Annotated in this window: 433 protein-coding genes, 10 tRNA genes, 1 other RNA gene and 4 pseudogenes (2 of these 448 only partly in view); 315 read left to right on the top strand and 133 right to left on the bottom strand. The window is 62.4% G+C overall.

Annotated elements, in window-relative coordinates; genetic code table 11:
- Together HMPREF1484_RS10465 and HMPREF1484_RS10460 are read left to right on the top strand one after the other, a co-directional pair.
- Positions 1-565 carry the 3' portion of a DegT/DnrJ/EryC1/StrS aminotransferase family protein gene (locus HMPREF1484_RS10465; protein WP_016665031.1) on the top strand. It extends 542 nt beyond the left edge of the window, so the window shows 565 of its 1,107 coding nt (coding positions 543-1,107); its start codon lies beyond the left edge, outside the window; it ends in the stop codon at positions 563-565.
- The gene (locus HMPREF1484_RS10460; protein WP_016665030.1) at positions 565-1,554 is read left to right on the top strand and encodes a Gfo/Idh/MocA family protein; all 990 of its coding nucleotides are present in this window, start codon (positions 565-567) and stop codon (positions 1,552-1,554) included. The genes HMPREF1484_RS10465 and HMPREF1484_RS10460 overlap by 1 nt, the downstream gene beginning before the upstream one ends.
- Before the next feature lie 128 nt (positions 1,555-1,682).
- On the opposite strand, the gene HMPREF1484_RS11915 is transcribed toward HMPREF1484_RS10460, so the two are convergent.
- On the bottom strand, positions 1,683-1,808 hold the full coding sequence (locus HMPREF1484_RS11915) for a hypothetical protein (protein ID WP_255348415.1): 126 nt from the start codon (positions 1,806-1,808) through the stop codon (positions 1,683-1,685).
- A gap of 249 nt (positions 1,809-2,057) precedes the next feature.
- On the opposite strand from HMPREF1484_RS11915, the gene HMPREF1484_RS10455 reads away from it, so the two are divergent.
- Together HMPREF1484_RS10455 and HMPREF1484_RS10450 are read left to right on the top strand one after the other, a co-directional pair.
- Positions 2,058-2,960 carry a glycosyltransferase family 4 protein gene (locus HMPREF1484_RS10455; protein ID WP_141740672.1) on the top strand — a complete coding sequence of 301 codons (903 nt, stop codon included), beginning with the start codon at positions 2,058-2,060 and terminating at the stop codon, positions 2,958-2,960.
- A gap of 47 nt (positions 2,961-3,007) precedes the next feature.
- Positions 3,008-4,981 carry a DUF6541 family protein gene (locus HMPREF1484_RS10450; protein WP_016665028.1) on the top strand — a complete coding sequence of 658 codons (1,974 nt, stop codon included), beginning with the start codon at positions 3,008-3,010 and terminating at the stop codon, positions 4,979-4,981.
- Positions 4,982-4,985: 4 nt separating this feature from the next.
- Here HMPREF1484_RS10450 and HMPREF1484_RS12015 read toward each other — a convergent pair whose 3' ends face one another.
- Positions 4,986-5,927, bottom strand: coding sequence for a glycosyltransferase (locus HMPREF1484_RS12015; RefSeq protein WP_332067306.1), 942 nt, complete (start codon positions 5,925-5,927; stop codon positions 4,986-4,988).
- Here HMPREF1484_RS12015 and HMPREF1484_RS11855 point away from each other — a divergent pair.
- Positions 5,814-6,086 (top strand): hypothetical protein, encoded by a 273-nt coding sequence (locus tag HMPREF1484_RS11855; protein WP_232049710.1) that lies wholly within the window; start codon positions 5,814-5,816, stop codon positions 6,084-6,086. The two genes, HMPREF1484_RS12015 and HMPREF1484_RS11855, sit on opposite strands and share 114 nt — an antisense overlap.
- Here the strand turns inward: HMPREF1484_RS11855 and HMPREF1484_RS10440 are convergent.
- From HMPREF1484_RS10440 to HMPREF1484_RS11850, 4 genes are all read right to left on the bottom strand, one after another.
- Complete coding sequence (locus HMPREF1484_RS10440; RefSeq protein WP_016665026.1) at positions 6,080-7,459, bottom strand: glycosyltransferase; 1,380 nt, start codon at positions 7,457-7,459, stop codon at positions 6,080-6,082. The genes HMPREF1484_RS11855 and HMPREF1484_RS10440 overlap by 7 nt on opposite strands.
- Entirely contained in the window at positions 7,456-9,318 is a 1,863-nt protein-coding gene (locus tag HMPREF1484_RS10435; protein ID WP_016665025.1) for an ABC transporter ATP-binding protein, read from the bottom strand. The genes HMPREF1484_RS10440 and HMPREF1484_RS10435 overlap by 4 nt, the downstream gene beginning before the upstream one ends.
- A gap of 74 nt (positions 9,319-9,392) precedes the next feature.
- The gene (locus tag HMPREF1484_RS10430) at positions 9,393-10,511 is read right to left on the bottom strand and encodes a glycosyltransferase (RefSeq protein ID WP_016665024.1); all 1,119 of its coding nucleotides are present in this window, start codon (positions 10,509-10,511) and stop codon (positions 9,393-9,395) included.
- Positions 10,508-11,182: a hypothetical protein gene (locus HMPREF1484_RS11850; protein ID WP_232049709.1), complete on the bottom strand. Its 675-nt coding sequence runs from the start codon at positions 11,180-11,182 to the stop codon at positions 10,508-10,510. The genes HMPREF1484_RS10430 and HMPREF1484_RS11850 overlap by 4 nt, the downstream gene beginning before the upstream one ends.
- Before the next feature lie 579 nt (positions 11,183-11,761).
- Here HMPREF1484_RS11850 and wecB point away from each other — a divergent pair.
- Both wecB and HMPREF1484_RS10415 read left to right on the top strand, forming a co-directional pair.
- Positions 11,762-12,826, top strand: coding sequence for a non-hydrolyzing UDP-N-acetylglucosamine 2-epimerase (wecB, locus tag HMPREF1484_RS10420; protein WP_016665022.1), 1,065 nt, complete (start codon positions 11,762-11,764; stop codon positions 12,824-12,826).
- Entirely contained in the window at positions 12,813-13,997 is a 1,185-nt protein-coding gene (locus HMPREF1484_RS10415) for a glycosyltransferase family 4 protein (protein WP_016665021.1), read from the top strand. Before wecB ends, HMPREF1484_RS10415 begins: the two co-directional genes overlap by 14 nt.
- Before the next feature lie 26 nt (positions 13,998-14,023).
- On the opposite strand, the gene HMPREF1484_RS10410 is transcribed toward HMPREF1484_RS10415, so the two are convergent.
- From HMPREF1484_RS10410 to HMPREF1484_RS10400, 3 genes are read right to left on the bottom strand one after another with little or no spacing between them, the layout of a single operon-like run.
- Positions 14,024-15,964, bottom strand: coding sequence for a DUF6541 family protein (locus tag HMPREF1484_RS10410; RefSeq protein WP_016665020.1), 1,941 nt, complete (start codon positions 15,962-15,964; stop codon positions 14,024-14,026).
- Positions 15,961-16,380: a DUF2304 domain-containing protein gene (locus HMPREF1484_RS10405; protein WP_016665019.1), complete on the bottom strand. Its 420-nt coding sequence runs from the start codon at positions 16,378-16,380 to the stop codon at positions 15,961-15,963. Before HMPREF1484_RS10405 ends, HMPREF1484_RS10410 begins: the two co-directional genes overlap by 4 nt.
- On the bottom strand, positions 16,377-17,696 hold the full coding sequence (locus tag HMPREF1484_RS10400) for a nucleotide sugar dehydrogenase (protein WP_016665018.1): 1,320 nt from the start codon (positions 17,694-17,696) through the stop codon (positions 16,377-16,379). Before HMPREF1484_RS10400 ends, HMPREF1484_RS10405 begins: the two co-directional genes overlap by 4 nt.
- 145 nt (positions 17,697-17,841) lie before the next feature.
- On the opposite strand from HMPREF1484_RS10400, the gene HMPREF1484_RS10395 reads away from it, so the two are divergent.
- Positions 17,842-18,525: a glycosyltransferase family 2 protein gene (locus tag HMPREF1484_RS10395; RefSeq protein ID WP_016665017.1), complete on the top strand. Its 684-nt coding sequence runs from the start codon at positions 17,842-17,844 to the stop codon at positions 18,523-18,525.
- Between the two features lie 30 nt (positions 18,526-18,555).
- Here HMPREF1484_RS10395 and HMPREF1484_RS10390 read toward each other — a convergent pair whose 3' ends face one another.
- Entirely contained in the window at positions 18,556-19,467 is a 912-nt protein-coding gene (locus tag HMPREF1484_RS10390) for an LCP family protein (protein WP_016665016.1), read from the bottom strand.
- Between the two features lie 510 nt (positions 19,468-19,977).
- Here HMPREF1484_RS10390 and HMPREF1484_RS11370 point away from each other — a divergent pair.
- From HMPREF1484_RS11370 to HMPREF1484_RS10360, 6 genes are all read left to right on the top strand, one after another.
- Complete coding sequence (locus HMPREF1484_RS11370) at positions 19,978-22,017, top strand: NAD-dependent epimerase/dehydratase family protein (protein ID WP_016665015.1); 2,040 nt, start codon at positions 19,978-19,980, stop codon at positions 22,015-22,017.
- Entirely contained in the window at positions 22,014-22,901 is an 888-nt protein-coding gene (locus HMPREF1484_RS10380; RefSeq protein ID WP_016665014.1) for a glycosyltransferase, read from the top strand. The genes HMPREF1484_RS11370 and HMPREF1484_RS10380 overlap by 4 nt, the downstream gene beginning before the upstream one ends.
- Positions 22,902-23,021: 120 nt before the next feature.
- The gene (glf, locus tag HMPREF1484_RS10375; RefSeq protein ID WP_016665013.1) at positions 23,022-24,179 is read left to right on the top strand and encodes a UDP-galactopyranose mutase; all 1,158 of its coding nucleotides are present in this window, start codon (positions 23,022-23,024) and stop codon (positions 24,177-24,179) included.
- Positions 24,180-24,221: 42 nt separating this feature from the next.
- The gene (locus HMPREF1484_RS10370) at positions 24,222-26,228 is read left to right on the top strand and encodes a glycosyltransferase (protein WP_040386599.1); all 2,007 of its coding nucleotides are present in this window, start codon (positions 24,222-24,224) and stop codon (positions 26,226-26,228) included.
- Complete coding sequence (locus tag HMPREF1484_RS10365; protein ID WP_016665011.1) at positions 26,225-27,133, top strand: ABC transporter permease; 909 nt, start codon at positions 26,225-26,227, stop codon at positions 27,131-27,133. Before HMPREF1484_RS10370 ends, HMPREF1484_RS10365 begins: the two co-directional genes overlap by 4 nt.
- Positions 27,133-27,876 carry an ABC transporter ATP-binding protein gene (locus HMPREF1484_RS10360; protein ID WP_016665010.1) on the top strand — a complete coding sequence of 248 codons (744 nt, stop codon included), beginning with the start codon at positions 27,133-27,135 and terminating at the stop codon, positions 27,874-27,876. The genes HMPREF1484_RS10365 and HMPREF1484_RS10360 overlap by 1 nt, the downstream gene beginning before the upstream one ends.
- Before the next feature lie 11 nt (positions 27,877-27,887).
- Here HMPREF1484_RS10360 and HMPREF1484_RS10355 read toward each other — a convergent pair whose 3' ends face one another.
- Positions 27,888-28,520, bottom strand: a complete 633-nt coding sequence (locus HMPREF1484_RS10355; RefSeq protein WP_016665009.1) for a TIGR03089 family protein — start codon at positions 28,518-28,520, stop codon at positions 27,888-27,890.
- Entirely contained in the window at positions 28,517-29,767 is a 1,251-nt protein-coding gene (locus HMPREF1484_RS10350; RefSeq protein ID WP_016665008.1) for a hypothetical protein, read from the bottom strand. The genes HMPREF1484_RS10355 and HMPREF1484_RS10350 overlap by 4 nt, the downstream gene beginning before the upstream one ends.
- Before the next feature lie 261 nt (positions 29,768-30,028).
- Between HMPREF1484_RS10350 and HMPREF1484_RS10345 the strand changes: the two genes are divergently transcribed.
- The 3 genes from HMPREF1484_RS10345 to HMPREF1484_RS10335 are packed head-to-tail and all read left to right on the top strand — an operon-like array spanning position 30,029 to position 35,562.
- Positions 30,029-30,331 (top strand): WhiB family transcriptional regulator, encoded by a 303-nt coding sequence (locus tag HMPREF1484_RS10345; RefSeq protein WP_016665007.1) that lies wholly within the window; start codon positions 30,029-30,031, stop codon positions 30,329-30,331.
- A gap of 30 nt (positions 30,332-30,361) precedes the next feature.
- Positions 30,362-33,931, top strand: coding sequence for a hypothetical protein (locus HMPREF1484_RS10340; RefSeq protein WP_016665006.1), 3,570 nt, complete (start codon positions 30,362-30,364; stop codon positions 33,929-33,931).
- A complete protein-coding gene (locus HMPREF1484_RS10335; protein WP_016665005.1) occupies positions 33,928-35,562 on the top strand; it encodes a DUF5719 family protein in 1,635 nt (544 codons plus the stop codon). Before HMPREF1484_RS10340 ends, HMPREF1484_RS10335 begins: the two co-directional genes overlap by 4 nt.
- A 27-nt stretch (positions 35,563-35,589) precedes the next feature.
- Here HMPREF1484_RS10335 and HMPREF1484_RS10330 read toward each other — a convergent pair whose 3' ends face one another.
- Entirely contained in the window at positions 35,590-36,003 is a 414-nt protein-coding gene (locus HMPREF1484_RS10330) for a metallopeptidase family protein (RefSeq protein WP_016665004.1), read from the bottom strand.
- A gap of 58 nt (positions 36,004-36,061) precedes the next feature.
- Between HMPREF1484_RS10330 and HMPREF1484_RS10325 the strand changes: the two genes are divergently transcribed.
- The 8 genes from HMPREF1484_RS10325 (at position 36,062) to secA (ending at position 46,790) form a co-directional block, all read left to right on the top strand.
- Positions 36,062-36,439 carry a DUF3499 domain-containing protein gene (locus HMPREF1484_RS10325; RefSeq protein ID WP_034373948.1) on the top strand — a complete coding sequence of 126 codons (378 nt, stop codon included), beginning with the start codon at positions 36,062-36,064 and terminating at the stop codon, positions 36,437-36,439.
- On the top strand, positions 36,429-38,099 hold the full coding sequence (locus HMPREF1484_RS10320) for a hypothetical protein (RefSeq protein WP_016665002.1): 1,671 nt from the start codon (positions 36,429-36,431) through the stop codon (positions 38,097-38,099). The genes HMPREF1484_RS10325 and HMPREF1484_RS10320 overlap by 11 nt, the downstream gene beginning before the upstream one ends.
- Positions 38,100-38,138: 39 nt before the next feature.
- A complete protein-coding gene (gene mtrA / locus HMPREF1484_RS10315) occupies positions 38,139-38,819 on the top strand; it encodes an MtrAB system response regulator MtrA (protein WP_016665001.1) in 681 nt (226 codons plus the stop codon).
- On the top strand, positions 38,812-40,434 hold the full coding sequence (gene mtrB, locus HMPREF1484_RS10310) for an MtrAB system histidine kinase MtrB (protein WP_051120667.1): 1,623 nt from the start codon (positions 38,812-38,814) through the stop codon (positions 40,432-40,434). The genes mtrA and mtrB overlap by 8 nt, the downstream gene beginning before the upstream one ends.
- On the top strand, positions 40,431-42,134 hold the full coding sequence (locus HMPREF1484_RS10305) for an LpqB family beta-propeller domain-containing protein (protein WP_016664999.1): 1,704 nt from the start codon (positions 40,431-40,433) through the stop codon (positions 42,132-42,134). The genes mtrB and HMPREF1484_RS10305 overlap by 4 nt, the downstream gene beginning before the upstream one ends.
- 110 nt (positions 42,135-42,244) lie before the next feature.
- Complete coding sequence (locus HMPREF1484_RS10300) at positions 42,245-42,997, top strand: ComF family protein (protein ID WP_040386598.1); 753 nt, start codon at positions 42,245-42,247, stop codon at positions 42,995-42,997.
- A 152-nt stretch (positions 42,998-43,149) separates the two neighbouring features.
- Positions 43,150-43,794 (top strand): ribosome hibernation-promoting factor, HPF/YfiA family, encoded by a 645-nt coding sequence (gene hpf, locus HMPREF1484_RS10295; RefSeq protein ID WP_016664997.1) that lies wholly within the window; start codon positions 43,150-43,152, stop codon positions 43,792-43,794.
- A gap of 206 nt (positions 43,795-44,000) precedes the next feature.
- Positions 44,001-46,790 (top strand): preprotein translocase subunit SecA, encoded by a 2,790-nt coding sequence (gene secA / locus HMPREF1484_RS10290; RefSeq protein ID WP_016664996.1) that lies wholly within the window; start codon positions 44,001-44,003, stop codon positions 46,788-46,790.
- Positions 46,791-46,823: 33 nt separating this feature from the next.
- Here the strand turns inward: secA and HMPREF1484_RS10285 are convergent, their stop codons facing one another.
- Positions 46,824-47,213, bottom strand: a complete 390-nt coding sequence (locus HMPREF1484_RS10285) for an Rv3235 family protein (RefSeq protein ID WP_016664995.1) — start codon at positions 47,211-47,213, stop codon at positions 46,824-46,826.
- 33 nt (positions 47,214-47,246) lie between these two features.
- Entirely contained in the window at positions 47,247-48,191 is a 945-nt protein-coding gene (locus HMPREF1484_RS10280; protein WP_016664994.1) for a LysM domain-containing protein, read from the bottom strand.
- Between the two features lie 203 nt (positions 48,192-48,394).
- On the opposite strand from HMPREF1484_RS10280, the gene HMPREF1484_RS11730 reads away from it, so the two are divergent.
- A complete protein-coding gene (locus tag HMPREF1484_RS11730; protein ID WP_040386597.1) occupies positions 48,395-48,934 on the top strand; it encodes a hypothetical protein in 540 nt (179 codons plus the stop codon).
- Positions 48,935-48,936: 2 nt separating this feature from the next.
- Here HMPREF1484_RS11730 and HMPREF1484_RS10270 read toward each other — a convergent pair whose 3' ends face one another.
- Positions 48,937-49,170, bottom strand: a complete 234-nt coding sequence (locus HMPREF1484_RS10270; RefSeq protein ID WP_034373922.1) for a helix-turn-helix domain-containing protein — start codon at positions 49,168-49,170, stop codon at positions 48,937-48,939.
- 190 nt (positions 49,171-49,360) lie between these two features.
- Between HMPREF1484_RS10270 and HMPREF1484_RS10265 the strand changes: the two genes are divergently transcribed.
- Genes HMPREF1484_RS10265 through HMPREF1484_RS10255 form a run of 3 tightly spaced genes read left to right on the top strand, consistent with a single transcriptional unit; the run spans position 49,361 to position 51,659 of the window.
- On the top strand, positions 49,361-49,990 hold the full coding sequence (locus HMPREF1484_RS10265) for an SAF domain-containing protein (protein WP_016664991.1): 630 nt from the start codon (positions 49,361-49,363) through the stop codon (positions 49,988-49,990).
- The gene (locus tag HMPREF1484_RS10260) at positions 49,987-51,174 is read left to right on the top strand and encodes a hypothetical protein (protein WP_016664990.1); all 1,188 of its coding nucleotides are present in this window, start codon (positions 49,987-49,989) and stop codon (positions 51,172-51,174) included. The genes HMPREF1484_RS10265 and HMPREF1484_RS10260 overlap by 4 nt, the downstream gene beginning before the upstream one ends.
- A 38-nt stretch (positions 51,175-51,212) precedes the next feature.
- Complete coding sequence (locus tag HMPREF1484_RS10255; RefSeq protein ID WP_016664989.1) at positions 51,213-51,659, top strand: hypothetical protein; 447 nt, start codon at positions 51,213-51,215, stop codon at positions 51,657-51,659.
- Here the strand turns inward: HMPREF1484_RS10255 and HMPREF1484_RS11075 are convergent.
- Entirely contained in the window at positions 51,656-52,159 is a 504-nt protein-coding gene (locus HMPREF1484_RS11075) for a DUF2505 domain-containing protein (RefSeq protein WP_016664988.1), read from the bottom strand. The two genes, HMPREF1484_RS10255 and HMPREF1484_RS11075, sit on opposite strands and share 4 nt — an antisense overlap.
- Positions 52,160-52,262: 103 nt before the next feature.
- Here HMPREF1484_RS11075 and HMPREF1484_RS10245 point away from each other — a divergent pair, with 103 nt between their 5' ends.
- Positions 52,263-53,768, top strand: a complete 1,506-nt coding sequence (locus tag HMPREF1484_RS10245; RefSeq protein ID WP_016664987.1) for a sensor histidine kinase — start codon at positions 52,263-52,265, stop codon at positions 53,766-53,768.
- A 97-nt stretch (positions 53,769-53,865) separates the two neighbouring features.
- Here HMPREF1484_RS10245 and HMPREF1484_RS10240 read toward each other — a convergent pair whose 3' ends face one another.
- Complete coding sequence (locus HMPREF1484_RS10240; RefSeq protein WP_016664986.1) at positions 53,866-54,114, bottom strand: WhiB family transcriptional regulator; 249 nt, start codon at positions 54,112-54,114, stop codon at positions 53,866-53,868.
- A 248-nt stretch (positions 54,115-54,362) separates the two neighbouring features.
- On the opposite strand from HMPREF1484_RS10240, the gene HMPREF1484_RS10235 reads away from it, so the two are divergent.
- A complete protein-coding gene (locus HMPREF1484_RS10235) occupies positions 54,363-54,797 on the top strand; it encodes a hypothetical protein (RefSeq protein WP_016664985.1) in 435 nt (144 codons plus the stop codon).
- A 13-nt stretch (positions 54,798-54,810) separates the two neighbouring features.
- On the opposite strand, the gene HMPREF1484_RS10230 is transcribed toward HMPREF1484_RS10235, so the two are convergent.
- Positions 54,811-55,536: an SOS response-associated peptidase gene (locus tag HMPREF1484_RS10230; protein WP_016664984.1), complete on the bottom strand. Its 726-nt coding sequence runs from the start codon at positions 55,534-55,536 to the stop codon at positions 54,811-54,813.
- A gap of 14 nt (positions 55,537-55,550) precedes the next feature.
- Complete coding sequence (locus HMPREF1484_RS10225) at positions 55,551-56,765, bottom strand: YihY/virulence factor BrkB family protein (RefSeq protein ID WP_016664983.1); 1,215 nt, start codon at positions 56,763-56,765, stop codon at positions 55,551-55,553.
- Positions 56,766-57,001: 236 nt separating this feature from the next.
- On the opposite strand from HMPREF1484_RS10225, the gene HMPREF1484_RS10220 reads away from it, so the two are divergent.
- The 16 genes from HMPREF1484_RS10220 (at position 57,002) to HMPREF1484_RS10150 (ending at position 69,896) form a co-directional block, all read left to right on the top strand.
- Positions 57,002-58,225 (top strand): CpaF family protein, encoded by a 1,224-nt coding sequence (locus HMPREF1484_RS10220; protein WP_016664982.1) that lies wholly within the window; start codon positions 57,002-57,004, stop codon positions 58,223-58,225.
- On the top strand, positions 58,222-59,100 hold the full coding sequence (locus tag HMPREF1484_RS10215) for a type II secretion system F family protein (RefSeq protein WP_016664981.1): 879 nt from the start codon (positions 58,222-58,224) through the stop codon (positions 59,098-59,100). The genes HMPREF1484_RS10220 and HMPREF1484_RS10215 overlap by 4 nt, the downstream gene beginning before the upstream one ends.
- On the top strand, positions 59,097-60,053 hold the full coding sequence (locus HMPREF1484_RS10210) for a type II secretion system F family protein (protein WP_016664980.1): 957 nt from the start codon (positions 59,097-59,099) through the stop codon (positions 60,051-60,053). The genes HMPREF1484_RS10215 and HMPREF1484_RS10210 overlap by 4 nt, the downstream gene beginning before the upstream one ends.
- Positions 60,054-60,112: 59 nt before the next feature.
- Positions 60,113-60,361: a hypothetical protein gene (locus HMPREF1484_RS10205; RefSeq protein WP_369707160.1), complete on the top strand. Its 249-nt coding sequence runs from the start codon at positions 60,113-60,115 to the stop codon at positions 60,359-60,361.
- A 7-nt stretch (positions 60,362-60,368) separates the two neighbouring features.
- Positions 60,369-60,761 (top strand): hypothetical protein, encoded by a 393-nt coding sequence (locus tag HMPREF1484_RS10200; RefSeq protein ID WP_051120722.1) that lies wholly within the window; start codon positions 60,369-60,371, stop codon positions 60,759-60,761.
- Complete coding sequence (locus tag HMPREF1484_RS10195) at positions 60,751-61,212, top strand: hypothetical protein (protein WP_016664977.1); 462 nt, start codon at positions 60,751-60,753, stop codon at positions 61,210-61,212. Before HMPREF1484_RS10200 ends, HMPREF1484_RS10195 begins: the two co-directional genes overlap by 11 nt.
- A complete protein-coding gene (locus tag HMPREF1484_RS10190; RefSeq protein ID WP_016664976.1) occupies positions 61,209-61,667 on the top strand; it encodes a pilus assembly protein TadG-related protein in 459 nt (152 codons plus the stop codon). Before HMPREF1484_RS10195 ends, HMPREF1484_RS10190 begins: the two co-directional genes overlap by 4 nt.
- 93 nt (positions 61,668-61,760) lie before the next feature.
- Positions 61,761-62,879, top strand: coding sequence for a peptide chain release factor 2 (gene prfB / locus HMPREF1484_RS10185; protein ID WP_040386594.1), 1,119 nt, complete (start codon positions 61,761-61,763; stop codon positions 62,877-62,879).
- Positions 62,880-63,125: 246 nt separating this feature from the next.
- On the top strand, positions 63,126-64,019 hold the full coding sequence (gene ftsE, locus HMPREF1484_RS10180) for a cell division ATP-binding protein FtsE (RefSeq protein ID WP_016664974.1): 894 nt from the start codon (positions 63,126-63,128) through the stop codon (positions 64,017-64,019).
- Positions 64,016-64,933 carry a permease-like cell division protein FtsX gene (gene ftsX, locus HMPREF1484_RS10175; RefSeq protein WP_016664973.1) on the top strand — a complete coding sequence of 306 codons (918 nt, stop codon included), beginning with the start codon at positions 64,016-64,018 and terminating at the stop codon, positions 64,931-64,933. Before ftsE ends, ftsX begins: the two co-directional genes overlap by 4 nt.
- Before the next feature lie 34 nt (positions 64,934-64,967).
- Entirely contained in the window at positions 64,968-66,362 is a 1,395-nt protein-coding gene (locus tag HMPREF1484_RS10170) for a M23 family metallopeptidase (RefSeq protein ID WP_016664972.1), read from the top strand.
- Positions 66,363-66,397: 35 nt separating this feature from the next.
- The gene (smpB, locus tag HMPREF1484_RS10165; RefSeq protein ID WP_016664971.1) at positions 66,398-66,904 is read left to right on the top strand and encodes an SsrA-binding protein SmpB; all 507 of its coding nucleotides are present in this window, start codon (positions 66,398-66,400) and stop codon (positions 66,902-66,904) included.
- A 233-nt stretch (positions 66,905-67,137) separates the two neighbouring features.
- Positions 67,138-67,508: a transfer-messenger RNA gene (gene ssrA / locus HMPREF1484_RS11360) on the top strand.
- Between the two features lie 148 nt (positions 67,509-67,656).
- On the top strand, positions 67,657-67,896 hold the full coding sequence (locus tag HMPREF1484_RS10160) for a sulfurtransferase TusA family protein (protein ID WP_016664970.1): 240 nt from the start codon (positions 67,657-67,659) through the stop codon (positions 67,894-67,896).
- 1 nt (position 67,897) lies between these two features.
- Entirely contained in the window at positions 67,898-68,257 is a 360-nt protein-coding gene (locus tag HMPREF1484_RS10155; RefSeq protein ID WP_016664969.1) for a DsrE family protein, read from the top strand.
- A gap of 22 nt (positions 68,258-68,279) precedes the next feature.
- Positions 68,280-69,896 (top strand): hypothetical protein, encoded by a 1,617-nt coding sequence (locus HMPREF1484_RS10150; RefSeq protein ID WP_016664968.1) that lies wholly within the window; start codon positions 68,280-68,282, stop codon positions 69,894-69,896.
- 30 nt (positions 69,897-69,926) lie between these two features.
- Here HMPREF1484_RS10150 and HMPREF1484_RS11070 read toward each other — a convergent pair whose 3' ends face one another.
- On the bottom strand, positions 69,927-70,646 hold the full coding sequence (locus tag HMPREF1484_RS11070; RefSeq protein WP_016664967.1) for a SatD family protein: 720 nt from the start codon (positions 70,644-70,646) through the stop codon (positions 69,927-69,929).
- Between the two features lie 108 nt (positions 70,647-70,754).
- Here HMPREF1484_RS11070 and HMPREF1484_RS10140 point away from each other — a divergent pair, with 108 nt between their 5' ends.
- From HMPREF1484_RS10140 to HMPREF1484_RS11845, 3 genes are all read left to right on the top strand, one after another.
- Complete coding sequence (locus tag HMPREF1484_RS10140; protein WP_232049707.1) at positions 70,755-71,120, top strand: hypothetical protein; 366 nt, start codon at positions 70,755-70,757, stop codon at positions 71,118-71,120.
- A gap of 84 nt (positions 71,121-71,204) precedes the next feature.
- On the top strand, positions 71,205-71,492 hold the full coding sequence (locus HMPREF1484_RS10135) for a helix-turn-helix transcriptional regulator (RefSeq protein ID WP_016664965.1): 288 nt from the start codon (positions 71,205-71,207) through the stop codon (positions 71,490-71,492).
- Positions 71,485-71,775 carry a hypothetical protein gene (locus tag HMPREF1484_RS11845; RefSeq protein WP_016664964.1) on the top strand — a complete coding sequence of 97 codons (291 nt, stop codon included), beginning with the start codon at positions 71,485-71,487 and terminating at the stop codon, positions 71,773-71,775. The genes HMPREF1484_RS10135 and HMPREF1484_RS11845 overlap by 8 nt, the downstream gene beginning before the upstream one ends.
- Positions 71,776-72,030: 255 nt before the next feature.
- On the opposite strand, the gene HMPREF1484_RS10125 is transcribed toward HMPREF1484_RS11845, so the two are convergent.
- The 3 genes from HMPREF1484_RS10125 to tdh all read right to left on the bottom strand — a co-directional run bounded on the left by HMPREF1484_RS10125 (position 72,031) and on the right by tdh (position 75,227).
- Entirely contained in the window at positions 72,031-72,411 is a 381-nt protein-coding gene (locus HMPREF1484_RS10125) for a hypothetical protein (protein WP_016664963.1), read from the bottom strand.
- A 548-nt stretch (positions 72,412-72,959) separates the two neighbouring features.
- On the bottom strand, positions 72,960-74,156 hold the full coding sequence (locus tag HMPREF1484_RS10120) for a glycine C-acetyltransferase (RefSeq protein ID WP_016664962.1): 1,197 nt from the start codon (positions 74,154-74,156) through the stop codon (positions 72,960-72,962).
- A gap of 9 nt (positions 74,157-74,165) precedes the next feature.
- Positions 74,166-75,227 (bottom strand): L-threonine 3-dehydrogenase, encoded by a 1,062-nt coding sequence (gene tdh / locus HMPREF1484_RS10115; protein ID WP_016664961.1) that lies wholly within the window; start codon positions 75,225-75,227, stop codon positions 74,166-74,168.
- A 152-nt stretch (positions 75,228-75,379) separates the two neighbouring features.
- On the opposite strand from tdh, the gene hrpA reads away from it, so the two are divergent.
- The 4 genes from hrpA to HMPREF1484_RS10095 are packed head-to-tail and all read left to right on the top strand — an operon-like array spanning position 75,380 to position 82,862.
- Positions 75,380-79,300, top strand: a complete 3,921-nt coding sequence (gene hrpA / locus HMPREF1484_RS10110; RefSeq protein WP_016664960.1) for an ATP-dependent RNA helicase HrpA — start codon at positions 75,380-75,382, stop codon at positions 79,298-79,300.
- Between the two features lie 39 nt (positions 79,301-79,339).
- Positions 79,340-80,539, top strand: coding sequence for an NADP-dependent malic enzyme (locus tag HMPREF1484_RS10105; protein ID WP_016664959.1), 1,200 nt, complete (start codon positions 79,340-79,342; stop codon positions 80,537-80,539).
- Positions 80,540-80,548: 9 nt separating this feature from the next.
- The gene (locus tag HMPREF1484_RS10100; protein WP_016664958.1) at positions 80,549-80,956 is read left to right on the top strand and encodes a DUF3039 domain-containing protein; all 408 of its coding nucleotides are present in this window, start codon (positions 80,549-80,551) and stop codon (positions 80,954-80,956) included.
- A gap of 40 nt (positions 80,957-80,996) precedes the next feature.
- Positions 80,997-82,862, top strand: coding sequence for a DEAD/DEAH box helicase (locus HMPREF1484_RS10095; RefSeq protein ID WP_016664957.1), 1,866 nt, complete (start codon positions 80,997-80,999; stop codon positions 82,860-82,862).
- 18 nt (positions 82,863-82,880) lie between these two features.
- Here HMPREF1484_RS10095 and HMPREF1484_RS10090 read toward each other — a convergent pair whose 3' ends face one another.
- Complete coding sequence (locus HMPREF1484_RS10090; protein ID WP_016664956.1) at positions 82,881-84,236, bottom strand: nicotinate phosphoribosyltransferase; 1,356 nt, start codon at positions 84,234-84,236, stop codon at positions 82,881-82,883.
- 87 nt (positions 84,237-84,323) lie between these two features.
- Between HMPREF1484_RS10090 and clpS the strand changes: the two genes are divergently transcribed.
- From clpS to rdgB, 6 genes are all read left to right on the top strand, one after another.
- Positions 84,324-84,605, top strand: coding sequence for an ATP-dependent Clp protease adapter ClpS (gene clpS, locus HMPREF1484_RS10085; protein ID WP_016664955.1), 282 nt, complete (start codon positions 84,324-84,326; stop codon positions 84,603-84,605).
- A complete protein-coding gene (locus tag HMPREF1484_RS10080; RefSeq protein WP_016664954.1) occupies positions 84,605-85,258 on the top strand; it encodes a DUF2017 family protein in 654 nt (217 codons plus the stop codon). The genes clpS and HMPREF1484_RS10080 overlap by 1 nt, the downstream gene beginning before the upstream one ends.
- 72 nt (positions 85,259-85,330) lie before the next feature.
- Complete coding sequence (gene murI / locus HMPREF1484_RS10075) at positions 85,331-86,152, top strand: glutamate racemase (protein ID WP_016664953.1); 822 nt, start codon at positions 85,331-85,333, stop codon at positions 86,150-86,152.
- A complete protein-coding gene (locus tag HMPREF1484_RS10070; RefSeq protein WP_016664952.1) occupies positions 86,149-86,931 on the top strand; it encodes an MBL fold metallo-hydrolase in 783 nt (260 codons plus the stop codon). The genes murI and HMPREF1484_RS10070 overlap by 4 nt, the downstream gene beginning before the upstream one ends.
- Positions 86,932-86,962: 31 nt before the next feature.
- Positions 86,963-87,706, top strand: a complete 744-nt coding sequence (rph, locus tag HMPREF1484_RS10065; RefSeq protein ID WP_016664951.1) for a ribonuclease PH — start codon at positions 86,963-86,965, stop codon at positions 87,704-87,706.
- A complete protein-coding gene (gene rdgB, locus HMPREF1484_RS10060; RefSeq protein WP_016664950.1) occupies positions 87,703-88,332 on the top strand; it encodes an RdgB/HAM1 family non-canonical purine NTP pyrophosphatase in 630 nt (209 codons plus the stop codon). The genes rph and rdgB overlap by 4 nt, the downstream gene beginning before the upstream one ends.
- 44 nt (positions 88,333-88,376) lie before the next feature.
- Here rdgB and HMPREF1484_RS10055 read toward each other — a convergent pair whose 3' ends face one another.
- From HMPREF1484_RS10055 to HMPREF1484_RS10045, 3 genes are all read right to left on the bottom strand, one after another.
- Complete coding sequence (locus HMPREF1484_RS10055; RefSeq protein ID WP_016664949.1) at positions 88,377-88,913, bottom strand: DUF4916 domain-containing protein; 537 nt, start codon at positions 88,911-88,913, stop codon at positions 88,377-88,379.
- The gene (locus tag HMPREF1484_RS11065; RefSeq protein ID WP_016664948.1) at positions 88,910-89,638 is read right to left on the bottom strand and encodes a histidine phosphatase family protein; all 729 of its coding nucleotides are present in this window, start codon (positions 89,636-89,638) and stop codon (positions 88,910-88,912) included. The genes HMPREF1484_RS10055 and HMPREF1484_RS11065 overlap by 4 nt, the downstream gene beginning before the upstream one ends.
- Before the next feature lie 43 nt (positions 89,639-89,681).
- Positions 89,682-89,763 (bottom strand) — tRNA-Leu (locus HMPREF1484_RS10045).
- Positions 89,764-89,868: 105 nt separating this feature from the next.
- Here HMPREF1484_RS10045 and HMPREF1484_RS10040 point away from each other — a divergent pair.
- Genes HMPREF1484_RS10040 through HMPREF1484_RS10025 form a run of 4 tightly spaced genes read left to right on the top strand, consistent with a single transcriptional unit; the run spans position 89,869 to position 93,052 of the window.
- The gene (locus HMPREF1484_RS10040; RefSeq protein ID WP_016664947.1) at positions 89,869-90,183 is read left to right on the top strand and encodes a hypothetical protein; all 315 of its coding nucleotides are present in this window, start codon (positions 89,869-89,871) and stop codon (positions 90,181-90,183) included.
- A gap of 26 nt (positions 90,184-90,209) precedes the next feature.
- The gene (locus HMPREF1484_RS10035) at positions 90,210-90,503 is read left to right on the top strand and encodes a co-chaperone GroES (protein ID WP_051120720.1); all 294 of its coding nucleotides are present in this window, start codon (positions 90,210-90,212) and stop codon (positions 90,501-90,503) included.
- Positions 90,504-90,536: 33 nt separating this feature from the next.
- On the top strand, positions 90,537-91,289 hold the full coding sequence (locus HMPREF1484_RS10030; RefSeq protein ID WP_016664945.1) for an SDR family oxidoreductase: 753 nt from the start codon (positions 90,537-90,539) through the stop codon (positions 91,287-91,289).
- 44 nt (positions 91,290-91,333) lie between these two features.
- Positions 91,334-93,052 (top strand): sodium:proton antiporter, encoded by a 1,719-nt coding sequence (locus HMPREF1484_RS10025; RefSeq protein WP_016664944.1) that lies wholly within the window; start codon positions 91,334-91,336, stop codon positions 93,050-93,052.
- A gap of 27 nt (positions 93,053-93,079) precedes the next feature.
- Here HMPREF1484_RS10025 and HMPREF1484_RS10020 read toward each other — a convergent pair.
- The 6 genes and pseudogenes from HMPREF1484_RS10020 to HMPREF1484_RS10000 form a co-directional block, all read right to left on the bottom strand.
- A pseudogene (locus HMPREF1484_RS10020) lies at positions 93,080-93,653 on the bottom strand (response regulator).
- A gap of 29 nt (positions 93,654-93,682) precedes the next feature.
- Positions 93,683-94,381, bottom strand: coding sequence for a sensor histidine kinase (locus tag HMPREF1484_RS11060; protein ID WP_016664942.1), 699 nt, complete (start codon positions 94,379-94,381; stop codon positions 93,683-93,685).
- On the bottom strand, positions 94,378-94,743 hold the full coding sequence (locus HMPREF1484_RS11720; protein WP_172620181.1) for a hypothetical protein: 366 nt from the start codon (positions 94,741-94,743) through the stop codon (positions 94,378-94,380). Before HMPREF1484_RS11720 ends, HMPREF1484_RS11060 begins: the two co-directional genes overlap by 4 nt.
- Positions 94,744-94,772: 29 nt before the next feature.
- Positions 94,773-95,519, bottom strand: coding sequence for an ABC transporter permease (locus tag HMPREF1484_RS10010; protein ID WP_016664940.1), 747 nt, complete (start codon positions 95,517-95,519; stop codon positions 94,773-94,775).
- Positions 95,519-96,418 (bottom strand): ABC transporter ATP-binding protein, encoded by a 900-nt coding sequence (locus tag HMPREF1484_RS10005; RefSeq protein WP_016664939.1) that lies wholly within the window; start codon positions 96,416-96,418, stop codon positions 95,519-95,521. Before HMPREF1484_RS10005 ends, HMPREF1484_RS10010 begins: the two co-directional genes overlap by 1 nt.
- Before the next feature lie 93 nt (positions 96,419-96,511).
- Positions 96,512-97,408, bottom strand: coding sequence for an NAD(P)-dependent oxidoreductase (locus HMPREF1484_RS10000; protein WP_016664938.1), 897 nt, complete (start codon positions 97,406-97,408; stop codon positions 96,512-96,514).
- Positions 97,409-97,543: 135 nt separating this feature from the next.
- On the opposite strand from HMPREF1484_RS10000, the gene HMPREF1484_RS09995 reads away from it, so the two are divergent.
- A tRNA-Lys gene (locus HMPREF1484_RS09995) sits at positions 97,544-97,617 on the top strand.
- Here the strand turns inward: HMPREF1484_RS09995 and HMPREF1484_RS11355 are convergent.
- Complete coding sequence (locus HMPREF1484_RS11355; protein ID WP_016664937.1) at positions 97,583-97,912, bottom strand: helix-turn-helix domain-containing protein; 330 nt, start codon at positions 97,910-97,912, stop codon at positions 97,583-97,585. The two genes, HMPREF1484_RS09995 and HMPREF1484_RS11355, sit on opposite strands and share 35 nt — an antisense overlap.
- A gap of 764 nt (positions 97,913-98,676) precedes the next feature.
- On the opposite strand from HMPREF1484_RS11355, the gene HMPREF1484_RS09990 reads away from it, so the two are divergent.
- From HMPREF1484_RS09990 to HMPREF1484_RS11345, 3 genes are all read left to right on the top strand, one after another.
- Positions 98,677-98,919 (top strand): hypothetical protein, encoded by a 243-nt coding sequence (locus HMPREF1484_RS09990; protein ID WP_144246000.1) that lies wholly within the window; start codon positions 98,677-98,679, stop codon positions 98,917-98,919.
- A gap of 1,983 nt (positions 98,920-100,902) precedes the next feature.
- Positions 100,903-101,157: a transposase gene (locus HMPREF1484_RS11910; RefSeq protein WP_197736232.1), complete on the top strand. Its 255-nt coding sequence runs from the start codon at positions 100,903-100,905 to the stop codon at positions 101,155-101,157.
- 599 nt (positions 101,158-101,756) lie between these two features.
- The gene (locus tag HMPREF1484_RS11345; RefSeq protein WP_232049706.1) at positions 101,757-101,930 is read left to right on the top strand and encodes a helix-turn-helix transcriptional regulator; all 174 of its coding nucleotides are present in this window, start codon (positions 101,757-101,759) and stop codon (positions 101,928-101,930) included.
- Between the two features lie 341 nt (positions 101,931-102,271).
- Here HMPREF1484_RS11345 and HMPREF1484_RS09975 read toward each other — a convergent pair whose 3' ends face one another.
- The gene (locus HMPREF1484_RS09975) at positions 102,272-102,559 is read right to left on the bottom strand and encodes a hypothetical protein (RefSeq protein ID WP_034373726.1); all 288 of its coding nucleotides are present in this window, start codon (positions 102,557-102,559) and stop codon (positions 102,272-102,274) included.
- Positions 102,560-103,350: 791 nt separating this feature from the next.
- On the opposite strand from HMPREF1484_RS09975, the gene ribD reads away from it, so the two are divergent.
- The 7 genes from ribD to HMPREF1484_RS09935 all read left to right on the top strand — a co-directional run bounded on the left by ribD (position 103,351) and on the right by HMPREF1484_RS09935 (position 108,010).
- Entirely contained in the window at positions 103,351-104,475 is a 1,125-nt protein-coding gene (gene ribD, locus HMPREF1484_RS09965) for a bifunctional diaminohydroxyphosphoribosylaminopyrimidine deaminase/5-amino-6-(5-phosphoribosylamino)uracil reductase RibD (RefSeq protein WP_051120719.1), read from the top strand.
- A 3-nt stretch (positions 104,476-104,478) separates the two neighbouring features.
- Complete coding sequence (locus HMPREF1484_RS09960) at positions 104,479-105,129, top strand: riboflavin synthase (protein WP_016664929.1); 651 nt, start codon at positions 104,479-104,481, stop codon at positions 105,127-105,129.
- A complete protein-coding gene (ribB, locus tag HMPREF1484_RS09955; RefSeq protein WP_016664928.1) occupies positions 105,126-105,761 on the top strand; it encodes a 3,4-dihydroxy-2-butanone-4-phosphate synthase in 636 nt (211 codons plus the stop codon). Before HMPREF1484_RS09960 ends, ribB begins: the two co-directional genes overlap by 4 nt.
- Entirely contained in the window at positions 105,758-106,381 is a 624-nt protein-coding gene (locus HMPREF1484_RS09950; protein WP_016664927.1) for a GTP cyclohydrolase II, read from the top strand. The genes ribB and HMPREF1484_RS09950 overlap by 4 nt, the downstream gene beginning before the upstream one ends.
- A gap of 25 nt (positions 106,382-106,406) precedes the next feature.
- Complete coding sequence (gene ribH / locus HMPREF1484_RS09945; protein WP_016664926.1) at positions 106,407-106,889, top strand: 6,7-dimethyl-8-ribityllumazine synthase; 483 nt, start codon at positions 106,407-106,409, stop codon at positions 106,887-106,889.
- An 89-nt stretch (positions 106,890-106,978) separates the two neighbouring features.
- Positions 106,979-107,051 (top strand) — tRNA-His (locus HMPREF1484_RS09940).
- Between the two features lie 74 nt (positions 107,052-107,125).
- Entirely contained in the window at positions 107,126-108,010 is an 885-nt protein-coding gene (locus HMPREF1484_RS09935) for a site-specific DNA-methyltransferase (RefSeq protein ID WP_016664925.1), read from the top strand.
- On the opposite strand, the gene HMPREF1484_RS09930 is transcribed toward HMPREF1484_RS09935, so the two are convergent.
- Positions 107,988-109,268: an AGE family epimerase/isomerase gene (locus HMPREF1484_RS09930; RefSeq protein ID WP_016664924.1), complete on the bottom strand. Its 1,281-nt coding sequence runs from the start codon at positions 109,266-109,268 to the stop codon at positions 107,988-107,990. The two genes, HMPREF1484_RS09935 and HMPREF1484_RS09930, sit on opposite strands and share 23 nt — an antisense overlap.
- 39 nt (positions 109,269-109,307) lie before the next feature.
- Positions 109,308-109,934: an oligoribonuclease gene (orn, locus tag HMPREF1484_RS09925; RefSeq protein ID WP_232049705.1), complete on the bottom strand. Its 627-nt coding sequence runs from the start codon at positions 109,932-109,934 to the stop codon at positions 109,308-109,310.
- A 117-nt stretch (positions 109,935-110,051) separates the two neighbouring features.
- On the opposite strand from orn, the gene HMPREF1484_RS09920 reads away from it, so the two are divergent.
- The 3 genes from HMPREF1484_RS09920 to HMPREF1484_RS09910 all read left to right on the top strand — a co-directional run bounded on the left by HMPREF1484_RS09920 (position 110,052) and on the right by HMPREF1484_RS09910 (position 113,766).
- Positions 110,052-110,681 (top strand): superoxide dismutase, encoded by a 630-nt coding sequence (locus tag HMPREF1484_RS09920; RefSeq protein WP_016664922.1) that lies wholly within the window; start codon positions 110,052-110,054, stop codon positions 110,679-110,681.
- 175 nt (positions 110,682-110,856) lie between these two features.
- Positions 110,857-112,092, top strand: a complete 1,236-nt coding sequence (locus HMPREF1484_RS09915) for a M48 family metallopeptidase (RefSeq protein ID WP_016664921.1) — start codon at positions 110,857-110,859, stop codon at positions 112,090-112,092.
- A 1,350-nt stretch (positions 112,093-113,442) separates the two neighbouring features.
- Positions 113,443-113,766 (top strand): hypothetical protein, encoded by a 324-nt coding sequence (locus HMPREF1484_RS09910; RefSeq protein ID WP_070436201.1) that lies wholly within the window; start codon positions 113,443-113,445, stop codon positions 113,764-113,766.
- 1,118 nt (positions 113,767-114,884) lie between these two features.
- On the opposite strand, the gene HMPREF1484_RS09905 is transcribed toward HMPREF1484_RS09910, so the two are convergent.
- From HMPREF1484_RS09905 to HMPREF1484_RS09890, 4 genes are all read right to left on the bottom strand, one after another.
- Positions 114,885-115,895, bottom strand: a complete 1,011-nt coding sequence (locus HMPREF1484_RS09905; protein WP_172620188.1) for a site-specific integrase — start codon at positions 115,893-115,895, stop codon at positions 114,885-114,887.
- A gap of 110 nt (positions 115,896-116,005) precedes the next feature.
- Positions 116,006-116,590: a hypothetical protein gene (locus tag HMPREF1484_RS09900; protein WP_040386587.1), complete on the bottom strand. Its 585-nt coding sequence runs from the start codon at positions 116,588-116,590 to the stop codon at positions 116,006-116,008.
- Positions 116,591-116,716: 126 nt separating this feature from the next.
- Positions 116,717-117,145 carry an ImmA/IrrE family metallo-endopeptidase gene (locus HMPREF1484_RS09895; RefSeq protein ID WP_147594921.1) on the bottom strand — a complete coding sequence of 143 codons (429 nt, stop codon included), beginning with the start codon at positions 117,143-117,145 and terminating at the stop codon, positions 116,717-116,719.
- A 43-nt stretch (positions 117,146-117,188) separates the two neighbouring features.
- Complete coding sequence (locus tag HMPREF1484_RS09890; RefSeq protein WP_016664915.1) at positions 117,189-117,650, bottom strand: helix-turn-helix transcriptional regulator; 462 nt, start codon at positions 117,648-117,650, stop codon at positions 117,189-117,191.
- Positions 117,651-117,796: 146 nt separating this feature from the next.
- Here HMPREF1484_RS09890 and HMPREF1484_RS09885 point away from each other — a divergent pair, with 146 nt between their 5' ends.
- From HMPREF1484_RS09885 to HMPREF1484_RS11700, 28 genes and pseudogenes are all read left to right on the top strand, one after another.
- Positions 117,797-118,015, top strand: coding sequence for a helix-turn-helix transcriptional regulator (locus tag HMPREF1484_RS09885; protein WP_016664914.1), 219 nt, complete (start codon positions 117,797-117,799; stop codon positions 118,013-118,015).
- A 59-nt stretch (positions 118,016-118,074) separates the two neighbouring features.
- Positions 118,075-118,224, top strand: coding sequence for an AlpA family transcriptional regulator (locus tag HMPREF1484_RS11605; protein ID WP_016664913.1), 150 nt, complete (start codon positions 118,075-118,077; stop codon positions 118,222-118,224).
- 109 nt (positions 118,225-118,333) lie between these two features.
- Positions 118,334-119,278 (top strand): YqaJ viral recombinase family protein, encoded by a 945-nt coding sequence (locus tag HMPREF1484_RS09880; protein WP_016664911.1) that lies wholly within the window; start codon positions 118,334-118,336, stop codon positions 119,276-119,278.
- 10 nt (positions 119,279-119,288) lie between these two features.
- The gene (gene bet / locus HMPREF1484_RS09875; protein ID WP_016664910.1) at positions 119,289-120,071 is read left to right on the top strand and encodes a phage recombination protein Bet; all 783 of its coding nucleotides are present in this window, start codon (positions 119,289-119,291) and stop codon (positions 120,069-120,071) included.
- The gene (locus tag HMPREF1484_RS09870; protein WP_016664909.1) at positions 120,068-120,418 is read left to right on the top strand and encodes a hypothetical protein; all 351 of its coding nucleotides are present in this window, start codon (positions 120,068-120,070) and stop codon (positions 120,416-120,418) included. Before bet ends, HMPREF1484_RS09870 begins: the two co-directional genes overlap by 4 nt.
- A gap of 342 nt (positions 120,419-120,760) precedes the next feature.
- Positions 120,761-121,138 (top strand): annotated as a pseudogene (locus HMPREF1484_RS09860) (single-stranded DNA-binding protein); the annotation flags it as partial.
- A 136-nt stretch (positions 121,139-121,274) separates the two neighbouring features.
- Entirely contained in the window at positions 121,275-121,661 is a 387-nt protein-coding gene (locus HMPREF1484_RS09855) for a hypothetical protein (RefSeq protein WP_016664906.1), read from the top strand.
- On the top strand, positions 121,654-122,463 hold the full coding sequence (locus HMPREF1484_RS11050) for a hypothetical protein (RefSeq protein WP_016664905.1): 810 nt from the start codon (positions 121,654-121,656) through the stop codon (positions 122,461-122,463). Before HMPREF1484_RS09855 ends, HMPREF1484_RS11050 begins: the two co-directional genes overlap by 8 nt.
- A gap of 1,173 nt (positions 122,464-123,636) precedes the next feature.
- Positions 123,637-123,795, top strand: coding sequence for a hypothetical protein (locus HMPREF1484_RS11600; RefSeq protein ID WP_016664903.1), 159 nt, complete (start codon positions 123,637-123,639; stop codon positions 123,793-123,795).
- 14 nt (positions 123,796-123,809) lie between these two features.
- Entirely contained in the window at positions 123,810-124,028 is a 219-nt protein-coding gene (locus tag HMPREF1484_RS09840) for a hypothetical protein (protein ID WP_016664902.1), read from the top strand.
- A 109-nt stretch (positions 124,029-124,137) separates the two neighbouring features.
- Complete coding sequence (locus HMPREF1484_RS09835) at positions 124,138-124,350, top strand: hypothetical protein (RefSeq protein ID WP_016664900.1); 213 nt, start codon at positions 124,138-124,140, stop codon at positions 124,348-124,350.
- Complete coding sequence (locus HMPREF1484_RS09830) at positions 124,347-124,655, top strand: hypothetical protein (protein ID WP_016664899.1); 309 nt, start codon at positions 124,347-124,349, stop codon at positions 124,653-124,655. The genes HMPREF1484_RS09835 and HMPREF1484_RS09830 overlap by 4 nt, the downstream gene beginning before the upstream one ends.
- Before the next feature lie 175 nt (positions 124,656-124,830).
- Entirely contained in the window at positions 124,831-125,082 is a 252-nt protein-coding gene (locus HMPREF1484_RS09825) for a hypothetical protein (RefSeq protein WP_016664897.1), read from the top strand.
- Positions 125,079-125,714, top strand: coding sequence for a hypothetical protein (locus tag HMPREF1484_RS09820; protein WP_016664896.1), 636 nt, complete (start codon positions 125,079-125,081; stop codon positions 125,712-125,714). Before HMPREF1484_RS09825 ends, HMPREF1484_RS09820 begins: the two co-directional genes overlap by 4 nt.
- Positions 125,715-125,880: 166 nt before the next feature.
- Entirely contained in the window at positions 125,881-126,198 is a 318-nt protein-coding gene (locus HMPREF1484_RS09815; RefSeq protein WP_016664894.1) for a hypothetical protein, read from the top strand.
- On the top strand, positions 126,180-126,323 hold the full coding sequence (locus HMPREF1484_RS11715; RefSeq protein ID WP_016664893.1) for a hypothetical protein: 144 nt from the start codon (positions 126,180-126,182) through the stop codon (positions 126,321-126,323). The genes HMPREF1484_RS09815 and HMPREF1484_RS11715 overlap by 19 nt, the downstream gene beginning before the upstream one ends.
- Complete coding sequence (locus HMPREF1484_RS11595) at positions 126,320-126,490, top strand: hypothetical protein (protein ID WP_016664892.1); 171 nt, start codon at positions 126,320-126,322, stop codon at positions 126,488-126,490. Before HMPREF1484_RS11715 ends, HMPREF1484_RS11595 begins: the two co-directional genes overlap by 4 nt.
- Positions 126,491-126,510: 20 nt before the next feature.
- Positions 126,511-126,942: a hypothetical protein gene (locus HMPREF1484_RS09810; protein WP_016664891.1), complete on the top strand. Its 432-nt coding sequence runs from the start codon at positions 126,511-126,513 to the stop codon at positions 126,940-126,942.
- Positions 126,939-127,655 (top strand): pentapeptide repeat-containing protein, encoded by a 717-nt coding sequence (locus HMPREF1484_RS11045; protein WP_016664890.1) that lies wholly within the window; start codon positions 126,939-126,941, stop codon positions 127,653-127,655. Before HMPREF1484_RS09810 ends, HMPREF1484_RS11045 begins: the two co-directional genes overlap by 4 nt.
- The gene (locus tag HMPREF1484_RS11710; RefSeq protein ID WP_016664889.1) at positions 127,652-127,813 is read left to right on the top strand and encodes a hypothetical protein; all 162 of its coding nucleotides are present in this window, start codon (positions 127,652-127,654) and stop codon (positions 127,811-127,813) included. Before HMPREF1484_RS11045 ends, HMPREF1484_RS11710 begins: the two co-directional genes overlap by 4 nt.
- The gene (locus tag HMPREF1484_RS09800) at positions 127,810-128,262 is read left to right on the top strand and encodes a hypothetical protein (protein ID WP_016664888.1); all 453 of its coding nucleotides are present in this window, start codon (positions 127,810-127,812) and stop codon (positions 128,260-128,262) included. Before HMPREF1484_RS11710 ends, HMPREF1484_RS09800 begins: the two co-directional genes overlap by 4 nt.
- Positions 128,259-128,621, top strand: coding sequence for a hypothetical protein (locus tag HMPREF1484_RS09795; protein WP_016664887.1), 363 nt, complete (start codon positions 128,259-128,261; stop codon positions 128,619-128,621). The genes HMPREF1484_RS09800 and HMPREF1484_RS09795 overlap by 4 nt, the downstream gene beginning before the upstream one ends.
- Positions 128,614-128,898, top strand: coding sequence for a hypothetical protein (locus tag HMPREF1484_RS09790; protein ID WP_016664886.1), 285 nt, complete (start codon positions 128,614-128,616; stop codon positions 128,896-128,898). The genes HMPREF1484_RS09795 and HMPREF1484_RS09790 overlap by 8 nt, the downstream gene beginning before the upstream one ends.
- On the top strand, positions 128,885-129,130 hold the full coding sequence (locus HMPREF1484_RS09785; RefSeq protein WP_016664885.1) for a hypothetical protein: 246 nt from the start codon (positions 128,885-128,887) through the stop codon (positions 129,128-129,130). Before HMPREF1484_RS09790 ends, HMPREF1484_RS09785 begins: the two co-directional genes overlap by 14 nt.
- Positions 129,127-129,663 carry a hypothetical protein gene (locus tag HMPREF1484_RS09780; protein WP_016664884.1) on the top strand — a complete coding sequence of 179 codons (537 nt, stop codon included), beginning with the start codon at positions 129,127-129,129 and terminating at the stop codon, positions 129,661-129,663. Before HMPREF1484_RS09785 ends, HMPREF1484_RS09780 begins: the two co-directional genes overlap by 4 nt.
- The gene (locus HMPREF1484_RS09775; protein WP_016664883.1) at positions 129,660-129,905 is read left to right on the top strand and encodes a hypothetical protein; all 246 of its coding nucleotides are present in this window, start codon (positions 129,660-129,662) and stop codon (positions 129,903-129,905) included. The genes HMPREF1484_RS09780 and HMPREF1484_RS09775 overlap by 4 nt, the downstream gene beginning before the upstream one ends.
- Positions 129,906-130,268: 363 nt before the next feature.
- On the top strand, positions 130,269-130,850 hold the full coding sequence (locus tag HMPREF1484_RS11705; protein ID WP_016664881.1) for a ParB N-terminal domain-containing protein: 582 nt from the start codon (positions 130,269-130,271) through the stop codon (positions 130,848-130,850).
- Positions 130,826-131,494, top strand: a complete 669-nt coding sequence (locus HMPREF1484_RS11700) for a site-specific DNA-methyltransferase (protein ID WP_016664880.1) — start codon at positions 130,826-130,828, stop codon at positions 131,492-131,494. Before HMPREF1484_RS11705 ends, HMPREF1484_RS11700 begins: the two co-directional genes overlap by 25 nt.
- Positions 131,495-131,917: 423 nt before the next feature.
- Here HMPREF1484_RS11700 and HMPREF1484_RS11905 read toward each other — a convergent pair whose 3' ends face one another.
- A complete protein-coding gene (locus HMPREF1484_RS11905) occupies positions 131,918-132,040 on the bottom strand; it encodes a hypothetical protein (protein ID WP_016664877.1) in 123 nt (40 codons plus the stop codon).
- Positions 132,041-132,093: 53 nt separating this feature from the next.
- On the opposite strand from HMPREF1484_RS11905, the gene metK (HMPREF1484_RS09760) reads away from it, so the two are divergent.
- From metK (HMPREF1484_RS09760) to HMPREF1484_RS09635, 27 genes and pseudogenes are all read left to right on the top strand, one after another.
- Entirely contained in the window at positions 132,094-133,137 is a 1,044-nt protein-coding gene (gene metK, locus HMPREF1484_RS09760; protein WP_040386584.1) for a methionine adenosyltransferase, read from the top strand.
- Between the two features lie 33 nt (positions 133,138-133,170).
- Positions 133,171-133,263, top strand: a pseudogene (locus HMPREF1484_RS12010) (HGGxSTG domain-containing protein); the annotation flags it as partial.
- A gap of 57 nt (positions 133,264-133,320) precedes the next feature.
- Positions 133,321-133,761, top strand: coding sequence for a hypothetical protein (locus HMPREF1484_RS09755; RefSeq protein ID WP_147594919.1), 441 nt, complete (start codon positions 133,321-133,323; stop codon positions 133,759-133,761).
- 11 nt (positions 133,762-133,772) lie between these two features.
- Positions 133,773-135,245, top strand: a complete 1,473-nt coding sequence (gene terL / locus HMPREF1484_RS09750) for a phage terminase large subunit (RefSeq protein WP_016664874.1) — start codon at positions 133,773-133,775, stop codon at positions 135,243-135,245.
- Between the two features lie 16 nt (positions 135,246-135,261).
- Positions 135,262-136,758 carry a hypothetical protein gene (locus HMPREF1484_RS09745; RefSeq protein ID WP_016664873.1) on the top strand — a complete coding sequence of 499 codons (1,497 nt, stop codon included), beginning with the start codon at positions 135,262-135,264 and terminating at the stop codon, positions 136,756-136,758.
- Positions 136,755-137,765 carry a phage minor head protein gene (locus HMPREF1484_RS11030; protein ID WP_016664872.1) on the top strand — a complete coding sequence of 337 codons (1,011 nt, stop codon included), beginning with the start codon at positions 136,755-136,757 and terminating at the stop codon, positions 137,763-137,765. The genes HMPREF1484_RS09745 and HMPREF1484_RS11030 overlap by 4 nt, the downstream gene beginning before the upstream one ends.
- Positions 137,765-138,721 carry a hypothetical protein gene (locus HMPREF1484_RS09735; protein WP_016664871.1) on the top strand — a complete coding sequence of 319 codons (957 nt, stop codon included), beginning with the start codon at positions 137,765-137,767 and terminating at the stop codon, positions 138,719-138,721. Before HMPREF1484_RS11030 ends, HMPREF1484_RS09735 begins: the two co-directional genes overlap by 1 nt.
- Positions 138,721-139,071 carry a DUF2190 family protein gene (locus HMPREF1484_RS09730; protein ID WP_016664870.1) on the top strand — a complete coding sequence of 117 codons (351 nt, stop codon included), beginning with the start codon at positions 138,721-138,723 and terminating at the stop codon, positions 139,069-139,071. Before HMPREF1484_RS09735 ends, HMPREF1484_RS09730 begins: the two co-directional genes overlap by 1 nt.
- Positions 139,072-139,089: 18 nt before the next feature.
- The gene (locus HMPREF1484_RS09725) at positions 139,090-140,124 is read left to right on the top strand and encodes a Mu-like prophage major head subunit gpT family protein (RefSeq protein ID WP_016664869.1); all 1,035 of its coding nucleotides are present in this window, start codon (positions 139,090-139,092) and stop codon (positions 140,122-140,124) included.
- 85 nt (positions 140,125-140,209) lie between these two features.
- Positions 140,210-140,584 carry a hypothetical protein gene (locus HMPREF1484_RS09720; RefSeq protein WP_016664868.1) on the top strand — a complete coding sequence of 125 codons (375 nt, stop codon included), beginning with the start codon at positions 140,210-140,212 and terminating at the stop codon, positions 140,582-140,584.
- Positions 140,565-140,960 carry a DUF6093 family protein gene (locus tag HMPREF1484_RS09715; protein ID WP_147594918.1) on the top strand — a complete coding sequence of 132 codons (396 nt, stop codon included), beginning with the start codon at positions 140,565-140,567 and terminating at the stop codon, positions 140,958-140,960. Before HMPREF1484_RS09720 ends, HMPREF1484_RS09715 begins: the two co-directional genes overlap by 20 nt.
- On the top strand, positions 140,941-141,294 hold the full coding sequence (locus HMPREF1484_RS09710) for an HK97-gp10 family putative phage morphogenesis protein (protein ID WP_016664866.1): 354 nt from the start codon (positions 140,941-140,943) through the stop codon (positions 141,292-141,294). The genes HMPREF1484_RS09715 and HMPREF1484_RS09710 overlap by 20 nt, the downstream gene beginning before the upstream one ends.
- Positions 141,291-141,683 (top strand): hypothetical protein, encoded by a 393-nt coding sequence (locus tag HMPREF1484_RS09705; RefSeq protein ID WP_016664865.1) that lies wholly within the window; start codon positions 141,291-141,293, stop codon positions 141,681-141,683. The genes HMPREF1484_RS09710 and HMPREF1484_RS09705 overlap by 4 nt, the downstream gene beginning before the upstream one ends.
- A complete protein-coding gene (locus HMPREF1484_RS09700; protein ID WP_016664864.1) occupies positions 141,667-141,888 on the top strand; it encodes a hypothetical protein in 222 nt (73 codons plus the stop codon). Before HMPREF1484_RS09705 ends, HMPREF1484_RS09700 begins: the two co-directional genes overlap by 17 nt.
- Entirely contained in the window at positions 141,888-142,448 is a 561-nt protein-coding gene (locus tag HMPREF1484_RS09695; protein ID WP_016664863.1) for a hypothetical protein, read from the top strand. The genes HMPREF1484_RS09700 and HMPREF1484_RS09695 overlap by 1 nt, the downstream gene beginning before the upstream one ends.
- Before the next feature lie 66 nt (positions 142,449-142,514).
- A complete protein-coding gene (locus HMPREF1484_RS09690) occupies positions 142,515-143,048 on the top strand; it encodes a hypothetical protein (RefSeq protein ID WP_016664862.1) in 534 nt (177 codons plus the stop codon).
- Positions 143,049-143,359: 311 nt separating this feature from the next.
- Positions 143,360-146,779, top strand: a complete 3,420-nt coding sequence (locus HMPREF1484_RS11025) for a phage tail tape measure protein (RefSeq protein WP_016664860.1) — start codon at positions 143,360-143,362, stop codon at positions 146,777-146,779.
- Positions 146,776-147,588 carry a hypothetical protein gene (locus HMPREF1484_RS09675; protein ID WP_016664859.1) on the top strand — a complete coding sequence of 271 codons (813 nt, stop codon included), beginning with the start codon at positions 146,776-146,778 and terminating at the stop codon, positions 147,586-147,588. The genes HMPREF1484_RS11025 and HMPREF1484_RS09675 overlap by 4 nt, the downstream gene beginning before the upstream one ends.
- Positions 147,589-147,598: 10 nt before the next feature.
- Positions 147,599-148,468, top strand: coding sequence for a hypothetical protein (locus HMPREF1484_RS09670; protein ID WP_016664858.1), 870 nt, complete (start codon positions 147,599-147,601; stop codon positions 148,466-148,468).
- Positions 148,465-149,610 (top strand): hypothetical protein, encoded by a 1,146-nt coding sequence (locus HMPREF1484_RS09665; protein WP_016664857.1) that lies wholly within the window; start codon positions 148,465-148,467, stop codon positions 149,608-149,610. The genes HMPREF1484_RS09670 and HMPREF1484_RS09665 overlap by 4 nt, the downstream gene beginning before the upstream one ends.
- Positions 149,604-151,685 (top strand): hypothetical protein, encoded by a 2,082-nt coding sequence (locus HMPREF1484_RS09660; RefSeq protein WP_016664856.1) that lies wholly within the window; start codon positions 149,604-149,606, stop codon positions 151,683-151,685. Before HMPREF1484_RS09665 ends, HMPREF1484_RS09660 begins: the two co-directional genes overlap by 7 nt.
- 9 nt (positions 151,686-151,694) lie before the next feature.
- On the top strand, positions 151,695-151,988 hold the full coding sequence (locus tag HMPREF1484_RS09655) for a hypothetical protein (RefSeq protein ID WP_016664855.1): 294 nt from the start codon (positions 151,695-151,697) through the stop codon (positions 151,986-151,988).
- A gap of 59 nt (positions 151,989-152,047) precedes the next feature.
- The gene (locus HMPREF1484_RS11900) at positions 152,048-152,173 is read left to right on the top strand and encodes a hypothetical protein (RefSeq protein ID WP_016664854.1); all 126 of its coding nucleotides are present in this window, start codon (positions 152,048-152,050) and stop codon (positions 152,171-152,173) included.
- Entirely contained in the window at positions 152,170-153,126 is a 957-nt protein-coding gene (locus tag HMPREF1484_RS09650; RefSeq protein WP_016664853.1) for a CHAP domain-containing protein, read from the top strand. The genes HMPREF1484_RS11900 and HMPREF1484_RS09650 overlap by 4 nt, the downstream gene beginning before the upstream one ends.
- Before the next feature lie 61 nt (positions 153,127-153,187).
- Complete coding sequence (locus tag HMPREF1484_RS09645) at positions 153,188-153,622, top strand: hypothetical protein (RefSeq protein WP_016664852.1); 435 nt, start codon at positions 153,188-153,190, stop codon at positions 153,620-153,622.
- Positions 153,623-153,626: 4 nt separating this feature from the next.
- Positions 153,627-154,016 carry a hypothetical protein gene (locus HMPREF1484_RS09640; RefSeq protein ID WP_016664851.1) on the top strand — a complete coding sequence of 130 codons (390 nt, stop codon included), beginning with the start codon at positions 153,627-153,629 and terminating at the stop codon, positions 154,014-154,016.
- Positions 154,017-154,071: 55 nt separating this feature from the next.
- Entirely contained in the window at positions 154,072-154,338 is a 267-nt protein-coding gene (locus tag HMPREF1484_RS09635; RefSeq protein WP_016664850.1) for a holin, read from the top strand.
- A gap of 396 nt (positions 154,339-154,734) precedes the next feature.
- Here the strand turns inward: HMPREF1484_RS09635 and HMPREF1484_RS09630 are convergent.
- A tRNA-Arg gene (locus HMPREF1484_RS09630) sits at positions 154,735-154,807 on the bottom strand.
- Between the two features lie 183 nt (positions 154,808-154,990).
- On the opposite strand from HMPREF1484_RS09630, the gene HMPREF1484_RS09625 reads away from it, so the two are divergent.
- On the top strand, positions 154,991-155,542 hold the full coding sequence (locus HMPREF1484_RS09625; RefSeq protein ID WP_016664849.1) for a single-stranded DNA-binding protein: 552 nt from the start codon (positions 154,991-154,993) through the stop codon (positions 155,540-155,542).
- 77 nt (positions 155,543-155,619) lie between these two features.
- Here the strand turns inward: HMPREF1484_RS09625 and HMPREF1484_RS09620 are convergent, their stop codons facing one another.
- On the bottom strand, positions 155,620-156,162 hold the full coding sequence (locus tag HMPREF1484_RS09620) for a hypothetical protein (RefSeq protein WP_016664848.1): 543 nt from the start codon (positions 156,160-156,162) through the stop codon (positions 155,620-155,622).
- 98 nt (positions 156,163-156,260) lie between these two features.
- Between HMPREF1484_RS09620 and HMPREF1484_RS09615 the strand changes: the two genes are divergently transcribed.
- The 3 genes from HMPREF1484_RS09615 (at position 156,261) to HMPREF1484_RS09605 (ending at position 161,476) form a co-directional block, all read left to right on the top strand.
- Positions 156,261-159,350: a UPF0182 family protein gene (locus HMPREF1484_RS09615; RefSeq protein ID WP_016664847.1), complete on the top strand. Its 3,090-nt coding sequence runs from the start codon at positions 156,261-156,263 to the stop codon at positions 159,348-159,350.
- A 104-nt stretch (positions 159,351-159,454) separates the two neighbouring features.
- A tRNA-Met gene (locus tag HMPREF1484_RS09610) sits at positions 159,455-159,531 on the top strand.
- A 295-nt stretch (positions 159,532-159,826) separates the two neighbouring features.
- Positions 159,827-161,476, top strand: coding sequence for a polysaccharide deacetylase family protein (locus tag HMPREF1484_RS09605; protein ID WP_016664846.1), 1,650 nt, complete (start codon positions 159,827-159,829; stop codon positions 161,474-161,476).
- A gap of 2 nt (positions 161,477-161,478) precedes the next feature.
- Here HMPREF1484_RS09605 and HMPREF1484_RS09600 read toward each other — a convergent pair whose 3' ends face one another.
- The 6 genes from HMPREF1484_RS09600 to HMPREF1484_RS09575 form a co-directional block, all read right to left on the bottom strand.
- Positions 161,479-162,246: a C2 family cysteine protease gene (locus HMPREF1484_RS09600; RefSeq protein WP_016664845.1), complete on the bottom strand. Its 768-nt coding sequence runs from the start codon at positions 162,244-162,246 to the stop codon at positions 161,479-161,481.
- A gap of 95 nt (positions 162,247-162,341) precedes the next feature.
- Positions 162,342-163,562: a pyrophosphate--fructose-6-phosphate 1-phosphotransferase gene (locus HMPREF1484_RS09595; RefSeq protein WP_016664844.1), complete on the bottom strand. Its 1,221-nt coding sequence runs from the start codon at positions 163,560-163,562 to the stop codon at positions 162,342-162,344.
- Positions 163,563-163,659: 97 nt separating this feature from the next.
- The gene (locus HMPREF1484_RS09590) at positions 163,660-164,451 is read right to left on the bottom strand and encodes an inositol monophosphatase family protein (protein WP_016664843.1); all 792 of its coding nucleotides are present in this window, start codon (positions 164,449-164,451) and stop codon (positions 163,660-163,662) included.
- Positions 164,452-164,481: 30 nt separating this feature from the next.
- On the bottom strand, positions 164,482-165,540 hold the full coding sequence (rsgA, locus tag HMPREF1484_RS09585; RefSeq protein ID WP_016664842.1) for a ribosome small subunit-dependent GTPase A: 1,059 nt from the start codon (positions 165,538-165,540) through the stop codon (positions 164,482-164,484).
- Complete coding sequence (gene aroA, locus HMPREF1484_RS09580) at positions 165,537-166,865, bottom strand: 3-phosphoshikimate 1-carboxyvinyltransferase (protein WP_016664841.1); 1,329 nt, start codon at positions 166,863-166,865, stop codon at positions 165,537-165,539. The genes rsgA and aroA overlap by 4 nt, the downstream gene beginning before the upstream one ends.
- Positions 166,866-166,879: 14 nt before the next feature.
- The gene (locus HMPREF1484_RS09575; RefSeq protein ID WP_016664840.1) at positions 166,880-167,449 is read right to left on the bottom strand and encodes a DoxX family membrane protein; all 570 of its coding nucleotides are present in this window, start codon (positions 167,447-167,449) and stop codon (positions 166,880-166,882) included.
- Positions 167,450-167,547: 98 nt separating this feature from the next.
- On the opposite strand from HMPREF1484_RS09575, the gene HMPREF1484_RS09570 reads away from it, so the two are divergent.
- Both HMPREF1484_RS09570 and HMPREF1484_RS09565 read left to right on the top strand, forming a co-directional pair.
- Positions 167,548-168,243 carry a sigma-70 family RNA polymerase sigma factor gene (locus tag HMPREF1484_RS09570; RefSeq protein WP_016664839.1) on the top strand — a complete coding sequence of 232 codons (696 nt, stop codon included), beginning with the start codon at positions 167,548-167,550 and terminating at the stop codon, positions 168,241-168,243.
- A gap of 99 nt (positions 168,244-168,342) precedes the next feature.
- Entirely contained in the window at positions 168,343-168,669 is a 327-nt protein-coding gene (locus HMPREF1484_RS09565; RefSeq protein WP_034373682.1) for a hypothetical protein, read from the top strand.
- An 83-nt stretch (positions 168,670-168,752) separates the two neighbouring features.
- Here HMPREF1484_RS09565 and HMPREF1484_RS12005 read toward each other — a convergent pair whose 3' ends face one another.
- The 5 genes from HMPREF1484_RS12005 to HMPREF1484_RS09545 form a co-directional block, all read right to left on the bottom strand.
- Positions 168,753-168,827 carry a 50S ribosomal protein bL37 gene (locus tag HMPREF1484_RS12005; protein WP_369707162.1) on the bottom strand — a complete coding sequence of 25 codons (75 nt, stop codon included), beginning with the start codon at positions 168,825-168,827 and terminating at the stop codon, positions 168,753-168,755.
- 139 nt (positions 168,828-168,966) lie between these two features.
- Entirely contained in the window at positions 168,967-169,599 is a 633-nt protein-coding gene (locus HMPREF1484_RS09560) for a GDSL-type esterase/lipase family protein (RefSeq protein WP_016664837.1), read from the bottom strand.
- Between the two features lie 112 nt (positions 169,600-169,711).
- The gene (locus tag HMPREF1484_RS09555) at positions 169,712-173,434 is read right to left on the bottom strand and encodes a multifunctional oxoglutarate decarboxylase/oxoglutarate dehydrogenase thiamine pyrophosphate-binding subunit/dihydrolipoyllysine-residue succinyltransferase subunit (RefSeq protein ID WP_016664836.1); all 3,723 of its coding nucleotides are present in this window, start codon (positions 173,432-173,434) and stop codon (positions 169,712-169,714) included.
- A gap of 45 nt (positions 173,435-173,479) precedes the next feature.
- Positions 173,480-174,556 carry an ATP-binding protein gene (locus tag HMPREF1484_RS09550; RefSeq protein ID WP_016664835.1) on the bottom strand — a complete coding sequence of 359 codons (1,077 nt, stop codon included), beginning with the start codon at positions 174,554-174,556 and terminating at the stop codon, positions 173,480-173,482.
- Positions 174,553-175,293 (bottom strand): response regulator transcription factor, encoded by a 741-nt coding sequence (locus HMPREF1484_RS09545; RefSeq protein WP_016664834.1) that lies wholly within the window; start codon positions 175,291-175,293, stop codon positions 174,553-174,555. Before HMPREF1484_RS09545 ends, HMPREF1484_RS09550 begins: the two co-directional genes overlap by 4 nt.
- 169 nt (positions 175,294-175,462) lie before the next feature.
- Between HMPREF1484_RS09545 and HMPREF1484_RS09540 the strand changes: the two genes are divergently transcribed.
- From HMPREF1484_RS09540 to HMPREF1484_RS11585, 8 genes are all read left to right on the top strand, one after another.
- Positions 175,463-176,806 carry a hemolysin family protein gene (locus tag HMPREF1484_RS09540; protein WP_016664833.1) on the top strand — a complete coding sequence of 448 codons (1,344 nt, stop codon included), beginning with the start codon at positions 175,463-175,465 and terminating at the stop codon, positions 176,804-176,806.
- On the top strand, positions 176,799-177,893 hold the full coding sequence (locus HMPREF1484_RS09535; RefSeq protein ID WP_016664832.1) for a hemolysin family protein: 1,095 nt from the start codon (positions 176,799-176,801) through the stop codon (positions 177,891-177,893). Before HMPREF1484_RS09540 ends, HMPREF1484_RS09535 begins: the two co-directional genes overlap by 8 nt.
- 252 nt (positions 177,894-178,145) lie before the next feature.
- Positions 178,146-178,925 (top strand): M23 family metallopeptidase, encoded by a 780-nt coding sequence (locus tag HMPREF1484_RS09530; RefSeq protein WP_016664831.1) that lies wholly within the window; start codon positions 178,146-178,148, stop codon positions 178,923-178,925.
- Entirely contained in the window at positions 178,916-179,968 is a 1,053-nt protein-coding gene (tsaD, locus tag HMPREF1484_RS09525; protein ID WP_016664830.1) for a tRNA (adenosine(37)-N6)-threonylcarbamoyltransferase complex transferase subunit TsaD, read from the top strand. The genes HMPREF1484_RS09530 and tsaD overlap by 10 nt, the downstream gene beginning before the upstream one ends.
- Before the next feature lie 62 nt (positions 179,969-180,030).
- Positions 180,031-180,106, top strand: a tRNA-Arg gene (locus HMPREF1484_RS09520).
- Between the two features lie 35 nt (positions 180,107-180,141).
- Positions 180,142-180,588 (top strand): hypothetical protein, encoded by a 447-nt coding sequence (locus HMPREF1484_RS09515; RefSeq protein ID WP_016664829.1) that lies wholly within the window; start codon positions 180,142-180,144, stop codon positions 180,586-180,588.
- 101 nt (positions 180,589-180,689) lie between these two features.
- The gene (locus HMPREF1484_RS11835; RefSeq protein WP_156979628.1) at positions 180,690-180,860 is read left to right on the top strand and encodes a hypothetical protein; all 171 of its coding nucleotides are present in this window, start codon (positions 180,690-180,692) and stop codon (positions 180,858-180,860) included.
- A 75-nt stretch (positions 180,861-180,935) separates the two neighbouring features.
- Entirely contained in the window at positions 180,936-181,100 is a 165-nt protein-coding gene (locus HMPREF1484_RS11585; RefSeq protein ID WP_016664827.1) for a hypothetical protein, read from the top strand.
- A 95-nt stretch (positions 181,101-181,195) separates the two neighbouring features.
- Here HMPREF1484_RS11585 and HMPREF1484_RS09510 read toward each other — a convergent pair whose 3' ends face one another.
- A complete protein-coding gene (locus HMPREF1484_RS09510; protein WP_016664826.1) occupies positions 181,196-183,454 on the bottom strand; it encodes a bifunctional alpha,alpha-trehalose-phosphate synthase (UDP-forming)/trehalose-phosphatase in 2,259 nt (752 codons plus the stop codon).
- Positions 183,455-183,617: 163 nt separating this feature from the next.
- On the opposite strand from HMPREF1484_RS09510, the gene lysA reads away from it, so the two are divergent.
- The 17 genes from lysA to HMPREF1484_RS09425 all read left to right on the top strand — a co-directional run bounded on the left by lysA (position 183,618) and on the right by HMPREF1484_RS09425 (position 200,222).
- Positions 183,618-185,030 carry a diaminopimelate decarboxylase gene (gene lysA, locus HMPREF1484_RS09505; protein WP_016664825.1) on the top strand — a complete coding sequence of 471 codons (1,413 nt, stop codon included), beginning with the start codon at positions 183,618-183,620 and terminating at the stop codon, positions 185,028-185,030.
- A gap of 134 nt (positions 185,031-185,164) precedes the next feature.
- Positions 185,165-186,094, top strand: coding sequence for a homoserine kinase (gene thrB / locus HMPREF1484_RS09500; protein WP_016664824.1), 930 nt, complete (start codon positions 185,165-185,167; stop codon positions 186,092-186,094).
- A 276-nt stretch (positions 186,095-186,370) separates the two neighbouring features.
- Positions 186,371-188,227: a transcription termination factor Rho gene (gene rho / locus HMPREF1484_RS09495; RefSeq protein ID WP_016664823.1), complete on the top strand. Its 1,857-nt coding sequence runs from the start codon at positions 186,371-186,373 to the stop codon at positions 188,225-188,227.
- Positions 188,228-188,374: 147 nt separating this feature from the next.
- Positions 188,375-188,587 carry a 50S ribosomal protein L31 gene (gene rpmE, locus HMPREF1484_RS09490; protein WP_016664822.1) on the top strand — a complete coding sequence of 71 codons (213 nt, stop codon included), beginning with the start codon at positions 188,375-188,377 and terminating at the stop codon, positions 188,585-188,587.
- A 104-nt stretch (positions 188,588-188,691) separates the two neighbouring features.
- On the top strand, positions 188,692-189,789 hold the full coding sequence (prfA, locus tag HMPREF1484_RS09485) for a peptide chain release factor 1 (protein ID WP_016664821.1): 1,098 nt from the start codon (positions 188,692-188,694) through the stop codon (positions 189,787-189,789).
- Positions 189,790-189,795: 6 nt separating this feature from the next.
- Entirely contained in the window at positions 189,796-190,743 is a 948-nt protein-coding gene (gene prmC / locus HMPREF1484_RS09480; protein WP_016664820.1) for a peptide chain release factor N(5)-glutamine methyltransferase, read from the top strand.
- Positions 190,740-191,483 (top strand): L-threonylcarbamoyladenylate synthase, encoded by a 744-nt coding sequence (locus HMPREF1484_RS09475; protein ID WP_016664819.1) that lies wholly within the window; start codon positions 190,740-190,742, stop codon positions 191,481-191,483. The genes prmC and HMPREF1484_RS09475 overlap by 4 nt, the downstream gene beginning before the upstream one ends.
- Positions 191,480-192,604, top strand: coding sequence for a glycosyltransferase family 4 protein (locus tag HMPREF1484_RS09470; protein WP_016664818.1), 1,125 nt, complete (start codon positions 191,480-191,482; stop codon positions 192,602-192,604). Before HMPREF1484_RS09475 ends, HMPREF1484_RS09470 begins: the two co-directional genes overlap by 4 nt.
- A complete protein-coding gene (locus HMPREF1484_RS09465) occupies positions 192,601-193,020 on the top strand; it encodes a hypothetical protein (protein ID WP_016664817.1) in 420 nt (139 codons plus the stop codon). Before HMPREF1484_RS09470 ends, HMPREF1484_RS09465 begins: the two co-directional genes overlap by 4 nt.
- Positions 193,021-193,205: 185 nt before the next feature.
- Positions 193,206-194,012: a F0F1 ATP synthase subunit A gene (gene atpB / locus HMPREF1484_RS09460; protein WP_016664816.1), complete on the top strand. Its 807-nt coding sequence runs from the start codon at positions 193,206-193,208 to the stop codon at positions 194,010-194,012.
- A gap of 64 nt (positions 194,013-194,076) precedes the next feature.
- Positions 194,077-194,337 carry an ATP synthase F0 subunit C gene (gene atpE / locus HMPREF1484_RS09455; protein WP_276546606.1) on the top strand — a complete coding sequence of 87 codons (261 nt, stop codon included), beginning with the start codon at positions 194,077-194,079 and terminating at the stop codon, positions 194,335-194,337.
- A gap of 12 nt (positions 194,338-194,349) precedes the next feature.
- Positions 194,350-194,892, top strand: a complete 543-nt coding sequence (locus tag HMPREF1484_RS09450; RefSeq protein WP_016664814.1) for a F0F1 ATP synthase subunit B — start codon at positions 194,350-194,352, stop codon at positions 194,890-194,892.
- A 14-nt stretch (positions 194,893-194,906) separates the two neighbouring features.
- Positions 194,907-195,719, top strand: a complete 813-nt coding sequence (locus tag HMPREF1484_RS09445; RefSeq protein ID WP_016664813.1) for a F0F1 ATP synthase subunit delta — start codon at positions 194,907-194,909, stop codon at positions 195,717-195,719.
- Positions 195,720-195,790: 71 nt separating this feature from the next.
- Positions 195,791-197,419: a F0F1 ATP synthase subunit alpha gene (gene atpA / locus HMPREF1484_RS09440; protein ID WP_016664812.1), complete on the top strand. Its 1,629-nt coding sequence runs from the start codon at positions 195,791-195,793 to the stop codon at positions 197,417-197,419.
- Between the two features lie 44 nt (positions 197,420-197,463).
- Positions 197,464-198,381, top strand: a complete 918-nt coding sequence (locus HMPREF1484_RS09435) for a F0F1 ATP synthase subunit gamma (RefSeq protein ID WP_016664811.1) — start codon at positions 197,464-197,466, stop codon at positions 198,379-198,381.
- A 27-nt stretch (positions 198,382-198,408) separates the two neighbouring features.
- Positions 198,409-199,893 (top strand): F0F1 ATP synthase subunit beta, encoded by a 1,485-nt coding sequence (atpD, locus tag HMPREF1484_RS09430; RefSeq protein ID WP_016664810.1) that lies wholly within the window; start codon positions 198,409-198,411, stop codon positions 199,891-199,893.
- 5 nt (positions 199,894-199,898) lie between these two features.
- On the top strand, positions 199,899-200,222 hold the full coding sequence (locus HMPREF1484_RS09425) for a F0F1 ATP synthase subunit epsilon (RefSeq protein ID WP_070436287.1): 324 nt from the start codon (positions 199,899-199,901) through the stop codon (positions 200,220-200,222).
- A 127-nt stretch (positions 200,223-200,349) separates the two neighbouring features.
- Here HMPREF1484_RS09425 and HMPREF1484_RS09420 read toward each other — a convergent pair whose 3' ends face one another.
- Both HMPREF1484_RS09420 and nucS read right to left on the bottom strand, forming a co-directional pair.
- The gene (locus HMPREF1484_RS09420) at positions 200,350-201,558 is read right to left on the bottom strand and encodes an N-acetylglucosamine-6-phosphate deacetylase (RefSeq protein ID WP_016664808.1); all 1,209 of its coding nucleotides are present in this window, start codon (positions 201,556-201,558) and stop codon (positions 200,350-200,352) included.
- Positions 201,559-202,242, bottom strand: a complete 684-nt coding sequence (gene nucS, locus HMPREF1484_RS09415) for an endonuclease NucS (protein ID WP_040386579.1) — start codon at positions 202,240-202,242, stop codon at positions 201,559-201,561.
- Positions 202,243-202,407: 165 nt separating this feature from the next.
- On the opposite strand from nucS, the gene HMPREF1484_RS11020 reads away from it, so the two are divergent.
- From HMPREF1484_RS11020 to HMPREF1484_RS09400, 3 genes are read left to right on the top strand one after another with little or no spacing between them, the layout of a single operon-like run.
- Positions 202,408-203,625: a hypothetical protein gene (locus HMPREF1484_RS11020; protein ID WP_016664806.1), complete on the top strand. Its 1,218-nt coding sequence runs from the start codon at positions 202,408-202,410 to the stop codon at positions 203,623-203,625.
- Entirely contained in the window at positions 203,622-204,656 is a 1,035-nt protein-coding gene (locus HMPREF1484_RS09405) for a hypothetical protein (protein WP_016664805.1), read from the top strand. The genes HMPREF1484_RS11020 and HMPREF1484_RS09405 overlap by 4 nt, the downstream gene beginning before the upstream one ends.
- A 34-nt stretch (positions 204,657-204,690) precedes the next feature.
- Positions 204,691-205,563, top strand: a complete 873-nt coding sequence (locus HMPREF1484_RS09400) for a co-chaperone YbbN (protein ID WP_016664804.1) — start codon at positions 204,691-204,693, stop codon at positions 205,561-205,563.
- Between the two features lie 79 nt (positions 205,564-205,642).
- On the opposite strand, the gene glgB is transcribed toward HMPREF1484_RS09400, so the two are convergent.
- Genes glgB through glgX form a run of 3 tightly spaced genes read right to left on the bottom strand, consistent with a single transcriptional unit; the run spans position 205,643 to position 212,129 of the window.
- Positions 205,643-207,847: a 1,4-alpha-glucan branching protein GlgB gene (glgB, locus tag HMPREF1484_RS09395; RefSeq protein ID WP_016664803.1), complete on the bottom strand. Its 2,205-nt coding sequence runs from the start codon at positions 207,845-207,847 to the stop codon at positions 205,643-205,645.
- 24 nt (positions 207,848-207,871) lie between these two features.
- On the bottom strand, positions 207,872-209,890 hold the full coding sequence (locus HMPREF1484_RS09390; protein WP_016664802.1) for an alpha-1,4-glucan--maltose-1-phosphate maltosyltransferase: 2,019 nt from the start codon (positions 209,888-209,890) through the stop codon (positions 207,872-207,874).
- A 37-nt stretch (positions 209,891-209,927) separates the two neighbouring features.
- Positions 209,928-212,129, bottom strand: coding sequence for a glycogen debranching protein GlgX (glgX, locus tag HMPREF1484_RS09385; RefSeq protein WP_084813960.1), 2,202 nt, complete (start codon positions 212,127-212,129; stop codon positions 209,928-209,930).
- Positions 212,130-212,263: 134 nt separating this feature from the next.
- Here glgX and HMPREF1484_RS09380 point away from each other — a divergent pair, with 134 nt between their 5' ends.
- From HMPREF1484_RS09380 to HMPREF1484_RS09340, 9 genes are all read left to right on the top strand, one after another.
- Positions 212,264-213,331 (top strand): MoxR family ATPase, encoded by a 1,068-nt coding sequence (locus HMPREF1484_RS09380; RefSeq protein WP_016664800.1) that lies wholly within the window; start codon positions 212,264-212,266, stop codon positions 213,329-213,331.
- Positions 213,332-213,339: 8 nt separating this feature from the next.
- The gene (locus HMPREF1484_RS09375) at positions 213,340-214,233 is read left to right on the top strand and encodes a DUF58 domain-containing protein (RefSeq protein WP_016664799.1); all 894 of its coding nucleotides are present in this window, start codon (positions 213,340-213,342) and stop codon (positions 214,231-214,233) included.
- Complete coding sequence (locus tag HMPREF1484_RS09370) at positions 214,220-214,684, top strand: hypothetical protein (RefSeq protein WP_016664798.1); 465 nt, start codon at positions 214,220-214,222, stop codon at positions 214,682-214,684. The genes HMPREF1484_RS09375 and HMPREF1484_RS09370 overlap by 14 nt, the downstream gene beginning before the upstream one ends.
- Complete coding sequence (locus tag HMPREF1484_RS09365; RefSeq protein ID WP_232049704.1) at positions 214,681-215,697, top strand: VWA domain-containing protein; 1,017 nt, start codon at positions 214,681-214,683, stop codon at positions 215,695-215,697. Before HMPREF1484_RS09370 ends, HMPREF1484_RS09365 begins: the two co-directional genes overlap by 4 nt.
- Positions 215,694-216,704 carry a VWA domain-containing protein gene (locus tag HMPREF1484_RS09360; protein WP_016664796.1) on the top strand — a complete coding sequence of 337 codons (1,011 nt, stop codon included), beginning with the start codon at positions 215,694-215,696 and terminating at the stop codon, positions 216,702-216,704. Before HMPREF1484_RS09365 ends, HMPREF1484_RS09360 begins: the two co-directional genes overlap by 4 nt.
- Before the next feature lie 2 nt (positions 216,705-216,706).
- A complete protein-coding gene (locus tag HMPREF1484_RS09355; RefSeq protein WP_016664795.1) occupies positions 216,707-217,588 on the top strand; it encodes a hypothetical protein in 882 nt (293 codons plus the stop codon).
- Positions 217,582-218,715 carry a cysteine desulfurase family protein gene (locus HMPREF1484_RS09350; protein ID WP_040386574.1) on the top strand — a complete coding sequence of 378 codons (1,134 nt, stop codon included), beginning with the start codon at positions 217,582-217,584 and terminating at the stop codon, positions 218,713-218,715. Before HMPREF1484_RS09355 ends, HMPREF1484_RS09350 begins: the two co-directional genes overlap by 7 nt.
- Positions 218,716-218,809: 94 nt before the next feature.
- Positions 218,810-219,913, top strand: coding sequence for a tRNA 2-thiouridine(34) synthase MnmA (mnmA, locus tag HMPREF1484_RS09345; RefSeq protein ID WP_016664793.1), 1,104 nt, complete (start codon positions 218,810-218,812; stop codon positions 219,911-219,913).
- On the top strand, positions 219,910-220,998 hold the full coding sequence (locus HMPREF1484_RS09340; RefSeq protein WP_016664792.1) for a hypothetical protein: 1,089 nt from the start codon (positions 219,910-219,912) through the stop codon (positions 220,996-220,998). The genes mnmA and HMPREF1484_RS09340 overlap by 4 nt, the downstream gene beginning before the upstream one ends.
- Before the next feature lie 25 nt (positions 220,999-221,023).
- Here the strand turns inward: HMPREF1484_RS09340 and HMPREF1484_RS09335 are convergent, their stop codons facing one another.
- Genes HMPREF1484_RS09335 through HMPREF1484_RS09315 form a run of 5 tightly spaced genes read right to left on the bottom strand, consistent with a single transcriptional unit; the run spans position 221,024 to position 225,069 of the window.
- Positions 221,024-221,605 carry a hypothetical protein gene (locus HMPREF1484_RS09335; protein WP_016664791.1) on the bottom strand — a complete coding sequence of 194 codons (582 nt, stop codon included), beginning with the start codon at positions 221,603-221,605 and terminating at the stop codon, positions 221,024-221,026.
- Positions 221,602-222,831, bottom strand: a complete 1,230-nt coding sequence (locus tag HMPREF1484_RS09330; protein WP_016664790.1) for a DUF58 domain-containing protein — start codon at positions 222,829-222,831, stop codon at positions 221,602-221,604. The genes HMPREF1484_RS09335 and HMPREF1484_RS09330 overlap by 4 nt, the downstream gene beginning before the upstream one ends.
- A gap of 2 nt (positions 222,832-222,833) precedes the next feature.
- The gene (locus HMPREF1484_RS09325) at positions 222,834-223,799 is read right to left on the bottom strand and encodes a MoxR family ATPase (protein ID WP_016664789.1); all 966 of its coding nucleotides are present in this window, start codon (positions 223,797-223,799) and stop codon (positions 222,834-222,836) included.
- A complete protein-coding gene (locus HMPREF1484_RS09320; RefSeq protein ID WP_016664788.1) occupies positions 223,796-224,356 on the bottom strand; it encodes a hypothetical protein in 561 nt (186 codons plus the stop codon). Before HMPREF1484_RS09320 ends, HMPREF1484_RS09325 begins: the two co-directional genes overlap by 4 nt.
- Positions 224,353-225,069, bottom strand: coding sequence for a DUF4129 domain-containing protein (locus HMPREF1484_RS09315; RefSeq protein WP_016664787.1), 717 nt, complete (start codon positions 225,067-225,069; stop codon positions 224,353-224,355). The genes HMPREF1484_RS09320 and HMPREF1484_RS09315 overlap by 4 nt, the downstream gene beginning before the upstream one ends.
- Before the next feature lie 159 nt (positions 225,070-225,228).
- On the opposite strand from HMPREF1484_RS09315, the gene HMPREF1484_RS09310 reads away from it, so the two are divergent.
- From HMPREF1484_RS09310 to HMPREF1484_RS12000, 15 genes are all read left to right on the top strand, one after another.
- Entirely contained in the window at positions 225,229-226,077 is an 849-nt protein-coding gene (locus HMPREF1484_RS09310; protein ID WP_016664786.1) for a hypothetical protein, read from the top strand.
- Positions 226,078-226,081: 4 nt separating this feature from the next.
- On the top strand, positions 226,082-228,496 hold the full coding sequence (gene ligA, locus HMPREF1484_RS09305) for an NAD-dependent DNA ligase LigA (protein WP_016664785.1): 2,415 nt from the start codon (positions 226,082-226,084) through the stop codon (positions 228,494-228,496).
- A gap of 17 nt (positions 228,497-228,513) precedes the next feature.
- Positions 228,514-228,810 carry an Asp-tRNA(Asn)/Glu-tRNA(Gln) amidotransferase subunit GatC gene (gatC, locus tag HMPREF1484_RS09300; RefSeq protein WP_040387015.1) on the top strand — a complete coding sequence of 99 codons (297 nt, stop codon included), beginning with the start codon at positions 228,514-228,516 and terminating at the stop codon, positions 228,808-228,810.
- A 3-nt stretch (positions 228,811-228,813) separates the two neighbouring features.
- On the top strand, positions 228,814-230,319 hold the full coding sequence (gene gatA, locus HMPREF1484_RS09295; protein WP_016664783.1) for an Asp-tRNA(Asn)/Glu-tRNA(Gln) amidotransferase subunit GatA: 1,506 nt from the start codon (positions 228,814-228,816) through the stop codon (positions 230,317-230,319).
- A complete protein-coding gene (gatB, locus tag HMPREF1484_RS09290; protein WP_016664782.1) occupies positions 230,316-231,827 on the top strand; it encodes an Asp-tRNA(Asn)/Glu-tRNA(Gln) amidotransferase subunit GatB in 1,512 nt (503 codons plus the stop codon). The genes gatA and gatB overlap by 4 nt, the downstream gene beginning before the upstream one ends.
- Before the next feature lie 117 nt (positions 231,828-231,944).
- Positions 231,945-233,534: a sodium:alanine symporter family protein gene (locus tag HMPREF1484_RS09285; protein ID WP_016664781.1), complete on the top strand. Its 1,590-nt coding sequence runs from the start codon at positions 231,945-231,947 to the stop codon at positions 233,532-233,534.
- Between the two features lie 247 nt (positions 233,535-233,781).
- A complete protein-coding gene (locus tag HMPREF1484_RS09280; RefSeq protein WP_016664780.1) occupies positions 233,782-235,377 on the top strand; it encodes a sodium:alanine symporter family protein in 1,596 nt (531 codons plus the stop codon).
- Positions 235,378-235,466: 89 nt separating this feature from the next.
- Complete coding sequence (gene ilvD / locus HMPREF1484_RS09275; RefSeq protein WP_040386572.1) at positions 235,467-237,299, top strand: dihydroxy-acid dehydratase; 1,833 nt, start codon at positions 235,467-235,469, stop codon at positions 237,297-237,299.
- Between the two features lie 218 nt (positions 237,300-237,517).
- Entirely contained in the window at positions 237,518-239,272 is a 1,755-nt protein-coding gene (locus HMPREF1484_RS09270) for an acetolactate synthase large subunit (RefSeq protein ID WP_016664778.1), read from the top strand.
- A 2-nt stretch (positions 239,273-239,274) separates the two neighbouring features.
- The gene (gene ilvN, locus HMPREF1484_RS09265) at positions 239,275-239,805 is read left to right on the top strand and encodes an acetolactate synthase small subunit (protein WP_016664777.1); all 531 of its coding nucleotides are present in this window, start codon (positions 239,275-239,277) and stop codon (positions 239,803-239,805) included.
- 129 nt (positions 239,806-239,934) lie between these two features.
- Positions 239,935-240,966 (top strand): ketol-acid reductoisomerase, encoded by a 1,032-nt coding sequence (gene ilvC, locus HMPREF1484_RS09260; protein WP_016664776.1) that lies wholly within the window; start codon positions 239,935-239,937, stop codon positions 240,964-240,966.
- A gap of 44 nt (positions 240,967-241,010) precedes the next feature.
- Entirely contained in the window at positions 241,011-242,066 is a 1,056-nt protein-coding gene (locus tag HMPREF1484_RS09255; protein ID WP_016664775.1) for a 3-isopropylmalate dehydrogenase, read from the top strand.
- 42 nt (positions 242,067-242,108) lie between these two features.
- Complete coding sequence (locus tag HMPREF1484_RS09250) at positions 242,109-243,191, top strand: branched-chain amino acid aminotransferase (RefSeq protein ID WP_016664774.1); 1,083 nt, start codon at positions 242,109-242,111, stop codon at positions 243,189-243,191.
- A 51-nt stretch (positions 243,192-243,242) separates the two neighbouring features.
- Positions 243,243-244,856: a citramalate synthase gene (gene cimA, locus HMPREF1484_RS09245; RefSeq protein ID WP_016664773.1), complete on the top strand. Its 1,614-nt coding sequence runs from the start codon at positions 243,243-243,245 to the stop codon at positions 244,854-244,856.
- Positions 244,857-245,302: 446 nt separating this feature from the next.
- Positions 245,303-245,767, top strand: a complete 465-nt coding sequence (locus tag HMPREF1484_RS12000; protein WP_275438549.1) for a C40 family peptidase — start codon at positions 245,303-245,305, stop codon at positions 245,765-245,767.
- Positions 245,768-245,869: 102 nt separating this feature from the next.
- Here the strand turns inward: HMPREF1484_RS12000 and HMPREF1484_RS09235 are convergent, their stop codons facing one another.
- The 4 genes from HMPREF1484_RS09235 to HMPREF1484_RS09220 form a co-directional block, all read right to left on the bottom strand.
- On the bottom strand, positions 245,870-246,802 hold the full coding sequence (locus tag HMPREF1484_RS09235; protein WP_016664771.1) for a cation diffusion facilitator family transporter: 933 nt from the start codon (positions 246,800-246,802) through the stop codon (positions 245,870-245,872).
- Positions 246,802-247,176, bottom strand: coding sequence for a helix-turn-helix transcriptional regulator (locus tag HMPREF1484_RS09230; RefSeq protein ID WP_016664770.1), 375 nt, complete (start codon positions 247,174-247,176; stop codon positions 246,802-246,804). Before HMPREF1484_RS09230 ends, HMPREF1484_RS09235 begins: the two co-directional genes overlap by 1 nt.
- 429 nt (positions 247,177-247,605) lie before the next feature.
- Entirely contained in the window at positions 247,606-248,208 is a 603-nt protein-coding gene (locus HMPREF1484_RS09225) for a cadmium resistance transporter (protein ID WP_016664769.1), read from the bottom strand.
- The gene (locus HMPREF1484_RS09220) at positions 248,205-248,564 is read right to left on the bottom strand and encodes a helix-turn-helix transcriptional regulator (RefSeq protein WP_040386570.1); all 360 of its coding nucleotides are present in this window, start codon (positions 248,562-248,564) and stop codon (positions 248,205-248,207) included. Before HMPREF1484_RS09220 ends, HMPREF1484_RS09225 begins: the two co-directional genes overlap by 4 nt.
- Before the next feature lie 178 nt (positions 248,565-248,742).
- Between HMPREF1484_RS09220 and HMPREF1484_RS11580 the strand changes: the two genes are divergently transcribed.
- On the top strand, positions 248,743-248,943 hold the full coding sequence (locus tag HMPREF1484_RS11580) for a hypothetical protein (protein WP_016664767.1): 201 nt from the start codon (positions 248,743-248,745) through the stop codon (positions 248,941-248,943).
- Between the two features lie 363 nt (positions 248,944-249,306).
- Here the strand turns inward: HMPREF1484_RS11580 and HMPREF1484_RS11015 are convergent, their stop codons facing one another.
- From HMPREF1484_RS11015 to HMPREF1484_RS09195, 5 genes are all read right to left on the bottom strand, one after another.
- Positions 249,307-249,708: a hypothetical protein gene (locus tag HMPREF1484_RS11015; RefSeq protein ID WP_016664766.1), complete on the bottom strand. Its 402-nt coding sequence runs from the start codon at positions 249,706-249,708 to the stop codon at positions 249,307-249,309.
- 319 nt (positions 249,709-250,027) lie between these two features.
- A complete protein-coding gene (locus HMPREF1484_RS09210) occupies positions 250,028-250,537 on the bottom strand; it encodes a PTS sugar transporter subunit IIA (RefSeq protein ID WP_016664765.1) in 510 nt (169 codons plus the stop codon).
- Positions 250,534-253,092: an RNA helicase gene (locus HMPREF1484_RS09205; RefSeq protein WP_016664764.1), complete on the bottom strand. Its 2,559-nt coding sequence runs from the start codon at positions 253,090-253,092 to the stop codon at positions 250,534-250,536. Before HMPREF1484_RS09205 ends, HMPREF1484_RS09210 begins: the two co-directional genes overlap by 4 nt.
- A gap of 34 nt (positions 253,093-253,126) precedes the next feature.
- Entirely contained in the window at positions 253,127-253,948 is an 822-nt protein-coding gene (locus HMPREF1484_RS09200) for an endonuclease/exonuclease/phosphatase family protein (RefSeq protein ID WP_016664763.1), read from the bottom strand.
- Between the two features lie 48 nt (positions 253,949-253,996).
- Positions 253,997-254,923, bottom strand: a complete 927-nt coding sequence (locus HMPREF1484_RS09195) for a hypothetical protein (protein WP_016664762.1) — start codon at positions 254,921-254,923, stop codon at positions 253,997-253,999.
- A gap of 219 nt (positions 254,924-255,142) precedes the next feature.
- Here HMPREF1484_RS09195 and HMPREF1484_RS09190 point away from each other — a divergent pair, with 219 nt between their 5' ends.
- The 11 genes from HMPREF1484_RS09190 (at position 255,143) to HMPREF1484_RS09140 (ending at position 265,404) form a co-directional block, all read left to right on the top strand.
- Positions 255,143-255,934 carry a fumarylacetoacetate hydrolase family protein gene (locus HMPREF1484_RS09190; RefSeq protein WP_016664761.1) on the top strand — a complete coding sequence of 264 codons (792 nt, stop codon included), beginning with the start codon at positions 255,143-255,145 and terminating at the stop codon, positions 255,932-255,934.
- 51 nt (positions 255,935-255,985) lie between these two features.
- Complete coding sequence (gene gltX, locus HMPREF1484_RS09185; protein WP_016664760.1) at positions 255,986-257,527, top strand: glutamate--tRNA ligase; 1,542 nt, start codon at positions 255,986-255,988, stop codon at positions 257,525-257,527.
- Entirely contained in the window at positions 257,524-258,696 is a 1,173-nt protein-coding gene (mvk, locus tag HMPREF1484_RS11010; RefSeq protein WP_016664759.1) for a mevalonate kinase, read from the top strand. The genes gltX and mvk overlap by 4 nt, the downstream gene beginning before the upstream one ends.
- On the top strand, positions 258,693-259,685 hold the full coding sequence (mvaD, locus tag HMPREF1484_RS09175) for a diphosphomevalonate decarboxylase (RefSeq protein ID WP_016664758.1): 993 nt from the start codon (positions 258,693-258,695) through the stop codon (positions 259,683-259,685). The genes mvk and mvaD overlap by 4 nt, the downstream gene beginning before the upstream one ends.
- On the top strand, positions 259,682-260,809 hold the full coding sequence (locus tag HMPREF1484_RS09170; protein ID WP_016664757.1) for a phosphomevalonate kinase: 1,128 nt from the start codon (positions 259,682-259,684) through the stop codon (positions 260,807-260,809). The genes mvaD and HMPREF1484_RS09170 overlap by 4 nt, the downstream gene beginning before the upstream one ends.
- Positions 260,802-261,887 carry a type 2 isopentenyl-diphosphate Delta-isomerase gene (gene fni / locus HMPREF1484_RS09165; RefSeq protein WP_016664756.1) on the top strand — a complete coding sequence of 362 codons (1,086 nt, stop codon included), beginning with the start codon at positions 260,802-260,804 and terminating at the stop codon, positions 261,885-261,887. Before HMPREF1484_RS09170 ends, fni begins: the two co-directional genes overlap by 8 nt.
- Positions 261,880-262,941: a hydroxymethylglutaryl-CoA reductase (NADPH) gene (locus tag HMPREF1484_RS09160; RefSeq protein WP_016664755.1), complete on the top strand. Its 1,062-nt coding sequence runs from the start codon at positions 261,880-261,882 to the stop codon at positions 262,939-262,941. Before fni ends, HMPREF1484_RS09160 begins: the two co-directional genes overlap by 8 nt.
- Complete coding sequence (locus HMPREF1484_RS09155; protein WP_016664754.1) at positions 262,938-264,098, top strand: hydroxymethylglutaryl-CoA synthase; 1,161 nt, start codon at positions 262,938-262,940, stop codon at positions 264,096-264,098. The genes HMPREF1484_RS09160 and HMPREF1484_RS09155 overlap by 4 nt, the downstream gene beginning before the upstream one ends.
- A 138-nt stretch (positions 264,099-264,236) precedes the next feature.
- Positions 264,237-264,308 (top strand) — tRNA-Gln (locus HMPREF1484_RS09150).
- A gap of 76 nt (positions 264,309-264,384) precedes the next feature.
- A tRNA-Glu gene (locus tag HMPREF1484_RS09145) sits at positions 264,385-264,457 on the top strand.
- A gap of 128 nt (positions 264,458-264,585) precedes the next feature.
- Positions 264,586-265,404: a universal stress protein gene (locus HMPREF1484_RS09140; protein WP_016664753.1), complete on the top strand. Its 819-nt coding sequence runs from the start codon at positions 264,586-264,588 to the stop codon at positions 265,402-265,404.
- 26 nt (positions 265,405-265,430) lie between these two features.
- Here the strand turns inward: HMPREF1484_RS09140 and HMPREF1484_RS09135 are convergent, their stop codons facing one another.
- Positions 265,431-266,150, bottom strand: a complete 720-nt coding sequence (locus tag HMPREF1484_RS09135) for an IclR family transcriptional regulator (protein WP_040387009.1) — start codon at positions 266,148-266,150, stop codon at positions 265,431-265,433.
- A 146-nt stretch (positions 266,151-266,296) separates the two neighbouring features.
- On the opposite strand from HMPREF1484_RS09135, the gene leuC reads away from it, so the two are divergent.
- From leuC to HMPREF1484_RS09105, 6 genes are all read left to right on the top strand, one after another.
- A complete protein-coding gene (leuC, locus tag HMPREF1484_RS09130; protein WP_016664751.1) occupies positions 266,297-267,733 on the top strand; it encodes a 3-isopropylmalate dehydratase large subunit in 1,437 nt (478 codons plus the stop codon).
- Between the two features lie 33 nt (positions 267,734-267,766).
- Entirely contained in the window at positions 267,767-268,378 is a 612-nt protein-coding gene (leuD, locus tag HMPREF1484_RS09125) for a 3-isopropylmalate dehydratase small subunit (protein WP_016664750.1), read from the top strand.
- 116 nt (positions 268,379-268,494) lie between these two features.
- The gene (gene murA / locus HMPREF1484_RS09120; RefSeq protein ID WP_016664749.1) at positions 268,495-269,811 is read left to right on the top strand and encodes a UDP-N-acetylglucosamine 1-carboxyvinyltransferase; all 1,317 of its coding nucleotides are present in this window, start codon (positions 268,495-268,497) and stop codon (positions 269,809-269,811) included.
- 33 nt (positions 269,812-269,844) lie between these two features.
- A complete protein-coding gene (locus HMPREF1484_RS09115) occupies positions 269,845-270,438 on the top strand; it encodes a hypothetical protein (protein ID WP_016664748.1) in 594 nt (197 codons plus the stop codon).
- Positions 270,422-271,441, top strand: coding sequence for an NAD(P)H-dependent glycerol-3-phosphate dehydrogenase (locus HMPREF1484_RS09110; protein ID WP_197736231.1), 1,020 nt, complete (start codon positions 270,422-270,424; stop codon positions 271,439-271,441). Before HMPREF1484_RS09115 ends, HMPREF1484_RS09110 begins: the two co-directional genes overlap by 17 nt.
- Positions 271,442-271,451: 10 nt before the next feature.
- Positions 271,452-272,552, top strand: coding sequence for a D-alanine--D-alanine ligase family protein (locus tag HMPREF1484_RS09105; protein WP_016664746.1), 1,101 nt, complete (start codon positions 271,452-271,454; stop codon positions 272,550-272,552).
- Positions 272,553-272,555: 3 nt separating this feature from the next.
- Here HMPREF1484_RS09105 and HMPREF1484_RS09100 read toward each other — a convergent pair whose 3' ends face one another.
- Positions 272,556-273,086 carry a DUF3515 family protein gene (locus tag HMPREF1484_RS09100; protein WP_016664745.1) on the bottom strand — a complete coding sequence of 177 codons (531 nt, stop codon included), beginning with the start codon at positions 273,084-273,086 and terminating at the stop codon, positions 272,556-272,558.
- A 66-nt stretch (positions 273,087-273,152) separates the two neighbouring features.
- On the opposite strand from HMPREF1484_RS09100, the gene HMPREF1484_RS09095 reads away from it, so the two are divergent.
- The 3 genes from HMPREF1484_RS09095 to HMPREF1484_RS09085 are packed head-to-tail and all read left to right on the top strand — an operon-like array spanning position 273,153 to position 275,963.
- Complete coding sequence (locus tag HMPREF1484_RS09095; protein ID WP_051120663.1) at positions 273,153-274,244, top strand: GNAT family N-acetyltransferase; 1,092 nt, start codon at positions 273,153-273,155, stop codon at positions 274,242-274,244.
- Positions 274,245-275,273, top strand: a complete 1,029-nt coding sequence (gene thiL, locus HMPREF1484_RS09090) for a thiamine-phosphate kinase (RefSeq protein WP_016664743.1) — start codon at positions 274,245-274,247, stop codon at positions 275,271-275,273.
- 18 nt (positions 275,274-275,291) lie between these two features.
- A complete protein-coding gene (locus HMPREF1484_RS09085; RefSeq protein ID WP_332067301.1) occupies positions 275,292-275,963 on the top strand; it encodes a class I SAM-dependent methyltransferase in 672 nt (223 codons plus the stop codon).
- Positions 275,964-276,084: 121 nt separating this feature from the next.
- Here the strand turns inward: HMPREF1484_RS09085 and rpmB are convergent, their stop codons facing one another.
- Positions 276,085-276,276, bottom strand: coding sequence for a 50S ribosomal protein L28 (gene rpmB, locus HMPREF1484_RS09080; RefSeq protein ID WP_016664741.1), 192 nt, complete (start codon positions 276,274-276,276; stop codon positions 276,085-276,087).
- A gap of 214 nt (positions 276,277-276,490) precedes the next feature.
- Here rpmB and HMPREF1484_RS09075 point away from each other — a divergent pair, with 214 nt between their 5' ends.
- The 7 genes from HMPREF1484_RS09075 to HMPREF1484_RS09045 all read left to right on the top strand — a co-directional run bounded on the left by HMPREF1484_RS09075 (position 276,491) and on the right by HMPREF1484_RS09045 (position 282,944).
- Positions 276,491-278,719 carry an ATP-dependent DNA helicase RecG gene (locus HMPREF1484_RS09075; RefSeq protein WP_016664740.1) on the top strand — a complete coding sequence of 743 codons (2,229 nt, stop codon included), beginning with the start codon at positions 276,491-276,493 and terminating at the stop codon, positions 278,717-278,719.
- 2 nt (positions 278,720-278,721) lie between these two features.
- Entirely contained in the window at positions 278,722-279,303 is a 582-nt protein-coding gene (locus HMPREF1484_RS09070) for an RsmD family RNA methyltransferase (protein WP_016664739.1), read from the top strand.
- 9 nt (positions 279,304-279,312) lie between these two features.
- A complete protein-coding gene (gene coaD, locus HMPREF1484_RS09065; protein ID WP_016664738.1) occupies positions 279,313-279,828 on the top strand; it encodes a pantetheine-phosphate adenylyltransferase in 516 nt (171 codons plus the stop codon).
- Positions 279,825-280,445 (top strand): DUF177 domain-containing protein, encoded by a 621-nt coding sequence (locus HMPREF1484_RS09060; protein WP_016664737.1) that lies wholly within the window; start codon positions 279,825-279,827, stop codon positions 280,443-280,445. Before coaD ends, HMPREF1484_RS09060 begins: the two co-directional genes overlap by 4 nt.
- A complete protein-coding gene (gene rnc / locus HMPREF1484_RS09055) occupies positions 280,442-281,191 on the top strand; it encodes a ribonuclease III (RefSeq protein ID WP_016664736.1) in 750 nt (249 codons plus the stop codon). The genes HMPREF1484_RS09060 and rnc overlap by 4 nt, the downstream gene beginning before the upstream one ends.
- Before the next feature lie 12 nt (positions 281,192-281,203).
- Positions 281,204-282,166, top strand: a complete 963-nt coding sequence (gene mutM, locus HMPREF1484_RS09050) for a bifunctional DNA-formamidopyrimidine glycosylase/DNA-(apurinic or apyrimidinic site) lyase (RefSeq protein WP_016664735.1) — start codon at positions 281,204-281,206, stop codon at positions 282,164-282,166.
- A gap of 187 nt (positions 282,167-282,353) precedes the next feature.
- Positions 282,354-282,944 (top strand): response regulator transcription factor, encoded by a 591-nt coding sequence (locus HMPREF1484_RS09045; protein WP_034374951.1) that lies wholly within the window; start codon positions 282,354-282,356, stop codon positions 282,942-282,944.
- Positions 282,945-282,959: 15 nt separating this feature from the next.
- Here HMPREF1484_RS09045 and HMPREF1484_RS09040 read toward each other — a convergent pair whose 3' ends face one another.
- From HMPREF1484_RS09040 to HMPREF1484_RS09020, 5 genes are read right to left on the bottom strand one after another with little or no spacing between them, the layout of a single operon-like run.
- On the bottom strand, positions 282,960-284,141 hold the full coding sequence (locus tag HMPREF1484_RS09040; RefSeq protein ID WP_016664733.1) for a sensor histidine kinase: 1,182 nt from the start codon (positions 284,139-284,141) through the stop codon (positions 282,960-282,962).
- Positions 284,116-285,969, bottom strand: a complete 1,854-nt coding sequence (gene cydC / locus HMPREF1484_RS09035; RefSeq protein WP_016664732.1) for a thiol reductant ABC exporter subunit CydC — start codon at positions 285,967-285,969, stop codon at positions 284,116-284,118. Before cydC ends, HMPREF1484_RS09040 begins: the two co-directional genes overlap by 26 nt.
- The gene (gene cydD / locus HMPREF1484_RS09030; RefSeq protein ID WP_147594914.1) at positions 285,966-287,684 is read right to left on the bottom strand and encodes a thiol reductant ABC exporter subunit CydD; all 1,719 of its coding nucleotides are present in this window, start codon (positions 287,682-287,684) and stop codon (positions 285,966-285,968) included. The genes cydC and cydD overlap by 4 nt, the downstream gene beginning before the upstream one ends.
- Positions 287,685-287,691: 7 nt before the next feature.
- Positions 287,692-288,780: a cytochrome d ubiquinol oxidase subunit II gene (gene cydB / locus HMPREF1484_RS09025; protein ID WP_016664730.1), complete on the bottom strand. Its 1,089-nt coding sequence runs from the start codon at positions 288,778-288,780 to the stop codon at positions 287,692-287,694.
- A 19-nt stretch (positions 288,781-288,799) separates the two neighbouring features.
- Positions 288,800-290,374 (bottom strand): cytochrome ubiquinol oxidase subunit I, encoded by a 1,575-nt coding sequence (locus HMPREF1484_RS09020; RefSeq protein WP_016664729.1) that lies wholly within the window; start codon positions 290,372-290,374, stop codon positions 288,800-288,802.
- A 514-nt stretch (positions 290,375-290,888) separates the two neighbouring features.
- Between HMPREF1484_RS09020 and HMPREF1484_RS09015 the strand changes: the two genes are divergently transcribed.
- From HMPREF1484_RS09015 to HMPREF1484_RS11330, 13 genes are all read left to right on the top strand, one after another.
- Positions 290,889-293,855: an Rne/Rng family ribonuclease gene (locus HMPREF1484_RS09015; RefSeq protein ID WP_016664728.1), complete on the top strand. Its 2,967-nt coding sequence runs from the start codon at positions 290,889-290,891 to the stop codon at positions 293,853-293,855.
- A gap of 241 nt (positions 293,856-294,096) precedes the next feature.
- Positions 294,097-294,405 carry a 50S ribosomal protein L21 gene (rplU, locus tag HMPREF1484_RS09010; protein WP_016664727.1) on the top strand — a complete coding sequence of 103 codons (309 nt, stop codon included), beginning with the start codon at positions 294,097-294,099 and terminating at the stop codon, positions 294,403-294,405.
- Between the two features lie 33 nt (positions 294,406-294,438).
- Complete coding sequence (rpmA, locus tag HMPREF1484_RS09005; RefSeq protein ID WP_016664726.1) at positions 294,439-294,693, top strand: 50S ribosomal protein L27; 255 nt, start codon at positions 294,439-294,441, stop codon at positions 294,691-294,693.
- A gap of 148 nt (positions 294,694-294,841) precedes the next feature.
- Positions 294,842-296,380 (top strand): GTPase ObgE, encoded by a 1,539-nt coding sequence (gene obgE, locus HMPREF1484_RS09000; protein WP_016664725.1) that lies wholly within the window; start codon positions 294,842-294,844, stop codon positions 296,378-296,380.
- A complete protein-coding gene (proB, locus tag HMPREF1484_RS08995; RefSeq protein WP_016664724.1) occupies positions 296,380-297,552 on the top strand; it encodes a glutamate 5-kinase in 1,173 nt (390 codons plus the stop codon). The genes obgE and proB overlap by 1 nt, the downstream gene beginning before the upstream one ends.
- Before the next feature lie 37 nt (positions 297,553-297,589).
- A complete protein-coding gene (locus HMPREF1484_RS08990; RefSeq protein ID WP_016664723.1) occupies positions 297,590-298,870 on the top strand; it encodes a glutamate-5-semialdehyde dehydrogenase in 1,281 nt (426 codons plus the stop codon).
- 88 nt (positions 298,871-298,958) lie between these two features.
- A complete protein-coding gene (locus HMPREF1484_RS08985) occupies positions 298,959-299,168 on the top strand; it encodes a hypothetical protein (protein WP_016664722.1) in 210 nt (69 codons plus the stop codon).
- Positions 299,169-299,178: 10 nt separating this feature from the next.
- On the top strand, positions 299,179-299,787 hold the full coding sequence (gene nadD, locus HMPREF1484_RS08980; protein WP_016664721.1) for a nicotinate-nucleotide adenylyltransferase: 609 nt from the start codon (positions 299,179-299,181) through the stop codon (positions 299,785-299,787).
- Positions 299,774-300,802: a hypothetical protein gene (locus tag HMPREF1484_RS11005; RefSeq protein WP_016664720.1), complete on the top strand. Its 1,029-nt coding sequence runs from the start codon at positions 299,774-299,776 to the stop codon at positions 300,800-300,802. Before nadD ends, HMPREF1484_RS11005 begins: the two co-directional genes overlap by 14 nt.
- A complete protein-coding gene (rsfS, locus tag HMPREF1484_RS08970; protein ID WP_016664719.1) occupies positions 300,799-301,188 on the top strand; it encodes a ribosome silencing factor in 390 nt (129 codons plus the stop codon). Before HMPREF1484_RS11005 ends, rsfS begins: the two co-directional genes overlap by 4 nt.
- Positions 301,188-301,829, top strand: coding sequence for a histidine phosphatase family protein (locus HMPREF1484_RS08965; RefSeq protein WP_016664718.1), 642 nt, complete (start codon positions 301,188-301,190; stop codon positions 301,827-301,829). Before rsfS ends, HMPREF1484_RS08965 begins: the two co-directional genes overlap by 1 nt.
- A gap of 44 nt (positions 301,830-301,873) precedes the next feature.
- Positions 301,874-301,949: transfer RNA gene (locus HMPREF1484_RS08960), tRNA-Ala, on the top strand.
- Positions 301,950-302,088: 139 nt separating this feature from the next.
- A complete protein-coding gene (locus HMPREF1484_RS11330) occupies positions 302,089-302,631 on the top strand; it encodes a hypothetical protein (RefSeq protein ID WP_147594913.1) in 543 nt (180 codons plus the stop codon).
- On the opposite strand, the gene HMPREF1484_RS08950 is transcribed toward HMPREF1484_RS11330, so the two are convergent.
- From HMPREF1484_RS08950 to HMPREF1484_RS08925, 5 genes are all read right to left on the bottom strand, one after another.
- A protein-coding gene (locus HMPREF1484_RS08950) for an IS3 family transposase (RefSeq protein ID WP_096883315.1) occupies positions 302,628-303,844 on the bottom strand; the annotation gives its coding sequence in 2 pieces (ribosomal slippage) (positions 302,628-303,583 and positions 303,583-303,844; 1,218 coding nt in all). The two genes, HMPREF1484_RS11330 and HMPREF1484_RS08950, sit on opposite strands and share 4 nt — an antisense overlap.
- Before the next feature lie 41 nt (positions 303,845-303,885).
- The gene (locus HMPREF1484_RS08940) at positions 303,886-305,100 is read right to left on the bottom strand and encodes a 26S protease regulatory subunit (RefSeq protein WP_016664717.1); all 1,215 of its coding nucleotides are present in this window, start codon (positions 305,098-305,100) and stop codon (positions 303,886-303,888) included.
- On the bottom strand, positions 305,097-307,508 hold the full coding sequence (locus HMPREF1484_RS08935) for an AAA family ATPase (RefSeq protein ID WP_016664716.1): 2,412 nt from the start codon (positions 307,506-307,508) through the stop codon (positions 305,097-305,099). The genes HMPREF1484_RS08940 and HMPREF1484_RS08935 overlap by 4 nt, the downstream gene beginning before the upstream one ends.
- Positions 307,508-310,549, bottom strand: coding sequence for a type I restriction endonuclease subunit R (locus HMPREF1484_RS08930; RefSeq protein ID WP_016664715.1), 3,042 nt, complete (start codon positions 310,547-310,549; stop codon positions 307,508-307,510). The genes HMPREF1484_RS08935 and HMPREF1484_RS08930 overlap by 1 nt, the downstream gene beginning before the upstream one ends.
- Positions 310,546-311,439: a restriction endonuclease subunit S gene (locus tag HMPREF1484_RS08925; protein WP_016664714.1), complete on the bottom strand. Its 894-nt coding sequence runs from the start codon at positions 311,437-311,439 to the stop codon at positions 310,546-310,548. The genes HMPREF1484_RS08930 and HMPREF1484_RS08925 overlap by 4 nt, the downstream gene beginning before the upstream one ends.
- 83 nt (positions 311,440-311,522) lie before the next feature.
- Here HMPREF1484_RS08925 and HMPREF1484_RS08915 point away from each other — a divergent pair.
- Positions 311,523-312,739, top strand: a protein-coding gene (locus tag HMPREF1484_RS08915) for an IS3 family transposase (protein WP_096883315.1) whose coding sequence is annotated in 2 segments (ribosomal slippage) — positions 311,523-311,784 and positions 311,784-312,739 — 1,218 coding nt in all. Because the reading frame shifts where the segments join, the coding sequence is not laid out codon by codon here.
- Positions 312,740-312,816: 77 nt separating this feature from the next.
- The gene (locus HMPREF1484_RS08910; protein WP_016664713.1) at positions 312,817-314,181 is read left to right on the top strand and encodes a hypothetical protein; all 1,365 of its coding nucleotides are present in this window, start codon (positions 312,817-312,819) and stop codon (positions 314,179-314,181) included.
- A gap of 23 nt (positions 314,182-314,204) precedes the next feature.
- Here the strand turns inward: HMPREF1484_RS08910 and HMPREF1484_RS08905 are convergent, their stop codons facing one another.
- Positions 314,205-314,627 (bottom strand): hypothetical protein, encoded by a 423-nt coding sequence (locus tag HMPREF1484_RS08905; RefSeq protein ID WP_016664712.1) that lies wholly within the window; start codon positions 314,625-314,627, stop codon positions 314,205-314,207.
- 119 nt (positions 314,628-314,746) lie between these two features.
- Here HMPREF1484_RS08905 and HMPREF1484_RS08900 point away from each other — a divergent pair, with 119 nt between their 5' ends.
- Together HMPREF1484_RS08900 and HMPREF1484_RS08895 are read left to right on the top strand one after the other, a co-directional pair.
- Positions 314,747-316,774: a prolyl oligopeptidase family serine peptidase gene (locus HMPREF1484_RS08900; protein WP_016664711.1), complete on the top strand. Its 2,028-nt coding sequence runs from the start codon at positions 314,747-314,749 to the stop codon at positions 316,772-316,774.
- Between the two features lie 193 nt (positions 316,775-316,967).
- On the top strand, positions 316,968-319,622 hold the full coding sequence (locus tag HMPREF1484_RS08895; protein ID WP_016664710.1) for an esterase-like activity of phytase family protein: 2,655 nt from the start codon (positions 316,968-316,970) through the stop codon (positions 319,620-319,622).
- 79 nt (positions 319,623-319,701) lie between these two features.
- Here the strand turns inward: HMPREF1484_RS08895 and pepT are convergent, their stop codons facing one another.
- Genes pepT through HMPREF1484_RS08880 form a run of 3 tightly spaced genes read right to left on the bottom strand, consistent with a single transcriptional unit; the run spans position 319,702 to position 322,324 of the window.
- Complete coding sequence (pepT, locus tag HMPREF1484_RS08890) at positions 319,702-320,955, bottom strand: peptidase T (RefSeq protein ID WP_016664709.1); 1,254 nt, start codon at positions 320,953-320,955, stop codon at positions 319,702-319,704.
- Between the two features lie 27 nt (positions 320,956-320,982).
- Entirely contained in the window at positions 320,983-321,609 is a 627-nt protein-coding gene (locus HMPREF1484_RS11000; RefSeq protein WP_016664708.1) for a hypothetical protein, read from the bottom strand.
- A gap of 34 nt (positions 321,610-321,643) precedes the next feature.
- Positions 321,644-322,324, bottom strand: coding sequence for a hypothetical protein (locus tag HMPREF1484_RS08880; protein WP_016664707.1), 681 nt, complete (start codon positions 322,322-322,324; stop codon positions 321,644-321,646).
- Positions 322,325-322,466: 142 nt separating this feature from the next.
- On the opposite strand from HMPREF1484_RS08880, the gene HMPREF1484_RS11825 reads away from it, so the two are divergent.
- Positions 322,467-322,907, top strand: coding sequence for a pyrimidine dimer DNA glycosylase/endonuclease V (locus tag HMPREF1484_RS11825; RefSeq protein ID WP_332067300.1), 441 nt, complete (start codon positions 322,467-322,469; stop codon positions 322,905-322,907).
- Complete coding sequence (locus HMPREF1484_RS08870; RefSeq protein ID WP_016664706.1) at positions 322,892-323,500, top strand: cation transporter; 609 nt, start codon at positions 322,892-322,894, stop codon at positions 323,498-323,500. The genes HMPREF1484_RS11825 and HMPREF1484_RS08870 overlap by 16 nt, the downstream gene beginning before the upstream one ends.
- A 59-nt stretch (positions 323,501-323,559) precedes the next feature.
- On the opposite strand, the gene HMPREF1484_RS08865 is transcribed toward HMPREF1484_RS08870, so the two are convergent.
- Both HMPREF1484_RS08865 and HMPREF1484_RS11575 read right to left on the bottom strand, forming a co-directional pair.
- Positions 323,560-324,393 (bottom strand): SDR family NAD(P)-dependent oxidoreductase, encoded by an 834-nt coding sequence (locus HMPREF1484_RS08865; protein WP_016664705.1) that lies wholly within the window; start codon positions 324,391-324,393, stop codon positions 323,560-323,562.
- A gap of 14 nt (positions 324,394-324,407) precedes the next feature.
- Complete coding sequence (locus HMPREF1484_RS11575; protein ID WP_016664704.1) at positions 324,408-324,572, bottom strand: hypothetical protein; 165 nt, start codon at positions 324,570-324,572, stop codon at positions 324,408-324,410.
- Positions 324,573-324,724: 152 nt separating this feature from the next.
- Here HMPREF1484_RS11575 and HMPREF1484_RS10995 point away from each other — a divergent pair, with 152 nt between their 5' ends.
- Positions 324,725-325,078 (top strand): sigma factor-like helix-turn-helix DNA-binding protein, encoded by a 354-nt coding sequence (locus HMPREF1484_RS10995; protein WP_016664703.1) that lies wholly within the window; start codon positions 324,725-324,727, stop codon positions 325,076-325,078.
- 68 nt (positions 325,079-325,146) lie between these two features.
- Here HMPREF1484_RS10995 and HMPREF1484_RS08855 read toward each other — a convergent pair whose 3' ends face one another.
- The 3 genes from HMPREF1484_RS08855 to HMPREF1484_RS08845 form a co-directional block, all read right to left on the bottom strand.
- Positions 325,147-327,207, bottom strand: coding sequence for a CocE/NonD family hydrolase (locus tag HMPREF1484_RS08855; RefSeq protein WP_016664702.1), 2,061 nt, complete (start codon positions 327,205-327,207; stop codon positions 325,147-325,149).
- A 39-nt stretch (positions 327,208-327,246) separates the two neighbouring features.
- Positions 327,247-328,761, bottom strand: a complete 1,515-nt coding sequence (locus tag HMPREF1484_RS08850; RefSeq protein ID WP_016664701.1) for a peptide MFS transporter — start codon at positions 328,759-328,761, stop codon at positions 327,247-327,249.
- A 151-nt stretch (positions 328,762-328,912) separates the two neighbouring features.
- Positions 328,913-330,811, bottom strand: a complete 1,899-nt coding sequence (locus HMPREF1484_RS08845) for a DEAD/DEAH box helicase (RefSeq protein ID WP_016664700.1) — start codon at positions 330,809-330,811, stop codon at positions 328,913-328,915.
- A gap of 837 nt (positions 330,812-331,648) precedes the next feature.
- Here HMPREF1484_RS08845 and aspS point away from each other — a divergent pair.
- Positions 331,649-333,460 (top strand): aspartate--tRNA ligase, encoded by a 1,812-nt coding sequence (aspS, locus tag HMPREF1484_RS08835; RefSeq protein ID WP_016664699.1) that lies wholly within the window; start codon positions 331,649-331,651, stop codon positions 333,458-333,460.
- A gap of 74 nt (positions 333,461-333,534) precedes the next feature.
- Here the strand turns inward: aspS and HMPREF1484_RS08830 are convergent, their stop codons facing one another.
- Positions 333,535-334,134, bottom strand: a complete 600-nt coding sequence (locus HMPREF1484_RS08830; RefSeq protein ID WP_016664698.1) for a DUF3043 domain-containing protein — start codon at positions 334,132-334,134, stop codon at positions 333,535-333,537.
- A 132-nt stretch (positions 334,135-334,266) separates the two neighbouring features.
- Between HMPREF1484_RS08830 and HMPREF1484_RS08825 the strand changes: the two genes are divergently transcribed.
- From HMPREF1484_RS08825 to HMPREF1484_RS08805, 5 genes are all read left to right on the top strand, one after another.
- Positions 334,267-335,640 (top strand): dipeptidase, encoded by a 1,374-nt coding sequence (locus HMPREF1484_RS08825; protein WP_016664697.1) that lies wholly within the window; start codon positions 334,267-334,269, stop codon positions 335,638-335,640.
- A 43-nt stretch (positions 335,641-335,683) separates the two neighbouring features.
- Entirely contained in the window at positions 335,684-336,040 is a 357-nt protein-coding gene (locus HMPREF1484_RS08820; protein ID WP_016664696.1) for an iron-sulfur cluster assembly accessory protein, read from the top strand.
- A gap of 336 nt (positions 336,041-336,376) precedes the next feature.
- Entirely contained in the window at positions 336,377-337,285 is a 909-nt protein-coding gene (coxB, locus tag HMPREF1484_RS08815; RefSeq protein WP_016664695.1) for a cytochrome c oxidase subunit II, read from the top strand.
- Complete coding sequence (ctaD, locus tag HMPREF1484_RS08810) at positions 337,282-338,994, top strand: cytochrome c oxidase subunit I (RefSeq protein WP_016664694.1); 1,713 nt, start codon at positions 337,282-337,284, stop codon at positions 338,992-338,994. The genes coxB and ctaD overlap by 4 nt, the downstream gene beginning before the upstream one ends.
- A gap of 2 nt (positions 338,995-338,996) precedes the next feature.
- Positions 338,997-339,413, top strand: a complete 417-nt coding sequence (locus tag HMPREF1484_RS08805; RefSeq protein ID WP_016664693.1) for a cytochrome c oxidase subunit 4 — start codon at positions 338,997-338,999, stop codon at positions 339,411-339,413.
- A gap of 549 nt (positions 339,414-339,962) precedes the next feature.
- Here HMPREF1484_RS08805 and HMPREF1484_RS08800 read toward each other — a convergent pair.
- The 6 genes from HMPREF1484_RS08800 to HMPREF1484_RS08775 all read right to left on the bottom strand — a co-directional run bounded on the left by HMPREF1484_RS08800 (position 339,963) and on the right by HMPREF1484_RS08775 (position 346,347).
- Entirely contained in the window at positions 339,963-341,105 is a 1,143-nt protein-coding gene (locus tag HMPREF1484_RS08800; RefSeq protein ID WP_232049733.1) for an MFS transporter, read from the bottom strand.
- Complete coding sequence (locus HMPREF1484_RS08795; protein WP_016664691.1) at positions 341,105-341,431, bottom strand: helix-turn-helix transcriptional regulator; 327 nt, start codon at positions 341,429-341,431, stop codon at positions 341,105-341,107. Before HMPREF1484_RS08795 ends, HMPREF1484_RS08800 begins: the two co-directional genes overlap by 1 nt.
- A 660-nt stretch (positions 341,432-342,091) precedes the next feature.
- On the bottom strand, positions 342,092-343,723 hold the full coding sequence (locus HMPREF1484_RS08790) for a cytochrome bc complex cytochrome b subunit (protein WP_016664690.1): 1,632 nt from the start codon (positions 343,721-343,723) through the stop codon (positions 342,092-342,094).
- A gap of 6 nt (positions 343,724-343,729) precedes the next feature.
- Complete coding sequence (locus HMPREF1484_RS08785) at positions 343,730-344,806, bottom strand: Rieske 2Fe-2S domain-containing protein (protein ID WP_040386996.1); 1,077 nt, start codon at positions 344,804-344,806, stop codon at positions 343,730-343,732.
- Positions 344,807-344,811: 5 nt separating this feature from the next.
- A complete protein-coding gene (locus HMPREF1484_RS08780; RefSeq protein ID WP_016664688.1) occupies positions 344,812-345,612 on the bottom strand; it encodes a c-type cytochrome in 801 nt (266 codons plus the stop codon).
- Positions 345,613-345,660: 48 nt separating this feature from the next.
- On the bottom strand, positions 345,661-346,347 hold the full coding sequence (locus tag HMPREF1484_RS08775; protein WP_016664687.1) for a heme-copper oxidase subunit III: 687 nt from the start codon (positions 346,345-346,347) through the stop codon (positions 345,661-345,663).
- Between the two features lie 228 nt (positions 346,348-346,575).
- Here HMPREF1484_RS08775 and trpD point away from each other — a divergent pair, with 228 nt between their 5' ends.
- On the top strand, positions 346,576-347,673 hold the full coding sequence (gene trpD / locus HMPREF1484_RS08770; RefSeq protein WP_016664686.1) for an anthranilate phosphoribosyltransferase: 1,098 nt from the start codon (positions 346,576-346,578) through the stop codon (positions 347,671-347,673).
- Here the strand turns inward: trpD and HMPREF1484_RS08765 are convergent.
- A complete protein-coding gene (locus HMPREF1484_RS08765) occupies positions 347,624-349,348 on the bottom strand; it encodes a DEDD exonuclease domain-containing protein (protein WP_232049732.1) in 1,725 nt (574 codons plus the stop codon). The genes trpD and HMPREF1484_RS08765 overlap by 50 nt on opposite strands.
- Positions 349,349-349,409: 61 nt before the next feature.
- A complete protein-coding gene (locus HMPREF1484_RS08760; protein WP_016664684.1) occupies positions 349,410-351,209 on the bottom strand; it encodes a long-chain fatty acid--CoA ligase in 1,800 nt (599 codons plus the stop codon).
- Positions 351,210-351,342: 133 nt separating this feature from the next.
- Here HMPREF1484_RS08760 and HMPREF1484_RS08755 point away from each other — a divergent pair, with 133 nt between their 5' ends.
- Entirely contained in the window at positions 351,343-352,068 is a 726-nt protein-coding gene (locus HMPREF1484_RS08755; protein ID WP_172620180.1) for a 1-acyl-sn-glycerol-3-phosphate acyltransferase, read from the top strand.
- A 46-nt stretch (positions 352,069-352,114) separates the two neighbouring features.
- Positions 352,115-353,539 (top strand): class II 3-deoxy-7-phosphoheptulonate synthase, encoded by a 1,425-nt coding sequence (locus tag HMPREF1484_RS08750; RefSeq protein ID WP_016664682.1) that lies wholly within the window; start codon positions 352,115-352,117, stop codon positions 353,537-353,539.
- Positions 353,540-353,545: 6 nt separating this feature from the next.
- Here HMPREF1484_RS08750 and pknB read toward each other — a convergent pair whose 3' ends face one another.
- Positions 353,546-355,675, bottom strand: coding sequence for a Stk1 family PASTA domain-containing Ser/Thr kinase (pknB, locus tag HMPREF1484_RS08745; protein ID WP_040386560.1), 2,130 nt, complete (start codon positions 355,673-355,675; stop codon positions 353,546-353,548).
- A gap of 64 nt (positions 355,676-355,739) precedes the next feature.
- On the opposite strand from pknB, the gene HMPREF1484_RS08740 reads away from it, so the two are divergent.
- Positions 355,740-356,114 carry an Rv2175c family DNA-binding protein gene (locus HMPREF1484_RS08740; protein WP_232049701.1) on the top strand — a complete coding sequence of 125 codons (375 nt, stop codon included), beginning with the start codon at positions 355,740-355,742 and terminating at the stop codon, positions 356,112-356,114.
- 51 nt (positions 356,115-356,165) lie between these two features.
- Here the strand turns inward: HMPREF1484_RS08740 and HMPREF1484_RS08735 are convergent, their stop codons facing one another.
- A complete protein-coding gene (locus tag HMPREF1484_RS08735; protein WP_016664679.1) occupies positions 356,166-357,248 on the bottom strand; it encodes a polyprenyl synthetase family protein in 1,083 nt (360 codons plus the stop codon).
- Positions 357,249-357,410: 162 nt separating this feature from the next.
- On the opposite strand from HMPREF1484_RS08735, the gene HMPREF1484_RS08730 reads away from it, so the two are divergent.
- The 3 genes from HMPREF1484_RS08730 to HMPREF1484_RS08720 all read left to right on the top strand — a co-directional run bounded on the left by HMPREF1484_RS08730 (position 357,411) and on the right by HMPREF1484_RS08720 (position 360,870).
- Entirely contained in the window at positions 357,411-358,643 is a 1,233-nt protein-coding gene (locus tag HMPREF1484_RS08730) for a hypothetical protein (RefSeq protein ID WP_040386558.1), read from the top strand.
- A gap of 66 nt (positions 358,644-358,709) precedes the next feature.
- A complete protein-coding gene (locus tag HMPREF1484_RS08725; RefSeq protein WP_232049700.1) occupies positions 358,710-359,207 on the top strand; it encodes a universal stress protein in 498 nt (165 codons plus the stop codon).
- 127 nt (positions 359,208-359,334) lie between these two features.
- Positions 359,335-360,870: an RNA polymerase sigma factor gene (locus HMPREF1484_RS08720; protein WP_016664676.1), complete on the top strand. Its 1,536-nt coding sequence runs from the start codon at positions 359,335-359,337 to the stop codon at positions 360,868-360,870.
- Positions 360,871-360,960: 90 nt separating this feature from the next.
- Here HMPREF1484_RS08720 and HMPREF1484_RS08715 read toward each other — a convergent pair whose 3' ends face one another.
- Positions 360,961-361,161 carry a hypothetical protein gene (locus tag HMPREF1484_RS08715; RefSeq protein ID WP_016664675.1) on the bottom strand — a complete coding sequence of 67 codons (201 nt, stop codon included), beginning with the start codon at positions 361,159-361,161 and terminating at the stop codon, positions 360,961-360,963.
- 150 nt (positions 361,162-361,311) lie between these two features.
- On the opposite strand from HMPREF1484_RS08715, the gene HMPREF1484_RS08710 reads away from it, so the two are divergent.
- Positions 361,312-363,429: a type IIA DNA topoisomerase subunit B gene (locus tag HMPREF1484_RS08710; RefSeq protein WP_016664674.1), complete on the top strand. Its 2,118-nt coding sequence runs from the start codon at positions 361,312-361,314 to the stop codon at positions 363,427-363,429.
- 3 nt (positions 363,430-363,432) lie between these two features.
- Here the strand turns inward: HMPREF1484_RS08710 and HMPREF1484_RS08705 are convergent, their stop codons facing one another.
- Together HMPREF1484_RS08705 and HMPREF1484_RS08700 are read right to left on the bottom strand one after the other, a co-directional pair.
- A complete protein-coding gene (locus HMPREF1484_RS08705) occupies positions 363,433-364,302 on the bottom strand; it encodes a D-hexose-6-phosphate mutarotase (RefSeq protein ID WP_016664673.1) in 870 nt (289 codons plus the stop codon).
- Positions 364,299-366,761: a DNA topoisomerase (ATP-hydrolyzing) subunit A gene (locus HMPREF1484_RS08700; protein WP_040386989.1), complete on the bottom strand. Its 2,463-nt coding sequence runs from the start codon at positions 366,759-366,761 to the stop codon at positions 364,299-364,301. The genes HMPREF1484_RS08705 and HMPREF1484_RS08700 overlap by 4 nt, the downstream gene beginning before the upstream one ends.
- A 62-nt stretch (positions 366,762-366,823) precedes the next feature.
- On the opposite strand from HMPREF1484_RS08700, the gene HMPREF1484_RS08695 reads away from it, so the two are divergent.
- From HMPREF1484_RS08695 to HMPREF1484_RS08685, 3 genes are read left to right on the top strand one after another with little or no spacing between them, the layout of a single operon-like run.
- Positions 366,824-369,271 carry a GNAT family N-acetyltransferase gene (locus HMPREF1484_RS08695; protein WP_051120660.1) on the top strand — a complete coding sequence of 816 codons (2,448 nt, stop codon included), beginning with the start codon at positions 366,824-366,826 and terminating at the stop codon, positions 369,269-369,271.
- Positions 369,268-369,825, top strand: coding sequence for a DUF5998 family protein (locus HMPREF1484_RS08690; protein WP_016664670.1), 558 nt, complete (start codon positions 369,268-369,270; stop codon positions 369,823-369,825). Before HMPREF1484_RS08695 ends, HMPREF1484_RS08690 begins: the two co-directional genes overlap by 4 nt.
- On the top strand, positions 369,822-370,916 hold the full coding sequence (locus HMPREF1484_RS08685; RefSeq protein ID WP_016664669.1) for an alkaline phosphatase family protein: 1,095 nt from the start codon (positions 369,822-369,824) through the stop codon (positions 370,914-370,916). Before HMPREF1484_RS08690 ends, HMPREF1484_RS08685 begins: the two co-directional genes overlap by 4 nt.
- A gap of 22 nt (positions 370,917-370,938) precedes the next feature.
- Here the strand turns inward: HMPREF1484_RS08685 and sepH are convergent, their stop codons facing one another.
- A complete protein-coding gene (sepH, locus tag HMPREF1484_RS08680; RefSeq protein WP_016664668.1) occupies positions 370,939-372,222 on the bottom strand; it encodes a septation protein SepH in 1,284 nt (427 codons plus the stop codon).
- Between the two features lie 244 nt (positions 372,223-372,466).
- Between sepH and HMPREF1484_RS08675 the strand changes: the two genes are divergently transcribed.
- Positions 372,467-372,769, top strand: coding sequence for a DUF4193 domain-containing protein (locus tag HMPREF1484_RS08675; RefSeq protein ID WP_016664667.1), 303 nt, complete (start codon positions 372,467-372,469; stop codon positions 372,767-372,769).
- A 14-nt stretch (positions 372,770-372,783) separates the two neighbouring features.
- Here the strand turns inward: HMPREF1484_RS08675 and HMPREF1484_RS08670 are convergent, their stop codons facing one another.
- Complete coding sequence (locus HMPREF1484_RS08670) at positions 372,784-373,263, bottom strand: DUF3093 domain-containing protein (RefSeq protein ID WP_051120659.1); 480 nt, start codon at positions 373,261-373,263, stop codon at positions 372,784-372,786.
- Between the two features lie 123 nt (positions 373,264-373,386).
- On the opposite strand from HMPREF1484_RS08670, the gene dut reads away from it, so the two are divergent.
- The 4 genes from dut to HMPREF1484_RS08650 are packed head-to-tail and all read left to right on the top strand — an operon-like array spanning position 373,387 to position 375,634.
- Positions 373,387-373,887 carry a dUTP diphosphatase gene (gene dut, locus HMPREF1484_RS08665; protein ID WP_016664665.1) on the top strand — a complete coding sequence of 167 codons (501 nt, stop codon included), beginning with the start codon at positions 373,387-373,389 and terminating at the stop codon, positions 373,885-373,887.
- A 2-nt stretch (positions 373,888-373,889) separates the two neighbouring features.
- The gene (locus HMPREF1484_RS08660) at positions 373,890-374,573 is read left to right on the top strand and encodes a DUF3710 domain-containing protein (RefSeq protein WP_016664664.1); all 684 of its coding nucleotides are present in this window, start codon (positions 373,890-373,892) and stop codon (positions 374,571-374,573) included.
- A 3-nt stretch (positions 374,574-374,576) separates the two neighbouring features.
- Entirely contained in the window at positions 374,577-374,939 is a 363-nt protein-coding gene (locus tag HMPREF1484_RS08655) for an OB-fold nucleic acid binding domain-containing protein (RefSeq protein WP_016664663.1), read from the top strand.
- Positions 374,936-375,634, top strand: coding sequence for a DUF3159 domain-containing protein (locus HMPREF1484_RS08650; protein WP_016664662.1), 699 nt, complete (start codon positions 374,936-374,938; stop codon positions 375,632-375,634). Before HMPREF1484_RS08655 ends, HMPREF1484_RS08650 begins: the two co-directional genes overlap by 4 nt.
- Positions 375,635-375,674: 40 nt before the next feature.
- On the opposite strand, the gene HMPREF1484_RS08645 is transcribed toward HMPREF1484_RS08650, so the two are convergent.
- Together HMPREF1484_RS08645 and HMPREF1484_RS08640 are read right to left on the bottom strand one after the other, a co-directional pair.
- The gene (locus HMPREF1484_RS08645) at positions 375,675-376,385 is read right to left on the bottom strand and encodes a TrkA family potassium uptake protein (RefSeq protein ID WP_016664661.1); all 711 of its coding nucleotides are present in this window, start codon (positions 376,383-376,385) and stop codon (positions 375,675-375,677) included.
- Positions 376,382-377,050 carry a TrkA family potassium uptake protein gene (locus HMPREF1484_RS08640; protein ID WP_016664660.1) on the bottom strand — a complete coding sequence of 223 codons (669 nt, stop codon included), beginning with the start codon at positions 377,048-377,050 and terminating at the stop codon, positions 376,382-376,384. The genes HMPREF1484_RS08645 and HMPREF1484_RS08640 overlap by 4 nt, the downstream gene beginning before the upstream one ends.
- A gap of 144 nt (positions 377,051-377,194) precedes the next feature.
- On the opposite strand from HMPREF1484_RS08640, the gene HMPREF1484_RS08635 reads away from it, so the two are divergent.
- From HMPREF1484_RS08635 to acnA, 3 genes are read left to right on the top strand one after another with little or no spacing between them, the layout of a single operon-like run.
- Complete coding sequence (locus HMPREF1484_RS08635) at positions 377,195-379,159, top strand: APC family permease (protein WP_016664659.1); 1,965 nt, start codon at positions 377,195-377,197, stop codon at positions 379,157-379,159.
- A gap of 41 nt (positions 379,160-379,200) precedes the next feature.
- Positions 379,201-380,526, top strand: coding sequence for a class I SAM-dependent RNA methyltransferase (locus HMPREF1484_RS08630; RefSeq protein WP_016664658.1), 1,326 nt, complete (start codon positions 379,201-379,203; stop codon positions 380,524-380,526).
- A gap of 39 nt (positions 380,527-380,565) precedes the next feature.
- Positions 380,566-383,226, top strand: a complete 2,661-nt coding sequence (gene acnA, locus HMPREF1484_RS08625; protein WP_016664657.1) for an aconitate hydratase AcnA — start codon at positions 380,566-380,568, stop codon at positions 383,224-383,226.
- A 502-nt stretch (positions 383,227-383,728) separates the two neighbouring features.
- Here acnA and HMPREF1484_RS08620 read toward each other — a convergent pair.
- The 5 genes from HMPREF1484_RS08620 to HMPREF1484_RS08600 form a co-directional block, all read right to left on the bottom strand.
- Positions 383,729-385,969, bottom strand: a complete 2,241-nt coding sequence (locus HMPREF1484_RS08620; protein WP_016664656.1) for a CAP domain-containing protein — start codon at positions 385,967-385,969, stop codon at positions 383,729-383,731.
- 265 nt (positions 385,970-386,234) lie between these two features.
- The gene (gene map, locus HMPREF1484_RS08615) at positions 386,235-387,023 is read right to left on the bottom strand and encodes a type I methionyl aminopeptidase (protein WP_016664655.1); all 789 of its coding nucleotides are present in this window, start codon (positions 387,021-387,023) and stop codon (positions 386,235-386,237) included.
- Positions 387,020-387,988 (bottom strand): heme A synthase, encoded by a 969-nt coding sequence (locus HMPREF1484_RS08610; protein ID WP_016664654.1) that lies wholly within the window; start codon positions 387,986-387,988, stop codon positions 387,020-387,022. Before HMPREF1484_RS08610 ends, map begins: the two co-directional genes overlap by 4 nt.
- 37 nt (positions 387,989-388,025) lie before the next feature.
- A complete protein-coding gene (locus HMPREF1484_RS08605; RefSeq protein WP_016664653.1) occupies positions 388,026-388,817 on the bottom strand; it encodes an ABC transporter permease in 792 nt (263 codons plus the stop codon).
- Positions 388,814-389,710, bottom strand: coding sequence for an ABC transporter ATP-binding protein (locus HMPREF1484_RS08600; RefSeq protein ID WP_016664652.1), 897 nt, complete (start codon positions 389,708-389,710; stop codon positions 388,814-388,816). Before HMPREF1484_RS08600 ends, HMPREF1484_RS08605 begins: the two co-directional genes overlap by 4 nt.
- Before the next feature lie 185 nt (positions 389,711-389,895).
- On the opposite strand from HMPREF1484_RS08600, the gene HMPREF1484_RS08595 reads away from it, so the two are divergent.
- The 6 genes from HMPREF1484_RS08595 to HMPREF1484_RS08570 are packed head-to-tail and all read left to right on the top strand — an operon-like array spanning position 389,896 to position 394,776.
- Positions 389,896-390,702 carry a metalloregulator ArsR/SmtB family transcription factor gene (locus HMPREF1484_RS08595; protein WP_016664651.1) on the top strand — a complete coding sequence of 269 codons (807 nt, stop codon included), beginning with the start codon at positions 389,896-389,898 and terminating at the stop codon, positions 390,700-390,702.
- Entirely contained in the window at positions 390,699-392,126 is a 1,428-nt protein-coding gene (gene sufB / locus HMPREF1484_RS08590) for a Fe-S cluster assembly protein SufB (RefSeq protein WP_016664650.1), read from the top strand. The genes HMPREF1484_RS08595 and sufB overlap by 4 nt, the downstream gene beginning before the upstream one ends.
- Positions 392,126-393,319 (top strand): Fe-S cluster assembly protein SufD, encoded by a 1,194-nt coding sequence (gene sufD / locus HMPREF1484_RS08585; protein WP_016664649.1) that lies wholly within the window; start codon positions 392,126-392,128, stop codon positions 393,317-393,319. Before sufB ends, sufD begins: the two co-directional genes overlap by 1 nt.
- Entirely contained in the window at positions 393,320-393,655 is a 336-nt protein-coding gene (locus tag HMPREF1484_RS08580; RefSeq protein WP_016664648.1) for a non-heme iron oxygenase ferredoxin subunit, read from the top strand.
- Between the two features lie 15 nt (positions 393,656-393,670).
- A complete protein-coding gene (gene sufC / locus HMPREF1484_RS08575) occupies positions 393,671-394,423 on the top strand; it encodes a Fe-S cluster assembly ATPase SufC (protein ID WP_016664647.1) in 753 nt (250 codons plus the stop codon).
- Positions 394,424-394,455: 32 nt separating this feature from the next.
- Entirely contained in the window at positions 394,456-394,776 is a 321-nt protein-coding gene (locus HMPREF1484_RS08570; RefSeq protein ID WP_016664646.1) for a metal-sulfur cluster assembly factor, read from the top strand.
- Positions 394,777-394,855: 79 nt separating this feature from the next.
- Here the strand turns inward: HMPREF1484_RS08570 and HMPREF1484_RS08565 are convergent, their stop codons facing one another.
- The gene (locus HMPREF1484_RS08565; protein ID WP_016664645.1) at positions 394,856-396,121 is read right to left on the bottom strand and encodes a dicarboxylate/amino acid:cation symporter; all 1,266 of its coding nucleotides are present in this window, start codon (positions 396,119-396,121) and stop codon (positions 394,856-394,858) included.
- Between the two features lie 136 nt (positions 396,122-396,257).
- Positions 396,258-397,385: an alanine dehydrogenase gene (gene ald / locus HMPREF1484_RS08560; RefSeq protein WP_232049699.1), complete on the bottom strand. Its 1,128-nt coding sequence runs from the start codon at positions 397,383-397,385 to the stop codon at positions 396,258-396,260.
- Positions 397,386-397,623: 238 nt separating this feature from the next.
- On the opposite strand from ald, the gene abc-f reads away from it, so the two are divergent.
- The 17 genes from abc-f (at position 397,624) to pyk (ending at position 413,281) form a co-directional block, all read left to right on the top strand.
- Entirely contained in the window at positions 397,624-399,228 is a 1,605-nt protein-coding gene (abc-f, locus tag HMPREF1484_RS08555) for a ribosomal protection-like ABC-F family protein (protein WP_016664643.1), read from the top strand.
- A gap of 121 nt (positions 399,229-399,349) precedes the next feature.
- The gene (efp, locus tag HMPREF1484_RS08550) at positions 399,350-399,907 is read left to right on the top strand and encodes an elongation factor P (RefSeq protein ID WP_016664642.1); all 558 of its coding nucleotides are present in this window, start codon (positions 399,350-399,352) and stop codon (positions 399,905-399,907) included.
- Position 399,908: 1 nt separating this feature from the next.
- On the top strand, positions 399,909-400,412 hold the full coding sequence (nusB, locus tag HMPREF1484_RS08545; protein WP_016664641.1) for a transcription antitermination factor NusB: 504 nt from the start codon (positions 399,909-399,911) through the stop codon (positions 400,410-400,412).
- A gap of 14 nt (positions 400,413-400,426) precedes the next feature.
- Positions 400,427-400,996 carry a bifunctional pyr operon transcriptional regulator/uracil phosphoribosyltransferase PyrR gene (gene pyrR / locus HMPREF1484_RS08540; RefSeq protein WP_016664640.1) on the top strand — a complete coding sequence of 190 codons (570 nt, stop codon included), beginning with the start codon at positions 400,427-400,429 and terminating at the stop codon, positions 400,994-400,996.
- A 253-nt stretch (positions 400,997-401,249) separates the two neighbouring features.
- Entirely contained in the window at positions 401,250-401,576 is a 327-nt protein-coding gene (gene mihF, locus HMPREF1484_RS08535; protein WP_016664639.1) for an integration host factor, actinobacterial type, read from the top strand.
- Complete coding sequence (gene gmk, locus HMPREF1484_RS08530) at positions 401,573-402,160, top strand: guanylate kinase (protein WP_016664638.1); 588 nt, start codon at positions 401,573-401,575, stop codon at positions 402,158-402,160. Before mihF ends, gmk begins: the two co-directional genes overlap by 4 nt.
- 114 nt (positions 402,161-402,274) lie before the next feature.
- Positions 402,275-402,616, top strand: a complete 342-nt coding sequence (gene rpoZ / locus HMPREF1484_RS08525; RefSeq protein WP_016664637.1) for a DNA-directed RNA polymerase subunit omega — start codon at positions 402,275-402,277, stop codon at positions 402,614-402,616.
- A 15-nt stretch (positions 402,617-402,631) separates the two neighbouring features.
- Complete coding sequence (coaBC, locus tag HMPREF1484_RS08520; protein ID WP_016664636.1) at positions 402,632-403,894, top strand: bifunctional phosphopantothenoylcysteine decarboxylase/phosphopantothenate--cysteine ligase CoaBC; 1,263 nt, start codon at positions 402,632-402,634, stop codon at positions 403,892-403,894.
- A 52-nt stretch (positions 403,895-403,946) separates the two neighbouring features.
- Entirely contained in the window at positions 403,947-405,152 is a 1,206-nt protein-coding gene (gene metK, locus HMPREF1484_RS08515) for a methionine adenosyltransferase (protein WP_016664635.1), read from the top strand.
- Between the two features lie 32 nt (positions 405,153-405,184).
- Complete coding sequence (locus HMPREF1484_RS08510; RefSeq protein ID WP_051120658.1) at positions 405,185-406,771, top strand: anthranilate synthase component I; 1,587 nt, start codon at positions 405,185-405,187, stop codon at positions 406,769-406,771.
- On the top strand, positions 406,771-407,391 hold the full coding sequence (locus tag HMPREF1484_RS08505) for a Trp biosynthesis-associated membrane protein (protein ID WP_040386556.1): 621 nt from the start codon (positions 406,771-406,773) through the stop codon (positions 407,389-407,391). The genes HMPREF1484_RS08510 and HMPREF1484_RS08505 overlap by 1 nt, the downstream gene beginning before the upstream one ends.
- A gap of 102 nt (positions 407,392-407,493) precedes the next feature.
- Positions 407,494-407,721: an HGxxPAAW family protein gene (locus HMPREF1484_RS08500; RefSeq protein WP_016664632.1), complete on the top strand. Its 228-nt coding sequence runs from the start codon at positions 407,494-407,496 to the stop codon at positions 407,719-407,721.
- 93 nt (positions 407,722-407,814) lie between these two features.
- Complete coding sequence (gene trpC / locus HMPREF1484_RS08495; protein ID WP_016664631.1) at positions 407,815-408,618, top strand: indole-3-glycerol phosphate synthase TrpC; 804 nt, start codon at positions 407,815-407,817, stop codon at positions 408,616-408,618.
- A gap of 31 nt (positions 408,619-408,649) precedes the next feature.
- On the top strand, positions 408,650-409,921 hold the full coding sequence (trpB, locus tag HMPREF1484_RS08490) for a tryptophan synthase subunit beta (RefSeq protein ID WP_016664630.1): 1,272 nt from the start codon (positions 408,650-408,652) through the stop codon (positions 409,919-409,921).
- A 1-nt stretch (position 409,922) separates the two neighbouring features.
- Positions 409,923-410,729, top strand: a complete 807-nt coding sequence (trpA, locus tag HMPREF1484_RS08485) for a tryptophan synthase subunit alpha (RefSeq protein ID WP_016664629.1) — start codon at positions 409,923-409,925, stop codon at positions 410,727-410,729.
- Positions 410,726-411,661 carry a prolipoprotein diacylglyceryl transferase gene (gene lgt, locus HMPREF1484_RS08480; protein ID WP_016664628.1) on the top strand — a complete coding sequence of 312 codons (936 nt, stop codon included), beginning with the start codon at positions 410,726-410,728 and terminating at the stop codon, positions 411,659-411,661. The genes trpA and lgt overlap by 4 nt, the downstream gene beginning before the upstream one ends.
- Before the next feature lie 141 nt (positions 411,662-411,802).
- Positions 411,803-413,281 carry a pyruvate kinase gene (pyk, locus tag HMPREF1484_RS08475; protein ID WP_016664627.1) on the top strand — a complete coding sequence of 493 codons (1,479 nt, stop codon included), beginning with the start codon at positions 411,803-411,805 and terminating at the stop codon, positions 413,279-413,281.
- Between the two features lie 59 nt (positions 413,282-413,340).
- On the opposite strand, the gene HMPREF1484_RS08470 is transcribed toward pyk, so the two are convergent.
- Positions 413,341-413,422: transfer RNA gene (locus HMPREF1484_RS08470), tRNA-Leu, on the bottom strand.
- Positions 413,423-413,628: 206 nt separating this feature from the next.
- Here HMPREF1484_RS08470 and HMPREF1484_RS08465 point away from each other — a divergent pair.
- Entirely contained in the window at positions 413,629-414,267 is a 639-nt protein-coding gene (locus HMPREF1484_RS08465) for an ANTAR domain-containing response regulator (RefSeq protein WP_051120657.1), read from the top strand.
- Here the strand turns inward: HMPREF1484_RS08465 and HMPREF1484_RS08460 are convergent.
- Complete coding sequence (locus tag HMPREF1484_RS08460; RefSeq protein ID WP_051120656.1) at positions 414,264-414,728, bottom strand: PaaI family thioesterase; 465 nt, start codon at positions 414,726-414,728, stop codon at positions 414,264-414,266. The genes HMPREF1484_RS08465 and HMPREF1484_RS08460 overlap by 4 nt on opposite strands.
- A 25-nt stretch (positions 414,729-414,753) precedes the next feature.
- On the opposite strand from HMPREF1484_RS08460, the gene polA reads away from it, so the two are divergent.
- The 5 genes from polA to aroB all read left to right on the top strand — a co-directional run bounded on the left by polA (position 414,754) and on the right by aroB (position 422,322).
- Positions 414,754-417,438: a DNA polymerase I gene (gene polA, locus HMPREF1484_RS08455; protein WP_016664624.1), complete on the top strand. Its 2,685-nt coding sequence runs from the start codon at positions 414,754-414,756 to the stop codon at positions 417,436-417,438.
- Between the two features lie 354 nt (positions 417,439-417,792).
- Positions 417,793-419,256, top strand: coding sequence for a 30S ribosomal protein S1 (gene rpsA / locus HMPREF1484_RS08450; RefSeq protein WP_016664623.1), 1,464 nt, complete (start codon positions 417,793-417,795; stop codon positions 419,254-419,256).
- A gap of 129 nt (positions 419,257-419,385) precedes the next feature.
- Complete coding sequence (gene aroC / locus HMPREF1484_RS08445) at positions 419,386-420,621, top strand: chorismate synthase (protein WP_016664622.1); 1,236 nt, start codon at positions 419,386-419,388, stop codon at positions 420,619-420,621.
- Positions 420,618-421,211 carry a shikimate kinase gene (locus tag HMPREF1484_RS08440; RefSeq protein ID WP_051120655.1) on the top strand — a complete coding sequence of 198 codons (594 nt, stop codon included), beginning with the start codon at positions 420,618-420,620 and terminating at the stop codon, positions 421,209-421,211. The genes aroC and HMPREF1484_RS08440 overlap by 4 nt, the downstream gene beginning before the upstream one ends.
- A gap of 13 nt (positions 421,212-421,224) precedes the next feature.
- Positions 421,225-422,322, top strand: a complete 1,098-nt coding sequence (gene aroB / locus HMPREF1484_RS08435) for a 3-dehydroquinate synthase (protein WP_016664620.1) — start codon at positions 421,225-421,227, stop codon at positions 422,320-422,322.
- 16 nt (positions 422,323-422,338) lie between these two features.
- On the opposite strand, the gene HMPREF1484_RS08430 is transcribed toward aroB, so the two are convergent.
- Positions 422,339-423,145, bottom strand: coding sequence for a trimeric intracellular cation channel family protein (locus HMPREF1484_RS08430; RefSeq protein WP_016664619.1), 807 nt, complete (start codon positions 423,143-423,145; stop codon positions 422,339-422,341).
- A 79-nt stretch (positions 423,146-423,224) separates the two neighbouring features.
- Here HMPREF1484_RS08430 and coaE point away from each other — a divergent pair, with 79 nt between their 5' ends.
- The 3 genes from coaE (at position 423,225) to HMPREF1484_RS08415 (ending at position 426,586) form a co-directional block, all read left to right on the top strand.
- Positions 423,225-423,899, top strand: a complete 675-nt coding sequence (coaE, locus tag HMPREF1484_RS08425; protein ID WP_016664618.1) for a dephospho-CoA kinase — start codon at positions 423,225-423,227, stop codon at positions 423,897-423,899.
- Positions 423,900-423,921: 22 nt separating this feature from the next.
- On the top strand, positions 423,922-426,021 hold the full coding sequence (gene uvrB, locus HMPREF1484_RS08420) for an excinuclease ABC subunit UvrB (protein WP_016664617.1): 2,100 nt from the start codon (positions 423,922-423,924) through the stop codon (positions 426,019-426,021).
- Positions 426,022-426,112: 91 nt separating this feature from the next.
- On the top strand, positions 426,113-426,586 hold the full coding sequence (locus HMPREF1484_RS08415; RefSeq protein WP_016664616.1) for a YbhB/YbcL family Raf kinase inhibitor-like protein: 474 nt from the start codon (positions 426,113-426,115) through the stop codon (positions 426,584-426,586).
- 9 nt (positions 426,587-426,595) lie between these two features.
- Here HMPREF1484_RS08415 and HMPREF1484_RS08410 read toward each other — a convergent pair whose 3' ends face one another.
- On the bottom strand, positions 426,596-427,288 hold the full coding sequence (locus tag HMPREF1484_RS08410; RefSeq protein ID WP_016664615.1) for an MBL fold metallo-hydrolase: 693 nt from the start codon (positions 427,286-427,288) through the stop codon (positions 426,596-426,598).
- Between the two features lie 50 nt (positions 427,289-427,338).
- Here HMPREF1484_RS08410 and uvrA point away from each other — a divergent pair, with 50 nt between their 5' ends.
- The 9 genes from uvrA to secG all read left to right on the top strand — a co-directional run bounded on the left by uvrA (position 427,339) and on the right by secG (position 438,662).
- Positions 427,339-430,173: an excinuclease ABC subunit UvrA gene (gene uvrA, locus HMPREF1484_RS08405; protein WP_016664614.1), complete on the top strand. Its 2,835-nt coding sequence runs from the start codon at positions 427,339-427,341 to the stop codon at positions 430,171-430,173.
- Complete coding sequence (uvrC, locus tag HMPREF1484_RS08400; protein WP_016664613.1) at positions 430,173-432,089, top strand: excinuclease ABC subunit UvrC; 1,917 nt, start codon at positions 430,173-430,175, stop codon at positions 432,087-432,089. Before uvrA ends, uvrC begins: the two co-directional genes overlap by 1 nt.
- A 13-nt stretch (positions 432,090-432,102) precedes the next feature.
- Positions 432,103-433,005: an RNase adapter RapZ gene (gene rapZ, locus HMPREF1484_RS08395; RefSeq protein WP_070458847.1), complete on the top strand. Its 903-nt coding sequence runs from the start codon at positions 432,103-432,105 to the stop codon at positions 433,003-433,005.
- Positions 433,006-433,047: 42 nt separating this feature from the next.
- Complete coding sequence (gene yvcK / locus HMPREF1484_RS08390; RefSeq protein ID WP_040386554.1) at positions 433,048-434,028, top strand: uridine diphosphate-N-acetylglucosamine-binding protein YvcK; 981 nt, start codon at positions 433,048-433,050, stop codon at positions 434,026-434,028.
- Position 434,029: 1 nt separating this feature from the next.
- Positions 434,030-435,013 (top strand): DNA-binding protein WhiA, encoded by a 984-nt coding sequence (gene whiA, locus HMPREF1484_RS08385; protein ID WP_016664610.1) that lies wholly within the window; start codon positions 434,030-434,032, stop codon positions 435,011-435,013.
- Positions 435,014-435,177: 164 nt separating this feature from the next.
- On the top strand, positions 435,178-436,182 hold the full coding sequence (gene gap, locus HMPREF1484_RS08380; RefSeq protein WP_016664609.1) for a type I glyceraldehyde-3-phosphate dehydrogenase: 1,005 nt from the start codon (positions 435,178-435,180) through the stop codon (positions 436,180-436,182).
- A gap of 147 nt (positions 436,183-436,329) precedes the next feature.
- A complete protein-coding gene (gene pgk / locus HMPREF1484_RS08375) occupies positions 436,330-437,526 on the top strand; it encodes a phosphoglycerate kinase (RefSeq protein ID WP_016664608.1) in 1,197 nt (398 codons plus the stop codon).
- A 2-nt stretch (positions 437,527-437,528) separates the two neighbouring features.
- Positions 437,529-438,311 (top strand): triose-phosphate isomerase, encoded by a 783-nt coding sequence (gene tpiA / locus HMPREF1484_RS08370; RefSeq protein WP_016664607.1) that lies wholly within the window; start codon positions 437,529-437,531, stop codon positions 438,309-438,311.
- A 108-nt stretch (positions 438,312-438,419) separates the two neighbouring features.
- Positions 438,420-438,662 carry a preprotein translocase subunit SecG gene (gene secG / locus HMPREF1484_RS08365; RefSeq protein WP_016664606.1) on the top strand — a complete coding sequence of 81 codons (243 nt, stop codon included), beginning with the start codon at positions 438,420-438,422 and terminating at the stop codon, positions 438,660-438,662.
- Between the two features lie 159 nt (positions 438,663-438,821).
- On the opposite strand, the gene aroD is transcribed toward secG, so the two are convergent.
- From aroD to tkt, 5 genes are all read right to left on the bottom strand, one after another.
- Positions 438,822-439,598 carry a type I 3-dehydroquinate dehydratase gene (gene aroD, locus HMPREF1484_RS08360; protein WP_016664605.1) on the bottom strand — a complete coding sequence of 259 codons (777 nt, stop codon included), beginning with the start codon at positions 439,596-439,598 and terminating at the stop codon, positions 438,822-438,824.
- 55 nt (positions 439,599-439,653) lie between these two features.
- A complete protein-coding gene (gene pgl, locus HMPREF1484_RS08355; protein ID WP_016664604.1) occupies positions 439,654-441,351 on the bottom strand; it encodes a 6-phosphogluconolactonase in 1,698 nt (565 codons plus the stop codon).
- Positions 441,348-442,886 carry a glucose-6-phosphate dehydrogenase gene (gene zwf / locus HMPREF1484_RS08350; RefSeq protein ID WP_016664603.1) on the bottom strand — a complete coding sequence of 513 codons (1,539 nt, stop codon included), beginning with the start codon at positions 442,884-442,886 and terminating at the stop codon, positions 441,348-441,350. Before zwf ends, pgl begins: the two co-directional genes overlap by 4 nt.
- Positions 442,887-442,973: 87 nt before the next feature.
- On the bottom strand, positions 442,974-444,077 hold the full coding sequence (gene tal / locus HMPREF1484_RS08345; protein WP_016664602.1) for a transaldolase: 1,104 nt from the start codon (positions 444,075-444,077) through the stop codon (positions 442,974-442,976).
- 54 nt (positions 444,078-444,131) lie between these two features.
- Positions 444,132-446,231: a transketolase gene (gene tkt / locus HMPREF1484_RS08340; RefSeq protein ID WP_016664601.1), complete on the bottom strand. Its 2,100-nt coding sequence runs from the start codon at positions 446,229-446,231 to the stop codon at positions 444,132-444,134.
- 432 nt (positions 446,232-446,663) lie between these two features.
- Between tkt and HMPREF1484_RS08330 the strand changes: the two genes are divergently transcribed.
- The 10 genes and pseudogenes from HMPREF1484_RS08330 to HMPREF1484_RS08285 all read left to right on the top strand — a co-directional run bounded on the left by HMPREF1484_RS08330 (position 446,664) and on the right by HMPREF1484_RS08285 (position 458,350).
- Positions 446,664-448,316 (top strand): ABC-F family ATP-binding cassette domain-containing protein, encoded by a 1,653-nt coding sequence (locus HMPREF1484_RS08330; protein ID WP_016664600.1) that lies wholly within the window; start codon positions 446,664-446,666, stop codon positions 448,314-448,316.
- Complete coding sequence (locus tag HMPREF1484_RS08325) at positions 448,313-449,557, top strand: MFS transporter (protein WP_016664599.1); 1,245 nt, start codon at positions 448,313-448,315, stop codon at positions 449,555-449,557. Before HMPREF1484_RS08330 ends, HMPREF1484_RS08325 begins: the two co-directional genes overlap by 4 nt.
- Positions 449,554-450,539: pseudogene (locus tag HMPREF1484_RS08320) on the top strand (IS481 family transposase). Before HMPREF1484_RS08325 ends, HMPREF1484_RS08320 begins: the two are co-directional and overlap by 4 nt.
- 149 nt (positions 450,540-450,688) lie before the next feature.
- Positions 450,689-451,648: a heme o synthase gene (locus HMPREF1484_RS08315; RefSeq protein WP_016664596.1), complete on the top strand. Its 960-nt coding sequence runs from the start codon at positions 450,689-450,691 to the stop codon at positions 451,646-451,648.
- A gap of 9 nt (positions 451,649-451,657) precedes the next feature.
- Positions 451,658-452,605 carry a site-specific tyrosine recombinase XerD gene (locus HMPREF1484_RS08310; RefSeq protein ID WP_016664595.1) on the top strand — a complete coding sequence of 316 codons (948 nt, stop codon included), beginning with the start codon at positions 451,658-451,660 and terminating at the stop codon, positions 452,603-452,605.
- Between the two features lie 115 nt (positions 452,606-452,720).
- Positions 452,721-453,590 (top strand): ParA family protein, encoded by an 870-nt coding sequence (locus HMPREF1484_RS08305; protein ID WP_016664594.1) that lies wholly within the window; start codon positions 452,721-452,723, stop codon positions 453,588-453,590.
- A gap of 65 nt (positions 453,591-453,655) precedes the next feature.
- Positions 453,656-454,465 (top strand): pseudouridine synthase, encoded by an 810-nt coding sequence (locus HMPREF1484_RS08300; RefSeq protein ID WP_332067305.1) that lies wholly within the window; start codon positions 453,656-453,658, stop codon positions 454,463-454,465.
- Complete coding sequence (locus HMPREF1484_RS08295) at positions 454,462-455,595, top strand: prephenate dehydrogenase (RefSeq protein ID WP_016664592.1); 1,134 nt, start codon at positions 454,462-454,464, stop codon at positions 455,593-455,595. Before HMPREF1484_RS08300 ends, HMPREF1484_RS08295 begins: the two co-directional genes overlap by 4 nt.
- 71 nt (positions 455,596-455,666) lie before the next feature.
- Positions 455,667-457,853, top strand: a complete 2,187-nt coding sequence (gene der / locus HMPREF1484_RS08290; protein WP_016664591.1) for a bifunctional cytidylate kinase/GTPase Der — start codon at positions 455,667-455,669, stop codon at positions 457,851-457,853.
- Positions 457,854-457,864: 11 nt separating this feature from the next.
- Positions 457,865-458,350 (top strand): NUDIX domain-containing protein, encoded by a 486-nt coding sequence (locus HMPREF1484_RS08285; protein WP_016664590.1) that lies wholly within the window; start codon positions 457,865-457,867, stop codon positions 458,348-458,350.
- Positions 458,351-458,356: 6 nt separating this feature from the next.
- Here the strand turns inward: HMPREF1484_RS08285 and HMPREF1484_RS08280 are convergent, their stop codons facing one another.
- Positions 458,357-458,768, bottom strand: partial view of a hypothetical protein gene (locus tag HMPREF1484_RS08280; protein WP_016664589.1) — the 3' end only. The gene runs 1,982 nt beyond the window's last position; only the last 412 of its 2,394 coding nucleotides appear in the window; the start codon falls outside the window, past its right edge — the gene reads right to left on this strand; the stop codon is at positions 458,357-458,359.

Here is a 458,768-nt window from a genome sequence, read left to right as displayed (position 1 = left end):
GTACCCGACCAAGAACATGACCTCGGGTGAGGGCGGCATGGTCTCGTGCGAGGATGCCGAGACGGCACGTCGAATCCGTCTGTTCCGTAACCAGGGGATGGAGAAGCAGTACGCAAACGAGGTCGCTGGCTTCAACAACCGCATGACCGACATCCATGCCGCGATTGGCCGTGTTCAGCTCACCAAGCTGGAGGCATGGACGAAGCGCCGCCAGGAGACAGCTGCATTCTTCGATGAACACCTCGAAGGTGTCGTGGTGCCCAAGGTAGCCGAGGGAGCGACCCACGTGTACCACCAGTACACGATTCGTATTGATGGGGCCAGCGCAGAGGAGCGCGACCGCTTTGCCCAGGCGCTTCGCGAGGAGTATGCAGTGGGCTGCGGCGTGTACTACCCGACTCCCGTGCACCGCCTTGCCTCGTTTGATCGCCGCGACATTGAGCTCCCCGTGACGGAGAAAGCTGCGCGCGAAGTGCTCTCACTTCCGGTTCATCCGAGTGTGAGTGATGCGGATCGCGAGCGCGTGGTTGAGGCCGTGAATGCCGTTGCGAAAGCGGGTGCCTGATGAGCAAAAATCTTCGCGCTGGTCTTATTGGCCTCGGCATGATGGGCCGTCATCATGCCCGTAATCTTCGCGCTCTCGAAGGCGTCGATCTCGTGGCCGTTGCGGATCCTCAAGGCGATCCGCATGGCGCCGCGCCCGGCTACGAAGTCTTGCCAAATGTCGAAGCCCTTATCGAAGCTGGGCTCGACTATTGCGTGGTTGCAGTGCCGACTGCATTTCACCGGGACGTAGCGCTCGCGCTCGCCGAGGCCGGTGTTCATACGCTTGTCGAAAAGCCGCTTGCTTTCGACATCATCGAGGCTGAAGAAATCACCAATGCCTTTGAATCAAAGGGTCTTGTGGGCGCGGTGGGCTATATCGAACGCTATAACCCCGCTCTCCAGGAAATGCGCAAGCGTATCGAAAATGGCCAGCTCGGCGATATTTATCAGATCTCTACCCGTCGCCAGGGGATTTTTCCAGCACGAATTGCCGATGTCGGGGTCGTGAAAGATCTCGCCACTCACGATCTCGACCTCACGGCATTCGTTGCTCGCTCAAGTTTTGCGCGGGTCTCGGCTGTGACGACCGGCAAGTCCGGCCGCGAATACGAGGATATGGTCTCGATTGCGGGCCGCCTCGCCGATGGCACCATTACGAACCACCTCGTAAATTGGCTATCGCCGTTCAAAGAGCGCGTGACTATCGCGACCGGTGAAAAAGGCGCACTCGTTGGCGACACGTTGACCGCAGATCTCACGTTCCATGCCAACGGCGAGACCGTAAACGAATGGGACGCGATTGCCTCCTTCCGCGGCGTGAGTGAGGGTGATACCGTTCGCTACGCTCTCAACCGCAAGGAGCCTTTGAAGACCGAACACGAAGCCTTCCGCGACGCTGTACGCGGCGACGTCTCGAACATCGTGACGATGCGCGAAGGCCTAAATACGGTCCGCGCCGTGGAAGCAGTTTTGGACTCGGCGGCGGCAGGTCGCACGGTCGAGCTGTAGGGGCCCGGGTGCGCATTCCGCCCTCCTTCGCACGCCTTGGTGCGCATCTTCCCGGCTCCCTCGGGGCGAGTTTTGAATTCGTCGCGAGGAGGGCCGGCCTCGCGCACGGAGACCGCCAGGTCGGAGAATTAGAGCGTACGGTCCGACGCCTGCTGCGCTTTGCCGATCGAGCTTTCGCGAGAGGCGACCTCGATTCGACCACGGGCTTTCTCGTGAAAGTTTTTGAGCTCACCCATCACGTAGAAGTCCGTCATGATCCGTTACGGTTCGCGCAGATTCTTCGTGAATCGAAAGCAGTCCGACGGCTCGGGGAACCGTCGGAAAACTTGTACTCAAGTGGAACGAGTTCTCAAGCACCTCCCGGTCGTCCTGTACGTCTCCTGGTCGTCGCGCATCGGTCGTTTACGTTTGTCGATCGGGTGATCGCCCTGCTGGAAGAGCGCGGGATAGCCGAATGCCGGAGGGTTGATCTTGCCGAGCATGTAGAGGCTGACGACCTTCGAATGCACTCACTTATCCGGGCGCGTCTTGCGGGAGTGACGCGCCCGCTGCCCGAGTCGATGCGTACCGACGTCGAGTGGGCCGAGGCGATTTTTGTGGAATGGGGACATCATGCTCTGGTATGGGCGTCGATAACCGACTTTGGCGAGCTCCCGGTTTATGGCCGTTTCCACCGTTTCGAGGCGTTTACCGCATTTCCGTTGCTCATTGATTTTTCTCGCTTGACCCACACGGTCTTCGTCGCTGACCACGTGCGCAATCTTCTGCTGAAATTGCGCCCCGACCTAGAGGCGAGCCGCACGAGTGTCATCACGAACGCCTTGGACACGGATAGGTTTACCCTCCCCAAGCTTGAGGATGCGCACAGAACGGCGATATTGGTGGGATGGAATCGACCCGTCAAAGACCCTTCATGGGCACTTGAAGTTCTCCGTGAAGTGCTGCGCTCGCAACCCGAGTTTCGATTGCTGTTAGCGGGGGAGGCGCCTCGTGACTGGGAAAGCATTGTTGCCCAGGGCCTGCGCGATGCGGGAACCGTGGAGCTGCTTGGGCAGCGTGACGATATGCCCAGCGTCTTTAGGCGTGCGGGGTTTGTTCTTTCTGCGTCACGACATGAGGGAACTCACGAGGCTGTCGCCGAGGGGGCTGCATCAGGCGCAATTCCCATCGTAAGAGACTGGCCCGAGGCGCGAGCGTTTGGCGGGGCACGAAGCGTTTATCCCGAAGAATGGGTTGTTGAGAGTCCGCAGGAGGCAGCGCAGAAGATCTGTGGGCTCCTTGCGGACTCTGAGTTGTACCAATCGCGTGCGTCGTCGGTGAGGCAATGGATTCGCGAGTCACGGGGCGGGGGAAAGATCGCAAGAGCATACGCGGATATGCTCACAGGTAGCGCTTACAGTTCCTGATCCCCGTCTTCCCCATTTTGTTCCCCGCCATCTGAGAGGACTTCGCCATGCAAGAGGTGCTCGCGCTCGCGTTTGCACTCGCAGTTCTCCTAGTCCCGGGCTGGTCTATCGTGCGCGCACTCGGGGTGCTCGGAGCCCGCTCCATGGTGTATGCTCCAGCGCTCACAGCGCTCCTCATGTTCATCGCGAGTGCGGTGGGAGCTCTCACAGGAATACGCTGGGCTTTATGGTTTTTTGGCGCGTGTGCGTGCGTGAGCGCGCTTGGCACGTGGGGCGTGCGCGCTTGGGCGTTGAAGAAGCACTCCGGCGAGCATAGATCCGACACCCGCGCGACTCATCGCGAAGCTCCCATCGCAGTAGGACTTGGAGTCCTCATCGTGAGCGCGCTAGCGATCGGCTACGGCGCTCTCGGGGCAATGGGAGGTATCCGCAATCTCAACGGTGCCTATGACGCCTTTTATCATTACTCGGCGATCGCAATGATCCGTGACAACGGTGACGCCTTTGCGTGGACTGCGATGCGGGATATGTATGGAGGGGCGAGTGAGTTTTATCCAACGACATTTGATGCGCTTGCGGCACTCATGCCGTTCGACCCGGTGATGTCAGCAAATTCAGTGTTGCTCGCGGTTCTTACGCTCATTCCTGTGACGTCTTTCGGCGTCGCCCTCGTCGTAATCGAACGAGTCGGGGGTGAGCCTGCATCTGCGAAGGAGCGCTGGTCGCAATGGATTCTAGCCGCCTCGATTGGGCTAGCGACGCTCGGGTTTTCCTCGCCAGCGATGATCGGCCTTGTCATCGCTCTTTGGCCTTTTCTCCTGGGTGTCAGTCTCCTTCCCACGGCCGTAGCGGCCCTTGCTGACTCACGCGCAGGTGCGCTTCGCTTTCTCGTCCCAGCCGGGGTCTTCGCGGCTCACCCCTCGGCTTTCATCAGTTATCTCGTGGCCCTATGGGCGGCGCTCGTCGCATGGGCTCTTAGGTCAATACTCACTGGTATGCATAAGCGCCGAGCCTGGCTCGTGCTTGTGCTCCTGATAGGTATAGGCGTGGGGTATGTCTTTACGGTCTCCTTGGTCTTCGGCGACATGAATCTCACTAAGCAGGCCCCCCACACAACTGCGACGACGATACTTACCCTCGTCGTCGATCGCCCGAGGGTCCGGGCTATGCCCTTCGCAATTTTTGGATTGGTCGGGCTCTATGCGCTTGCCTTCACCGGGTTGATCACTGGTGGGCCTTGGCGCAAGGCGAGGGAGACGGCAACCGGGGCCGCGATACTCCTCTGTGCTTCAGCGGTGCTGACATTCGCGTGCCAAGAGACCGAGGGGCATTTCGCGATGCTCGCCGCGCCCTGGTATGGCGCTCGAGAGAGGGTCCACGGTCTGTGGGAAATCGGAATCGTTGCGCTGGCCGGTGTCGGTGCAGCGTTTTTCCTCCGTGCCCTGGCCGCGGAGCCCTTCAAGAGGGGAGGAGCTCAGGTCGCAAGCCTGTCTATCGTACTCATTGTTGCTCTCACGGTCGGAGGCTTAGGCCTCACCGGCGCACTCCTTCCGCACAGGCTCCCGCGAACAGCGAGCCTCGCATACACGGCCTGGGGAGAGCAGCTTTATCCCTATGTCACCGCGCAAGAGCGCGCTTTCATCGAACGCGAAGCGGCCAAACTTCCCGAGGAAGTGGTCGTACTCGGCTCGCCTCTCGACGGGACGACGCTTTTCTACTCGCTTGGAGGGCGCAAGGTTGTGTACCCTTCACTTGCGCCTCCGCAGACTCTCGATCAACGCCGCATTGGCCGCTATGCCTCTCAGCTATCGCCGAGCGAGGCCGTGTGTACGTCGATGCTCCGCGAGGGCGTCACCCACGTGTACCTCGATGAATCTGAATTTCCCGGATCGCGCGTGAACGCTCGGGCTTCGAGAGCATATGAAGGAATCTCGTCAATTCCAGAACGCTACCTACACCTCGTAGCTGAGGAGAACGGCTACCGTCTCTACTCGCTCGAGCTTCCTTGCTATCAGCCGTGAAACCTCACTGATTGGCGAGAAGCTGTTCATAAAGGTTCGCGTATTCGCGTCCCACGCGCTCACTACTGAAACGATCGCCGATCACGCTCGCGATCTCGTCACTCGACAATGCGCGTGTTCGGGCATCAACATCGAGTATCGCACTTGCGTAAGCGGCGGGATCTTGACGAGGAACGAGCGCGCCGACACCCGGATCTATGTACTCGCCCTGCCCGCCGGTGGCTCCAACAACAACGGGGCGACCAGCAATGAGTGCCTCGGCCGCTGAAACGAAGAAGTTATCCGCGCGAGTGGGGCCAAAGAAGAGATCGGCGGCTCCAAGTCGTTCGCGTACTTTGTGTGACGGTTGGGACCCCGCAAGGATCACCCGTTCGCTCACCCCGAGGTCGACAGCGTGCGCGCGTGTGGCCTCCTTTAACGGCCCGTCGCCGAGCCATTCGAGCGTCACGTCATAGCCAGCATCTACGAGATGTGCGACAGTGTCGACCGCGATGAGGGGGTCTTTCCGTTCGATGAGGCCACCCGTGGAGATGAGTCGCAAGGCACCGTCTCGTCGTGAGCGTCGCGGTACAAGGTTCCCGGGCTCAACAATGCATGGAACGACATCGACAGGGCGGTCACGGCGTACGTCGCGAATAGGGCGCGCGAGGAAGTTGCACACTGCGCTTACGCGATCGGGAAGTCGGAGGAGTTGCGTCAGAATCGGTAAACCAGAACGGATCGGTCCGGGGAGGGTATCCGGAGTCGTGAGGGCTGACCAATGTTCCGTGTGGAGCCATGGCATTTCGAGGCGAGCGGGTGCAAGCGCAAGGAGTGAAGAAAAAGCCATGGAATGGACGACATCGCTCCCGGAAAGAGCGCGGTTGAGTACGCGGATCGCGCGCAACCAACCGTGCGGATGCGAGGGGGAGAAGGGAATCCGGAGAACTTCGATGCCTTCATGCACGAGTCGGCGGGTCCCGTCGTCATCATGGGGGGGAACCAGATGGATGAGGCGAACATCGGCATGCTTCTGGATCGCGTGGAGATCGCGCACCACGAATGCGCCTCGGCTAGGGCTTTGCCGGGTGGGGAACCAGGTGGTTACCGCAGTGACGATCATTGAGCTGCCTCCTGAATCCCCTCAATGAGAGCCTCGACTTCGCGTTCCCATGTGAGGATTGGCGCTGTTTCGCGCGCTGCAGCCCGGAATGCGTCGCCGTCTCGCAGAACGGTGGTGAGAGCATCCGCGAGACTGCTGGGGTCTTCTAGCGCGACTGTGCGTCCGACACCCAACTCGCGGATGATTGCGGCGAGATCGGGCAAGTCAGCAGCGACAACCGGTAGACCTGCGCGGATCGACTCAAACAGTTTATTCGGCAACGCGAAGCGGTAGCTCAAGCACGTGGGGCGGATATGCACTACGGCGACGTCTCCATCGGCAAGGGCTGAGGTCACTTCGTCGGGAGCGACGGGGCCCACAACATGGATACGATGCTCGATACCTCGCCTCTTCGCGCGCTGGTGAAGCGACTCAATGTAGTCCTCAGATCCGTATCCGAGCATCACTAGGTGAACGCTCGGATCCATGAGTGCAAGCGCGTCGATCGTCTCCTCGATCCCACGTGAGGTAGTGATACCCCCGCCGTACGAAATGATCGGAACATCCGGTGGGAGGCCGGCGAGATCGTGCAGGCGCCCTTCGGAACGATCGGGGACAGGCGCCTTAGAGGGGATATTGCGCACGAGAGCGGGAAGCTCATCGAGGTTGTAGGCGCGTTTGAGCCATGCGGCGATTGAGGGGGAGACTGTCGTGACACGACTGGCACGTGTAATCCCGACCCGCTCAATTGCGGCCTCAACATATGGCGCGATGCGACGCTTGGGAACGTTCCTGCGGCGCCAAAGCTCATGGGAGTCATACACAAAGTTCGTGCCCTTGAGAGCGTGAAGGATGAGCGCTGGAACGAGTGTATTGGCGTCGTTCGCGAGAACTACGTCGTTGTCTTCGCTCAGGAGCGTCCGGGTAGCTCCTGCCCAGTAATACGTGAGAGACACCGGCCCCCACGCGGACACAGCGGCTTTGCGGGCAAAGCGGAGGAGTGCTTGAGAAGCCTGCGATGCGGGACTCTTCTTTTGGGTGCGTGTGGATTCCGCTCGTGCGGGCGTTCTATTAGGTTGCCCCTCGTTTCCTGGAGAGCGCATCGATGTGCCGGGCGCTCCGAAACCGAGTCGTTTTCGCAATCGTGGAGCCAGCGGGCCCGCGATCTGATCGAGTGTGAACGCCGGTACTCGATTGATCACGACATGGTTCCCGCGTGACTCTTTTCCGGCGGGGTGCCCTTGAGCCTCGCGCGCGACGGCAATGATCTCTACTTCTGCTCCATTGTCGGCGAGGCTCCGCGCGGCCTTGAGTACTCGCGCATCGTTATGTGCATCGTTGTAAACCAAGGAAGCGACTCTGAGGTCTTTGAGACGAGCGTGAGGTAGCGAGGTCACGATTTGTCCTTAGGCGAGGGCGAAGGGGCGATGGTCGCAGAAGAGCTTTGAATGTGCAAAGCGGCGCCACTGGTGAGCGCTGATAGATCAACGAGCCCCGCGAGAGCAGCCTGTTCCGCGAATTCAGGTTCTGCGACGACAACTTCATCAAAAGCTCCATGAGCGGCGACAGCACCATCACGCATGAAACAAACTTGGTCACTCTCGCGAATCGTGGCGAGACGATGAGCGACCACCACCACTGTAACTTCGCCGCTCAATGCATTGACGGCTCGTGTGACGGCAGCTTCGGTAGCAGTGTCGAGGGCTGAGGTGGCTTCATCCATGACAAGGACGAGAGGCTCGGCATACAGGGCCCGTGCGATACCGAGTCGCTGGCGTTGACCACCGGAAAGGCTCATGCCTCCTTCGCCGACGCTCGCCCAAATTCCTCCGTCGCGCGCTTCGACGACGCTCAGGAGCTGGGCACGCTCGAGTGCACGACGCACACGGTCTTCATCAATCTCGTCGTTGTTCCAGCTGAGTGCAACGTTGTTGGCGATCGTTGAGTCAAAGAGTGCCACTTGCTGGGGAACGTAGCCCACACGCGAACGCCACGATAGAAGAGCCTCAGACATCGGAATATCGTCGATGAACAGGGCTCCCGATGACGGCTGCATGAGCCCTAGCATGATGTCCACAAGTGTTGACTTTCCGGAACCGGACTTACCCACGAGAGCAAGCGACTGGCCAAAGGGGACAGTGAGCGAGACGCCGCGCACCGCTTCGCTTGAAGTGCCGGGGTACGTGAAGGAAACATTCTCGAGTCGAAGCACCGCAGCGTCCCGGGCCAATGCTTTCCCTCCGAGACGTTCGGTATGCCCTTTGCGGTAGCGCTTTCCAGCCTCAACCTCGTTGAGGACTCGATCCGCGTACGGCATGTTCGCGCCGGTTTGCGCCATGATGGTTTGGAAACGAGTTAGGGAGGGGACGAGCCTGAATCCCGCGACACCGAACAGGGCAAGTGAGCTCATCGCGCCCGTCATGCCGCCCTGTGAGTAGCCAATGAGCGCAGCGATGGCGAGGCCCCCAATGAGACCGATCTCGAGTACGTATCGCGGCAAGGAACCTAGGAATACCTGGTCGGCGCGTGCGCTCGAGGCCTTTCTTCGGAGGGCTAAGACAGCTTCCTCGACCTCTTCGGTTTTGTTGCGAAGAGTGATTTCTTTGAGCGAAGCCACCATCTCGCTCACCATCCGCACGGCTTTGGTCGAAAAATTCCGGTTATCCCTGCCTGCGGCGACGGCCTTGCGAAGAATCCACACGTAAAGAACGAGACCGACAAGTGCGAAGTACACGGCGCTTGTGAGCGCCATGATCGGTTGCGCCACGATAAGCACGAGCAGCACGGCAACTAGCGTGGAGATCTCGCCAATGAGCTGCGTAAAAGGAATCAGAACACCTGAGACGGTTGAGGCCACTCCGACGTCGGTTGAGCGCACGAGATCCGTCGAGTTTCGCGAGAGGCGTTCCGTCCACGGGGCGAAAAAGAATGAGTCGAGGAGCCGCGCTCCGAGATCCTGCTCAAACTGCGCGAAACGCCGCGTCGAGAAACGCTGCACGGCAATGGCGAGAAGGTCCTTCGTGATGATCAGCGTACACACGACGGCGAGCGCTATTCCAAAGTCGCCCGGTGATCGGAGCGTCACTCCGATCACCGGGATGCGTGCGGTTTCACCCGCCAGCATCGGGGCGAGGAGCAATGCGAGTAAGCCGAGGGCGAGAATATCGAGCAACGATAGCGCTGCAAGGATGGCCGAAAAGGTCCAGATAAACTTTTTCGTCCCCGCCGGAAGTGCGTTAAGCAACGCGCGAACCATGGAGAACAACTTTTTCACACCGTAAGCTTAGCGACCCACCTTGCCACCAGCGGACTTTGGACTTGCGTGTGCGTTCAGGAAGGCCGTTTGTAGCTGCGTAGTGCGGCGGCAACTGTGCCGGTGAGCTTGGTTGCGGCTGACGCAGCAATGAAACGGGGCGGTGCATCGGGAAGGAAAAGGTCGCCAACGCGACTCGTGACAAGAGTTGCGGGTGTGCCGTGGTGTCGTCTCTTACGGGAGAGTTCCGCGAGGCTTGCAGCGTCAACGGTTGGATCGAGACAAGCAGCGAGAAGAGAAGCTTCGGCTCTCGAGAATGATCGAACCGCGGATGGGCTAGCATTGAGAAGCCTTTGACACAGCGAAGCTAGATCTTCTCGATCACTACCACTCCAGCTTTCTACGCCGGGACGGTAGTGCACTGTCCCAAATACATGGATGCGGATAAATTTCACGATGATCGCTGCGCGAGTCGAAGGTGCGAGACGGTTGAACCACGGCGAAGCGATGAGCGGCGGAACAAACGCGAGCTGTTCACGAATCGGTCGAACAACATAGGTCACGCGATCCCCGGCATCTTCGCCTATCACGTAGGCCGGCCCCGTGCGGTCTACGGCGACGCGTGCTTCGCATGCGAGCCTCGTCGCAAATGCGACGTCCTCACCAACCGAGAGGCCGGGAATAAATCTCAGCCCTAAGCGCTCCAGCATCGCCGTACTCAAGAGGCCTAGCGGAGCCGACCGGTAGACGAGGCGATCTGTCCGCTCGTGCCGTAACCCTCGGTGAAGCACACGCGCGGGAGGGGTCGGTACGGTCCGCGTCGGAGACCCTAGGGCGAGGTTCGTGAGGACTGCCTCCGCCTTATATCGCTTCGCAAGGCGAAGCCAGGACTCGACGGCCCCCGGTTCGAGCCAGTCATCGGATCCCATCACGGCGCACCACGGCGTGTCGACCGCATCGAGACCGGCATTGAATGGCCCAGTGGGCGAGGAGATGCCATCGATGTGAGGGAGAATCTGCACCCGAGGGCGTAGGTCTTCGGCTATTGAGAGCGAGAGCTCCTCGAGCGGAATATTGTGTGCAACGACGAGTGGGTGGGCGTGACGTTCGTTTCCCTCGAGCACACTTCGCACAGCGCGGTCGAGTGGACGCTCCGCGCTGTGGCAAGCAATGACGACCGTGACCTGCGCAGTCACGAGAGTCCCGCGATTCGATCGACGCTAGCCGCCCATGTAGCTACTTGCGATTCGGCGCTAAGCTCCTTGGCTACCGTGTGGGAATTTGCCTTATACATGCGGACATTCTCGGGAGTGAGCCCCGCGAGCATAGCGGCGAGTCCATCAGCATCGAATCCGGATGCAATACGTCCGAGCGCGTGTTCGTGCACGATACGAGTCATCTCAACGGAGGGGCCGATGGCGAGGGCAAGCCGAGCTTGCACGAAGTCGAAGAACTTGTTCGGTAGGGAGAATTTTTGGTTGAAGCTCACGGGTGGGATCGAGTAGAAGCCCACGTCGTACTTATTGAGTGTAGGAATGAGATCCGTATACGGTACGGGATCGAGGACGCGGATTCTCTCGGGTGCCAACTCGTGTGCTTGCGTGCGCAAATCCTTCACGAGCGAGGGCGTGTTCGGTGCGAGATAGAGATCGAATCTCAATTCTGGTACGCGCGCCACCGCGTCGATCATGATATCGAGACGTCGATCCGGCATCGCGGCGCCCGAATGGACGAGGCGTAGGGGGGCGTCCTCGGGTACTGGTGTAGGCGCGAGGTCATGGAAAGGGCTCGCGTTAGTGACGACATCTGCGTCGATGCCGAATTCGCGCGCGTACTCCTCGGCGAGCCCCGACCCAACGGTGGTCACAGACGGCACCTGCGTGACGTATTGCCGCGTGAGAAAACGAAAACAGGGTGCAACGAACAGCCGCCATCGGCGGAGATCTTCTTTCTGGCGAGGTGAATATTCGTGCAGGTCTGCGTGGATCTTCTCGGGGGAGGTCAGGCGGAGAGCGAGTGGGACGGCTTCAACATCGTTCGCTAAGACGCAGTCGAACGTGCGGCCGGTGAGCCGGCTTAGGCACCACGCCACAACCTCTTGTGACCAGTACACTCGATCAAACTGGCGAAGCATGGTGAGGGGGCGATTTAGCCTCCATGACACCAGAGTAGAAGGAATCTGGATGTGCTCACTCACGCCTTCGGGGGCTGCCTCATAACCGCATGTGGTCACCTCGTATCGCGGAGCGAACTCCTTCACCTGCTTGAGCACGCGGGCGTCCCTTGCGATAGGCGAAAAGGACAAGATGAGCAGACGTTGTTTTTGATTCACGAGCACATCCCTCTCAGTGAAGGTTGAGACAACACGGCCAATCTTGCCATGTCACAGCACTGGACGGCCGCTAAACTCGTGGTGAACCACCCGACATGCAATTCCGGAGCGCGAATGAAAATCCTGTCCGTTGTCGGCGCACGCCCGCAATTCGTCAAACTTGCCGCGATCGCCGATGAAGCAGCAAAGCACGAGGGTATCGAACACATCATCATTCATACGGGCCAGCACTACGACGCCGCGATGAGCGACATGTTCTTCGCCGATCTTAAAATTCCCGCGCCTGACCTGAACCTCGCGGTAGGTTCGGGCAGCCATGGAAGACAGACCGGTGCCATGCTCAGCGCCATGGATGACGTGCTCGAGGAACACCAGCCCGACTGGACTCTCGTATACGGGGATACAAACTCGACGCTTGCCGGCACGCTGAGCGCCGTAAAAATGCACCTCAAGGTCGCTCATCTCGAGGCAGGGCTACGCTCATTCAACCGTCGTATGCCAGAGGAACACAATCGCGTGCTCACCGACCATGCCGCGGACCTTCTGCTCGCGCCGACCGAGGTCGCACGCCAGCACCTTGAGAGTGAAGGGCTCGGGTCACGTACGCGCGTCGTTGGCGATGTCATGACTGATGTGTGCCTGCGCGTTGCGAAGGCAGTTGACGGCAGTCCGCTTCACCTTCCCGAGGGGATTGACGCCAACTCGCCGTTCGCCGTTGCCACCATGCACCGTGCCGACAACACAGATGATCCAGATCGACTCAAGGGTCTCATCACTGCACTCCAAAATGCTCCGCTTCCAATCGCGCTATTTGCCCACCCTCGGCTTACTGCAAGAGCAAAAGAACAGGATCTTGCACTCGCGGGTGGCAACCTCTTTGTAGGGGAGCCGCTTCCGTACCCGGACCTCGTCAATGCGGTTTCTCGTGCGAGCGCCGTCGTGACCGATTCTGGTGGCCTCCAAAAAGAGGCATACCTCCTCGGCACTCCCACAACGACGCTACGCACCGAAACCGAGTGGGTAGAAACGCTCGAAAACCAGTGGAACGTCTTGGCCAAGGAACCGTCGGACCTTAGCGCCGCCCTCCAGCGGCCCCGGCCCCGTGCCGAGCGCCCCCCTTACTACGGCGATGGGCATGCGGCCCGTACCGTCATCGAGGTGCTGCGTGAGGAGGCGTAACCGCGAGAGCGCTGGGCATGTCGTTCTTGCAACCCGGGCATTCGTGCCAGAACCTATTCCCGCGGCGTTTCGTACCCACCAATTAGCGAAGGCACTTGAGAAGGCCGGTATCCGCACGCGGGTGTACACAACTCGCGTCCCCCATCAACCGAGTCGCCAAGAACGAGGCATCACCCGGGTCGTGCGCTGGCCCGTCAAACGCGATAAACAGGGCGCTGTACGCGGCTACGTCTCTTACCTGAGCTTCGATGTCCCGCTATTCCTTCGACTCCTTTTGACGCGACACCTCGACGGTATTATCGCCGAACCACCTCCGACGACAGGCCTCGTCGTCGCGCTTGTTGCGCGCCTCAAAGGCGTGCCATATGCCTTTTACGCGGCTGACGTGTGGGCTGATGCGACTGAGTCTGTCGAAGGGGTCCCGCGCATTGTCAAACGTGCAGTCCGATGGATGGAAGAAACCGTGTGGAAGCGCGCGTCGGTTGTGCTTACCATTTCCGACGGCGTCCGGGCACGAATCGAGGAGCGCATCGGAAAGCGCCCCTCGCTCGAGATGATCGGAAACGGCATCGACACGGAGATCTTCACCCCGGAAGGGCCGGATGCCGGCGAAGAGGGGCCGTACTTCGTGTATGCGGGAACCGTCTCCGAATGGCAAGGTGCTCAGATTCTCGTGGAGGCTTTCGAAAAGGCCCATGAAAAGCGAATGGATGCTCGGCTCATATTCTTTTCTGAAGGCACCAACCTCGAGGCCCTCAAACGTATGGTTCGTGAGCGAAGTGTTGATGGAATCGAGTTTTTCCCGAAGGTCCCCGCAGACGTGGTCGCGAAGTACATGCGTGGAGCCGTTGCGGGCCTGAGTTCGATCACGCCCGGATTGGGGTACGACTTTGCGCTGCCCACGAAAATCTATGCGGCCGGCGCGTGTGGGCGGCCAATCATCCACGCCGGAGCCGAGAATTCGGCAGCAACAATCCGCATCCGAGACAACGGTCTCGGCTACGCGCCGGGCTATGACACGGAGGCGCTCGCGAACGCGATGATCGAGGCCATTGACAGCCAAGACAGGGTCGATCGAGCACATGTGCGACAGTGGACCGTCGGCAATGCTTCGCTCCAATCTTCGGCGGACCGTGGCGCAGCACGTATCTCACGCATGCTCGCCGATTAGGGCACAACTATTGTAATCGCCGGCTCTCATTCGCAGTGGAGTTCGTACAGCGCCGAGTGGCTTGTTGACGCCAGAGGATCCCCAAGGTTCGGAAGGCGCCGGACGGTAAGTGGCGCCATGCCGCTTGCGTAGTAATAGGAGAGTGCATCAACGTAGACGTAACCGATCCCCGCCTGAGAAAGGCGGAAGCACGCACCGGGATCTCGAGGGTCCCCGATGAGTTCTGGTGTACGGATGAGCACGGCATCGCTCTCCGTGTATGTTTGCCCAAGTACCCGAAAATGCACGCTCTGTCCGTTTAGTGCCCAAAGGTGGGAGCCGCCGGAGAAAGGGCTGGCGAGAACCTTCCTGCGTGGATCGAGTCGTCCGTCGAGACTCTTGAGCATCTCGAGTTCTTCCGTATCGAAGAAGCGGCTCCGGTTCGGTGTGTCGAGATCAAAATTGAGGGCCGCGTACGATGCACGCGCGCCTACGCTTGATGCTATGAGAGCAAGGGCGATCACCCCAGATACGCTCGCGGTGATCATCCGGGTAGTGCGGGTTGTTTGAGGGGCCCGGGCGAATAGGCGGACCCGTTCGATACCCGCGACTGCGCACAGGACCGTCACGAGAGTGACGACCATCGACAAACGATCCTGACCTCGATACCAGAGAGTTGAGAGATTCAGCGGGGAGTCGATCGCTGAATCGAAGTAGAGTACGCCCACGACCAGTGCACACACGAGGGGCGACCACGCGCCACGTCGCAAAAATGCGAAGACTCCGATCCAGGCGAGAACCCAGATACCTACCCCAATGGCCATGGGCCACACAGTAAGGAGCCCCGTCAAGAGTTCACCGGCTCCCTGCCACACTGGAACGGCGAGACCGCCGGTGAAATTCTTTGTCACCGGTGAGGCATTAGGCAGAAGAATGATCGCCACGATGGGTGCTGCACATACGGCTGGGATGACGGCAACGATTGTCCTATGCCAGGTTCGGGTGTTGGCGTGACGGAAGGCGCGGATGGCATCGCCTGCAGTTGCGGCAGCCAGGAGAACGCAAGCGGCGAAAAAGGCGTTGGGGTGAACGAAAGCGATACCGATAAGCGCTGTTGTCGTGGTGACGGCTGCTGCGAGCCCACAGCGGATATCGAGGCTACGGTGCCTTACCTGTTTGAGCAAGGTCTGCCAGCTTGCGATTGCTATTGCAAGCGCCCCCGGCAGGAAGGAGAAGCCCGCGAGGTTTGCGACGGGGGACAAGTGCACCCACTCGTTGAGAGGAACCGACGGCGCCAGCAAGGCCAGGCACGCGGCAGACGTTGGAGCCCAGGAGGCGCGAGGCCACAAGATTCTGGCGAGAACGGCAATCCCAACTGTCCATGGAACGGTGGCGAGCGTAATGACCGCAGCGTTGAGGGTGATGGGGGTTGGAACCCCCGGAAGAAGCGCTGCAATATCGTGGAAGCCAGCCGGGTAAAAGCCGGCGCGTCCATCGGTGTAGCCGAGCGATCCAACTTTGAAAACCGAGCCGTCTCCAGTAGATCGTATGAACTCAATCGCGCCCAAGTGGTAAAGCGTGTCCCAGCGCTGAAGGATGGCATCAGGCCCAGGCATCGTATAGAGGATAGGGCCGACAGCCGCGAAAGCACACACGAGGATAGCCGTCGGAAAGACCCAACGGGCGGTTGCGGGTGCAAGCGCGCGAGGCGCGGGAAAAAATGACTCTCGTGTGAGCAGGAGGCGAAGGAGACTAAACGCGAGGGCTGCTACACCGCTCACGCATGCGGCGCTGATGAGGTTCCACTGCTCGTCGAAGCGTGAGCAGACGAGCGCGCCCAAGGCAAACACCCCGGCGGTGAGAGCCGGGCCGGTCGCGAAGGCAAGAAGCCGCGGAACCCGTAGAAGGCGCGCGAATACAAAACCGGGGAGGAATGCTAGGGCAAGTGCACAAGCAGCTGCTCCCGCGAACACACACCAGGCGCTCATGAATCTTTCGTGACGTTCAAGGCGTGATTACGGAATGCCTCAGGTTGTTCCGCTTCGTAGACGGCAACTTTGCGTGCCAGCTTCGTCGTTCGCTTTTCCGCGTTCTTCGTGCGCGCCTCCTGGAGAGCCAAGAAGCCGAGAAGCACGACAACGGTGGCGTAGAGCAAGAGGTCGGTGCCGCGGCCGACGCCCACGAACTGGGCAAGGGCGGTCACTGCGCCGGGAAAGATGACAGCGAGAACCGCGAATACCGCGAATGCAAGAATGAGGAGCCGGCGGATCGCAAGCTGCTTGGCGCCACGTTTAATGAAAAGCCATGCGGTGATTCCGAGAATCCCGAGAATGAGGATGATTTGGATTATTAGCGAGCGACTGTCGAGAACGAGTCCGGTCGGAGAGCTGAGGATGTCGGTCATGAGGCCTTTCCTAGAGTTGAGTTCTCACCGTTGCCTAGCACCAAGCGCGGGGTGCCTACCCAGTTTTCAGCAGCGGTAATGTTCCGCCCATCAATGAGCAGGCGTACACCTGGAATCGTTTCGGCAGTGTACCCGCGATATTCAGGGTGATTCGTTTGCACGATCGCGAGATCGGCGTTGTCGCCCTCGTGCCACGCGTCCCAACCGTACTTAGCGAGTTCTTCATCGCTATAGAACGGGTCGTGAACACGCACGCGGGCGCCCCGCGCCTCGAGCTCAGCAACGGTGGGGAATACGCCTGAGAACGCTGTCTCCTTGACACCGGCTCGGTACGCCGCGCCGAGCACAACAGCTGTGAGCCCTTCAAGTGAGCCGAGGATTTCTTCCGCTCGGCCCACGAGCTTGCCCGGAACCGAGGCGTTGAGTTTACGAGCCGTACGAACAGTCTCCGCATGTGGGTCAGTGGAAAGGTAGAGCCGCGGGTACACAGGAATGCAGTGGCCACCTACCGCAATTCCCGGCTGGTGAATATGTGAGTACGGCTGAGAGTTCGATGCGGCGATGACCTTGTAGACGTCGATGCCGTGGTCCTGGCAGAAGAGCGCGAGCTCGTTCGCAAACCCAATATTGAGGTCCCGGTAGGTTGTTTCGGCGAGTTTGGCGAGCTCGGCGGCTTCTGGTGAGCCGAGGTCCCACACCCCATTCGCGCGATCGAGGTCGGGGCGTTCGTCGAATTGCAGGACCGCCTCGTACAGCTCTCGACCTTTTGCAGCGCCTGCGGGGCTTAGAGCACCGATGAGTTTCGGGTATTTCCTGAGGTCAGCAAAAACTCGCCCCGTGAGAACACGCTCGGGGGAATAGACAGCGAAAAAATCTCGAGATTCCTTGAGGCCGGAAACCTCCTCGAGCACGGGAACGAAGCGCGTGCGGGTCGTGCCAACGGGGAGTGTTGTCTCATACGCCACCACGGTGCCGGGGGTGAGGTATTCGGCGAGCGAACGCGTAGCCGCATCCATGTAGCGGAAGTCCGGCTCCCAGGTTTCCTCGTCTACGAAAACGGGAGCGACAAGCACTACGGCGTCGGCGTCCGGGATGGCATCGGCATAATCGGTCGTGGCGCGAAGCCTGCCAGCAGGTACAAGCTCGGCAAGGCGCTCGGCGAGCTGCTCTTCGCCCGGGAACGGCTCTTTCGCTTCGTTGATAGTCGCGACTTGACGTTCATTCACGTCGACGCCTACAACTTCGTGTCCACTCGCGGCGAACTGCACGGCGAGCGGCAATCCGATCTTTCCAAGTGCCACGACGGCGATCTTCATGAGGCGTGGTCCCTTCGGGGAGTTGAGTTTTTCGAGGCGCTATGCGCTGTTGTCACTACCGACTAGGGTAGCCTTTGCGGTGGCGGTAACGCGCACCCGCGCCAAAAATCGCGCCAAAAATTGTCAATTTTCACGAGGTTTTCTGATGACCCTTGGCCCCGGAGCCGACACGACCTGGTTCGTTATCCCCCTGTATAACGAGGGGAAAGTAATTGGCGATGTTATTCGTGCACTGCGCGAAACGTACCCGTTGGTCGTGTGTGTTGATGACGGTTCGCATGATGACTCGGCGGTCGAGGCAGAGGATGCAGGTGCCGTAGTCGTGCGACACCCCTACAACATGGGGCAGGGGGCTGCGCTAAAGACCGGTATCGACTACGCGCTTCGGGATCCGTCGATGCAGCAAATCGTCACCTTTGACGCCGATGGGCAACACCAGGTGAGCGATGCCGCGGCGATGATCGAGAAGATGAATGCTGAGAAGGTTGACTGTGTGCTCGGCTCACGATTCCTCGATAGCCGCACGAAGCCGGGCTTTCTCAAGCGCATCGTGCTGCGGATGGCGATCGTCTTCACAAACATCACGAGCGGCGTTCATCTCACCGATACTCACAACGGTCTTCGCGTGCTCAGCCGCCACGCGTGCGAGTCCATCTCGATCGAGCAGAATCGTATGGCGCACGCCTCGGAGATCGTCTCGGAAATCGGTCGCAACGATCTCACGTACACCGAATATCCGGTTCACATTCTCTACACGGATTATTCGAAATCGAAGGGGCAGCCGCTGCTGAACGCGATCAACATCGTCACGGACCTTCTCTTTAAGTAGAGAAGATGAGCCTCGCTTCGTGAGGCGCCCCTAGCCTTCGGGCTTCGGTTCGGCCGAGCCGTCGGCAATCGATGAGAAGAAGGCGTGCACGTCTTCGTCGTCAACTTTGATGGCGACACCCGAGTGTTTCGTTTTGAAGCTCGGGTCCTCGATTGGCATGGCGAGAACACCTCCAGAGTTGGGTGCTGCGCGCATGACGAGGGCGGCACTGGCGAGGTCAATGAGGCCGGTGTCGTTATCGGTCACGAGGGCTTTCGTTCCCGCGCTTGCGAGATTCACCTGAGTGAGTGGGTTGAGCAGGACGCCAGGTGAGGATGCTCGTTTCATCAGAGCGCTCACGAACTGTTGCTGGCGCTGCTGCCTGCCTATGTCGGCCGTGGGATCGAAATAGCGGGCGCGTACGAACGCGAGGGCTTGCTCGCCGCCCACGTCGTGGCAGCCTTTGGTCATCTTGAGACCCGAACGCACGTCATCGACATCGCGGTCGATGCAGAGGTTCACTGTGCCGATTGCATTGACGACGTCCTCGACTCCGGAGAAGCCGATCACGACAAAATGATCGATCGTGAGACCCGAGAGTTTCTCAACGGTTTTGACGAGGAGGGGAGCGCCCCCCATCGAGTAGGCGGCGTTGATTTTGTGCGTTCCGTGCTCGGGAATTTCGGCGAGTGTGTCGCGCGGAATTGAGACGAGGTATTGCTTCCCGTTGGGCGCCTTGTGCAGCAGCATGAGAGTGTCGGTGCGCTGGGCTCCGCCCTGTTCGATGTCGGCTCCTGCAAGAAGGTAGGTTTCGCCCGGTGTATCGGCGGCTCCGGAGAGCGCGTCCGTGTGCGCGATTTTCGAATTAGCCCATACCCCGAGGCCAACCGGCCACCCGAGGGCAATAACGAGTATGAGAAGGACGATCGTGCGGGCAAGGCGAACCCCGCGCTTTCGAGACATGCCTCTTCTGCGAGGCGGGCCCGAGGGCGCTGGGTGCATCGGGGGGAGTTGATGCTGCGCGTGCTGCTCTGGGCTGCCCGATGGCTTCGAATTCAGACGCACCGGAGCCGGCCGGGCAGCATTGCGTACAGCTGGCATTTGACGCGTAGGCGTTTCGGCGGTGGGCTCGCTGTGAGCGCCAGACTCTCGTGGACGCGGCGCGGATGGTCGCGTCAGAGGTCGCGCCGACCCGCCCGAGCGGGCGCGCGAATGGCCGGGCCGCGAGCGGCCTGTGCCGGCGTCGCGTGGGAAGTCACCCGTCATCGTGTTCACCTTCAATCGTGTGGGGGGCGGCAAGCCGCACCATGCGCGCTCCCACAGTACACACCGATGACAACAAAACCTCGGACACCAAGGTGGAGTGAGTGAATCTGCCCCGGTGATGGCGTGTGTGCTCAGGCTCGGGACTCACTGCCCGTAAGATCATGCCTAGACTCTGCGATAAACCTGGACGAAAGGCGAGGAGACGACGTGTCCGAAAAAGAGCGACGGCAAACGCCGCCGCGCACCCTCGTTCTCGGTGGTGCGGGCTTTGCAGGTTCCCATATCGCGCGCGAGCTTCGTGAGCACGGGACCCCCGTGGTGACGGCAGACATTCGACCCGCAAGCGGTAATGGCAAGCATTGCGTGCTCGATATTCGTGACGACGAAGCCCTGCGCGCCGCGGTTCGCGGATGCGGCACGGTTGTGAATGCCGCTGGGGTTCCCGACTCCTCGAGCGTGAGCGCACGCACGCTCAACTCGGTCCTCGTGGGAGGCGCGCGTTCGCTCATTGCCGCTGCCGAACGTGAGGATGTGCGAACCCTCGTGTTCATTTCGAGCGGCGCCGTGTACGGCGAGACGCCTGACGGGCATAGTGCGCACGAATCTGACCCACAGGCCCCTACGACCGTCGAAGGGCGCGCTTTCGCAGAGGCGGAACGTCTTTACGGCCAGTGGGTGCGTGCGGGGCGGGGCCGACGCCTGCTGGTGATGCGCGTGGCCGAGCTTTTTGGTCCCGGTTCTCATGCGCGCATCTCGCGACTGATCGCTTCGCTCGTGAACTCTGGGGCAGTCTCGCTCACGCACACGGTCATCGCGCGCCCCCTGGCAAGCGTCGGAACCCTCGCTGGCGCGACGCGCGCCGCTCTCAATCTGAACGTCCCCGAAGGCGAGCCCTACGTGCTCAACGTTGCAGATTCCCCTCGGCTCGACGATCACGAGTTGCGCGCCCTCGTGCGCTCGATTGCGAAAACTGCACCGCTCGCACTTTCACTTCCCGGCAGGCGCCTCATGGCGCGCGCGGGGCGGGCAGGGGAAGCGGTTCGTGCAAGCGGCCTCGAACTTCCCCGTCGAATCAAGCGATTCGCCCTTGACGCGCGGCCGAGCGCCGAAATGTCGCGGGAGAAGCTCGACGCGCTTCTGCCCGCGCGGTCATCGCTCGAAGAGTCCCTCGCCGCGACTGTTCGCTGGGTGCGGGACAACAGCACCTCGAGTAACCCAGCGGACTCAGCCCCCATTCCGGAGCGTTTTGTTCCACACCCTGATGCCACGCAGGAGGACTCTCGACGAGTCGTTGCCGTGGTGGTGACGTACAACCGCGCTGATCTCCTCGGCGAGTGCCTCGATGCACTGCACGCGCAAAGCAGGCCGCTGGATGGCGTCGTCATCATCGATAACGCAAGCACGGACCGTTCCGGCGCCGTCGCCGACACCCACCCGATTGGTGCCGACGTTGTTCACCTCAATCGCAACGTAGGCGGTGCCGGTGGCTTTTGCACCGGCATGGCGCATGCCCTCCTTGAGCACAGTCCTGATTTCCTGTGGATCATGGACGACGACACGGTTCCAGCGCCCGATGCGCTCGAGAAGCTCCTCGAGGTTGAGCGCAAGCTCGATGTTCACGCAAGCGTTCTCAGTTCGCTTGCGGTCTGGACCGACGGTAGGCCGCACCCCATGAATTCCTCGCGTACGCGCCTCGGCACGAGTGACGCCGACCTCGATCGTTACGCACAGCTCGGGGCGCGTCCCATCCGCACGGCGAGCTTCGTGTCGGCGCTCATTGCTGCCGAAGACGTGTGGGAGCATGGACTCCCCATTGCCGACTATTTCATTTGGTCTGATGACTTTGAGTTCACAGGCAGGCTTCTGCGAGACTCCCACGGCTTCGCCGTCGCGTCGAGCACGGTTGAGCACCGCACCGTGAAGTTCTCGAATGCCCAGACGAATCCTGGTTCTAGGTTCTACTTCGACGTGCGCAATCGGTTGTGGGCCCTCACGAAAACCGACTCGTTCACCCCGATCGAGAAGGTTCTTTACGGGGGCAAGAGTGCGATTGGGTGGATGCAGACCCTGGTACGCACTCGCGCGGATGTCCTTCCCGTCGCGCTCAAGGGTCTCCGTGAAGGGCTCTTCACGTCGCCACGACGCTCGAGCGTGGTTCTTGCTGCCGATCCCATGAGTGCCACCGAGATCCGCGCGCTCGAATCTTCGATCGATTCCGCCGAACGCTCACGAAGGGCGCTCACGTGAGTAAGCACGGTGTGCGGAAGATCGAGGAGGACCTCACCGTCCTCATGCCCCTGTGGGAGGGAGACGACCCGGCGTACGCGCGCGAAGCCATTGCCTCGGCGACGGTCGACCAAACCACCGCTCCAGGCTTATTGCTGCTTGCCATCGACGGCCCGCTTCCCGACGCCCTGGAAGACGTCATCGCCGACGTTCTCGAAGGAAGATACGGTCGCGCACGAGTAGTGAGGAATAAGAGCCACGGCGGACTCGCACGCACCCTCGACAGTGCCCTCGAGCAATGCGAAAGTCCGCTCGTTGCGAGAGCCGATGCTGACGACGTGAATCATCCTGAACGGTTTGCGGTGCAGCTCGCTGCTTTGCGGGAGCGGGACCTTGACATCGTGGGCGCGAACATGCGCGAGATCGACGAGTCCTCTTTGCCTCGCCGCGATGAGGCGGGCGAGGAGCGTATTCGCCGCCGCCCCCTCACCCACGAAGAAATCGCGGACTATATGCGCGATCACTCACCGTTTCACCATCCCACGGTTCTCATGCGAGTTGAGGCCGTGCGCAGGGCAGGCGGCTACAGGGACATTCCGCTGATGGAGGATTATGACCTGTGGCATCGCCTGTTATGCACGGGCTCTCGCATGGGCAATGTTGCGGACGCTCTCGTGGATTACCGCGTGAGTACGAACCTCTATCGCAGGCGCGGGGGCCTCGCACTTTTTAAGAGCGATGTGCACATGCAGTGGTCGATGCTCAAGAGCGGGGCAACCAGCGCGCCCAGGGCCGTGAGAAATCTTGTGGGACGCGCGGTGTATCGCGCCGTGCCCGCATTCGCGCGCGACCGCGTGTATTGGCGCGTCATTGAACGCGGTCTTTCAGATACACAGCGGTCATGAACCGGCTAAGTCCCGCTATGTGACGAACCAGCGGCGCGCAGTCGGTGCGCCCTCGAGATTCTGCGCGCGCGACCGCTATTGTGGGATCGACGTAGCAAACCTCGAAGGGAACGACACATCATGAGCACACCCGACCTTCTCATCGTCGGATCCGGCCTTTTCGGCCTTACGCTCGCAGACCGCGCCGCACGCGAACACGGGGCAAAAGTAACCGTGATCGACAACCGCCCGCATATTGGCGGAAACGCCTACAGTGAGATCGACCCTGAGACGGGCATCGAGGTGCACAAGTATGGCGCTCACCTTTTCCACACCTCCAACACACGCGTGTGGGAGTACGTCAATACGTTTACGTCGTTCACGAATTACGTGCACCGTGTGTACACGAACCACAAGGGCATCGTGTACCCCATGCCGATCAACCTCGGCACAATCAACCAGTTCTTCAACGCGGCCATGACTCCGGATGAGGCGCGCGCACTTATCGCCGAGCAGGCGGGCGAATTTGCCGGGCAAGATCCCGAGAACCTTAATGACAAGGGCATTTCGCTCATTGGGCGCCCGCTGTACGAGGCCTTCATCAAGCATTACACGGGTAAGCAGTGGCAGACGGACCCCAAGGATCTTCCCGCGTCGATCATCAAGCGTCTTCCCGTGCGCTACACGTACGACAACCGCTACTTCAACGACACCTATGAAGGTCTGCCCACGAACGGCTACACCGCGTGGCTCGAGAACATGGCGGATCACCCGAACATCGAGGTCAAGCTTGGCGTCGATTACTTCGACGAGTCGCAGCCGTTCAACAAAAAGGACGTGCGCGGCCAACTCCCCGTCGTCTACACCGGACCCGTTGACCGCTACTTTGATTACGAACTTGGTGAGCTCAAGTGGCGCACGATCGATCTAGAGTCTGAAACGCTCGACACGGGCGATTTCCAAGGAACGTCGGTGATGAACTACGCCGATGAATCCGTGCCGTACACGCGCATCATCGAGCCACGCCACTTCCACCCCGAGCGTGATTACGCGAAGGACAAAACCATCATCATGCGCGAATACTCGCGGTTCGCAAGCCGTGAGGATGAGCCGTACTACCCCGTGAATTCGGCGGACGACCGATCGACTCTCCTCGAATACCGCGAGCGTGCGGAGGCTGAGCCCTCGACCCTCTTTGGCGGTCGACTCGGCACCTACCAGTACCTCGACATGCACATGGCCATCGGTGCCGCCCTCTCGATGGCTGATAACAAACTTGAGGAGCTTTTGCGCCGCTAGTTGTGCGCATCCGCCGTGACTCCGATGAGTGAAAAGAGCACCATGACTGACACGTTTACCCTGCCCGAAGGGCATCGCGAACTCCACAGGCTTGTCTTGCCGTTCGGCGCGAGCCCCGAAACGATGCCGCTGTACGTTGAGTCTTCGGCACACGTTTCCCCCGTTGACGTCGCCGAGGGGGCCTCAACTGAGATCATGGAGGCTGTCGCGGGGGTAAGGCGCCCCGCGACAAGTGATGTTGAGGAAGGGACGTATACGCGCTCCGGGATCACAGTTCCCGCAGGGCAGACCCGTTCCTTTGGAACCTACTTCAACGCCTTCCCGGCATCGTATTGGCGGCGCTGGACTCGAGTGCGTGATGTGACGCTGACCGTCGCGACAAAGGGCGAAGGCAGGATTGTTGTGCACCGCTCGAGCGCGAATGGCCGTTCGCGGACTGTGGTAACCGAAACGGTGGCGGGCGAAGCTGTCTCGACGTTTACGTTGCCCGTCACTGCTTTCGGAGATGGCGGCTGGTATTGGTTCGATGTTCACGCTTCGGCGGGAGCTCTGGAGGTTAGCGGCGCGACGTACTCGGCTCCGGAGTCTTTGGCACGCGTGCGCGGATCCTTCTCGATTGCCATGACAACCATGAATAAGGTGCGCTACTGCTTCGAGAACATCCGCACGATAGCGAATTCACCGCGACTGTTCGAGCTCCTTGATGTCATGTACATCATCGATCAGGGAAGCGATCGCCTGCGAGATCACGCTGACGAGCTCGCAGAGCTCGAGGAGGCGATGGGTGACAAGCTTCGCGTCATTGAGCAGGGCAATATTGGCGGCTCGGGCGGGTTCTCGCGCGGAATGTACGAAGCCTGTATCGCCGAAAAGTCCACCTACGTGGTGAACTGTGATGACGATATTTCCATCGAGCCGATTTCACTTGAACGCCTTGTGACGTTCGCGGACTTCGCAACGAAGCCCACGCTTGTAGGCGCCCACATGTTCGATCTGAATAACCGCACGTCCATGCTGGCATTCGGTGAAAGCATTGATCGGTGGCGCTTCCACTACGGACTTGCCTTCAGCGATTCAAAGTACAATCACGACCTTGCCGTGCACCCCCTTCGCGCAACTAGTTGGATGCACCGCCGCGTTGATGTGGATTACAACGGCTGGTGGATGTGTCTCATCCCCACCGAAGTGGTACGGGAGATCGGCCTTTCCCTTCCTGTGTTTATCAAGTGGGATGATGCCGAGTACGGTCTGCGAGCGGGAAATGCAGGATTTCCGACTGTCACGTTGCCGGGTGCCGGCGTGTGGCACATGTCCTGGAGCGAAAAGGACGACCTTGTGGGGTGGCAGGCGTTCTTCCACGAGCGCAACCGGCTCATCACCGCCCTGTTGCATTCACCGTATGAGCGCGGCGGCAGGCTCGTGAAGGAATCGCACTTCATGGACATCAAGCATGTGATTTCCATGCAGTACTACACGCAAACGGGCCGCCTTATGGCCCAGCGCGATGTCCTTGCAGGCCCCGAGCATCTTCACGAGACAATCGGGACGACGCTTCCCGAGATTCGCGCACTGGCCGCACAGTTCGACGACGCCGTGCAGAAGAAAGACGTCGACGACTACCCTGACGTGCGTACGAATAAACCGCCGCGCAAAGGGCGGGGCTTTAGCCAGCCTCGTCGACTCCTCATGCCGGCGTGGACGATCAAGCAGCTCGCGAAGCAGGCTTTCACGAAGCCGAGCGAGCTCTCGCTCGAACATCCGCAGGATGCAATTGCGCACCAAGATGCGCGCTGGTGGCGCCTGTCGCACTACGACAGCGCTCTTGTGTCCAACGCCGAGGGCACACAGATCGCCTGGTACAAGCGAGATCCGAAGCAAGCGCGCGAACTGCTCACCGAAGCCGTGCGCACGCACGCTGAACTCTTTGCGAAGTGGAGCACCTTGCGCGAGCAGTACCGCGCTGCAGCGTCACAACTCACGTCGTTTGAGGCGTGGGAGCGCACATTTGCGGCGAATCCCGCCCCAAAGCGTGAGGGCCGAAACGCGTGAGTATCTCCTCCATCACACGCGAGGAAAAGGCTCAGGGTTGGCGAGTACCGGGAAGCGACAAGGGATGGCTTAATCCTCTCTACGAGCGTTTCCTGCTGAGCCTTCTCGTGAAGAAGGAACTTCGGGTGCGCTACCGAGGCAGCGTGCTGGGCATGGCGTGGAGCTACGCGAAGCCCGCGGTGCAGTTCGCGGTGTTCTATCTGGCGCTCGGAGTCTTTCTTCAGCTGAACCGCTCGCTTCCGGCATACGCGGCGTATCTTTTCTCCGGCATCATCGTCATCAACCTCTTCAGCGAGGTGTTCGGGAACTGCACGCGTTCGATCGCGTCGAACGCGCCGCTTGTGTCGAAAATTTACCTGCCGTCGGAACTTTTCCCATGGGCGAGCGCACTCGTGGCGCTTGTGCATTTCGTGCCCCAAGTGCTCGTGCTCATGGTGGGGGCGGGTCTTTTCGGCTGGCGCCCTTCCATCGCTGAGGGGTGGTGGTTCCTCATCGGCATGGTGATCCTGCTCGTGTTTACCGTGGGTCTTGGCATGCTCGCGGCGGCGCTCAATGCGGCGTTCCGCGACGTCGAGAACTTCGTGGATCTCATCATTATGGTGGCGACGTGGACATCGCCGGTTCTCTACGCTCTCGTGATGGTCAAGGACGCCCTCGGCACAAGCGCGTGGTGGGTTCTCTACAGCCTCAACCCGATCACGATCGTCGTGGAGTGTTTCCACGGGGCGTTCTGGCGCCCCATGGCGAGTGCGCTCGATTCGACGGGTGAAGCTGCCCCGACGATTGCTGCGGGCGCCGAGGCCACCCAGCTGTGGTGGGCGGGGCTGCTTATCGCGATCGCGGTCTTTGCCTTCGGGACGTTCGTGTTCGAGCGTTCGAAGCGGAAGTTTGCGCAGGAGCTGTGATGTCTGTTTCTGAATCACCACGCGAAATGGTGCGCATCGAGAACGTGTACAAGGAGTTCTCGCTTCGCCATACGAGGGCGCTGAAGGAACTCGTATTCTCGGCGCTCAAGAGGCAAAAGCTGCGCGATACGTTCATGGCGCTCAACGGGGTCGATGTGACGGTTCGATCGGGGGAGACCGTCGGGCTGATCGGGTTCAACGGATCGGGCAAGTCGACGCTCCTGAAGACGATTTCGGGCGTGCTTTTTCCCGATCGCGGGCGTGTGCGCGTGCGCGGTAAGGTCGCGGGACTCATCGAGGTTGGCGCAGGTTTCCACCCGGATCTGTCGGGTCGCGAGAATGTGTATCTCAACGGTGCGATTCTCGGAATGTCGAAGGCCGAGATTGACGCGTGCTTCGATGACATCGTGGCGTTCAGCGAGATCGAACAGTTCATCGACACTGACGTGAAGTACTACAGCTCGGGCATGTTTTTGCGCCTCGCGTTTGCCGTCGCGGTGCATACCGATCCCGATATTTTCCTCGTAGATGAGATTCTCGCAGTTGGCGATGAGCCTTTCCAGCGCAAGTGCCTTGCGCGGATTCGCGAGATGCAGGCGCATGGCAAGACCATGGTGATCGTCTCCCACGAGCTCGATATGCTCACCGAACTGTGCACGCGGATAGTGGTGCTGCAGAAGGGGCACGTGATCTTCGACGGCGACCCGGTTGAGGCTGTGGAGACTTTGCGCGCGAGCTCCTGAGCGTCGAACGCTTATTCGAGCCCTTCGGCCGCACGCGTAGCGACGTCGAGGCGTGAAAGTGGCGTCACGACCGTGCGCCTTTCGCACCACGCGGCTATCGCGGCTGCTGCGTCTTCGCGATCGATGTCCTCGAGTCCCACTCGGCGGGCATCGCCCCAGGTGGGCTGCGGCGCTGGCTCGGGTCCCGTGAACGTCGTGAGGGGAACTTCGAGGGCGTCTCCTGCCGCTCGCACGGCTTGGACCCAGTCGAGGGCTAGAGGGGGAGTCTCGCCCGGGAACGCGAGGGACAGCGCACGAGCTTCGAGGACGAGGACATCCTCGGCGCGTTCTGCGAGCGCTGTGTCGGGGCGTGACGTGGCGAGGACGTCGATGTGCTCGGGGAGGTCGTCGGTGCCCGCGATGGAGACGTTCGCACCGAGGTGCCATGCCGCAATCTGGAGAACGCTGCGCTTGAAGTGCGGGGGAAGGTCGAGGACAAGCGTGAAGCCTTCGTCCACGAGAAGCTCGTTCGCGAAGAGGTTGATCGATTTGATGATCCAGTTGGCGAGGACGCGCCCGGAAAGTTCGGTCCGTCCGTCTTCGGCGTAGCTCACGAGTGCGGGGGCGCTCCCGGCGGCGGCCAGTGCTTGAAGAAGTGTGCTCATTTTTGCGCCTGCGCCCACGGGTCGATCCATGTTTCGGTGTCGAGGCCCAGGTAGGCCGCCATTTCTGCGGCGAAGCTCATGGTGCCAAGGGCGATCACTTCGCGTGAGCGGCGCTGGATAGCGGGCAGTGCCTCTGTCAGCGGCATGACTTCCCAATCGTCGGGGTAGTTGTCGAAGAACAGGTGGTCTTCGTGCGTCGTCGCGAGGATCGTGCGGTCTCGGTCGAGGAGGGTGAGGATGCTGCGAATATCTTTGATGTCCGGCATGCACACGAGGGTGTGCGCGTCATCGAAGCATCCCGTGTGTCGAGCGTTCTCGAGGGCGGATTCAACGCCTTCGCGCGAGATGGCGGCATCGAGGAGCCAGCGGGTGCCGTGGGCGTAGACGTGGGAGGAGCGGCCCGGGAGGCGAAGGCTCTGCGCAAGGTGGGCGGCGCGTGAGTGCGGGACGGGGGAGTGGGGGAGTCCGACGGCTGACTCGTGGGTGATTGCGGCCGCGGTGTATCCAGTCGCAACGTTCATGGAGGTAAGTGCGCCGAACCCGAGGTCGCGTGGTTCCGGGACTTCGTGCGGCGTAGCGTTTGGCAGGAGTGCGCGAATGGCGGCGCGGGCTTCGAGACATTGTGTAGTGGGGAATACAACGTTCCGTGTGCGGTCATCCCCTGCCCCGACGAGGTTGCATGCAATCGCGTCGATAGTGTCGCCGATGATCCCTTCGTGTTCGAGAAAAATGGGGGTCACAACCAGGGTGTCGAGCCGGAACTGGGAGATCTCGTCGCTCGCGCCGCCCAGGCCTTCCTCTATGACGAGGATGTCGACGCCGCAATTGAGAAGGTGCGCGGCTCCGGCGAGGGTGAACAGGCCCGTGGGGGCGAGGTAGCCGCCCGTGTCGGCAACGGGTGGCATGGCAGTGAGCGCAGCGGCAACGCGGTCGGCGAGGGAGTCGTAGTCGCGAGGCGAGAGCGGGCGGGCGTTGAGGCGGATGCGCTCGCGGTTAGTGAGGAACGGGGGAGAGGAGATCGTGCCTACCCGGTACCCGAGGGACATGAGGTACTGGGTGGTCGCGGCGACTGCGGAACCTTTGCCTTTGGAGCCTACGACGCCGATGACGGGGATTGTGGGCGATGTGTCGAGGGCGAGTTCGCGCGCAAAAAGTTTGGCGCGCGAGCGCGAGCGGGCGTACGGGCCGTGATACGTCTTCCATTCGCGGAAAAACGGCTCGTCCCCTGGGAGGTGGTGTGCGGGCATGTGCGGTTCCTTTGCAGGTCAGAGAGTCAGGCAGCGGACCCGAAGCTGGTGCGGCGCGCTCGCCGCGCCTTAAAGGAAAGGATCATAACCCTAAAGATTCGATTAAGTGGCTTGACGCGCCTAAGTTACATCGGTGTATTTTAGTGCTAACGCCGAACACGTGCGCTTTCACTGTAGCGTCACTCGTAGCGTCGCTGTAGCGTCGCACCCCTCGCGTCTGCAGTAGTCGTGCCTATAGCCCACACACCCGAAAGGACCCTCATGACCCTCCAGGCATTCGAGGACGATGCTCGCCGCGAGCTGACCTTGGTCGAGTTTTCCTCGCTGCTCCCCGAGGGCGAGGGAGAGGGGTCGTGGCAGGAGCGGGCTCTGTGTGCTCAAACCGACCCCGAGGCGTTTTTCCCTGAGAAGGGTGGTTCGACTCGCGAAGCGAAAAAGGTGTGCGTCTCGTGTGAGGTTCGCGCCGAGTGCCTGGAGTACGCGCTTGCGAACGACGAGCGGTTTGGCATCTGGGGCGGTCTGTCCGAGCGTGAACGCCGCAAGCTAAAGAAGCGTGCGATCTAATCGTTCGTCACGGATTGGTGATCACGCCCTGTGAGTGAACGGGACGTCTCCGCACTCATCCTCGTCTCCGCTACCCACGAGATCGGGGACCTTGCACGCACCCTCGAAATGGTGCGTGCGCAATCTGCCCCGCTTTCCTGCGTCGTTGCAGCCGTGCCAGAGTCTGCGCCGAAGGAGTTGCACAACTTCGCTGAGTCGGTCCTCGACGAGGGACGTATTGATCTGCTGCGGGTCACTCCCGCAGGGGCGAGTCGCCCCGACATTGTCGAGGATCTCGTTGGCTCCCTCGAAGAGGCGAAGCGAGCGCGCGATGCGCGTTCCGAGCACAAGTCTTCGCGCGCTTCAGAAGCGCAGGATGGCGCGAGTTCTCCCGATGCGCCGCGGCTTGAGATCAGTGAAGCTGCGGGAGAGAAGGAAAGCGCGCCTCGCAACTTTACTCTGCTCAACCCCGCTTTCGGCGGGGCAGTCCGCCACGAGGATGAGGGCGCGACGCTCGATGAGGAACCGTCGGAACCCACACGCCACGATGAGACTTCCCAGTCCACAGTCCATTCGACACGTGACCTCGAATGGGAAAAGCGCGTGTATCTCACGAGCGGTGCTCGGGGTCGCCGCGCGAAGGACATCGATCTCGACCGCGAAGAGCGGCGCGAGGAGAAAACAGCGACGCACACCGCCCTCGTCCCGGAAAGGCTCAGGGACGATACGAGCGAACTGTATGGAACGAGCGGGACCGGGCGCCGGCGTAAGCGTAGTCGTGGAGCCGAGTCATGGTTGTGGATTCTTGACGCAGCTGCGGCCCCGAACCTGACGTGCCTCGAGGAACTTGAGCGTGCTCTCGACGCCGACCCGACAGTGGGCCTCGCGGGTACGAAACACCTTGCGCTCGAGGACGTTGAGCGCCCCGCGTCGCGACTTGTGGATCTCGGTCTTTCGCTCACGCATTCGCACAGAATTCTCACGAGTGTCGACCCAGGCGAGATCGACCAGGGCCAAACGGACTGGCGAAGCGAGGTCTTGGCAGTTACGTCTCCCGGAATGCTCGTGCGTGCGCGCACTTTCGACAAGCTCCACGGATTAGACCCCGCGCTCACGGCGCCGTGGGATGACATTGATTTTTCTCAGCGAGTATGGCGCGCTGGCGAACGCGTCAGGGTGGTTCCTCAGGCCTCGACGCGTATCCCGCATGACGACCTCACGAGACCGAGGGATTTCCGATACCGCTCCTCTCAGGTGCTTTCGCTCCTCAAGTTCCGCTCGCTCCTGCTTGCGTTCGCGACCCTCCTCGCCCTGCCTTTCGTCACGCTCGGGCGCATGGCGCGAGCGATCACGCGGCACGACGCTCGCGCGGTGGGGCACGAGTTCCTTGCATGCCTGAGAGTTTTTGCGAAGGCTCCCGGCGTCATGAGGCGATCTCGTCGAGCCGCCGGACGCGCTCGCTTGTCGCGCAAGCGCTTGAGCGCGCTGTATATGCCCCGCAAAGTGGCCATGCGCGAGCAACTCGATGCGTGGTGGACCTCTCTGTTCGCCGACGACGATCGAACGCGCATGATCCGCCGCACGAGCTGGGGGATCGCAGGCACGCGTCACGGCCTCGATGATGCCGATTACGGCCGACACACAACCTGGACCATCATTGTTGTGCTCGCGTCTATCGTCGGTGGACTCTTCGCGATTCGGCCGTTGATCGGGGAAGGCACGCTGAGGGGCCCCCACTATCACCCGCTTTCTGCGAACGCGCGAGACAACTGGGACATCGTGACGTCGGCGTGGCTACCCGGAGGGCTCGGGGCTGAAGGGCCGACAGACCTCCTCGCACGTGTCGCAGCCCTCATCCCCGTGAACGGCGCGAGCGTGACCGCGTTTATCCTCGTTGCGGGAATCGCCCTGAGCGCCATTGCCGCGTGGTGGGCGAGCGGCACGATCTCGCGGAGCATCATCGTGCGGATGATTGCCACCACCATGTGGGTGCTCTCTCCCGCTTTCGTCTTTGCCGTGCTCGAGGGGCGCTGGCCGCTCATGCTTCTCGGCATCGCTGTTCCCCTTGCCGCGTTCTTCTTCGCGAAAGCCGTGGGGCTTCCTCACAAGGTGTCTCAGGCAAGCATCCCAGCGGCTGCGGGGGCCGGTTTCATGATTGCCGTGATTTCTCTCGTGCAGCCTGCCCTCGCCCTTCTCTTCATTCTCGGAACCGCGGCTGTTGCCCCGTTCGTTCCTGGTCGCAGGGGGCGACTGTGGTGGTGCGGCTTGCCCGCGCTCTTCCTGCATCTCGGCGAGCTTCCGACCTACGCCACTCGGCCCGAGACACTCCTTGTGAACGCGGGCATGCCCGGCGTGTTCGAGATGCCTGATGCGCTAAGACTCCTTTCCCTTGTGCCTTCCGCAGGCGATCCGGTCGCACGAATGTTGGGGGTCTCGTCGAGCTGGTGGACCTTCGCGATCCTGGCAGCCCCTGCACTGATAGCCATCGTTGCGGCACTTGCCTCTGGATTCCTCGGGCACACCGCCGGTCTCGTCGGTCGAGTCAGCGTTCTCGCGCTCGCGGGGGCCGTGAGTCTCGCGTGGATCTCGCAACGCACCGTCGTAGGCTTCGAGGGCTCGACGCCCTACACCGCGTACCCGGGGCCAGCGCTCATGGTCGCTAGTGGAGCGGCAATCGTCGGCCTGATTTGCCTGGCCGACGCCATTGTGAGGCGCGCCCACGAGTCGAGCCGACGGAGCCAAAGGATAACCTCCTTTGTGCTGCAAGGAGCGTGCCTAACGACAGTATTGGCGTGCGTTGGTGTGTGGGCTGTTCAGGGCAGCGGTGCGCTCGAAGTCGAACGCACGACGGTGCGGGAGATCCCCGCCGTGGCCGCGGATTCGGCGACAGGTGCCAACCGCACCCGCACACTGGTCCTCCACGAGGACACCCGCGGCGAAGTGCACGCGCACCTCGTCAGCGGCGCGCAGCCGAGCATCGACGACTCCTCCGCCGCGGTGGAGACCGCGCGTGCGCGCGCGGCTGAGCGTGGCAATATTTCCGACCAGGCCGATCGCGCACTTGCACAAGCTGTCGCGAGTGCCCTTGGTTCGGCGGCCGCGACGGACGGCAGCGCGAGCCTCGCCGACTTCGCGATCGGCTACATCGTGGTGACGGGTGAGCCCGATGCGCAAACGAGACTGTACGAGACCCTCGCAGCAGCCCCGCAGCTAGAGTTTGTGACTGCAAGCGATGCCGGCGGTTTGTGGCGAGTGACAGGCACGAATGCTCGGGCGCGTCTGATTGATGCATCCGGGGCCGATGCTGAGGCTACTACCCTCGAATCGGAGCGAACAGCGGTATCGGGAACGATCGATGCCGCGCAATCGGAACGCACGCTCGCGCTTGCTGTGCGCGAAGATGAGCATTGGGCGGCGACACTCGACGGCAAGCCGCTCAGCCCCACGACGATCGACACGTGGATGCAGGGCTTTACCGTGCCTGCGGACGCGAAAGGTCGCCTGGAGGTGCGGTACCGAAACGACGTGCAGATGGTCGCTGGTGTTGTCGCCGTCGTCGGGCTCATCGTGTGCGCTCTCGTCGCGGTCCCGAGGCGGATTCGAAGCGAGGAGAAGCGATGACCGATACGCATAAGCAGCCCCGAGCATTCCTCGCTGCCTTCGCGGTTCTCGCCATCGTTGTGCTCGTGGGAAGCGTTGTTGCGCTCGTTCCCGAAAAAACCTTGACGAAGGCGAGTCTCCCAAGCGCGGCTGCGACGTCGACGCGTGCCGCGCGTGTATGCCAGGGGCCAATCGTCGCTCGACCGGAGGGAACACAGACGTCAGACGCGGACTTCGCCGGTGGCGCTCCTTCCCCGCAGGTGTCGATGAACGCGGTCGCAGTCGATCCCTCGTCGAATGCTCTGTACGGAGGGACGCAGTCCTCGCAAACGAATCTCGACCCTGCCTCTTCCGACATGAACGGCAAGGACGCCTCGCCGCGCCTTTCTCGAGTCGATGCGGAAGGACGGGCAGCCGACGTCGATGCCGAGTCGAGCGCTCTCCTGAACTCGGTATACGGCCTCGACTCCCTAGACGCTTCAACCATCCTCACCGCGAGCACCGCAGATGAGACCGCGCCGGTTCTTGATGCGAGCCAAGCCCATGTGACCGGAAGCGGAGATTACCGAGGTTTCGCACTCGCGCGGTGCGCCCAAGCGACGACCTCCGCCTCCTTCGCTGGTCTCACCACGCGAGCGGGCACGTTCGACACTCTGGTGGTGTCCAATCCAGGAACGCGTGCTTCCCGTGCGCGTGTGACCGTGTACTCGGAAAACGGAGTGGAACCGGCAACCCAGGGTTCCGACATCGTCGTAGGCCCGGGAGAAACTGCTCGTGTTCCGGTCTCGACCCTCGTTGACGAGCGCGAAACGGTAGCCCTCGATGTCGAGGTGCGAGGCACCGCACTCGCCATGAGCGCGGAGCTCGTGAGGCGCGAGGGACTCGTGCCTCAGGGGACTGAAAACGTCCAGGCGAGCGAGCCGAGCAGCTCCCTTACGTGGCCGGGAGTGGTGCTCCGTGAGGGAGGGAACGCCCATCTTGCGCTCGCACGCACCGCCCGAGGCGGCGAACCCGGGGATGCGGCCCAGGTCCGCTCTGAGGAGGCGTTCGCGACGGCCCGGGCGTTCAATGCGCAGGGCAAGCTCGTGAAAGAGTGGGATGTCAAAGACCCGGGTCAGGGTACAACCGTAGAGATTCCGCTCGACGGCCTCAATGCTGGAACTTACACAATCTCCTTGAGTGCGCGAAGCGCCGTCGCAGGGTCGTTGCGCTCGTCGATTGCAAGCGGTGCACGGCAAGGCGACACGGTTGGTCTTCCGCAAGACTTTGCCGAGTACGCCCCCTCGGAAGCGATCGATTCCGCTTCGGTTCTCGCACTCGGGCATGGAGCTGAAGGCGGAAGCCTCACGCTCAACTCAGAGCACGGGGCGCACGTGAGTGTCGCACCAATCAGACGCGACGGGACGATAGGCGCGAGCACTTCCGTCGATATCAAGGCTGGGCACTCCGTAACCGTGAACCCCGATCAACTGGGAAAGGACCCAGCCTCGATCGCCGGTCTCCTCGTGGTGTCTCAGGACGGAGGGGCTTATAGGGGAGCCTGGTCGCAAACGGCCGCTGCGGACGATGGCGGCACACTCGTCACGACCCTTCCCCTCGCCGCAAACGCTGCCCGGGCAACCGGGATGACTGTCAACCTCGAGCCTAGGTAAGCACGAGCGCCACAAGCGCGGGGCGTCTCACGCGGCCCACGGGTCGATTTCGTCGACTCGCTTCCCGAGGGCAACCGCAACGTTCTCCAGTACAACGACATAGATGAGCTCGGCGAGTTCCTCGCGGTTGCCAGCGCGGGATTCGATCGCACGCCGATACAGGACGATCCGTGGACGCGTGCGGCGGTCGCCCGGGAAATAGCGGCCGAGTGGAGGAGCGTGAAGGGCGGAAGTATCGAGCGGAACCTCTTCGATGAGGACTTGCAAGTACTCGAGTTTTGCGTACCTCTCGTAGAGCGGCCCCATCGCCTCGGCAACGAGTGCATCGAAGCGGTCGCTCGGCGTGGCAAAACCCGGAAGATGCGAGGGAATGAGATCGCCGCGGAACCCGCGCCCATGCCGATCTCGGCGACGCAGCCGGGCGTTTCGTGTGAAAGCCATGCCATAAGCCTACGCGTGGCGGCCGCGTCGAGTGGTTCACGAGCCATCGGGCCGTAAGATGGACGTCGTGTCTGCCCGTTCATGCTCCAAATCCTCATGTTCCCAACCTGCCGTTGCGACGCTCACTTTCGTGTACGCGGACTCGACCGCAGTCATTGGCCCGCTCTCGCGCGAAAGCGAACCGCACACCTACGACCTGTGCGCGAGCCACGCCGCTTCGTTCACGGCGCCCAGGGGTTGGACAGTCGTGACGGCTCCGGCGCCGCTTGAGCCCGAAGATGATGTGCTCGCACTTGCGCGCGCCCTCGCTGACGAACCAGAAGCCAAGCCGAGCTATGAAGACGTAGGCCACAGGGCAGGCACACAGGCGTCGGACCCCCGGCCCCAAGGGCGAAGGCGGCTCACCCTCGTGAAGGATGAGAGCGATGAGCGCTGAGGGCGAGCGAGATCATGCAGCGGCTCTCGAAGCGATAGTCGGCAGCTACGACATTCGCGGCGTTGCCTACGAAACTCTGACGCCAGAAATTGCAGGTGCGCTGGGGGCGGCCTTTGCCGACTTTCTCGATGCCGGCGACATCATCGTCGCGCACGACATGCGAATCTCGAGCCCTGACCTCGCCGAGGCATTCGCGCGCGGAGCGGTGAGGCGCGGCTCAACGGTCGCGTTCGCGGGCCTGAGCTCGACGGATCAGCTCTATTGCGCGAGCGGACTCTTCGCCGCGGCGGGCGCGCAGGTGACGGCATCGCACAATCCGGCGCGCGACAACGGCATCAAAATGTGTCGTGCGTATGCGAAGCCCGTGGGGAGGGCAAATGGCCTGTTGGAGGTGCGCGACGGTGCGCACGCATACCTGGATAGAGGTTCCATTCCTGTTCGCGAGGGCGGTCGCATTGAGCGCCTCGATATGCTCGACGACTACATCGACACCATGCTGCGGCTTGCGCCGCTTGAGGGCACGCGACAACTGAGGGTTGTGGTCGATGCGGCTAACGCGATGGCAGGGCACACGGTCCCCGCGCTTGCGAAGCGCCTTCCCACCGTGGAGATTATTCCGCTCTTCTTCGAACTCGACGGAACGTTCCCACATCACGAGGCAAACCCTCTCGACCCCGCGAACCTGAGGGACCTGCAAAACGCGGTGCGCGAGAACGGGGCAGATCTTGGCCTTGCGTTCGATGGCGATGCCGATCGCTGCATCGTCGTGGATGAGCGAGGTGAGATCGTTCCCCCGTCGGCGGTGACCGCAATGATCGCGGAGGCCGAGATTGCGCGTTCAATGCTCGACGGTCGCTCGCGTCCGGTCGTGATCGGCAATGCCGTGTCGAGTCGAGCGGTCCGGGAGGTAGTGGAGGCCTCAGGCGGCGAGTTCGTCCGCACGAAGGTAGGCCACTCGATCATCAAACAAGAAATGGCGGATCGCGACGCGGTTTTTGGAGGCGAGCACTCCGCCCACTACTACTTCAGGGAGTTTTTCTTCGCTGATTCAGGGATGCTCGCGGCGCTTCATGTGCTCGGTGCACTGGAGCGAAGTGGTGCACAATCCTTGAGCTCGCTCTTGGAGCGCTACTCGCCTTATGCGGCAAGCGGTGAAATAAACTCTCGAGTCGACGAACCGGTGAACGAGATCCTCGAACGCGTTGCGCGAGTTTTTGTCGAGCGCGGTGCGCGACGCGACGACCTCGACGGTGTGACGCTCACCCACTGGGATGAAGCGGCTGATCCACGTGAGCAGTGGTGGCTTTCGGTTCGGCCATCGGGGACCGAGCCGCTCGTGCGGCTTAACGTCGAAGCTGCTGAGGAGGCGACCATGCAGCACCTGCGAGATTTCGCGCTCGCGCTCGTGCGCGGTGAGGCGGAGGTACTCGGCGAGGTTGCCCCGCACGGCGAAGGCGAAAAGGAGAGCAACATGTCGCCAGATGAACGGAACCTAGAGGGGATGGACTGGGTTGGCAGCCTCGTGCGCTGCCCCGAGTGCCACGCGAGTCTTGACCTCGGAAAAGGACTGATCGTCTGCGAGTCGTGTGGGTGCCGCTACGAGCGAGAGTGCGGTATTCCCATGCTCCTGTCGCGAGACGTTTCAAGCATTCGCGACTAACAAATTTCCACTGTTACTGGTTTCTGGCAGGATAACGGCATGAGCACACCCCCTAGGATCCTTGCGATTGACGATGACGCGGCCATCGCCGAGATGGTCTCGATTCTGCTCGAAGGGCGAGGCTACAGCGTTGTTACGGCCCCCAACGGGCGTGAGGGCCTCGCCATTCTCGAGCGTGAAAACATCGATCTCGTTCTCCTCGACCTCATGCTTCCCGTGATGGACGGCATCGAGATCTGTCGGCACATTCGCGAGAGCTCAAACGTTCCGATCATCATGCTCACGGCACGTACCGAGACCGAGAAAGTGGTCGAGGGGCTTGAGGCAGGTGCCGACGACTACCTGACGAAACCCTTTGAGCCCGAAGAACTCGTTGCGCGCATCCGTGCCCGTGTGCGCCGCGCGCCTCATGGCGAGGCTGAGGTTCTTACCCTCGGCGACCTTGAGATCAACGTTGATCGCCATCAGGTCATCAGGAACGGCGAGACGATTCGACTCACCCCGATGGAGTTTGGGTTGCTCTTGCAAATGACGCGTCATCCCTCGCAGGTATTTAGCCGAGAGGAGCTTTTGCGCGAAGTGTGGGGCTATCAGCATTCGAAGGATACGCGGCTCGTGAACGTTCATGTGCAGCGCCTGCGTTCGAAGATCGAAATTGACCCCGACAATCCGCGCTTGATTGTGACGGTTCGCGGCGTGGGCTACCGCGCGGGTGAGTAGTCTTCGCGAGCGCTTCTTCCCCCCGGCTGTAGCGGATGAGTCACAGATCAGTTCGCGAAGCGCGGGGCGTGTCCGCTTTCGCGATTTCTCGACATGGCCGATCGCCGCGCGCGCGGTTTTCGCGACGATGCTCTTGTCGGTCCTCGCGATCCTCGTGGTCGAAACGTTCCTCTCCACGGCGATTTCTGACGCTCTTTACGAGCTCAGACGCGATCGGTCGCTTGAACAGTCCGAGGCGTTGCGTAGCGCGCTCGTGAGCGACCTCGAGCCTCTCGTGGGCACGTCGGTGAACGAGCGCCAGGACGTGATCATTTCGTTTATGGAGGGGGCGACCGTCGGGGATCCGAAGGTCTTTAAAGGACTTGCGGTGATACCGATGGGGAGTACCGCGGGCGAGGCAGTGACGAACAACGGGGCGCTCACGGCGTTTGTGAGCGAAAAGTTCGAGCGCGAGCTCGACGCCGCGAGTGACCAATTCGTGTACCGCAGCATTGAGTACGTCGAACGTGGAGACTCCGGACCCGCGATTCTCGTGGGAGCGACGATCGATGTTCCCGGAGCGGGCCGCTACAGGCTTCTCATGCTGTACTCCGTCAATCAGGAGCAAGAGACGCTCGACCGCGTGAACACAATTCTTGTGATTGGCGGCGCTGTTCTCGTGCTGCTTTTCTTCCTCGTGTCCCTCGCGATCTCGCGGATCGTGACGACACCACTCAAACGCGCCGCGCGGGCCGTCGACCACATTTCGGAAAATGACCTGGATTATCGCCTCGCGATTCAAGGCGGCGATGACCTTGCGCGAATGGGGACGAGCTTTAACAACATGGCGGCTTCGCTCCAATCCACGATTACCGAGCTCGTCGAGCTTTCGGAGCTTGAAAAGCGTTTCGTCTCAGACGTCTCTCACGAACTTCGCACACCATTCACGACGATCAAGATGGCCGCCTCAATGCTCGAGATGGAAAAGGACTCCTTCAGCCCCTCGGGTAAGCGCAGCCTCGAACTGTTGGAGGAACAGGTGACGCGTTTCGAGTCGCTCATTGCGGACCTTCTCGAAATTTCTCGGCACGAGGCCGGAACCGTGGAGCTCGAGGCTAAACCAACATCGCTGGAGGGGCTTGTCGACGATGTCGTTGAGCAACTCGAGCCGATCGCCACCGAGTACGCAGCCGATATCCGCGTACAGCACTTGAGCGTGGATACCGTCGGCGACATGGATTCGAGGCGCATCGAGCGCATCGTGCGAAACCTCCTGACCAACGCGATCGAACACGGTGCAGGTGGTGTGATCGATGTGCGTACGGCTTCGCGGGGTTCGACTCTTGCGCTCACTGTGCAGGATTTTGGCGCAGGCCTTAGCCCGGAAGAAGCGACCCGTGTCTTCGATCGTTTTTGGCGTGCGGCGCCGTCGCGCACGCACACCCTCGGGGGAACGGGGTTGGGCCTCGCCATTGCACACGAGGACGCCGAGGCTCACGGGGGGCTTCTTGAGGCATGGGGCGTCAAGGGGGAGACCGCCGTGTTTCGATTGCTGCTCCCGCGCAGTCCCGGGGCGAAGCTAACCGCCTCGCCGCTCGCGCTCGTGCGGTCGGCGGAGAAGGGAGAAGCCGAATGAACAATCACTTTTCTCTCTCCCGCGATGTGTCGCGGCGTGCCGTGCTCGGCGGGGCAGGAGCCGCTGTGCTTGCGGGGTGCGCCCGCATCCCCAATTCCTCGGACATCCACACGGCGCCGGTGAGGGGAATCGGTCTCGGCGCGCAGGGTAATGCCGCGGTGGCGCCCCCGGATCAGGGGGCGACAAAGATCGACATCGTGCGCGGTTTCCTTGCGGCTCATCTTGGCGTCGACGACGGTAACCGCATTGCTCGCGAATACCTGGCGGGGAATGCGCGCGAGGCATGGAATCCTTCGACGGCGATTGAATTCGCCGAGTCGGAGGGGCTCGTGTTTCAGGAGCGAGAGGGGAACGCGGTCGCGGTCACGGTGCCGGTCGTCTCTAAGGTTTCGGCTACGGGCGCACGCACCACGAATCTCGAGGCTACACGGGAACTGGCGCAATTTCGGCTCACCGAGGTCGATGGCGAATGGAGAATCGCGGAGGCTCCCGATGCGCTCGTTCTGGGGGCGGAGGACTTCGCCCGGTTGTACGAGCCCGTCAACGTGTACTTCGTTGCGAATGCAGGAAACATGCTCGTGGCGGATCCTCGATGGTTTATGCGTCAAACGACGTTCGCCTCCGCGTTCAATCGGCTTGCACTTGGGCCGGCTCCCTACCTCAAGGGGGCCGTGCGTTCCGCACTTCATGAAGGCATCGTGATTGCCTCGAGCGCGCTGTCAAGAAATGAGGCGGGGGATCTCTTGGTGCAGACGCCGGTCTCGGTCCTCGAACTGCCCGAGAGTGAACGGGCGCTCGCACTGGCCCAAATTTCCGAGACGCTTCGGAGTGTCAAGCGCGTGTCGTCGGTCGTCTTCATGAACGGTCGCGAAAAGGTTTCTGTTGCGCCGGAGACCTACCCGATGAAGGCATCGGTGGGACACAGGCTCTACGGATCGGGCGACAGCGGCATCATCTCTCTTGCCAGTGACACGGGAGGGGCATCGCTCGTACCCGCTTTCGCGTCCGAGACCGTGCGCTGTGGACGCGTGAGTTTACGCGGCCGTTACGCAAGTGCCGTGAGCCTTGATCGACGCGAACTTCTCGTTTCAGCGCTGACAACCAAGGCCGAAGTTCGCCGGGAAACATTCGGTGAAGCCCTCTGCAGCCCAAGTATCGACCAGTTTGGATACGCCTGGACGATGCCGGAGGCTGGAGGGCCGGAGCTTCTCGCGGTCCACCCCGATCCTGAGCGCGCCGTGCGAAAGTTTGCTGTGGTGTGGGAGTCGACCGAGGACGTTGCCTTCACGTCGATGTCCACAGACGGGGTGCGTTTCGCTATCGCGCATGGGGTGCCGGGAGCCCTGACCTTGAGCATTATGGGAATTGTGAGGGAGCCCGACGGTACCCCGACGGGTCTTGCGGAACCACTTCAGGTGAGCGTTGCCCTCGACAGTGTTCAGGGCATCGCGTGGTACTCCGAGGAATCGATCCTCCTGTGGGGCGCGTCGGGTGCGAGCGCCATGCCTGTTGCCATCGCGTGGAGCTTGCGCACGGGATTCGAGCAGGTGAGTGAGCTTCGTGAGAACACGACGTCCGTTGCCGGCTCGTCCGAAGCACGGCTGCTGTTTGTCGGCAACGACGACGGGCAGGTCGTCGAGAGAACCGTGGACTCGTGGGCGCACATCGACGCTCGTGGGCGGGATATCGCCCTTTATTAGTGCGGCAGTGCTTGCCCGGTAGCCGTCGGAACGCCCTCCACAGCGACGTTCCATCCTCAGCATGCCGAGGAGATTCATCAGCTGACCGAGAAACACGGTCGAATGGAGCCATGAGACGACGCATCACCTCGGCGCTCGCGCGCACCCTTGCATGGGCACGTCACACTCTCGTGCCGTTTTCGTGTGCGTGCGGAGAACCAGGGCTTCACATGTGTGATGAATGTGCGAGTGCCCTCTCGAGTGGTGCTATCCGCGTGGAAAGCGTATGCGAAGAGGTCTGCGAGGCACGGCCAAGTGCCGACGGCCGCGAGATCGAAGCGCTGCCGATGTTTCCCGTGGTCACTCTCGCCGAGTATGAGGGGCGCGCGAAGAGCCTTGTCCTCGACTACAAAAACGGAGGGCACTTCGCGCTCGCCCGATACTTCGGTCCTCTCCTTGCAGATGCCCTCGCCGAGTTCGCGGAGCGATGCGCCCACAGGCATATCCTCGTCGCGGTACCCTCGCGCAGCGAAGCAGTGCGGCGCAGGGGAGAGGATCACATGCGGCTCCTCGCCGAACACGTGAGCGCACACGCGCGGGTGCGCCTAGCCCCGGCGTTGCGACTCAGTGGACCGAGCCAACACTCGCAAACGAAGCGCGAGAGGGCGGGCGGGCGAGGCCGCGTGATCGGGCCGAGGAGAAGCGACGAATGGGAGGGGCTGCGCGGCGTTTCGGCGGTCATCCTTGATGACGTTGTCACGACAGGCACAACTCTGAAAAAGACAAGCGATGCTCTCGCAGGACTTGGGGTGCACACCTGCGCGGCACTGACGCTCGCGTCTGCGAGGGTTCCGCGCACACACGTTCCCAGTCTACTCGTGTGATCTGCGGTACGTTTTCAGTCAGAAGCCTCATAATTGAGAGACCACAAAGCGGCAGGGACGCCGCGAACCTCGTGAGGAGGAGGTGAACCACCCACCCGTAGAACCGGGCGGATCGTGGCCGCCCACGCACTTCTCAACTCTGGAGGATTTCCATGGATATCAATGTTGTTGGCCGCAAAATGGACGTTTCCGAACGCTTCCAGCGTCACCTTGAGGACAAGCTCAGCAAGGTCCCCCAACTAGCGCCAAGCGCAATGCGAGTGGACGTTGAAGTTTCGTCCGAAAAGAACCCGCGCCGCGCCGACGAAAGCGAACGCGTTGAGCTCACGGTCCATGACGAGGGTCAGATCATCCGCTCCGAAGCACGCTCCGGGGACCTGTACTCTGCACTCGACCTCGCTCTTGACAAGCTTCATGAACGTCTCCGCCGCCTCGCGGACAGGCGAAAGGACCGGCACCGTGGCCGCTCCAAGGGACATGGCGCTGATACCGAGACGCTCCGCAAGATGCAGGCTGACGCGGACCGGATCGAAGAGCTTTTCGCCAAGGCCGAGTCAGGACCACGCGAGGAGAATGATGACAGCGACGCGGAGGCACCCGACGACCCCGCACTTGATTCGCCCATCGTCATTCGCGAAAAGAAGCACAAGGCCACGCCGATGAGTATCTACGACGCCCTCTACCAGATGGAGCTCGTCGGCCACGACTTCTACCTTTTCATTGATGAGGAAACCGCCAACCCGAAAGTGGTGTACCGCCGCAAAGGATGGAACTACGGCGTTATCGAATTGGAATAATTGTGACCCGCCGCGAAAAATCCAGCTAAGTTGCGGTTTTTCCGGTGTGTGATGCCTTACTCCAGGGGGTCCGGGCGCTCAAGTAGCGCGCGGACCCCCTTTGCCACGTAGACTGGCACGGTTCGCGCTGTTATCCGCAAGGAAACCGCGCCGTGAGTGTTCCGCACGCGCGCGTGCATGACGAGATCCTCTAAGGGAGTTTTCCAGTGGCCAAGCTTTTCGACGTCATCCTTCGTGCCGGTGAAGGCCGCGAGCGTAAACGCCTCGCCGACATCGCTCAACGTGTCGATGATATCGAGGAAGGCTTCCTCGAACTCACCGACGATGAACTTCGAGAAGAGACGGAAAAGTTCAAGAAGCGCCTCGCCGACGGCGAAACGCTCGACGACATCCTGATCGAAGCCTTCGCGACTGTTCGCGAAGCCGCACGCCGCACACTCGGCCAGCGCGCCTACCCCGTGCAGCTCATGGGCGGCGCTGCCCTCCACCGCGGCGAGATCGCCGAAATGAAGACCGGTGAAGGCAAGACCCTCGTCGCGACCCTGCCCGCATACCTCAATGCGCTCGCCGGCAAAGGCGTCCATATCGTGACGGTCAACGACTACCTCGCGAAGTACCAGGGTGACATCATGGGCCGCGTATTTCGTATGCTCGGCCTCACAACCGGCGTGATCGTCTCCGGCCAGGATCCCGCGGAGCGCCGCAAGCAGTACGCCGCCGACATCACCTACGGCACGAACAACGAATTCGGGTTCGACTATCTGCGCGACAATATGGCGCACTCGGTCAGCGACAAAGTGCAACGCGGCCACTTCTTCGCCATTGTCGACGAGGTTGACTCAATCCTTATCGATGAGGCCCGCACGCCCCTCATCATTTCCGGCCCGGCCACGGGTGATGTGAACAAGTGGTTCGCTGAGTTCGCGCGCGTCGCAACTAAGCTCAAGCGCGACCGTGACTACGAAGTCGACGAAAAGAAGCGCACCGTCGGCATTCTGGAGCCGGGGATCGACCTCGTCGAAGACCAGCTCGGCATCGACAATCTCTACGAGTCGCTCAATACCCCGCTCATTGGCTTCCTCAACAACGCCATTAAGGCCAAGGAGCTCTTCAAGCGCGACAAGGACTACGTCGTCATGGACGGCGAGGTCATGATCGTCGATGAGCACACGGGCCGCATTCTTTCTGGTCGCCGCTACAACGAAGGCGTCCACCAGGCGATCGAAGCCAAGGAGGGCGTCGCGATCAAAGCCGAGAACCAGACGCTCGCGACGATCACCCTCCAGAACTACTTCAAGCTCTACGACAAGCTCGCGGGCATGACCGGTACCGCCGAAACTGAGGCTGCCGAGTTCATGGGCACCTACAAGCTTGGTGTTGTCCCGATTCCCACGAACCTTCCTCTTCAGCGCATCGATCAGATGGACCAGATCTATCGCACGGAGAAGGCGAAGTACCGCGCGGTCGTCGCCGATATCGAGGAGCGCCATAAGAAAGGCCAGCCGGTTCTCGTTGGCACAGTGAGCGTGGAAAAGTCCGAGTACCTTTCCGCGCTGCTCAAGAAGAAGGGCATCCCTCACAACGTCCTCAATGCTAAGAACAACGAGGGCGAGGCTGCCGTTGTCGCGATGGCGGGCCGCAAGGGAGCCGTCACAGTCGCGACCAACATGGCCGGCCGAGGCACCGACATCATGCTCGGCGGAAACGTCGAGTTCATGGCGCATAAGGAACTCGAGAACCGCGGTCTCAGTGCTGAGGAACAGCCCGAGGAATACGAGGCGGCGTGGGACGACGCGCTCGAGAAAGCCCGCGAACAGGTCGCCAAGGAACACGATGAGGTTGTCGACCTCGGTGGTCTCTACGTTCTTGGCACGGAGCGCCACGAGTCCCGCCGTATCGATAACCAGTTGCGCGGCCGTTCGGGCCGCCAGGGAGACCCCGGCGAGTCCCGCTTCTACCTGTCACTTCAGGACGATCTCGTGCGTCGCTTCTCGCAGGGGCGTGCCGAACAGATTCTTGAGCGCGGAGGCGTTGACGAGGACACGCCGTTGACGGGCAGGATCGTGACAGGGTCGATCCAAGGCGCGCAAAAGCGTATCGAGGCGCAGAATTTCGAGATTCGTAAGAATGTCGTGAAGTACGACGACGTTTTGACGAAGCAGCGTGCCCGCGTGTACGAGGACCGCAACCGCATTCTCGAAGGTGAGGATCTCGAAAACTCCATCACTGGCTACATCGACGACGTCGTGGGAGCGCTCGTGCGTAACGCGACCGCCGGCAAGAGCGCCGAGGACTTCGAACTCGAGGAGCTTTGGGGCTCGCTCAAAGCGCTCTACCCCGCCTCCATCACGGCCGAGGATGTCGTTGAGGAAGTTGGAGGCAAGGAAAACCTCACGGCAAAGCGTCTTGAGCGTGAGATCCGCTCGGACATCGCGATTGCCTATGAAAAGCGTGAAGACGAGCTTGGAGAAGCAGCGATGCGCCAGCTTGAGCGCCGCGTACTCCTTTCGGTGATCGATCGGCGCTGGCGCGAGCACCTCTACGAGATGGACTACCTCAAGGAGGGAATCGGTCTTCGCGCTATGGCCCAGCGAGATCCGGTTGTTGAGTATGCGCGCGAGGGCTTCCTGATGTACAACGACATGGTCGCTGGCATCAAGGAAGACGTCGTGGGGTACCTGTTCAATCTTGATGTCAAGGTGCAGCAAGCACCCAGCAAAGGGCAGGTTCCCGAGAAGGTCGCAAAGCTCGTGCGCGAAGCTGCCGCTCAGGCAAAGGCTGTGCCGGGTGGGGCGAAAGCCGGGTCTGGGACCGCGAACCAAGCCGGCGACTCCGAGGGCATCGAGATCGCGGCGAAAGGCCTTGGCGAAGGGCCGAAGGTTGAGGACTTCTCCTACAGCTCCGCTGAGGGCGAAGCAGCCACCGAGCGGCCGCTCTCGCGTGCCGAGCGTCGCCGCAAGGAGCGCGAGGAGCGTAAACGCACGAAGAACAACTGACCTTCGCCGTCGGTTAAAGCCTGCTGACGTGCGTTAGCCGAGTTCGAGAGTTGTGATTTTCCAGCCGGAACGCTTCTTCTCCCACCTCATGCACACGAACCTGGGGCGAAGGGAGTCTCGCACGACCGAGTTCGCCTCGATCACGCTGTCGCTGACTTGACATATGTGCACACCGCCGACACTCACGCGTGGGGCGACTTTGATGCCAGCAGTGTGCCGGTAGGCGTTGACGCAGGAGACGCGTTTGGCGAAGTTTTCCTGTTCTTGCGGAACGAGAACTTTGCTTAGCGACGTGATGGGGCGATAGCCGTTGAGTACCTCAAGTGCTTGACGCGAGACTGCCTCGACGAGCCTGCGTGCCTTGATGTCGTCGTCGAATGGGGTTTCGATGCGCGGTGACGGGGAATGAGGATTGGTGAGCATGGCGTGAATCTTTCTGCGTGGTGCGGCTAGCGATCAAAGGTTGAAGTTTTGGCCGGGGAAGATTAGATCGACGTCGTCGATTTCGGGATTGAGCGCGGCGATTCTCTCGATTTCGCGAACGATAGCTCCGTTGGTGGGGCGTTCACCGTTGAGGCTGGTGAGATGGCGCTTTGCGATCGTCCATAGCGTGTCGCCCTGCTTCACTGTGTAGGTATCGCTCGAACGTGGCGCCGTTGCGGTGCGAGCGGCGGTAGGAGCCGGAGATGCGTTTTCTTGCTCGATAGCGTTTGGGGCAGCCGCTGGCGCTGGGAGGGCCTGCGAGGCGCCGCTGTACGCCATCGATTGCGAAGGTGTGGGCTCCGCGGTCGTCTCTAGGCTTGGGATGATGCCCGAGTCTGCCTCTCGTGGAGCCCAACCGAGGGTGGTGACGTCGGATAAAGGGATGCCTTCACTATTGCCGATAGCCTCCACGGGGTTGTCTCTTTCCCCCGAATCGGAGGCGTGCGGAGTGGCTGTGGCAGACGGGGGCGTTGGTGCGGCATCGGCGAGAGCCCGTGTGGGGTCGCCAAGGGAGAGGGCTGTTGCCGAGATCCCAAGTGCGACGACCGCGAGGCGCGCGGCTCGCGGAGACCAGAGGCGTAGAGCCTTGAGAGCGAATGTGCGGCGAGAGGAGTGCCTGGGCGCGGTGAGCGCGCACGAGATGAGAATCCAGGTCACGCTTAAGTGCGCGGTGAGCGCGGCGAGCCCTCCGGCGCCTAACGCGAAGACCGAGAGCGCGAATTTTCTGGTGCCTTCGCTCGAGTGAGCGCTATGCAGCGCGAAGGTGAGTGCACCGACAGCGGCGACGCTCGCGATGAGCCACGCGAGCGCCTTGGCGAAGGCGCGAGTTTTTCGAATTGCGACGGGTGCCAATGTGGAGAGCTCGGTGGACTGGAAGCTCTCTGCGCGATGGCTGTGTGCGGTCAACGTCGTGGTCACAGTGTTCCCCCTATGCGTGAGTGCGACTGCTCGCGCGCAGAAACGTCGAAGCTTTGCTGAAGCAGCGGAAAGCCTCTCGGGAGTACTGAGCACGTACGCACCATTTGATGCAGTTTGATGAACTTTGATGTTCATGAAGGATGTTATGTGCTTTTTGGTGGATGTGCAAGAGGTCACTGTGGAGAGTGCGATACCTTGTCGCCATGAGTGCCGATGACCGTCTCGAGGATCTCGATCGCTGGCTCGAGCGAGAGCGCCTTGAACGCATTCGCCAAGACGCGCAGGAGCTCGCCGAAGCAGAGCGTGCGGAGGTGGGACTCCTCGACCGAATCGCGGGGACCGCGGGGCAGGCTGTGACGATAAGTCTTTGCTCAGGTCGGGCATACGAGGGGCGCATGCGACGTGTCGGCCGCGATTGGATCGAGCTCGATGCTCTCCACCCCTCGCGCACAATGATCGTGAACGCGGCGAAAGTCGCGTGGGTGAGTGGCGCTCTTGGTCGGGTGCGACCCGGTGACGAGCGGCGACCGCGGCTAGGGCTGCGCAGTGCTGTGCAAGAAATGGCCGAAACTGGGCGTCGTGCAGTGATCGTGACGGTGGCCGGGGACCTTACCGGGGTGGTGGCGCGAGTTTTCGCAGATCACTGCGAGATCAGGGCGGTCGCAGGGGCCGACGCTTCCAGGCGGACGCAGAGCGTTATTTCCGTGCCGTTTTCCTCGCTCGAAGCTATCTGGGTCGTTTAGTTCTATCGCGTGCGCTCGGCGGTGCGGGCGCTGTTGTGCGCATGAATTTCCGCTTCGGTCTCGGCGTAGGCGCGATCGACGAACGCGCGTAACTCTGCCTCTTCAACGCGCCACTGGCCGCGCCCTCCAAGTTTGATTGCGCGCAGACTTCCGCTCCGCACAAGCGAGTAGGCCTGCGGTTTTTCGATCGCGAGGATCTCGCACACCTCATCGAGCGTGTAGAAGTGCATTGGCATGGTGCTCCTCGGTCAACTTGGCTCTCCACTATTTTTGCATGAACAGTCATCCGGATTAGCGACCCTGTGGATAAGTGTCGACGGGTTGGTGCCCCGGCAGTTGTCCACATTTGGAAAAACCGCTCGCATGCTGCCACGACTGTCGTTATGCTCGTCGTGAACTACGTGGTTCACGAACATTGGGGGGTCAATGGGGGAGCGCACGCGCTTTCGACGCATCAGAAAGAATCCATACCGCGATACCCGCTTGCTTACGGGCGCTGCACTCGTGTTAGGTAGCACTCTCGTCGGGGGCCTGGCATTCACGATGGTGTCCTCGAGCGAAGACGTTCTTGTCGCGACAACCGATATCGCCGAGGGTGACGTGCTCACACCCGAACAATTTACGGTGGCCGAGGTCCGCATGGGGGAGAGTCGTGAGCACTACGTGCACAAAGCCGCCTCGATCGCAGAGGGAAGCGTTGCCCGTGAAAGCATCGCGCGAGGAGAGCTTCTACCCCGCAGCGCCGTCGGGCAAGCGGCAGATTCATCGATGCGTCCCGTTACCATTCAGGTCGATCAGCCAGTTACGTCTTCGCTCAAAAAGGGTGCACTGGTTGACGTGTGGGCTTCCGGTGGTGAGGATGCAGCCAATTCGACGATCCTCGTGGAGGGCGCCGTCGTCCGTGGCGTTGATGAGGGCGGCGGGCTCAGTGGGCGCGGCTCGCGAGTTGAGGTCCTCATCCCCTCCGCACACGTGGCAAGCGTGCTCGATGCACTCGGAACAAAGCGCAACCTCTATGTTGTCGAAGCGCCGGGGCTTTTTGAGGATTCCGAATGATCGACATCCTCGTGTGCGCGTCGGGTGCCGACGAAGTTCAGCTGGTTTCGACCATCGCGCAGCGACTTTCCACTCGTTGCCGTGTGCTTAGGCGGTGCGTTGACCTTACGGAGCTTCTTGCTCTCACACGAGCCGAACTCGGCGATGTTCTCCTTCTCGATGTTGATGTTGCGGGGCTTTCGCGTGAAATCGTCCACGAGATCAGGCGTGGGGGAACCGGCGTCATTGCCGTGACGTCTCAGTCGAGCCGCACCGATCCTGCGACACTTGGAATCACCCTCGAAGTGCACGGCGGAATCGATGCCGATGAGCTCTACGACTTGCTCTTGCACGCGGGGCTCGAAACACAGGACCCCGATCACTCTACGTGGACCCAAGAGCCAAGCACCGACGAGGCGGCCTCTCCAATGCTGACCGTATGGGGCCCCGAAGGCGCCCCCGGGCGCTCCTTCGTCGCCGCACATCTTGCGCACGAACTGTCGCTTCTCAGAGGCGAGAGCATTCTCATCGATGCCGACACCTACGGTCCGTGCCAATCACAGATTTTCGGCGTCCTTGATGAAGTGCCCGGGCTCGTCGCCGCATGTCGAGCAAGCGATAAAGGCGCGCTCACAGCCGAGCTTGTCCTCCAGTATTCTCCGCTCGTAAGCGAAGACCTCCACCTCCTCAGCGGAATAGGCGTCCCGTCGCGTTACATCGAGGTCTACGACAATGCCCTCGAAGCGGTATGTGGAAAAGCTCGAGAGGCGACGAACACCGTCGTCGTTGATGTCGCCGCGCCACTGGACCACGAGGGCAGCGGGGGTGACTTCGGGGCTCAGCAACGCAATGGCACCACGCGAACCGCGCTTGCGTCGGCTTCACACCTGATCGCCGTTGTGGCCGCTGATCCCATTAGCGTGACGCGCTTTGTGCGTGAAGCTCCCCAGGTCATGGAGCTCGCGCGGAATCCCGTGACCGTCGTCGTCAACAAACTCGACTCAAGCGTGACGCTCGCGAGCATCGAGCGGACTCTTCGCGCGCGCCTCGATTTTGATACGTGCCTCGCCCTCCCGCTCGATGCCGCGGTAGCCTCTCGCGCGAGGTGGGACGGCGTCCTCCTGTCAGAGTCTGCACCGAAATCGAAACTTCGGCAGGCGCTCACGCGGCTCGCCACTCACGTCGACCAGAATCTTCTTCGGTAGTCTTGAGGCCTCAGCTGTTACTAGCCAAGGAGAGGCACATGCGCGTGTTCTGCCCTGTGGATGCGCTCGCGGGAGATACGAGCGTTCTCGATATGACGGTCCCGACGTTCGACCTTCCCGCAGGCGCGCGGGTGTGGGGTGTGCCGGCCTCGGCGACTAAGGGGCTCGCTGGTGATGAAGCCGAAGAGCGCGAATTCGAGGCGATGTGTGAATGCATCCTGTCCCTCGCCCACGCGCACAGAAGCGAGGGCCGGATTGCGATCGCAGCGTTTGACCTTCCCGATCGCGCACTCGAGAGCGACGCCTCGGCCGACGTTGGCGAGTGGTCGCACCTCCTTAAGAGCGAGGCGATAACGGTGCCGCTACGGGCCTATCTCATCACCCAGAATTCGGCCGCTGAGGTTGCCGACGACCCCTACGCTCCCGATGTGTTGTGGTTCGACGCGAGCGAAGCCAGCGCCGTCAGGGAGTTCCTCGAAGCCTAGCGCTCGTTTGCGAGGACGTCGTTGGCAAATGCTTCCTCGGTGTCGAAGGCATCGCCCGCTGCTTCGAGTGCGGCCTTTTCGATTGCGCCTCCCACGAGGGGAATTTTTACGCTGAGGTTTGCCTCGATGCTCATGCGCGAGCCGTCGCCGCTGCCGCTGAGAGTAAAGTCCGCCGAAAGGTCGACCGGAAGAGAGGCGACCGTCGCGCGTAGGCGCCCCGTCCGGGAGCCGCCGTCGGGAGCGTCCCAGTCATGCACGATGGTCACGTCGAGGCGCCCGGGCAGGAAACGGCTGAACTTGTCGTGGCCGATCTGCTCGCGTGGCACAGTCGCCTGGATCGTCGTGGTGAAGGCGCCGTCGGGATTGCCCTGGACATCCACGTGCGTATCGTTCACGCCGAGCCTTCGCGCACGCTCAGCTGCGTGCTCACTGCTCGCGTAGAAGCGTGCGACGCGCTCGACGCTCGCGCTGTAGTCGATGGTGTCGTGGAGTGTTTTCACTGTCGTCTCCTCACATCTGGTGTTGACCTAAGACTAGCGGCGCGCGGCGAGACGAGCGTGTGCGCGGTGCCGGACTCAAGCCGTGAGGCAGTAGGCTTGAGATATGGCTCCCACCGTGAACAACGTGCTTACCTATGACGATGAAACGCCGAGGCCCGAGGTTGAGTGGCTCCAGCTTCTCCTCGGTGATTGGCAGGTCGTCTCGGACCTGCTGGGTTCCGATCTCGTGCTGTGGGTGCCGCGCGAAGAGGGGATGTGCGCGACCGCGCATTCACGCCCGGCCAATGGCAGTACGGTGTATTTCGAGGACCCGATCTCGAGTGTCTACACGCGTGAGGATTGGCCCGAGCTACTCGCGGCCTATGACAATGCGGGAGCAGGCGTCGACGATGTCGACACATTCGTGACGGTCGAGCGCGAGTCTCGCCCCGCATTCGTGCGCTTTGCCCCCGTTCGTCGCAAGGGCGTGGTCCTCGCGATCGTGTCGATCGAATCGTTTACATCGCCCGCCGATGCGCGACTCGCCGCCGCGGAAGTGGAGCAGCATCGGCTTGGCCGAGAATTGCTGCTCATGATGGGGGAGGGGGCGTTCCCCATTAAAGGGGCGCCCGTTCCGCCCCGCCGAGGGGCTCCCCGTGTGGGTGATGGTTGGGTGTCGGTCGATAGCGAAGGCGTCGTAAAGGCCGCCTCTCCGAACGCACTTTCCGCCTTCCACCGCTGCGGGATGCAGGGAGACATGGTGGGGTCTCTCCTCGCGGAGCTCGCGACCGCCGATCTGCAATCTCGAATTCCCGTCGATGAGTCGCTTCCACTGGTGTTGACGGGGCGCGCTGCGTGGCGCGTCGACATGCAGGCAAAAGGCGGGATCCTGTCACTGCGCGCGATCCCGATCACGCGCCGGGGGCAGCGAACGGAGGCCATCATTCTCGTACGCGACGTGACCGAGGTGCGCCGTCGCGAAAAAGAGTTGATGACTAAGGATGCGACGATCCGCGAGGTTCATCATCGCGTCAAGAACAATTTGCAAACGGTCGCTGCGCTTTTGCGCTTGCAATCGAGGCGCATGAAGTCCGACGAGGCGAAGGACGCGTTACTTGAGGCGATGAGGCGCGTCTCGACGATCGCACTGGTTCACGAATCCCTCCTGCAGGGCAGCGAAGAGACCGTTTTGCTTGACGACGTGATCGATCGCTGCCTGCGCCTCGCGGTCGATGCCGCCTCGGCAACGGTGCATGACGGTGACCACGCGAGCGGCATCGGGCAGGTTACGGTCACGACTCACAAGGTTGGCAAGGCAGGGCTCGTACGCGCGGAGGAGGCGACCCCGCTGGCGCTTGTCTTGACGGAGCTCGCCACGAATGCCGTCGAACACGGACTTTCGGAAACCGGAGGAAACCTCACGATCACGAGCGAGCGGAGCGGAACCCATCTCGTGATTGACGTCGACGACGACGGCAAAGGGATGCCCAGCAGGCCCGAGGGACTCGGCACGAACATCGCGCAAACACTCGTGCAGGGGGAGCTTGGTGGCGTTCTCACCTGGGAGAATAGGCCCGACGGTGGCACGCGCGCCACGATTGATGTGTATCTCGACCCGATCTCACGCTAAGGAGTGGGGAGGGCAAGTCCAGAGTTGACGCGGCTGTACCTCGCGGCAGTAACGCCGCTGGATACGGTTCGAAAAATACGCCTGTGTGTAGTGGCCGTTAGGCGACGCGTCGCGCTCGCGCGGTGCGGCGCTTAAGCGAGCGGCGCTCATCTTCGGAAAGGCCGCCCCACACGCCGGAATCCTGGCCGGATTCGAGCGCGAACTTCAAGCAGATGTTCATGACCTCGCAGCGTTGGCACACGGCCTTGGCTTCCTGGATCTGGGTGATCGCCGGTCCCGTATTCCCGATGGGGAAGAAAAGCTCGGGATCTTCGGTGAGGCATGCAGCGCGGTGGCGCCAATCCATCGGGTCACTCTCTCTTTCCAGTGCATCGTGACCGTAGTGGGGTCACAATGGCGTGTGGCCCAGTGGGCCTCGACATCAATGCATATCGCCTCTAACACGGTGGTGTCGAAGCGATGTAGTACTCCATTGTTCCTGGCAACGTCGCTAATGGACAAGGATCTAGCGAGAAGATCCCTCGTTATCTTTTCCACACCGCCTGCATCTTGCCAGCGGCGGCCACACGGCGTACCGGGCATTAGGGTGGGGGCATGACTTCCGTTAGCGGTGCCCCCGGTTCCAAGGCGCAATCTCAACGCCCCACGCACCCGCTGCGCCGCGTGAGCGCTGCGCTTCTCGTGGTCGAGGCGCTCCTGCTTCTCGCCGCTGCGCTCTATGCCCTCGTGACGCTCCCCGCTCAGTCCCCGAAACTCTCAACGCTCGCCGTGGGACTCACCGCATGTCTAGGGATCTTCGCCCTGATGGTCGCGCTTGCCGCGCGTTCGCTCATGAAACGCGGTCGCTACGGCGTGAGCTTTGGAGTGACATGGCAGCTTTTTCAGGCGCTGATTGGGGGAAGCCTCATCCGTGGAGGTCTCCTTTGGGCTGGCTTTACTGCGCTCGCCCTCGCGATTGCGCTGTTCGTTCTTCTCATACGCCCTGAGAATCGACCCGATCGCGAGCTCTTTATCGCCGACGAAGACTAAGCCGCCGACGGATCTAGGCAGGCGTCGGATTCTGCCGATCAATGAGGTGGGCGCCCTCGTTCGTCACGTTTCCAACGTCGTTTCCCACTTGGTAGGCTTCAAGCGCTTGAGCTGGGAGCTGCCCTTCAGAGCCATTGATCCAGGTATGGGCGTCGTTCCCCGTTGCGAAAGACTCGAAACCGAGCCAAGTTTCGCGGCTCTCGGGGTTGAGGAAAACGGGCATGCGGGAATGGACTCGTTCGAGTTGTCCCTCGGCCGCTTTCGTAATGATCGTCGCTGTGAGCAGCCATTCGGCTTCTGGCCGCGCAGGATCTTTCCACCATGACACGAGGCCGGCTGCATAGAGGAGTGGGGCGTGCGGATCGTGGAGGTAGTGCGGGTTTTTCCCGTTCGGTCCCGATTGCCATTCGTAGTAGCCGTTCATGGGAACGAGAGCGCGATAGCGGCTAAGGGAGCCGCGAAAACTTGGCTTTTCTCTGAGAGTTTCTCGCCTCGCGTTAAAGGTTTTCGCGGAGAACGAGAGGTCTTTTGCGAACCGTGGGACGAGGCCCCAATGGGCGGTACGCACAGCTCTCGTGAGCGTGCCGGTATCGCGTTCGACCCCCTCGGTCACGACATAGATCGGTGTCGTGGGAGGGATGTTGTAGCGCGCCGCCAGGTGCGGATCGGCGCGATCGAGGGCGCCGATGTCATCGAGAAGCGGCTCGATCTCCTGGAAAAACGCGAAACGCCCGCACATGGCGACGCCGCAGCCTAATCCTGCGCGTCGCGCGCGCTGTCCTCGGTGGTTGAAGCCGCGGGCTCCTCACCCGATGACTCGTCGCTTTCGGAAACGGAGAAGACATCCTCGTCGCCCTTGCGAAGCGCGTCCTCACCCGCGAATGTCGCCGTGTAGTTGCCTTGGTTTTTGTAGAGGTTGCCGACGCGGATTTCGCGACCTTCCTCAACGATCTTGGCGTATTTGAGGTCGGCTTTGGTGGGCGGTTCGGCGCCTCGACTTGGAAGTTCGAAACCGTCCTCGGCGGGCATACCAGCGGCGAGCTGGCGGCCGCGCAAAACCTCGGCGTCAAACGCCGCGCCGAGAATGAGCACGATGCTCACGACCCACAGGACGAACAGGATTGCCATGACGCCACCGATGGCGCCGTAGCTCGAGTAACTCGCCGCGGTCGACATGTAGATGCTGAGGGCAACGAGCGCGAGGGCAATGCCCACGATGGCGAAAATTCCACCCGGCGAGATGAAACGGTACTTGTGCTCAAGGTTCGGTGTCGCCCAGTACAGCAGCGACACGACAGCGAACAAAAGTGCGAGCATGAACGGCCACTTCACCCACGCCCAAATCGGGATAAAGGTGTCGGTGAGGAAGGACAGAAGATCCGGCATCTGGATCGCCGAGAAAATGGGTCCAAAGAGGGAGTCGACCATGCTTTGGTTGAGCAACATGGAAATGAAGAGCAGGAGGATTCCCACGATGAGTGCGGCAGTGACCGCGAGCATCGAGAGGTTGAACTTGACGGGGCCGCGGGTCTCCTCCACCCGGTAAATTTTGTTGGAGGCTCGCGAGAATGCCTTGACGAACGCCGAAGCCGACCACAGGGCGGTCACGATACCGATGATGAGAGCGATCGTGCCTGAGGAGGTCGACCCGAGGAGAGATTTGAGTGTGGATTCGATCGGGCCGCTCAGATCGCCCGAGCCCTTCGCAATGTTCGACTTCGCTACTGCATCGGTAATCAGCCCGACGATTTCGTCTTGGAAACCGCTTAGTACGAGTGCAGCGAGCGAGAAGAGGGCCAGGAGGGATGGGGCGATGGCGAGGACGATGAAGTACGTGAGCTGAGCGGCGAGGTCCGTTCCGCCCGCTCTAGAGAATTCCGTGAGAGTGCGCTTAGCCGCGTACGTCCATTCGGTCTTCGACATCTTTGCTTCGGCCGCGGTATCGCGGGTGGAAAGGCGCGTTGCCATGCGGTCATCCTCTGGGACGGGGAACGGGACGACGCGAGTCTATACGGCCGATCTGCACGTATGCCGCACCGCACACGCACCCGCAGTCTGGATAACCCAGGAATACTTATCCACAATTGCCGAACAGCGTTTCGTGTGCCCTCAAACTCTGGTACAAAGATGACAGAAAGCCCCAGGGGGACGGGGCACGGGGAGCCTTGAGCAGGCGCCACGATTGCATAAGGGGGGGGGAACCCATGCACGACGCACTCGGCATCATCGAGGCCGAAGCTCGCCAAGCGATTCGCGAGCAGGGTCTCGATGCGACATCGTCGTCACTCGATGACCTCATCGCCACAGTCGTCAACGAGTACGACGCCAAAGCTGCCCGTGGTGAAGTCCCTGCGTTGCGTGAGCGCGAGTCGGCCGTGGGGGAAGTGGCCGCACGCATCGGAGGTTTCGGTGCCTTGCAGACGTTCCTCGACGATCCGGAGATCGAAGAAATCTGGATCAACTCGCCGAGCGAAATCTTCGTCCACCGGCACGGCGTCAGCGAATTGACCCCACTCGTGCTTTCGGCCGGCGAAGTTCGCGGGCTCGTCGAACGAATGCTTGCGCAAACGGGTCGCCGCCTTGACCTCAGTACACCATTCGTCGACGCACTTCTCCCCAGCGGTGCGCGCCTTCACGCCGTGATCCCGAATGTCACGCGCAAGCACTGGTCCGTCAACATCCGAAAGTTCATCTCAAAAGCACACTCCCTCGCAGACCTCGTCGCGTTAGGGTCCCTCACGCAGCAAGCTGCCGACTTCCTCGACGCAAGCGTAAAGGCAGGGCTCAACATCATCGTCTCCGGGAGCGTAGGCGCAGGTAAAACGACGATGGTCAGTTGCCTCGGCTCGGCCGTCTACCCGCGCGAAAGGATCGTGACGATCGAGGAAGTATTCGAGCTCAATATCTCGGCACGGGACGTCGTGGGCATGCAGTGCCGGCAGCCGAACCTCGAAGGCGTCGGCGAAATTACGATGCGTCGCCTTGTGAAGGAGGCGCTGCGTATGCGCCCCAGCCGCATAATCGTTGGCGAGGTTCGCGAGGCCGAGTCGCTCGACATGCTCATCGCGCTTAACAGTGGGCTTCCAGGGATGGCCACCATTCACTCCAACTCCGCCCGCGACACGATCGCCAAGCTGTGCACGCTCCCGTTGCTCGCGGGCGAAAATGTCAGCGGCTCGTTCGTGACGCCTACCGTCGCGAACGCAATCGATCTTGTCGTCCACCTCGATCACCTTCACGATGGCACCCGTCGAGTGCGAGAGATCGTCGCTGTTCCGGGGAGAGTCGAAGATTCCGTAGTCGAGCTCGGACACATCTTCGAGTTCCGTCGCGGCCGGCTATGCAGAGGCGACGCATACCCGCCGCACCCCGAACGGTTCGAACGAGCCGGCTTCTCGCTATCGACCCTCCTTGGAGACAAGCGATGATCCCGGGCTTTGCTGCTGGAGCTCTCTTCGGCCTCGGGCTCGTGACGATCTGGTCAGCGTTTTGGCCCCGTGAAGCGAGGAGACCGGTTCGGGTGGGCTCGCGTACCCGTATTGAGCAGCGAATCCGCGACGATTTCGCCCGGATCGGGCTTTCGAACGCACGCCCGCATCACCTTCTTATTGCGTCGGTGCTCACCGGTGGCGTGGCTTTCATCCTCAGTTTAGGGCTCAGCACCGCGATGATCCCGAGCGTCGCTGCAGGGGTCGGCGGAAGCCTTTTCCCCGCATGGGCGCTGCGAGCACTGGCGAGGCGACGGCAAGAAAACCTCCGCGAAGTATGGCCGGAGGTAATCGACCTCGTGGGATCGGCTGTCCGCGCGGGGCTCTCGCTGCCCGAATCTCTTGCCCAACTCGCCGATCGCGGGCCCGAGCAACTGCGTTCGTCATTCGGTGAATTTGCGAGGGAATACCACGCCACCGGCGATTTCTCCTACAGCCTCGATCGACTCAAGGCGCGATTGAGTGACCCTGTTGCGGATCGCATCATCGAGGCACTGCGCATTACGCGAGACGTGGGCGGAACCGATCTCGGTACGCTTCTCCGCACCCTGTCATCGTTCCTTCGTGAAGATGCGCGCGTGCGCTCCGAGCTCGAAGCGAGGCAGAGCTGGACGGTCAACGGGGCGAAGCTCGCCCTAATCGCCCCGTGGGTGGTGCTCGGGCTCATGATTCTGCGTCCCGAAGCCGCAGAGGCCTACGACTCCACCGCCGGCGGCATGCTCATCATCGCTGGTGCGCTCGTGTCGTTCTTCGCTTATCGCCTCATGCTCGCGCTCGCGCGCTTGCCGCAAGACGAGAGGGTGCTGCGCAAATGATCATCCGCGACAATACCCTCACGATCGTCATTTTGGGGTGCACCCTCGGCGCACTTTTCGGCCTTGGCCTCGCTCTCGTGATCCTCGAGAATCCGTGGCGGCGACCTCGGTCAGTTGAAGCTCGCGTCAGTCCTTACATTAAACGGGGCAGCGCACGTGGAGCACTCGGTTTTCTCGAGAACAGTGCACGGGTGTATCCCGTGATTGACGCTAGCGTGGGCCCGTTTCTCGAGAGCGTGCGCGCCTTTGCCGCGCGGGCGCTCGGGAGCCAACGTGAAATCGAGAAGCGTCTTGCGCTCGCGGGCGGCCGGATCACCTATCGCGATTTCAGAATTCAGCAGTTTACCTGGGCGATAGTGGCGTTCGTGGCGAGCGCTGCCCTCGGGATGGGGCTGTTCGCGCTCGAGCGAGCGCCGCTCATTGCGCTCCTCGCACTTGTCGTGATCGCAAGCGTGACCGCACCGCTCGTGCGCGACTACCTCCTCACGAGCGCGATTTCGTCGCGGAAGCAGGCAATGGCGCGCGAATTCCCCACTATTGCCGATCTACTGGCCCTCGCGATTTCAGCAGGGGAAGGGCCAATCGCGGCAATGGAGAGAGTCGCGCGCACCTCTCAGGGAGAGCTTTCGCGGGAACTGGCGATTGCAGTCTCCGAGATCCGCGCGGGAGCGAGTCTCGAGGACGCACTTATCAGTCTTGGGACCCGCTCCCCGCTCGACTCCCTCTCGAGGTTCGCGGAAACCATTGCCGTCGCCCTCGAACGAGGCACCCCACTCGCAGATGTCATGCGCGCGCAAGCGCAAGATGCCCGCGAGCTTTCGAAGCGGACCTTGATGGAGAGCGCAGGGCGGCGCGAGGTGTACATGCTTCTGCCCGTCGTCTTCCTCCTCATGCCGCTCGTCATTGTGTTTGCGGTCTTCCCCGGCATCACCGCACTCCAGGTGGGGCTATGACAAGCATGGCCCCGCATTTTGCAATTTTGGTATCCCACCTCATTCCGAAGGAGAACCCCGTGTCCATTAACCGCTCAACCTTGATTGACAATGCCACCGCCCGGACCCCGCTGCGTGAGCGCATCTCCCGTGCGGGCGTTCGAGCTTTCTTCGCGGCGCGCGAGCGCCTGGCCAGTGAACGCGGAGACGTTCCCGGGTGGGTCCTCATCACCCTCATGACGGCCGGCATCGTCGTAGCTCTATGGGCCGTGGCCTCCGATGCCCTCGTGGGCTTGTTCAACCAGGCCATGAGCCAATTCACCGAGTAGCGTGCGCATGCGTATACGCCGATTGCATCGGCGCCTGCGCGAAGAACGAGGCAACGCGGTCGTGGAGTTCCCCCTCATCGCGGCACTCGTGGTAGCGCTTGGCCTGAGCCTCCTCCAGCTTGCCCTCTTCCTTCACGTGCGCAATGGACTCACGGACATCGCCGTACAGTCGGCGTACCACGGGGCGTTGCTCGGCAACGATCCGAGCGACGGCCTCGCACGGGCCTCAGAACTAGCCTCTGCTCGGTTTCAACAACTCGGTGACGTGGACGTCGAAGCGCGCGAGCATGCGGGTGTGATTGAGATAGAAATCCACGCGGCCCTGCCGCTCATCGGATTTTTCGGACCGAGCAACGCATTGCACGTCGTGGGACATGCGGTGGATGAGGATGCTCTCTAGGCTGGGCGCCGTCGCGAAGGGAACGTCGCGTCGGTTGAGGGATGCATCGGGGAACGCGGTCGTCGAGTTCACTGGACTATCCGTCATCCTCCTCATTCCACTCGTATATCTCCTGCTCACGTGTGCCTCCGTGCAGTCCGCCTCATTCGCCGCCGACACCCTCGCGCGGCAGATCGCACGGGTGTATTCGGTCCATGATCTTGCCGAGGGGCGCGAGGAACGCATCGCGGGCATCGTGGCCGAGGTAGAGCGCGACTACGGTGTCGAGGTAGAGGCCCGGGACATCGAAGTGTCGTGCGAGTCGGCGTCATGTCCGGTTGCCGGAGAGGTCGTTTCGGTGGAGGTGAGCCTCGCGGCGCCTATTCCCGGGCTCGGAGTGATCGGTCTGGACTCCTCAATCGTCGACGTGAAAGGCCGACACGCGTTGATTGCTGAAGGAGGCACGTCATGATCCGAAAGCGTCGCCTGGCGCGATGCAGAGGGGAGCGCGGCAACGCCAGCGTCTTGACGATAGGCGTCAGCGTCGTGGTTTTGATGGTGATTGCGTTCGGCATTGCCGTGACCGGTGTCGAGATCGACCGCAATCGCGTTCAGTTCGTGGCGGATGGCGCGGCCCTTTACGCAGCGGGGGGAGCGAGCGAAAACAGGCTCTACGATGACGCGGGTGACCCACGTATTCCCACCGAGGCCGAAGCGCGCGAGCGTGCCTCTGCCTATCTCGCGCAGTACCCGCACCAGTTTTCTCGCGTGAGCGATATGGACATTACAGCGCTTGCCCTCTCGCCGAATGGTGAGGTGAGGCTGTCCCTCGAAGCGCGTGTGCACCCGCCGCTCGTGGGGTGGATTTCTCGTGCGCTCGACTCTCCCATCGTTGTGCGCGTGGACTCATCGGCGCATGCGCACTAGTGCGGACCGCCGATGCTGGTGTGTAGCGGACCGCATTGTCCCGGGCGCGAGCGTCGCGTCCCTGTCGTGCGGTGAGTGCGTAGCGTAGAGTGGATGTTTGTGAGTTCTGATTTTTCTGCCGAGATTCCCCACCTGCGTTCCACCCTCGAATCGATCGAGAAGGTCACCGATCTTGATGCGCTGACCGCCAGGATCGCCGACCTCGAGAAGCAGGCGGCCGCCCCCGATCTGTGGGATGACCCGGAGGCGGCTCAGAAAGTCACGTCCGATCTCTCGCATGCGCAGGCGGAGAAGCGCCGCGTCAGCGAACTGTCGAGTCGCATCGACGACCTCGAGGTTATGGTCGAGCTTGGCGAGGAAGAAGGCGATGCCCAGTTTGCCGAGGACGCTGAAAAGGAACTTTCCGCGATTCGTAAAGCGCTTGACGAGCTCGAGGTTCGCACGATGCTGAGCGGTGAATACGATCAGCGCAACGCGGTCGTGACGATTCGCGCGGGCGCCGGTGGTGTCGATGCCGCGGACTTCGCCGAGATGCTGCTGCGCATGTACTTGCGGTGGGCTGAACACAAGGGGTACCCCACCAAAGTCATGGACACCTCGTATGCGGAGGAGGCCGGTCTCAAGTCCGTCACCTTTGAAGTGAGTGCGCCATACGCGTATGGAACGCTCAGCGTCGAGGGCGGGACGCACCGCCTCGTCCGTATTTCCCCGTTCGACAACCAAGGGCGCCGTCAAACCTCGTTCGCCGCAGTCGAGGTGATCCCGCTCATCGAAACGACCGACAGCATCGAGATCCCCGAGAATGAACTCAAGATCGACGTGTTCCGTTCGTCGGGTCCGGGTGGCCAGAGCGTGAACACGACCGATTCGGCCGTGCGCATGACTCACATCCCCACGGGCATTGTCGTTTCGATGCAGGACGAGAAGTCGCAGATCCAGAACCGTGCCGCGGCTCTGCGCGTGCTTCAGTCGCGACTCCTGCTCCTGAAGAAGCAAGAGGAAGACGCCAAGCGTAAGGAGCTCGCCGGCGATATCAAGGCGAGCTGGGGCGACCAGATGCGCTCCTATGTCCTGAACCCGTACCAGATGGTGAAGGATTTGCGCACGGAGTACTCGGAAGGCAATCCCACCTCGGTGTTTGATGGCAATATCGATGGCTTTATCGAGGCCGGTATCCGCTGGCGCGTCGAACAGGCACGCACGGAGGACTAACTCGCCGGGGTAGAGCTCAGCCCGTACCCGCACGGGGCCGACGCTTGCTGAGCTCACATGGGTGCGAGGCTCAGTGCGCAGTCTCTAGCACCTCTTGACGAATTCTTGAGGAAAACGTGACCCGTGTGACCGGCTTGAATCCAAAGATTTTAGGTGGGGCGTGGTTAGGGTTGACGGGTACTGACCCTCGTAGTGCCCGCGGACATCTCGAGGGGAGCTGTCGACCCGCCCAGATGGGATGAGCCTGTGATTCGTTTCGAACACGTGACGAAAACATATCAGCGTAAGAGCGCGCCCGCCCTCACTGATCTGTCGATCGAGTTTGAGCGTGGCGAATTCGCTTTTCTCGTTGGGGCTTCAGGCTCGGGAAAATCGACAATGCTCAGGCTCATTTTGAAGGAAACTAATCCGACCTCTGGTTCCATTTTTGTGGCGGGCAAGGACCTTTCGCGTCTGTCGAGCTGGAAAGTTCCCCGGCTCCGCCGTGAAATCGGGATGGTGTTCCAGGACTTCCGTTTGCTGCCCTCGAAGACGGCGTTCCAGAATGTGGAGTTTGCGCTCCAGGTCATTGGGACTCCGGGCAGAGTGGTGAAAAAGCTCGTGCCCGAGGTTCTCGACATGGTGGGCTTGGCAGACAAAGGAAAACGGCTTCCGCATGAGCTGTCTGGTGGCGAGCAGCAGCGTGTTGCCATTGCGCGTGCGTACGTGAATCGGCCCACGATCCTTCTTGCCGATGAGCCAACGGGCAACCTCGATCCGGAAACGGCCAAGGGGATTATGGATCTTCTCGCAGACATCAACGATCGCGGAACGACCGTTCTCATGGCTACTCACGACGAGAAAGCAGTGAATCGCTTGAACAAGCGCGTCGTCGAGCTCGTCGATGGACACGTTGTGCGCGATGAGACGCGCGGCCACTATCGAGGATCCTCAGATGAGAGCGTGATCTCGGGTGCGGTACCCGATGGTGAGGTAGTGGGTCAGTGGCAGCCGTCGGACTCTGCGACCGGAGGAAGTGTGCGCGCGTCCGACGTAGCTTTCGAGCAGTTTGACGAAACCGCGAGCGGTGACGAGCGCGTGGGAGACTTCGATCGTGCCTTCGAGGATTCGGATTCGGGCGAGGAGGATGAACTCGCATGAGGCTTCGCTACATCCTTAAAGAAAGCTTCGGAGGGCTTCGTCGCAACATGGCGATGGTGATTTCCGTCGTGATTGTGACCGCGGTTTCGCTCACGTTCGTGGGGGCGGGGCTTCTCATGCAGAAGCAGATTGTCGCGCTTCAAGACATCCTCGTGAAGAACTCGCAAATTAGCGTCTATATGTGTTCTCCGCATTCGACGGCGACATCATGTGCCGGCGGCGCTGCGACGGACGCACAGATTGCCGAGGTCCGTGAGGCGCTCAAGGGCGATATTTTGGGCCCGTATATCGCGTCCGTGGATGAGCGCTCCCAAGAGGAAGCTCTCGAGGTATACCGCGACCAGTTTGGCGGTGAGAGCTTTGCGCAGGATTTCACTGCCGAAGATATGCCGGTGAGTTTCCACATCACGCTTGTGGAGGCGGAGCGCTCAAGCGCTGTCGTGGATTTCTTCCAGGGGAGGGAGGGCGTCGATGAGGTGTCCGATCTTCTCGCGGTATATGCACCGTTTATTTCGATCTTGAATCAATCAACTGTCTTTGCGATCTCTCTCGCTGTCGTCATGCTGGTAGCGGCGGTGCTCCTCGTTGCGACGACGATCCGTATGTCGGTGGCGAATAGAAGGCGTGAGATTGCGATTATGCGCCTTGTAGGCGCGAGCAATATCTTTATTCGCTTGCCATTCCTTCTGGAGGGCGCTGTTGCCGCACTGATCGGCGGAGCGCTGGCTACCGGTGTACTTTCGCTCGCTATTAAATATCTTGTGGAGGGCTGGCTCGCTCCGACTCTCGGTGCTGATCTCATCCACATGACGATGTCGGACCTTTTGTGGGTAGGGCCTATTTTGCTCGCGCTCGGTGCTATTCTCGCGATAGGCTCGTCCGTCGTTTCGCTCAACCGCTATTTGAAGGTGTAGGCAGGTTCTGGATATGTCGAATGGTGAGGGGAAAATGAATTTTCTTTCTCGACGCGCACTCGTGAAAGGTGCGTCGTTCGCTGCCGTTCTCGGCCTAGCCTCGTCGGGCATTTTTTCGCACGACTATGTGCTCGCTGACGATATCGACGACAAGAAGAAACAAAAGAAGAGCGTCGACGAAAAGCTTGCAGCGTTGCGCGAGGATCTCAACGAGGTTGACACGGAGCTTGCCGACGCGTACCTCGCCCTTGCCGAAACTGAGGCGAGGATTCCCGATGCGCAGGCACGCCTCGACTCCGCGCGCTCCGCGCTCGAGGCGGCGAAAGCTGAGGACGCCCGACAGGCGAAGCGGCTCGAGGCCGCGCAAGCCGAGGAGAGTGAAATCCGGCAGGCCGTCGAAAGTGGCCAGCAAAAGATTTCGCAGTCGAACGAGGACGTCTCACGGGCCTCTATCGAGGCGTATAAAGGCACGGGTGCTCCCAATCCCGCGTCGATTTTCTTGAATTCGGAGGATCCGCAGGACGCGGTCGATCGAACGATGAACTACCGCCTCACGCTTCAAGCGCAAGGCGCGAAGCTCACGGATCTTCGCGGTCAGCAAGCCACGAATGTGAACTCCGCGGACCGGCTTGAGGCGATCCGTGCCGAGATCGAGGACCTCAAGAAGAAGTCAGCGGCTGCGGTCGCCGAGCGCCGCCAGGCTGAGAGCGAAGCGGCGCAGGCAAAGAAAGACCTCGATGGTCTTTACGCTTCGCAGAAATCTCAGGCGGCGAACCTCGAAACGCTCAAGGACAAGTATCGAGCGTCGGAATCGGCGCTCGAATCTGAGTCGAGCACTCTCGAAACAGACATTCAGCAGCTCATCGAAAAAGAGCGTCAGGAAGCGCTTGCGCGCCAACGCGAGCAGGAGCGGAAGGCTCGGGAGGCGCGCGAGGCTCGCGAGGCGGAAAAGCGCCGGGCAAAGCGCGAGCGGCGAAAGCCCCGCAGAATCCCCGAGCCGAAGCCTGAGAGCGGCGGTGGCGCATCGTCGGGTGGCTTCCGCGATCCCGTTTCGGCGCGCCGCAGCTCAATGTTTGGCTATAGGTTCCACCCCGTGTACCACACGCGCAAGCTCCACAAGGGTATGGATTATGCGGCGGCATGCGGGACTCCCGTGGGGGCGATGGCTGCGGGCAAGGTTCTTGCGACGACTCACAACAGCGGCGCCGGGAACAAAGTCATCGTGAGCCATGGCCTGTATAACGGTCAGATCCTCACGACCTCGTATCACCACCTTCAGGGGTTCGCGGTCTCTGCCGGCCAGCGGATCGAGGCCGGGCAGACCGTGGGCTACGTTGGTTCCACGGGAGCCTCGACTGGCTGTCACCTACATTTCGAGACGCACCTTGACGGCACGGCGCTCGACCCCCGCAAATTTGTGGGATACTAGGCGGTCAATGTGTCAGCAGCTGTGGAGGGATGAACGTGGCCACGAAGGCTGGAAAGAAGCAGGCGCCCGTAGCGCCGGAGCGAAAAAAGCAGCTTATCGCCTCGAATAAAAAGGCGCGCCACGACTACCACATCGATGCGACGTGGGAGGCCGGCGTGGTCCTCCAGGGCACCGAGGTGAAGTCGCTGCGCGAGCGCGGTGCGTCTCTCGTTGATGGCTACTGCTATATCGACAACGGCGAAGTGTGGATGGATGCCGTGCACATCGCTCCGTATGTACGGGGTACGTGGACGAATCACGCGGCGCGCCGCAAACGTAAGCTCCTGTTGCACAAACGCGAGATCCTGAAACTCATGAATAAGACTCGCGAAAAGGGGTACACGATCATCCCCCTATCGATCTACTTTCTCGGCTCGCACGCCAAGGTCGAGATCGCGCTTGCTCGCGGCAAGAAAGAGTGGGATAAGCGCCAAACCCTGCGCGAAAAGCAGGATGCTCGCGAGGCTCAACGCGCGATGAGGCGGCGGGAGATGCTCAGCTAGCGTCGGAACCGCCCGCACGCCAGGTTCCGCGGTGGCGAAGGGGCCGACGCTTGCCCTCGGGAATAGAGCCCTTGGCGGTAGGCGTTGAAAGCTGTATACTGAACTGCTGTGCCGGAAGGTGCAACAGATTTTTGATAATCGAATAGGGTGTGCGAATCAGGCACGCATCCCACCCGCAGTTGCGGGTGCAGATTATCTGGCACGTTCCGTTTACGGGCGTTGCCACCCGATACGGGGTCGATCGGTTTCGACGGTAGTTGTCCAGCCAGGGGAAGCGGGCCGAGGATCCAGGGTTATCTCGCTAACGCTCCCTGGAAAACAATAAGTGCCGAACCTAAGCGCACTGACTTCGCTCTCGCTGCCTGATCAGCGACAGCAGTCTGGACCGTCAGGGATTGCCTTCGATCTGACCTGTCCATCATCTAGAGGGCCACTGCTACCAACCCTGGTCACCGGGGTTGGGTGAACACCTTAGAGTGACTGAGCCCGTCAGCGACGTGTCCGTGTGAGCGCTGGGGCTGAGAAAACGATTTCGCGGACTGCGCCCGGAGAAGCCCTGGCTTCGCACTATCGGACGCGGGTTCGATTCCCGCCGGCTCCACGATGAGGGCGCCCACTATGCAAAGTGGGCGCCCTTTTTGTTGCTTTGTGGATTGGGCAAGCCGGTTCTGGCCTGCGTTGATATGGTGGAGCCAGTGGTGTGTATGACTACAACACCTTTAGATTTGTCCATTGGGTGAAAAGGCATGCATATGAGCAACTCCGCGGATCTCGCTATTGCAGATAGATGGGACGCCGAGGACTTGGGCTGCGGCGAGCTTGTCATGAAGCTTCGCTCGCGAATGCTCGCCCTGAATCCGGGAGAAATCTTCGAGCTGATCGCCACCGACGAAGGCGCGATCATCGACATCCCCGCCTGGTGCAGTCTCACCGGGCACACTCTTGCCGTGGCACAGCCGCCGCGGTTTTTGATCCGACGAAAGGATTCCTGACATGTCCAAGATCTGTGTGAGCATCACCCACGCCAAAGACGATGTTGACAAGGCGACCGTGGGTTTCGTTATCGCCAATGCCTCGATCGCCTCCGATCAGGAAACCGTCGTGTTCCTCTCCTCCGAGGGGGCGCGGCTCGCTGAAGAAGGCTACGCCGATGACCTTCACGAGGAGGGCTTCGCGCCGCTCAAGGAACTGATCACCAACTACGCCGAAGCTGGCGGCACGATCTGGGTGTGCTCGCCGTGCTACAAGAAGCGTGGACTGGACGAAGGCAAGCTCATCAACGGCGCGACGATCGTCGGCGGCGCGAAGCTCGTCGAGTACATGTCTCAGGGCGCTAGCTGCGTGAGCTACTGACGGCTGCTACTCGAATACCGCCATGACGAACGCTCAAGAGTTCACCCCGGCCACCTTCAAAGACGGCTTGAAAGGCCACACCAGTTTTGACGGTGGAGATCTGGATTGTGGCAACGGACTGCTGTTGCTGATCCGCAAACATCTGGATCCCCTGGATCCGGGAAAGTTCCTGGAGATCGCCTCCGTGGATTCCACGGTAGAGGTCGACTTGCCTAGCTGGTGCAGTATGACCGGGAATGACCTGGTCGATACGACGACCACGACCGTGCAGTTTCAGGGGCGCGAACTCACCCAGTGGCGGTTCTTGGTGTGCAAGGGTGCCTACGACGGCGCAGCGAGCATGCCTCAGCAGGAGAACACCCCCGAGGCACTCGTGCCCGCGGCAGGCAAAGGAAAGAAACCCCGTAAGCGCCCGCAAATGGCGATTACGCAGGAAGTGGTCACGCCACATATTCCTGCCGAGCTTCCCGAGCCTGCTGCGGCGCCCGCGCTCGAGCCCCTGGCCGTGCACACTATGGGCAGCTGGCCGCGGCCGTCGTGGCTGATTCGCGCATTGCATGAGCATCTGGAAGGCCGGCTCTCCCAGGAGGAGTTTGACGCTACCGCTGATGACGCCGTGCAGCTTGTCGTGGCAGCGCAAGAACGCGCCGACGTCGACGTCGTCACCGACGGTGAAATGCGCCGCGATAACTATTCCAGCTTCGTTGGGGGTCTGCTGCAGAACTGTCAGCTCATCCCCATCACGGATCTGTTGCCGTACGTTGATGATCCGGTGCAGTTTGAACGTGAGCTGCGCGCCCTCGATGTGCCGGCAGGGGAGGTTCGCCACCCGGCGGTATTCGGGCCGCTCGGCCGTGACAGATCCCTTGCTGTGCATGAAGCCCAATACCTGAAGACCATCACCGATCGCGCGGTGAAGGTGGATCTTCCCGGCCCTTACCTCCTCACTCGCACCATGTGGATGGAGTGCGTTTCCGATCGCGCCTACCCCGATCGGGAAACCCTCGCCACCGACGTGGTCCGGATTCTGCGGGAGGAAATCGCCGAGCTTCTCGCCGCAGGCGTTGCGTTGGTGGAAATTGACGAGCCCGTGCTTAGCGAAGTGGTCTACGGCAACGAAGGTGGCGGCGGTCGTACATTCATGTGCGGGGCGCTCGGTGAGCGTAAAGCAGTGCAGCCGGAGCTGGAATTTGCGCGGGATCTGATTGCGCAGGTAGCGGAGGGCTTTCCTGCCGATCGCCTGGGTATTCACGTGTGCCGTGGCAACTGGACCCCCGATGAGTCCAAGGCACTTTCCGGAGACTACGCGCCTTTGCTCCCGCTCCTGTCATCCGTGCCGATCGGCAACGTCATTGTGGAAACATGCACGCCGCGCGCCGGGGACTGGGAGCATCTGACGGGCCTGCGCGAAGACCAGCGCATCGGTATCGGCATCTTCAACCAGAAGGCACCGCAGGATGAAACCTTCGAAGCTGTGCTCGAGCGCGGGCGTACCGCAGTGAAGATGTTCGGCAAGAATCGAGTGCTCCTGAATACCGACTGCGGCTTCGCGACGTTTGCCGATAATCCAATCGTGGCGGGGAAGCAGGCTGAAGCGGCAATGGCGATGCTCGTCAAGGTGCGCGACGCCCTGCGGTAGAGCGTTCCGGCGCCTTCGTGTCTTCCCTCGTTAGCGCTCGGGCCGTGTAGCGGGGGCGTTTGATAGCCACGTCGCGCGCATTGCCTCGGCGAGCGGACGCAGGTCGTTGCGCATGATGCGCTGCGTGTTGGCGCTCGGAGAGATGCCGAGGCGCGCCGCGGTATCGCCGTTTGATTCGCCCTCGAGGATTCCGCGTAAGCTTCCGCAGGCGCCCCCCTTGAGCGCGCTCACGTGTGCGTCGATCAAGTGGCATAGCGCTTCGGGCGGGGGCGTGTCGTGGCCTTGCGGGGCTTGTGTTCCGACGGTTGCCCGGCGACCGTCGGACTTTGTATTTTCCGAGGTTGCTGCACTGAGCCCGGTGCGTATACCTGAGAACCCGGAGGTTTGGGCGAGTTCTTCTGTGCGCTCAAGGGCCTCGCGCGCGGCCCACCAGGCGGAGCCGTCCTGGATGCCGGCGCCTTCGTCGATGATGCGGATCTCGCCGGCTCCGATTCCGAATCGAATGTCGATGTCATGCTCGCGAAGGTGGAGCCTGAGGATGTGGGTGGCGCGAAGGGCGTCGCCGTGGGTGGCGAACACGCCTTGGATTTCGTCGCCGACGGTAGGGTGGAGGCGTTCGTGTGATGGTGTCTGAATCGCGTTGAGCGCACTGGTGAGGTGTTCGTGGAGCGCGGTGCGGTTGTGATCGCGAGAGTTGACGATGTCGCCGATGACAGCGACGGCGTAAGCCTGATCCTTCACTGGTGCCATATGCAGAGAATAGCTTAATTCGTCCCAAATGTAGGAAATGCCTAAACGGGTGGTGTTGTGACGGTTGTGTGGAGCGCGCTTGCGCTAACTGTGTGTGGCTGTGGAGCCGTGGCGGGCAATGAGGTTATTCGCGCGCTTTTGCGGCGCATTGATGAAGGCGGGGCTCGTGCCGCCGCCGTGCAGGGCACCCTCATGGGGGCGCAAAAGGAATTGCCGGGAGGGCGATGGATCGGCATTCTCGAGCGAATCGCTGTCTACGTCTCGATCGTTGCGGGTTTCCCGACGGGTATCGCTGTCGCGCTTGCCGTGAAGGGGCTCGGTCGGTATCCGGAGCTGCGTGCGGAGAAGGAAGGGTGCGAGGCGGCTCGCGTGGGGGAGTTGTTCATTATTGGGACCTTTGCCTCGGTGCTGTGGGCGGCCGCGTGGGCGGGAATTGCCGTGGGGGTGTGTACGCTCCTCGCGGGTGTTGCGTGATTGCGAGAGTGGGAACGGTTCGCAATAAATAGTCATATTGCAATATGCTCATGGATGTGGTGTGATTGTCGTATGGAAGACAGCATGCAGATTGAGCACGCCGCACGAGTATTCAAGGCGCTTGGCAACACCTCGCGTCTCGAGATCGTGCTGCACCTCGCTGAACGCGGGTGCACAGTCAAGGAGCTCGTAGATCTCACGGGTCTCTCGCAACCGCTCGTCTCCCAGCACCTCGGGAAACTCCGCGAGGTGCACGTGGTGAAGGGGGAGCGTGAGGGAAGAGCGACGAGGTATTCGATCGCCGATGCCCATGTCACCCACGTCATCCACGACGCACTGGCGCACGCACAAGAAGGAGAACGCCATGACTGACCACAAAGCCGAACACACCCCCACGGAGCACGCGCACGGCGAAGGCTGCGGCCACGAAGCAGTCCAGCACGGTGATCACGTGGACTACAAGCACGACGGCCACCTGCATGCAGAGCACGGCGACCACTACGACGAGCACCAGTCGCAGGCTGAGCACACCGTCGCCGATCACCAGCACGGCGAGGATTGCGGACACGAGGCTGTCGAGCACGACGACCACGTTGACTACATCCACGACGGCCACCGCCACGCGGAGCACGGCGACCACTACGACGAACACTGAGCAAACGTCGGGACAGTACGGTCGGGGGCCTAGGCCTCAACCGGTGTTCTGATACGAGAAAGGCCCGGCACGGATTGAACTGCTCCCCATTAGTTGGACTGAGAAATCAGTTACTGACTAGTGGGGAGTAGTTTTCGTTGAGAGCACGGAGTTCGCTGAGTGAGCATCAGCGCGAGCAGTTGGTTGGACTGTTTGAGCAAGGCATGGGCTATAGAGCCGCTGCCATTGCTCTTGGTCAGACGCGCGTGGAGGTTGCTACCTCGATTTGCGGGTGGCGTACCAGGCGCCGATGATCACCAGGACCTGCGCTGGGATGCGGAGTGCGACGACGGAGGTCGGGATGCCGAGCTTCTCCGTCACTTCGGGGTTGCGGAGCTGATCGATCGCAGCGGGAAGAGTTCCGGCGAGCATGATGGTCGCGGCCCAACGAGCGATGGGATTGAGGGGCGGGATGAGGAAGCTCGCCCCGATCCCTGTGAGGGCGACGGTCGCGGCGCCCTGCACCCGGTCGCCATGTTCAGCGATCTGTTCCGGGACGAGGGCGGTGAAGAATTCGCGGTGAGTGGCTTGGATGATGCCGGCTCCGATGAACAGGGTCCCGAGGCCGGTGCGTAGAACGGTCTGCTTCTTCGACATGGTGTTCTCCTAGTTGTGCTGGTGGGCCTGGCCCCTGGAAAGTAGACACGTCGGGGGCTAACTATGCTGCTTGGGTCAGTGTAGCTGAATTAAGCGCTTCGAAATCAACGGGGGCTAGGAAGTCAACGGGGGCTAGAAGGTTGCACCAGGAGTGCCGCCTGCGCGTGTTGTAGCGCATGCACCACCGGAAGATTTCCTGGGAGCGAACCAACCCCCGGATAGCACATGAGGATGCCGTTCTGATGGATTGGACCAGAATCGGGCGTGTATAAGGTGCGAAACCTTATACACGCCCGATTTATACCGTTTGATCAGTAAGAACCCCGAAAATCAGACACACATTTTGCTACTTACCCCCCCCCTTGAAGCCCTAACCGCCTAGAGTTAAACCAGTCCAACTTTCGGGGGCCAGTTCAGATGCCGGGCCTTTCGCTATTGGGAGTGGTCGGAGGTCAAACCCCCGTGGCCCCCGTGCAATTCAGGGCAATGGGGGAGAGAGCTTGGGTCAAACCCCCACAACCCCTATGCAATTCAGGGCGATGGGAAACTCAGTTTTCGGCGTCGCGAGCCGCGACAAATGCCTGGACGGCGCGATCGATATCCTCGCTCGTGTGGGCCGCCGAGAGCTGTACGCGGATACGTGCCTTCTCCTTCGGCACGACCGGGTAGCTGAACGCCGTGACATACACGCCGTGCTCGAGCATGCGGTCCGCGATGCGGCCCGCGAGGGCGGCGTCGCCGAACATCACGGGGACGATGGCGTGTTCGCCCTCGAGCAGCTCAAACCCGGCTTCGGTCATAGCGCTGCGGAAATGCTCCGCATTCTCGAACAGCTTCGTGCGAAGCTCACCCGAATTCTTCACGAGGTCGAGAGCGGTAATGGTCGCTTCGACGATCGCCGGCGCGAGTGAGTTCGAGAAGAGGTAGGGGCGGGCGCGCTGACGCAGAACATCGATGATCTCCTGATGCGCCGACACGTACCCACCGCTTGCGCCGCCGAGGGCCTTACCGAACGTGCCCGTGTAGATATCGACGCGATCCGAAACTCCGAAGTGCTCGGGGGTGCCCGCCCCCGTCTCGCCCATGAAGCCCACGGCGTGCGAGTCGTCCACGAGCACGAGCGCGCCGAACTCATCGGCGAGGTCGCAGATCTTGTCGAGCGGAGCGAGGTAGCCGTCCATGGAGAAGACGCCGTCGGTCACGATGACGGTGCGGCGGGCGCCCTTCGCGGCCTCGAGCTGGGTGCGAAGATCGTCCATGTCGGCGTTCTTGTAGCGGTACCGCGCGGCCTTCGACAGGCGGATGCCATCGATGAGGCTCGCGTGGTTGAGCTCATCGGAAATGATGGCGTCTTCTTTCGTAAAGAGTGACTCGAAAACGCCACCGTTCGCATCGAAGCACGAGGAAAACAGGATCGTGTCATCGGTTCCGAGGAACTCGCTCAGCTTCTGTTCGAGGACCAGGTGGCGATCCTGGGTGCCGCAGATGAAGCGCACGCTCGCCATGCCGAATCCGCGCTCGTCCAGGGCGCGCTTTGCGGCGGCGATGAGCTCGGGGTGATCGGCGAGACCGAGGTAGTTGTTCGCGCAGAAGTTCAGGACGTCGCGGCCTTCTGCATCGCGCGCGGAAGCAGCCGAGACCGCATTCGACTGCGGGGTGAGAATCGGGCGCTCATTCTTGTACGTTCCGGCCTCGCGAATGGCGTTGAGTTCCGCGGTCAGCTCGTCTTTCATGCTCGTGTACATCGATACTCCTTAAATGTTTTCCCAGTCGAGAACGATCTTGCCAGCTTCGCCTGAGCGCGCGAGCGCGTAGGCATCCGCCCACTTTTCAGCGGGCAGCACGTCGGTTACGGTCGACAGCACGCGCTCGCGAAGAATCTTCGAGGTGCGCACCATAGCGTTCATGGCGTTCCACGTTTCGAACATTTCGCGTCCGTAGATGCCCTGGAGGGTGAGCATGCGCGTCACGACGGTCGTCCAGTTGATCTCGAACTGCTTCGAGGGCAGGCCAAGCATGGAGATTTTGCCGCCGTGGTTCATATTGTCGATCATGTCTTGGAGGGCGCTTGCCTGCCCGGAGATCTCAAGGCCGACATCGAAGCCCTCGCGCATGCCGAGAGACGCCTGCGTGTCGCGAATACTCGTGTTCGAGACGTCAATCTGGGCATCCGTGCCCATGTCCTTTGCCATCGCGAGGCGGTGCTCCTTGACGTCGGTGATCGCGATGTAGCGTGCACCGGCGTGGCGAGCAACGGCGGCGCACATGAGCCCGATCGGGCCAGCGCCGGTGATGAGAACATCCTCGCCAACGAGTGGGAATTTAAGCGTCGTGTGCACGGCATTGCCGAGCGGATCGAAAATCGCGCCGAGCTCGGGCGTGATGACCTTTTCGCCACCATCGTTGTGATGAACCCACACGTTTTGCTGCGGGATGACGACGTACTCGGCAAACGCGCCATCGCGCTGCACACCGATCGAGCGCGTGCGAATGCACATGTGGCGGCGTCCCGCGCGGCAGTTGCGGCAAATGTCGCACACGACGTGGCCCTCGCCCGAGATGCGATCGCCAACGCGCACGTCCACGACGTCGTCACCGATCTCGGTGACCTCTCCGTAGAACTCGTGGCCCGGCGTGAACGGGACCGAATCGCACATGTCCTGTGCGGAAGCATCCCACTCGAGGATGTGCAGGTCGGTGCCGCAGATACCGGCGCGCATGACACGCACTTTGACATCGTTGGGGCCGACCTGCGGCTCCGGGATGTCAACGATCTCGAGTCCCTTTTGTGGGGCGGACTTGCGAAGGGCTTTCATAAGAACCTCTCTGTTCGGTAGGGATGCGCCTCAATGGTAGGGGTGTCGTGCTGAACGAGACTCGGATGCGGACGCACCTGCCGCATGTGAGGGATGCTTGTGTCCACTCCCACGGACGAATGCGGCGATCCGGCGACTACGATGGAGGCGATATGACCTCCAGCAACGAGAATACTGGCGCGCGCCCCGGTACGGCGAAGCCGCGTCTTGCGATCACTTACCCCGCTGACCTTCCCGTCTCTCAGCGGCGTGAGGAAATCCAGCGAGCGATTCGCGACAACCAAATCGTGATCGTCGCTGGCGAGACAGGCTCGGGCAAAACCACGCAGCTTCCGAAAATGCTCCTCGAACTCGGCTACGGTGGCCGCGGGCGCATGATCGGTCACACGCAGCCCCGAAGGATCGCCGCCCGAAGCGTCGCGAGTCGCATCGCGGAGGAATTGGGCGAGAGGCTTGGCGAGGGAAGCGTCGGATACCAGGTGAGGTTTACGAAAAACACCGCCACATCCACGCGTCTCAAGGTCATGACCGACGGCATCCTCCTCTCGGAGATTCACGGCGACAGGCTGCTGAAGAAATACGACGCCATCATCATCGACGAGGCTCACGAGCGCAGTCTCACGATCGACATGCTGCTCGGCTACCTCAAGCGCATCGCCCGCCGTAGGCCCGAGCTGAAAATCATCATTACCTCGGCGACAATCGATCCCGAGCGCTTCGCCGAATTCTTCGGAAAGAAGGATCGCGCGGGTGACCTGCACCCCGCCCCCATCATCGAGGTGTCGGGCCGCACCTACCCCGTTGAGGTGCGCTACCGGCCGCTCGTCCTCGAGCCCGAGATCGGTGAGGTGGACGAACTCGCAGACATCCGCAGCGAGGAGCGCGACCTCACCGAGGCGATCGTCGATGCGTGCGATGAACTGATCGCCGAGGGGCCCGGCGACATCCTTGTGTTTCTCCCGGGTGAGCGTGAGATCCGCGAGGTGGGAGAGGAGCTCCAAACGCACGTGAAGAAACGAGTGGGGGCGGCGAGTCGAATAGACGTTCTGCCTCTCTTTGGCCGCCTCTCAGAGCAGGACCAGCAGAAGATCTTCAGCCCGCCGAAAGACGGCCGCCGTCGGATCGTTCTCGCGACGAATGTCGCGGAAACCTCCCTCACCGTTCCGGGCATTAAATACGTCGTCGACTCGGGCCTCGCGCGCATTTCACGTTACTCGCAGCGCACGAAAGTGCAGCGCCTCCCGATCGAGCCGATCAGTCAGGCGAGCGCGAAGCAGCGTTCGGGGCGATCCGGGCGCACGAGCCCCGGCATAGCGATTCGCCTCTATTCCGAGCAAGATTTCGACACGCGGCCCGAGTTCACCGAACCAGAAATTCTTCGTACAGCCCTTGCGAGCGTCGTCCTGCAGATGACCGCTCTTGGGCTCGGCGACATCGAGAGCTTCGAGTTCGTCGAAGCCCCCGATAAGCGCGCGGTGCGTGATGGCGTGCGCCTCCTCGAGGAACTCGGTGCGATCCGCAGCGAGAAAAATGCCCCCGGTGGACGAGCGCTCACGGCGATCGGCGAGCAGATCTCGCGTTTTCCACTCGACCCGCGTATGGCGCGTATGCTCCTCGAAGCCGATAAGCGCGGTGCACTCCGCGAAGTCCTCGTGATCGTCGCCGCACTCTCGATTCAGGATCCGCGCGAGCGTCCCCTCGAGAAGAAAACGCAGGCGGATCAGCTGCACGCGCGTTTCACTCACGATACGAGTGACTTCCTCACCTACCTCAACCTCTGGCGGCACTTGAGCGAGCGCCGCAAGGCGCTCTCCAACTCGGCATTCAAGCGCGAAGTCAAGAGCGAGTACCTGCACTACGTGCGTATCCGTGAATGGTGGGACCTCCACGCGCAGCTCAAAGACATGTGCCGCGACGTGGGGCTGCGGCCGTCGGATAACCCGGCGAGCGACGCGACCATCCACCAAAGCCTGCTGGCCGGGCTTCTGAGCCACGTGGGGCTCTACGACGAGCGCACGCGCGACTACCAGGGCGCGCGCAATTCTCGGTTCGTGATCTGGCCCGGAAGCACGATCGCGAGAAAACGCCACGATTACGTCATGGCCGCGGAACTCGTGGAAACATCACGCCTGTTCGCCCGCACGGCCGCGAAGATCGATCCCGCGTGGATTGAGGACGTCGGCCCTCACGTCATGAAGCGCAGCTACTCCGAGCCGCATTGGAGCTCGAAGAAGGCAAGCGCGATGGCGTACGAAAAAGCGACCCTGTTTGGCGTCCCGATTTTCGCGCGCCGCCCCGTCGCCTACGGCCGCATCGATCCCGAACTTTCGCGCGAGATTTTCATTCAGCATGCCCTCATCGAGGGGCAGTGGAACACCCGCCACCACTTCTTTCGCGACAATGTGCGACTCATAGAGGAACTCGAAGAGCTTGAAAACAAGGCGCGGCGCAGGGACCTCATCGCGGGCGACGCCGCCCTGTTCGAGTTTTATGACGCGCGTATCCCCGCGAAGGTGACGAGCGGGCGGCACTTCGATGCGTGGTGGAAGAAGCAGCGTCACGAGACTCCCGAGCTCTTGCATCTCACTCGTGAAATCTTGCTCGAGGGCGACGCGGAGGACCACGCCGCAGGTTTCCCCGACACATGGGTGCAGGGGGACATCACGCTCGCGCTTCGCTATGCATTCGAGCCTTCGGCTCGAGGTGCCTGCGACGGTGACCAGCCGAAATCGACGGCCCACTTCAAGGATGGTGTCACGGCCCTCGTTCCCCTCGCCGTGCTCGGCAGACTCGAGCCGAAGGGCTTTGATTGGCTCGTGCCTGGCATGCGCGAAGAGAAAATTGCCGAGCTCATTCGGACCCTCCCGAAGCCAATTCGCCGCCACCTCATCCCCGCGCCGGACAAGGCACGCGCCGTCGCCCAGATCCTGCGCGACGACGACCCGAATACGGGCGAGCGCTTCGTCGAAGCTGTTGCCGACGAACTCGTGGCACTTCCCGGTGTCCCCGACGACCTGCCGCTCTACGGCGATGAATTTGATGCGAGCAAACTTCCCGCGCACCTTCGCATGCATTTCTCGGTGCGCGATGATCGCGGGCGCGAGATCGGCTCGGGCGATGACCTTCTCGCACTCAAGAAGGCACACCGCGCACGTGTCGAATCAAGCGCGGCCCGGCAAGCCGAGTCCTTTGGCGACCGCGATCTCGACGGATTTCCTGACTTCGAGATTCCCCGCACGAAACGCAACCGGCAAGGTGGGCTCAATGTTGTCGTGTATCCCGCGCTCAAACTCCGCGAGGATAGCGGCGGTGTGAGTGTCGACCTCACCGCGATGCCGACTGCCCTCGATCAGCGCCGCGAGCACGTCCGTGCCGTGACGCACCTCGTGACCGAAGCCCTCGGGTCGAAGTCGGCGCAGGTGCTCGGCTCGCTCCCGAATCCCACGAAGCTCGCGATTTCTCAATCCAGTTACGGGAGCGCAAAGGCGCTTTTGAGCGATGCGGCGCTCGCCGCGAGCGCCGAGTTGATTTCCCGAACGGAAAACGGTGGTCTTGTGTGGACGAAGGCTGAATTCGACGCGCTCGTCGAGGCCGTGCGTGCCGAGCACGCAGGCCTTTCACGCACGCTCGTGCTCGCCGCCGTCGACGCTCTCGCTCTTCACGCGAAGCTTCAGCGGGCTATTTCCAAAGTGTCGAGCCTCTCGGTGCTGCAGCAGCTCACCCAGATCCGCGAGCACGCCGACTCACTCACCTCCGGGAGGTTCATTTCGCGCACGCCTGCGCACATCGTTCCCGAGATTCCTCGCTACCTGAAGGCAGACATCCACAGGATCGAGAAAATGCAGGACAACCCTGCGCGCGATGCCCAACTTGCGTGGCAGATCGAGGATCTTGTCGGCATGTTCGAGAAAGCGAAATCGAAACTCTCGACCGAGGCGCTCGAAAGCGATGAGGCGCGCGAGATTCCCTGGATGCTCGAAGAGCTGCGAGTCTCGTTCTTTGCGCAGCAACTTGGAACGCGGTACACGGTTTCGGAAAAGAGAGTGCGCCGCGCGATTGCGGATCTTCGCTAAGTCCCGGCGGAAAGGTCGCGGCCGTGGAAGGATGAAATCATGGCTACGCACACACCTGACAGCACCGAACCCACGCGTCTTGAGACCGGAACCGAAGCCGTCGAACGTCGCATTTTTGAGGCCCACGAAGGCGGAAAGCTCACAGTCGAGCCCACCGCTCCGATCGACAACGCTGACGACCTCGCGATCGTCTACACGCCGGGCGTGGCCCGCGTCGTCGAGGAAATCGCGGAAAAGCCCGAGAAAGCCTGCGAGTACACGATCAAGAAGAACACCGTCGCGGTCGTGACCGACGGCTCCGCCATCCTAGGGCTCGGCGATCGAGGCCCCCTCGCCGCGCTACCCGTGATGGAAGGAAAGGCGGCGCTCTTTTCACGTTTCGCGGACGTGGATGCCTTCCCGATCTGCCTCGATGCGCACGAGGTTGAGGACATCGTCGCGCACGTCAAGGCGATCGCACCCGCTTTCGCGGGAATCAACCTCGAAGACATCTCCGCGCCGCGCTGTTTCGAGATCGAAGACCGACTGCGTGCCGAGCTCGACATTCCTGTGTTCCACGACGACCAGCACGGTACCGCCGTGTGCGTTCTTGCGGCGCTCACGAACGCGCTCACGATCGTGGAAAAGCCGATTGAAGAGGTCCGCATCGCGATGTCGGGTGCGGGCGCTGCGGGCACGGCAATCCTGCGGCTTCTCCTTGCGGCGGGCGCGCGCGATGTGATCGTCACAAACTCGAAGGGCATCGTTCGAGAGGGTCGCGAGGCCGGAGATCGTCTCGAGTGGATCGCTCGCCACACGAACCCTCGCAAAGTGGAGGGTGGGCTGCGCGAGGCCGTTGAGGGAGCCGATGTGTTTATCGGTGTGAGCGTCCCGAACATTCTCGATGAGTCGATGCTGAGGAGCATGAACGAGCGCGCGATCGTCTTCGCGCTCTCGAACCCCGTGCCCGAGGTCGACCCTGAGATCGCCTGGAAGCACGCCGCCGTCGTAGCGACGGGACGCAGTGATTTTGCGAATCAGATCAACAATGTCCTTGCGTTCCCCGGTGTGTTCCGCGGGCTTATCGACGCCCACGCGTGCGAGGTCACCGACGAGGCACTTCTCGCGGCGGCCCAGGCGATCGCCTCCGTTGTCAGCAACGACGAGCTTTCAGCGCGCCACATTGTGCCGAGCGTGTTTGACGAGCGCGTCACGCCCGCGGTTGCGCGCGCCGTGGCCCGCGCGGGGGAGCCCCGCTAGGATCGAGGCATGAGTACGACACGCATTCGCTTCACGGCCTCGATCTCGGACCCGAACTCCCCGGACCACGGTGCCCCGCAGGCACCCGCTGCCCCCGGCGCTGCGCCGAGCTCGACAGCGGTGCTCGAACGTGAGGAACAGACGGAGGACGCCGATCCAGGCGATCACGATCGCTTCGCTCACTACGTGCAGAAGGAAAAGATCGCGAAGGCCGCGCTAAACAACTCGCCGGTGATCGCGCTGTGCGGCAAAGTGTGGGTTCCTGGCCGCGACCCGAAGAAGTACCCCGTGTGCCCGCAGTGCAAAGAGATCTACGACGGCATTGGTGACGGAAGCAACTCGGGCGACGGCGAGGATAAAGGCCGAGGTAAAGGCGGCTTTGGCGGCTTTCGGGGGCTTTTCGGCTCGGGTCGCTGAGATGCTCTAGCCGCTGCCGGGTTTATCGTGGATGGCGCTTATGAATGCCCACGATTCTTCCGCTTCGCCCGACCTGTTCTCGAGCTATCTGGAGTCGACGCGCACCAGCGAGCAACACGCGCCGGCTGTGCACACCCAGTCGACCCCCCGCAAGCCCTCGTCGTTTGCGGCGCAGCAGATGCCGCCCGCATTCCCCGAGCGCGCAGCGTGGGGCACGGCGCCGAAGCTCCGTGCGTGGCAGGCCGAAGCCCTGAACCTTTACCAAGAGCGCCAGCCGCGCGACTTCATGACCGTGGCGACCCCGGGCGCCGGCAAAACAACCTTTGCTTTGCAGATCGCCGCGGGCCTGCTCAAGGAAGGGGTGGTGCGCCGCGTCACCGTGGTTGCCCCGACCGAGCACCTGAAGACCCAGTGGGCGGATTCCGCGCTACGCGTGGGCATTCAGATCGACCCGAACTTCTCTAATTCCCAGGGTCGGCACGGCGATCACTATCAAGGCGTTGCCCTCACTTACGCGCAAGTGGGGGCGAACCCGAGGTTGCACCGAGCGAGAACCGAGGCGGCTCCGACCCTCGTCATCCTTGATGAGATCCACCATGCGGGCGACGCGCTCACGTGGGGCGATGGTGTCCGCGAGGCCTTTGACCCCGCGAAACGTCGCCTCGCACTCACGGGTACCCCGTTCCGCTCGGACGATGCCCACATCCCCTTTGTGCGCTACGAACCTGACGCCGAGGGGTTCATGCGCTCAAAGGCCGACTACACGTACGGCTACCGTCAGGCTTTGCAGGACCACGTGGTGCGGCCCGTGTTGTTCATGACGTATTCGGGGCGAATGCACTGGCGGACGAAGAGCGGGGACGAGGTTTCGGCGCAGCTTGGCGGCCTCGAAACGAAAGACATCATGCAGCAGGCGTGGCGCACGGCGCTCGATCCGAAGGGCGAGTGGATCCCCACTGTTCTTGCGGCCGCCGATCAACGCCTCACCGAGGTTCGTCGCGGCGTGAGCGACGCGGGCGGTCTCGTGATTGCGACGGATCAGTCCACTGCGCGCGCGTACGCGAAAATTCTCGAGCGCATCACGGGTGAGAAACCCACTCTCGTCCTCTCGGATGACGCGACCGCGGGCCGCAAGATCGAAGAGTTCAGCACCTCGCAGGATCGCTGGATGGTCGCGGTGCGTATGGTGTCCGAGGGAGTCGACGTTCCGCGCCTTTCCGTGGGCGTGTATGCAACGTCGACTTCGACCCCGATGTTCTTTGCGCAGGCGGTGGGCCGCTTCGTGCGCTCTCGCACGCGTGGTGAAACGGCGAGCGTGTTTCTTCCCTCGGTTCCCGTTCTTCTCGGCCTCGCGAACGAGATGGAGGTCGAGCGCGACCACGTCCTCGATATGCGCGAAAAAGACCAGCTTGACCCGGAGACAGGCCTCGATGAGGAGGCGCTGCGCGAGGCCAATCGCGAGGAGAAGGCGAGTAGTGAGCTTGAGGGCAGCTACGAGGCCCTCGAATCAGATGCCCACTTTGACCGCGTCCTCTTCGACGGTGGCGAGTACGGGACCCTCGCGATGGCGGGGAGCGAGGAAGAGCAGGCGTTTTTGGGAATCCCAGGCCTGCTTGAGCCAGAGCAAGTGACGACGCTCTTGCGCGAGCGTCAAAAGAGCCAGCAACGGCGTTCGTCAGCGCGCTCGAGCGCGCCCGCGGCAGCAACGCACCGCGACGTGACGGCGCTTCGCAAGGAGCTCAGCTCGCTCGTATCGGGCTGGGCGCGCCGCACCGGAACCCCGCACGGTCAGGTGCACAACGAACTGCGCCGCCGCTCGGGTGGCCCTGCGGTTCCGCAGGCGAGCGCGGAGCAGATTCAAAAGAGGATCGACATTCTTCGCGGCTGGTTCGTGGGCAAGAAGTAGCCCGACGCTTGCCGGGAACTATCGCTTCCCGGCGTTTCGCAGGTAGGCAAGCTCCTCGAGGGAGTGGACGACCGGCAGCGCGACATCGCCGTCCTGCCCCGTGCGGATATGCGGATCGGCGAGTGCAAGTTCGTCGAGAGCACGCTCGTGCACACTGCGTGCGGCTTTGATACGCTCCCATTGGCTGCGTGAGTCGAGAACGTTGCCGCGCTCGACGAGGCGTGTGAGAAGAGGCCGGGAGCCCGGGGCTTGCGATGGCTGATCGCCCTGGTTATCGGCGAGGACGAGCTCGGCGCATGCCTCACCTTCGGCGCCGCACACACGATAGGCGCGTTTGCTTCCCCCGACGGTGGCCTTTTGCGCGGACTTCTTCGCGACGGCCTCCATCTCGCCGGATAAGTTCTCGCGTTCGACGAGTTTGAAAACGAAGCCCTGCGCGGGGTGATCGCCGCCGGTCACGAGGCGAGTGCCGATCCCGTAGCTGTCGACGGGGCTGTCGCGAAGTGCAAATACGCGGTATTCGTCGAGGTCGCTTGTCGCGGTGATTGAGGTGCGCGTCGCGCCGAGCGCATCGAGCTGGGCACGCACCTCGCGGGCCGTTTCGCCGAGGGCGCCGGAGTCGATGCGCACCGCGCCGAGGTCGGGGCCCGCGATGGCTACCGCGGACTCGATCGCCGCGGAGATATCGAATGTGTCCACGAGCAGGCTCGTGTGCGCACCTAGCGAGTTTACTTGAGCCTGGAAGGCTTCCGCTTCGGTATCGAACACGAGAGTGAAGGCATGGGCGGAGGTGCCCACGACGGGAATCCCGTAGGTTCGACCGGCCTCGAGGTTCGAGGTTGACGAAAATCCCACGATGGCCGCGGCCCGCGAGGCGGCGACGGCGGCATCCTCATGCACGCGCCGCGAACCCATCTCGATGCACGGGCGCCCCGCCGCAGCCTGGATCATGCGCGAGCCCACGGACGCAATCGCCGAGTCGTGATTGAGGATGGAGAGCACGAGAGTTTCGAGAAGCACGCACTGCTCGAAGGTGCCTTCGACGCGCACGACGGGGGAGCTCGGGAAAAAGAGCTCGCCTTCCGCATACGCATCGATGCTGCCCTCAAACCGGTAGTCCGCGAGATAGGCGAGCACGTCCTCGGTGAACTGCCCCGTCGACCGCAGAAAATCGAGATCCTCAGCCTCGAAGCGAAACGATTCGAGCGCATCGAGAATACGGCCAATCCCTGCGAACACGCCGTAGCGTCGCCCCTCGGGAAGCGAGCGGGTGAACACCTCGAACACGCATTGGCGATCCGCGACACCGGCATCACGCGCGGCTTGGATCATGGTGAGTTCGTACAAATCGGTCTTTAGTGAGGTCGTTGGCACAGAGCAAGCCTAAACGAGGAAGCCGGGTAGTCTTAGTGTTCATACCCGTAGTGGAGCCCGAAGTTGAGAGGCGAGGGAGGAAACGCCGTGCGCGAAGACCGCCAGAGCGAGTCCCTGGCAAGCGTCGGAACTGAAACCGACCGAAAGTGGAACACCGTTGTGCTAAACGACGCCGTGAACGAGCAAACGTACGTGACCTACGTGTTTCGCACTCACTTCGGGTACGCCCGCTCCAAGGCCCACGCGCTCATGATGCAGGTCCATACGCAGGGGCGTGCGATCGTGTCGTGCGACGGGCGAGAGACCGCTGAATCTCACGTGGGTGCGATGCACGAATTCGGCCTCCTCGCGATCCTCGAGGAGGCGTAGTGGCGCATTCGTTCATCGCGCGGGCCGACGGTCGACTGATGTGCAGGCTCGAAGCGGAAGAGCGCGCCGTACTCGCGCAAGTAGCGGGCGAAATTACCGACCTCATTCGCGCCGATCTTGAAATCGGCGAGAGTGATGAGACCGGGCAACGCCCGAGCGAGGTGATGTCAGAGGACCCGCTCGCGAGGCTCGAGGCTGAAACTTCGCGCGCGCGGACGGAGGCCCCGCGCGACAGCGCAACTCAACGGCTTTTTCCGCCCGCGAGCGAGAACGATGAAGAGGCGGGCGAGTACCGGCGCCTCACGCAAGGCAACCTCGCCGATGCCCATATCGCGAACTTGAGCGTGCTTCGCGCGAGCCTGGAAGTTGCCGGCGACATCGGGGGCGAAGGGCCGCACGATGAGATCGTGATCGAGCGCTCCGATGCGGTCTCATGGCTCAAGGCGCTCAATGTTATTCGCCTCGTTCTCGCGGACCGCATGGGGATCGAGAACGACGGTGACTTCGAAGCGCTCCAGCTTTTGTGTTCGAACGACCTCGAACAGGTTGAGGCCGAGCCGGGAGTTGCCGGTTTGGAGTTCCTCGCGACACTGTATGAGTTCGCCTCGTGGCTCCAGGCGACGTTGATCGGGGCCCTGAACGCTCGCTCCTAGATGCCTGTGAGATCCCTTGCACGGGTGGGCCGAAGCACTCTCGGTCAGCGCGCAGATCGATAGATTGAAAGCGTGAACGATTCACCCATCGGGATTTTTGATAGCGGGATCGGCGGGCTCACTGTCGCACGCGCGATCATCGATCAGTTGCCGAATGAAGAGCTTTTCTACATCGGCGACACGGCCCACACGCCCTATGGCGACAAACCGCTCGCGAAGGTGCGGGAATACGCTCTCGGGGTCATGGACGAACTCGTCGAGCACGACGTCAAGATGCTCGTGATCGCATGCAATACGGCAACCGCGGCGGTTCTCGCCGACGCGCGCGAGCGCTACAGCGTTCCCGTTCTCGAAGTCATCAAACCGGCCGTGCGCCGCGCCGTGTCCGTGACCCACAACAAGCGGATCGGCGTGATCGGTACGCGCGCGACCGTGAAGTCGGGGGCCTACCAGGATGCCTTTTCAGCGGCGCTTGACGTCCATGTGGAGGCCGCAGCCTGCCCCCGCTTCGTCGAGTTCCTCGAGAGCGGGACCGATTCGGGCGAGGAGGTCCTCGCTGCCGCGGAGGAGTACCTCGCGCCCCTCAAAGCAGCGGGCGTGGACACGCTCGTGCTTGGCTGCACGCACTATCCGCTGCTCGCCGGCGTCATCAGCTACGTGATGGGGCCGGACGTCACGCTCGTGTCGTCCTCGGAAGAAACCGCAATCGACGTGTACCGCACACTTCAGGGTGAAAACCTCATGCGCACGGCGGCCACCGCGCCGAGCCACATCTTCGCTGAGACGGCGCCGCGCGTGGGCCGCACGAGCAACTTCGCGCGCCTCTCGCAGCGCTTCCTCGGCCCCGCGATTACCCACACGACCTCCATCCCCGCCCGTGAGGAGAATGCATGAGCATCGAATTGACAGTGGTGGGCTGCTCCGGCAGCTATGAGGGTCCGGGCGAGCCGGCCTCGTGCTACCTCGTGACCGTGCCCGGTAAACGCGGTAAGCCGTTTCGCATCCTCATCGATTGCGGCAATGGTGCCCTCTCTAACCTTCACAAGGTCATCGACCCGTCTCACATCGACATCATTCTCATCTCGCACCTGCATGCGGATCACTTCCTCGACCTCGCGGGACTCGAGGTCTACCTCGCCTATCACCCGCTCGTCAACTGTCCGACGGTCCGCGTTTTCGCGCCCGAAGGCATCGACGAACGTTTGAGCGCCGCGACCGGCAATCCCGACCCCATCCCGCCCGGCGCAATCCGCGCCCCCTACGAGTTCATTGCGCTATCGGAGGGGGACAGTATCGAAGCGGGGCGTGCGATCATCACGGCAGTGCCCGTGGAGCACCCCGTTCCCGCATTCGGCTTCCGTATCGCCGTGGGCGACACCGTACTCGCTTACACGGGCGATACCGACGTGTGTGAGGGCGCCTCGGCTCTCGCAAGTGGCGTTGACCTTCTCTTGTGCGAGGCCGGGTACGTTGAGGGGCGCGACGACCACTTCCAGGGCATCCACTTGACGGGCAAGCGTGCGGGAATTCTGGCGCGCGAAGCCGGGGTGAAGAAGCTTGTGCTGACCCACATCCCGCCGTGGACCGATCGCAAAGTCCCGCTCGAAGAGGCGAGGGCCGAGTTCGACGGTCCTCTCGAACTCGCCGAGTCACTTCGCACCTACACGCTTTAATTCCCAGCTCGCGACCAACGAGGAGAAAGCCATGACCGAGCAGATCACCCGAGTCGACGGACGCACCGTCGATCAGCTCCGCGACGTGAGGATCACGCGCGGTTGGCTTGACCACGCCGAAGGCAGCTGCCTGATCGAATTTGGACGCACGCGCGTGCTATGCGCGGCGAGCTTCACGGAGGGTGTGCCGCGCTGGAAGAAGGGCAGCGGCACGGGCTGGGTTACGGCGGAATACGCCATGCTTCCGCGCGCGACCGGGAGCCGCTCGGATCGCGAGAGCGTCAAGGGCAAGATCGGTGGGCGCACCCACGAAATCTCGCGACTCATCGGCCGCTCGCTTCGAAGCGTCGTCGATATGAAGGCGCTTGGCGAGAACACGATCCAGCTCGATTGCGATGTTCTGCAAGCCGACGGTGGAACGCGCACCGCAGCAATCACGGGCGCGTATGTCGCCCTCGTCGACGCGATCACGTGGGGCAAACGCCATGCCTCGATCCCGGTGCTCGCCGATGTCCTGCGCGACTCCGTGTCGGCGGTGAGCGTCGGCATCATCGACGGCATCCCGATGCTTGACCTCGAGTACCGCGAGGACGTCAAGGCTGAAACCGACATGAACGTCGTCATGACCGGTTCGGGCGAGTTCGTTGAGGTACAGGGAACAGCCGAGGGAGCACCCTTCAGCTACGACGAGCTGAACCAACTCCTTGGCCTTGCTTCCCAGGGCTGTGAACAGTTGATCCAGATGCAGCTCGCGGCCTTTGAGGAACGCCAGTGAGTACCGACGCGAAGATCGTTCTCGCGAGCCACAACGCCAAGAAGCTCAAGGAACTGCGCGAGGTACTCGCGGGGGCGATCGACGGCTTCGACCCGGCTCTTGTCGTCTCCAGTGCCGAATTGGGTCTCACCGACCCGGTTGAGGATGGCGTGAGCTTCGAGGAGAACGCTCTGATCAAGGCACGTTCGGCGGCGCGAGAGAGCGGCCTCATCGCGATCGCCGATGACTCGGGTCTTGCCGTTGATATTCTCGGCGGAAGCCCGGGGATCTTCAGTGCCCGCTGGTCGGGCCGCCACGGCGATGACGCCGCCAACAACGCCCTCCTTCTCGCTCAGCTCGCCGATATCGCGCCGGCCCACCGCGGGGCGCAGTTTGTGTGTGCGGCCGCGGCGGTCATTCCCCATTCCGACGGTGGCAGCGCTCGAGAGGTGGTCGAGCTCGGCACGATGAGAGGGGCCCTCCTTCGTGAGCCGCGCGGTGAGGGAGGTTTTGGCTACGATCCGCTTTTCGTCCCTGAGGGGTACGAGAAGACGTCGGCTGAACTCACTGCCGAGGAGAAAAACGCGATCAGCCACCGCGGCAAGGCGTTTCGCGCGTTGGCCGGGCGACTCGCGAACCTGATCTGATTCCCGCGGGGCGCTTGCGTGCCTGAGACGCTAGGCGTGTGCTGCTAGTTGATGCCCCCGGCTGCAAGGGCGCGGCGCACGAGAATCGCATGCGACTGCTCAAGCTCGTTCATGACGGCTGACTCAAGGATCGTCGCCGCATCGAACCACCCGAGATCCAGTGCATCTTCTTGCGGGGCGCAGTCGCCCTCGACGGGAACGATGTACGCGAGTGAAACCGCGTGCTGGCGCGGGTCCACGAACGGCGACTGGCCCGGGGTGGGGAAGTATTCCGCAACGGTAAAAGGCACCATCGACGTGGGGACCTTCGGAAGCGCCACGGTACCGAGATCCTTCTCGACGTGGCGAATGATGGCCTCGCGAAGGCTCTCGTGCACGAGGACGCGGCCAGAGACGAGGGAGCGAATGATGCGCCCGGAACCGTCGGCGCGAAGAAGCAGACCGATGTCCTTGATCGCCCCGTAGGGGTCGAGTCGAACGGGGACGACATCGATGTAGAGGATCGGGAGCTTACGACGGAGCTCACGGATCTCGTCGTCGTCAAACCAGTTGGATTCGGTTCCCACTGCGGTGCGCGTCATCGTGACTCCTCGGCGGTGTGGCTCGGTGCTTTTTCGGTTGTCGGGCGGTACTCCTCGAGTGCGGAGCGTTCGGCGAGCGGGAGGGTGGCCGGGTCAATGCCGCTTGGCGCGTCCCAGGCGGGATCGAAGCGGGGGAGCGCACCCTCCTCGTGTGCCCATTCGAATGGTTCGCGTAGCGAATAGCCCGCGATCATAGGGACTCGCCAGAGCGTGGGGGAGACCTCGAGGAGCGTGAGCGAGGTGTTAGGGAGCGAGGTGAAGTCGCGCTGTGCGACGGCACTGGCCAGGTATCGAATGAGAGTCCCGTGCGCGACCACGAGAATCCGTCCATCGGGGTGCTGCGCCGATACGTCGCGCACCGCTGCGCATACGCGCTCGAGGACGGCATCGACGCTTTCCCGGTCGGGAAAATCACGCTCTGGATAGGCCGCGTAGGCCTCGGCGCTGGGTTTGCCTTCCGCCCAGCCAAAATCGACTTCGCGGAACCCCTCGTGGACGCCGATCAACGGAAGGCTGTGGTCGGTCGCGATCACTTCGGCGGTGAGGCGGGCACGAATGAGAGGTGAGCTCATGACGCCGTCCCAGGCGAACTCCGGGGTGGAATCGAGAGCGCGATGGGCCTGCTCAACCCCGGTCGCGTTGAGGGGAACATCGCTTGCCCCCTGGAAGATGTGCGCGAGGTTCCAGTCCGTCTGGCCGTGACGGACGAGGCCAATCAGGGTCATCGCTTCCTCCTCAACGCTGGCGCGTTGTCGAGATGAGAGGGAGTACGCACGGGGGGACTTGAACCCCCACGCCCGAGGGCACTGGAACCTAAATCCAGCGCGTCTACCAATTCCGCCACGTGCGCATACCCGCCTAGCCTACCCGGCCAAGGGGTCGCGGTGAAAGTCCAGCCGACGACCGGTAGACTCGAGCGGTACGACCACGCGACCATACATCCCGGGAGGAACTCGTGGGAAAGAAGAAGGAAAGCCTCGAGGAGATGAAGGGCGAGGCCCTGCGCCGCCAGGACAATCTCGCCGCTGACATCGACGAGCTGCTCGACCGCATCAACCCCGTCAACGCCATCCAGCGCTGGAAGAACGAAGCTTCGGATACCGCGAAGTCTTTTTTCGTCGCCGATAGCGGCGCCGTGAAGCCCGCACCGGTCGCGGGCCTCATCGGTGGTGCTCTCGGCCTCCTCGCGATCACCGCTGGCGCGATTGTCCTCGTGACGCGCACGCCGAAGGACGGCGACTACTTCGACCGGGACTACCGTCAGAAGTGAGTGACACACCCGCGCTTCCGCTCCGGATGCTTCACGACCGCCTCCTGGTCGAGCCGGATCCCGAGGGCGAGCGCCGCAGCAAGTCCGGGATTCTGATCCCGGCAACCGTAAGCGTGTCGACTCGCCTGTCATGGGCGAACGTCGTCGCCGCCGGTAGCAACGTGCGCCAGGTGCGCGTAGGCGATCGCGTGCTCTTTGATCCGGGTGACCGTGCCGAGGTCGAACTCGACGCGAAGGTATACGTGCTCCTTCGCGAACGCGACGTACACGCCGTGTACGAAGATGCGCACGAAGGCGACGTTACCGGCCTCTATCTCTGAACCTCTTGCTCCTCCGATTGGAAGGAATCATTCATGACCACCACAAAAACCGCCGTCATCACAGGGTCGTCGCGAGGCGTGGGTGCTGACACCGCGAAGATTCTCGCCGCGGAAGGTTACAACGTCGTCGTCAACTATCGTCAAAAGGCGCCGCGGGCGAACAAGGTCGTGAAAGAAATCGAAGAGGCCGGCGGTCGCGCCGTAGCCGTGGGCGCCGACCTCACGAACGAAGAGGATCTCGACCGCCTCATGCAAACGGCGATCGACGAGTTTGGTTCGCTCGATCTGCTCGTTCTCAACGCCTCGGGCGGTATGGAGAAGGATCTCGGCGACAACTACGCGCTTCGCCTCAACCGCGACGCACAATCGAACGCACTCACCGCTGCGCTCTCGCGCATGAATCCCGGCGGTCGCGTCATCTTCGTGACGAGCCACCAGGCGCACTTCATCAACGAGGTTGACACCATGGACGCGTACGATGCGGTCGCGAAGTCGAAGCGCGCGGGCGAGGATGAGCTGACGTCGCGCATCCCCGAGATGAGCGAAAAAGGCGTGAGCTTCGTTGTCGTTTCGGGCGACATGATCGAGGGAACGGTCACGGCAACCCTCCTCAACCGCATGGAGCCGGGTGCGCTCGAGGCACGTCGCGAGGCAGCCGGGAAGTTGTACTCGGTGCGCGAGTTTGCAGAAGAGATCGCGAAGCTCGCGACGGCCGACCTGCCCACGGGGCACATTGAGCTCGTGGGCGGCGCACAGGACTTCCTCGCGCAGGTGGACGCGAAGTAAGCATTATGACAGTGGGCCCCGCGCGCACGAGGAAAGAGCCATAAATGGAACTCATCGTCCTCGCGCTCGTGGGGCTCACCGTCCTCGTTGCCTCCGCACTTTTCTCGCGCCGCACCGGCATCGCGGCGCCGCTCCTCCTTCTCGTGCTCGGGATCGTCGCGAGCTTCACGCCGTGGATTCCCGACGTTGAACTCACGAACGAGATGGTTCTTCTCGGCGTGCTTCCGCCGATTCTTTTCGCCTCGGGTCGCAACGTGCCCGTGATTGAGCTTCGACGAAATCTCAAGCCGATTGCGTGGCTCAGTATCGTCATGGTCATAGTGCCGGCCGTCCTCGTGGGCGTGATCGTGCACCTGCTTTTTTGCGAGATCTCCCTTCCACTCGCCATCGCACTCGGGGCCGCGGTATCGCCGATCGATGCGGTCGCGGCGACGAGCATCGGCCGGCGCCTCGGCCTTCCCGATCGCCTCATGACTTTGCTCGAGGGGGAGAGCCTTTTCAACGACGCGGCCGCTCTCGTGACGATGCGGATGGCGGTCGCGACCCTCGCGACTGGGTTCTCGCTCGTTGAAGCGAGCCTCGGCTTCCTGTGGGCCGTCGCAGGCGGGCTGGCGATCGGGTATGTGACCGGTCGGGTCATCAATTGGGCTCGTGGCCGCCTCAACGACCCGGTGCTTGTCACCATCGTGACTCTCGCGAGCCCGTGGGCGTCGTATGTTCCCGCGGAGCAGGTGCATGCGTCCGGCGTGATCGCGGTCGTCGTCACCGCGGTAGTGATGTCCCATCTTGCGCCGCGGTCCCTCAACGCGGAGGAACGTGCGATGGTCCGCTCGACCTGGGCAACCACGAGCTACGTGCTCGAGCACGCGGTGTTCCTTCTCATGGGCATGCAAGTGGCGCGGCTCGTGAACGACTCGCGCGTGAGTGGAAGCCTGGGGCGCGTGTGGCTCATGGCGCTCGTTGTGCTCGCCGTGTTGATCGTGCTGCGTGCGTGTGGCGTCGCGGTTGTCGTGTGGATGTCGAATCACCGCGAGGCCCGTGCCCGCGCGCTCGGGCACACGCTCAAGGGCGGCCTCACCGAGAAGGGCGAGCAGCGTGCGCGTAACCGCTTCGGTTCGAACTGGGAATCGGAAAGCTCGCGATGGCTCAATCGCACCCGTGCCGACATTGATTACGCGCTCACCGAGCAGATTTCGCCGAAGGGCGGAATCGTGCTGGCATGGGCGGGGATGCGAGGAGTCGTGACCCTCGCGGCGATCCAAACCCTTCCATATGTTGCGGGAGGTCAGCTCGTCGAGTATCGCGGCGCGGTCATACTTGTCGCCTTCCTCGTGGCCGTGGGGTCGCTGCTGCTCTTCGGGGGGACGCTCCCGTTCGTTATTCGCGCAACGGGTCTTGCGGCACCCGGCATTGATGAGCGGCGGCACGAGGAAAAGATGCTCGTGAGGAGCATGCTGGAGACGGTCAACCGTGAGCTCGGCCCCCTCGCCGAGCAGACGATCGACGGCCAGCCGGTTCCGCCGCACGTCATCACGAAGCTTGAAAGGCGCATGGCGGCGCTCAACAACCGCACGAACACGGAAGCTCTGCGGCTCGAGAGGGATACGCGCGATGTCTACTGGGCGCTCTTCACGCGCTATCTGGATGCGCTCCGGCTCGCTCTCGAGGAGGAGCGTTCGGTGGGCGCTTACTCCCATCACGCGTTTCACGCGGTAGAGGACATGCTCGATAGGTTCGAGGTTAACGCGCGTTCGCGCGTATGAGAGGGGCGCCCGACGCTTGCCTTCTTTCTAGAGCCATCCTCGTTCGTTGGCGCGTTTTGCGGCGGCAGCCCTCGTCGCGGCGCCGGTTTTGTGGATAGCTGAGGATAGGTAATTTCGCACCGTTCCCTCGCTCAGGTGAACTTTTTTCGCGATGCTTGAGATTTTGTCGCCGTCGCGGGCGATGCGCAGGATTTCTTGCTCGCGTTCGGTGAGGGGGTTTGCTCCGTCGAAAAGCGACTCGGTCGCGAGTGCGGGATCGACGACGCGCTGGCCCGCGTGGATTTTCTTCACGGCGTCGGCGAGTTTTTCAGCGGGAGTTTCCTTCACCACGAAACCGCTTGCACCGGCATCGAGGGCGCGGCGAAGGTAGCCGGGCCGGCCAAAGGTCGTCACGATGAGGCAACGCACATCGAGCCCCCCCGCGCACGATCGCTGCGGTTGTCTCAATGCCGTCGAGGCCGGGCATTTCGATGTCCACGAGCGCAACGTCGATGTCGGTTGTGCGCGCAATCGCGAGTGCCTCTTCGCCGTTCGAGGCCTCGGCAACGACGTCGATGTCGTCCTCGAGACTCAGGAGCGCCGCGAGGGCGCCGCGCACCATCGCCTGGTCGTCCGCTATAAGAACCCTGATCACATTCGCACCTGCACTGTCGTCCCGTCTTCGCCGCCCGTGAGTGTGAGCGTTCCGCCCGCGCCTTCGACTCTTTCGCGTAGGCCGCGCAGGCCGTTTCCGCTCGTGCCCGAGAACCCTACGCCATTGTCGGTGATGTCGATGCTGTGAGGGCGAATCGTGATGACCGCTTTTGTGGCGTGCGAGTGGCGCACGATGTTCGTCATTGCCTCGCGCAGGCCCCACGCAAAGAGGGTCCTGTACTGCGGGTCGACGTCGGTGGCGTCGCCGCGTACCGCGAGCTCGATCCCGGCTTCGCGCGCAACGGTTCGCGCCTGCTCGAGCTCGGCGCCAAGCTGACGCACGCGAAGGCCGAGAACCGTGGAGCGCACGTCGGCAATGCCCTCGCGTGAGAGTTGGGTGATGAGGGCGATCTCGCGCTTGGCCGCAGCCGAATCCTTCTCCACGAGGCGCTCGGCGAGCTCGGATTTGAGCGCGATCGCGGTGAGGGTGTGCCCGAGTACGTCGTGAATGTCGCGCGCAACCCTTTCGCGCTCGTCCAAAACAGCCTCCTGTGAGGCGACTCGCGAGTCGTCGAGGGCAGCCTTGGTGAAGAACACCGATCCCGCGCAACCGAGGAACACGCCCGAAGCGATGATGCCGAACGGCAATAGCCAGAACTCTCGGGCGTATACGGGATAGGCGAGAATCGCGATCACGACGCACGCGCCTGCGATGTAACCGGGGCGCGGGGGAGGAGGAAGACAGACACAGGCACGACGAAGACCGCGAGTGAGAAGGCATCCGTGCCGATCAGGAACATTTGCGCGACGCACATCGCGATGAGTAGCGCGATGAACGCGACGCTTTGCCACGTGAGCGATTCGGTGATCCTATCGGGATCGCGAAAGTGCCGAATCATTGATGCCGCGTAAAGCGCGGCAAACGCGAGCGTCAGGAGGATCGAGAGTGCGCCGGCAAGCGTCGGAAGCCCTCCCTGAAAGGCCGTCACCAGCGGAAAGGCGAGGAAAAGGAGCCACACGAGCGACATCGCATACGCGATTGCGCGCCTATGCTCCACGGTGGCTCCCTGGTCCCTGTTCTCGAGCATTACTGCCTTTCGCGAGTCTTCCGGGCAAGCATGAGGGCGAGGACCACGAAGATCACGAGCCACACCGCTACGTTGACGAGGCCGTACCACAGCGGGTCCTCGTAAAAGCCCGGGCCGGTGGAATACATCTTCCCATGGGTGACGGGGTATCGCGCGAGCATTGCATACCCGTAAAGCGGCGTAAACCGGCCGATTTGGAGAAGCGTGCCGCTGAGGGGAACGAAGAGATTCCCGAGGAAGCCGAACAGCACGAGTAGGCCGGTGGAGGCGTTTGCAGCGCCCTCGCTTCGCATGGCGAAGGCAAAAATAAGGCCGTAGAAGCCAAACATCATTGAACCCACGAAGAGAATGAGGAACGAGATAATCCAATCCTCGAGCGGGGCCTCCGCTTTGGTGAGGGCGCCGATCACATACACGATCACGAGCGGGAGGAGAGCGATGATGCTTCCAACTCCCACCTTGACCGCGGCGTAGCGCATGTCGCTCAGCGGCGTGAGCCCGAGCTGCCTGCCCCAACCGCGGATTTTTTCAACGCCAGCCTGCGTGGCGATGCCGGTTGTCGCGCTTGCGGCTCCGTACGCGGCGAGGGCGATCATGATTGTCATCGCGATATTGCCATCGCCGATCTCGATATCGGCAAATTCATTCGTGGTGCCGATAGCGATGTAAATGATGACCGGCAGACCGACGATGAAGAAAAGATTGACGAGATCCCTGAATTGGCGCTTGAGTTCGATCGCAAACATTAGCTGACCTTCCGATCTTGTGTGAGGCGAACAAAGGAGTCTTCGAGGGAGGGGCGTGAAATCTCGAGTGCGCTCACGCCATCCATGGCGAGGAGGAACCGGGCCACGCTGTCGCTTTCGCTGCTGACGGTCGCCACACTCGAACCATTGATCTCAACGCGCTGGCTCGGAAAACGCTCGCGAAGGGCGGCCATGACAGTTTCGGGATGGTTCGCGCACACGCGCACCTCGCGCGCGCCGGTGAGATCGCGAATCTGATCCGTGGGGCCGTCGGCCACGATCGAGCCCTCGGAGATGAAAACGACGCGCCGGGCAAACTGCTCGGCCTCCTCGAGGTAGTGGGTGGCAAAAATGACGGTGCGTCCGACGGTTGCTTCGGCTTGCATGCGATCCCAAAAGCTGCGGCGAGCGGTGACGTCCATCCCGGCCGTTGGCTCATCGAGGATGAGCACTTCGGGGTCAGGCAGGAGAGCAAGCGCGAATTTGAGGCGTTGCTGCTCGCCGCCTGAACACGCCTTGACTTTGCGATCCGCGAGGTCCGTGATGCCCGCGAGCTCAAGAGCACGCCGGCCCATCGTGGGCTTCGGAAAGGTCGAGGCGATGTAATCGACGGTTTCTCCCACCGTGATGTCGGCAATGAGTCCGCCCGTCTGCAAAAGCGCGGAGACTTTGCCGGCCTTGATCGCTTCGTGCGGCGTGGTGCCGCACACCCGGATGTTCCCCGACGAGGGTTGCGAGAGCCCGAGCACCATGTCGAGCGTCGTGGTTTTTCCCGCGCCGTTCGGCCCGAGAAACGCAAGAATCTCGCCGCGCTCGACCGTGAGGTCGATGTCGTTGACGGCAAGCACCGAGGGGAATTGTTTACGGATCCCCGTGATCTCCACTGCTACTTCGTTCATGCCTCAAGTCTTTTTCAGGCACGAATTTCTCGCTATCGGAACCTGTCACGACATTGACGTGACAGGTGTCATGAATCGTCGTGCGTCGGCGGTTTAGATCCGCGACCAGCCGAGACTCGACGGCCCGATCGTGGGTCGCCAGCCCGTTTCGCGCATGAATCGAATCGAGGAGACCCGCAGCGAGCGGCGTTGCACGTCCATTTTTGCGGGGAGTACGGCCTGGGTTGCTGCGGGAAAGAACTTCGCATCCATGCCCGCGCGCGCCTCACGACCGAGGTCCTTCGCCCATCGTGCACGGGTAATGGGCTCGCCGCCCACGTTGTAGAAGCCGGATCGGGCATCGAGGGCCGCGAGGAAGGCTCGGCCCGCGTCGATGTGGTGCACGAGAGTGATGTAGTCGCTCGGCTTGCCGAGGAGAACCGCTTCGCCCTCGCGAGTCTTGCGAAGAGCGTAGGTGGTGCCCGGGTCGCGGCCGTACAGCTGCCCGAGGCGGAGGATGACGGCGCTGCGTCCATTTTCCGCGAAGTCGACCGCCGCGCGCATTTCGCGCACGCGGGGTTTGAAGGCCTGGTTTTTCACGGCGAGAGGGTGATCCTCGCTGATCCATTTGCTCCCGTTATCGGGGTACATGAACATCGAGGATTCTTGGATGAGTTTGCGAACGCCCGCGCGTGCGGCTGCTTTCGCGATTGCTGCGGAAGCCTCGAGGTGGAGACGGTCGTCCTCGCGCCAGGCGAAGGGGCGAAGTGCGCCCATTCCCGTGGGGATCTTCGCGAGGGTGTTGATCACGACGTCGTGGCCGCGAAAGGCGCGCTCGAGGTCGCTTGCGGAGAAGACATCGGCGATGACGCCGTGAGCGCCGCGCCCCTCGACAATGGGAAGGCCGCGCTCGCGACGCGTGACACCCGTGACTTCGTGCCCGGCCGCGACGAGGGCCTCGACAGCCTGCTGCCCAAGGACTCCCGTGGCACCCGTGACTGCGATCCTCACCGCTCAGCTCCTTATGGTTCGGCTACGACTCACCGTCACAGTCTAAGTGGCGGCACTGAATGTGTGCTTCGGCATAAAAAGCCAGGCTCGATTGGCGCAAGCGGCACAGTGCGGCGTAAAGTATTTCTTCGTTAGGCGCCATTAGCTCAGTTGGTTAGAGCAACTGACTCTTAATCAGTGGGTCCGGGGTTCGAGTCCCTGATGGCGCACGACACGGAAGCCCCCGCTCGGAAGAGCGGGGGCTTCTTCATTGTTAACGGCAGTCATCCCATCGAAAATGATAGAGATCGGCACACCGAAGTATTCCGCCACCAGTGCCACCTCAGCCGCCTTCCAAGGTGAGTCGCCGCGCAACTTCATAAACACAGAGTTCTGCCCGATGCCAAGCACATCTGCTAGGTCGGCGTTCCTCATGCCGTGGAGTGCTACCAGTGCGCGAGTGGCCGCAGAAATTCGTTCGTCTACCGTTTGCTTTATGATTCCTACCTGATTCAGTGTCAACATACCCTCAGGGTGGGCGCTAACTGCATCGTTACCAATTTGTATTTAAGATGGTGCGAGATTACTAAAAATAGTAGTCCGTTGTCCTTATGACTACTAGTGCTCGAATTGCAGACATCCTGCTCACACAAAAGGGCTACCCCGGACTTTATGACTGGGCAATGGACCAAAGGCGTTCCGTTCGGCCTGCGACCTGGGACGAAGTCGCATTGTCCTTACGAGCCGCGACTGACGAAAAAATTAACGTTCGCGGCCAAATGCTTCGCCGATGGGGTGAAGCTGCCGAGCAAGCGCGTGAGTCCGACGAGGGCTCGGCGCAGTAGGCGGTAGCGCGATGACTGACCAAGCGAGGTTTCGGGGAATCTTGGGCGGGCTAGCCGAAGACGGCTGGCACGGCGAAGCAGGTCCTGAGTTCGTGGAGCTCATCGGTGAAGTGCTTTCAGCTAAGTCTTCGACGCTCGAATGCAGTGGGGACTGCGTGAGCGAAGCGGTCTTGGTTGTGGCTGGCTGCGGTGGCGGTGATTTAGGGGTTTTCGCGGCGCGGTTGCTGGCGATGGATAACCCTCTCGGTTACGTGATTACGAGTGTCGCGACGAATCTTGATCGGGCTGCGGTTGAGGACGTGATGGGGGTTGGGTCTCGTCAGGTGGGGCCTGGAGTTGAGGCGGTGACACGGTTTTCGGAGCTGTCGCGTGCTGATGACGGCGACGGTTTTGACCATGTGCTGATGCAGGATGCGTGGGCTCGTGGTGTCGCGGGTGGCTCGGTTGCCACGTTTCAGTGGTGCTCATGGGCATCTGGGGGCGTGGGGATGCGGCGCGGAGTTCTTCGGCTTCGGCTTTCGTGGTGCCGGACTTGTTGCCGGCCTCGGCCTCGGCCTGGCGGACCCAGTTCGTCAGGCAGGAGAAGCTGGTGCCGAAGTCCTCGGCGATGTCCTTCAGGTGGGTGCCGTGCTCACGGTTCAGGGCGACACGGACGACGTCATCGCGGCCAGGTTAGTCGGGAAATAGCCTCGGCGGTATGCGCCTCCACAAAGGGCTATCGCCGCCCGACTACACACCTCGTTTGTTCACGAAATCCAAACCGATCTCCGAGAGCAACACGTTTGACCAACTCCCCATGCTTGGTCCTTAGAACTGGCCCGGAGTTCAGAGGAAGCTCACTTGAGATCTTGACCACACTAGAGTCGGCTGCTAGTTTGACTCAGGGGTGACCAACCGGTGCCTTCCGAAAAAGCCACAGGAGTACAGTAATGACGCAGGACTCACTGGACTATTCGGAAACCTACATCGCCTTTGATTCAGGGTGCGGGGAATGTAGCGCCATCTCTCACTCACTGGAGCAGGAAACCAACGGCAAACTCCTCGCACGACCTCTTTCCGACCCAGAGGTCGAACAGATCCGCATCAACCACTTCGGCCCAAACCCGCCACACATCCCCGTGGCGATCACGTTCAATCGTACTACCCCAAAGGTATACTCAGGCCCGCGGCTTGTTGCTCTCATGGCCCGCCGCTTTGGCCCGACTACGTCCCTTCTGTTGGCCCGAATTATCGGAGTTCACCGCAATAATGAACATCTAGCATTTACTACTCCTCATGCGGAGCGACGGTTCTTCAGTAGGCGCGCCGCGCTTCAAAGCGCAGCCGGGCTCGCGGCCGTCGCTACCATTGCAACCATCCATACACGGGTTGGCTCAGGGGTGGCGCATGCCCTCGAGCCGAAGCCGCTAAAGTCCAAGACTAGTGGTCTCGACCAGCCCAGCATCGACGAGCTGATGCAAGAGCTTTCGGAAGATAGCAACACAAGAGCTGCCCTCGCCGCACTTGACCTCGACCTGGCAACGAGTCTCCCGCGGAGCACAGCCATCGCTCAGAAGGGATTACGTGGTAAGGAGGCCACCGAGGCCGGGCAGCGTCCCGATGCGCCCGAAGCAATGCAATCGGAGTTCGCCCGGACAAGCTTCAGCGACGGCTCCCACCGGTCCGTCGCAGCCCTCCAGCTTCCCGACTCTCGGTTCCTCGTTTATACAAAAGAGACCGCCGAAGACGGCTCCACCGGAGTCGGCGTCGAAATATATAGGTATGACCAGGAAAACGACGCTCTCTCCCTTTCAGCCGCAAGTGTCAATGGTCGCGCGGAAAAGCCAATCCCAGCTGCCCAATTAGCTGCCACGTACGATGCTCACACAGCGAGAGCATCAAAGAAAGATCCTTGTGGCGGTTGCGCGAAGACGAACTATCAGGTGAGTGGATCCTGCCAGTCAAAGAACGTCATGCAGTGTCTGGAGCGAGCAGCAGGATGCGCTACATGCGCGGCACCATGCGCCTCATCTCCCACCGGCGCCGGTATCGCCCTCTGCCTAGCGTGCGCCTTCGCTTCATGCGGTCCCGCGTTGCGAGCATGCTGTTCAAAGTTTGGCGCCCCCAATGTCTGCGTTCCGTGCATGCGCCTTCCCTAACACGACGGCCCGAGAGATAGGAACCGCCATGATGAAAGACCGGTTAATCGGTGCGCTATTCGGCATATGCTTGGGCGTATCGAGTTCCATCGCAGTAAGTGATGCCTTCACTCAACAGACGCATGCTATTTGGTCCAGCATTGGGGCACTCGCAGTCCTTGTCGCGACCGGGGGCTTCGTGTTCAAGGCACGCAGTGCACACTCACAGCCGTCGCCGCCACGAGAGGCAGAACGCGGACCGAACCGCAGCACGCGCACTGCGGCAGAGCCCAACCGGGTCGACTCCTAGGGCCTCGGGCGGCTGAAAACGCCCCCGCGGCGGGTGCGCTGCCGATGCGATCACATTCGGCAGCGCACCCATCAACAGGCAGATGTAGCCGACGCACGAGCACCTCCCAACAACGTATGCACCAGGCTCTTCCTCGGCGCAGGAGTTTAAGCGCGATTTGAAAAGCAATCAGGAGGGACTGCTGCGCGGAAAGGTGACATCTGATCTGGCTTGCCCGCAGGGCGGCCTGGAACGATGTGCCCTATGCCCGCTCCCTACCCTCGAGAGTTCCGCGATGACGTCGTACGGGTGGCCCGGTCCCGTGAGGACGGCGTCACGCTCGCGCAGATCGCGAAGGACTTCGGAATCCACGAGATGGCGCTCCATAAATGGATCCGCCAGGCCGATATCGATGACGGCAACCGCCGACCCCGCTCACACGAACACCATGGGTGCGGGTGGCCAAGTGTTCCTTCCTGGCTCACCCGTGCCCATCCCCGGCAACGCCGCCCACGGTGACCAGTTCATTCAAGTCTTGAGGTTGTTCGCTTTCGGATGCATACTGACTATCGTTACGTCATTACCGATAATCGTTACATGTCACGATTGGTTGGCCGCGCCAGTGAAGGCGCACTCATAGCACTGCTCCTAGGCTGCCTCCTGCTCCAGATCCTTCTTCCCGAGCTAACCGAGGCCTTCGGAGGGGCGTACGCGGAGACCGCGCCTCTCACTCTTCCCTACGCGCTTGCGGGAATAGCAGCTCTCTTCTGCCTCGAGTGCGTGCTTGTCATTACTTTTTTCCTCGTGCGGGAACTGCGAGCAAAGCAGCTACTGCCACTGCGAACTCCAGATTTTCTGCTGGGTATAGGTGTCCTTTTCTGTGGAGTATTCGGAATTCCAGCTTTAGTGCTACTTCATCTTCTTGCGGTCGTGCAGGTAGGTGGGCCAGGGATTGTTCTACTTCTGGCAGCGAATGTCATTGTTGGTGTAGCGTCGGTCTGCTTTACTCTCGCCCTGAGGGCCTCCGCACGGTCCTACCTTGCTCTGCAATCTGACATGCAAGGTTTAGTCTGATGACCATCAGAGTAGATTTAGACATTTTGCTAGTCTAGAGGAAAATGACGGTTAAGCAATTGTTGGAGCGTGTAGATATTTCTCCGACAAATCTAAGTGTCCTAAAAAATGGTCATGCTCGGGCCATTAGGTTCTCCACGTTGGCGGCTCTGTGTCAGGCGCTCGAGTGCGAGCCCGGAGACATCTTGCGCTTCGACCCAGAGCCGCCAACGAATTGAACTATCTCTACGCAGCTCCTAGGGCCTTCCGATATGTGGATTGACCCGCGTTGTGCTGTAGTGTCATTTGGTTTTTTTGTTGCAACCGGATGCAAAGTGCCCCAAATGCTATGTGAAACGACCGGTTCTGGTCTCCAGTCGCCTATGCCGCTGTGAGCACTTGCGTTTGAGCATGATTGTTTCCCTGCGCGTTTATTTCCGCGCGCATGCCAAAACTGCCCCTTGGGAACGCGGCGCACATACCCCTACCCGCAGCGCTTGCCCTCGCAAAGGTACGGCAACATGCGGCCTGCATTGAACCCACGTAGGTCGTAGGCCGGATGAATTGACACCCCCAGTGGTTACGAATGCCACCAACGAGCGTCTTGCTCAACGTCGATTCCTTCAGCGAGAAGTCGTGAAGTCAGCTCATCAAACTTGTTATCGAGTTTGGCGGCTGTTGAAGGTGATGGTCGGACGAGACCAGTCTCATCCGCATACGCTTCGCACATCTCTTCGGCCCACTGCGCGAGAGCATTGGCGAGATCGGGAGATATTTGGGAGCGGATGTCTGGATACGGATCGCTGCCGGTCGTGCTGCTAAATATCGGCCAGCTCGTGTAGTCCCAACCAAAGGTGATGCGTTCCATCTTGGTGCATTTTAGCAGCACTGCGGGCAGGCGGAATGGAAGTGATGATTTTCTTGGTCTTTTGAGAGGTCGCAACAGACTCTTCCGCGATTATTGCGGCTGCGCAGCTGCGGCCGCGGCTGAAGAGCTCACCCATAACGTCGTGTTCGGCTGCGGTGTACGGGTTCTGCGCGATGGAGGAGGGCTCAGGGAGCCCTTTTAGCTCGGCAATTCGGTCACCTTCGACCTCGTCATGATCCGTGATGATGAAGGAGCGGAAAACATGGGGGTTCTCCTCGATGTAGGGGAGAGAGCGGCTCCTCGACTCGTCCGGCCCGCGACCGCTTTGTTGACGCCATCGAAGGGGCTTCGGCTCCGCCAGTGCGCGTCGATCCCGCTCGCGAAGGATATGCACACGGCCAATTACACGGAGGAAAACGACTCGGGTGGGAGAACACCTTAATCAGTGGGTCCGGGGTTCGAATCCCTGATGGCGCACGACACGGAAACCCCCCGCTCGAAAGAGTGGGGGTTTTGTCGTTCCCTCCCGCATGCGCGCTAAACTGGTGGCGCATGTTCCGGGAACTCGGTGCAATTCCGAACTGGCGGTGAAAGCCCGCTAACCCGGGCGCGTTTCACTCCGTGGGGCGAGCCTTGGGCCTGACCGGTGGAATTCCGGTGCCGACAGTACAGTCTGGATGGGAGGTTCATGCGGGCGAAGCATGCCGCTTTTACGCGCCGTGCTCTCGCAAGTTTCCCTTCTCCCGGATCATCGATTGAGATGAGCGATGCGGGAGGCGAGGACCATGGGCATGAATCAGCCCCCTCACGACGCCGCGCGCGAAAGCGCCCTGCTTGAGGGGTGTGAGCGCGCGCTTGAACAGGCGCGCCGCGGACCCCTCGGTGCCAATCCGCGCGTTGGCGCAGCGCTCCTAAGTCCCTCCGGGGAGCTCCTTGTCACAGGTTTTCACCGAGGAGCGAGAACCCCGCATGCCGAAGCAGATGCCCTCTTAGCCGCCCGGGAACGTGGCCTCGATGTGCACGGTGCGACCTGCATCGTGACTCTTGAACCGTGCGCCCACGCCGGCCGTACGCCCTCGTGCGCGCGCACTCTCGTCGACGCCGGCATCGGCCGCGTTCTCTACGCCGTTCGCGACCCGCACGACGTCGCCGCGAACGGTAGTGCCATTCTTCGTAGCGCCGGCATCGACACCCGTCTGTGGAGTGACGCGCTGCCGGCTAGCGTCGGAAGGGACCTCACTGCCCGCGCAGCGGAACTGAACCGCCGCTGGTTCCAGGCCACGCGTGAGTCGCGTCCGTTCGTCACCGCAAAGATCGCGCAAACCCTCGATGGATACGTCGCAGCGGCCGATGGCACGAACGCGTGGATTACCGGAGAGGATGCCCGCGCAGAGGGCCACGCGCTCAGGAGCGTCGTGGATGCGATCGCCGTGGGCACGGGAACCGCGCGCGCCGATGACCCTGCACTCACGGCACGCGACGCGCACGGCCGCCTCGGCGCTCGTCAACCGCGCCGCGTGGTGATCGGTGAAAGCCCGCTCGAGCCGCACTCACGGCTCGCGAAAGCCGTACACGGCCCTGAACACGCACGCCCCCTTCTTTATCGCACGCGCGATATTCGCGGCGTGCTCGAAGACCTGCGCGCCGACCACGGAGTTGAGCACCTCCTTATCGAAGGCGGTCCGCGCCTCATATCCGCGGCGCTCAAGCTCGACCTCGTCGACGACCTCTGGATCCATCAGGCTCCGACCATGCTCGGCGCGGGCACGCCCTCCGTCGCGGGCCTCGGTATCGGAACCCTCAAGAACCGGCTCGACTTCGACATCGTTCCCGAATCACTCCATGTGAGCGGTTCAGATCTTCTCTTCCACGCGATCCCGCGTGCGCGGCAGCAAACTCCCACGAAAGGTGAGTGAACAATGTTTACAGGAATTATCAGCGCGAAGGGCACCGTGACGGGGCTTGAGAAAGGGGCGGACGACACGGCGCGCCTCACCCTCGCGGCACCGGCACCTCTGCTCGACGGCCTCGCGCTCGGCGGATCTCTCGCCGTGAACGGCGTGTGCCTGACGGCGATTGAAACGCCCGAAACCCAGGGCGAGGAGGCTCGCTTCACCGCGATCGCCATGGGGGAGACCCTCGCGCGCACGAGCCTCGGCGACCTCGCCGTCGGAAGCCGCGTGAATCTCGAGCGCTGCACCGAGGTCGGCGCCCGCCTCGACGGCCACATCGTGCAGGGGCACGTCGACGGCGTGGGAGCCGTTGCCCGCATTGACGATGAGGGGACGTGGCGCCGCATGCGCATCGAGATCCCCGACAACCTTGAAGAGCAGGTCGCCGAAAAGGGCTCGATCACCCTCGATGGTGTTTCGCTCACCGTCACGGCCGTGAATACGCCGGGGGAGAGCCCCGCGTTCGTCGAGGTGGCCCTCATCCCCGAGACGCTCGAGGCTACGACGCTCGGCGAGGCAACCGTCGGAACCCGAGTGAACGTCGAGACCGACGTAATCGCCAAATACACGGCGCGTCTAGTAGCCGTGCGCGCCGCTCGCAAGGAGTGCACGAAATGAGCTTTGCGATTGACCTGACTCCTATGGACGAGGCGCTCGCCCTGCTGGCGCGCGGAGAGATCCTCGTGGTGCTCGACGACGAGAACCGTGAAAACGAAGGCGATCTCATCATGGCCGCCGAGCTCGCGAGCCCCGAGAAGGTCGGTTTCTTTGTGCGGCACAGTTCCGGGTACCTGTGTGCGCCCATGACCGCTGAGCGCGCCGCTGCCCTTGAGCTTCCGCTCATGGTTCCGAACAGTGAGGATCCGCTGCGCACCGCCTACACGATTAGCTGCGATGCGCGCGCGGTTGAAGCGACGGGTATTTCCGCGGTGGATCGGGCGATCACTGCGCGTACGCTCGCGACCGCAAGCGCGGCAGACCTCATTCGCCCAGGTCACGTCCTTCCCCTCATCGCGAAGGACGGCGGCGTGCGCGAGCGCCCCGGCCACACCGAGGCCGCTGTTGAACTCACGCGGCTTGCGGGCCTGAGGCCCGTGGGGCTCATCGGCGAGGTTGTGTATGACGACGGATCGATGATGCACGCGGAAGCCCTCGCGGCGTTCGCTCGCGAGCACGGGCTGGGCATCATCACGATTGAGCAGCTCACGGCGTATCTTGAGGATCGCGACGCCCGCGAGGCAGCCCAGTGAGCGAGGTGCGCGTTTGCGGCACTGAGCCGATTCAGATGCCAACGCCTCTCGGCACGTTTGAGGTGCGTGCGTGGCGGGGTCGCGATGCGGAACACGTGAGTCTGCTCGCGCGTGGCGCCGCTTGGCCGGGGGAGGGGTCCGACGCTTCCCAGCCTCCTCTCGTGCGCGTGCACTCCGAATGTGCGACGGGCGATATTTTCGGCTCGTACCGGTGCGATTGCGGCGAGCAGCTGGAAAAAGCGCTCGAGACGATCCAGCGCGAAGGCGGGGCCGTGATCTACATGCGCGGCCACGAAGGGCGAGGCATCGGTTTATTCGAGAAGATTCGCGCCTACCACCTTCAGGATCTCGGTGACGACACGGTCGAGGCGAATGTCCACCTAGGCCTGCCCGTCGACGCGCGCCGCTACGACGATGCGGCGGACATTCTTCGCGCCCTGGGCATGGGGCGCGTGCGTCTCATGACGAATAACCCCGAAAAGGACGGCGCGCTTGCGGGCCTCGGCATCGACGTTGCCGAGATCGTGCCGAGCGTCATCGCACCGCGCGTGGCAAATAGGCGCTACCTTGAAACCAAACGCGAGAAGATGGCGCATCGCCTCGCCCCCTCGCACGACTAACCCCACGACATCGAAGGAGAACCCTATGGCTGGATACGGCACCCCCTCCGCGGCGCTTGGCACGCATGATGCCGGCCCGGCGACGATCGGTATCGCGGCGGCGAGCTGGCACGCGGACATCATGGATGGCTTGCTCGACGGTGCCAGGCGCGCGGCCGCCGATGCGGGCTGCACGGTGACGGAAGTTCGTGTGCCCGGCTCGTTCGAGCTCCCGGTTGCCGCGCAAGCGCTTGCGCGCACGTGCGATGTCGTGGTTGCGCTCGGCGTCGTGATTCGCGGCGAGACCCCGCATTTCGAGTACATTTCCGGCGCGACGACGGAGGCTCTCGCACGCGTCGCCCTCGATGAGTCCACCCCCGTGGGCAATGGCGTGCTCACGGTCAATACCCGCGAACAGGCCGTTGACCGTTCGGGTGTGGAAGGCGCGAGCGAGGACGCTGGCTATGCCGCGGCCGAGGCGGCTATCCGCACGTTCCGCGCCCTCGCCCCGCTTTCTGACATGCGGTGAGATTCACATCCCTTTCTCCTGCAAGGATTCGCGAAGTCCCGGGGTGGCCGGGTAAAGTATTTATCCGTTGCGGGAGACCCCGCACAATGGTGGTCGTAGCTCAGTTGGTAGAGCTCCTGGTTGTGGTCCAGGCGGTCGCGGGTTCAAATCCCGTCGATCACCCCGCTAAAGAGCCCCTCGAGCGAGGGGCTCTTTCCTTTAAGCGCGCAAAACCGGCACTCGCGAAATGAGGACACATGAGCGACACAAAGGCCCTCGTGGGAGAGGGCGCTGCCTCGAGCGTTGTGCTCGCCGACAACCTCGAGGTACTCCGCACTCTCCCGGACGAGTCGATCCAGCTCATCTACATCGACCCGCCGTTCAACACGGGCAGGCGCCAACAGCGCCAGTCCCTCCAGACTGTGCGCGCAGTCGACGGCACCGAGGGCTCGCGAGTCGGTTTCAAAGGGCGCAGTTACACGAGCATCAAGGGCGCCCTTTACGGTTACGACGACGCGTTCGAGGACTACTGGGAGTTCCTCGAACCGAGGCTCATCGAGGCACATCGCGTGCTCGCCCAGTCGGGAACGCTCTACCTCCACCTCGACTATCGCGAGGCGCACTATGCGAAGGTTCTCCTCGATGCGCTCTTTGGCCGCGAGTCGTTTCTCAACGAGATCATCTGGGCGTACGACTACGGAGCGCGTACGAAGAAGCGATGGCCCGCGAAGCACGACACGATCCTCGTGTACGTCAAGGATCCAAAAAGCTATTTCTTCAACTCGGAGGACGTCGATCGCGAGCCCTACATGGCGCCTGGCCTCGTCACGAAAGAAAAAGCGGAGCGGGGCAAACTTCCCACCGACGTGTGGTGGCACACGATCGTGTCACCCACGGGGCGCGAAAAGACCGGCTACGCGACCCAAAAGCCCGAGGGGATTCTCAGGCGAATCGTGCAAGCGAGCAGTCGCGAGGGCGACTGGGTGCTCGATTTCTTTGCCGGCTCGGGTACGACCGCTTCGGTCGCGCACAAACTGGGCCGACGGTTCCTTGCGATCGACTCGAACCCGCAAGCCTTCGACGTGATGCAGCGAAGGCTCGCGGGGTCGAACGCGCGGTTTATCGAGAGCGAGCTTCCGTAGCGACGGCGTGAGCGAGAGGCGGCCATGCGGGCAGGCGCGGAATAAGCGTGACCTGGTAGGCGTGGTAGATGTCGGGCTGGCCCTTCCAGGTCGTTTCGCTGATCTCGCCCGTGGCGGTGAGCTCGTGGACCCAGCTGCCGAGCCTGCCGGGAACGATGGTTGTCGTCTTCGCCCACTGCCACCAGGACTCATAGCGTTCTTCCCAGGCAGCATCGCCGCTCGTGCGGAACAGCACAGCGGCCGCACCGATGGCCTCAGCGACGACCCAGTGCATGCGTTCGTGCACGACGGGTGAGCCATCCCAGTCCACCGTGTACGGGAAGCCGCCGTCACCATCGATGCCCCACGTCTCACACGCTTTCTCGGCGAGGGCGAGCGCGCCATCGCGCAAAGCTGAGGCGCGTTCCTGGGCCCGGGTGGCGTCGGAAAACTGCCCCTCGAAACCGGCTGCGGTGTGCAGGGCGAGGCGCGCCCATTCAAACGAATGGCCGATCGTCGCACCATAGGGACGGAACGGGTGGGCGGGCTCCTCCCGGTTGTAGTCGGGGCGGGGCTCCCACGCGGTCGTGAAGTGCTCGGGCAGGAACCAGCCGTTGTCCTTCGCGAATGCGAGCGCGCGCTCGACGATGACCGCGGCGCGCTCGAAAAGCTCGAGGCGGCCGGTCGCTGCCGAGGCTGCGAGAAGCCCCTCGACACTGTGCATATTCGCGTTGATCCCGCGGTAGTCCTCGCAGTTCGAGAAATCGCGCGAGTAGGTGTCGGCAAACATCCCGTGTTCGGATTCGAAAAAGCGTGCATGCGCCTCGAGCGCGGTCTCGAGGAGCTCTTCGGCGCCGGGGATTTGTGCCTCGACGAGACTCGAAGCGGCGAGTACCACGAACGCGTGGGCGTAAGCCTGCTTCGAATCATCGACCGGCTCACCCGTTTCACGGGCGATGATCGAGTAGAAACCGCCGTGTTCGTCATCGTGGAACGCGCCCGAAAGCGCCGAGAGCCCGTGGGCTGCGAGTTCGGCAAAATCGCGAGAGGACTCGGTGCCGCGGATGCTCGCAAGAGCGAAGCAGTGCGTCATGCGGCAATTGATCCACAGTTCAAGGTCGTGATCCGGGTCGAGAGTGCCGTTTGAATCGAGCCACCCGAAGCCATGCTCCGTGCGCGAAGCCGCGCCCCACTCGAGTAGATCCGTCCCCACCTCCTCGAGCCACGCGGCATGCGCGGGGTCGGTCTTCATTGCCTCGAGAAGGAGGGGTGTCGTCATTGTCAAAACTCCTGTGTGGTGTGAGAGTGCGGGAAGAGTCTACTGAGGGGCGATCTCGAACTTCTTCGAGGCTGCTCGGGCCTCGTCGCTCGTGGGGCCGGGCTCCTTCACGAAGAGAACTTCGCGGTAGTACTTGAGCTCCTGAATCGACTCGCGAATGTCGGCGAGCGCGCGGTGGCCGCCGTGTTTCTCCGGCGTATTGAAGAACACGCGCGGGAACCAGCGCTTGGCGAGTTCCTTGAGGCTTGAGACGTCGATCGTGCGGTAGCTCATGAACTGGGCAAACTCCGGGAGGTCGCGGTCGATGAAAGCACGGTCGGTGCCCACCGAATTGCCCGCGAGAGGCGCCTTGCCGGGCTCGGGGCAATGCTCCTTGACATAGGCGAGGCACGCCTCCTCGGCTTCGACGAGGGTGATGCCACCGTCGAGCTCCTCGAGCAGACCCGAAGTCGTGTGCATGTTCCGCACGAAATCATCCATCGACTCGAGCGCGCCTGCCGGGGGTTTGATGACGACATCCACCCCTTCGCCGAGGATTTCGAGGTCCCCGTCGGTCACGAGAACGGCGACTTCGATAAGAGCATCGTTTGTCTTATCGAGGCCCGTCATCTCGCAATCCACCCAGATGATGCGGTCGTTACCTGGTTTCGTCGTTGTAGAACTCACGCCTCTATCGTAAACCCGAGTTCACACTGAACACCCAATGGGACTCGATAGGGTTTCACCTGTGCGTATGTGCTTTGCGCATGCCCCGCACGTCAGCGTCGAAGAAAGGTGGCCACCATGGCTGAATACACTCTTCCCGATCTCGGATACGACTACGCCGCTCTCGAGCCCTCGATCTCGGGCCGCATCATGGAGCTGCATCACGATAAGCACCACCAGACGTACGTCAACGGCGCGAACCAGGCGCTCGAACAGCTCGCGGAAGCTCGCGACAAGAACGACTTCGGCACGATCAACCAGCTTCAGAAGAACCTCGCGTTCAACCTCGCCGGCCACGTGAACCACACGATCTTCTGGGAGAACCTTTCGCCCGAAGGCGGCGACAAGCCCGAGGGTGAGCTCGCTCAGGCAGTCGAAGAGTTCTTCGGTTCGTTTGATGGCCTGCGCGCCCAGTTCACCGCTGCCGCGCTCGGCATTCAGGGCTCCGGATGGGCGATCCTCGCATGGGATTCGCTCGGCGAGAAGCTCATCATCGAGCAGTTCTACGACCACCAGGGCAACCTTGCAGCGGCAACCGTGCCGCTGCTCCTCCTCGACATGTGGGAGCACGCTTTCTACCTCGACTACCAGAACGTCAAGGCTGACTACGTGAAGGCATTCTGGAACATCGTCGACTGGGCCGATGTCGCTGAGCGCTTCTCGCGCGCGACCTCCCAGACGAAGGGCCTCATCACCCCGGTGGCCTGAGCATCTCAATTGTGTGGGTGGGGCGTCGCGACGGCGGCGCCCCACCTTTGTGCTTTCGCGCGCTATGCCCCATCGGCAGCAGGCACCAACACGCCACAATCATTCTTCCGCCGCCACTCTTCTCGCGTTGGTGGTGCGGTAGGGATCGGAAGGTCGCTGTTGTTACGGTGGAGTCATGACCGAAATCGAATCTCAAGACCCGCCCACCTTCGAAAGCGAGCACACGAAACCGGCAGGGAAGCCGGGCCTTTTTAACGGCTCCACGCGCCACGGGCTGCTGGGGGATCTTTCCCTTCGGCATCCGTGGGACATCCCGCTGTTTGCCGTGGGAGTTCTCATCACGTGCCTTCTCTTCGTCGCGTGGGTCGGTGCCGTCGTGTTCATCATTTACATGGCGGCGACGGGAAAGTGGTCGAGCATCCAGCCCGCCTTCGAGGGGGAGTCGGCAGACGGCGGGCTCTCGAACCCCTACAGCCCCATCTCCATCGGGATCCAGCTGTTCGTTGCCTTCATGTTGATCCCATGGGTGCTATGGATCGCCCGCGCGCTCATGTACGCGCAGCTTCGAGCCTCCGGCGTGCGCATGAGCCCCACGCAGTTCCCCGAGGGATACCGGATGGTCGCCGAAGCTGCCGAACAGTTCGGAATGCGCCGCGTACCCGACGCCTATGTGCTCTCCGGTAACGGCATGATCAACGCCTTTGCCGCCGGCCACGGTTATAGGCGCTTCGTGTGTGTCTATTCCGACCTCTTCGAAGTGGGCGGCAAAGTCCGCGACCCCGAGGCCCTTCGCTTTGTGATCGCGCACGAGGTTGGCCACCACGCTGCCGGCCACACCTCGTATTTCCGCCTGCTGTTTTCGAATTTCATGATGCGCATTCCGATCCTCGGCAAGGCCCTGTCTCGTGCCCAGGAGTACACGGCCGACAATTACGGCTACGCCCACGTGCCCGCGGGGGCACCCGGAACGATGGCCCTTCTCTCGGGAGGAAAGTACCTCAACGCGCACGTCAACGTGCATGAGCTCGCCGATCGCGCCGCAACCGAAAAAGGCCTGTGGATCCACCTCGTCAACCTCTCGGTGACCCACCCGGTCATCACGTGGCGCGCCCACGCTCTACGAGATCGCTCCAAGCCCGGGCGGATGTGGCTGCGTCCCAAGAATCGAATCTTCGAGCCCTACCTTCCCGCCGGCTCCACCTTCAGCGGCAAGTACCCGACCCCCGAGGAGGCGCTCGCACTCCTTGACCGGGCCCGGGCAGAGGGGCATGTGATCGGGGAGGAACAGTTTGGTCGCTTCCCCTTCGGTCAGTCCTACCCCGAGCCGCAGCAGATGCGTCCGCTACAGGTGCGGCAACCGTCGGCCGAAGCGGCTAACCCTCTCGTATCCCGCAAGCCGGGAGCCCACTGATCCGCACGGATCACAAAGCGAAAGCGTTTGTGCACCTGATTCGGTAGCCCGGATGGAGTAGGCCGAATCTCAGTGGATTTTGTGGGTCCGGAATCCTCTAGATCTAGCGGGACCTAGACTGCAAGGAGCCGAGTAGAAAAGCATTGTAAATTTCGAGATTACGAACTAAGAAGAGCGCTACGTGAGATGGTTGGAATCTGAATGCGAGAACTTGCTGCGTCTGATAAGCGCCAAAAAAACTTGGAGCAACGGCTCTATTTCGAGCGTATTAAGGCTCCGAATGGAGAACGTTGACAAATTCTTTCGCTGCCACGCTGAGTTTTACGAGCTAAAGAAGCTTTTCGTTGCTAGCTATACGCGGAAGGCGCAACCTACGACTAGAGACCACCGCATCTGAGCGGCTCTTTCCCTCCGATGACGAGCTAAGCCTCATGAGCATAGTCGCGCCTTAGTGTTAGGACGTAACTGTGCGTCCTGACAGATGAAATCGGCATAGATAGCCCTCAGGAACTCAAGTAGGACATCTCAACAACGATGAGGTCTTGCTTTGAGAACATGTCTCTGCTCAAGGATAAAGCAGACCTAGTCGTTAGCGACTTGCGTGTCAAAGTTCCGAGGGCTTACTAATGGATACCCAGTTCGCTGTTGATAGCAATGTCCAGTTGCTTATCCCCAAAGAAAATTCCTCCGTGGACGGAATGACCATCGTAGATAGGCAGAAGGTATCCACCGGGCGCTGTTTGTCATCCGAGACACTGGGTGGGTTAGCTTCCTGGGTGTAGGTGCAATCTGAGAATCCAACCGGATGTCCAAAAGCCAACTGTGATACGTGTGTTGAGCGTGATAGTCGTGACACGGAGATTGAGTGCATAACCGGGGTAGACAGCCAAGGTTGCTCAAGTTACAGGACTATTTGTCACAATGGAGAGATAGTAGTTCGATGGTCTATGTTCATCGTCGCGTGTATCAACAGAGTCATGTTTTCTGGCGGCGCTGTTAACGCGACAATGTCGATGAGTTGCTGGAGCGGATATAGGCCTGACCTGTCGAAGATCCGAAAATCAGAGAATAAGCGTGGTGTCCACGTTATGTGGGGTTGGATTGATGTAAAATGTTTTTAACTGAGTGCTAATGAAAGCGCCATCGATGTTTATCGATAGTTAATTTCCAGAGTCCATTCGACATGACTCAATCTCGAAAATTCGGAAGTTGAACGAAATGCTTTGGTCCATCCTCTCAAGTCTCCTAGTCTCGGCGGCAGTCGCTTGGCTTACGTCGGTCCTCGCTTTTAGGCGCTGGCGAAAGGAGCGCATCGCATCATCTCGTGACGTTGCCTATGAGAATCTTTGTATGGCTTCGTACCGTTTTGTGCGGACGATGAGAGATAGCAACATAAAAGAGCTCGATGGAGAACCAGCTGACATTGAATCTCTAGATCGAACCTATTCGGAGCTCAATGATTGCATGTTCATGCTAAGTAAAGTCGCTTTAGAGGAGTCTTTTATGCGCATCAGTCGGGCATATGGTCGGATGGTTGACGCTGCGCAAGCGGTTGATCTTACAGATCCTGCTTTGCAGACGACAGGAACTGAGCTGGGGCGAATGGCACAGGAAGCCATGAATGACTTCGTAGAGGTCGTTTCGGAAGAGATGCGCAACAATCTCGAGTTTTGATCGTCTCTGCGACTCCTTCGCCAGCATCATTGGTGTGTTCTTGATAGCCTTTAGTTGCATTTGCCATTCATGAATTATTAGAGGTTTGTATGCCTAGTCGCATAGAACAAGGCTTTTCTGGTATTTCGATCTCCTCGTGTTTACGACTTGTTTTCGACTGAGCATGCCACGGCCATGTCGGGAGAGTGTTGTCGTAGTGATTTGCTCATGTAATAGATCTAGTTAGGTGTCGTTTGTTATCGAATTTATCGATTTTTGTCAACCTTGCCTGCGTGCTGAAGCCCTTGATCTCTCGAGGCGCATTACTTCTATTGTGAGTTATGTGGCGATTGGTTATCCATTTGTTGCCAATGTCCGAGATTGTATATTCATGTGTATTTCGACTTTGGATCTAGATCTTCATCCGTGAGTCAGTTGCTCTAGTTGTGGCCCGTAAGAATTGCGTGGCCGCTCGTAGTACTGACGATACTATGCATGACGTCGTGGCCTGCGCACTTGATAAATGCGCTGCTTCACCCGTGGCCTTGCAAGGAGTCTGACCGTGTTTTAGTCATATCTACTGAGGGGGCAACTTTTCATCTTTCTTTATGGTGACGTTCAGTGTGCCCTTGATCTCGCTCGTGATGGCAATGGGGTGCGTTTCTACATCTCGCACCGGAGGCTCGCTTTGGGGTCAGAGTTTCGCGGCCACCATTGCAGACTCTGTGTGCCTCATAGTTTTTAGGTCGGGTCTTGCAATTTGTTGGCCAGTGCGCGTACCAAGTTTGATGATTGTGAATTTGATTCTTGTCAGCGTGGGAATGTCGGCAAAAATGCGTTCTGCCTAATTTGGTCACGCTCTACAAGATAGTTAATGCCAGCCTCACCGTGAGCCTCAATTCCATGAAAATTGTCGACATGCTGAATGTTGACCAGTATTTTTTGCATTCAGGCGCTGCTACTTGAGTCGGTTTAATGAGGTGAAGGAAATTCCGCGCCCCCAGCAGGACTCGAACCTGCAACCTACGGATTAGAAGAACGCCCCCAACAAAACAGCCACCAGGGTAAACGCCCAGCGTACACGGCCAACACTTCCCGCAACTTCCCGGAAAATACCGGGTGATCACGGGTAGACGTGTTCAAAAAGTGTTCAACTCAGCCGCGCGCGCAACATCCAACGCATCCGCTACCGTCACGAGATCGTCCTCGAACAGGTCAGAGTAAACGTCCAACGTCATCGCGGCAGAAGCATGACCTAACATCCGCTGAACTAGTTTCACGTTCGCGCCTGCTTGAACAGCGAGCGACGCCGCAGTGTGCCGAAGATCATGCGGGCGAAGATACTCAACGCCAGCGCGTTCGAGAGCGAGCGCCCACCACCTGTTAGATGCCGACCCGCCACTTTTCGACGGGGGTCGTAGATACCCGCCGCGCGCATTAGTGAACAGCAACTCCCCAGCTGCCTTCCCTTCGGCTTCACGGGCGAGCATGTCCGCAACGAACTGCGGCACCCACGTCTCGCGGCGCGCGTGAGTCTTTGGCGTGGAGACGACCCACTCACCGCCCAGCCGGGTAACTGACCTCTCAATATTGACGCGCCGCCCGTCAATATCGCGAGGGGTGAGTGCAACCGCTTCGCCCCACCTCGGGCCGCCATAGGCGAGGAGGTAGACCAGGGTTTCGTGCCGCCCGGTTTCGCGCGCGACTTTCGCGACTTCGGTGTGCGTGAGGTAGCGGTGCTTCATTGTGCCCGCTGGTCGCGGTAGGCGTATGCCTCGGGCGGGGTTCGCAGCGATCAACCTGTCTTTCACAGCAAGGTCGAGCATCCCGGCGAGGATACCGTGCGCACGCCTTATGAGCGTTGCAGAGCCTTGGAGGCTCGCCGCCCATAGTTCAACGTCGCTAGTGCGTATCGCCCCGACCTGCCACGTGCCGAACGCGGGGTTAACGTGCAACCGCCACGCGGTTCGCGCGTCCGCTAACGTTGTGGGTTTCACCTGGCTGGCTTTGATCGTGAAATACCGCTGTTCGAGGTCTGCGAGGCGTGTCTTGCCGTCGGTGATAGACACGAACGTGCCGGTGCGTTTCGCGGCCTCGGTTTCGTTGAGCCATTGTTCGGCGGCGCGTTTCGTGGTGAACCCGCGTTTCATGGTTTGACGCCCGTCGGGTTTGCGGTACCTGGCTAGGTAGCGGGGTTTCCCTGACCGCGCGTCCACATATTTTTTTATGCGCGGGTTGCTGGTCGCCTGCCAGGCTGACATCAGTCGACACCCTGCTTGATCAGGACGTCGAGGCCGTTATCGGGGTGATACGTCCACGCATAATCGTACGGCCCCGCACTTTCACGCTGCATACCGTCCAGTGCTCTAGTGCGACTCATCATCGTGGTGACCGAACTGGGCGTCTCGAGCAAAGTGAACAGGCATTGATACTCTTCAGGATCAACCTTGTATTTAGGGGCTTTGAAACGATTCTCGACGGTTCGGTCATCGCCGCCTTCGCCGTCAAGAGATAGCGTCAGCCCGCCGTCTGTAACACTGTCCTCGACACCGCACGCTTCACCAGCGGACTCTAAAGGCAGCTTGGGAGGTTCACTATATGTCTCGCTGTCGCCTGGAAACACTCGGAGTCTTAGGGAGCTGACGTCACGCCCTGACCATGCCCACTGGTACCCGAAACTGTTGTGTAGGGTTTCCTCCCACGTCAGAGATTTCTCTTGAATCTGCTCCAGTAGCTCATCGTCGGCCTGGTAAGCATCAAGAATGCATTCAAGGTCTTTCTCTGCTTGTTCGCCGCTTCCTGAGTAGTCGAGGGAGTCGTCACCAAGCAGCGCCGACTTTGGCAAATCGCACTTCGTTATGACAGCTGGAGATGTGAGAGGCCCTGTTGCACAGCTCGTGAGAGCTAGAGCGGATGCTGTAAGCAGGAGCGTGGCACGTAATCTCATGAGGAAAGTCCTTACGCGGGGGTTTTATATGTGGTGTAGGTCGAGTTCTCTTGTGAGAGTTTCAGACTCGTGGGCATCGAGGGTTTCTATGCGGGTAATGACGAGTGCTTCGGTTACCCAAAGTTCCTCAGCCATGACAGCGATGCGATGGTCCCACCGGGCCGCGTCGATCAGTTGCGGTAGCGGGATGAGGTCACGGGCGATCTTGGCGTTGATCGCGTCCTCGACTTGTGATGTTTGGCCGCACGTATCGCGGTGTTCGAGATGTTCCATTTCGTGGGCAATGGCTACACGCCGTTCACGCTGAAGGAGCGTGTTGCGCATGACCACTTTCGTGTGTCCGTCTGTGGCGGCCAGGATACTGGCGGGGAGCCAGTCAACCATGTGCAGGTGTACGTGTGGCCAGCGGTCGCGGAACCGTCGCCACGGGTGCGGAGTGGGGGTGCTGCTCATGTGGTGAGGGTAGAAACGCGGTGGGACATTTAAAGATGTTTGCTCATGCTGGCTCGCCCCCGTCGTAGAAGCTCTCTGGGGTTTCTTGCTCTGCGTTCATTGCATTGCGGAGGCGTTCGCCTTCGCTCATACCGGACATGGCTGCAAGGTCGAAGTGTTCGGGGCGGGGTGGCGTGACGGTCTCAAGGGGGTGAGACATTTCAACGCGGCCGTTCAGAACGCGGGTGCGGAGCTCGTCAAGGAGTTCGAGGGAGCTGAAGTCTGCGGGTTTATGGATGACTTTTGGGATTCGCACCTCGTCGTCGTGGAGGTAGCCAGCCGCGACTAGGCCGTCGACGGCATTGGCTTTGAATGCGCGGGCGACTTGGACGATGGTCTCGGGGCGTGGTGGTGCGCCTTCCCAGCGTCCGACGGTGGACTTTGCGATTCCTGTCTTGTGGGCGATTTCGGCGTTGGTGGCGTTGTTGGTTGCTTCGGTGAGCCATGTGCGGAATGGGGTGTTCATGCCGCCATACTATTGCGCACGCGCAACACGTGCACGTTATTTACTGCGCAAGTAGCCAGAAATGAGCAACTTGTCCACCCTTGAAGTAGCACTGCCGCAACGTTTGGTATATGATAGTTGCAGCAGCGAAACTCAAGGAGGTGAAAATGCCGATCTACGCCATCGACACGCAGCAACTCGAAGCACTGCGCAAGGCAACACACGTCACCAATGACGCAGACCTCGCGCGGCGCATGGGAGTAAACAAGTCCACTGTTTCGCGAGTACTCAGCGGCAAAGGCAACCCGGGTGCCAAGTTTCGCGAAGGCCTGAAAGATGCCTTCCCGGGTCTCGACATCGACACCGTAATCAAACGCGCCGCATAAAGAAACCCCCGCCCCAAACGGGGCGAGGGTCCAACAAATAACCACCTAAAGGATACCACGTGAGCACTCAATACCTCACCCCTGACCAATACGCACAGCGCTACAACATCCCCAAGAGCACCCTCGCCAACTGGCGATCCCTCGGAAAAGGCCCCAAATACAAAAAGATCGAGGGCCACATCCGCTACATCGACAGGGAGGAAGCATGAGCGACCTCGACCAGATCATCTGCCTAACCGGCCTCGGGGCGTTCCTCATTATCGCCCCCGCCTACAACAGGGCCGTCGACTGGATTCTCGATCTATTCAAGGAGTGGAAATGACCACCGCGAAACTCATCCTTCCCGCGAACGCTGACGGCACCGACGAATGGAAGAAACAGCGCACTAAAGGCCTCGGCGGCACTGACATGGCGAACCTTCACCTCGGCCACAAGAGCGTCGCGGATGTCGTGCGAGACAAGCTAGGCCTTAGTGAACCGGAACAGTTCGACCAACGCACGTTGGACATGTTCGCGCACGGTCACGCGATGGAACCAACCCTCCGCAAGGCAGCAGCTGAGCGTTTCGGCGTGAAGGTGCGTAATACGGGAACGTGGGCGCGGAAGGACCGCCCGGAGTTCCTAGCGAACCCGGACGCGCTGATCGGGTCGGACGGTCTTTTGGAGATCAAAACGACCGGCGGGTACGCCCATGCCGCAGCCGATTGGAAGGCCGGGAGGGTCCCTGACCGCGCATGGGTGCAGGCGCATTGGTACGCGGTCGTGACGGGCCGCACGCGGCTGTTCTTTATTGCTGAAGTGGACCGCGCGGTTATTCACCTCGGCCCTTACGACGCGGACCAAGCACTCATGGCTGACCTGGAGCAGCTGGCCGGGACCGTGTGGGAGTACGTCGCTGCGGGCCGTGTTCCTGAAAAAGAGGAGAGGCAGGCAGCCCCGGTTGCATATGTGCCGCCCGCTGACGGTAGCGACCTCGTGATCGAACCGTGGGACGACACGACCGCCGCCATTGAGAAGCTACGCGTCACTAAAGCGGAGTTGAAACGCCTCACCGATGAACAGAAAGCGCTTGAGGCGCAGATCAAAGACCGCATGGGTGACGCGACGACCCTCCGCGACATTGACGGCAACCAACTAGCGACCTGGACTTACTCGACCCGCAGGTCACTGGATAAAAAAGCCCTCGCAGCAGCAGGTGTCGCAGTCACTGAATACGAGAAAGAAACAAACGTCCGCACCTTCCGCCTGAAGGAAGCGGCGTAAGGAGAAAACCATGAGCAACGCACTAACCATCACACAGGACCAAACCGAATTCACCCCTAAACAGTTGTCGGTTCTTGAAAACCTCGGCGTGCAAGGCGCGGCCCCGCAAGAGGTCGCAATGTTCTTCGACTACTGCCAGCGAACCGGACTTTCACCGTGGGCGCGACAGATTTACATGATCGGCCGGTGGGATCGAAACCTTGGGCGAAAGAAATACGCCGTCCAGGTGTCCATTGACGGGCAACGCCTCGTGGCGGAACGTTCCGGTGTTTACGAAGGCCAGACCGCCCCGCAGTGGTGCGGCCCGGACGGGCAGTGGGTGGACGTGTGGCTCGCGAACGAACCACCGCAGGCAGCCCGCGTCGGTGTGTGGCGCAAGAGCTTCAGAGAACCCGCCTACGGTGTCGCGCGGCTTAGCTCATATATGCCGGTCACGCGCGACGGGAAGCCGCAGGGGTTGTGGGGGACTATGCCGGACGTGATGTTGGCGAAGTGCGCGGAGTCCCTGGCCTTGCGTAAAGCGTTCCCGCTGGAACTGTCTGGACTCTATACGTCGGAGGAAATGCAGCAGGCAGACGCGCCACGCACTGAACCCGCCCCGGTAGACGAGGACGTGGTGGACGCGGAGATCGTGGACGACGAGGAACGTATGCAATGGGTCGAAGCGATCCAAGCAGCGGAAACCACGGACGTGCTTCGCAAAATGTGGGCTGACATCAAGACATGCCCGGACGCTTTGCAGGCGGAATTGCGGGAGTTGATTCCAGCGCGCGCTAAGGAACTCGCGGCGTGATACCGGAACAGGTGAGGGTGGTCGAGCAGCTCGCGGCGTGTGCGCGGGAACTCGACCACCTTTCACGCGAAGTCGCTGGCCTGGACATGGCGCATGTGGAAGCCCTTGCGGATTACCGCACGGCGTATGCGCGAGCGTTCCTTATCGCTGACGGGTCGGTGGAGGAGCGTAAGCAGAAGGCGATCCTCGTGGCTGAGGACGAGCGGTTCCAGGCTGACGTGGCGGAGCAGAAGGTCCGTGCGTGTCGTGACCGCATCCGCGCGTTGCGTGACCGCCTCGAGGTGGGGCGCAGTTTGAACGCTGCGGTCCGTACACAGTTCACGACTGAGGCGGTGGGGCAGCCGTGAGGGCTACAGGGCCGTCGCGTAAGACACGCCGCCTTGTTATCGACCGGGACGGTGGCGTGTGCCGCAGGTGCGGTCGTGCAGGGACAAACGTCCATCACAGGCGTCCTAGGGGCATGGGAGGTACCCGGGACCCGGAGACAAACAGCCCGGCGAACCTCGTGCTGTTGTGCGGGTCCGGCACGACGGGTTGCCACGGCTGGATTGAGTCTCACCGTGCTGAGGCGTTAGCGGCGGGGTGGCTCATCTCGAAATGGGCGGACCCGTCTACCACACCAATAAAAACGAGCCGGGGGACGATCCGGCTCACGGACCACGGAACCATCATCACGATTGGAGAAACACATGGCTAACGAAACGCAAATAACGATTATCGGCAACTTGACCGCCGCGCCGGAGCTTCGGTTCACGAACTCCGGTGTCCCGGTCGCGTCGTTCACGGTTGCCTCGACCCCGCGCACGTTCGACAAGCAGTCCGGGGAGTGGAAGGACGGCGAGGCGCTTTTCATGCGGTGCAGCGCGTGGCGTGACATGGCTGAGAACGTCGCCGAGTCCCTCACGAAGGGCGCGCGCGTAATCGTTCAGGGCCGCCTCCAGCAGCGCTCCTACACGGATAAGGAAGGCAACCAGCGCACCGGGATTGACCTCCAAGCGGACGAGGTGGGCGCTTCGCTTCGGTACCACACGGCGACGCTCACGCGCGCTAACAAGCAGCAGGCCGGGTGGCAGTCCGATAACTACCAGAGCAGTTCGTTCAGTAACGAACCGGCACCGTTCTGACCCACAGCCCTAGACCTACTGCGGGTGGCGGCGGTTCACGACCGATCTAGGGCACGCAGCAGACCGAAAGGAGAAAGACATGAGGCAGTCCTTCACCGTGGACATTCCACAGGGCTTAGTCGTCACGTCTAACGCGAACGCGCACAAGTGGCGGCGACACAGGACGAGGGAGTGGTGGCGTGATGTCGTCCCGGACCTCGTGCCTATGGGCCGCGCGAACGTTTATGTGGGGATCACGAAACGAACGCGAGGCAAGTACGACCCGGCGAACCTCACGGACACATTCAAGGGCTGCGTCGACCAGCTCGTGGAGAACGGCGTGCTTGAGGACGACGACTACACGCACGTGACTGGCCCGCTCGTGTATCACGAGGCCGTAGACCGCGAGGTGCCAGTGGAAACGATTAGGGCGCGCGTGACGCTCACCCCGTACGCGTCGATTCTTGAGGAGGGCGACTGTGAGTGACCGTTGGGGAAAGATTCACGGCGACTTGTGGATTCACGACAAATTTTTGACGTTGAGCGCTGAGGCCGGATGGCTTTGGACGCGCGCGCTGTCATTTTCGATAGCTCAGAAAACGTTCGGGGAAATCAGCCGCGGCGCGCTCATCGCTATCCGTGGAACGGACGAGGCAGCGGCGGAACTCGTGGACGCTGGCCTGTGGGATGAGACGGCGAACGGGTGGCGGCTTCACGACTGGGACGACCACCAGCAGTCACGCGAGGACGCGGAGGAGTTGTCACGTAAACGGTCGGAAGCAGGCAAGAAGGGCGGCCGCCCGCGCAAGACCGCTAAGCCTGTGACCAGCGGAAACGAGCAAACTGTAAGCAAGTCGAAACCAAACGAAAACCAAATTGGTTTCAACTTGCCTAGCAACGTGAAAGCAAACGAAAGCAACCGAAAAGCAGAACAAGAACAAGAACAAGAACAAGAAGTTAACCCCCCAACCCCCCGACGGGGGGCGTACCCTCCCGACTTCGAGGACTTCTGGGCGATCTACCCGAAACACGCCGGGAAGCGTGACGCGTTCAAGGCCTGGAAGGCCGCAGTGAAGCGCGCAGACCGCGAAACGATCAAGGCCGGGGCGAGAACATACGCGGACGACCCGAACCGCGAACCAACATTCACAAAGCACCCGGCGACATGGCTACGCGCGGACTCGTGGGACGACGAACCGATAACGGCGAAGATCACGCCGCTTCAGCGAGACAGGTACGCATCGTCTGCCTATGGCCTCCTTCAAGCACACGCGGAGCTTGCACGATGACGGGGATCGTGAAGATCGGGAACGTGCTGGCCGAGCTAGAGACCGCGCGTGAAAGCACCCCGGCTGAAGTCACGGCGAATCCTGACGGCACCGCCGCTGTCGTGCGATGGGTAGGCACACCACCGACAGATGACTGGGTGACGAAATACCTGAATAGCCTCGTAGCAGCAGGCCTCGTGAAAGAGTTCGCGGCAGCAGATGACCCGGCAGTGAGGGCGCAGAACGTCGAACGGTTGGAGGCATGGCGGCGTGCTGTCAGTGGCCTTCCGGTCGAGGGACTAATCGCGGCGCGGCAACATTTTGAACGCGGTGGTGAGATTCCGGGCGGGCGTTGGTATCTACGCCCCGCGGATGTGTCTGGGTGGGTTCGCAGGCGCGCAGAGCGGGACCGGGGGGACCTGGCGTGCCCGGATCACCCGGGCGAGTGGAAACACTCGTGCTTCCCGTGCAGGGAGAAGCGACGCAAGGAAGCGGCTTCGCCAGAAACGATTAGGCGGATTAGGGAAGCGATGAGGAGAGGCGAGTTGAGATGAATCGCTGCGGTGTGTGTAACGGTCCGACGATGACGGGTGCGATCTGCAACCCGCACTGGAAGGAGCTGGACGGGCTTCTCGCGCAGTGTGCTGGGATCGATAGTGATCTGGAGGCAGCTGTGGGGAAGCGGCTTCGGTTTGGTGAACGCGTGCGGCGTGGGACGACTCAGGGCCTGTTGGTGTCACCTGCTGCGGTTGAGGCTAAGACGGTGCTGGAGCAAGTGTTGCGAGGCGCTGGGCGTGCGTTGGGGTTGCCGGTGGGGGATTCGTCAGTGGGGGAGGCTGCGAGAGTTCTGCGGAGGTCTGGGCGGCTTCGTGGTTCGTGGGTTGCCCCGGCGCTGTTAGGTGAGCTTGGCCCGGCGGTTGCTGGTGTGTTGCGTGTGGTGGATCGTCCTCGGGGACGTGTGGTTGTGCGTGTGCCGTGTCCGAAGTGTGGTGGGGGTCCGTTGGTGCCTGTGATGGGTGCGTTGGGGTGTCGTGCGTGTGGTGGTGTGTCGTCGGTGCGTGAGGTTCGGGCGGGTACGTGAGGTGGCGTAGGGAATATTTTTTTGGCTAAAAAGTGGCATTAACGCAACTCGTGTGTATATACTAGTTGCAACAGCGCAACACAAAGGGGCGCTACCAAACAAGGAGACAACAAATGACCACCAACCTCACCACCATCGCCTTCCACCTCGGCACCACCACACGCCAAGTCAAAGAAGCAGCGGAGCGCCTCGGCTACACCGTCACCCATACGGCGCAAGGGTGGGTGACCACGGACGACACAACCGATCTCCGTGCAGCCCTCGCTAACTGAAAGGACCCCAGCAAATGACCACCGAAACCACCTGGGCCGACTTCGTGAACGGAATCATCTACAACGACACTGCGACCTTCAAGGCTCGCCGATACGTCCTCAATCAGATGATCGACGCCGCGAGCAACCTCCCCGAGTTCAAAGACGGGGAGCGCACAAACACCTCATGGATCAAGGAATACGCCCTCGAGGGTCTCAAGACCCTCTGGGACCTCGAGAACATCGAAGACTGAAAGAGACACCAATGAACACGCACCGCAAGACCTACAGCAGCATCCGCGATATCAAGAAAACTCTCACGGCGAAGCCCGGCAAGCGCGCCGCCACTGTGAAGGCCGCGTGATGCTCAGAGACCCCAAGAGCGCTGAGCAGATGATTCTCAACCAAATTACCGACGTCATCTACAAGGCCCACCACCATGCCTACCTCTACGACTTCAAAGACGAATGGGCCGAATACGTGACCGCCCTCTCCCTCCACCGTCTCGCGAACGCGTGGGAGCGCCGCGTCGAAATCGCCGAAGCCACCGCACGCCAGAAAGGAATCGACCTATGACCGCCACAGCACACGCCCGAAACACCGACCCCCACACCTCACACGAGGCCGCCGCCACAGTGAAAGTCACCCGGAACCGCCTCGCCCTCCTCACGTTCATCAAAACTTCCATGCCCCGCCAGTTCACCGACAAGCAGCTAGTGGCCGCGTACACGAAGGCTCAGGGCCGCCCCGGCGTACCCGAACAGGCCGAGTCCGGCATCCGCACGAGGAGGAAGGAACTCGCGGACGCGAACCTCCTCCACAATATCGGTACCGTGCGGAACGGCCGCCGCCCCGAACAGCTCTGGGAGGTCGCCGCCTAATGCGCCACCACATTCTGACCCTGACCAACCCGTCCACGTCCTACGTGGAAAGAACCCGCAGGCGACTAGCTAAGCGATACCCGTCCACCCTCGTATTCACCCGCGACGGAGGAGACGTGCACTTCTACGAATACGAAAACGACAACGCATTCACCGCAAGAAAACGAGGCCTGAAATGAGTCCCATCCCCGAGGGCGGCTACCACCTCATCAACCCGCCGGAGGTCGACGGCCCGCCGTGTAGTGAATGCGGTGAAGAGCTGGAAGAACAACACACCGTGTGGCGCGACGGCATCGGAATCTGCGCGTGGTGCATCGAACTCGAAGACGTGACAGACGCGCTCACCACGGCACTACCGAAAACCGAAGCTAAGGAACTCGCCGAACTGATCTGCAACACGCTCATCGACAGGAGCCTGGAAGTATGAAACTCGAAAAGTGCCCAGACTGCGGCCGAACCGAAAACAACAACCCCACCGGAATCCCCGGCCGCCACCAGTGCGCACAAATCCGAACTGTGCGTGACACGATCGCCGGGTACGTAGACGAACCGACCGCGCAATACCTCGCCGAAACGGTGTGCGACAACATCACACGGCAGTGGTCTCGCGCGTGGACGGATAAATCAACGGACCTCGCGTTCATGGCTCAGAACCGCCACTGGATCGTCAACGAATTCGCGAGCGAGATCGACCAACCGTTTAAGGCCGCGGCGAAGATGGCGTTCGATACGGGCTTCAAGTACGCGTTCGAAATGCTGACGTTGCAGGAAGTCAGGAGCCGCGCAAAGTTAGTGAACGCCTGCCTCACGTCCACTGTCACGCCGATCCTAATCGCCACCAAGGAGTATGCGGACTCGCTACCTATCGGGACTATCGCGCGACGAAATTCCGCGATGAGCACGATGTGGGAAGACCGTAAATGGCAGGACGTTGCCGTAAAGAGTGAAGACGGGTGGGTCACGACAACGGACGGCCCGGACGGTTCGAGCGACGTAGTGGTCGGCTGGGAAGAGCTACCGAACTTCGACCTCGCCGCCGTTGAAACGGAGGAGCCGTGAAACGCCACTGGTGCGCGACTGTCGGAGCCCTAGCCGTAATCCTCACCGCACGCGCCTACGTGCAAAAGCGCTTCCGTCAATTCTTAGTCGATAGCGCGAATCTGAAACGAAACATCACAGTCGAGGCAATGGCCGCGCGCGGTCTCACCAACCGAAAGGCCCCAAAATGACCCACGAACAAACCGGCTACACGCCCGTCGAGCTCGAGACCGTCGACCAAGTGAACGCCCTCCCAATCGGCACCGTCGCTACCTACATCGCGCGCTACGAAAGCGCATGGGACAGCTACGACATTGCGGTCATCAAAGACGAAATTGAAGACGCGGTCATCAAAGACGAAATTGAAGACGCGGCCTTCAAAGACAAATCGGGCTGGATCGGCACACCGCCCAAACACTTAATTCCGGAAGACCTCATCGGCTGGATCGCCCTCATCCCCACCCGCCACAACGAAACGGACACGAAATGCTCCCCCACGAAGTAGACCGCATCGCCTACCACGCGCACCTCGCCCGCGAGCGCGAACGCGCCGAACTCCAAGACCTCAAAGATGACTGGCACGCACAAGCCGCCGAAGACGACCGATACACCGAAAAGGACGAAGCATGAAACGCCACGCAAACAACCGCGAACCGTCAACCGAGAACACCGCCCACTCGCCCTCGAGCTTTGAAGAAAACCTCGCGACGGCCATCCGGCAAGCCGCTACCCATATCCGTGAAGCCCTCACCCGAGATCCCGAAGACTTCAAAAACAGCCTGGACCTCACCAAATAACCACCCGCAAGGAGAAGAAAATGGAAAACACTAGCCGCGGCCTCGAACTCACACACACCGATTGGGGAAGTGACGCGCAACTACTCTTCAACACTGTGAGAACCGCCGTCCTCACCAGGGCGACAGAGCTCAAACGGCAAATCGAAAGCGGCACCCCAGGAAACTCCATATTTCATGCGAACACCATCGCCGCGATCTCGGAAATATGGTTCTGGACGCACAAAGTCTCCTGCGACTACGAAGACACCCCTGCCGTGCTCATCGCCGTCCCGAAATACGCGCGCCACATCAGCGAATGGCGCGAAGAAGACGGCCCCGTTCTCTGGTGGCGCGACACCCCCACAGCACGCCCATACGTGGGAACCAGACACGACAAAGGCTTCGACGTCACCTACAAGTGGTGGTCCCCCATCGACATTCCCGAAATCCCCGAAAGTGAGGCACGCGAATGACCATGAACGCCCAGAAGATCCAAGACTGGCGCGACGCTCACCCCCGCAAGACACTCACCGAAGAACTCCTGCTGGGAATCCTCGAAACTATAACGTTGCAGGGAACCAACCTATTCGGGGCAAATCTGCGCGGCGCTGATCTGCGGGGGGTCGACCTGAGTTGGACTGACATGTTCGAGGTGGACCTGCGCGGAGCCGACCTACGCGAGGCCAACCTGTTCGGGGCAGCCCTTCCCGAAGCCAACCTGAGCGACGCCGACCTAGATTGCGCCAACCTACGCTGGGCTGACCTGTATGCGGCTTCCCTACAGGAAGCGCACCTATGTGGAGCCGACATGCAAGGTGCCGACCTACAGCGGGCTAACCTCCGCGGTGCTGACCTCACTTGGGCCAACCTCACCGGGATCAACCTCGCCATGGCAGACCTGTTAGACGTAGATCTATGCGGCGGAATCTCTCTAGATGGCGGCTACTTCATCCCCACCCCTGCCGGGTGGCGCATCACCATCGGACCCTGGAAACACAAAACCCTCGACGAGTTTCGTGCGCTCATCGATGACCAAGCCGCACGGCCAGGAGCTGAAGGCGCTGAACGTGAACGCTGCCGCCCCATCCTCGCCGGACTACTAGACATATGTGAAGCGCATGCCGCCGCACACCCCGGCATCGTGTACGAACTCGCCAAAATCCACGGGACGGAAGAGGAACAGTGACCACCTGCCTGAAATGCGGCGATGACACAGACCGCGAACTATGCGACACGTGCAACACCACCGAAACAATCCGCACCGAACTCGAACCACACCTCGGGTCGTCGATCGCGGCAGAACTCGCAGACAAACTCGCAGACCTACTCAAGGAGCAGGAATGACCGAAAAACATTACGCTCATGTTACCCGCGACCGCACGCGCCTACGCCGCCTCGCACACCAGCGACCCGTCACCCGCCAAGACATCCTCGACCACTCGCTAATCACCGTCACATGCAGCAACCCAAGCGCGTGCGAAGGCTGGATCAAATGCTGGGGCGACCACGACGGGTACGACCCCGACGACCCCGATTCACCCGCTTACGACGAGTGGGAGGGCGTGATGATCCACGGCAAGATCCACGACTGGCACAGCATATACGGCTGGGTAACCGAACACCCGGGGTGCCCCGTAATCGACCACACGCCCGAGCAGGACTTCTACGGCATCGACACTAGCCGCGACGGCACCTACCTACTCGACATCGACTGGGACGACATCACTTGTTTCATGACCGTCGTCCGCCGAGTATCTGACGACCCCAACTGGAAACCGGAGGAGCAGGAATGACCACCACCGACACACTGGCCGAGCGCATCGGGCGCATCCTGAACGAGGAGGGCTGGACTTTCGAGGGCGTCCACGAGCCGGGGGAGTACGACGAGTGTGAGGACTGCCGACTCGCGGTCGACCCTATCGCGGCAAGGATCGCCACCGTGGCGCACGCTCACCTTGCCGCGCAGGAGCCGACCGACGCCGAGGTCGAAGCCGCCTGCGCAGGGTTCTACAACGACCCGAGCGGCCTGACCGACTGGACGAAGCTCGCACGGGTCGATCCGGTCCTCGCCGACCGCTACCGCGCCGGTATGCGTCGCGCCCTGCCCGCGGCCCGTACCACCCGACGAGACGAGGAGAAGCGAGATGACTGACAGCCCGTTCAAGACCTACGAGGTGACGACTGTCCGAACCGTCACCGTCGCCACAATCACCGAAGAGAACATCGGCCAGATCGCCGCGCTCATCAAGGGGAAGGTCGACTACTCCGGCGAGTCCCCAACGCTCATCGATCCAAACCGGAGCATCGGCATGATCTGGCGGCTCGGCATGACGGTCGGGCTTCTCGGCTCAAGCCTCGTAAACGAGAGCGGCGTTCTGACCGACCGCGACGTGACCAACGTGAAGGAGGTCCCCGATGACCGACAGTGAGTATGTGCCGGGCGAGCGCAAGGTCCGCGCAGACTTCGTGCTGGCCCGCACCCGCAACTTCGACAGCTACATGATGGGCCGCCCCCTCGCGTCGGAGCAGGAGCGCTACGGAGACGAGTTCGACCGCTGGCTCAACCAGGTAAAGGCCGAAGCGTGGGAAGAATGCGCCGCCAAGATCGAGATGCAAGGCACAGTACAGATCCCCGACAACCCATACAAGGAGCAGAAATGACCCTCACACTCGAAACCGCGCTACACGCAATCGACAAATACGGCAAAATATTCAACATCGTCGACGACGCAGACCCCCTCAGCGCCTACAGCGTAACCCGTGAGCAGGCCATCGAATCCAACAAGTTGAGATACCAGTTCACCCCATGCATCGTGGTCACCACCGCCCGCGAAGCCCTCGAAGCCGCGTGGGAACTCGCGCACCCCGCCTCCAAAACAATCACAACAATCCAGCCAGGAACACCGTTCATTACGCGCGGTCCCGAAAAGATCAGCTTCATCCACGAGGGGTACGACTTCACCTTCACAATGACCGAAATCGGCGAAGTAGAATACCGATTCCTCACGCCACTCCACGCGTCCGAACCGTGGGAGACCTCCCGCTACTGCTACGCGGACGGCGACATTTACAAGCGCATCCACGTCCTCGGCGAAACCTTCTGGCTGCGCCCCGGCTACAAAACCACCTACTACCGCGACGCCATCGCAAAACTCAACCCCAAACCACTCCACATCGGAGGAGAAACAGAATGAACGAAACCCTCATTAGCAAAACGTTACAAGCGTACGGCGTAGACCTCACCCGCATACCTTCGGACGTGACCATAACTCCATGCTGGGACCGCGCTGAGCAGCACGTCACGGGGATCTACGTTGAAACGTTCTGCTTCGGTGAACACGGTGAACTACTACGTGATGAATCGACGAACGACATCGTTACCCGGAACGTGTTTCACCCGGAACCTAAATCAACCCAAAATGAAGCACACGACTAAACGCTCACGAAAGGCAGTAAGTGAACCGGCCACTAATCGACACTGAGACCGCAGCCTACGCCGCAGGCGTGAGTGAACGCCGCGTCCGCCAACTCGTGCAAGCAGGGAAGCTAACCAACTACGGAACACGCAACCGCATTCGTATCGACTACGACCAACTAGCGGAAATCAGACACCTATAAGCGTGTCACGGTTGCCTACTTGACACGGTTTCCGCTAACTTAGTGTTGAATGGACAAGAGTCCAACCAAGCCCCGCAGGCACACAAGCCGCGGGGCTTTACTCATGCCCAAAAGACCACCGCTAGGCGGACACCAAGGGCGCGGCATACACCCGCCTAGCGGCCCAAACGAAAGCCCCCACATGCAACACGACCTCACCCCGCATGATCTACCCCTCGCCGACCTCACACTCCTACCCGGCAACCCCCGCCAAGGCGACATCGGAGCCGTCTCCGAATCCATGCGCGTCAACGGCGTGTACCAACCGATCATCGTCAACAAAGGCACGAAAACCGGCCGCCCCAACGAAATCATCGCAGGCAACCACCGCGCACAAGCCGCTAAAGCACTAGGCCACAAAACGATCCCCGCTATCGTCCTCGACCTCACGGACGAGGAAGCAAAACGGATCGCCCTCGCAGATAACCGCACGAGCGACCTCGCCGACTACGACAACGACGCACTCCTGCTCATGCTGCAAGACCTCCCCGACCTCGCGGGCACAGGCTACGACGGCGACGACCTAGACGAGCTGCTTGCAGAACTCAACACAGAAAGCCCAGACGAAGGGCTTACAGACCCCGACGAAGCGCCTCCCCCCCCGATTCGCCGATTGCGAAACCAGGGGATGTCTTTACGCTCGGTAATCATCGCGTACTGTGCGGAGACTCCACCAGTAAAGAAGCCTTTGAGACGCTCATGGGCGATGAGCGGGCCGACCTAGTTTGGACTGACCCACCGTACGGCGTCGCCTACGAAGGCAAAACAAAAGAAAAACTCACCATTCAGAACGACGCACTGAATCTCGAACAACTGACAGAGTTCTTGCACGAAGCGCTCGAAGCGGCTAAGAGCGTCACAAAGCCCGGGGCGATCTGGTACGTCGCTGCACCACACGGCCCAATGGGGCACGCCTTCGGCACTGTCCTCCTGGATCTCCAAATCTGGAAGCACTCCCTCGTCTGGGTGAAGAACACTTTTGCCCTGGGCAGGGGGGACTACCACTACCGGCATGAAGCGATCTTCTATGGCTGGACACCAGGAGCCGCTCGACTCCACCCTCTCGAGGCACGAGACCAAGACACTGTTTTCGAGTTCGATAAGCCAGCACGGAACGCAGAGCACCCGACCATGAAACCGGTCGCCCTGATCGTGAAGGCGCTCGAAAACTCGTCAAACAAGGGCGATGTTGTTCTAGATCCGTTCGGGGGATCAGGGTCAACGCTTATAGCCTGCGAGCAAACTAGCCGGAGAGCGCGGCTTATTGAACTTGAGCCTAGGTATGTTGACGTGATTTGTCGACGGTGGCAGGAGTACACGGGCCGAACCCCTTTGAGAGAGGGACGGCCCGTGTCGTTCATCTCTTAGCGTTCCGCCAATTGCCTCGCCCGGGTCGCTTCGCATTCCAGGCATCGACTGTCTCGGGCAGCCAGCCGCGTGTCTGTCGCCGTGCCTTGTCGCCGATTACGGCGTCTGGCTCGGGGAGTTGGTACTTGGAGAGTGACCGTTCGGCTACTCCGATGCGTTCTGCGAACTGGGAGACGGATAGGAACTCTAGTGGCTTGTCGCCCATTTGACTCCTCGGATTGCAATGTATGCGAGGCTGCATGTGCCAGCGATCGCGATTGTGGCTGTGCTGTATGGGTGGCTTGACGTGAGGTAGGCGACCGCTGCTATGGCGGCGAGTGGGCCGAGGCTCTTGAGGTGTTCCATGGTCTTGTCCTTTGTTTGAGATGATGGTGGTCGGGTGGCCCCGCGATTCCAGGTCTATCGCGGGGCCACCCTTTGCGGTTATTCGCGTTTGCGCTTCTTGCGCTTCTTTGGTGGTGGGTTTCGTAGCGCTTTGATGATTGCTGCGATGCCGAATAGCGTCGCGAAAATTATCTCGGCTACTCCGTGAAGGCTGTTGCCCATTGTCTCCTCCTTTCTTGTCCTTACACAACAATAATACCGCGCCACACGGTATTATGCAACCCAAACAACAAGGAAAAATGTTCACAACCGAATCCGTAACCGCAGGCCACCCCGACAAACTCTGCGACGCAATCAGCGACGCAATCCTCGACACCGCCCTCACCCAAGACCCCAACGCACGAACCGCAGTCGAAACACTCGCAACCCCAGGCCGCATCACCCTCGCCGGCGAAGTCACGACGACCGCCACCCTCGACACGGCCCGCATCGTCCGAGACACCCTCACCCACATCGGCTACAACCCCGACCAATACGTCGTGGACGACCTCATCGCCAGCCAGTCCCCCGACATCGCCCAGGGCGTCGACACAGGCGGCGCAGGCGACCAAGGACACATGTTCGGGTACGCCGTGGACGCACCCGGCTACCTCCCCGCCCCCGTCACCCTCGCACACCGCCTCGCCCGCGCCGTCCACGCCAACCCCTTCGGCCTCGGCCCAGACGGCAAGACGCAGGTCACCTTCGACGGCGACCAGCTCCGCACAGTCCTCGTCTCCGTACAGCACCCCAGCTCACTGGAGCAGGCAGAGGTCCGCGAGCAGGTGCAGCAGGTGATCGCTCCGCACGTCGATCTGACCGGCGTAACCCTCCTCGTCAACCCGACGGGCCGATTCGTGCTCGGTGGCCCCGACGCAGACACCGGACTCACCGGACGCAAAATCATCGTCGACACCTACGGCGGATACGCCCGACACGGCGGCGGAGCCTTCTCCGGAAAAGACCCCTCCAAAGTCGACCGCTCCGCAGCCTACGCAGCACGACAAGCCGCCCTCTCCCTCATCGCCAACGGCTACGCCACAGAATGCGAAGTACAACTCGCATACGCCATCGGCATCCCCGAACCCGTCTCAATCCACGTCGACACAAAAGGCACCGGCAACACCAAAGCCGCAGAAAAAGCCCTCACAAACATCGACTTCACCCCAACCGGCATCACACAACGCCTCAACCTCCGACAACCGATCTACACCAACACCGCAGCGTACGGCCACTTCGGACGCCCCGACTTCCCTTGGGAGCAACCACTTAACCTCTAACCCCTTGCATTCCTCACCCCACGGAGGCACCCCATGCAATGCAAAGCCAAAACCCGCTCCGGCGACACCTGCAAAAACCACCCAATCAAGGGATCCACGGTGTGCCGCATGCATGGAGGGTCCTCCCCTCGGGCGAAGGAAGCAGCGGCCCGTAGGTTGCAGGAGCAGGCAGCGGAACGTGAAGTGCTCAAACTTGCTCACCCGATCACCGTAGACCCGTCGAAGGCTCTCCTGGACTTGGTGCATTCCACCGCGGGTGAGGTCGCGTACTGGACGGCGCGGGTAGACCACCTACAGTCCACGGACGAGAAGCGCCTTACGAACGGCCTCACTAAGGTGACGGAGGGGAAGGACCGGGGCGGGGTAACGACTCTACGCCAGGTGGAGGCGACCCCGGCGGTCGAGTACAGGATGCTGGTGGACGCGAAGAACCGTCTCGCACAGTACGCGTCCGCCGCGCTGCGTGCTGGAGTAGAGGAACGCCGCGTGAAGCTGGCGGAGTCGCAGGGCGCGTTGGTTGCTCAGGCGATCCGCACCGTCCTGGACGGGCTACGACTCACCGCGGATCAGCAAGCGTTGGTACCGCAGATTGTCCCGCAGGCGCTAAGGATGCTGACACAGTAAAGGGGGTGCGTGTGGACGGCCTGGACTGGGTGGAGGCCGCCGCGCGCCTGTTTGAACCGTCGGTGCGGTCCCGCTGGGAGTCACCGGGTGCGCTAGCGCTGGACCTGGACGCGGGGACGGTGCAGACACCGGCTCTTGATTTGATCGACCAGGCGCTTGTGGACGCGGTGACGACACCGAACGCGCGGTTGATTATTTCGATGCCCCCGCAGGAGGGTAAGTCACAGCGCGTATCTAGGTGGTTTCCGCACTGGGTGCTCACTCGTGACCCTGACACGCGCATCGCGATCGCCTCGTATGAGCACGGCATGGCACGCAGGTGGGGCCGCACGATCCGGACTGATATCGAGCAGTACCCCAGCACAGGTCTCAGTATTGCCTCGGATCAGGGCGCGCAGCATGACTGGCGGCTCAACGGCCACCAGGGCGGCGTATACGCCACAGGTATCGGCGGCGCACTCACGGGCCGCCCCGTCGACCTCCTCCTGATCGACGACCCGTTCAAAGACCGCGCACAGGCGGAGTCCGCGACTATCCGAGAGAACGTGTGGAACTGGTGGACCGACGTAGCATCGACCCGCCTCGCACCCGGTGCCCCAGTCATCCTGATCATGACCAGGTGGCACCACGACGATCTCGCGGGCCGACTGCTCGCGGATGCCCCGGACACGTGGCGGTTCCTCAACATTCCCGCACAAGCGACCGGGGACGATGACCCGCTAGGCCGCGCCGAGGGCGAGTACCTCACGTCTACCCGCGGCAGGGACGAGCAGGACTGGGAGCGGATCAAACGCCAGGCGGGGCCACGCACGTGGAATGCCCTATACCAGGGGAATCCGACACCGGAGACCGCTGGAGTATTCCCCACTGAATGGCCGCGCTACACCCACCCACTGTGGACCGTAGATCACGAGGGCCGCCACATTCTTCCGCAGGCGTTCGACCGCGTTATTCAGTCGTGGGACTTGACGTTCAAAAACAGCGCGACATCGGATTATGTCGCGGGGCAGGTGTGGGCGTTGCAGAACGGGCGCGCCTACCTTCTCGACCAGACACGAGCCAGGTTGGACTTCACGGCCACGTTGGACGCGATTCTCGCGATGACCGCGAAATGGCCACAAGCCCAGCAAGTGTTCGTTGAGGACAAAGCGAACGGCCCCGCCGTAATCACGTCACTACGCGCGAGAGTCCCGGGCATCACCCCGGTGGAGCCGGACGGCGGGAAATACGCGCGCGCGGTCGCGGTCCAACCATTCACCGCCGCCGGAGCCGTGTATCTCCCGGCACCTGACCTACTGCCTAACGTTTCCACCCTCATCGAGGAAGCCCGGGACTTCCCGGACGCGGCTCACGACGACACGGTGGACGCGCTCACTCAAGCACTGAACCAACTGTTCCTCACGCCGCTACTGACGGGCGGCGGGGACATTCTCACCGCTGACGACTTGTTGGACCTCCGGATGGAGGACTTCGGCGGCTACTAAAGGAAGGACACCACGCATGGGTTTGTTTGATTTTCTGAAACCGGCTCGTGTCGTGGAATCCCTCGCGGACGTGTCCCTCCATCTTGAGGACCGCGGCTGGCGTCACCTCACCGAAGACCCGGACACGGTGTCAGATGCGGCGCGGTTGAGTGCAGCTCGTGACGCGCGCGCCCTCGTCGTCGCCCACCCCCTCGTGCGGCGTGGTGTCGCGTTGCGCTGTTCGTACGTGCACGGCAATGGCGGCCCGCAGGTCACGGTGGAGCACGAGAACCCTGACGTCGCGGAGACTGTCGCGGCGTGGTGGGGCATGCCAGAGAACGTGAAAGCCGTTACCGGACCTGAAGCCCGCGCACGCCTCGAGCGTTCGTTGACGACGGACGGCAACGTGTTTATTGCCGCGTTCACGAATCCCACGACCGGCGTGGTTCGTTTGCGGACTCTCCCGTTCGAGGAGATCACCGCGATACACACTGACCCGGGCGACCGCCTCACCGTCCAGTTCTACGAGCGCCGCCACACGGTGAACGACCGCGAGCAAGTCACGCTCTACCCGGACATCACGCACCAGCCCGCACAGCGCCCCCGCATGATCGACGGGAAACCTGTCCGGTGGGACGCGCCTGTCCGCCACGTGAAGATCAACGACCTGGACGGCTGGCTTTACGGTCTTTCCGATCTCGTGTCTATCGCGCCGTGGGCACGCGCGTACCGTGATTTTCTCGCGGACTGGGCGAAGCTCATGCGGTCCCTATCCCAGTTCGCTTGGCGCGCTACGGCGGACGGGAAGCGGGCACGCCGCGCTGCACAAGCCCTCACGCGCATGCCCGCCGGTGTCCCGGAACTCGGCTCGAGCGCGGGCGCGACATACGTCCAGGGCGTGGGGGAGTCCCTGGAGGCGATCCCGAAGACCGGCGCGACTATTGACGCGGACTCGGGCCGCCCGATCCTCGCGATGATCGCGTCCGGCCTGGACGTGCCGATCACCATGCTCACGGGTGACCCTGGCGTGACGGGTGCACGCGCGACCGCTGAAACACTTGATGAACCCATGTATCTCGCAATGCAGGCACGCCGGGACGTGTGGGCAGCCGCGTACCGTGATCTCACTGAGTACACGATCGAGGCGGCAGTGCGTGCACCGCAAGGCCCCTTGCATGGCGTGATTGTTCGTGATGATTGGGCGCAGACTGAACGCGCTGAACTCGACGGCACCGTCCCGGTCGTGAAGGTCGCGTGGCCGGACCTCTCCACCAACACGGTGAGTGAACTCGTGAACGCCCTCGCGACCGCGGACGCGACCGGAAAACTTCCCCCGCTCATCATCGCCCGCGAACTCCTCACCGCCCTAGGTGTGGAGAACATCGACGACGTGCTGGACGAACTCACGGATGACGAAGGGCAGTGGCGCGACCCGTACCGCACTGTTGGTGGTGTGTTGACTCGCGCGGTGAAGGACGGCACGGACCCCGCTTCGCTGTTGGATCAGTTCGGCCGGTTCGGAGGCACTGAGTGAACCCAGAGGACGTTTACCGGCTCGAGGCAGCAATGCAGGCCGCGATGGACACACACCTCGACCACCACACTCGTGAACTAGCGAAGGCATGGACCCGCGTGTGGGTGGACGTGGCAGCGGAGGTCGAGGCGTCAATTCTGGGGCAGGTCGCGGCGGGCAACGTTGATGACGCTGTGCCGCTGGACCCGCGCCGAACTAAAGCCGCCCTACGGGTGATCGAACAGAACCTGGATGACCTCGCGGCGTTCACAACCGACACACTCACCGACTCGTTGCCGGACGTTATTAGTCTCGGCGTGGAGGGCGAGACGGCGATGTACACCGCGCAGGGTGTGCCGTCTTTCCGTCGCGCTGACACTGAGCAGATCAACGCGATGGTCGCCCGCTCAACGGAACAAATCACGTCCACCACATGGCCCGCCCTATCCGATACGCACGCGGCTATCGCACGGCGATTGAACCGCGCTGTCGCCCTCGGTGACAACCCCCGCCTCGTCGCTCAACAGATCGTGGCGGACTGCGAGCGTGACATGAACATGAGCCTCGCCCGCGCCCTCAACACCTCACGCACCGAAATGCTCGACGCGATGAGGCTCGGCCAATACGTGACGGACCTCCAGAACCTCGACATCCTTCAAGGCTGGGTGTGGATCACCCACTTGGACGCGAAAACCTGCGGGTCATGCATCGCCCAACACGGCACCATGCACCCCCCGGAAGAGGAAGGCCCACTGGATCACCACAGTGGCCGTTGCGGCCGGTTGCCGGTCACGAAGTCATGGGCGGCACTCAGCTTCACCGGGATAGACGACGGCCTTCCAGGCTTGGAGGACGGGGAAACATGGTTCAACAGTCAGGACGAGGACACGCAGGTGGGGATTCTCGGGCGGCGCGGCTTCAACGCTTGGAAACAAGGAGACTTCCCGATCTCGGCGTGGTCGGTGAGGCGAGACAACGCGAATTGGCGGCCCGGCTACTTCATGGCGAAACCACCGAAAGGCTACTAATGAAACTAACTGAAACGTTCGGCACTGTCGCCCCACACGGGGAAGGCCGCATGCTCGTGCAGATCATCACCCCCGGTATCGGGTCGTCCGGCGTGTACCCCGAGGAGACACTGAAAGCCGCGGCCGCGGAGCGTGTGTTCGCGAAGGGCACACAAATGTTCGCCGACCACCCCTCGGTCGCGGAAACACAAGACCGCCCGGAACGATCCATCAAGGACCTCGCCGGTGTCCTCACCGAGGACGCTTACTGGGACGGCACCGCCCTCGTAGCAGAAGCTCAAACGTTCGAGCCGTGGCGGTCCGTCATCGCGGGCATGCATGACGCTATCGGCGTATCGATCCGCGCGACCGGCACCGTCACTGAATCCGACGAGGACGGACGACCGATTATTACGTCACTGGATGAAGCCCTCTCGGTGGACTTCGTGACGAAGGCCGGGCGCGGCGGCAAAGTTCGTGAACTGTACGAGTCCGCGCGCCGCACCCTCAATGAGACTCCCGCCCACCCGGGCCGGGCCAGCAAGAAAGAAATGAAGGAGAACCAGGTTATGGAGATTCAGGAATCTCAGTTCCAGGCGCTCACGGAGAAGGCTAACCGGGTGGAAGCCCTCGAAGCCGAACGTGACACCGCTATTGAACGAGCCGAAACTGCTGAGAAGGCACTGAAGGATGCGTTCGAGTCCGCAGACATGGCAGCCGTCGACAAGACCATCAGCGAAGCAGACGCGGACTTCAACCGCCTCGAAACCGCAGGACTCAAGGCAGCTATCACCCGCAACGACGACGGCCGCGTGAACCTCGAAGCGTTCAAGGCCGCCGTTGAGGCAGCAGCCGCCGACAAGCGCACCACCACGGGTGAAGGCACCCCCACGGGTGTAGGCCCCAACATCAACGAATCCACTGACCTGAGCGACGACGAACTTCTCGCCGCTCTCACCGCGAAGGAGACACGCTAATGGCAACTAACGAAATTTTCCGTCACGCAGACCACCTGTCGGTGCCGGTGAAGGCGGGCGTGAAGTCCGGCGACCCGGTTCGTGTCGGTGTCCTGAACGGTGTCGCCGTAACCGGTCGCGGCGAGGGCGGCAACCCCGCTGACTCGGCGACCGTGTGGTTCTCGGGCGCGTTCAACCTTCAGGTGAAGGGTGCTGTCAAGAACGTCGGCGACCCGATCTACATCACGGACTCGGGCCTCGCCGCGTCCGGCACGACCGTGTTCGGTGCCGCCTACGGCACGCAGGCAAGCGACGGCGTTATCGCCGTGAAGATTCTTCAGCCCGGCACCGCACCCGCGGTAGCGGCCTAACCAGTTAGGGGAGACTAAGTGTCTAACAAGCAAATTCTCGAAGCGTACCGTCTGTTCGACCGCGCCTCGTCCGGTGACTACCGCGCGAAGGCCGACATGGTGGAGTCGCTCACCACTAGCGACTTCCCGCAGCTCCTCGGCCGCGGGTTTAACACGAAGCTCGCTGCCGCCTATCAGGCGCTCACGCCGGTGTGGTCGCAGTACTCGACCCGCACCACGGTGCAGAACTTCAAGCCGCAGACGTATAAGCAGCTTCTCGGCTATAACGGCCTCGAACTCGTCCCGGAAGCAACCGAGTACCCGGCGGGGGACTTCTCCGAGACGAAGTTTGAGTTCCAGGCCCGCAAGTATGGCCGCCGTCTCGGCCTCACGTACGAGATGATCGTGAATGATGAACTGGGCGCGTTCCGCAACATTCACGACACGCTCGCGCAGGCCGCCCGCGACCTCGAAGGCACCGCGACCGCGGACGCGCTTCTCAACGGTAAGCGCACGGACGTGAACACGGACTTCTTCAAGGCCGCTAACGGTAACGCCCCAGAGTCGGCAGCGCTCACCCGCAAGTCGCTCCAGGAAGCCATTGAAACTGTCTCGCAGAAGCGCGACGTGAACGGTCGCCCGCTCGTCCGCCCGAACCTCGTTCTCGTGGTGCCTCCGGCTCTCGAGTTCCAGGCACGTGAGATCGTAAACGCCTCGCAGATCCGCCGCACCGACGGCGACACTGAGGTGACGTCGGCGAACATTCTCGCCGGTGCTGTCACTGTCGTGGTTGACCCGAACCTCATGCGTTCGACTCACGCGAAGGCCTCCAAGACGTGGTTCCTTCTCCCGGCACCGAACACGGCGCGCCCCGCACTCGTGACCGCGTTCATGTCCGGGCATGAGACTCCTGACCTTCGTTACAAGAACGACCAGGGTAACCGTGTTGGCGGCGGTTCGATCCCGGTCGGCGAGGGCTCGTTTGATGACGACACGATTCAGTACCGTGTCCGCCACATTGTTGGTGCCGCAGCTATCGACCCGACGTTCACGTTCGTGTCCCGCGGCAACTGACATCAAAAGCAGGGGCGGCCAGTTATTTGGGTAATGGGGGACTGGCCGCCCCGCCCCCTGTTCTTTCTAATCTTTGGAGGCAACCGTGCTTATCGACACCGTGCGCACACTCGTTGGCGCTACAAGCGACCAACTAGCAGACGACACGATTGTGGCACTCGCGAACGTCCTCGGCGTAGACCTGGACTCGACGGACCTCCAAGCAACCCTCCGCGTTGCAGTGCTCGCCGCGGAAACACTCGCCGCGAACGCCACCCGCATGGTCGGCGTAACCCAGGTGGAAGACATCACCGTCGCGTGGGACAAACAGGCAGACGCGTGGCTGAAAGTCGCTGAACGCCTCCGCGCGCGACTGGATGACTTGACGGTGGCAGACGATGACGGCGGACCGTTCGTTGTCGAGTTCCGCCACCACACTCGCAGTAACGAGGCGGTGGAGCGTGGATTCAATTCTTTCTAACGCCCGCGCTATCCAGGAGGCCGTGATGGTTGACCGCGTTCGGGTCGAGCGGGTCACGGGAACGTTCAACCGTGCCACGGGGGAGACGGAGGAAACGACCACTGTCGTGTGGGAGGGCAAGGCGCGGCTACCTCGGGCCGATGCCGCGTCCCGCGTCCCGCACCTCGCGGGGGAAGCAACACCCGCTGACCCGGTCGTGATTATCCCGTGGAACGCCGACGGGGTAGAGGCTAACGACCGCGTGACCATCACGGAATCTATATCCCCAGGCATGGTGGGCCGCGTCCTGTGGGTAACAGACACGTCACCCCGCACATTCCAGTCCGCTATCCACCTGACGTGTAGGGAGGTTCGTGATGCTTCACGGCTCGAATGAGATAAACCGTCTCGCGAACGACCTCGCGGCGGCCCCGTTGAAAGCACAACGGCGCGCCACTACCGCGCTTGGTAAAGCCGTGAAAGACATTGAGGCGACCGCGAAAACACTCGCCCCCGTCGACACTGGTTTCCTTCGTTCGAGTATTAGCTCGGATGTTTCGGTGCGCGGTTCGAGTATCCGCGGCGAGGTAGGCCCAACCGCTAATTACGGCGCTTACGTCGAGGGCGGAACACGTAGGCAACGCGCACAACCGTACCTGCGGCCCGCCACGGACATGATCGTCCCACGGTATGAGGACGCGGTTGCTCAGATTACGGAGGACTTGCTGTGAACCCGTTCGACGTTTTCGACGCAGCCGTTCGACTTCTCGAACCGCTCGGCGTTCCGGTCAACCCGAAGGACGCACCGGCCCGCATGATCCGCGTGTCGATCACTCCCGGCACGGTTGGCAACCGGCGCATGTCTGCCGCAGCCGTTGATCGCGTGCACACATTGACCGTGATGTGTGTCGGGCAGACCGAAGAGGAAGCCACATGGCTCGCCTACTACGTCACCGACATGTTGGACGGCGCGCGCACCGGCACACCGGACGGCACGTTCACCGACACATCATTCGACGGCGACCCGCTACCCGAAACCGCCACGGCCCCACGGTCGTGGAGCAAGACACTCACGTTCCAGTGGACAACGAAACGGAGACGACATGAACGCGAAAAGTAAACCCGCCCAAGTAACCGAACCGTACAAGCACCCGGGGGAGTGGGTTCGCGCGAAGCACCCCACCTCTGGTGCCCACTACACGACGACCCGCGCACTCGCAACAAAGGCAGGCGCGGAGATTCTCGAAGGACACCCCGCCGTCGATCGTTACGGCAAGCCCCTGCCAACGAAACCGCGTATCGAACTCACTAAGGAGACAAAGTAATGAGCGACCAGGCACTCAAGATCATTCAGTCCACCACCGGCATGGACGGTGTTATCGCCTCCGGTAACACGCCCCTGTGGATCGTTCAGAAGGAAACCATCGGCGCGCCTCTCACTGATCAGGCGAAGACGTTCCCGCTGACGGCTCTCACGACCGCCGCGGACACGGTGAAGGCCGATTGCCACATGAACATGGACGGGTTCTCGGCGACCCGTAACCTCACGAACCGTGACCGTAAGCGCATGTGCGAGAAGTTCACGCAGTCCGTGAAGACGGGCGAGTCGATCGACCTCACGCTGACCGCGATCTATGACCAGCAGGCTGGCGCGGAAGATCTCATTAACGCCGTGTACACGGCTCTCCCGGAGGGGCAGTCCGTCTATGTTGTGCAGGCGTTCGGGTGGGACTCGCAGAAGCCCGTCACGGCTGAAACGAAGGTGGACGTTTACCGCATGAACGTGCAGCAGCGGTCGAAGAATCAACCGGTGGATGGTGAAGACCTCATGTTCACCGCTACGGGTTCGGGCGACCTGTATTTGCAGGACGTGAAGCTCGCCTAATAGTCGTGGGGCCGTCGGTGTTTCCTTGCCACTGGCGGCCCCCCTTTTTTCTTCTAGGAGAACCCCATGCCCCAACCGAAACACGAATTCACGACCACTATTGACGGCAGCCTCGAAGTGGAGTGGCAGCAGCTCGAACAGAAGATTGCGGGCTACTCCCTGATCTTCAACCGCAGTGAAGACGAGGACCTGGCGAAGGAAGCCGGGGCGATGCTCGACGACCTCCGGGACCAACAGGACGAGCTGAAAGACAAGATCAAGACGGCCGCCCGCGTGATTACGGTGGAACGCCTCGCCCCGAAAGACTTCGGCCGGTTGATGGCACAGCACCCCCCGCGTGAAGGTGACCCGTTCGATAAGGAAACCGGGTTCAACACTGACACGTTCGACCGGGCGCTCATGGACGCGGCTATCACGAAAGTGGTGGACGGCCACGGCAACCCGGTTGAAGGGTTCCAGTGGGCGGATGTTGTTGACGAGATCTCGTTCGGGCAGTTCCAGACGATCATCAAACTTGCCCTGTCGCTCAACACTTCACAGACCGCGGTCCCTTTCTCGCTAGCCGAATCCGAGAATCGGCAGACCTCAGAAACGAATTAGAAGCAGCGGCAGCTCTCGGCATCCCATATTCCCATTTCAGGGCGTGGGATGACGCTGACCGCGACCTCGCCCTCGCCCTCCGCCGCGTGGAGGCTGAGGAAGAGAAAAACAAGTGCCCAATCTGTGGCGGTGACGCGTCGCAGTGCCAGGACCCGAAGAACCAGCGGGCGTTCGAGGCCGTGTTCAAGCGGTGTTATGTCGGCCGCGCAATCCAAGCCGGTATGCGGGCGCGCGGAGATGACCCGGACGCGCAGGCCCTCGTAGCGTTCGCACGGTTCGACGAAACCAAACAAAAACAGTAGGAGGCGCGCGTGGCGCAGGAACGCACGATCCGCACAGTGCTCGAGTTGAATGTGTCGAAGTTCCAGGCGAACGCGACCCGTGCGGGTGCCGCCGCTAAAGGACTAGCGCGTGAACTCGACGCCGCGTCCCGCGCCTCCCAGAACCTCGACAAGAACGCCTCGAAGGGCAGCAAAGCCGCTCAGGCCGCGCGTGATCTGGAACAGTCGTATTCTCGTGTCGGCACGACAATGCTCGGCGCGGGCACCGCTATGGCCGCGGGTCTCGGTGTGGCTGTGAAGGCCGCGATGGACTGGGAGTCGGCGTGGGCGGGCGTGAAGAAAACCGTCGATGGCACGCCGCAGGAAATGGCGCAGCTTGAAGGCGAACTTCGCGGTCTCGCTAAAACACTCCCAGCGACCCACGCGGAGATCGCCGGTGTCGCGGAGGCTGCGGGACAGCTCGGTATCGCCCGGGAAGATGTCGCGTCGTTCACGAAAACCATGATCGATCTCGGCGAGTCCACGAACCTCACCGCGGAGGAAGCCGCGACAAGCCTCGCCCGGTTCTCTAACATCATGGGCACGAACGTGGGCCTCGTGGACAACCTCGGTTCGACTCTCGTCGGATTGGGTAATAACTTCGCGACAACTGAATCTGAGATCCTCGCGATGGGCATGCGCCTCGCCGGCACGGGCCGTCAAATGAACATGACCGAAGGCGACGTTCTCGGTCTTGCCGCAGCAATGTCCTCGGTTGGTATTGAGGCTGAGGCGGGCGGCACCGCCATGTCAATGGTCATGAAGAAAATGGACGCGGCTGTCCGTGAAGGCGGCGACGGCCTGGCCGGGTTCGCTGAGGTCGCGGGCGTATCTGCTGAGAAGTTCGCGACGGCTTGGCGTGAGTCCCCGTCGAAGGCTCTGGAAATGTTCGTCGGTGGTTTGAACCGTGTTCAGGAGTCTGGCGGGTCTGTCGCGCAGACTCTCACCGAGCTAGGCATCAAAGGCATTCGCGAGCAGGACACGATGTTGCGCTTGGCGGGCGCGCATGAGGAGCTGGCGCGGGCGCTTGCTGCCGGTAACGAAGAGTTCGTGAAGAACACGGCACTCCTCGCGGAAGCTAATCAGCGTTACGAGACGGCGGAGTCGCGTATGCGTATCGCGTTCAACCGGATCGTGGACGCGGGGATTAGTCTGGGCGCTTCACTGTTGCCGGTGTTCGCGCAGGTGGCGGAGGGCGCGGCGTCTCTCGCAGACGCGTTCAATAGCCTTCCCGGGCCGGTGAAGTCGATTGTGGGGACGCTCGGCGCGGTGGGGTCGGTGGCGCTTCTCGCGGGCGGTGGCCTCATGAAGTTGGTCCCGGCGGTGCGGGACTCGGTGGAGGCGTTCAAAACATTCTCAACGTCGGCACCGAAGGCGACGAAGGCATTCAAAGCGTTCGCAGGCGTGCTGGGTGCTGCGGGCATCGTGCACACGCTGACGTCCATTGGCGGGTCGATGCAGGACTTCTCGCTAACCGCGGAAGAAATGGCGATCAACACGCTAAAAGTCGCTGACTCTGCAAAGGCCTGGGATCGCATCTTCGACGGCATGGACATGGGCATCAAGTCCACTAAAGACTTCACGGCAGCCCTAGAAAACATGGCGAACCCCGGCATTCTTGACCGCATGTCGAACCTAAGCGCTGATCTCGGTGGCGTCATCGGGTTCGATGTTCCTGGATGGGATGACGGCGCGCAGCGTATGCGTGAGTTTGGTCGGTCACTTGCTGAACTCGCGTCGACTGACTTTTCGGCGGCTCAAGCGTCATTCCGCAACCTGTGGGAAGCTACCGACCAGAGCCAAGAAACGTGGTCGAACCTGTTGAAGCTCATGCCGGACTTCCGCGGGAAACTCGTCGCTATCGCAGAAGCGAACGGCCTCAACGCTACTGAAGCAGAACTGTTGCGTATCGCCCTCGGTGAGCAGGCCGTCCAAGTAGACGCGACCGGTAAAGCCTTCGCCAAAGTCGAACCGGAAATGAGCGCCGCACAGCAAGCAACACAAGCGCTCACCGAAGCGAACGAAGAACTAATGAAGACACTGTCGGACATTGGTAACGCGTTCCTCGGCGTGCGTGGCGCGGCCCGTGAATACGAGGACCAGATGAAGGCCGCAGCGGAAGCAGCGAAAGAGAACGGCAAGCACTGGGAGGACGGGACACAGGCCGCTAGGGATAACGCGGAAGCCCTCGACTCTCTCGCCTCGTCAAGCCTCCAGTATCTGGACGCGTTGGAGAAGAACGGCGAACTCACGTCGAGCCACATGCAGAAGGCCCGCACCGACATCATCAACGCAGCGGAAGCGTTCGGCGCGACGAAAGAACAGGCCGCACAGTACGCCGACCAGCTCGGCCTGACCCCTGAAATGATCCAAACGAAAGTCGACCTGGAGGTGCAGCAGGCGCAGCAGGGGATCGACAACTACGTGGCGAAGTTTGGGGAGGTTCCGCCGTCTGTTTTGACGCAGGCTGAGGTTGATAAGCGCGCAGCGGTCGATAGCTTGGACGCGTGGAGTGGCCAGGTGGCGGAAGCTGACGGGAGAAAGATTCAGACGGATGTTGCACTGAACTCGGGTGAGGCCCTCGCCTCTGCTGAGCAGGTTCAAGCGGAATTGAACAAGTTCCCCGACTTGGTGAGCGTCGTCGTGAATGCTGACACCTCCGGCCTTCAAACGAAAGTCAAGGCCGCTGACCTGCAACTCGCCTACATCGGTGCGCAAAGCCCGGAACCGAAACTCGGCTTGAACGATAAGCAGTTGAAGGCTGCGGGGGCCGCTGCGGAAGCTCGGTTGAAGGAGCTAGACGGGATGAAACCTACTCCGCAGTTGAAGGCGGAAAAATCGGCGCTTGAACGTGTCGTGAAAGCCGCGAAAGGTGACCTGAATTCTGTGAAAGACAAGAACGTCAAAGTCACCGCGAAAACTAGCGGCAAGGGCGACGTGGACGCTCTGCGGAATAGCGTCGCTGGGTTGCACTCGAAGGATATTTCGGTTCGTATCCGCACTTTCGGCATGAACGCGTTGGCGGCAGCGAAACGAGCCGCGGGTCTCGCGCACGGCGGTTGGGTGTCGCCTGGGTTGTCGTCTGGCGGGTGGGTGCCTGGCGGATATCCGGGCCCTGGTGTGGATAACGTCCTGTGGCCGTTCGCGCCCGGCGCGGCCCGCGGCCGTTATCTGGCTCAGCCTCTCGCGGGTGACGAGTACGTCGTGAACGGCGCGCAAGCGAGGAAGTTCGGGCCGGTACTTGAGTACATCAACAACGGCGCGTCTATGCGGGAGTTTGCTAACGCGGTCGCGGCCCGCGGCAACGTGACTGTGGAAAACAAGTTCTACGGGTTGAATCGTGAAGCGGCAGACATCGCGGCAGAACAGACTCTGGGCCGTGTGCTTAGCTCGGTGAGGGGGCTCGTGTGATTGATTCACTAACCGTCGGCGGCGTAGATATGCTTCGCGGGCCGTGGGATATGGAGCGCGTGACCGGGTGGTTTGACACGCCCGGGGTGCGACTCGAAACCGTGGACCGTTTGGGGCACGGTGAGCACACGTCGGATGGGCGGTGGTCTAACCGGCTCGTTCGGATCACTGGGCTGTTTCATCACGATGACTGTGACGATCAGCAGGCGGAGCGTGACCGGCTCGCTGGGCTGTTTCACGACGGGCAGGCGGTTGAGGTTCGCATGGTTCACGGCGGCCTCGATCTCGCTAACAATTTTCGGTTAGCGGATGAGTTGAAGGTCGAGCCGGACACGGACACGCTGTCGGATTTCGACATGCTGTTGGCAGCAGTCGACCCGTATCTTTACGCGCCGGAGCAGGTGACGTTCCTTCACCCGGTCGGTACGGGTGTCGGGCTGGAGTATCCGCTGTTCCACCGTGGTGGCGTACTCACGTTCGGGACGGGCATAGCAGCGAACGACCCGATCCGTAACGCGGGTAATGCGGAGGCGTGGCCGGTGCTCCTCGTCGTGGGTAACTTCCCGGGCGGGTTCGAGATCACCGTGAACCGGAAGACGATCACGTGGCCGTGGCCCACCACGAAAGCGCGCCCGGTTGAAGTGCGGATGGATGGCGCGATCTTCGAGGCCGGTTCAAACACGACTCACCGCGCTTCCCGCCGCGACTGGGTGAGCATTCCCCCGGGCGGGGTGATTGCGCCTGAGTTCAGTGCGTTGCAGGGCGGCGAGGGTTGGTGCGAGGTGCACCACCGAGACACTTACATCTAGGAGGCAAATAATGGGTTACCCGCTTGGTAAAGAACCGGTGAAGATCGGCACTCGCCCCATGCCGGAAGAGCAAGATGTTTTTCAGGGGACTTCCGCTCAGGATATGCAGCGCGTCCTCTGGGGCCTATATGTCGGCGATGCGCCCCTGATCGTTCGTGGCTGTGAGGTCACGGGCACCTCCAAGATGGCGTACAAGGTCGCGCCGGGCGTGGTGTATATCCCGGTTGGTGACGCGCGGGGGATGCTCGTTCCTGTCGACGGTGCGACGGTCTCAACTGAACCGGCCCCGTCGAGCGGCGCTCGCGAAGAATGGGTGTACGTCGATCAAACTGGGGCGATCAAAGTCGCGGCGGGGTCCCTCCCGGCCGGGACGGTGGGGCTTGATCGTCGCCGTGTGCCGGCGGGCGTGACTGCAACAACTTCGGCCCCCGGTATCGAGAATCACGGGTTCGCGATGCTCCTCGGCGCGTCTATGGGGCGGCTTGGCCAGTGGACTGACACGCTCGGTTACCGAACTGTGGTGCCGTCGTGGAAGCAGACGGTGTTCTCGAAGACTTTCACGCTCGCCACGGACCGGCTTCTTCGTTTCGATCTTAGGCAGTCGATGGCGCTTGAGAAGCCGTCGAACTATAAGGGGTCGTTCGTGTGGGAGATCGTCGTGGACGGTGCGGTGTTCAAGACTTTCGAGTTTGAGGTCGGCGAGATCGCGGAAACGAAGTTCGTTTCCGTAACGAAGTGGATGCTACGCGGTGACCACACGGTGAGCGTGGTGCGCCGCCAGCAGCGTGACCCGAACGTGAAGTGCCTCCATTACATTGGTTCGTCCGCGAACTGGCCGGGCAACGGCTTCGAACTGTCGGATGTGGGGCTTGCACAGTGACGTGGCGTGTGTATCTCGGTAAAACGATGACGGGGCAGGTCGGGCCGCAGCTGGACGCGGTCGGCGGGTCCCTCGATGACGTATTGAATGACGTGAAGAAGGCGACCGTGGTCGCAACTGAAGCGTCACTCGATGGTGTGTCGCGTGAGTGGTGGTCGGTGTGGGCCGGGTGCGTGCTGATCTCGTTTGAAGATTGGTACCAACCTGAAACACTTATCGCGGCGTGCCCTATCACGTCCCCTGTGAAGCAAGATCGTAAGACGGGCACGGTCACGTTCGACTGTGCGGGCGTGGAGGCGCTTTTGGATAAGCGCGTGGTCCTGGACCAGGACTACCGGCCGGGGGACGAGGACAAGCTACGCAAGTCCACTATCGCGTGGGATGGGGTGTCGCTCGGGTCGATTGTGGGGCGGGTCGTCGAGAAGGCTATCCGTAAGCGTAACGGGTTCCTCCCCATCGTGATCGACCCGGAAGAAAAAGCGAAGCGGCAACGCACCTATGAGGGTTGGAATCTCGCGAACAACGGCGCGTGGAAACGCATCAAGGAGATTACCGAAGTCATTGGTGGTCCGGATGTGGCCTTCCGTGCTGAGTGGGCGAACGAGGAGAGGACGCAGTTCCAGTGGCGGCTCGTGACGGGCACGGAGGCGCAGCCGGGTATTGCGCAGAAGGTGACACCAGTGTGGGACGCGACGGCAGCCAGATCCCCGGTTGCGGCTATCTCGGTGACGTCCTCTGCTGAAGCCCTCGCGAACCGGGTTTACTGCACAGGCGCGGGTGAGGGCGCGGGCACGGCGGTGCGCATGGCTGAGGCCGGGACGATCTCCGAATGGTTCCCACTGTTGGAGAACGTGATCACGGATAGCGATTCGGAGAACCTGGACCTGTTGAAGCAGAAGGCTGAAGCGGCTGTCGCGACGCAGGCCCTCGACCAGATCTCCCTCTCGATCTTCTCGGACGACACCGCGCCTATCGGTTCGTGGCACGTTGGGGACCAGGTGGAGGTCGTAACAAGGGGCTGGCTTGAGGTTCCGGATGGCGCGCATCTTTTGCGGGTTATCGCGGCGAAATACAACCTCGACTCGAACAAAGCCGATGTCGAACTACAACAAGACAGGTTGGGGGCTGAACTCGCGTGGTAAAACGCACGAATCTAAAGCCTAGCCCGGAACGCGCGCTCGCTGACTTGACGGCGAAGCTCGCCGCGAAGGCGCAGCAAGTCGACACGCGACCCGCCGGGATAAAGGATCTCGGTGAGCACGGCGACGTGATCTGGCAGGACACTAACCCGGAGACGGGTGCGCCTCGTGGTCGTAGTGTTCGCCGGTTCGCTGTGGAACTGGACTCTACGGTGGAGCGCGCGGCGGCGCTTGAGAAGCGCCTCGCGGACTCCGAGGCCGAGCTGGACGAGGCGCGGGAGGGCCTAGCGAACCTTCGCGATAAAGAACTACCCGCGCTGAAAGAGCAGCTCGCGAACGTCGGTGACGTTGATTTCAGCGAGTTTGACGCGAAGATCGCGGCAGCGGAAGCTCAGATCGCGGCGACCGAGCAGGCGTGGAAAGACGCAGTTGAGGCCGAACGCACTGACCGTGAGCAGGCGGACGGCAACCTCGGTGAGCGTATCGACGGCGTATTCCGCAACATGACCGTGACGGACACGTCGTACCTGTCGAACGCGGTTATCGGTGAGCTGGCAGCGCGTATCGCGAAAGTGATCGAACTCGAAGCCTCCCGTATCACGGCGGGCGAGATCGGCGCTGGCCAAATCAACGTGGTGGAACTCGCTGGCGAGGTCGCGCGGTTCATCTCGCTTGACCTCTCACAGCTTCGAGTCACGGATAAGACAGAACTCAATGAAGCAGTTGCGCAAGCGATTGCCTCACGCACCGCCGAATTTCAAAAAGCATTCATCCAGAACCTTCGCACGAACGGCGCGGCGATTGACGAGGCTGTTATTGGTGACCTCGCCGCGAACATTATTACCTCTGGCCTTTTCCGCACGGCAAAGGAGGGGCAGCGGATCGAGATCGACTCCAACGGCTTCACGTCCTACGGCGTGGACGATGAGGGCAACGACATGGAGCTCGTGAAGATCGCGCGCGATGGCACCGCCACGATCGACACTGGCAAAGCGTCGATGGATGCGGACGGGGGTGTGACGGGCCTCGAAGGCAGGTTCGAGAAACTCTGGGTTGCTGGCCGCGAACTGTCAGATGTTGTTGCTGACGGCCCGCGCGGTGTAGTCGCGTGGGGCAGGAGGTCCACAAACACGAACTTCCGAAAGAGCCTCACACGAGTGCTGGAGGTGTGGACGACGTTGCAGCCGGGGCGGCTCTACCGGATCAGCAGCTCGCCGTTTCGCGTTGACGTGAACTCGAACCCCACGCAGCCGGTCTGGGCGCGTCTGGAATATTTCGAAGTGCCATACGTGAGCGACGACAAGATTTACAGGCTCAACACCTTCCCGGCCACAACTTCCACGTGGGAGCACGTGGTGCCGGGCATGTACTCGACGTTCGCGACCGGGCCGAGCGGCCTCAACCTTACGGAGCCGAAAGACTACAGTTTTCTCGTTCGAACCGAATCGCCGTCGGCCTACCACCGCGCGGTGCTTAATGGTTTACGCGCCGATCTCGTGATCGAAGACATCGGCCCCGATATTGAAGAGTCTGGCCAGGCGTGGGATGACCCGGAGGAGAAGGCCTCGACACCGACACCGCCACCACCACCGCCCCCGCCGGTAAAGACGAAGCGCCACGCCTCCCGCAAGGCGACGGCGTGCGCGACGTATTACCGTGGCGGGTCTCGCCAGTCGGGGAAGAATGACGCTACCCAGGGCTACTATTCGCGCGTTGGCAACCGTGAGGGCATCTGGCTGTTCGGAAACATGCCCGGCGAGTTGTCCGGCTCGAAGGTCGAGCGGGTGCGGCTCGGGTTCTGGGTGGCGCACACCTACAACGCTTCGGGCGGTGTCGCGCACTTCCATCTGCATGGCCGCTCGTCGTTCGGAAACACGGCCGGGCTATCCCGTTACGTGGGGTCTAGGAACGTGAAGCGCAACTCGTGGGTGACGTTCGATATTACCGACCCCGGTATCTGCGCCGGATTCGCGAACGGCACCTACAAAGGGTTCGGCATCTCAACGAACAGCACGGGCCGCAACGAGTACATTCGCGGCAACCCTGACGCGACCCTAGAAATTGATTACTGGAAGTGAGGACAATAAATGTCACTTATCACGAGTGAAGTCATGCTCGGCAACGAAACCCTGCGCCGCCGCGTATGCGGGGCGATCCGCAAAACCGCGATCGGCAAGGAGGGCGAGTTCGCGCGCCTCGGGTTCACTGACCCGGAAACTATCGTGCAGCCGTTCATGCTGGAGCTTGCAGCGAACAATGAGGCGAAGTCGAAGGCGTGTGCTGAGTGCGGCGGCGGGTCGAACATTCCCGACGACACGATCGAGTGGGTTGTTGGTAGCTCGTGGGAGAAGATCGAAACCGCACGCGAACAAACCGCATAACCGCCCACAGAAACCCAGCCCCCTTGTGGGGCTTTTTTCATGCCCTGAAGGAGGCAACCGTGAACACTGAAGAACTGCCAGACATTCCCGAAGGTGTCGAAGTCTCGGACTCGGCAGGTTCGGAGACGCCCGACGTTGAGACCCCTGAACCTGTCGATTATTCGGACGTGGAGGTGGACGCATGAGCGCCCGGAAAGTCCTCGCTATCGCCGCCGGCGAAGTCGGTTATTCTCGCTGGAATGATCCGAAGCGCGGCACGAAGTATGCCCGCGAGACTCAGCCTGTCCTGTGGCCTAACGAGAAGTGGCTACTCGCGAACGGAATATCTTACTGCGACATTTTCGTGACGTGGGTTTTCTGGAAGGCCGGATGCCTGAATATCCTCCCCGGCAGGCAGTCGTATAACGTGAATTATCGCGCGTCGCACGGCGGGCACGTGTCGAAGTCGCAGGCCCAGCCGGGTGACGTGCTCGTGTTCGATTGGAACATGGCGACGAAGCGCGCGAACCACGTCGGCATCCTCGAAAAGGTACTCACGTCCGGGAACTTCCAATGCATTGAAGGAAACACGTCCACGGGCTCGAAGGGTTCGCAGTCGAACGGCGGCAGGGTCGCGCGGCGTGTCCGCAGGCCCTCGCAGGTGCGTTACGTGATCCGCCCGAACTGGAAGGCGGCCCCGGCTCCGGCGGCGTCGAAGGGCACCGCGAAGCCCGTCGCTAAGCCCGCACCAAGTAGCCCGAAGCGTGAGCGCCTCGTCGAAGACGGTCGCTTCGGTTGGAGGTCCGTCGCAGTCCTCCAAGACCGCCTCGGCGTGAAGGTGGACGGGAAGGGCGGGCGCGATACCGTGAATGCCCTTTACGCCTACTTCGGTTTGAAGTGGCGCGACGGGAAATTCTCGCGGCAGCGTGATTTCAACTACCGGTACATGCGGGGCATCAATAAGGCGAACGTCGAGTTCACCCGCTCTGGATACTCGCCGCTCGTGAAGTGCATTCAAACGTACATCGGGGCGAACGCCGATGGTGTTTGGGGTGAAGCCACCTCGCGGAAATTCCAGCAGTTCCTCAACCATTGGGGGGTCGCGTTCACCCGCGCCGACCGCGACGTCGCTTTGAAGCGTGTGAAGGGTGTCAGATGATTTATACCGGCAACGCGACCGTGACGCGCCGCGTTCGAGCTTCCCGTGAAGTGAGGTAGCCATGCGACTATTCAAACGGGCAAGCGCATGGACGCGCGCCGACCCCATCGGTGCATACCTCGTCCTCGTAGGCATCGGGTATATGGCTATCGGGTTCTCGTGGGCGCTATTCCCCTCACACACCCGACAGGCGGGTATCGCGTGGGCACCGTTCATCACGCAAAGTGTCGTGGCCGTGTTGTGGGCGCTCGGCGGGTCCATGTCGCTATTCACCGGCCTAGTCGCGAAAGCCCACCGCAAATGGGGATTCGTGGGGTTGCAGGGCGTGTCACTGTTCCTCACCCTCATGTTCATCGTTTCTACCATTCTGGGCATGATCCCGTTCGGGCCGCCCGGTCGCGCTGAGTCTGTCATCACCGCGATCTCGTATGCGACGTTTTGGGCGAGTGCATGGACGGTGGCCCAGATACCGGTCACGCCAACCAAGGGGGAGTGAGAGTGTGTCTCTTGGCGAACTCGGTCAACTCCTCGGCGGCGGCGGTTTTCTTGGCGTCATCAGCCTCCTGACGTGGTACACCACGAACCGGGGAACGAAGAAAGCAAACGAAACAGACAACCTGAAAGCAGCCTCGGACGCGTGGCGTGAACTCGGCGACGACCTTCGCGAAGAGGTATCAGAGCTAAAAGACGACGTCGAGGCACTGCGCGACGATAACCAGCGACTGCGCGACGAGAACGCCCGCGTGCGCGGGGTGCTCGCAGACATGCGCCGGTGGCTCGCCGAGTTCGCCGCATGGGAGGCCCACGGGGCGAAACCACCCCCGCCCTACACGTGGCAGCAGCTCGAAGCACGGCTCGAGACCATCACTATCACGGGAGAGAAACAATGATCGGAACTAAAGCCTGGGCGCTCGGAGCGCTCGAGAGACCTTGGAGGCAAGCGCCGTGAACATCTGGACCGCAACATTCTGGAAAGCCACCGCTGAACGCGTAATCGGTACAGCCGCGGCTGCCTTCATCGCCGCTATCGGTGACGCGGTGCTGTTCGGTGACGTGACCTGGGAGCGAGTAGGCAGTTACGTTCTCCTCGCGTCAATCGTTACGGTTGCGAAAGCGCTCATCGCTGGCACCGGCGGTGACGGCCCCGGTTTCGGTGGAGCTGAAACGCTTGACGGGAACCCACGAAACACACACCGCGCTGACATAGACTAACCACGTAGGAGCCTACGGGTTCCCGCCCGCCTTGACCTCCGCCTCGCGCGGGGGTCTCGTGCATTCCCCCCCACCTAGCCCTCGCGGGCCGGGTGGGGTCTTTTTTCATGCCCGAAAACTACGGTTCAACCGGCGAATAATGCACCGCGACATTGATACCAGCGTCGTGCAGCTCGCGCGCGATCTGAGCAACCGCAGCAGTATGCACCGAATGTGGCACGGTCACGCCCGCGCGGGCCGCTGACGCCGCATCAACTGCCCTAAAAGCGGGCAATGCAAGCGGTTTCGCGGAAGTGTTCAAAAAGTGTTCAACCCGCCATAAGTGGGACGCTAGGGGCGAACCACCGCACTCAGGACAGAGCGTAAAACACCAGGTCAGAAGCGTAATCGCTAAAGCGCCCCCAGCAGGACTCGAACCTGCAACCTACGGATTAGAAGGCCGTTGCTCTATCCATTGAGCTATGGAGGCATGCCGCGTGGGCGGATCCAGTGTACCGGGATAGGGCTCCGGAGCCGAATGCGCGGCGGCTCGCGCTCCACAATGCAGTGCCCTCCACGTACATGTATGAGGCTCTTTTCGAGGACGCGAGCGAGCGGCATGCTCGTGGGTGAGCGCCGCACCAGGCGGCGACCGATCCCAGGGGGAACTTCAATGAACGCAATCGTCACAACCATCCAGGGCAACGCGACCGCGGATGCCACAATCTTCAAGTTTGATGGTGGCGGCTGCCGCACGTCCGTTACCGTCGCCGTCAATGATCGGTACTACGACGTGCAGGCGAAGGAATGGAAGGAACGCAAGCCGGAATACGTGCGCGTGCAGGTGCGACGCGAATCGCTTGCGAACAACGTTGTGCTATCGGTGAAGCGTGGCCAGCCACTCCTGTGCACGGGCCGCCTCGTGACACAGACGTGGGAGGACCGTGACGGCAACACTCGCACGGAGCTTCTCATGCACGCCGATCACGTCGCGATCGACCTCACCTACGGAACCGCGCAGTACGCGAAAAGTGCGCCGTCGTGGGTGGATGAGAACACCGGTGAGGTTCGCACCACTTCACCCGATGCCGAAGATGAGGCTGCAGAGGCCGGGGAGAATGAAACGGTGCATGCTCGACTGGAGAGCCATGCAGGCGTTGAGGGGGAACTCAGTGAGAGCGATCTCGAGGCGCTCACCGAGGTGGAGGAACCCAGCTACGCCTGAACGTGGAGTGGAGCGTCGGCTTCCGCACGTGCGCTTATGCGGGGGTGCGGGGTCCGACGCTTGCTCGTTTCGCGCGTTTACTCGGTTTGCGCTGCGGCGCGAGCATTCGGTGAGTCAATGCCGAGGCTCGCGCAGAGTGCCGCGACGAGTTCGGGGATCAGGTCGCGGCCAACGCGGAGATCCTCGCCTTCACGTGCGACCGCGCTGAACGTTTCGCCCGTGTTCAAGGCGCCCGCGGCGACGAACACGGGTGCGGGACCTGCGCCGGGCGCGCCATCGATCGCGCCGCGGATGCGGGCTTGAATGTAGCCGCCCGCGCAGCCTTCGGGCCAGAGCGCGTGTTCGAGCTCGTCGGCGACATCGCCATGCTGTGTGCCGGTCTCGATGCTCGTGAGATGGTGGGGGTCGCCGCTGGCGAGGTCGAGCGTCTCTTGCGGGAGAAGGCGAGAAAGCTCGGGGCGTTCCTCGAGAAGGGCTTCGGTGCTGAAGAGGGCGAAGCGCGCGATGTGTTCGGGTCCCGGGGAATCCTGTTCGCGCGTGTGGCGAACGAGCTCGAGTACCGCGGCCGCGAGGGCCCCTTCGGTTTCGCTCAAGTTGAGGTCTCGCGTTTCTGAATGCACAGCGCTTGCTCCTTACTGGGACAATAGTGGCACTTGCCTCTAGGCGGGGTGAGTACTCCTCCCACGATAGTTCCCCACGATGTGAGCCGAGGTCGCCGTTGAGTTTTACGAATCCCTTTGCCGGTGCTGCCCAGCCAGGTCCAAGGCCCGCGGGCTCGGCGAGTAAGAAGAACGCGAAGAAAGTTTCGCCGCTCACGATCACACTCGTCGTGATCGTTGCGCTGATCGTGGCGTTTGCATGGTTCGCCGAGGTTGCGACGAGCTACATGTGGTTCGACCAGCTCGGCTTCAACGACTTCCTCGTGAAGAAGTGGGTGACGGAGGGGATCTTGTTCCTCGTGGGGCTCGTGGCTGTTGCCGCCCCGATTTTCGTATGCCTGTGGGTGAGCCACAAGTACAGGCCGCAGATCGTGCCCGTCACCCGTGAAGACATCGCGATCGCGGGGTTCCGCGACGCGGTCGAGCCGCTTCGCAAGATCATCACTATCGCTGCCCCGGTAATTCTCGGGATTTTTGGTGGACTGACCCTGACTCGGCAGTGGCAAGAGATCCTGCTCATGCTCAACCAGGAGCCGTTTGGGAAAACCGATCCGATCTTCCATAAAGACATCGCGTTTTATGTGTTCACCCTTCCCGTGGTCGAGACGGCGCTCGGGCTCGTCAATTTCGTGATTCTCGCGAGCGCGTTCGCCGCCGTTCTCGGGCACTTCATCTACGGCGGCATCGAGTGGGATCAGAAAAAGGGCCTCAAACTTACTCGCGCAGCGCGCACGCACGTGGGCATCATCGCGATGGCGTACATGCTTGTGCTTGCGGCCCAGCACTGGTTCGAACGGTATGCGGCCCTCACTGCCTCGCACGAGAAGTTTGATGGCGCCGCCTACACCGACGTTCACGCGCTGATCCCGGGGAAAACGATTCTCGCGATTTCGGCGATTATCGTCGCACTCCTTCTGCTCGCGTGGATCCTCAAGGGCAACTGGAAACTTCCCGCTGCCGCGGCGGGCCTCATCGTGCTTTCGACAGTCGCGGTGGGCATGGTCTACCCCTACCTCATTCAGACGTTCAAGGTGGAGCCGAACGAGCGCAATCTCGAAAAGCCGTTCATCGAAGAGAACATGGCTGCCACGCGCGCGGCGTATGGGCTCGAAGACGTCAACGAGATTTCCTATCGCGCAAAGTCGACGGCAACGTCGGGTCAGCTGCGCGAGGATGCCGCGACGACGGCGCAGATCCGCCTTCTCGACCCCGCGGTGGTGTCGCCAACATTCGGCCAGCGCGAGGCGAACCGACGCTACTGGGGGTTCGAAGAGACACTGAGCGTGGACCGCTACGACATCGACGGGCAAAAACAAGACACCGTGATCGGCGTGCGCGAGCTACGGCCCGACAAGCTCGAGCTCTCCTCGCAGTCGTGGGTGAATCAGCACGTCGTGTACACCCACGGATTCGGCGTTGCTGCGGCCTACGGTAACCAGCGGCGCCCCGATGGCGAGCCCGCCTTCTATCAGTCCGGTGTTCCCGGCTCGGGCAAGCTCGGCGACTTCCAAGAGCGCGTGTACTTCGGGCGTCATTCGCCGAGCTATTCGATCGTCGGTGCCCCCGAAGGCGCCGATCCCCAGGAGTTCGACTACCAGTCCGGAACAGATGGCGATGATCAGGGCAGCCAGGTTTCGAACACCTATACCGGTAACGGTGGCCCGAGTGTCGGCAACTTCTTTAACCGAATGCTGTTTGCCATTAAGTTCCGCGAGTTCAACATCTTGATTTCGAGCTACGTGAACGAAAAGTCGCAGATCCTCTACGATCGCGACCCGCAGCAGCGCGTGAAAACGGTTGCGCCGTTCCTGTCGCTCGACACCGAGATGTACCCGGCAGTCGTGGACGGCAAGCTCAAGTGGGTCATCGATGCCTACACGACGAGCGATCGCTACCCGTACGCACAGGCCACTAATTTCGACGCTGTCGTGACCGACTCGAAGGTTAACGGCGCCGATACGGCCGGTCTTCGTGAGCGGCGCGTGAACTACATGCGTAATTCGGTGAAGGCCACCGTCGACGCCTTCGATGGCAGCGTGACCCTGTATGCCTGGGATACGGAAGATCCCATCCTCAAGGCGTGGGAGAAGTCCTTCCCGGAGTCCGTCAAGCCCTCGAGCGACATCTCCGGTGAACTCATGAGCCACCTTCGCTACCCGGCAGATTACTTCAAGGTGCAGCGCTCGATTCTCGGTAAGTACCACATCGACAAAGCCGAGGATTTTTACGTGGGCCAGGACTTCTGGCAGACCACCCCGGACCCCACCCAGGCGCGCGATAGCGAGAGTGGCTCGGCGCCGCTTCAAGCCCCGCACTACCTCACGATGCAGATGCCCGACGAGAGCGCGCCACAGTTCACGCTCTCCTCGAGCTATATCCCCGAATCCGGCCAGGATGTTCTCACGGGCCTGCTCGCTGTCAATTCCGAGACGGGGACGAAGGCGGGCAATCCCGCGAAGGACTACGGCAAGCTCACGCTCCTCGTGCTCCCGAGCTCGAATCCGGTGAGTGCCCCGCGCCAGGTGCAGAATACGTTCAACTCCAACCCGCAGGTCTCGAATGAGCTGAACCTTTTGCGGCAAGGCAACTCGAAGGTCATCAACGGCAACCTGCTTACGCTCCCCGTTGGCGGCGGTCTCCTGTATGTCCAACCGGTGTACGTCATGAGCTCGAGTGCAGGTGGTGGCACCTCGTATCCGCTGCTGCGCAAGGTGCTCGTGAGTTTCGGTGACAAGGTGGGCTACGCTGACACGCTCGACGAGGCGCTCGATGCCGTCTTTGGCGGCGATTCGGGCGCGAGTGCAGGCGACGCCGAGGTCCCCACGACGGGCGAGGCTAAAGCCGTCGAAGACGCGGTCTCGGATCCGGCTAAGGGCGGCAACGACGGAAAACCGTCACCATCGCCAAGCCCCGAGCCGAGCCCCAGCCCGAGCGATGCCCCGGCACCACCGGCGCCGGCTGAAGGTTCGGGCGACCCGAAGGCAGATCTTGACGCTGCGCTCAAGGATCTTGATGCCGCTTGGAAAGACGCCGAGTCTGCGCGTGCTCAGGGTGATTGGGCGAAGTACGGCGAGGCACAGAAGCGTCTGAAGCATGCCATTGAGCGCGCCGATGCGGCAAACGCCCAGCTCTCTAATGGCGGGAATTAGAGAGGAAACGGGAGTGTAAACGGGGCGTGAACGTGAACTACGGAACGTTTACGCGCTCAAAACTAGACTCCGCGGTGGAGGCCTACTAAGTTAGAGATCACCGACGCGGGGTGGAGCAGTTCGGTAGCTCGCCGGGCTCATAACCCGGAGGTCGTAGGTTCAAATCCTGCCCCCGCTACCAGTAGAGGCCCTCGCCAGCATTGACTGGCGAGGGCCTCTTTTTATGCCGATCTCTTTACGGAGAGCAGAACGGCGCCACCGCGCGCCGAGCGGCGGCTCGACCCCGAGGTTTCCAATGTTCGCGGGGACTGGCGGACTCCGGGAACTATCCGGGCTCGCGATGCGCGTGGGCGTGAGGGTTCGTGAATTGCAGGGGAGTACACTCGTGGGCGGCGAGGCGCGTGCGGACCATGTTATTTAGCTGTGCAGGTTCGTGCGAGTACTCGCTTTCCAATACTTTCGACGAAGGAAGAATCGTGTCGCCGCTTCTTGAAACCCGTCCTATTCGCCGCCGCACCGCTCTCGCCGGGCTTTCAGCTGGTGCCGTCGCCGGCCTCGCTGCCTGCTCGAATGCAGGGGATGGAAAGAGCGGCGGTAAGGCCTCTGGCAAGGGTGGCGTGCAGTCACCGAGTACGAGTCCCGAACCGTCGGCCGAGTGGACGAGCGCAGATGCCTCGCTCCTCGAAACGGTTGACGTCACGCTCAACCCCGAAGCCGAAGGCAAGACCGTCACGACCCCGCGCTTTCCGAAGGCACGCAATTTGACCCAGGCGACCGAGGTCGTCCGCAACCGTCTGCTGCGCGAGGCGCACTGGGGCGACATCGAGAAGGTCGAGATCAAGGCTACGATTCTCGCCGCCGCTCAGGACGTCGTGGGCGTCGCGGTTGTGGGGAGCCTCGGCGACGAGACGGATGTGCCCTGCTCGATCTGGTACGACGCACGAAAGAAGCAGTCGTTTGCCCCAGCCGCGCTTATCGAGGCCGCGAAGTGGGGCGAGTTTGCGAAAGCCGTCCACGATGCCGCAGGCAAGGCCAAGGTTGATGCCTCGGCCGTCGATAAAGCTCTCATTGACAAGAGTGCCCCGTACGGCAATGGCCCGGCGATGGCATTCAATCCCGAGGGCAAACTCGTGCTCGCGTTCCGTACGGGAGCGGCCGGTGAGGCCCCGGCACGGCTCGTCGTCGACGCGGAACCGTTCCTTTCTGATCTCGGAAAGCTCGCGAAGGACGCGAGCGCAAAGCCCGCGAAATTCACGGGTGAGCCGAGCGAAGAACTCGAACACTTCACGCCTAAGCGCCATGTTGCGAAGCCGATCGACTCGCCGAACCGGCCGTCGGACGGTTCCGAAGCGGCGAGCCCCGCGGCATCGGATGGTGGGCAGTCCGACGGCGCCGAAGCTGAAGGCGCCTCGACTGAGGTACCGACGCCCACTCCCGGTGGGGCGGTGCGCCCGACCACCGCTATCGGCTACGACGTGTTCCTCGAGCACTGCGTCGCTCTGACCTACGATGACGGCCCCGGTGCCCGTACTCCCGAGCTCCTTGACGTCTACAAGAAAGCGAAAGCGGCAACGACGTTCTTCGAAATGGGCAACAGCATCAAAGAGCACCGCAAGACGACTCTCATGGTCGCGGCAGCGGGCTTTGAGCTAGGCAACCACTCCGTGACCCACCCCGACCTCAAGCGCAAGTCGCGCGAGCGCGTGGAGAAGGAAGTCAACGAGAACTCTGATCTTCTCGCGGAGACCACGGGCTTCGAGCCGCTTCTGTTCCGCCCGCCGTATGGCAGCCACAACGAAACCGTGGATGAGATTGTTGCCGCTCGCGGCATGGCGATCGTGCAGTGGGACGTCGACACTCTCGACTGGAAAACGAAAGACACGGCAAAAACGATCGCGGCAGCCGTCGAGGGTGCAAACGCCTACGCCGAGCCGATCGCTCTCATGCACGATATTCACGATTCAACCGTGGACGCGGCAGAGCAGATCCTCAGCCAGATCACTGACGCCGGCTACATCCCCGTGACAGTCAGCGAGCTGACGCTGAACACGGGAGGTCTCGAGGCCGGACACGCCTACTGCTCCGGCACCGGCAAGAAGCAGAACGGCTTCAACTGTAAGGGCTGACCCTACGAGCCTTTGCGTGAGCGCCCGAGTGGCTGGTCAAGCACGTCGACTGAGAGGAACGCGCGGCGGAACTCTCGCTTGTTGAGCGTGACCCAGGCACCCGGGCGCCACGGATTACGCAGCACGATCTCGCCGGTATTAGGCTTCGCACCCACAACCGCCATGACGTGCATCGGCGGAATAGCTCCCGACTGCCGCTTGCGTGACAGCGCGGGGGAGAACATGTGGGTGGAGGCGACGATGGGCCGCCTCTTGGCGAGAAGGTCTTCAACCTCGCCGGGGGAGGGAAGCGTGAGACGCGTCGAGGCGCGCACGCCGCTAAGCGCGGGAAACCCCCATTTCGCAAAGCCCCGCGCAATCCACGCGTATGATCCCGCGAACTCCGCTGCGCACGCCTTCTCGAGAATTCCGGGCCAGCCGGGGCCGCCCCCTTCTTCTGTCGCGTAGGCGAAGTGGCCACGTTCGGTGGCAGGAAAACGCATATTTACGCTGCGCCACGCCGGGGCACCTTCCACGAACACACGCGCGAGGGCTTTGGGTGACCCAGGCTGAACCTTGATGGCGTTCGCAAAAAACTCGGGATCGAGCGCGTGAATTGCGAGCATCGGCGCCATGAGCCAGCAATCGCCCAGGGCACCCTGGCGCGGCCGCCGCGAGAAACTCAGGACGCCGCTCCAAGCCTCGTAGTGATCAGCGTGCGGCCCCAGCGGCGGCTCCCCACTCTCGCGTGCATGCGGCGGGAAGAGTGCGGTCAGCGTGTGGCGAATCAAGCGTCGGACCCCTTTCGCAGTTAATAAAACCCGGGCACGAGCGCAAAACGCACGTGCCCGGGCCTCTCAGGCGATCATCCCGCCTAACGGAGAAATCAGTGCTTCTCGGCCTTCACGAGCTTCTGGCCCGTGCGCTCGAGAACGCCAGCGAACCATTCCTGGTCCACGTCAAAAGCCTTGTGACCGGCGATGCGCTCGAACTCGATCGCGCGAAGCTGGTCGCCCTTTTCTTCGTCGTGGCCGATCACGCCGGTGCCGCCCTCAAGGGCGACCTGCACGGCGAGGTCGGTCATCGACTTGATGAGGCGCAGGTCATCAGCGTTAGCTTTCGCAGAGCGAGCGAAGTAACCGGACTTTTGCACCATGACCTTCTCGGCACCGAGGCGCTCCGCGAACTGCTTCGCGAACCACTGGCCGGGGTTGATCTTGTCGAGCTTCACGTGGCCGAACGGATCGCGCTCGACCTCCTCGCCCTTGGCTTCGAGCTCGGCGATGATCTCGGGGATACCGGCACCCTCCGAGAGGAAGATATTGACGCAACCGACCTCGTCCATAACCTTCTTGAGGCGCCCCGCCTCACCCTCGATATCGAGAGCAAGCTCGGGCAGGAACACGGCGTGGACATCCCACCGACGCTCATCGTGACCGATCGACGGCAGCCACTGCTGCTTCGAATGCCAATCCTGGTAGTAGCGTGCGGCCTCCGCCGTGAGGTAGCCGCATGCGCGGCCCATAATCTCGTGGATGATGAGCATGCGCGGGTTCGAGCCGTTCTCCGCAATAATGTTCTGCGCGAAGAGGGAGGTCTGCTCCGCGGCGGTGCGAGCACCGAGCGACTGGCGGATCGGAACGATGTCGTTGTCGATCGTCTTCGGCAGACCCACGACCTGGAGCGGGTAGTTGTTGTCGGCGAGGTACTTCGCGAGGTCGGCGGCAGTCGTGTTCGTGTCATCGCCACCGATCGTGTGGAGCACGTCAACGCCGTCAGCCTTGAGCTTGTTCGCAGCGACCTCGAGAGCGTTCTCGCCCTCCTTGATGAGGCCGCGCTCGACGAGGTTCTTCGTGTTTGTGAGCTTCACGCGCGAGTTGCCAATGGGCGATCCGCCGTAGTTGTGCAGGAGGTGCGCGTTCTTGCGGGCCTCATCGTCGATGACGATCTTTTCGCCGGAGAGCAGACCCCAGTAGCCGTGCTTGTAGGCGATGATCTCGATCTCGGGGTTCAGCTCGTTATAGCGCTCGATCAGGCCGCCGACGGCGGACGAGAGGCACGGGGCGTAACCGCCCGCGGTCAGGAGAGCAACGCGCTTGACGCTCATGAGGGTCCTTCCCAGGTGGTGTGGTGCGCGGCGAAAACGCCGCACGTGTGCGCCACTATTCTACAGTTTTCTCCTTCGCGTCTGCCGAGGCAGAAGCCTAGCGAGAGGACTGCAGAGCCTCGAGGATCGCGCCGTGAAGTGGCCCGTTACTCGCGATTGCACTCGCCCCGTAGGGGCCGTCTGTACCGTCAAGATCGGTAAAGCGACCGTCTGCTTCGCTAATGATCGGCACGAGAGCCGCCATGTCGTGGAGCTTGAGGGAGGGTTCGATCGCGGCGTCAATTCCCCCCTCGGCAAGGAGCATGTAGCTCCAAAAATCGCCAAATCCGCGGGTGCGTTCGACTCTCTGAAGGAGGTTCACGAACTCGCGGAGTTTCCCGGCGCGCGCCCAGCCCTCGAGGCTCCCGTAGGACAGCACGGCTTGCTCGAGATGCTCGGTGGACGAAACATGAAGGCGCTGGGCGGCAGACAGGCGCGGGCCCGTGAAGGCCCCGGCTCCGACGGCTGCCCACCACCGCCGATTCAGTGCGGGCGCTGACACGACGCCCACGACGACCTCGCCGTCTTCCTCGAGGGCGATGAGCGTAGCCCACACGGGAACGCCGCGCGCGAAGTTCGCGGTGCCGTCGATGGGGTCGATGATCCACTTTCGGTTGCTCTCGCCCTGCGAGCCGAACTCTTCGCCGATGACCTGGTCGCGGCTGCGGGTACGAGAAAGTTGAGCGCGAATGAGTTCTTCCGCTGCTCGATCGGCATCGGTCACGATCGAGTTGTCGTCCTTGCGCTCGCGCGTGAGGTCTTCAGACTTGAAACGCGACATCGTGAGCTGGTCGACGGAGTCGGCGAGAACGTGGGCAAGGCGGATATCGTCCTGGTGTGCCGAGGCCATACGTGGTTTCTCCTTCGCTCGGGTGGGCAGCTACAGGGCCCAGGGGTCATTGGTGCGCAGCGTCGAGTTGAGGCGCCTGAAACTGGCGAGTCGGGCGGGGCCGGCGCTTCCCGCGCGCCCGTCGGCGACGAGTGCATCGAGGGCGCAGCCCTCGTCGGCACTGATGTGGGTGCAGCCGCGCGGGCACTCGTCCATGAGGGGAGCGAGGTCCTCGAATGCGGATTCGAGTTCTTCGGGGCTCACGTGGCCAAGGCCGAACGAGCGTACCCCGGGCGTGTCGATCACCCAGCCGTCGCTGCTCGGAAGGCGCAACGCGAGGGCGGAACTTGAGGTGTGGCGCCCGCGGCCCGTGACGGCGTTGACGTGGCCCGTTGCGCGGTCGGTGCCCGGCACGAGCGCGTTGATAAGCGTCGATTTGCCGACCCCCGAGTGGCCCACGAGTACGCTCAGATGCCCGCTGAGGCGTTCGCGTAGCGCGTCGATACCGGCGATGCTGCCGTCGGCATTCATGTGAGTGGTGAGGTGGTCGATGCCGAGTGGAGCGTACCTTTCGAGGAACGTCGCGGGGTCAGCGAGGTCGGCTTTCGTGAGGCACAGCAGTGGCGTGATACCCGCGACATAGGCAGCGACGAGGCAGCGGTCGATCATGCCTCCGCGCGGTTCGGGGTTCGCGAGGGCCGTCACGATTACGAGAGTGTCTGCGTTAGCGACGAGGGGGCGCTCGCTCGCGTCGTCATCGTCGGCGCTTCGGCGCAGGAAGCTTGTGCGTTCGCCAACCTCGACGATGCGGGCGATCGTGTCGGTGCGCCCGGAGGTATCGCCCGTGAGACGCACGAGGTCGCCGGGCACGATGGGGGTGCGTCCGAGGGCACGGGCGCGCATGGCGGTCACTGCGCGTTCGTTCGCGGTGCCTTCCTCAGCGATGGTGCGCCAGCGGCCACGGTCGACTCCCACGACACGCGCGGTGATGGCGTCGGCATAGGTGGGGCGTTCCTTCGTGCGGGGTCTGGAGCCGCGACGATTGGGGCGCGAACGCACCGAGGATTCATCAAAATCCTCGTAGTTTGTGAGATTTCCTGCGCGCCTCACCACGTGTTCCCCGCGGGGTTTTCCATGTGCAGCATTGAGGTCCACATTCCCACGAAGTCGGGAAGGGTCTTGTTCGTCGTGTCGACGTTTACGACCCGGATGCCGGGAACGCGCAGCCCGATGATCGCGGCGGCGGTTGCCATGCGGTGGTCCTCGTAGGTTTCGAAAACGGTGCCCGTCATGGGGCCCGGCGTGATCTCGAGGAAATCCTCGCCCTCGTGAACGCGCGCGCCAAGTTTTGTGAGCTCGACGGCGAGGGCGTGGACGCGGTCCGTCTCGTGGCCGCGCAGGTGCCCGATCCCGGAAAGGCGACTCGGAGTGTCGGCGAGAGCGGCGAGGGCCGCGATGGTGGGGGTGAGCTCGCCGACGGCCGCCAGGTCAATATCGATCCCGCGCAGGGGACCCGTGCCCGAAAACTCGACGTCCGGCCCGATGCGCTCGACGCGCGCGCCCATGAGGGGGAGGATCCTTCGGAATTCATCTCCCGGTTGGGTCGTCAGTTTCGGCCAATTCTCAATCGAGATGGTGCCGCCGGCAACGAGGGCCGCGGCGATGAACGGGCCCGCGTTGGAAAGATCGGGCTCAACGGTAACCGGATCGGGCAGGCGCAACTCTCCTGGTGTGACGGTCCATTCGTGGTGACCATCCGTGACCTCGTGGCGAGCATCGATACCGCATTCGCGAAGGAGTGCGAGGGTCATCTCGATATGGGGGAGTGAGGGGAGGCGCTCGCCGACATGGCGAATGGTGAGGGGGGAATCGGCGCGGACGGCTGTGAGAAGGAGAGCAGAGACGAACTGGCTCGAGCCGCTCGCATCGATCGTCACCGTGCCGCCGCGAAGGCCGTTGCCGTGCACCGTGAAGGGCAAGAATCCTTCCTGGCCGTGGCATGTCACCTCGACGCCCTGCTGGCGAAGCGCATTGAGAAGCGCTGCCATGGGGCGCACGAGCGCGCCTTCATCGCCCGTGAACGTCACAGGCCGGCCCGCGAGCACGGCAAGCGGCGGCACGAAACGCATGACCGTTCCCGCAAGGCCGCAGTGAATCTCGAGTGGCGCCTCGTCATCGATGTTCGGCGCACCGGGCATGAGCGGCTCCACGACGAGCGTGCGATCGCTTTTGCGCACATTCCCGCCGAGCGCCTCGAGCGCCTCGATCATGAGGTGTGAATCGCGAGACGCAAGTGCCCCCACGAGCGCGGTGGGTGTGCTCGCGAGAGAGGCGAGCACAAGCCACCTATTCGTGAGGGACTTCGAGCCGGGAATGCTGACGTGAGCGTCGACGGGCCCGTGGGCAACGGGCGCCGTCCACTGAACGTCAGACACGAAAAACCTCGAACTCAGGCAGCGCTCTTGATCTTCTTCGCGAGCGTGCGGTCGAGCTCGTCGAGGCTCTTCGACGACTTCTTCTTGTTCTTCTTAGCGGCCTTTTCGAGCTCGCGCTGCTTTTCGGCGGCGGACTTCTGGGCGCGCTCGATGGCCTTGTCAACGCGGTAGGCGAGCGAGGGCTTACCGTCGGTGTCGACAGCGGCGAGGAGAATGCCACCGAGGAGACCAAGGTCGCCGGCGATCGCACGCAGCTCCTCGGTGCGCTCGGTGCCCTTGAGCTCCCAGACACGCTTGCGGCCTGCGAGGCCGACCGTGGTGGTGAGAAGGAGGGTGGCGGAGGCAAGGCGCGGCTTCTTGTTGAGCGCGAAGGCAGCGCCAGCGACAGCGGCAAGGCCACCGGCGGCGCGAAGAATCGTTTCGGCGTCGGTCGGGAGCGGGCTCTTGGAGACCTGCTCGTCGATGTCGGCGATCGTTATGGGAAGAGCATCGAGAACGCGATCCGGGCGGATGGCGGTCTGCACACCCTCGAAGATGAACGGTGCGGCGAGAAGGGGACGTGCGATGCGGCGAACGAGGGACATGCTTTCCTCAGCTTCCTTAGTAAAGCCATGCGAATCGGAACACGCCAAGACTACCGCACCGCATGAAACTCCCACCTGAACAGCGTAGAGTCGAAGCGATGAGCGAGAACGAGAAGTTCCCCGATCCGGGGAACGATGTGGAGGGTGCTGTGGAGCGCGATGGACAGGCTGCCGCAGCACAGGCGGACACCGAGTCACCCACGACGCTCAGCCCCGAGGAATTTGAGCACGAGGCGCTCAGCCACATCGATGCACTGTATTCGGGTGCGCTTCGCCTCACGCGGCATCAGCACGACGCCGAGGACCTGGTTCAAGATACCTACGTCCGGGCATTTCGCGCTTCCACGAGCTTCAAGGCGGGTACGAACATGCGCGCCTGGCTTTTCCGCATCATGCACAACGCCTTCATCTCGTCGTACCGCAAAGCGCAGCGCCGCCCCAAGGAGTCCGGAGGCGAGCAAGTTGAAGATTGGCAGCTTGCCCGCGCGGCCTCTCACGACAGCACGGGGCTTCGCAGCGCTGAAGCCGAAGCACTCGCGCTTCTTCCCGAAGGCGATATTCAAGACGCGCTGAACGACCTCCGTGACGACTACCGCGAAGCGGTCTACCTTGCGGATGTCGAGGGATTCTCATACAAGGAAATCGCCGAGATCATGGGCACGCCGATCGGCACCGTGATGTCGCGTATCCACCGGGGGCGCGGGCTCCTGCGCGCTTCGCTCGAGCAGTACGCGCGCGAGCGCGGCTATTTGCGCGATGCCGATTCCGCCGCGGCCGAGGAGACGCAAGCGTGAAGGGAATAAAAGGTGCACGTGAGGCGTTCAGTGTCCGTGCAAACGCCGCGAGACGCGGCACCGAGTCGGCAGGGCTGAGACCAACGGAAGGGGCTACTCGTGGGTGATCCAGCGCTTGAGCGCCTCATGGATCGGGTCGATCGCGCCCTCACCGGGCGGCTGAGCGACGCCGAAGCGGTTGAACTCGAAAGCCACCTTGGAGAGTGCGCCGCATGTGCGCGAGAAATCGAGCAGGCGCGACTTGTTCGCCAGCTTTTGCGCGCGTCATGCGCGGGTCGTGCCTCCGAAGAACTTCGCGAGCGCGTGCGTGGTTCGGCGCGCACCCTCACCTATCGCGAGGTGCGCGTGAGCTATGGGCCCGACGGCACCGTGCGCAGTGAATCGATCGCCGTGACCCGCACGAGTGAGGGTCCCGCGCGCGGCTGACTGCTTCGCCACCATCATCGAAGAAACGCCCGGCTGACGATGTCAGCCGGGCGTTTTACGGATTCGCGTGCCGAGCGCGTTGCTCAGGCGCCGGGGCGCTTACCGTGGTTCGCGTTGTTCTTCCTACGCGACTTGCGCTTGCGTCCGCGCTTGCTCATGGCACTCTCCTTCTCGTTCGATTCGTGAGTCACTGCCCGCACATCAGGTGCGAAGGCAACCCCGGTATTGTCTCACACTTCACGCGCGTGACCGCGGGGGTCATGCCGCGAGGGGATCAACATCACGCGGGGTTGATGCCTACTGCGCCGCGAGAAATTCCGAGAATTCGCCGTGAAGCACGAGCCACGTAATGAGCCCGTATCCGGTTTGCGACGGCAAATCGCGCGGCGAGCGCGCGACATCGGCGAGGAATTGATCGTGGTTGGCAAGCGCGGCCGCTGGGTCCACGTAGGGGATGCGGCGGCGTGCGCACACGTCGTGGAAAGCGTGCGAAAGCTCCAGGATCGCGTCGGTGCGTTCACGGTCCTTCGAGGGGGCAGGGCCTACGACGAAGACGGGAATCCGAAGGTGGCCGAGGCCGTCGAGGACCGTTGCGAGATTGAGGCGCGAGCGCGCGATGCTAATGCCAGCGTCGAGGTCGGCGCGGCCGAGAGCGATCACGACGCGGTGCTGCGTGTCATCGCTTTCGCCCGTGTTGTGAGTGTCGAGCAGGCGAGTGACGTCGGCTTCCCATCGCCGTGCGAGTTCCGCGGTTGTTTCGCCGGGGATCGCGGCGGTGTAGGAGTCCACGAGATCGCCCGAACCGTTGTGCTGGGCGAGGGCGCGCGTGAACCATCCCATCGCGCGTTGGTCGCCGGCGCCGGCGAGCATTTCATCGCCAAGCGCGATGACGCGAACGCGCGGCTGTGCTGGGGCGGGGGAAGAAGTCACGTGCGGTCCCTTCGGTTGGCTTCGATGGCGGTTGCGGCGGTGGAGGCCTTGGGGCGGGGTTCCGACGCTTGCCCACGACCCGATGGCGCTCCTACGCGAGTGGGAATTCCCTCTACCTCTCGAGTGTGTCCTGTGAAAAGGCGCGGTCGAGAAGTTCGCGTTGCTCAACAAGGTGCCTCTTCATGGTACCCGCTGCGGGGCTCGCCGAGGCGGGGCGTGCGAGTACATGCAGCCGCGCGGAAATGTCGCGGGGAAGATTCATCGCGAGGTGGCCCCACGCGCCTTGATTGAGTGGCTCCTCCTGGACCCACGTGAGCGGGACGTCGCCGAATGGGGCGAGGGCGTCGCGCAGCGCGTCGCTCGGGAGCGGGGCGAGCTGCTCGAGGCGCACGATTGCCGTGGTTTCATCGCCGCGCTTCTTTCGCTCCTTGTCGAGTTCCCAGTAAATCTTGCCCGAACACAGCAGCACGCGCGTCACGCTCTCGGCGTTGCGGCCTCGGTCGGGAACCACCGGCATGAACGTTCCGGAGGTGAATTCTTCGACGCTGCTCGCTGCGGCTTTGTTCCTCAGCATCGACTTGGGCGTGAGAACGATGAGGGGGCGCTTTCGGGGGCGTTTCGCCTGTCGGCGAAGCAAGTGGAAGTAGTTCGCCGGCGTTGAGGGTGCGACGACGCGCATGTTCTGTTCGGCGCACAGTTGGAGGAGGCGTTCGGGGCGCGCGGAGCTGTGGTCGGGGCCCTGGCCTTCATACCCGTGGGGGAGCAGGAGCGTCACGCCGGAACGCTGACCCCATTTTTGCTCGCTGCTTGCGATGAACTCGTCGATGATCGTTTGGGCGCCGTTCGCAAAGTCGCCGAACTGCGCCTCCCAGAGCACGAGGGAATCGAGCGCTTCGACCGAGTAGCCGTATTCGAATCCGAGGGCCGCGAACTCGCTCAGCGAGGAATCGAACACGCTGAACGTTGCTTGCTGGCGGTCGATGTGCTGCAGCGGGGTCCACGTGTCCTGGGTTTTACCGTCGATGAACACGGCATGGCGCTGGGTAAACGTGCCGCGCCGTGAATCCTGGCCGGCGAGGCGAACCGAGCAACCTTCGACGAGGAGAGAGCCGAATGCGAGGATCTCTCCGAAGCCCCAATCAATGCCGCCTTGACGGCTCATCGCGATACGCCTGGTCGCGAGCTGCGCGATCTTGGGGTGCGGCGTGAACTCGTCGGGGTAGGCGGCGTGGGCATCGGCGATCTTCTCGAGGATGTCTCGACTCACGCCCGTGTCGAACGCGGGCACTTCGTGCGCTGGTTCGCTCGCCTGTTGCGAATCGGGCAGCTCGAGCCCGCGAACGCTCGCCCCCGTCACACGGGCGCCCGCGCGGGAGCCGGCGAAAGCGTTTTCGAGGTGAGAGTGGAAGTTCTCGACGACGCCTTGAAGCTCGTCGTCGGAGAGGTCGCCTCTCTCGAGCAGCGTTGCCGTGAACAGATTGCGTACGCTCGGCTTGTTGTCGATGATCTTGTACATGAGCGGCTGGGTCATCGACGGGTCGTCCCCCTCGTTGTGACCGCGGCGGCGGTAGCACACCATGTCGATCACGATGTCGCGGTGGAATCGCTGACGGTACGCGAATGCGATTTCGGCAGCCCGCACGACGGCCTCGGGGTCGTCGCCGTTGACATGGAAAATCGGCAGCTGCGTGCCCTTCGCGATATCGGTCGAATAGAACGAGCTGCGCGATGAATCCGGCGATGTCGTGAATCCGATTTGGTTGTTGACCACCACGTGAATCGTGCCGCCCGTGCGGTACCCGCGAAGCTCGGAAAGGTTGAGCGTTTCGGTCACGACCCCCTGGCCGGCAAACGCCGCGTCGCCGTGCACGAGGATCGGCAGGATGGGGAAGTCGAGCGTGCGGTTCGTGGAGCGGTCTTGCTTCGCGCGCACGATCCCTTCGAGAACGGGGTTGACGGCCTCGAGGTGGCTCGGGTTAGCGGCGAGGTACACCTTCGTGCTGTGGCCGTCCCACGACGTGAACGAGCCCTCGGTGCCGAGGTGGTATTTGACGTCGCCCGAACCGAGTTCATCGGCATCCTCCGTGCCTTCGAACTCCTGGAAGATCTGCGCGTGGCTTTTGCCCGCGAGATTTGCGAGGACGTTGAGACGCCCGCGGTGGGACATGCCGATGCACACTTCGTCCATCCCGGCGCGCGCAGCGCCCGACATGATGGCGTCGAGCAGCGGGATCATCGCTTCGCCACCCTCGAGCGAGAAGCGTCGCTGGCCCACGTACTTCGTTTGAAGGAACTGCTCGAAGGCCTCGGCGGCGTTGAGCCGATCCATGATGTGCGTGAGCTCTTGCTTCGTGAACGGCTCGCGAGGACACTCAATTTGCGCCTGGAACCAGAGTCGTTCTTCGGGGTCGGTGAGGTGCATGTACTCGACCCCGGTTGTGCGCGAGTAGGCATCGCGAAGCTTCTCGATGATGTCGCGAAGGGTTGCCCTGTCGGTTCCGCCGAAGCCGCGCGTGGGGAATGTGCGGTCGAGGTCCCAGAGCGTGAGGCCGTAGGTAGAGACGTCGAGGTCGGGGTGTTTCCGCTGGCGATATTGGAGAGGGTCGATGTCGGCGACGAGATGCCCGCGCGTACGGTACGCGTGGATGAGATCCATGACGTGCGCGAACTTTTCCTGCTCGGAATCTTTGAGCGGGTTGTCGGGAACCCATTGGATCGGCTCGTACGGCACGCGCATCGATGTGAAGATGCGCTCGTAGAAACCATCGAGGCCCATGAGCTTGGTCGCCATGACCTTGAGGAACTCGCCGGAGGTTGCACCCTGAATCACACGGTGGTCGTAGGTCGAGGTCAGCGTCATGACCTTTGAGATGGCGAGCTGCGCGAGGGTCTCGGGGCTCGCCCCCTGGAACGCCGCCGGGTAGTTCATGGCGCCCACGCCGACGATCACGCCCTGGCCCTTCATGAGGCGCGGCACCGAGTGGACGGTGCCGATGCCGCCGGGGTTCGTGAGCGAGACCGTCGTGTCCTCGAAGTCGGCAATCGTCAGTTGGCCCGCGCGGGCGCGCTTCACGATCCTGTCGTATTCATTGCGGAACTGCCGGAACGAGAGGCGGCCGGCGCCTTTAATGTTGGGCACGACGAGGCCACGGCGACCGTCGGCCCTGCGAATATCGATCGCGAGGCCGAAGTTGATGTCTTCGCGCGTGAGAAGTGTGGGCTTGCCGTCCCGCATTTCAAAGCCGTTGTTCATGTCGGGGACTTCGCTGATCGCCTCGACCATCGCGTAGCCGATGAGGTGGGTGAAGCTCACTTTGCCATCGCGCATGCGGCGCAGGTGTCCGTTGATGACCTCGCGGTTGTCGAACATGAGCTTGACGGGAATGTCGCGCACGCTCGTTGCCGTGGGAATCGTGAGCGACTCGTCCATGTTCTTGACGATCGCGGCGGCGGGCCCGCGCATTCGGCTCGGCTCGGGTTCGGTAGGTTCGAACGCGGTGAGGGCGGGGATTTCGGTGGTCGGGTTGCGGGGGCGGTCCGACGCTGACGAGATGCCGCTGTGGCTGTGGGTCACCGTCGACTCTTTTTCACGCGAGCAGCGTTCGGCGGGTTCGGACTTTGTAGCCGGGAGTACCTCGACGGGCTCATGGGTGTGCCCCGTTTCGGGGGGCTCGGGGCTGGGACGGGTGCCCGTGCGCGGGTGAGACGTGAAATACGCCGCCCATGTGGGGTCGACGCTGCGCGGATCCTGTTCGAACTGCGCCCGGAGCTCGTCGACGAGCCACTGGTTAGGCCCGAAGGAGTTCTCCGGTTCTTCATGCTGAGCGTCGCTCACGACCCCTCGCCCTCTTTCGATGTGGGAAACTGCTAACGTCCAACACTAACCGAGAGTACGCCCCTCAACAGAGGGGATGTTCGGTAGAACGATCCGAATCGTTGAACTCGGATCCGTCGCGCCACGCCCGGGATGGTCGATGACGTCGATCGTTCCGCCGTGCAGCTCGACGGCCCAGCGGGCGATAGCGAGGCCGAGACCCGTACCGCCGCTGTGGTCGGGGCTTCCCCCGCGCTCGAACCTTTCGAACACGGTCTCGCGGTCGGCCTCGGCGATTCCGGGGCCCTGATCGCGCACTTCGATGGCGACATGCTCGCGGTCCTCGAGCCTCCACGCCCGCACGTAGATCGTTCCTCCGCTCGGCGAATGCCGGGACGCATTGTCGAGGAGGTTCGCGATGACCTGTTGGATGCGTGCGGGATCGGCATCAACGGTCAACTCTTGCGGCCGCACGTCGATCACGAAGCGCACGTCGCGCTCTTGGGTGCGGGCGGCAAGCTGAGCGGTATCGACAGCCTCATGCAAAAACGGCGTGAGCTCAATCCGCTCGCGTTCGATATCCACGACTCCCGCCTCGAGTCTCGAAAGGTCGAGCAGGTGGGTCACGAGCCTCGTGAGGCGCTCGGTCTCGCTGAGCGCGATCGCGAGGCTTTCGGTCGTGGCGGGGGTAACGCCGTCGACCATATTTTCGAGCTGGCCCCTCAGTGCCGCGACGGGCGTGCGCAGTTCATGGGAGACGTTGGCGACGAGGTCTCTGCGTAGCTCGTCCGTGCGGGCGAGCTCGGCGGACATCGAGTTGAAGGCCGACGCTAGCTGGCCCACCTCGTCGCGAGATTTTGTCGTGACACGCCTGCCATAGTCACCCATCGCCATCGCTTTAGCGGCGACGGTCATTTCCCGCAAGGGGCGCGTCATGCCACGCGCGAGGATCTGGGTGACAAGGAGCGCGGCGAAAACCGTGAGGGGAATGAAAAGCAGGGGGCTCAGTCCTGCGGCCGATCCGGCCCAACCGAGGAGGGCAGCAACGAGCACGGAGACGGCAACGATGACCCCGAGTTTGACCTTGAACGCGCCAAAGCGCTGAAGGGGCGATCCGTCGAGAGCCTGCGTCGGAACCTTCACGCGAGCGAGCCCTCCGGAACTTCGAGCGCGTACCCGACTCCGTGCACGGTCCTCACAAGATCGCTGCCGAGTTTGCGGCGGAGCGCCTTGACATGGGAATCAACCGTCCGCGTGCCCGTAGCGTCCACCCAGTCCCACACGTCTTCGAGGAGCTGCTCGCGCGTGAGCACGGTGCCGGGGGCGAGAGCGAGGCACACGAGGAGGTCGTATTCGGTGGGGGTGAGGTGTGCCTCGGTTCCGCCCCGCGTGACTCGCCTCGAATCGCGGTCGATGTGGAGGTCGCCGAGCTCGATCGTGGAGGGCGCATTGGCGGTTGCGGGTGCGGAGGAGCTTCGGCGCACGCGCCGCACGAGAGCCTTGAGTCGCGCGACGAGTTCGCGCATCGAGAAGGGCTTGGTCATGTAGTCGTCGGCGCCCACACCGAGCCCCACGAGCATGTCGGCCTCTTCATCGCGGGCCGTGAGCATGAGCACCCCGAACTCGCCGAGACCGCGGACTCGCCTGCACACTTCGAGACCATCGAAGCCTGGGAGCATGACGTCAAGGACGACGGCATCGGGCTTGAAGTTCTCGATCGCCGTGACGCCCGAGGGGCCATCGTGAGCGATTGCGACTGCCCACCCTTCGGCGCTCAGGCGGTCGCTGATCGTGCGCGCGATCGTGCGCTCATCCTCGACAACGACGATCCGGGCGTGTTGCTCCGCGGCGCTCGCGGGGGTGATTGAGGTCCTCATCATGCTCCCAAGCCTATTGTGTGAATCGACCCGTCACTGTGAAGGAATCGTGCACTATAGTGGCGCCTACGATGAACGAGAACGATTCACCCCCTCGAAGTTGCATGCCCCCTCACCGAGGTCGCTCGTGCGGCGCTTCATTCCTGTGTGTCGTGAGCGGTGAGCGGGCATCATGACCTGGATCCTCCTCGGCGTGGGGCTTCTCCTCACCGCCGGCACCGCTATTTTTGTGGCCTCTGAGTTCTCCCTCGTTGCGCTCGATAAGCACACGGTTGAAAAGGCCGTGGCGCGCGGTGATAAAGGCGCGAGGGGCGTCATGAGCGCTCTCACGCACCTTTCCACGAACCTTTCGGGTGCCCAGGTGGGTATCACCATCACGACGTTGATCTTCGGTTTCGCGGTTAAAGACCCGCTGACCGAAGTCCTCTCGAGCCTACTCGCCTTCACCGGCATGGAAGCATCACTTGTCGCCACCACTGCGCTCACTCTCGCGATGGTGCTCTCCTACGGTTTCTCGGTCGTGTTCGGTGAGCTCATCCCCAAGAACCTTGCGATCGCCGCGCCTTTTGAAACGGCGAAGATCGTGGCGCCCCTTCAGCACGGCTTCACGATCGCGCTCAAGCCGCTCATCATGATGTTCAACGCGACCGCGAACTTCTTTTTGCGCTTGCTTGGAGTCGAGCCGCAAGAGGAGCTCTCGGCTGCGCGCTCACCCGCCGAGCTCGATTCGCTCGTGAGGCACTCGGCCCAGGCGGGCACGCTCGATGAGGGCACGGCGATTCTTCTTTCGCGCACGCTACAGCTGGCCGATCGCACTGCCGCCGACGTGATGACGCACCGCGGTGCGATGATCAGCATCGATATGAGCGAGCCGGCGTCGGAAGTGCTCGCCCTCACCGCTGACTCCGGCAAGTCCCGCTTTCCCGTGACTGACGAGAGCGAAGATGACGTTGTGGGTATCGTGCAGGCGCGCCAGGCGATCAAGCTTCCTCGCTCCGCACGCTCGAGCACGAGCGTGAAAGAGATTATGAGCGAGGTCGTACGGGTTCCTGAAACCGTCGGTCTTGATTCTCTGCTCGAGGACCTCCGCGCCCAGGGTGCGCAGCTCGCCGTCGTGATCGACGAGTACGGCGGAACCGCCGGGATCGTCACCCTTGAAGACGTAATCGAAGAGATCGTGGGCGAGGTATCTGACGAGCACGACACCGACGAGCCCGAACGCTTCGCGCAGGGCGGGATCGACGAGTGGACCCTCTCGGGCCTTATGCGTCCCGACGAAATTCGCCGCGATATGGGCGTGATCATTCCTGAATCGCCCGACTACGAGACGCTCGGCGGGCTCATCATGGACCGTCTCGAGCGACTCCCGCGGGTTGGTGACGTCGTGGAGGTCCCCGGCGTACGATTCGCGGTCACTGCGCTCGACGGCCGACGCGTGGACACGGTCGATATGAAACTGCTCTCGGACGAAGCGCGTGCACGCGTTGACGACGAGGAGGGGGACGACCATGAGTGATCTTTCCGCGCTCCTCATCGGCCTTGCGATGCTCGCTGGTAACGCCTACTTCGTGGGGGCCGAGTTTGCCGTCATGAGTGTGCGCCGCAGTCAGCTCGAGCCACTCGCGGCCGAAGGCAAGTCCGGCGCGAAGACGGCGCTGTGGGCGATCCAGCATGTCTCGCTCATGCTCGCAACCGCCCAGTTCGGCGTGACCGTGTGCTCCGTGACGCTCGGTGCGGTTGCAGAACCCGCGATCGCGCACTTGATTGAACCGATCTTCGAGAGTTTCAACGTTCCCGAGGCGCTCGTGCACCCGATCTCGTTCACGATTGCGCTTCTGATCGCGAGCTACCTTCACGTGGTGCTCGGCGAAATGGTGCCGAAGAACCTTTCGATCGCGCTTCCGGTGGGCTCGGCGCGGCTCCTCGCACCCCCGCTCGTGTGGCTTACCAAGATTCTCCGACCCGTGATTTGGCTTCTCAATGCCACCGCGAACGCCTCGCTGCGTCTCATCGGAGTTGAGCCACAAAACGAAGTATCCTCACAGTTCACGGCCGAGGACATCGCCGCGATCGTGGACGAATCTGAACGCGAGGGGCTCCTTGACGATGAACAGGGTCTGCTCAAGGGAGCGATCCAATTCTCCGATCACGTTGCGGGTGATGTCATGGTGCCCATGGATGATGTGGTGACCGTCGGCTACGGCATCACCCCCCAGGAGTTCGAGGAGATCGTGGCGCGCACGGGCTTCAGCCGCCTCGGCGTGAAGAACGATGCGGGGGACCTCGTGGGCTACCTGCACCTCAAGGACATGATCGTGCTCGATGACGAGGACCCGGCCGTCTACACCACACCGGTAAGCCCCGGGAAGGTGCGCGCGGTCGTGTCGGTTGCCGACGACGACGACGTGGAAGAGGTGTTGCGCGCGATGCAGTACAACGGTGCGCACATGGCTCGCGTCGACTCCGCGAACCATCGCAGCGTGGGCGCGGTATTCCTCGAGGACGTCCTTGAAGAGCTCGTGGGCGAAGTCAATGACGTCATGCAGCGTCAGCGGCTCGGGGGATCGCGACCGACGGCCGCGCGCCCCTCACCCGCACAGTAAAGACGTGTGACGCTCGACACGGGTGACTGTGGGCAGTTAAGTGCTGTGGAGGGGCTTTGCGCGCCTGAACCGTGATGGGAGAGACGCCGACGGTAAAAATTCGGCAATCACTCGGCCAGGTGGGACGGTTGGGGCTCTTCGCGGGCCTACGTTAGTAGTGGCTTGAAAAGCGGAGCTTCCCCCTCCGCAAGAGCTCGCGCGAGAGATGCTCGCGCGACCACCGAACATTGGCAAGGCAGAAGGACACTCAACGTGGCGAAGCATCGCGCAGCCGGAAGGGCACAGATGAGGCCCCTCCAGCCGGCACAGGGGACACGACGCAACTCGGAGGCTGCGAGCTCGGCCATGAAGGTCGGCGTTGTGGGCGCCCTCGCCACGGCGACAATTGCCGTTCCTCTCGCCGCTGCCGCCGCCGATCAGGGCACGGCCCTTCCCTCGAGTGTCGAGGCCACATCGCAGCCCGTTGCCTCCAAGGCGCAGGACGTTGCTTCGCCAGCCCCCGCCGCAAAGGCGGCGATCCCCGCGGCCACCCAGACTGACCAGATTAGCTACGCGGATACCACCATCGAGGGGAATCTTGAGGTGAAGGCTGATTCGCCTCTCACCGCAAGTGGTCTCAATGCTGGCGATGTTGCCGGCGAGGGCCAGTGGCAAAAGCCCACTCCCGGCGCGCCTATAACGTCGCCATTTGGCTACCGTATTCACCCGACCCTCGGGTACCGCAAGATGCACGATGGCGTTGACTTCGGTGCGAACTGTGGCACCCCCGTCTACGCCGCTGAGTCCGGCACCGCCTCGCTCGCCGGTTACAAGAGCTCCGCGAGCGGCAATGCCGTCGTGATTGATCATGGCAACGGCGTGGAAACCGAGTACTACCACCTTTCATCCGTATCTGTGAGCGCTGGTGACACGATCGAGAAGGGCCAGCAGGTGGGAACCGTAGGCTCCACCGGCCGGTCGACGGGATGCCACCTTCACTTTGGCTTGCAGAAGGGCGAAAGCCACGTCGATCCGATGTCGCTGTGGCGTTGAGCCCGGTCGTTCTTGGAGTCGAGTCCTCGTGCGATGAGACCGGCTTCGGCATTGTCAGTGAGGGAAAGCTTCTAGGTCAGGGGCTTGCCTCGTCCGCTTCGAAGCACGCGGAATTTGGGGGAGTGGTTCCCGAGATCGCGGCACGTGCTCACCTCGATGCGGTTGTCCCCACTCTCCAGATCGCGCTTCAAGACGCGGGCGTTGAACCGAAAGACATCACGCACGTGGCAGCAACATCCGGCCCCGGCCTCGCTACGGCTGTGCACGTGGGGCTTGCAGCGGCAAAGTCGATTGCGTGGGCTCTCGACGTTCCGCTCTACGGCGTGCACCACCTCGCTGGGCACGCTGCCGCGGACACGCTCGAACACGGGCCACTTCCCGAACACAGCATCATCCTGATTGTCTCGGGCGGTCACACGTCGATTCTCGAAGTTCGCGACCTCGTTCGTGACCCGATCGTGCACCTTGGTGACACGCTCGATGACGCCGCGGGTGAGGCCTTCGATAAGGTTTCCCGCCTGCTCGGTCTCGGTTACCCCGGCGGTCCCGCAATCTCGAAGGCTGCCCTCGAGGGGGACCGCGAGGCGTTCCGGTTCCCGCGCGCGATGCTCCGTGCGGGTGATCACCCGTACACGTTCTCGTTCTCGGGAGTGAAGACGGCCGTGGCCCGGACCGTGGAGCAGATCGAGCGCACCGGCGCCGCTGTTCCCGTCGCGGACATTGCTGCATCCTTCGAGGAGGCGGTCGTAGACGTGCTCGTGACCAAGGCTGTGAAGGCGTGCCAGGAGAAGAAGCTGAGCACCCTCGTCATGGTTGGTGGCGTCGCCGCGAACCGGCATCTTCGCAAGAAGGCGCAGGAGCAGTGCGACAAGCTCGGCATTGAGCTTCGTGTGCCACCGCCGAGCCTGTGCACCGACAACGGCGCGATGATTGCCGCCGTCGGCGATCTTCTTGTGCGCAGCGGCGCCGAGCCGAGTGGCCTCGGTATCGCGGCGGATCCGTCGGCGGTTCTTCACGGCGCCCAGCTGCCTGTTCCCGCCTAGCGCATCACGTTTCGCGCCCTCAGGGCGCGCCCCGTGCCCGATCTTGCTAGACTGGCACGGTTGCCCGCGTAGCTCAGTGGATAGAGCGTCTGCCTCCGGAGCAGAAGGTCGTAGGTTCGAATCCTGTCGCGGGCGCCATCACCCCCTTTGTTTCGTCGTGCTAGGTTTTTCCTATGACGGATACCGAGTGGGCGCCGGCTCTGACGATCAACGGTGAAACCTCGTACGAGGCTAAGCGTGAGTGCGAAATCGGCTTAGAGCGCACCATCGAGCGCATGGACGGGGAGAACCTCCACTCGCTCGTGCTATGGCACTACCCGGCAGACGAGGAGTTTGCCAGCCCCGACTATCTCGACCAGTACCTTCAGTGCGCGGGCACTGCCGAGCGCCTCACGATCGAATTTCGTTACACCAGGTCCGACGGCACCTACGTGCACTTTGTTCTTTGTCGTGAAGAGCCGGAGGGCGATGAAACCTCGGCGATCCATCCCCGCTACCCGAGCATCCAGGTTTATCCCGAAGACGTCTGGACCGCAGCAGAAGCCGCCCCCATCTTCGATTACTACGCTCGCGAAGTGATGATTCCCGATTGGGTGCTGGGGCGCGAGCTTGACGTGTAAATCTCAAAGGCTTCCCATGCTGAGCGACTCTTTGACGCGGTCTTAGGGTGTCGTCGTGGCAGAAACGGGGATGGCGACCGATGGTCGGCTCGAATCCCGGCATGGACTGCCAAAGAGTTCCAATGGTCTTCGACTTCAACGCCGAAACGGCGGGTGATTCGCAGGGCATTGTTGCGAATCTGCGCACCATGTGGTGTAGCTTCCGCGGGTCAGCTTCGCAGCACCCCGAGAAGTTTCGCGTCGGCGCCGGCGCCGAATCTCTGCTAGTATGATGCCAACAGTTCAGCCCGCCACGGCAGTAGTTGTGAGTGGGCTGGATTTCTATCTGGCAAAGAGGTGCAGGCCTTGTGAGTAGGTCGCTTAAACCCGCGATGAAACTCGATCAAGCACTCAAAGCGCGCGGTAGCACCAATGTGTTCGAGGTCCTCCGCGCCGAGTTCGTCGCGAACGCCCTGCCAGTCTATGGGGTGCTCTTCGAACGCGTCGCCACCTACGCGATGCAGAACTACTAGGAGATTGGTCCCGCGCGAAAGGTGAAACCTTGAGGCCTAAAGTTTCACGAACGCTTCGGCGGTGACACTTTAGGCCCTAAAGTGTCACGCCCGCCTTACTCCGCACGCTTCGCAAGCAGCTGCGCGAGCAGCTCCTTCACCTCTTCGGGATCGGCGATGCGGAAGCTCGCCGCGGTCTCGCCGCCGCCCACCTTGATGGTGAGGTCGCTTTCGCTGGCGCGGTGGAACACGGACTCGTCGGTCACATCATCGCCCAGGTAGAGCCACGCGTCGCACGCACACGCACGGGCAAGCGCTTCGATCGCTTCGCCCTTCGTCGCGGGGATCACCGAGAACTCCACCACGGCCTTTCCTGGCGTGACCTTTGCGTGGCGGATCGAGCGTGCATACTCGAGGGCTTCTTCGGTCGCGTTCGCGGCGCCGCGGCCCTTCGCGTTGCGCGTGTGGAGCACGGCGGCCGTGGGCTTTTTCTCTACCTCGGTACCCGGGTACTTGCGGGAAATCCGCTCGAGAGCCGCCGTGATGGTCTCCAGCTGCGAGCGGCGCTCATCCGTCATCGAGAGCGACGAGGAATCGAGAATGCCCGCATCCATGCTCTCGGGAAGCGCCCCCACCTCGGCACCGTGCGAGCCAATCAGCACAACCGAACTCGGCATTTCCGTGAGCGAATCGAGATCTTCGAGAGAACGGCCCGATACGAGGGCAACGTTCGTGCCGTCGAGGCCCGAAAGGGAGCGAAGCGCCTGAAGCGATTCGGGAAGGGCGCGCGCCTCATCGCGGTTCGCCACGATCGGTGCGAGAACTCCGTCGAAATCCGAAGCGACCAGCACGCGCGGCGTTGCTGCGAAAGACTCGAGTGCAGAATCGAGCTCGGCGCGAGGTGGGCAAGTGTCGGCACTGAGAGTGGGGCGAGCCGGAGCCTTCCTGGCTTCCGCACTGCGATTCCCGCCCATGCGCTCGAGTGATTCGAGGAAGTCAGCTGCCCACCGCTGCACGTCGTGATCAAACACCTGGCGGCGAAGCGAACGCATGTTGTCTTGCTGCTCCTCCTCGCTCATCGCGAGCGCGTGGAGGATCGCCGATTTGAGCTCGTCAATGTCGTGTGGGTTCACGAGGGTCGCGGCGCGAAGCTCATCGGCGGCGCCCGTGAACTCCGAAAGCACGAGAACGCCGCGCTCATCGATGCGCGAGGCGATGTATTCCTTCGCCACGAGGTTCATGCCGTCGCGAAGGCTCGTCACGAGCACCACGTCCGCGCACATGTACAGCGCGGTCATGTCGGTGCGGGGGAACGTGCGGTGCATGTACGAGATGGCGGGGCGGCCAATCGGGGCGAAGTCACCGTTGAGACGGCCGACGGTCAGCTCGATCTCATCGCGCAGCTGCTTATAGGCGTCGACCCTCTCGCGCGAGGGGGTCGCGACCTGGATCATCGTGACCTCGTGCGGGTCGATCGCGCCGTCGTTGAGGAGCTCGCCGTAGGCCTTGAGGCGGTGGCGGATGCCTTTCGTGTAATCGAGGCGATCCACGCCGAGCACAACCTTCTTCGGGTTGCCGAGCTGCTCGCGAATTTCCTTCGCCCGCGCGAGCACAGCCGGGTCCTTCGTGAGCTCGTCGTACACGCTCACGTCAATGGAGATCGGGAAGCAGCGCGCTTCGACCGTCCGGTCGTCTTCAAGGCCGAGGCCCGGGACGATGATCTGGTGCTCGTTCGCGCGGTAGCCGAGGATCTGCCGCACACACGTCGTGAAGTTGATGGCATCCCGCTCGCGCTGGAAGCCGAGCAGATCCGCGCCGAGCAGACCCCGCAAAACCGAGTCTCGCTTTGGCAGCTGCGCGAAAAGCTCGAACGGGGGGAAGGGAATGTGGTTGAACCAGCCGATCGTCACGTCCGGGCGGAGGCTGCGGATCATCTCGGGAACCAGTTGTAGCTGGTAGTCGTGCACCCAGATCGTGCCACCCTCGGCCGTTGCGGCGGCAGCGGCCTTCGCGAACTTCCGGTTCGCCTCGACGTAGACGTCCCACCAGGTGCGGTGAAAGTTCGGGTCGGCGATCACGTCGTGGTAGAGCGGCCACAGCGTGTCGTTCGAGAAGCCCTCGTAGTATTTTTCGACTTCTTCGGCCGTGAGGGGCACGGGCACGAGATGCATGGTGTCGATGTCGAACGGATCGATGTCTTCACCTGCGCCGCCGGCCCAGCCAACCCACGCGGCCGATTCCGCGTTGCGCATGACCGACTCCATCGCAGTGACGAGACCGCCCGGGCTCGTGACCCACTCGGTCGAACCATCGGGAGCCGTTTTGCGATCGACCGGGAGGCGATTGGCGACGACAACGAGGGATGCGCGGGACATGATGCTCCTTTTCCGAGGCGCGTGCTTCACCTCCTGACGCTACCAATCCCGGATGGATGCTTATGTAAAGGCGTTCGTCTTTGCACGTGGACACGACCTCGGAGCCGCGGGGCCTCGACCTAGGGTTTTGGCCAACGAATGTCCCCTAGAGCAAGGAGTAGACATGCGCGCACACGAGGCGGGAGCCCTCCACGGGAACGATCTCGTTCCCCAGTGGTTGCCCTACCCGAGCGACGTCAACCACCTGATCGACGGGCTCTGGAGCGAGAAGACGACGCGCAACGAAAGCGGCGAGGTCGAGATCGCGGGCGTTGGCGTGGGCGAGATTAAGGAGCGGTTCGGTACGCCCACCTTCGTGATCGACGAAGAGGATTTCCGCTCCCGCGCGAGGCTCTTCCGCGCAACGTTCGAGAAGGCTTTCGCACCGCTCGCCGGGGTGGACATGAGCTACGCGAGCAAGGCCTTCCTCTCCATGGCGGTCGCGCGGTGGGTACGCGAGGAGGGGCTCGGGTTAGACGTGTGCTCGGGTGGGGAACTCGCGATCGCGCTGCGCGCGGGGTCCGACGCCAGCCGCCTCACCTTCCACGGAAACAACAAGAGCGATGCTGAGCTCACCCTCGCCATCGAGACCAGAGTTGGACGCATCGTGATCGATTCTCTCGACGAGATCGACCGCCTTAATGCCATTGCCGCTCGCCTAGGGGCCTCCCAGCCGGTGCTGTTGCGCGTGACTTCGGGAGTTGAAGCCCACACACACGAGTTCATCTCGACCGCGCACGAGGATCAGAAGTTTGGCATATCGATTACGACGGGGGACGCACTCGAGGCGATCCGTCGCGTCGAGGCCGCGGACGCGCTCAGGCTCGAGGGCCTGCATTCGCACATCGGCTCGCAGATCTTCGATACCAACGGCTTCGAGGTCGCGGCGAGGCGCGTGCTCACCCTCGCGAAGGAAGGGCGCGAGGCGATCGGACGCCCTCTTACCCACATCGTTCTCGGCGGCGGCTTCGGGGTGATGTACACAACCCAAAACACGCCCCGAACGGCCGAGCAACTGGCTGAGCAGCTCGCCGCGATCGTCGAAAACTCCTGCCGCGCACTTCAGCTGGAGATCCCAAGGCTCGGCTTCGAGCCGGGTCGCGCGATCGCTGGCCCTTCGACCCAAACGCTCTACACGGTGGGAACGCTCAAGGATGTCGAGCTCGGCGCCGGGCAACAGCGCCTCTACGTCTCGATCGACGGGGGCATGAGTGACAACATCCGTACAGCCCTCTACGACGCTGACTACTCGTGCCTGCTGTCCAATCGCACCTCCGAGGTCGAGCCTCGCGTTGTGCGCGTCGTCGGCAAACACTGTGAAAGTGGCGACATTGTCGTGAAAGATGAATACCTGCCCGCGGACGTGAAGCGAGGAGATCTCATCTCCGTGCCCGTCACGGGTGCCTACTGCTACGCGCTCGCCTCTAACTACAACTGTGCGTTGAAGCCCGCCGTCGTCTCCGTCAAAGACGGCGAGGTGAGCGAGATGATCCGCCGCGAAACTCTCGAGGACCTGCTCGCGCGCGACCTGGGGTAACGGTAGGGGAGAGGACAGCGTCGGGCCCTCGTCCCCGACACTCGCTACGCTTGAGGTGATGCACGCACGCGATAAGCCCGTGCGAGTGAGTAAGCGAAGCGCCGCGAGCACCACCGCGCGCAAGAGAGGGAAGTGTGAGAATCGCGAGAGAACGCGTCACGGTACAGCCGTGCGCGACGAGCGCCAACCTCGGCCCGGGCTTCGACAGCCTCGCCCTCGCCCTCGAGCTTCGTGACCGTTACACGCTTGAGGTCACCACCGGGGAAACCGAGGTCACCATTCGCGGCGAGGGAGCCGGTGAGCTGCCCACCGACGATACCAATCTCATCGTGCGCACGCTGCGCGAAAGCCTCGAATGGGTCGGCGCGCCCCAGATCGGCGTGCGGCTTACGTGCACGAATGTCATTCCCCAGGGCGCAGGGCTCGGCTCGAGCGCCGCGGCGATCGTGGGCGGCATTGCCCTCGCGAGAGCCATAATTCAGGAACCGAATGCGCTCGACGAACGCGCAATGCTCGAGATCGCAACATCGATCGAGGGGCATCCCGATAGTGTCGCCGCCGTTATCCACGGCGGCGTGTGCCTTAGCTATATGGATGGCGAAAATCCCCACACCGTGCGCGTGCGCGTCGCCAATGCTGCCGACGGTCGACCCGTTCTGCGCCCCCTCATCATGTGCCCGAACCGCACGCTTTCGACGACCACGGCTCGCGCGATACTGAGCCCCGAGGTGCGCCGCCGGGACGCGACCCACAACATCGCCCGTGCCGCTCTTCTCGTGCACGCTCTTGCGGAAGACCCCTCACGCCTGTTCGCGGCTACGGCAGACCGCCTCCATCAGGATGAACGCAGCGCCCATATGCCCCAGAGCGTGGGCCTCGTCCACGTGCTGCGCTCGCAGGGCGTTCCCGCCGTGATTTCGGGGGCGGGGCCGACGGTGCTGATCCCTATCGACGCACCGGACGACATCGCGCGCATCGTCCGCGAAGTCGTCGAAGAGCCCGACGACTGGCGCCTCGCGCGCGTGCCGCTTGCACGAGAGGGCATCCACACTGTGTTATCGTGAGGGTGCTCGGCCACGCGAACGTGGCCCCGCCCCCGTTGAAGGCTGGCAAACCGCCCCGCGCAAAGCCACAATCCTTCCCTCGGCGGTAGGCGCTCGCAGAAGAGAACCATCTCATGATGGTCGAGCATTCCTCACACCGACCGGTGCCCCTATTTCGGCGTGAAGCACACGAGCCTCCCGCCCCAGTGCCCGAGTGCGCGTTTTTCCCCGAAAAAGCACGGTCATCTCACGAAACTGAGTACAACCACGGGACACACACCTCAGAAAGGACCCCGGGTGAACGACAACTACACTGACGCCGCCGAGCTTTCGGCAAAGAGGCTCCCTGAGCTTCAGGCCATCGCGACTTCCATGGGCATCCGCGGCGTGCGCAAGCTCCGCAAAGGCGAGCTGATCGAGGCAATCCGTACGGGCAAGGCACCGTCGGCCCCCGCCGCGCGTACCGAAAAGACGAGCCCCTCCGACGACGCGCCCGCGGCTCCCGCTCCTCAGAGCGCTGAGACGGCACAGAAGCCTTCGCGCTCCCGCAATCGCAGCGAGGATCAGGAGCGCGGCGATGCACAGGAGCGCAACACCGAATCCACCGGTGATAGCAACGAACGCGCAGAGCGTCGCCGCGGCGAGCGCCCGCGTCGGGTCGAAGACATCGAGCTTCCCGATTCAGAAACCACGCGCGATCGCCGCAAGGGGGAGCGCCCTGACCGCCGCGAGCGCGGCAACGATAAAGGCCGCGATACCAAGCAGGGCGACCAGAAGAACCGCGATGGCGAAGGCCGCCGCGACGGTCGCAACAACCGCTCCGGCAACGACAGCGACGACAACAACAACGATCGCCGTAGCCGCCGCTCGCGCGGACGAGACCGCAACCGCAACCGCAACCGTCGCGACAACGACAATAACGGCGAGCCGCAGATCCACGAAGACGACGTCCTCGTCAAGGTCGCGGGCATTCTCGACATTCGCGACAACTACGCGTTTGTGCGCACGACCGGCTACCTGCCCGGCCCGAGCGACATCTACGTGTCGATGAACCAGGTGCGCAAGTACGGCCTGCGCAAGGGCGATGCGATCGTCGGCCAGGTCAAGGCGCCGAAGGACGGCGAGGAACAGCAGCGCCAGCAGGATTTCCACCACGGTGGTGGAGGCCGCGGGCGCGGGCGCAACAACAACCGCCACTCGAAGTTTGCGGCGCTCGTAAGCGTCGACACCGTCAACGGAATGACTCCCGAGAAGGCTAAGGCGCGCGTCGAGTTCAACAAGCTCACGCCGCTGTACCCCGATACGTGCCTTCGTCTCGAGAACAAGGCCACGAATTTCACGCCGCGCATCATTGACCTTGTTGCCCCCGTTGGCAAGGGCCAGCGTGGCCTCATCGTCGCGCCTCCGAAGGCGGGTAAGACCATCATCCTCCAGCAGGTCGCCGATGCGATCACGCAGAACAACCCCGAGGTTCACCTCATGGTTGTTCTCGTGGACGAGCGCCCCGAGGAAGTCACCGACATGCAGCGCACGGTCAAGGGCGAGGTCATCGCCTCGACCTTCGATCGCCCCGCCGACGACCACACGACCGTCGCCGAGCTCGCGATTGAGCGCGCGAAGCGCCTCGTGGAAATGGGGCGCGACGTCGTCGTGCTCCTTGACTCGATCACGCGCCTCGGCCGTGCCTACAACCTTGCGGCGCCCGCCTCGGGCCGGATCCTTTCCGGTGGTGTCGATTCCTCGGCGCTTTACCCGCCTAAGCGTTTCTTTGGCGCGGCTCGCAACGTCGAAAATGGCGGCTCGCTCACGATCCTCGCCACAGCCCTCGTGGACACGGGATCGAAGATGGACGAAGTGATCTTCGAAGAGTTCAAGGGCACCGGCAACTGGGAGCTCAAGCTCGACCGCAAGCTCGCTGAGCGCCGCATCTTCCCGGCCGTTGACGTCAATGCCTCGGGAACGCGTCGCGAAGAAGAGCTCATGGGTAACGAGGAGCTCGCCATCATGTGGAAGCTTCGCCGCGTGCTCGGCCAGCTCGAACAGCAGCAGGCGATTGAACTTCTTCTCGAGCGCCTCAAGAAGTCGCAGTCGAACAGCGAATTCCTTCTCGCCGTTTCGAAGACGACCCCGAGCGTTCCTCGCCAGAGCGAATAGCGCCGCTCCGAGCAGGGTCTGTAAGCAGAGTTACAGGCAGCGCACTGGAGCTCGCACGCCCATTCGTGGGAAACTAAACGACGGTTCTGGTTCACGGCCCGCACCTCGGCGCCGACCCAGCGGCCATGATCGAAAAGGAGACATCACATGAAGAAGGGGATTCACCCCGAATACGTGGAGACCACGGTGACCTGCACCTGTGGCAACACGTTCGTGACGCGCAGCACGAAAGCCGACGGAAAGATCAACTCCGAAGTGTGCTCGGCTTGCCACCCGTTCTACACCGGTAAGCAGAAGATTCTTGACACCGGTGGCCGCGTGGCCCGCTTCGAAGCGCGCTACGGCAAGCGCAAGAAGTAGCTTTTCAAAGCGGCGTCGGCACCCCGCCTCCATGTGGGATGCCGGCGCCGCTTTCGCGTACGTAAAACATCCACGCCCGCCCCACCACGCCAAGAAAGACCCTCATGTTTGAGAACGTGTCCTCGCTCGTTGACGAATACTCGGCCCTCGAGCAGCAAATGGCCGACCCGTCCCTCCATAATGACCACAACAAGGCTAAGCGAGTGGGGCGCCGCTACGCCGAACTCGGGCCCGTGGTCAGCACGTACCGCGAATGGCTCACGGCAGGCGAGGATCTCGAAACCGCTCTCGAATTCGCCGAAGAGGACCCCTCGATGGCGGAGGAAGCTGACGCTCTCGAACGCACGCGTGAGGATCTCACGGCGAAGCTCGAAGAGCTGCTTGCCCCGCGCGATCCCAACGATGCTCGTGACGTGATCCTCGAGGTCAAGGCCGGTGCGGGTGGCGATGAGTCCGCGCTCTTTGCCGCGGATCTCGTGCGCATGTACGAGGCGTACGCGACGAAGAATGGCTGGAGCACCGAAATCATCACGGAGACCGAATCGGATCTCGGTGGCTACAAAGACCTCGCGATGTCGATCCGCACGCGAGGCAACGTCGGCCCTGCGGAAGGCGTGTGGGCTCACCTCAAGTACGAAGGCGGTGTGCACCGTGTGCAGCGCGTGCCCGTGACCGAGTCGCAGGGGCGCATTCACACCTCGGCCGTCGGTGTCCTCGTCGTCCCCGAAGCCGATGAGGCAGATGAAGACGAGTTCCTCGCCGAACAGCTACACCCGAACAATCTTCGCATCGACGTCTATCGTTCCTCCGGCCCCGGTGGCCAGAGTGTGAACACGACCGACTCGGCCGTTCGCATTACGCACCTGCCTACGGGACTCGTCGTGAGCTGTCAGAACGAAAAGAGCCAGCTCCAAAACAAGGAGCAGGCGATGCGCATCCTCCGCTCGCGCCTGCTCGATGCCGTACACGCTGAGCAGGAAGCGGAAGCCTCGGCGACGCGCCGCTCCCAGGTGCGCACCGTGGATCGCTCCGAGCGCATCCGGACCTACAACTTCCCCGAAAATCGCATCGCCGATCACCGCACCGGGTACAAGGCGAATAACCTCGATCAGGTGCTCAACGGCGAACTCGATCCGGTCGTAAAATCGCTCATGGATGCCGACCGTGAAGCGATGCTCGCCGCCGCGGGTTCGAACGAGTAAGAGCACGTGAACGAACACCGTGCCCCCGCTGCACACAACGGCCTGAGCGTTTCGCAGCGAGTGGCGCTCGCACGCCGAGGAGCACGCGCGCGGCTTCACGCGGCCGGCATCGCTTCAGCCGAAGCCGAAGCGCGGCTCATCGTTCTCCATGCAGCGCAGGCCGAGACTTCCCTCGTGCTCCTCGACCAGCTCCCCGAGACTTTCGAGGCGGACGTCGAGGCGATCCTCGCGCGACGCGAAAAGCGCGAGCCCCTTCAGCTGATCCTCGGACAAGCCCCCTTTCGGCATCTCACACTCGAGACCGCCCGCGGCGTGTTCATCCCGCGGCCCGAGACCGAAACGGCACTCGACATCGCCCACGACTGGGTGCGCGAGGAAGGCCGGCAAGCGTCGGACCCACTGCACGCCCTCGATGCCTGCACCGGAAGTGGGACCCTCGCCGCAGCGCTCCTTGACGAATTCCCCGCCGCCCGCGTGAGCGCGTTCGACGTGAACCCGCGTGCCGTGGAACTTGCGCAGCGCAACTGCGCAGCAGCCGGGCTGGGGCGCTTCCGCGTCTTTCAGGCCGAACTGCCCACCGGTCTCACTGGGCTCGACGGTTTCATCGACACGCACATTCCTGAGCGTCCGCTCGACCTCATCCTCGCGAACCCGCCCTATATTCCCGCGCGCGCGATTCCCGCCGAGGCCGAGGTGCGCGAGTACGACCCGCACGAAGCATTGTTCGGGGGAGGGGAGAGCGGCCTCGACGTTCCTCGCGCCGTGATCAACCTTGCCGCGCGCGTGCTGCGGCCACGAGGCCTGCTCATCATGGAGCACGACGAAAGCCAGGGAGCGCCGACGCGGGCCCTCGCCGCAGAGACACAGAGTTTTGACACGATTGAGACCACGCGCGACCTCACGGGACGCGACCGCTTCCTCGTGGCGCGCGCAGCACAACAAGTGAGAGAATGACGCACGTGAGCGTATACGACTACACCGACGAATCCACGCGTGACGAAGCCCTTGAGGCTGCTGCCACCGCGGTCAAGGATGGCAAACTGATCGTTTTGCCGACCGACACCGTGTACGGCATCGGCGCCGACGCCTTTAATGAAGACGCCGTACAGGCGCTCCTCGACGCGAAGGGGCGAGGCCGCGAATTCCCGCCGCCCGTACTCATCGGCGACCCGAATGTCATGCACGCGCTCGGGTTCGATATTCCGCCGATCATCGAAGACCTCGTCGAGGAATACTGGCCCGGCGCGCTCACGGTGATCGTTAAAGCCCAGCCGTCTTTGCACTGGGACCTCGGCAACACCAAAGGCACCGTCGCGTTGCGGATGCCCGATCACGAGGCCGCAATTGCACTGCTCAAGAAAACGGGACCGCTCGCCGTTTCGAGCGCGAACAAGCACGGCGGCGATGCCGCCAAGAGCGTCATGGATGCGGCCGTGCAACTCGGCGACGCGGTTGAGGTGTACGTCGATGGCGGCAAGAGTCGCATCGGCGAGTCCTCCACGATCATCGACGCGACCGTGAATCCGCCCGAAATCCTCCGTCGCGGCGCACTGAGCGAAGAGGAGATCGTCGCGAAGTTCGGCGAGATTTTCACCCCCGAAAAGCCCGTAAGACCCGAAGACGAACGAGAAGGCGAGGGGGCCGAGGCACCCCAAGAACAGTCACCTGCCGGCGAGGATAAGGCTGACGCTTGAGGGTTTACCTCTTTCTCCTGCTCATCGCAGCGGCCGTCACCTATCTCGTGACGCCCGCGGCGCGCGTCGTTGCACGGCGCATCGGTGCAATGACCGCCGTTCGTGAACGCGATGTGCACAGGGACGTGACACCGCGTCTCGGTGGAGTAGCGATGTTCGCGGGGGTCGCGGTCGCGATGCTTCTTGCCTCGAACGTGCCCTTCCTCGAACCGATCTTTCGGGGCTCGTTCAAGGTGTGGTCGATCCTCATCGCGGGTGGGCTCATATGCCTGCTTGGCGGCCTCGACGACAAATTCGACCTCGATTGGCTGACGAAGCTCGCCGGTCAAGTGCTCATCGCGCTCTTCGTTGCCTCGCAAGGAGTGCAACTCAGGACCCTCCCGATCGGTGGCCTCACGCTCATTTCCGCTCGCTCATCGCTCATCTTGACCGTCATTGTGATTGTGGCAGCGATGAACGCCGTGAACTTCATCGATGGGCTCGACGGCCTCGCCTCCGGAGTCATGGCGATCGGCGGAGTGGCCTTCTTCATTTACGCCTACCTCCTCACGCGAGACGTTTCCTCCACCGACTACTCCTCGATGGCGGCTCTCATCACTGCGGTCATGATCGGGGCGTGCCTTGGGTTCCTGCCTCACAACTTTTCCAAAGCACGCATCTTCATGGGGGATTCGGGAGCCCTCTTTCTCGGTCTCTTGTTGGTCTCGGCAACCATCGCCGTCACGGGCCAGGTCGATCCAGCTCGCCTCGCCCCCTCCGATGCCTTTGGCCAGCTTCTCCCGATCCTCATGCCCGTGGGTGTGATGATCCTTCCAGCCCTCGATATGGTGCTCGCGGTTGTCCGGCGCGTGGGAAGTGGGAAATCGCCGTTTCATGCCGACCGTCGGCACCTGCACCACCGCCTTTTGAACCTGGGGCACTCGAAACTCGGCGCTGTACTCATCATGTACACGTGGACGGCACTCGTGTCGCTGTGCCTGCTCGCGCCCGTGTTTTTCGAAGCGAAGACAGCCTCGTTTATTTGGATCGGCTCGCTCGTCGTCGCTATAGTCGTGACGCTTGACCCCCTGCGAGCACTCCATCGTGCTCGCCGTAACCAGGACGTGGAGAAAACCGCATGAGCACCGCAGAGAAGAACCGCGCGTACAACAACGCACTGGTGCAAAAAGCGATCGTGAGCGCGGTGATCGTGGGGGCCGTCATCGCTGCCGTCGTTGTGCTCGTTGCCTGGATCGGCTTCGATCCGCTCGCCCGCAACGGCGCGATCGTCGGTGCTCTTCTCTCTCTAGTGGTGACGCTGCCAGCGCTCATCGTCGCGTACTGGGGTATCGCCCAGAGCCCGCTCATCATGCTCGGAACGGTTGCGTGCACGTGGGGAGGCAAAATGCTTGCTCTCATCCTGTGCCTCATCCTGCTCAAAGGGGAGACATGGCTCTCAATGCCGTGGGTGGGAATTGCGCTTCTCTTCGGCGCCGTCGCCCCGATTGCGGTCGAAGGAGCGCTGCTTGCGCGAACACGCCCGAAAATTGAGGTGTAAGAGGCACCGAACTGAGTCAAAAGTCCGTCTCGTCCTCTGTTATATTGATTCAGAATGCTGAGCGAATAGCGGTGCAGCCTGCACAGGTGCTGAATGCACGTGCACGGCGCCCAAGCCGCCTCGAACAGATCGTCCCATGCCCGTGGCGCGCGAAACGCACGCCGACAACTCTGGAGTAAGAGCAGTTGATTCCTAGCGAAACTTCGCGCCTTGTCGCTGAAGGTGGGCTGGATTTTCACACCCCTTCCCTCGCCGACTTTTTCCCCGATGCGATTCTCTTTGCGGGCACCCCGTTTGAGTTCAACCGCGTGCAGCTCATTCGCCTCATCGTGGTCGTGGGATGCCTCGCGATCACGTACGCGATCGCCTCACGCGCCAAGGTTGTGCCGGGGCGCATCCAAAGCATCTTCGAGCTCTTCATGGGCTTCATTCGCGACAATGCGATCGAGCCCGTGCTCGGTAAGGCAAAGGGGCGCCGCTTCGCTCCCATGCTCTACACGCTCTTCTTCCTCATTCTCGCGATGAACCTTGCCGGCGTGACCCCGGGTCTCAACCTCGCGGGCACCTCCGTGATCGGCATGCCGTTCCTCCTCGCGATGTGGACCTTCGGCACCTACGTGTACTGCGGCATGAAGCAGCACGGCTTCCTCGGCTACTTCAAGCACGAAACGATGCCCCCGGGCGTGCCGAAGCCCGTGTATATCCTGCTCGCCCCGATCGAGTTCCTCCAGCTCGCCGTCGTGCGCTGGTTCTCGCTCACCGTGCGTCTTCTCGCCAACATGGTCGCGGGCCACATGATGCTCGTCGTGTTCATCTCCCTCACGCAAGCGATCTTGTTCTCAGGGACGTGGCTCATTGCCGCGACCCCTTTCGCGGGGGCTTTCGCACTCGGCATTTTCGGCTTCGAAATCTTCGTTGCCCTTCTGCAGGCCTTTATCTTCACTACGCTGTCAGCCGTGTACATCAACATGGCGACGAGCGAAAGCCACTAAGGCGTCTAAATTTTTCCGATTTTCCACCCCGAGCTTCGGCTCACAACCGAAACCCTGCCCGGCAATGCGGCAGAAAACTGAAAGGAATACCCTCGTGGGCACCACCATCCTCGCTGAAATCAACGGCAACCTCTCCTCGCTCAGCTACGGCATCGCCGCTTTCGGCCCGGCCCTCGGCCTCGGCCTGATCGGTGCTAAGACCGTCGAGTCGATGGCGCGCCAGCCCGAGATCCGCGGTTCGCTTCAGACCACGATGCTTATCGCCATGGCGTTCGTCGAGATCATCGCGCTCCTCGCGGTTGTGACCGGCCTCCTCTTCTCCTGAGGTTAATTCCGAATGTATCTGGCAAGTGGAGAAGGAAAGGTCAGCAAGTACGCCTTGCTGATCCCCGAGGTTCCCGAAATTATTTGGAGCGCCGTCTTCATCCTCATCTTTGCCTTCGTATTCATGAAGTTCGTGCTCCCGAAGATGAACGGGGTTCTCGACGAGCGAGCAGCGAAGATCGAGGGAGGAATCCGTAAGGCGGAGGAGGCCCAGTACGAGGCCGATCGTCTCAAGGCAATGCAGGAAAGCGAACTCGCTGCTGCACGCCGTGAAGCCGCAGAGATGCGCGAGAAGGCCCGCGAAGAGGGCACTCGCATCATCGAAGAGGCACGTACGCGCGCAAGCCTCGAGACCGAACGCATGATCGGGCTCGGCAAGCAGCAGATCGAAGCTGAACAGGCGCAGGCAAGCGCCGAGCTTCGCGGTGAGGTTGGCTCGCTCGCGAGTACCCTCGCCTCGAAGATCGTTGGCGAATCGCTCACCGATGATGAGCGTTCGCGCCGCGTGATCGATCGGTTCCTCGACGAGCTCGAATCGTCGACGGCGGCGAAGTAAGGAAGGCACAGCACATGCGCGGAGTTTCCGCCAAGTCGCTCCAGAGCGTGCTACGGCGCGCAGCGGAGTCCACCTCGGCGAACACCCCTAGCACCGAGATCGCGAGCGAGCTCTTCGAAGCCGTGCGCGTCATTGACTCGAGCAACCAGCTCGTGCGCCTCTTGAGCGACCCCGGTCGCGATGAGGACCTCAAGGCCGATGTCGTGCGGCGCCTCTTTGGCGGCCGCGTGAGCGAGGCCGCTCTCGAGGTTCTTCTTGAGGCCTCGCGGTGCACGTGGTCCGAGCAAAACCACCTCCTCGAGGGCATCGAGTTCGCGGGTGTTTCGCTCGTTCTCGATGAAGCTCGAGGGCGCGGCACGGCGCACACCGTTGAAGAAGAACTTTTTCAGGTTGCGCGCCTCGTCGAGGACACCCCTGAGCTGTCCGAAGCATTCGACTCTAAGCGCGACGACGTTCCGGCGCGCGTAGGGATCACCGAACGTCTTCTGGGCGGCAAGGTGGATAAGGCGACCGTCTCACTCGCCGCGCAAGCGGTGAGCTTCGAGCCCGAAGCCAAGGTTCCCGCCCGTCTGCTCGAGTTCGCGAACTTCGCGAGCGCCGAACGCGACCGCCGCTCCGGCGTCGTCACGAGCGCGATCGCGTTGAGCCCCGAGCAGCAGGAACGCCTCACGCGCATCCTCTCCGCCCGTTACGGCGGCGAGCTGAGCCTGAATTACGAGATCGACCCGAGCGTGATTGGCGGCCTCCGCATCACCATCGGCGACGACCTCTACGACGCCACGATCTTCGGCCGTGTTCGCGATGCTCGCGAACGCATTTCCGCCTAAGAATCACCAACGAGAACACGTATCACCCCTCCCGGTACCACCGGGAATGACCAAGAAGGAAGCGGAGCGCGATGGCCGAGCTCACCATTCGTCCCGAAGACATCCGGGACGCTCTCGACACTGCGGTGTCGAATTACCAGCCCCAGAACGCAGGTCGCGAAGAAATCGGCCGCGTCACCGAATCAGCAGACGGCATTGCACGCGTCTCGGGCCTGCCGAACCTCATGGCAAACGAACTCGTGCGCTTCGAGGACGGCACGCTTGGCCTCGCTCTTAACCTCGAACTTCGCGAGGTCGGCGTCGTTGTGCTCGGTGAATTCACCGGCATCGAGGAAGGGCAGGAGGTGCGCCGCACCGGGGAGGTCCTTTCGGTTCCCGTTGGCGACGGCTACCTCGGCCGCGTCGTTGACCCGATGGGCCGCCCGATCGACGGCCTTGGCGAGATCGCGACGACCGGCCGCCGCGCCCTCGAACTTCAGGCCCCCAGCGTTATGCAGCGCAAGAGCGTGAAGGAGCCTCTCCAGACCGGCATCAAGGCCATTGACTCGATGACCCCGATCGGTCGAGGCCAGCGTCAGCTCATCATCGGCGACCGCCAGACCGGTAAGACCACGATCGCGGTCGATACGATCCTCAATCAGAAGGCTAACTGGGAATCGGGCGACCCCGAACAGCAGGTGCGCTGCATCTACGTCGCCGTCGGCCAGAAGGGCTCGACGATCGCTTCAGTGCGTGCGACCCTCGAGGAAAACGGCGCGCTCGAATACACGACCATCGTTGCGGCCCCGGCTTCGGATCCAGCCGGCTTCAAGTACATCGCGCCCTACGCGGGCTCGGCGATCGGCCAGCACTGGATGTATGAAGGCAAGCACGTCCTCATCGTGTTCGACGACCTGTCAAAGCAGGCTGAGGCCTACCGCGCCGTGTCGCTTCTTCTTCGCCGTCCGCCGGGCCGCGAGGCATACCCGGGCGACGTCTTCTTCCTCCACTCACGTCTGCTCGAGCGCTGCGCAAAGCTCTCGGACGACATGGGCGGTGGCTCGATGACCGGTCTCCCGATCATCGAAACGAAGGCAAACGACGTCTCGGCCTACATTCCGACCAACGTCATTTCGATCACCGACGGCCAGTGCTTCCTCCAGTCGGACCTGTTCAACGCGAACCAGCGCCCCGCCGTGGACGTCGGCATCTCAGTGTCGCGCGTCGGCGGCTCGGCTCAGACCAAGGCCATGAAGGGCGTCTCCGGTACCCTCAAGATCTCGCTCGCGCAGTACCGCGACCTCGAGGCGTTCGCGATGTTCGCTTCGGACCTCGATGCCGCTTCGAAGCAGCAGCTTGCGCGCGGTGCTCGCCTGACCGAGCTCCTCAAGCAGGGCCAGGCCAACCCCATGCCCATGGAGGAGCAGGTTGTGTCGATCTGGGCCGGCACGCGCGGCAAGCTCGACGACATCGAAGTTGACGAGATCCTCGAGTTCGAAGAGCGCCTGCACGAGTTCCTGCGCCACAACGGCACGATCCTCGAAACGATCCGCGAGACCAAGAAGTTCTCCCCGGAGACCGAAGCGGAACTCGAGACCGTGATCGAGAACGTCAAGCGCGACTACTTCGCTGCAAAGCAGAAGGATGCCGTGTACGACAACACCGGCGTGATCGAAGACGAGGACATCGAGCAAGAGTCGATCCTGAAGTCCTCCAAGTAGTGGCGGATGTTCGAGAAATAGAACGTTAGTCACGAGGGAGAGATATGGGAGCCCAGCAAAGGGAATACAAGAAGCGGATCGGCTCCGCGAAGGGCATGAAGAAAATCTTCCAGGCCCAGGAAATGATCGCGGCTGCCCGAATCTCGAAGGCACACGCACGCGTGCAGGCCACGACCCCGTACGCGAAAGCGATTACGGACGCGATTGCCTCGGTCGTTCAGCACGCGGAGGAGACGAACCACCCGTTCCTTGAAGCGGATCGCTCGTTCTCCAACCGCGTCGGTGTTCTCCTCATTACCTCGGATCGCGGCATGGCCGGTTCCTACTCGCCAAGCGCGATTCGCGAGGCCGAACACCTCACGAATAAGCTGCGCGAAGAGGGCAAGCAGCCGGTCCTGTACGTCGTTGGCCGCAAGGGCGACTCGTACTACCGCTTCCGCAACCGTCCCGCTGAAAAGTCGTGGATTGGTGTCAAAGAGGAAGACCTTCCGAAGCTCGGTCGTGAAATCTCGGCGCTCTTTCGCGAGGCACTCCTTGCGGAAGAGGTCGAGGAGCACCTCGATGAGCTGTATGTCGTGGGGCACCGGTTCACGAATCGTTTCCGCCAGGATGTGAACGTCGTGCGCCTCGTCCCGCTCCAGCTGAGTGCCGACGGTGCCGAGAGCCGGTTGACCCGCCAGTACCCGCTGTATGAGTACACGCCGAGCGCCGATGAGGTGTTCGAGCAGCTCGTGCCGCGGTACGTTGAATCGCGCATCATCAATATCCTTCTGCAGTCAATCGCGTCGGAGCACGCGAGCAGGCAGAAGGCGATGAAGACCGCGACCGACAATGCGGAAACGCAGATTCAGAAGTTCACTCGCCTTGCGAACTCCGCTCGCCAGGCCGAGATCACGCAAGAAATTACGGAGATCGTGGGCGGAGCGGACGCCCTCAATGCCTCCGGCAGGAAAGAACGCTGAGCGAGAAAGCACATTTGGAGTAGAAGAATGACCATCACCGAAAACGCCCCGGCTCAGACCGAGGCTAGCGCCGCCATCGGTCGTGTCGCTCGCGTGACCGGCGCCGTTGTCGACGTCGAATTCCCCGCGGGCCAGATCCCCGACATGTACAACGCGCTCGTCACCGAGATCGAGCTGCCCACTGGCGACGAGGACGGTGGCTCAGCCACCCAGACCCTCACGCTTGAGGTTGCCCAGCACCTCGGCGACGGCATGGTGCGAGGAATCGCCCTCAAGCCGACCGACGGCCTCGTGCGCGGCCAGGCCGTGCGCGACACGGGCGCGCCAATCTCCGTCCCCGTTGGCGACTTCACCCTCGGGCGCGTGTTCGACGTTGTCGGCAACGTGCTCAACGGAGAAGAGGGCGAGAAGTTCGAGATCAACGAACGCTGGCCCATTCACCGCAAGGCCCCGAACTTCGATCAGCTCGAGTCGAAGACCCAGATGTTCGAGACCGGCATCAAGTCGATCGACCTGCTGACGCCCTACGTGCAGGGCGGCAAGATTGGTCTGTTCGGCGGCGCCGGCGTGGGCAAGACCGTTCTCATCCAGGAAATGATTTACCGCGTGGCGAACAACCACGACGGTGTCTCGGTGTTCGCGGGTGTTGGTGAACGTACCCGTGAAGGTTGGGACCTCATCGAAGAAATGACCGAATCGGGCGTGATCGAGAAGACCGCTCTTGTGTTCGGCCAGATGGACGAGCCGCCGGGCACGCGTCTTCGCGTGGCGCTTTCGGCGCTGACGATGGCGGAGTACTTCCGTGACGTCCAGAACCAGGACGTGCTCCTGTTCATCGACAACATCTTCCGCTTCACGCAGGCGGGCTCTGAGGTGTCGACGCTGCTCGGCCGTATGCCGTCGGCAGTGGGTTACCAGCCGAACCTCGCGGACGAGATGGGTGTGCTCCAGGAGCGCATTACCTCGACCCGCGGCCACTCGATTACGTCGATGCAGGCGATTTACGTTCCCGCTGACGACTACACCGACCCGGCTCCGGCCACGACCTTCGCGCACCTTGACGCAACGACCGAGCTGAGCCGTGAGATCGCCTCGCGTGGTCTGTACCCCGCGATTGATCCGCTCGCCTCGACCTCGCGCATCCTCGACCCGCGCTACATCGGGCAGGATCACTACGATGTTGCGGTTCGCGTCAAGCAGATTCTCCAGCGCAACAAGGAGCTTCAAGACATCATCGCGATGCTCGGTGTCGATGAGCTTTCCGAAGAGGACAAGGTCATCGTGGCGCGCGCACGCCGCATCCAGCAGTTCCTTTCGCAGAACACCCACATGGCGAAGCAGTTCACCGGCGTCGACGGCTCGGACGTCCCGCTGCGCGACACCATCGAAGGGTTCAAGGGCATCTGCGACGGCGAGTTCGACCACATCGCCGAGCAGGCGTTCTTCAACGTCGGTGGTATCGACGATGTGCTTCGTAACTGGGACCGCATCCAGAAGGAAACCTCGAAGTGAGCGCCATGAAGGTCAACTTCGTGTCGGCCGAGGGCAGCATCTGGGAAGGCGAAGCCGAGTACGTTTCGGTGTTCGCCATCGACGGCGCGATGGGCATCATGGCCGGCATGGAACCCCACCTTGCGCTCCTGAGCGAGGGCCCCGTGGTGATTACCGAAGTCGGCGGAGCGAAGCACGAGTTCCAGGTCACGGGCGGTTTCTGCTCCGTTGATGCGGAAGTCGTGAACGTCGTTGCCGACGAGGTTCTCACCGAGGAGGCGGCCCGCGAGGCGGCTCTTGCACGCTCTACTCCGTCATCAGAGCTCGAAGGAGAGGCCGAGACCGACTAAGGGTCTTTCCTCCTCTCCGTGAAAAGCGGCCCCGCCAGCGCACCGTGTGCGCGGCGGGGCCGCTTTCCTGTGCCGTGTTTCCACGCGGTCGAATGCCGCGGTGCGAGAACGAAAGGAACGGGGCCGCTTAGGAGGCGTCGGAACTCCACCACTCACCCGCATGCATGACCCGTTCAGGCTCGAGCCCCTCGGCGCTCACGAGCGCGAGGTCAGCGCGGGCACCTTCACAAATCTCGCCGATGTCGTGGCGGCCGAGAACATGCGCGGGGGTCGCGGTTGCGGCGAGAACTGCGCGCTCGAGCGACACGCCTGCCTCGAAATGGGCGAAGCGTACGACATCGAGCAGGTGGGCGGTGCCTCCCGCGATCGCGCCGCCTTCGGTGAGGGTCGCGACGCCGTCTTTGACCGTGACGGGAAGCGAGCCGAGAACGTAGTCACCGTCGGCCATCCCCGTCGCGGCCATCGCGTCGGTGATGAGCATGATGTGCCCGTCGGTGATGAGATCGAACGTGTACCGCACGGTGTCGGCGGAGGTGTGGACGCCGTCGGCGATGAGCTCGGCGACGACCGTGCCGGCGGCGGCCTGGTCGATCGCGGCGAATGCAGGACCGGCATCCCGGTGATGGATGGGGCGCATCGCGTTGAACAGGTGGGTGGCGGTTGGCTTCGTGGAACGGGCGACGGGGCCGACGCTTGCGAGCTCCTCGTGTGCCTTCTGGATTGCGGTGACCATCTGTTCACCCGTGCAGTCCGTGTGGCCGTAGCTCGGGAGGGCTCCTCGCGCGATCAGGGCCCGGGACACGTTGCCATCGAGGTCCGCTTCGGGGGCGATCGTCATCGTCGCGATCGTGCCGCCTCCCGCTTCAAGGAGCGCGAGAGTGCGCGCGGCGTCCCCCTCAGCGATGAACTGGGGGTCGTGAGCGCCCTTGCGGGCGTGGGAGATGAAAGGGCCCTCGAGGTGGATTCCCGCCAGTTCGCCGGCCTCGACGAGAGACCGTAGCGCGTGCACCCTCGACATGAGCGTGTCCTGCGCGGCCGTCACGAGTGAGGCAACGATGCTCGTCGTGCCGTGGGCGCGGTGCTCCGCGATCGCCGGCGCCGCTTGCGCCGGGTCCTCGGTATCGGGGAAGGAGAATCCGCCACCGCCGTGGCAGTGGATGTCCACGAGCCCCGGGAAAATGAGGCCATCGTGGCGCACGTGCTCATAGGCCTTGAGGTCCGAGGGGAGTGCGCTCTCGGGCCCCGCGTACGTGATTGTGTCGCCGTCGATAAGGATCGAGGCTTCGGAAAGGAAAGAGCCGGAGATAAAAGCGGTGCCGTCGATGCGTTGCGTCATTTAGAAGAGCCTCATTTCGGAGTTGTCGATTCCACGCAGTTCGTCGTAATCAAGGGTGAGGCATTCGAAGCCGCGGTCCTTCGCGAGGGTGCGTGCTTGCGGCTTGATTTCCTGTGCTGCAAACATGCCGGTCACGGGGGCGAGGAGCGGATCGCGATTGAGGAGTTCGACGTAGCGGGTGAGCTGCTCAACGCCGTCGATCTCACCGCGGCGCTTGATTTCGATCGCGACTGTGCCGCCTTCGGGGTTCTTCGCGAGGATGTCGACGGGCCCAATCGCGGTGGGGTACTCGCGGCGCACGAGCTTCCAACCTTCGCCGATGCTCGCCATGTTTTCGGCAAGAAGCGCTTGAAGATGCGCCTCGACCCCGGCCTTTTCGAGCCCGGGGTCGATGCCCAGGTCGTGGCTCATTTCCTCAATGATCTCGAATACCGTGATTTCGAGACTGTCGCCGGTCTTCTTATGCGTGACCTTCCACGTTTCGAGTGCATCCTCCGCCTCTGCGGCCTCGATTGTGAGCGAGCACGGAGGGGCCATCCAGTTGAGGGGCTTGTAGCTGCCGCCGTCGGAGTGCACGAGCACGCTTCCATCGGCTTTCACCATGAGGAGCCGGGGGGCCCGCGCGAGGTGCGCCGTCAGCCGCCCGACGTAATTGACAGAACATTCCGCTAGAACTAATCGCACTGGTAAAGACTACGCGATGGGTCTTTGAGCGCTCTTTACATGAAATGTTGACCTGCCCACTGCATCTCGTGGCCTTCAGCCCACCGCCGGGAAACTCCGCCAAAATGGGTGAGTACTGTTTTTGACAGCGTCGTAGACGTCGAATGAGCGAAAGGTCGTGTCCTCGTGCGAAAGTGGCTAGCGGGCGTCCTCATCCTCCTGGGTCTCGCGGGGCTTGCACTTGGATGGGCCGGCCAGACCGTGTGGGCGCCGAAGGAAAACCACACCGCGCGCGCGAGCTTTGAGAATCCCGGTGCAGCCGTGGTGATCAATCCTGGTGTGCTGTATGTGGGTGGAAAGAAAGGCACCGTGACGATTACGTCGAGCGGTGACTACTACATGATTTCCGCCCCCGAGGGCACCGTAAAGAGCTACCTCGAAAACTCGAAGTACACGGCAATTACGGGCGCATCGAACTGGGCAACTCTTGCGACGGGCACCGAAAATGCCGATAAGAAGGAGGGCACCGCCGGTATCCAGAACTCGGATCTGTGGACCGACATCAAGCCCAAGAAGACGGGCGAGTCCTTCACGATCGAAGACTGGTCGAAGGCGGAGCTCGACCCGAAGAAGCCGCAGCCGTATCGCGCAATCCTCCTCGCTAACGATGGCGATGCCTCGACCATCACGCAGGTCGAGATCACGTGGCCGAGCAACGCCACGAACGCGTGGACGCCCTATGCGTACGCTGCCGGCGCAGTGCTGCTCATCATCGGCCTCGTGCTGCTCCTGATCGCGCTCACGTCGCGCTCGCGACCCACGCACGACGACGTGCTTGAAGAAATGATGAGTGAGCGCCAGGCCCGCCAGCAGGAGGAGGCAGGGGAGTCCGACGCTGGCTCCGCCGAGGTCGACGCGACAGTCAACGACGACGCTGCGACGGCGCGAACCGACGCACAGAGCGACAACACGAGCCGTGAATCCGGCAGCGGCGAGAGCGACGAGGCGACAGAAGCCCCCGAAGGTAAGGGCTCCCGTCGTGCGCAGGCTGCCGTCGGAACCGCGAGCGTTTCCGAAACGGAACCGGCTACCGCGACAGAGCCCGTTGGCGACGCCGAGCCAGCCGAGCAAGCCGAGCCCGCACTGGGAGTGCCGCAGGAGACCGCAAACGCTCGCCCGGCTCACGACGACGTGGACACCCCCGTCACCGTCGCGCGTAAGGGGCGCCGCCGCGGTACTCCCGACGATGTGACCGACCGACTCAAAGCGCTCGAACTTGAGAACCACGAGAGGGGTGGCAGCGGCGTGAGCACTCGGCATGGGCGCAGGCGTGCCGCCGACGGTTCTGACGCCACGACAACAATGACCGACCCCATCGCGACGCGAATCGAGGAGGAACGATGACAGGACTTTCACGGCGCAGCCTCCTCGGGCTGACTGCGCTCACTGCCGCAGGTGCGCTCACCGCGTGCGGAAGCGAAAAGAAACCGCCGAAGGTCGATCCCGGGCCGAAACTTGCGAGCCCGACCCCGGAACTCACGGGGACGAAACTCGGGGAGATTCTCACCCAATACGCGAAGGCGCTCGAAAAAGCCGATGCCGGCAAAAACGCGGATCTTCTCGCCCCGCGTATTTCGGGAAGTGCCGCGGAATTTCGCCGCGCAACCTACGCGATCATCAGCAAAGTTCCCGAACATGAAAGCGCCCTCCAAAGGCCTAGCGACAAGCTCGTCGTGCCGATCGCCTCGACTTCGGAAGGCTTTCCCCGCTATGCCCTCGCGCTCGTGGACGATGCCGCAAACGCGGGCGAGGCACGCTTCTTCGTGGGACTTCAGCAGAAAGACGCTCGCTCCGACTACACCTCGTGGGGCTGGGCCCGCCAGGCTGCCGGTATCGAGATGCCGACCGTGCCGAGTGCCGAGGCCGGCACCACACAGGTCGACCTCGAGCAGCAGGGACTGGTGCTGACCCCCAAGGAAGCCCTCGCGAAGTATGCGGCTGTGCTCACGGACGGCCACGATAAAGCCGACCCGGACGATCTCATTAACGAGGACCCGTTCCAGCAGAGCGCCCACGCCGAGATCCAAGGGGAGCGCGCGCAAATGAACGAAGGCGTGGACTGGGATGAAGTCGCCTCAGTCCGCGAAGAATATGCGGTCAAAGACGGCGAGTTCCTCGGCCTCGCCACTGCCGAAGGCGGAGCCGTTGTCATGGGGACCATCACCTCGACTCGGCGCGTGAGCGTGAATTCCGGATCGATCTCCTACACGGAGGAGAACCTCTACACGAAGCTCGCGGGTACGAAGAAGTTCGAGAAGGAGCTCGTGCGTACCTACGGCACGACCGTACTCATGCACATTCCCGCGGCGGACTCCGGCGCCAAGATCCAGCCAATCGGGGCCTACAAGGTGCTCCTGTCGGTTTCCGGCAGCTGAGCGCCCCACGAAAGACTCGACAAAGGAGAAAACGATGACGAGCTCGTACGGCGTGATGGACTTCAACACGCTTAAAAAGGAAAACCAGACCGGTGGCACCTCCGATCCGCTCGAGGGCGAAGTCGCTGTCAATGAGGCGAACCTCGAGAGCCTCATCAAAGACTCCGATCAGCACCTCACGATCCTCTTTGTGACGAGCGCACGCGTCAACGGGGGAGCAGCCTTCACGGACGATCTACGTTCGGTTCTGGCTAAGCATGCTGGCACGATCCGTCTCGCGATCCTCGATGCGGATCAGCAGCCGCGCGTCGCGGCGGCGCTTCGGATCCAGTCGCTCCCCACGGCCGTGCTTCTCATGAAGGGACAGGTCCAGCCGCTGTTCGAAGGCGTGGTCACGAAAGAGCAGCTTGCCCCCGTCATGGAGGAACTCGCGGGGCTCGCCGCGAAGGAAGGCATGCACACAGAGGCCCCGCGCGAGACGACCGAGCAAGCCGCGCTGCCCGAAGCCCTTGAAAAGGCCTACACCGCGATGGAGAGCGGCGACATGGACGGCGCCGAGACGGCCTTCACCGCGTACCTCGATGAGCACCCCGGTGATTCGGAGGCGAAGAAGGGCCTCGCCGTGATTGCCCTTATGCGCCGCACGCAAAGCGTCGATCTTCAGGCCGGGCGCGAGGCCGCGGCCTCGAACCCGAAGGACATCGACGCTCAACTCCTTGCCGCTGATCTCGACCTGCTCGGGGGACACGTCGATGATGCCTTCGCGCGCCTTCTGACGTCGTTCCGCGACGCTCCCTCGGAGCGCGATCGCATCCGTGAGCGTCTGCTCGAGCTTTTCGACGTCGTAGGCGTCGAAGACGAGCGCGTGCTTCAGGCCCGCAAGAAGCTCAGCCGCCTCATGTTCTAAGGCACCAAGAGACCGGCAACGCCTGGAGAAGAGGCCTGCGCCCCTCGGGGAGCGCAGGCCTTTTCCGTATCCGTCGACGCTACTGTTTTGCCGCGCGCTCCGGAACAAAGAACACCGCACCGAGCGGCGGAACGCTCAGGCGAACCGAGTAGTCGAGGCCGCCGTACGGGACAGGCTCCGCCTGGACCCGGCCGAGGTTCCCCACGCCGCTGCCGCCATAAGCGAAAGCGTCGGAGTTGAGCACCTCGGCCCACGCGCCGCCCTCGGGAAGGCCGATCCGGAAGCCACGCCACGGTTCGGGTGAAAAGTTGATGATTGCCACGACCGGATCGCCCTTGCGGTCGAAGCGTGCGAACGCCACGAGGTAGTGGCCCGCGGCATCAGCATCGAGCCATCGGAAACCCGCACCCTCCTGATCCAGCTCGTACAGTGCCGGGTAGGTGCGTTGTACGCGGTTGAGGTCACGCACGAAATCGTTGACGCCCTGATGGAGCGGGAAGTCAAGGAGCCAGAAGGGAAGTGCCTGGTTCTCGTTCCACTCCGTTCCCTGCGCGAAGTCGCAGCCCATGAACAGTAGCTGCTTGCCCGGATGGGCCCACATGAGACTCAGGTAGGCGCGGAGGTTCGCCGCCTGCTGCCAGTCATCGCCGGGGGCCTTGCGCAGCAGCGGTGACTTCCCGTGAACGACCTCGTCGTGAGAGATCGGCAGGATGAAGTTCTCCGAGTACTGGTAGACCATCGCGAACGTCAGCTCGTGGTGGCGGTATTGCCGATAGATCGGGTCCTGGCCAAGGTATTCGAGCGTGTCGTGCATAAAGCCCATGTTCCACTTGAACCCGAAGCCGAGGCCTCCCTGGTCGGTGGGCTTCGTGACCCCTGGGAATGAGGTCGACTCCTCCGCGATCATCGTGATGCCCGGGGCTCGCTTATAAGCGGTGGCGTTGACCTCCTTGAGGAAGTCAATCGCTTCGAGATTCTCGCGCCCACCGTATTGGTTCGGGATCCACTCGCCCTCGTTTCGCGAATAGTCGAGGTAGAGCATCGATGCGACGGCATCGACGCGCAAACCGTCAACGTGGAATTCTTCGAGCCAGTAGCACGCGTTGGCGACGAGGAAGTTGCGCACTTCGGTGCGGCCGAGGTCGAAAATGTAGGTGCCCCAATCGGGGTGCTCACCCTTGCGTGGATCGGCGTGTTCGTAGAGCGCGGTGCCATCGAAGCGTCCGAGCGCCCACTCGTCCTTCGGGAAGTGAGCGGGAACCCAGTCCATGATGACCCCGATTCCTGCCTCGTGCAGAGCGTTGATGAGGTAGCGGAGGTCGTCGGGGTGACCGAGGCGTGAGGTGGGCGCGTAGTAGCCCGTGACCTGGTAACCCCACGAGCCGCCGAAGGGGTGTTCAGCGAGCGGAAGGAACTCGACGTGCGTGTAGCCCATGCCCTTGACGTACTTAACGAGGGGTTCGGCGATATCTCGGTAGGAGGCGAAGGGGCGCCACGAGGCGAGGTGAACCTCGTAGATCGACATTTGCGATTCGAGTGGATTCTTCGCGGCGCGCTCGGCGAGGAACGCATCGTCGCTCCATTCGAAATCTGATTCGACGACGACGCTTCCGGTCGCGGGCGGCACCTCGGCTAGGCGGGCCATCGGGTCAGCCTTTTCTCGCCATACCCTGTCGGCTCCGAGGATGCGGAACTTGTAGACCGCGCCCGCGCGCACTCCGGGAAGGAAGATCTCCCACACGCCTGAATCGCCGAGTGATCGCATTGCCGTGCGTCGGCCATTCCACCCGTTGAAGTCGCCGATCACCTGCACGGCGGCGGCGTTCGGTGCCCACACGGTGAAGCTTGTGCCCTGAATGCCGTCGAGGGTGCGTACGTGCGCGCCGAGCGCACGCCAAAGCTCCTCGTGCCTCCCTTCGCGGATGAGATGCAGGTCGAAGTCGCTGATCGTCGGGAGGAAGCGGTAGGGCTCGTCCACGATTTCGGTGCCGCCACCGGGCCACGTCACGCGCAAGCGGTGCAGCACAATCGGGGAATCGGGAGCCTCGAAGGCGGCGCTAAAGATGCCGTCGTACTCGTGGTGCAGTTCGATCTCGAGGCGTTCGCCGTTTTCGAGGCGTACAAGGGCCACAACCTGGTCGGCGAACGGTTTGAGCGTGCGAATCGTGTACCCGCCCTCGTATTCGTGCAGGCCGAGGATCGAATGCGGCGAATAGTACGAACCGGTCGCGACTGAACCGAGTTCGTGTTCGCTCGCGGGCAGAAGGGGAAGTGGTGCGCTCATGTCTATCTCCTTTGGTGACGGCGCTCAGTAGCGAATAACACGGAGGATATGGGCAGGCCGGAAATCGGCGTTCAACTCGACGTAGCTGTCGCGGTCCCACAGGAACTGCTCACCCGTGAGCAGGTCCTCGACCATGAAGTCGGAGTGGATGTTGAGCGCCTCGGTGTCGATGTGGACCCACGTTGACGTGCCCCCGTGTGTCTCGGTCATCGAGACGACGATGATCGTGTCGTCGAGACCGCTTTCGGTGTCGCGCCCTTCGACGTGCTTGGAGAACACGAGTACACGGTCGTCGTCTGAGCCGTGGAAGCGGGTCGTCGTGAGGGTCTGGAGTGCGGGATGGGCCTTGCGGATCTCGTTGAGCCGCGTGAGGAGCGGCTCGAGCGAGCGACCGGAGCGAAGTGCACCCTCGTAGTCACGTGGCTTGTATTCGTACTTTTCGTTATCGATGTTCTCCTGTGCCCCCGGTCGCGGCTGGTGTTCGACAAGCTCGAAGCCCGAGTAGATTCCCCACGTGGGGGAGAGGGTGGCCGCGAGGATCGCGCGGAGGCGGAATGCATTCCAGCCACCGTCGGACATAAAAGGCGTCAAAATGTCGTGGGTCGTGGGCCAGAAACTCGGCCGCATGTAGTGGGCCGCGGCCTTGAGTTCCTCCATGTATTCGCGAAGTTCTTCGGGACTGTGGCGCCACGCGAAGTACGTGTAGGACTGGTGGTAGCCGACCTTGGCGAGCGTGTGCATCATCGCCGGCTTCGTGAAGGCTTCGGCGAGGAAGAGCACCTCGGGGTGGGTTTCGCGGAACTCGGCGAGCAGCTCCTCCCAAAAGCGCACGGGCTTCGTGTGCGGGTTGTCGACGCGAAAGAGCGTGACGCCGTGCGAAATCCAGTATTCGAGGACGTCGCGAATCGCCTCGTACAGGCCGCGATAGTCGGTATCGAAGCTCAAGGGATAGATGTCCTGATACTTCTTCGGTGGGTTCTCGGCGTACGCGATCGTGCCGTCAGCACGAACGACGAACCATTCGGGGTGCTCCTTGACCCACGGGTGATCGGGGGAGCACTGAAGCGCGATATCGAGGGCTACTTCGAGGCCGAGGCTTTTCGCGTGCGCGACGAAACGGTCGAAGTCCTCGATCGTGCCGAGGTCGGGGTGAATGGCGTCGTGGCCACCGTCGGGTGAGCCGATCGCGTAGGGCGATCCCGGATCGCCTTCGAGCGCGGTGAGCGTGTTGTTGCGCCCTTTGCGGTGCGTTGTGCCGATGGGGTGGATGGGAGTGAGGTAGGCGACGTCGAAGCCCATGCGCTTGATGCGATCAAGTTGCGGGAGTGAGCTTTCGAGTGTGCCGGATGTCCAGCCGCCCTGTTCAGGGTCGAAGTGCGCGCCTTCTGACCGCGGGAAGAACTCGTACCAGGAGCCATACAGTGCACGTTCGCGCTCGACTCTCACGGCAATTTTTGCGGAACGCGTGGGCCAGCGGCGTAGGGGGTATTCGGTCATCGCCTCGTGCATGTCGGCGGCGAGGGCTGGGGCGATGCGGGCCGACGGCTGCAGGCTCGTATTGGTGAGAGCGTCGATCGCTGCTTCGAGACGGGCCCTGTGCGTTTTGGGTCGTTTTTTCTTGGGGATCTCGGCGAGCGCAGCCTTGAGGACGATCACGCCTTCGGCGCACATGAGTTCTTCGTCGACGCCAGCGGCGATTTTGACCTCGGCGTTGTGGGCCCACGTGAGGTAGGGGGCGTCGAAGGCCTCGACCCTGTACGACCATTCGCCTTCACGATCGGGGCGGAAGCTGCCCTCCCAGTGGTCGAGTCCAGGATTCGTGCACGTCATCGGGGAGCGAACCGTGTCGCCCTCGGGATTCGTCACGAGGAGCTGCACGCCCATCTGGTCGTGGCCCTCGCGAAAGCTCGTGGCATGAACGCGCACGCGCTCGCCCACGACCGCTTTGACGGGGAAGCGACCGCCGTCGACGTTCGGTGAGACAGAGGTGATCGGGATTCGCCCGATCCCGGTGGTCATCGCTGCTTTCGCCTTCGTGGCCATGGTGCCTCCCAATCTCGGCATGGTCGTGATCTGCGCCTCAAAGTTTATCGGGGTGCGCTGGGAGATTGTCTGCACTTTCGTCTCGAGAGGCGGGCGATCGCCAACCGTCGGATTGCACGACGACGACCGTTGGTCCGTCGAGGTGGAGGCTCTCGTTCGCCCGGTCGAGACGTGCGCCTCCGAGCGAAGAGTCCAGTGCGATGCTGAGCGGACCGGCACCCCAAGCGCTCGCGGGCAAGCGCACCTCTCGAGGTCCCTGTTCGTTACTCATCACCACGATGGTGAGGCCGTCGTGGTTGGGGATCGCGATGCTCAAGTGGCGTCGTTCGGGGTTGAACCAATCGGCGTGGCTCATGGCCGAGGCATCGCCCTTGAGCCACCTGATGCCTCCCGGCTCGCGATCCTCGAGGCTAGCGTCGTCGAAGAAGGTGGAGGGGCGAAGGGAACTGAGGGCGCGCCGAGCGGCGATCGCTGCTTTTGTGAAGGCGAGGTGGCGTTCAATGCGCTCGCTCGAGTCCCACGAAAGCCACGTGAGAGGACCGTCGTGGCAATACGCGTTGTTGTTTCCCTCTTGGGTCCGCAAGCGTTCGTCACCCGCGGTGATCATAGGAACGCCAGCGCTCGTGAGGAGCGTTGCGAGGAGGTTGCGGGCGCTTCGATCGCGCACGGCCTCGAGCGCCGCATCGGGACCCTCCGTGCCGTGGTGGAAGGAGCGGTTGTTCTCGGTGCCATCGCGGCCGTCCTCGCCGTTGGCGAGGTTGTGCTTGTCGTTGTAGGTCGTGAGGTCAGTGAGCGTGAAGCCATCGTGGGCGGTCACGAAGTTGATCGACGCGAGCGGCGAGCGCATCGACCGACCCTCGGGTAGATCGTGCGGATCGGCGCGTCGAAAAATATCTGCGGAGCCCGCAAACCGAGTGGCGAGATCGCGAATATAGGGGTGCTGCGGCGCGCCGTTCTCGCTCAGCTCGCGGGTGCTCGAGAGCCAAAAGCCTCGAATGTCGTCGCGGTAGGAGTCGTTCCATTCACTCATGCCCGCCGGGAAGTTGCCCGTTTGCCACCCGAAGCTGCCCACGTCCCACGGCTCGGCGACGAGCTTGATGCCCGCGAGCGCGGGGTCGGTGCGCATGGCGGTCAGAAGAGGGTGCTGTGCATCGAAGCCGTGCTCACCACGTGCGAGGGTGGTGGCGAGATCGAAGCGGAACCCGTCGACTCCCACGGTGTTTGCCCAGAACCTCAGCGAGCGCATGACGAGGTCCACGACGTAGGGGCTTCGCGCGTCGAGGGTATTGCCCGTGCCGGTGAAGTCGGCGAGGTGGCCCGAGTCCTGCCAGTAATATTCGCGCGCGTCAAGCCCGCGGAAGGACACGCACGGACCGTCTTTAGCGCCTTCAGCCGTGTGGTTGTAGACGACATCGAGGATGACCTCGACGCCGGCGGCGTGAAGCGCGTTGATCATGTCCTGGACTTCGGCGAGGACTGCGCTCGGGCCCTCGTCACGTGCGGCCTGGGTGGCGTAGCGCGGATTGGGGGCGAAGAAACTGAGGGTGTTGTAGCCCCAGTAGTTGCTCAGCCCGAGGCGCGTGAGGTGGACTTCGTCGAGGGCCGCGTGGATCGGCAGCAGCTCGATCGCCGTGATGCCCAGCTCGCGCAGGTAGGCGATGGAGGCCTCGTGGGCGAGGCCCGCGTAGGTGCCGCGAAGCTCGGGTGGAACATCCGGGTTGAGCTTCGAGAAGCCGCGGACGTGCGCTTCGTAGATGATGGTGTCCCGAAGTGGGGTGCGGGGGCGCAGCGCGGGGTCGAAGCGGTCGGGATTGACGCGCGTGACGACGGAGTGGATCGCTGAGTCGGCGTTATCATGCGGATCGCGCTCGAGGGGCTGCGTGGGTCGAAGTGCCGAATCGACGGTGTGGGCGAACATCGATTCGAGGAGCGCCGAGGCATGATCGATGCCGTGCCCGTACGGATCGACGAGTACCTTGTTGGGATTGAATACGAGGCCGAGTTCGGGCGCCCAAGGACCGTAGGCGCGTAGTCCGTAGTGGGTCCCTTCGGTGAGGCCATCGACGGCTCCCCAGTGCACGCCCGCGTCGACGTGGGGGAGCGGGATGCGGCGCTCGCGGCCTGCGTCGAATATGCACAGCTCAATCCGTTCGGCGCGCGGGGCAGGGATCGAATACGTTCCGACGCCTGCCTCGTTCACGGTGAGACCGGGCGTCGTTGGTGGAGGGGGGACAGTCACGCACACATTGTTTCAGAGATCTGGCGTTTGCCGTGTTTTTGACGTGGCGTCGAGTCCGGTTCGGTATTGTCATGCCGTAGTGCGCGCGCTCGCGCACGTGTGACCGATCGGGAAGCGGCAAAAGAGGTACGTGCATGAGTATGAATGGTCAGGCGCCTTCGCCTCGTCCGGTGGGGCAGGGGCCCTCCCGTACGCGGACGTTCCAACCGGAAAGCCCCGTGCTCGGCCCCGCTGAGCGGGAACGGGCGGCGCATATTGTCGCGAGTATCGCCGAGGTGTTCGGCACGCGGGTCGTCGGCCAGGAGCGTCTGCGGCTCGCGCTTCTCACAAGCCTCGCCGCCGGTGGCCACGTGTTGCTCGAGTCTGTGCCCGGTCTCGCGAAGACGACTGCCGCGCAGGCGCTCGCGAGCGCGATCGGCGGCTCGTTCCGCCGAATCCAGTGCACGCCCGACCTCATGCCGAACGACATTATCGGTACGCAGATCTTCAACTATGGCACCGGTGAGTTCACGACCCAGCTCGGCCCGGTGCACGCGAACATCGTCCTTCTCGACGAGATCAATCGCTCGAGCGCAAAGACCCAGTCGGCGATGCTCGAAGCGATGCAGGAGCGTCAGACGTCAATCGGCGGTGAGGTCTATCCACTCCCGCACCCGTTCATGGTGCTCGCGACCCAGAACCCCATCGAGGAAGAGGGCACCTACGTGCTGCCCGAAGCCCAGATGGACCGCTTCCTCATGAAGGAAATTCTCACTTATCCCAAGCCCGCGGAAGAGCATGAGATTCTCGATCGCTCGACCTCGGGCACGCTCGCTGCGCCAAAGAGCTCGAGGCCGAGCGTGAGCCTTGAGGACATCGAGTTCCTTCAGCGTGCGGTCGACCGCGTGTACGTGGATGCCGCGGTCAAGCGCTACATCATCGACCTCGTGTTCTCGACCCGAGGCTCGGGCCCGCGCCCGATTCAAAACCTCACCCAATCGGTGCGCGTGGGCGCATCGCCCCGTGGTTCGCTCGCACTCATGCGCGTCGCGCAGGCCCACGCGCTCGTCGAAGGACGCGACTACGCTACCCCCGACGACGTACGGGCCCTGCGCTACTCGGTGCTGCGCCACCGACTCGTGATGACCTTCGACGCACTCGCGAGCGGAATTACGCCTGAGACGATCATCGACGCGGTGTTCTCCGCGGTTCCACTTCCGTAGGAGCCGCTTTGGCGTCGCTTCTAACCAAGGTCAAGGCCAAGATCGAGATCACGACCACCAAAAAGGTGCGTGGTCTCATCTCGGGCCGCGGGCGCTCCCTGTTTAAAGGCAGCGGCGAAGACTTCGACGACCTCAAGTACTACCAGCCCGGCGACAAAATCTCCGATATCGACTGGAAGGCGACCGCAAGAAGCGGCGAGCCGCTCATCCGCCAATTCAACGAGGAGCGCGTACGCTACCTGTGCGTCATCGGCGATACGTCGGGTGCGATGGCAGCGAGCGCCGCCGACGGAACCTCCAAGCGCGACGCCCTCGTGACCGCCGCGGGCCTGCTGTGCTACCTCGCCCACTCCAACGGCGATCTCGTGGGACTCGTTGCGGGGACCCCGGGCGATCAGCTCCAGCTTCCTGCGCGCAGCTCGCGCGGCCACCTCGAACTCCTCCTCAGAACTCTCCAGAAGAACACCGTCCTCGGCGGGGCCCCCGCGAATGTTGAATGGGCACTCACGCGGGCCCTCAGGCTCACGCGTCGCTCAAGTCTCATGCTCCTCATCACCGACGAGGCGAACCCCGGACCAGAATGTGAAGGGGCTCTTCGACGTCTCATGACGCGCCACGACGTGCTGGTCGTGCGCATCCGCGACGCCGACCCGCTCGGGCGCCTGGACCTCGATGCCGCACTCATCGACCCCGGCTACCCGCGCGAAATCCTTCGCCACACGCGCACGGTCGCGGCCGTGCAAAAGGAAGCAGACGCGTTCCGCGAGAAGCGCGAAGCTGACATCACGGCGATGCTCGACTCCCTCGGGATCGTCCACACCCTTACCGACGGCGACTCTCAGATCGTTGACGACATGATCGCGATGTTTCGCAGACAGGGGGCACGTAATGGACGGCCTTGAGATCATCGACCCGCCGCAGTATTCGATTGCGTGGCTCATCCTCGCGGTGCTGTGCGCGCACGTCATCATCGCGCTCATCACGACCCTTGTGAAGCTCACCCGCTGGCTCGTCGAGCGACGCGCCTACGCGAAGCGCCCCGGCGCAACCGACGCCCTCAAAGCCGAATTCCTCCGCTCGATCAACGCTCTCGGGGAAGCCGTCGACGCAGGCGAGAAGAGCGCGCGCGAGGGACATCGCGATCTCGAAGCCATCCTGCGTGTCTTTGTCCTTCGCAGCGAGGGGCTCGATATTCGCCAAGAACCCGTCGAACGGATTCAGGCCGACCCGCGCACGCAGACCGTCGGAAATCTCCTCGCCCGCACCCACGAAGCAGGCTATGCCCGCGACAGTCGCACGCGCCTTTCCGAAAGTCTGCACGCGGCTAGAGGGGTGGTGCGCGCATGGTCATGAGTTTCTGGTGGGTGAGCTGCCTCCTCCTGATCGCGGGCCTCATCGCGTGGGCCTTCGCCTATCTCAACCGTCGTGCCGTGCGTAATCGCGCGCTGTTCGTCGCGAACACGAGCTACCTCGACCACCTACCGAGCGTGCGGCGCGCACAAAAAACCTCGCGCGTTCTGCGCCTCGTGAGCGTCGCGCTCGCGGGCATACTCGTGCTGTCCGGGGCCCTCCTTTCCGGGCGCCTCGCAAGCGAACGCGTTGAAACCCCGTCATTCAAGAACCGCGACATCGTGCTGTGCCTCGATATTTCCGGCTCGATGCTCCCCTTCGACCGCGAAATTCTCGAAAGCTACCTCGAGCTTGTCGATGGCTTCAAGGGAGAACGCGTCGGGCTGTCGATCTTTAACTCGAACTCGCGCACGGTCTTCCCGCTCACGAATGACTACGGTTTGATCCGACGCGAGCTCAAGCGGGGGATCGAAGCTCTCAACTACAATCCCGTCGCCCATAGGCTCGGCACGGCCCAGTACAGCGACGAGGACATCCAGAAATTTTGGGACTTTGTGGGCGGCACCTACTCGGAGACCTACCCGCCCTCGCTTATCGGCAACGGTGTCGCCTCGTGCGGTCAGTTGTTCGACCACGCGGAAGAGGAACGCTCGCGCTTCGTGGTCCTCGCAACGGATAACGAACCGGGCGGCACCGGCATTTACGAACTCCCCGGAGCCGTCGACACCCTGATCGAGCGCGACATCACGATGTGGACCTTCTATCCGGGGGCGTCGGCCTGCCAGGGACACTGCGCGGATGAACTCAAAACCGAGACAGAACGATCGGGCGGTGGCTTCTGGGCCTCGTCTGACCCGGGGGCGATTCCAGCGATTATCGCCCAGATTCAAAAGGCACAGGCGCGGGACATGGGCGCGATTGCGCGAGTCATCCGCACCGACCATCCCGCCATGTTCTTCGGGCTCTGCCTCGCAATGCTGATCGGAGTGGTCGTCGTAGGGTGGAGGCAGCGATGAATATTGGACTGCATCCCCTCATGCCGTGGTGGGCCATCGCCCTCATTTTCGTTCCGCTCGCGGTCACGTGCGCCGTGCTCCTCGGAGTGCGCAAGGGAGCACGTCTCGACTGGCTGCGGCGCCTGCTCATGGTGCTCGTTCTCGCCGTCGTGGCTCTGCGGCCCGTGACGGGCGATGAAACGCTGAGCACTCAGCGCCTCAACGCGAACGTGATCTTCGTTGTGGACCTCACGGGCTCGATGAACGCCGAAGACTACGACGGCTCGAAGCCGCGCCTCGAGGGGGCCAAAGCCGATATGGCTCGGATCATGGAGGGCTTGAAAGGCGCGCGTTTTTCGATTCTCACGTTTGATTCGAGTGCCTCTGCGCAGCTTCCGCTCACGACCGATGCAGGCGCGGTCAAGTCGTGGATCGACACGGCACGTACCGAAACAACCGCTTACTCGCGCGGATCGAACGTCGACCGCCCGCGAGGCGCTCTCCAGAAGCTCGTAGAACAAACCAAAAAAGAAGACCCTGATTCGCGCGTCATCGTGTATTTCTTGAGCGATGGCGAAAACACCGACCAGAAGAAATCAGAGCCCTTCGGGGCGCTCGGCGGAAGGCTCGACAGCGGCGCCGTGCTCGGCTATGGCACCGCGGCGGGCGGCCCCATGAAAACCGTGGGTGGTGAGCATGATGGCGAATATATTAAGGACCCTGCGGGCGGTCGGGGACTTTCAAAAATCGATGAAAAGAACCTGCAGTTCATCGCGCAGCAAATGGGCGTTGCCTACTTCCACCGCACCGGTGGCGAGGATGGAGCAGCCCTCGAGAAAACGTGGAAGAACCTCAAACTCGAGTTCATTGACTCGACCGAGGAACAGCCCACGCCTAGCTTTGAGGATTGGTACTGGATCGCCTCGATCCTCCTCACGCTCCTGGCAGTGTGGGAGCTTGTCACTCTCACTCTGCGCCTGCCCAAGCCCCTGTCTCGCGCCGACGTCGCGCGCGCCGGAAGGAGATAGCCATGTCGAAAGGCTCGCACGACCAGAGGCTTACGGTGCGAGAGCGCTTCGGCCTTCGCCGCTCGGCGCGAAAAGGGCGCGGCTACGGAATTGATCGCGGGCGCTTTCTTACCCTGCGGGTGATCGGCACATTGCTGATCGCGATCCCCGTTCTCCTCCTTTTCGCGGGTATCGTGCGCTTCGTCTCGATGCCGCTCACCCAGGCGTGGGCTCTGGGAGCGTATTCGAACGAGCAGTACGAAGATACGCGTGACCGTCTCGGTCCCGTCGAAAAACTCAACCTTTTCGAGCCCTACCTTCCGCATCTCACGAAAGGCACCGCGTTCCTGCGCGAAAACAAGTTCCCCGAGGCGCGCGGAGAGCTTGAAAAGGCGTTGAGCGAGTGGACGACGGGGAAGGACCTCAACAAACCACCGCATGCCGAGTGCAAGATCCGCAACAACCTCGCGGTCGCGATGGCTGGAGAAGCGAAGGCTATTGAAGACCCGAATGAGCGCGCGGACCTTCTGTATAGGGCCGAAGAGATCCTCGAGCCGTGCCAAAACGGGGGAAGCTCCTCGGATTCCAACGAAGATAAGGAATCGACCGGGAAAACGGGCAAGCAGATCGAGGAAGAGCGGAAGGAAGCCGACCGCGAAGCTGGGAACGAGGAGCGCGAGGGGCCCAGCGACAAAGGGAAAAACGACGAGGAAAACCCCGAAAACGATCCCAAGAAGAATGACCCGAAGGGGAAGGGGAACGAGGGCCACACCCCTACGCCCGATCCCGAGGAGCAAAAGAAACAGGAGGAGCTCAAGAAGCAGAACGGCGGCGATGACCCCTCGAACGGCGAGGGAGACGAAGACGGCAAGGGCGACGACAAGGGAGTAACGAAACCATGGTAGGAACTCGCGTGTATTTGGATCACGCTGCGACAACGGCAATCCGCCCAAGCGCGCTCGACGCGTACGCGCAGGCCGCCCGCACCCTCGGCAACCCCTCGAGCCAGCACGCCTCGGGGCGCCGCGTGCGCGGGATTTTCGACGACGCCGTCGCGGAGATCGCGGATGTCCTTGGCGTTCCGCGCAGCTGGATCATCATGACCTCCGGTGGCACGGAGGCCGACAATCTCGCCCTTCGCGGGATCGGAGGGCGCGTCGTTGGGCTTGCGACGGATCACCCCGCGGTCGTGGATACGGTGCGTGCGCTTGGCGGGGATCTCGCGCCGGTGGATTCCGACGGCTGCCTCGATCTCGCCGCGACCGAGCAGCTCCTGGCGCCTTCCGAGGGGCGAGACTCTGCCGCTCTCGTGAGCGCGGCCCTCGTGAATAACGAGACTGGAGTCATCCAGGACCTCGAGGCGCTTTCCGAGCTCGCCTCTCGCTATGGCGCCGTCGTCCACACCGACGCGGTGCAGGCCATGGCACACATGGCGCCACCGGACTTTGCGAAGGTGCCGCTGTGCTCGATTACGGGCCACAAGATCGGCGCTCCCGTGGGCGCGGGCCTCCTCGTCGCCGACCCGTCGATCAAGCTGTCGGCATTCGGCACAGGTGGCGGGCAGCAGCGCGGTATTCGTTCAGGCACGCTCGATGCGCCCCACGCTGCCGCGCTCGCGGTGGCACTTCGCGAGAGCGCCGAGGAGCGCCAGTCACAAGGCGAAGAAAGGGAGGCGCTTGCCGGGTATTTGCGTGAGAGCATCCGCCAGATCGATCCCCGCGCCCATTTCACGGCCGAGAACGCCCCGCGTTCTGCGCACGTCGTGCACGTGTGCTTCGAGGGCGCCGACCAGGACGCGATCTTGTTCCTCCTCGACCAGGAAGGCATCGACTGCTCGGCGGGATCGGCCTGCCACGCTGGCGTCACGCAGGCCTCCCACGTGCTCAGCGCAATGGGGTACTCGGAGACCCGGATGCGCGGCGCTATCCGGTTCTCACTCGGGTGGACGAGCACGAGAGCGGATGTCGAGGCGCTCGTACGCGTCCTCCCGGGGGTTCTCGAGCAGGCGCGAGCGGTCGCGTCGAACCGCTGATTCTTTCGTGAGATGCCCCGCGCACATCGTGTGTGCGGGGCTTTCGCTTTGTACAGTGGAGGCGTTTGCAACGCATGCGAGTGAAAGGCGCGAGGTGAAGGTTCTTGCCGCGATGAGTGGCGGTGTCGATTCGGCTGTGGCTGCGGCGCTCGCCGTTGAGCAGGGCCACGATGTCGTGGGTGTGCATATGGCGCTGTCGAAAAACCGCGAACAGACCCGCAACGGTTCGCGCGGGTGCTGCACGGTCGAAGACGCTTCGGATGCCCGCCGCGCGGCGGATCATATTGGGATTCCGTATTACGTGTGGGACCTCTCTAACGACTTCCACGACCTCGTGGTGGAGGATTTCCTTTCGGAGTACTCGCGCGGCCGCACCCCGAATCCATGCGTGCGCTGTAACGAGCGGATCAAGTTTGCGGCGCTCATGGACCGCGCTCGTCTGCTTGGATTCGATGCGGTGTGCACGGGCCACTATGCCTCGATTAGGAACGAAGGCCCGAAAGGTGCGCGCTCGCTCCACAGGAGCGCGAACATGCTCAAGGACCAAAGCTACGTGCTTGCGGTGATGGGGCCCGAAGGGCTTGCGCGCTCGGTGTTCCCGCTCGGAGATTTCGCCGATAAGGCAGAGGTGCGTGCCGAGGCGGATCGGCGTGGGCTCGGAGTCGGCCACAAGCCTGATAGCTACGACATTTGCTTTATTCCCGACGGGGACACTCGCGGTTTCCTCGAGCGTGAGCTCGGTGAGCAGCCCGGGGAAATCGTCGATACGGACGGTCGGGTGCTCGGCGAGCACTCGGGCACGTACGGTTTTACCGTGGGGCAGCGTAAAGGGCTCAACCTGGGCCGACCAGCCGCCGATGGCAAGCCGCGCTATGTACTCGACGTCAAGCCCGAGGCGCGCCAGGTCGTCGTGGGGGCCGCCGAACTGCTCTCGACGCGCACGCTCATCGCGAGCGATGTGGTGCGGTTCGAGGATCTTGACAAGGGCCGCGAAGTCGAGGCGCAGATTCGCGCACACGGCGAGGCAATTGCGGGCGTCATCACGGGCGTCGAGGCCGACCGGGAGGGCGAGGGAGAGATCGCCTCTGTCAGTGTCGAGCTTGCTCGACCGATCCGCGGGGTCGCGCCCGGTCAAACCCTCGTGCTGTACGCGGGCGACCGCGTGCTCGCCTCGGCAACTCTCGACGCGCGCGCATGACAGCACACGGGGGAGCGCCCGATTCGCTCGTGACGATTTTTTCCGACGGCACCCTCGCTCTCACCGAGTCCGCCGCGGACATTGATGGTGGCCGCCTCCTCGGTCGATTGACGCGGATGCGCTCCCTTCTCGGTTCGAGTCCTGAGGCGGGTCTCGGGGTGGAGCCCTCGCTCGCGCTCGGAGGCGAGGACTCCTTCGATCACGTTCTTCCGGCGAGCCTCGCGATGCTGCCGGTGTCGGGAGACCTCGCCCCGTACGGTTGGCGGATCGGCCCGGGCGAAGGCGCACGATGGCGCGCCAACCGCGATGCGGCCTTTGCGCGCCTCGACGCGGCTCGCCTCGCATTTTTCGAGTATGAGGGGCCGTTGAGCCTTGTGCGCCTCGGGCCCGTGTCGTGCGCCTCTTCGGTGTTTATGGCTTCCGGCGAGCTCGCGCTCGCCGATGCGGGGCTCGTGCGGGAGCTTCCCACCCTCATTGCCGAGGGCATCGGCTCCGAGGTTTCCGTGCTTCGCGAACGCGTATCTGGCGCACGGCCGCGCGTCATGCTCGATGAGCGAGGAGCACTTCGGGCCGTTGAGGGGCGTGTGCGTACCGCTTCCGGTTATCGTTTCCACCGCGCCATAGGCCGTACGGGGCTCACCGATCTTTTTTCGGCCTGCATAACCGGGGCCGCCGAGCGGGGGATTGGAACGGAAGAACTCACGCTCGCCGTTGACGCGCGAGTGGGGATCGTGCGTGCGGCCCTCGATGCGGGGGTGCGTAGTATCGCCCTCGATCCACTCTCGAGAGACCTCGCGGCCGTTGGTGGTGCGTGGGAGGCGCTTGCCGACGCCCGAGAAAGAGGCGTCGAGATTCGCTTCCTGGCGACGGCGGGCGCGGTCGAGAGATCGATGAGGCACGTCCTTGCCGCGTGGAACGAGCTTGGCTACGCCGCTCGCGAGGCTCGCGGCTTCGCATTCGCGGTTACGCGGCGACGGGCGGCCGACCCCGCGCGTGAAAATGGCGCGTCGGCCTTCGTGCGCCCGTGCGACATGGACGAAATCATGCACGCCGCGCCGGGCCTTGCCGAACGCGTGAGCGACTAGGGCGATTAAGCGAGAAAGACGCCCGCTACTTCGAGCTCGTACGCGGTAGAAGCAGCCACGCGAGCGCTCCGAAAACAGCGAGGATCGCGACGAGGATCATGACGCTCGGGATTGCTTCCGGGCGCATGAAGGCGACTGGAACGAGGGCGATTGCAATGAGCGCCGCGGCGAGACCGAGTACGAGGCTCAGCGCGCCGACGACGCGAATCAGGGCCTTCGTGCTCGTTCGCCCGTGGGCGGGCGAACGCGCGGCGAGTGCCCACAGGGAATGCGACGCGAGCACAAGGATCGCGAAGGCGATTGCCGGTGCGAGCGAAAGCGGAGGCGAGGCCCACAGAGCGAAGATCCACACCGCGAACGTGACGAGTCCCGCCTCTGATCCCGGCTGGGCTAGTTGAAGAAGGTTGAGTACGGCGAGCGCGATAAACGGCAGTATGATCCCCATCGTGAGAGGTGCCGTAAAACCAGCCGTTGCACCCGCCGCGACGACGAGCGCAGCGGCGATTTGCGCGGCGAGCGCGCCGATCCTCGCGCACCACTGAGTGGGAGAGACGGCCCGAACGAGGTCGAAAGCATCGAGAAGATGATCGGTGAGGGAACGGATCACAGAGCCTCCTCGAGGCGGCGCACGGGAATCCCGCGTCGTTCAAGATCGGCGATGACGAAGCGCCTCTCAAATCCGCGAATAACCCATGCCTCGTCCCACAGATGAGTGTCCTCGATCCCGTCGATGCGGCGCATGGGAGCACCCGTGAGGCGCGCGGTATTCGTGAGTTCTGCGGGAAGTGTGTCGATGATTGTGAGGTTCGCGCCGATCGTGCGTAGAAGGCCAATCTGCCCGATGAACTCTTCGCTCAGGAGGGGAGTGCACGCGATGGTGAGTGTGCCGGAGCGGATGCGCGGGGCCCGACGTAAACGAGGAGACACGGACTTGTCGCGCGATACGGCCGAAAGCGCTTCGAGGATGCGTCGCATGTGACGCTCGCCCGTGCCGAAGGGGATCGACCCGATTAACGCTCCCGCATCATGCAGGCCCACGCGGTCGCCGAGCGAGAGGTAATGGCGCGCGAGCACCGTCGCAGCTTCAACACTCATATCGAGGCTCGAGGCGCGGCCATCCCCGGGCTCGGCACCGATCGGCCGGATATCGGCCATCGTATCGACGACGATGAGGACGTCCGTGTCTCGTTCGGAAAAGGTCTCGTTCGTGTGCAGGACTCCCCGGCGTGAGGTCACGCGCCAGTTGATTGTTTTGAGTCGATCGCCCGCGCGGTAGGGGCGGATGTCGGCGAGCGCCGTCCCCTCACCTTTCGTGCGGGAAGTATGGGGACCGCTCACACCGAGGACGCGCTCAAGGGGAAGGGGTCGAGGTTTCGCCGTTGCACTCGCGACGGCAGAAACGTTGCGCGCTGCGTGGTGCCGGTGGCGTCGGAACGCCCCGAGCGCATCGGTTTCTTGCACGGTGAACGGGCCGAACTCGTGCGTGCCCCACACCCGGGGCGTCGCCCGAACCCACGTACTTTCGAGACCCGTGATGACCGCCCATCGAGGCGAATACTCGAGCCCGCTGTTCATGTGGACGCCCACGGTCACGAGTGTTCCGCGAGCACCGCGAGCGATCGCCGTGACGCTCTCACCCTCGTTGACTTTGGCTTCCGCGGCCTCGAGCGTTGCCGGCTTCGCCTCGCTCGGCCGCATGATGTGGGCGACCGCAATCCAGGCAACGAGCGCACACCCAGCAAGGAGGGCGTCGAGGCGTGAGCCGAGCACGCCGTACAGGATGAACGCCGCGGCTGCGAGTACCGCGCGCGTATAGGCCTGGGTTGTACGCATTCTCAAGCGGCAGCTTCGGGGGCGGGAACGCGCGTGAGAATCGAGTCGATCACGCTCGCGGGTGAAATGTTCTGGAGCCACAGTTCGGGCCGGATCACAACGCGGTGCTCGAGGCACGCGTGGGCCAAAGTCTTGATGTCTTCAGGAATCACGAATTCGCGGCCCTGGATGAGCGCGAGCGCGCGTGCGCACTGAATGAGCGCGAGCGAGCCGCGAGGCGAAGACCCCATCGCGGTCTCGCTGTGCTCTCGCGTTTCGCGCACGAGCGCGACGGCGTAGCGGCCAACGGCCTCGCTCACGTGAATTGTTTCGACTGAGCGCTGCAGCTTTTCGAGTTCGCCCGCCTGGAGCACGCGCTCGACGTCGATGCTCTCCTCGCGGCGCTCGATTCGGCGTGCGATGACATCCCATTCGTCGTCGGCGCTCGGGTAGCCGAAGGTCAGTCGCATGAGGAAACGGTCGAGTTGGGCCTCGGGCAGGGGATAGGTCCCTTCGGTTTCGACGGGATTGGCGGTTGCGAGCACGTGAAATGGGCGCGGGAGTGCGTGCGTCGTGCCCTCGATACTCACCTGGCGTTCCTGCATCGCCTCGAGGAGCGCAGCCTGAGTTTTGGGAGGCGTGCGGTTGATTTCATCGGCAAGGAGGAGCCCCGTGAATACCGGACCTGGCCGAAACTCAAACTCGTTCGTTTTTTGATTGAACACCTCGGAGCCCGTGAGATCGGCAGGCAGGAGGTCGGGCGTGAACTGGGCGCGGCGAAACTCGAGTCCAAGAGCGAGAGCGAACGAGTGGGCCGTGAGCGTTTTGCCGAGGCCCGGGTAGTCCTCGAGGAGGACGTGTCCGCCCGCGTAGATGCCCGCGAGGAGCTTCGTGAGCGCTTCGCGCTTACCGACGATCGCGCGCTCTGTCTCGTCGAGGATGCGCGTGCTGAGTGCGGCGGCCTCGCTCGGGGTGAAGGTGTCGGTCATGGCCTCTCCTTGACGTGGGGTGCGGGGGCGATCAGTCGTGCGTATGCACTCTCGAGGTCGCGCAGCGCTGCGACGAGGCCGCGACGTGTGAGGCGGACCTGCGTCGTGCGCGGTCGAGGGGCATAGGCGGGGGAGTGGGCAGCGTCGCTCTCTTCCGCACAGGCGATAATGTCCGACGTTTGCTGCGACAGCACTAGGTTTTCCCCGCGCGTGGCAGCGAGGGTCTCGAGTTCGTGAGCGATGCCCGCGAGGTACGTTGCGGGAAGGCGCGGGCCTTGCCGCTTTGTCTCGATTGTGCGGTAGAGGTCATCCTCGATGCGGCGCACGCGGCGATCCTTTGCTGCTTCGAGCTCGGGTGCTGCGCGATAGAGGACTCGCGGAAACTCGGGAGCCTCGCTTCCGGTGAGTCCCGTGGCATTGAGCTCCCTCGCGAGCAGTGCGCCGAGGGTAAAGATAAGCGCGTAGGCGAGGTTGAGGCGGATATCGACGAGGTGCAGCGCGAGGACGATTGCCGTCGTCACCGCCGTCACGGCGAAGGTGAGCACGAGACGTTTCATGAACGTGCGCCTCCCTTGCGGGCCGTGTCCAATTCGCCGCTCAAGGCACGGAGCAAGTCTCGTGCCTCGTTGAGGCTGGCGGGGCGAGTTTCTGCGCTCGAGTAGCGTTCGGTTCGGTAGAGCTCCCCAAGGCGCGCGAGGCGAGAGTTATCGAGTCCAGCGGAGCCGACGACGCGCTCGACAAACTCGCTTGAGGTTTCGTAGGAATAGCGACCATAACCCTCTTCCGTGAGGCGGGCTTCGATCGCGAGCCATGCCGCGACAATGGCGTTGCCGTCGACCGCACTCCTCTCAAGGGCTTGCGCCGCGGCCTGGAGAGAGGCCGCGACAGCGGAGGCTTCGACTTCGCTCGGCGCGTCCCCACTTTCGCTTTGAGGAGTGAGTGTTCGCCGCGTCCTAAGCGCGCGTAGCCCTACCCGCACACAAATGATGAGTAAGCACAGCCCTGCAAGCGCGAGTAGCGCCCACACGATGATCTCGAGGGTCGGGCCGAGGGGATTGGGGCCCTCGGGTTGATACTGCTCGAACCCCGCGGAGATTTCCGTATTGACGTGTGCCTTCTGGTCAGTCGCGCTCTCCTGCGGGAGGACATCGAGGGCCGAGGGGCCGGCGCCGATGTCCACGAGGGGAGGCATGTGCGCGGCCGTTGCACATCCGAAGAGGAGAGCGCAAACGATCGCGATGAGCGCAGGAAGAACCCGCTCAACTTTCATCGCGAATCTCCCTTCACTCCGGGCCTCGTGATTCGTGCGCGGCGCGGCGTTCTTTGTCCCGAAATCCTATACCGGAGCCCTGAAGGGGATGCTCGTGCCGGTGATCGCGTGAGATATTTGAGGGGGAACGGACGTGAGCGAGAAACGCGAGGCGAGGCATTGAACCACAGCGGCTGGGCTTTTGACGACGACGCGCCCCTGACGGCGCGCCTCACGGCTGCCTTCGCCTTCACCGTGGCCGCGGGCCTCTCCATACTCTTCACGATCGTGTGGCTTCTCAGTGATGGTCTAAGTGCCGACATCTCGCTCGGAGGCCTCATCGCCCCGCTCATGCTCGGAATTTTCATCGCGGTCGCCGGTGCGGTGTATGACGCGACGCGTCGGCGCTTGCCGTTTGCATGGATGTGCGGTGTTGTCGCCGCGAGCATTCTTGCGCTTGCTCTCGCGGGCGCGACTGTTTTCGAGCTCTTGACCGACCAGCGGTATGAGCTTTCGCCGTTCGTCTATCTCATTGGCGTGCCCGTGTATGGCGCTCTCGCGTGGGCCGTGCTCGCTCTCTGGCCCGCGCCAAAGAAGCAAGAGTCGCGACTCTTCGGCTCGGGTGAGGATCGGGGCGACTGGCGCGAAGAATTCATTCGTGCCGCTCGCGTGCGCGGGGACCTCACCGAAAAACGCATCGAGGAGCTCGCTGACGACGCATTCGCCCGTGCCGAATCTGCACACCGAAGCGTGGGGGAGGAGTGCGGCGATCCCGTGCGATACGCGCGTAACCTCCCGAAGGATCGCGCGACGGTCGCAAAACGCAAGCTTTTCTTCCAGCTTGCACTCATGGTGCTCGCTGGCATCCTCCTGGCCTTGGACATAAGCGGAGAGCGACAGAGTTCCTTTGGCATCGGAGCGCTCGTGCTGTGGCTCGCCATCTTTGCGGTGGGTGCAGTCTCCTCGTTCTTCCTGTGGCGAAAAGCGAAGCGCGAGCAGGAAGGCGAAGCGGAGCGGCCCGTAGACTGAACGCGTGAGTACCGAGCAGACACCGAGCACGACCGCCTCAGACAGCTCCGCAGCCGCTGACCTCGCGGAGATCACCGCGCTCGAGGCTGAGGGCCGCATTCTTGAGCTGCGCGAACGCCTCGCAGAGGCGCGCGTCGAATACTACGAGAACGACGCGCCGATCATGGCCGACGGCGAATACGACGCCCTCGAACGCGAGCTCAAGAGTCTCGAGGAGGAGTTTCCCGAGTTTGCGAGCGAGGAGTCACCCACCCAGACCGTGGGCGGCGCGGTTGCCCAGGGATTCGCCTCGGTTCCTCACATCGAGCGCATGATGAGCCTCGACAACGCCTTCAGCCTTGACGAGATTCGCGAGTGGGCGAAGCGCTGCCAGGAGGATGCGCCCGGAACGCCCCAGTTCCTGACGGAACTCAAGATTGACGGCCTCGCCATTTCGCTCGTGTACGAAAACGGCACACTCGTGCGCGGCGTGACGCGCGGCGACGGTCGCGTTGGCGAGGACGTCACCGCGAATGTCAAGACGATCCGCAACGTGCCGCACACTCTGAGCACTGAAAAGCCGCCTGCGCTTCTCGAAGTGCGCGGCGAGGTGTTCTTCCCGGTCGACGAGTTCGAAAAACTCAATGAGGAGCGCCGCGAGGCGGGGCTTCGCGAGTTCGCGAATCCTCGCAACACCGCCGCGGGATCGCTTCGCCAGAAAGACTCCTCCATCACCGCCTCACGCGCCCTCGAGGTGTACGTCCACGGGATCGGGGCGCACGAAGGCGCCGTCGGATACCCCGAGAGCCAAAGTGAGGTCTACGAGATGCTCGCCTCGTGGGGCCTTCCTACCTCTCCTCACTTCGAGGTGCTCGACTCGCTCGAGCAGGTCACGCAGTACATCGAACGGGCGGGGCGCAAGCGCCACGACTTCGAGCACGACATCGACGGCATCGTCATCAAGATCAACGACTTCGCTCATCAGCGTGCTCTTGGAGCAACGTCTAGGGCACCGCGCTGGGCCATCGCCTACAAGTACCCGCCCGAAGAGGTCACGACAAAGCTGCTCGACATTCAGGTTGACGTGGGCCGAACTGGCCGCGTGACCCCCTTCGGCGTCATGGAACCCGTCAAGGTCGCGGGCTCGACCGTCGCGCGGGCGACGCTCCACAACCAATTCGATGTCGAACGAAAGGGCGTGCTGATCGGCGACACGGTCATCCTGCGCAAGGCCGGCGACGTGATCCCCGAAATCCTCGGCCCCGTCGAAAAGCTCCGCGACGGGAGCGAAAAGCCGTTCGTCATGCCGAAAAACTGCCCGAGCTGCGGCGCCGAGATCCGCCCCGAAAAAGAGGGCGATAAAGACTGGCGTTGCCCAAACCAAAAGGACTGCCCCTCGCAGGTCACGGGTCGCATCGCCCATGCCGCGAGCCGCGGGGCCTTCGACATCGAGGCCCTCGGCGATGAATCGGCAATTGCGCTCACCGATCCCGATAAGCGCCGCGCCGAAGCCCTCGCCTCTCTCAAGGCCGGCCACGCGCTCTACCTGCCGGTGCTGACGGAAGAGGATTTCCAAAGCGACGCGTTTGTGACGCTCAAGAACGGCATTGCAACCGATGATGCGGACGGAGTTCCAATGCTCCGCATCACCGACCCCGACGATCCCCGCATTCCCGCACCACGCTCAGGCGTCGTGCGTACGGGCGCGAATCTGTTTGATCTCACGCCCGAGGACCTGCGCGAGGTCACGGTCTACCAGAGCGTGCGCCGCGACGGTGAGGAAACGGGTGATTGGCGCACCGTGAGCGCCTTTTGGAACCGCCCGCAGTGGCGCTACTACAAGTCCAGAAAATCCTGGAGCCTCGTGAAGCCGGCGACCGTCGGAAAAACCACCGAGGTGCTGATGAGCGAACTCGACAAGGCGAAATCGGCAGGGCTTTGGCGGGTGCTCGTGGCCCTCTCGATCCGCCACGTGGGTCCGACGGCCGCCCGCGCACTCGCGACGGCCTGGGGCTCTATCGACGCGATCGCGAGTGCAAGCGTCGAGGAACTGGCCAAAACTGATGGCGTCGGCGAGACGATTGCAGCGAGTGTCGCGGCGTTCTTCCAGGAGGAATGGCACGCCGAGCTCGTTGAGGCGTGGAAGCGCTCGGGTGTTGTCGTTGTCGACGAATCGACGAGCGGAATCGAAAAGACGCTCGAAGGACTCACGATCGTTGTCACCGGTTCTCTCGAGGGCTACACGCGCGATGGCGCGAAAGAGGCGATCCTCCAGCGAGGCGGCAAGGCATCCGGCAGCGTCTCGAAGAAGACGAACTACGTCGTCGTCGGCGAGAACGCGGGCTCGAAAGCCACGAAGGCAGAACAGCTTGGCATCCCGATTCTCGATGAGGAAGGTTTCACATCGCTTCTCGAGGGTGGAGAAAACGCCCTGCCGTAGCGCCTAGAATGGGCGGCATGCCAGCAATGAGTTCTGAAGAAGTCGCACGCCTGGCGTCCCTCGCTCGCATCGAGCTCACCGACGACGAAATCGCCCGATTCGCGGGCGAATTCGACGCGATTCTGGACGCGGTTGCGTCCGTGAGTGAAGTCGCGAGCGACGACGTCCCGACCACAAGCCACCCGATCCCCATGACCAACGTGTTCCGAAAAGACGAGGTCACCGAAACCCTCACGCAAGAAGAGGCACTCTCCGGCGCGCCCTCGGCCGCCGACGGCCGCTTCGTCGTTCCGCAGATTCTGGGGGAGGAGTAACCGATGACCGACCTTGTGAAGCTTTCCGCCGCGCAGATGGCGAAGGGCCTCGACAGTGGCGAGTTCAGCGCGCGCGAGCTGACTGACGCGCACCTTTCGCGCATCGAGGCCGTCGAGGGCCAGCTCAATGCGTTCGTGACCGTTACCGGCGAGGACGCACGTGCCACCGCCGAGGCTGTCGATGAGGCGCGCGCCAAGGGCGAGAGCCTCGCGCCGCTCGCGGGCGTTCCCGTTGCCGTGAAGGATGTCGTCGTCACAAAGGGGATCCAGACCACCGCGGGTTCGAAGATCCTCGAAGGCTGGATTCCGCCCTACGACGCAACGCTCGTGGAGAACCTCCGCGACGCGAAGCTTCCGATCCTCGGCAAGACCAACATGGACGAGTTCGCGATGGGCTCCTCGACCGAGACGAGCGCCTATGGCAACACCCACAATCCGTGGGATCTCGAGCGAATCCCCGGTGGCTCGGGCGGCGGCTCCTCCGCAGCTATCGCCGGCTTCGAGGCGCCTCTCGCGATCGGCACCGACACGGGCGGCTCGATCCGCCAGCCCGCAGCCGTGACCGGAACCGTCGGCGTGAAGCCCACCTACGGCTCCGTATCGCGCTACGGCCTCATCGCGATGGCAAGCTCGCTCGACCAGGCCGGCCCGTGCACGCGCACGGTCGAAGACGCCGCGCTTTTGCACGAGGTGATCGGCGGCTATGACCCGAAGGACTCGACCTCCCTTAAGGACGGTTTCGGTAATTTCGTCGAGGCTGCGCGCGCGAAGGACGTCAAGGGCATGCGCATCGGCGTTATCGAAGAGCTCGAGGGCGAAGGCTTCGATCCGCTCGTGAAGCAGCGCTTCGAAGAATCGCTCGCGCTCCTCGAAAAAGCAGGCGCGGAGATTGTTCGCGTGAGCTGCCCCAACTTTAAGTACGCGCTTGGCGCCTACTACCTCATCATGCCGTCCGAGGCGAGCAGCAACCTCGCGAAATTCGACGGCATGCGCTTTGGCATGCGGGTTGTTCCCGAGGACCACCCGACTGCCGAAAAGGTTATGGCCGCCACGCGCGGCCAGGGATTCGGCGCCGAGGTCAAGCGCCGCATTCTGCTCGGCACGTACGCGCTTAGCTCTGGCTACTACGACGCCTACTACGGAAGCGCCCAGAAGGTGCGTACTCTCGTGCAGCGCGACTTTGCCGCGGCTTTCGAGAAGTGTGACGTTCTCGCGTCGCCGACCGCTCCCACCGTCGCTTTCCGCCTCGGTGAGAACACCGATAACCCGCTCAAGATGTACCTCAACGACATCGCGACGATTCCCGCGAACCTCGCGGGTGTCCCCGGCCTCTCACTCCCGAGCGGCCTCGCCGAGGATTCGATGCCCGCAGGCTTCCAGTTCCTCGCGCCCGCGATGGCCGATGATCGCCTCTATCGCGCCGGCGGCGCGCTCGAGGCGCTGCTTGAAGACACCTGGGGAGGGCCTCTCCTGAACAACGCCCCGGCCCTGGAAGGAGGCGCCAAGTGAACGCCTACACGGATATCGAACCCCTCGACTACGACGAGGCGATCGAGAAGTATGACCCGGTCCTCGGCATCGAGGTCCACGTAGAACTTGGCACGAAGACCAAGATGTTCGATGGCGCCCCCAATGTCTTTGCCGCCGAACCCAATACGGCGATCACGCCCGTCTCGCTCGGTCTTCCGGGGACGTTGCCGGTCGTCAATGAGAAAGCAGTGGAGTACGCGATCAAGATCGGTCTCGCACTGAACTGCTCGATCGCCGAGCACTGCCGGTTCGCGCGTAAGCAGTACTTCTACCCGGATCTCACGAAGAACTTCCAGACCTCGCAGTACGACGAACCGATCGCCTACGACGGGTACGTCGACGTCGAACTTGACGACGGCGAGATCGTGCGCGTCGACATCGAGCGCGCGCACATGGAAGAAGACGCCGGCAAGAACACCCACATCGGCGGTACCGGCCGTATCCAGGGCGCGACTCACTCGCAGGTCGACTACAACCGCGCGGGTGTTCCCCTCGTGGAGATCGTGACACGCCCGATCCCGAACACGGGCGGCCGCGCACCGGAGGTCGCCGCGGCGTACGTTCGCACGCTCCGCGATATCTTCCGCACCCTCGAAGTTTCGGAAGCGCGCATGGAGCGCGGCAACGTCCGCGCCGATATCAACGTCTCGCTTCGCCCCTCGCCGGAGGCACCGCTTGGCACGCGTACCGAAACGAAGAACGTCAACTCGTTCCGTGCAATTGAGCGCGCCGTGCGTTTCGAGATCAGCCGCCAGGCGGGAGTGCTCGATAGCGGTGCCGAGGTCATCCAGGAGACCCGTCACTTCCACGACGACACGGGCCACACGAGCCCGGGTCGCGTGAAGAGCGATGCCGAGGACTACCGCTACTTCCCCGAGCCCGATCTCGTGCCGGTCGCCCCGAGCCGGGAGTGGGTTGAGGAGCTGCGCTCCGCGCTTCCGGAGCTTCCCGCGGCTCGTCGCCGACGGTTGCTCGGCGAGTGGGGTTTCACGGACCTTGAAATGCGCGACGTCATTAACGCCGGTGCGCTCGACCTGATCGAGGGGACGGTCGCTGCGGGTGCGAAGCCCCAGGCGGCACGCAAGTGGTGGATGGGTGAACTCGCACGCATCGCCAAGGAAGCCGAGAAAGCGCTCGAGGAGCTCAGCGTCACTCCGGCTCAGGTTGCCGAACTCGTCTCGCTCGTCGAGGGCAAGACGATCAACGACAAGATCGGCCGCCAGGTGCTTGCGAAGGTCCTCGATGGTGAAGGTGATCCCGCCGCCATCGTGGAGAAGGAGAACCTCGCGGTTGTCTCTGATGACTCGGTTCTCGAGGGTGCCGTGGACCAGGCCATCGCTGATAACCCCGACGTGGTCGAGAAGATCAAGGGCGGCAAAGTCCAGGCAATCGGCGCGCTTATCGGCCCGGTCATGAAGGCGACGCGCGGCCAGGCTGATGCCGGGCGCGTTCGTGAGATCATTATGGCCAAACTTGAGGTGGGCTAACTCACCGGTCATAATGGGTACTTAAGAACTACCTAGTATGAAATGGGGCCTCGGGCTTTAGTGACCGAGGCCCCATTTTGCGGCCTGAAGCAGATCTGGGCCAACCGAGAGGGACTCATGAGTTTCGACCAGTACGTTGACCAACTGATCGCACCGATTGCTCAATTTATGAGCGCGGTCGTGTTCTACGCGCCGAATATCGGCGGCATTGAAATCCCACTGATCGTCGTCTGGCTCGCAGTGGCGGCCATCTTCATGACGGTGTGGTTGCGTTTCCAGCCGATCACGGGATTCAAGCACGCGATTGACGTCGTGCGAGGGCGCTACGCGAGCAAAACCGACCCCGGTGAGGTGAGCAGCTTCCAGGCGCTTGCCACCGAGATTTCAGGCGCGATCGGGCTTGGCAACATCGCGGGCGTCGCGGTCGCGATTGGGCTCGGCGGGCCGGGCGCCGCACTGTGGATCGCGATCTTCGGCTTCTTTGCGATGAGCCTCAAGATGGCCGAGGCGACCCTGGGCACGAAATACCGCGTGATCGACGAAGACGGAACGGTCCACGCAGGCCCTATGTACTTCCTCAAATATGGATTCAAAGAGATCGGCTGGGCGAAGGCCGGCAGCGTTCTCGCAATGTTCTACGCGATCTCGGCTTTCTTCGGCGTGTTCGGCGGCGGAAACATGTTCCAGTCGAACCAGACCGCGATGATCCTCGGTGAGCAGCTCGGTTGGGACTTCCTTCTCAACAATCGCTGGATCGTGGGTGTGGTCTTTGGCATCCTCCTCGCGCTCGTCGTCGTCGGCGGCGTGAAGTCGATCGGCAAGATCACATCGAAAGCCGTTCCGCTCATGGCGGGTATCTACCTCGTCAGCGCAATCCTTATTCTTCTCTTCAACCTCCCGCAGGTCCCCTCGGCATTCATGACGATCGTGACCGAAGCGTTCCAGCCCAAGGGAGTGGCCGGGGGCGCGGCTGGAGCCGCCGTGATCGGTATTCAGCGCGCGCTCTTTTCGAACGCCGCGGGCGTTGGAACCGCGGGCATGACGCACGCGGCGGCGAAAACCCGCCACCCCGCGACCGAGGGCTTTACGGGCATGTGGAGCCCGTTCCTCGACTCGTGCGTCGTGTGTATGATCACCGCGCTTGTCGTGGTCGTGACCGGCGTCTATAAGAGCGGTGAGTCCGACGGCATCGTGATGACCGCGAAGGCTTTCTCGACCGTTGCACCGTGGTTCTCGTATGTCCTCATGGTGATCGTCGTTCCGTTCGCGTTCTCAACCGTGCTCGCGTACTACTACTACGGCCTGAGCGCGATCCAGTACATCCTCGGCAACTCGAAATGGGTGACCCACGGCTTCCAGGTCGTGTGGATTGCCTTCACCATCATCGGGTCCGCCATCACGATCGATTCCGTTGTCACTCTTGCCGATGCGCTCATCTTCATCATGACCATCCCGAACCTCATCGGCGTGTACGCGCTCGCCAAGATCGTTCGCTACGAGATCCTGCGCCACAAGGTGAAGGTGACAACTGGAGCCATCCCGCAGATTGATCCCGAGCTCGCCGTGGGCATGGGAGATCACGAGCCCACCGAAGAGCAGATCTCTGAGGCGCGTGATCGCGACGAAGAGGAAGCACGCGAATGGCATGAGATTCGCGAGCGTCTCTATGAAGACGGCGAATGGGGTCAGCAGCGCGAAGACGAGTGATGCAGGCCACCGAGTGGTGCTAGTCACAGGCGCCGCATTGGCCCTCATTACTTGACGGGGCTCCTGGTGATTGCTATGTACTGCCGCTAACCAGGGGTTTTGTCGCTGCGTCAGTGCGCAAATAGGTCCGCTTGAGTGCGCGTGGACAAATTGTCGCTAAGAATTCGTTTTCCCGAATGCGCTTGAAACCGCCGGTTCTTTTCCGAATGGTGGAGCGTGTTTGCTTTTCCCCCTCAAGGAGTAACTGATGCATAGTTCTGGTGTTATCGACCAGTTCTTGAATACCTACTTTGCGCCGTTTGCCAATTTCTTGTCGGCGGTCGTTTTTTACGCCCCCACCATTGCCGGGGTCGAGGTCCCCATCATCGTGTTGTGGTTGATCGCGGCTGCCCTCTTCCTCACGGTGTGGCTTCGATTCCAGCCCATTACGGGGCTCGCGCATTCGATCGGTGTCATTCGCGGCAAATATACCCGCAAGACTGACCCGGGTGAGGTGAGTTCCTTTCAGGCTCTCGCGACGGAGCTTTCGGGCACCGTTGGTCTTGGCAATATCGCCGGTGTTGCCGTCGCCATTTCGATCGGTGGGCCCGGTGCCGCGCTGTGGATCGTACTCTTCGGCTTCCTCGCGATGAGCGTAAAGATGGCCGAGGCGACTCTCGGTTCGAAGTACCGCGAGATTGACGATGACGGCCACACGCATGGCGGCCCCATGTATTACCTCAGGCACGGTCTTGCTGACGTCGGCTTCAAGAAGTTCGGCATCGTCCTCTCGTTCCTCTACGCGGCATTCACGCTCATCGGCGTGTTTGGTGCGGGTAACCTCTTCCAGTCGAATCAGGGCGCGGCGATCCTTAGCGATCAGCTCGGCATTGCCTTCCTTCAGGACAACCGCTGGGTCATCGGTGCGATTATGGCGGCGCTTGCGGCGCTCGTGATCGTCGGCGGTATTCAGTCGATCGGTACGTGGACGGCGCGCATCACGCCTCTCATGGCAATCGTGTACTTCCTGTGCGTGCTCGCGATCATCATCATGAATATTCAGGCGGTGCCCGAGGCGGTCGCCAAGATCTTCTCGACGGCTGTAACCGGCGAGGGCGTGACCGGTGGCGCGATCGGCGTGGCCATCGTTGGTATCCAGCGCGCGCTCTTCTCGAACGCTGCGGGTGTGGGCTCGGCCGGCATGGCGCACTCGGCCTCGAAGACCAAGGAGCCCGCGACGGAAGGCTTCACCGCGATGTGGGAGCCGCTCGTGGACTCTGTTATCGTCTGCACGCTCACGGCGATCGCCATTACCGTGACGGGTGTGTATGAGGACGGTAGCGGCGACGGCATCGTCATGACGGCGAATGCATTTGGGACGGTCGCAAGCTGGTTCCCGTATATTTTGACCGTGTCGGTGGCGCTCTTCGCGTTCTCGACGATCCTGAGCTACTACTACTACGGCAACCTTGCCGCCGAGTTCCTCTTCGGGCGGTCGGCCTTCGTGAAGCGCGGCTTCCAGATCGTATGGATTCTCGCGGTTATTCTCGGCTCGGCCGTGTCGATGGACGCTGTCATCAACTTCTCGGATGCCGTATTCTTCCTCATGACGATTCCGAACCTTCTCGGCATCTACTTCCTCGCAAAGATTGTGCGTTACGAGATTCTCCGCCACAAGGTGAAGCTTGAAACGGGCGCGATCGCAGTCGTTGATCCGGCACTCGCTGTCGGCATGGGTGACCACGAGCCCACGGAGCAGCAGGTCGCTGAAGCTCGCGCGCTCGAGGAGGAGGAAAACGCCAAGTATGAGGCGCTCAAGCAGCGCCTCGCGGACGATCCCGGTTGGCCGCATCGCGAAGGCTGATTGGTCGTTCTAACAACAGGCAGTTCATACTCTGAGACCCTCGTCCAATATTTGGGCGAGGGTCTTGGGTTTCTGCCTATGCTGTGGCCATGCCTCACCTTCGTTCACGCACGTCAACCCACGGCCGCAATATGGCCGGCGCACGCGCCCTGTGGCGCGCGACCGGCATGGGCTCGAATGATTTCGGCAAGCCGATCATCGCGATCGCGAACTCCTACACACAGTTCGTTCCTGGCCATGTGCACCTCAAAAACGTTGGCGACATGGTCGCCGAATCGATTCGCGAGGCCGGGGGAGTGGCGAAGGAGTTCAATACCATCGCGGTCGACGACGGCATTGCGATGGGGCACCAGGGGATGCTCTACTCTCTCCCGAGCCGAGACGTTATCGCCGACAGCATCGAGTACATGGTCAACGCCCACTGCGCCGATGCGCTCGTGTGCATCTCGAACTGTGACAAGATCACGCCCGGCATGCTCATGGCGGCCATGCGGCTCAACATTCCCGTCGTCTTCGTCTCGGGTGGTCCTATGGAAGCCGGCAAACCCGTCGAAGGCGTAATCGACCACAGCATCGATCTCGTCGATGCAATCAGCTACGCCGTCGATGAGTCCGTCAGCGATGACCAGCTCGCCCAGATCGAAAACAATGCATGTCCCACGTGTGGCTCGTGCTCGGGAATGTTCACGGCAAACTCGATGAACTGCCTCACCGAGGCCCTGGGGCTTTCGCTTCCGGGAAATGGCACGACGCTCGCGACGCACGCGTTCCGCCGCGACCTCTTCGTGGAGGCGGGAAAGCGAATCGTCGAGCTGTGCCGCCGCTACTACGACGATGACGACGAGAGCGTGCTGCCCCGCTCGATCGCTACGAAAGCGGCGTTTGAAAACGCCATGAGTCTCGATGTCGCGATGGGCGGCTCGACCAACACCGTGCTGCACATCCTTGCGGCAGCGATCGAGGGTGAGGTTGATTTTAGCCTCGAGGACATCGACCGGATTTCGCGGAACGTGCCCTGCCTCTCCAAGGTCGCCCCGAACGGAATTGCTCACGTCGAAGACGTGCACCGTGCCGGCGGGATTCCCGCGATCCTCGGCGAGCTTGATCGCGCGGGCCTGCTCGATCACTCGGTGCACGCGATTCACGCTCGTTCCCTCGCCGAATGGCTCGCCACGTGGGATATCCGCGGGGGAGAAGCCGGGCAAGAGGCCTTCACTCTCTTTAGCGCGGCACCGGGCGGAAAACGCACGACGGTGCCGTTCAGCCAGGACATGCGCTGGGAGGAGCTCGATCTCGACCAGGAATCGGGCGTAATTCGCGCCGTGCCGTTCGCCCACACGAAAGACGGCGGTCTGTGCGTGCTTCGTGGCAATCTCGCAAGTGATGGCGCCGTCATCAAGAGCGCGGGCATCGACGAGGAACTCTTCCATTTCGAGGGGCGCGCCTTTGTTGTCGAGTCCCAAGAGGAAGCGGTGCAACGCATCCTCGATAAGTCCGTTGCGGAAGGCGACGTTGTCGTGATCCAGTTCGAGGGACCACAGGGTGGCCCGGGCATGCAAGAGATGCTCTACCCCACCTCCTACCTCAAGGGACGCGGGCTCGGTAAGGCGTGCGCGCTCATCACCGACGGTCGGTTCTCGGGCGGCACCTCGGGCCTTTCAATCGGGCATATTTCGCCCGAAGCCGCCGAGGGTGGTGCGATCGGTCTCGTGGAGACGGGTGACCGAATCGTCATCGACGTCCCGAAGCGAGAGCTGACGCTCGATGTTCCGCAGGCAGAACTTGACCGTCGCCGCGAATCGCGCGGGCCTCTTCCGTGGCGACCGAAGAATCGACGCCGCGAGGTGAGTCAGGCACTGAAGGTGTATGCCCATCACGTGCGCTCGGCAACATTTGGCGCGACGCGTAGGCCTCTCCCGTAAGCGGCGGGCGCCGTGGGGCCGACGGTTCGCAGGAGCCGTCGGATCTCAAGATGTGAACCGTTTCGTTTCAAGATTCGTATCCGGGTAGTTTTACAGGCATGCAGAGCATTCTCCTTATCGTTACCGGGCGCGGCTAACGCCCCCGCACGATAAGCCGCGCCCCTCGATTTCCCGCAAGGGACGAGGGGCTTTTTTGTCAGTGAATAGTTGGAGGCGTTATGGCTGAAGCAGTCACGGGAGCGCAATCGCTCATCATGTCGCTCGAAGCGGCGGGGGCGGAAGTCGTGTTTGGCCTGCCCGGGGGAGCGATCCTCCCGACCTACGATCCGCTTCTCGATGCGAAGGGGCTTCGGCACATTCTCGTGCGTCACGAGCAGGGCGCGGGCCACGCGGCGAGCGGGTACGCCCATGCAACCGGCAAGGTGGGCGTGTGTATCGCAACCTCGGGGCCCGGCGCGACGAACCTCATCACCGCGATTGCCGATGCCCAGATGGACTCGATCCCCATGGTGGTGATCACCGGTCAGGTCGGTTCGAGTTTTATTGGCACGGACGCGTTCCAAGAGGCCGACATCGTGGGCATGACGATGCCCGTGACAAAGCACAACATCCTCGTCAAGAACGCGGACGACATTCCGCTCGCGATCAAACAGGCCTTCCACATCGCCTCGACGGGCAGGCCCGGAGTCGTTCTCGTAGACGTGACGAAGGATGCGCAGCAGGCAGAAACCGTTTTCGAATGGCCCGAAGAGCTCAATCTTCCCGGCTATCGCGTCCCGGGGCGCCCCAACGGCAAGCAGATTCGCGAAGCGGTCGAGTTGCTCGTGAACGCGAAGCGCCCCGTGTTCCTCCTGGGCGGTGGTGTGCTTCGTTCGCGCGCGAACGAGGAGGTGCGTGCGCTCGTCGAAGTGGCGAACGCCCCGTTCGTGACGACTCTCATGGCGCGCGGCGCCCTTCCCGACTCGCACCCGCAGCACCTGGGAATGCCCGGGATGCACGGAGACGTCGCCGCGGTCGCATCCCTCCAACGCAGTGACCTGATTATCGCGATCGGGGCGCGCTTCGATGACCGCGTGACGGGAAGGCTCGACTCGTTCGCGCCCGCAGCAAAGGTTGTGCACGCCGATATCGACCCCGCCGAGATTTCAAAAAACCGAGTCGCCGACGTGCCGATCGTGGGCGATGCGGCGGATGTCGCTCGCGCCCTTCTAGCGGCCCTCGCCGATCGCCTTGCAGACGGCGACGAACGCGACTACGAAGCCTGGTGGCAGCTCATGAACGGGCTGCGCGAGAACTACCCGCTCGGGTGGACCGCGACTGCCGACGGCTACACGGCGCCGCAGCACGTGATTTCGCGGATCAGCGCCATCAGTGGCCCCGAATCGATCTTCGTTGCCGGTGTGGGCCAGCACCAGATGTGGTCGAGTCAATTCATCGACTTCGAGGAGCCGTATTCGTGGATCAACTCCGGCGGCCTCGGCACGATGGGCTACTCGCTGCCCGCGGCGATGGGCGCGAAAGTGGGCCAGCCCGGCAAGGTCGTGTGGTCGATCGACGGCGACGGTTGCTTCCAAATGACGAATCAGGAGCTCGCGACCTGCGTGCTCAACGACATTCCGATCAAGGTCGCGATCATCAACAATTCGTCGCTAGGCATGGTGCGTCAGTGGCAGAACCTTTTCTACGATCAGCGTTTTTCCAATACCGATCTCAATACCGGGCACGGCACGCGCCGCGTTCCCGACTTCGTGAAGCTCGCCGAGGCCTACGGTGCCGTGGGGCTGCGGTGCGAGCGCGACGAGGACATCGACCGGGTGATCGGCGAGGCGATGGCGATCAATGATCGCCCCGTCGTGGTCGATTTTCAGGTGAGTGCTGACGCGATGGTGTGGCCCATGGTGCCCGCTGGCGTGAGCAATGACGAGATTCAAATCGCGCAGGGTATGACGCCCGAATGGGAGAGGGAGATCTGAGCATGGACTTTTCGCGCGACCCAGAGAAGAACCATACGCTGTCGGTTCTGGTTGAGAATAAGCCCGGCGTTCTCACGCGCATCTCGGCGCTTTTTGCGAGGCGTGGCTACAACATCGCGTCGCTCGCGGTGGGACCCACCGAGCACGAGGGCATCTCTCGCATCACCGTCGTGGTCGAGGTCGATCAGATGCCGCTTGAGCAGATCACGAAGCAGCTCAATAAGCTCGTGAACGTCCTGAAAATCGTCCAGCTCGAGCCGCGGCAGTCGGTCGAGCGTGAGCTTGTGCTCGTCAAGGTTAAGGCCAACAACCAGACCCGCACGTCGGTTCTCGAAATAGTGCAGATGTTTCGAGCGAAGGTCGTCGATGCGGCCTCCGATTCCGTCACGATCGAGGCGACGGGATCGGCCGATAAGCTTGCCGCGCTGCTGTCCATGCTCGAGCAGTTCGGGGTCAAGGAGATCGTTAAATCGGGGGCGGTCGCGATCGGGCGCGGCTCGCGTTCGATTACGGATCGCGCGCTGCTCGGGTAGGCAGCGTGGGGTCCGACGGGTGCACACCCACCGGCGTTTCTCAATATGAGACACGTATCCAGTAAGTAAGACGAGGGGCGGTTAGACTGCCCACAACCGAATCACACATGAGAACCGAAGGAGTTCACCGTGGCGGAAATGTTTTATGACGACAACGCTGATCTTGCACTCATCCAGTCCAAGAAGGTCGGCATCGTAGGATTCGGCTCGCAGGGCCACGCTCACGCCCTCAACCTTCGCGACTCGGGCGCCGAGGTACGCATCGGCCTCAAGGAAGGGTCGAAATCGCGAGCGAAAGCCGAAGAGCAAGGCTTCGGCGTGGACACCGTCGCCGAGGTCGCGAAGTGGGCCGACGTCATCATGATCCTCGCTCCTGACCAGTACCAGGCCGAGATCTACGAGAACGAGATCAAGGACAACCTCGAGGCGGGTAACGCGCTCTTCTTCGCGCACGGCTTCAACATCCGCTTCGACTACATCGAAGCGCCCAAGGGCGTCGACGTCGCGCTCGTCGCGCCGAAGGGCCCGGGCCATACGGTGCGCCGCGAGTTCGTCGCCGGGCGCGGTGTTCCCTGCATCATCGCAGTGGAAAACGACGAGTCGGGCGAGGCCTGGCCGCTCGCCCTGTCATACGCGAAGGCGATTGGTGGCCTGCGCGCGGGCGCGATCAAAACCACCTTCACGGAAGAAACCGAAACCGACCTCTTTGGTGAGCAGGCTGTGCTGTGCGGAGGCATGAGCCACCTCGTGCAGGCGGGCTTCGAGACACTGACCGAGGCGGGCTACCAGCCCGAGATCGCCTACTTCGAGGTGCTTCACGAGCTCAAGCTCATCGTGGACCTCATGATCGAAGGTGGCATCGCGAAGCAGCGCTGGTCGATCTCGGATACCGCCGAATTCGGCGACTACGTCTCGGGTCCGCGAGTCGTGGACGAACACGTCAAGGCCTCCATGAAGGCCGTTTTGGACGACATTCAAAACGGCAGCTTCGCGAAGCGCTTCGTCGATGATCAAAAGGCAGGTGCGCCCGAGTTCACGAAGCTGCGCGCGAGCGAGCAGGAGCACCCGATCGAGAAGGTCGGCAAGGAGCTTCGCACGATGTTTGCCTGGAGCGCCGAGCAGCTCGATGCCGACTACACAGAGGGCACCGCACAACGCTGATTCGCCGCCCCGTGCACCACCCTCGCGCCACCGAAGGAGAAACCATGAGCACACTTGACCTCGCTGTCATCCCCGGAGACGGGATTGGGCAGGAAGTTGTACCCGAGGGCCTCAAGGTTCTTCGGGCGGCCCTGGAAAGCACGGGGCGTAACCTCGTCACGACCGACTACAACCTCGGCGCGAGCCGCTGGCACGACACCGGCGAAACGCTGACGGATGAAGACCTGGACGCGCTTAAGCGCCACGACGCCCTGCTACTGGGTGCCGTCGGACACCCGAGCGTGCCCTCGGGCGTTCTCGAGCGCGGACTCTTGCTCAAGCTCCGGTTTGCGTTCGAGCACTACGTGAACCTCCGCCCTACGACTCTCTTCCCGCACGTGGATTCCCCACTTGCGAACCCTGGCACGGTCGACTTCGTCGTCGTGCGCGAGGGAACCGAGGGGGCGTACGTTGGCGCCGGCGGGGTGCTTCGCGAGGGGAGCGCTGACGAGGTTGCGACCGAGGTGTCAATCAATACTGCCCACGGCGTTGAGCGCGTCGTGCGCTATGCCTTCGAGCTTGCCGCAAAGCGCCGCGGGAAGCTCACCCTCGTGCACAAGCACAACGTGCTCGTGCACGCCGGGCGTCTTTGGAAACGCATCGTCGAGAACGTGGCCGGCGAGTATCCCGATGTCGAGGTTGATTACTCGCACATCGATGCGATGATGATCTACCTCGTTCAGGATCCTTCGCGTTTCGACGTGATCGTGACGGACAACCTCTTTGGCGACATCATTACCGATCTTGCGGGTGCGATCTCTGGCGGCATCGGGCTTTCGGCTTCCGGCAACCTGAACCCCACGGGTGAGTTTCCGTCGATGTTTGAGCCCGTGCACGGAAGCGCCCCCGACATCGCGGGCAAGGGCATTGCGAATCCCACCGCGACGATCCTCTCCGTTGCGCTCCTTCTCGAGTCAATCGGTGAGGACGCGGCCGCGCAGCGCGTGCGCGAGGCCGTGACCGAGGATCTCGCGGAGAACCCGGGCTCCGCGCGTACGTGCGCGCAGATCGGGGACGCAATCGCGCAGGCTGTTCGGGAAAAGGCGCATGCAGCCTCGTAAACTGGGGAAATCAACGATTAAAGGTGAGAGGAATAGAAGCCCATGGGTGAATACCGCGCAAGCTCGGCTCCGCGTCGAATCTCGAACGAGGAGCGTGAGCGCATCCTCAAGGATCCCGGCTTCGGCGACAACTTCACCGATTACATGGCCCATCAGCGGTGGACCGAAGCCGAAGGCTGGAGCGAGGGTGAGATTCTTCCGTACGGCCCCCTCTCACTCCAACCTGCCGCTGCGGTTTTCCACTACGCTCAGGAAATTTTCGAGGGACTCAAGGCCTTCCGGCACGCCGACGAAAGCGTGTGGACCTTCCGCCCCGAGAAGAACGCCGCGCGTATCCAGAACTCGGCGAGGCGCCTCGCGCTACCCGAGATTTCGACCGAGGACTTCCTCGCCTCGCTGCGAGGCGTCGTGAGCGCCGATGAGCCGTGGGTTCCCACGGGTGGCGAGTCGAGTCTCTACCTTCGCCCGTTCATGTTCGCCTCGGAAAGCTTCCTCGGTGTGCGTGCGGCGCACATGGTCGACTACTACGTGATCGCTTCGCCTGCCGGTAACTACTTCCCGCGCGGCGTGCAGCCCCTCGTCGTCTGGGTCTCGCCGCTCGCCGCCCGCGCGGGCCGTGGCGGTACGGGCTTTGCCAAGTGCGGCGGCAACTACGCGAGCTCGCTCCAGGGCAAGTATGAGGCGGCCAAGGCGGGCGCCGATGAGGTCATGTTCCTTGACTCGGAGACACACTCGAACATCGATGAGCTCTCGGGCATGAATATTTTCGTCGTCTACGCCGATGGTCGCATCGTGACGCCCACGCTCACCGGGTCGATCCTTCCGGGCGTGACGCGCGAATCGATCCTTACGCTCGCCGCCGATCGTGGCCTTAGCCCGAGCGAAGAGTCCGTCAACTACGAGGCGCTCACCGCCGATATCGCTGCGGGCCGCGTGACGGAAATGTTCGCGTGCGGTACAGCAGCCGTGATCAACCCGATCGGCGAGCTGCGTGATGAAAAGGCCACGTGGACAATCGGCAACGGTGGCAGCGGCGAGGTCACGATGGCCCTTCGAGAAGAGCTGACGGGCATCCAGTACGGCCGCGTTGAGGACCGCCACGGCTGGCTCACGCGCCTCGTGTAACGCCGCACTACCCGATCCGTTTCTTTCTTCAGCACCTCGGAGGTCACGGCAGTGTTCCACCTGTACGACACGACCCTGCGCGACGGCTCCCAGCAAGAAGGGCTCACGCTTAGCGTCGAGGACAAACTGCAGGTCGCAAGGCTCCTCGATGAGCTCGGCGTGACCTATATCGAGGGTGGCTGGCCAGGTGCAGTTCCGAAGGACACAGAATTTTTCGCGCGTGCGAAAAAGGAGCTCTCTTTGACAAACGCCCGGCTCGCGGCCTTCGGGGCGACCCGCAAGAAGGGGTGTGCCGCGAGCGAGGATCCGCAGCTGCGGGCGCTCGTGGATTCAGGAGCGCCGACGGTCACTCTCGTGGCAAAGTCTGATCTTCGGCACGTCGAATCGGCGCTGCGCACGAGCGCCGAGGAGAACCTCGCGATGGTGCGCGAGAGCATTGAGTTTCTCCGTGGTCACGGCCGCGAGGTGTTCATCGACGCCGAGCATTTTTTCGACGGCTACGCTCACGATGCCGACTACGCGGTGCGCGTCGTAGCCGAGGCCTTGCGCGCCGGGGCGGCGATCGTCATTTTGTGCGATACGAATGGTGGAATGCTTCCGCATCAGGTGAGTGCGATCATCACGGATGTGCGTGCACGGCTCGAAAAAGCAGGGCTCGAGAGCGACCGTCTCGGTGCCCACATGCATAACGATTCCGGCTGCGCGATCGCGAACACGATCGCCGCCGTAGAAGCGGGCGCGGTGCATGTTCAGGGCTGCGTGAACGGCTATGGCGAGCGGACGGGCAACGCCGATCTCATTCCGGTTCTCGCCAATCTTCAGCTCAAGCTCGGGCGAAAGCTCGTGAGCCCCGAACAGCTTGGCGATGCGACACGGATCGCCCACGCAATCGCGGAGATCGCGAATATTCCCGCGTACGCACGCGCGCCGTACGTGGGAGCGAGCGCATTCGCGCATAAGGCTGGCCTGCACGCGAGCGCGATCCGCGTGGATCCAGATCTGTACCAGCACATGGATCCAACGGTCGTGGGCAATGACATGCGCATGATCATCTCGGACATGGCGGGCAAGGCGTCGATCGAACTCAAGGGGCGCGAGCTCGGCTACGACCTCTCCGGTGAGGACGCCACACTCGCCCTGCTCGCCCAGACAGTCAAGGGGCGCGAAGCCGAGGGATACAGCTACGAGGCGGCCGACGCCTCCTTCGAGATGCTCGTGCTCCACGTTCTCGGGGACCTTCCCACCTACGTTGAGGTGGAGTCGTGGCGCACCTCCTCCCACCAGCTCCGCGACGGATCGCTCGAATCGGAAGCAACCGTGCGCCTCAGCACGGCTCCCGGTCACCGAAGCGTGACGATCGCCGAAGGCAACGGCCCCGTGAATGCCCTCGACAAGGCCCTTCGTGAGGCGCTCGTGGACACCTATCCCGAGATTGCCTCGTTCGCACTCGTCGACTTCAAGGTGCGTATCCTCGACTCCCAGCAGGGCACCGACGCGACGACTCGCGTGCTCGTGACGAGCCAGGCTCCCTTTGGCCGCTTCACGACGGTTGGCGTGGGCCCGAACATTATCGAGGCCTCGTGGGAGGCACTTTTCGACGCCTATTGGTATGGCCTCCACAAGCTCCGCGTGGCCCCAGCGCGCGAAAGCGGAAGATCGCTCTAGAGCATCGCTTCGAGGTCTTTCAGCTTGTGGATCCTGAATGGATAGCAGTGCCAGCGGTAGGCGGGACCACATCTCAAGCCCGCAGTGAGAAGGGCGGAAGGGGAGCCGGGAGGCCCGTGGTGGTGGGGCGTGAAGAAGGGTGGAAGCCATGTGCTCTCTCTAGGGGGAGGGGGAACCGTTCTGTGCTTATGGCATTTCCACCCCTACTCGCGGGCAGCAAGCCAGCTTCTCGGAGCATCGCTACGTGCGTCGTAACGGTGCGGGGAGTGCAGCCCACTTCTTCCGAGATCTCGCGGCGGGGTGGTATACGTCCGGTATCGCTATAGCTACTGGAGACGTCGAGGTGGATGCGACCGCGCGTCTCGTTGCCCTGTACCCAGTGCGACAGATGTGTCGCAAAAGTGCACTTTTGGGCCCATTGGGAACCGTAAAAGTCCCGCGAGTAACTGTCATGCTGGGGTGCCCCAGTTCAGTACGCAGCTCGCGCGGGGGCGCGCGGCGCCCTCAACGGTGGAGGCCTCTCCATCGGGGGCACGGGCACGTCGGTCCCCACGCCCTCCACCTCCTCCTCGGGCAGCGTCGGGCAGAGCATTGTCGACGCCGCTCGCACCCAGATCGGCACCTCCTACTCCTGGAGCTCGAGCAGCCCGGGGGTGGGCTTCGACTGCTCGGGGCTGACCCAGTACGCCTACAAGCAGGCCGGCATCGATCTGCCGCGCACCTCCGGTCAGCAGGTCAACGCCGGCACCTCGATCTCGAAGTCCGCGGCCCAGTCCGGCGATCTGGTGGTCTGGCCCGGTCACATCGGCGTCTACGCCGGCGGTGACAAGGTCGTCGACGCGGGCCGCTCCGCGGGCGCCGTCACCGAGCGCACGATCTGGGGATCCCCCACCTTCATCAGCTTCCGCTGAGCACCAGCGACACCGACGGGGCGCGGACCGCCTCCCGGTGGTCCGCGCCCCCTCTGTGTCGGGTTGCCGCTCCGGGGGGAAGGGGTGGGCAGCTCGGTGGGGTTAGGCGTGGAGGCTGCCTGCGGCCTCGCGTTCATGCACGGACGGGCTCTCCAACTGGATGGTGGCGTGCTCGATCGCCACCGGGAAGTGTGTTCTGACGCAGAGGTGGACGTCTTCGAGGATCCGCAGCGCGTGGGCGGATTCGAAGCACTCCTCGCTGACCACGACGTGGGCCGAGATGACGGGCAGGTTACTGCCAATCGCGGAGGCATGCAGGTCGTGAACGTCCTGGACGTGATCCAGGGCGAGGATGTGCTCGCGAACTTGATCGAGATCGACCCCCTGGGGGGTGTACTCCATGAGGATGTGCACCGTCGCGCGCAGGATGCGGAACGCTCGGGGCACGATCAGCGCAGCGATGAACAGCCCTGCCAGAGCGTCGGCCTGCTGGAACCCGGTGAACTGGATGACCAGCGCGGCCGTGATGACGCCGAGCGATCCGAGGGCATCGTTGAGGACCTCGAGGAACGCGGCGCGCATGTTCAGGCTGGAGTTCTTCCCCCCGGCCAGGACGAGGATCGCAGCGATGTTCGCGATCAGCCCGATCACCCCGAAGGCGAGCAGCTCCCCGGAAGGGACCTCGGGGGGCTCGGTCAGCCGCGAGATGCCCTCGATTGCTGTATAGGCTCCCACCACGATCAAGAGGGTGGCCTGGGCCAGGGCGGCCAACACTTCGATGCGGGCGAATCCCCAGGTGCGTTGGCTGCTGGCCGGGCGCAGCATCATGGTCGCCGCGATCAGGGCCACCAGCAGCCCCGAGGCATCGACCAGCACGTGTGCCGTGTCGGTGAGCAGAGCAAGGCTTCCGGTGACGACACTGCCGAGGGCTTGCGCGAGCATGATGACAGACGTAATGCCAAACGCGATCGCCAGGCGAACCCGGGCCGTGTCCGGTGAAGCATGGTGGTGGGAGTGCTCTCCCTCGCTCGCCATCACAGCTCCCCTTCCTCAAGCTCAGCGTGGTCACAGTGGGCTTTGAGGGAGAGCGACGCCCCGGAAGCGGCCAGCAGCGTCTCCGCGGTCTCCAGCAGGTCCGTGAGCCGGGCCGGATCAGCCAGGGCGAACCACGAGGCCCGTCCCTCAGTGCGCACGGTGACCAGACCACAGTCACGCAGGCACGCCAGGTGCTTACTCACGGTGGACTGCGCCAGGTGCATGTGCTCTACGAGGCCACGGACCCGGTGCTCACCGGTCGAGAGGTGCTGAAGGAGGGCCAATCGAGTGGGCTCGGACAGGGCATGGAACAGCGCAGCATGGCCGTCCGCGACCTCGAACGGAGCGTTGTCCACCACCGGAATCATCGTCATGTGCCGATTGTATCGTCATAAAGCGATATTGCAAGGGGTGTGGTCCTTGGCGGCAGCGCGAGCTGGGGCGCGCCCCGGTGCGGAGCCAAGGGCCAGCTCGGGGCGACTCGGAACTAGACTCGATGCGCCCCGCGGGCACGATCATCGTGGTCGTGCGAGGGCACTAGGGAAGGGGAGTTGCGACAGTGGACACAACGACGAGTAGACGTGCGGTGCTTCTTCCGCTTGCCGCACCGGGGCTGCTGCCGGTGGCCTCCGCGCACGACACCCTGTGCTGTCTCCTGTCCGACGCTGCCGTACCTACCTCCGGTCAGGCTAGCCAGGAACCAACCCTCCGAAGATCTCAGCAACCTCGTCGAGTCCGAACCGGGCCAACCCGTTGCACACCCCCGACACGCCCTCAGGGCTGGTTGGCTCGCTGTCGCTACGTCAGAGCCCGAAGGCTCCGCCGCTGACGAGGATCACGATGCCGAGGCCGATGAGAACGATGGGAAAGAGGATGTCCTCCCAGCGTTCGAGCACTTCCGCGATCGGGGGGCGGGTGGCGACGAACTTTGCCAAGGCCACCAGGACCGCAACGAGCGCGAGGAAGACGATGCAGTAGGCGACTACTGCGAGAGGTTCCACGCTAAGGAATACAGGGGTGTAGACACCGATGTTGTCGCCGCCATTGGCAAAAGTGACGCCTGCGACTGTCCAAACGCCGACCTTCTTGCCGGCAACCTTGGCCTCGTCGTCATCGTCGTCATCGTCTCCGCGCCAAGCCTGCCATGCGGCCCAGAGGCCGAGGCCCAGCGGGATGAGACCAAAATATGGAATGACTGCCGGAGGCAGAAATGCTCCGGCACCGATGGTCACAAGGATCGCGGCACCGAGGATGCCGGCAAATCCGAGGTACTGGCCGGCCAAAATACGGGCGGTGGTGCCGCTCTGGCGTGCCCCTCGCGCGAAGAAGAGGGCGAGCACGATGATGTCGTCGATGTTGGTAGCTGCGAACAGGCCTATCGCCTGCAAGACCGTGGTGAGATTCATGCGCCCTCCCCAGCTACGTTGCATTCGGGAAGCGAGCAGGCGGGGTCGATGCACGGGGCGTCTTCGTCCACTGCCAGGGTGGCATCGACCAGTGCCGTCAGCGCCTGCGCCAGGTGCGAATCGGCGATCTCGTATCGTGTCCGGCGACCCTCGGGCTCGGAGACGACGATCCCGCAATCGCGCAGGCATGCCAGGTGGTTGGACACGTTCGGTTGTGTCAGGTCCAGATCTCGGGATAGTTCCGCCGGGTAAGCGGGATGGTCGAGCAGGGTCAAGATGATCCGGGATCGAGTGGGGTCGGCCAGTGCACGACCCAGGCGGTTCATCACGTCCAGACGCGAAGCAATAGTCAACATACACTGAACTATACAGTGCGCACTGAACAGTTCGTGACCGGTGGCCTGGTGTTCTCGGTCTCTTGCTCCCAAGAAGCTACAGCTCCGTGGCACAGCAGGGTTGTCCTACTGGGGTACCCCATTGCAACAGCATCTCGTTGAGCGCGAACCAACACCCCTCGACCTCTATAGTTGGGTCATGCCAACAGGACCAAAACACTGGAAGCACACAGAGGTCGGAGACGGGACCGACGACACCTGGGCCGAAGAATGCCGATGCATGATCGGTGAAGACCACTATGTTGGCGCCGACTCTCCGATGAGCGAGATGCTCAGCGAAGTCGACGCTGAGGACATCTATCTCTCCAGCGGGATGGACCCCGACTACGACTTCCGCTGAACATCCCCTCGAGTCCAACCTCTGCTCACCGAGCGCCGCGTCAGTCCAGGCCCCCAAAGACGGTGGCTTCGTCGTGTTGTCCCTCATGGGTGGCGACCTGCGCTGGTGACGTTAGGTGGGAGGTCTGGCAAATGACCTTTTCTTGGGCCCTCCTGGCGAGATTCGGATGGAGGCGCAGGAGCGGGGAGCCGGCAGGGCATCGTGGAATACCGGAGCCGCGCGAGGATATGCCGCGAAAGGCCTTTGGCCTGACCCCCCTTGGGTAGGGCGCCGGGCCGCGGGAGAAGGGTGAGGAAAAGAGGGAAAGCCGTGTGCCCTCCCAGGGGGGAGGGGGAACCGTTCTATGCTTACGGCCTGACCCCCCTAGAGAAGATGCCGCACCTCGCGGAGATAGCGCTTCGCGGTGGACTCAGACAGTCCAAATTCCTGCATGACTTCCCGTCGCGTGGGCTGGGTGCCCGACTCGACAATCTGCCTGCTGAGAAACGCCAACACCTCGGCCTTCGAAGCCCTCGCCTGCTGCGCTCGGCGTTTGTTGGCGGCTTCGAGGGGTTTGCGGGCGTTGGTGTGGTACTCGGTTTGGGTGGGGTCGGTCCAGCGTTGTGCGGATTTTTTGCCGCCGCGTGAGCCGAAGGTGCGTAGTGCGCTGCGTTCGGTGGGGGTGACGTGTTGGGTGGAGCTGAGGCCTGTTCCGGCCTCTTTGACGGTCTTGTTGGTGGTGGCGTAGGCGCGGACGCGGCGGGCCATGGTGAGGCGGTCGCGCATGGGGGCATTTCGTCGGGGCGGCCTAGGGTGTCTTGGGCGTGGGCGATGCGGCAGGCGTGTTCGTAGGCGTCGATGATGAGGGTGTCTTTGAGGCGTTGGCCGCGTTTGTGGGCGCGGTGTGCGGTTTTGAGTGCGTGGCGGAAGGCTGTTTCGTCGCGTTGTGGGGTGCCTGCTGCGTCGTAGAGGACACGCACGCCTTGAATATAGGACGGGTCGTGGCGCTCGAGTTCTTCGACGCTGAGGCTGTCGAGCTCGTCGGAGAGGGCGCGCATGCGCTGAGCGCGTACACGGTTGGCTTTGGCTTGAAGGATCAGATCTGTCACGGTTTTCGCGGGTGTGGGGGTTTGTCGGGGGCTGTGGTGAGTGCGGCGAGTTGTTCGAGCATCGCTTCGAAGGACCGCCTTGCGTTCTCGGCCGAGCCGGCTTCGAGCCTTTCGCGGCGCGCGCCGTCGCCAAGGATGCTGAGGAGCCTTTCGAGTGCCTCGACCTGGGCCATCCCGTTGCCGGCAACGATAAAGACGGCGAGGCGCACCTGGAGCGCTCCGGCGTCGGAATCTCCCATTGCACCGAACGCGAGGGGCTCAGCGAGCCTTACCACCACGAGAGCATCCTTAAGGGTGTGGGTCTCGTCAGCGTGGGGTATCGCGACGGGCGGTTCGAGCGGGAGGCCGGTGGGGTAGAGCTGCTCGCGCGCGAGTAAGGCCTCGACCCACGACGACGTCACGCATGCGTCGGCCTCGAGGTGTCTCGCCACGAACCGGGTGAGCGAGGCGAAGCTCGTGCCCGCGTCTTTCGGGACGTCGAGCACGTATGCACGTGGCGGCGTCACCGCCAGGGCGCCTTCACGATGTCTCCGACGTACTCGAGGGTGAGTGCGAGCTCGCCCTCCTCGTCGGTCTGTTCGAGGTCCACGATCGCCTGCATCACGAAGTCGTGATCGCCTTCGGGATCGACGATGGTCTGCGTGACGAGCCAACGCTTCGACTCTTGCTCGAGGCGGAGGTATTGGTGTGCGCGGGCGCGATCCTCGATCACGACGTGATCGTGTGCGTCGTAGAAGTCGTCCATGGCTTCGCCCCAGCGATCCGCGTCCCACCCACTCGCGCCATCGAGTTCACCGAGTTGCTCCTCGCGCTCGAACGCGAAGTCTTCCACTCGTCGCCACATCGCGGCGCGCACCATTTGCGTGAGCACCTTGGTCTGCGCGCTCAGACTGCGTGGTGAATCGGGGCGTACTTCGCTCGCGGCATCCGTATCGTTGTCGGGGTTGGTGAGTGCCTCCCACTCGTCAAGAAGCGAGGAGTCAACACCCCGGACGAGAACACCGAGCCATTCGATGACGTCCTCGAGCCCTTCGGTTCGAAGCTCGACTGGGAGTGTGCGCCGGAGGGCTTGATAGGCGTCGGAAAGGTAGCGAAGCACGATGCCCTCGGAGCGCATGAGCTTGTAGCGCGAGACGAACTCGCTGAACGTCGCGCCCGTCTCGTAGAACTCGCGCACGATTTTCTTGGGGGAGAGGTCGTGCACGTTGATCCACGGCCTGTTTTTCGCGTAGATCTCGAGGGCTGCGGTGAGTTCTTCTTCGAGCGGCTTTGGCCAGGTCACTTCGTCGAGCCGGGCCATGCGCTCGGTGTAGTCGACGCCGTCAGCCTTGAGCTCGGCGAGCAACGCACTCTTCGCCGCATTTTGCTGCGCGAGCAGAATCTGGAACGGGTCTTCCAGGATCGCCTCGATGATCGAAACCGAGTCCATCGTGAGAGTCGGGGAGTCCTCGTCGAGGATATCGAGGGCTGCGATCGCGAATGCCGCGAGCGGCTGGTTCATCTGGAAGTCCCACTGGAGGTCGTCCACGAGTGTGACGGTGCGACCGAGGTGATCGGGCTCGTCGCGTACCGTGATGATCTCCGCTTCCTTGAGGCCGCGGAATAGCTCGAGAGCACGGCGCTTGAGCGCGAATTTTTGGGCGCGGCTCTGGTGGCTTTCGTCGATGAGGTGCTGAGCCGCCTTGAGAGCGCTTCCGGGGCGAGAGATCAGCGCGAGGAGGATCGAACTCGTCATCGCCATGTGCGGCTTCAGTTCCGACGGTTGCTCTTCACTCAGCTTCCTGAGGTTGTCCTCGGTCCAGTTCACCCGGCCCTCGGGGATGCGCATTTTCGGCTCGCGCTGCTTCTTTTTCTTCGCATTATTGGGGGTAGCGCCGCGTTCGGCACGCTTCGCGAAACGTTCTTTTTCTTTTTCGAACTCGACGGTCCACTCGGGAGCCTGGACGACGACGTGGCCCACGGTGTCGTAGCCCGCGCGTCCCGCCCGGCCAGCGATTTGGAGGAACTCGCGTGTATTGAGAAGACGCTGACGGCGGCCATCGAACTTCGCGAGCCCCGTCATCAGAACCGTGCGGATCGGAACGTTAATCCCCACCCCGAGGGTGTCGGTGCCCGCGATGACCTTGAGCAGCCCCGACTGGGCGAGTCGCTCAACGAGGCGGCGATACTTCGGGAGCATGCCGGCGTGGTGAACGCCGATACCCTCGCGCACGAGCTTCGAGAGGATCGAGCCAAAGCCGCGCGAGAAGCGGAAATCACCGATGAGCTCGCGGATCTTGTCTTTTTCCTCGCGCGTAAGAATCTTCGTGCCGAGCAGGTGCTGTGCCTGTTCGAGTGCGTCTTTCTGGGTGAAATGGACGATGTAGACGGGCGCGTCGCGGTTGTCGAGGATCTCTGTGATCGTCTCGGGAAGGTCGGTCGTCGCCCAACGGAAATCGAGGGGAACGGGGCGTTCGGCCCCCGCGATCGTACTCACGCTCCTGCCTGTGCGCGTCTCGAGGTCCTTTTCGAAGAAGGTCACGTCACCGAGGGTCGCGCTCATGAGCACGAACTGCGTGCGCGGGAGCTCGATCAGAGGCACCTGCCAGGCCCAGCCGCGCTGCGAATCGTCGTAGAAGTGGAACTCATCCATGACGACGAGGCCGATATCGCTCGTCTCACCGTCGCGAAGCGCATGATTCGCGAGAATCTCAGCCGTGCACACGATGATCGGGGCCTCGTGGTTCACGGACGAATCGCCCGTCATCATGCCGACGTTCTCAGCCCCAAACATCGAGACGATCTCGAAGAACTTCTCGCTCACGAGCGCCTTAATCGGGGCGGTGTAGTACGCGGTTTCTCCGCGCGCCATCGCGGCGTAGAGCGCCGCGTAAGCAATCGTTGTCTTTCCCGAGCCGGTGGGCGTCGCGGCAATCACGTGGTCGCCAGCGGCGATCGCGAGGAGCGCCTCCTCTTGATGGGAGTAGAGGGTGCGGCCAACCTCGGCTTGCGCCGCGATGAAACCCTCGACGATCGCATCCTCGCTCGAGGACGTGGGGAGAAAGTCGTGAAGAAGTGGCATGCCCCCATTGTGGCAGCCCCGCCCGGGCCGCTGCCTATTCGGCGGCGAGATCGACGTGAGGGATCTCGAGTTCCGCGACGACCGGGAGGTGATCCGACGCGTGCGTGCGGAGGGTCTTCGCCGAGATCGGCCGAATGTCACGACTCGCGAGAATGTAGTCGATACGTCGTAACGGAATGGGAATCACGGGGTTTGTGCGGCCGAGGAAGCGCTTGGCGAGCGGGAAGCGATGCTTCGCGGCCCACACGTCTGTGAGCCCCTTCGTGAAGACGGAATAATCGCGCGCATGCGAGGGCGCGGAATTGAGATCTCCCACGAGGACTGCGGGCTCCTCGCCCGCGAATGCGACCTCGCGCGCGGCTCGGAACTGCGCGCGTCTGGTCCGCCCCGGGCCGAGTGCGAGATGCGTGACGGCGAACGAGAAGGGGGTTCCATCGGCATCGATGCGTGTGCGTAGCACCGCACGGCGTTCGATCAGTCGGTTTTCGGGAAGACGTGCGAGGTGCGAGTCGACAATCGGGTACGAGGACAGCACCGCGATCCCGTACTGCCTGCGCGTGCTAAGCCCCACCCGCTCCGCGGAACGGCGCGACGGCTCAAGATCGATCGTGGGGGCGAACTGGGCGTGCATGTGGAGGCGGTCTGCGAGCCACGCTGCCTGATCCACGAAGTCTGAGCGCGTCCCGAAGAATCGGTCGACCTCCTGCAGGCCGATCACATCGGCCTCGAGCGACTCGAGGGCGTAAGCGGTCGCGTCGAGATCGAGAACGTTGCGGGAATTAGCGCCGTGATGAATGTTGAACGTGGCGACGCGGACGCGCGCAGTGCGTGGGGACGTGGACGGGGAAGCAGGCATACATCTATTGTGCCGCGAAACGTCGAAGAATAATGGTGTTTGGGAGACTTAGCTCGCGCAGGGGCGAGAAGACTTAGCAAATAGAGGCACGAGAGGTTCCACGGCGGCGAGGATCCGCGTGCGCAGCGCATCCGAACGATCGGCGAGAAGCCGCTGGCGCCGCACGTACTCGCGCTTACCCTCCTCAGTCTCGATGGGCACGATCCCGTATCCGTATCCTCGGCAGTCGTACGGGGAGGCCTCCATATCGAGAATCCTCAAATCCAGGGCGTGCTCGAAGCAGTCAAGTGCGATATCGCTCGGCAGCAGCGGCGCGAGCTTCATCGACCACTTGTACAGGTCCATACCCACGTGAAGGCACGCCGGGTCATCCCTCATGGGCTGACTCTCGCGAGTGGGGCGCGAGGCATTGAGCGGAGCCGCCTGCGGCGTAAAGAAACGAAACGCGTCGATATGCGAGCACACGAGACGGTTCTCTTCAACCACGCGGTTTGTTTCCTCGGCGCTCAGTCGCAAGGGAAGCGATTCATGCCGCTTCTCGCCCGGCCCGAGGCGGTACACCATCGCCCATTCGTGAAGACCAAAACACGAAAAATTCCCGGGCTTTTCGGCAAAACTCGAGTTGGACAGCAATCGGTGAATCCAGTAGGCGGCATCGCCTCGCTCGCGTGCAAATCGCTCGAGGTCCGCCGCGCGCACCGCACCCGAAGCGCCGCCCGATTGGAGCTGCATGTCGCTATACCAGCGCCGGCAGCCGTCGGAATCGACATCCCCAACTCCGCTGTGTGCCTGATCCGCCGAGGCTTCGTAACCCACCTGCCAGCCCGGATGCCAGCGCCGAAGCTGCCCCGGGCTGAAGGGGTAGTACGTGTGCAGAAAATCCTCGATCGGGTGCTTCTCGCCGCGTGCCTTTCGCTCTCGGTGCGGGGCGCTCAAACGATCCGCGCGTGCCTCGTGCTCCTCGCGTGCATGCATCGCTTCTTCCGCCGACATCACGGCGACGAAGCGACCGGGGGCAGCAGGCGAGATCGATGACGAAGACGAACGCGATGAAGAAAACACTCATTGAGTTTACGTGCCGATACGTGTGGGGCGGGCTGCGCACGGGCTGCGGATGTGAAGAAAGAGTGAGGGGTGGCCAAGGGCATAGAGGCATAGCCCGTGCAAGCCAAAGCGCGCTACTAGACTGAGGGCATGCGCATTGCACGATTCACCACTGGCTCGAACCCGATGTTCGGCATCGTCCAGGAAAAGGACGGCGTGGACATGGTGTACGGAATCTCGGGAGACCCGCTGTACACCCAGATTCAACCTAACGGCACGATCCTCCCGCTCGAGGACGTCCGCCTCCTCGCCCCTGTGATCCCGAGGTCGAAGGTCGTTGGCGTTGGCAAGAACTACGCGGAGCACGCGCGTGAGATGGGCGGCGAAGCTCCCGAACGACCGCTGCTGTTCCTCAAGCCGAACACGTCGGTGATCGGCCCTAACGATCCGATCGTTTACCCCGCTGATGCCGCGGAGCTCAGCTTTGAGGCCGAGCTCGCGGTCGTTATCAAAACCCTCGCGAAAAACATCCCGGCCGATCGCGCCTCGGACGTCATCCTGGGCTACACGTGCGCGAATGATCTCACGGTGCGCGATGCCCAGCGCGAAGAGTCCCAGTGGTTCCGCGCGAAAGCCTTCGACACCTCGTGCCCGCTCGGGCCGTGGATCGAAACGGACCTTGATACCGCGAACGCGCGCATCCGCTCGCGCGTGAACGGCGAGGTCAAACAGGACGGCACGAGCGCCGACATGCTGCGCCGCATCCCCGAGATCATCGAGGAGATCACGCGCTCGACGACCCTTCTTCCCGGCGACGTCATCCTCACCGGCACGCCCGCGGGCGTCGGGCTCGTGAACGTCGGTGACACCGTCGACATCGACATCGACGGAATTGGCACCCTCACGAACCGCATAGTGTCGCCCGAAGATCTCGAGGCCTAAGACCACATCCGGGGATCTCACCCCGCCAACCTCTCGAAGGAGAACACCCACGTGAGCGCTGAGAACATCGATCTCGCGAGCCTTCCCGCCCTCGACAGCACGCGCGGCCACAGTGAGGTCCGCGTGCGCTTTTGCCCGTCGCCAACCGGCACGCCGCATATCGGCATGGTGCGCACCGCCCTGTTCAACTGGGCCTACGCGAAACGCACGGGTGGCACGCTCGTGTTCCGCATCGAGGACACCGACCAAGCGCGCGATAGCGAAGAAAGCTACAACCAGCTTCTCGATGCGATGCGATGGCTTGGCATTACGTGGGACGAAGGCGTGGACGCGGGCGGCGAGGACGGTCCCTATCGCCAGTCGCAGCGCGGTGAGATTTACCAGGACGTCATCCAAAAGCTCAAGGACGGCGGCTACATCTACGAGTCGTTCTCGACTCCCGAGGAAATCCAGCAGCGCCACATTGCCGCTGGCCGCCCGAAGGAATCGGGGTACGACGGTTTCGATCGTGACCTGACCGAAGAGCAGAAGGCAGCGTTCCGCGCCGAAGGACGTGAGCCCGTGTGGCGTGTGCGAATGCCCGATGAAGACATCACGTTCAACGACCTCGTGCGCGGCGAAATCACGTTCAAAGCCGGCTCGACCCCCGACTACGTCGTCGTGCGCGCGAACGGCCAGCCGCTCTACCCCCTCACGAACCCCGTCGACGACGCCCTCATGGGAATCACCCACATCCTGCGCGGCGAAGACATCCTCAGCTCGACGCCCCGGCAGATCGTGCTGTTCGAAGCACTCAAGAAGATCGGCATCGCGAAGTTCACGCCCGAATACGCACACCTTCCCTACGTGATGGGGGAGGGCAACAAGAAGCTCTCCAAGCGCGATCCCGAGTCGAGCCTTTTCCTCTACCGCGACGAGGGCTTCGTGCCCGAGGGAATGATCAACTATCTCTCGCTGCTTGGCTGGGGCTACAGCGGCGATCAGGACATCTTCACGCGCGAACAGTTCGTCGCGAAGTTTGATGTTGCCGACGTGAACCCGAACCCCGCCCGCGTTGACTACAAGAAGGCGCTCGCGATTAACGCCGACCACATGCGCATGCTCGACGAGGCCGAGTTCACCGAGCGCATGATCCCGTACCTCGAAAAGGCCGGGGTTGTCGAAACCCCCATCACCGAGGACCAGCGCGCCCTCCTCGCGAAGGCGACGCCACTCGTGCAGCCGCGCATGAACCTCCTCGGTGAGGCCCCGGGGATGCTGCGCTTCCTCTTCATCGACGATGCCGATCTCGTGATCGAAGAGGACGCCCTCAAGAAGCTTGGCGACGATCCCGTTTCCGTTGTGCGCCGCGCCATCGAGGTCATCGAGGAAGGCGGCAAAGAGAACTTCACGACCGCGACGCTTGAGGCGTCTCTGCGCGAAGCGATTATCGACGGCATGGGCGTCAAGCCCCGGCTCGCGTTCGGGCCGCTTCGTTCGGGCATCTCTGGCCGTCGCGTGAGCCCGCCGCTGTTTGAATCGATGGAGCTTCTCGGCTACGAATCCACGATCGCCCGCCTTTCGTCGTTCGCCGATCTGCTCGCATCCCGGTGAGCGAAGAGACGTTCGAGTACGCGACCGGGCACGGCAGCGCGCACGCCAAGACGATTCTGATCGGCGAGCACGCTGTCGTGTACGGGCATCCCGCGATCGCCTTTCCCATTACCCACTTGAGCCTCACGGCGACGGCCAGGCTTTTGCCCTATCCGGATTCGGTCAGTACTCACGCCGGACGCATCGAGGGATCCGTCTCCGCCGAGGGGTTCGGGACGATCAGCGGCTCGTACTCGCTGACCGAAGGTTTCTCGTTCGATGATCAGACCGTTCCCGGCGATGAAGTGCGTTTCGAGAGTGGCCTCACGCTCGATGTGCCCTCGTCGCGAACGGGGGAGCGGCGTGGAAAGCGGCGCATTGCAACCGTCGGCGACCCTTCCACGGGCGCGATCTACCTCGACGTCGATACGGAAGAGGCCGAGGACGAACTCGCGCAGTCGGCACTGCGGACAATTCTCAGCCACGTGGGCGAGAAGCCTGGACGCGCCGAAGTCACGGTCGAGGGAAGCATTCCCACGGCGCGCGGCCTCGGGTCGAGTGCCGCGATGGCGAGCGCGATCGCCGTTGCCGTTGCGCGCCTATACGGTCATGAACTCACGAGCGAGGAACGTTTCGAGCTCGTGCAGTTCGTCGAACGCATCGCGCATGGAACTCCGAGTGGTCTTGACGCATACCAGACCATGGCGGATGGCCCACTGTGGTTCCAAGCAGGCAAGGCGGAACCGCTCGAACTTGCTCACGCGCCGGCGCTCGTCGTGGCCGACACGGGGCTTCCCGGCCACACCCTCGACGCGGTTCGCGGCATCCGCGAACGGCGTGAACGCGATCCCCGACTCGTGGATCATGCGCTCGAGACGATCGCTTCGCTCGCGCACACCACACGCGAAGCGCTGCGTATCGGCGATATGAGCAGCGTGGGTCGCGCAATGAACGACTGCCAGGAGATTTTGACGGAGCTCGGGGTATCGCATTCGCGGCTCGAACACCTCGTGGGGGCGGCACGCGATGCAGGCGCACTCGGTGCGAAGCTCACGGGTGGAGGCCTGGGCGGCTGCATCATCGCCCTCGCTCCTTCTCACGGCGCTGTCCCCGCGCTTTCGCGTGCGCTTTCGGCTGCCGGTGCGAAGAATGTGTGGTCAATCAACCCTGCGAGTGAGGAGAGCTCATGACCCGCGCTACCGCCGTCGCGCACCCCAATATTGCACTCGTGAAGTATTGGGGGAAAACGGATCGCGAGCTCAATCTGCCCGCGACCGGATCACTGTCGCTGACTCTCGACATATTCCCGACGACCACGACGGTCGAGGTGACGGACGATCCCCTCGACCGGGTCGTCCTCGACGGGGTTGAGCTGTCCGGTGAGGAATCTGCGCGCGTGCGCACGGTCCTTAATCGTGTGCGTGAGCTCGCGGGCTCGGGGGCGCACGCAAACGTCACCTCCACGAACACGGTTCCGACGGCTGCCGGGCTCGCCTCGAGCGCGGCCGCTTTCGCGGCGCTCGCGAAGGCTTCGAGTGTCGCGTACGGGCTTTCGCTGAGCGATGCGGAGCTTTCGCGCCTCGCGCGCCGCGGCTCCGGATCGGCATGCCGCTCAATTTTCGGCGGGCTCGCGCGCTGGAATAAAGGCACGAGTGACGACACGAGTATTGCCGAGCCCCTCGAGTGGAGCGGCGAGCCTCTTTCGATGGTCGTCGCGGTCATCTCGAGCGCGCGCAAGAAGATCGGCAGCCGCGCCGGCATGAACCACACCGTGGAGACCTCTCCCTATTTCGAGGGATGGGTTTCGTCGAACGCCGTGCTTCTGGAGCGCGCGTCGCGCGCCGTGCACGATGCGGATTTCACGAGCCTCGGCGAGATCGCGGAGATGAGCGCCCTTCGCATGCACGCCTCGATGCTCGGCGCGGAGCCGCCTGTGCGATACCTGACGGGCACGAGCTTCGCGATGATCGATGCGGTCCAGGAGCTGCGAGAGCAGGGGATCGAGGCATACGCGAGCGCCGATGCCGGACCCAACGTGAAGATTCTGTGTCGCTCGCGCGAGGCCGCTCTCGTTGCCGAGCGCCTGCGTGAGAGGATCGAAGACGTGAAGATGCATGTTGCGAACGCCGGCCCCGGTGCTTACCTCCTCGATGAGGGTGAGCGCCCGAGCGAAGCATGAGCGCTTTCGAATTCCGCGCCCCGGGAAAGCTTTTCGTCGCTGGCGAGTACGGGGTTGTGCGCGCCGGTAATCCCGCGGTGTTGATCGCCGTGGATCGCGCGGTCACGGCCCGCGTGAGTCCCGTGCGTCGCGCCTTCGGCGTGCGCGTCGCGAGCGAGCAGTGGGGCGAAGAGCGCGACTACGCTCCCGTGATTGCCGAGGCACCAGCATCCGAGCAACCGCGAGAACCTATTTTCCGCGCTCTCGACGTTTTCGTGGAGTATTACGGGCCTCTGCCCGCCCTTGATATTCACGTGTCGTCGACGCTTGATGACAGCGACGGTCGCAAGTATGGCTTTGGCTCTTCCGGCGCCGTTGTCGTCGCGACTATTGGCGCCACGGCTCGCGCCCTCAACATCGCTCTCAGCCCGCGAGAGCTTTTTAAACTTTCGGCCCTCGCCGTCCTCGACGGCAATGTGCGCGCCTCGTGTGCAGATGTCGCCACGAGTGTGCTCGGTGGCTGGGTCCTGTACCGATCATTCGATCGGGAGGCGGTGCGCGATCTGCGCGCACGCGAAGGCGTCAAGAGTGCGCTCGCCGCGCAGTGGCCGGGCCTTGCTCTTGAGTCTCTCGACGTGCCACACGCACTCAAGACCGTCATCGGCTGGAGCGGTGCGCCTGCGTCGACCCGCTCGCTCGTAGCGCAAGTCGACGATGCTGCCGGCGCGGGACGCATCGACTTCGAAGCATTCGCGCGCGAGAACGCTGCGCATGTGGAGCGTTTCGTTGAGGCGGTGCGCACGGGCTCGACGATTGACGCCATGCGCGTGCTCGAGTGCGTCCTCGCTCAATTGCGTGATCTCGACGCTGCGGCAGGAGGAAGCGAGGGGCCGCTCGGCATCGAAACGCCAGAGCTGCGCGCTATGACTGAGATCGCCGTCGCACACGGTGCCGCCGCAAAACTCTCGGGAGCTGGCGGCGGGGACTGCGTTCTTGCCCTCGCCCCGAATGCCGACGTCGCGACCGCGGTGAGACAAGCCTGGCGGCGAGCGGGAATGATCGCGCTCAACGTGGGCGTAGAACCGTCGGACCTCCACGCCCGCACACATGTGACGACCGAAAAGCAAGGAAGCGCCCATGAGTAGTTCCCGCAAAGACGATCACGTTCGACTTGCGATGGAGCAAGAGACCGCCCACCGCCGCTCACGGGACTTCGATGACGTGCGCGTGCTTCATCACGCCCTGAGCGCCGTCAATGTCGAGACCGTGAGCCTCGAGGTTGAAATAGGAGAGCGCACGTGGCCTCTGCCGTTCTATATCAACGGCATGACCGGCGGTAGCGAGTTCACCGGCAAGATTAATCAGGCACTCGCGATCGCTGCTGCGGACACGGGTATCGCGATGGCCTCAGGGTCCATGAGCGCCTACTTCAAAGATCCATCGTGCGCGCCGAGCTTCACCGTTCTTCGTGACGAAAACCCACACGGCTTCCTCATGGCGAACCTTTCAGCGAACGCAAGCCCCGAGCAGGCCTGCGAAGCGGTCGAGCTCATCGACGCCGATGCACTTCAAATCCATGTGAATGCCGTCCAAGAAATCGTGATGCCCGAGGGAGATCGCGAATTCGAGCACTGGGCCCAGCACATCGAGGCGATCGCACGGGCCGTCGATGTTCCCGTGATCGTGAAGGAGGTGGGCTTCGGGATGACGGGGGCTAGCGCACGCACGCTGTCCTCACTCGGTGTTGCCTTTGTGGACGTGGCTGGCAATGGTGGCACTGACTTCGCACGCATCGAGAGCGCGCGCCGCACCGATCAGTTCTCCCACCTCAATGGCTGGGGTCAGAGCGCCGTCGAGAGCCTGATCGATGCGCGCGGGGCGTCGCGCGACACGGGGCTCCCGCTTCTCGCGAGCGGAGGTGTTCGCACGAGCCTCGATGTCCTCAAATGCCTCGCGCTAGGGGCGAAGGCCGTGGGAGTCGCGGGCGGTTTTCTCGCGATCGTGCGCGACCACGGACCCGATGCGCTCATTGGTGAAATCCGAACGTGGAAAGAGCAACTGCGGTCGATGATGGCGCTCGTGGGCGCACGAAACGTCGACGCGCTCACGCGCACAGATCTCGTGCTCACGGGGCGCGTGCGCGAGTACGCGGAGGCGAGAGGCATCGATCTTTCCCCCTACGCGCGGCGCAGCGGAAAGGCGAATGGAGGCACTCATGAGTGACACACGCGAGCAGGGCGCTTTCGCGCAGATTCCCATGAAATGGCTCGGGCCCCTGAGGATCAGCGGAAACGTGGCCGAAGGCGAGGTCGAGGTCCCCCTCGCCACCTACGAGACGACCCTGTTTCCCTCAGTCAAGCGCGGGGCAACGGTGTCCCGGCTCGTCGAGGGCGGAATCCGCACGACCCTCGTTGACGAGCGCATGACCCGCTCGATCCTTTTCGAAGCAGATTCGGCGGCCGATGCCTACGACGCGGCGAGGCGTGTGTGCGCGGATCTGTCCTCGCTTCAGGAGGTTGTCGCCGGCACGAGCCGCTTTGCGCGCCTGATCGAAATCGCCCCCGAGATCGTCGGTAATCTCCTGTATTTGCGCCTCGAGTTCCTCACGGGCGATGCGGCTGGCCACAACATGGTGACCCTCGCCGCAGACGCCCTCATGGCGCACATCGCGAACCGCGAGAGCGCTTTGCGATACGCGAGCATCTCCGGCAACTACTGCACCGACAAGAAAACCTCGGCCGTGAACGGAATTCGAGGGCGCGGCAAGAATGTGATCGCGGAGATCGTCCTTCCCGAAGAGGTTCTGCGCCGGCGACTGCGCACGAGCGCCGAACGTATGGCGGACCTCAATGTGCGCAAGAACCTTGTGGGTGGCATCGCCGCAGGCTCCCTCAGGAGTGCCAATGCACACTACGCCAACATGCTGCTCGGGTTCTATCTCGCGACAGGCCAGGACGCCGCAAACATCGTTGAAGGCAGCCAGGGCATCACGCACACCGAACGCCGGGGCCGAGACGGCGAGGACCTGTATTTCTCGTGCACGATCCCGCATCTCATTGTCGGGTCCGTGGGCAACGGCAAAGGGCTTGATTTCGTGAGTGACAATCTCGCGCGACTGGGATGCCGCGAGGAACGCGAGCCGGGGGAGAACGCCCGACGTCTCGCGGGAATCGCCGCCGCAACAGTCCTATGCGGCGAGCTCTCGCTCATGGCCGCGCAGACCAATCCCGGCGAGCTCATGGCCGCCCACGTCCAGTTTGAAAGGAGTTCGCGATGACGCACGCGATCGGCATCACCGATATCTCAGCGGCGACGACCTCGCTCTTCTTCCCCCTCACTTCGCTCGCCGAAGCACAAGGCACGAGTCCCGGCAAGTATTTGCGCGGAATTGGCCAACATGAGATGAGCGTGCCGGGCGACGACGAAGACATTGTCACTCTCGCGGCCCGGGCGGCTGCGCCCATTATCGAGCGCCACGGCACCGAGGAGATCCGCACGCTCGTGCTCGCGACAGAGACAGGCATCGACCAGTCGAAAGCGGCGGGCATCTACGCGCACGAACTCCTCGGCCTCGAGCACAATGTCCGAGTCGTCGAGCTCAAAGAGGCATGCTATTCGGCAACCGCAGCACTCCAGTTTGCGCTCGGAATCGTGGCGCGCAACCCCGATGAAAAAGTTCTCGTGATCGCGAGCGACATTGCCCGGTACGAGCTTGATTCGAGTGGTGAGGCAACCCAGGGGGCGGGTGCGCTAGCGATGCTCGTGAGCGCTGACCCCGCGATCATGGCAATCGAGCCCGCTTCTGGTCTTTTCACCGAAAACGTCCATGACTTCTGGCGTCCCAATGACCGCACGACCGCCCTCGTCGACGGTCGCTTCTCCGTGACCGTCTACCTGCGTGCCGTGACAGAGGCATACGACGACTACGTGCGCCGCGGGGGAGCGGAGTTCTCCTCCATCGCGCGCATGTGCTTCCACCAGCCGTTCACCAAGATGGCGGCGAAGGCCATGCAGACCCTCGCGAAGCACGCGGGCGCCCAGTCGGTCGCGAGCGCCGTGTCCTCGCTTGAGGAGACCATGATTCACAACCGCCGCCTCGGCAATACGTATACGGCGTCGGTGTACATGGGGCTCTTGTCCCTTCTCGAGAACGCCGAGCTTCGTGCAGGCGAGCGGATTGGAATCTTCAGCTACGGCTCGGGCGCGGTCGCCGAGTTTTTCGCCGGCACGCTCGTCGAAGGGTATCGCGAGCATGTGCGCCCAGGTGCGCTCACGGCCCAGCTCGATGCGCGCCGAGAAATCGGCTATGAGGAGTATCGCGAACGGCACATTCGCGCGGATCGCACGGGCGATTATGAAACGCGTGTGGAGGGTGAGGGCCCATTCCGTTTGGCGGGTGTGCGCGAGTCGGTTCGGGTGTACGAAATAGCTTGAAAACAGGGTCCGACGGTTGCAGGGCCAGCGCCGGAATCCTATTCGTGTGAAAGCTTCCACAAAGGGCGCAGGAAAAGTTGCCGGGGCTTTCGCGCTGGACTACTGTTGTATTTCGTTCGGCTCGCCGGGCAAAACCCTTGGGGTATGGTGTAATTGGCAACACGGCTGATTCTGGTTCAGTTGTTCTAGGTTCGAGTCCTGGTACCCCAGCGATGCAGGTCACACGGCCTGGATTTGGAAACAGCCAGCAGCTTTGCTAAAGTTTCTAAGGCCTCATTGAGGCAAGGCCCCGTTCGTCTAGCGGCCTAGGACGTCGCCCTCTCACGGCGGTAACACCGGTTCAAATCCGGTACGGGGTACAGAGCGAAAGCCCGACCACTTCGGTGGTCGGGCTTTTTCGTGCCCGGGACCTTTCCGGCGTATCCTTAAAGCGAGCAGGGAGTTTGGCTCACAAAAGCGTGAGCCCGGCCGTGGAAGGAAGAAAACCATGAGTGCAAATGAAGGCCGGATCGTTGTCGGCGTCGAAGACACCGAGGAATCCGATCACGCAATCCGCTGGGCGGCGCACAATGCCCTCGCCCTGAATAAGCCCCTGCATCTTGTGCACGCATTCGTGTGGCCGCTCATGGGGGTCGATGTCGATCCCGTTCCCGGCGTGAGTGGGTCGGGCCTCAAGGTCGCCGCGCAACGCTTGCTCGATGAAGCGGCTCAGATCGCCCACGAAGTTGCCCCCGGCTGCGAGGTGACGACCCAGATTGTCGATGGCCGCGCGGTGGACGTGCTCATTCAGCAGTCAGCGACCGCAGATGCGCTCGTGGTCGGCTCGCGCGGGCTCGGTCGCTTCCTCTCGATCATTGTGGGATCGACCAGTTCGGCGCTCCTCACACGCTCGAAATGTTCGATCGTTGTTGTTCGCGGCGACATTGCCGCAGATGGCCCCGTGGCAGTGTTTTACGACGGTGGGACGGCCTTTGACCGCGCGCTCGAGCGCGCCGCAGAGTTTGCGAAGGTGTACGGCACCGGCGTCCGCGTTATTCCCTCGATCGTGATTCCCGAGGAGAGATGGGCGGGCATTCTCGAGAGCGCTCAACGTCACTTGCGCGAGGTTGCGCCCGAGGTGGACGTGGAGATCACCGAGTACGGTCGCCAGCACACGGCGAAAGAGTTGATCCGCCGCAGCGAGGGCACGAGGCTTATCGTTGCGAACGCGCGCGGCAAGCACGGGGAACTTGAGCGTCAGCCCGTCGTGTCGAATACCGCTTTCTTGCAGTACGCGAACACCCCCGTGTGGCTCGAGAGGCAGTAAGCCACTCGAGCCCGTCCAGTGGACTTCTAGTGGCCGCCCTGGCGCACGAGTTCGCTGAGTTTCTCCGCGTAGCTCATGACGAGAGTGGCGTGGATTTTTCCGGGCTGCCGCGTCATGCGGTCGATCGGGCCCGAGATTGAGAGGGCGGCAATGACGCGGTCGCTCGGGCCCCGAACCGGCGCACTCACGGACGCAACGCCCGATTCGCGTTCGCCGACGCTTTGCGCCCACCCGCGTCTGCGCACGGCCGACAGCATTGAGGCTGTGAAGCGTGCCCCGTGAAGGCCGCGGTGGAGGCGGTCTGGCTCTTCCCAGGCGAGAAGAATCTGTGCGGCGGAACCGGCTCGCATCGTGAGCGTTGAGCCTAGTGGGACGGTATCGCGCAGGCCGCTTGGGCGCTCGGCCGTCGCGACGCACACGCGGTGTTCGGCTTGGCGACGATAGAGCTGCGCCGATTCTCCGGAGCGGTCCCTGAGCTCGGCAAGAACGGGCCCGGCGGAGGCGAGGAGGCGGTCCTCGCCAGCGGCGGCGGCGAGTTCCGTCAGGCGAGGCCCGAGGATGAAGCGACCTTGGATATCGCGCGCGACGAGCCTGTGGTGTTCGAGCGCGACCGCGAGCCGGTGAGCCGTCGGCCGGGCGAGCCCGGTTGTGCTCACGAGAGTTGCGAGCGTTGCGGGCCCCGCTTCAAGCGCGCCGAGTACCGTGGCGGCTTTGTCGATCACACCGACGCCGCTTCCCTCTTCGATCTGAATGTTCATGGAATAAGACTATCGTCTCGCGATGTGAAATGCGAGTGCTTCGCCACTGCCCCTTCGCGAAACTTGGTGCCAACGAGCCGTGCGCTTCACGCAAAGGAGCGACGCGGGGAGACGACGATCGAGGAGTCACTCACATGGCGGGAACTCTCGCGGAAAAGGTTTGGCAGGACCACGTAGTCCGCAAGGGCGAAGGCGGAGAGCCGGACCTCCTGTACATTGACCTTCACCTGCTTCACGAGGTGACCTCCCCGCAGGCATTCGAGGGGCTGCGGCTCGAGGGGCGCTTGCCGCGCCGCGTTGACCAAACCCTCGCGACGGAGGATCACAACACGCCGACCGTCGATATCGACAAACCAATTGCCGACCTCACAAGCCGCACCCAGATCAACACCCTGCGTGCCAATGCCGAGGAATTCGGTGTGCGTATCCACTCGCTCGGCGACGTTGACCAGGGCATCGTCCACGTCGTGGGGCCGCAGCTCGGCCTCACGATGCCGGGAATTACGGTCGTGTGTGGCGACTCGCACACCTCGACCCACGGTGCATTCGGCGCGCTTGCCTTCGGCATCGGTACCTCCGAAGTTGAGCACGTCCTCGCAACGCAGACCCTGCCCCTCAAGCCCTTCAAGACCATGGCGATTACGGTCGAAGGATCGCTTAAACCGGGCGTGAGCGCTAAAGACATCATCCTTGCGGTCATCGCGAAGATCGGTACCGGTGGCGGGCAGGGATACGTGCTCGAATACCGCGGAGAAGCCATCCGAAACCTCACCATGGAGGGGCGCATGACGATCTGCAACATGTCGATCGAAGCGGGTGCCCGGGCCGGCATGATCGCCCCCGACGAGACGACCTTTGAGTATGTCAAGGGACGCCCGCACGCGCCGACGGGGGAGGCGTGGGACGAAGCGGTCGAGTATTGGAAGAGTCTCAGGAGCGACGACGACGCGACCTTCGATGCCGAAGTCGTGATCAACGCCGATGAACTCGAGCCATTCGTCACGTGGGGCACGAACCCCGGTCAAGGCCTGCCGCTCTCGGGCGCCGTTCCCGCCCCAGAGGACTTCGCCGACGACAACGCGAAAGCTGCGTGCGAGCGCGCGCTCGAATACATGGACCTCGAGCCCGGGACCGCGCTCAAGGACATTCGCGTTGACACGGTCTTTATGGGCTCGTGCACGAACGGTCGAATCGAAGACCTGCGCGCTTTCACCGATGTGATCCGAGGTCGCACGAAGGATCCGAATGTTCGTGTTCTCGTCGTGCCCGGCTCGGCGCGCGTGCGACTCCAGGCCGAAGCCGAAGGACTCGACAAGGAGATCCTGGCCTTTGGCGCCGAGTGGCGAAACGCGGGATGCTCGATGTGCCTTGGCATGAATCCCGACCAGCTCGCCCCGGGGGAGCGCTCCGCCTCGACCTCGAACCGCAACTTCGAGGGGCGCCAGGGCAAGGGCGGGCGCACCCATCTCGTGTCGCCCGTCGTCGCGGCCGCGACGGCCGTGCGGGGAACCCTTTCATCACCCGCTGACCTCGACAATCTCGAACAACCCGACGCCTCGGTGCGTGCCTGAGGGCCGCGAGGACGCTGGGAAAGGACTCACACCATGGAAAAGTTCATCTCGCACACGGGTATCGGTGTTCCGCTTCGACGCTCCAACGTCGATACCGACCAAATCATCCCCGCCGTGTACCTCAAGCGCGTGACGAAGACGGGTTTCGATGACGGTCTCTTTAGCGCGTGGCGCCAGGATCCAGACTTTGTGCTCAACCGCGAGCCCTACTCGCGAGGCTCCGTTCTCGTCGCAGGCGAAGAGTTTGGTACCGGTTCCTCTCGCGAACATGCGGTGTGGGCGCTTCGCGACTACGGTTTCAAAGCGGTGCTCTCGAGCCGATTTGCGGATATTTTCCGAGGCAACGCCGGTAAGCAGGGCCTCGTTGCCGCAGTCCTTTCGCAGTCGGATATCGAGCAGATCTGGAAGATCCTCGAGAACGCGCCGGGAACCGACATCACCGTCGATCTCGAAAATCGAGTGGTTGAGGTAGCCGATTCGACCTTCTCGTTCGAAATCGACGACTACACCCGTTGGCGCCTCATGGAGGGCCTCGATGACATCGGGCTCACGATGCGGCACGAAGCAGACATCGCGGAGTTTGAAAAGCGTCGGCCTTCCTGGCTCCCGAAGACGCTTCCCGTGCGCACTGCCGACGACCAGTAGCGGGGCTTTTGCGCCCTCGGCGTACACCGGCGCGTGTGCAGTTCTTTTCAAAGCGCTGTTCGGTATGGTGAGACGGTTACCTGTGGGCTCGTCCCGGAAAAGGAATCAACTCCACTATGACCTCAAGCTTCTATGTGCGCGGCGGAAAGCCGCTCGAGGGTGAGATCACCGTTCGTGGTGCAAAGAACCTGGTCTCGAAGGCCATGGTTGCCGCGCTTCTCGGTGAGACCGAAAGCTTCCTCACGAGTGTCCCCGACATCAGCGACGTGAGGATTGTTAGCGAGCTTCTTCGCGTGCACGGCGTAAAAATCGAGCGCGATACGGAAGCGGGAACCCTCCGCATGGACCCGTCGAACGTCGAGCGTGCGCACGTGGCGGACATCGACGCTCACGCGGGAAGCTCGCGCATCCCGATCCTCTTCTGCGGCCCGCTTTTGCACCGCCTCGGTGAGGCCGTGATCCCCGATCTGGGCGGTTGCCGCATCGGCACGCGCCCGATCAACTATCACCTCGACGTGCTGCGCAACTTCGGTGCTCGTGTCGATAAGCGCGAGCACGGCATCTACATCACGGCACCGGATGGTCTTCGTGGTGCAAAAATCCGCCTCGAGTATCCGAGTGTTGGTGCGACCGAGCAGGTGCTCCTCACGGCAGTGCGGGCGAAGGGCATCACTGAACTCGAGAATGCGGCCGTCGAGCCCGAGATCGAGGATCTCATCGCGGTTTTGCAAAAGATGGGCGCGATCATTTCGCTGCGCACCGATCGCACAATCGTGATCGAGGGCGTCGAGAAGCTCAATGGCTACCGTCACCGCTGCATTCCCGACCGCATCGAGGCGGCGAGCTGGGCCTGCGCTGCCCTCGTGACTCACGGCGACGTGTTCGTCCGCGGGGCCGAGCAGAAGGCGATGGGCACCTTCCTCAACGTGCTGCGCAAGATCGGTGCCGGCGTCGATATTCACGACGACGGGATTCGGTTCTACGACACGGGTAAAGGCCTCTCCTCGGCAGCGATCGAGACCGACGTCCACCCTGGCTTCATGACGGACTGGCAGCAGCCCCTCGTCGTGTTGTTGACTCAGGCCAACGGTATTTCGATTGTCCACGAGACCGTGTACGAGAATCGCCTTGGCTTCACGAGCGCGCTCAATGACATGGGCGCGCAGATCCAGGTGTATCGCGAGTGCCTCGGCGGCTCCCGCTGCCGCTTCGGTCAGCGCAACTACAATCACTCGGCGGTTGTGAACGGGCCGCGCCCGCTTGAGGGTGCCGAGATCACGGTCCCGGACTTGCGCGGCGGGTTCAGCTACCTGATCGCAGCTCTCGGGGCTGACGGCGTCTCGCAGATCCACGGCATCGACCTCATCGATCGTGGCTACGAATCCTTCAGGGACAAGCTCACGAAGCTCGGTGCCGATTTCTGGGAAGAGTGAGAACGAATCAACGTTCGAGGTAAGGAGCCAACGGTGACAGAGAATCCCTCGACGCACGCGACCGGTGCGTCGCACGAGCGGTACACGTCTCTCGCACTTCGCGATATTCCGCTTCCGGACTATTGCGATGTCGTGATCGTGCCAACCAAGGGCGTTGATGAACCGGATCCGCGCGTGTGGGCCGAGGCGATTTTCTCTCACGAGAACGCGACGCTGACCTCGCGTGGTGCCCGGGCCGTAAGGGATGAGGCCATTCGCCTTTTCGACCTCGTGCCGCCGCCCGAACGCGAACGCTATGTGAGCGAGGTCGTGGGCTCGGAGGCTCTCATTATCGACGATACGCCCTCGCTCATGATCCGCATCGGCGTTGCCGTCGAGCCCGGTGGTGAGCTCGTGCGGATCACGACGGCGGTCAAGTACCGTACGATCCGCGGTCGCCTCACCTTTGGCCCGCGGCGCATGATGCACGCTTCGGCGATTCATACTCTCGCTAAGCGCGCCCCTGCGACGCTCAGGCGCCGCGAAACAGCGCGTCTCACCTCGCCTCGGGCGCGTCGCGCGGGATTGACGCGCGGTATCCGTCGCAACCGGCAGCTCCCCTCGGGCGACGGTGAACGCTCGAAGTAGGGCGGGCGAGAGCGAAGGCCACATCGCGGTTCTCGGCGCAGGATCGTGGGGCACGGTTTTCTCGCACATGCTCGCGCGAGGCGGCAATCGCGTGCGCCTGTGGGCGCGCCGAGCGGAACTCGCTTCGCAGATCAACGACAACCACGAGAACGCGAGCTACGTTCCCGGTCTTAAGCTTCCCGCCTCCGTCTGGGCCTCGAGCGATACCGAGGACGTTATCCAAGGGGCACGTGGCATCGTCCTCGCCGTCCCCGCCCAGTCCTTGCGCGCGAATCTCGAGGCCTGGCCATCCATTGCCCACCTGCCCGTCGTCTCGCTCATCAAAGGCATCGAGCGCGGCAGCGACGAGCGCATGTCACAGATTCTTGCGACAACCGGCGGCATTAGTGAGAGCCGCATCGCGGTGCTGTCGGGCCCGAACCTCGCGCGGGAGATCGCCCGCGAGCAACCGTGCGCCTCGGTTATCGCCTCAGCGAGCGAGGAAACGGCGCGAGAAGTGGCGTTGTGGTGTTCGGCGCCCTATTTCCGTGCCTACGTGAGCCGCGATGTGACGGGCGTCGAGGTTGCGGGCGCGATGAAGAATGTCATCGCGATCGCCGTTGGTGCCGCCGCCGGGCTCGGTTACGGCGACAATACGCGCGCATCGCTCATTACGCGCGGCCTTGCGGAGATTACGCGGCTCGGCGTTGCCCTCGGGGCGGAAACATCCACGTTTGCTGGGCTCGCCGGGATGGGCGACCTCGTCGCGACGTGCGCCTCTCCGCTTTCGAGGAATTTCAGGCTTGGGAAGGCCCTTGGCGAAGGTCAAAGCCTAGAGGAGGCCAGAGCAAGCGTCGGACAAACCGCCGAAGGCGTCCCTACCGCCCGCGCCGTCGCAGAGCTTGCCGAGCGTTCGCAGCTGGACCTGCCCATCACCCGTGCCCTCGTCGATGTCGTTGATCGCGGGCGTAATATTGCCGAAGTGACGAGCGCACTTCTTTCGCGTTCTGTCCGATTCGAATAGAGGAGCCCACGTGCACACCATCGCGCTGATTTTCGGCGGTCGCTCGAGCGAACACGGCATTTCATGCGTGACCGCCGGCGGTATTTTGCGCCAGATTGACCGCTCGCGTTTTGACGTAGTGCCCATCGGCGTGACGAGCGATGGCCGCTTTGTCGAGGTCACGGGAGATCCCGAGCACTGGCAAATCACGAACGGGCTCGCCCCTCACGTGCCCGATTCGGGTGACGAAATCATCCTCCAGCAGTCGCGACTCGGGCAGGGAAAGGTCGAGCTTCGCGTCGTGCGCGACGGCGGTCGTATTGAGCACCTCGCACATATTGACGCGGTGTTTCCTCTTTTGCACGGGCCCTACGGCGAGGACGGCACGATCCAAGGACTATTCGAGCTCTGGGATGTGCCCTATGTCGGGTCGGGCGTGCTTGCCTCCGCAGCTTCGATGGATAAGGACTTCACGAAGCGCATTCTCGAAGGCGCGGGTCTCAACGTTGCCCGCGGCGTCGTCGTGCGCGCGAGTGAACCTCGAGCGGCGGTGCGCGAGCGCGCATCGAGCCTTACCTATCCGCTGTTCGTCAAACCGGCGCGCGCGGGTTCGAGTTTCGGCGTGACGAAGGTGGACGCCCCCGAGCAGCTCGATGCAGCGCTTGACGAAGCCTTCCGCTTCGACCCGAAGGTACTCATCGAGCAGGGTGTCGAGGGGCGCGAGGTGGAATGCGGCGTTCTCCAGGGAGAGAATGGACAGGCACCGCGCACGAGTCTTCCGGGTGAGGTCGTCATCGGCGAGGACCTCGCGTTTTATGACTACGAGTCGAAGTATTTCGGCAAGGGCACCGTCACGATCGATATCCCCGCGGCGATTCCCGAGCAGTACGTGGCGGCAGTGCGAGAGGTAGCCGCGCGTGCGTTCGAAGCCCTCGAACTCGAGGGACTCGCGCGCGTGGATGTATTCGTGACCGGGGCGGGCGAGGTGATCGTCAACGAGGTCAACACAATGCCGGGCTTCACCCAGATCTCGATGTTCCCCGTGCTGTGGGAGAACATGGGGATTTCCTACGCCGACCTGATCTCTCACCTGATCGACAATGCCCTTGAGCGTGGTGTAGGGCTGCGCTAGGGGCTATTGCGCGTCGTCGAATGCGAGGCAGCGACCACCCGATTGAGGGACCTGCGCAATGAGGCTCGCGAGTTCGATGGCCGCGGCGCTCGGCTGGTCGGGGGCGACCGAGCGAGGCACGGTGACGTCAATTGCCGGTTCTCGCCCGTAGGTCGTCATGTGCACGATCCCGCGCTTGCCGTCTTCTTTCACGATCCAGTCGATCTCCTTGCCGTTGCGCGCGGCGATCGTGGTGCACAGATCGGTCGTGGGCGGGGGAGGGGTCACGCCGCAGCGAAGCACGATCGTACTCTCGCCGTGACCCCATGCGGCTGTTGATTGGGCCGTGGTTTCGCTGCGATCGAGGCCCAGAAGGGTATCGGGAAGCGACACGATGATCTCGGCGCAGCGGGGGTTGGTGGCGTCGGCTTCGGGCGGGGGCACGGCGACGGCTCCGCACGCGGCGAGTGTCAGAATGCTCCCGATCGCGAGCGAGGTGACAAGCGCGCGCCGGAGCGCGCATGCCAGGGGCTGGGCCGGGGGCGTATGCATCATGAACACCACCCTAACTCTCTGTCTGGATCGTGAGTGCCTGGACGGAAGCTGATAATCTTGGTGACCATGAGCGAGAAGTACGCACTGACACCCCGCACCGAGCAGCTTTTCCCCGAAGGGCCGCATGTCACGGTGCGATTCCTCGATCATTCGAGCGACGCGGAGCTTAAGCAGTATTGGGATCTCTACCGCGTTCTTGACGAGGAATTTTGCGACGCTCACGAGCGCCGCACGCCCGGCCAGCTTCGTGCCGAACACGCAGACACCGACCACAAACGTTCATATCAGCTCGTGGCCGAGGTCGAGAGCCTTGAAGGCGCACGCATGATCGCCGGTCTCGCCGAGCTTCAGCTCCCTCTCACTGAGAACACTGATACGCAAGAGATCGAGCTCGTTGTGTATCCCGCGTGGCGAGGCAAAGGTATTGGCACGATGCTCACGGATGCGCTCCGGGACATTATGACGCACGAGGAGCGTCCGAAGGCTTTCGGCTATGCGCTCACCCACGTGGATTCAACTCAGGCGGAAAACGAGCTTCCGGCTTCAAGGATCGCGACCCGGCTTGGCCTCGCGAAGGTCGCCACGGAGTTCGTGAGCACGGTTTCGCTCCCGCTCGATCGCGACCTCGTCGAGGACCTCCACGTCGAGGTCGAAGCTTCCCTTGGCAAGTACCGCATCATTACCTGGGAAGGGGACGTCCCTGAGGAGCACATGGAGCAGTGGTGTGTGCTGCTGAATCAGATGGTCGCGGATGCCCCGACTGAGGATTCTTCGCTTGAGAAGCCCGAGTACGACGAGGAGCGGGTCCGAGCGATCGAAGCGAGGATCGCTGAGCGTGGCTATCGCCGCCTCACGGCGGTCGCCCTCGCGTCGAACGGCACGTTTGCTGGGACGTCATACGTGATGTTTCGCGAGGATGGTTCGCGACTTGGCGAGCAGGCCATCACCCTGGTCATGCCCGAGCACCGCGGGCATAACCTTGGACTCGCGCTTAAGCTCATGACGCATCGCCTCCTGACCGAAACTGAGTCAAAAGTCGATGTGCTGCGCACGTACACGAACCACACCAACACCCACATGAATGCCATAAACGAGCGCCTTGGCTATCGCACGGTCGCGAAAGAGATCACCTTCGAAGGAAAGCTTCGAGGGATTTGAGTGCGGCAGCACGAGACAAGCCTCGGCGAGCTTGGTGAGGCGGGGATCCTCGAGCGAATTGTCCCGTTTTTTCAGCATCGCGATGATGCGGTCATCGTGGGCCCTGGTGATGACTGCGCCGTTGTTCGCGCCGCGGGGGAGCTCGTGTTCACGACCGATGCGATCGTTGAGGGCTACGACTTCATTCTCGGTATTTCTGATCCCGTGAGCATCGGCCGCAAGGCTGCCGTACAGAACCTCGCGGATGTCGCCTCGATGGGGGCGCGGCCGCGCTGGCTGCTGACGACCGTCCTCGCGGGCAAAGACACACCGATCGCGGTACTCGAGGGCATCGCTGAGGGCATTGCGCGCGAGGCACACCCGCTCGGTGCGTCGGTGATCGGCGGGGACCTTGGTACCGCTCGCGAGCTCACGGTTTCGATCACAGCGATCGGCGAACTTGCGCGCTCTGGTGCGGCAGTCGTGCGTTCGGGTGCGAAAGAAGGGGATGTTCTTGCGGTCGGCGGGGAAGTGCTCGGGCTCAGCAGCGCGGGGCTCGCTCAGGTGCTCGGGAAGTCCGACGCCACCCTGCCTGACCTTGAGTCTCGGGGCCAAGCCGTCGCGAGCATTGCGGGCCGTGCACTGTCGTGGCACCTCGCACCCGAGCCTGACCTCTCAGCGGGGTGGGACGCGGGGCGTTCGGCGAGCGCGATGATCGATATCTCCGATGGACTCGTGAGGGATGCGAGCCGAATTGCTCGCGCAAGTGGAGTAAACCTCGACCTGTCGCGGGCGGCGCTCGAGAGTGATTGTGCGCTTCTCGCGCCGCTTGCCAATGTGTTGAGCGTCGATCCCATGGAGTGGGTCCTGGGTTCGGGGGAGGAGCACCTCATGCTCGCGACGTTCCCTCGGTCGGTGTGGGACGAAAACGCTCAGGTGCGTGCCGCATTCCGCGAGATTGGGTGCGTGCGCGCTGCCGAGGGCGATGGCGACGTGCGTCTCGACGGCGTGCCACTCGCCATGTACGGTTGGGACCATTTTTCCGTTTAGGGTGGATGGATGCCTTCTATGCCGATCATGCCCATGAATCCCACGCCCGGCTCTCCCGGGAAATCACAGTGGACGCGCAACCTCGAACGCAATCCTGGCCACTCCCAGTGGTACATCGAGCGCTGGGAGCGGATGCGCGCCGAAGGCAAGGACATCGATGGGGAAGCGCGACTCATCGATGCACTTGCGCCTCGCGGCGCCTTCGTGCTCGATGCCGGGAGTGGAACCGGGCGCGTCGGTGCAGAGCTTGCTCGTCGCGGCCACGACGTTGTGGGGATCGACCTTGACCCAACCCTCGTCGCCTATGCGGAGCGCACCTCGCCGGGCCCCCGCTGGATTACGGGCGACCTTGCCGAGGCATGCGCAATCCTCGGTGAGGGCTCACTCGGAACATTCGACGTGGTTGTCGCGGCGGGCAACGTTGTCACGTTTGTTGCCGAAAACGATAGGCGTCGCGTTCTCGAGAATTTTGCGAGGCTCTTGCGTCCGGGAGGTCGCCTCGTCGCCGGTTTTGGAACGGGCCGCGGGTATTCGCTCGAGAGCTATGTGGCGGATGCTGCCGCCGCGGGCTTCGAGGTCCCCCAGGTGTTTTCGACGTGGGATTTACGCCCGGCGAGCGATGACCCTGGATTCGTCGTCGTCATCTCGGTGAAGGGCGAGGGCAAGGCAGCTAAAGCAACCCCGGCGTGACCTCCCCGGGCGCTCCGTGTATGGCGTCACGGCGGAAGCCTCTTGGGCATGCGAAAAGGACCTCCCCGCGGGGGGGGGGAGGTCCTTTTACTAAGCTTTCGCTCGGGCAGTGCCCGGATGCTCAGGCGGCGCGCTGAACCTTGCCGGCCTTGAGGCACGAGGTGCACACGTTGAGGCGCTTCGAGGTGCCGCCGATCACGGTGCGCACGGACTGGATGTTGGGGCTCCAGCGGCGCGAGGTGCGACGGTGCGAGTGGGAAACGCTCTTGCCGAAGCTCGGGCCCTTGGCGCAAATGTCACACTTGGAAGCCACGGTGTTCTCCTGAATAATCGCTAACGTACTTGATCTTGTGCGCCGAGGCTCATGCAGCGGATCGAGCCGCGTGGCGCTGGGCAACCCCAAAAGCATAGCCCACTCACGCGCGAAGAGCGATAGGGATTCCTTCATAGCCCCTGTGTAGTCAGCCACATCGCGACGTCGGTCGTGAAAGAATGCTGTCAGTGATGGCGGGGCGAAAGGAGCGAGCGTGGTGAAGGCGAAGGCCGACGGTTTCCCCGCGGGCCTCTTGACTCCCAAGGAAACCGCCGCCGCGCGCGCACTGGGTGCGAGGGATGTCGAGGACCTCGTGCGCATTCCACCACGCCGCTATGCCTCGCCCGGTCCCTTGCGCGACCTGCGCCATTTGAGCGAGGGCGACGATATTTCCGTCATCGCGACCGTCGAACGCGTGCGTGAGCGTGCGATGAAGAATCGCAAGGGCACCCTCCTTGATGTGCGCGTGTGCGACGACGAGGGCGAAAGCATCCAACTCACGTTCTTTCTTTTCAAGGCGCACCTCGTCAACTGGCACATGAGCAGGCTGCGCGAGGGTACGCGCGTGCTTGTGAGCGGAACGGTTTCGCGTTTTCGGGGGGAAAACCAGATCGCGCACCCCGACTACCTTCTGCTTGCAAGCGACCCCTCGCCGGAAGAGGCTCGGGCGGTCGCCGCTGCACTCGAGCCCGCCCCCGTGTATCCATTTCGCGGTGCAGCGACGCAGAAGCTCATGCGCTCGCTATTGACAAAAGCGCTGCGACACGTCGACGAGCTGCGCGACGTGATTCCCGCCGCGATTAGGCGTGAGCGCGACCTGCCCACGATCGCTGAGGCGGCGCGGATGCTCCATGCTCCTCACGACCAAACGGAGGTCGAACGCGCCCTGCGGTATTTCCGCTTCGAAGAGGCTTTTGTCATCCAGTCGATTTTCGCCAGGCGTCGAGCACAAGACGTTCAGGACGCCGCCCCGCAGCTCGGGACTTACGGGGACCTCAGCCGGTCACTCGATGGGCGGTTGCCGTTCACCTTGACCTCGTCGCAAAAGGACGTGGGGGAGCAGATCGCCGAGAGGATTGCTGCACCCCACCCCACGTCGCTTCTGCTCCAAGGAGACGTGGGCTCGGGAAAAACCGTGGTGGCGCTGCGCGCGATGGTGCGCGCCGTCGATTCCGGTTTCCAAGCCGTGCTCCTCGCCCCGACGGAAGTACTCGCACGGCAGCATTACTCGACCATCACGGCGATGCTTGGCGACCTTGCGCGCCGCGGTCACCTTGATGCGCACGAGTCGGCGACTCGCGTTCGCCTGCTCGTCGGCGCCCAGAAGGCCTCCGAGCGACGCGAGAGCCTTCTCGATCTCATGAGTGGCGAGGCCGGGATCGCCGTGGGAACACACGCGCTGCTGACCGAGAGCGTCGACTTTTTGAAGCTCGGCCTCGTAATTATCGATGAACAGCATCGCTTCGGCGTGGATCACCGCCGCCAACTGCGGTCCAAGGGACCCGGCGACCTGCGCCCGCACATGATGGTGATGACCGCGACCCCGATCCCTCGATCGGCTGCGCTCGCCCTCGTCGGTGACCTCGATTTGCTCACGCTCGAGGGGCGGCCTCGCGAGGGCGCCGGGGTATCCTCATTTGTCGTGCCCCTGGGCGATACCGCGTGGCGCGAGCGCATGTGGGAGCGCGTCCTCGAGGAAGTCCACGCCGGTCGCCAGGCATTCGTCGTGTGTCCGCGCATCGATCCGGAGGATCCAGCGCAGGCCGCTAGTCTCGCAGATCCGTTCGGGAGCGAACACCCGCTCCACGCGGTCACTCCCACGCTCGAGATGCTGCGGGCGAAACCCGGCTTTGACGCGCTTCGCATCGAGGAATTGCACGGCCGGCTTCCAAGCGACATTAAACGCGAGCGCATGGAGGCGTTTGCCGCTGGTGACATTGACGTGCTCGTGGCGACGACCGTGATCGAAGTCGGCGTCGATGTGCCGAATGCGAGCGTCATGCTCGTGCTCGATGCCGAGCGCTTCGGCCTCGCCCAACTTCACCAGCTCCGCGGCCGTATTGGTCGAGGCGCGCATCCGGGAATCGCGTTCTTTGCCACGCGGTTCCCCCGCCAGAGCGCGCAGCACGACGGGCTCGTAGAACTCGCCTCCACCACTGACGGTTTTGCTCTCGCCGAGCTGGATCTCGAGCGTCGCGGCGGCGGTGACCTTGTCGGTGATATTCAATCGGGAACGTCCGTAGCCGTGCGATTCCTCGACGTGGGCCGCGACGCGCGTATGATCCTTGAGGCTCGCGAAGACGCTCTCGTGACCGAAGCCCTGTCTCGCGGGGTGCTTACGACAAGTAGCCTCGAGGCGCCATCCGCGAGCGAACACGATGCCCTCGATGCCGCGATTGCGCGCCACAGTGCTCGCGGCGTCGACAATCTCGAAAGGAGCTGACCGTGCCCCGCATTATCGCCGGACGACTCGGCGGACGCACCGTGCCGTCACCTCCCACGAACCGCACCCGGCCCACGAGTGATCGCGTGCGCGAAGCAGTTTTCTCAAGGCTCGACTCGTGGGGCGCCGTGCGCGGCTCGACGGTTCTCGACCTCTACGCCGGAACCGGGGCGCTCGCCTTCGAGGCACTATCGCGAGGAGCGGACTTCGCCGTTCTCGTCGAAGCGCATCGCCCCACGGCAAAGGCCATCAGCGAGGCCGCCCGAGCGCTTGGCCTCGAAGAAAGCCTGAGGGTCGAGTGCGGCCAGGCAAGCGTCGGACCCCGCCGGGAGGCCCCCTTTACGCTCGTGTGCGCCGACCCGCCCTACGCCGTTGCGACCGAAGAGCTTGTGAGCCTCGTGACCGGCCTCGGTGCAGCCGGCCAGTTTGCCGATGAGGCGACAATCGTGCTCGAACGTTCCGCGCGAAGCGAAAAAACTCCGCTACCCTCCTATTTCGTTGACGAGGGAGCGCGAGATTTCGGGGACACGAGAGTCGAATACTTCACCTACCTCGATCCAGCGATCACGGAGGCAAGCCGGTAGGCTTAACGCATGCTCACCGCCCTTATCCCGGGGTCATTCGATCCGTTCACTCTCGGGCACCTCGATCTCGTGAGGCGCGCGTATGCGCTCAGCGATCGCGTGATCGTGGCAGTCGCCCACAACCCCCATAAGAGCGCGCGCATCCCCTTCGACGCGCGCTGCGAAGCTATTCGTGAGACGCTTGCCCGCGAGGGCCTTGCCGACAGAGCGAGTGTTGACAAGCTGCCGGGTGGCCTCCTTGTCGAAGGCGCGAAGAAACTCGGCGCAACCCACCTCGTCAAAGGGATACGAAACGCCCAGGACCTCGCGTACGAGGAACCCATGGCGCGGGCCAATATGGACCTCGGCGGGCTAGACACGCTCTTCCTCTTGACCGATCCCGCTCTCGCGCACATCTCGAGCTCGCTCGTTCGAGAGATTTACTCCCTCGGCGGTGATGCGAGCCGCTATCTTCCGGATGCGTCAACGCGCGCCCTCACCGCCGCATACACAACGCCAGCCGCAGACTCAAAGGAGCAATCATGACCGACGCGAAGGGCAAGAACACCCCGCGCCCCCGAAAGAAGGACGCCCAGGCCGAAAAACCCTTCAACGCGGGGCTCGATCTTGAGATCGACGCGATCGATCTCATCCATAAAATCGGCTCGCAGCGCACCATTTCGCGCAAGGCAACCTCCACGCAGCCCGTGGGCGACCCCGAATTTGCCGTGAGGCCCGGCGACGACATCACGGTCGAGGCGAGCCTCGAATCGGTCGATGAAGGCATATACGTGACCGGGACGGCACACGCAGACGTCCATGCCGAGTGCTCGCGCTGCCTCGACCCGGTTGACGACCACCTCGACGTGCGCTTCGACGAACTGTTTAGCTACCCCGAGAAGGTTCCGGCCGAGCTCGAAGACGAGGACGTCCCCGTGCTCGAGGGCGATGTGATCGACCTCGGCCCTCTCGTTCACGACGCTTTTGCGATGGCCGCGCCCTACCAACCTTTGTGCCGCGAGGACTGCCCGGGCCTCTGCTCCCAGTGCGGCATGCGTATGGAAGACGATCCCGACCATGAGCACGTCATCTACGACCCGCGTTTTGCGGCGCTCGCCGGACTGCTCGAGCAGGACGACGATCGCGAGGGTGAGGAGAAGTGAGCCGCAAGCGCAAACGGCAGCCCATTCCGCACCTCGAGGATCGCAGCGGACTGTTGGCTTCGCTCCCACTGAAGGGCGAGCTCGATCCCGACCTGCTCGACCTCGCGCTCACCCACCGCTCCTACAGTTTTGAAAACGACGAGTGCCCGCAAAATGAACGCCTCGAGTACCTCGGCGACGCGGTGCTGAGCCTCGCCGTCGCCGACCACCTGTACCGCACCTACCCGGACGCATCCCAGGGTTCTCTTTCTCGCCGCCGCTCGACCGTCGTGAGCACGCGCGCCCTTTCACACATCGCACGCCTGCACAACCTTGGCGCCTACCTCAAACTCGGCAAGGGCGAGTCCCTTACGGGTGGGCGGGACCGAGATTCCGTGCTCGAGGATGCCGTCGAAGCGATTATCGGAGCCGTGCACCTGAGCCTCGGCGCCGAAGCGGCCCGCGTATTCGTGCTCGACCTCCTTTCTCCGATCCTCGACGACGACACGTTCATGCTCGGCGCATTCGACTACAAGTCGCGGCTGCAGGAGATCGGCGCGCTTCTCAGCGCTGTCCCCGCCTACACGTACGAGGAATGGACAGCGGGCGATACCGAACACTTCCGCGCGCACGTGAGCGTTGGCGAAACCCTCGCGGGGACAGGCGAAGGCACGAGCAAGAAGGGGGCCGAGATGGAGGCCGCCCGCAGGGCCGTCCTCGCGTACTACAGCGCACGCGGCGAGACATTCACGATGTTCGAAGAGTAGGGCAGGCCCGCGGTGCCCGAGCTTCCCGAGGTTGAGGTCGTCCGTCGAGGCCTCGAGCCGTACATGGCCTCGCGCGTGATCGAACGCGTCGAAGTGCTCGATGCGCGCTCGCTCAAGCGCCACGCTGGCGGCGCGGAAAGTTTCGTGCGGCAGCTTGAGGGACGCCGCGTTCGCTCGGTTGCGAGGCGAGGGAAGTTCCTGTGGGCGCCGCTGTCCGACGCCGGCTACGCTCCTTCGAATCCTTCAGCGCACGGCGAAGCGCTCGTCATGCATCTGGGCATGAGTGGCCAGCTTCGTGTTCGCGACGGGGCAGTGAGTGGGGCGCCTCAAGCGTCGGAACCGCACGTGAGCGAGGGGCCCGCGCCGGATCCCGTGACCCACCTACGCATTCGCCTTCACATGGAGGGCGGTGCGCGCATCGATTTTGTGGATCAGCGGATTTTTGGCGGGATGCACGTAAGCCCGCTGATCGGTACGGCCGATGCTCGTGCAGGGGGCGAGGGCACCGATCTTCCGCTCATTCCGCAAAGCGCGGCGCATATTGCCCGTGACCTGCTCGATCCTTGTCTCGATGAAGAGCTCCTCGTGCGCCGGATCCGTAGGCGCACGGCCCCCATCAAATCCGTCATCCTGGATCAAAGCACCCTCAGCGGGATCGGGAATATCTACGCTGATGAGGGCCTATGGGAGGCGCGGCTGCATTTCGCGCGCCCCGCGATCGGGATCTCGAGTCGAAAGGTCAAGGAGCTTCTGGGGGCGTGCCGTGAAGTCATGCAGCGCGCCCTCGAGGTGGGCGGCACGAGCTTCGATGCGCTATACGTGAACGTCGACGGCCGAAGCGGCTATTTCGCTCGGTCGCTGAAGGCCTACGGCAAGCACGGCACCCCGTGCCCACGGTGCAATCGTGCCCTCGTGCGGGCGCAATTCCAGAATCGCTCGAGCCACTTCTGCCCCTATTGCCAGCGCCTGCGCTAAAGGGTCTACAGAAGCACGGAGCGTGCGAGCGCGTAGCCGCACGCTCTTATACGCCCGCATAAAGGTGTTGTAGTGGGGCATTTGGTCCCCGTTCGGCTAGGATGTCCGGGTAGGACATGTGAGGATCACGATCAATCGAACTGGAGAGTACCGCGTGAGCGAAGTAAGCGGCGATCAGTACCGCGTCATGATTGTCGACGACCACGAAGTTGTGCGTCGCGGCATCGTTGCCGTCATTGACGCGGATGCCCGCCTCAGCGTTGTCGCCGAGGCAAGCACCGTTGGCGAAGCCAAGCGTCGGCTTCCCGCCGTCCAGCCAGACATCCTCGTCACGGACCTCCAGCTCCCCGACGGTACCGGAATCGACGTCATGAACGCGGCCCGCCAGGAGAACGAGAACCAGACCATGCTCGTGCTCACCTCGTTCAACGATGATGCGGCGATCCGCGAATCCCGCGCTGCTGGCGCCTCGGGGCTCCTCCTCAAATCCGTGCGCTCGGCCGAGATCATCTCGACGATCCTCAAGGTGGCGAACGGCGAAACCGCGTGGCCCGCGGGCGGCACGAGCGAAGACGAATTCGACTTCTCCGCCGTCGAACGCCGCATCGTTGAGTACATCGGTGACGGGCTCGCGAACCGCGAAATCGCCGACCAGCTCGGCGTCGCCGAAAAGACCGTCAAGAACCGCATCACGGGCATCCTCCACAAAATGGGGCTGCAGCGCCGCACTCAGGTCGCGGCCTGGGTCGTCTCGCGCCGTCGAGCCGACTGGAAGTAACGCCCCTGCGCCGCACTACTCGGCGATGATGGTCGCGCGCCAGCTCACCATCGTCCCCGGGTCGAGGCTGTAAAAATCAACCCAGCCGAGGTGGCGCCGCGCGCGTGCACCCATGTTCGCGAGCCCCGAGCGGCGCGTGATACTGGGATCGATGCCGCGCCCGTTGTCGCTCACGTTCACCTGGATGACCGTATCCACGCCCTCTTTGAAGAGCGTGATGCTCACGGAGACCGCGCTCGCGTGTGCGTGGCGCGCAACGTTCGCCAGGCACTCCTTCACGACCGCGACAACATCCTCCTTAAGTTCGCCCTCGATCGCGTCGAGCTCGGCGACCGGTGCCTGAAGGTGCAGCGACGGCACAAAGCCGAGGCCTGCGATCGCGAGCCCGCACTCGTGGCGAAGCCGCTGAGAGAGCGTCACCTCGACTGTCTCATTCCGCAGCGACTGGACGATCCCGCGGATTTCCGCGATCGAACGCTCGATGCCCGCGACAGAATCCTTAAGGCTCGTCGCGACCGGCCCTTCGTCTGAGTATTCAGGAAAACGCGAGGCTTGCGACATCACGGTCTCGAGCTGCATGCCCACACCGAAAAGCTCTTGGATGGCGAGGTCGTGAAGGTCGCGGGCGATGCGGTTTCGCTCGTTATTGAGGTCATCCTCGATGGCGCTGCGCCCCGTTGACCCATTGAGCGCGAACGAAAAGAGAGAGGCGAGCGAAGCGGCGCTCACGTTCTCGGCGTCGGTAAAAGCTGCGGTGGCGTCGGAGTCCTCATCCGCGAACCGAACGGCGATGAGTAATCCGCGCCTCGCGGCGCCCGCATCGATCGGAAACGCCACGAGTGCGCTCGTCGATCCCTCGGGAGCCGGGAGGTCCTCGTCGGCAAGAGCGCGCGTGAGGTCACCCCACGTGAGAGTCGCGAGTGCCTCCTGTGAGTCGTGATCGAGTACGAAAGGCAAGGGCGCCGAATCGGCCGTTTCCGACGAGTGAGAGACGGACGCTCCGAGTAGTTCAGCTTGAAACCGCCCCCGAACAAGCTCGCACACCCACGTCGAATCGTTCAGGGGGAGAAGCACGAGGAGCGAATCGGGCGAAAGAATCTCGAACGTGGAATCGGCCAAGAGGTCGAGGACATCGTCGGGGTCCTCGGCATTGAGTACCGCCGCTGTCAGCTCACTGATTCTTGTGGCGTTCGACATGGGTGCTCCCTTCGTGAGTCGTGTGGGCGTCGAGGTCGAGCACCGCCGCTCCCGATTCCTTGAAGCGCTGATCGTGCGTAATCACGATGACGGTCGCATCGGCCGCGAAGAACGCGCCCGGGGTGAGAATACCGTCCATGAGCTCGGCCGCCAGGTCAAGGTTGAGGTGTTCGGTAGGTTCATCGAGGATCGTCACCGGGGCGCCGTGTGCGATCGCGCGAGCGAGAAGAAGCCTTCGCCGCTCGCCACCGGAGACGTCCTCGCCGCCACTGCCAAGGATTGTGTCGAGCCCCGAAGCGAGCCCCGATACCCATCCGCCGAGGCCCGCGAGGTCGAGGGCGTGATGGATTTCTGCGTCGGTGAGATCGCCGCGCACGACACGAATATTCTCGCGAAGGCTCGTCGCAAACACGTGCGCGTCCTCGGCGTAAAACGACACACGTGAGGCGAGCGCGGCCGGAGAGAACGACGTGAGGGGAGTATCGCCATACACAACTTGCCCGCTCAGCGGGGTGAGAAGCCCCGCAAGGGTCAGGCCGAGCGTCGACTTTCCACGACCCGAAGCGCCATACACGAGCGTGCGACTTCCCGGGGTAAAGCTCAGTTCAAGCCCGTGTGCGAGCGGATGCTCGGCACTCCAGCCCGTCGTCAGTCCAGATGCACTCAGGACGGCGGGGGCGGGGCGTTCAGTGCGCGCGGGCGCGGGCGTGTCTTCGGCAGAAGTGGGGCCGACGGCTCGGCGGCCTTCGATCGCCGACTGCGCGTCTTCTGTCGCAGCGCGCAGAGCGTCGCGCACGCTCGAGCCTGCCCGAGTGTCGAACGCTGAGGCGATCGGGGTGTTGCCCGGATCGAGTTCGTGGAGGCGTTCAGCGGCGACAATCGACCGTGCGCGCTGACTGGCTGCTTGCGGGAGAACAGATGCCGCTTCAAAGCTCGACAACGGGGCGAGAATGATGACGCCGATGATGCCCGCCGTGTGGCCCATGAGGCCGCCAAGCAACCCCGTGGTGTCGAGGTTGTAGACGGCGCCCGCGGCGAGAATCGAGCCGAGAAGCGCGGGGATCATAGCGATCTGGGTGCTACTGCGCGCGAAAGCCGAGGGCACGGCCGCTTTGTCGAGGGCCGCATCAAACTGTTCCTGGGCGGCCTCTAGGTCGGCGAGGGTGCTGTTCCATTGCCCCTTGACGCGAAGGACATCAGCGTTGTCGAGGGCAAAAAGCGAGAGCGTATTGAGGCGAGAGCGGGCCTCGACGAGTTCGCGCTCCGCAAAGAGCGCCGCCTTGAAGGCGAAGAACGGGGCGATGATCGTCGCGAAGGCGAGGCCAACGAGCATGGCGAGTGCCGCAATCGGTGAGAATGGGGCGATGGTCGCAAGGATCGCGACTGCCATGACGAGCGCGACGAGGGCTGGTACCACGGCACGAATGACATCGTTCGCCATGTCTTCGGCGTCATCGCCGATACGCGCGAGTAGATCGCCGCGCCTGAGGCGCCCCGCGAGGGCGGAGGGAGCGCTCGCAAGCCCCGCGTACATGTTGGTACGCAGGCGCGCGACGCCGGTGAGGGCGGCATCGTGCGTGAGCAGGCGCTCGAAATACCGAAAGGCGCCGCGGGAGATGCCAAGAGCACGCACGGACACGACGGCAACGGAAAGATCGAGAACTGGCGGCATCGTCCACGACTTCGTAATGAGGTAGCCCGACACAACCGCGAGGGCAAAGGCGCTCGCGAGTGTCGCTGCACCTGCGGCGACCGCTGATGTGAGCTGGCGCGGGCCGATCTCCATGAGCTCATGCATGCGCGAAAGGGCGCGCGACGATATTTTCACGGGACGGACACCTCCGCGGCACGCACATCGATCACCTGGTCGGCGACATCGAGGAGAGCCTGCCTATGGGCGGTCACGAGGACGCTCGAGCCCTGTTCGCGCAGCGTCTCGAGCAGGCGAACGATCATCGCCTCGCTCGCCCCGTCAAGGTGCGAAGTGGGTTCGTCAAGAATGACGAGCGGTTTCGCCTCGAGGAGGGCGGTTGTGAGGGCGACGCGCTGGCGCTGACCGACGGAAAGCCCGGTCCCACCGCGGCCAAGTTCGACGTCCCAGCCGTGAACATCCGCGACGTGTGTGTCGAGACCGGTCGCACGTGACGCCCTCGCAATGAGGGCGCGTGCCTCTTCGGTTCCCGGGGCAATTCCCGCGGGAAGAGACTCGTGGAGGATCTCGCGCAGGGTGCCAGGGCCCACGACGGGGCGCTGAGGCAGCCATGCGATCTGCGCCCAGAGGCTTTCTCGATCGATCTCACTGAGGGCAATGCTGTTTCCCTCCTCGGTGCGAAGCAGCACGCTGCCCGTGGTCGGCGTGAGGAGCCCGAGGATGGCGGCGATCGTCGTCGATTTTCCCTCGCCACTCGCGCCGCGAAGGGCAGTAATCTGGCCGGGTGTGATGACGGCAGTGAGGTGGGCAGGCGCGAGACGGTCGCGCCCCGCAACGCTCAGATCACGCAGGACAATGCTCGTGCGCGATAGCGAGGGGGCAGCAGGGCGGGTGGCGTTGTCACCGGTTTCCACTTTGCCCGCCGCTGCGGGGGCATTGAGGATCTCGAAGGCGGCGTCGACAGCAGCGAGGCCATCCGTCGAGGCGTGAAACTGCTGGCCCACGAGGCGCAAGGGGAGATACACCTCGGCGGCAAGAACGAGCACGGCGATTGCCGGGAAAAGCTCCATTGCGCCGCCCACGAGGCGCAAACCAATGGAGACGGCGATGAGCGCAACGCCGAGAGTAGCGATGAGTTCGAGGGCAAAACTCGAAAGGAATGCCCACGCAAGCGTCGTCATTGCGGACTTCTTGTGTCGCGCGCCGAGGTCCGCGACGATGCGCTCGGATCCCTGTGCGCGGCCGAGCGCACGTAGCGTCGGGAGGCCTTCGACCAGATCGAGAGTCTCGGCCCACAGCGTGCGCATGGTCGCGAGAGAGCGGGCCGAGGAGCCTTCAGTCATTTTCCCGATGAGGATCATGAAGATGGGGATGAGCGGAAGGGCGATACACGCGACGATCGCACTGGTGAGATCCCATAGCGCGATCGCGGTAAGTGCGAGTGGGGTGACCGTCGCCGAAAGTGCAAGCTGCGGGACGTACCCCGTGAGATAGGGGCGGAGGTTTTCGAGCCCCGCGGTGGCGAGTGCGGCTGTCGAGGCGGCTTCGCCGGTGCGTCCGCGCGGGCCGAGACGCGCGTTCGTCTCGACGACGGCCCGCCTCAGTTCCCCGATCGTTTCGGTCGCTGCACGGTGGCCCGTGGCTTGCGTGTACCACACGGCGCTCGCACGAATCACAAGCGCGATCGCGAGCACGATGAGTGGGAAGGGGTTGTCGTGCGGCCATGTTCGGTTGGCGAGGAGATCCGCGCCGAGCGAGGCGACGCACCATGCGGTCGTGATTGCGCAAACAGCCTCCACGAGGCCCAAGACAACCGTGCGGATCACGTGCGCGCGAGCGCTGTGAACGTGACGGAGGAGTCTCGGATCAAGTGGAGGCTGTCGCTTTGCCAAAGGTGCTTTAGCTTTCCGTGTCGAAGGCTTCGCGGCAGCCCTCTTTCGCCTTTCGCGCGAGGTTCGCCGCGTGGGCGGCCGGGAAACCCTCGCCCGTAACGCGAGCGCGGAAGACCCAGTAGGCCCAAGCCTGGTAGGCGAGAACGATCGGGAGCAAAATGACGGTCGCGATCGTCATGACCCGAAGAGTGTACTCGGTGCTCGAGGCGTTCATGACGGTCAGCGAGAGAGCCGGATCATTGGCGGCGGGGAGCACGTTCGGGAAGATCGCGCCGAAGGCCATGATCGTGGCGAAGCCGATAGCGACCGACGTCGAGGCAAATGCGAGGCCCTCGCGCCCTGCGCGGTTGAGTACGAACGCCCCGATAAGGGCGAGCGCTGCGATGACGAGCGGGATCCACGTCCAGGCGTTGTTCGAGTAGGCGAGCTGGGCCCACAGGACCCACGCTGCCGCTGCGACGATGGTCGGGATGGCGATGACGCCCGCGAGCTTGTTTGCGTCGTCTCGGACCTCGCCCGTGGTGCGAAGCGCGAGGAACAGCGTGCCGTGCAGCCAGAAGAGGAGCACGAACACCACACCTGCGAGAAGCGCGAACGGGTTCAGGAGATCAAAGAGCGAATCAGTGACGACGCTCTTGCCGCCGGCATTCGCCTCCATGTTGACGCCACGCACGATGTTGCCCACGGCCACGCCCCAAATGAGCGCGGGCACGAGGCCACCGATGAAGTGGCAGATGTCCCACGCGAACTTCCACGACGCGCTCTCAACCTTATTGCGGTACTTGAACGCGCAGACGCGAACGATGAGGGCCACGAGAATGATGATGAGCGCGAGGTAGAAGCCCGAGAACATCGTCGCGTACCATTCCGGGAACGCGGCAAACAGCGCGCCACCACCCACGAGGATCCACACCTCGTTGGCGTCCCACACGGGGCCGATGGTCGTGATGATCTGATTCTTCCGCTTCTCCTCGCCCTTGCCGAGCGCGAAGACGTTCATGCCCACGCCGAAGTCGAAGCCCTCGAGAATGAAGTAGCCGAGGAACAGCACTGCGACGAGAATGAACCACAGGGTCTGTAGGAACGTTGCTTCCATGATTGTCTACTCCTTTCTCTCAGTAGCCGAAGCTGATGGTCGGGGTATCGATCTCAGCGGGAGCTGCACTCTCCTTCACGGAGAGCGAGCGCGGAGCCTTGATGTCCTTGCGGGCCTGGTTGCGCATGAGGTAGTACCACACGACCGCAAGCACGCCGTACAGAAGCGTGAAGACCACGAGCGAAACGATTACCTGCCAGCCTTCGTGGCCTGAGACGCCCTGCATCGTGAGCAGCCGTACGAGCGGGTCGCCGGTGGGTGACGGTGCGACGATCCACGGCTGACGGCCCATCTCGGTGAAGATCCAGCCGAAGGCGTTGGCGATGAACGGCATGGGGATCGCAAACAGGGCAAAGCGCGCGAACCAGGTCGAGCCCGAGGTGCGTGCCTTCTCGCCCTTGCCACGCGTGACCCAGAAGGCCCAGACGGCGAGAATGCCGGAGAAGATCGCGAAGCCGATCATGAGACGGAAGGACCAGTAGGTGACGAAAAGGTTCGGGCGGTAGTCGACGTCGACGGTCTTGCCGCTCGCATCGACGGCCGTGGCACCGAACTTTTCTTTGTATTCAGCGTTGAGCTCAGTCACGCCCTTGAGCGTTGCGTTCGGGTCATTCGTCGCGAGGATCGAGGTCACGTACGGGATTTCGATGATGTGCGAGATGTCGGTGCAGTCCTGAGAGAACGCGCGGGGACCCGCGACCGAGAGGATCGAGAAGCTCGCGCCCGTTTCGGTGTGGCACAGGGCCTCCGCCGAGGCCATCTTCATGGGCTGCTGCTCGAACATGAGCTTGCCCTGGAAGTCGCCGGATGCCAGGAGACCGACGGCGGACAGCACCATGACGAGGACTCCGAAGCGGGTTGCCGGACGCCATACGTTCTTCGCGAGATGGCCGGCAGCGGCCTGTTCCTCGCCCGAGAGGGTCTGGTCCTCGGCGCGCTTGTGGTTTTTCACCATGTGCCATGCGGCAATGCCGGTGACAAAGCAGCCGGCCACGAGCCATGCGCCAGCAATCACGTGAGGGAAGGCCGCGAGGGTCGTGACGTTCGTCAGGAGCGCGAAAATGCCGCCCTGCGCAGGGTCGAGCTCCGCACGGCCGGTTTCAGGGTTGAACACGGCAGCGACGGGGTGCTGCATGAACGAGTTCGCGGCAATGATGAAGTACGCCGAAAGAGTCGTGCCAATCGCCACCATCCAGATCGTGAGGAGGTGCAGACCCTTCGGGAGGCGGTTCCAGCCGAAGATCCACAGGCCGAGGAAGGTTGATTCCATGAAGAAGGCGGCGAGGCCTTCGAGCGCGAGCGGCGCTCCGAAGATGTCGCCCATGAAGCGGGAGTACTCAGACCAGTTCATGCCGAACTGGAACTCCTGGACGATACCGGTTGCGATACCGATGCCGAAGTTCACGATGAGCATTGAGCCAAAGAATTTCGTGATGCGCGTCCACGAATCGGCCTTCACGGGGTCTTTTGCGCGTACAGCGATCGTTTGCATGATCGCGACAAGCAGTGAAAGACCGATCGTGAGCGGCACGAAAATGAAGTGGTAGACGGTCGTGATGCCGAACTGCCACCGCGCGAGATCGAGCGCGTCCATGGGCGTCCTTTTCTAGAGAGGGACAGGGTGGTTCACCCTCAGGTTAGAAACCTCGAGGGTGCATGGTCGGGACCTTGGGCCCGATTTTGCTGATTGCCATTCTACGCCCCTAAGGCGTTTCTGGCCTGCGGTTTTTGCGTGTCGCCCCCATTGTTTTATGCAATGGGCGCCTCGCGAAAAGGACGCTGCCGCGGCTGGTGCGCCGCTGGTTGCGGGGTTATTGCTGCGCCGCGCCGCCGTTCGAGAGGCGTCCGACGGCTGCCTACCTGCGAGCGATTCGTGTCATCGTGTGCGATACTTGGCAGTGATGTTTGCGCCGACGCATCCGGCGTAAAGGATCCCCCGCTATCCGGTTGTCGCTCCGGCCACGCTTTGGCCGTGACGCAAGGCTTCGGGTGTCGCAGCGCTCGTGAAGAGCAGCGCGAAGGGGGAGGGTTAATTCGGCTTCCGCCCACGGGCGATGACATATGGCGGCTCCAGGATGCGCTGGGCCGCCCTAGAACGGAGCAGCCACATGGCTGAAGTGGGTTCCTATAACGAATCGTCGAGTAGTCAGGGCGCCTCGCGCCAGCGCCGTCGTGTCCGACGTGCCGCAGGAGCGCCCGCAGGGGCGCCCTCCGTAGCTGCGGAGCAATCGACTCCTTCCTCGAGTGCGCACACGAGCGTCGCCGCTCAAGGCAGTGCCGTCGTGAGCGACGCCAAGCCCCTCAATCTTCGTGAGCGTCGGCTCGCTGAGCGGGCTGCCAAGAAAGAGGCAGCGAAAGCAGGGAAGTCAGCAACAGGCATTCCCGCGAGCGAAGCTGCAAGGACTCATTCAGCTGAGCCGACTGACCAAGGCTCAGCCGTGAAAAAAGGTCGTGCGTCTGCAGCCGTCGATGAGGGGCGTACGGACCATGCCAAAGGGGCGCCGAGCGAGGTATCCGAACCCGCACGCGACACGGACACGCGAGAATCCGACAGTCGAGAAGAGGGCTCCTTCGGGGCTCACGACATTTCGCGTGATCTCAAGGCCCTCGCCGACTCTCGTCAGAGCGTCGAGGTAGCCGAAGAGTCGTCGGCCCCGGACATGCTCGGCTTTGCCTCGCTTCTCTTCCAGGCCCCCACCCCGACCTCGGAACCGAGCGTGACCGCGAGCGAGATCGACGATGACGAAGAGGCCAGCGATCTGTTCGCCGAAGCCTCCGTTGACATTACTTTTGGCGCTCCCGATCTCGAAGCCGCACGTCGTGCAGCTATCGAGCGTGCCGAGCGCGAGTCGCGCGAGGCTGCCCGCACTGAACGCAGCGCGAAGAAAAAGGGCTCCGATTCGGACTCCGCGAGCGAAGATGATGCGGAGACGGGCGCGAGCGACACCGAAAATTCCGAAGAATCCGACGGTGAAGGCACGCAGCGAAGCTCGCGCCGACGTCGCCGCCGTGGCGGACGCGGCCGTCGCGGTCGCGGAAGCAAGAGTGAGGACGACTCGCCCCAGGGCGAGAATGGCGAAGAGGAGCCCAAGGACGTCGCCGATCGCGACTCGTCGACCGATGCGGATGACAGCGATGACGAGGGCGGCACGTCGAGCCGTCGCCGGCGGCGCCGCCGCCGCACGGGCAGCTCAGGCGGCTCTGATGAGCCCCACCCCGACGACCCGCCGAACACCGTCGTCAAGGTTCGCGAGGCGCGGGACGAAGTCAAGGCTGTCAAGGGTTCGACTCGCCTGGAAGCGAAGAAGCAGCGCCGTCGCGAGGGCCGCGAGTCCGGGCGTAGGCGCCACTCGATTACCGAGTCGGAGTTCCTCGCTCGCCGCGAGTCCGTCAAGCGCACGATGATCGTGCGCGAACGACCGGGCCGAACCCAGATCGTGGTGCTCGAGGACAACATCCTCGTCGAGCACTACGTGGCGCAGAAGTCGCACACGTCGATGGTGGGCAACGTCTACCTCGGTAAGGTCCAAAACGTTCTCCCGTCGATGGAAGCTGCCTTCGTTGATATCGGTCGCGGTCGCAACGCCGTGCTCTACGCGGGCGAGGTCAATTGGGATGCCGCTGGCCTCGAGGGGCAGCCGCGCCGCATCGAATCCGCTCTCAAGGCGGGCGATCCCGTGCTGGTCCAGGTGACGAAGGATCCAATTGGCCACAAGGGCGCGCGCCTAACGAGCCAGATCTCTCTGCCTGGTCGCTACCTCGTTTATGTCCCGGGTGGATCGATGACCGGCATCAGCCGGAAGCTTCCCGACAAGGAGCGTGCGCGCCTCAAGAAGATCCTCAAGTCGATCGTTCCCGCGGAAGCGGGCGTTATCGTGCGCACCGCGGCTGAAGGCGCGAGCGAAGACGAACTCAAGCGTGACGTCGAGCGACTCCAGAAGCAGTGGGAGAAGATCGAAAAAGCGAGCGCCAAGGGCAAGAACGCCCCGACCGCGCTCTCAACCGAACCGGATCTCGCGATCAAGGTTGTGCGCGACATCTTCAATGAAGATTTCACGTCGCTCATCGTCGAAGGCGAAAGCGTCTACAGGGAGCTGCACGAATACATTAGCGAGGTCGCCCCCGATCTTCTCGAGCGCGTCACGAAACACGTGGGGGAGAAGGATTCCTTCGCGAAATACCGCGTGGATGAGCAGCTCATGAAGGCGATGGACCGCAAGGTCTACCTGCCCTCCGGCGGTTCGCTCGTCATCGATCGCACCGAGGCCATGACCGTCGTTGACGTCAACACGGGCAAGTTCACGGGAACTGGCGGTTCGCTCGAAGAAACCGTGACCCGTAACAACCTCGAGGCGGCCGAGGAGATCGTTCGCCAACTTCGACTTCGCGACATCGGCGGCATTATCGTGGTGGACTTCATCGATATGGTCCTCGAAGCTAACCGCGATCTTGTGCTGCGCCGCATGATCGAGTGCCTTTCGCGTGACCGCACCAAGCATCAGGTCGCGGAAGTCACGAGCCTTGGACTCGTGCAGATGACCCGCAAGCGCGTGGGCGCGGGCCTCGTTGAAACGTTCTCGACCATGTGCGAGGCCTGCAATGGGCGTGGCATTCAAATCGATCTCGACGGCCAGCATCATCACGAGCCGCCCGCCTTCGACGATGAGCCCAAGAAGTCGCGCAGGCGCTCCAAGAAGTCGCGCAACTCAGACGGCGATTCGAATAAGTCGGCGAAGCGAGAGTCAAAGGGGCAGTCCGCCGAGGAGAAAGCCGCCTCGGCGAAAGACGCCGTGCAGGATCTCGTCGATTCAAAGAATGCTTCGGACGTTCACAGGCTTGAAGACAACGAGGCTTCGCGTGCCCTCGCGCGCGCAACGATTGCCTCGATTGCCGCTGCGAGCACCGGTCATTCGGCCCCCGAGGTGACTGTTGACGGTCAGGTCATCGCGCCGGCTGAGGGCAGCGAACCCGTTGAATCAGCGGAGCCGCCCACGACTTCTGAGGCCCCCGCGGGTGCCTCCACTGAGACCGAGGACACTGCCGTGGGTCACAGCGGGGACGCGCAGGTCGAGTGACGTGATGAGTTCCACAGGATTGTCGAGCGTTTTCGCAGGTCGCGATGCCTGCAACGGTTGATTCTGGGGAATGCATTTCGTAAGCTATACGTCGGTGCATTTCGTGCCGTAGACTTTTCCTTCCCGCAGCGGTTCTCGCGGTCGCGCTTTCGGCAGTGACCGTGAAGCCCCGACCGGTGGCCCGCGCGGTTTGAGGGAAAACACCCAGCATAATTGTCAGCAACGAGAAAAGAGCAGTGACGTGGTGTACGCAATCGTCCGCGCAGGCGGTCGTCAGGAGAAGGTGTCGGTTGGTGACACCATCGTGATCAACCGCGTGGCCGGCGAGGCGGGCGACACCGTAGAGTTCGCTCCCGTCCTCCTGGTTGACGGTGACAAGGTGACCTCCGCGAAGGAAGACCTCGAGAAGGTCACCGTGACCGCTGAGAAGATCGAAGACTTCCGCGGTTCCAAGGTTCGCATCCTCAAGTTTAAGAACAAGACCGGCTACACGAAGCGCCAGGGCCACCGTCAGGAACTGACTCGGCTCAAGGTCACGAAGATCGCCTGAGCGATCTCAAATATCGAGAGAAGGTACTGACTCATGGCATCAAAGAAGGGCGTTAGCTCCTCGAAGAACGGCCGCGACTCGAACGCTCAGCGCCTCGGCGTGAAGCGCTTTGCGGGCCAGGAAGTTGGCGCGGGCGAGATCATCGTTCGCCAGCGCGGCACCCGCTTCCACCCGGGCCAGGGCGTTGGCCGTGGCGGCGACGACACGCTTTTCGCTCTCACCGAGGGCGTCGTCGAGTTCGCGCGTAAGCGCGACCGTAACGTGGTGAACGTGGTGGCCTCGGTCTGAGGCTGGCCCACTTTCACAGGTGAGGCGGGGAAGTGCCCAGCGGGGCCCTTCCCCGCCTCACGTTTAACCTCCCTGCACTCCAGAGCGGATCAGCTTAGGCTGGTGCCAAGAGCGCTCTTCGCGCATCCGCTCGCGTCGAAAGGCCACCATGGCAACCTTCATTGACCGCGCTGTTCTCCACATCACCGGCGGTGATGGTGGCAATGGCTGCGCCTCGATCAAGCGTGAAAAGTTCAAGCCTCTCGCGGGGCCCGACGGCGCCAACGGAGGCGACGGCGGCAACGTCATCCTCGAGGTCTCGCGCAATGTCACGACGCTCATGGACTTTCACCACCTCCCTCACCGTCGCGCCGAGTCGGGCGGATTTGGGAAGGGAGACTTCCGCGAGGGGACGAAAGGCGCGGATCTCGTGCTCCAGGTCCCCGAAGGTACCGTCGTGCGCGACAAGGAAGGAAACTTCCTCGCGGACCTCGTCGGCGAAGGTACGCGGTTCGTTGCGGCGCGTGGCGGTAAGGGCGGCCTCGGAAACGCAGCCCTCGCGAGTTCGAAGCGCAAGGCGCCCGGCTTTGCTCTCCTAGGCGAACCAGGTGAGGAACGTTCCCTCGTTCTCGAGATGAAGTCCATCGCCGACGTCGCCCTCGTGGGCTTCCCGAGCGCGGGTAAAAGTTCGCTCATTGCCGCGATGAGTGCGGCGCGCCCGAAGATTGCGGATTACCCGTTCACGACTCTCACCCCGAATCTCGGGGTGGTTGAGCAAGAGCAGTTCCGCTTCACGATGGCTGACGTTCCCGGGCTCATCCCCGGCGCGTCCGAAGGCAAGGGGCTCGGCCTCGACTTTCTTCGGCATATCGAGCGTTGTCACGTGATCGTCCACGTGCTCGACGCCGCGACGATGGAAGCGGAGCGCAATCCGGTCCACGATCTCGAGCTCATCGAAAACGAGCTGCGTACGTACGCTGAACGGCTCGATTCTGAGTCGAGTCGGCTTGGCCTCCCGCCCCTCATGGAGCGCCCGACGGTCATCGTGCTCAACAAAGTTGATATGCCGGACGGCTCAGACATGGCCGACATGGTGCGCGAAGAGCTCAAGGAGCGTGGTGTTCCCGTTCTCGAAGTGTCCGCCCTGACCCGCGCGGGTCTTCGCGAGCTTGCGCTGACCCTCGGAGCCCTCGTGGAGCGCCAGCGCCTCGAAAATCCCGACCCCGAGCGCGACGAGCGCCCCACGATCGCGATTACCCCCGAGGACCAGGATTCGGGTGGGTTTACGATCACCCCGGAGGAGTTCGAGGGGCAGCGCGTGTACCGCATCCGCGGTGACAAACCCGAGCGATGGGTGCGTCAGACGGCCTTCGCAAATGACGAGGCTGTGGGGTACCTCGCCGACCGTCTCAATCGCCTCGGTATCGAGGACGAACTCTTCAAAAAGGGCGCGAAGGCCGGAGACACGGTCGTGATCGGCCCAGGAGACGACGCGGTGGTGTTTGATTGGGAGCCGACCATGGTCACAGGTGCGGAATTCCTCGGCCAGCGCGGTACAGACATGCGGCTCGAGGAGCGTACCCGCCCGACGCGTCAGGAAAAGCGCGAGGTGCGCCGCGTGCGTGTAAAGGAACGCATGGACCGCATCAGTGCAATGGAGGCGGAACGTCAAGCAGGGCACTGGTCCGATCCTTCGAAAGACGACTGATGACGCGAATCGACAAGGTACGTATCGGGCACGGTGTTCACGACCCCGCACGGCTCGATACGCGGGCCTCTCTCACGCGCGCACAGCGCATCGTGGTGAAAATCGGTTCGAGTTCGCTCACGCTTCCAAGCGGTGACCTCAACCGCAACGCGATTTGGGCACTGGCTTCGAGCGTGTCGCGCCTCGTTCACGAGGGGCGCGAGGTCGTCATTGTCAGCTCGGGCGCGATCGCCGCGGCGCTTCGCCCGATGGGGTTTAACGCGCGACCCGAGTCGATCACCGATAGCCAGGCGCTCGCTTCGGTCGGGCAAGGCATGCTCATTCGTGAATGGTCGCAGGCCTTCGGCATGAGCAACGTGCTCGTGGGGCAGGTGTTGCTCACCGAGGACGACATGGTTCACCCCGAGAAATATAGGAACGTGCGGGCATCGCTCAACGCACTGCTCGCCGCAGGGGCGGTCCCCATCGTCAATGAGAACGACACGGTCGCCACTCGCGAGATCCACTTCGGCGACAACGACCGCCTCGCGAGCCTCGTCGCGCAAGTGACGGGAGCCGACCTCCTCGTTCTTCTCACCGATGTCGATGGCCTTTTCACACGCCCGCCTAAGGAACCCGAGGCCGAGAGGATCGCCTGTGTGAAAGATGCGGCGAAACTCGAAGGGGTCGAAATCGGCTCACGCGGGTCGACCGTCGGAACCGGTGGGATGGTGACGAAGCTTTCCGCCGCGCATGACGCCACCATTACGGGAACCGCGTGCGTTCTCACACTTCCCGCGAGATTCGATGCCGTTCTCTCAGGCGAGGATTTCGGCACGTTCTTTCCGGCGCGCACCACGGGTCGCCGGCGGTCTCGACTCATGTGGCTCATGTACGCGAGCCGCGGGGAGGGCACCCTGGTGCTCGACGAGGGCGCGGTACACGCGGTTGTCGAGCAGAGGCGTTCGCTTCTTCCCGTGGGAATCACGCGCGTAGAGGGCACGTTCGCGGCCGGATCTCCCGTGGACATCGCTGACAGCTCGGGGCGGGTACGGGCACGCGGGCTCACGTATTTTTCTTCCGACGCTATCTCGCGCATCATGGGGCTCACATCGGAAGAGATTGCCGCGCGCGAAAGCGAGATCGGGGTGCACACGGTTGTGCACAGGGACGATCTCGTGCTGCTGAAATAGACGCTTTGGTGGGAGAAATGCGCTATAAGTGGTGCTCATGAATGAGCAGTCCACGGTGACCGAGAGGGTCCACGCCATTGCTGCGCGCGCCAAGCGCGCCCAACGCACGATTGCACGCGAGAATCGCGCGCGAAAGGATTCCCTTCTGCGCGCGATCGCCGCGAAGCTTGACGCGGATTGCGCTCGAATCCTCGAGGCGAATGCCGAGGATCTAGCCCGTGCGGATGAGAGCGGGATTGATCCGGGTTTGAGAGATCGCCTCGCGTTGAACCCGTCTCGCATGCAGGCGATTACCGCTCAGGTGCGCGCGACTACCGCCCTTGCCGATCCGGTCGGCGAGGTTGTGCGCGGCGGGGTGCTCGAGAACGGGCTTTCGCTCACCGAAGTCCGCGTCCCGCTCGGGGTGATCGGCATGATCTACGAGGCCAGGCCCAACGTCACCGTTGACGCGGCAGCCCTCGCACTCAAGTCGGGCAATGCCGTCATCCTTCGGGGAGGAAGCGCCGCATCGTCCACGAATCGAGCCCTGGTGGAGTCGATCCGGACCGCGCTCACGGGCGAAGGGTTTCCCGCGGAACTCGTGGCCTCCCTCGATGACCTCGGGCGTGAGGGCGTCAGTGCCCTCATGCGCGCTCGGGGTCTCGTTGATGTCCTCATCCCTCGCGGCGGGGCGGGCCTCATCTCCCGCGTTGTCGAGGAGAGCCTTGTGCCGACGATCGAGACCGGCACGGGCAACACGCACATTTTTGTCGATGAAAGCGCGGATCTTGACCGCGCGATTGACATCGTGGTGAATGCGAAAACCCAGCGCGTGGGAGTCTGCAATGCGCTCGAAAACATCCTCGTCCACGAACGCATCGCCCAGGATTTCCTTCCGCGTCTAGCTGAGGCGCTCGCCCCGAAAAACGTGGTGCTGCACGCGGATCCCCGCTCCTATGCGGTGCTCCACGGCGGGCCCGCGCGCGTCGTGGAAGCTCGAGAGGAAGATTTCTTCACCGAGTACCTATCGCTGGACCTCGCTATCAAAGTTGTTGCCGATGTGCACGAAGCGGTGGAGCACATCCGTCTTCACACGAGCGGGCATACCGAATCAATCCTCACCGCCTCGATTGAGAGTGAACGGGCCTTTATCGCGGGACTCGACTCCGCTGTCATCATGGTCAATGCCTCGACGCGCTTTAGCGACGGGGGCGAATTTGGTTTCGGCGCGGAGATCGGGATCTCCACGCAAAAGTTGCACGCGCGCGGACCCATGGCCCTGCGTGAGCTCACGAGTACCACCTGGATTGTGCGAGGCGAAGGCCACGTGAGGGGGTGAGCTTCGCGGCGTAACCCTCGCGCGCGGGGCAATGTGTGGAACAATGGCATAGCCCCTCGATGGGATGAACGATTGCGAAAGGTCTGGCATGCACGCTGATTCTCTGATCCTCGCCGAAGAGGCCGCCGCACACGCTCACGGGCCGCACCCCGCCGTGTTCGGCGTCGCGGCGTTTGTGATCCTCATGCTTTTGCTCGTGATCACGTCGCTCTTCAGCGGTCTCCACCAGGAACCGTCCTCGAACGCGAAGACAGTCGCCGAGGTTGAGCGCGAGAACCGCCGCGGCACCTCCCGCTGAGACCTTCCACATGAGCGCAAAGCGCCGGATTGGCGTGATGGGGGGGACTTTTGATCCGATCCATCACGGCCACCTCGTTGCCGCGAGCGAAGTCCAGTCGGTTTTTGGTCTTGACCAGGTGATCTTTGTCCCCACTGGGCGCCCGTGGCAGAAGTCGGGCAAAGAGATTTCCGACCCCGAACACCGTTACCTCATGACGGTCGTGGCAACGGCTGCGAACCCGCGCTTTACGGTTTCGCGCGTCGATATCGATCGACCGGGGCAGACCTACACGATCGATACGCTTCGCGACCTTCGTGCGCAATTGCCGAACGACGACCTGTTCTTCATCACGGGTGCGGACGCTCTCACGAACATCCTCACGTGGAAGGACTACAGCGAGATTTTTGACCTCGCGCACTTCGTGGGGGTCACGCGCCCCGGCCACGACATCAACACCGATGGCCTCCCGCCAAGCGGGGTGACCCTCATCGAGGTGCCCGCAATGGCGATTTCGTCAACTGACTGCCGCACGCGCGTCAAGCGGGGGGTACCGGTGTGGTACCTCGTCCCTGACGGCGTCGTGCAATACATCAACAAATACAAGCTCTATCTAGGAAGTGAGCATGACGGGAACTGAGACGCAGCTTTCCGGTCGTCGGCACGGGCGCCGCGCTCGTGCAGTGAGCGGAGACGAGAACAACACGTCGGCAACTCGCGGCGTGACGGGCGATCTCACGCTTTATGCGCGCCGCACGGCGGTGATCCCTCCGGTCGCAGACGATCAGCTTCCCGAGCTGAAGCACTACACCGGCAAGCGCGCAAAGCGCCGCGCCGATGTCCCCGTGGAACCCGCGGTGGAGGCCAAGGCTGAAGTGCAGGGATCCTCCGAGCCAGTCGCGGCCGTGGAGACCGAAGACGGCAAGGCTGCGGAAAAGACCGCGCCTCAGGAGGCTTCGGCAGCTACCTCGGACCCCCTGAGTGACGATCTTCCCGCGGCTAGCGTCGGCACGAAGAAGGGTTCATGGCCCGGTGCCCGCTTCGGACGAGCAGTCGTAACCCCTGACGAACCCACGACTGATGCGTACGCGACCGCGACTCTCGATCCTCAAGAGCTCGACAATGCCGAGGGTGCGGACACTCCCGAGGCGAGCGACGCCATCGACGGGGCCGAAAACGTCGAGACCGCACTCGCAGAGCCGGCCCTCGAACCCACCGAGCAAGAATCAGCCGAGGCTGGGCAGGCGTCGGCCTGGACCTCGGTCCCCGCCGATCCCGAAACGTCGGTGCCGAGCGCTTCCGAGGCACTCGCACCCAAGCCTGCCGATCCTGAAACTGAACCCGCCCCCGTATACGAGACGAGCGACGGGACACCGCTCTCCGACGCCTCCGAGTGGCTCGAGGTTGGTGACCTTCCCGCCGATCAGGCACCTGAGCCGAAGCCAGCGGCTCGCTTCGACGGGACGGTGCTCGACAAGCCGAGTCGCACCTCCGGCGGAATCGGCATGTGGATCACGTGGTTGCTCGTCGCAGCGATCGCGATTACCCTCGTTGTGCTTCTCGTGACCGGCGTGATTGGCCCCGGCATCGCGAAAGCGATCGCCCCCATTCCCGAGACCGTTCCCTATGACCTTTCTGGAGGACTCGCTTCGTGACCGCAACCCAGGAATCCATTGACATGGCCCGCATCGCCGGGCAGGCTGCGGCCGACAAGCTCGCGGGCAACGTGATCGCGCTCGACGTGTCTGAGCAGCTCGTCATCACCGACGTGTTCGTTGTGTGTTCAGGCGACTCGGAACGCCAGGTGAACGCGATCGTCAATGGTGTGGAAGAGGAAATGTTCAAAGCGGGCTACAAGCCGAAGCGGCGCGAGGGCGAGAACGATGCTCGCTGGATCCTCCTCGACTTCACCGACATCGTCGTGCACGTCCAGCACGCGGAGGACCGCGCGTTTTACGCCCTTGAACGCCTGTGGCGCGATGCCCCGGCGATCGACTTGGATCTTGACCTCGGCCGCGATGCGGAGGCGCAGGAGAAGTAATGGCTTCTCACCTCATCCTCGTGCGTCACGGGCAAACGGACTACAACTATGCCGGCCGCATTCAAGGTGCCTCCGATATCCCCCTCAACGAGTCGGGTCTCGCCCAGGCACGTGCGGTGGGAGAGTCCCTTGCGAGGGATAAGAGCATCACGACCGTGTACTCCTCACCGCTCAGGCGTGCGATGGCGACGGCGGAGGCAATCGCGGCGCCTCACCGGTTAGAGGTTTCATCCGACGCTCGCCTGCGCGAACGCGGCTTTGGCGACTGGGAGGGGCTGACCCGCGAGGAGATCGAAAAGGGGTGGCCTCTCGAGTTTGCGCTGTGGCGCGCCGGTGTCTCGAGCGGGCTCGAGAAGGCTCGAGTCGAGCACAGGGCGGATGTCGCGCGTCGGTTCGATGCAGCCTGTCGCGAGTTCAGTGATCGTCACGAGGCCGGCACCGTCATCGTTGTCGCGCACGGCGCCGCGATTTCTCTTGGTCTGTCCGCGATGATTGGCGCGGGTCTAGGCGATTTTTATGGCCTTGCGAGTATGGGCAACTGTCACCGCGCTGTCGTGGAAGTCAGGCGAGCGCGCGAGGGCGCTGGGTGGGTGAGGCTCACATCACTGAACCTCCCGCCGGATTTCGCTGCCGCCCCATGAGCGTGTAATATTGCTGGAGTCGCTACGGCGACGCCCAAAAAATTGGGGCTATGGCGCAGTTGGTAGCGCGTCTGCATGGCATGCAGAAGGTCACGGGTTCGAATCCCGTTAGCTCCACCATGATGCTCTTACTCGAACCCTCGACAAGAGCAATGAACTGATCGGACAGTACGTCCAGGGAGAGCCCGCCGGTTTCGGCGGGCTTTTTCGTTTGCCCCGTGCTGTCGGGGGTGGCGTCGTGCTGTGCGTGTCGTGTCTCATGGACGAGTGCTCGGGTGTCTGGGCTGTAGATGACGTCGAATGGTGCCCGGGAGGTTGCCTCGACGTGGTGCTGGCCGTTGTCGTCGGTGGTGACGAGGAGTTTGTCGAAGAGGAGCTGGTTGAACATGCGGCGGATGTGCTCGGGGGCTTGCCGGTAGGTGTTTCCGGCGTGCTGGGCGATGTCGAGCGCGATCTCGATGAGTTCGTCGGCCTCGGTGAGGTCGGCGTTGAGGGCGTCCAGGCTCCGGGTCGTGGCAGAGAGTTCTGCGTCGAGGCGTTTCTGCTCGGTGCGGAGCATGTCGATGGGGATCGCGTCGTTGTAGTGGGCTTCGAGGAACTTGCGTTGGCGACGCTCGATGGTCTGCTTCGTGTTCTCAAGCTGTTCACGTTCGGCTTCCGTGTCAGCGCGAAGTTGCTTCAGCCCGTGCCGGAGGAGTGTTTCGACGCCGCGGCGAAACTCGGGCGCGAGACTGATGCGGTCGTAGAGGTCCTGGGGTTACCCGCAAATCGTGGACACGTAGTGGAGCTACCTAGTGGTTAGGCAGCTATTTCTTTTCTGCTAGTGATTAGACCAATTTGGTTCTCAAAGTCGACGGGGCTGACCATACCGAGTGCGGAATGTCGGCGTCGACGGTTGTAGACGACTTCAATCCAGTAGGCAACGGCCTTGCGTGCAGCATCACGGGTCGTCCAGCGCTTACGGTCGTAGAACTCGGTTTTAAGCGTCGACCAGAACGACTCAGCCATCGCGTTATCGAAGCACACACCAGTACGCCCCACGGACTGAGCAATGCTCAGGCTGCGGCAAACCTCCCAGAGCTGCTCGCTAGTGAATTGAGCTCCGCGGTCAGCGTGAAACACCAGCCCATCAGGAACGTCACCACGCAACGTGTGCGCCATCCGCAGGGCTCGCTCGACCAGGGAAGTATCTTGAACGCTATCCATAGCCCAGCCCAGCACCCGGCGGGAATGGCCATCGCGGACCGCGCACAAGTACAACCAGCCTTCACCGGTGCGCAAGTAGGTAATATCTGACATCCACACCCGGTTGAGCTCACCAGTATCAAACATGCGCTTGACCAGGTCAGGAAGCGTGGACTTACGCTTAGCTTGAATCGTTGTCACCGGGACAAAGGCCCGCGGTGAAATCCCCTCAATCCCCATCATGCACATCCGTTTAGCCACAGTCTTACGGTTAAGCGCAATGTGGTAGCGCTCGGCAAGTTCTGCGGTGATCCGCGGCGCACCATAAACCTCATCGGAGTCTTTCCAAATCCGGTGAATCTTGCGGTCAACATCATCGTAAAATGCTGCACGATCATCTTCGCCCGATAGTCGCTTCTGCTGCGTATGGGCCCATTTGTAGTATCCAGACCGAGACACTTTTAAAAGCCGTGCCATGCGCTTGATGCTGTAGTTCGCCTTCTCCTGCTGCATCAATTCGAACTTTTCTGCTCGCGTTGCTTCGCAGCGAAGAAGGCTGTCGCTTTTGACAAAAACTCGTTATCCATCTTGGCTTCAGCCAGCTCCCGACGAAGACGAGCATTCTCAGCACGAAGATCAGCCTCGCTCATCCCATCTGATGCTCCTCGGCGCTCACGCTCGAGTTTGACCCACCGGCCTAAAAGCCCGGCGGACACACCAATCTTCTTAGCCACATGAGCAATCGGACGCCGCGACTCTATTACCAGGTTCGCGGCTTCACGCCGATACTCCGGCGTGTACTTCTTGCGCTGTTGACTCACAATGAACATCCTCTCCTACGGACACAAGATCCGCACTAATAGGGTGTCCACTAAACGAGGGTAACCTCACGAGGCCGCAAAGCGATCCGCTCAAGCGCCTGCGCTACGTCCTCGGGGGCGATCTCACTTCGGGAGTCGCCAGCAGCGACGAGGGCCGCTTCTGTCCAAATGAACGTCAGCTCAGCGGCCGACCAACCGTGGGTGAGCCTGGCAATATCTTCCAACGGCATAACCGGCGCGGTCTTGAGGTGAGCACCTGCGACCTTGAGAATCTCATACCGATCCGCGAGGGAAGGGAGACCGAACTCAATCTCCCAATCGAATCGACCAGGTCGAGTCAACGCGGGGTCAAGTGTGTCGACCCGGTTTGTAGCGGCGATGACGATCACGCTCTTGCCCTTGTTGTCGAAGCCGTCCATCAGAGTGAGGAGTTGGGCGACCAGTCGCTTAGAAGCCTCGTGCGAGTCGCCAGTTCGCTTCTCGGCGATGCTATCGATCTCATCGAAGAAGATGATCGCCCGACCGCTCTCGCTCTTGGTTGCCGCCTCAAAGATCCTTCGAAGTGTACCCTCGGTGTCTCCGAGCCACTTACTGATGATCGACGGGCCGCTGATCAAGTAGAAGTCTGCTTTGGACTCCCTGGCAATAATTCGCGCTAGATGTGTCTTTCCGGTGCCAGGCTGCCCCGTAAACAGAACTCCCTTGACCGGGCGGGCGCCGATCTTATCGAGTTGCTCCCGACGCTCGAGCTGGGTCTCAATAAGCTCTTTGGCCCGAGCCACTACGTCCGGGTATCCGCCAAAGTCCTCAAAGGTTGGACCTTCGGTTGCGTTGTCGCGGAGGTACTCGGACTCAACGTTCTCAGTGTCGTCACCGATAATCCCGCTTTTGATAGGGCGCTCAGAGACCACTTCCAGCACGCCTTGGGCGTCGTTGTACTCCACCATGTTGCCGGGTTTGACAATCACTTTGCGCGTATTCTTGACGCGCTGGAATCCGACTCCGCTGTCAACAATGATGGAGCCGTCATCCATAACTCGTCGCACCGCACCGATCTGGCCCGAATCGTGCCAGAGATCACTAGGCGCAAATTCCCAGCCGTTTTGCCCAACGATGAGCAAGTCGCCAGGTTCGATCTTGTCAGTTCCGTTTAAATTCGAGACACGGCCGATCTGACCGCCCTGTGTCTGAAAATGAACTGTCTGGTCCTCGTGATCGACTCGAAGCGTTTTGAATAGCTGACCGATGAACATCGGATTACTCATACCTCAAACGCTCCCACCGGACTACTTGCAGCATCGACATCTTCGGGAGTGGGTGGAAGCAAGGACTCCGGATCGATGTCCGCCACCTCGCACAGGCCAATGAAATGATCGGCGTCAAGACAGCGCATAAATTCAAAAACCGAAGAAATCGCGGTTGCAACTTCATCCGGACTAACAGTGATATCTGTCGCAGGGGACTCGCTGTGAGAATACGCGTGCGAGTACCTGATGAGTCGAAGTCGAAGCGCGTCCGCGTTGCCCTGATAGTCCGCTGCTCGCAGCAGGTCTGCCGACTTCCGCATTGCACTATTGAGATTGCCGACCCACTCGGGATGTTTGAAGGCGAGGAAGCTCTCGAGCACTCGTCGGATGACGTTTGGAAATAGCAGCTGAGCGTTGAGCCGGTTCTCCGTGGAATCGTCTTCGGCGAGCTGGAGCCGCGCATCAGCCAGAGCCATGAACGCATGATGATAGGTCGAACGAATCATCTTGCGTTCACGCTCTGAGGGAGGCCACTTTGTAAGCGCCGGACGCCGCTTCGTCGTGCCGCCTTGCGTTAGATGCCGTGAGCGAATCTCGTAGAAATTGGTTGGATAGACCTCCTTGAACTTGCGGCCGTCCTCCATCTTGCCGCTTCTATGAAGCGCCTCGATCTGGATATCCCACTGCCGGAAAAGCTCGAAATTATGCGTGAGCAGGAACAGCTGGGCGACGTGATCCTTCACGATCGTTTCGGTCCAGATATAAGCGGAGACCCCCATGAAGATGTCGCTATCGAGGCTGGAGACGGGGTCGTCGATGATCACAATGGGCTTCCCCTTGGACGAGTCGAACTTGGCGACTTGCTCCAGGAAGTGAATCAGCGTGATAGCGGTTCGCTCGCCGAGACTGAGTCCCTGCGCAGGCTGCCCGTCACGGGTGACTCGATAACGTCCGTCTCCCAGTTCAAACTTGAGCTCGTTGCGACCGAGCAGTCGTGTCACCTCGTCAGTGAGAACCTTCGCACTCGGCATCGGGTCACCGTCGACGGTTTCGAGAGAGGTGATGTTGGAACGAATGTCAGCGATGGTCTCGTCGAGAGCTTTGCCCTCAGCTTTGGCTGCAGCGGCTTTGGCGGAGTTTTCGCTGACGCTCGACTCCGACGCCTTCAGGTAGTGCAGTTCGATTGCCTGTGCTGCCGCCTGGACCAGTTGGTCGTGCTGGCTGACACGATCGTTGTGCTCAGTTCTGAGCCCGAGCATTGCCGTCGCCGACACTGTTGGTGGCTCAGCAACGACCGAATCCACTGGACTCAGGACGTTACTTAGCTTCGTCTCGGCTCTTGCAAGTACTTCGGTGGCCCAGGACTTGAGGGCTGTCAGTTCCGTCCGAACCTCGGTGTTCGCCTCGTCGTAGCGTGGCCGGAGGTCTTCGAAGAAGAGACCTTTGCTTGGGAGACCTGCAATCGCAGCGTCTACCGACGTTGTTACTGCTCGAAGGTCAGTGATCGCGGAGTGGAGATCCGACTGCAGACGCTGAACGGCATCAGAGAAGTGCTGGTCAATGAGGGTGCGCCGTTCGTCAGAAAGCGGAGCGCCACAGAAGATGCAGGTCTCGACGCCGCCGTGGAGATGCCGTCCTTCATCGACCCAACTCGTCGCATCTGGATGGGCTTCCAACGTGTCGAGGATGATGGTCGTTGGGGTTGTGGAAAGCGCAGTCGCCAGGCGTTGGCGCAGCCCATCAGGTGCGGCAACCGTAAGCTGATTCTTGGGTATCGCATCGGCTTTGTCGGAGTTAACGACTCCGATATTGTTCTGCAGCTCCTGCTCAGTGAGTAGTCTCCAGGCGGCGTGAGATCCTGCGAAGGCGTTACGCACCGTACCAGCGCTGAAGTTGCTACGCGAGTGCCATCGACCACCGGCTCTACTTGCGGCGTCGACGACCTGCTGGGACACGGTGCGGTATGCAGTATCGATGGCCTGGTTAGCGTCGCGCTCGATCTTCGTTTGGTGTTCGCGTTCCTTAGTTTTGTTCGCCAGTTCTTCCCGAAGCTTTTCGAGCTTCCGCTCTGCGTCGGCGGGTTTCTCTCCGATGGTGAGAACGGCAGGCATATCAGCGTTTCCAGCGGTGAAGTTGTGACTTCGTGCAACGTAATGCTCACTGAAGACATGGATTCGATCGAAGAGATCATCGTCACTGCCGTTGGTTGTTCGTGCTACACCGTCGTCAATTGCCACAGAGAGACGTCGAAAACCTTCTGCGTCTGCCGCATTTCGTAGCCCGTCAATGGCCCCTGCCAGCGAGGTCTTGCCTGTACCGTTCGGGCCATAGATGACGTTGATGCGTGCAAAATCGGGCAGCGTCGAGTCCCACTGGTAATTCTCGAAGAATCCACAGTTCTTCATCCACTCGATTCGCTTCAGCATCAGTCGCCACCCCGGGCGCTCAGCCCGAAGAACCGCTCGAAGAACGCGCCAAGCTTCTGGATCACGCGTTGCTTCTTCTCGCCGTGTCCGCCATCAGCAGAGAAGCGCGACACGGGCGGAAGCACTTTCGTAATTGCTGTGCCGCTGGTGCGGATCTGACCGTCCCGGAACGCGGTCTCGACGAAGACGCGGGTCTCGTCGGGGCGAAGGTTCTCATCGGCGATGATTGTGTCGAGTTCGGCTTCGCGCTTGGCGGCGATGAATGCGCGCCATTCCTGGTCGATCTCACCGTCCACGGAGAGGGAATCGACAAAGTCCTCGATAAGGTCTTTCTTGTTGCGCAGGGTCGGGCTGGCGTCCACGGCGCGGGTGATTTCGGCGCGGATCTCTTTGTCGTCACCGTCGCCGCGTTCATCACGGTACTTCTGGACGAGCATGAGGATGTAATCGACGTTGATCTCAACCTGCTTGATCAGCTCGATCTCGAAGACCACGTCGTCGTTGATCTGCTCCTTATCGGCATCCTTGTCCTTGCGGAACTCCGCATACAGGTCGAGGTAGATGCTGCGGTAGTCCTGGCCCTGTCGGTCGGTGAGGATTGCGTTGCCGGTGAACTCGTCGAACGAGGTGAGGATGTTCTGCAGGCGCAAGATCGCACCGAACAGAGCAATGAATTCTTTCTGAGCGCTCTCGCCGATGATCGGCTGGCCGAGAGGGAAGTCGGTCAGGAGTTCATGAGCTTTCTCTGCGTAGTCGTTGTAGTACTCGCCGTACGGTTTGAGCAGTACAACACCGCGGGCGTCTTTGTTTCCGAAGAGCGCGATCGCGTCGTTGGTCTCTTCTTCGAGGTCGCGGAAGCTAACGATGTTGCCGTAGGTCTTGACGGAGTTCAGGATGCGGTTGGTGCGCGAGTATGCCTGGATCAGCCCGTGTGCGCGCAGGTTCTTATCGACGAACAGGGTATTCAGCGTGGTTGCGTCGAAGCCGGTGAGGAACATGTTCACGACAATGACCAGGTCAATCTCGCGCCGCTTCAACTTGAGCGAGAGGTCTTTGTAGTAGTTCTGGAACCGGTCGGCAGAAGTGTCGAAGGACGTGCCAAACATGTCGTTGTAGTCCTGGATCGCATCCTCCAGGAACGAGCGCGCATCCATGTTCAACGCGCCGGTGTCGAAGCCCTCTTCGTCAAGCGCACCATCTTCGACGGCGTCGTTTGCACCATAGGAGTAGATCAGACCGACCTTCAGTCGCTTGTCAGAGGGCAGACCCTCCTGTTGAAGCTGGAAGTGGTTGTAGTAGGTTCGTGCGGCATCAATCGACGCCGTGGCAAATAGTGCGTTAAAGCCACGCACGCGGCGCTCCCCGAGCGTGTAGTGCTCGGCACGCTTGGTCTTCTGATCGAAGTGCCCGAGCGTGTACTTCACGATCTGGCTGATCCGCTCCGGGGCGAGCAGTGCTTTCTCGGTGTCAATCGCCGAGACCTGCTTATCGACGACGTTGCCGACCTTGATGGTATTGACGTAGTCGATCCGGAAGGGCAGCACGTTCTTATCGGTGATCGCATCGACGATCGTGTAGGTGTGCAGCTTCTCACCGAACGCCTGCTCTGTGGTCTTCAACTGCGGGTTCCCGCCACTGCCGGAATTCGCCGCGAAGATCGGCGTTCCCGTGAAACCAAACAGGTTATACCGCTTGAACGCCTTCGTGATCGCGGTGTGCATATCGCCAAACTGCGAACGGTGACACTCGTCGAAGATGATCACGACGTGCCCGTCATAGATCGCGTGCCTCTTGTTCGCAGCGATGAACGTTGAGAGCTTCTGGATCGTCGTGATGATGATCCGTGCGCCCGGATCTTCGAGCTGCTTCTTGAGCACCGCGGTCGAGGTGTTGGAGTTCGCTGCGCCCTTCTCGAACCGGTCGTACTCCCGCATCGTCTGATAGTCGAGGTCCTTACGGTCCACGACGAACAGCACCTTGTCGACGCTCTGCAGCTTTGACGCGAGCTGCGCCGCCTTGAACGAGGTCAGGGTCTTACCGGACCCGGTGGTGTGCCAGACGTACCCGCCCGCAGCGACAGTGCCGAGGGTCTTGTAGTTCGCAGAGATATCAATCTTCTGCAGAATCCGCTCAGTCGCCATGATCTGATACGGGCGCATCACCAGCAACATCCGGTCAGCGGTGAGCACGCAGTACTTCGTCAGGATGTTCAGCAGAGAATGCTTCGCGAAAAACGTCTTGGCAAACGCCGACAGATCCTGGATCGGCTTGTTCTGCGCATCCGCCCACCACGACGTGAACTCGAACGAGTTCGACGTCTTCCGCACCCGCTTAGAGCCAGCCGCTTCGCTCAAGTGCTGGCGACGAGTGGTGTTCGAGTAATACTTCGTCAACGTGCCATTCGAGATCACGAACAACTGCACATACTCGAAGAGCCCAGAGCCTGCCCAGAAACTGTCCCGCTGGTACCGGTCGATCTGGTTGAACGCTTCACGAATATCAACGCCTCGACGCTTTAGCTCGATGTGCACCATCGGCAGCCCGTTCACCAGCACCGTTACGTCGTAGCGATTTGATCGAGCAGAACCGCCGTCGCCCTGGCCGATCTCGTACTGGTTGATCACCTGCAGACGGTTGTTGTGAATGTTCTGCTTATCGATCAGCAGGATGTTCTTCACCGAACCGTCATCACGCTTCATCAGCTGAACGTGATCCTCCTGGATCCGCACCGTCTTCTCAACGATGCCATCGTTCGCGCCCGCGATCCGCTCCGAGAAGAACTGCTCCCACTCAGCATCCGAGAACGTCACCGAGTTCAGCGCTTCAAGCTGTGCACGAAGGTTCGCGACCAACTGCGTTTCCGACGTGATCGGCAGATACTCGTACGCCTGAGAGTCAAGCAGACGGATCAGCTCACGCTCAAGCTCCGCCTCCGACTGATACGAGCCAGCACCCACCCCGTCAGGGATGTACTCAGCAACAACCGTGCTCTCCGACGACACCGCGATCGGATCATATTTACGTGGAGTCAAATTGGTCATGCCGCAGCCTCCTCGAACGTGAGCAGCTTGTCGCGGTAGTACTCGTACTGCTTACGCCGCGCCGCCAGCTCGGCAGGTAGGCCGACGCTGAGGTCGTTGACAAGAGCATCGAAGCGATCGAGTAGAGCAACGACGCGCTCTTGCACCTCGCGCGGCGGAAGCGGGATCTCCACCGACCGCACGATATCCGCATTCAAGTTCTGGACTGTTCCCGCGCCTGCTCGGCGCTTGAACTCCTCCTGCACCGGAGCCGAACGAAGCAAGTAATAGAGGTAGTCCGCAACGTAGGAGTCCCCAAAATCACTGATCGCAAGCCAACCGTCGTGGATATACCCCTCGATCTTTGAGATGTATGGACGTCCGAAGCTCATTGAGTTGGAGAGCACAAAGTCACCAGGCATCACGCGCCGTGATTTCGCTGCGCCAGCGAGGGTGACACGCTGGCCGGTTCGCGTGATGTACTTGCCATCCGCCGGGACATCGCCAATCTTGATCCACGGCGCACCGTCCGGATCATCGGTCAGGAACTGCTGAATCGGGCGCGGAGAAGCGCCGCGGACGATCGTCGCGACGTCTCCGAACTTCACACGAGGAACATCCTGCTCCACCGTTAGGAGTTCGCCTGCGTAATAGTCGTACTGTGTGCGGCGGGCTTCCAGCTCCGCTTCCAGCTCCGCTTCCAGCTGAGTGAACTGATCCAACACTCGCACGATCTCCCGCTGCACCTCGAGAGGCGGAACCGGGATTCGATAAGCCCTGACACGATTGTCGGGGATTGAGGGATAGTTACCCGCGACCTGGTTCGCCTCAACGTATTGACGGAAGGTGTCGGCACCAAGAATGTGCGCTAAGAAGTTCGTGAGAACGACGGAGGTGTCTGGCCGAAGCACACAGTAGCCGGTGCTGGCGATCTTGAGGTTACCCTCGTTTAGTGGACACCCTATTAGTGCGGATCTTGTGTCCGTAGGAGAGGATGTTCATTGTGAGTCAACAGCGCAAGAAGTACACGCCGGAGTATCGGCGTGAAGCCGCGAACCTGGTAATAGAGTCGCGGCGTCCGATTGCTCATGTGGCTAAGAAGATTGGTGTGTCCGCCGGGCTTTTAGGCCGGTGGGTCAAACTCGAGCGTGAGCGCCGAGGAGCATCAGATGGGATGAGCGAGGCTGATCTTCGTGCTGAGAATGCTCGTCTTCGTCGGGAGCTGGCTGAAGCCAAGATGGATAACGAGTTTTTGTCAAAAGCGACAGCCTTCTTCGCTGCGAAGCAACGCGAGCAGAAAAGTTCGAATTGATGCAGCAGGAGAAGGCGAACTACAGCATCAAGCGCATGGCACGGCTTTTAAAAGTGTCTCGGTCTGGATACTACAAATGGGCCCATACGCAGCAGAAGCGACTATCGGGCGAAGATGATCGTGCAGCATTTTACGATGATGTTGACCGCAAGATTCACCGGATTTGGAAAGACTCCGATGAGGTTTATGGTGCGCCGCGGATCACCGCAGAACTTGCCGAGCGCTACCACATTGCGCTTAACCGTAAGACTGTGGCTAAACGGATGTGCATGATGGGGATTGAGGGGATTTCACCGCGGGCCTTTGTCCCGGTGACAACGATTCAAGCTAAGCGTAAGTCCACGCTTCCTGACCTGGTCAAGCGCATGTTTGATACTGGTGAGCTCAACCGGGTGTGGATGTCAGATATTACCTACTTGCGCACCGGTGAAGGCTGGTTGTACTTGTGCGCGGTCCGCGATGGCCATTCCCGCCGGGTGCTGGGCTGGGCTATGGATAGCGTTCAAGATACTTCCCTGGTCGAGCGAGCCCTGCGGATGGCGCACACGTTGCGTGGTGACGTTCCTGATGGGCTGGTGTTTCACGCTGACCGCGGAGCTCAATTCACTAGCGAGCAGCTCTGGGAGGTTTGCCGCAGCCTGAGCATTGCTCAGTCCGTGGGGCGTACTGGTGTGTGCTTCGATAACGCGATGGCTGAGTCGTTCTGGTCGACGCTTAAAACCGAGTTCTACGACCGTAAGCGCTGGACGACCCGTGATGCTGCACGCAAGGCCGTTGCCTACTGGATTGAAGTCGTCTACAACCGTCGACGCCGACATTCCGCACTCGGTATGGTCAGCCCCGTCGACTTTGAGAACCAAATTGGTCTAATCACTAGCAGAAAAGAAATAGCTGCCTAACCACTAGGTAGCTCCACTACGTGTCCACGATTTGCGGGTAACCCCACTCGTCGATCTGTCATGGCGGAGGTAGCGGCATGAGTGCGGCATCGTGGTGGCAGCGTTTGTTTCGCAGGAAGCCCGCCGTCGTACCCAACCAAACTACGGCTGATCCGAAACGCCCAGATCTTCGCGAGTTCATCTATCTCGACGAAGTAAGTCTCTTAAGTCTTTTGTCCTCGCAGAACGGCGAGGTGACGGATTCCAAGTCTGAGCAGGCCAGCGAGGGTAGCGAAGCATCGATTGACGCGACGGCAGGTGTCAGTCCTGGGGTGATCGCCAAGGCTGAGACCACCTCGCGCTATCAGACGAACAACAGCAGCACGATCCAGACGTCCCGCAAGGCCACTGCCCAGTCCCGATTTCGCGACCTGCATTCTATTGATGGACTCCGAATCATCGAACCCATTGTCGTTGGTACCCCCGCAAAAGACATCGAGAGTCTCAAGAAGATTGACACGCTCTCCGAGCTTGCCTCTGAAGCAGAACTGCACCGCGGAAAACTGGTTGAACTACGTGTAAAGCTCGCCGCTGATCCGGTGTTTCACCTCGGCACGATGGTCTCTGAGTTCACGTCAATGGCCGAAGACTATCCAGAAATGTTCGCCGCCGAGGGCGGACTTGCAACCCTGCAGGAAGTTCAGCCGATCAACAAGATCTTGAAAAGGCTACTTGCGGGATTGGTGCCGATCCGAGCGGTCGCAGTCGACTACGTTGTTGTGGAGATCGACGAGGTCAAGTACGTCGCACACAAGCAGCTCATCGAAGGGCTCAAGCTCAAGAATCAGCCGCTAGAGATCGTTGGGGTGACCGAACAAGAAGCCTATTGGAAAGATCTACGTCGAGTCCTTTTCTCGGAAGCCGAGTTCACCGTGCTCGCACGAATCTCTCAATCCGGTCTTCAGGAATCTTGGACACCAGTAAAACTTGCTGACTTGTTCACAGACGTCACACCGAATCTCGTGGAGCAGATCAATGCTGCTGGACGTGTCCCGTTCAGCCGTGCATCTTCCAAGCCGGTCGAGAGTGCGCCCGATGCGAAGCTCGCCGCCGCACTGTTGCACTACGTCGATTCACTTCTTCGTGAAGTCTCTTGGTCGCTGGAACCTGACCAGGAGGAAGCCGTCGCTCAACGCATCGCGGAGCTGAAGTCGCGTTCAGCGACCGTGTCAGATCAAACGAGCGCCTTCTCGTTGATCACGAGTTTCGTGCTCGAGTTGGTCGGTGGGGAACTCGACTCGGCGCGCGCGCTGGAGCTTCGTACTGCGGCCCGCGAAGCTGTCGGGCTCTCGCTCTTCCCGGCCTCAAGCTCGCTCAGTCATGCCGCGCCGACGGCTCCAGAACCTAAAGAAGGCGATGAGCCATTGCTGCTAGACGTGGAGTTCGTCGCGATCTACTGGTAGTAAGCTATTCCTTGAATCGAAAACTATCGAACCCGTCCATGCACGTCCCGCGTCCGTACGTTCTTCTTACGCAACTGGGCGAGCACGGTGCTGGCGTTCACACCGAACTGTTCACCGACCCTTGCTAGCGACAGCCCAGATTCATAGAGGCGAACCATCTCGTCGATCTGTTCAGCGGTCGGTGAAGTGCGTCGGAGGACGACGCCTTGCCGCTTCAGGGCAGCACTGATCGTCACTCGATGACAGCCGTACTCGGCGGCGAGCTCGTAGACCGTCTTCCCTGCTTCATAGGCTTTGACGATCTCGCCGGCCTTCTCGTCTGAGAGTCGCGGCTGCGTCGTGCACTTACGGCGTCCCTTCTCCTGCCGAAGCTCGCGGGCTTGTTCGGTTGAGAGGTGATGGTGTGCCTTCCGTAGTTCGTTTGCATGCGAGGAGAACAGTCCCACGTCGAACTAAAACCCCAGGTTGCCGGTATGAGCGCGTGGGGTTTTTCGTTTGTCGCGGGCCGACTTCCTCTGGGTGAGACGCGCAGCACACTGTGCGCTTTCCTCGCTAGGCTTGCTCCATGACTGAGACAGCAACAATTTTTCATGACCTGACACAGTTCATCGCGGAGCCGCGCTTTTCTGGCCTGGCACTTTCGCCCGCAGGCGACCGCCTTATCGCGGTACGCACCGAACTCAATCAGAAGAAAAACGCGTATGTGAGTGCTCTGTGGGAGCTTCCGTGCGGCGGAGGCGACACCCGCAAGCCACGCCGTCTCACGCGCGGCCTCGAAGGGGAGGCCCTCGCGGGCATCACCAATGAGGGCGACATTCTCTTCACGGCAAAGCGCGACACGGGCGATGACGACAGCGAACAGCGCCTCTTTCTTCTTCCGAGCGGCGGGGGAGAGGCCCGCGTCGTCGCGAAGCGGTACTCGGGCTTTGGTGGTCTTAGCGTTGCGCGCGAAAGCGGTCACATCGCGCTCGTGAGCGGGGTGCATCCTCACGCGAAGGACGCCGAAGACGACGCTCGCATCGCGAAAGAGCGCGAAGACAAGAAATTTACGGGCATCCTCCACACCGGCTATCCCGTGCGGGCATGGGATCACGACCTTGGCCCTACCGTGAGCCAGATCTTCGTTGCCGAGCCGCTCGATACCGAGGACGGCGACGCCCAACTCGAGCTTCGCCAGCTCACCCACTTTGCCCCTCATGAACGGGTCTCGGGTGCCCAGATTAGTTCCGACGGTCGCTTCATTTACGCGACGCTGAATCGCACGGTGCGCGGGATCAACTCTTTCAGTACCGTGGTGAAGATCGACGTTGAGTCCGGATCCGTCACGACACTTGCCGAAGAAGACGGCATCCATCACATGCTCGAAGCGGTGAGCCCCGCGGGGGATTACCTCCTCCTTGCCCGTGAGCAGGCGGTGAGCCGAACGGTGCCGCTGAAGCTCGAGTACTCGATCTACAACCTTGAAACCGGCGAGCGCACTGTGACGGCGACGAATTTCTCCGACTGGATTGGCTGTGTCGCGATCACGCCTTGTGGCAAAAACATTTACTTTACGGCCGATCATGAAGGCCGCGGCGGAATCTTCAAGCTCGATACTGAGGAAGGAACCGTCGGGCTCCTCACCGAAGGGAAGTTCCACTACTCCCACCTCGCCCTTGATGAGCGAAGCGGAACCCTTGTGGCGCTTCAGGACGCCATCGACCAGCCGCCTCTTCCCGTGCGTCTCGATCCCGACACGCGCGAGGTGAGCCGCATCGATGCTCGTCTTGAGGCTCCCGAGGTGCCCGGCGATCTCACGGAATTCAGCATTGAAGCCGAGGATGGCACGAGCGTGCGCTCGTGGCTGTGCATGCCGAAGGACGCGAGTGAAACAAACCCTGCGCCGCTTCTTTTGTGGATTCACGGTGGCCCCTTCGGCTCGTGGAACAGCTGGAGTTGGCGCTGGAACCCGTGGACGGCCGTCGCCCGTGGCTACGCGGTGCTCCTTCCCGACCCCGCCATCTCGACCGGGTACGGCCAAGGCATGATCGACCGCGGTTGGGACCAGCTCGGCGGAAGCCCGTTCGACGACATCATGCGGGCCACGAAGGCAGCACTCGAACGCCCCGAGATTGACGAAAGTAAGAAGGCCGCGCTTGGCGGATCCTACGGCGGCTACATGGCGAACTGGGTAGCGGGCCACACGGGAGACTTCTTCGACTGCATCGTCACGCATGCGTCCCTGTGGAATATCGACCAGTTCCGCCACACGACCGACGCTGGCCAGCACTGGGGTGCCCACATCGATGATGCTCATGTGGCCGAATACAACCCCGCTGATTCAGTGGGGGAGATTGTCGCGCCCATGCTCGTGATCCACGGCGATAAGGATTACCGCGTTCCGATCGGAGAGGGTCTGCGTCTCTGGTACGAGCTGCTTGAGGCCTCGGGCAAGAGCCCCGAGGAGAACCCTCACAGGTTCCTCTACTTCCCGAATGAGAATCACTGGGTGCTGACGCCGAACAACGCGTTCACGTGGTACTCGACTGTCCTCGCGTTCGTGGACCGCCACGTCAAAGGGGTAGAGACCGACTACCCAGACCTGCTCGGTTAGCGCGATACCCGCTGCGCGGCTCGGCGGTTCCTAGGGTGCCGTCGGGCCGCGTTTTTCCTGCTGCAAGCGGAGCGATTCAACCAACACTCGCCGCTGCGTAACCGTGCGTTTACCGGGTGGGGCAAAGATGGGGGTGCGTGAAATTTTCCCCGGCGCGCGTGAACGATCCTGCATCTCTTAGAAAGTCAAAGACGTGAAGCGTACCTCCTCAATCTTCGCGGCAAGTGCCCTCGTGTGCTCGCTCGGCCTCGGCCTTGCTATCCCCGCTCTCGCCGAGGGCGACGAGAACGTCGAAAGCCCCTTCGCACGCACCGCGACTTACCCGGTGTATATGAATGCCCCCGAGGGGGTTGATCCCGCGGATGAAACCGTCGCCGAAATTTCGACCGTGAGTGAAGACGGCAACACCCTCATCTACACCGACGCTGCAGGTAAGCGCATCGGGTTCCTCGACATCACCGACCCGAACGCCCCCAAGGGAGCTGGCAGCGTTTCGCTCGCCGAGCTTGGCCACGCCGATGACCAGCCCACCTCGGTTGCCGTCGCCGGAGATTACGTGCTCGTCGTGATCGATGAGACCGGCGGCGACTTTGAGCATCCGAAGGGACGCGTCGACGTACTCAAGGTCAGCACGCGAGAAAAGGTCGCCTCGATCGACCTCGAAGGCCAGCCCGACTCGATCGCTATCAACAAGGATGGCTCGATTGCCGCAATTGCGATCGAGAACCAGCGCGATGAAGAACGCACGGACGTCGAGGGCGGTTTGCCGCAAATGCCTACGGGCTTCGTGCAAACACTCAAGCTCGATGGCGACCCCTCGACCTGGACGACCGTCCCCGTGCGCTTCACAGACAGCAACGGTGAGGTTCTCGACATCGTGAAGAAGGCCGGCCTCGACACGCCCGAGGACCTCGAGCCCGAGTACGTGTCGATCAACTCGAAGAACGAGCTCGCCGTCACGCTCCAGGAGAACAACGGCGTCGCGATTATCGATCTCAACACGAACGAGATCACGAGCGTGTTCACCGCCGGCACGGTGAACCTCGACGGCATCGACGTGAAGAAGGACGGCGATATCCAGCCGACCGAATCGCTCACTAGAATTCCGCGCGAACCCGACGCGATTGCGTGGATCGATGACGAGCACGTTGCCACCGCGAACGAAGGCGACTGGAAGGGCGGCTCGCGAGGCTGGACCGTCTTCGACACCAAGGGCGCCGTCGTGTGGGATGCCGGCAATTCGATCGAGGAAATCGCGAACAAGTACGGTCTGCACAACGAAAAGCGCGCTGGCAAAAAGGGTCCCGAGATTGAAGGGCTCGCCGTGGCTGAAATCGAAGGCGTCCGCTACGCCTTCGTCGCCTCGGAGCGCTCCAACTTCGTTGCGGTCTACAACGTGGAGAACCCGGCCGCACCCACCTTCGAGCAGTTGCTGTTCACAACGAACGGCCCCGAAGGAATTCTGCCCATCCCCGGCCGTAATCTTCTCGCCGTCTCGAGCGAGACCGACGACGCCTCCGCTCGTGTGCGCAGTGCCGTGAACCTCTACAAGCTCGGTGCCGATGCCCCCGAAACCGCCCAGCCGAGCATCGTCTCTGCGAAATCCGAAGACGGCCACGCGGTTCCGTGGACGGCGCTCGGTTCCCTCGCCGCGAGCAAGTCCGACGCTTCCACGCTTTACGCAGCGTCTGACGCGGCACTCGATGTCCCCTATGTCTACACGATCGACGCGTCGAAAGAACCTGCTCTCATCACCGAGCGCCGCGCCGTCAAGCGCGATGGCGCAGTCGCCGAAGGTCTCGACATCGAGGGGCTCAGCCAGCGCGAAGACGGCGGCTTCTGGCTTGCCTCCGAAGGCAAGACGGGCGACAAAAACCGCATCGTGCGCACCGATGCCGACCTCAATATCCAGGAAGAAATCGCACTTCCCGAGGACGTTTCCGCGCACATTGGCAAGTGGGGTCTCGAGGGCATCGACGCACGCATCAACGAGAAGGGCGAAGAAGAGGTCTTCGTCGCGATCCAACGCCCGCTGTGGAAAGACCCGAGTGCGAAGCCTCTCGAGGCCCAGGAGGGAAACGTCGCACGCATCGGTCGCTACAACACCACGACCAAAGCATCGAACTGGTACACGGTCGAGCTCACCGCGACCGACACGAAGGGCGACTGGATGGGCTTTTCTGAGCTCACCATCGTCGGCGATACCCTCGTGCTCATCGAACGCGATAAGCTCAACGGCCCCGACGCCGAGGTGAAGCAGCTCGTTCAGGTAGCGCTTCCCAGCGAAGACGAAGTCGCAGCCGCGAACGGCGCGCCGATCGCGCTCGATAAGGGCAAGGTCCTCGACGTTCTGCCGAAGCTGCGTGCAACTGGCGGCTGGACCCAGGAGAAGCTCGAAGGCTTCACCGTCGCAAAGGACGGCTCGATGTACGCCGTCACCGATAACGACGGCCTCGATGACGCAACTGGCGAGACGGTCTTCCTCCGCCTCGGCAAGGTCGGTGACGCCTTCGATGTCGCCTCCGATGAAGGCACGCAGCCGTCGGAGGACCTCCCTGGTGATCCCGCCGATGACGAAACAGGCGAGGACGAGGGCGCGGGTGAAGCACCTGAGAAGCCTGCCCCCGCGCCTGCCGATGGGCCGTCGAACCCGGTCGAAGCGCCAGCGAAGGCACCGGCGAAGGCTGAGGAGCCCACCCGCCGGACAAGTCAAGGGAAGAAGAAGGCCCACGTGCCGCTTCCGCGTACAGGCGTTGAAGGCAGCGCCTACCTCGTGACCGCGCTTGGAGCTCTCGTGCTGCTCGGCGTTGGCGGAACGCTCGTCGCTCGCTCCGTACGCAAGCGCTAAGCGGTCTTTCCCGCGAACACGAGGGCCGGCGATCTCCCCGGGGAGGCCGCCGGCCCTTTCACGGCTCAGAACGTGAGCGTCACTGCTGCGCCGCCTGTCGAATGAGCGTATTGACCATCTCGAAACTCTTCTCAAAGGCGTTAAGCGGCAAAAACTCGAACACCGAGTGGAAATTATGCGCGCCCGTAAAGAAGTTCGGCGTGAAGATTCCCTGACGCGAAAGCCACGAACCGTCCGTGCCGCCGCGCATCGACAGGTGGATCGGCTCAATGCCGAGCTGTGCCATTGCCTTCACAATACTGTCGGTTGCGACCGCGTTCTCTTCTGTTTTCGCATCCTCGATGTTGCCGTACACGTCCTCAATGTCGACGGTGACCTTCGCCCGAGGATGTGCCTGCGACACGCGCGCCGCAATATCGCGTATACGCTGCTTCTTTTCTTTGTAGCCCGCACGGTCGTGGTCCCGCACAGCGATACCGATGTGCGCCGTAGTCTGATTCCCCTCGATAGCGTTCACCCAAATGTAGGACTCGCGGCCCTCCGTGCACTCCGGGGTCTCCTCCCGATCGAATTGGTCGATGATGTCGTGCGCGATGAGGATCGGGTTCACCATGTTTCCCTTGGAGTTCATGGGGTGAGCGGAAACACCAACGATGTCGATTCTTACGCTCGCCGCGTTGAAGGTCGACTCCACAACCGCTCCAAGCTCGCACGAATCGAGCGTGAACGCGTACTCGACGGGGAAGCGCGCAAGGTCCATCGTGCGAACGCCCCGCAGGCCAATCTCTTCGTCCGGCACGAAGCTCAGGTACACGTCGCCGTGAGGGACCGTCGGATCCTGCAACAGACACACCGCTGCCTCCATGACTGACGTGACCCCCGCCTTGTCGTCCGCGCCGAGAACGCTCGTACCATCCGTCACGAGGATCCTCTCGCCCTTGTAACGAGCGATCTCGGGGTGCTCACTCTCGCGCAGCCAGACGTCGTTCGCTTCGCTGAGGCACACGTCCCCGCCGTCGTACTCGATCACGCGGGCTTTTACCTCAGGGGAAAGATTCACATCGACCGTGTCGAGGTGGGTGCAAAAACCAATCGCGGGGGCCGCGGCATCCCCGGGAAGGTTCGCGGGAATCTTGGCGGTGAGCACACACGTGTCGCTGAGGTGAATTGCCTCGGCCCCTGCCTGCTCGAGTTCGCTCTTGAGCAAACGTGCAAGCTCCCACTGCCCCTCACTTGTGGGAACGGTTGTCGAAGACGCATCGGACTGGCTCGAAATCGCCGAGTAACGCAGGAAACGCTCGGCGAGGGCATCTTGGATTGACTTTGCTGTCATCGGCGGTTCTTTCGGTACGAGTCGGGGTCAGCCTCGGACGGCCTCCGCGACCTTAATGATTTCCTCCATCGACGCATCGCGAGACTGCACTGAAAACACGGTGTCGGGGAGGTCCTTGGGCCATACCCAACACATGAAGCCTCCGCGGCCATCGGGATGCGGCGCGCACACACCACGGTCGAAAACCTTCTCACCTTCGAGCCCCCACGAGGGATCTTCCGCAGTGGCTTTGTCGTCGGCGATGTCGGTGACGAGGATCGAAATGGTGTTTTCGCCGCGCGCGTAGATGGGCCTTGTGCCGATGTGGGCGAGATTCCACTCACCGACGGTGTCGGGAAGGCGGGCGTTTATGGTGTCGTCGGTGTTATCTCCCGTGTTCGTTGACGGACGGCCTGGCGTCGGCTGAGGGACGCCAGGCGTGGGGGAGGCAGGTGGGGGTGAGGTTTCATCGGCCGACGCCGACGGACTAGACGATGACGTCGACGTACTAGACGTTGGCGACGGCGGGTTTGCGGCTTTGGGCATATTGATGATGATCGCGGCGACCGCGATCATGATCACTGCTACAACTGCGGCGATGAGGCAGCCGCAGGCCGCAAAAACTATCGCCAGCGGCGATCGTGTCCGATTCTGCAGGTTGTGCGGGCTAGCCATGGTTTCCCCCTGTCTTTACGCGCGCTTCGTGGGGCTACTTACCCTCGATCACGGCTTTCGAAACGCGAACCATTTCCTCCATATCGGAGTACTTCGATGTCATGTAATACGCGGTGTTTCCCGTTGCGCGCGGAAAAATAAGGCAGGTGATCGCCTCGGGGTTGTGGGCATTTAGGCCGCAGCTGCCGCGCTCAAACACCTGTTCACCCTCACGGCCCTCCGAGGGGTTGGAAGGGTCTTCGGAAAGGCTGATCACGAGGAAGCTGATCCGACGATCCCCGTCCTTATAGATCTTGTCCCCACCAATATCCTTGAGGACCCAGTTTTCGATTTTCTCCGGCAGTGCCGAGTGCAGTGCCGCCTTCGCTTCTTCAGCAGACTTCGGTGTCGGTGCGGAGGGCGTGTTGGTCGTTGGTGGTGCGACAGGTGTAGGCGATTCAGTTTCGTCGGGCGGGGAAGTGGGGCCCTCGGAGGTGGGGTCAGAGGGTACCGGTGACGGCGACGTTTGAGTCGTCGCGGGCGCAGCTGGAGACTCGTCTTTCGATCCATTCCACAACACGAATGCCGCGATTGCCGCCACCGCAAGAATGAGGAAGAGGCCCGCTGCCGCGATACACGACCAGATGACGACTGCCCGCCTTCCGGGCGACTTCTCGGGCCCCAATGGCGGTTGCGGGTAGCCCTGCGTTTGCTGGGGTGGTTGCTGTGCTGACATCGCTTTCCCTTTCAACCCGCGTGGCGCCGCTTGAACGGGGCCGGAAACGTCGGTTACGTCACACACTACCTGGGTAACTGGCTATTAGGCCACAGCACGGTTCGAATAGCTAGAGGCGTGCATTTCTCTTCGCCACGAAAGGGTGTTTCATTTGCGGCTGTGGTCTTTGCATCCCGCCTACCTTGATCGGATGGCGCTCGTCGCCTGCTGGCGGGAGGCACTCTTGGCGCAAAAGGTGCTTGCGGGCCTCACTAAGGGATATACGAAGCATCCCCAACTCGAGCGGTTTCGAGAGAGCGCCGATCCCCAAGGGAGCATCGGGGCATTCCTTTTAGGGATCGCGCGTGAGGCAGATTCCCGTGGATACTCGTTTGATCATTCGAAAATTCACGCGCCCGGGCAACTCGACGGCTCTCTCTCGGTTACTACCGGTCAGCTAACGTTTGAAGCCGAACACTTGCGAAGGAAGGTGCGGGAACGCGAACCAGGCTGGCAAGGGGTCCCGCCCGAGGGCGCTGCGCTTGAGCCACATCCTCTTTTTCACGTGAGGGAAGGAGATCTTGAATCATGGGAGAGGCCGTGAATGCACCGGAACTTGACGCTCGTGCGCGGCGGATAATACTGATCGTCGCGCTCCTCAACCTCGCCGGCTGCCTCGGTGAGGCGATACTCGCCTTCGCGATCGGCTCCGCCTCTCTGCTCGCCGATGCAGCAGACTTTCTCGAGGATTTCCTCATCAACTCCCTCGTTCTCCTCGCCCTCGCATGGCCGCTGGAGAGCAGACGGAAAGCCTCCTACGGGCTCGCATGCCTCATCCTTATTCCCGCGGGCGCTGCGTTCGCGATGGCGATTCACAAGCTCCTCACGGGACTGCCACCGGAACCGTTTGCGCTTTCCGGAACAGCCCTTGCAGCGCTCGTGATTAACGCTTGCTGTGCCGTGCTCCTCGTACACCTACGCGCGGGTCACAACGCTCTCGTGCGCGGCACATGGCTCGCCGCCCGCAATGATGTGCTCGCGAACGTCCTCATCATTGCGGCGGGCCTTCTCACCCTCGTGTGGCATTCGGTTCTCCCCGACGTCGCAGTGGGCATCGTCATTGGGCTTGTCAATCTCGGTGCGGCAAAAGAGGTGTTCGAGCAGGCCCGAGCGGAGGAGCCGGAGCTGGAGGCTTAGGGCGCTCGTTGGCGTCACGGAATGATTGATCGGACCCTTGAGAGCTGGGGGATCGCCCGCTAACGCGAGAGTTTCTGGGCCGTCTTTCGAAGATTGTGCGTGAGATACGGTTCGATTACGCGCTGGCCGAGACCAGGTACGAGGGCGAGGGCCGAAAACGCCTTCGGTAGCACCACGACCCGTGAGCGACGCTCGATGTTTGTGACGATCGCGGCAACGACGTCCTCGCGTTTGATCGGGGTGAAGAGCCCGCCGAAGTTACCGCTTGCGCGATTCAGGAGCGGAGAGGTGGTGAGCGCGTCCCCGAGAGCAGATTCGAAGAACGAGGGGTGAATGGTTCCGACGCTCACTCCGCTTCCATCGAGCTCAAGCCTGAGTGAATTAGCGAGCGCGAGCACTCCGGCCTTCGAGGCTGAATATGCGGACATCTCCGGCATGTGAATGAACGAGGCGAGGGACGCAATGATGCACACGTGCCCCTTCGCTTCGCGAACGTAGGGGAGCGTGGCCTTAATGGTGCGCCACACTCCGTTGAGGTTGGTGTCAACGTCATCCACGAAGCCCGTCGCCGAGTAATCCTCGACCAGTTCAGTCGTCACCATGCCTGCGCCGGCGACGAGGATATCGATGCCGCCAAAGTGGTCGGCGGCGCTCTTCGCCGCAGCCTCGACCGAGGCGAGGTTGCGGACGTTCATCTCGATCGCGAGGGCCTTCTGAGGGCCACCGAGCTCGCGGGCGAGAGTCTCGAGCTTGTCGGTGTTGCGGCCCAGGAGAGCGAGCCGAACTCCGCGGGCGCTGAGGGCCCGGGCGGCGTCGGAACCAAGTGCGCCGGACGCGCCCGTCACGAAGGCGACTTTGCCGCGCAGCCCTTCCGGGGAGAGATGTGTGCTCATGGTGCCTTTGCCTCTCACGCGAGCTTCTCGAGCCGCCACGCCTGAAGGAGCGTTGCGAACTGAGGGGGAGTGATCGCACCCTTACCTGCGATTCGCGCCTCGACTCGAGCGTTGGCGGCGGTGATGTTCTGCTCGGCGGTCGCACTCGGGAACGCCTGGGCGTACTTCGGCGGGGTCATGGGCGCCTCCTTCTCGGTTGGGGTGATGCCTCCACTCTACCGGTCTCGTCATACCCTCCTTTATGCCCCCAATGTGCTAGGTATAGTTGCGATAGATACGCAAGAGGGTGTGGCATCATTGTAGTGCCGGGTGCGCGAAAGGAGACGAATCGATGACGATCGAGGTCAAGGCCACGCGAAGCGGACGAGAGTGGGATGCGACCCTCTCTATAGGCGGCGAGAGCATCCGAGTCCGTGCTCGTACGTTCGCGCAGATCACGCCCCTCGTGCAGCGCGCTCTCGCGGATGCCGGTCACACCGGGCAAGAGGTGCGCGTGGTAACCGAGTATGACGATGCTAAACGCGGAGCCGACCACGCAAGCGCAGAAGCGGAGGCAGCGGCAAAAATGGCCTCGGAAATCCGCCGTTCGATCATCAGAAAAATGCGAGCCGACGGCCTTAGCCAGGAGGATATTGGTACGATCCTCGGGATCTCGCGGCAACGCGTCTCACAGCTGAGCAGCTAGCAAAGCTGGCACGCGAAAGCGGCGCCACCTTCGTGCGGTGACGCCGCTTGTGGGCAGGAGAAAAGTACTTACGAAGCGATCCTCGGGATCTCCTCGCTCCAGCGTTTCTCAAACACTGTCTCATCTCCATCGCGGCACTCCACGATCGACTCGGTGGTGAAAACCTCCGCGGTACACGAGATTCGCGTCGTTGCCGTGAGCGACACATCCCAGCCGAGATCCGGACGCCTAAGGCCCACATTCCAGACAGCCTCGGTGCGCGCCGAAAGTGGATCATCCCACCTAATCCAGTAGCGCTCCACCGTGTCCTCGTCATAGTGCAGGCCATCGGGGTACACGCGCGTGCCACCGTAGGCCGGGTCAACCTGCAGCATCGTCTCGCGCTTCACGACGTCCTGCTGAACAAGCCTTTCGGGCCGAGCTGAACCCGCCCTACCCGCTTCGGGATACTCGACGTCGAGGGGAATGGGTTGAACGGCTTCGGCGAAACCGACGGCTGCGTCGCGCGATGCCGCCTCAGAACCCTCCACTGGCTTTTCGCGCACGGGAACCTCGAGGAAGCTTCCGTCGATGTCGACCGAGAAACCGTCGGCCCCCGGTTGCGGCCACACCCACGGCCAGTACGCGCTCGAGACGGCCACGCGAAGAGTGTGACCCTTTGGCAGCACGTAGCCGATTCCCGTGAGGGGAATGTCGAGATTCACCCATTCGTCGGTGGGCATCTCAACGACTTTGTCGCGGCCCTCGCGTGCGGAGAAATTCATATTTCCTCGCGTCACAAGGGTCGAAGAACCATCGGGGGCAACATCGGTCAAGCGAACGTAGGCCTGCCCTTTCGGATGAGCCGACTTCACACGCAAGCGAAGAGCGGCGTTACCGAGAATGCGCACATCAGTATCGAGTACGAAGTCGAAGCACGCGCTCTTTGCGTCATCGACGCGCTGATCGGTGGGGAGGTCACCCGAGTTGCCAAAGGGGAAGTAGCGGCCCGCGCTCATACCCGTATCCTGCGGGCTCTTGACACGGATTTCGCTGCCCGAACGCTCCGCGGCCGGGAGTGCGTTCGCCGACGCGAAGGAGAAGCGCTCCTTGGGGCGCTCATCAGTGTTCCACGATTCCTCGGCCACCCACGTGCCGCCAACTTCGTCATAGACCGAACTCGGGCGCATCGAATCGAGCATCCACGCGCGAAGCAGCGGTTCCTCATCGAAGCCGGTTTGCTTCCCCTTGAGATGAAGATCCCAAAAGCGGAGCGTTTCCCCGAGGAAGTCGATGTGAGGGCCGGGGCGCAAGTCGCGATCCGGGTACTGGTGCGACCACGGACCGATGAGGCCCTTCACGCTCTTCCCGCGCGAAGTGAGGTTCTCGCACAGGCGAAGAACCGTGTCGCGGTACGGATCGAACCAGCCACCGACCGCGAAAACTGCCGCATCGATATTGTCGTAGTCTTCGCAGGCGGATCCGTGCTTCCAATACTCGTCGCGCGTTTGGTGGTGCATCCACTCGTCGATGTACGGTTCCATCTTGTTCAGGCGATCGAGCCACTGGTCCTTCCACTGATCGCCCACCACGCGCGGATCAGACGGGCGTGACTCGAACGCGAGCATCGTCGCCGCCCACGCGTGCATGTCCACCGCGAGCATAGAGCCGCCGAGATAGTGCACGTCATTGTCATACCGATCATCTGTCGAGCATGTGGTGACGATTGCCTTGAGCTGCGGCGGCTTACGGGCGGCAAGCTGGAGCGAGTTAAAGCCGCCCCACGAAATGCCGAACATGCCCACATCACCGGTGCACCACTCCTGTGCAGCGATCCACGCGAGAACCTCTTCGCCATCGCTTAGTTCTTGCTCGTCGTACTCGTCGCCGGGCACGCCGTCAGAGTTGCCGTGGCCGCGAATATCCACGCGGATCGATGCGTAACCGTGCCCCGCGTAGTAGGGGTGGCGTTCGTGGTCGCGAGGCGCCGTCCAGTCACCCGCGCGGTACGGAAGGTATTCGAGCAGGGCGGGAACCTTCTCATCGGTGACGGGCATGAAAGCTTTCATCCACAGCTTCGTGCCGTCCGAGAGGGGAATCCAATCTTCTACGATCGTGACGTCGTAGGGAAAGTCGTCGATGTATTTCATGAACGAGCTGTACTCCTTTCGAGCTAGCGGTGGAGGGGTCTATCCCACAAGGGTCATGCGCTTCTTCAGCCAGGGCGTGATGGTCATGAGGAACACGCCGTAGGCCACGACAAGGGCGCCCTGAATACCGAAGTAGAGGGCGGCGTTGTCGTAGTCGAAGACCTTCACGATTTGCGCCTGGATACCCTGAGAGAGAGCCATCGCGGCAAACCACACGGCCATCGTCTGAGATGCGAATGCTCGTGGAGCGAGCTTTGTCGTCGCGCTCATGCCGCTCGTTTGCAGCACGAGATCGCCGAGTCCAAGGAAGATGTAACAGATCACGAGCCAGATCGCGGAGAGCATCGCGGCCTCGCCGCTCACACTCGCTCCAAGCGCTACGACGAGGAAGGCGGCGCCACCGAACACGGTGCCGAGGCCAACTTTCGCCGCAACGTGAGGCTGGCGCTTACCGAGCTTGACCCACAGGAGTGCGAGAACCGGGCCCATGATGATTTCGACGATCGCGGTGAGGGAGATGTACCACGTCGAGGGGTAGCCCCAGCCAAACAGCGAGTTCTCGGTGCGGTTGAGCGCCATGAAGTTGAGCGTATTGCCCGTTTGGAAGTACATGAGGTTGTACGCGACCAGGGCAATGAGCAGGAGTGAATACGGCATAAGGTTCGTGCGCTCGGCCTTCGTAACCTTGGGGGAGCGGGCCATGAGCAGGAGCATGACGATCGGAACGATCGCGCTCACGATCGAGATGACGTTCACGAGCGCGTTGATGCCGTCCTCTGCGAGGATCGTGAAAAGAGCTGCGGCGATCACGGCGGCCACGATGAGCCCGATTGTTGCCCAGAAACCGCGGTCAGCACGGAAGGCGGCGCGGATGCGTGCTGCCGCCTCGTTACCCGCGAGGTTCTTCGAGCCCACAACATATTGAATGACGCCCGCGAACATACCGACGGCAGCGGCCGCGAACCCCCAGTGCCAGCCAACCTCCTGGCCAAGCCAGCCCGCGATGATCGGGCCAAGAAATGCGCCGATGTTGATGCCTGAGTAGTAGATCGAGAACCCGGCGTCGCGGCGCTCATCCTCGCTCGAGTAGAGCTCCCCAACCTTCGTGGAGACATTCGGTTTGAGCAGACCTGTGCCGAGGACGATCAGGGCTAGGCCGAGCCATGTCGAGAAGGACGCGGGGATACCCATGAAGATGTGCCCGGCAGCAATGATGATGCCGCCAAAAAGCACCGTGCGGTAGGTGCCGATAATTCGGTCGGCAATCCACGCCCCCACGATCGATAGCAGGTACACGAGCGCGCCATAGGCGGCGACGATGCTCGAGGCGACGCCTTCCTCAAAGCCCATGCCGCCATTAGCGACGGCATCGGCGAAGTAGAGGGCGAGGATCGCCTGGAAACCTAAGTAGGAGAACCTTTCCCAGATCTCAAGGCCGAAGAGCGTCGCGAGGCCGCGCGGGTGGCCGAGGAAGGCGCGGTCCTGTTGGATGGCGCTGTCTCGTTCGGCTTCACGGGCAAAGCGCTCCTGTGCGATGGGTGCGGGATCGTCCATGCCAGTCCTTTCGTGGCGCGAGGGGGAATCGAGCGCCGCGACAACGCACTGTATCTATGCGTGCATACAATCTGCGGCTCCCTCTACCGTGGACGCCCAAGGCGCGCCTGTAAAGGTTGGCAAGGGAGAAGCTGTGAGAAGTCTCGCCGCTTTACCAGCGATTGGACTTCTTTGCGCCGCGGTCCTCGAATCGCTTGCCCTTGCGGGTCTTGAATTTTCCGCCCTTCTTTGGACCCTGATCGACCTGAATACGCATCGGCTTGCCACCCACGCGCGCGCGGCCAATGCGCGCGAGCGCTGCCTCGTCGACGCCATCGCGAAGCTCGACGAGCGAGAACGAGGGGAAGAGATCGATCTTGCCGACATCCTGACCATTGAGTCCGCCCTCGCCGGCGATTGCTCCAACGATTGCCTGCGGGCGCACGCCATTATTCTTACCGACTGCGATGCGGTAGGTCGTGAAGCCAGCACTCGAGCGGCGTGAGCGCTTCTCGCCGCGGTTGCGATCTCCCCGATCGCCACGATCTTTGCGATCGGGGCGATCGCCCTTGGCTCCCTTATCGCGGAAGCTTGCACCCGTGAACTCATCATCGCTCGCGCGTGGGCCGTCGTCGCCGACCGTCATCGCGCCGAGCGCCGCTGCTACCTGTTCAATCGAGACATTGTTTTCGCTCAAGAACTCGTTGAGGAGGTCGTAGTAGAGGTTGAGGCGTCCCTTCTCGAGACGCGCGGGTACCTCACTCAGCACCTTTTTCATCTTGTGGCGCGAGACGTCGAGCGGTGAGGGGATCTGCACTTCCTCAAGTTCCTGACGAGTTGTGCGCTCGATGTTGCGAAGCTTTCGCTTTTCGTGAGGTGCGACGAAAGTAATCGCCTGCCCCGTGCGGCCAGCGCGGCCGGTGCGGCCAATGCGGTGGACGTATGCCTCCGGTTCCGAGGGAATATCAAAATTGACCACGAGGCCGATGCGTTCGACGTCTAGACCTCGGGCGGCAACGTCGGTCGCGACGAGGACCGTGAGTGAACCGTCGCGCAGGCGCTCGACGATACGCTCGCGCTCCTTTTGTGGGACGTCGCCCGAGATGGTCGCAGCCACGATGCCGCGAGCAATGAGCGCCGTTCCTACTTCTTCAGCCGCGCTACGCGTGCGCACAAACACGATCGTGGCATCGGCATCCGTCGTCTCAACGATGCGAGTGAGGGCACCCGTCTTGTGGCGGAACGGCACGACCGCGTACTTCTGGTCGACGCTTGTGACGGTCGTCGACTGACGGGCGACGGCGACGCTGACCGCATCGGGCATGTGCTCCTCCGCAACGCGCTTAATCGCGGGAGGCATGGTTGCGCTGAAAAGTGCCATGCGCTTCTGCTTCGGGGCAAAACCGAGGATTTCGTCGACGTCCTCGGCGAAGCCCATGCGGAGCATTTCATCGGCCTCGTCCAGCACGAGTGTCGAGAGGTCGTCGAGCACGATATTGCCGCGCTTGAGATGGTCGATGACGCGCCCGGGCGTGCCGACAATGACATGGGCGCCGCGCTCGAGCGCTCTTTCCTGTGGGCCGTACGGGGCGCCGCCATACACGCTCACGACGTTCACCCCATCGAGCTTCGCGGCGAACGACTGGATTGCATCGGCCACCTGCATGGCGAGTTCTCGCGTTGGGGCAAGAACGAGTCCCTGGGTAGAGCGGTTCGAAGCTCGGATTTCAGCGAGCAGCGGCAGACCAAACGCGGCGGTTTTACCCGTACCGGTCTGGGCGACGCCGAGGACGCTTCGCCCTTCGAGCAGTGCGGGAATGGCGCGTTCTTGGATGGGGGAGGGATGGGTGAACCCGAGGTCGTGCACGGCGGCGAGAAGCTCCGGCGGAAGGCCGAGTTCATCGAAGCGCATGCGCTCGTCATTGGCTGTTTCTTCGGGGGTGTCTGTATCCGTGCCGCCGTCTGCGGCGTCTGTACCGGCCTGCGCCATGCCATCCATTTCGAGCGCTTCCGCGATTTCTTCGCGGTTTTCCAGGGCGATTTCCGTGTCGTTGTGGTTGTCGGTCGTCATTATTCGGGTCCTTCCGGGCCATCACACACGCCCGCCCCGGAATACGCACGTGAACATTTTCGGGCCGCTCATCGGCCCCTCATTCTGTCGAGCACGTCCCCGCGGGAATCCCGCACAAAAAAATGCGCCGTCCGGATCGGCGCTAAGTCCTCATCGCGCCCACATGGCGCTCACACGTGCTGGAACCAGCTTACGGAAAACAGGGGCGCAAGGGGAGGGGGAAGGGCGCGACAATGGTCACCTCCGCAAGATTTCTCTACTGGCCTCGCGCATCGTTCGTGTGGCTTTTGGCCCCATTTCTCTTGCATCACCTCTTGCTCTTGCTGCTCGCCCATTGCTTTCCCCGCTCGCCCTCGCCCCCCCACTTGGGCTCCAACCCCTCTCGTCCCTGGGGGCGCCTCGTTCCTATCGCCCCAGAAGATTCGGTGAAAGTGGTGAAAAATCGCCGCCTCACGATGCTTATCAGGTCCTTTACGCCAAAAATCACCACTTTCGTTGCGGGAGCGGCGTGGAACGGAGACAGGGGCGACCCAAGGAGCGAGGAGAGACGGGCAGGGGGAGTGCCGCCGGAGGGGAGGAGAGACGGGCTGGGGGAGTTGGAGTTCGCTGGAGGGGAGGAGACACGGGAGAAAGGGACAGGAGACGGGGCAGGGGCAGGCGGCAATGAGATCTGGGGCAGGTCCGACGGTTGAGCGGAAACCGTCGGACTGCACCCGCTAGCCGTGCGCGCTAAACTGGTGCGGATTGCGGCTGACCGCCGAGCGCACCGCACCCGTACGGTGCCCGCGCATGCATGCGCCGCACACGACCGACCACCCCGAAGTCAAAGGAATCTTCATGCTTCGCACCCACCGCGCCGGTGATCTGAGGGCAGATCACATCGGCCAGGACGTCACTCTCGCCGGCTGGATTGGAAGGCGCCGTGACCATGGCGGTGTGGCCTTCCTCGATCTGCGTGACGCCTCGGGGGTGTCGCAGGTCGTTGTTCGCGAGGAAGACGCGCACCACCTGCGAAACGAGTTCGTGCTCAAGGTCACGGGCAAGGTCGAGCGCCGCCCCGAAGGTAACGAAAACCCGGCCCTTCCCACGGGCGACATCGAGGTCATCGCCTCCGAGGTTGAGGTGCTCAACCCCGCCGCTGCGCTCCCGTTCCAGCTCGATGAGCACAGTGAGGTCGGCGAGGAAGCTCGCTTGCGCTACCGCTACCTGGATATGCGCCGTGCGGAAACGGCATATGCGTTGCGCCTGCGCTCGAAAGTCAATCAGGCCGCGCGCGAGGTGCTCCTCAACGAAGACTTCGTCGAGATCGAAACGCCAACCCTTACCCGCTCGACCCCCGAGGGGGCGCGCGACTTCCTCGTCCCGGCACGCCTCGCTCCCGGATCGTGGTACGCACTTCCGCAGTCGCCGCAGCTTTTCAAGCAGCTGCTCATGGTGGGCGGCATGGAACGCTACTTCCAGCTCGCTCGCTGCTACCGCGACGAAGACTTCCGCGCCGACCGCCAGCCCGAGTTCACGCAGCTTGACGTCGAAATGAGCTTCGCTGATCAGGAAGACGTGATCGCGCTTGCCGAGAAGATTCTCGTGAACGTGTGGAAGCAAATCGGCTACGACATTGAAACGCCGATCAAGCGCATCACCTACCACGAATCGATGGCCCGCTACGGCTCGGATAAGCCAGACCTCCGTTTCGATCTCGAGATCACCGAGATGACCGACTTCTTCAAGGACACGCCGTTCCGCGTGTTCCAGGCGCCGTACGTTGGCGCGATCGTCATGAAAGGCGGCGCTTCGCAGCCGCGCCGCACGCTCGATGCGTGGCAGGAATTCGCGAAGCAGCGCGGCGCAAAGGGCCTCGCTTACGTCCTCTTCCAGGAGGATGGTTCGCTCGGCGGCCCCGTCGCCAAGAACCTCTCCGACGAGGAGAAGGCCGGTCTCGCCGACAAGGTCGGCGCGAGCGCTGGCGACTGCGTGTTCTTCGCAGCCGGCGACGCCAAGAATTCGCGCGCCCTTCTTGGCGCCGTGCGCAACGAGATTGGCGACCGCCTCGGCCTGATCAACCCCGACGAGTTCGCTTTCGTGTGGGTCGTGGATGCGCCCATGTTCGAGCCCGCCGGCGACGCCGAAGCGGCCGGCGACGTCGCGGTTGGTCACGGCGAATGGACCGCCGTTCACCACGCCTTCACGTCCCCGAAGCCTGAGTTCCTTGACACGTTTGACACCGACCCTGGCTCGGCGCTCAGCTACGGCTACGACATTGTATGCAACGGCAACGAGATTGGCGGCGGCTCGATTCGTATCCACCAGGCCGACGTGCAGCAGCGCGTCTTCGCACTGATGGGCATCAGCGAAGAAGAAGCGCAGGAGAAGTTCGGCTTCCTCCTCGAGGCGTTCAAGTTCGGTGCGCCGCCCCACGGCGGCATCGCGTTCGGCTGGGATCGCATCGTGTCGATCCTCGCGAAGACCGACTCGATCCGCGATGTCATCGCCTTCCCGAAGACCGGTAACGGTTACGACCCGCTGACGGCAGCCCCGGCGCCCATCACGCCGCAGCAGCGTAAGGAAGCGGGCGTGGACTTCAAGCCGGAGAAGAAGGCAAAGGATAAGGACTCGGCGAAGGCCGAGCAGCCGTCGGACACCGCCAAGTAACCCGGCCCTGCACAAAGCCCCCGGTTACCGAACGACATGTTCGGGCCGGGGGCTTTCCCATGGGCGAAGAAAATCTACGGACGAGGGTCCTCGCCATGCTTGATCTGCGGTTTCGGCATGCGCCACGGGCGGATGTTCGTTGAGCGAAGGAGCCCGTACGACACCATTCCGGCCGGGACCACGCCGAACCGTTCCATGAGTGCCTTGCGGATTTTGCGCCGCACGAGGAACGTATCGATCACCACGACGATGATGCCTGCCCACAGCACGGCGAGGAACACAATCGAAACGACCTGGAACTTTACCGGGTCGATGAGCTGCATCACGAAGGGGAACAGCATCGCGATCAGGGCCAGTGGCAAGAAGTACTCGGCGACGTTATGGCGCGAGTCGACGACGTCACGCACGAGACGGCGATCGGCACCACGGTGCTGTACGGGGTAGTGCGCCTCATCGCCGGTGAGGAGAGCCTGGTGCTCGCGATTGGCCGCCGCGCGGTCCTTCTGCTTAGAACGGCGCTTCGCCTCCTTGCGATCCTTCGGAACGAGCGGCGTGCGGCGCGCAGCCTGGGCGTCCTTACGCGAGCGGGTCGGGCGCCCCTTCTTCGGGGTCGTCGCAGAATGCTCGGCTGGGGCAGGGCTGGCGGAGTTAGCGGAAGTCGTGTCGGTATTCACCCATCCAATTCTAGACTCCCGGCGCCCGGACACGCACAGTAGGCACGGGGTTTCGTGAGGAATTCCGACGGTCGCAGGGATACGGTGGAGCAAAGACCATTAACGCGCCAGCGGCGCGGAAGGAGAAGAGGAATGTCGCTCAGCGTCGACGCAATCAATGAGAAGGTCAAAGCCCTTCAACCGCAAGCACTCGAGGACCTCACGGCGCTCGTCGCGATTCCCTCGATCGCTTTTGACGGTTACGACCAGTCGCACGTGAGGGCTAGTGCCGAAAAAGTAGCCGCGCTCCTCAAGGATGCCGGTATGCCCGAGGTAAGCATCGAATCCGTCGAGGGCGGCGCGCCGGCCGTTCTCGCGCGACGTCCCGCGAAGCCAGGTAAGCCGACGGTCATGCTGTACGCCCACCACGACGTGCAGCCCGTCGGCGATGAATCCGAATGGACAACTCCGCCGTTTGAAGCGACCGAGCGCAACGGCCGCCTGTACGGCCGCGGCGCTGCCGACGACAAGGCCGGCGTGATGGCTCACGTGACCGCCCTGCGTGCGCTCAAGGACGAGCTCGAAGAATCCGGCGTCGGCATCGTCGTGTTTGTGGAAGGTGAAGAGGAATACGGCAGCGAGACCTTCCGCCCGTTCCTCGAAAAGCACCAGGACATCATGCGCAGCGACATCATCGTCGTCGCCGACTCCTCGAACTGGGCCGTCGGCCGCCCCGCCCTCACGACGAGCCTTCGCGGCGTTGTTGCCTTCGAGCTTGACGTTCAGGTTCTCGACTACTCCGTGCACTCGGGCATGTTCGGTGGACCCGTGATCGATGCTCTTACCCAGCTTTCGCGCGTCCTCACGACCTTCCACAACGACGACGGCACGATCGCCGTCGACGGTCTTCACGTGGCCGATGCCCCCGAAGTTGACATGGACGAAGCGGACTTCCGCCGCGACGCCGGTGTCCCCGAAGGGCTGCCGCTCGCCGGCGACGGATCGATCACCTCGCGCCTGTGGACGAAGCCCGCGATCTCGGTCATCGGCATCGACGCGCCGGCCGTGCAGCAAGCCTCGAACACGCTCGTATCGAAGGCTCGCGCGAAGGTCAGCGTGCGCATCGCGCCTGGCGAAGACCCCGCACACGCCACCGAGGTTCTTAGAAAGCACGTTGAAGCCCACACGCCGGCCGCCGCGAAGGTCACGTTCACGCCCGTCGATGCAGGCAAACCATTCCTTGCGCCCGCGAGCAGCGCGGGAATGGATCTGGCTCGCCGCGCGTTTCATGACTCGTGGGGCGTCGAACCCGTCGATACGGGTCTCGGTGGCTCGATCCCCTTCATCTCCGATCTTCTCGAGCTGTTCCCGAAAGCGGATGTGCTCGTGACCGGTGTTGAAGACCCGGATTCGCGCGCCCACGGCGTCGACGAGTCGCTCCACCTCGGCGACTTCGAACGCGTCTGCGTTGCTGAAGCACTCATCCTGCTCGGCGCCGCCGAGCTCGAACCGAAAGAAACCGCGTAGGCTTTGACGCACACGTGACATACCGGACCACCACGGAGGACCAATGACCGACACCGCAACTAAAGCTGTTCCCGCACACGGTGTGACCCTCACCGAGGTTGCATCCGACAAGGTGAAACAGCTTCTCGCGCAAGAAGGTCGCGATGACCTGCGCCTTCGTATCGCCGTTCAGCCTGGCGGCTGCTCGGGGCTCATCTATCAGCTCTACTTCGATGAACGTCTCCTTGAGGGCGATGCGACCGTTGACTTCAACGGCGTCGAGGTCGTTGTCGACAAGAATTCGATCCCGTTCCTGTCGGGAGCAACGATCGACTTCTCCGACACCATCGAGAAGCAAGGTTTCACGATCGACAACCCCAATGCGTCGAGCTCGTGCGCATGCGGAGACTCCTTCGCCTAAACGCGCTCGTTCGTTCAGTTCGCGAGTGGGCTGCCGCGCACGCGGTGGCCCACTCGCGCGTTAATCGGGCATCCGTCGGACCCAAAACCTCGCGCTGGACCTGCTTGCCCGTCCCGAGCGGCCCAAACGTGACTGAGCAAACCCCACGGAATCTGCAAAAAGCGACGGTGAAGGCAACATTTGGTGGCAAGTCGCGTATGATGACTAAGGACTCTCGTCCCGATTAGTGTGCACACCCCGTGCCACGCCGGGAGCGAGGTAGACAGAAACAACCGCACAATCGAGAGCGAATCTCCCCACAACCGATTCGCCACGCGATACATGGAAGGTCAGCCTGTGATCCCCCAAACCCCGGAACGCAGCCGCCGAATGCCGAAGGCCATCGCCGCCTTTGCCCTGACGGCGCTTGCTCTCGTGGGCTGCACGGAAGAGCAGCAGCGAGGATTCCTCCCCGGTGACACCACTCACCAGATCACGAATCAGACAGACCGCATCATCACAATGTGGACCGGTTCGTGGATTACCCTCCTCGCCGTCGGCCTTCTCGTGTGGGGCTTGATCTTCTGGTGTGCCATCGCCTACCGCCGCAAGAAGGGCGACAAGGGCTTCCCCGTCCAGCTGCGCTATCACGTTCCGATCGAGCTGACGTTCACGCTCATTCCGGTCATCATGATCATGACCCTCTTCTACTTCACGCAGCGTGACATCTCCGAGATCGAACGTCTCGACCCGAACCCGGATGTCACCGTCAACGTCGTTGCGAAGCAGTGGAGCTGGGATTTCAACTACGTTGACGCAGATGTCCACGAAGATCCAGGCGTCCAGTCCTTCCGCACTGGCGAAGAAGGCGCCGCTGAAGATCTCCCCACTCTTTACCTTCCCGTTGGCGAAACCGTTGAGTTCCAGCTCGACTCTCGCGACGTCATCCACTCGTTCTGGGTCGTGGACTTCCTCTACAAGAAAGACATGTTCCCCGGTCACACCACCGCCTTCCAGGTGACCCCGCAGATCGAAGGCACCTACGCCGGCAAATGCGCCGAGCTGTGCGGTGAGTTCCACTCCGACATGCTCTTCAACGTCAAGGTTGTCTCCAAGCAAGAGTTCGAAGCGCACATGGAAGAGCTGCGCGCGAAGGGGAACACGGGTCAGCTGTCGAACGACCTCAACCGCCTCCAAAAGTCCTGGAACATGAAGGACGATTCCGACCGCCGCATCGAAAACCGTCGTGAGGATGCCAAAAAGTGAGCACTACAACCGCAGAGACCACGAGCCGCTTCACCCCGGCCACGCCTGAGACGAAGAAGGGCAACCAGCTCTTCAAGCTGCTCACCACGACCGATCACAAGACGATCGGCATCATGTACATGGCTACCGCCTTTTTCTTCTTCTGCTTCGGTGGCGTGCTCGCACTGCTCATTCGTGCCGAACTGTGGGAGCCAGGCCTGCAGGTGGTCGTGTCCAAGGGGCAGTACAACCAGCTCTTCACGATGCACGGCACGATCATGCTCCTCATGTTCGGCACACCGCTCTTTGCCGGCTTCGCAAACTACCTTTTGCCGCTTCAAATCGGTGCAGTCGACATGGCGTTCCCGCGCCTGAACATGTTCTCGTACTGGCTCACCGGATTCGGCTCACTCATTGCCTGCGCCGGATTCCTTACACCGCAGGGTGCGGCCTCCTTCGGCTGGTTCGCCTACGCGCCGCTTTCCGACACAACCTTTACTCCGGGGCTCGGCGGCGACCTGTGGGCCTTCGGGTTGTGCATGCAGGGCTTCGGCACCATCCTCGGTGCGGTCAACTTCATCACGACCATCATCACAATGCGCATGCCCGGCATGACCATGTTCCGCATGCCGATCTTCACGTGGAACGTCCTCATTACGTCGATCCTCATCCTCATGGTCTTCCCCCCGCTCGCAGCCGCGCTTTTCGCCCTCGGCGCTGACCGCGTGCTCGACGCCAATATCTTTGACCCTGCCAACGGCGGGCCAATCCTCTGGCAGCACCTCTTCTGGTTCTTTGGCCACCCCGAGGTTTACGTTCTCGCGCTGCCGTTCTTCGGTATCGCCTCTGAAATCATCCCCGTCTTCAGCCGCAAGCCCATCTTCGGCTACAAGACCCTCGTCTATGCGACGATCTCGATCGCTGCCCTCTCCGTGACCGTGTGGGCGCACCACATGTTCACAACCGGCGCAGTGATGCTCGACTTCTTCGCCTTCATGACCATGATGATCGCGGTTCCCACAGGCGTGAAGTTCTTCAACTGGGTCGGCACCATGTGGCGCGGTTCCCTCACCTTTGAATCGCCAATGCTGTTCACACTCGGCTTCATGACCACCTTCCTCTTTGGTGGCCTCACCGGTGTCATCCTCTCCACCCCGGTTCTCGACTTCCACCTGAGCGACACCTACTTCGTCGTCGCACACTTCCACTACGTCATCTTCGGCACGGTGGCCTTCGAAATGTTCGCGGGCTTCTACTTCTGGTGGCCCAAGATGTTCGGATACAAGCTCCGCGAAGACCTCGCAAAGGTGCACTTCTGGCTCCTACTCGTCGGCTTCCACATGACCTTCCTCATCCAGCACTTCATGGGTGTCGAGGGTGCACCGCGCCGTTACATGAACTACCTCTCCGAGGACGGTTTCCAGTGGATGAACCAGTTCTCCACGATCGGCGCCTTCATCCTTGGTGCCTCGACTCTTCCGTTCTTCCTCAACGTGATCCTCACCCACATGAAGGGCGAGAAGGTCACCGTGAACGACCCCTGGGGCTACGGCGCTTCCCTCGAGTGGGCAACCTCGTGCCCGCCGCCGCGCCACAACTTCGTCGAGCTGCCGCGCATCCGCTCCGAACGTCCGGCCTTCGACCAGAAGTTCCCGGAAGTCGCCGCGATCGACCAGGTCCACGTCAACCGCGACGAGACAGCCCTCGTTAGCGCCCACGGAGGTAAGTAAGAATGCGCACCAACGTCATCATCTTCGCCCTCATCGGCTGCTTCGTGACCGTCGTCGGCGTTGTTTACACCCTCCTCACCCTCAACGTCGATCCCGGCGGCATCGAGTGGGTCGGCGTTCCCGCACTCTTTGCTCTCGCAGCAATGTGCTGGATGATCGCCATCTACGTGTGGATGAGCGAGCGCCGCTTCGGCGGAGGTGCTCAAGACGACGACAACGCCGAAGTTCACGAAGAAGCCGGCCACAAGGGCGTCTTCGCTCCCTACAGCTGGGCGCCACTCGTGTGTGCGGTCGGTGCTTCCCTCGCGTTCGGCGGTTTCCCAATCGCCTACTGGATCACCGCGCTCGGAATCGTGATCGGCATGATCGGCGTCATCATGTGGGTTATGGCCTACTCGGTGGGGCACAACAGCCACTGAAATTTAGGTAAGCGACCGCGTTCCGCGGGGCAGCCTGAAAACATAGAATCCACGCTGTCGAATGCCCGGCAGGCTCTAAGAGAGCCGGCCGGGCACTTTGCTCGATATCGCGAAACCCTCGATGCCTCGTGGATGAGCTTGCCGTAAGTGGTGGGACGTAAAGTGGATTGGCCAGGCTAGTTGTGGATGGCGTGATTACGGAGATTAGAAATTGCGCAATCTGCCCACGAAGCCATCACGCCATTCATCCTTGCTAAGGCGGGTAAGAACGTAGCCCTTGCCCGACAGGGAAAGGCTGGCAGCGAGGGTGATGGCGACAAGGAGACATCCACTGCCGTGGATGAGTCGGTATTGCGGAGGTGTTGGTAGGTCGTCAGCTGCGGTTCCACTTGGACTGCCTTAGGTGCGAGTGATGCGCTAGCGCTTCGCTGTCGGCGAGACCCCCTGGCAGTCGGGGGGGGGGAAAGAGAGCTTGGGCGCTGGGCGAGTTCTAGTAGAGCGCGGGCTGTTGAATCGAGAAGCGATGGAGTGGCTTGAAAACGTGTTGGGTTACGCGTCTACGCTTTGGAACCCGACCCGTTGTCGAACAATCTGGCAGAGCAGTGCGAGTGCGGCAACGCCAGCTGCCGAACCGCATAGCACGTCTGGCGCCACGTGCGCAGCCACCAACAGCGAGCCAAGAGTCGCCCCTAGTGCCGATCCCAGGTAGTTGGCTGATGCGTTAGCAGCCACAGCCGTGGCACCATCTGCTGGATTCGCCTGCAGGAGCACATGCTGCTGGGGCGCGAGGGATGACCAACCACACAGCCCCCAAATGAACAGGCTCACCACGGTGACCCCTGGCAGATGCCCCTGAGTCATGCCGATCAGCGCGCATGTCAGGCCGGCGAGGATGACAGCGCTCAAGCGCAAGGGGTCACACCTGTCCACGAGCCATCCGATGCCTAGAGCTCCGAGCGCCCCACCGAGTCCCCAGACCCAAATCCCCAGGCTCTGATGCGACGCTAGGCTTCCGGCGGACAGCACGACGGTCAGGTAGGTGTAGAGCCCCAAGGAAGCCACTGCGGTGAGAAGCGTTACTGAAATCGTGAGGAGATTCCGTGGGCTTGTGATGGATCGCAGTCGGTCAGCAGCGCTAGACGCCGGAATTGACGGTAGTTTGCCGCCGCGCAGCGTTATGCCTGCTAGTGCAGCGCAGCCAATGATCACGATCAGTAGTATCGCCGCGCGCCACCCCCACAGTCGAGCCAGGAAAAGTCCGATGGGCACGCCGAACACGGTACCGACTGCCAGACCGGCAAGAACCATAGCCACCGCACGACCTCGACGCTGTTGATCCACAACCTCTGAGGCCACCGCGGACGACAGTGGCGAATACACGCCTGCCGCCGCGCCAGCGACTATACGAGTGGCCAGGAAGACCCCAATCGTTGGTGACAGTGCTGTGATCAGGTTCGCTACCGTGAATACCAGCAAGGCTGTAACCAAACTGCGTCGCGACCGCTGCCCAGCGCGTCCCGCAAGTAAGGGGCCCGAGACTGCGTAGGAGCCCGTGAATGCCGCAACGCTTAACCCAACATCGGCTTCCCTAGTTCCCAATGAAGATGCGACGTCGGGTAAAAGTCCCGCCACGACATAGGCGTCCAGGCCGAGAGCGACGCTGCCCAACACGAATGGCCACAGTCGACGCATCATTCTTGTGGCTCCCTTGAGTCTGCGCTCGCGAGTACTGCCGCAAGAACCCCTGGGAACAGCTGATCCAGATCCTCGCGCCGCAGCTGGATTAGACATGCGCGGCCCTCGCTCCTCGTCCAGGTCATTCCTGCCTCTCGCAGCATGCGCGTGTGGTACGTCAGCGTCGAACGGGGGAGATCGTCCGCGAGTTCAAGGCTGTCGTGCTCCTGCCCGTCCGCCAGGCGGCAGATCATTTCTAACCGCGTAGGGTCGCTCAGGGCGGCAAGCACCCTAGGCAAACTGATTTCGTCAGGATTCGGGTGGTGATATTTGCGGGGTGTCATCGGGCCTCCATCAATCGTGCAGCAATAATTGCACGATTATCGTACAGGAATCACTGCACGATTCCGAGCGCTGTCAGTGAATTGACGCCGCCCCATTCGGGCGATTTGAGGTCTCGCGCTGGCGTCTAGAAGTGCCGCGGCGGGCCTAGAGTTGGGATGCGTGATTGATTGGGGGCTCTAACGCAATAATGCGAGTCTTCTTGCCGTTGGCTGGTAGATCCGATTTTCCGGTCGAGCGCTGTGCTTGTGTAAAGCGCAGGGCGCTCAGGGCGGGGGCGACAAACTATCTTCTGGTGGGATAGGGAGTAGAAAAGTTCACTTGGATGTTCGGGCAGACTTAAGTTCTTTTACTGTGGTGCGAGCGAAATGGCTGTGCTCTCTCTAGACCTCTTGCCGGTTTCGTGCGCGAGGCGCCCACACATGAAAGCCCAGCAACCGTCGGACCGCCGGCGTAAGACCACCACGCGAACTAACGAAGTTTGACTGCCCTCAATCCGGTTAGGAGGGAAGAGGGGGACAGAAGAGAAGGGAACGGAGGCGTGGTAGGGAAGCAAGAGGCGAAGCAGCAGAAGCCCTGGCACACAGAAGTGGGGGCCTGCCCGAGCCGAAACTCAGTGGCAAACCCCCACAACCTCTATGGAATTCGGGAAGGGCGTTCGATCAGCTGCCGACGAGAGCCTTGATCTTGTGCTCCTCGTGGCCCGAGTGCTCGAGCGCCTCGCGAAGCTCCGCAGGCGTCGCAGGCTCCACGCGATCCTTGAAGAAGAAGCTCGAGGCCTTTGCCCGAAGCGACGAGACGCCCTCGCCCTTCTTGAGCGGGCGGTGGTTGTCGTAGCTCACGAGAACCCAGCGATCATACTCGCTGAGAGGCTCGTGGATCTCGAGCGTTTCACCGTTCTCCATGCGCACAACCTTGCCGGTTTCAACGCCGTGGAGGGCGATCTGCTTCTTGTGCTTCTGGATTGAGAGGCACACGCGCTTCGTCACGATGAACGAGATGACCGGGATCGCGAAGATGCCGATGCGGAAGAACCACGTGAGGTTGTTCAGCGACATGTGGAAGGCGACGGCCATGAGGTCATTCGCGCCGGCAAGCATCGAGACGACGTAGGCAGAAATCCAGGCGACGCCGAAGCCCGTGCGCACGGGCGTGTTGTACGGAAGGTCGAGAACGTGGTGTTCGCGGTCGTCGCCGGTGACCCACTGTTCAATGAACGGATACAGCGCGAGGCTGCCGAACATGATGCCCGGGAAAATCATGCCGGGAATGATGATGTTGAGCGAGATTGGGTAGCCGAAGATCGTGGGCTCCCAGCCTGGCATGAGGCGCAGCGAGCCTTCGAGGAACAGCATGTACCAGTCGGGCTGTGAACCAGCCGACACGGGGGAGGGGTCGTAAGGACCGTAGTTCCACACCGGGTTCATGGCGACGGTGGCTCCCACGAGAGTGAGTACGCCGAACACGATGAAGAAGAAACCGCCGGCTTTTGCCGTGTAAACGGGGAAGAGTGGGTAACCGACCACGTTGCGATCGGTGCGGCCCGGGCCGGGGTACTGCGTGTGCTTGTGCATCACGAGGAAGAACATGTGCAGCGCGATGAGTGCAAGGATCGCACCCGGGATGATGAGGATGTGCACCGTGAACAGGCGCGGAATGATGTCGTGGCCCGGGAATTCACCGCCAAACATGAGCATCGAGCCGTAGGTGCCGAGGATCGGGATGGCCTTCATGACACCGTCGGCAATACGCAAACCGTTGCCCGAGAGGACGTCGTCGGGAAGCGAGTACCCGGAGAAGCCGGCGAGCATCGCGAGCACCATGAGGCCGAAGCCGATGAGCCAGTTGAGCTCACGCGGCTTGCGGAAAGCACCCGTGAAGAAGACGCGGAACATGTGCACGAAGATCGCCACCATGAACGTGAGCGCTGCCCAGTGGTGGATCTGCCTGAAGAGGAGGCCACCCCACACGTCGAATGACAGGTGCAGCGTCGAGTTGAACGCTGCTGACATGTGCGCTCCCTGGAGCGCCGTGTAGGAGCCTTCGTAGACGACTTCATTCATCGAGGGAACGAAGAACATCGTGAGGAAGATGCCCGAGATTACGAGAACAACGAAACTATAGAGCGCGACTTCGCCGAACATGAACGACCAGTGGTCGGGGAAAATCTTCCGTGCGAAACCTTTGACGATATTGGCGCCGCTCGTACGCTCATCGAGCCAGCTAGCGCCTACCGAGCCGAGCTTGAAGGCCTTCGAGTTGCGGTCGAGGCCGGTGGTCTGGGTGTCACTCATGAGGAATTACTTCTCCTTGTGAATGTCCCAGAAGCTGGGACCGATGGGCTCGGGGAAATCGCCGGTTGCGACAAGGTAGCCCTCGTCGTCAACCTCGATAGGGAGCTGCGGGAGCGGACGGTGCGCCGGGCCGAAGACAACCTTGGCGCCGTCGGTGACATCGAAGGTCGACTGGTGGCACGGGCACAGCATGTGGTGGGTCTGCTGTTCGTAGAGCGCGACGGGGCAACCGACGTGCGTGCAGATCTTCGAGAACGCGAGGATTCCCTCGTGGCCAGCCTCGAGCGAGGCCTCATTCTTGCCGTCTGCAGGATCGATGCGCACGAGAATTGCTGCTGCTTTCGCGCGCTCCTCGATCCAGTCGGGAGTCTCCTCGGTGAGGCCCTCGGGCATCACGTGGAAAATCGAGCCGACGGTGACGTCCGAAGCCTTGATGGGCGTCTGGTCATGGTCGCGGGCGATGCGAACGCGCTTCTTGTTTTCCGTGGCGCGGCCCCAGAACGTGTGGTGGAGCTTATTGCCGGGAAGGGGGCCGAGGGTCGAGATCGGGAAGAGCACGGCGATCGGAAGGGCCGCCAGTGCACCCACGAGCGAGGCGACGACCAGCGGGCGGCGGGCGATACCGGACTCATTGATGCCGTCGACAAGAATCTTCGACGCGGCTTCGCGCGTTTCTTCATTGCCGCGCTGTGCGTGACGCTCCTCGGTGACTTCGTGATCGGGCATGAGCGTCTTTGCCCAGTGGATCGCACCTGCACCGATGAAGAAGATGCCAACAGCGAGGCCGATACCCATGGTGAGAGTTGACCAGTGCACCGCTGAGAGGGTGCCCTCTTCTGCAAGGAGGTTCGTGCCCGTGGGGCTGAACAGGAAGTAGGAGGCGATAAAGAACGCCGTGCCGAGAATCGAGAGGACGAACAGCAGCGAGACGATGCGCTCGGCGCGCTTTTCAGCTTTGGGGTCGAGATCTGCTTGGCGGTACTCGTGCGGCGGAATGCCCGGGTTGCGGAAACCGCCCTCTTCCGCGCGCGCGACGGTGCTTACGCCCTTGCGCGGCGAGGTGCCGTCGATGTTGTGTGTCAGTTCGTTCACTTTGCCTTAGCTCCCAACCAGATAGCGCAGCCGAGCAGAATCGCGAGAATCGCCGTCCAGGCGAAGAGGCCCTCGGTGACCGGGCCGAGTGCGCCGAGCGAGTAGCCGCCGGGCGAGCCGTTCTCTTCAAGCTGGTTGAGGTAGGCGATGACGTCGCGTTTGTCTTCGGGGCTCAGGTTGTTGTCGTTAAACACCGGCATGTTCTGCGGGCCGGATTCCATGGCTTCGTAGATGTGCTTGTCCTCGACACCGCGAAGAGTCGGGGCCCACTTGCCTTCCGTAAGTGCGCCGCCGGCAGCAGACGCGCTGTGGCACATGGCGCAGTTGATGCGGAAGATCTCGCCACCTTTGGTGACGTCGGCGCCTTCCTTGCTCAGCTGCTCCTCAGTGGGGATCGACGGGCCGGGGCCCAGCGAGGCCACGTATGCGGCAAGCTGCGAGATCTGCTTATCGGTGAACTGCACGGGCTTGCGCTGCGCCTGCGGGCCGGACTCCTGCATGGGCATGCGGCCCGTGCCCACCTGGAAATCGACGGCAGCGGCGCCAACGCCGATGAGCGACGAGCCAACCGTGTTGCCGTCACTGTCTTTGCGACCTTCGCCGTTCATGCCGTGGCACGTCGCGCAGTTCGAGACGAAGAGCTTCTTCCCTTCGGCGACGTCGGAGGCCGAGAAGGCCTCAGCGGATGCGTCTTTGGGGGAGAGGACGGCAAACAAACCGCCCGTGGCGATCAACGCCATCAAGATGATGGCAAGGAGCGCCATCGGGTGATGGCGGTGTGTGGCCAGAGCCTTCACTGTGAGGACCTCGTTTCGGTAAAGGGTGCGAATCCGAGTAGGGGAGCTTTAGAAGAAGGCCCAGTTGCCTTCAACGGTGTGGAGAACGAGCGGGTCAAGCAGGTAGACCACGAAGAAGAGGGCTACCCAGATGACGTCGACGAAGTGCCAGTAGTACGACACGCAAATCGCGCTGACCTCTTCGTGGTGCGTGAAATTCTTCGCGGAGTAGGCGCGCGCGAGAACGAAGAGGAAGGCGATAAGCCCGCCAAGGACGTGGAGGCCGTGGAAGCCCGTGGCGAGGTAGAAGATTGAGCCATGAGGCGTGCTCGAGATGGTGAGGCCCTTATGCACGAGCTCGGCATATTCGAAGGCCTGGCCCGACACGAAGATCGCGCCGAGAATGAAGGTGAGGGTGTACCACTCGATGAGGCCCCAGCCGGCGATGTTGACGATCGAGCCGGTGCGGCGCTTGCGGCGCTTTTCTGCGGCGAATACACCCATCTGGCACGTGATTGAGCTCGTGACCAGGATGAGCGTGTTGGTGATGGCGAAGTTGAGCGTGAAGTTCTTCTGGCCCTCGTAGAAAACCTCGGGTACGACGCCGTACAGCGTGAAGTACATAGCAAAGAGCGCACCGAAGAACATGATTTCGCTCGCGAGCCACACGATGGTGCCGACCTGAGTGGTGTTCGGCCTGCTCACGGGGGAGGTGCGAGGGGCGGAGGAAAGAGTCGCAGTTGTCACGGTTCTCATTCGTCGTTGGTCGGGTTGCGAGGCCATGCACGGCACATGGTCTCGGCCGCTGCGGGCAAGGCCCGTGCGGCCCTGCTGGGACAAAAGTCCGTGCGCAGGTTTTTTCAGCATACCTGTTGGAAGCGCGATTGTTGAATCGAACGGGGCTTTTGTCCCGGTTTTTTCCGTGATCTAAGCCGTGTTCCGTCTGGTGGGCTTGCTCTACGTCACGAGCGTTCACGCCTTAATATGGGCGCCATGACGGATCAAGAAATCTATACGTGGCCCGCGCTGACCCACGCCCTCATCAAAGGGCGCGATCTCACGTCCGAAGAGGCGTGGTGGGCAATGCAGCAGATCATGCGCGGCGATGTTGATCCGGTCCCTCTCGCCGGTTTCCTCGTGGCGCTTCAGGCGAAGGGAGCGGTGACCCATGAGGTCAACGCACTCTCCTCCTCCATGCTCGAGCACTCGAGGATCATTAGTGCGCCCTCTGGCGCCGTCGACATCGTGGGGACGGGCGGAGACGGCGCCCATACCGTCAATATCTCGACCATGGCCTCGCTCGTGATCCGCGGCGCGGGGATTCCTGTGGCAAAGCACGGCAACCGTGCCGTGAGTTCGAAATCGGGTTCGGCGGACGTACTCGAAGCGCTCGGGGTGCGCCTGAATCTTCCCGTGGAGGGCGTGCAGCGCGTGCTTGACGAAGCGGGAATCTCGTTTTGTTTCGCCCAGGTTTTTCACCCGTCGATGAAACATGGTGCGGTTGCCCGAGCCGGTCTCAAACTGCCCACGGTTTTCAATGTGCTCGGTCCCATCACCAATCCCGCCGGGGTTCGTGCCCATTCCGTCGGCGTGGCATTCGAGGAGATGGCGCCTGTCATCGCAGGTGTCTTTGCAGACCGCGGCGCGTCCGCCATCGTCGTGCGCGGGCGCGACGGCCTCGACGAGCTGAGTATCGCCGCCGAAACCGATGTGTGGGAGGTAAGGGACGGGTCCGTTACGTCGCACGTTGTCGCCCCCGAAGACTACGGACTCTCACGCGCACGTATCGATGCGTTGCGCGGTGGCGACCCCTCCTACAATGCCCAGGTGGCGCGAGACCTGCTTGCCGGCACGACTGGGCCCGTGCGAGATGCCGTCGTGCTCAATGCCGCTTCGGGCATTGTCGCAGCCGAGGGGCTCAAGGAAAGTTCCGACGCCAGCCCTGCCTTCGCCGAGCGAATGCTCCGCGCGGTGAAACGGGCCGAAGACTCACTCGATTCCGGAGCCGCCAAGGCTGCGCTTGAGCGGTGGATCAACGTCTCGCAGAGCGTCGAAACACCCGCTGAAACTCTTCGATCGTAAAGCGGGCGGTAGACGGCATCGACCACTCGCCCTCCACGTGAACGATCCGGATGCCAGGTTTCGCGAGCCATTCGAGGATGAGCTCAGCCTCGTGGTGGTAGCCGAAGCACAGCGGGGCGCGCAGGGCGGCCTCCGCTTCGCTTTCGCGAGCAAGTGCCTCGATAGCCGAAAGCGGGTCGCTCCACGCCGGCATCGTGCGCGCTGCCCCGAGCCGCCCGTGCCGTACGGCAAGAACCTCCCACTGCCAGGGCGATTGAGTCGAAGCATCGTGGCACGAGATTTTGCGCGCCGCGACGAGGAATGGAACCTCCGCGATGGATCGCAATCGTGCGGCACGTCGCGCTGCATCAGCAAACAACTCGACCCTCGTGCGCAACGCCTCGGCGTTCTCGTAGAGGCCCCTCCCCACGAGTGCGCGCATTTTCTGAGCCGCGTACTCAAAAACATCGCTCGGATCCTCGGTGAGGGCCCGGTGCATTCGTGCGTGGAAGCCTGCGCTGCTGCGCACGGGCTCCGACGCTTCTGCGGCAAACGTCGGTCCATGAACCGGCGGTACCGGCAGTGCCCCCGCGGCAGCCGACGGTTCCCGGGGAACCGTCGGACTTTTGGTCCCGGTGCGACCTTCCGCGGCACCAGCGTTGTCCTCTTCGGCCCCGATGGCCGCAGTCAGTGCCGCGTACACGAGGGAGCGAATCGGCTCGACGTCGTGGCGCGAGCGGAGCGGGCCGATATAGGCGTGGAGCGACGTTTCGCTTTTGACAGTGCGCGCAAGGCGCAGCCCATCGGGGGTGACTCGAAGCCAATTGCCCTTGGAAGGGCGGATTCCCTGGCGATTGGCGATGGGGCGCTCACTTGCGATTGCGCGCAGCTCGCGGATTGCAGCTTCGGCGTCGCTTGAACACTGCACAATGTCGATACGCTCGGTGACGGGAATGATATCGAGGACGGCTCGCCTGGTCTCGTTCGGTGAAAAGTAGGTGCGCACTCGCGAGCGGAGATTGCCCGACTTGCCGATGTACAGCGTTGAACCGTTGGCGTCGACGAAGGAGTACACGCCGGGCACGGGCGGGATGTCCGCCGCGAGGTGGCGTTTGCGGATTTGGGCGGGACTTGCTTTCTTCCCACTTGAGGTGAGATCCGAGAGGTGGCTTGCGCCACCGGCAGAAAGTCGCGCGATGATCTCGTGGAGAACATCGACCGTTGCGCGCGCATCCGACAGCGCGCGGTGGTTGGGCACCGTCGTTGCCCCAACCGTTCCCGCGAGAGTCGAAAGCTTGTGGTTCTTCACTTCGTCACGTCCGAAAACGCGGCGCGCGAGTGTAAGCGTATCGACGACCTCGAACGGTGGCCACCGGTACTCGAGCCGGAGCGCCGCGGCCTTCAAAAACCCGATGTCGAAACGGGCATTGTGGGCGACGAGCACCGAGGTGCGTGCGAACTCGAGGAAAGCGGGGATGACCGCTTCTGCCGACGGCGCATCGCGAACCATGTGGTCAGAGATCCCCGTGAGGGCGGCGATGTATGCGGGGATCGGACGCTCGGGGTTGACGAACGTCTGAAACTCCTCGACAACCTCGCCGCCCACAACCCGTACGGCGCCAATTTCCGTGATGGCATCCAGTTCGGTGTTCGTCCCGGTGGTCTCGAGGTCGACGACAACGAACTCGACATCGATGAGCTCCGGGCCAAGATCCTCGAATGCCCGCTGCGCAGTCCGAGTGATGGCGCCGTCCGCCTTACTTCTTCGTGTAAATGCGGTCGATGACCTCGGAGAAATCCTTCACAACAGCGGCACGCTTGAGCTTGAACGACGGGGTGAGGTAACCGTTCTCCTCCGTGAAATCCGCATCGATGATCTCGAACTTGCGGATCGATTCGGCGCGAGAGACCGAGGTGTTGGCTTCGTCAACTACCCTCTGGACCTCGGCGATGACCTGCTCGTTCGTAATGGCTTCGGCAAGCGACATCGACCCGAGCCCCTGGTTTTTGAGCCACCGGGGGAGCATTTCGCGGTCGAGAGTCACGATCGCCGACACGAACGGCTTTTGGTCGCCTAGAACGATGCACTGGCCAACGACGGGGCTCTGGCGCACGGTGTCCTCGAGTTGGGCAGGCGACACGTTCTTGCCGCCTGCGGTGACGATGATTTCTTTTGAACGGCCCGTAATCGTGATGTAGCCGTCCTCATCGATGCTCGCGGTGTCGCCCGTGTTGAACCAGCCGTCCTGGAGGGCCAGCGCGGTGGCGTCGGGATTGTTCCAGTACCCCTTGAACACCATGACGCCCTTGACGAGCAGTTCGCCCTTGTCGTTGAGCTTGACTTTCGCGCCTGGGAACGGGGGACCGACGGTGCCGACCTTGACATTCCACGGATTGTTGACGCCTACGGGGGCGGTCGTTTCCGTGAGGCCATAGCCTTCCAGGATCGTGACACCGATGCCGCGGAAGAAGTGGGGGAGGCGGTCGCCAAGTGGCGCACCACCCGAGATTGCGTAGGTGAGCTTTCCACCCATGAGATTGCGCAGCTTCGAGTACACGAGCGTGTCGAACAGCTTGTACTGGGCTTTCACGTGCAGGGGAATCTTGCCCGTGTCGAGGCCCTTCGAATACTGGATGGCCACCTCGACGGCACGGTGGAAGATCTTGCCTTTACCGTCTCCAACAGCCTTTTGCTCGGCGCCGTTGTAGACCTTTTCGAACACGCGAGGGACTGCGAGCAGGCACGTGGGCTTGAACGAGGCGAGATCGTCGAGGAGTTGCTTCGCATCGGGGGAGAAACCTGTCGTGCACCCGCACACGATGGTGATGAACGTGATGTCGCGTGCGAACACGTGCGCGAGCGGAAGGAACATCAGCAGGCGCGAGCCAGGGGGCATAACCGCCTCACCCAGAAGGCCCACTGCGTTGAGGGACTGATCCATGAAGTTTGCGTGCGTGAGCTCCACGCCCTTGGGCCGGCCGGTCGTGCCGGAGGTGTAGACGATCGTCGCGGTGTCTGACTTGTGCCGGCTCTTACGCGCCTTCTCAATCGCGTCGTCGTCGATATCGGCTTCTGCAACGGAGAGCTGCTCGATGATGCCCTCTTCGATGACCCACACCTGCTCGAGATCCGAGAGCGAAGAGCGGACTTCGTCGATGTCCTGCGCATGGCCGGCGTTTTCGCAAAAAATGAAGCGCGCACCGGAATCGGAAGCGATCCATTCGATCTGCCCGGGGGAGGACGTTTCGTAGATCGGCACGCTGATCGCCCCGGTGAACCACAACGCCCAGTCGATGAGTACCCATTCGAAGCGCGTGCGAGACATGATCGCGACTCGGTCGCCTGGCTGGACGCCTTCGTTGATAAGCCCCTGTGCGAGACGCTTCACGAGCGTGATGAATTCAGGTGCGTACATGGGTGACCATGTGCCGGGCGTGAGCTGACGCTCCCACAGGGGAATGTCGGCGTACTTGGTGCGGCGTAGAAGGAGGAAGTCGGTGATGTTTTCGTCTGGCTTCGACTCTGCGATTTGCGGCGTTTCGAACTCGCGTGACACGGGGGAATGCTCCTTGACTTCTAGGCGGGGCTGCACTCGAGTGTACGCGCCTCACGTGCATTGAGGCATGGAGGAGGCTTCGTGTGGCGCGTTCCTTCCCTCACGATGGGCGCTGCCCTATAGGGTTATCCCCGTGCATCTCTATCCCGTCTTGCAGCCGATCGTTAAATTTCTGCTCACGCTCTTCTGGCGCCCCACAGTTGCGGGCCTCCAGCACGTTCCGTCTTCGGGGCGCATGATCATGGCGTGCAATCACACCTCCGCGTTCGAAACTTATTTTGTACCGTGCATGATTCCGCGCGAGATTCACTGGCTTGGAAAGGATGCTCTTTTCAAGGGCAAGGGGGTACCGGGGAAGTTTTTTGCGTGGCTCATGCGCTCGGTCAATGTGATTCCCGTGGATCGTTCGGGAAGCGGTGGCGCGAGCTCGGCGCTCGACGCGGGGATCGCGGTGCTCGAAGGTGAGCACGCCCTCGGCGTGTTCCCCGAGGGCACGAGGAGCCATGACGGGCGAATGTATCGCGGTAAGACGGGCGCTGTACGCCTCGCGCTCGCGACGGGTGCGCCCATCCTTCCCGTCGCCGAACTTGGCGCCTTTGAGGCGCAGCGCTCGAAGAATTCCATCGTGCCGAAGCTCCGTTCAAAGCTCCATACACAGATCGGCCCAACGATCGACATGCGCGCGCAGCTGTCGACGTTGAGAGCAGACAATCCGAGCGACGCACCCGCCACGCGCGAAGAACTTCGCACGCTCACGCGCTCGCTCATGGAAGCGATTCGCGAGCTATCCGGCCAGGAGTATGTGGACGAGTACGCCGCGGACGTGAAGAAAAGACTTAAGGACGCGAACGCTTCGTAAGTTCCGGTCGCGAGAGTGCCGCTGAGCGGACCCACATGTCGCGCTCGTGACTTTCGCCTACTATGTCCGGGTGAGTTATCAGAACCGTAACGTTGCCGCGACATTCCACCCGTTCGAGCTTTCCGAATCATCCGCCCATCTCGAGGCGCTTTCGTCGTGGCGCGAATATCCGAGGGTCCAGCAACCAACGTGGCCGAACGAGAAGGAGCGGGCACGGGTCTTTGATGAGCTGAGGGCCGCACCCCCACTCGTGTTCGCGGGCGAAGTTGACCTTCTTCGCACCCACCTCGCTAAAGCAGCGCGTGGCGAGGCATTCCTCCTTCAGGGAGGCGACTGCGCAGAAACCTTTGCGGACTCGACTGCCGACCGCATCAAGAACAAGGTGCAGACGATCCTCCAGATGGCAGCGATCCTGACCTACGGCGCCTCGCTTCCCACGATCAAGATGGGGCGTATGGCCGGTCAGTTCGCCAAGCCTCGCTCGAGCGACACCGAGACGATCGACGGTGTGAGCCTCCCGAGTTACCGCGGCGATGCGGTCAACGGTTACGAGTTCACCTCCGAATCTCGCACGCCCGATCCCTCGCGCCTGTGGAAGATGTACACGACCGCTTCGCAGACCCTTAATCTTCTGCGCGCGTTCACGGGCGGCGGCTTCGCGGATCTGCGGCAGGTGCAGGCCTGGAACAAGGGGTTCGTGGAGTCCGACGCCTACTCGAAGTACGTGCGAGTCGCGGATGATATTGAGCGAGCCGTGCGTTTCATGGAGGCCATCGGTGTGGACTTCGACCCGATTCGCATGGTCGAGTTTTATTCGTCGCACGAGGCGCTTCTCCTCGACTACGAGGAGGCCCTCGCGCGCGTCGACTCGCGCACGGGTGAGATCTACGGATGCTCTGGCCACTTCCTGTGGATCGGTGAGCGAACCCGCCAGCTCGACGGTGCGCACGTGCACTTTATGTCGCAACTGCGCAACCCGATCGGCGTGAAGCTCGGTCCGAACGCGAGCGTGGATGACATGCTTCGGCTCGCAGAGGTCCTTGATCCGGAGCGCGAGCCGGGCCGTCTCACGTTTGTGACCCGCATGGGCGCCACGGACGTACGTGAGAAGCTTCCCGTGCTGCTCACGGCAGCAAAGCGTGAAGGAATCGAAGCCGTGTGGGTGACAGACCCGATGCACGGCAACACGATCACGAGCTCGAACGGTTATAAGACTCGCCGCTTCGACGACATCATGGACGAGGTGCGCGGGTTCTTTGAGGCACACTGGGAGGTCGGCACAACCCCGGCTGGTCTTCACATGGAGCTCACGGGCGATGACGTCACCGAGGTTCTAGGCGGTTCCAGCGAGCTTGACGAAGAGGGCTTGCACCGCCGCTATGAGACGCTCGTCGACCCGCGCCTCAATCACTCGCAGTCGCTTGAGCTCGCGTTTCTCGTCGCCGACATGCTTGGCGATCGGCCGAGCTGATCGCCGCTAGTACACCGTGATCGTCACGGTCGAGCCGCGCGGTACTTTTGTGCCGCCCGGCTGCGACTGCTGGGACACGAGGCCAAAGACGGGCGTGCCTCGCTCGTAGACGACCTGGACCTTGAGCCCGGCTTTTTCGAGCGCCGCGCGGGCGTCGGCTTCGCTCTTGCGGAAAACATCGGGAACCCCGACGAGGTTGGGGCCGAGCGAGATGGAGATCTTGACTTCGCTGCCTGGAAGCACCGAGGTGGCCCCGGCGGGATCTTGCGAGATGACCTGGCCGGCGGGCACGTTCGAGTTGTACTGCTCGTTCACTTTTGGCACGAGGCCCGCGCCTTCAATGGCTTTGATTGCCGCTTTGCGCTCACTTCCCGCGACGCTCGGAACCTCGACCGGTTCGGGTCCGTCACTGACCGTGAGCGTGACGTGCGCGCCCGCGGGCAGCGACGCGTCTGCGGGGTCTTGGCTGATCACGATGTCTTTCGGCACGTCGGCCGAGTATTCGCGGGTCTCGTTGACCTGAAAACCTGCGTCAGTGAGGGCTGAGGTGGCGTCGGAAACCGCCTGCCCTTTTACCTGCGGAACGTCAAAGAGTTCCTGCCCGAGGGAAATAGTGAGGCGCACGGAACTGCCTTTGCGGACCTCCGCTCCCGTGGCGGGATCCGAGGATATGACGTGGCCCTTCGGGACGTCGTCGCTGTAGGCCTGTGCCGTTGTCACCGTAAGTTGTTGCGCCGTTAGCGCGGCTTCAGCGTCGCTGAGAGTTGCGCCCGCAACGAGCGGCACGGTGCGCGCGCCGCCAGGGCCTTCTGTGTCGTACCAGCGCACGCCGCCAAAGACGAGTGCTGCGACGAGTGCAAGGACGCTTGCGAGTGCGAGGAGGCGCATGGTTGGCGAGGGGTGTGACTCGCTCGCATGGGCACCGCGCGAGCGGCGAGGGCCCGTGAGGGTTACGTCTCGGATGCTTTCGTCGGCGTCGGGGGAGTCCGACGGCTGCTCGCGGAGCTCGAACCTTTTCCTGACCGCCGCTCCCGCACCGCTTCCGGTCGTGGAAAGTTCGCGACCTGAGGTGTCGTTTTCCCAGAACTTTGCTGAGGTTTTGTCATCGAGGAGGGCTTCGTTCGACGGCGATGCCGGGGATACCGGTGATACCGGGGAGGCTGGTGACGAAGCGGAATCGGTGCGCGCCGTTGAGGGCGAGAACTGGCGTGTGAGTCGAGGAACGCCGGCCGTCTCGGCATTGGCCTTGACGTTCGGTGCGGGATGCGCACGGTAGGCGAGTTCGGTGGGGCTTAGTGTGTCGAGAGCCTCGTCAAGGGCGAGGAGTACTTCGTGGGCGCGCGTGGGCCTCGAGGCGGGCAAACGCGAGGCCGCCCACGTGATGATGGAGTCAACAGAGGCGGGGATGCCCGGCGCAAATTGTGACGGTGCGGGGATGTCCTCATGCGCGTGCTGGTAGGCGATATGCACGGCCGAGTCGCCCTGGAAAGGAGTGCGGCCCACGAGCATTTCGAACATCATGATGCCCCACGAGTACAGGTCGCTTCGGGCATCGCTCACGCCGCGTGTGACAACCTCTGGGCTGACATACGCGACCGTACCGAGCAAGGTGCCGGTGGCAGAGGTCGTCGCGGATCCAACGGCGCGTGCGAGGCCAAAGTCGGCGACGAGGATGTCGCGCTCGGCGTTCACGAGAACGTTTTCAGGCTTGATGTCGCGATGGATAATTCCGGAGCGGTGTGCGGCATCGAGCGCGGCGAGGACGTCGCGGCCAACACGCAGCGCGCGTTTGAGGCTGAGGGTTTTGTCGCGGCGGAGTTCGTCGCGCAGTGTCTCGCCCTCGACGAGTTGCATGGCAAGGTACACGCGTCCCTGGTCTTCGCCCTGGTCGTAGACATTGACCACGTGGGGGTGGGTGAGCCGGGCTGCGCTTCGGGCTTCGCGGGAGAAGCGCGAGATGAATTCAGGGTTGTCCGCGAGATGCGGGTGCATGATTTTGAGCGCGACAGGGCGATGCAGGCGCTCGTCGAAGCCGCGATACACCGTGGCCATGCCCCCGCGCGCGATCAGATGCTCGACGCGGTAGCGGTTGCTAAGGACGAGGCCGATGTCTGGGGAAGAAGACTCGGTACTCACGCCGCAAGTCTATGCGGGCCGCCGCCGGGTGCCCGCGCACGACACCCTGGAATATGCTGAAGACGTGAATATCTCAGCTGACGACATCGACCGGCTCGACTCTCTCGTAGAGGCGTGGCTTCCACTGCCCGACGTCGCGGAGATCCTCGGTATCTCGGTGACCAAGGTGCAGCGCTTGATTGAGGACTTCCACCTCGTCGAGGTGCGCCGCGGAACCCCTAAGGTCCGTTCTGTGCCCGCCGAATTCCTGCGTGACGGGGCGGTCCTTCCGCACCTGCGAGGCACGATCATGCTTCTCCACGACCAGCATTTTGCCGACCACGAGATCATCGAGTGGCTCTTTACCGACGATGCCTCTTTGCCCGGTCGACCTATCGACCATTTGCGAAGCGGGCAGCGTGGCGAGGTGCGCCGGCGCGCCCAGTCGCTCGGGTTTTAGCCGTATTTTTCGGGCACGGCCCGCGCGTCTTCACTCATGTGGGAAAGGGGCTCAGCGGTCCGTTCGGGCGAGTTTTCGCACGAGCAAGTCGAGGAGTTCGCACGATTCGCTCGAGGTGAGCGATGAGAGTTCGTTCGCGATAACTTCGCGCGCGTCGTCCTCGCGTTGACGAATGAGGTTCTCGACGCTCGCGCGCGCGCCCGTGGCCGTCATGATCTCGCGCACGCGTTCGATGCTCTCCGTATCTGCGTCAGAGTTTCCGACGGTTGCTGCGAGAACGCTGCGGTCGGTTTCGCCTGCGCGCTCCTGCGCGAGGGAGAGAAGCATCGTGCGCTTGCCTTCACGGATGTCTGAGCTTGTGGATTTCCCAAGGGTGGCCTCGTCCCCGAAGACTCCGTCGAGGTCGTCGCGGAGCTGGAAAGCTTCGCCAGCGGGAAGTGCGTAGGCGCCGAGGGATTCGAGGAGCGCGGGAGAAGCGTCGCAGCGGGTCGCGCCGATCATGAGAGGCCTGTGGACCGTGTAGGAGACGGTCTTCCAGCGCGTCACGAGGGAGGCGGAATCCGTTGCCGATTTCGTGGAGGTGATGGCGCCGGACTGGTTCAAGATGTCGAGGTACTGGCCGGCCATCACCTCTGCACACAGCGCCTGGAAATGAGCGCGGTCGTCGGCTCCGGCAAAAGCGTGAGAGGCAAGCTGATGGGCGAGCGCAAGGGCGAGATCGCCGAGGATGACCGCGGTCGCGATACCGAAATCCTCCGCGCTTCCCGCGAGGTTGCGTGCCTCGTGTGCGTGGGTGGCGGCGGCATGTATAGCGGGGCGTCCCCTGCGGGTCGGCGAGTGATCGAGAACATCGTCGTGGATGAGGGCCGCTGCTTGCACGAGTTCGACGGCCGCGCCGAGCGTCGCCACGTCATTCGCATCTGCGGTGCCGAGCGAAGGGTTGGCAGCACACGCGCCCGCGTGCACGAACATCGGTCGCAGGCACTTGCCTCCCTCAAGAAAACCCGTGAGGAGCGCGGCAAGATCTGCAGCTTCCGGCGCGATTGCCCCCAGGGCGTCGCCCTCGGTTTCGAGGAAGCGCGTGAGGGTTGTGGTGACGCTCTCGCGAACGTCGTCGAAAGGGGGGTGATGCACGCGGATCCTCCTCGGCTCGGTGTGGTGTGCTCTCGCCGTGCTGTTGTGAATTTCCATCGTGCCACAGAGCGACGAACTGCGGTTCGGGCCCCACAGACGCAGGCCTCCACAAGCGAGGATCTCAGGCGTGCACGCTCGGTCAACAGCGGTAACGCTTGAGGCATGACACATAAAACACAGCATTTTTCATGCGAGTCACAAGCGCTTGCTCCCACCGTTAATCTGCTTGATGCACGCGATGTTTTTGCGGCAGTCGCCATGCACTTTGACCGCCTTGATATCGATTCCTCACTCATCGTCTTTGGATGTGGTGCGAGTCCAAACGGCGAGGCGGGGGTCATGCTCAGCAGGATGCGCATTGACGAGGGCACAGAGCCCGAATGGGCAGCCTTTGAGGTGTCGCGGCTCGCACTCAACCTCCAGGCGCTCGGCGCAACGCACCTTGCCATCCTCGCTACGGGTTCGCCGGTTCCCGGCGAATGCAAAGAGTGCCCGGGGGAGAGGGCCGAATGCTTCGATAGAGATCGTCACGACACGCAGACCATCGATCTGCTCGTTGCGCTGTGCGACCTTGTCGCCGAGGCGTGCCTCATGCGCGGTCTCACTATCCCCTGTGCCTTACACGCCTATGAAGGGCCGTGGGCGCTCAGTACGACGGCAGATGGCGACTACTGGAAAGTCGCGCACCTTGGTCTGCTCGAAGAAAGTCAGTTCGCCGCGAGCGCGGTCGCAAGCGGCATTCCCTTTCGCGAAAAAGTCGAGAGGGAGGCGATGGACGATGCTTTCCTTGCCTCCGTTCGCTCGCTGTGCGAGAGCGACACCGAATTTCGCACCTTCACGTGCCTCGAGGGGCCGAGTCGTAGCGCGCTCGAGGAACTGAGTGCTCAGCACGCGCGTCAAGAACGAGAGGGCGGGCGCATCGGGGATGGTGACTCCAAGCGCCTTCAGGACGCCGTTCACGTGCTCGCATCGCTAGCGGCATTGGGGCCCGGGCGTGACCACATCATCGCGCACGTCGTGGAATCTGAACAGGACGCTTTTGCGAGCCCCTCGGTGGCCATCGCTTCAGTGTTCGAGGACCCAGAGTTTCTTCCGGGGCCGCATCTCATGCCCGGCGGCCAGGGCGATCGTGTGATCGAGGTGTTTAAGGGCCTGTGGCGAACGTCGAATGCGTGGGATTGTTCGCCTCGCTACCGCGAAGCTCTCGCTAATCTTGGGGCGATTGCCGCCTTCCTCCTGTGGTTCAGCGGGCGTATGGGGGAGGCCTTCCGCTTGGCGGATGACATCCTCGCAGCCGGAGACCACTGCGATATGGCTGAACTCGTTCTGGGTCTCGCGCATGCGGGAATATGCCCGCTTTGGCTTGAAAAAACGTATGCCTCTACTCATGGATAACTGTGGCCATAGCAAGAGTCCGAGACCGCGTGTACGTGTGACGAACCGGGCCGAAACTCAGTAGACTTGCTCCGCACGATTATTGAGCTTCCCCTGCGTGCTCACTACTCGAGCGCGCTGTTTCTAGAAAGGATCGCCATGGTTGTCGTCGCCGCCTATGCCCCGACGTCTCAGGGAGATGCCGCGCTCGAGGCTGCGATCCGCGACGTGGCCGTCACCGACCGCGAGCTCCTCGTGGCCTCGTTCCCGTACGCGGATCCTTTCGAAGGCGCCTGCTGCGCTAATGCCGAGGAGGTCCAGGAGGCTATCAACCGCGTGTCTGCACACATGAGCCACGACGAGCGGGCCTACCTCGAAACTCTCAAAGTGCGCGTGCGTGAGGCGGGAGCTGAAAGCAGCAGAGACATCGGTGATTTTCTTCTGCGGGTTGCGCGCGAGGAGAACGCGAGCGTCATCGTGATCGGCCTTCGGCACAGCGCCCCCGTAGGCAGACTCATGCTCGGTCAAACCGTGAAACGGCTCCTACTCGAGGCGCCGTGCCCCGTTCTCGTGACAAAAGACTAGGTGCGCCTGGAATAGATCCGGATATCGGGCCGTTATAATTGTACGGTTCGTGCGCGATTCGCCCGCCGCCACACGGTGCGAGAGCTGAGCCCGCACACCACCCTCGGATCCCAACTGAAGGAAGCCTGTGTCGACGAGCACGTCTAAGAAAGAAGAAGTCACGAAGAACATCGAGGCCCTCACGTCGGCTCTCGATGGAGCGACTTCGGTGAGCTACGAGGCCCTCAAGGCCTCCGCCAAGTCCCTCGGTATCTCCCCGTACAAGGTTGCATCGCTCTCCAACAAGCTCGAGGAGGCCGGGATCGAGATCCTCGATCGCCCGAGCGACTCTCGCAAGAAGAAGGCAGCCTCGAAGAGCACTGGCGCGAGTAAGGGCGATGCCGCTGATTCCGCCGAGGCCTCGAAGAGCGCCCCGAAGAGTGGCAAGAAAGCTGCGTCGAAAAAGGACACCTCGAAGAAGACTGCCTCGAGTGCGCAGAGCGAGCCCGAAGCGGAGACGGTTGAGCAAGACGCTCCTCGTGAAAAAGACGGCTCCGAAGAAACAGAATCGAAGGCCTCACGCAAGAGGGCTGCCAAGCGCACGTCGGCGAAGAAGGCCGGCAAACGCGGCACCAAGAAAGAAGATTCCGCTGCGGAAGGCTCCAGCGGCGCAGACGACACTGACTCCGCCGACGACGACGATCCGAGCAAGGGCTTCGCGCTCACGAACGACGATGATGATTCGCCGGCTCAGCAGGTTGTGACCGCTGGCGCCACTGCCGACCCTGTGAAGGACTACCTCAAGCAAATCGGCAAGGTCGCGCTGCTCAATGCCGTCCAGGAGGTTGAGCTCGCCGAACGCATCGAGGCCGGGCTCTATGCCGAACACAAGCTTAAGCAAGATCCATCGCTCAAGAAGAGTATGGAGGGCCGCGACCTCGAACTTATCGTTGCTGACGGCAAGGCAGCTAAGGACCACCTGCTCGAGGCAAACCTCCGACTCGTCGTGTCGCTGGCAAAGCGGTATACGGGCCGCGGCATGCTCTTCCTTGACCTCATTCAGGAAGGCAACCTCGGTCTCATTCGCGCCGTAGAGAAGTTCGACTACGCGAAGGGCTACAAGTTCTCGACCTACGCGACCTGGTGGATTCGTCAGGCGATCACACGTGCGATGGCAGACCAGGCCCGCACGATCCGCATCCCGGTTCACATGGTCGAGGTCATCAATAAACTCGCACGCGTTCAGCGCCAGATGCTCCAGGATCTCGGCCGCGAGCCGCTTCCAGAAGAACTCGCGAAGGAACTCGATATGACCCCCGAAAAGGTCGTCGAGGTCCAGAAATACGGCCGCGAGCCCATCTCGCTGCACACCCCGCTTGGCGAGGATGGCGACAGCGAGTTCGGTGACCTCATCGAAGACTCCGAAGCCGTTGTGCCCGCAGATGCCGTGAGCTTCACGCTTTTGCAGGAACAGCTTCACTCCGTACTTGATACGCTCAGCGAGCGCGAATCCGGTGTGGTCGCGATGCGTTTCGGCCTCGAGGACGGCCAGCCCAAGACCCTCGATGAAATCGGCAAGGTCTACGGAGTGACGCGCGAGCGTATCCGCCAGATCGAGTCGAAGACCATGAGCAAGCTCCGGCACCCGTCGCGCTCGCAGGTCCTTCGCGACTACCTCGATTAAGTCGAGTCAAGAGAAGAACAGTGGCCGCACCACACGGTGCGGCCACTGTTCTTCTCTAAGGGCTTTTGGATTTCCCGCAGTAACTGCGCCCTATTCGGCGCTCAAGCGCTCGGTTTCGTCGACAACGCGAGTGGCGATTCCCTCGAGCGCCTCGGCGTTCGCGCGCGCGTGGTGGGCGCAAAACAGAAGCTCGCCGCCCACCTCAAGTTCGAACTTCACGTAAGCCTGCGCGCCGCAGCGATCGCAGCGATCGTGCGCGGTCAAAGTGCGTTCTTCAAGCATCGTTTCCATGCCCCCATTCTCGCCTTGACGCGCCCCCGAAGCGAGCAGTAACGATCCCGGTTCGCTCGCAGCGCAATCGCCTGTGGTACGCCTAACGCGGGGCAACCGTCGGACCCAAAAATCCACCGAAACAGGCGCGTTCCCGCCTAAGATCGGGGCGTGGCACAAAAGACAAACTCCCAGACGGCAGCCTACGATGCAGCGAACCTTCAGGTCCTCGAAGGCCTCGAAGCCGTACGTAAACGCCCAGGTATGTACATCGGCTCGACGGATTCGCGCGGCCTCATGCACTGCCTGTGGGAGATTCTTGATAACGCGGTTGACGAAGCCCTCGGCGGTTTTGGGGACGAGATCACGATCATCCTCCACCCCGACGGCTCGATCGAAGTGCAGGACAAAGCGCGAGGCGTCCCGATCGACAAGGAGCCGCGCACGGGGCTCACGGGCGTCGAAGTCGTCTACACCAAGCTGCACGCGGGTGGGAAGTTCGGCGGCGGTTCATACTCGAATTCGGGCGGCCTCCACGGCGTCGGCGCATCGGTCGTCAACGCGCTGAGTTCTCGCATGGACGTCGAGGTTGACCGAGGCGGCAAAACGTACGCCATGAGTTTCCAGCGAGGCATCGCGGGCACTTTTGACGATCAGAGTGCGCCTGATCCTGCCTCGCCGTTTACGAAGTTCGCAGGCGCAGGTGAATTGCGCGAAATCGGCAAGGTCAAGCGAGGCGTCACTGGCACGCGCGTGCGCTACTGGGTCGATTCGCAGATCTTTATTAAAGGAGCTCACGTCGTCCTCGACGAGATTCAGCGCCGCGCCCGCCAAACGGCGTTCCTCGTCCCAGGGCTCACAATCGTTCTTCTCGATAGGCGCGAAGAGCGCACCCCCGAACAGAGCGAGCGCACCGTCTTCCACTACGCGGGCGGTATCTCCGAATTCGTCGACTATCTCGCGAAGGACCAGAAGATTACCGACGTCATTCGGCTGACGGGATCGGGCGACTACACGGAAACCGTGCCGGTTCTCGATAAAAGCGGTCACATGGTCTCCAAGGACGTGAGCCGTACGTGCGAAGTCGATATCGCTTTGCGGTGGGGTGCGGATTACGACACGACCGTTCGGAGTTTCGTCAACATTGTCGCCACGCCCAAGGGCGGAACTCACGTCACAGGCTTTGAGCAGGCGCTCGTCAAGGTCGTCCGTAAGGCCGTCGATGCGCAATCGCGCCGCGTGAAATTCAACGCGAAGAAAGAAAAGATCGAAAAGGACGACACCCTCGCGGGCCTCACCGCGGTGGTCACCGTCCGTATCGATGAACCACAGTTCGAGGGCCAAACGAAAGAAGTCCTCGGAACCCCCGCCGCGCGTCAGATCGTCGCGAAAGTCGTCGAGCGTGAACTCGGCGCATTCCTCGCATCGACCAAGAAGGGCGAAAAAGAGCAGGCGGCGCTCGTTGTGGACAAGGTCGTGAGCGAGATGCGGGCACGCGTGGCCGCACGCATGCACAAGGAAGTTTCGCGCCGCAAGAACGCGCTCGAATCCTCGACCATGCCCACGAAGCTCGCCGACTGCCGCCACACCGGGATCGACCGCTCCGAGCTCTTTATCGTCGAGGGTGACTCGGCACTCGGCACCGCGAAAAGCGCACGCGACTCGGAATTTCAGGCGCTCCTGCCGATCCGCGGCAAGATCCTCAACGTGCAAAAAGCCTCGATTACGGACATGCTCAAAAACGCCGAATGCGCCAATATCATCCAGGTGATTGGGGCCGGTTCCGGTCGCACGTTCGATATTGAGCAGGCGCGCTACGGCAAAATCGTCATGATGACCGATGCTGACGTCGACGGCGCCCATATTCGCACCCTCCTGCTCACGCTTTTCCACCGCTACATGCGCCCGCTCATCGAGCAAGGCCGCATCTACGCGGCAGTGCCCCCTCTGCACCGCGTCGAGATCATTCACGGCGGTTCGAAAAAGAACGAATACGTGTACACGTACTCCGAGAAGGAACTGCAACAGCTTCTCAAGAAGCTCGAGCGTTCGAAGAAGCGGTACAAGGAGCCTATTCAGCGCTACAAGGGCCTTGGTGAAATGGACGCCGATCAGCTCGCGGACACGACCATGGACCCGTCGCAGCGCCTGCTTCGTCGCGTGACGATTCAGGATGCCGAATCGGCCGATCGCGTGTTCGAGCTCCTCATGGGCTCCGAGGTCGCCCCTCGCAAGCAGTTCATCGTCGAAGGCGCGGAAGAACTCGACGTCGAGAGGATCGACGCCTAGAGCTCAGCTGTGCTCGAGGGTATAGCGCGCCGTGAGAGTGTGCGTCGCTCCTGGGGCGAGATGCACAGTTCCGCCTTCGCTCACCGCAGTTTCGACGCACACGAATCGCGTCCATTCGCTGTCGGGAATGTCGGCGGTGGCGGCGACGTCCGCCTGCCAAGGCGTCCACACGACCGTGCGGCTTGCGCCGTGCTGGTCGATGACGATCCGCCGCGCGGCGCCCGGGTCGGTCAACACGAGCGGCGGTGCTGCTTCGAAGACCAGGTCGGTGGGAGCGCAAAAGCGGAGGACGGAGGGACCCAGGCCCGCGGTTCGAGAGCGGGCAGCATCGGTGTAGGGAACGTTCTCGAGGCCTCCGACGGTTGTCTCGCGCACGTCGCTCACGAGGAAATACGTGTGGAACGCCGCCTCAAGGTCGAGGGGTTTGCCGCCTGCGGTGACGTCCAGGCTGAGCTCGAGTGTCGCGCCCGCACGGACGTGCAGCCTGGCCGCTTTTACTTCGACCCCGGGATAGTTGCGGATCTCAGCGAGGTCGAGGGAGACGTCGATGGTGCCGTCGGGGGTGACCTCAACGCTTGCAAGCTTCCACTGGACACGCCGGAACCATCCGTGTTGTGGCTCTTCGGTGCCCGAGTTTCCGCGGCCAAACCACGGGCCTATGAGCGGGACTCCACCGCGGATGTGGTGCCCGGGGGTGAACGTCGCAAGGGGCGAGAGCCACAGGGTCTCGTCATGACCGTTCGGGATCCAGCTCGTCACGTGGCCGCCGGACAGCGAGAGATCGAGGGCGCATGCGTGAGTGCGAGCGCTCAGTACGGTGGCGCCCTCGCGCTCGCCGAGCGTCACGCCGTCGGGAAGGGGTCGTGAAGTCATGACAGGGAGCCAACCGAGGCGATCGGGAGCGTGAGGGGTGAGCCGGATCCGTCTCGCCTGGCGATCGGCGAAGGAAGGTCGATGGGCGCGCCGGCATCCGAGCACGCGAGTGCGGGCGAATTAACGATCCACGCGGAGATCAGCACGTCCTCGCCGCGCAGGAAGCGATGACAGCGAACGCCACCCGTCGCGCGCCCCTTCGCCGGGTATTCCGAGGCGGCGGAAACCTTGAGTGAGCCTGATTGGACTCCGTCGAGTGCGCTCGAGGAGCCCGCGACGGTCACGACTTCGCCGGGTTTAGTGACGTCGAAGGCGCCGAATCCGATGACCGCGTCGCCCTCGCCGAGCTTGATGCCGGCGACGCCCGAGCCGCTGCGTCCCTGGGGACGCACGCCCGAGGCGGGGAAGTGGAGGAGGTGGGCGTGAGCGGTAATAAAGGCCAGATCCATGTCGGCATCGTCGCGCATGTCGACGACGCCCACGACACGGTCGTCGCCCTTGAGCGTCACGATGTCGAAACCGTCCGACTTCGGGAAGTCTCTGTTGACGCGCTTGACGACGCCGTTCGCGGTACCGAGCGCGATGCCGCCTTTGTCGGTTTCACCCTCGGGAAGGTCGAGCCGCACGAGGCCCACGACCGTTTCATCTTTCTCGAGCGAGAGGAGGTCGGTCAAGCGTGTTCCGCCCGCGATCGACGAGGAGCCGGCCGAAGGTGCGAGCGCGGGAAGGTCGACGACATCGACGTGGAGGAGACGACCGAGGTCGGTGACGGCGCCAATTACGGAGCGTGTTGTTGTGCTCACGCGTGCACGGATGACATCGTGTTGCGAGCGCGTGTGCGCATCGGCGTTCACGGCGTCGATGCGCGGGACCCTGGCAATGAGGCCGGTTCCAGACAGGAGGACATCGCACGGCGCGTCTTCGATCTCGAGGCTCGCGGGCGTCGCTTTGGCCTTCGCGGCATCGGCCTCGAGGAGGATCGTTCGGCGCGGCGTTCCATGTTCTTCGGCGACGGCCTGAAGCTCTGCGCTCACGACGCGGTGGAGCGCAGCCTCCTCGGAGAGAATTTCGAGCAGCTCTGCGATCTCGCGTTCGAGTTCGTCGCGTTCTGACTCGAGCTCGAGCCGCGAGAACTTTGTGAGTCGGCGAAGACGCAGTTCGAGAATGTATTCGGCCTGTGCGCTCGAAAGGTCGAAGACGGCCATGAGGCGCTCGCGCGCACTCTCAACCGTGTCCGAGGAGCGAATGATCTGAATGACCTCGTCGATGTCGACGATCGCGATGAGGAGGCCCTCAACGAGGTGGAGACGATCGCGCCGCTTGCCGAGACGGAACTCAGTGCGGCGACGCACGACGTCGATGCGGTGATCGAGGAAGACGCGCAAGAGCGGTTTGAGGCCGAGCGTGCGGGGCTGCCCGTTCACGAGCGCGACATTGTTAATGCCAAAGGAATCCTCCATGGGGGTGTGCTTGTACAGCTGCTGGAGGACTGCCTCGGGATTGAAGCCGCTCTTGAGGGTGAGCACGAGCCGCATTCCGTTCTTGCGGTCGGAGAGGTCCTGGTAGTCGCTAATGCCCTGGACCTTCTTGGCCTGCACTGCATCGCGGAGCTTTTCGGCGATTTTCTCCGGGCCGATCTGGTAGGGCAGTTCGGTCACGACGATCGCCTTCTTGCGGCTCGTGACATTCTCGACTTTGGTGGTCGCGCGCATCTTGAAAGTTCCGCGGCCGGTCTCGTAGGCGTCACGGATACCGTCGAGCCCTACGATGCGGCCACCGCTTGGAAGATCGGGGCCGGGAACGAAGCGCATAAGATCCTCGAGCGAGGCCTCTGGATTGTCGAGGAGGTGACGCGCAGCCGCGATGACCTCGACGAGGTTGTGGGGCGCCATGTTGGTGGCCATGCCCACCGCGATGCCCGCGGCGCCGTTGACGAGGAGGTTCGGGTATTGGGCGGGCAGGACTTCCGGCTGGAGAAGCTGGTTGTCGTAGTTCGGCACCATGGTGACGACGTCCTCGTCGAGCGAGGCCGTCATCAGGAGCGCGGCTTTAGCCATGCGCGCTTCGGTGTAGCGGGCGGCCGCGGGGCCGTTGTCGAGCGAGCCAAAGTTGCCGTGGCCATCCACGAGGGGCAGGCGCATGTTGAAGTCTTGCGCGAGCCTCACGAGTGCGTCGTAGATCGCGGAGTCACCGTGCGGGTGGAGCTTACCCATCACATCGCCGACCACACGCTGGCTCTTCACGTGCCCCTTATCGGGGCGAAGGCCCATGTTGTCCATCGTGTAGAGAATCCTGCGCTGAACAGGCTTGAGGCCGTCGCGGGCGTCGGGGAGCGCGCGGGAGTAGATCACCGAATACGCGTACTCAAGGAAAGACGTCTCCATCTCGCTCGTGACGTCGATGTCGACGATGTTTTCCTTGATCGGCTCCGGGGCGGGCGTGGATGTACGTGAGGCCATGCAAACCATTGTGCCAGCGTCAATCCCACATACGGCGCAGGCGGCGAACGTAGAATTGTCACATGGCACGAGGAAGGCGAAGCGCGAAAGGGCGCGCACACGGTGGGCTCTACCCCGAGTGGTGGTCCTCCTACGAATGCGCGGCAAACGGCATGGGCATCCTCGTTCGGCCTCTCACGCCCGCGGATGCCCGTGCACTCGAGGCCTTTTACGGCGTTTTATCTCAGCGAACGCGGTATCAGCGGTTTTTCACGTCGAAGCAGTCGCTTAGCCGCGATGAGCTCAAGCGGCTCACGCGCGTCGATGGACGCGATCGCATCGCCCTCGGTGCGTTCAGGGGGGAACAGATCGTCGGCGTCGCGCGTTTCACCCGGACCGCTCCCACGGTTGCGGACCTCGCGTGCGTCGTGGCCGACCACCTCCAGGGGCAGGGAATTGGCACAGTACTTCTCGAGCGCATCACCGAACTCGCACGTTCGGTTGGGATCGAGACCTTCACCGCAGATGTCCTCGCTGACAACGACGCGATGTTCCGCGTCCTCGAGCGTTTGGGTTTCGCTCTCGAGCGTGGCGAGGCGGAAGAAGGGGCCGTGGCCCTTTCATGGAGCGCGGTTCCGACGGCTGCCACCCGTGAGGCGCGCCGCGATCGCATACGTCGAGCCGAGGCCGCATCCATGTCGCTGTTGTTTGACGTGACGTCGATCATGGTCGTTGGGGCGAGTCGACGGCGCGATCAAGTAGGGGCGCAGATCATTCGCGGGCTTATCGCAAGCGGTTTCAACGGCACTATTTTCCCCGTGAATCCCGAGGCTTACGAGATCAACGGGTTGAAGAGTTTTGGAAGCATCGCCGATGTGCCAGGCCCCGTCGACCTCGCTGTCCTCGCCCTCCGGCCCGACCGTTGCATCTCGGCCATAGATGATCTCGCGGAGCGCGGCGTGAAAGCAGCAGTCGTGGTGAGCGCGGGTTTTGCCGACGCGGGCGATGAAGGCTATGCCGCGCAAGAAGCGCTCGTGCACGCTGCTCGAAAGCACGGAATCCGCGTTCTGGGCCCCTCGTCCCTCGGCTTCTTTAGAACGGGGGAGAACCCCCTCAACGTATCTTTGTCTCCACGAACCTCGGAACGTGGAACGATCGCGATGGCGGGGCAGTCAACGGCGCTCAGCGCGATGATCCTCGCGGGGGCCGATTCACGTGGCTTGCGGGTGAAGGAATTTCTTTCCGCGGGAAATCGCGCAGACCTATCCCTGACGGACGCTCTTGAACGCTGGCGCGAGGATGAGGACATCGAGCTCGTCGCACTCTCGCTCGAGTCCCTCGGCGACCCAGCGCGCCTCATCTCCCACATAGAGGCCCTTTCGGCGCGCGTGCCCGTGCTCATCGTGCGCCCGCCGAACGAACCTGAGCGAGGGCCCGCCGACACCGCGCGTCAGTTCTCGACGCTTCCCGATGACGCGATTAATCAGATCCTCGACCGTGCCGGAGCCTTGCGCACCCAGAGTGTCGACCACCTCCTCGATACCCTTGCTCTGCTATCCCGCGAGGGGCGCGCGCACGGCACTCGCGTGGGCCTTCTCTCGAATTCGAGTGCGCTTGGTGCGACCTTGCGCGCCGCCGCGCACGAGGCTGGACTCGACGTGCGAAGTGAGAACTTCCGCGTGCCGATCGTCGGCGACGACCGGTTCGTTTCGCGCGCCTTCACGGCGATGGCCGCGCCCGGGGGAGTGGACTGCGTTATCGCCGCGATTCTGGACACTCAGCGCGTGGATCTCATCCATCTCGCCGAGGCTCTCGCGACCCTCGCCTCCGGCTCCGCCGTCCAGGTGCTCATGGTCGTCGTGAGCGATGAGCCCCGCGTTCGCGTGCTCAGGTCCGCGCTTCGCGAAAACCCGAACCTGCCGCCGGTATTCGCCACTGCATCCCGTGCAAGCGAGGCTCTGGCCACGTCGCTGCGGGCTGCGCACACGCGTGCACACAGGCGCCCCTCTGCGCACGCTCCTCGAACCCTGACCGCCGCTCAGCTCGATGACGCGCGCACGGCCCTTGCGTCATCCCAATTTCCACGAGCCCTCCTCAGCGCTCTCAACCTCCCGTATAACGATGTGCGCAGGGCTCGCGAGCACGAGTGCGAGCTTCGTATTCGGCTCGACCGGGATGAAGCCCTCGGACCGATCCTCTCTCTCGCACTCACCGGAATCGCCTACGAGGTCTTTGGCGATGCGTCCTATGCGCGCTTACCGCTTCACGGCGGCACAGCGGAGGCCATGCTCGAGGAACTTGTCGCGGTGAGCGTGCTTGATGCCGCCGCTCCACGTGGTTCGCATGGCCGCGCGCTTCTCACGAGCGCCATCGATACTCTCGCTTCTGCATTCCTCGAGCTTGAAGACCTCACGTCGCTCACTCTGAGCCCAGTGCGAGTGAATGCCCGTGGGATAGAGATCAGCGGATGCGAGGCAACCGTCGGACCACGCCACCTGAGCACGCCTGACCTCACTACACTGGAACCATGAGCCTTCCACCGACACTTCTCACGGAACTTGAGCTTGCCGGATATTTTCCCGACACGGCCCGCGCCGCTCTTGAGCGTGCGGTGCGCGATGCCCGAATCCGCAGCTATCTCGTGAGGCCCGAGACCACATTCGACGGGCCGGAAGTGCGACGTCACCTCACGATCCTCGCGCTCACGGACGACCATTTGCTCATCGTGCATCTCGACGATGAGAGCGCGGATGCACTCAATCCCACCCAGGTCATTGTGTCGACCGAACGCGTGAAACTTGCTCGCGTGGGCAATCTCGCGCTTGCCCAGGCGTACGACACTGACGGAACCGCGATCGCACCGCGCGAAGCAGAGGTGACGCTCGGCCTCAGTTGGGGCGCGAACCGCAGGCTCGATGTGCAGCCCGCATGGTGCGATGACCCCCAATGCAGCGCCGACCACGGCTACACGGGTGAGAGTCGCGAGGCCGACCTCGTGCTGAGGGTGAGCGCACTCGCCGACGGCGAGCAGGCCATCGCCGACGCACTCGCGTTTTTCGATTCTCTCTACGACGCTACGCAATGACCGCCCTCGTCGATTGGCGCGAGGGCACGCCCCGCCTCGTGCGAAAGTGGCGTGACGCGCTCGAGGACGGTTCAGGGCGCGATCTTTTGATCCTCGTCGACGGCCTAGGCTTTGACGCACTCGAGCGTGCGAGGGCACACGCTCGGTTTTTCCGTGCCCACGCGAGGGAGATCGAACGAGAGATGACCATCGCGCCCGCGACCACGACGAGCGTGCTCGCCTCACTCTTCACGGGGCTCGCGCCGCTCAGCCACGGCATCCTCGGCTATGAAGGACTTACGGCGAGTGGCTCCCGAGTCAACAATCTTACGGGTGCTAAGGACCTTGGGCCGCGCGAGTGGATTCGCGTGGATATTTCCGAGCAGCGCCAGCAGCGGCGGGTCGCGCACGTGGGGCCCGCACGCTACCGCACGAGTTTCCTCACGGGAATGCTCCAGCCCGCCGAACGCTGGGATTTCTTCGGCTACTCCTCACCTGGAGGCCGGATCGGTGCCCTGCGAAAGGCGCTCGCCCACGTGGGCGATAACGGTGCGTGTTATCTTCACGTTCCTGAGATCGACAAGGCTGGGCATCGCTATGGGCCAGGCTCAACCGCGTGGCTCGACGCTCTCGAGGATACGGATAGGTTCCTCAGCACGGTCATGCGCGCGCTTCCTCCACGGACCCGCGTGAGTATCACCGCTGATCACGGCATGATCCCCGCCAAGTCTGACCACATTGCCGATCTCGCCCAGGCGCCCGCTCCGCTTTCGCGGTGTACGGGCGTCGCGGGGGAGGGGCGCGCACTCATGGTTCGGTTCAATAGTTCCGACGGGTGCCTACCCCTCGCCGATCTTCGCGACTGGGTAGGGGAGCGGGGCCTCGTTCTCGACTCCGAACAGATGCTTTCGAGCGGTCTGCTCGGCGACCCGGGTTTCGCCGATTCGCGGGTGGTGCACGAACGCCTCGGAGATGCCCTCATCTTTGCGCGGGGACACCACCAATTCACTCACACCGGCTTCGTGTCAGCGGCCTCTCTCGAGCAGCGCGGCGTGCACGGCTCGCTGAGCGAGGCCGAACTTTTCGTGCCGTTCCTTCAAATCGAGGTGTGAGTGGCGTCTTGAGGTGGAGGTGTCAGTCCCTGTGCCCGAAGACGATGTCATCCCATGACGGAATCGAAGCGCGCTGGCGCTTGGGCTTCTTCGCTGGCTTCTTTGGCTCATCGTCAAAGCCCGGAAGTGGTGTGAGCTGAGAGTCCTCGTCTCCGCCTTCTTCGGCTGACTCTTCGGTGCCATCGGCGGCCGGTGCGGTTTCTGCGGCGTCCTCGGCCGGCTCTTCGCCCTCGGGAGTCTCGTCTTCGCGAGGGTCCTCTTCGGAGGCCGAGGGGTCGTGCGCGGGGTCAGGAGCTTCGCTCAGATCCTCGGGAGCCTCGACATAGGAGACTTCCTCGGTGTCGAAAGAATCAGCGTGAACCTTGCGGTCATGGTGCCGCGCGGTAATCGGCACGATACGCACGGGGGCGGGGCGTTCCTCGCTCACAGGTTCGGGTTCCTCGCTGGCCGAAGGAGCCGGATCGGATGGTTCTTCTGGCGTGTATTCCTCGAGGCTCTGCCACGGCGAGGTTTCTTCGGCGTCGGTCGAGTGCTCGAGCTGCGGCTCGGGCTGTGACACGGGTGCCTGCTGGCCGTGGTCGACAGACGGCGTGCCGCGGCGCGCATTGAGCTCATCGAGCTCACGCTCTGAAATGGGAGTGGTCGTCGCAGGAGACTGCGCCGAACGAGGTGATTCGCCCTCTTCGACGTTGAACACGTGTGCGCGCTGCGCCTTAAAGCGGGGGCGCGCGGAGGGAGCCTCGGGTGCCACTTCAGAATCCGAAAGCCAGCGGGCCTCGTTGTCCTCGGCTGTCACGACGCGGTTCGGAAGATCGGCCTGCCACGTTGCGATGCGCGAGCGACCACCCGCGACGAAGGTGAGCTGGAGAGTCCAGGTACCGTCGCTTCGGCGCCACGCGTCCCAGTCGATGTCGTCTTCAACCCCTCGCGCACGGAGGCGAGGCTCAACAACATCGATGAGTTTTTCTGTTCCGCCTTTGGACGTGCGGAATTCTTGAGCACGACGGGCCGTGTGATCGCGTTCTGCTCGCACGGGCCCCTCGTAGCGCTTCACATGCTCAACATCCATGTCCGCAAGCTCGGCGATCGACTCGACTGTCGAGCCACCCCTGAGCATGGCTTGGATGTCTTTCGGTCGCAGCGCGGACGAATGGGACTGCTGAATGAGGCCAACGGACGAGGCATCGCGGCGCACCGCCGCGCGCAAAGCCTCATCAATGCGCACCGTGTACCGCTCGCCCTCAGCATCGAGCAGAATGAGGTGATCGGAGTTCTCGTGCAATCCGCCGAGTGTGAGCTCGCGCATTAAACGGCCTTCTTTCTCTGTCGAGGTCTCGCGTGCTGCCAATACTAAAGGGCCGGCCTCGAAAAATACTGCTGACACGTCGAGGTCAGAGCGATCGCGGCCATAGAGGCGCGAGGAGCGGAACTCTGGTATCTTCTTCGGACAGCTTGAAAAGTGAGAGCCAACCTGGGAGAATTCCCGCCGTTGCTCAACTCCGCATTTGGCGCCAAACCCCCAGCGCCCCAGACCCCCGTGAAAGAGAATCATGGCCACCGATTACGACGCCCCATTCAAGAAGGACGACGACTCGAGCGAGGACTCGATTGAGGAACTCAAGGGGCGCCGGAACGATAACGCCTCGCCTGCCGTTGACGAAGACGAAGCCGAAGCTGCCGAGGGGTTTGAACTTCCCGGTGCCGACCTCTCCAACGAGGAACTCTCGGTAACCGTGCTGCCTCGTCAGGTTGACGAATTCACGTGTGGCTCGTGCTTCCTTGTGAAGCACCGCAGCCAGATCGATCACGTCGAGGGCAAGCTCATCATTTGTAAAGAATGCTCGGGCGACTAAAACCCTGCGAACCTTTAGCGGGTGTGCGAGGAAGAATCCTCGTGCGCCCGTTTTTTCTGCGCGGCTTTGAGAGCCAAGGCAAAATCTTCGGGGCGGCGTAGCGATAACACGAGTGCGGGTGTCGGGTCGTCGGGGTCGATAACCGGTACTTCAACGCCGGTCGAAATCCATCCGCGTACAACTCGAAAATCAAGAGGGCGAATGTCCGGCCCCAGAATTTTTTCGAAATCCGCTTTGTTCAGGATGCGCGGTTCACCGAGAACATCCACCTCGATGCGCGCGGGACCTGCGGCAACCACATCCTCGCGAACCTCCACCACGGGCGAGGAGGCGACGAGAAGCGCCGGAAAGAAAGCCCCGAGGGTGATGGCGGTGGCAATACCGACGATCTCGCTCAATGGCGTAAGAATCGCCCCCAGCAAAACACCGAAGATAATCGCGATGCACACGACAAATGGGCCGGGATGGAGGCGCTCATGAAACAGGGAGGTCATGGCTGCCATCGTCTCACATGCCTCGAGGCGTACACGCGTCGCGCCTTGGGCTCGTCTCTATACGTGCCGCACCACGCACCCAGGAATCAGCGAGAAGAACCCGCGCGGGGATAGGCTTGAGACATGAGTGAAAACGCCACGGCAACCACGGCGTCGGCGGTCGAACTTCAGACCGTGTGCGACGCCCCAGAACTCTCGCTCACACGAGCGCACGCCGACGACGCGGGACTTGATCTCGCGAGCGCTATTGACTACGAGCTCGCCCCCGGTGAACGCGCTCTCATTCCCACGGGAGTGAGGATCGCGCTTCCGCCGGCAACCGTCGGACTTGTGTGCCCCCGTTCGGGGCTCGCCGCAAAGCATGGCATCACAATTGTGAATGGTCCCGGGATCGTGGATGAGGGCTACCGTGGCGAACTCAAGGTTGCCCTTCTCAACACGGACCGGAGCGACACTCTTCGCATTTCCCGCGGTGATCGCATCGCGCAACTCGTGATCGTCCCGATTCTGCGCCCGCGCATCGTGGACGTGGATTCTCTCGACGAAGCAGAGCGAGGCGAAGCAGGTTTTGGCTCGAGCGGCGGCTTTTCTTCGACCGCTGACAGCACAGGAAACGAGGCATAGTCATGGGACTTTTTGGACGCTCAAAGAGGAAGGCTGCGCCCGCTGAAAACATGCAGGCTTCTGAGGAAAGCGCCCCTGAACCAGAAGAGGTGAAGGGACCTTACGACATCGCGGACGCGCCCGACGACGAGCGACTCGATTTCGGATCGCTGCAAATCCCCGCACGCGACGGCATGAGCATCGCCGTTGAGGTAGAGCAACGCTCAAGGGCTGTCACGGGCCTCACCCTCACCTACGGGGATTCCCAGATCCAGGTCAATGCGTTCGCGGCTCCCAAAAGCGAGGGGCTGTGGGATGAGATCCGGAAGTCCTTGCGCGAATCGATCGCGTCGCAAGGCGGGACGACTGAAACGCGCGAGGGGGCGTTCGGCACCGAGCTTTACGCTCGAATTCCGATCGCCGTCAAAGGATCGAACTCGCGCGCGCACCGCCCCATGCGTTTCGTGGGTATCGATGGTCCCCGCTGGTTCTTGCGCGCTGTCATTTCCGGTGCCGCACTGCAGGCGGGACCGGTCCGCGAAGAGATCGAGGACATCATTCGCTCAATCGTCGTCGTTCGCGGTTCGATGGCGAAGGCGCCCCGCGAGGTTCTCGAGTTGACGATTCCTGGGGAAGGTGCTGCGACTGCGCTCCCGGATGAAAACGACCCGCTCGGTCAGGGGCCCACCATCGCCGAAGTGAGGTAGCGCGTGAGCGTCTTTGCGAAGGCGAAAGAATTCCTGAACGTCTCATCGTCGGTCCCCGATGATGAGGATGACGGCCTCGCGGATCGCGATGAGATTGGTTCGATCACCTCGCGTCGCCGCGCCCGCTGCCTCGGCACGGTGAGCTCGATCGTCGTGCAGCCGGCCGGCCGCGACCCGAAGCTCGACGTCGAGCTACACGATGGCACGGGCAGGCTCGCGCTCGTCTGGCTCGGCCGACAGTCAATCGCAGGCATCGAGCCTGGGACGCGTCTCGAGGTCGAGGGGTTTGTAGGGTTTCGCGGCCGCAAACGCCTCATGTACAACCCTCGCTACGCAATTCACGGTGTAAAGGATGACGGCCAGTGACCTCTCCTTCTTCTGCTCCCGAGCCCCCCGCAACCGGCCTCAAGGCGAGTTTTTCCTCCAAGGAATACAGCGTCGTGGACGCGATCGGCGGTGTGCGCGGGCTAGTCGAGTCGGTCGTGCCGACTCTCCTTTTCGTCATCCTGTTCTTGCTCACTCGCAACGTCGTCATCGCAAGCGCCGCCTCGCTTGCCGTCGTGGCTATCGCCCTCATCTGGCGGATCGTCACCAAAAGCCAGGTCACACCGGCGATAAGCGGCGCAATTGGGGTGGCTCTTGGGGCGTTCATCGCCATTAAAAGCGGTAACGGAAGCGGTTTTTATGTGCCGGGCCTTGTCACGAACGCCGTGTACGCCATCGGACTTCTGCTCTCTGTGCTCGTGAGACATCCCGCCGTGGGCTATGTCGCAGCGATCGTTGACCCGCGCGTGGCCCAGTGGCGATCGTCAAAAGCGGGCATGCACACCTACACCTCTTCCACGCTCCTTTTTGCAGGACTTTTCGTGCTCAAGGTCGCGGTGCAGGCCCCGCTGTATTTCGCGGGAGCGACGGACGCGCTCGGCGTAGCCAAACTGCTCATGGGAATACCCGCGTTTGTGCTCGTGACCTACGCGGTTTTTCTGCAGCACCGAGCGCTCGTGGGGCGAATGGAATCCGACGCCTCCCGCGCCTCACACCCTTCTGCGCCGAGCGCGTGAAGCCTGCGAGCGCCGGGCTCGTGGCTCATTCGCGCCGCGTCTAGTCGTCGTCCTCATCCGCGTCGCGAACGACCGGAAGTGCCGCGGTGGTTTCTTCAAGATCGCGGGGGACGACCGTGTGCTGGAGCGCGGTCAGGCACGAGCGGTGTGCGAGGAAGAGGAGTTCATCGCGCGGCTCAAGGGCTTCGGACTGCGCCGGGGGGCGCGGATGCCCCTCGCGTACGACGCCCACGAGCGTCGCGCTTGATGGCCACGCAACGTCGCCGATGTCCTTGCCGACGATCGGGGAGGTCTCCGGGACCGTAATTTCGACCATGTCCGTCTCGGACTTTGCGAACGAAAACATAGTGACAACGGTGCCGACGCTCACGGCTTCCTCAACGAGGGACGTCATGATGCGCGGGGTCGAGACCGCAACGTCAACGCCCCAGGCGTCGTCGAACATCCACTCGTTGCGAGGGTGGTTGACGCGACCGACGGTGCGGGGAACCCCGAACTCTGTCTTGGCGAGAAGCGAGACGACGAGATTGACCTTGTCATCGCCCGTCGCTGCAACGACGACGTCCGCCTCGGCGAGCTGCGCGCGCTCGAGGACATCGAGCTCAGCGGCATCGCCCTGTACCCACGAGACGTCCTCGAGGCCGGGCCGTGCCTCTTCAAGGTCGACCAGGGTAACGGTGCGGCCTTTATCGATGAGCTCGCGCGCGATACTCCGACCGACGCTTCCTGCGCCGACGATGACGATTTTCATTCGGCTTCCTCCTCGAATCGGTGGGTGAGAAGCGCGGTGACTTCACCCTCGCGGGTCGTTTCGAGTGCGAGGTGAACGATGTCCTCTTCCTGGATGCGGTAGTCGCGAGCGGGCAGGGTTCCCTCGCCGTATCGGGTGACGAACGCGACGCGCGAAGCGGTCAGCTCCTCGAGGTCTGCGAGGGTCGTTCCTACCCAACTTGAGTGGAAATCGCACGCAAGAATCGACACGTTGCCGGAGATGTCTTGAAATTCGCGAGCTGACTGCCCGGGGATGAGTCGCGTGAGCATCTGGTTCGTCGTCCAGCGGGCCGTGGGCACCGTCGCGATGCCGAGACGCTCGTAGACCTCGGCGCGTTTGGGGTCGTAGATGCGAGCGACAACGTTGCGGATCCCGTACAGCTGTCTCGCTGCACGTGCCGCGATGATGTTCGAGTTGTCCCCGCCCGCAACGGCGGCGAACGCGACCGCTTCGTCGCATCGCGCGCGTTCGAGGGAGCGGCGATCGAAACCAATTCCGTGGACCTTGAGGCCCGTGAAATCATCGGGGAGCATACGGAAGGCCTTGTCGTTGCGGTCAATGATCGCTACCGAATGCCCAATTGCCTGGAGCTTCGTGGCGAGCGTGGCGCCGACGCGGCCGCAGCCCATGATGACGATATGCATTGAGTGATCCTCGCGCAGATGCGGATGTCTAGAGCGTGACGGGTAGTGCCCGTGCATCGCCCAGCCTAGCGCGCACATCGGCGAAGGGATGTGTGCAAGCGGTGCGGATGTGCGTCTGACGTGGGCGCGGAGTAGATTATTCGTGTGCTTGGCCCCTTTGCTTCTGTCAAACGCATCGTCATCGGGCGTCCGTTCAGTTCCGATCGCCTTGCGCGCCAGCGCCTTCCCAAACGCTTTGCAATCCCCTCCTTCGCCGCCGATACCGTCAGCGCACTCGCGTACGCACCAGACGAAATCATCCTCACGCTCGGCTTGTCAGGCGTCGGCCTTCTCGCACTAAGCCCGTGGGTAGCTCTCGCCGTTGTTGCCGTTATGGCCATCGTGGTGACGGCCCACCTCAATGTGATCGAGGAGTTTCCGGGCGGTGGCAGCGACTTTGTTGTTGCTCGCACAACTCTTGGACCCCACGCGGGGCGTCTCGCTGGCGCCGCACTCGTGACCGACTATGTGCTCACGGTCGCTGTCGCCACCTCGCAGGCCGGCGCGTACATCGGCGGTGCCATGAGCGCCCTCGCCCCTTTCCAAACCGGCATTGCGATCGCGATCGTTGCGCTCCTCGCTCTCGTGAACCTCCGAGGAGCGCGGGAGTCAGCGCGTTTCGTAAGTCTGCCCGTGTACGGCTTCATCGGCCTCATAGCTGTGACGCTCATGTGGGGCGGAATTGAAGCGGTGCGTGGAACTCTCGGCATGTCGCCGCAGGCCGGGAGCATCCCAGAACCGGGAGAGGGGGCGCCGGCTGCCCTCACCGCAATCGGGGGAATCCTGGTTCTCGCACGAGCCTTCTCCAGCGGTCTGCCCGTCGTGTCAGGGATCAAAGCCATCACCAACACCGTGCCCGTCTTTCAACCACCGAAGGCTCGCAACGCGCGGATCACTCTCGTCATCTCCGGTGCGCTCACGGCGACACTTTTCGTCGGGGTGATGGTCCTTGCCAGTGCCACCGGGGTATCCCTTTCTCCTCGCCAAGCGGGCGGGGCTCGCGTGAGTGAAGCGATCCCGGTCCTCGGGCAGATCGCCGAAGCGATCTTCGGGCCAGGGGCGATCATGGCCATTGCAATGCTCGCGATGGCAACTCTCGTGCTCTGCATCGCTGCGAACACTGCGTTCACGGGTCTCCCCGTTCTGACGGCTGCTCTCGCGCGCCCCGGGTATGTCCCTCGCGTCTTTGCCGCACGGGGCGACAGGCTCGTATACTCCAACGGTATTTTGCTTCTCGCAGCACTAGCGGGCGTTGTCGTTCTCGCGACCGGAGCCAACATCACGCTGCTGATTCACATGTACGTCGTTGGTGTGTTTACCACCTTCACGATCGGCCAGTTCGGCATGTTCCGTCACTACACGAAGAAATACCGCCTCGCGGTACGGCTCAAGGAACGCCAACGCTACGGCCGTAAACGCGTTGTGAGCATCGTTGCTGCCGTATGCCTGACTGTGGTGCTGCTTACCGTCGCGACCGCAAACTTCCTCCTCGGAGCCTGGGTCACGCTCAGTGCCGTCGCCCTCATGTGGGGCGTGATGACGATCGTGAGTCGTTACTACGCACGGATCTCCTCGCGCCTCGCTCTCGAAAAAAACGACGACTGCGGCCGCTGGCCTATCGCCGCACCCGCACCCCTCGATGGCAAGGACCCCACGCGCGGAATCGTGCTCCTCACGCAGCTCAACAGGCCAGCGATTCATGCCATTAAGAAGGCGATGAGCTCGCCGCACCTGAGTCTCCAAGCTGTCGCGGTGAGAACCAACGACTCGGCGATCGACAAGCTCAGCTCTGAATGGCTCCGGCGCGAAATTCCCATCCCGCTTCGCGTCATTAACTCGCCATATCGTGATCTGCTCGCGCCTCTCGACGATTACGTGCGATCTTTTACACGCACCTATCCGCGCGACGCTGTCGTTGTCTACATTCCGGAATATCTCGTGGGACACTGGTGGGAGTCGATCATGCACAATCACGTGCTCAGGCGAGTGACGACGCGGCTCGATAAGTACGAGCGTGTGTCTATTTGCCCGGTCCCCTGGGATCTCAACGATCCCGAGCACAGCGCATGAATCGTGACCATCCCGACCACTGTCGTCAAGGAGTGCACCCCATGACCCGTCCTGCGTCTGAGCGTCCCGAAGAAGTCCAGGAGCTCGCAGGGGAGGGGCGGCTCATCACGGTGACGGTCGACAAGCCCGCGCATGGAGGAACGTTCGTCGCCCGGCACGACGGCCGCGTTGTTTTCGTTCGCGGCGCTTGCCCCGGAGAAACGGTCGTCGCTGAGCTCCTTCCCGAGTCGAGCTCGAATGCGCGCTTCTGGCGTGCCGAAACAATCGACGTGATCGAGGCCGGCCCTGACCGAGTACCGAGCGCATGGCCTGAATCCGGTTACGAAGGGATCGGTGGGGCCGACTACGCCCACATCCGTATCGAAGCCCAGCGGCGCATCAAAACCGAAGTTCTTCAGGAACTTATGACTCGCGCGCGAATCACCAGCTACCCGATCGAAGACATTCAGATCGAACCCGCGCGTGACGACCACACGGGCCTCGGCTGGCGCTCCCGCGTTCGGTTTGCCGTCGACAACGGCAAGGTGGGCATGCGCGGATGGCGCTCCCATGACATTCACGCAGTCGGCTCCAACCCGCTTGCCCACCCCGTCATCCAGGGCCTCGGCATCGGGGTATGGAAGGCCCCGAGCGGGGTCGTAGCAGTCGATGTCGCAGCCCCGAGCGGAAGCAGCCCCGCGATCATTGTGCGCGCCGAAAAAGAGTTGAGTCTCGAGGAGCTTAACCTCCCCGCAGGCTGCGACAAGGCGAGTGTTCTGCTCACCACCCGCGCGGCCACGACCACGCTTCGAGGCGACGACACCGTTCGCGAAATAGTCGGCGACGACACTTTCACGCTCTACGCCGGTGGTTTCTGGCAGGTGCATGTCGATGCGCCTCGCCTCCTCACAGCCGCCGTCGGACAGGCCCTCGACGCCCGCGAAGGCGAGTGCGTCTGGGATCTATACGCCGGGGCGGGCCTCTTCTCCGTCCCTGCCGCCCGCGCGGTTGGAGCTGAAGGCGAACTCGTGAGCGTCGAAGGCGCGGAGCGAGCGAGCGCTGACGCCGCTTCCAACCTTGCCGCATACCCCCAGGCCAGGACCGTGAGTGCTGACGTTCGCGACTTCCTCGCTCGCTCCACCGAGGGTGCCGACCGCGTCGTCATGGATCCGCCGCGCGCAGGCGTCGGCGAAGCCGCGATGGCACGCCTCGTCGAGCTCACGCGAACGCGCATGGTGTACGTGTCGTGCGAACCCTCGACCCTCGCCCGTGACCTGCGCGTTGCCGAGCACGAAGGGTGGGCCATCACTGACTTCCAGGTCTTCGACCTCTACCCCCACACCCACCACATGGAATGCGTCGTGAAGCTCGAACGAGCCGCGCGATAATTCTGATAACGATCGACCCCACTATCGATTGGAGACCCCATGAGCACGGTGAATTCATTCGGTGCCAAGACATCCCTGACCGTCAATGCGCGCGAATACGAGATTTATGCCCTCGATGCCGTCGAAGGTTACCGTCGGCTTCCCTACAGTTTGAAAGTGCTGCTCGAAAACCTCCTGCGCACCGAGGACGGCGAAAACATCACTGCGGCGCACGTCCAGGCTCTCGCCGGATGGGACCCGAACGCTGAGCCGAGCGAAGAAATCCAATTCACGCCGGCGCGCGTCATCATGCAAGACTTCACCGGCGTGCCGTGCATCGTCGACCTGGCAACAATGCGCGAAGCCATGAGTGAGCTCGGCGGAGACCCCTCGAAAATCAATCCGCTCGCCCCTGCGGAAATGGTGATCGACCACTCCGTCATGATCGACGTCGCCGGCCGCGTCGATGCACTCGAGCTCAATATGGACCTCGAGTTTGAACGCAACCGCGAACGCTACCAGTTCCTTCGTTGGGGCCAGGGCGCCTTCGATGACTTCAAGGTTGTCCCGCCGGGCACGGGCATCGTCCACCAGGTCAACATCGAGTACCTCGCCCGGACCGTTATGACCCGCGAAGTCGACGGCGCCTTGCGCGCCTTTCCCGATTCGTGCGTGGGCACTGATTCCCACACGACCATGGTCAACGGCCTCGGCGTGCTCGGCTGGGGTGTTGGTGGCATCGAAGCAGAAGCAGCGATGCTCGGCCAACCCGTCTCGATGCTTATCCCGCGAGTCGTCGGCTTCAAGCTCACGGGAGAGATTCCGCCCGCGGCCACCGCTACCGACGTGGTTCTCACCATCACCGAAATGCTGCGTGCGCACGGTGTCGTCGGCAAGTTCGTGGAGTTCTACGGCGAAGGTGTCGCGCAGGTTCCCCTCGCCAACCGCGCCACGATCGGGAACATGAGCCCCGAGTTCGGCTCGACCGCCGCTATTTTCCCGATCGACGACGTGACACTGGACTACCTTCGCCTCACGGGTCGCGACGACGAACACGTCGCCCTTGTGGAGGCCTACGCAAAACGTCAGGGGCTTTGGCATGACCCGAAGCGGGAAGCGGAGTACTCCGAGTACCTCGAGCTTGACCTTGCAACCGTCGTCCCCTCGATCGCCGGACCAAAGCGCCCGCAGGACCGCATCGTGCTCACCGACGCCAAAGAAAGCTTCGCGAAATCCCTGCCGGCCTATGCCGAGAACACCTCGAATCCCACAGCGGTCAAGGGAGCTGATTACACGATCGACCACGGCATCGTCTCGATCGCCTCGATCACGTCGTGCACTAACACCTCGAACCCATCGGTTATGATGGCCGCAGGGTTGCTGGCGAAGAACGCGACTGAGCGCGGCCTCGAAGTAAAGCCCTGGGTGAAGACCTCCATGGCGCCAGGCTCGAAGGTCGTCACCGACTACTACGAGAAGGCCGGCCTATGGCCGTTCCTCGAGAAACTCGGTTTCCACCTCGTCGGGTACGGCTGTACAACCTGCATCGGCAACTCCGGCCCCCTCGCCCCTGAGATCTCCGAAGCCATTGCCGAGGGTGATCTTGCCGTGACCGCTGTGCTGTCGGGCAACCGCAACTTCGAGGGGCGTATCAACCCGGACGTCAAGATGAACTACCTGGCCTCGCCGCCCCTTGTCATCGCCTACGCCCTCGCGGGCACCATGGACTTCGACTTCGACACCGACCCGCTCGGGCGCGATGCCGACGGCAACGAGGTCTTTTTGCGAGACATCTGGCCAAACCCCACCGAGGTCGAGCGGACGATCGCCGAGAACATCACGCAGGAGATGTTCGAAAACGACTACTCCGATGTCTTCGCCGGCGATGAACGCTGGCGCGGCCTCGACACTCCCGACGGTGACACGTTCGAGTGGAGCGAAGACTCGACCTACGTGCGCAAACCTCCGTACTTCGAGGGGATGAGTATGGAGCTTGATGCCATTCGTGACATCGAAGGTGCGCGCGTACTCGTGAAGGTTGGCGACTCGACGACGACCGACCATATCTCGCCTGCCGGCGCCATCAAGGCCGACTCGCCCGCCGGGCGGTACCTGCGTGAGCACGGCGTGGACCGCAAGGATTTCAACTCCTACGGCTCGCGCCGCGGCAACCACGAGGTCATGATCCGTGGCACCTTCGCGAACATCCGTCTCAAAAACCTTCTTCTCGACGGCGTCGAAGGTGGATACACGAGGAACTTCCTCACCGGTGAGCAGAGCTTCATTTACGATGCCGCGCAGGACTACGCCGAAGCGGGAATCCCGCTCGTCGTCCTCGCCGGCAAGGAGTACGGCACCGGCTCGTCTCGCGACTGGGCAGCCAAAGGCACGAAGCTGCTGGGCGTGCGCGCGGTCATCGCCGAGAGCTACGAGCGCATTCACCGCTCAAACCTGATTGGCATGGGCGTGCTGCCGCTGCAGTACCCCGCTGGCGAGTCGGCTGAAAGCCTCGACCTCACGGGCGAAGAAACCTTCTCCATTTCTGGCGCGAGCGCTCTCAACGAAGGCATCACCCCGAAAACCGTCTCCGTACGCGCAACACGCGAAGGTGCAGAGCCCATCGAGTTCGAGGCGATCGTGCGCATCGATACCCCGGGCGAGGCCGACTACTTCCGTGCCGGAGGTATCCTCCAGTACGTGCTTCGCTCGCTCGCCCAATAAGAGCACACGCTCCGCTTGTCCACAGTCCGCGCGACACTTGTTGCGCGGACTGTAGCGTTCTGGTTGGCTATGTGACATGGGCCTCGCTCGGGGGAGTGGGGTGATAGTGGACCGGATCGGGGGAGTGCATGTTGAGCGGGCGAGCGCGGGCTTGTGGTGTTTTTAGTGTTGTCGCGTTGGTGGCGGCGGGGTTGGTCGGCTGTGGTGGGGGTGAGTCTGCTGGCGGTCCGACGCTTACCGCGACTCCATCGGCCTCTTCGACCAGTAGCGATGCTGCCGGCTCGAACGGCGGCGGTGCTAGTGACGGCGGTGGGGAAGAGTCCTCTCGCACAGCGAATCTTCCTCCGGAGAATGCGGCGCTCAAGGCTCCTGATTTCGAGGATTACACTGATGTCTCCACAATCGTGAGGACGGCGGAGGGGTAAAACGGGTATCGAAAGGGGCCGCTTCGTGATGAAGCGGCCCCTTCGAAGGATCCCGTGCGGGAAGCGCAATCGTTAGATCATTCCGCAGGGATCTCGTGGTAGGAGGTGAAATCCTTCTCGGTAGGCTTGTCGGCCTCAACGCCGGCCTCTGCCTTCGCTGCCTCATCGGCCTTAGCCTGAGCGTCCTTGAGTTCGTTCTCAGCCTTCAACGCGGCTTGGCTGTCAGCGCCGGCTTTCGACTCTGCTTTACCCACAGACTCGGTCTGCCTATCGACCTTAGCCTGCTGCGCAGCACGTGCCTTCTCAGCTTCGGGAGCGGCAGCTTCCGCATCAGCGAGTTCATGATCGGCGGTCGTCGAAGCCTCGGTGCTCTCGGTATTGCGCTGCTCAGCGTCCTGCTTAGCGGCTTCGGCGTCCGCGACTTCCTTCGCGCTCTTATCGGCTTCGGCCTGCGCCTCGTCGACCTCGGTCCGAGCGTCAGCGATCTTGGAGTCGAGATCCTTGAGCTCCTCGATCTTTGGAGCGTCACTCAGTGAAGAGATGCGCTCATCCACCCCGCGCTGCACACCCTTGGTGTAGTCGAGGCCTTCCTTGCCGCCTTCCCACTTCTCATATTCGGTGGTATTGCGATCGTCGACCTCGTAGGTGAGCTTCGAGCCGCCGGTGGCAGCGATTGCGCCGTCGGGCACGTACTCGCCTTCGAGATTTTCAGGCATCGCCTTCGACTTCGGCTCACGGGTGTCGGAGTTCGCGAGGCGCGCGTCTTCCTTGATGTAGAACATGTTGGTGCCGTACACCTGGCCGTCATCGCTCTTCGCAAGGCCGAGACCAGCGTGAGAGAATCGTTCGTCCAGCATGTTCGCGTTGTGGGCATCGGAATCGTGCCACTTCTTGAACAGATCGTCGGCGCACTCATCGACGCTGGACGCATCCAGGTCACACGTCGCCTGAATGACGTTTTCGCCGCTGTAGCCAGTTTTGTCCTTGTTGGAGTGCTTGAGCTCCTTGCTCGTCGCCATGCTTGTGGACCACTTGGCAGCCTCATCGTTGAACACGGGCGCGTAAACGAGCTCGTTCAAACCGTTCTTCACACGGTACGCATTGATGCGTTCGGCGACAGCATCCGAGAGGGCGCGAAGCTGATTTTGCTCATCGAGCGCCGAGTACAGAACTGAGCTGCCCTGTTCGAGCTGCTCCCGCTCGCCCGAAAGCGCCGCAAGCTGCTTCGTGGCGTCGCCAAGCTTCCGATCAGCATCCTGCTTAGCCTTCTGAGCCGCGGCGAGCTTTGCGTCAGCAGCCTCGACGTCGGCGGCAGCCTTCTCAGCCTCAACCTTGAGCTTAGCGGCGAGATCGCGCTTTGCTGCAAGATCGCCGTCACCCGGCATTGCCGCGATCAGCTCATCGAGTTTCGCCTTCTCGCGTTCGTAGGCAGCCCTCGATTCTTCGGCCTTTGCACGCGAGGATTCTGCCTCACGGCGCGCCCTATCGAGCTCGGTGTTAGCGCGAGCGGACGCGTTGCGAGCTGACTGGAGATTGTTGTTCCAATCCTTGAGCGCGGCGTTGTAGCCTTCTTCGTCAAAGGCTGCGATAGTGACGGTCTTCTTTGGCTTATTCGGCTTGCTCGGGTTACTCGGGCGCTCCGGCTGAGAGGTGCCGTCAGACTTACCTGGCTTCCTACCAGGCTTACCCGAATCGCCGCGGTGATCGCCTGGCTTATTCGGCTCGGGAGCCGCGACGATCGTCCCGTTCTTCTCGCCGCCAGTGTTGTCTTGAGCCGGCTTCGGTGCCGCCGGTTTCGAGGCGGGATTGTCCTCGACCGGAGTGGAGTTCTGGTCGGGGGTTTTCGCGGGCGGAATGGGCGTATCCGATTCGCTGCGAGCGAGTGCGGTCTCCGGGGTGATCTCAAAACCGGACTTGTTGTCGTTGCCGCGGCCATCCGTGGGGGCTTTGCCGGCGTTCAGTTCGGAGTTGTTGTCTACGCCGCTGTTGCCCGATTCACCGATGCGGCTGGCATCCTGACCGAAAGAACGGTTTTTCTTCCTCGCCCACCGCTGGGCGAGAGATTCGTTTGAGTGGTCCTCGTCGTCTTCTCCTGACTGCGTCGATTCGGTTGCCGCAGCGCCAGAGCCCGCTTGGTTGTCGCTTGTGCCATTCGGTGACGTCGACGCGCTCGAAGAGGAGTCGGCAGACGTCGACATACTCGGGGAAGGCCGCGAGGCGGCGTGGTTGGCCGCGCTTCCGCCCGAACATGCGGCTAATAGCGACAAAGAAAGACCAAGGCCGATCACCGGCCCAAGCTTCTTACGGGTGAAGGTCATAGGGATTCTCTTTTCTGTTCGTCACGGTTACCGCCACTGCACTCAACCTGTGCATCGGTTGCCAGGGAACGCGGGAGTGGAGACGGTGGATCTGCGTCCGCTCATCGGCTTGGGCCGCTAGGGATACTACTATCCGCGTATATTTTTACGTAGGCGAAGAGCGACGAGGGCGTTACAAAATCGTAACAATACGGTGAACTCTTCTTCCGCGTCGCGCCAGAGCCCCTGCGGACGGTCTACTCGGCGCAGATTCTAGGGGACTCGATTAGGCTGGGTCGTCGGAGCGCGCCGTGACGATGATCGGCTCACCCTTTGTCACGATGAGGGTGTGTTCGGCGTGGGCCCCTGTTGAGCCGTCGCCCGATTCGACGGTCCAGCCATCACGCTCGGTGATGGTCATGACGTCGGTCGTCGGCGTCAAAAACGGTTCGACCGTGATTGCCATTCCCTCGCGGAGTTTCTGGCCTGAGCCCGGGGCACCGAAATTCGGCACGAACGGCGCTTCGTGCATGGTACGGCCAACGCCGTGGCCGCCAAACTCGTGATTAATCGTGTAACCCAGCTCCGCGGCCCGGGTCTCAACCGCGTGGCCGATATCGCCGACTGTATTGCCCGCCCGGGCAGCACCAATACCTGCCCACATGACGCTTTCTGTATCGCGAATAAGTTTCAGGTGATCCTCTCGCTGCTCGCCCACGACAATCGAGAGTGAAGAGTCAGCAACCCAGCCCTCGAGCTCGATCGCGAAGTCCATGGAAAGCAGGTCCCCGCTCTCCAAGGTGCGATCGTAGGGGCGGCCGTGAAGCACCGCGTTGTTCACGCTCAGACAAATGACTTTCCCGAACGGCGAAGCGCCGAAACTCGGGTGATAGTCGAGGTAGCACGATGTGGCGCCAGCTTCGCGAATCATGCGGTGGACTTCGGCATCAATCTCGAGAAGGTTGTCGCCTACGGACACGGTTCGACGAAGCGAGGAGAGCACGCCCGCAACGAACTCGCCGGCGGGGCGAATCTGTTCGGGGGTGGGGTAGCGGTGAGTGCGAAAGCCCCTCATGACTGGGCATCCTTCGAGTAGTCGTCCGGGGCTGTGCCTTCACCGAGGGGGTACCACGTGAACAGGCTGGCGCCGAGCCAAGCGATACTCGCCGAAAGGAGCGCGGCTCCGAGCATGTGGAGTCCCACGAGAGCTTCGGGGAGTCCGGTGAAGTACTGGATATAACCAATCACGGCCTGGAGGAGCGTGACGATCGTGAGCGCGACAAGGGCCCTCTTTGATCGGGCGTGAGCTTTTGTCACCATCAGGACGATTGCCACGCCAAGCAGGAGACCGCAGAACAGCCACACGAAGTCGGCGTGGAGCCACGCAATTTTCGCGGGGTTAAAAGGGAAACGCTGTGGAGTATTGGCGTCACCGGAGTGGGGGCCCGAACCGGTCGTGAGGGTGCCGAGAATCAGCACGATAAATCCGACGGCAGCGAGCGGCCAATACACGAACTGTGCTCCGCGGTTCACGGCAAGCCTCGCGGAACCATTGCCTTCATAAAGCCGGTACACCAGTACCGCGGAGGACGCCACGAGGATTGGCGAGACGATGAAGTGCACCGACACGAAGAACGGGTGCAAGTGCAAATACACGACAAGCATGCCCCACACTGCCTGGAACACGGTAAGGATGAGCGGGACCCAGGAAAGGCGCACAAACCCCTTGCCTTTGGTCCGCAGATGCTTGTAAGTCGCCACGAGCACGAGGATTGCGAACACGAGCAGAACGAGCGTGAGGGCACGGTTGCCAAATTCGATGAAGGGGCGCAGCCCGGATTCAGGGTGATAACGAGGAGTGAACTCACCCGGCTCGCAGTGCGGCCACGACGAACACCCGAGCCCGGACTTCGTGAGACGCACGATGCCCCCGGTCGCGATAATGCCGATTTGGCACGCGAGATTGATCCAAAAAATGGCCGTGATCCAGCGTTTGCGTTCCCGTGGAAGGGAGCTGGGGGCGTTCGTGTGTGCTGTCATGCGCTCAGTGTAAGAAAGGCGGGGCAGGATCGGTGAATCAGGCGCTCGTCCAGCGGAAGAATCTCACCGTCAAACTCCCAAAGACCGCGGCCCACAGGGCGAGGAGCCCGAGCGCGGCGAGGGAGGGTGCGTGCCCCGATAGCGTCTCGGTGAGTGCGCTCGATGCAGCAGCCGACGGCAGCACTGAGACGAGAGTGTCGAATGGCGCGGGAAATCCGTTCGCGGGGATCGCCACCCCACCGACGGCGATGAGGAGAATAAAAATGATGTTTGACAGCGCGAGTACGGCCTCAGTGCGAAGCGTGCCGGCGATCAAAAGACCGAGCCCCCCGAAGGCACACGTGGCAAGAATCCACACGGGAATCGACAACAGGATTTCACCAGCGGTGGGCCGCCAGCCAAGTGCGAACGACAGGGCGCCGAGCGCAACGATCTGCAGGATGTGCACGATTGCCATCGCACCCAATTTGCCAAGCATGTAACCGCCGCGACCGAGAGGTGTCGTGGCGATCCAACGCAGCACCCCATTTCGACGGTCGAAGCCGGTGGCGATTGCCTGTGAGGTGAGGGAAGTGGCAATGATGGCGGTCACCGCTGTCGCGGCAACGGCGTCGGTCATTGACGGCGACTTGCCGCCAAAAAGAGCGGGCGAAACGGGGACGAACCGCAAGCCAAGAAGAACCATTGCAGGCAGCATGAGCGAAACCATGAGCTGCTCTCCGTTGGTGAGAATCGCCCGTGCTTCAAGTTGTGCGTGCGCGGCGATGCGCCGAGGGGTGCGGGCGGCGCGGCGCGAATCGGACATTACCGAGTGCGGGTCCGTGCTCACTTCGTCTCCTTTGCTCGCGTGTTCGACAGCGACACGAGAATGTCCTCGAGGGAATCGGGGCCGTGTTCGATGGCGAGAGTGACCCCTTGGATTTCGGCGGCGTTACGTACTGCCTGTTCAAACGCCACGAGGCGCTCCTCCGAAGGGGCACTCGCAGCAATATCGATCGAGAGCGGGGATTGGCTCCCGAGCGTGCGTTCGACGTCAGCGAGGGTGCCGTCGGCCTTCACGGAGCCTTCGGCGATGACGATGACGCGATCCGCGAGCGAGGCGATGTCGTCGAGCGCGTGAGAGGTGAGGATGACGGCGGCGCCTCGCTCCGCTTCGGCTCGGATAAGCTCTCGCGTGCGTCGCTTGACCGCGACATCCATGCCGGCGGTCGGTTCGTCGAGAAAAAGAACGTCGGGCACGCCGAGCAGTGAAAGAGCGAGGCTCAAACGCTGCCGTTGACCACCGGAGAGTCGGCGCACGAGGGTCGATGAGAAGGAATCGATACCGAGTTCGCGGGAAAGGGCGCGCCAATCCCGGGGCCGCGCGTAGAGAGATGAGGCGTAGGCGAGTAGCTGCGCTGGGGTGGCTCCTGAGGTGAGGCCGCCGTCCTGAAGCATGACGCCGACCCTCGCGCGCGTCTCGGCGTCGTGAGTGAGAGGGTCGGCGCCGAGGAGTTGTACCTCGCCTGCATCGGGGGAGAGGAGCCCGGTCGCGCACGCGATCGTCGTGGATTTGCCGGCGCCGTTTGGGCCTAGCAGCGCGGTGATCTCCCCGAATTTCGCCGAGAGACTCACGTTTTCGCACGCCGTGACGGAACCGAATTGTTTACGCAGGTGAGTGATTTCGAGTGCCGGCGGTGGTGTGGCCGCGCGCCCGGCTGCGGTCGAAGTGTGAGTGCCCATGGCACATCATGGTAATGTGCGCGCAGCCGCGGCGAGGGGCGGGAGGGGTCCGACGGTCGACTGGTTTTCGCGATGTGTGTGACATACGCCGCGCTCCGCCGGGACTTAGGTAACCCTCTCTATCTTTTCGAAACTCACGGTTTGTAGAATCGCATCGTCCACCGGTTTGGCGAAAGGAGGATGTCGTGAATGCTCGCACCGAAGCGTCCGTCAATGATTCGACGCGCGAACGCCTCATCGAGGCTATTAGTATCGACGGTCCCATCGCCGCAGGCGACCTTGCCGAACGTTTTCACCTCACCGGCGCTGCTATCCGTCGGCACCTATCCCAATTGCACGCCGAGGGCATCATTGAGGAAAAGGAATCGTCCCACAGGCCCCGAGGGCGCGGGCGCCCTCGCAAGGAGTTCGTGCTCGCCGCGACCGCCCCGGAGCCTGATGCAGCCTCGAGAGAGTGCGAAAGCCTCGCTCTACTGGCGATGAAAGAACTCGAACGCGCTGGCGGGCACGAGGCCCTCGTCGCACTCGCGAAGGCGCGCACCGCCGAATGGGAAGCGGAGTTCGAGCGGCGCTATGCGCGTGAAAGCGATGAAGGTGAGGTGACGCCGGCGCGCCGCGTGCGCCTCGTGATCGACCTTCTCAAAGAACTCGGCTATGCCGCATCGCTCAGGCCGGTCACGGTGAGCGTCGGCTCTCTCGGGCGAGACGGTGCCCCGTCGCGGACCCTCACGACGGTGCAGATGTGCCAGGGACGCTGCCCGGTCCAAGACATCGCCGCGAAGCACCCGGAGCTGTGCGAGGTTGAAACGGCTGCGCTTTCGAGAATGCTCGGCGTTCCCGTTCAGCGCCTCGCGACTCGAGCGGCGGGTGCGCACGTGTGCACCACCCACTTAACCCCGGCCATGAGCGCGGCAATTGCCGAGTCCATGGCCGAAGGGGAACTTGCCTCGGACGTCACCACAGATTTGCTCACAGAAGGAAGGAAGCCATGACGACTGCACCAGAGCAGCTCAGTCAGGACGAGATCATCGCGTCGATCGGCAGCTACGAATATGGCTGGCACGATTCGGATACCGCCGGCGCCACTGCTCAGCGAGGGCTGAGTGAAGAAGTCGTGCGCAACATCTCGCACCTGAAGAACGAGCCCGAATGGATGCTCAAGCGCCGACTGCGCGCACTCTCGCTCTTTGAAAGGAAGCCGCTTCCCACGTGGGGCGCGGATCTTAGCGAGATCGATTTCGACAACATCAAGTATTTTGTGCGCTCGACAGAGGGGCAGGCGAAGAGCTGGGAAGACCTGCCTGAAGACATCAAGGCGACCTATGATCGCCTTGGTATTCCCGAGGCAGAAAAGGAGCGCCTCGTCGCCGGCGTCGCCGCTCAGTATGAGTCCGAGGTCGTGTACCACCAGATCCGCGAGGATCTCGAAAAACAGGGCGTCATCTTCGTCGACACCGACACGGGCCTTCGCGAGTACCCCGAGATCTTCGAGGAGTACTTCGGCACCGTGATTCCTGCCGGCGACAACAAGTTCGCGGCGCTCAACACCGCGGTGTGGTCGGGCGGCTCATTCGTGTACGTTCCGAAGGGCGTCCACGTGGAAATCCCGCTCCAGGCCTATTTCCGCATCAATACCGAGAACATGGGGCAGTTCGAGCGCACGCTCATCATTGCCGACGAGGGCTCGTACGTGCACTACGTCGAAGGCTGCACGGCGCCGATCTACAAGTCGGACTCGCTCCACTCCGCGGTCGTTGAGATCGTCGTGAAAAAGGATGCGCGCGTTCGCTACACGACCATTCAGAACTGGTCGAACAACGTGTACAACCTCGTCACGAAGCGCACGACCGTCGAAGAGGGCGGAACGATGGAATGGGTCGATGGCAACATCGGTTCAAAGGTCACCATGAAGTACCCCGCGGTTTGGCTCCAGGGTGAGCACGCGCGCGGTGAGACTCTCTCGATCGCCTTCGCAGGCGAGGGGCAGCACCAAGACACCGGCTCGAAGATGGTCCACATGGCGCCCCACACCTCGAGTTCGATCGTGTCGAAGTCGGTTTCTCGCGGTGGCGGCCGCTCCTCGTATCGCGGCCTCGTCCAGGTCAATGAGGGTGCGCACCACTCCGCCTCTAACGTCCTTTGCGATGCGCTCCTTGTCGACCAGGTCTCTCGAACCGATACCTATCCATACGTCGACGTTCGCGTGGATGACGTACAGATGGGACACGAGGCAACGGTGTCCAAGGTCAGCGAAGAACAGCTGTTCTACCTCATGAGTCGCGGCCTCGAAGAAACCGAGGCAATGGCGATGATCGTGCGCGGATTTATCGAGCCGATCGCGCGTGAGCTCCCCATGGAGTACGCGCTCGAGCTCAACCGCCTCATTGAACTGCAGATGGAAGGAGCCGTGGGTTAATGACCACGACGGATCATTCGAAGGCACAGCTCGAATCGGAAGGTATTGCCCTTCCGGGTGAGCGCAGCGGCCTCCTCTCTCGCGCGACCCGCCACGCCGCCTTCGGGATCGACAACCACGAGATCCCGACCGGCCGCGAAGAAGAGTGGCGCTTTGCGAGCTTGCGGCAGCTCGCCCCGCTTTTTGAGGCACGCGAGACCCACGTCGAGGAAAGCGTCGTGAGCTACGAGGTCGAGTCCCCCGAAGGGCTCGTCGTCGATTCGCTCGGGGAGAAGGAAGCCCCGCGCCACACGGCGATCCTCCCCGAGGACCGCATCGCCGCGGCAGCCGCGGAGCTGACCGCGAACGCACTGTACCTCAAGGCCCCTGCGAACACCGAGGCTAGCGAACCGGCGCGCGTGGAAGTTTCTGGACACGACGCATCCATCGCCAGCCACGGCGAGATCGTGCTGCACACCGAAGCTAATGCGCGCGCGACCTACGTCATCAACCACACGGGCTCCGCGCTGTACGCGCAGAACGTCGAGATGGTCCTCGACGAGGGCTCCGAGATGACCGTGATCGCGATCCATGACTGGGCCGACGATGCCGTGCACGTCGCCACTCACGTCGCGAAGATCGGGACGGACGCTCGCCTCAAGCACATCGTCGTGACGCTCGGCGGCAAGGCGGTGCGCGTGAATTCAACCGCGACGTTCGCCGGCCCCGGTGGCGAAGTTGAGCAGGACGGCCTGTACTTTTCCGACGAAGGCCAGCACCTCGAGCACCGACTGTTCGTGGATCACGCCGCGCCGAAGTGCACATCGAACGTCCTGTACAAGGGCGCCCTCCAGGGGCGCGGTGCGCGCAGTGTGTGGGTGGGCGACGTGCTCATCCGCAAGGAAGCCGAAGGCACCGAGACGTACGAAATGAACCGCAACCTCGTTCTTACCGAGGGGGCCCGTGCCGATTCAGTTCCGAACCTCGAGATCGAGACCGGCGAAATTGAAGGGGCGGGGCACGCCGCTGCGACCGGGCGTTTCGATGACGAGCAGCTGTTCTACCTCATGGCGCGCGGCATCTCCGAGATCGAGGCGCGCCGTCTCGTCGTTCGCGGCTTCTTCCAGGAGCTCATCCAGAGAATCGAGGTTCCAGAGGTACGTGACTACCTCACGGAGCAGATCGAGATCGAGCTGCAGCGGAGCATGAACTAAATGTCCACGACACACGCGGTAGCACACCTTGATGACCTCGCGCCTGGATCCGTGATGGGCATCGAGGTGGACGGTATCGAGATTGCCCTTGCGCGCGACACGGATGGAACCGTGCACGCACTCGGCGACCTTTGTACCCACCGCAACGTCAATCTCTCTGATGGCGACGTCGAGGACGGCGCCTTGGAATGCTGGAAGCACGGTAGTCAGTTTGATTTACGTACCGGCGTGCCTAGGCAGCTTCCCGCGCATGTCGCAACACCCGTATACCCCGTCACGATTGACCAGGCGAGCGGCACGATCAGCGTTTCGCTCGACCCCATCGAACTTTCCTGACTTGAAAGGAACACCATGTCCGTTCTTGAAATCAAGGACCTCCACGCAACCGTGGAAACTCCCGAAGGCACCAAGGAGATCCTCAAGGGCGTGAACCTCACGCTCCGCTCCGGTGAAACTCACGCGATCATGGGCCCGAATGGCTCGGGCAAGTCCACGCTCGCGTACTCGCTCGCCGGTCACCCCAAGTACGAAATCACCTCGGGTGAAGTCCTCCTCGATGGCGAAGACGTTCTCGAGATGAGCGTCGATGAGCGCGCAAAGGCCGGGCTCTTCCTCGCGATGCAGTACCCGGTCGAGGTTCCCGGCGTGACCGTCTCGAACTTCCTGCGCACCGCTAAGACGGCGGTCGAGGGCGAGGCCCCGAAGCTGCGCGAGTGGGTCAAAGATGTGAACGCCGCGATGGAAAAGCTCCGTATGGACCCGCATTTTGCGCAGCGTAACGTGAACGAAGGGTTCTCGGGAGGCGAGAAGAAGCGTCACGAGATTCTCCAGATGGAGCTGCTGCGCCCGAAGATCGCGATCCTCGACGAGACCGATTCCGGACTTGACGTCGATGCTCTTCGCGTCGTTTCGGAGGGCGTGAATCGTGTGAAGGACGAGACTGATCTCGGCGTCATGCTCATCACGCACTACACGCGCATCCTCAAGTACATCAAGCCGGATTTCGTGCACGTCTTTGTGAATGGTCGCGTGGCGGAAGAAGGCGGCCCTGAGCTCGCCGAGCGCCTCGAGGCCGAGGGCTACGACCGTTACCTCACGGCGTAGGCCTCACGACCACCGGAAGGACGGCTTAAGCAATGTCCGAATCGAAAGACGTCAGCGTACAGGACGTCACCGAAGCACTGAAGGACGTCATCGATCCCGAGCTCGGGATTAACGTCGTTGACCTCGGCCTCGTCTATGGCGTGACCGTCGAGAACGGCAATGCCGTTGTCGACATGACCCTGACGAGTGCCGCGTGTCCGCTTCAAGACGTGCTCGAGGAGCAGACTTTTGCTGCGCTCGACCCGATTACGGAGACGCACCGGATTAACTGGGTGTGGATGCCGCCGTGGGGCATGGAACGCATTACTGAGGACGGCAAAGATCAGCTTCGCGCGATCGGCTTCAACCTCTAACCTGCGCGGCTTAGGAAAGGGCGGGGCCCGGCTCACTTCACGGTGAACCGGGCCCCGCCCTTGTGAGGCGTGATGAAGCCTACGCGGTACGTGGTGCGGCCGCGAGGGCCTCGTCTTCGGCGCGTTCGCGATCGCCCTTATCCATCCAGTCTTTGCCGTCAATCATGCGGGCCACGAGCATAGAGGAGGAGTTGTCGCCGACCGCATTGATCGTGGTTGCGGGAGCGTCGATGATTGTCCCGATGATCGAAATGACCGGCAGCGCAGTGGTGGGAAAACCGTAGAGAGTAATAATCATGAGTTCTCCGACGAAGCCGCCCGAAGGGATGCCGCTCATCACCATGCCGCTGAGGAGCGCGATGCCGACGGCGATGAGAAGGTTCTCGATCGTGAAGAGATCGCGTTGGAACAGGGTGAAGAGGAACGAGATCTTGAGGATCGCGGAAAGGACTGATCCTTCCATATGGATCGTCGCGCCGATCGGGATGATCGTTTCTCGAATGTCCCGCGGCACACCTGTGCGCTGCGCGGCCTTGAGGTTCGCCGGGAGACACGCCACGGAGGAACCGGTGCCAAGCGCGATCGCGGTGGGCTCGAGGATGTTGCTCCAAAAGCGTTTGATGCCTTTGGTGCCGCCCGCAATGTAGGCGTAGAGCGTGAATGCGACGCAGAAGTAGACGATGGTGACGGGGAAATAGATGACGAATGCACGTACGTACCCGCCCACGAGTTGCGGACCAAGTTCGCCGATGAGCGCGGCGAAGTAAGCGCCAAGACCGATCGGCGCGTAGTACATGATGAGCGAGACGAGCTTCAGGAATACGGCGCTAGCGGACGAGAGGAACTCGCGGAACGCGTCGCCAGCTTTTCCAATGCCACTCGTGGCGAACCCGACGAGTACCGCAAAGATGATGAGCGCGAGCATGTTGGAGGGGGAGAGGAGCTCGCCGAACTCGTTCACGGTGAGAGTTTGCACGATCTGATCACCAATCGATTCGGGCTTTTCGACGGTCCCTGGATCGGTGAGTGTGATGTTGAGCGGCTCACTTGAACGGAAGATCCACAGTACCGTGAGCATGATGATCGCGGCGACGATTCCCGTGGAAATGAACACGAGCATCATCGACCCCATGATTTTCCCAAGCCGTTTGGCCGAATCCATGGCGGCGACCGAGGACGCGATTGAGAAGAAGACGAGCGGCACGACGAGCGTGAACATCATGTTCACGAACACAACGCCGAAGGGCTTCACAACCGCGGCGTCGGGCCCGAAAACAAGTCCGGCGATCGCGCCGAGAACGACACACGCCAGGATGATGAGAGGGAATCGGTAATTACGCAACATAGGTGCATTATCTCAGCTTTGGCCAGCTGAAAGCAGCATTGAGGGCCGTCCGCACCTGGGATATCTCGCACACTCTCATTTTTAACAAGCGGCTGGGCGCCCTCTGCGGGATGACCTTTGCAGAGGGTGCACGGCGTTACCGCTCGTGTGCGAGTACATCTCGAGCGCTCCGATAAGGAAGACCATGTGCCTCAGCCACTTCTTCATGAAGTAGCTCGCCGCGGAAGGTCGAGAATCCCGAAAGCAAGCCCGGGTGGCCGGCGATCCCCTCAATACACCCGTTTGCGAGAGCACGCACGTAGGGAAGGCTGGCCCCCGCGAGGGCAACGCTTGCAGTGCGGGCAACGGCACCGGGCATGTTTGCGACGCAATAGACCGTCGCATTACCCACGCGGAAGGTTGGGTCATCGTGTGTGGTGGGGCGAGAGACCTCGGTACAGCCGCCCTGGTCGATTGCGACATCGATGACGATTGATCCGGGTCGCATCGCCTCAATCGTTTCACGTTTGATGAGCTTCGGGGCCGCTCGTCCGGGTAGGAGAACAGAGCCAACGACGACATCGGCTTCGCGCGCGAGGGTATCGATGGCTTGCGCATTAGAGAATCCGGTTGAGATACGCGTGCCATGCGTGCGATCGAGATCGGCAAGCCGCGCGGAATTAATGTCGAGCACGGTCACGCTCGCGCCCATGCCAGCGGCGACGATCGCAGCCTGCTCGCCGACGACGCCGCCACCCACGACGAGAACTTTGGCACGCGCCGTGCCGGGCGCGCCTCCCATGAGAACACCGGTTCCGCCAAACGGCGACATGAGCTGATGGGCGGCGACCTGTGCGGAGAGCCGACCGGCGATGATGCTCATGGGTGCGAGGAGGGGAAGCGAACCGTCGGAACCCTTCACCATCTCGTAGGCAAGCGCGGGAGTTTTCGCAGCGAGGAGTGCCTGCGTGAGCGAGCGTGAAGCCGCGAGATGGAGGTAGGTGAAGAGAATCTGATCCTCCCGGAGGTACCCGTACTCGCTCTCGAGAGGCTCCTTGACCTTGAGGAGGAGATCGGCCTCGCCCCAGACGGATTCGGCCGTGTCGGCGATCTGTGCGCCGGCCCCCTCATAATCCGTGTTGGTGAAACCAGCGTTGACACCCGCGTCCTTCTCAACAACGACCTCATGCCCGGAACGGATCAGCTCCTCGACGCCGGCGTGGTGCATCGCCACACGATATTCGTTGTTCTTGATTTCCCTCACGATACCGATTTTCACGTTCATCTCCTTTGCGTCGTGGCGCTCCTTCGCACCGAATTCACGTTCCTTCCATGCTTACGCAGTCCACGCTCTCGCTCAAGGGGCTTACACAAAACGTTCGTGATGTGCAGGGCGCTTGTGCAATCCGCTACCCCGGGGCGGGGAGTCCGACGGCTGCAGGGCCCGAATCGGCCACGCATTACTAGACTTGTGCGCGGCCCCCAGGGGTCGAGCCCTTCTTCGTCAGTTTGTAAAGGACACCATGATCACGGTTCATGACCTCGAGATCCGCGTGGGTGCACGCATGCTTATGAGCGGCGTGGACTTTCAGGTCGCGAAAGGCGACCGCGTGGGGCTTGTTGGCCGCAATGGTGCCGGTAAAACGACCCTCACTCGCACGTTGGCGGGCGAGCGCGAAGCCGCGGCGGGTTCGATCGATATCCGCGGGCAGATCGGCTTCCTCCCTCAGGACACAACCGAGGGGGATCCGAAGCAAAAGGTGCTCGCGCGCATTCTTGAAGCGCGAAACCTCGCCCGCATTTTCGAAAAACTCGCGCAAAGCGAGCGGGATATGGCCGATATGAGCCTCAGTGAGACAAAGCGCGAGAAGGCGATGGATCGCTACGTGCGCTTCAACAACGAACTTGAAGCACAGGGAGGTTACGCGGCCGAGGCGGAGGCAAAGCAACTCGCGGCAAACCTCGGGGTCGATAACCGCCTGCTCGAGGCCGAACTCGGCACGCTCTCTGGCGGTCAGCGTCGCCGCGTCGAACTCGCACGTATCCTTTTCTCGCAGGCGGAAACACTCGTGCTCGATGAGCCGACCAACCACCTCGATGCTGACTCAATCGTGTGGCTTCGCGAGTTCCTCATGCAGTACCCGGGCGGAATGATCATCATCTCCCACGACATCCAGCTCGTTGAGCACGTCGTCAATAAGGTGTTCTATCTCGACGCAAATCGCCAGGTCATCGACGTCTACAACATGGGTTGGAAGAATTACCTGCGTCAGCGCGAGGACGACGAGAAGCGTCGTAAACGTGAGCGTGCCAACGCTGAAAAGAAGGCCGCAACCCTTCAGGCCCAGGGCGAAAAAATGCGGGCGAAGGCGACGAAAGCGGTTGCTGCCCAGCAGATGCTCCGCCGCGCCGAAAAGCTTCTCGACTCCCTTGAGGAGGAACGTCAGGTTGAACGCGTCGCGAAGCTTCGCTTTCCGAAACCGGCCCCGAGCGGCAAGACCCCTCTCAGGGCAGAGGGGCTTTCGAAAAGCTACGGGAGCCTCGAGATTTTTACCGACGTGAATCTCGCGATCGATCGTGGCTCGCGCGTTGTCGTTCTCGGACTCAACGGTGCGGGTAAGACGACCCTTTTGCGTCTGCTCGCGGGCGTCGAAACCCCGGACACCGGAGAGATCATTGCCGGTCACGGGTTAAAACTCGGCTACTTTGCCCAGGAACATGACACGCTCGAACTTGAGCGCACGGTTCTCGACAACATGCAGCGCGCTGCGGGGGACTTGCCCGAAGTCGAGGTGCGCAAGATCCTCGGTTCATTCCTCTTCCAGGGCGACGACGTGCACAAGTCCGCAGGCGTTCTTTCGGGTGGCGAAAAGACCCGTCTCGCGCTCGCGACCCTTGTCGTCTCCAGCGCGAACGTTCTTCTCCTTGACGAGCCCACAAACAACCTCGACCCGGCGAGCCGCGAAGAAATCCTCGGTGCGCTCAGCGCCTTCGAGGGAGCGATCGTGCTCGTGAGTCACGACCCGGGTGCCGTCGCGGCGCTCGATCCCGAACGAGTGCTGATGATGCCCGATGCTGTCGAAGACCTCTGGAACGCCGAATACGAGGAGCTCATCGCGCTCGCGTGAGAAGGATCAAGGGGAAACCGGCAACCGTCGGAAATTTCCCGCGCCCGAAGGGCGCTAAAATTAAGGATTGTGTGCGTCCTCGAAGGGGCGCGTGCGCAAATGCAACCCCGAACGGAGAATCATGGCAAGCACTAACGATCTGAAGAACGGCATGGTCCTGAAGCTCGAGAACGGCCTGTGGAGCGTTGTCGAATTCCAGCACGTGAAGCCCGGCAAGGGCCCGGCGTTCGTTCGCACCAAGCTCAAGAACGTTCTCTCGGGCAAGACCGTTGACAAAACCTTCAATGCGGGCGTCAAGGTCGAGACCGCAACGATCGACCGCCGCGACATGCAGTACTCGTACATGGATGGCGACCTCTTCGTATTCATGGACACCACGACCTGGGAGCAGACCAACGTGACCGCGGAGATCGTTGGCGACGCCAAGGACTACATGCTCGAGGGCCAGGACGCCGTCGTGGCATTCCACGAGGGCACGGTACTTTTCGTTGAGCTTCCCGCCTCGGTCGTTCTCGAAATTACCCACACCGAGCCCGGCCTCCAGGGTGATCGCAGCTCGGGCGGCACGAAGCCCGCAACCCTCGAGACCGGCCTCGAAATCCAGGTGCCTCTCTTCCTCGAGCAGAACACCAAGGTTAAGGTCGACACCCGCACCGGCGACTACCTCGGACGTGCCTGATATGCCGTTCGATCCGCTGGATCTTCCGCTGCCGGGGCGCGAGGGGGACGAAGTTGAACTCGTCAAGACCCTCCCGTCGCGGACGCATAAATTTGGTGCAGTGACGCGTGCGCGCGTGCGCGCGATTGACGTGTTGTTTGAGGCCGACGCCCGCCAGGTGGGTGTCGAGGAACTAGCCGAGCAGCGCACCGTCACCTCAACCGCGCAGACCCCGCTGCCCGAGGCAGCGAAGCGTTTTGCGCTTATGTATGCCGCGCACGCCGCTGACATTGACGACACGATTGCTTCGCACTCGGAGGCGTGGACGCTCGAACGCATGCCCGCTGTCGACCGAGCGATCTTGCGTATGGGAGCGGCCGAGATTCTTCACGGCACCGGAGTCGATGCTCCTGTGCTGCTCAAGGAGTACACGAGCGTTGCCGCCGAGCTGTCGACGGAAGATTCGGCATCGTTCGTCAATGCGCTTCTCCAGCGAATCGCGGACGCGAAGGATCTACTGGGCTAAGAAGGGAGACGTCCATGGCTGAGGATCTCCGCACGGAAGTGTTCAAGGCGGGCGACATTCGCCGCGCGTTGACCCGGATCGGCTACGAGATTGTCGAAGGTGAAAAAGGTGTCGACGATTTCGTGCTCATGGGGATTCACAGCCGTGGCGTGCCCCTTGCCTACCGCATCGCCGAGGCGATTGCGCGTGCCGGCAACACCGAGCGCGACCCCGCGAGCATCGTGGGGGAGCTCGACATCACGCGTTTTCGCGATGATCGCTCGTCGAAGCCTGCGCGGGAGGAACGAGAGACGCGCCTTCCCGAGGGAGGGATCGAAGGCCGCACGGTTATTCTCGTCGACGATGTGCTCTATTCAGGTCGTACGGTACGCGCGGCGCTCGATGCCCTGAGCGCGCTCGGTCGACCGGCCGCTGTTCGACTGGCGATTTTGGTCGATCGAGGCCACAGGGAGCTGCCAATTCGCGCAGATTTCGTCGGCAAGAATCTGCCGACGTCGCGGCGAGAGCGGGTCAACGTGTTGCTAGAGGAGTGCGATGGCGCGGACTCCATTGTTCTTGAAAGATCAGTAACAGGCGGGTGCTGATCCCGTCCCGAACGCAAAAAACACACGATATGCCTGCTCAAGGTGACAAATAGGTCACGATTTCGCGGTTTTTCAGCGTTCTTCAAGACTTTATCAACTTGGTGGGTAACTCTATACGTAGCTCCAAGCCGAGCGGTTTGCTCGTTGAGTGCCAGTCGCGACGCGGAAGAGTGTTTGCAAATTCTCTGGGGCTTCGTCATGAAGATTCATGAGAATGGGTACCATCCCACGAATAGATTGAAGAGGTAGACACGTGGCTCTCCCCACTTTGACCCCCGAAGCGCGCAAGGCCGCACTCGAGAAGGCTGCACAGCTCCGCCAGGAGCGTGCGCAGGTGAAGAACCGCCTCAAGAACTCGACCGGCAACCGCGGTGAGGAAATCGCGAACCTTATCGAAGAAGCGAAGACGAGCGAGGCTGTTGCTCGCCTTAAGGTTTCCGCGATGCTCGAATCCCTCCCGGGCATTGGCAAGGTCAAGGCTGCGCAGATTATGGACGAGATTGGCATCTCGCCCTCGCGCAAGATGCGGGGCCTCGGCCGCCATCAGGCGGAAAAGCTTATTCAGCACTTCGCAGAGTGAGCCCGGCGCAGTCGCTCGACGTGCCCCGCGGGCGCGTCGTTGTCGTCGCCGGTCCGACCGCCGTCGGCAAGGGCACTGTTACGCGCAGACTTCTCGAGAAACACCCCGAGGTCTATCTATCGGTCTCCGCGACCACGCGTGATCCGCGCCCCGGCGAAGTGGACGGGATCCACTATTTTTTCTGGAGTCCCGAACAGTTCGACGATGCCGTGAATAACGGCGACATGCTCGAATGGGCCCTCGTGCACGGCCGCAATCGTTACGGAACACCGAGGAGCGCCGTCGAAGCGGCCCGGGCCGAGGGGTGTGCGGTCATCCTTGAGATCGACCTTGAGGGGGCTCGCCAAGTGCGTTCCTCGATGCCGGATGCGCGCTTCGTGTTCTTGGCTCCGCCCAGTTGGGACGTCCTTGTTGAGCGTCTCGTTGGGCGGGGAACAGAAAGCCCTGAAGAGCAGGAGCGGCGACTTGAAACCGCGCGGGTGGAAATGGCCGCTGAAAAAGAGTTTGACGTGACGATCGTGAACGATGATCTCGATGAGGCCGTCGACGCGCTCGCACGCGAAGCTGGGCTCGCTATCGCGTGAATGACATCACCGACCTTCGCCGTCGCTAGGGCGCTATTTCCGGTAGGATGGGACCTTGCGCGCTCGTCATGCGCGAGCGCCGATATCTGACTTCACACTAGGAAGGGACGTTTCGTGCCTGGAACCGTTGCCCAGCCCGAAGGCATTACCAACCCGCCCATCGATCGGCTGCTCGAGTCCGTTGATTCGAAGTACGCCCTCGTGCTGTACTCGGCGAAGCGTGCGCGTCAGATCAACGCTTACTACTCGCAGGTCGAAGACGGCCTCCTCGAGCATGTCGGACCTCTGGTTGACACCGAGCCCCAGGAGAAGTCTCTTTCGATCGCACTTCGCGAGATCGACGAAGGTCTGCTCGAGGCCAAGGAGATCGACGAGAACGCTCCCAAGCCTCCCGCGCGCGAGCCGCTCACGCTCGGGGACGACGCCCCCGAGGTGCCGATCGACTTCAACCTCTAAATCGAAGCTTTGACGATGCCCGCATCGCCTCCTTCTGTGGCGCCGCGTCCCCTCGAGGGTCTTCGCGTCATCGTTGGAGTGTGTGCGGGCATCGCTGCATATAAGGCAGCTCACGTGGTGCGCGGCTTGACCGAACGGGGCGCCGATGTGCGCGTTGTTCCGACGAAGGCTTCGCTCGAGTTCGTTGGCATCTCGACGTGGGAAGCACTTAGCCATAATCCCGTGCGCACCTCTGTCTTCGACGATGTGGACTCGGTTGCCCACGTGCGTCTCGGCCAGGAGGCCGACGCCGTCGTCGTGGTCCCGGCAACAGCAGATTTCATGGCCCGGGCACGTATGGGAAGGGCCGACGACCTCCTTACAGCCACGCTCCTCGTCACTCGAGCACCCGTCATCCTCGCCCCGGCGATGCACACGGAGATGTGGGAGCATCCCGCAACGCGCGAAAATGTCGACGTGCTCCGATCACGTGGCGTGCGCGTGATTGAACCTGCGAGTGGGCGCCTCACCGGAACCGATACCGGTGTAGGGCGACTGCCCGAGCCCGAAGTGATTGTGCACTATGTTGAGTCAGTCCTCGCGGCAGGGTCGCGCACGTGCGACCTCGAAGGCACGCACGTGGTGATCACCGCAGGGGGGACGCGCGAGGCTCTTGATCCGGTGCGCGTGCTCACCAATCACTCGAGCGGTAAACAGGGGGCGGCGCTCGCGCGCGCGGCGTACGTTCGAGGAGCGAGCGTGAGCCTCGTCCTGGCGGGTTCACACATCGAACCTCCCGCGGGCGTAGACGTCGTGCGGGTGGAATCGGCGAAAGAGCTTGCGGCCGCGGTACGGGAGCGTGAAAGCAGCGCGGATGTGCTGATCATGGCCGCTGCCGTTTCCGATTTCACGCCTGAGCCATCGCGCAGCAAAATCAAGAAAAAAGCGGGCGAGTCGGGCCTCACCCTTCACTTGATGGAGACCGAGGATATTCTCCGCGGCCTCGTCGAACGCCGGCAGGCCGGTGAGCGTCCGTTCGTGATTTGCGGATTCGCTGCCGAGACGGGGGATGAGCATTCGAGCGCCCTCGCGCACGCGACCAGGAAGGCCCGCGCCAAGGGCGCAGACCTCCTCGCGTTCAACGATGTCAGTGAGAACGCTTTCGGGGCCGACACGAACGCATTGACGTTTCTTGATGCCGCTGGTGAAATTCGCGGAGCCGCACGCGGGACGAAAGACGAGGTTTCCCACGCAATGCTTGACCACGTCGCCTCTCTCCTCAAGCGCGAGCGCAGCTAGCCTCGGGCGACTCCTTTGATTCCGTCACCACCTCTCGCAGATAAGGCAGCACATGACACTCAATGATTTGCGGTACTTCACTTCCGAATCGGTTACGGAAGGCCACCCGGACAAAATCTGCGACCAGATTTCCGATGCAATTCTCGACGACATGATCGCGCAGGATCTCAACTCTCGCGTCGCAGTCGAGACTCTCGTGACGACGGGCCTCGTCCATGTTGCCGGAGAGGTGCGCACCGAAGGCTACAGTGACGTCAACTCGATCGTTCGTGACGTGATCAGGTCGATCGGCTACGACTCCTCCGAGAAGGGCTTCGATGCGGACTCGTGCGGCATCGAGGTGTCGATCGGCTCGCAATCGGCCGATATTGCGCTCGGGGTCGATAATTCCGAGGAGTTCAAGGGCGGAAGCATCGAGCAGGGTTTTCAACTTGGCGCTGGTGATCAGGGCCTCATGTTCGGGTACGCGTGCGCTGACACGAAGGAACTCATGCCGCTGCCGATCTACGCGGCGCATAAGCTCGCGCAAAACCTGTCGAACGCACGCCGAGACGGCGTACTCCCGTATCTGCGCCCCGACGGCAAATCGCAAGTGACGATCGGATATGACGACGATTTTGTCGCGCGCAGCGTGAATGCGGTCGTCGTATCGAGTCAACATGCCGAGGACGTCGATGTTGCGGGGCAACTCACCGAGGCGATCTCCCGTGTGGTGATCCAGCCTGTTCTCGAGGAACTCGCCGAGCTTGGACTGGACATTACAGGGGTCAAGCGTCACATCAACCCAACGGGACGTTTCGTCGTCGGCGGCCCGAAAGGCGATGCCGGACTCACGGGTAGAAAGATCATCGTGGATACCTACGGCGGGATGGCGCGTCACGGCGGCGGCGCTTTTTCGGGTAAGGACCCGTCGAAGGTCGACCGTAGCGCCGCCTACGCCCTGCGTTGGGTCGCCAAGAACGTGGTTGCAGCGGGTCTAGCCGAGCGGTGCGAGATTCAGGTTGCCTACGCGATTGGTCGCGCTGCCCCCGTGGGCCTTTACGTTGAAACGTTTGGAACGGGCAAGGTTCCCGAGCATCAACTTGCCCGGGCTATCGAAAAGGTCTTCGACCTGCGCCCGCAGGCAATCGTTGAGGAGCTCGATCTTCTGCGACCCATCTACCGCAAAACGTCGGTTTTTGGCCACTTCGGCCGTCCCCTTGCGGAATTTGAGTGGGAAAAGACCAACAGAACTGAAGAGCTCACCCGCGCTCTATGACGCGCCGATCTGCGCGATCGTTTCGCTAAGCAATGAGGAAAGGAGGGCGCGTGTTCGAGCGCGATATTTACCCCGAAACTGTTCAGGGTCTCGAGGGCGAGACGCTTGGCGAGATTTGGCCGGACCGAAAAACCTTCCTCGATCTCGCGCGTACACAGCGCATCGTGCCCGTCGTGATTCGGCTTTTGGCCGACCAGGACACTCCGATCTCTCTGTACAGAAAGCTCACGGCACCGTCGGGCCCCGCGGGCAGTTTCCTTCTTGAGTCCGCAGGCCAGGGGGAGGATTCCCGCTGGTCCATCATTGGGGTAAACGCTCGCGCCTCTCTCACCGAGAAAGACGGCAACGCGCGCTGGTTTGGCGATGTCCCGGCCTCGGTTCCCACATCGGGCGACCCGCTCGAGGCGCTCAGGGCTACCGCCGCTGAGTTCAAATCCGCGCGGATGGCGCATCTACCACCGTTTACGGGCGGGCTTGTGGGCTTCGTAAGCTATGACGCTGTGCGGCGCTTCGAGAATCTCCCGCACAAGCCCGTAGACGAGATCGGTACGCCCGAGCTATGCATGCTCCTTGCACAAGACGTTGCCGTGTACGACCACCGCGACGCGACGGTTCTGCTCGTGGCAAACGCGCTCAACCTCAACGGTGCAGACAGCGGCGCAGAGGCAGCCTACGAGGATGCCCTCGCCAGAATCGACACGATGCGCGATTCGCTTCGCACGCACGTCGAGACGAACCCCGTCGTCTATTCTGCCGTGCAGCGGCCGTCGAGTACCGCTCGCACGAACCAGACGGATTTTGAAGCGTCAGTTGAGACGGCGATCCAGAACATCATCGACGGTGAAATCTTCCAGGTCGTGCCGTCGCAGCGACACACGCAGGCAACGAGCGCCGACCCCCTCGACGTCTACCGCGTGCTGCGCAGGCTCAACCCTTCGCCGTACATGTTTCTCGTGCGCGCTCACGATGGAGATGGCAAATCGATCGATGTGGTGGGAGCGAGTCCCGAAACACTCGTCACTGTGCGCGGCCGCCACGCGAGCACGCACCCGATCGCGGGTTCGCGCCCGCGTGGGACTAACACTGAAGAGGATGAGAGGATAAAAGGCGAGCTCCTCGCCGATCCGAAAGATCGATCCGAGCACCTCATGCTTGTCGATCTCGGCCGTAACGACCTGCAGAAGGTCTGCGAGCCGGGAAGCGTGATCGTGCGAGATTTCATGAGCGTCGTGAAGTATTCCCACATCATGCACGTGATTTCGACGGTTACGGGAACGCTCAAAGAAGGCTTGAGCGCCTTTGACGCTCTCGCGGCAACCTTTCCGGCCGGCACGCTCACGGGTGCACCCAAGCCGCGCGCGATGCAACTCATCGATGAGCTTGAGCCCGTGTCGCGGGGGATCTATGGCGGCACCGTCGGCTACCTCGATTTCGCTGGCGACCTCGACATGGCGATCGCAATCCGAACAGCCGTCATGAAAGACGGCCGTGCGCACGTTCAAGCCGGGGGTGGTGTCGTCGCTGATTCGATCCCCACGATGGAACATCGTGAATCGCTGTCCAAGGCTGCTGCTGCTCAACGCGCTGTGGCGAGTGCCGAGACGCTGAGGGAACAATGATGGCTGGTCGATCATCGGATGCTTCCTCTCCGCGCACCCCGCTCATTCTCGCGCTCGTCGTCGCAGGGGGTGTGGGTGCCGTACTCACCCAACCAACGTGGGTTGAGGGCGAGGTCGTGGGCCTTGCCGGTAACGTGTCTGAACTCAGCATTGCGGGGGCGAAGGCTTCCCCACTTTCGCTCGCGTGCGCTCTCGTGGCGGTTGCTGCGGCGGGCGCCCTTGCACTGTCGAGGCGCGGCCTTGCCCTCGCGTGCGCGATTGTGTCCACCCTGGCCGGTGTGGGGATTGTCGTGGGAGGTGTGCTGGTTGCCCTTGATCCGGCACACGCGGTCGCGAGCGCAGCACTCGAAGCCACCGGTGTGGTGAATGCACCCGTCACTGTTTCGGCATCGTGGCCCGTGTGGCTGTCGATCGTGTCAGGCGTTCTGATTGCGCTCGTCGGAGCTCGATTGACGATGAACACACGTATGCGCGAGGAAGGAGCATCACGCACTCGCTATACGCGCCATACCGCTACGCGATCCGGAGAAGGCGCCGGCGAGGTGCCGCACACCGATGCGGAAGCGTGGGACATGCTCAGTCTTGGTGAGGACCCGAGCGACGAGCAGCGCGGAGTGTGAAGGTGCGAGGACGCTTGCGCTAAAACATGGCACAATGAAAGACGCAGTTTGACGCGCCCGTGCGCGCATACGCTTCAGAACTACTTTCGACCGGAGTGAAGAATGCCGAAGACTTATCTTGTTCCCCCCGCCCCGCCGCAGAACGAAGGCAAAACCGTGGCTGCCTGGGTGTTTTCGGCGTTTGTCCTCCTCGGTTCGGTGCTCATTGCCCTCGCAATGATCACGAGCCAGAACATCCTCCTTATCGTTGGTCTCGCGTCGGTTCTTCTCGCGCTCGTCGTAGGCTTCGTCCTGCGAGCCGCGGGTTTCGGCCAGAAAGCTAAGCGCTGACGTGTCCGCTCAACGCCCTGTACGAAGGACTTGCTCTTCGTGCAGGGCGTTGTGCTGTGAAGGCGGGGGAGAGTACGAAGAGGAGTGCGGCGCTTGAGCGTTCTTGAGGAAATCATCGCGGGGGTACGTGCGGATGTGGGGCGGCGAAAGTCCGACGTTAGCGGGGCCGAAGTCGAGCGTCTCGCTCGGGAGGCGAAGCCTGCTCTCGACGTCGTTGAGCGCCTGCGCGAGCGTGAGACGCTCGGTCTGTTCGCCGAGGTTAAGCGGTCATCGCCCTCGAAAGGATCTCTTGCGGATATCCCCGATCCTGCTCACCTCGCGACCGCGTATGAAGATGGCGGTGCCACGGCGATCAGCGTACTGACCGAGGAGCGCCGCTTCTCGGGTTCGCTCCGTGACCTCGACGCTGTTCGTGAGCGCGTAAGCGTCCCCGTGCTGCGCAAGGACTTTATGGTCGAGGACTATCAGATTTTCGAAGCGCGAGCGCATGGCGCCGATGTCGTGTTGTTGATCGTGGCGGCGCTGTGTGACGCCCAACTTGACGATATGTACTCGCTCGCGAGGTCTCTCGGTATGCGGGTTCTCGTCGAAACGCATACGCCGGAAGAGCTCGAGCGGGCCCTCGCAAGCGACGCTGAGCTCATCGGTGTGAATGCGCGCAATCTTAAGACTCTCGACGTCGACCTTCACTATGCGTGTGCGCTGCTCGAGTCGGTGCCCTCCGACCGCCTTGCCGTGGGGGAGTCGGCCGTGGCAACTATCCGCGACGTTGAGGCCTATGCACGTGCCGGAGCTGATGCCGTTCTCGTCGGTGAGGCACTCGTGCGGCACGCGGATCCCACGAAGGCGGCGCGCGACTTTTGCAGTGTTGAGCGGCAGCGCCGAGCAGGGCGCTGATACGCGCACGTTGGAACAAGAGGAGTGGAAAGTGACAGATGCCTTTGTCCCACAGGACGGACCTGACTTTGGCGATTTCGGCGGGAGGTTTCTGCCCGAGGCGCTCGTTCCCGCTCTCGACGAACTGACACAGGCGTGGCACGAGGCCAAAGCTGACCCGTCCTTCTCGAGCGAGCTCGAACGGCTCAACCGCGAATACACGGGCCGTCCCTCGCTCCTCACGGAAGTTCCTCGATTTTCTGCCGTTGCCGGCGGCGCCCGGATTTTCCTCAAGCGAGAGGATCTCAATCACACGGGAAGCCACAAAATCAACAATGTGCTTGCGCAAGCGCTTCTCACGAAACGTATGGGAAAGACCCGCGTGATCGCCGAGACCGGGGCCGGCCAGCACGGAGTTGCGACGGCGACGGCAGCGGCACTGTTGGGGCTTGATTGCCGGATCTACATGGGTGAGGTCGATACTGAACGCCAGGCCCTCAACGTCGCGCGTATGCGTCTGCTCGGGGCAGAAGTCATTCCCGTCACTCACGGCTCTCGCACTCTCAAGGATGCGATTAACGAGGCCTTTCGCGACTGGGTTACCAACGTGGAATCCACCCATTACCTGCTCGGCACGGTGACGGGGCCTCACCCCTACCCGACCATGGTGCGCGAGTTCCACGCCATGATCGGTCGAGAAGCTCGCGAACAGGTCCTCGCGCAAGCGGGCCGCCTTCCCGACGCGATTGTTGCGTGCGTGGGCGGAGGCTCAAATGCCATGGGGCTATTTCACGCCTTCCTCGAGGACGCATCGGTGCGAATCGTGGGATGCGAGGCCGGGGGCTCCGGTATCGCATCCGGCAAGCACTCGGCAACGATCACCGCGGGCAGCCCCGGTGTTTTGCACGGCGCCTGCTCCTACGTGATGCAAGACGAGGACGGCCAAACGATCGAATCGCACTCCGTGAGCGCGGGTCTCGACTACCCGAGCGTCGGCCCCGAACATGCCTATCTAGCCGATACGGGACGCGCCGAATACCGGGCGATCAACGACAACGAAGCCATGGAAGCCTTCGCGTTGCTGTCGATGACCGAAGGCATCATGCCCGCACTTGAATCCGCCCATGCCCTCGCCGGTGCCCTCGCCCTCGGGCGCGAGCTCGGCGAAGGTGCGGTCATCGTTGCGAACCTTTCGGGCCGTGGTGACAAGGACGTCACGACAGCCTCAACCTGGTTCGGGCTCATCGGTAACGACAAGCGCGCAGACATCAACGACATCAAAGAGAAGATCCGCACGGCGCTTGCGCGTGAGGGAGGAAACTGACATGCGGCATCTTTCAGCAGAGGTCATTGACCGAGCCAAGGGGGAGGGGCGCGCCGCACTCGTGGCCTACCTTCCCGTGGGCTTTCCCACCTTCGACGGGTGCATCGAAGCCGTTCGCGCCCTTGTCGGCTCGGGCGTCGATGCAATCGAGTTTGGGATCCCCTACACGGACCCCGTTATGGATGGCCCCGTGATCCAGGAAGCGGCGGATCGAGCTCTTTCGCACGGTACGCGCCCCGCGCATGTGATGACGGCGATCGATGCGGTGAGCGATCTCGATGCCGCGCTTCTTGTCATGAGTTATTACAACCCCATCCTCAAGTACGGGCTCGACGCTTTTGCGCGCGACCTCGCCGCAGCGGGTGGCGCTGGGGTCATCACACCGGACCTCACGCCCGATTCCGGCGGTGACTGGATCGAGGCCTCTGGCACGAGAAACGTTGAGCGCATTTTCCTCGCCGCACCTAGCTCGCCCGAGGAGCGATTGCGCCTCGTGACCGAGTCGAGCACGGGCTTCGTCTACGCCGCCTCGACGATGGGCGTCACGGGCCTTCGCTCGAGCGTCGGCGATGCCGCGCACACCCTCGTGGATCGCACGCGGCGCGCTGGCGCCGAACGGGTGTGCGTTGGTCTCGGTGTGTCAAACGGGGAACAGGCCGCGGAAGTGGGCACCTATGCCGACGGCGTGATCGTGGGAAGCGCTTTCGTACGAAGGCTCCTCGAAGCGCAGACACCGTCGGAGGGGCTCCGTTCTCTCGAAGCTCTCGCAATTGAACTCCGTTCCGGAATTGAGGAGGCGCGCGCATGATCTCAGCGACTATTCCGAGTCCGCCCGTTAGCTCGTTCAGCATCGGCCCGGTCACAATCCATTTTTACGCACTATTCATTCTGACCGGCATCGCTATCGCCTACTGGTGGTCGCTGCAGCGCTGGATCGCTCGCGATGGTGACCGTGACGACTACTTCGACATCGTCTTCGTGACGATCATCGTGGGGATCATCGGTGCGCGCATGTACCACGTGGGCGTCAATATCCCGGACTACTTCGGTCCCGGCAAGGATCCGCTGAGTGCGCTTCGCATGTGGGAAGGTGGCCTCGGCATTTGGGGCGCGGTCGCGGGAGGAGGCCTTGCGGCGTTCGTCATGACTCGGCGCAAAGGCGTGCAGTTCCTCGCCCTGGCTGATTCGATCGCGCCTACTCTTTTCGTCGCGCAAGCCATTGGGAGGCTTGGAAATTGGGCTAATCAGGAACTTCACGGCGAGCCAAGCACGCTGCCGTGGGCTCTGGAGATTACGTGTGAAACCAACGGCAAAACGATCGTTGGCTGTGTGCCCGGAACCTATCAGCCGACCTTCCTCTACGAGGGGCTGTGGAATATCGCCGCCTGCGTCGTGGTGCTGCTTCTCGCGAAACGGTTCGCCATCGCTGGCGGGCGCATATTCCTCATGTACATCATCGCGTACTCTGCGGGCCGGACCCTCATGGAAACGATGCGCACGGAACCCTCAACCATGGTTTTTGGCTTGCGAATCCACATGGTCATTTACATCATCACGGGTCTCGTGGCGATCGGCGTGTTTGCGTGGCTCACGGTCCGTGCGCGCAAGAAGGGCGAGGCGCGCAGTGCTTACGACACGATTAACGGCGATCCGCTGCCGCGGCCGGAAGGGCGCGCGGGTAGTGAGACGGTGGCTGTCCCGCATGACCAGGGAGAAAATCTCAAAAACCCCGCGAAATAAGGCTGAATCTGGGAGTGGTCCCGATTACTTAATTGTAGGGTGAGATGTGGATCTCGGCGATGCGACCCGCGCCCCTGTGCGCTCGCTCCCGAGCACACACAGCGCGTGGGTCCCGCCTTTCAAAGCTACAGATGGGTAGACATGCGTAAAGCAAAAATTGTGTGCACATTGGGACCTGCAACGAATTCGTATGAGCAGATCCGCACGCTTATCGAGTCGGGCATGAACGTCGCCCGCATGAACCTCAGCCACGGCACCTACGCGGACCACGAGGCTGTGTACGCCAATATCCGCAAGGCTTCCGAGGATCTCGGTAAGAACGTCGCAGTTCTCGTGGACCTCCAGGGCCCTAAGATCCGCCTTGGCAAGTTCGAGGACGGCCCCCACGATCTCGCGGTCGGCGACATCTTCACCATCACGACCGACGACATCGTCGGCACGAAGGACCGTGTGAGCACGACCTTTAAGGGACTGCCTGGCGACTGCCGCCCCGGCGACACGCTTCTCATTGACGACGGCAAGGTCGGCGTTCGCGTCGTCGAGGTGACCGACACCGACGTCAAGACCGTCGTCGAGGTTCCCGGCCCCGTGTCGAACAACAAGGGCATCAACCTTCCCGGCGTTGCTGTTTCAGTTCCCGCGATGAGTGAGAAGGACATTGCCGACCTCCGCTGGGGTCTCCACCTTGGCGCCGACCTCATCGCACTGAGCTTCGTGCGCGACGCGCACGACATTGAAGATGTTCACCGCGTGATGGACGAGGAAGGCATTCGTCTCCCCGTGGTCGCCAAGATCGAGAAGCCGCAGGCGGTGCGTGCTCTGCGCGGTATCGTCGGCGCGTTCGACGGCATCATGGTGGCCCGCGGCGACCTCGGCGTTGAGCTTCCTCTCGAGCAGGTCCCGCTCGTCCAGAAGCGCACGATCGAGCTCGCCCGCCGCAACGCTAAGCCCGTCATCGTTGCGACCCAGGTGCTCGAGTCGATGATTACGAACCCGCGCCCCACTCGCGCCGAAGCTTCCGACTGTGCGAATGCCATCCTCGACGGTGCAGACGCCGTCATGCTTTCGGGCGAGACCTCCGTCGGCGCATTCCCGTTTGAGGCTGTGCGCACCATGGCGCGCATCGTCACGAACACCGAGGAAAACGGTGCGGACCGCATCTCTGAGCTCGGCACCATCCCGCATACTCGCGGTGGCGCGATCACGCGTGCAGCGGCGGAGATCGGCGATCAGCTCTCGGCGCAGTATCTCGTGACCTTCACCGAGTCGGGTGACACCGCTCGCCGTCTTTCGCGACTGCGTCCCACTATTCCCCTTCTCGCCCTCACTCCGTACGAAAAGGTTCAGCATCAGCTCGCCCTTAGCTGGGGCATCGAGGCGCACCTCGTTGACATGCAGACCGACACCGATCAGATGGTGAAGGTAGTCGACGAGCTGCTGCGTGAGAAGAAGGGGCTGCAGCCCGGCGATCTCGTGATCATCGCTGCAGGCTCGCCCCCGGGTGTTCATGGCTCGACCAACACGCTGCGCGTCCACCGTATCGGTGACCTTGACGGCACCGAGGCCGCGCGCGTTGAAGCCGACAGCATTGCGAAGGGCAAGGCTATTCCGGAGGCCTGAGCCTCACGTAGCTGCGCATAGAAAGGGTGGGGAGCACGCTGCTCCCCACCCTTGTTCTGTACCGGGTACGGGACTCGAACCCGTACGTCCGAAGACAACGCATTTTGAGTGCGCCGCGTCTACCAATTCCGCCAACCCGGCCATGTGCCAGTCTTGAGGCACGCCCTATAGAATAACCAACGAGTTCGCGCTTGCCTAACTGGCACGAGCCGTTCCTTGCCCGGTGTACGTGAGTAATATCGTTCAGGGGAGCGACAAATGCCGCTTTGGAAGCCGATGTGCTGCACTATGGATATGGAGTGCGCTTGCCGCACAACCACGAAGACACAGGCGAAAGATTGGATGCCATGAACGAGAACGAAGCTGTGGAAGAGACCGCTGAAAGGGGCCAGGATTCCGGTCTCGTGGCGCGCACGGCTGTTGTGGCTGAGGATGAGAGCCTCATTCGCATGGATATCGTCGAGACCCTCACCGAAGCGGGCTACGAGGTCATTGCCGCCGTTGGCGATGGTGCGAGCGCGGTGGAGAAGGTCCGTGAGCTTCGGCCCGATATTGTGGTCATGGACGTCAAAATGCCGCAGATGGACGGCGTCTCCGCAGCGGAGGCAATCGGCAAGGAGCATCTTGCCCCCGTCGTCATGCTGACGGCGTTCTCGCAGCAGGAAATCGTGGAGCGCGCGCGGGATGCGGGCGCGATGGCGTTTGTCGTCAAGCCCTTCACGCCTAATGATCTTCTGCCGGCTATCGAGATCGCACTGTCGCGTTACCAGCAGATCACCTCGCTCAACGAGGAGATTCGCGATCTTGAGGAACGCTTCGAGACCCGCAAGCGCGTGGACCGTGCGAAGGGGCTCTTGCAGACGAACATGAACCTGAGCGAGCCGGATGCCTTCCGCTGGATCCAGAAGACGTCGATGGATCGCCGTCTGACGATGCGCGAGGTTGCCGACGCTGTCATCGACCAGCTCGGCCCGCATAAGGACTAACGCGCAGGACTCTCGTCTCGCGGTGAAAAGAGCCGCGCGGATCCGAGGACGGTGCTCACGAGAGTGCCGTCCTCGTGTCGTATCTCGGCGAGATAACTCGCGTGAGTGCGGCCCAGGTGCTGTGCGTGAGCGGTCACGTGAACGAAGCCTTCGCGAGCGGGCGCGTGGTGCGTTGCGGTGAAGGAGAGTCCGACGGCGCCTGCGCCCTCGCCGTAAAGACATTCCGCGTGGGTGCGTGCGGCGAGTGAGACGGCGGTTTCCGCGAGCGCGATACTCGCGCCTCCGTGGAGGAACCCTTGGGGCTGGCGATTTGGAGCAACCGGCATACTGAGGTGTGCTGTGCTCGCGGTCAGTGAGAGCACGTCCATTCCCATGCGCTCGCACAGTGTTCCCTTGAGCTCCTCGCGTACGCGTGTGAGTGCATCCTGTGTCGCGCTAGCTGCGCGTGCATTCGTGTCCATTCGCCTAGCGTGACACACTTGAGGCATGAGCGAGATCGAAAACGCCCCTGAGAGGCGCATCGTTGTGATCGATGGCCATGCGATGGCCTTCCGTGCCTTCTTTGCCCTGCCACCGGAGTCGTTCGTGAACAGCGCGGGGCAGGCGACGAACTCGGTGTACGGTTTCTGCCGGATGATCTTCAACATCGTGAAGAACGAGAAGCCCACTCACATGGCGGTCGCGTTCGATCTGCCAGGCGGCACCTTCCGCGATCGTATTTACAGCGAGTACAAGGGCGGCCGTGAGGCCACTCCCGAGGCGTTCAAGGGACAGGTCGCCCTTATTCAGCAGGTGCTCGAGGCTATGGGCATCGCGCATTTCAGCGTCGAAGATTACGAGGCAGATGACATCGTCGCGACAATCGCGACGTACGCGAAAGACGCCGGGGTGCAGCCTCTGCTCGTCACGAGTGATCGCGACGCGATCCAGCTCGTTGATGAGACGATTACGCTTTTGCAGCCCGTGAAGGGCGTCACGGAGCTTCGCCGCATGACTCCCGAGGCTGTCGAAGAGAAGTACCTCGTTTCCCCGAGCCTGTATCCGGATCTCGCGGCTCTGGTGGGGGAGAGCGCCGATAATCTTCCGGGCGTTCCCGGCGTGGGACCCAAAACCGCCGCGAAGTGGCTTGGACTGTACGGCACACTCGACGGCATCCTTGAGCACCGCGACGAGATTAAAGGCAAGGCGGGGCAGTCGCTTCGCGATCACGTCGAGGACGTGGTGCGCAATCGCCGCATGAACGAAGCCGTGCGTGACCTTGACCTGCCGAAGGACTTCGACGCTTATCTCCTTGGACGCGGGGACCGGGTCGCCATCAACGCGCGCTTTGATGAGCTCGCCTTTGGGCCGGGAATCCGTCGGGACATTCCCGCAGGCCTCCTCCCCGCCGGGGACAGCGGGGCCGAGGAAGCCGAGTCTATCGTCGCCAACCCCACCCTTCCCGTGATTGAGCCGGAGGCCGGGCAGCTTGGCGCGCTCCTTGCGGAGCATGCCGCTTTGGGAGGCGCTCTTGAGGCCGACGGCGCCTGGGCGATGGGGGAGGCGGAGTTTCGCGGCCTGGTGATTGCCACCGGCAGCGCAAGCCTCGACATCAATTCCTCGCGCATGAACGAACAGGACCGCCGTGAGCTCGACCGATGGCTGCGAAACTCGGTCATCCCGAAATGGACGCTCGACTCCAAGGAGCTCGCGCATATTCTTAACGGTGCGGGCTTCGACATTCGCGGCCTCGATGTTGATCTCTCCCTCGCGGAGTTCCTGTGCAGGCCTGGGCAGCGTCCCGCAGATGTCGCCGGCCTCGCGATGCGCCACCTTCACGAGGAATTCCCGAAGCTCGACAAGAAGCCCACCGCGCAGGCGCTGCACGAGGATCTTTTGGATCGCGCGAGGGCGGAGTACCGTCTGACCCCTATCCTCGTGAAAGACATGGATGCACACGAGACCCGTGCCATTCACGATGATCTCGAACTCCCGCTTGCGCGTGTGCTGACGCAAATGGAAGAGTCGGGCATCGCCGTCGACGCTTCCGAGCTTGACCGGCTCGACTCGATGCATGCCGAACGGCAGTCTGAGGTCGCAACTCGGGCCTTCGCGGAAATCGGTGGCGAGGAGATCAATCTCGGCTCACCGAAGCAGCTTCAAACCGTGCTGTTTGACCGGCTCGGGATGCCGCCGACCCGCAAAACTAAGACGGGACATTCGACCGACGCCGAGTCCCTCACGGATCTTTACGCGAAGACTGGCCACCCCTTCGTGCAGGCGCTCCTCGAACACCGCGACGTCACGAAATTGCGCCAGATCATCGAAACGCTGCGCAAATCCGTGAGCGAGGAGGGTCGTATCCACACGACCCTTTCGCAGAATGTCGCGGCCACCGGGCGCCTTGCCTCGTCCAACCCGAACCTGCAGAACATTCCGGCGCGCACCGAGGCCGGCCGCCAAATCCGCGGCGCCTTCCACGCGAGCGAAGGCTTCGAGTCGCTTCTTACCGCGGACTATTCCCAGATCGAGATGCGCATCATGGCGCACCTGTCCGGCGACGAGGGGCTCATCCAGGCTTTCCGTGACGGCGAAGACCTCCACAGCTTCGTCGCCTCGCAAGTGTTCGGCATCCCGGTCGATCAGGTGACGAGCGAAGAACGTTCGAAAACGAAGGCGATCAGCTACGGCCTCGCCTACGGTCTTTCCGCTTTTGGTCTCGCTCGCCAGCTCCACATTCCGCAAAGCGAAGCGCAAGCGCTTCGCGCACAGTACTTTGAACGCTTCGGGGGCGTCCAGGACTACCTGCATGAAAGCGTCGAGAGAGCACGTTCACTCGGCTACACGGAAACTCTTCTTGGGCGCCGCCGCTACCTTCCCGAACTCACGAGCGATAGCCGACAGCGGCGGGAAAATGCGGAGCGTGTGGCGCTCAACTCGCCGATTCAGGGCAGCGCCGCCGACATCATCAAACTCGCGATGCTGCGCGTTGACCATGCGCTGAAGAAGACCGGCGCCGCCTCGCGTCTCGTGCTCCAGGTTCACGATGAGCTCATCGTCGATGTCGCTCCCGGCGAAATCGACCTCGTGCGTGACGTCGTGCGCGAGGGCATGGAGGGAGCCTATGAGCTTTCCGTGCCCATGGACGTTTCGGTGGGCGTTGGGCACTCCTGGCTGGAGGCTGCGCACTAAACCCCATTTCCGTCCCCACTTCTGAATTGCATAGGGGTTATGGGGGTTTGAATGGCAGGTGACTCACTCGTCGCCCGCGATCGCGATGCCGCACCATTAACCCGCCCGTTTGGATCGGATCACGGCCGCGAGCCACGCTAGATCATCGTTGCGGCAGTCAAGAAAACGTTGTGGGCGCCCCATAGAACAGCGTTCGATGTTGGATTGGTCACCTCGACGTCGAGAGCGGGGTTTTCGGAGCTTTTTTCGTTGACCCGTGGATGCAATGACCGGTAGGCTAGACCAGGTGTGTGCGCTTCGCTCACACGTGTTTCTGTACCATCTACTACCTGTCCCGACGGAGCCATTTACTACATGACCACGAACAACGCACCTCAGATCGCCATCAACGATATCGGTAGCGAAGAGGAACTTCTCGCCGCTATCGATTCGACCATCAAGTACTTCAACGATGGCGACATCGTCGAGGGCACCGTCGTCAAGGTTGACCGGGACGAGGTTCTTCTTGACATCGGCTACAAGACCGAAGGCGTCATCCCTTCCCGCGAACTCTCGATCAAGCACGATGTCGACCCCGATGAGGTCGTCGAGGTCGGCGACGAGGTCGAGGCGCTCGTTCTCCAGAAGGAGGACAAGGAAGGCCGCCTGATCCTCTCGAAGAAGCGTGCGCAGTACGAGCGCGCATGGGGCTCGATCGAGGACATCAAGGAAAACGAAGGTGTCGTTACCGGCACCGTCATTGAGGTTGTCAAGGGCGGCCTCATCGTCGACATCGGCCTTCGCGGCTTCCTTCCCGCTTCGCTCGTCGAGATGCGCCGCGTGCGCGACCTTCAGCCGTACATCGGCCAGGAGCTCGAAGCGAAGATCATCGAGCTCGACAAGAACCGCAACAACGTCGTCCTCTCGCGTCGCGCCTACCTCGAAGAGACCCAGGCATCGGTTCGTACCGACTTCCTCCAGACCCTCCAGAAGGGCCAGGTTCGCGAGGGTCATGTGTCCTCGATCGTCAACTTCGGTGCGTTCGTGGACCTCGGCGGTGTCGACGGCCTCGTCCACGTTTCCGAGCTCTCCTGGAAGCACATCGACCACCCGAGCGAGGTTGTCGAGGTCGGCCAGCCCGTCAAGGTTGAGGTTCTCTCGGTCGAGATGGATCGCGAGCGCGTGTCGCTTTCGCTCAAGGCCACTCAGGAAGACCCGTGGCAGCTCTTCGCCCGCACCCACGCCATCGGCCAGGTTGTGCCGGGTAAGGTTACGAAGCTCGTTCCGTTCGGTGCGTTCGTGCGCGTCGAGGACGGCATCGAGGGCCTCGTGCACATTTCCGAGCTTGCCCAGCGTCACGTTGACCTGCCCGAGCAGGTTGTGAGCGTCGACCAGGAAGTCTTTGTCAAGGTCATCGACATCGACCTCGAGCGCCGCCGCATTTCCCTGTCCCTCAAGCAGGCGAACGAGGGTGTCGACCCCGAGGGCGACGACTCGACGTTCGATCCGGCTCTCTACGGTATGGCCGCTGAGTACGACGAAAACGGCGAGTACAAGTACCCCGAGGGCTTCGATCCCGAGACCAACGAGTGGCTCGAGGGCTACGAGGCTCAGCGCGAGGCCTGGGAAGCGGACTACGCCCGTGCGTACGAGCGCTGGACCCAGCACAAGGCCCAAGTTGCCGAGGCAGCGAAGGCCGACGCCGAAGCTCAGGCTGCGGCGCCGGCAGCGGGCGAGGCCGCACCGACCTCGTTCCAGTCCTCCTCGAGCGACGAGGGCACCCTCGCTTCCGATGAGGCACTCGCGGCTCTTCGCGAGAAGCTCACGGGCAACAACTGATTGACGTGATCGCCTAGCGATCTCACGAAAGCGCTCCTCGTTTTGCGAGGGGCGCTTTCGCCTTTAACCTGAATGGCATCGGCAACGGGCGCATGCCCTGCGCCTTACCTCCTAAGCGAAAGGCCACCTGTGCTGAATTGGATGACCGCGGGGGAGTCACACGGCCCCTCGCTCGTGGCAATGATCGACGGTTTCCCCGCGGGAGTCGAGATTACGCACGAAGCGTTGCGGGATGCGCTTGCGCGGCGCCGGCTCGGTTACGGCCGCGGAGCACGGCAGAAGTTTGAGCAGGACGAGGTTCGCATTCTTTCTGGCGTGCGGCACGGTCGAACCCTAGGTTCACCGATCGCCGTGGAAATTCGAAACACGGAGTGGCCGAAGTGGGAAAAGGTCATGAGCGCCGATCCCGTCTCGCGCGAGGATCTCATGATCGATGCGGGTACGGGCGATGAACGCGAGATTGCGCGCAACAAACCCCTCACGAGGCCGCGCCCCGGCCACGCTGATCTTGCAGGCATGGCCAAGTACGGCCATGAGGATGCACGAAACGTTCTCGAGCGTGCGAGCGCTCGGGAAACCGCTGCGCGCGTGGTGATCGGCGCGTTGTGTGAGGCACTCCTTGAACAGGCCGCGGGCATTACGCTCGTGGCACACACGTTGCAGGTGGGGCAAGCGCGCGTGCCCGAAGGTAGCGCGCTGCCTACTCCCGCCGATGCCTCGACCCTCGATGCGGACCCCCTGCGCTGTTTTGATGCCGACACCTCTCAGGCGATGGTCGACGAGGTCGATGCGGCGAAGAAGGACGGCGACACTCTGGGCGGCGTCGTCGAAGTTCTCGCCTATAACGTTCCGGCCGGTCTCGGCTCTCACACGCAATGGAACCGTCGTCTTGATGCTCGCCTCGCCCAGGCAATCATGAGTATCCAGGCGATGAAGGGTGTGGAAATCGGTGAGGGTTTCGCGAACGCGGGCCGCCGTGGAAGTCTCGCTCATGATGAGATTCTCGGTGAGGGAGCGGGCCCGGCTGGTACGAGCCGCGCGTCGAATCGCGCGGGGGGCACCGAGGGCGGAATCTCGAACGCCGAACTCATTGCCGTTCGTGGTGCCCTCAAGCCGATCTCGACGGTGCCGCGGGCGCTGCGAACGATCGACACGGCCACCGGTGAGGAAGCGACTGCGAACCATCAGCGTTCCGACGTGTGTGCAGTGGCGCCTGCGGCCGTGATCGCTCAAGCGATGGTCGCGATCACTCTCGCCGACGCTCTCCTCGAAAAGGTTGGGGGAGACAGCGTGGCCGAAATCGCCCCTCGTGTGTCGAGCGTGCGCGAGTGCGCCGTGGCGCGTGCAGATGGTGCTGATCGGTGAGCGAACGAGAACAGGCGCTCCCGACGCTTGCACGCCTACGCACTCCCGAACTGTATGAAGGGGGCCCGCGGCTCGTGCTCGTCGGGCCTATGGGCTCGGGAAAAACGACGGTTGGCACACGTGTTGCCAACCGGCTGGGGCTCGCCTTCGTCGATTCCGATCGCGAGATCGAGCGGGAGGCTGCTCGCTCGATTCCGGAGATTTTTGCCTCCGAGGGTGAGCAGTACTTTCGGGCGCTCGAAGAGAGAGTCATTGCGCGCCTTCTCGCGGAGCATGAGGGGATCCTTGCCCTCGGGGGTGGGGCGGTGACATCACCCGCCACCCGCGAGCGTCTGCGCGATAGGCTCGTCGTGCGTCTTCTTCTCGACGCTGATCATGCGCGTGAACGTATTGGTTCGGGTATGGGAAGGCCCGTCCTCGCGGGTGATGACCCGCACGCGCGGTGGATTCAGGTCAGTAAGGAGCGAGAACCACTGTTCGCCCAGGTCGCGGTATGGGCGCTCGACACCGTTGAGGCTTCACCGGATGAGCTCGCGGCCACGCTCGCGCGCGAACTGACGTCACCGCAGCCCACCACTACTCTCGACTAAAGGGGACAACGACGTGACAGGTTTCGACACAGCGATGCCGACTCGCATCACCGTCGGTCGGGGATCGAGCTCCTACGACGTGACGGTGGGTAGGGGGCTTGAACGCACGATCCTCACCGCGATCCCCGAGCGAGTGCTCCACGTTCTTATCGTCCACCAAGCTCCCGTCGCACAGCGGGCCCGCAGGCTTGCCGCGGCGCTCGAGTCCGACGGTCGCGAGGCTCTTACCGTCGCCATCCCCGACGCCGAGCAGGCCAAGGGGATCGACACGCTGAGCGAGCTGTGGCGCGTACTCGGCTCACGCGACTTCACGCGAAGCGACCTGATCATTGGGATGGGAGGCGGCGCAGCGACGGACCTCGCAGGCTTCGCTGCCGCAACCTGGCTTCGCGGCATCGACGTCATTCACGTGCCGACGACGGTTGCGGGAATGGTTGATGCGGCGGTTGGTGGCAAGACCGGCATCAACACGGCGGAGGGGAAGAACCTTGTGGGGGCATTTCATGCTCCCCGTGCAGTGATTGCGGACCTCGAGGCGCTTGAGGGGCTACCAGCGCACGATGTGTCCGCTGGCCTCGCGGAGGTCGTGAAGGCTGGCTTTATTGCCGATCCCCGCATTCTCGACATCATTGAAGGCGGGCCGGGCCGGGTCCGCGATACCCGCTCGAGTGAGTTTGCCGAAATCCTCACCAGGTCGATCACGGTGAAAGCTGAGGTCGTGAGCGAGGATCTCACTGAAAAGGGACGCCGCGAAATTCTCAATTACGGTCATACCCTCGCCCACGCGATCGAACGCCATGAAAAGTACACGTGGCGACACGGCGACGCCGTCGCCGTCGGGATGGTGTTTGCCGCCGAGCTTTCCCACCGGGCCGGCCATCTGAGTAGCGCTCTGCTCGCCCGCCACCGGAATGTTCTCGAATCGCTTGCGCTGCCCACGCGCTACCGGGACGGTCAGTGGGGAGCATTGCGCGAAGCAATGGCGCGCGATAAGAAAGCGCGAGGGGCGCTGCTACGTTTCGTCATCCTCGATGCAGTCGGCGAGCCGATCCGCCTTGAGGGGCCGAGTGAAGCGCTCCTCGAGGAAAGCTATGCCGCCATCACCGCGTAAGCAGCTCCGGTAGGGGTTACGGTTCTACTTCCGGTGGATTTTCGAGGATGTCCCGCGCGAGGTCGTCGTTGTCGATGTTGACGACGGGGATCGCGCCGGTCTCGATCGCTACGCGGCGCCTTTCAGCCTTGCGCACGCGGCGGGCGAAGGCGCGAAGCTGGCTTGGGCTCATTGTGACCGCGAGATCGGGAGCCGTGGTGGGCAGCGTCCACTGCTTCCACTGCGCGAAGATCGCGAGGAGAGTGCCGCACGAGGCGGCGATAAGCACGGTCCAGGCAGGCAGGTCGAAGTAGTAGACGAGCCATGTCAGCACCGAAGTGAGGAGGGCAGCGGTCGCGTAGAGCGGGCCGCCCCCAAACACTACGGGGATGCGCCCCACCGCTATGTCACGAATGACGCCGCCGCCGACACCGGTCGTGACGCCGAGCATGACCGCGGGAAGCGGGGAGAGGCCCACGAGCATAGATTTCGCTGTGCCGATGGCTGCCCAAAGCCCGAGCGCAATACAGTCGAGAACGGTCGTGGTGTGGCGCCACATGGCGCCCTCAGAGGAAACGAAGTAGGCGATCGCTGATCCGGCAAGGCCGACGGTGAGGTAGAGGGGGTTAGCGAAGGCCGCGGGGATGCCGTAGTTGAGGATGAGGTCGCGAATGATGCCGCCGCCGAGGCCCGAGATGACGCCGAGCACGGCGTATCCCACCGCATCGAATTGAAGGCGGCGAGCGAGGGAGCCGCCGACGATGCCCATGACAAACACGCCGATGAGGTCGATCGCGATAAGCAGCTGATTCGTGAGGAGAAAGTGATCGGGCGTGGTGTTCACTCCACTAATCTATTGGAGCAGGCCCGAAGGCCAGAAGCAGGTTGTTGCTCAACTCTCTCGCGGATAGGAGTGAACTCACATGACACACGTTTCCGTCCCCGATGCCCCGACCGGAGTGCTTCGTATCGGCCTCACGGGAGGAATCGGTTCGGGCAAGTCCACCGTCGGAAAAATATGGGCCCGAAAAGGCCACCACGTGATTGATCTTGATGCGCTCTCTCGAGCCGTCCTCGACCAGCCCGGCGAAGGCTTTGAGGAGGCTATCGCACGTTTCGGCGAGAGCTATCGAAACTCCGAGACCGGGAGGATCGACCGTGCGGCACTTGCCGAACTCGTCTTCAACGATCCTGATTCGCGTGCCGATCTCGAACGGATTGTGCACCACCATTTGTGGGCGGAAGTCGGCCGGCTCGAGGCGGCCATAGCCTCACGCGCGGCTGACGGCACGCGCGTTCTCGTCATCCACGATTCGCCCCTGCTTCTCGAGCTGGAGCACGACCGCCACTACCGTGCCATTGTCGCTGTTTTGACACCCGAGCGTGAGCGCATTGACCGAGTCGTCCGCGAGCGCGGCAAGTCCCGCGAATACGTCGAGGGTGTCATCCGTGCGCAGGTCAACGATGAGGAGCGACGCGCGAGGGCAGACGTGTTCATCGACAATGCGGGGGCACCCGAACATCTTGACGAGCGCGCCAACGCCGCCCTCGCCGAGGCGTGCGACATCATCGACCATCGACTCCATGCCCTCGACTAGGGGCGAGGGCTAGGGTTAAGGCATGCGTCCCGTTACCGAACTGACCCGTGCAGTCAAGCCCTTCGAAGTTGTTTCCGAATACAAGCCTGCGGGCGATCAGCCGAAGGCCATTGAGGAACTCGCAGCGCGCATCAACGCAGGAGAACAGGATGTTGTTCTCCTCGGGGCGACAGGAACGGGTAAGAGCGCGACCGCGGCGTGGCTGATCGAAAAGCTTCAACGCCCCACCCTCGTCATGGCGCACAACAAGACCCTCGCCGCTCAGCTCGCGAGCGAATTTCGCGAGCTTCTTCCGAATAACGCGGTCGAGTACTTCGTGAGCTACTACGACTACTACCAGCCAGAGGCGTACGTTCCGCAATCGGATACCTATATCGAGAAGGACTCCTCGATCAACGCCGAAGTGGAGCGGCTGCGTCACAGCGCCACGAACTCACTTCTGACTCGCCGAGACGTGGTCGTCGTGAGTTCAGTGAGCTGCATTTACGGTCTCGGTACACCGCAAGAGTACGTGGATCGTATGGTGCGTCTAAGCGTCGGCGAGGAGATCGAGCGCGATGCTCTCCTTCGCAAGTTCATCGACATGCAGTACGACCGCAACGACGTCGCGTTTGTGCGCGGGACGTTCCGTGTGCGCGGCGATACCGTCGAGATCATCCCCATGTATGAAGAGCTCGCGATCCGCATTGAATTTTTCGGTGACGAGATCGACGCGCTCTACACCCTGCACCCCGTGACCGGCGAAGTGATCCGCGAGGAAGAGCAGATGCACATCTTCCCCGCCTCCCACTACGTCGCCGGCCCCGAGCGGCTTCAGCGCGCTATCAAGGATATCGAAGCCGAGCTTGCCGAACGCCTCGAGGAACTCGAGGGTGAAAACAAGTTGCTCGAGGCACAGCGCCTTCGCATGCGCACGACTCACGACATCGAGATGCTGCGCCAAACCGGAACGACGAATGGCGTTGAAAACTATTCCCGCCATTTTGACGGCCGCGGCCCCGGAACGCCCCCGAATACCCTGCTCGACTATTTCCCCGAAGATTTCGTGCTCATCATCGACGAGTCACACGTGACTGTGCCTCAGATCGGCGCGATGTTCGAGGGGGATCGCTCGCGCAAGCGCACGCTCGTTGACTTTGGTTTCAGGTTGCCGTCGGCACTCGATAACCGGCCTCTGCGCTTCGACGAGTTTATTGAGCGCACCGGGCAGACCGTTTACCTCTCGGCGACGCCCGCCCAGTACGAACTAGAACGCGCCAACGGTTATGTCGAGCAGATCATCCGCCCCACCGGTCTCGTTGATCCCGAAGTGATCGTCAAACCCGTGCGCGGGCAAATCGACGATCTTCGCGCCGAGATCGAAAAACGCGTCGAGAAGAACGAGCGCGTACTCGTGACGACGCTGACCAAGCGCATGGCGGAGGACCTCACGGACTACCTCCTCGAGAACGGCGTGCGCGTCCAATACCTGCATTCCGATGTCGACACTCTTCGGCGCGTTGAACTGCTGCGCGAACTGCGTCAGGGCGAATTCGACGTCCTCGTCGGTATCAACCTTTTGCGTGAGGGCCTCGACCTTCCCGAGGTTTCGCTCGTGGCCATCCTCGATGCCGACAAGGAAGGATTTCTCCGCTCGCGTACTTCGCTTATCCAGACCATTGGGCGTGCAGCCCGTAACGTCTCGGGCCAAGTGCACATGTATGCCGATACGATCACCGATTCGATGCGCGAAGCCATCGATGAGACCAATCGTCGCCGTGAGATCCAAATCGCGTACAACAAGGAAAACGGCATCGACCCGCAGCCGCTCCGCAAGAAGATCGCCGATGTCACAGACATGCTTGCGCGCGAGGATATCGACACCGAGACGCTGCTTGCGACCGACTATCGCAAGGGCAAGGAACGCACGAAGGGCTCAAGCTCGCCCGAGCGAGGTGGCACGACCGGCAATCGCGCACTTGACCTGGGGGATAACCCAGAAAAGGCGCTTCGCGAGATGATTGAGGAACTCACCGCGAATATGCACCAGGCGGCGGAGAATCTCCAGTTTGAAGTTGCGGCGCGCATCCGCGACGAGGTGACGGAACTCAAGAAGGAACTTCGTCAGTTCACGGGAGCTTAGGTGGCAATGAACGCATAGGCGAGTACGATGTCCGGATTACTCCGTGCAGCGCCGCTCGGCTCCCACAAATCGACCGTATGCAAGGAGACCCATGCGTATTACCACTCAAGCTTTTGGCGAGGGCGAGACAATTCCCGTGCGTTTTGCCGAGCACGCCGCGGGTGGCGACAATCTCCACCCCGACCTCTCGTGGACTGACGCCCCCGAGGGGACGCGGTCGTTCGCTCTCACCGTTTTCGACCCGGATGCTCCCACGGGCTCGGGCTTCTGGCACTGGATCGCCTTCGATGTCCCCGCAAGCATGGCAGGTCTTGCCGAGGGGGAGAGCCTGCCCGAGGCGGCCCGTGAATGGGCGAACGACTACGGCTTTTCAGGTTACGGCGGACCGTGCCCACCCGAAGGGCGCGTACACCGCTACATCCATACCGTGCACGCACTCTCAGTCGAGAAACTCGAGATTTCCGAAGAAGTTACGCAGGCCCAGGTTCGTTTCGCGATCTTTGCGAACCAACTCGACTCGGCGAGCCTCACCGGTAGGTTCAAACTCACCGGCAGCGCCAACTAGGGGGGCGACTCACCAGCCGCGCTCGCGCCACTCGGCAAGATGCGGGCGCTCGGCACCAATCGTGGTGTCCTCGCCGTGCCCCGGATACACCCACGTTTCGTCCGGCAAAACATCGAAGAGGCGCTCTTCGACATCGTTGAGCAGCGAGGTGAAGCGCTCAGAATCACCGCGTGTGGCGCCCACGCCGCCCGGAAAAAGGGAGTCGCCGGTAAACACGTGGGTGCCGTCGGCCTGCCCCCAGTAGATCGCGGCCACCGATCCGGGAGTGTGGCCGCGAAGTGCGACGATCTCGAGATCGTTCACGCCGACTCTGATGGTGTCGCCGTTCTTCAGCGGAACATCCGTCGGCGTCGGGATCTCCGGGGCGTCCTTGGCACCCGCGAAAGTTTTTGCCTGGGTCGCAGCGCGCACCTGCGCGAGTGCGCCAACGTGATCGTGGTGCGAGTGAGTCGTGAGGATCGAGTCGAGGCGGGAAGTGGGGGAGCCCTCCCTGATGAGGCGCATGAGACGCGGGGCATCGGCCGCGGCGTCGATCAGGAGCTGGGCGCCCGAGACCCTGCACGTGAGAAGGTACGCATTGTTATCGAGGGGGCCGACGGAGGCTTTGCGAATGACGAGCGAGCCGAGAGTTCGCACGTCGCTTTCCCCGCCGCTCGTGACGCTGCCCGTGTACTGATTTTTGAGGGTGCTCATGCTCACCATGCTACGGCGAGCACCTTCGCTTTTCAGAAGCGGCTCCTAGAATTGTCCAGGTGACTGATGCATTGATTGTGCGCGGTGCGCGCGAACACAACCTCAAGAACGTCGACCTCGAGATCCCCCGCAATGCGCTCGTGGTGTTTTCTGGGCTTTCCGGCTCGGGAAAGTCCTCTCTTGCCTTCGATACGATTTTTGCCGAAGGGCAGCGCCGATACGTCGAGTCCCTCTCAAGCTACGCGAGGCAGTTCCTCGGCCAGATGGACAAGCCGAAAGTCGAGTTTATCGAGGGGCTTTCGCCCGCAGTGTCGATCGACCAGAAGTCGACGAACCGCAACCCGCGCTCGACCGTTGGCACGATCACGGAAATTCATGACTACCTGCGTTTGCTCTATGCGCGCACGGGCGTGCAGCACTGCCCGACGTGCGGGGCTGAGATTTCTTCTCAGAGCGCAGAGCAAATGGTCGATGCTCTTCTTGCCTATCCCGAAGGTACGCGTTTCCAGCTTCTTGCGCCCGTCATTAAGGGCCGCAAAGGCGAACACACCGACCTTTTGAGCTCCCTTCAATCACAGGGCTTCTCCCGTGCACGCATTGACGGCGAGGTGATGCGTCTGTCGGAGGACATCTCGCTCGCGAAAACGAAGAAGCACACGATCGAGGTCATCGTTGATCGTCTTGCGGTGAAGAGCGGTTCGCGCACGCGACTAACGGACTCGGTGGAAACCGCGACCCGGCTTGCGGGCGGCGTTGTCATCGCTGACTTCGTGGATGAACCTGAGGGCTCGCCCGAGCGCACGCGCCGATTTTCTGAGAAGCGCGCGTGCCCCAACGAGCATCCTCTCGAGCTCGAAGAAATCGAGCCGCGGTCGTTCTCCTTTAACGCCCCCTACGGCGCGTGTCCCGAATGTGCGGGTATCGGCACGCGACTTGAAATCGACCCGGACCTCGTGATCCCTGATGAATCGGCGACGCTCGCGGAAGGGGCGATTGCGCCGTGGACCCTCGGCAGCGCCGACCACCACCAGCAGGTGATGAGTGCCCTTGCGAGCGAGCTTGGGTTCTCGATGGACACGCCGTGGAAGGATCTCCCGGACGACGCCAAGGACGCTCTTCTCAACGGACACAATTTCAAAGTGCACGTGCGCTACCGCAACCGGTTCGGGCGCGAGCGCCGCTATTCGACAGGCTTTGAGGGAGTCATGTACTACCTCAAGCGCCGTCACGAGGACACCGAATCCGATTGGGCCCGCGAACGCTACGAGCAGTTCATGCGTCACGCGCCGTGCCCCGCGTGCCAGGGTCGCAGGCTTCGCCCCGAAGTCCTGTCCATCACCATCGGTGGAAAGTCGATCGCCGAGTTCTCGGATCTTCCGATTGGCGAGGCGAAGGCCTTCCTCGAGGGCGTCGAGTTCTCCTCGCGTGACCTCGTGATTGCCGACGAGATTCTCCGCGAAATCCACGCACGGCTCGGCTTCCTCGTCGACGTGGGACTGAACTACCTCAACCTCTCGCGTGCCGCCGGAACCCTGTCCGGGGGAGAGGCACAGCGCATCCGCCTCGCTACTCAGATCGGCTCGGGCCTCGTGGGAGTTTTGTACGTGCTCGATGAGCCATCGATCGGGCTCCACCAGCGCGATAACCAGAGGCTCATCCACACCCTCGTTCGGCTTCGCGACCTCGGCAATACCCTCATCGTTGTCGAGCACGATGAGGACACGCTCCGCACGGCTGACTGGATCGTCGATATCGGCCCCAACGCCGGCGAGTACGGCGGCGAGGTTGTGTATTCGGGCGCGTACGAGGGGCTCCTCGAGGAGTCCCGCTCTATCACCGGGCAGTACCTGAGTGGTGAGCGCACGATCGATGTGCCGAAAGAGCGCCGGAAGGTGGACCCCGGTCGTGTGCTGAAGGTCGTGAATGCGCGCGAAAACAACCTTCAGGGTGTGAATGTGACGGTGCCGCTGGGCCTATTCACCGCCGTGACGGGAGTGTCCGGATCCGGCAAGTCGACTCTCGTCAACGACATTCTTTACCGTGTGCTCGCGAAGAACCTCAACCGCGCTCGCGTCGTCCCCGGCCGACATACGCGCGTTGAAGGCCTCGAGCACCTCGATAAGGTCGTCCACGTCGACCAGTCCCCGATCGGCCGTACGCCGCGCTCGAATCCGGCCACGTATACGGGGGTTTGGGATCGCATTCGTACCCTCTTTGCTCAAACGAGCGAGGCGAAGGTGCGCGGTTACAAGGCCGGACGCTTCTCGTTCAACGTCAAGGGCGGGCGATGCGAGAACTGCGCCGGTGACGGAACGATCAAGATCGAGATGAACTTCCTTCCGGACGTGTACGTGAAGTGCGAGGTGTGCCATGGCGCACGCTACAACTCAGAAACACTCCAGGTGCGTTTCAAAGGCAAGAACGTGGCCGAGGTGCTCGACATGCCGATCTCGGAGGCCGTCGAGTTTTTCGAGGCGGTTCCCGCCATCCACCGTCAGTTGTCGACGCTTGTCGAGGTTGGTCTCGGGTATTTGCGGCTCGGGCAGTCCGCGACGACGCTCTCGGGCGGCGAAGCACAGCGCGTGAAGCTCGCTGCCGAACTGCACAAGCGCTCGAAGGGCCGGACGATTTACGTGCTGGACGAGCCGACGACCGGCTTGCACTTCGAGGACATTAAAAAACTCCTTTCGGTGCTTCAGGGACTCGTGGACAAGGGCAACTCGGTCGTCGTGATCGAACACAATCTGGACGTGATTAAGAGCGCCGACTACCTCATCGACCTCGGTCCGGAGGGCGGCAGCGGAGGCGGCCGCGTGATCGCGACCGGCACGCCCGAAGACGTCGCGAAGGTCGACGAGTCGTTCACGGGGCAGTTCCTGCGGGAGCTCCTGTAATGGCGGATCCGGCGACGTACCGGCCGGCGCCGGGGTCTATTCCGACGGATCCTGGCGTCTACCGGTTCCTCGACCCCGATTCGAGGGTCATCTACGTGGGCAAGGCGAAGAATCTTCGCCAAAGGCTCGGCAACTATTTTCAGGATCTCGCGAACCTCCACCCGCGCACCCAGAAAATGGTGACCACCGCAAGCCAGGTGCAGTGGACGGTCGTCACGAGCGATGTCGAGGCACTCACGCTCGAATACACCTGGATCAAGGAATTTGATCCGCGCTTCAACGTGAAGTTCCGCGATGACAAGTCGTACCCGTTCCTCGTCGTGACGATGGGTAATCAGGTGCCGCGCGCGATGATCACGCGCAAAGAGCGCCACAAAACGGATCGTTCCTTTGGTCCGTACGCTCACGTGTGGGCCATTCGCGAAACTCTCGACCTGCTATTGCGAGTCTTTCCCGTGCGAACGTGCACCCAGGGCGTGTACAACCGTGCGGAACGCTCGGGCAGGCCGTGCCTACTCGGCTTCATTGGCAAATGCGCCGCGCCGTGCGTAGGCAACGTAAGCATCGAGGAGCACCGAGCACTCGCCGAAAACCTCGTGGCGTTTATGGACGGCAATACCGGGGCTTTTGTTCGCGAACGGCGCACCAAAATGAAGGAAGCTGCCGCCGCGCTGGACTACGAGGCCGCAGCCCGATATCGCGACGACCTTGCCGCGCTCGAAAAGGTCATGGAAAAAAACTCGGTGGTGCTTGCAGATGCGACCGACGCCGATCTCGTCGCCCTCGAACTCGACGAGCTCGAGGCAAGCGTGCAGGTCTTTCACGTGAGAGGCGGGCGTATCCGGGGTCAACGAGGGTGGGTTGCCGAGCTCTTGGATGATTCAAGCCCGGCTGAGCTCATGGAACGGGCGCTCACGCAGCTCTACGAGGGGACCGATACACGCGCCCCGCACGAGATTCTCGTGACACACATGCCGTCCCGTCCTGATGAGATTCGAGCGCTCCTTAACCGTCAAAGCATCGATATACGGGTGCCCCAGCGGGGTGAAAAGAAAGCGCTTCTTGAGACGGTAAGCGCAAATGCGAAAGAAGCCATGCGACTCGGGAAACTGCGCCGGACAGGCGACCTCACCTCCCGTTCCAAAGCGCTCGAGGATCTCGGCGAAGCGCTCGATATGGAAGACGCGCCGCTGCGCATCGAATGCTTCGACATCTCGCATTCGCAGGGCACAAACGTCGTCGGCTCGATGGTCGTGTTCGAAGACGGTCTCCCACGCAAGAGCGAGTACCGCCGTTTCTCGATCTCCGGGGACGCAGCGCGTGATGACACGGCGAGCATGCAGGACGTGCTGCGTCGACGGCTTCGCCACCACCTCGAGCAGAAGGAAGCCCGGGCAAACGGTGACGTGGTTGATCCGTCCGCGACTCGATTCGCGTACCCGCCGAACCTCATCATCGTTGACGGTGGCTTACCTCAGGTCAATGCCGCCAAACGCGTCATGGATGAACTGGGTATCACCGATGTTGCCCTGATCGGCATCGCTAAGCGTCTCGAGGAAGTGTGGCTGCCCGATGAGGACTACCCGCTCATTCTTCCGCGCACATCCGAAGCGCTCTTTCTCATCCAGCGCCTGCGCGACGAAGCACACCGCTTTGCCATCACGTTTCACCGCTCCAAACGAGGCCGCTCGATGCACGAAAGCGTGCTCGATGAGATCCCCGGCCTGGGGCCCAGTCGGCGACGTGCGCTCCTCGACCGTTTCACGACCGTCGACGCGATTCGCAAGGCGCGCGTCGAGGACCTCGAAGGCGTCCCTGGAATTGGCCCTGCACTCGCGGCGAATATCCACGCCGCACTACAATCCGAAGAGCGGGCCCCCGCGGTGAACATGACGACGGGAGAGATTCTTGAGTGAGAACAAGCAAGAGCTGGGCAACGGTGAGACAGAGCAGCCGTCGGACCAGAGCGGTATCGCCCCGGAAATCGTGATCATCACGGGGCTTGCGGGTGCAGGCAGGGAGACTGCCGCCCATGCTCTCGAAGACATGGGCTGGTACGTCGTGTACAACATCGCGCCGCAACTTATCCGCACCCTGTTCGACCTTCAGTCTCAGGCCGTCGGCCGCGCCAATCGCTTCGCCGTCGTTACCGACCCGCGTTCCGGCCCCTTCTTCAATGACCTTCCCGAAGTTATCCAGGACCTCCGGAAACAGGAAGTGCGCACGCGCCTCGTGTTCCTCAGCGCCGATCAGAACACGCTCGTGCGCCGGTTCGACTCGGTTCGACGCCCCCACCCTCTCCAGGGCGAGGAGGGCGTGCTCGAAGGGATCCGCCGCGAACGAGAGCAGCTTGCTCCGCTGCGACGGATGGCCGATATCGTCATCGACACCTCGCCGCTGAACGTCCACCAGCTCTCGATGCGCATGCGCAAGGAGTTCGGCAAAGGGGACGACCACACCGTGACTGTCAACGTCATGAGCTTCGGCTTTAAATACGGCATTCCCATCGAATCGGACTACGTTGCCGACGTGCGATTTCTTCCGAACCCGTACTGGGTGCCGGAGCTTCGCGACAAGCGCGGCATCGATAGCGAGGTTGCCGACTACGTTTTGGAGCAAGCGAACGCGAAGGAATTCATCAGTCGTTACGTCGAGATGTTGATTCCCGTACTGCGCGGCTACCGCGAGGAGAACAAGCAATTCGCTGCCGTCGCCATCGGTTGTACGGGAGGTAAGCACCGCTCCGTTGCGGTCGCGGAGACCATCGGCGATGAGCTTCGAAAGCTTGGCTACCCGGTGCGCGTGCGCCACCGCGATCTCGGCAGAGAGTAAAGCGCCGTGAACGCCAATGTCCCGAGGCGTACGTCCTCGCTCATGCCCACGCCCCTGCGTTCGCGCACGCGGGGGCCCAAAGTGGTGGCCTTTGGCGGCGGTCACGGCCTATCAGCGAGTCTTAACGCGCTGCGCCACCTCACGCGTGATCTCACCGCAGTGGTGACCGTGGCGGACAACGGCGGTTCCTCGGGCCGGCTACGCGCCGAGCTCCCGATCCTCCCGCCCGGTGACCTCCGCATGGCGCTTTCGGCCCTGTGCGAGGACTCGGAATGGGGAGTGACGTGGCGCGATGTCGTGCAGCATCGCTTCACCTCGGACGGTGAGATCAACGGCCACTCGCTCGGAAACCTTCTCATCGTCGCCCTCTGGCAGCTACTCGACAATCCCATCGCCGCACTCGACTACGTCGGTGAACTCCTTGGTACTTCCGGTCGTGTTCTTCCGATGGCGCTCGAGCCTCTCGATATCGAGGCGCTCGTATCTTTCCCGGGCGAAGAACTTCGCACGATCCGCGGCCAGGCGGATGTCGCCGCCACCACCGGCCACGTCGAGGACCTGCGTATCATTCCGCCCGAACCTCAGATCGCACGCGAGGTGCTCGACTCGATCGAAGAGGCCGAATGGCTCGTGATCGGTCCCGGTAGCTGGTACACCTCCGTCCTCCCACACGTGAAGATCGCTGAACTACGTGACGCCATTACGCACACGAACGCACGCAAAGTGCTGACGATGAACCTCGCTGCGGGGCGCTCGGAAACCGTCGGCCTCACGAGCACTGATCTGCTTGCCATCGTGTGCGACGCAGCCCCTGAGCTCCGATTCAATGCGCTCGTAGCCGATCCTTCCGTCGAACGCGACGGTGGAAAGGCCCTCGTTACCGCCGCCCACGACCGTGGAATCGACGTTCTCATGCGCACGGTATCCACGAATGACGGAACCCCCACTCACGATCCGCTTCGACTCGCGACCGCGTATCGCGACGTGTTTAATGGCGTTTTCACCCACCCATGGAAGGACTGAAATGGCCCTGACTGCCGATGTCAAGGAGGAGCTTTCCCACCTCGACGTGACTCGCGTGAGCGCACGTAAAGCCGAGGTGGCGACCCTTTTGCGCTTCGCGGGAGGTCTCCACCTCGTGGGTGGCCGGGTGTCGATTGAGGCCGAACTCGACCAGTCGGCGAGTGCCCGCCGACTCAAGACCTACGTCGCCGATCTCTACGGGCACCCGAGCGAAGTCACCGTCCTCGCTGCGTCGGGGATCCGGCGCTCGACGCGCTACATCGTGCGCGTGCTCTCCGATGGCGCGATCTTTGCGAAACAAACCGGCCTTCTCGATGCGCGTTCGAGGCCCGTACGAGGCCTGCCGCCGCTCGTCGTTGGCGGGAGCACAGAGGATCAGGCTGCTGCATGGCGAGGAGCTTTCCTCGCTCACGGAAGTCTCACCGAACCAGGCCGAAGTGCCGCGCTTGAACTCACGTGCCCCGGCTCCGAGGTCGCACTCGCGATGGTGGGATCGGCCCGGAGGCTCGGCATCCAAGCGAAATCGAAAGAAGTACGCGGGACAGACCGCGTGGTGATTCGCGACGGCGAAGCAATCGGTCACATGCTCGCGCTCATGGGTGCCGAAAAAACTGCGGCGCTTTGGAACGACAAGCGCTCAAAGCGGGAAGTACGGGCGACCGCAAACCGTCTCGCCAATTTTGACGATGCAAATCTGCGCCGGTCGGCGCGTGCCGCCGTTGCCGCAGGCGCCCGCGTCGAAAGGGCGATCGAAATTCTCGGCGACGACATTCCCGATCACTTGCGTGCCGCAGGTCTTCTCCGCCTCGAACACCGTCAGGCAAGTCTCGAGGAACTCGGCCAGCTCGCCGATCCGCCCATGACCAAGGACGCCGTGGCAGGGAGGATCCGTCGGCTTCTCGCCCTCGCTGATAAAACTGCCGAGGAACGCGGCATTCCTGGAACCGAGGCAAACCTTGGTCCCGAAATGTTAGATGCGGAATAAAAAAGCGCGCTGAGCCGCTTGTGGCTCCCCAGGTTCCTATGAGCCTCGCATCACAATGTTGATAGAATCGAGCTAACCCGCACACGCGGGATCCATGCGTACAAGGAGGTGCGCGAAGCCCAGTCCCACACGGCGGAAACGCCGCCGTGCACCAAGGAGGAACTGTGACCGTAAAGGTTGGTATTAACGGATTCGGTCGTATCGGCCGTAACTTCGCGCGCGCTGCATTCGAGCAGGGCGCCGACATCGAGATCGTTGCTGTCAACGACCTCACCGACACCAAGACCCTCTCGCACCTCGTGAAGTACGACTCGATCCTCGGCCGTTTCGACGGCTCTGTCGAGTCCACCGAGGATTCGATCACCATCGACGGCAAGTCGATCAAGGTGTTCTCGGAAAAGGATCCGGCTGCTATCGATTGGGCCTCGGTTGGCGCTGAGGTCGTCGTTGAGTCGACCGGTCTCTTCACCGATGCTGAGAAGGCCAAGGCTCACCTCGGCGATACCGTCAAGAAGGTCATCATCTCGGCCCCCGGCAAGAACGTTGACGCAACCTTCGTCGTTGGCGTGAACGAGGGCGACTACGACGCTGAGAACCATCACGTGGTCTCGAACGCCTCGTGCACGACCAACTGCCTCGCCCCGCTCGCAAAGGTTCTCAACGATGAATTCGGCATCGTCAAGGGCCTCATGACGACGGTGCACGCGTACACGGGTGACCAGCGCATCCTCGATGCGCCCCACAAGGACCTGCGCCGCGCTCGCGCCGCAGCCCTCAACATCATCCCCACGAAGACCGGCGCCGCTGCTGCTGTTGCTCTCGTGCTCCCCGAGCTCAAGGGCAAGTTCGACGGTTACGCGCTCCGCGTTCCCACGCCGACCGGCTCGGTCGTGGACCTCACCTTCGAGGCTGAGCGCGAGGTTTCCGTCGAGGAGATCAACGCTGCCGTGAAGAAGGCCGCAGAGGGCCCGCTCAAGGGCGTTCTCGCCTACACCGAGGATCCGATCGTCTCGAAGGACATCGAGACCGATCCGCACAGCTCGATCTTCGATGCCGGCTGCACCAAGGTCATCGGCAACCAGGTCAAGGTCGTGTCGTGGTACGACAACGAGTGGGGTTACTCGAACCGCCTCGTTGACCTGACCGTCCTTATGGGCGAGAAGCTCTGATTCTCCCCTCCGCTCACTCTTGAGTACCTCAACGAAGGGTCCGCGTCACGGCACCGCTGTGGGCGCGGGCCCTTCGTCCACCTGGGGCTGAAAGGCTCCACCGGGGTGCGCAATCGCCACCCCGCCCTTTTTATGAGGATGTGACCCATGCTTAAGACCATCGATTCACTCGGCGATCTCGCCGGCAAGCGCGTTCTCGTACGCGCCGATCTCAACGTTCCACTCGACGGCACGACCATCACGGATGATGGCCGTATTCGTGCTTCGCTGCCGACCATCAATGCTCTTCGCGAGAAGGGTGCGCGTGTCATTGTGACCGCTCACCTCGGCCGTCCCAAGGGCGCGCCGGATCCCAAGTTCTCCCTCAAGCCCGCCGTGGATCGACTGAGCGAGCTCCTCGAGGCGCCGGTCGCGTTTGCGACGGATACCGTTGGCGAGAGCGCCAAGCAGACGGTCGAAAGCCTCGGTGACGGCGATGTGGCCGTTCTCGAAAACGTCCGCTTCAACGCCGGCGAAACGAGCAAGGATCAGGCAGAGCGCGAAGCCTTCGCGAAGGAACTCGCTTCGCTCGCCGATGCGTTCGTGTCTGACGGTTTCGGTGTTGTCCACCGCAAGCAGGCGTCCGTGTACGACGTGGCTAAGCTCCTGCCGGCTGCGGCGGGTTCGCTCGTCGAAAAGGAGGTCGCGTCGCTTCGCAAGGTGACCGATGAGCCGGCACGCCCGTTCGTCGTGATTCTCGGCGGCTCGAAGGTTTCCGACAAGCTCGGCGTGATTGACAATCTCCTCGGCAAGGCCGACCGCCTCCTCATCGGCGGCGGCATGAGCTACACCTTCCAGAAGGCCCTTGGCCACGAGGTAGGCAAGTCGCTCCTTGAAGAAGACCAGGTGGAGACGGTGAAGGGCTACCTCAAGCGCGCCGAGGAATCGGGCGTCGAGATCGTCCTTCCGGTCGACAACGTCGTGTCCGAAAACTTCGGGCCGGACGGCCCCGCCGACGTCGTTCCCTCGAGCGACATCCCTGCGAACAAGGAAGGTCTCGACATCGGTCCGAAGACCCGCGAGCTGTTCGCCTCGAAGCTCGGCGATGCCGGCACGGTCTTCTGGAACGGCCCGATGGGCGTATTCGAGTTTGAACTCTACGCAGACGGCACCAAAGCTATCGCCGAAGCCCTCGCCGAATGCTCGGGCTACACGGTCGTGGGTGGCGGCGATTCCGCGTCCGCGATCCGCAATCTCGGCTTCGACGAAGCGCGCTACTCGCACATTTCCACCGGTGGCGGTGCGAGCCTCGAACTTATCGAGGGCAAGGAGCTGCCGGGTATCGCCATTCTTGAGGAGAAGTGATCATGACTCGTACCCCGCTTATTGCAGGCAACTGGAAGATGAACCTCACCTACATCGAGGCTCAGGCGCTCCTTGAGGACCTCGTCGAGAACCTCAAGGAAGCCGGCCACAAGACCGATGCCGTCGAGGTTGCTGTTCTTCCTCCGTTTGTTGACATCCGCACTGTTCAGACTGTTCTCGATGGTTCGGGTTCCGGGATTGTGTACGGCGGTCAGGACATTTCCGAGCACGAATCTGGCGCGTACACGGGCGAAGTCTCGGGCGCGATGCTCAAGGCTCTCGGTGCAACCTACGCAGCTGTTGGCCACTCGGAGCGCCGGCAGTACCACGGCGAGACCGAGCAGGTGACCAATGCCAAGGTCAAGGCTGCACTCGCGAACGATCTTTCGCCGATTCTCTGCGTAGGCGAGCCGCTCGAGGAGCGCAAGGCCGGTAAGCACGTCGAATACACCCTCGCGCAGGTCGAAGGTGGCATCGAAGGCCTCTCGGCCGAGGACGTCAAGAAGATCGTCATTGCCTACGAGCCCGTGTGGGCGATCGGCACCGGCGAAGTCGCGACGAGCGAAGACGCGCAGGAAGTGTGCCGCGAGATCCGCGATCTGCTCCGTACGAAGTTCGGCGACGAGGTTGCCGATTCGGTGCGCGTGCTCTACGGCGGCTCCGTGAAGTCCTCCTCGATTGTTGACCTCATGCAGCAGGCTGACGTTGACGGTGCACTCGTTGGTGGTGCATCGCTCAAGGCCGATGAGTTCGCGAAGATCGCCACCTACAACGTCGCTGATTGATTTCCCTCACGAAGTGATAACCTCGCTACGCGGCTCGGCCTTAGGCTGGGCCGTGTAGCGTATTGTTAACCTCGTTTCCCCTATGTCAACCGAAGGAACCTCCCGGACATGGAAATTCTCAAGATCGCTCTCTTCGTGATTCTTGCGATCACGAGCCTCTTGCTCATGATGTTTATCCTCATGCACAAGGGGCGTGGCGGTGGCCTCTCCGACATGTTCGGCGGCGGCATTTCGACCGGTGCGGGCTCTTCGGGCGTTGCGGAACGCAACCTCAACATCATTACGACCGTCGTGGGCGTGGTGTGGCTTGGCTCGGCGATTGGTATCGCCGTGGTTGAGCGATTCATGTAGGGACCTGGCGCGCCTCGCGCCGTTTCTCCCACACTGATTCTTTACGCACCCGGGTGTATGTCGAAGGCACTCGGGTGTTTTTCTTTCCCTCGAGCCAGCTTTCACTCTCCTCTTCGCCCCTTCAATCGGCTGACCGGCGTGGGCCACGGGAAAGAGAAACTACCGATCAAGCACGATCGCGAGGGTGCTGGCGCTGAGCTGCCCCGGGGCGGATTGGGGGCCGACGGTGGCAAAGCTTGCGTCGGATCCGAATACTTCGCCTGCGAGCCGGCTTACCCTGCCTAGATGCCCCATCGCGATCGTGATGAGCGGGCGCTCAAGGCGCTTTTTCGCGTCGAGGCTCGCGCTGAGAAGGGCGAGGACGTCCTCGGGACATTGCGGCATGACCGCGAGTTTCGCGATGGCCCGCTGCGGGGGTGCGAGGGTCGTCATGTATTCGAGCATCGCGAGCATCGCCTCGCGCGGGGGAGTGGCCTCGAAGTAGTGACGCGAGAGGACAACGGGAATGCCAGAGGCCTCGGTAGCTTCGAGAACGGAGCTGATGGCAGCGGGATGCCGCGCGATCTCGACGTCGAGTGCCTCGGCGAGACCGGATTTTGCGATTGCCGAAAGCAGCTCGGCGTAAACGTCGTCCGTAACGCTCCACGTGCCGCCCTCGCTCGCCGTGCGGATCGTCGCGAGCAGCGGATGCGAGGGAGCGGATGCGCGAACAGCGCGGAGCGCGTCCATAATGGCGGCCTCGGCCTGGGCGAAGGGAACGTCGGCCTCGCCCAGGAGGTGATCGAGACGCACCTCGAGGATGTCCACGGGCGCCTCTCGCGCCTGTACCGCTTGATCGCTCAGTTCGCTCACGCTTGAACCGAGCACGGGCGCGATGATCGCTGTCCTGTGGCCTTCACCGAGGCTGACTTCGCCGATCATCACGCCCGTCGTCATGGCTTTCGTTCGCCTTTCTTCACCGCGATCCACAGCTGTGGCTCGCACTCGTGGCTTACAGGAAGTGCGCTGCTTCCTTGTCCAGGAACCACGTCGTCGATTCCGTACCCCGCACCGCCGAGGCCGGGCAGGCCGCAGCATCGACCTTCCCGTGCGCCGTCTTTACCGCCTGCGCCTTATCGAAGCCCGCGACAAGGAAGGACACGTGACGCGCGCTATTGAGCACAGGCCATGAAAGCGAAATGCGCTCCGACGGTGGCTTCGGGGAATTGCGTACGGGAACCGCGTAGGCCGATGTCGCCCGAGCATCCCGGTGTTCCGGGAAAAGCGAGGCGACGTGGCCGTCGGGGCCAACCCCGAGCAAAAGCACATCGAAGTAGGCCTCGCCCTGTGTCGTGAACGCTGAGTCGCTTCCCTGGATCGTGAGTTGCTGCCCGTACCAGGCGGCGGCCTCATCAAGGCTCATACCGGCGTCGGAACCGGGGATCGTGTGCACGTTGTACACGGGGATGCCCGCGCCGGTCGTCAACGCCGAGATCACGGGGCGATCGTTGCGGTCCGAGGACTTGGTTGCGACGAAGCGCTCGTCACCCCACCAGACGTGCAGCTTCGACGTGTCGACCTCAGCGAACTCAAGCGAGATAGCGATGCGCTCCGCCGTCGCCGTTCCTGCACGCCCGCCCGTGAGAACGAGGTGGGCGATACCGCGCTCCTCAATAGCGGCGGCGATCCGAGCCACGGCGTCCTTCGCCACGGCCTTCACGACGGCATCCATGTCGTCCGAAACAACGTCGGTTGACTCGGGCTTGCCCACCGCGAAACTGTTCGGGTCACCGGTCAGCGGGAATGCCGCGGCGAGGACATCGCCGTACACGTCATCGGGGTCGAGACGGCGAAGCTCTTCGCTCAAGAGGTCGTACATGGTGCGCTTCGGCATCGTCACGAACTGGTCGTCATTGTTGCCGGGAAGGCTCATCGTGATGCCCTCCTCACTCGAGCGCATAAGGCGGATGTCGCCGTCGTCGCGGTGAAGGGTCACGGCGCTCAGGCCGTGATCGGCTTTGACGACCTTGAATTCGACCGGAACATCTTCGCCGAGCGAGCGCTGGAGCCAGGCCTGCATGAGCAGCGACGATGGGTTGTCTTCGAGCCCTTCGATAGTGATGGCTTTCGGCTTGTCGGCGGGCGGGTAGTCGTACGCGGTTGCGACGAGACCGCGCCAGTTGGTGATGCGCGACCACGACAGATCGGAATCACCCGACTTGTAGCCGCGGGCGAGACGCAGAAGGGACGACTTCGGGCTTTCGCACTGGTAGACGTCGGTGATGCGGCGCTGCGCGATTGCACCGAGCGGATCCTGCGATGGTGAGGCCGGCGGAGTGTAAGGCCACCACGTGACGATGGGGGCATCGGGAAGTAGAAGCGGCGTGATGAGCGTGTCGAGGCCAGCATTCACGCGTCCGTGCGCGCGCAAAATGATGACCTCGCCGGCGCCGGCGTCCGTACCCACCCTGATTTCCGCATCGAGGGCATCGCGATCCGAGTCGTGCTCGGTCACGATCACAATGATCCGTGCTGGGTGCTCTTGGCTTGCCCGCACCGCGGCCTGGATCGGCTCGTCGAGCGAGCCGGTGTGCGTCACGATGACGAGCGTCGCGACGCGGTTGAGGGAAATGAGTCCGTCCTCTTCGCGCAAATCGCGAAGCTTAGCGCCGATCTGCGAAGCTGTCGTGTTCTCAAGTGTCGAAATCATGGACGCCTCCAAGTGCGGCCGTCGCGGGCCATCATGTCGTGTGCAGTCTGCGGTCCCCACGTGCCTGAACGGTACGGGGCGGGCGGCATATGCTCATCCCAGAACTCGAGGATGGGGTCGAGGATCTTCCAGGAGAGCTCCACCTCCTTTTGCCGGGGGAAGAGAGGAGGAGCGCCACGCAGAACGTCAAGAATGAGGCGTTCATAGGCCTCGGGGGATTCCTCCGTGAATGTCGATCCGTACGCGAAGTCCATGTTGACATCGCGCACCTCCATTTGGGTACCGGGAACCTTCGAGCCGAAACGCATTGTCACACCTTCATCCGGCTGGACGCGGATGACGACCGCGTTTTGGCCGAGGTCTACGGTGTCGGTATCGCGGAAGGGAAGGAACGGCACCTGCTTGTAGACGATCGCGATCTCCGTGACGCGCCGCCCGAGGCGCTTGCCCGCGCGGAGGTAGAACGGCACGCCTGCCCAGCGGCGAGTATTGACCTTGAGCTTGATCGCCGCGAAAGTCTCGGTAGTCGAGTCGGGCGAGATACCGTTCTCTTCGAGGTAGCCGTTGACCTGTTCACCGCCTTGCCAGCCGCCGACGTACTGACCACGGGCGGTGCCTTCGGCGAGATCCTCTGGCAGTTCGACTGCGGCGAGGACCTTTTCTTTTTCATTGCGAAGCTCGGCAGCATCGAACGTGATGGGTTCTTCCATGGCCGTCAGGGCAAGAAGCTGGAGCAAGTGGTTCTGGATGACGTCGCGCGCGGTTCCAATACCGTCGTAGTACCCGGCGCGGGTGCCAATCCCGATGTCTTCAGCCATCGTGATCTGCACGTGGTCGACATAGCGCGAGTTCCACACGGGCTCGAACATCTGGTTCGCGAACCGGAACGCGAGCAGATTCTGCACCGTTTCCTTGCCGAGGTAATGGTCGATTCGGAAGATTTCTTCGGGCTTAAAGACTTTTTCGACGATGTCGTTGAGCTCTCGTGCGCTTTCGAGGTCGTGCCCGAAGGGTTTCTCGATGACGACGCGCCGCCACGAATGTTCGGAGGGAGTGTTGAGGCCCGATTGTGCAAGTTGTTCCGCGACCTGAGGGAAGGCGCTGGGCGGGATGGAGAGGTAGAAGGCATGGTTGCCGCCCGTTCCCCTCGAGTCGTCGAGCTCGCTTACCACTCGCGTGAGTTCTTCGAAGGCTTCAGTGTCATCAAAGGCACCCGTGACGAATCGAAGGCCGCCTCTGAGTTGTTCGAACGCGTGCTCGTTGAAGGGGGTGCGTGCGTACTTCTCTACGCTTTCGCGCATGTAATCGGCGAAGTCGTCGTGGCTCCAGTCGCGTCGACCGAAGCCCACGAGGCCGAAGGCCGGGGGGAGTAGACCGCGATTGTGCAAGTCATAGATTGCGGGAAGGAGCTTTTTGCGGGCGAGGTCGCCCGTGACTCCGAACATGACGACCGAGCACGGTCCAGCGATGAGGGGGAGGCGACGGTCGCGCGAATCGCGCAGAGGGTTGCCTGGTGCAGCTTCGTTCTGCCTCACTATGGTCCTTTGGTAGGTATTGACTTCTGTCGCGGCCGTGCCCGCGCACCCAAAGGACGGGGCGCGGGCACGGCGCGTAAAGGGGTGTTACTGTGCGGCCGAGGCGGCGTCACGAACCGCCGAGAGGAGGTCCTCCCAAGCGGCCTCGAACTTTTCGACGCCTTCGCGTTCGAGCACGGCGAAGACATCGTCGAGGTCGATTCCGGCGGCGCTGATGGTTTCGAGGGTCTCGCGTGCGGCGGAGAGGTCGCTCTCGGTGAGGGGGCCCTCGATACGGGCATGGTCGGCAACGGCTTCGAGGGTTTTACCTGGAACCGTATTGACGACCGGATTGCCGACGAGGCGGTCCACGTACATCGTGTCGGGATAGGCCTCGTTCTTCACGCCGGTTGATGCCCACAGGGCGCGCTGCGGATTCGCGCCCTTTTCCTTGAGGGCGGCGAAACGATCGGAGCCGACATACTCGAGGTATTCGGCAAACGCAGCCTGCGCGTTGGCGAGGCCGGCCTTGCCGAGAAGGTCGAGGGCATCGCCGCCGATGGCTTCGAGGCGCTTATCGATTTCGCTGTCCACGCGGGACACGAAGAAGGAGGCCACCGAGTGGATGCGTGAGAGATCCACGCCGTTTTCTGCTGCCTTCTCGAGTCCGCTGAGGTAGGCATCGATCACCTGGCGGTAGCGCTCGAGCGAGAAGATGAGCGTGACATTCACGCTAATGCCCTCAGCGATCGCACGGGTGATCGCCGGGAGGCCCTCGTCGGTCGCGGGGATCTTAATCATCACGTTCTCGCGGTCCACGAGTGCGCTAAGGGACTTCGCCTGCTCGACGGTCGCGTCCTCCTCGTGCGCGAGGCGCGGATCGACCTCGATCGACACTCGACCGTCGAAGCCGTTCGAAGCTTTGTAGGTCGGCGCGAATACGTCGCATGCATCGCGCACATCGCGCGTCGTCAGCTCCGTGATGATTGCATCGGCATCGAGGCCGCGCGAAGCCGCGTCGGCGATTGCACGGTCGTAATCCGACTTGCCCGCGATGGCCGCCTTGAAGATCGCGGGATTCGTGGTGACACCGACGATGTTGCGTTCGCTCATGAGCTTTTCGAGGTCTCCGGTGTCGATGAGTGCACGGGAGAGATCGTCGAGCCAGAGGGAGACGCCAAGGTCGCTGAGCTTTTGCGTCAGTTCGGTCATGGCAAAACCTTTCGGGAGGTGTTCGGTTGAGCTGAGTATCCGATTGATTGGCGGTTACTTACGAGCTGCAGCGAGGGATTCTTTCGCCTTCGCCGCAACGTTTTCGGCCGTGAAACCGTACTTCTCGAACAGGAGCGAGCCCGATGCCGACTCACCGTAGTGCTCGAGCGAGACTGCGCGTCCTGCGTCACCGAGGAAGCGATACCAGGGCATCGCGATCCCGGCTTCGACGCTCACGCGCGCTTTGACGGTGCTGGGAAGAACCGATTCGCGGTACTCCTCGCTCTGCTCGTCAAACCACTCGACGCAGGGCATCGACACGAGTCGCGTGGGAATGCCTTCGGCTTCAAGTAGCTTCTGCGCGCCTGCAGCGTGCTGGACCTCGGAACCCGTCGCGATCAGGATGACCTCGGGCTCACCGTTGGAAGCGTCCTTCATGACGTAGGCGCCCTTGTCGAGGTTGTCCGCGCTCGCATACTCCTCGCGGTCAAAGGTGGGAACACCCTGGCGCGTGAGGATCAGACCAGCGGGACCCTCGTCGCGCTTGAGGACCGCTTTCCACGCTTGAGCAGTCTCGTTCGCATCAGCCGGTCGCACGATCGAGAGGTTCGGGATTGCGCGGTAGGCGGCGAGGTGCTCGACAGGCTGGTGGGTGGGGCCGTCTTCGCCGAGGCCGATTGAGTCGTGTGTCCACACGTAGATCGCGGGAGTCTTGCACAGCGAGGCGAGGCGCACCGAGCCGCGCATGTAGTCCGCAAACTGGAAGAACGTGCCGCCATACGGGCGTGTAAGGCCGTAGAGCGAGATTCCGCTCAGGATGGCGCCCATCGCGTGCTCGCGAATACCGAAGTGGAGAGTGCGGCCGTACGGGCTGCCCGAAAAGTCCTTGGTTTGGTTGGCCTCAGGAATGAACGACGGTTCACCCGCCATAGTCGTGTTGTTGGAGCCCGCGAGATCAGCCGACCCACCCCACAGTTCGGGGAGAACGGGAGCGAGGGCAGAGAGGACTTTGCCGGAGGCAGCGCGGGTCGCGAGGCCCTTCTCGTCGGCCTCAAAGACCGGCAGCGCCTCGTCGAGATCCGTGGGAAGGTCGCGGGCGATCAAGCGGTCGTACAGCGCCGCGGCATCGGGATTCTCGGCGCGCCACTCTTCCACCTTGGCATCCCATTCGCGATGCTTCTGGGCACCGCGCTCGATGAGGGCGCGGGCGTGTGCGAGAGCTTCTTCGTCGATCTCGAAGGTCTTTTCGGTATCGAAACCGAGGATGTCCTTGAGCCCGGCGATGGGCTGATCGCCAAGTGCGGATCCGTGAGCAGCGTGGTCTCCGGACTTGCCGGGGGTCGGCCATGCGATCACGGTGCGGAGGCGAATGAAGGTCGGCTTGTCAGTGACCTGCTGGCCGGCGACGATTGCGTCCTTCAGCTCCTTGAGGTTTTCGACGTACTCGGTGCCGCCATTGGTCCAGTCCACGGTGCGCACATCCCAGCCGAGGGCCTGGTAGCGGGCGGCGGTGTCCTCGGTAAAGGCGATGTTGGTATCGCCTTCGATGGAGATCTCGTTGTCGTCCCAAATGACGATGAGGTTGCCGAGCTGCTGCGTGCCGGCGAGGGAGGAGGCTTCGTGGCTCACGCCCTCTTCGAGGTCGCCGTCGGATGCAATCACGTAGGTGAAGGTGTCGAACGGGCTCTCGCCGGCGGGGGCGGTGGGATCGAGGAGGCCCCGAACGCGGCGCTGCGCCATGGCAAAGCCTACGGACGATGCAATTCCCTGGCCGAGCGGACCCGTCGTCATTTCGACACCGGCCGTGTGGAAGTTTTCGGGATGGCCCGGGGTCTTCGAGCCCTCGGTGCGCAGCGCCTGAAGGTCTTCAACCTCGAGGCCGAAGCCGCCGAGGAAGAGCTGGAGGTACTGCGTGAGGCTCGTGTGACCGCACGAGAGGATGAAGCGATCTCGGCCGAACCAGTCCGGATCCTTGGGATCGTGGTTCATGATGTCCTGGTACAGGAGGTAGGCAGCAGGGGAGAGGCTCACAGCCGTGCCCGGGTGCCCATTGCCGACCTTCTGTACGGCTTCCGCGGCGAGGATCCGCGCGTTGTCGATGGCACGCTTGTCGAGATCGCTCCAGCCCTCGGGGGCTACGAAATTGCTACTCACGAAAGTTCTTTCCCTTCCATCGGTTGATCCATCTCAAGCGCCGAGGGCGGGACCGGATCGGCGCGAGGGGCCAAAATCGTGTCGATAGTATCGCGCGAAATTGGAGGATAGGTGACTGCTGTCTCAGGAAATGCAGGAAACAAGGGCTCAGCGGCGGCGCCGGCACGCAGCTGTGCCGTGTGGGTCCGACGGCTGCTCGGCAAGCGTCGGACCTGGACGTCTAGTTGCACTGACCGGGGACGTTAGTTGACTTGCGTGGCATCGCCCGGTCTCTGTATCCTCGGCCGCATGTACTCAGGCATCGCCTCGATGAAGCTGCGTTCCGTCCGCTGACGGCGGCGGGACCCCTTATGACCTCTCGTCTGCCGTCCTGGCCATCTGCCGGGCGGCCGCTTCGTGGTGCCCGGCTCCATGACGAGCTGAGAGTACACAATGCCAACCACAGAACCTTTACAGTCATGTGCTTGGATCGGGACATCCCAAGGATCCGCTGCACACATCCGCGCTGAATCACTCCACCTGACACTCGGCGACAGGCCGCTGCTGAGTGGGACTGACGTCACCGTCTCCACCGGGTCGCGACTGGCGATCGTCGGCGACAACGGCCGGGGCAAGACCACCTTGCTCCACATACTGGCGGGGATCTTGAAACCCGACTCGGGAGTGGTGACCCGGGTGGGTTCCCTCGTCCTGGTCAAACAGGACATGGCCACCGAGGGCGATCGCACGGTCGGTGACCTCATTGCCGAGGCTACCGCCCCATCCAGGGCCGCTCTGCAGGCCCTCGACGTGGCTACCGCGGCGCTGGCCGCGGGCGATGACGCGGCCGACGCCTATTCCGCCGCACTCGAGGCGGCCACGCGGCTGGACGCCTGGGATGCAGACCGCCGTGTTGACATCGCCCTGGCGGGCCTGGACGCCTGTAGCGACCGCGATCGGGTCCTGTCGACCTTGTCGGTCGGTCAGCGGTACCGGGTACGGCTGGCGGTCGCCCTCGGATCGACCCCTGACCTGTTGCTGCTGGACGAGCCCACCAACCACCTGGACGCGGCAGGGCTGTCGTTCCTGACTGAGCGCCTGCGGCACCACCCCGGTGGCCTGGCCTTAGTCAGCCACGACCGCGCCCTGCTGCGCGACGTGGCGACCAGCTTCCTGGACCTCGACCCGACCCGCGATGGCCTTCCGCGCACCTACGCGGGCGGTTACGAGGGCTGGATCGAAGGGCGGCAACGAGAACGGGCCGCCTGGGAGCAAGACTATGCCGCCCAGGTCGCCCGGCATCAGGAACTGACCCGCGCCGCCGACGACGCACGCTCCCGCCTGTCGCAAGGCGGTTGGCGACCCGACAAGGGAACGGGCAAGCACCAACGGGCTACGCGCGCTGCCGGGGTGGTCCAGGCTTTCAACCGCCGCATCGTGGACCTAGAGCGTCATCAGATCGACGTGCCAGAGCCACCGCTGCGGTTGGCATGGCCCATATCGTCAGCGCGGACCGGTCAGAACATCGTCAACGCCTCCATGCTCACCGTGACTGACCAGTTGACCACCCCGGTCTCGGTGGACATCAGCGGTGGAGACCGGTTGGTGGTCACCGGGCCGAACGGTGCTGGGAAGTCCACACTGTTGGGGCTTCTCGGTCGGCGACTGGCCCCGAGTACAGGCCAGCTGCGGGTGAACCCGAGGGTGCGCGTCGCCCTGTTGTCTCAAGAGGTCCCTGACTGGGACGACGCCCTCCCCGCACACGTGGTCTACGAGACGTACCTGGCCACGCAGGGCCGCCGATCACAGGCACCCTCCCTCGGCTCACTCGGGCTGCTTGAGCCCGCGGCAACCCGCACACCCGTGGGGCACCTGTCGCAAGGGCAACAACGCCGCCTCCATCTGGCCATGTGCCTGGCGGTGGACCCGGACCTGTTGCTCCTGGACGAGCCCACCAACCATCTGTCATCGAGCCTCGTCGACGACATCACCACCGAGCTCCTGCGGACCTCCTGCGCCACGATCGTCGCCACGCACGACCGGCAGATGCTCGACGACCTCACCGACTGGCCCCACCTCAGCCTTGCCCCAAAGGACCTGCCATGAACCCCCTTCGCCCCTTGTCCGTCCCCGGCTACCGACCGCTGTTTGCAGCGATGGTGCTCACCGTCTTCGCCCAGGGTGCCTGGGCCCTCTACTTAGCCATGCAGACCCTCGACCTGGGCGCCACGGCGGCCACCTTGTCGGGTGTCGTGGCGTGGAGCGGCATCGGCCTGCTCGCAGGTTCCTTGCCCGCCGGGGTACTTGCGGACCGCGTCGCCAAGAAGTCCGTCATCGTCGGCGTCCTCACTGTCAACCTCGCCACCTCGACGACGACCTCCACCGCCGCCATCTTCGACGCGGCCACTTTCTGGATGCTGGCAGTGTCCGCGTTCATCATCGGCGTCTCGACCGCCTTCTTCTTCCCGGCCTACACCGCGCTCGTGCCCGTCCTCGTGGGAAGCGACGACCTGATGGCCGTCAATGGGCTCGAAGGGACCACCCGGCCGCTGGTAGGACAGACCCTCGCCCCCGGTGTCGTCGGTGCCGTCATCGGCGCGAGCGTGCCCGCCGCGGGCGGGTACCTCATCGCCGGCGCGGTCGGACTCGCCCTGATCGCCGCCCTGCGGCTTCCTGCCCCTTGCTCAGCCGAGACCGACGCCGAAGCTCCGGCCACCTCTGCGCTGCGGGACCTGCTCGACGGGTTCGGCTACGTCGCCCGCACGCGCTGGGTTCGCTCCAGCGTGCTGTTGGCGGCCGCCATGGGCCTGGCCGTGACCGGCCCGCTGGAAGTTCTCCTGCCCGCGCTTGTACGTTCGACCCATGACAACGGTCCGGCTGTGTACGGAGTCGTCCTCGGAGCTCTGGGCGTCGGCGGCCTGGTGGGTTCCCTCGTCGCCGGCTCATGGCCCACCCCCTCACACTTCCTGCCCGTAATGGTCGGCGCATGGGCACTCGGCTGCCTTCCACTGGCCATCTCCGCATTCACCAACAATCCGTGGATCATCAGCGCCGGACTGGCGGTCTACGGTGCGTCGATCGGAGTCGGGATGGTCATTTGGGGCACGGTCCTGCAGGAACACGTACCGCTGGAGATGCTCGGCCGAGTCGCCAGCCTCGACTTCTTCATCTCCATCGCCTTCATGCCACTGTCCATCGCACTCACCGGACTCCTCAGCCGACACATCGCCGCTGCCAGCTTGTTCATCGCCGCCGGACTCGTGCCGCTCGCCACGACGATCCTCCTTGCAGTCCTTGGGCAACTCCGAACGCCGCGGACGACGCCCGTCGCAGCAGGTGAGGAGTGATGCACGCCAACGCCACCCTGACACCTCGCCACCGGCTCAAGGTGGCTCAGCTCGTCGTCGACGACGGTAGGCCCATCAGCGAAGTCGCCGCTCGCTTCAAGGTCTCCTGGCCGACCGTGAAGAGGTGGGTCGACCGCTATCGCGCCGGCGAGTCGATGCAGGATCGCTCGTCCCGGCCGAAGACCTCACCGAACAAGACGGACAAGGCGACGACGAAGCGGTGCGTCAGCCTGCGGATACGGCTGCGTGAGGGCCCCGTGCAGCTCGCCGCCCGACTCGGCATCGCGCCCTCAACCGTCCACCGCATCTTGGCCGGTGCCCGACTGAACCGGCTCTCCTACGTGGACCGCGAGAGTGGCGAACCGATCGGCCGGTACGAACACCCCACCCCGGCTCCCTGGTCCACGTGGACGTGAAGAAGCTCGGGAACATCCCCGACGGTGGCGGCTGGCGCTACGTCGGCCGCCGCCAAGGCGACCACAACCGAACGGCGACACCGGGTAAGCCGAAGAGCAAGTGGCACAACCCCAGGCTCGGGTACGCGTTCGTGCACACCGTCATTGACGACCACTCCCGCGTCGCGTACACCGAGGTCCACGACGACGAGACCGCCGTCACCGCGGTCGGGGGCCTGCATCGGGCTGTGGCGTGGTTTGCCGATCGCGGCGTCTCCGTAGAGCGGGTGCTGTCCGACAACGGTGGCGCCTATCGCTCGCACCTGTGGCGGGACACCTGCGAGGCCCTCTCGATCCCCCCGATGCGGACGCGTCCGTACCGGCCGCAGACCAGCGGCAAGGTAGAGCGCTTCCACCGGACCATGGCCGACGGGTGGGCCTACGCCCGCTGCTACACCAGCGAGCAAGAACGACGCGACGCCCTGCCGGATTGGCTGCACCAGTACAACCAGCACCGCCCGCACACGGCCTGCGACAACCAGCCGCCGTTCTCACGATTGATCAACGTCCCCGAGCAGTACATCTAGTGGCGTGACTTACCCGAGAGATCCTGGCTCCCGGCCTCCCGGGCGACTATTGTGGAGGGACGTTAGGCCCTTCGCTGTGGCCAATCCCGATCACAAGGCCCTCCCCAGCCTTTTCGTCCACGCAATCTCCACGCAATCGAGGAACGCGAGTGAATCAAAGCCCCGGCACGACCACCCTTTCCCATGAGGCGACGGCGCAGCATGGAGGCGGAAGTGACCGCTCGCTTCGCCGTACCCTTCTCGCGTACGTTGCTCTCACTAAGCCGCGCATTATTGAGCTCTTGCTCATCACCACTATCCCCACGATGTTTCTCGCGGCCGGTGGTTTCCCGTCGTGGCTGCTGATCCTCAACACGATGGTGGGCGGCTACCTTGCCGCCGGTGGCGCGAACGTCCTCAACATGTATCTGGACCGCGACATCGATGCGAAGATGAAGCGCACGAAGAACCGCCCGCTCGTCACGGGTGAGGTTTCGCCGCAAGCGGCTCTCGCATTCGGGCTCGCCCTGTGCGCGCTCTCGGTGGTGTACCTGTGGGCGTTTGTCAACGCTCCTTCGGCACTCCTCGCGCTCGGCGCGATCCTGCTGTACGTCGTGTTTTACACGATGATTCTCAAGCGCCGCACGAGTCAGAACATCGTGTGGGGCGGGATTGCGGGCTGCATGCCGGTTTTGATCGGCTGGTCCGCCGTCACGGGTGGCGTCTCATGGACCGCGTTCTTTCTTTTCCTCGTGATCTTTTTTTGGACGCCGCCGCACTACTGGCCGCTCGCCGAGCGTTTTACGCAGGACTACGCCCGCGCCGAGGTTCCTATGCTCCCCGTCGTGAGCTCGCGCACGACCGTCGCGAAGCACATGGTGTTCCACACGGTCATGATGCTGCTGTGCTCGTTTGCGATCATTCCCCTCGCGCCCACAGGCATCGTGTACACGGTGAGCTCGATCGTGTTCGGCGGCTGGTTCTTGTTTCTGGTTGTGCGATACGCGGTGCGCGTGCGGCGCGGTATGACCGGTTCGAAGCTCAACCCCATGGGGGTGTTCCACGCGTCGATTACGTACCTTACGCTCGTGTTCGTCGCGCTCGCCATCGACCCCTTCGTGGTGCTGTAGAGAGACCTCATGCCCCAGCGCGTCGATAGCGCTACACGCCTTGCCGAATCCTTCCTCACGCACCTTCGCATCGAACGAGGATTGAGCCCCAATACCGTCGCTGCATACCGCCGCGATCTCACGCGGTACCTTTCGTATCTCGACGAGGGCGCGATCGATGTGCGCGACGTTCAAACGCCCACGATTGCGGGGTATATCGGTGCTCTGCGCGAGGGGAGCGCGGGAACTGCTCCCCTTGCGCCTTCGTCCGCGGCGCGAGCGCTCGCTTCGATCCGTGCCTTCCACCGCTTCCTCGATGAAGAGAACGAAACGCGAACGGGCGATCCTGCGGCGCGGGTACGCGAAGCCTCCCGTCCTTTGCGCCTTCCCGATGCCTTGAGCGTTGAGGAGGTAGCCGCACTTATTGACGCGGCGTCGGGGCCTTTCACCGGGGGACTTGCCTCCGAGCGCGCCCTTCGCAATCGGGCCCTCGTCGAGGTGCTCTATGGCACTGGTTGCCGCATCAGCGAGGCGCTCGCGCTCGACGTTGATGACACTGCACTAGCCGATCAGATCATCCGCGTGCGCGGAAAAGGCAATAAGGAGCGTCTTATCCCGCTCGGGCGCTACGCCCTCGAGGCACTCGAGGCATACCTCACTCGGGCTCGTCCAACGTTTCTCGCGAAAGGGAGCGGAAGCCCTGCGATCTTTCTGGGCAACAGGGGCACGCGTCTGACGAGGCAAGCCGCCTTTGCGATCGTCAAGACCGCAGCCGAGAATGCGAACATCACGGCACACGTGAGTCCTCACACGCTGCGTCACAGCTATGCGACTCATCTTCTGGAAGGCGGGGCCGACGTCCGCACGGTGCAGGAGCTGCTCGGGCACGCCTCAATCACGACGACCCAGCGCTACACACATCTGGGCCAACAGGCACTTCGAGAAATACACGCGAGCTCTCATCCGCGAGCGCTGTAGCGGGGCGCGGGTGGAATTCGTATCCAGGGCTGCCGGTTAGACTTATTTTCATGGGCCGCGTGCAGTGAGTGCACGCGAGAGCCCGCGAACACCAACGACGTAGGGACAGGTACACGTGACAAAGAGCGAGCTTGATTTGAACCTCAATTACGGCCCCACGGGGCGCCCGCTTCCGGACTTTCCCGAGCCGAAGGCACTCGACTCTCACGGGCCCGCGCGAATCATTTCGATGGTGAACCAGAAGGGCGGCGTGGGGAAGACGACCTCGGTCATTAATCTTGGTGCCGCACTCGCTGAGCTTGGCCGCAAGGTTCTTCTCGTAGACCTCGATCCCCAGGGCGCGCTTAGCGCCGGAACGGGCATCAACAGCTACGAACTCGACCTCACCGTTTACAACTTGCTTCTAGAGCGCGATCACGACATCCGCGAGGCAATCCAGCCGACGACGACGGAAAACATGGAGATCCTTCCGGCCAACATCGATCTGTCTGCGGCGGAGGTCCAGCTCGTCAACGAGGTCGCGCGCGAAATGGCTCTTGCCCGCGTGCTTCGCCCCGTTGTCGGTGACTACGACATTATTCTCATCGACTGCCAACCATCGCTCGGTCTTCTGACCGTCAACGCGCTTGCGGCGAGCGACGGCGTCATCATCCCGCTTGGGGCCGAGTACTTTGCGCTTCGTGGCGTTGCCCTTCTTGTTGAAACGATTGAAAAGGTCCAGGACCGCATCAACCCACGTCTTGAAATGGATGGCATTCTCATCACGATGTTCGATCCGCGCACGCTGCATGCGCGCGAGGTTGTGGCCCGAGTCGTTGAGGCCTTCCCCGACAAGGTGTTCCATACGGCAATCAACCGCACCGTGAAGTTCCCGGACGCCTCGGTTGCGGCCGAACCGATTACGACGTTTGCCTCCAACAACAAGGGTGCCGACGCCTACCGCCAGCTTGCGCGCGAACTCCTCGCGCGCGGGGCAGCGGCTTGACGGGCCCGAATCGGCCGGGGCGGAGGCCGAAACGGCGCAAGAGCGACTTCACCGCGCCGAAAAAGGTGCGGCTTCGCGATTCCGCGGGCGCGCCGCGAGCAGGTCGGGATAACTCCTCGCAGGCACCGTCGGAACCTGTTCCCCATGACGGTGTACGTCTTCAGAAAGTGCTCGCGAACGCGGGTTTTGGCTCGCGCCGTGCTTGCGAAGCGCTTATCGCGCAGGGGCGTGTCTCTATTGGGGGTGAGGTCGTGCAGGAGCAGGGAGTCCGCGTCGATCCGCGCACTGCCGTCATTCACGTCGACGGGCGTCGCGTGCAGCTCGACGAGACGAAACTGACGGTTGCCCTCAATAAGCCGCGCAAGGTGATGAGCGCGATGGAGGATCCGCAGGGGCGCCGAACTCTCGAGGAGTTTGCGGCGCGCTACCCGGTTCGCCTGTACCACGTCGGTAGGCTCGACTATGAAACCGAGGGGCTCCTTCTTTTGAGCAACGACGGGGAGCTGACGCACCGCCTCACGCACCCGAGTTTTGAGGTGTCAAAAACCTACGTGTGCCGTTTTGACTGCCCGGGATCCTTCCCTCGGTCGATTCTGGCGAAGCTGCGTGCCGGCATCGATCTCGACGATGGACCGGCGCGGGCCGACCGCGCAAACCTCGTTGCCCACGATGGGCGAGAGGCAATAGTCGAAGTCACCCTTCACGAGGGGCGAAACAGGATCGTTCGCCGCATGTTTGCTGCGCTCGGGTATGAACTTACGAGTCTCGTGCGCACGCGAATCGGGCCCGTCGTTCTCGCCGATCTTGAGCCGGGTGCTACGCGTGAACTGACCCGAAAGGAACTCGGCACCCTGATGGCGGAGGTCGGCCTGTGAGCATTGGCGCCAGTCGCGAAGCCGTAGCGCTCGAGGGCCCCGTTCTCGTCATAGGTGCGGGATTGATTGGCGGATCGATCGGCATGGCTCTCGGCCACGCCGGTCTCGAAGTTCTCGTTCGCGATTCGTCCCCGGGAACGACCAGGCTCGCGTGCGAACTCGGGGTGGGGCGCGAGGCCCGCGAAGGCGACCAGCCGCAAATGGTCATTGTCGCGACACCACCCGATGTGTGCGCATCGGTGGCACTCGGCGCTCTCGAGGAGTTCCCCGAGGCATGCGTGCTCGATGTTGCGAGCGTGAAGCAGCCCATTGCGCAGGGGGTGCTCGACGGGGCGGCGGCGAGAGGGCTTGACGCCTCTCGCTACGTGGGCACGCACCCGATGGCCGGCCGGGAAGTGGCAGGGGTGGTCGCCGCGAGGGGAGACCTGTTCAGGGGTAGGGCCTTCGTGGTGGTTCCGACGCCTGCGACCAGCCCTCGAAGCTTCGCCCTCGCACGGCTGCTTGGCGTTGAACTCGGAGCGGCGGTCGTGGAGATCGAACCCGATGTGCACGATGAGGCCGTCGCCTATGTTTCGCACGTTCCGCAGATCGTCTCGAGCGTGCTCGCAAGTCGACTGACCGCGGCGAGTGAAGCGGCTCTAGGGCTGTCGGGGCAGGGCCTGCGAGATACGACGCGCATCGCCGCGAGCGATCCGAGGCTGTGGGTCGAGATCCTCTCAGCCAACGCGGGGTGCATCGCGCCAATCCTTAAGGCTCTAGGTGAAGATCTCGATGGGCTCACACGGGCCTTCGAGACGCTTGGCGACATGGAACCGCAACCGGGCTCGCGCGCCTGTATCGCCCGGGCGATCGCTGCCGGCAACGACGGCGTAGCCCGGATTCCGGGCAAGCACGGTGGGGGAGCGGAGAGCTTTTGCCGGGTCACGGTGCTCGTACCTGACGAGCCCGGCGAGCTTGCGCGTCTCCTCACACACATGGGGGAGGAGAACATCAACCTCGAAGATCTGCGCCTCGAGCACTCTCTTGGGCAAAGGATGGGGCTCGCGCACGTGAGTGTCACGCGCGCCGACGAACCTCGCCTCACCGCGATGCTTGAAAAGAGAGGTTGGGCACGCGCGGGTACAGAGTGATCGGCCGGCGCGCGCGTGGGCGCGTCCCACGACTAAACTTGGAATTTGACCAGCGACAGGGGAGGAAAGACATGAACGGCGTCACCATCGCGATCGATGGCCCCGCAGGCTCGGGGAAGTCAACGGTGTCGAAAGAGGTAGCGCGAGCTCTTCAGGGCGGCTACCTCGATACGGGGGCCATGTATCGCGCGGCAGCGTGGTCGTGCCTCAACAGCGGTGTCGACCTCAACGACCGCGAAGCTGTGACGGCCCACGTCGCTGAGTTCGACCTCGCGGTGTCGACCAATCCCGATGATCCGGCGATTCTCGTTGGCGGTAAGGAGATTTCGGAACAGATCCGCTCCGAGGAAATCTCGACGTGCGTGAGTCGAGTGGCGACCAACACGGACGTCCGGGCCATCCTCCAGGAACGCCAGCGCGCCGTTCTGTTTACCACCGCAAACGAACTCGGGTTTTGTGTCGCTGAAGGCCGCGACATCACAACGGTCGTCGCCCCCGATGCCGACGTACGCGTGCTGCTGACGGCCAGCCCGGAAGCTCGACTAAGGCGCAGGGCGGGCCAGCTCGGTCTTGAGGAAACCGAAGACGTGCGCGAGCGTATGCGCGACCAGGTTCTTCGCCGCGATGCTGATGATTCGACGGTTTCCGAATTTACGGAAGCAGCCGAAGGCGTGCACCTTATTGACACGACCGACCTCGACATCGACGAGGTCATCAACACCGTGCTCGAGCTCGTTCCCGGAATCGAACTCATCGATGATGAGCCCGAGAACGACGAATCTCTTTCGGGGGAAATCCCCGAGGCTTTCGACGACAGCAATCTCGACGACGAGGCTCGCACGGCATCGCTGCGCGCCGGCCTCGAAGACTACGGCCTCGACGAGGAGGATCGCAGCCTCCTGACGGAGGAGTACGCCCCCGTTGCGAGCGCCGACGATGAACGAATGCTCCCGGTCCTCGCCGTGGTCGGCCGGCCAAACGTCGGAAAATCTACCCTCGTCAATCGCATCCTCGGGCACCGCGAAGCGGTCGTCGAGGATACCCCCGGGGTGACCCGAGACCGCGTGTTCTACGAAGCGAACTGGGCTGGCCGTGACTTTATGCTCGTCGACACGGGTGGTTGGGAAGACAAGGTTGACGGCATTGCCTACCGGGTCGCCGAACAGGCTGAACTCGCCATTGGCCTCGCCGATGCCGTGATGTTCGTCGTTGACGCGAACGTGGGCATCACTCACACCGACGAGCAACTCGTGCGTGTTCTCCGACGCTCCAAGAAGCCCGTGCTCCTCGTCGCTAACAAGGTCGACGACCAGCGAGGTGAACTCGAGGCCGCAGCCCTCTGGAATCTGGGGCTCGGCGAACCGCACCCCGTTTCGGCTCTTCACGGACGCGGCTCAGGAGATGTGCTCGACCGTATCCTCGACATCCTTCCGGAAGAAGGGCAAACGCGTGCCAAGCCAACTGGCCCGCGCCGCGTGGCTCTCATCGGTCGCCCCAACGTCGGCAAGAGTTCCCTACTGAACAAGCTTGCGCGCGAGAACCGCGTCGTCGTCGACCCTACCGCTGGCACCACACGCGACCCGGTCGACGAAGTCATCGAACTCGACGGACGCGAGTGGACCTTCGTCGACACGGCAGGCATCCGTCGCCGCGTTCGCCAAAGTGAAGGGGCTGACTTCTTCGCATCGATCCGGACCCAGGCCGCGCTCGATCGCGCCGAAGTCGCCGTCGTTCTCCTGGAAGCATCAGAACCGATTTCGACCCAGGACCTCAAGATCATCGACATGGTCCTTGAATCCGGCCGCGCACTCGTGCTCGCGTTCAATAAGTGGGACTTGATCGATGAAGAGCGGCGCGCCCAGCTCGAATGGGAAATCGAGAAGGACCTCTCCCACGTTCGATGGGCTCCCCGCGTGAACATCTCCGCTCTCACCGGGCGACACACGGACAAGCTCGTCCCCGCGCTCGATCTCGCACTCGAATCGTGGGACACGCGCATCCCGACCTCGCGCCTGAATGCCTTCCTCGGAACGCTAGTTGCGGCGCACCCGCACCCGTTGCGAGGCGGCAAGCAACCGCGCATCCTCTTTGCGACGCAGGCCCGTACGCGTCCGCCCCGCTTCGTGATTTTCGCTTCAGGCTTCCTCGAACACGGCTACCGCCGCTTTATCGAGCGTCGTCTGCGCGAGGACTTCTCGTTCGACGGTTCCCCCGTGGAGATCAGCGTTCGCGTTCGCGAAAAGAGAAAGAACAGGTAAGGAGGGACGCGATGCCCACGCCCGACTTCGTTCTTAAGCTCCGCGAGAAGATCGGTCACGACCACCTGTGGCTCTCGGGTGTGACGGTCTTCGTCTTCGACGACGACAGAACTCATTGCCTCCTCGTTCAGCGCGCCGACACCCACCAGTGGACGCCTGTTACGGGCATTATCGACCCGGGGGAGGAGCCCGCCCGTGCAGGGGTACGCGAAGTCCTGGAAGAAACGGGATGCGCGTGCACGATCGAGTTTCTCTCGAATGTGGGGGCCGTCGGGCCCGTCACGCATGCCAACGGCGACCTCGCAAGCTACCTCGATCTCGCCTTTGTGGCCACCCACGTCAGGGGAGAACCGCACCCGGCCGATGGTGAGAATCTCCAAGCCGCGTGGTTTCCGATCGACGACATGCCCGAGCTCAACCGTCGCTTTCGGGCAGGCCTGCGCCGCGCGATCGACCAGCTCTTCAGCGGTGACCGCGCGGCGTATTTCAAACGGTAAAAGCCTTCAGCATTCGTGCACGGGGCGCTCGAACACGACGGCCATGGGGGTCTGCTGCGACCCCTGCCCAAGTGGGTTATCCGCGAACTGCGCCTCGTAGTGCTCCCGCTCGCGTGAAGCCGCAAGGCCCAGAACGTTGCGCCCGATATCGTTCGCATCCATCACGACGACGCCGTCGAAAGTCTCGACGAAACGCGCAGGGACGACCTCGCGAATAACATCCACGAGGTGAGCTGCAACGAGATCCGGATCCTTTGGCGGAAGTTTTGCCGAGACGTTCGACGGGTACACCGAGTATTCAGTTGGACCGTCGATCGCCCGGACATCGGCTCCCGCGTGCTCATAAAACACGCCGCGTTTGCCCCGCAGCTTCCCGAGGGCACCGAGGGCCGCGGCATACGTGATGCGGGCAAGCCCA

It is taken from the genome of Dermabacter sp. HFH0086 (assembly GCF_000413375.1).
Classification (GTDB): domain Bacteria; phylum Actinomycetota; class Actinomycetes; order Actinomycetales; family Dermabacteraceae; genus Dermabacter; species Dermabacter hominis.
This window is presented reverse-complemented; position numbering and strand designations above follow the sequence as displayed.

What these genes read in the sequence shown, in the direction of transcription:
- HMPREF1484_RS10460 (WP_016665030.1), top strand. Translation starts at nt 565, where the DNA reads ATGAGCAAAAATCTTCGCGCTGGTCTTATTGGCCTCGGCATGATGGGC.
- HMPREF1484_RS11915 (WP_255348415.1), bottom strand. Translation starts at nt 1,808, where the DNA reads ATGACGGACTTCTACGTGATGGGTGAGCTCAAAAACTTTCACGAGAAA.
- HMPREF1484_RS10455 (WP_141740672.1), top strand. Translation starts at nt 2,058, where the DNA reads ATGCACTCACTTATCCGGGCGCGTCTTGCGGGAGTGACGCGCCCGCTG.
- HMPREF1484_RS10450 (WP_016665028.1), top strand. Translation starts at nt 3,008, where the DNA reads ATGCAAGAGGTGCTCGCGCTCGCGTTTGCACTCGCAGTTCTCCTAGTC.
- HMPREF1484_RS11855 (WP_232049710.1), top strand. Translation starts at nt 5,814, where the DNA reads ATGGACGACATCGCTCCCGGAAAGAGCGCGGTTGAGTACGCGGATCGC.
- HMPREF1484_RS10435 (WP_016665025.1), bottom strand. Translation starts at nt 9,318, where the DNA reads ATGGTTCGCGCGTTGCTTAACGCACTTCCGGCGGGGACGAAAAAGTTT.
- wecB (WP_016665022.1), top strand. Translation starts at nt 11,762, where the DNA reads ATGAAAATCCTGTCCGTTGTCGGCGCACGCCCGCAATTCGTCAAACTT.
- HMPREF1484_RS10410 (WP_016665020.1), bottom strand. Translation starts at nt 15,964, where the DNA reads ATGAGCGCCTGGTGTGTGTTCGCGGGAGCAGCTGCTTGTGCACTTGCC.
- HMPREF1484_RS10405 (WP_016665019.1), bottom strand. Translation starts at nt 16,380, where the DNA reads ATGACCGACATCCTCAGCTCTCCGACCGGACTCGTTCTCGACAGTCGC.
- HMPREF1484_RS10400 (WP_016665018.1), bottom strand. Translation starts at nt 17,696, where the DNA reads ATGAAGATCGCCGTCGTGGCACTTGGAAAGATCGGATTGCCGCTCGCC.
- HMPREF1484_RS10395 (WP_016665017.1), top strand. Translation starts at nt 17,842, where the DNA reads ATGACCCTTGGCCCCGGAGCCGACACGACCTGGTTCGTTATCCCCCTG.
- HMPREF1484_RS10390 (WP_016665016.1), bottom strand. Translation starts at nt 19,467, where the DNA reads ATGTCTCGAAAGCGCGGGGTTCGCCTTGCCCGCACGATCGTCCTTCTC.
- glf (WP_016665013.1), top strand. Translation starts at nt 23,022, where the DNA reads ATGAGCACACCCGACCTTCTCATCGTCGGATCCGGCCTTTTCGGCCTT.
- HMPREF1484_RS10370 (WP_040386599.1), top strand. Translation starts at nt 24,222, where the DNA reads ATGACTGACACGTTTACCCTGCCCGAAGGGCATCGCGAACTCCACAGG.
- HMPREF1484_RS10360 (WP_016665010.1), top strand. Translation starts at nt 27,133, where the DNA reads ATGTCTGTTTCTGAATCACCACGCGAAATGGTGCGCATCGAGAACGTG.
- HMPREF1484_RS10355 (WP_016665009.1), bottom strand. Translation starts at nt 28,520, where the DNA reads ATGAGCACACTTCTTCAAGCACTGGCCGCCGCCGGGAGCGCCCCCGCA.
- HMPREF1484_RS10350 (WP_016665008.1), bottom strand. Translation starts at nt 29,767, where the DNA reads ATGCCCGCACACCACCTCCCAGGGGACGAGCCGTTTTTCCGCGAATGG.
- HMPREF1484_RS10345 (WP_016665007.1), top strand. Translation starts at nt 30,029, where the DNA reads ATGACCCTCCAGGCATTCGAGGACGATGCTCGCCGCGAGCTGACCTTG.
- HMPREF1484_RS10335 (WP_016665005.1), top strand. Translation starts at nt 33,928, where the DNA reads ATGACCGATACGCATAAGCAGCCCCGAGCATTCCTCGCTGCCTTCGCG.
- HMPREF1484_RS10330 (WP_016665004.1), bottom strand. Translation starts at nt 36,003, where the DNA reads ATGGCTTTCACACGAAACGCCCGGCTGCGTCGCCGAGATCGGCATGGG.
- HMPREF1484_RS10325 (WP_034373948.1), top strand. Translation starts at nt 36,062, where the DNA reads ATGGACGTCGTGTCTGCCCGTTCATGCTCCAAATCCTCATGTTCCCAA.
- HMPREF1484_RS10320 (WP_016665002.1), top strand. Translation starts at nt 36,429, where the DNA reads ATGAGCGCTGAGGGCGAGCGAGATCATGCAGCGGCTCTCGAAGCGATA.
- mtrA (WP_016665001.1), top strand. Translation starts at nt 38,139, where the DNA reads ATGAGCACACCCCCTAGGATCCTTGCGATTGACGATGACGCGGCCATC.
- HMPREF1484_RS10305 (WP_016664999.1), top strand. Translation starts at nt 40,431, where the DNA reads ATGAACAATCACTTTTCTCTCTCCCGCGATGTGTCGCGGCGTGCCGTG.
- HMPREF1484_RS10300 (WP_040386598.1), top strand. Translation starts at nt 42,245, where the DNA reads ATGAGACGACGCATCACCTCGGCGCTCGCGCGCACCCTTGCATGGGCA.
- hpf (WP_016664997.1), top strand. Translation starts at nt 43,150, where the DNA reads ATGGATATCAATGTTGTTGGCCGCAAAATGGACGTTTCCGAACGCTTC.
- HMPREF1484_RS10285 (WP_016664995.1), bottom strand. Translation starts at nt 47,213, where the DNA reads ATGCTCACCAATCCTCATTCCCCGTCACCGCGCATCGAAACCCCATTC.
- HMPREF1484_RS11730 (WP_040386597.1), top strand. Translation starts at nt 48,395, where the DNA reads ATGAGTGCCGATGACCGTCTCGAGGATCTCGATCGCTGGCTCGAGCGA.
- HMPREF1484_RS10270 (WP_034373922.1), bottom strand. Translation starts at nt 49,170, where the DNA reads ATGCCAATGCACTTCTACACGCTCGATGAGGTGTGCGAGATCCTCGCG.
- HMPREF1484_RS10265 (WP_016664991.1), top strand. Translation starts at nt 49,361, where the DNA reads ATGGGGGAGCGCACGCGCTTTCGACGCATCAGAAAGAATCCATACCGC.
- HMPREF1484_RS10260 (WP_016664990.1), top strand. Translation starts at nt 49,987, where the DNA reads ATGATCGACATCCTCGTGTGCGCGTCGGGTGCCGACGAAGTTCAGCTG.
- HMPREF1484_RS10255 (WP_016664989.1), top strand. Translation starts at nt 51,213, where the DNA reads ATGCGCGTGTTCTGCCCTGTGGATGCGCTCGCGGGAGATACGAGCGTT.
- HMPREF1484_RS10245 (WP_016664987.1), top strand. Translation starts at nt 52,263, where the DNA reads ATGGCTCCCACCGTGAACAACGTGCTTACCTATGACGATGAAACGCCG.
- HMPREF1484_RS10240 (WP_016664986.1), bottom strand. Translation starts at nt 54,114, where the DNA reads ATGGATTGGCGCCACCGCGCTGCATGCCTCACCGAAGATCCCGAGCTT.
- HMPREF1484_RS10235 (WP_016664985.1), top strand. Translation starts at nt 54,363, where the DNA reads ATGACTTCCGTTAGCGGTGCCCCCGGTTCCAAGGCGCAATCTCAACGC.
- HMPREF1484_RS10230 (WP_016664984.1), bottom strand. Translation starts at nt 55,536, where the DNA reads ATGTGCGGGCGTTTCGCGTTTTTCCAGGAGATCGAGCCGCTTCTCGAT.
- HMPREF1484_RS10225 (WP_016664983.1), bottom strand. Translation starts at nt 56,765, where the DNA reads ATGGCAACGCGCCTTTCCACCCGCGATACCGCGGCCGAAGCAAAGATG.
- HMPREF1484_RS10220 (WP_016664982.1), top strand. Translation starts at nt 57,002, where the DNA reads ATGCACGACGCACTCGGCATCATCGAGGCCGAAGCTCGCCAAGCGATT.
- HMPREF1484_RS10215 (WP_016664981.1), top strand. Translation starts at nt 58,222, where the DNA reads ATGATCCCGGGCTTTGCTGCTGGAGCTCTCTTCGGCCTCGGGCTCGTG.
- HMPREF1484_RS10210 (WP_016664980.1), top strand. Translation starts at nt 59,097, where the DNA reads ATGATCATCCGCGACAATACCCTCACGATCGTCATTTTGGGGTGCACC.
- HMPREF1484_RS10200 (WP_051120722.1), top strand. Translation starts at nt 60,369, where the DNA reads ATGCGTATACGCCGATTGCATCGGCGCCTGCGCGAAGAACGAGGCAAC.
- HMPREF1484_RS10195 (WP_016664977.1), top strand. Translation starts at nt 60,751, where the DNA reads ATGCTCTCTAGGCTGGGCGCCGTCGCGAAGGGAACGTCGCGTCGGTTG.
- HMPREF1484_RS10190 (WP_016664976.1), top strand. Translation starts at nt 61,209, where the DNA reads ATGATCCGAAAGCGTCGCCTGGCGCGATGCAGAGGGGAGCGCGGCAAC.
- prfB (WP_040386594.1), top strand. Translation starts at nt 61,761, where the DNA reads ATGTTTGTGAGTTCTGATTTTTCTGCCGAGATTCCCCACCTGCGTTCC.
- ftsX (WP_016664973.1), top strand. Translation starts at nt 64,016, where the DNA reads ATGAGGCTTCGCTACATCCTTAAAGAAAGCTTCGGAGGGCTTCGTCGC.
- HMPREF1484_RS10170 (WP_016664972.1), top strand. Translation starts at nt 64,968, where the DNA reads ATGAATTTTCTTTCTCGACGCGCACTCGTGAAAGGTGCGTCGTTCGCT.
- HMPREF1484_RS10160 (WP_016664970.1), top strand. Translation starts at nt 67,657, where the DNA reads ATGAGCAACTCCGCGGATCTCGCTATTGCAGATAGATGGGACGCCGAG.
- HMPREF1484_RS10155 (WP_016664969.1), top strand. Translation starts at nt 67,898, where the DNA reads ATGTCCAAGATCTGTGTGAGCATCACCCACGCCAAAGACGATGTTGAC.
- HMPREF1484_RS10150 (WP_016664968.1), top strand. Translation starts at nt 68,280, where the DNA reads ATGACGAACGCTCAAGAGTTCACCCCGGCCACCTTCAAAGACGGCTTG.
- HMPREF1484_RS11070 (WP_016664967.1), bottom strand. Translation starts at nt 70,646, where the DNA reads ATGGCACCAGTGAAGGATCAGGCTTACGCCGTCGCTGTCATCGGCGAC.
- HMPREF1484_RS10135 (WP_016664965.1), top strand. Translation starts at nt 71,205, where the DNA reads ATGCAGATTGAGCACGCCGCACGAGTATTCAAGGCGCTTGGCAACACC.
- HMPREF1484_RS11845 (WP_016664964.1), top strand. Translation starts at nt 71,485, where the DNA reads ATGACTGACCACAAAGCCGAACACACCCCCACGGAGCACGCGCACGGC.
- HMPREF1484_RS10125 (WP_016664963.1), bottom strand. Translation starts at nt 72,411, where the DNA reads ATGTCGAAGAAGCAGACCGTTCTACGCACCGGCCTCGGGACCCTGTTC.
- HMPREF1484_RS10120 (WP_016664962.1), bottom strand. Translation starts at nt 74,156, where the DNA reads ATGTACACGAGCATGAAAGACGAGCTGACCGCGGAACTCAACGCCATT.
- tdh (WP_016664961.1), bottom strand. Translation starts at nt 75,227, where the DNA reads ATGAAAGCCCTTCGCAAGTCCGCCCCACAAAAGGGACTCGAGATCGTT.
- hrpA (WP_016664960.1), top strand. Translation starts at nt 75,380, where the DNA reads ATGACCTCCAGCAACGAGAATACTGGCGCGCGCCCCGGTACGGCGAAG.
- HMPREF1484_RS10105 (WP_016664959.1), top strand. Translation starts at nt 79,340, where the DNA reads ATGGCTACGCACACACCTGACAGCACCGAACCCACGCGTCTTGAGACC.
- HMPREF1484_RS10100 (WP_016664958.1), top strand. Translation starts at nt 80,549, where the DNA reads ATGAGTACGACACGCATTCGCTTCACGGCCTCGATCTCGGACCCGAAC.
- HMPREF1484_RS10095 (WP_016664957.1), top strand. Translation starts at nt 80,997, where the DNA reads ATGAATGCCCACGATTCTTCCGCTTCGCCCGACCTGTTCTCGAGCTAT.
- HMPREF1484_RS10070 (WP_016664952.1), top strand. Translation starts at nt 86,149, where the DNA reads ATGAGCATCGAATTGACAGTGGTGGGCTGCTCCGGCAGCTATGAGGGT.
- rph (WP_016664951.1), top strand. Translation starts at nt 86,963, where the DNA reads ATGACCGAGCAGATCACCCGAGTCGACGGACGCACCGTCGATCAGCTC.
- HMPREF1484_RS10055 (WP_016664949.1), bottom strand. Translation starts at nt 88,913, where the DNA reads ATGACGCGCACCGCAGTGGGAACCGAATCCAACTGGTTTGACGACGAC.
- HMPREF1484_RS11065 (WP_016664948.1), bottom strand. Translation starts at nt 89,638, where the DNA reads ATGACCCTGATTGGCCTCGTCCGTCACGGCCAGACGGACTGGAACCTC.
- HMPREF1484_RS10035 (WP_051120720.1), top strand. Translation starts at nt 90,210, where the DNA reads ATGCTTCACGACCGCCTCCTGGTCGAGCCGGATCCCGAGGGCGAGCGC.
- HMPREF1484_RS10030 (WP_016664945.1), top strand. Translation starts at nt 90,537, where the DNA reads ATGACCACCACAAAAACCGCCGTCATCACAGGGTCGTCGCGAGGCGTG.
- HMPREF1484_RS10025 (WP_016664944.1), top strand. Translation starts at nt 91,334, where the DNA reads ATGGAACTCATCGTCCTCGCGCTCGTGGGGCTCACCGTCCTCGTTGCC.
- HMPREF1484_RS10010 (WP_016664940.1), bottom strand. Translation starts at nt 95,519, where the DNA reads ATGTTTGCGATCGAACTCAAGCGCCAATTCAGGGATCTCGTCAATCTT.
- HMPREF1484_RS10005 (WP_016664939.1), bottom strand. Translation starts at nt 96,418, where the DNA reads ATGAACGAAGTAGCAGTGGAGATCACGGGGATCCGTAAACAATTCCCC.
- HMPREF1484_RS11355 (WP_016664937.1), bottom strand. Translation starts at nt 97,912, where the DNA reads ATGTTGACACTGAATCAGGTAGGAATCATAAAGCAAACGGTAGACGAA.
- HMPREF1484_RS11910 (WP_197736232.1), top strand. Translation starts at nt 100,903, where the DNA reads ATGCCCGCTCCCTACCCTCGAGAGTTCCGCGATGACGTCGTACGGGTG.
- HMPREF1484_RS11345 (WP_232049706.1), top strand. Translation starts at nt 101,757, where the DNA reads ATGACGGTTAAGCAATTGTTGGAGCGTGTAGATATTTCTCCGACAAAT.
- HMPREF1484_RS09975 (WP_034373726.1), bottom strand. Translation starts at nt 102,559, where the DNA reads ATGGAACGCATCACCTTTGGTTGGGACTACACGAGCTGGCCGATATTT.
- ribD (WP_051120719.1), top strand. Translation starts at nt 103,351, where the DNA reads ATGAATCAGCCCCCTCACGACGCCGCGCGCGAAAGCGCCCTGCTTGAG.
- HMPREF1484_RS09960 (WP_016664929.1), top strand. Translation starts at nt 104,479, where the DNA reads ATGTTTACAGGAATTATCAGCGCGAAGGGCACCGTGACGGGGCTTGAG.
- ribB (WP_016664928.1), top strand. Translation starts at nt 105,126, where the DNA reads ATGAGCTTTGCGATTGACCTGACTCCTATGGACGAGGCGCTCGCCCTG.
- ribH (WP_016664926.1), top strand. Translation starts at nt 106,407, where the DNA reads ATGGCTGGATACGGCACCCCCTCCGCGGCGCTTGGCACGCATGATGCC.
- HMPREF1484_RS09935 (WP_016664925.1), top strand. Translation starts at nt 107,126, where the DNA reads ATGAGCGACACAAAGGCCCTCGTGGGAGAGGGCGCTGCCTCGAGCGTT.
- HMPREF1484_RS09930 (WP_016664924.1), bottom strand. Translation starts at nt 109,268, where the DNA reads ATGACGACACCCCTCCTTCTCGAGGCAATGAAGACCGACCCCGCGCAT.
- HMPREF1484_RS09920 (WP_016664922.1), top strand. Translation starts at nt 110,052, where the DNA reads ATGGCTGAATACACTCTTCCCGATCTCGGATACGACTACGCCGCTCTC.
- HMPREF1484_RS09915 (WP_016664921.1), top strand. Translation starts at nt 110,857, where the DNA reads ATGACCGAAATCGAATCTCAAGACCCGCCCACCTTCGAAAGCGAGCAC.
- HMPREF1484_RS09910 (WP_070436201.1), top strand. Translation starts at nt 113,443, where the DNA reads ATGGCTTCGTACCGTTTTGTGCGGACGATGAGAGATAGCAACATAAAA.
- HMPREF1484_RS09905 (WP_172620188.1), bottom strand. Translation starts at nt 115,895, where the DNA reads ATGAAACGCGGGTTCACCACGAAACGCGCCGCCGAACAATGGCTCAAC.
- HMPREF1484_RS09895 (WP_147594921.1), bottom strand. Translation starts at nt 117,145, where the DNA reads ATGAGCAGCACCCCCACTCCGCACCCGTGGCGACGGTTCCGCGACCGC.
- HMPREF1484_RS09890 (WP_016664915.1), bottom strand. Translation starts at nt 117,650, where the DNA reads ATGAACACCCCATTCCGCACATGGCTCACCGAAGCAACCAACAACGCC.
- HMPREF1484_RS09885 (WP_016664914.1), top strand. Translation starts at nt 117,797, where the DNA reads ATGCCGATCTACGCCATCGACACGCAGCAACTCGAAGCACTGCGCAAG.
- HMPREF1484_RS09880 (WP_016664911.1), top strand. Translation starts at nt 118,334, where the DNA reads ATGACCACCGCGAAACTCATCCTTCCCGCGAACGCTGACGGCACCGAC.
- bet (WP_016664910.1), top strand. Translation starts at nt 119,289, where the DNA reads ATGAGCAACGCACTAACCATCACACAGGACCAAACCGAATTCACCCCT.
- HMPREF1484_RS09855 (WP_016664906.1), top strand. Translation starts at nt 121,275, where the DNA reads ATGAGGCAGTCCTTCACCGTGGACATTCCACAGGGCTTAGTCGTCACG.
- HMPREF1484_RS11600 (WP_016664903.1), top strand. Translation starts at nt 123,637, where the DNA reads ATGACCACCAACCTCACCACCATCGCCTTCCACCTCGGCACCACCACA.
- HMPREF1484_RS09840 (WP_016664902.1), top strand. Translation starts at nt 123,810, where the DNA reads ATGACCACCGAAACCACCTGGGCCGACTTCGTGAACGGAATCATCTAC.
- HMPREF1484_RS09835 (WP_016664900.1), top strand. Translation starts at nt 124,138, where the DNA reads ATGCTCAGAGACCCCAAGAGCGCTGAGCAGATGATTCTCAACCAAATT.
- HMPREF1484_RS09830 (WP_016664899.1), top strand. Translation starts at nt 124,347, where the DNA reads ATGACCGCCACAGCACACGCCCGAAACACCGACCCCCACACCTCACAC.
- HMPREF1484_RS09825 (WP_016664897.1), top strand. Translation starts at nt 124,831, where the DNA reads ATGAGTCCCATCCCCGAGGGCGGCTACCACCTCATCAACCCGCCGGAG.
- HMPREF1484_RS09820 (WP_016664896.1), top strand. Translation starts at nt 125,079, where the DNA reads ATGAAACTCGAAAAGTGCCCAGACTGCGGCCGAACCGAAAACAACAAC.
- HMPREF1484_RS09815 (WP_016664894.1), top strand. Translation starts at nt 125,881, where the DNA reads ATGACCCACGAACAAACCGGCTACACGCCCGTCGAGCTCGAGACCGTC.
- HMPREF1484_RS11715 (WP_016664893.1), top strand. Translation starts at nt 126,180, where the DNA reads ATGCTCCCCCACGAAGTAGACCGCATCGCCTACCACGCGCACCTCGCC.
- HMPREF1484_RS11595 (WP_016664892.1), top strand. Translation starts at nt 126,320, where the DNA reads ATGAAACGCCACGCAAACAACCGCGAACCGTCAACCGAGAACACCGCC.
- HMPREF1484_RS09810 (WP_016664891.1), top strand. Translation starts at nt 126,511, where the DNA reads ATGGAAAACACTAGCCGCGGCCTCGAACTCACACACACCGATTGGGGA.
- HMPREF1484_RS11045 (WP_016664890.1), top strand. Translation starts at nt 126,939, where the DNA reads ATGACCATGAACGCCCAGAAGATCCAAGACTGGCGCGACGCTCACCCC.
- HMPREF1484_RS09800 (WP_016664888.1), top strand. Translation starts at nt 127,810, where the DNA reads ATGACCGAAAAACATTACGCTCATGTTACCCGCGACCGCACGCGCCTA.
- HMPREF1484_RS09795 (WP_016664887.1), top strand. Translation starts at nt 128,259, where the DNA reads ATGACCACCACCGACACACTGGCCGAGCGCATCGGGCGCATCCTGAAC.
- HMPREF1484_RS09790 (WP_016664886.1), top strand. Translation starts at nt 128,614, where the DNA reads ATGACTGACAGCCCGTTCAAGACCTACGAGGTGACGACTGTCCGAACC.
- HMPREF1484_RS09785 (WP_016664885.1), top strand. Translation starts at nt 128,885, where the DNA reads ATGACCGACAGTGAGTATGTGCCGGGCGAGCGCAAGGTCCGCGCAGAC.
- HMPREF1484_RS09780 (WP_016664884.1), top strand. Translation starts at nt 129,127, where the DNA reads ATGACCCTCACACTCGAAACCGCGCTACACGCAATCGACAAATACGGC.
- HMPREF1484_RS09775 (WP_016664883.1), top strand. Translation starts at nt 129,660, where the DNA reads ATGAACGAAACCCTCATTAGCAAAACGTTACAAGCGTACGGCGTAGAC.
- HMPREF1484_RS11705 (WP_016664881.1), top strand. Translation starts at nt 130,269, where the DNA reads ATGCAACACGACCTCACCCCGCATGATCTACCCCTCGCCGACCTCACA.
- HMPREF1484_RS11700 (WP_016664880.1), top strand. Translation starts at nt 130,826, where the DNA reads ATGGGCGATGAGCGGGCCGACCTAGTTTGGACTGACCCACCGTACGGC.
- HMPREF1484_RS11905 (WP_016664877.1), bottom strand. Translation starts at nt 132,040, where the DNA reads ATGGGCAACAGCCTTCACGGAGTAGCCGAGATAATTTTCGCGACGCTA.
- metK (WP_040386584.1), top strand. Translation starts at nt 132,094, where the DNA reads ATGCAACCCAAACAACAAGGAAAAATGTTCACAACCGAATCCGTAACC.
- HMPREF1484_RS09745 (WP_016664873.1), top strand. Translation starts at nt 135,262, where the DNA reads ATGGGTTTGTTTGATTTTCTGAAACCGGCTCGTGTCGTGGAATCCCTC.
- HMPREF1484_RS09735 (WP_016664871.1), top strand. Translation starts at nt 137,765, where the DNA reads ATGAAACTAACTGAAACGTTCGGCACTGTCGCCCCACACGGGGAAGGC.
- HMPREF1484_RS09730 (WP_016664870.1), top strand. Translation starts at nt 138,721, where the DNA reads ATGGCAACTAACGAAATTTTCCGTCACGCAGACCACCTGTCGGTGCCG.
- HMPREF1484_RS09710 (WP_016664866.1), top strand. Translation starts at nt 140,941, where the DNA reads ATGCTTCACGGCTCGAATGAGATAAACCGTCTCGCGAACGACCTCGCG.
- HMPREF1484_RS09700 (WP_016664864.1), top strand. Translation starts at nt 141,667, where the DNA reads ATGAACGCGAAAAGTAAACCCGCCCAAGTAACCGAACCGTACAAGCAC.
- HMPREF1484_RS09695 (WP_016664863.1), top strand. Translation starts at nt 141,888, where the DNA reads ATGAGCGACCAGGCACTCAAGATCATTCAGTCCACCACCGGCATGGAC.
- HMPREF1484_RS09690 (WP_016664862.1), top strand. Translation starts at nt 142,515, where the DNA reads ATGCCCCAACCGAAACACGAATTCACGACCACTATTGACGGCAGCCTC.
- HMPREF1484_RS09670 (WP_016664858.1), top strand. Translation starts at nt 147,599, where the DNA reads ATGGGTTACCCGCTTGGTAAAGAACCGGTGAAGATCGGCACTCGCCCC.
- HMPREF1484_RS09655 (WP_016664855.1), top strand. Translation starts at nt 151,695, where the DNA reads ATGTCACTTATCACGAGTGAAGTCATGCTCGGCAACGAAACCCTGCGC.
- HMPREF1484_RS09650 (WP_016664853.1), top strand. Translation starts at nt 152,170, where the DNA reads ATGAGCGCCCGGAAAGTCCTCGCTATCGCCGCCGGCGAAGTCGGTTAT.
- HMPREF1484_RS09645 (WP_016664852.1), top strand. Translation starts at nt 153,188, where the DNA reads ATGCGACTATTCAAACGGGCAAGCGCATGGACGCGCGCCGACCCCATC.
- HMPREF1484_RS09625 (WP_016664849.1), top strand. Translation starts at nt 154,991, where the DNA reads ATGAACGCAATCGTCACAACCATCCAGGGCAACGCGACCGCGGATGCC.
- HMPREF1484_RS09595 (WP_016664844.1), bottom strand. Translation starts at nt 163,562, where the DNA reads ATGAGCGTCAAGCGCGTTGCTCTCCTGACCGCGGGCGGTTACGCCCCG.
- HMPREF1484_RS09590 (WP_016664843.1), bottom strand. Translation starts at nt 164,451, where the DNA reads ATGGCCTCGGCACACCAGGACGATATCCGCCTTGCCCACGTTCTCGCC.
- HMPREF1484_RS09575 (WP_016664840.1), bottom strand. Translation starts at nt 167,449, where the DNA reads ATGTCCCTCGTTCGCCGCATCGCACGTCCCCTTCTCGCCGCACCGTTC.
- HMPREF1484_RS09570 (WP_016664839.1), top strand. Translation starts at nt 167,548, where the DNA reads ATGAGCGAGAACGAGAAGTTCCCCGATCCGGGGAACGATGTGGAGGGT.
- HMPREF1484_RS09545 (WP_016664834.1), bottom strand. Translation starts at nt 175,293, where the DNA reads ATGATGAGGACCTCAATCACCCCCGCGAGCGCCGCGGAGCAACACGCC.
- HMPREF1484_RS09540 (WP_016664833.1), top strand. Translation starts at nt 175,463, where the DNA reads ATGACCTGGATCCTCCTCGGCGTGGGGCTTCTCCTCACCGCCGGCACC.
- HMPREF1484_RS09535 (WP_016664832.1), top strand. Translation starts at nt 176,799, where the DNA reads ATGAGTGATCTTTCCGCGCTCCTCATCGGCCTTGCGATGCTCGCTGGT.
- HMPREF1484_RS09515 (WP_016664829.1), top strand. Translation starts at nt 180,142, where the DNA reads ATGACGGATACCGAGTGGGCGCCGGCTCTGACGATCAACGGTGAAACC.
- HMPREF1484_RS11835 (WP_156979628.1), top strand. Translation starts at nt 180,690, where the DNA reads ATGGACTGCCAAAGAGTTCCAATGGTCTTCGACTTCAACGCCGAAACG.
- HMPREF1484_RS09510 (WP_016664826.1), bottom strand. Translation starts at nt 183,454, where the DNA reads ATGTCCCGCGCATCCCTCGTTGTCGTCGCCAATCGCCTCCCGGTCGAT.
- lysA (WP_016664825.1), top strand. Translation starts at nt 183,618, where the DNA reads ATGCGCGCACACGAGGCGGGAGCCCTCCACGGGAACGATCTCGTTCCC.
- rpmE (WP_016664822.1), top strand. Translation starts at nt 188,375, where the DNA reads ATGAAGAAGGGGATTCACCCCGAATACGTGGAGACCACGGTGACCTGC.
- prfA (WP_016664821.1), top strand. Translation starts at nt 188,692, where the DNA reads ATGTTTGAGAACGTGTCCTCGCTCGTTGACGAATACTCGGCCCTCGAG.
- HMPREF1484_RS09475 (WP_016664819.1), top strand. Translation starts at nt 190,740, where the DNA reads ATGACGCACGTGAGCGTATACGACTACACCGACGAATCCACGCGTGAC.
- HMPREF1484_RS09465 (WP_016664817.1), top strand. Translation starts at nt 192,601, where the DNA reads ATGAGCACCGCAGAGAAGAACCGCGCGTACAACAACGCACTGGTGCAA.
- atpE (WP_276546606.1), top strand. Translation starts at nt 194,077, where the DNA reads ATGCGGCAGAAAACTGAAAGGAATACCCTCGTGGGCACCACCATCCTC.
- HMPREF1484_RS09450 (WP_016664814.1), top strand. Translation starts at nt 194,350, where the DNA reads ATGTATCTGGCAAGTGGAGAAGGAAAGGTCAGCAAGTACGCCTTGCTG.
- HMPREF1484_RS09445 (WP_016664813.1), top strand. Translation starts at nt 194,907, where the DNA reads ATGCGCGGAGTTTCCGCCAAGTCGCTCCAGAGCGTGCTACGGCGCGCA.
- atpA (WP_016664812.1), top strand. Translation starts at nt 195,791, where the DNA reads ATGGCCGAGCTCACCATTCGTCCCGAAGACATCCGGGACGCTCTCGAC.
- HMPREF1484_RS09435 (WP_016664811.1), top strand. Translation starts at nt 197,464, where the DNA reads ATGGGAGCCCAGCAAAGGGAATACAAGAAGCGGATCGGCTCCGCGAAG.
- atpD (WP_016664810.1), top strand. Translation starts at nt 198,409, where the DNA reads ATGACCATCACCGAAAACGCCCCGGCTCAGACCGAGGCTAGCGCCGCC.
- HMPREF1484_RS09425 (WP_070436287.1), top strand. Translation starts at nt 199,899, where the DNA reads ATGAAGGTCAACTTCGTGTCGGCCGAGGGCAGCATCTGGGAAGGCGAA.
- HMPREF1484_RS09420 (WP_016664808.1), bottom strand. Translation starts at nt 201,558, where the DNA reads ATGACGCAACGCATCGACGGCACCGCTTTTATCTCCGGCTCTTTCCTT.
- HMPREF1484_RS09405 (WP_016664805.1), top strand. Translation starts at nt 203,622, where the DNA reads ATGACAGGACTTTCACGGCGCAGCCTCCTCGGGCTGACTGCGCTCACT.
- HMPREF1484_RS09400 (WP_016664804.1), top strand. Translation starts at nt 204,691, where the DNA reads ATGACGAGCTCGTACGGCGTGATGGACTTCAACACGCTTAAAAAGGAA.
- glgB (WP_016664803.1), bottom strand. Translation starts at nt 207,847, where the DNA reads ATGAGCGCACCACTTCCCCTTCTGCCCGCGAGCGAACACGAACTCGGT.
- HMPREF1484_RS09390 (WP_016664802.1), bottom strand. Translation starts at nt 209,890, where the DNA reads ATGGCCACGAAGGCGAAAGCAGCGATGACCACCGGGATCGGGCGAATC.
- HMPREF1484_RS09380 (WP_016664800.1), top strand. Translation starts at nt 212,264, where the DNA reads ATGAGTATGAATGGTCAGGCGCCTTCGCCTCGTCCGGTGGGGCAGGGG.
- HMPREF1484_RS09370 (WP_016664798.1), top strand. Translation starts at nt 214,220, where the DNA reads ATGGACGGCCTTGAGATCATCGACCCGCCGCAGTATTCGATTGCGTGG.
- HMPREF1484_RS09365 (WP_232049704.1), top strand. Translation starts at nt 214,681, where the DNA reads ATGAGTTTCTGGTGGGTGAGCTGCCTCCTCCTGATCGCGGGCCTCATC.
- HMPREF1484_RS09360 (WP_016664796.1), top strand. Translation starts at nt 215,694, where the DNA reads ATGAATATTGGACTGCATCCCCTCATGCCGTGGTGGGCCATCGCCCTC.
- HMPREF1484_RS09355 (WP_016664795.1), top strand. Translation starts at nt 216,707, where the DNA reads ATGTCGAAAGGCTCGCACGACCAGAGGCTTACGGTGCGAGAGCGCTTC.
- HMPREF1484_RS09350 (WP_040386574.1), top strand. Translation starts at nt 217,582, where the DNA reads ATGGTAGGAACTCGCGTGTATTTGGATCACGCTGCGACAACGGCAATC.
- HMPREF1484_RS09340 (WP_016664792.1), top strand. Translation starts at nt 219,910, where the DNA reads ATGACAGCACACGGGGGAGCGCCCGATTCGCTCGTGACGATTTTTTCC.
- HMPREF1484_RS09330 (WP_016664790.1), bottom strand. Translation starts at nt 222,831, where the DNA reads ATGCGTACAACCCAGGCCTATACGCGCGCGGTACTCGCAGCCGCGGCG.
- HMPREF1484_RS09325 (WP_016664789.1), bottom strand. Translation starts at nt 223,799, where the DNA reads ATGACCGACACCTTCACCCCGAGCGAGGCCGCCGCACTCAGCACGCGC.
- HMPREF1484_RS09320 (WP_016664788.1), bottom strand. Translation starts at nt 224,356, where the DNA reads ATGAAACGTCTCGTGCTCACCTTCGCCGTGACGGCGGTGACGACGGCA.
- HMPREF1484_RS09315 (WP_016664787.1), bottom strand. Translation starts at nt 225,069, where the DNA reads ATGAAAGTTGAGCGGGTTCTTCCTGCGCTCATCGCGATCGTTTGCGCT.
- gatC (WP_040387015.1), top strand. Translation starts at nt 228,514, where the DNA reads ATGCCAGCAATGAGTTCTGAAGAAGTCGCACGCCTGGCGTCCCTCGCT.
- gatA (WP_016664783.1), top strand. Translation starts at nt 228,814, where the DNA reads ATGACCGACCTTGTGAAGCTTTCCGCCGCGCAGATGGCGAAGGGCCTC.
- HMPREF1484_RS09285 (WP_016664781.1), top strand. Translation starts at nt 231,945, where the DNA reads ATGAGTTTCGACCAGTACGTTGACCAACTGATCGCACCGATTGCTCAA.
- HMPREF1484_RS09280 (WP_016664780.1), top strand. Translation starts at nt 233,782, where the DNA reads ATGCATAGTTCTGGTGTTATCGACCAGTTCTTGAATACCTACTTTGCG.
- ilvD (WP_040386572.1), top strand. Translation starts at nt 235,467, where the DNA reads ATGCCTCACCTTCGTTCACGCACGTCAACCCACGGCCGCAATATGGCC.
- HMPREF1484_RS09270 (WP_016664778.1), top strand. Translation starts at nt 237,518, where the DNA reads ATGGCTGAAGCAGTCACGGGAGCGCAATCGCTCATCATGTCGCTCGAA.
- ilvN (WP_016664777.1), top strand. Translation starts at nt 239,275, where the DNA reads ATGGACTTTTCGCGCGACCCAGAGAAGAACCATACGCTGTCGGTTCTG.
- HMPREF1484_RS09255 (WP_016664775.1), top strand. Translation starts at nt 241,011, where the DNA reads ATGAGCACACTTGACCTCGCTGTCATCCCCGGAGACGGGATTGGGCAG.
- HMPREF1484_RS09250 (WP_016664774.1), top strand. Translation starts at nt 242,109, where the DNA reads ATGGGTGAATACCGCGCAAGCTCGGCTCCGCGTCGAATCTCGAACGAG.
- HMPREF1484_RS09235 (WP_016664771.1), bottom strand. Translation starts at nt 246,802, where the DNA reads ATGGCGAGCGAGGGAGAGCACTCCCACCACCATGCTTCACCGGACACG.
- HMPREF1484_RS09230 (WP_016664770.1), bottom strand. Translation starts at nt 247,176, where the DNA reads ATGACGATGATTCCGGTGGTGGACAACGCTCCGTTCGAGGTCGCGGAC.
- HMPREF1484_RS09225 (WP_016664769.1), bottom strand. Translation starts at nt 248,208, where the DNA reads ATGAATCTCACCACGGTCTTGCAGGCGATAGGCCTGTTCGCAGCTACC.
- HMPREF1484_RS09220 (WP_040386570.1), bottom strand. Translation starts at nt 248,564, where the DNA reads ATGTTGACTATTGCTTCGCGTCTGGACGTGATGAACCGCCTGGGTCGT.
- HMPREF1484_RS11580 (WP_016664767.1), top strand. Translation starts at nt 248,743, where the DNA reads ATGCCAACAGGACCAAAACACTGGAAGCACACAGAGGTCGGAGACGGG.
- HMPREF1484_RS11015 (WP_016664766.1), bottom strand. Translation starts at nt 249,708, where the DNA reads ATGCGCGACCGCCTCACCATGGCCCGCCGCGTCCGCGCCTACGCCACC.
- HMPREF1484_RS09205 (WP_016664764.1), bottom strand. Translation starts at nt 253,092, where the DNA reads ATGCCACTTCTTCACGACTTTCTCCCCACGTCCTCGAGCGAGGATGCG.
- HMPREF1484_RS09200 (WP_016664763.1), bottom strand. Translation starts at nt 253,948, where the DNA reads ATGCCTGCTTCCCCGTCCACGTCCCCACGCACTGCGCGCGTCCGCGTC.
- HMPREF1484_RS09195 (WP_016664762.1), bottom strand. Translation starts at nt 254,923, where the DNA reads ATGCATGCACGCGAGGAGCACGAGGCACGCGCGGATCGTTTGAGCGCC.
- HMPREF1484_RS09190 (WP_016664761.1), top strand. Translation starts at nt 255,143, where the DNA reads ATGCGCATTGCACGATTCACCACTGGCTCGAACCCGATGTTCGGCATC.
- mvaD (WP_016664758.1), top strand. Translation starts at nt 258,693, where the DNA reads ATGACCCGCGCTACCGCCGTCGCGCACCCCAATATTGCACTCGTGAAG.
- HMPREF1484_RS09170 (WP_016664757.1), top strand. Translation starts at nt 259,682, where the DNA reads ATGAGCGCTTTCGAATTCCGCGCCCCGGGAAAGCTTTTCGTCGCTGGC.
- fni (WP_016664756.1), top strand. Translation starts at nt 260,802, where the DNA reads ATGAGTAGTTCCCGCAAAGACGATCACGTTCGACTTGCGATGGAGCAA.
- HMPREF1484_RS09160 (WP_016664755.1), top strand. Translation starts at nt 261,880, where the DNA reads ATGAGTGACACACGCGAGCAGGGCGCTTTCGCGCAGATTCCCATGAAA.
- HMPREF1484_RS09155 (WP_016664754.1), top strand. Translation starts at nt 262,938, where the DNA reads ATGACGCACGCGATCGGCATCACCGATATCTCAGCGGCGACGACCTCG.
- HMPREF1484_RS09140 (WP_016664753.1), top strand. Translation starts at nt 264,586, where the DNA reads ATGAGTGCAAATGAAGGCCGGATCGTTGTCGGCGTCGAAGACACCGAG.
- leuC (WP_016664751.1), top strand. Translation starts at nt 266,297, where the DNA reads ATGGCGGGAACTCTCGCGGAAAAGGTTTGGCAGGACCACGTAGTCCGC.
- leuD (WP_016664750.1), top strand. Translation starts at nt 267,767, where the DNA reads ATGGAAAAGTTCATCTCGCACACGGGTATCGGTGTTCCGCTTCGACGC.
- murA (WP_016664749.1), top strand. Translation starts at nt 268,495, where the DNA reads ATGACCTCAAGCTTCTATGTGCGCGGCGGAAAGCCGCTCGAGGGTGAG.
- HMPREF1484_RS09100 (WP_016664745.1), bottom strand. Translation starts at nt 273,086, where the DNA reads ATGATGCATACGCCCCCGGCCCAGCCCCTGGCATGCGCGCTCCGGCGC.
- HMPREF1484_RS09095 (WP_051120663.1), top strand. Translation starts at nt 273,153, where the DNA reads ATGAGCGAGAAGTACGCACTGACACCCCGCACCGAGCAGCTTTTCCCC.
- HMPREF1484_RS09085 (WP_332067301.1), top strand. Translation starts at nt 275,292, where the DNA reads ATGCCGATCATGCCCATGAATCCCACGCCCGGCTCTCCCGGGAAATCA.
- coaD (WP_016664738.1), top strand. Translation starts at nt 279,313, where the DNA reads ATGCTCACCGCCCTTATCCCGGGGTCATTCGATCCGTTCACTCTCGGG.
- HMPREF1484_RS09060 (WP_016664737.1), top strand. Translation starts at nt 279,825, where the DNA reads ATGACCGACGCGAAGGGCAAGAACACCCCGCGCCCCCGAAAGAAGGAC.
- HMPREF1484_RS09045 (WP_034374951.1), top strand. Translation starts at nt 282,354, where the DNA reads ATGATTGTCGACGACCACGAAGTTGTGCGTCGCGGCATCGTTGCCGTC.
- HMPREF1484_RS09040 (WP_016664733.1), bottom strand. Translation starts at nt 284,141, where the DNA reads ATGTCGAACGCCACAAGAATCAGTGAGCTGACAGCGGCGGTACTCAAT.
- cydB (WP_016664730.1), bottom strand. Translation starts at nt 288,780, where the DNA reads ATGGAAGCAACGTTCCTACAGACCCTGTGGTTCATTCTCGTCGCAGTG.
- HMPREF1484_RS09020 (WP_016664729.1), bottom strand. Translation starts at nt 290,374, where the DNA reads ATGGACGCGCTCGATCTCGCGCGGTGGCAGTTCGGCATCACGACCGTC.
- HMPREF1484_RS09015 (WP_016664728.1), top strand. Translation starts at nt 290,889, where the DNA reads ATGGCTGAAGTGGGTTCCTATAACGAATCGTCGAGTAGTCAGGGCGCC.
- rpmA (WP_016664726.1), top strand. Translation starts at nt 294,439, where the DNA reads ATGGCATCAAAGAAGGGCGTTAGCTCCTCGAAGAACGGCCGCGACTCG.
- obgE (WP_016664725.1), top strand. Translation starts at nt 294,842, where the DNA reads ATGGCAACCTTCATTGACCGCGCTGTTCTCCACATCACCGGCGGTGAT.
- proB (WP_016664724.1), top strand. Translation starts at nt 296,380, where the DNA reads ATGACGCGAATCGACAAGGTACGTATCGGGCACGGTGTTCACGACCCC.
- HMPREF1484_RS08990 (WP_016664723.1), top strand. Translation starts at nt 297,590, where the DNA reads ATGAATGAGCAGTCCACGGTGACCGAGAGGGTCCACGCCATTGCTGCG.
- HMPREF1484_RS08985 (WP_016664722.1), top strand. Translation starts at nt 298,959, where the DNA reads ATGCACGCTGATTCTCTGATCCTCGCCGAAGAGGCCGCCGCACACGCT.
- nadD (WP_016664721.1), top strand. Translation starts at nt 299,179, where the DNA reads ATGAGCGCAAAGCGCCGGATTGGCGTGATGGGGGGGACTTTTGATCCG.
- HMPREF1484_RS11005 (WP_016664720.1), top strand. Translation starts at nt 299,774, where the DNA reads ATGACGGGAACTGAGACGCAGCTTTCCGGTCGTCGGCACGGGCGCCGC.
- HMPREF1484_RS08965 (WP_016664718.1), top strand. Translation starts at nt 301,188, where the DNA reads ATGGCTTCTCACCTCATCCTCGTGCGTCACGGGCAAACGGACTACAAC.
- HMPREF1484_RS11330 (WP_147594913.1), top strand. Translation starts at nt 302,089, where the DNA reads ATGGACGAGTGCTCGGGTGTCTGGGCTGTAGATGACGTCGAATGGTGC.
- HMPREF1484_RS08940 (WP_016664717.1), bottom strand. Translation starts at nt 305,100, where the DNA reads ATGAGTAATCCGATGTTCATCGGTCAGCTATTCAAAACGCTTCGAGTC.
- HMPREF1484_RS08935 (WP_016664716.1), bottom strand. Translation starts at nt 307,508, where the DNA reads ATGCTGAAGCGAATCGAGTGGATGAAGAACTGTGGATTCTTCGAGAAT.
- HMPREF1484_RS08930 (WP_016664715.1), bottom strand. Translation starts at nt 310,549, where the DNA reads ATGACCAATTTGACTCCACGTAAATATGATCCGATCGCGGTGTCGTCG.
- HMPREF1484_RS08910 (WP_016664713.1), top strand. Translation starts at nt 312,817, where the DNA reads ATGAGTGCGGCATCGTGGTGGCAGCGTTTGTTTCGCAGGAAGCCCGCC.
- HMPREF1484_RS08900 (WP_016664711.1), top strand. Translation starts at nt 314,747, where the DNA reads ATGACTGAGACAGCAACAATTTTTCATGACCTGACACAGTTCATCGCG.
- pepT (WP_016664709.1), bottom strand. Translation starts at nt 320,955, where the DNA reads ATGACAGCAAAGTCAATCCAAGATGCCCTCGCCGAGCGTTTCCTGCGT.
- HMPREF1484_RS11000 (WP_016664708.1), bottom strand. Translation starts at nt 321,609, where the DNA reads ATGGCTAGCCCGCACAACCTGCAGAATCGGACACGATCGCCGCTGGCG.
- HMPREF1484_RS08880 (WP_016664707.1), bottom strand. Translation starts at nt 322,324, where the DNA reads ATGTCAGCACAGCAACCACCCCAGCAAACGCAGGGCTACCCGCAACCG.
- HMPREF1484_RS08870 (WP_016664706.1), top strand. Translation starts at nt 322,892, where the DNA reads ATGGGAGAGGCCGTGAATGCACCGGAACTTGACGCTCGTGCGCGGCGG.
- HMPREF1484_RS08865 (WP_016664705.1), bottom strand. Translation starts at nt 324,393, where the DNA reads ATGAGCACACATCTCTCCCCGGAAGGGCTGCGCGGCAAAGTCGCCTTC.
- HMPREF1484_RS11575 (WP_016664704.1), bottom strand. Translation starts at nt 324,572, where the DNA reads ATGACCCCGCCGAAGTACGCCCAGGCGTTCCCGAGTGCGACCGCCGAG.
- HMPREF1484_RS10995 (WP_016664703.1), top strand. Translation starts at nt 324,725, where the DNA reads ATGACGATCGAGGTCAAGGCCACGCGAAGCGGACGAGAGTGGGATGCG.
- HMPREF1484_RS08855 (WP_016664702.1), bottom strand. Translation starts at nt 327,207, where the DNA reads ATGAAATACATCGACGACTTTCCCTACGACGTCACGATCGTAGAAGAT.
- HMPREF1484_RS08850 (WP_016664701.1), bottom strand. Translation starts at nt 328,761, where the DNA reads ATGGACGATCCCGCACCCATCGCACAGGAGCGCTTTGCCCGTGAAGCC.
- HMPREF1484_RS08845 (WP_016664700.1), bottom strand. Translation starts at nt 330,811, where the DNA reads ATGACGACCGACAACCACAACGACACGGAAATCGCCCTGGAAAACCGC.
- aspS (WP_016664699.1), top strand. Translation starts at nt 331,649, where the DNA reads ATGCTTCGCACCCACCGCGCCGGTGATCTGAGGGCAGATCACATCGGC.
- HMPREF1484_RS08825 (WP_016664697.1), top strand. Translation starts at nt 334,267, where the DNA reads ATGTCGCTCAGCGTCGACGCAATCAATGAGAAGGTCAAAGCCCTTCAA.
- HMPREF1484_RS08820 (WP_016664696.1), top strand. Translation starts at nt 335,684, where the DNA reads ATGACCGACACCGCAACTAAAGCTGTTCCCGCACACGGTGTGACCCTC.
- HMPREF1484_RS08805 (WP_016664693.1), top strand. Translation starts at nt 338,997, where the DNA reads ATGCGCACCAACGTCATCATCTTCGCCCTCATCGGCTGCTTCGTGACC.
- HMPREF1484_RS08800 (WP_232049733.1), bottom strand. Translation starts at nt 341,105, where the DNA reads ATGCGTCGACTGTGGCCATTCGTGTTGGGCAGCGTCGCTCTCGGCCTG.
- HMPREF1484_RS08795 (WP_016664691.1), bottom strand. Translation starts at nt 341,431, where the DNA reads ATGACACCCCGCAAATATCACCACCCGAATCCTGACGAAATCAGTTTG.
- HMPREF1484_RS08790 (WP_016664690.1), bottom strand. Translation starts at nt 343,723, where the DNA reads ATGAGTGACACCCAGACCACCGGCCTCGACCGCAACTCGAAGGCCTTC.
- HMPREF1484_RS08775 (WP_016664687.1), bottom strand. Translation starts at nt 346,347, where the DNA reads ATGAGAACCGTGACAACTGCGACTCTTTCCTCCGCCCCTCGCACCTCC.
- trpD (WP_016664686.1), top strand. Translation starts at nt 346,576, where the DNA reads ATGGGCGCCATGACGGATCAAGAAATCTATACGTGGCCCGCGCTGACC.
- HMPREF1484_RS08730 (WP_040386558.1), top strand. Translation starts at nt 357,411, where the DNA reads ATGACACATAAAACACAGCATTTTTCATGCGAGTCACAAGCGCTTGCT.
- HMPREF1484_RS08715 (WP_016664675.1), bottom strand. Translation starts at nt 361,161, where the DNA reads ATGGAAACGATGCTTGAAGAACGCACTTTGACCGCGCACGATCGCTGC.
- HMPREF1484_RS08705 (WP_016664673.1), bottom strand. Translation starts at nt 364,302, where the DNA reads ATGACTTCACGACCCCTTCCCGACGGCGTGACGCTCGGCGAGCGCGAG.
- HMPREF1484_RS08700 (WP_040386989.1), bottom strand. Translation starts at nt 366,761, where the DNA reads ATGGCCTCACGTACATCCACGCCCGCCCCGGAGCCGATCAAGGAAAAC.
- HMPREF1484_RS08695 (WP_051120660.1), top strand. Translation starts at nt 366,824, where the DNA reads ATGGCACGAGGAAGGCGAAGCGCGAAAGGGCGCGCACACGGTGGGCTC.
- HMPREF1484_RS08690 (WP_016664670.1), top strand. Translation starts at nt 369,268, where the DNA reads ATGAGCCTTCCACCGACACTTCTCACGGAACTTGAGCTTGCCGGATAT.
- HMPREF1484_RS08685 (WP_016664669.1), top strand. Translation starts at nt 369,822, where the DNA reads ATGACCGCCCTCGTCGATTGGCGCGAGGGCACGCCCCGCCTCGTGCGA.
- sepH (WP_016664668.1), bottom strand. Translation starts at nt 372,222, where the DNA reads ATGCGCGAGCTCACACTCGGCGGATTGCACGAGAACTCCGATCACCTC.
- HMPREF1484_RS08675 (WP_016664667.1), top strand. Translation starts at nt 372,467, where the DNA reads ATGGCCACCGATTACGACGCCCCATTCAAGAAGGACGACGACTCGAGC.
- HMPREF1484_RS08670 (WP_051120659.1), bottom strand. Translation starts at nt 373,263, where the DNA reads ATGACCTCCCTGTTTCATGAGCGCCTCCATCCCGGCCCATTTGTCGTG.
- dut (WP_016664665.1), top strand. Translation starts at nt 373,387, where the DNA reads ATGAGTGAAAACGCCACGGCAACCACGGCGTCGGCGGTCGAACTTCAG.
- HMPREF1484_RS08660 (WP_016664664.1), top strand. Translation starts at nt 373,890, where the DNA reads ATGGGACTTTTTGGACGCTCAAAGAGGAAGGCTGCGCCCGCTGAAAAC.
- HMPREF1484_RS08645 (WP_016664661.1), bottom strand. Translation starts at nt 376,385, where the DNA reads ATGAAAATCGTCATCGTCGGCGCAGGAAGCGTCGGTCGGAGTATCGCG.
- HMPREF1484_RS08640 (WP_016664660.1), bottom strand. Translation starts at nt 377,050, where the DNA reads ATGCATATCGTCATCATGGGCTGCGGCCGCGTCGGCGCCACGCTCGCC.
- HMPREF1484_RS08630 (WP_016664658.1), top strand. Translation starts at nt 379,201, where the DNA reads ATGACCCGTCCTGCGTCTGAGCGTCCCGAAGAAGTCCAGGAGCTCGCA.
- acnA (WP_016664657.1), top strand. Translation starts at nt 380,566, where the DNA reads ATGAGCACGGTGAATTCATTCGGTGCCAAGACATCCCTGACCGTCAAT.
- HMPREF1484_RS08620 (WP_016664656.1), bottom strand. Translation starts at nt 385,969, where the DNA reads ATGACCTTCACCCGTAAGAAGCTTGGGCCGGTGATCGGCCTTGGTCTT.
- map (WP_016664655.1), bottom strand. Translation starts at nt 387,023, where the DNA reads ATGAGGGGCTTTCGCACTCACCGCTACCCCACCCCCGAACAGATTCGC.
- HMPREF1484_RS08610 (WP_016664654.1), bottom strand. Translation starts at nt 387,988, where the DNA reads ATGACAGCACACACGAACGCCCCCAGCTCCCTTCCACGGGAACGCAAA.
- HMPREF1484_RS08600 (WP_016664652.1), bottom strand. Translation starts at nt 389,710, where the DNA reads ATGGGCACTCACACTTCGACCGCAGCCGGGCGCGCGGCCACACCACCG.
- sufB (WP_016664650.1), top strand. Translation starts at nt 390,699, where the DNA reads ATGACGACTGCACCAGAGCAGCTCAGTCAGGACGAGATCATCGCGTCG.
- sufD (WP_016664649.1), top strand. Translation starts at nt 392,126, where the DNA reads ATGACCACGACGGATCATTCGAAGGCACAGCTCGAATCGGAAGGTATT.
- HMPREF1484_RS08580 (WP_016664648.1), top strand. Translation starts at nt 393,320, where the DNA reads ATGTCCACGACACACGCGGTAGCACACCTTGATGACCTCGCGCCTGGA.
- sufC (WP_016664647.1), top strand. Translation starts at nt 393,671, where the DNA reads ATGTCCGTTCTTGAAATCAAGGACCTCCACGCAACCGTGGAAACTCCC.
- HMPREF1484_RS08570 (WP_016664646.1), top strand. Translation starts at nt 394,456, where the DNA reads ATGTCCGAATCGAAAGACGTCAGCGTACAGGACGTCACCGAAGCACTG.
- HMPREF1484_RS08565 (WP_016664645.1), bottom strand. Translation starts at nt 396,121, where the DNA reads ATGTTGCGTAATTACCGATTCCCTCTCATCATCCTGGCGTGTGTCGTT.
- ald (WP_232049699.1), bottom strand. Translation starts at nt 397,385, where the DNA reads ATGAACGTGAAAATCGGTATCGTGAGGGAAATCAAGAACAACGAATAT.
- abc-f (WP_016664643.1), top strand. Translation starts at nt 397,624, where the DNA reads ATGATCACGGTTCATGACCTCGAGATCCGCGTGGGTGCACGCATGCTT.
- efp (WP_016664642.1), top strand. Translation starts at nt 399,350, where the DNA reads ATGGCAAGCACTAACGATCTGAAGAACGGCATGGTCCTGAAGCTCGAG.
- nusB (WP_016664641.1), top strand. Translation starts at nt 399,909, where the DNA reads ATGCCGTTCGATCCGCTGGATCTTCCGCTGCCGGGGCGCGAGGGGGAC.
- pyrR (WP_016664640.1), top strand. Translation starts at nt 400,427, where the DNA reads ATGGCTGAGGATCTCCGCACGGAAGTGTTCAAGGCGGGCGACATTCGC.
- coaBC (WP_016664636.1), top strand. Translation starts at nt 402,632, where the DNA reads ATGCCCGCATCGCCTCCTTCTGTGGCGCCGCGTCCCCTCGAGGGTCTT.
- metK (WP_016664635.1), top strand. Translation starts at nt 403,947, where the DNA reads ATGACACTCAATGATTTGCGGTACTTCACTTCCGAATCGGTTACGGAA.
- HMPREF1484_RS08510 (WP_051120658.1), top strand. Translation starts at nt 405,185, where the DNA reads ATGAGGAAAGGAGGGCGCGTGTTCGAGCGCGATATTTACCCCGAAACT.
- HMPREF1484_RS08505 (WP_040386556.1), top strand. Translation starts at nt 406,771, where the DNA reads ATGGCTGGTCGATCATCGGATGCTTCCTCTCCGCGCACCCCGCTCATT.
- HMPREF1484_RS08500 (WP_016664632.1), top strand. Translation starts at nt 407,494, where the DNA reads ATGCCGAAGACTTATCTTGTTCCCCCCGCCCCGCCGCAGAACGAAGGC.
- trpA (WP_016664629.1), top strand. Translation starts at nt 409,923, where the DNA reads ATGCGGCATCTTTCAGCAGAGGTCATTGACCGAGCCAAGGGGGAGGGG.
- lgt (WP_016664628.1), top strand. Translation starts at nt 410,726, where the DNA reads ATGATCTCAGCGACTATTCCGAGTCCGCCCGTTAGCTCGTTCAGCATC.
- pyk (WP_016664627.1), top strand. Translation starts at nt 411,803, where the DNA reads ATGCGTAAAGCAAAAATTGTGTGCACATTGGGACCTGCAACGAATTCG.
- HMPREF1484_RS08465 (WP_051120657.1), top strand. Translation starts at nt 413,629, where the DNA reads ATGAACGAGAACGAAGCTGTGGAAGAGACCGCTGAAAGGGGCCAGGAT.
- HMPREF1484_RS08460 (WP_051120656.1), bottom strand. Translation starts at nt 414,728, where the DNA reads ATGGACACGAATGCACGCGCAGCTAGCGCGACACAGGATGCACTCACA.
- polA (WP_016664624.1), top strand. Translation starts at nt 414,754, where the DNA reads ATGAGCGAGATCGAAAACGCCCCTGAGAGGCGCATCGTTGTGATCGAT.
- rpsA (WP_016664623.1), top strand. Translation starts at nt 417,793, where the DNA reads ATGACCACGAACAACGCACCTCAGATCGCCATCAACGATATCGGTAGC.
- coaE (WP_016664618.1), top strand. Translation starts at nt 423,225, where the DNA reads ATGACACACGTTTCCGTCCCCGATGCCCCGACCGGAGTGCTTCGTATC.
- uvrB (WP_016664617.1), top strand. Translation starts at nt 423,922, where the DNA reads ATGCGTCCCGTTACCGAACTGACCCGTGCAGTCAAGCCCTTCGAAGTT.
- HMPREF1484_RS08415 (WP_016664616.1), top strand. Translation starts at nt 426,113, where the DNA reads ATGCGTATTACCACTCAAGCTTTTGGCGAGGGCGAGACAATTCCCGTG.
- HMPREF1484_RS08410 (WP_016664615.1), bottom strand. Translation starts at nt 427,288, where the DNA reads ATGGTGAGCATGAGCACCCTCAAAAATCAGTACACGGGCAGCGTCACG.
- uvrC (WP_016664613.1), top strand. Translation starts at nt 430,173, where the DNA reads ATGGCGGATCCGGCGACGTACCGGCCGGCGCCGGGGTCTATTCCGACG.
- yvcK (WP_040386554.1), top strand. Translation starts at nt 433,048, where the DNA reads ATGCCCACGCCCCTGCGTTCGCGCACGCGGGGGCCCAAAGTGGTGGCC.
- whiA (WP_016664610.1), top strand. Translation starts at nt 434,030, where the DNA reads ATGGCCCTGACTGCCGATGTCAAGGAGGAGCTTTCCCACCTCGACGTG.
- pgk (WP_016664608.1), top strand. Translation starts at nt 436,330, where the DNA reads ATGCTTAAGACCATCGATTCACTCGGCGATCTCGCCGGCAAGCGCGTT.
- tpiA (WP_016664607.1), top strand. Translation starts at nt 437,529, where the DNA reads ATGACTCGTACCCCGCTTATTGCAGGCAACTGGAAGATGAACCTCACC.
- secG (WP_016664606.1), top strand. Translation starts at nt 438,420, where the DNA reads ATGGAAATTCTCAAGATCGCTCTCTTCGTGATTCTTGCGATCACGAGC.
- aroD (WP_016664605.1), bottom strand. Translation starts at nt 439,598, where the DNA reads ATGACGACGGGCGTGATGATCGGCGAAGTCAGCCTCGGTGAAGGCCAC.
- pgl (WP_016664604.1), bottom strand. Translation starts at nt 441,351, where the DNA reads ATGATTTCGACACTTGAGAACACGACAGCTTCGCAGATCGGCGCTAAG.
- tal (WP_016664602.1), bottom strand. Translation starts at nt 444,077, where the DNA reads ATGACCGAACTGACGCAAAAGCTCAGCGACCTTGGCGTCTCCCTCTGG.
- HMPREF1484_RS08330 (WP_016664600.1), top strand. Translation starts at nt 446,664, where the DNA reads ATGCCAACCACAGAACCTTTACAGTCATGTGCTTGGATCGGGACATCC.
- HMPREF1484_RS08325 (WP_016664599.1), top strand. Translation starts at nt 448,313, where the DNA reads ATGAACCCCCTTCGCCCCTTGTCCGTCCCCGGCTACCGACCGCTGTTT.
- HMPREF1484_RS08310 (WP_016664595.1), top strand. Translation starts at nt 451,658, where the DNA reads ATGCCCCAGCGCGTCGATAGCGCTACACGCCTTGCCGAATCCTTCCTC.
- der (WP_016664591.1), top strand. Translation starts at nt 455,667, where the DNA reads ATGAACGGCGTCACCATCGCGATCGATGGCCCCGCAGGCTCGGGGAAG.
- HMPREF1484_RS08285 (WP_016664590.1), top strand. Translation starts at nt 457,865, where the DNA reads ATGCCCACGCCCGACTTCGTTCTTAAGCTCCGCGAGAAGATCGGTCAC.